353 protein-coding genes, 2 other RNA genes, 2 pseudogenes, 3 riboswitches and 2 other annotated features (1 of these 362 only partly in view) are annotated in these 335,196 nt (G+C 31.7%); of the genes and pseudogenes, 79 read left to right on the forward strand and 278 right to left on the reverse strand.

What is annotated here, in order from left to right; all coding sequences use genetic code 11:
• On the forward strand, positions 1–109 hold the 3' portion of the coding sequence (locus AN960_RS02015) for a hypothetical protein (protein WP_056466041.1). 356 nt of this gene lie to the left of the window's left edge; only the last 109 of its 465 coding nucleotides appear in the window; the start codon falls outside the window, past its left edge; it ends in the stop codon at positions 107–109.
• 58 nt (positions 110–167) lie between these two features.
• Here AN960_RS02015 and AN960_RS02020 read toward each other — a convergent pair whose 3' ends face one another.
• The 4 genes from AN960_RS02020 to AN960_RS02030 all read right to left on the reverse strand — a co-directional run bounded on the left by AN960_RS02020 (position 168) and on the right by AN960_RS02030 (position 2,473).
• Positions 168–791: a histidine phosphatase family protein gene (locus tag AN960_RS02020; RefSeq protein ID WP_056466046.1), complete on the reverse strand. Its 624-nt coding sequence runs from the start codon at positions 789–791 to the stop codon at positions 168–170.
• 24 nt (positions 792–815) lie between these two features.
• Positions 816–968, reverse strand: coding sequence for a hypothetical protein (locus AN960_RS24290; protein WP_156339590.1), 153 nt, complete (start codon positions 966–968; stop codon positions 816–818).
• 70 nt (positions 969–1,038) lie between these two features.
• Complete coding sequence (locus AN960_RS02025; protein WP_056466047.1) at positions 1,039–1,890, reverse strand: alpha/beta fold hydrolase; 852 nt, start codon at positions 1,888–1,890, stop codon at positions 1,039–1,041.
• A gap of 118 nt (positions 1,891–2,008) precedes the next feature.
• Entirely contained in the window at positions 2,009–2,473 is a 465-nt protein-coding gene (locus AN960_RS02030; RefSeq protein WP_056466048.1) for a GNAT family N-acetyltransferase, read from the reverse strand.
• A gap of 217 nt (positions 2,474–2,690) precedes the next feature.
• On the opposite strand from AN960_RS02030, the gene AN960_RS02035 reads away from it, so the two are divergent.
• On the forward strand, positions 2,691–3,518 hold the full coding sequence (locus tag AN960_RS02035) for a 5'-nucleotidase, lipoprotein e(P4) family (RefSeq protein ID WP_056466051.1): 828 nt from the start codon (positions 2,691–2,693) through the stop codon (positions 3,516–3,518).
• Between the two features lie 126 nt (positions 3,519–3,644).
• On the opposite strand, the gene AN960_RS02040 is transcribed toward AN960_RS02035, so the two are convergent.
• Complete coding sequence (locus AN960_RS02040; protein WP_056466053.1) at positions 3,645–4,133, reverse strand: hypothetical protein; 489 nt, start codon at positions 4,131–4,133, stop codon at positions 3,645–3,647.
• A 104-nt stretch (positions 4,134–4,237) separates the two neighbouring features.
• Entirely contained in the window at positions 4,238–4,855 is a 618-nt protein-coding gene (locus AN960_RS02045) for a hypothetical protein (RefSeq protein ID WP_056466056.1), read from the reverse strand.
• A gap of 361 nt (positions 4,856–5,216) precedes the next feature.
• Here AN960_RS02045 and AN960_RS02050 point away from each other — a divergent pair, with 361 nt between their 5' ends.
• Positions 5,217–5,924, forward strand: a complete 708-nt coding sequence (locus tag AN960_RS02050) for a 2OG-Fe(II) oxygenase (RefSeq protein WP_390313147.1) — start codon at positions 5,217–5,219, stop codon at positions 5,922–5,924.
• Positions 5,925–6,697: 773 nt separating this feature from the next.
• Here the strand turns inward: AN960_RS02050 and AN960_RS02055 are convergent.
• Together AN960_RS02055 and AN960_RS02060 are read right to left on the reverse strand one after the other, a co-directional pair.
• Positions 6,698–7,567, reverse strand: coding sequence for a proline iminopeptidase-family hydrolase (locus AN960_RS02055; protein WP_056466060.1), 870 nt, complete (start codon positions 7,565–7,567; stop codon positions 6,698–6,700).
• 55 nt (positions 7,568–7,622) lie between these two features.
• Positions 7,623–7,862, reverse strand: coding sequence for a hypothetical protein (locus tag AN960_RS02060; protein ID WP_056466066.1), 240 nt, complete (start codon positions 7,860–7,862; stop codon positions 7,623–7,625).
• A gap of 329 nt (positions 7,863–8,191) precedes the next feature.
• On the opposite strand from AN960_RS02060, the gene AN960_RS02065 reads away from it, so the two are divergent.
• Complete coding sequence (locus AN960_RS02065; RefSeq protein ID WP_056466069.1) at positions 8,192–9,052, forward strand: alpha/beta fold hydrolase; 861 nt, start codon at positions 8,192–8,194, stop codon at positions 9,050–9,052.
• Between the two features lie 106 nt (positions 9,053–9,158).
• Here the strand turns inward: AN960_RS02065 and AN960_RS02070 are convergent, their stop codons facing one another.
• From AN960_RS02070 to AN960_RS02085, 4 genes are all read right to left on the reverse strand, one after another.
• Positions 9,159–9,758 (reverse strand): response regulator transcription factor, encoded by a 600-nt coding sequence (locus tag AN960_RS02070; RefSeq protein ID WP_056466079.1) that lies wholly within the window; start codon positions 9,756–9,758, stop codon positions 9,159–9,161.
• On the reverse strand, positions 9,755–10,891 hold the full coding sequence (locus AN960_RS02075; RefSeq protein WP_056466081.1) for a sensor histidine kinase: 1,137 nt from the start codon (positions 10,889–10,891) through the stop codon (positions 9,755–9,757). Before AN960_RS02075 ends, AN960_RS02070 begins: the two co-directional genes overlap by 4 nt.
• 92 nt (positions 10,892–10,983) lie before the next feature.
• Complete coding sequence (gene desA / locus AN960_RS02080) at positions 10,984–12,009, reverse strand: Delta(5) desaturase DesA (protein WP_056466082.1); 1,026 nt, start codon at positions 12,007–12,009, stop codon at positions 10,984–10,986.
• A 271-nt stretch (positions 12,010–12,280) separates the two neighbouring features.
• Entirely contained in the window at positions 12,281–12,808 is a 528-nt protein-coding gene (locus tag AN960_RS02085; RefSeq protein WP_056466083.1) for a hypothetical protein, read from the reverse strand.
• A 238-nt stretch (positions 12,809–13,046) separates the two neighbouring features.
• Here AN960_RS02085 and ybiA point away from each other — a divergent pair, with 238 nt between their 5' ends.
• A complete protein-coding gene (ybiA, locus tag AN960_RS02090) occupies positions 13,047–13,532 on the forward strand; it encodes a riboflavin biosynthesis intermediates N-glycosidase (protein WP_056466086.1) in 486 nt (161 codons plus the stop codon).
• Positions 13,533–13,700: 168 nt separating this feature from the next.
• Here ybiA and AN960_RS02095 read toward each other — a convergent pair whose 3' ends face one another.
• The 3 genes from AN960_RS02095 to AN960_RS02105 all read right to left on the reverse strand — a co-directional run bounded on the left by AN960_RS02095 (position 13,701) and on the right by AN960_RS02105 (position 16,762).
• Positions 13,701–14,390 (reverse strand): response regulator transcription factor, encoded by a 690-nt coding sequence (locus AN960_RS02095; protein ID WP_056466089.1) that lies wholly within the window; start codon positions 14,388–14,390, stop codon positions 13,701–13,703.
• Positions 14,387–15,493, reverse strand: a complete 1,107-nt coding sequence (locus AN960_RS02100; RefSeq protein WP_056466091.1) for a sensor histidine kinase — start codon at positions 15,491–15,493, stop codon at positions 14,387–14,389. Before AN960_RS02100 ends, AN960_RS02095 begins: the two co-directional genes overlap by 4 nt.
• A 228-nt stretch (positions 15,494–15,721) precedes the next feature.
• Positions 15,722–16,762: an ATP synthase beta subunit C-terminal domain-containing protein gene (locus tag AN960_RS02105; protein WP_056466092.1), complete on the reverse strand. Its 1,041-nt coding sequence runs from the start codon at positions 16,760–16,762 to the stop codon at positions 15,722–15,724.
• Positions 16,763–17,135: 373 nt separating this feature from the next.
• On the opposite strand from AN960_RS02105, the gene AN960_RS02110 reads away from it, so the two are divergent.
• The gene (locus AN960_RS02110) at positions 17,136–17,516 is read left to right on the forward strand and encodes a hypothetical protein (protein ID WP_056466093.1); all 381 of its coding nucleotides are present in this window, start codon (positions 17,136–17,138) and stop codon (positions 17,514–17,516) included.
• A 199-nt stretch (positions 17,517–17,715) separates the two neighbouring features.
• On the opposite strand, the gene AN960_RS02115 is transcribed toward AN960_RS02110, so the two are convergent.
• Both AN960_RS02115 and AN960_RS02120 read right to left on the reverse strand, forming a co-directional pair.
• Positions 17,716–18,252 (reverse strand): GNAT family N-acetyltransferase, encoded by a 537-nt coding sequence (locus AN960_RS02115; RefSeq protein WP_056466096.1) that lies wholly within the window; start codon positions 18,250–18,252, stop codon positions 17,716–17,718.
• A 285-nt stretch (positions 18,253–18,537) separates the two neighbouring features.
• Positions 18,538–19,428 (reverse strand): DMT family transporter, encoded by an 891-nt coding sequence (locus AN960_RS02120; protein WP_082459324.1) that lies wholly within the window; start codon positions 19,426–19,428, stop codon positions 18,538–18,540.
• A 161-nt stretch (positions 19,429–19,589) separates the two neighbouring features.
• Here AN960_RS02120 and AN960_RS02125 point away from each other — a divergent pair, with 161 nt between their 5' ends.
• From AN960_RS02125 to AN960_RS02135, 3 genes are all read left to right on the forward strand, one after another.
• Positions 19,590–20,564, forward strand: coding sequence for a ring-cleaving dioxygenase (locus tag AN960_RS02125; RefSeq protein ID WP_056466104.1), 975 nt, complete (start codon positions 19,590–19,592; stop codon positions 20,562–20,564).
• 559 nt (positions 20,565–21,123) lie between these two features.
• On the forward strand, positions 21,124–22,146 hold the full coding sequence (locus tag AN960_RS02130; RefSeq protein WP_056466105.1) for a hypothetical protein: 1,023 nt from the start codon (positions 21,124–21,126) through the stop codon (positions 22,144–22,146).
• Positions 22,147–22,166: 20 nt separating this feature from the next.
• On the forward strand, positions 22,167–22,421 hold the full coding sequence (locus AN960_RS02135; RefSeq protein WP_056466110.1) for a hypothetical protein: 255 nt from the start codon (positions 22,167–22,169) through the stop codon (positions 22,419–22,421).
• A gap of 78 nt (positions 22,422–22,499) precedes the next feature.
• Here the strand turns inward: AN960_RS02135 and AN960_RS24970 are convergent, their stop codons facing one another.
• The 18 genes from AN960_RS24970 to AN960_RS24975 all read right to left on the reverse strand — a co-directional run bounded on the left by AN960_RS24970 (position 22,500) and on the right by AN960_RS24975 (position 39,758).
• Entirely contained in the window at positions 22,500–22,625 is a 126-nt protein-coding gene (locus AN960_RS24970; RefSeq protein WP_286131552.1) for a hypothetical protein, read from the reverse strand.
• A gap of 454 nt (positions 22,626–23,079) precedes the next feature.
• Positions 23,080–24,405, reverse strand: coding sequence for a GntT/GntP/DsdX family permease (locus AN960_RS02140; protein WP_056466113.1), 1,326 nt, complete (start codon positions 24,403–24,405; stop codon positions 23,080–23,082).
• A 52-nt stretch (positions 24,406–24,457) separates the two neighbouring features.
• The gene (locus tag AN960_RS02145) at positions 24,458–25,180 is read right to left on the reverse strand and encodes a GntR family transcriptional regulator (protein ID WP_056466114.1); all 723 of its coding nucleotides are present in this window, start codon (positions 25,178–25,180) and stop codon (positions 24,458–24,460) included.
• Between the two features lie 18 nt (positions 25,181–25,198).
• The gene (locus AN960_RS02150) at positions 25,199–26,212 is read right to left on the reverse strand and encodes a sugar kinase (protein WP_056466118.1); all 1,014 of its coding nucleotides are present in this window, start codon (positions 26,210–26,212) and stop codon (positions 25,199–25,201) included.
• Positions 26,205–26,957 carry a 2-dehydro-3-deoxy-phosphogluconate aldolase gene (gene dagF, locus AN960_RS02155; protein WP_056466122.1) on the reverse strand — a complete coding sequence of 251 codons (753 nt, stop codon included), beginning with the start codon at positions 26,955–26,957 and terminating at the stop codon, positions 26,205–26,207. Before dagF ends, AN960_RS02150 begins: the two co-directional genes overlap by 8 nt.
• Positions 26,954–28,063 (reverse strand): DgaE family pyridoxal phosphate-dependent ammonia lyase, encoded by a 1,110-nt coding sequence (locus tag AN960_RS02160; protein WP_056466125.1) that lies wholly within the window; start codon positions 28,061–28,063, stop codon positions 26,954–26,956. The genes dagF and AN960_RS02160 overlap by 4 nt, the downstream gene beginning before the upstream one ends.
• The gene (locus AN960_RS02165) at positions 28,041–29,144 is read right to left on the reverse strand and encodes an amidohydrolase/deacetylase family metallohydrolase (protein ID WP_056466128.1); all 1,104 of its coding nucleotides are present in this window, start codon (positions 29,142–29,144) and stop codon (positions 28,041–28,043) included. The genes AN960_RS02160 and AN960_RS02165 overlap by 23 nt, the downstream gene beginning before the upstream one ends.
• 335 nt (positions 29,145–29,479) lie before the next feature.
• Positions 29,480–29,920 carry a GNAT family N-acetyltransferase gene (locus AN960_RS02170; RefSeq protein ID WP_056466131.1) on the reverse strand — a complete coding sequence of 147 codons (441 nt, stop codon included), beginning with the start codon at positions 29,918–29,920 and terminating at the stop codon, positions 29,480–29,482.
• Positions 29,921–30,097: 177 nt separating this feature from the next.
• Positions 30,098–30,238 (reverse strand): hypothetical protein, encoded by a 141-nt coding sequence (locus AN960_RS24295; RefSeq protein WP_156339592.1) that lies wholly within the window; start codon positions 30,236–30,238, stop codon positions 30,098–30,100.
• Positions 30,239–30,428: 190 nt separating this feature from the next.
• The gene (locus tag AN960_RS02175) at positions 30,429–30,638 is read right to left on the reverse strand and encodes a hypothetical protein (RefSeq protein ID WP_056466133.1); all 210 of its coding nucleotides are present in this window, start codon (positions 30,636–30,638) and stop codon (positions 30,429–30,431) included.
• A gap of 49 nt (positions 30,639–30,687) precedes the next feature.
• Positions 30,688–31,353, reverse strand: coding sequence for an HAD family hydrolase (locus tag AN960_RS02180; RefSeq protein WP_056466136.1), 666 nt, complete (start codon positions 31,351–31,353; stop codon positions 30,688–30,690).
• A 143-nt stretch (positions 31,354–31,496) separates the two neighbouring features.
• Complete coding sequence (locus AN960_RS02185; protein ID WP_056466139.1) at positions 31,497–35,597, reverse strand: S8 family serine peptidase; 4,101 nt, start codon at positions 35,595–35,597, stop codon at positions 31,497–31,499.
• A 493-nt stretch (positions 35,598–36,090) separates the two neighbouring features.
• A complete protein-coding gene (gene tsaA / locus AN960_RS02190) occupies positions 36,091–36,549 on the reverse strand; it encodes a tRNA (N6-threonylcarbamoyladenosine(37)-N6)-methyltransferase TrmO (protein WP_056466141.1) in 459 nt (152 codons plus the stop codon).
• 107 nt (positions 36,550–36,656) lie between these two features.
• Positions 36,657–37,358, reverse strand: a complete 702-nt coding sequence (locus AN960_RS02195; protein ID WP_056466145.1) for a hypothetical protein — start codon at positions 37,356–37,358, stop codon at positions 36,657–36,659.
• Positions 37,355–38,227, reverse strand: a complete 873-nt coding sequence (locus tag AN960_RS02200) for an ATP-binding cassette domain-containing protein (protein ID WP_056466147.1) — start codon at positions 38,225–38,227, stop codon at positions 37,355–37,357. Before AN960_RS02200 ends, AN960_RS02195 begins: the two co-directional genes overlap by 4 nt.
• 12 nt (positions 38,228–38,239) lie before the next feature.
• The gene (locus AN960_RS02205) at positions 38,240–38,611 is read right to left on the reverse strand and encodes a GntR family transcriptional regulator (protein ID WP_056466149.1); all 372 of its coding nucleotides are present in this window, start codon (positions 38,609–38,611) and stop codon (positions 38,240–38,242) included.
• A 170-nt stretch (positions 38,612–38,781) separates the two neighbouring features.
• Positions 38,782–39,231 carry an S-Ena type endospore appendage gene (locus tag AN960_RS02210; protein ID WP_056466152.1) on the reverse strand — a complete coding sequence of 150 codons (450 nt, stop codon included), beginning with the start codon at positions 39,229–39,231 and terminating at the stop codon, positions 38,782–38,784.
• Positions 39,232–39,386: 155 nt separating this feature from the next.
• On the reverse strand, positions 39,387–39,758 hold the full coding sequence (locus AN960_RS24975; protein WP_286131565.1) for a BclA C-terminal domain-containing protein: 372 nt from the start codon (positions 39,756–39,758) through the stop codon (positions 39,387–39,389).
• Between AN960_RS24975 and AN960_RS24980 the strand changes: the two genes are divergently transcribed.
• Entirely contained in the window at positions 39,679–40,767 is a 1,089-nt protein-coding gene (locus AN960_RS24980) for a hypothetical protein (protein WP_286131566.1), read from the forward strand. The two genes, AN960_RS24975 and AN960_RS24980, sit on opposite strands and share 80 nt — an antisense overlap.
• Positions 40,768–40,889: 122 nt before the next feature.
• Here AN960_RS24980 and AN960_RS02220 read toward each other — a convergent pair whose 3' ends face one another.
• Entirely contained in the window at positions 40,890–41,225 is a 336-nt protein-coding gene (locus AN960_RS02220) for a DUF3992 domain-containing protein (RefSeq protein ID WP_056466157.1), read from the reverse strand.
• A 25-nt stretch (positions 41,226–41,250) separates the two neighbouring features.
• Positions 41,251–41,625 (reverse strand): DUF3992 domain-containing protein, encoded by a 375-nt coding sequence (locus AN960_RS02225; protein WP_056466160.1) that lies wholly within the window; start codon positions 41,623–41,625, stop codon positions 41,251–41,253.
• 365 nt (positions 41,626–41,990) lie between these two features.
• Here AN960_RS02225 and AN960_RS02230 point away from each other — a divergent pair, with 365 nt between their 5' ends.
• On the forward strand, positions 41,991–43,586 hold the full coding sequence (locus AN960_RS02230) for a peptide chain release factor 3 (protein WP_056466163.1): 1,596 nt from the start codon (positions 41,991–41,993) through the stop codon (positions 43,584–43,586).
• Positions 43,587–43,715: 129 nt separating this feature from the next.
• Here AN960_RS02230 and AN960_RS02235 read toward each other — a convergent pair whose 3' ends face one another.
• The 6 genes from AN960_RS02235 to AN960_RS02255 form a co-directional block, all read right to left on the reverse strand.
• Entirely contained in the window at positions 43,716–44,228 is a 513-nt protein-coding gene (locus tag AN960_RS02235; protein ID WP_056466165.1) for a hypothetical protein, read from the reverse strand.
• Complete coding sequence (locus tag AN960_RS24300) at positions 44,228–44,401, reverse strand: hypothetical protein (RefSeq protein ID WP_156339593.1); 174 nt, start codon at positions 44,399–44,401, stop codon at positions 44,228–44,230. Before AN960_RS24300 ends, AN960_RS02235 begins: the two co-directional genes overlap by 1 nt.
• A 146-nt stretch (positions 44,402–44,547) precedes the next feature.
• Positions 44,548–47,631, reverse strand: coding sequence for an MMPL family transporter (locus tag AN960_RS02240; RefSeq protein ID WP_056466168.1), 3,084 nt, complete (start codon positions 47,629–47,631; stop codon positions 44,548–44,550).
• A gap of 20 nt (positions 47,632–47,651) precedes the next feature.
• Complete coding sequence (locus tag AN960_RS02245) at positions 47,652–48,161, reverse strand: MarR family winged helix-turn-helix transcriptional regulator (RefSeq protein ID WP_056466170.1); 510 nt, start codon at positions 48,159–48,161, stop codon at positions 47,652–47,654.
• Positions 48,162–48,375: 214 nt separating this feature from the next.
• Positions 48,376–49,287: a DMT family transporter gene (locus AN960_RS02250; protein WP_056466172.1), complete on the reverse strand. Its 912-nt coding sequence runs from the start codon at positions 49,285–49,287 to the stop codon at positions 48,376–48,378.
• A gap of 14 nt (positions 49,288–49,301) precedes the next feature.
• Entirely contained in the window at positions 49,302–49,856 is a 555-nt protein-coding gene (locus tag AN960_RS02255) for a GNAT family N-acetyltransferase (RefSeq protein WP_056466175.1), read from the reverse strand.
• Positions 49,857–50,203: 347 nt separating this feature from the next.
• On the opposite strand from AN960_RS02255, the gene spxA reads away from it, so the two are divergent.
• From spxA to AN960_RS02270, 3 genes are all read left to right on the forward strand, one after another.
• Entirely contained in the window at positions 50,204–50,599 is a 396-nt protein-coding gene (gene spxA, locus AN960_RS02260; RefSeq protein WP_056466178.1) for a transcriptional regulator SpxA, read from the forward strand.
• Positions 50,600–50,693: 94 nt separating this feature from the next.
• On the forward strand, positions 50,694–51,098 hold the full coding sequence (locus AN960_RS02265; RefSeq protein ID WP_056466181.1) for an RrF2 family transcriptional regulator: 405 nt from the start codon (positions 50,694–50,696) through the stop codon (positions 51,096–51,098).
• Between the two features lie 136 nt (positions 51,099–51,234).
• The gene (locus AN960_RS02270; protein ID WP_056466183.1) at positions 51,235–51,570 is read left to right on the forward strand and encodes an IDEAL domain-containing protein; all 336 of its coding nucleotides are present in this window, start codon (positions 51,235–51,237) and stop codon (positions 51,568–51,570) included.
• Between the two features lie 229 nt (positions 51,571–51,799).
• Here the strand turns inward: AN960_RS02270 and AN960_RS02275 are convergent, their stop codons facing one another.
• The 5 genes from AN960_RS02275 to AN960_RS02295 form a co-directional block, all read right to left on the reverse strand.
• Complete coding sequence (locus AN960_RS02275) at positions 51,800–52,708, reverse strand: SH3 domain-containing protein (protein WP_082459325.1); 909 nt, start codon at positions 52,706–52,708, stop codon at positions 51,800–51,802.
• Between the two features lie 215 nt (positions 52,709–52,923).
• Positions 52,924–54,399 (reverse strand): MDR family MFS transporter, encoded by a 1,476-nt coding sequence (locus tag AN960_RS02280; protein ID WP_056466186.1) that lies wholly within the window; start codon positions 54,397–54,399, stop codon positions 52,924–52,926.
• 373 nt (positions 54,400–54,772) lie between these two features.
• A complete protein-coding gene (locus AN960_RS02285; protein WP_056466188.1) occupies positions 54,773–55,021 on the reverse strand; it encodes a DUF3243 domain-containing protein in 249 nt (82 codons plus the stop codon).
• A 155-nt stretch (positions 55,022–55,176) separates the two neighbouring features.
• On the reverse strand, positions 55,177–56,040 hold the full coding sequence (locus AN960_RS02290; protein WP_056466192.1) for a DegV family protein: 864 nt from the start codon (positions 56,038–56,040) through the stop codon (positions 55,177–55,179).
• A 177-nt stretch (positions 56,041–56,217) separates the two neighbouring features.
• Entirely contained in the window at positions 56,218–56,886 is a 669-nt protein-coding gene (locus AN960_RS02295; protein ID WP_056466195.1) for a DUF6944 family repetitive protein, read from the reverse strand.
• A 107-nt stretch (positions 56,887–56,993) separates the two neighbouring features.
• Positions 56,994–57,257 (forward strand) — a binding site (T-box leader).
• Positions 57,258–57,334: 77 nt separating this feature from the next.
• On the opposite strand from AN960_RS02295, the gene lysS reads away from it, so the two are divergent.
• On the forward strand, positions 57,335–58,903 hold the full coding sequence (gene lysS, locus AN960_RS02300; RefSeq protein WP_056466198.1) for a lysine--tRNA ligase: 1,569 nt from the start codon (positions 57,335–57,337) through the stop codon (positions 58,901–58,903).
• Positions 58,904–58,970: 67 nt separating this feature from the next.
• On the opposite strand, the gene AN960_RS24745 is transcribed toward lysS, so the two are convergent.
• Positions 58,971–59,123, reverse strand: coding sequence for a hypothetical protein (locus AN960_RS24745; protein WP_165347078.1), 153 nt, complete (start codon positions 59,121–59,123; stop codon positions 58,971–58,973).
• Positions 59,124–59,271: 148 nt separating this feature from the next.
• Here AN960_RS24745 and AN960_RS02305 point away from each other — a divergent pair, with 148 nt between their 5' ends.
• On the forward strand, positions 59,272–59,781 hold the full coding sequence (locus AN960_RS02305; RefSeq protein WP_056466201.1) for a hypothetical protein: 510 nt from the start codon (positions 59,272–59,274) through the stop codon (positions 59,779–59,781).
• A gap of 645 nt (positions 59,782–60,426) precedes the next feature.
• On the opposite strand, the gene AN960_RS02310 is transcribed toward AN960_RS02305, so the two are convergent.
• The 5 genes from AN960_RS02310 to AN960_RS24305 all read right to left on the reverse strand — a co-directional run bounded on the left by AN960_RS02310 (position 60,427) and on the right by AN960_RS24305 (position 64,462).
• A complete protein-coding gene (locus tag AN960_RS02310; protein ID WP_056466203.1) occupies positions 60,427–61,044 on the reverse strand; it encodes a rhomboid family intramembrane serine protease in 618 nt (205 codons plus the stop codon).
• 156 nt (positions 61,045–61,200) lie between these two features.
• Entirely contained in the window at positions 61,201–62,136 is a 936-nt protein-coding gene (locus tag AN960_RS02315; RefSeq protein ID WP_056466206.1) for a serine hydrolase domain-containing protein, read from the reverse strand.
• Positions 62,137–62,323: 187 nt separating this feature from the next.
• Positions 62,324–62,941 carry an NUDIX hydrolase gene (locus tag AN960_RS02320; protein ID WP_056466209.1) on the reverse strand — a complete coding sequence of 206 codons (618 nt, stop codon included), beginning with the start codon at positions 62,939–62,941 and terminating at the stop codon, positions 62,324–62,326.
• Positions 62,942–63,240: 299 nt separating this feature from the next.
• The gene (locus AN960_RS02325) at positions 63,241–64,005 is read right to left on the reverse strand and encodes an exodeoxyribonuclease III (RefSeq protein WP_056466212.1); all 765 of its coding nucleotides are present in this window, start codon (positions 64,003–64,005) and stop codon (positions 63,241–63,243) included.
• Positions 64,006–64,267: 262 nt separating this feature from the next.
• Entirely contained in the window at positions 64,268–64,462 is a 195-nt protein-coding gene (locus tag AN960_RS24305; protein ID WP_156339594.1) for a hypothetical protein, read from the reverse strand.
• Positions 64,463–64,749: 287 nt separating this feature from the next.
• On the opposite strand from AN960_RS24305, the gene AN960_RS02335 reads away from it, so the two are divergent.
• Entirely contained in the window at positions 64,750–64,968 is a 219-nt protein-coding gene (locus AN960_RS02335; RefSeq protein WP_056466219.1) for a hypothetical protein, read from the forward strand.
• A 288-nt stretch (positions 64,969–65,256) separates the two neighbouring features.
• Positions 65,257–65,577, forward strand: a complete 321-nt coding sequence (locus AN960_RS02340; RefSeq protein ID WP_156339595.1) for a hypothetical protein — start codon at positions 65,257–65,259, stop codon at positions 65,575–65,577.
• A gap of 122 nt (positions 65,578–65,699) precedes the next feature.
• Here the strand turns inward: AN960_RS02340 and AN960_RS02345 are convergent, their stop codons facing one another.
• Positions 65,700–66,326, reverse strand: a complete 627-nt coding sequence (locus tag AN960_RS02345; RefSeq protein ID WP_082459326.1) for a 3'-5' exonuclease — start codon at positions 66,324–66,326, stop codon at positions 65,700–65,702.
• Positions 66,327–66,488: 162 nt separating this feature from the next.
• Between AN960_RS02345 and AN960_RS02350 the strand changes: the two genes are divergently transcribed.
• Both AN960_RS02350 and AN960_RS02355 read left to right on the forward strand, forming a co-directional pair.
• A complete protein-coding gene (locus AN960_RS02350; RefSeq protein WP_056466225.1) occupies positions 66,489–66,896 on the forward strand; it encodes a CidA/LrgA family protein in 408 nt (135 codons plus the stop codon).
• The gene (locus AN960_RS02355; RefSeq protein WP_056466230.1) at positions 66,883–67,572 is read left to right on the forward strand and encodes an LrgB family protein; all 690 of its coding nucleotides are present in this window, start codon (positions 66,883–66,885) and stop codon (positions 67,570–67,572) included. Before AN960_RS02350 ends, AN960_RS02355 begins: the two co-directional genes overlap by 14 nt.
• Positions 67,573–67,701: 129 nt before the next feature.
• Here the strand turns inward: AN960_RS02355 and AN960_RS02360 are convergent, their stop codons facing one another.
• The 6 genes from AN960_RS02360 to AN960_RS02385 all read right to left on the reverse strand — a co-directional run bounded on the left by AN960_RS02360 (position 67,702) and on the right by AN960_RS02385 (position 73,556).
• The gene (locus AN960_RS02360; protein ID WP_056466233.1) at positions 67,702–67,941 is read right to left on the reverse strand and encodes a hypothetical protein; all 240 of its coding nucleotides are present in this window, start codon (positions 67,939–67,941) and stop codon (positions 67,702–67,704) included.
• Between the two features lie 121 nt (positions 67,942–68,062).
• Positions 68,063–68,950, reverse strand: coding sequence for a GNAT family N-acetyltransferase (locus AN960_RS02365; protein WP_056466235.1), 888 nt, complete (start codon positions 68,948–68,950; stop codon positions 68,063–68,065).
• A 16-nt stretch (positions 68,951–68,966) separates the two neighbouring features.
• The gene (locus AN960_RS02370) at positions 68,967–70,196 is read right to left on the reverse strand and encodes an MFS transporter (RefSeq protein ID WP_056466237.1); all 1,230 of its coding nucleotides are present in this window, start codon (positions 70,194–70,196) and stop codon (positions 68,967–68,969) included.
• Positions 70,197–70,429: 233 nt separating this feature from the next.
• A complete protein-coding gene (locus AN960_RS02375; protein WP_056466241.1) occupies positions 70,430–71,047 on the reverse strand; it encodes a TetR/AcrR family transcriptional regulator in 618 nt (205 codons plus the stop codon).
• A 957-nt stretch (positions 71,048–72,004) separates the two neighbouring features.
• Positions 72,005–72,409: a VOC family protein gene (locus AN960_RS02380; protein WP_056466243.1), complete on the reverse strand. Its 405-nt coding sequence runs from the start codon at positions 72,407–72,409 to the stop codon at positions 72,005–72,007.
• Positions 72,410–72,608: 199 nt separating this feature from the next.
• Positions 72,609–73,556, reverse strand: coding sequence for a helix-turn-helix transcriptional regulator (locus tag AN960_RS02385; protein ID WP_056466246.1), 948 nt, complete (start codon positions 73,554–73,556; stop codon positions 72,609–72,611).
• Between the two features lie 1,205 nt (positions 73,557–74,761).
• Here AN960_RS02385 and AN960_RS02390 point away from each other — a divergent pair.
• The gene (locus tag AN960_RS02390) at positions 74,762–75,148 is read left to right on the forward strand and encodes a hypothetical protein (protein ID WP_056466249.1); all 387 of its coding nucleotides are present in this window, start codon (positions 74,762–74,764) and stop codon (positions 75,146–75,148) included.
• A gap of 107 nt (positions 75,149–75,255) precedes the next feature.
• Positions 75,256–75,417, forward strand: coding sequence for a hypothetical protein (locus AN960_RS24750; RefSeq protein WP_172795384.1), 162 nt, complete (start codon positions 75,256–75,258; stop codon positions 75,415–75,417).
• 134 nt (positions 75,418–75,551) lie between these two features.
• Here AN960_RS24750 and AN960_RS02395 read toward each other — a convergent pair whose 3' ends face one another.
• From AN960_RS02395 to AN960_RS02425, 7 genes are all read right to left on the reverse strand, one after another.
• On the reverse strand, positions 75,552–75,863 hold the full coding sequence (locus tag AN960_RS02395; protein ID WP_056466252.1) for an MTH1187 family thiamine-binding protein: 312 nt from the start codon (positions 75,861–75,863) through the stop codon (positions 75,552–75,554).
• A gap of 262 nt (positions 75,864–76,125) precedes the next feature.
• Positions 76,126–77,055 (reverse strand): D-2-hydroxyacid dehydrogenase, encoded by a 930-nt coding sequence (locus tag AN960_RS02400; RefSeq protein ID WP_056466255.1) that lies wholly within the window; start codon positions 77,053–77,055, stop codon positions 76,126–76,128.
• Positions 77,056–77,593: 538 nt separating this feature from the next.
• Positions 77,594–78,316, reverse strand: a complete 723-nt coding sequence (locus AN960_RS02405; protein ID WP_056466257.1) for an amino acid ABC transporter ATP-binding protein — start codon at positions 78,314–78,316, stop codon at positions 77,594–77,596.
• Positions 78,313–78,969: an amino acid ABC transporter permease gene (locus AN960_RS02410; protein ID WP_056466260.1), complete on the reverse strand. Its 657-nt coding sequence runs from the start codon at positions 78,967–78,969 to the stop codon at positions 78,313–78,315. Before AN960_RS02410 ends, AN960_RS02405 begins: the two co-directional genes overlap by 4 nt.
• A 64-nt stretch (positions 78,970–79,033) precedes the next feature.
• Positions 79,034–79,843 (reverse strand): basic amino acid ABC transporter substrate-binding protein, encoded by an 810-nt coding sequence (locus AN960_RS02415; RefSeq protein ID WP_056466262.1) that lies wholly within the window; start codon positions 79,841–79,843, stop codon positions 79,034–79,036.
• 306 nt (positions 79,844–80,149) lie between these two features.
• Entirely contained in the window at positions 80,150–83,230 is a 3,081-nt protein-coding gene (locus tag AN960_RS02420) for an AAA family ATPase (RefSeq protein WP_056466264.1), read from the reverse strand.
• Positions 83,231–83,232: 2 nt separating this feature from the next.
• Positions 83,233–84,390: an exonuclease SbcCD subunit D gene (locus tag AN960_RS02425; protein WP_056466266.1), complete on the reverse strand. Its 1,158-nt coding sequence runs from the start codon at positions 84,388–84,390 to the stop codon at positions 83,233–83,235.
• A gap of 201 nt (positions 84,391–84,591) precedes the next feature.
• Here AN960_RS02425 and AN960_RS02430 point away from each other — a divergent pair, with 201 nt between their 5' ends.
• Positions 84,592–84,909: a thioredoxin family protein gene (locus AN960_RS02430; protein ID WP_056466269.1), complete on the forward strand. Its 318-nt coding sequence runs from the start codon at positions 84,592–84,594 to the stop codon at positions 84,907–84,909.
• A gap of 215 nt (positions 84,910–85,124) precedes the next feature.
• On the forward strand, positions 85,125–85,424 hold the full coding sequence (locus AN960_RS02435) for a hypothetical protein (protein ID WP_156339596.1): 300 nt from the start codon (positions 85,125–85,127) through the stop codon (positions 85,422–85,424).
• A gap of 76 nt (positions 85,425–85,500) precedes the next feature.
• Here the strand turns inward: AN960_RS02435 and AN960_RS02440 are convergent, their stop codons facing one another.
• Together AN960_RS02440 and AN960_RS23830 are read right to left on the reverse strand one after the other, a co-directional pair.
• Positions 85,501–86,124, reverse strand: a complete 624-nt coding sequence (locus tag AN960_RS02440; RefSeq protein ID WP_056466274.1) for a phosphatase PAP2 family protein — start codon at positions 86,122–86,124, stop codon at positions 85,501–85,503.
• 98 nt (positions 86,125–86,222) lie between these two features.
• Positions 86,223–86,399: a YozD family protein gene (locus tag AN960_RS23830; RefSeq protein ID WP_069032035.1), complete on the reverse strand. Its 177-nt coding sequence runs from the start codon at positions 86,397–86,399 to the stop codon at positions 86,223–86,225.
• Positions 86,400–86,552: 153 nt separating this feature from the next.
• Between AN960_RS23830 and AN960_RS24310 the strand changes: the two genes are divergently transcribed.
• On the forward strand, positions 86,553–86,708 hold the full coding sequence (locus tag AN960_RS24310; protein WP_156339597.1) for a hypothetical protein: 156 nt from the start codon (positions 86,553–86,555) through the stop codon (positions 86,706–86,708).
• A 13-nt stretch (positions 86,709–86,721) separates the two neighbouring features.
• Here the strand turns inward: AN960_RS24310 and yodN are convergent, their stop codons facing one another.
• The 6 genes from yodN to AN960_RS02465 form a co-directional block, all read right to left on the reverse strand.
• The gene (yodN, locus tag AN960_RS02445; RefSeq protein ID WP_056466277.1) at positions 86,722–87,390 is read right to left on the reverse strand and encodes a germination protein YodN; all 669 of its coding nucleotides are present in this window, start codon (positions 87,388–87,390) and stop codon (positions 86,722–86,724) included.
• A 230-nt stretch (positions 87,391–87,620) separates the two neighbouring features.
• Positions 87,621–87,839, reverse strand: a complete 219-nt coding sequence (locus AN960_RS02450; RefSeq protein WP_025671848.1) for a YozE family protein — start codon at positions 87,837–87,839, stop codon at positions 87,621–87,623.
• Positions 87,840–87,951: 112 nt separating this feature from the next.
• On the reverse strand, positions 87,952–88,242 hold the full coding sequence (locus AN960_RS02455; protein ID WP_056466279.1) for a YokU family protein: 291 nt from the start codon (positions 88,240–88,242) through the stop codon (positions 87,952–87,954).
• Positions 88,235–89,644, reverse strand: a complete 1,410-nt coding sequence (kamA, locus tag AN960_RS02460) for a lysine 2,3-aminomutase (protein WP_056466282.1) — start codon at positions 89,642–89,644, stop codon at positions 88,235–88,237. Before kamA ends, AN960_RS02455 begins: the two co-directional genes overlap by 8 nt.
• A gap of 207 nt (positions 89,645–89,851) precedes the next feature.
• Positions 89,852–89,977 carry a YjcZ family sporulation protein gene (locus AN960_RS23835; RefSeq protein WP_069032026.1) on the reverse strand — a complete coding sequence of 42 codons (126 nt, stop codon included), beginning with the start codon at positions 89,975–89,977 and terminating at the stop codon, positions 89,852–89,854.
• A 235-nt stretch (positions 89,978–90,212) separates the two neighbouring features.
• A complete protein-coding gene (locus AN960_RS02465; RefSeq protein ID WP_056466284.1) occupies positions 90,213–91,784 on the reverse strand; it encodes an L-lactate permease in 1,572 nt (523 codons plus the stop codon).
• A gap of 404 nt (positions 91,785–92,188) precedes the next feature.
• Between AN960_RS02465 and AN960_RS02470 the strand changes: the two genes are divergently transcribed.
• Complete coding sequence (locus AN960_RS02470; protein WP_056466287.1) at positions 92,189–93,142, forward strand: LCP family protein; 954 nt, start codon at positions 92,189–92,191, stop codon at positions 93,140–93,142.
• A gap of 92 nt (positions 93,143–93,234) precedes the next feature.
• On the opposite strand, the gene AN960_RS02475 is transcribed toward AN960_RS02470, so the two are convergent.
• The 3 genes from AN960_RS02475 to AN960_RS25265 form a co-directional block, all read right to left on the reverse strand.
• On the reverse strand, positions 93,235–93,885 hold the full coding sequence (locus AN960_RS02475) for a histidine phosphatase family protein (RefSeq protein WP_056466290.1): 651 nt from the start codon (positions 93,883–93,885) through the stop codon (positions 93,235–93,237).
• A gap of 22 nt (positions 93,886–93,907) precedes the next feature.
• On the reverse strand, positions 93,908–95,266 hold the full coding sequence (locus tag AN960_RS02480) for an NAD(P)/FAD-dependent oxidoreductase (protein ID WP_056466293.1): 1,359 nt from the start codon (positions 95,264–95,266) through the stop codon (positions 93,908–93,910).
• Between the two features lie 128 nt (positions 95,267–95,394).
• On the reverse strand, positions 95,395–95,547 hold the full coding sequence (locus AN960_RS25265) for a putative holin-like toxin (RefSeq protein WP_353611566.1): 153 nt from the start codon (positions 95,545–95,547) through the stop codon (positions 95,395–95,397).
• Between the two features lie 160 nt (positions 95,548–95,707).
• On the opposite strand from AN960_RS25265, the gene AN960_RS02485 reads away from it, so the two are divergent.
• Together AN960_RS02485 and AN960_RS02490 are read left to right on the forward strand one after the other, a co-directional pair.
• Positions 95,708–95,938 carry a hypothetical protein gene (locus tag AN960_RS02485; protein WP_056466296.1) on the forward strand — a complete coding sequence of 77 codons (231 nt, stop codon included), beginning with the start codon at positions 95,708–95,710 and terminating at the stop codon, positions 95,936–95,938.
• Between the two features lie 194 nt (positions 95,939–96,132).
• Positions 96,133–96,357, forward strand: coding sequence for a hypothetical protein (locus AN960_RS02490; protein ID WP_056466299.1), 225 nt, complete (start codon positions 96,133–96,135; stop codon positions 96,355–96,357).
• Between the two features lie 260 nt (positions 96,358–96,617).
• Here the strand turns inward: AN960_RS02490 and AN960_RS02495 are convergent, their stop codons facing one another.
• Positions 96,618–96,845, reverse strand: coding sequence for a hypothetical protein (locus AN960_RS02495; protein ID WP_056466304.1), 228 nt, complete (start codon positions 96,843–96,845; stop codon positions 96,618–96,620).
• A gap of 430 nt (positions 96,846–97,275) precedes the next feature.
• On the opposite strand from AN960_RS02495, the gene ric reads away from it, so the two are divergent.
• Positions 97,276–97,983, forward strand: coding sequence for an iron-sulfur cluster repair di-iron protein (ric, locus tag AN960_RS02500; RefSeq protein ID WP_056466307.1), 708 nt, complete (start codon positions 97,276–97,278; stop codon positions 97,981–97,983).
• Positions 97,984–98,027: 44 nt separating this feature from the next.
• Here ric and AN960_RS02505 read toward each other — a convergent pair whose 3' ends face one another.
• Together AN960_RS02505 and ade are read right to left on the reverse strand one after the other, a co-directional pair.
• Positions 98,028–98,717 carry a Crp/Fnr family transcriptional regulator gene (locus AN960_RS02505; RefSeq protein ID WP_056466310.1) on the reverse strand — a complete coding sequence of 230 codons (690 nt, stop codon included), beginning with the start codon at positions 98,715–98,717 and terminating at the stop codon, positions 98,028–98,030.
• 132 nt (positions 98,718–98,849) lie between these two features.
• Complete coding sequence (gene ade, locus AN960_RS02510) at positions 98,850–100,571, reverse strand: adenine deaminase (protein ID WP_056466313.1); 1,722 nt, start codon at positions 100,569–100,571, stop codon at positions 98,850–98,852.
• 32 nt (positions 100,572–100,603) lie between these two features.
• Positions 100,604–100,706: riboswitch (purine riboswitch) on the reverse strand.
• A gap of 259 nt (positions 100,707–100,965) precedes the next feature.
• Between ade and AN960_RS02515 the strand changes: the two genes are divergently transcribed.
• Positions 100,966–101,715: a DUF4397 domain-containing protein gene (locus AN960_RS02515; RefSeq protein WP_286131567.1), complete on the forward strand. Its 750-nt coding sequence runs from the start codon at positions 100,966–100,968 to the stop codon at positions 101,713–101,715.
• Positions 101,716–101,950: 235 nt separating this feature from the next.
• Here AN960_RS02515 and AN960_RS02520 read toward each other — a convergent pair whose 3' ends face one another.
• From AN960_RS02520 to AN960_RS02535, 4 genes are all read right to left on the reverse strand, one after another.
• Positions 101,951–103,216: a hypothetical protein gene (locus AN960_RS02520; protein ID WP_056466320.1), complete on the reverse strand. Its 1,266-nt coding sequence runs from the start codon at positions 103,214–103,216 to the stop codon at positions 101,951–101,953.
• Positions 103,191–105,737 (reverse strand): DUF2339 domain-containing protein, encoded by a 2,547-nt coding sequence (locus tag AN960_RS02525; RefSeq protein WP_056466323.1) that lies wholly within the window; start codon positions 105,735–105,737, stop codon positions 103,191–103,193. The genes AN960_RS02520 and AN960_RS02525 overlap by 26 nt, the downstream gene beginning before the upstream one ends.
• Before the next feature lie 189 nt (positions 105,738–105,926).
• The gene (locus AN960_RS02530; RefSeq protein WP_056466326.1) at positions 105,927–106,382 is read right to left on the reverse strand and encodes a helix-turn-helix domain-containing protein; all 456 of its coding nucleotides are present in this window, start codon (positions 106,380–106,382) and stop codon (positions 105,927–105,929) included.
• Positions 106,383–106,832: 450 nt separating this feature from the next.
• A complete protein-coding gene (locus AN960_RS02535; RefSeq protein ID WP_056466330.1) occupies positions 106,833–107,936 on the reverse strand; it encodes a sensor histidine kinase in 1,104 nt (367 codons plus the stop codon).
• A gap of 312 nt (positions 107,937–108,248) precedes the next feature.
• Here AN960_RS02535 and AN960_RS02540 point away from each other — a divergent pair, with 312 nt between their 5' ends.
• Positions 108,249–108,638 carry a YueI family protein gene (locus AN960_RS02540; RefSeq protein WP_056466333.1) on the forward strand — a complete coding sequence of 130 codons (390 nt, stop codon included), beginning with the start codon at positions 108,249–108,251 and terminating at the stop codon, positions 108,636–108,638.
• 62 nt (positions 108,639–108,700) lie between these two features.
• Here the strand turns inward: AN960_RS02540 and AN960_RS02545 are convergent, their stop codons facing one another.
• A complete protein-coding gene (locus AN960_RS02545; protein ID WP_056466336.1) occupies positions 108,701–110,050 on the reverse strand; it encodes a hemolysin family protein in 1,350 nt (449 codons plus the stop codon).
• Between the two features lie 502 nt (positions 110,051–110,552).
• Here AN960_RS02545 and AN960_RS02550 point away from each other — a divergent pair.
• Both AN960_RS02550 and AN960_RS02555 read left to right on the forward strand, forming a co-directional pair.
• Positions 110,553–111,020 (forward strand): MerR family transcriptional regulator, encoded by a 468-nt coding sequence (locus AN960_RS02550; RefSeq protein WP_056466339.1) that lies wholly within the window; start codon positions 110,553–110,555, stop codon positions 111,018–111,020.
• 160 nt (positions 111,021–111,180) lie between these two features.
• Positions 111,181–111,372 (forward strand): hypothetical protein, encoded by a 192-nt coding sequence (locus tag AN960_RS02555; RefSeq protein ID WP_056466342.1) that lies wholly within the window; start codon positions 111,181–111,183, stop codon positions 111,370–111,372.
• Between the two features lie 44 nt (positions 111,373–111,416).
• Here the strand turns inward: AN960_RS02555 and AN960_RS02560 are convergent, their stop codons facing one another.
• From AN960_RS02560 to AN960_RS02575, 4 genes are all read right to left on the reverse strand, one after another.
• On the reverse strand, positions 111,417–111,974 hold the full coding sequence (locus tag AN960_RS02560; RefSeq protein WP_056466345.1) for a hypothetical protein: 558 nt from the start codon (positions 111,972–111,974) through the stop codon (positions 111,417–111,419).
• A gap of 421 nt (positions 111,975–112,395) precedes the next feature.
• Positions 112,396–114,267 carry a hypothetical protein gene (locus tag AN960_RS02565; protein WP_056466348.1) on the reverse strand — a complete coding sequence of 624 codons (1,872 nt, stop codon included), beginning with the start codon at positions 114,265–114,267 and terminating at the stop codon, positions 112,396–112,398.
• Complete coding sequence (locus tag AN960_RS02570; protein ID WP_156339598.1) at positions 114,257–116,170, reverse strand: DUF8727 domain-containing protein; 1,914 nt, start codon at positions 116,168–116,170, stop codon at positions 114,257–114,259. Before AN960_RS02570 ends, AN960_RS02565 begins: the two co-directional genes overlap by 11 nt.
• Before the next feature lie 179 nt (positions 116,171–116,349).
• Positions 116,350–116,835 (reverse strand): GNAT family N-acetyltransferase, encoded by a 486-nt coding sequence (locus tag AN960_RS02575; protein ID WP_056466356.1) that lies wholly within the window; start codon positions 116,833–116,835, stop codon positions 116,350–116,352.
• Between the two features lie 158 nt (positions 116,836–116,993).
• Between AN960_RS02575 and AN960_RS02580 the strand changes: the two genes are divergently transcribed.
• Positions 116,994–117,479 carry an Hsp20/alpha crystallin family protein gene (locus tag AN960_RS02580; protein WP_056466359.1) on the forward strand — a complete coding sequence of 162 codons (486 nt, stop codon included), beginning with the start codon at positions 116,994–116,996 and terminating at the stop codon, positions 117,477–117,479.
• Positions 117,480–117,615: 136 nt separating this feature from the next.
• Here the strand turns inward: AN960_RS02580 and AN960_RS02585 are convergent, their stop codons facing one another.
• A complete protein-coding gene (locus AN960_RS02585; protein WP_056466362.1) occupies positions 117,616–118,200 on the reverse strand; it encodes an SCO family protein in 585 nt (194 codons plus the stop codon).
• A gap of 171 nt (positions 118,201–118,371) precedes the next feature.
• Between AN960_RS02585 and AN960_RS02590 the strand changes: the two genes are divergently transcribed.
• The gene (locus AN960_RS02590; RefSeq protein WP_056466365.1) at positions 118,372–119,322 is read left to right on the forward strand and encodes an MBL fold metallo-hydrolase; all 951 of its coding nucleotides are present in this window, start codon (positions 118,372–118,374) and stop codon (positions 119,320–119,322) included.
• Between the two features lie 32 nt (positions 119,323–119,354).
• Here the strand turns inward: AN960_RS02590 and AN960_RS02595 are convergent, their stop codons facing one another.
• The 4 genes from AN960_RS02595 to iadA form a co-directional block, all read right to left on the reverse strand.
• A complete protein-coding gene (locus tag AN960_RS02595; protein WP_056466368.1) occupies positions 119,355–120,197 on the reverse strand; it encodes a DegV family protein in 843 nt (280 codons plus the stop codon).
• 251 nt (positions 120,198–120,448) lie between these two features.
• A complete protein-coding gene (locus tag AN960_RS02600) occupies positions 120,449–120,634 on the reverse strand; it encodes a twin-arginine translocase TatA/TatE family subunit (RefSeq protein WP_056467043.1) in 186 nt (61 codons plus the stop codon).
• A gap of 176 nt (positions 120,635–120,810) precedes the next feature.
• Entirely contained in the window at positions 120,811–121,860 is a 1,050-nt protein-coding gene (locus AN960_RS02605; protein ID WP_056466372.1) for a BMP family lipoprotein, read from the reverse strand.
• A 387-nt stretch (positions 121,861–122,247) separates the two neighbouring features.
• A complete protein-coding gene (gene iadA, locus AN960_RS02610) occupies positions 122,248–123,420 on the reverse strand; it encodes a beta-aspartyl-peptidase (RefSeq protein WP_056466375.1) in 1,173 nt (390 codons plus the stop codon).
• Between the two features lie 201 nt (positions 123,421–123,621).
• On the opposite strand from iadA, the gene trhA reads away from it, so the two are divergent.
• Entirely contained in the window at positions 123,622–124,248 is a 627-nt protein-coding gene (gene trhA, locus AN960_RS02615) for a PAQR family membrane homeostasis protein TrhA (RefSeq protein ID WP_056466379.1), read from the forward strand.
• 38 nt (positions 124,249–124,286) lie between these two features.
• On the opposite strand, the gene AN960_RS02620 is transcribed toward trhA, so the two are convergent.
• The 17 genes and pseudogenes from AN960_RS02620 to AN960_RS02700 all read right to left on the reverse strand — a co-directional run bounded on the left by AN960_RS02620 (position 124,287) and on the right by AN960_RS02700 (position 138,121).
• Entirely contained in the window at positions 124,287–124,991 is a 705-nt protein-coding gene (locus AN960_RS02620; RefSeq protein WP_056466382.1) for a lysophospholipid acyltransferase family protein, read from the reverse strand.
• Positions 124,992–125,139: 148 nt separating this feature from the next.
• Positions 125,140–125,796, reverse strand: a complete 657-nt coding sequence (locus AN960_RS02625) for an FMN-dependent NADH-azoreductase (protein ID WP_056466385.1) — start codon at positions 125,794–125,796, stop codon at positions 125,140–125,142.
• A 110-nt stretch (positions 125,797–125,906) separates the two neighbouring features.
• Positions 125,907–126,389: a dihydrofolate reductase gene (locus tag AN960_RS02630; protein ID WP_056466389.1), complete on the reverse strand. Its 483-nt coding sequence runs from the start codon at positions 126,387–126,389 to the stop codon at positions 125,907–125,909.
• Positions 126,386–126,682: pseudogene (gene thyA / locus AN960_RS02635) on the reverse strand (thymidylate synthase); the annotation flags it as partial. The gene AN960_RS02630 and the pseudogene thyA (AN960_RS02635), both read right to left, overlap by 4 nt.
• Before the next feature lie 164 nt (positions 126,683–126,846).
• A complete protein-coding gene (locus AN960_RS02640) occupies positions 126,847–127,266 on the reverse strand; it encodes an NUMOD3 domain-containing DNA-binding protein (protein ID WP_056466392.1) in 420 nt (139 codons plus the stop codon).
• 29 nt (positions 127,267–127,295) lie between these two features.
• The gene (locus AN960_RS02645) at positions 127,296–127,634 is read right to left on the reverse strand and encodes a GIY-YIG nuclease family protein (RefSeq protein ID WP_056466394.1); all 339 of its coding nucleotides are present in this window, start codon (positions 127,632–127,634) and stop codon (positions 127,296–127,298) included.
• Positions 127,635–127,742: 108 nt separating this feature from the next.
• A pseudogene (gene thyA, locus AN960_RS02650) lies at positions 127,743–128,240 on the reverse strand (thymidylate synthase); the annotation flags it as partial.
• 30 nt (positions 128,241–128,270) lie between these two features.
• The gene (locus AN960_RS02655; RefSeq protein WP_056466398.1) at positions 128,271–129,059 is read right to left on the reverse strand and encodes a class I SAM-dependent methyltransferase; all 789 of its coding nucleotides are present in this window, start codon (positions 129,057–129,059) and stop codon (positions 128,271–128,273) included.
• Positions 129,060–129,100: 41 nt separating this feature from the next.
• The gene (locus AN960_RS02660) at positions 129,101–129,529 is read right to left on the reverse strand and encodes a BrxA/BrxB family bacilliredoxin (RefSeq protein WP_056466401.1); all 429 of its coding nucleotides are present in this window, start codon (positions 129,527–129,529) and stop codon (positions 129,101–129,103) included.
• The gene (locus tag AN960_RS02665; protein WP_056466406.1) at positions 129,529–130,683 is read right to left on the reverse strand and encodes a conserved virulence factor C family protein; all 1,155 of its coding nucleotides are present in this window, start codon (positions 130,681–130,683) and stop codon (positions 129,529–129,531) included. The genes AN960_RS02660 and AN960_RS02665 overlap by 1 nt, the downstream gene beginning before the upstream one ends.
• Before the next feature lie 55 nt (positions 130,684–130,738).
• Positions 130,739–131,128 carry a single-stranded DNA-binding protein gene (locus AN960_RS02670; protein ID WP_056466408.1) on the reverse strand — a complete coding sequence of 130 codons (390 nt, stop codon included), beginning with the start codon at positions 131,126–131,128 and terminating at the stop codon, positions 130,739–130,741.
• A gap of 164 nt (positions 131,129–131,292) precedes the next feature.
• Entirely contained in the window at positions 131,293–133,182 is a 1,890-nt protein-coding gene (locus AN960_RS02675) for an ABC-F family ATP-binding cassette domain-containing protein (RefSeq protein WP_056466411.1), read from the reverse strand.
• The gene (locus AN960_RS02680; protein ID WP_056466414.1) at positions 133,179–133,826 is read right to left on the reverse strand and encodes an HD domain-containing protein; all 648 of its coding nucleotides are present in this window, start codon (positions 133,824–133,826) and stop codon (positions 133,179–133,181) included. The genes AN960_RS02675 and AN960_RS02680 overlap by 4 nt, the downstream gene beginning before the upstream one ends.
• A gap of 150 nt (positions 133,827–133,976) precedes the next feature.
• Positions 133,977–134,987 (reverse strand): UDP-glucose 4-epimerase GalE, encoded by a 1,011-nt coding sequence (gene galE, locus AN960_RS02685; RefSeq protein WP_056466416.1) that lies wholly within the window; start codon positions 134,985–134,987, stop codon positions 133,977–133,979.
• 5 nt (positions 134,988–134,992) lie between these two features.
• Complete coding sequence (locus AN960_RS02690) at positions 134,993–135,430, reverse strand: GtrA family protein (protein ID WP_056466419.1); 438 nt, start codon at positions 135,428–135,430, stop codon at positions 134,993–134,995.
• Positions 135,427–136,410 (reverse strand): glycosyltransferase family 2 protein, encoded by a 984-nt coding sequence (locus tag AN960_RS02695; protein WP_056466422.1) that lies wholly within the window; start codon positions 136,408–136,410, stop codon positions 135,427–135,429. The genes AN960_RS02690 and AN960_RS02695 overlap by 4 nt, the downstream gene beginning before the upstream one ends.
• A 25-nt stretch (positions 136,411–136,435) precedes the next feature.
• Complete coding sequence (locus AN960_RS02700; protein WP_056466426.1) at positions 136,436–138,121, reverse strand: DUF6044 family protein; 1,686 nt, start codon at positions 138,119–138,121, stop codon at positions 136,436–136,438.
• A gap of 292 nt (positions 138,122–138,413) precedes the next feature.
• Between AN960_RS02700 and AN960_RS02705 the strand changes: the two genes are divergently transcribed.
• Positions 138,414–140,642: an alpha-galactosidase gene (locus AN960_RS02705; protein WP_056466429.1), complete on the forward strand. Its 2,229-nt coding sequence runs from the start codon at positions 138,414–138,416 to the stop codon at positions 140,640–140,642.
• 146 nt (positions 140,643–140,788) lie between these two features.
• Here the strand turns inward: AN960_RS02705 and AN960_RS02710 are convergent, their stop codons facing one another.
• Positions 140,789–141,271 carry a glutathione peroxidase gene (locus AN960_RS02710; protein ID WP_056466432.1) on the reverse strand — a complete coding sequence of 161 codons (483 nt, stop codon included), beginning with the start codon at positions 141,269–141,271 and terminating at the stop codon, positions 140,789–140,791.
• Between the two features lie 167 nt (positions 141,272–141,438).
• Here AN960_RS02710 and AN960_RS02715 point away from each other — a divergent pair, with 167 nt between their 5' ends.
• Positions 141,439–142,383: an MBL fold metallo-hydrolase gene (locus AN960_RS02715; RefSeq protein ID WP_056466435.1), complete on the forward strand. Its 945-nt coding sequence runs from the start codon at positions 141,439–141,441 to the stop codon at positions 142,381–142,383.
• Between the two features lie 39 nt (positions 142,384–142,422).
• On the opposite strand, the gene AN960_RS02720 is transcribed toward AN960_RS02715, so the two are convergent.
• The 5 genes from AN960_RS02720 to AN960_RS02740 form a co-directional block, all read right to left on the reverse strand.
• Positions 142,423–143,655 carry a DEAD/DEAH box helicase gene (locus AN960_RS02720; protein WP_056466438.1) on the reverse strand — a complete coding sequence of 411 codons (1,233 nt, stop codon included), beginning with the start codon at positions 143,653–143,655 and terminating at the stop codon, positions 142,423–142,425.
• The gene (locus AN960_RS02725; protein ID WP_056466441.1) at positions 143,656–144,183 is read right to left on the reverse strand and encodes a hypothetical protein; all 528 of its coding nucleotides are present in this window, start codon (positions 144,181–144,183) and stop codon (positions 143,656–143,658) included.
• A 127-nt stretch (positions 144,184–144,310) separates the two neighbouring features.
• The gene (locus AN960_RS02730) at positions 144,311–146,185 is read right to left on the reverse strand and encodes an ABC transporter ATP-binding protein (RefSeq protein WP_056466444.1); all 1,875 of its coding nucleotides are present in this window, start codon (positions 146,183–146,185) and stop codon (positions 144,311–144,313) included.
• The gene (locus tag AN960_RS02735; RefSeq protein ID WP_056466448.1) at positions 146,182–148,416 is read right to left on the reverse strand and encodes an ABC transporter ATP-binding protein; all 2,235 of its coding nucleotides are present in this window, start codon (positions 148,414–148,416) and stop codon (positions 146,182–146,184) included. Before AN960_RS02735 ends, AN960_RS02730 begins: the two co-directional genes overlap by 4 nt.
• Positions 148,417–148,524: 108 nt before the next feature.
• Positions 148,525–150,204, reverse strand: coding sequence for a formate--tetrahydrofolate ligase (locus tag AN960_RS02740; RefSeq protein WP_056466453.1), 1,680 nt, complete (start codon positions 150,202–150,204; stop codon positions 148,525–148,527).
• A 183-nt stretch (positions 150,205–150,387) separates the two neighbouring features.
• Here AN960_RS02740 and AN960_RS02745 point away from each other — a divergent pair, with 183 nt between their 5' ends.
• Positions 150,388–150,741, forward strand: coding sequence for a hypothetical protein (locus AN960_RS02745; RefSeq protein WP_056466456.1), 354 nt, complete (start codon positions 150,388–150,390; stop codon positions 150,739–150,741).
• A gap of 153 nt (positions 150,742–150,894) precedes the next feature.
• Here AN960_RS02745 and AN960_RS02750 read toward each other — a convergent pair whose 3' ends face one another.
• The 11 genes from AN960_RS02750 to AN960_RS02800 form a co-directional block, all read right to left on the reverse strand.
• Positions 150,895–151,665 (reverse strand): hypothetical protein, encoded by a 771-nt coding sequence (locus AN960_RS02750; protein ID WP_056466459.1) that lies wholly within the window; start codon positions 151,663–151,665, stop codon positions 150,895–150,897.
• A gap of 145 nt (positions 151,666–151,810) precedes the next feature.
• A complete protein-coding gene (locus AN960_RS02755; protein ID WP_056466462.1) occupies positions 151,811–152,194 on the reverse strand; it encodes a DUF3888 domain-containing protein in 384 nt (127 codons plus the stop codon).
• Between the two features lie 178 nt (positions 152,195–152,372).
• A complete protein-coding gene (spoIIP, locus tag AN960_RS02760; RefSeq protein ID WP_286131557.1) occupies positions 152,373–153,500 on the reverse strand; it encodes a stage II sporulation protein P in 1,128 nt (375 codons plus the stop codon).
• Positions 153,501–153,757: 257 nt separating this feature from the next.
• Entirely contained in the window at positions 153,758–154,189 is a 432-nt protein-coding gene (locus tag AN960_RS24315) for a hypothetical protein (protein ID WP_056466468.1), read from the reverse strand.
• Positions 154,190–154,408: 219 nt separating this feature from the next.
• Positions 154,409–155,293 (reverse strand): TIGR03943 family putative permease subunit, encoded by an 885-nt coding sequence (locus AN960_RS02770; RefSeq protein ID WP_056466471.1) that lies wholly within the window; start codon positions 155,291–155,293, stop codon positions 154,409–154,411.
• Between the two features lie 12 nt (positions 155,294–155,305).
• On the reverse strand, positions 155,306–156,187 hold the full coding sequence (locus tag AN960_RS02775; RefSeq protein ID WP_056466474.1) for a permease: 882 nt from the start codon (positions 156,185–156,187) through the stop codon (positions 155,306–155,308).
• A 70-nt stretch (positions 156,188–156,257) separates the two neighbouring features.
• Positions 156,258–157,199: a magnesium transporter CorA family protein gene (locus AN960_RS02780; RefSeq protein WP_056466477.1), complete on the reverse strand. Its 942-nt coding sequence runs from the start codon at positions 157,197–157,199 to the stop codon at positions 156,258–156,260.
• 187 nt (positions 157,200–157,386) lie between these two features.
• Positions 157,387–157,572, reverse strand: a complete 186-nt coding sequence (locus AN960_RS02785) for a hypothetical protein (protein WP_056466479.1) — start codon at positions 157,570–157,572, stop codon at positions 157,387–157,389.
• Positions 157,573–157,641: 69 nt separating this feature from the next.
• Positions 157,642–158,244, reverse strand: a complete 603-nt coding sequence (gene uptA, locus AN960_RS02790) for an undecaprenyl phosphate transporter UptA (RefSeq protein ID WP_056467047.1) — start codon at positions 158,242–158,244, stop codon at positions 157,642–157,644.
• A 159-nt stretch (positions 158,245–158,403) separates the two neighbouring features.
• Positions 158,404–160,038, reverse strand: coding sequence for a peptide ABC transporter substrate-binding protein (locus tag AN960_RS02795; RefSeq protein WP_056466482.1), 1,635 nt, complete (start codon positions 160,036–160,038; stop codon positions 158,404–158,406).
• 506 nt (positions 160,039–160,544) lie between these two features.
• A complete protein-coding gene (locus AN960_RS02800) occupies positions 160,545–162,182 on the reverse strand; it encodes a peptide ABC transporter substrate-binding protein (RefSeq protein WP_056466485.1) in 1,638 nt (545 codons plus the stop codon).
• A 388-nt stretch (positions 162,183–162,570) separates the two neighbouring features.
• On the opposite strand from AN960_RS02800, the gene pssA reads away from it, so the two are divergent.
• Entirely contained in the window at positions 162,571–163,305 is a 735-nt protein-coding gene (pssA, locus tag AN960_RS02805) for a CDP-diacylglycerol--serine O-phosphatidyltransferase (protein ID WP_056466488.1), read from the forward strand.
• 317 nt (positions 163,306–163,622) lie between these two features.
• Positions 163,623–164,567, forward strand: coding sequence for a metal ABC transporter substrate-binding protein (locus AN960_RS02810; protein WP_056466492.1), 945 nt, complete (start codon positions 163,623–163,625; stop codon positions 164,565–164,567).
• A gap of 39 nt (positions 164,568–164,606) precedes the next feature.
• Here the strand turns inward: AN960_RS02810 and AN960_RS02815 are convergent, their stop codons facing one another.
• Entirely contained in the window at positions 164,607–165,890 is a 1,284-nt protein-coding gene (locus AN960_RS02815) for an MDR family MFS transporter (protein WP_056466493.1), read from the reverse strand.
• Positions 165,891–166,091: 201 nt separating this feature from the next.
• Between AN960_RS02815 and AN960_RS02820 the strand changes: the two genes are divergently transcribed.
• Positions 166,092–167,141, forward strand: coding sequence for a YkvI family membrane protein (locus AN960_RS02820; RefSeq protein WP_056466496.1), 1,050 nt, complete (start codon positions 166,092–166,094; stop codon positions 167,139–167,141).
• On the opposite strand, the gene AN960_RS02825 is transcribed toward AN960_RS02820, so the two are convergent.
• The 4 genes from AN960_RS02825 to AN960_RS02840 form a co-directional block, all read right to left on the reverse strand.
• Positions 167,138–167,506 (reverse strand): DUF3979 family protein, encoded by a 369-nt coding sequence (locus tag AN960_RS02825; protein WP_056466500.1) that lies wholly within the window; start codon positions 167,504–167,506, stop codon positions 167,138–167,140. The two genes, AN960_RS02820 and AN960_RS02825, sit on opposite strands and share 4 nt — an antisense overlap.
• Positions 167,507–167,666: 160 nt before the next feature.
• Complete coding sequence (locus tag AN960_RS02830; protein ID WP_056466503.1) at positions 167,667–168,044, reverse strand: hypothetical protein; 378 nt, start codon at positions 168,042–168,044, stop codon at positions 167,667–167,669.
• A gap of 81 nt (positions 168,045–168,125) precedes the next feature.
• Positions 168,126–170,291 carry a DNA topoisomerase III gene (locus AN960_RS02835; RefSeq protein WP_056466506.1) on the reverse strand — a complete coding sequence of 722 codons (2,166 nt, stop codon included), beginning with the start codon at positions 170,289–170,291 and terminating at the stop codon, positions 168,126–168,128.
• Positions 170,292–170,458: 167 nt separating this feature from the next.
• Complete coding sequence (locus AN960_RS02840; RefSeq protein ID WP_056466509.1) at positions 170,459–170,683, reverse strand: hypothetical protein; 225 nt, start codon at positions 170,681–170,683, stop codon at positions 170,459–170,461.
• 301 nt (positions 170,684–170,984) lie between these two features.
• On the opposite strand from AN960_RS02840, the gene cspD reads away from it, so the two are divergent.
• Positions 170,985–171,182, forward strand: a complete 198-nt coding sequence (gene cspD, locus AN960_RS02845; RefSeq protein WP_056466512.1) for a cold-shock protein CspD — start codon at positions 170,985–170,987, stop codon at positions 171,180–171,182.
• A gap of 162 nt (positions 171,183–171,344) precedes the next feature.
• Positions 171,345–171,590, forward strand: coding sequence for a DUF2564 family protein (locus AN960_RS02850; RefSeq protein WP_056466514.1), 246 nt, complete (start codon positions 171,345–171,347; stop codon positions 171,588–171,590).
• A 62-nt stretch (positions 171,591–171,652) separates the two neighbouring features.
• Here AN960_RS02850 and AN960_RS02855 read toward each other — a convergent pair whose 3' ends face one another.
• On the reverse strand, positions 171,653–171,838 hold the full coding sequence (locus AN960_RS02855) for a zinc-finger domain-containing protein (protein WP_056466517.1): 186 nt from the start codon (positions 171,836–171,838) through the stop codon (positions 171,653–171,655).
• 16 nt (positions 171,839–171,854) lie between these two features.
• On the reverse strand, positions 171,855–172,511 hold the full coding sequence (locus AN960_RS02860; RefSeq protein ID WP_056466521.1) for a reverse transcriptase-like protein: 657 nt from the start codon (positions 172,509–172,511) through the stop codon (positions 171,855–171,857).
• 133 nt (positions 172,512–172,644) lie between these two features.
• Between AN960_RS02860 and AN960_RS02865 the strand changes: the two genes are divergently transcribed.
• A complete protein-coding gene (locus tag AN960_RS02865; RefSeq protein WP_056466524.1) occupies positions 172,645–173,025 on the forward strand; it encodes a reverse transcriptase-like protein in 381 nt (126 codons plus the stop codon).
• 16 nt (positions 173,026–173,041) lie between these two features.
• On the forward strand, positions 173,042–173,977 hold the full coding sequence (locus AN960_RS02870) for a DMT family transporter (RefSeq protein ID WP_056466527.1): 936 nt from the start codon (positions 173,042–173,044) through the stop codon (positions 173,975–173,977).
• 7 nt (positions 173,978–173,984) lie between these two features.
• Here the strand turns inward: AN960_RS02870 and ssrS are convergent.
• From ssrS to AN960_RS02895, 6 genes are all read right to left on the reverse strand, one after another.
• Positions 173,985–174,167: non-coding RNA, 6S RNA (gene ssrS, locus AN960_RS23845), on the reverse strand.
• A 49-nt stretch (positions 174,168–174,216) separates the two neighbouring features.
• Complete coding sequence (locus tag AN960_RS02875) at positions 174,217–175,050, reverse strand: sulfurtransferase (RefSeq protein WP_286131558.1); 834 nt, start codon at positions 175,048–175,050, stop codon at positions 174,217–174,219.
• A 21-nt stretch (positions 175,051–175,071) separates the two neighbouring features.
• The gene (locus AN960_RS02880; protein WP_056466530.1) at positions 175,072–178,668 is read right to left on the reverse strand and encodes a dynamin family protein; all 3,597 of its coding nucleotides are present in this window, start codon (positions 178,666–178,668) and stop codon (positions 175,072–175,074) included.
• 288 nt (positions 178,669–178,956) lie between these two features.
• Positions 178,957–179,460, reverse strand: a complete 504-nt coding sequence (locus tag AN960_RS02885) for an isoprenylcysteine carboxyl methyltransferase family protein (protein WP_082459335.1) — start codon at positions 179,458–179,460, stop codon at positions 178,957–178,959.
• The gene (locus AN960_RS02890) at positions 179,460–180,551 is read right to left on the reverse strand and encodes a type III polyketide synthase (RefSeq protein WP_056466538.1); all 1,092 of its coding nucleotides are present in this window, start codon (positions 180,549–180,551) and stop codon (positions 179,460–179,462) included. Before AN960_RS02890 ends, AN960_RS02885 begins: the two co-directional genes overlap by 1 nt.
• 250 nt (positions 180,552–180,801) lie before the next feature.
• Positions 180,802–182,331 (reverse strand): carboxypeptidase M32, encoded by a 1,530-nt coding sequence (locus AN960_RS02895; protein ID WP_056466540.1) that lies wholly within the window; start codon positions 182,329–182,331, stop codon positions 180,802–180,804.
• A 234-nt stretch (positions 182,332–182,565) separates the two neighbouring features.
• On the opposite strand from AN960_RS02895, the gene AN960_RS02900 reads away from it, so the two are divergent.
• Together AN960_RS02900 and AN960_RS02905 are read left to right on the forward strand one after the other, a co-directional pair.
• Complete coding sequence (locus AN960_RS02900) at positions 182,566–182,877, forward strand: ArsR/SmtB family transcription factor (RefSeq protein ID WP_025671541.1); 312 nt, start codon at positions 182,566–182,568, stop codon at positions 182,875–182,877.
• Positions 182,878–183,092: 215 nt separating this feature from the next.
• On the forward strand, positions 183,093–183,611 hold the full coding sequence (locus AN960_RS02905) for an SRPBCC family protein (protein WP_056466545.1): 519 nt from the start codon (positions 183,093–183,095) through the stop codon (positions 183,609–183,611).
• Positions 183,612–183,675: 64 nt separating this feature from the next.
• Here AN960_RS02905 and AN960_RS02910 read toward each other — a convergent pair whose 3' ends face one another.
• A complete protein-coding gene (locus AN960_RS02910) occupies positions 183,676–184,137 on the reverse strand; it encodes an RDD family protein (protein WP_056466548.1) in 462 nt (153 codons plus the stop codon).
• Positions 184,138–184,454: 317 nt separating this feature from the next.
• On the opposite strand from AN960_RS02910, the gene AN960_RS02915 reads away from it, so the two are divergent.
• On the forward strand, positions 184,455–184,646 hold the full coding sequence (locus tag AN960_RS02915; protein ID WP_056466551.1) for a hypothetical protein: 192 nt from the start codon (positions 184,455–184,457) through the stop codon (positions 184,644–184,646).
• A 296-nt stretch (positions 184,647–184,942) separates the two neighbouring features.
• On the opposite strand, the gene AN960_RS02920 is transcribed toward AN960_RS02915, so the two are convergent.
• On the reverse strand, positions 184,943–185,146 hold the full coding sequence (locus tag AN960_RS02920) for an aspartyl-phosphate phosphatase Spo0E family protein (RefSeq protein ID WP_056466554.1): 204 nt from the start codon (positions 185,144–185,146) through the stop codon (positions 184,943–184,945).
• A gap of 360 nt (positions 185,147–185,506) precedes the next feature.
• Positions 185,507–187,027, reverse strand: coding sequence for a carboxypeptidase M32 (locus AN960_RS02925; protein WP_056467049.1), 1,521 nt, complete (start codon positions 187,025–187,027; stop codon positions 185,507–185,509).
• A 157-nt stretch (positions 187,028–187,184) separates the two neighbouring features.
• Here AN960_RS02925 and AN960_RS02930 point away from each other — a divergent pair, with 157 nt between their 5' ends.
• The gene (locus tag AN960_RS02930; RefSeq protein ID WP_056466557.1) at positions 187,185–187,805 is read left to right on the forward strand and encodes an NAD(P)-dependent oxidoreductase; all 621 of its coding nucleotides are present in this window, start codon (positions 187,185–187,187) and stop codon (positions 187,803–187,805) included.
• A 33-nt stretch (positions 187,806–187,838) separates the two neighbouring features.
• On the opposite strand, the gene AN960_RS02935 is transcribed toward AN960_RS02930, so the two are convergent.
• Both AN960_RS02935 and AN960_RS02940 read right to left on the reverse strand, forming a co-directional pair.
• The gene (locus AN960_RS02935) at positions 187,839–189,770 is read right to left on the reverse strand and encodes an ATP-dependent DNA helicase (protein WP_056466560.1); all 1,932 of its coding nucleotides are present in this window, start codon (positions 189,768–189,770) and stop codon (positions 187,839–187,841) included.
• Between the two features lie 247 nt (positions 189,771–190,017).
• Complete coding sequence (locus AN960_RS02940; protein ID WP_056466563.1) at positions 190,018–190,944, reverse strand: Gfo/Idh/MocA family protein; 927 nt, start codon at positions 190,942–190,944, stop codon at positions 190,018–190,020.
• 168 nt (positions 190,945–191,112) lie between these two features.
• On the opposite strand from AN960_RS02940, the gene AN960_RS02945 reads away from it, so the two are divergent.
• Positions 191,113–191,331, forward strand: a complete 219-nt coding sequence (locus AN960_RS02945) for a hypothetical protein (protein WP_056466565.1) — start codon at positions 191,113–191,115, stop codon at positions 191,329–191,331.
• Between the two features lie 124 nt (positions 191,332–191,455).
• On the opposite strand, the gene AN960_RS02950 is transcribed toward AN960_RS02945, so the two are convergent.
• From AN960_RS02950 to AN960_RS02960, 4 genes are all read right to left on the reverse strand, one after another.
• Positions 191,456–192,607, reverse strand: coding sequence for a THUMP domain-containing class I SAM-dependent RNA methyltransferase (locus AN960_RS02950; protein WP_056466569.1), 1,152 nt, complete (start codon positions 192,605–192,607; stop codon positions 191,456–191,458).
• Positions 192,608–192,758: 151 nt separating this feature from the next.
• Positions 192,759–193,143, reverse strand: an RNA gene (gene rnpB, locus AN960_RS23850) — RNase P RNA component class B.
• A gap of 78 nt (positions 193,144–193,221) precedes the next feature.
• Complete coding sequence (gpsB, locus tag AN960_RS02955) at positions 193,222–193,527, reverse strand: cell division regulator GpsB (RefSeq protein ID WP_056466572.1); 306 nt, start codon at positions 193,525–193,527, stop codon at positions 193,222–193,224.
• Positions 193,528–193,603: 76 nt separating this feature from the next.
• On the reverse strand, positions 193,604–194,170 hold the full coding sequence (locus AN960_RS02960; RefSeq protein WP_056466574.1) for an SLOG family protein: 567 nt from the start codon (positions 194,168–194,170) through the stop codon (positions 193,604–193,606).
• A 681-nt stretch (positions 194,171–194,851) separates the two neighbouring features.
• On the opposite strand from AN960_RS02960, the gene AN960_RS02965 reads away from it, so the two are divergent.
• A complete protein-coding gene (locus tag AN960_RS02965; RefSeq protein ID WP_056466577.1) occupies positions 194,852–195,580 on the forward strand; it encodes a GntR family transcriptional regulator in 729 nt (242 codons plus the stop codon).
• A 56-nt stretch (positions 195,581–195,636) separates the two neighbouring features.
• On the opposite strand, the gene AN960_RS02970 is transcribed toward AN960_RS02965, so the two are convergent.
• Positions 195,637–196,428 (reverse strand): YppG family protein, encoded by a 792-nt coding sequence (locus AN960_RS02970; protein ID WP_056466580.1) that lies wholly within the window; start codon positions 196,426–196,428, stop codon positions 195,637–195,639.
• Between the two features lie 200 nt (positions 196,429–196,628).
• Here AN960_RS02970 and yppF point away from each other — a divergent pair, with 200 nt between their 5' ends.
• Positions 196,629–196,805: a YppF family protein gene (yppF, locus tag AN960_RS23855; RefSeq protein ID WP_082459337.1), complete on the forward strand. Its 177-nt coding sequence runs from the start codon at positions 196,629–196,631 to the stop codon at positions 196,803–196,805.
• Positions 196,806–196,941: 136 nt separating this feature from the next.
• On the opposite strand, the gene AN960_RS02975 is transcribed toward yppF, so the two are convergent.
• Both AN960_RS02975 and AN960_RS02980 read right to left on the reverse strand, forming a co-directional pair.
• On the reverse strand, positions 196,942–197,193 hold the full coding sequence (locus tag AN960_RS02975) for a hypothetical protein (protein ID WP_056466583.1): 252 nt from the start codon (positions 197,191–197,193) through the stop codon (positions 196,942–196,944).
• 615 nt (positions 197,194–197,808) lie between these two features.
• A complete protein-coding gene (locus AN960_RS02980) occupies positions 197,809–198,816 on the reverse strand; it encodes a DUF2515 family protein (RefSeq protein ID WP_056466587.1) in 1,008 nt (335 codons plus the stop codon).
• 94 nt (positions 198,817–198,910) lie between these two features.
• Here AN960_RS02980 and recU point away from each other — a divergent pair, with 94 nt between their 5' ends.
• Entirely contained in the window at positions 198,911–199,522 is a 612-nt protein-coding gene (recU, locus tag AN960_RS02985) for a Holliday junction resolvase RecU (RefSeq protein ID WP_056466590.1), read from the forward strand.
• A 95-nt stretch (positions 199,523–199,617) separates the two neighbouring features.
• On the forward strand, positions 199,618–202,064 hold a 2,447-nt coding region (locus AN960_RS25270; protein WP_353611570.1), incomplete at its 3' end, for a transglycosylase domain-containing protein.
• Between the two features lie 728 nt (positions 202,065–202,792).
• On the opposite strand, the gene AN960_RS02995 is transcribed toward AN960_RS25270, so the two are convergent.
• From AN960_RS02995 to AN960_RS03070, 17 genes are all read right to left on the reverse strand, one after another.
• Positions 202,793–203,293 carry a YpoC family protein gene (locus tag AN960_RS02995; protein WP_056466596.1) on the reverse strand — a complete coding sequence of 167 codons (501 nt, stop codon included), beginning with the start codon at positions 203,291–203,293 and terminating at the stop codon, positions 202,793–202,795.
• A complete protein-coding gene (nth, locus tag AN960_RS03000; protein ID WP_056466600.1) occupies positions 203,283–203,945 on the reverse strand; it encodes an endonuclease III in 663 nt (220 codons plus the stop codon). The genes AN960_RS02995 and nth overlap by 11 nt, the downstream gene beginning before the upstream one ends.
• Positions 203,946–203,991: 46 nt before the next feature.
• Positions 203,992–204,702, reverse strand: a complete 711-nt coding sequence (locus AN960_RS03005; RefSeq protein ID WP_353611567.1) for a DnaD domain-containing protein — start codon at positions 204,700–204,702, stop codon at positions 203,992–203,994.
• A 288-nt stretch (positions 204,703–204,990) separates the two neighbouring features.
• On the reverse strand, positions 204,991–206,178 hold the full coding sequence (locus tag AN960_RS03010; protein WP_056466606.1) for a pyridoxal phosphate-dependent aminotransferase: 1,188 nt from the start codon (positions 206,176–206,178) through the stop codon (positions 204,991–204,993).
• 15 nt (positions 206,179–206,193) lie between these two features.
• Positions 206,194–206,658: a cell wall elongation regulator TseB-like domain-containing protein gene (locus tag AN960_RS03015; protein ID WP_056466609.1), complete on the reverse strand. Its 465-nt coding sequence runs from the start codon at positions 206,656–206,658 to the stop codon at positions 206,194–206,196.
• 11 nt (positions 206,659–206,669) lie between these two features.
• Complete coding sequence (locus tag AN960_RS23860) at positions 206,670–206,840, reverse strand: YpmA family protein (protein WP_082459338.1); 171 nt, start codon at positions 206,838–206,840, stop codon at positions 206,670–206,672.
• A gap of 107 nt (positions 206,841–206,947) precedes the next feature.
• The gene (gene dinG / locus AN960_RS03020; protein WP_056466612.1) at positions 206,948–209,737 is read right to left on the reverse strand and encodes an ATP-dependent DNA helicase DinG; all 2,790 of its coding nucleotides are present in this window, start codon (positions 209,735–209,737) and stop codon (positions 206,948–206,950) included.
• 220 nt (positions 209,738–209,957) lie between these two features.
• Positions 209,958–210,341: an aspartate 1-decarboxylase gene (gene panD / locus AN960_RS03025; protein ID WP_056466615.1), complete on the reverse strand. Its 384-nt coding sequence runs from the start codon at positions 210,339–210,341 to the stop codon at positions 209,958–209,960.
• Positions 210,342–210,367: 26 nt separating this feature from the next.
• Complete coding sequence (panC, locus tag AN960_RS03030) at positions 210,368–211,213, reverse strand: pantoate--beta-alanine ligase (protein ID WP_056466618.1); 846 nt, start codon at positions 211,211–211,213, stop codon at positions 210,368–210,370.
• On the reverse strand, positions 211,210–212,052 hold the full coding sequence (gene panB, locus AN960_RS03035) for a 3-methyl-2-oxobutanoate hydroxymethyltransferase (protein WP_056466621.1): 843 nt from the start codon (positions 212,050–212,052) through the stop codon (positions 211,210–211,212). The genes panC and panB overlap by 4 nt, the downstream gene beginning before the upstream one ends.
• Before the next feature lie 377 nt (positions 212,053–212,429).
• Positions 212,430–213,413 carry a biotin--[acetyl-CoA-carboxylase] ligase gene (locus AN960_RS03040; RefSeq protein WP_056466622.1) on the reverse strand — a complete coding sequence of 328 codons (984 nt, stop codon included), beginning with the start codon at positions 213,411–213,413 and terminating at the stop codon, positions 212,430–212,432.
• Complete coding sequence (locus tag AN960_RS03045) at positions 213,398–214,591, reverse strand: CCA tRNA nucleotidyltransferase (RefSeq protein ID WP_056466623.1); 1,194 nt, start codon at positions 214,589–214,591, stop codon at positions 213,398–213,400. The genes AN960_RS03040 and AN960_RS03045 overlap by 16 nt, the downstream gene beginning before the upstream one ends.
• 1 nt (position 214,592) lies before the next feature.
• Positions 214,593–215,723: an N-acetyl-alpha-D-glucosaminyl L-malate synthase BshA gene (gene bshA, locus AN960_RS03050; protein WP_056466626.1), complete on the reverse strand. Its 1,131-nt coding sequence runs from the start codon at positions 215,721–215,723 to the stop codon at positions 214,593–214,595.
• A gap of 30 nt (positions 215,724–215,753) precedes the next feature.
• Positions 215,754–216,455, reverse strand: a complete 702-nt coding sequence (bshB1, locus tag AN960_RS03055) for a bacillithiol biosynthesis deacetylase BshB1 (protein WP_156339599.1) — start codon at positions 216,453–216,455, stop codon at positions 215,754–215,756.
• A gap of 20 nt (positions 216,456–216,475) precedes the next feature.
• Positions 216,476–216,838 carry a methylglyoxal synthase gene (mgsA, locus tag AN960_RS03060; protein WP_056466629.1) on the reverse strand — a complete coding sequence of 121 codons (363 nt, stop codon included), beginning with the start codon at positions 216,836–216,838 and terminating at the stop codon, positions 216,476–216,478.
• A gap of 15 nt (positions 216,839–216,853) precedes the next feature.
• Positions 216,854–217,657, reverse strand: coding sequence for a 4-hydroxy-tetrahydrodipicolinate reductase (gene dapB / locus AN960_RS03065; protein WP_056466632.1), 804 nt, complete (start codon positions 217,655–217,657; stop codon positions 216,854–216,856).
• 1 nt (position 217,658) lies between these two features.
• A complete protein-coding gene (locus AN960_RS03070; protein ID WP_056466635.1) occupies positions 217,659–217,988 on the reverse strand; it encodes a nucleotide pyrophosphohydrolase in 330 nt (109 codons plus the stop codon).
• A 136-nt stretch (positions 217,989–218,124) separates the two neighbouring features.
• Here AN960_RS03070 and AN960_RS03075 point away from each other — a divergent pair, with 136 nt between their 5' ends.
• Positions 218,125–218,997 carry a YitT family protein gene (locus AN960_RS03075; protein ID WP_056466638.1) on the forward strand — a complete coding sequence of 291 codons (873 nt, stop codon included), beginning with the start codon at positions 218,125–218,127 and terminating at the stop codon, positions 218,995–218,997.
• A gap of 68 nt (positions 218,998–219,065) precedes the next feature.
• Here AN960_RS03075 and AN960_RS03080 read toward each other — a convergent pair whose 3' ends face one another.
• The 26 genes from AN960_RS03080 to AN960_RS03205 all read right to left on the reverse strand — a co-directional run bounded on the left by AN960_RS03080 (position 219,066) and on the right by AN960_RS03205 (position 243,835).
• Positions 219,066–219,746, reverse strand: a complete 681-nt coding sequence (locus AN960_RS03080) for a zinc metallopeptidase (protein WP_056466641.1) — start codon at positions 219,744–219,746, stop codon at positions 219,066–219,068.
• 58 nt (positions 219,747–219,804) lie between these two features.
• Complete coding sequence (locus AN960_RS03085; protein WP_056466644.1) at positions 219,805–220,587, reverse strand: sporulation protein YpjB; 783 nt, start codon at positions 220,585–220,587, stop codon at positions 219,805–219,807.
• A 59-nt stretch (positions 220,588–220,646) separates the two neighbouring features.
• Positions 220,647–221,231 carry a DUF1405 domain-containing protein gene (locus tag AN960_RS03090; protein WP_286131560.1) on the reverse strand — a complete coding sequence of 195 codons (585 nt, stop codon included), beginning with the start codon at positions 221,229–221,231 and terminating at the stop codon, positions 220,647–220,649.
• 151 nt (positions 221,232–221,382) lie between these two features.
• Positions 221,383–222,159 carry a menaquinol-cytochrome c reductase cytochrome b/c subunit gene (locus AN960_RS03095; RefSeq protein ID WP_056466650.1) on the reverse strand — a complete coding sequence of 259 codons (777 nt, stop codon included), beginning with the start codon at positions 222,157–222,159 and terminating at the stop codon, positions 221,383–221,385.
• A 63-nt stretch (positions 222,160–222,222) separates the two neighbouring features.
• Complete coding sequence (qcrB, locus tag AN960_RS03100) at positions 222,223–222,897, reverse strand: menaquinol-cytochrome c reductase cytochrome b subunit (RefSeq protein ID WP_056466653.1); 675 nt, start codon at positions 222,895–222,897, stop codon at positions 222,223–222,225.
• 2 nt (positions 222,898–222,899) lie between these two features.
• Positions 222,900–223,403, reverse strand: a complete 504-nt coding sequence (locus tag AN960_RS03105; RefSeq protein WP_056466656.1) for a QcrA and Rieske domain-containing protein — start codon at positions 223,401–223,403, stop codon at positions 222,900–222,902.
• Positions 223,404–223,546: 143 nt separating this feature from the next.
• A complete protein-coding gene (locus tag AN960_RS03110; RefSeq protein WP_056466661.1) occupies positions 223,547–223,996 on the reverse strand; it encodes a DUF2487 family protein in 450 nt (149 codons plus the stop codon).
• A 592-nt stretch (positions 223,997–224,588) separates the two neighbouring features.
• Positions 224,589–225,128: a ReoY family proteolytic degradation factor gene (locus tag AN960_RS03115; protein WP_056466666.1), complete on the reverse strand. Its 540-nt coding sequence runs from the start codon at positions 225,126–225,128 to the stop codon at positions 224,589–224,591.
• A gap of 53 nt (positions 225,129–225,181) precedes the next feature.
• Positions 225,182–226,441 carry a tetratricopeptide repeat protein gene (locus AN960_RS03120; RefSeq protein ID WP_056466669.1) on the reverse strand — a complete coding sequence of 420 codons (1,260 nt, stop codon included), beginning with the start codon at positions 226,439–226,441 and terminating at the stop codon, positions 225,182–225,184.
• A gap of 17 nt (positions 226,442–226,458) precedes the next feature.
• Positions 226,459–227,742, reverse strand: a complete 1,284-nt coding sequence (gene aroA, locus AN960_RS03125; RefSeq protein ID WP_056466672.1) for a 3-phosphoshikimate 1-carboxyvinyltransferase — start codon at positions 227,740–227,742, stop codon at positions 226,459–226,461.
• A 195-nt stretch (positions 227,743–227,937) separates the two neighbouring features.
• Complete coding sequence (gene aroB / locus AN960_RS03130) at positions 227,938–229,023, reverse strand: 3-dehydroquinate synthase (RefSeq protein WP_056466675.1); 1,086 nt, start codon at positions 229,021–229,023, stop codon at positions 227,938–227,940.
• Positions 229,023–230,192 (reverse strand): chorismate synthase, encoded by a 1,170-nt coding sequence (gene aroC / locus AN960_RS03135; protein WP_056466676.1) that lies wholly within the window; start codon positions 230,190–230,192, stop codon positions 229,023–229,025. Before aroC ends, aroB begins: the two co-directional genes overlap by 1 nt.
• A 396-nt stretch (positions 230,193–230,588) precedes the next feature.
• Positions 230,589–231,674: a bifunctional 3-deoxy-7-phosphoheptulonate synthase/chorismate mutase gene (locus tag AN960_RS03140; RefSeq protein ID WP_056466679.1), complete on the reverse strand. Its 1,086-nt coding sequence runs from the start codon at positions 231,672–231,674 to the stop codon at positions 230,589–230,591.
• A gap of 106 nt (positions 231,675–231,780) precedes the next feature.
• Positions 231,781–232,007 (reverse strand) — a binding site (T-box leader).
• A 234-nt stretch (positions 232,008–232,241) separates the two neighbouring features.
• Positions 232,242–232,688, reverse strand: a complete 447-nt coding sequence (gene ndk / locus AN960_RS03145; protein ID WP_025671395.1) for a nucleoside-diphosphate kinase — start codon at positions 232,686–232,688, stop codon at positions 232,242–232,244.
• Positions 232,689–232,914: 226 nt separating this feature from the next.
• Positions 232,915–233,877, reverse strand: coding sequence for a heptaprenyl diphosphate synthase component II (hepT, locus tag AN960_RS03150; protein ID WP_056466682.1), 963 nt, complete (start codon positions 233,875–233,877; stop codon positions 232,915–232,917).
• Between the two features lie 44 nt (positions 233,878–233,921).
• On the reverse strand, positions 233,922–234,632 hold the full coding sequence (locus tag AN960_RS03155) for a demethylmenaquinone methyltransferase (protein ID WP_056466685.1): 711 nt from the start codon (positions 234,630–234,632) through the stop codon (positions 233,922–233,924).
• Between the two features lie 41 nt (positions 234,633–234,673).
• Positions 234,674–235,345, reverse strand: coding sequence for a heptaprenyl diphosphate synthase component 1 (locus AN960_RS03160; RefSeq protein WP_056466687.1), 672 nt, complete (start codon positions 235,343–235,345; stop codon positions 234,674–234,676).
• Between the two features lie 175 nt (positions 235,346–235,520).
• Positions 235,521–236,093: a GTP cyclohydrolase I FolE gene (gene folE, locus AN960_RS03165; RefSeq protein ID WP_056466689.1), complete on the reverse strand. Its 573-nt coding sequence runs from the start codon at positions 236,091–236,093 to the stop codon at positions 235,521–235,523.
• Between the two features lie 242 nt (positions 236,094–236,335).
• A complete protein-coding gene (hbs, locus tag AN960_RS03170; RefSeq protein ID WP_056466694.1) occupies positions 236,336–236,608 on the reverse strand; it encodes a non-specific DNA-binding protein Hbs in 273 nt (90 codons plus the stop codon).
• 472 nt (positions 236,609–237,080) lie between these two features.
• Positions 237,081–238,559, reverse strand: coding sequence for a stage IV sporulation protein A (spoIVA, locus tag AN960_RS03175; protein WP_056466697.1), 1,479 nt, complete (start codon positions 238,557–238,559; stop codon positions 237,081–237,083).
• A gap of 196 nt (positions 238,560–238,755) precedes the next feature.
• Positions 238,756–239,472: a YphF family lipoprotein gene (locus AN960_RS03180; RefSeq protein ID WP_056466703.1), complete on the reverse strand. Its 717-nt coding sequence runs from the start codon at positions 239,470–239,472 to the stop codon at positions 238,756–238,758.
• Between the two features lie 20 nt (positions 239,473–239,492).
• Positions 239,493–239,690, reverse strand: a complete 198-nt coding sequence (locus AN960_RS03185; RefSeq protein WP_056466707.1) for a DUF2768 domain-containing protein — start codon at positions 239,688–239,690, stop codon at positions 239,493–239,495.
• Positions 239,691–240,133: 443 nt separating this feature from the next.
• Positions 240,134–240,403 carry a stage VI sporulation protein F gene (locus AN960_RS03190; protein ID WP_056466710.1) on the reverse strand — a complete coding sequence of 90 codons (270 nt, stop codon included), beginning with the start codon at positions 240,401–240,403 and terminating at the stop codon, positions 240,134–240,136.
• Positions 240,404–240,725: 322 nt separating this feature from the next.
• Entirely contained in the window at positions 240,726–241,781 is a 1,056-nt protein-coding gene (locus AN960_RS03195) for an NAD(P)H-dependent glycerol-3-phosphate dehydrogenase (RefSeq protein WP_056466714.1), read from the reverse strand.
• A gap of 20 nt (positions 241,782–241,801) precedes the next feature.
• Positions 241,802–243,112: a ribosome biogenesis GTPase Der gene (gene der / locus AN960_RS03200; RefSeq protein WP_056466717.1), complete on the reverse strand. Its 1,311-nt coding sequence runs from the start codon at positions 243,110–243,112 to the stop codon at positions 241,802–241,804.
• 132 nt (positions 243,113–243,244) lie between these two features.
• Positions 243,245–243,835 (reverse strand): YphA family membrane protein, encoded by a 591-nt coding sequence (locus tag AN960_RS03205; RefSeq protein WP_056466720.1) that lies wholly within the window; start codon positions 243,833–243,835, stop codon positions 243,245–243,247.
• A gap of 127 nt (positions 243,836–243,962) precedes the next feature.
• Between AN960_RS03205 and AN960_RS23865 the strand changes: the two genes are divergently transcribed.
• Positions 243,963–244,100 carry a YpzI family protein gene (locus AN960_RS23865; RefSeq protein WP_082459340.1) on the forward strand — a complete coding sequence of 46 codons (138 nt, stop codon included), beginning with the start codon at positions 243,963–243,965 and terminating at the stop codon, positions 244,098–244,100.
• A 47-nt stretch (positions 244,101–244,147) separates the two neighbouring features.
• On the opposite strand, the gene rpsA is transcribed toward AN960_RS23865, so the two are convergent.
• From rpsA to AN960_RS03270, 14 genes are all read right to left on the reverse strand, one after another.
• The gene (gene rpsA, locus AN960_RS03210) at positions 244,148–245,266 is read right to left on the reverse strand and encodes a 30S ribosomal protein S1 (protein WP_056466722.1); all 1,119 of its coding nucleotides are present in this window, start codon (positions 245,264–245,266) and stop codon (positions 244,148–244,150) included.
• 108 nt (positions 245,267–245,374) lie between these two features.
• Positions 245,375–246,055, reverse strand: coding sequence for a (d)CMP kinase (cmk, locus tag AN960_RS03215; RefSeq protein WP_056466725.1), 681 nt, complete (start codon positions 246,053–246,055; stop codon positions 245,375–245,377).
• A 137-nt stretch (positions 246,056–246,192) separates the two neighbouring features.
• Positions 246,193–246,378: a DUF5359 family protein gene (locus AN960_RS23870; protein ID WP_069031855.1), complete on the reverse strand. Its 186-nt coding sequence runs from the start codon at positions 246,376–246,378 to the stop codon at positions 246,193–246,195.
• Positions 246,379–246,526: 148 nt separating this feature from the next.
• Positions 246,527–247,495 carry an asparaginase gene (locus AN960_RS03220; RefSeq protein WP_056466728.1) on the reverse strand — a complete coding sequence of 323 codons (969 nt, stop codon included), beginning with the start codon at positions 247,493–247,495 and terminating at the stop codon, positions 246,527–246,529.
• 123 nt (positions 247,496–247,618) lie between these two features.
• The gene (locus AN960_RS03225; RefSeq protein WP_056466732.1) at positions 247,619–248,590 is read right to left on the reverse strand and encodes a YpdA family putative bacillithiol disulfide reductase; all 972 of its coding nucleotides are present in this window, start codon (positions 248,588–248,590) and stop codon (positions 247,619–247,621) included.
• Between the two features lie 141 nt (positions 248,591–248,731).
• Complete coding sequence (locus AN960_RS03230; protein WP_056466735.1) at positions 248,732–250,012, reverse strand: Glu/Leu/Phe/Val family dehydrogenase; 1,281 nt, start codon at positions 250,010–250,012, stop codon at positions 248,732–248,734.
• Positions 250,013–250,248: 236 nt separating this feature from the next.
• Positions 250,249–250,857 (reverse strand): genetic competence negative regulator, encoded by a 609-nt coding sequence (locus AN960_RS03235; protein ID WP_056466738.1) that lies wholly within the window; start codon positions 250,855–250,857, stop codon positions 250,249–250,251.
• A 76-nt stretch (positions 250,858–250,933) separates the two neighbouring features.
• The gene (locus AN960_RS03240; protein WP_156339601.1) at positions 250,934–251,842 is read right to left on the reverse strand and encodes a MerR family transcriptional regulator; all 909 of its coding nucleotides are present in this window, start codon (positions 251,840–251,842) and stop codon (positions 250,934–250,936) included.
• 33 nt (positions 251,843–251,875) lie between these two features.
• A complete protein-coding gene (locus AN960_RS03245; protein ID WP_056466744.1) occupies positions 251,876–252,526 on the reverse strand; it encodes a hypothetical protein in 651 nt (216 codons plus the stop codon).
• A gap of 388 nt (positions 252,527–252,914) precedes the next feature.
• On the reverse strand, positions 252,915–253,547 hold the full coding sequence (locus tag AN960_RS03250) for a CBS domain-containing protein (RefSeq protein WP_056466747.1): 633 nt from the start codon (positions 253,545–253,547) through the stop codon (positions 252,915–252,917).
• A 113-nt stretch (positions 253,548–253,660) separates the two neighbouring features.
• A complete protein-coding gene (locus AN960_RS03255) occupies positions 253,661–254,278 on the reverse strand; it encodes a LysM peptidoglycan-binding domain-containing protein (protein ID WP_056466751.1) in 618 nt (205 codons plus the stop codon).
• Complete coding sequence (locus tag AN960_RS03260; protein WP_056466755.1) at positions 254,275–254,859, reverse strand: CPBP family intramembrane glutamic endopeptidase; 585 nt, start codon at positions 254,857–254,859, stop codon at positions 254,275–254,277. The genes AN960_RS03255 and AN960_RS03260 overlap by 4 nt, the downstream gene beginning before the upstream one ends.
• 9 nt (positions 254,860–254,868) lie before the next feature.
• A complete protein-coding gene (locus tag AN960_RS03265) occupies positions 254,869–256,386 on the reverse strand; it encodes a RecQ family ATP-dependent DNA helicase (RefSeq protein ID WP_056466758.1) in 1,518 nt (505 codons plus the stop codon).
• Entirely contained in the window at positions 256,373–257,446 is a 1,074-nt protein-coding gene (locus tag AN960_RS03270) for a YpbB family protein (RefSeq protein WP_056466761.1), read from the reverse strand. The genes AN960_RS03265 and AN960_RS03270 overlap by 14 nt, the downstream gene beginning before the upstream one ends.
• 320 nt (positions 257,447–257,766) lie before the next feature.
• Between AN960_RS03270 and AN960_RS03275 the strand changes: the two genes are divergently transcribed.
• On the forward strand, positions 257,767–258,015 hold the full coding sequence (locus AN960_RS03275) for a ferredoxin (RefSeq protein ID WP_056466764.1): 249 nt from the start codon (positions 257,767–257,769) through the stop codon (positions 258,013–258,015).
• 237 nt (positions 258,016–258,252) lie between these two features.
• Entirely contained in the window at positions 258,253–258,795 is a 543-nt protein-coding gene (locus AN960_RS03280) for a YpiB family protein (RefSeq protein WP_056466767.1), read from the forward strand.
• 113 nt (positions 258,796–258,908) lie between these two features.
• Here the strand turns inward: AN960_RS03280 and AN960_RS03285 are convergent, their stop codons facing one another.
• From AN960_RS03285 to rluB, 13 genes are all read right to left on the reverse strand, one after another.
• A complete protein-coding gene (locus tag AN960_RS03285; RefSeq protein WP_056466771.1) occupies positions 258,909–259,478 on the reverse strand; it encodes an ECF transporter S component in 570 nt (189 codons plus the stop codon).
• A gap of 217 nt (positions 259,479–259,695) precedes the next feature.
• Positions 259,696–259,832, reverse strand: a riboswitch (FMN riboswitch).
• A 73-nt stretch (positions 259,833–259,905) separates the two neighbouring features.
• Complete coding sequence (locus AN960_RS03290; RefSeq protein ID WP_056466776.1) at positions 259,906–260,814, reverse strand: phosphotransferase; 909 nt, start codon at positions 260,812–260,814, stop codon at positions 259,906–259,908.
• 145 nt (positions 260,815–260,959) lie between these two features.
• On the reverse strand, positions 260,960–261,106 hold the full coding sequence (locus tag AN960_RS24320) for a hypothetical protein (protein ID WP_156339602.1): 147 nt from the start codon (positions 261,104–261,106) through the stop codon (positions 260,960–260,962).
• A gap of 295 nt (positions 261,107–261,401) precedes the next feature.
• Positions 261,402–261,971, reverse strand: coding sequence for a cob(I)yrinic acid a,c-diamide adenosyltransferase (locus AN960_RS03295; protein ID WP_056466779.1), 570 nt, complete (start codon positions 261,969–261,971; stop codon positions 261,402–261,404).
• A 29-nt stretch (positions 261,972–262,000) separates the two neighbouring features.
• Entirely contained in the window at positions 262,001–262,786 is a 786-nt protein-coding gene (locus AN960_RS03300; RefSeq protein ID WP_056466783.1) for an ABC transporter ATP-binding protein, read from the reverse strand.
• Positions 262,783–263,835 (reverse strand): FecCD family ABC transporter permease, encoded by a 1,053-nt coding sequence (locus tag AN960_RS03305; RefSeq protein WP_056466786.1) that lies wholly within the window; start codon positions 263,833–263,835, stop codon positions 262,783–262,785. Before AN960_RS03305 ends, AN960_RS03300 begins: the two co-directional genes overlap by 4 nt.
• Complete coding sequence (locus AN960_RS03310; RefSeq protein ID WP_056466790.1) at positions 263,801–264,760, reverse strand: ABC transporter substrate-binding protein; 960 nt, start codon at positions 264,758–264,760, stop codon at positions 263,801–263,803. Before AN960_RS03310 ends, AN960_RS03305 begins: the two co-directional genes overlap by 35 nt.
• A gap of 124 nt (positions 264,761–264,884) precedes the next feature.
• Positions 264,885–265,056, reverse strand: a riboswitch (cobalamin riboswitch).
• A gap of 147 nt (positions 265,057–265,203) precedes the next feature.
• Positions 265,204–266,988: an ATP-binding protein gene (locus tag AN960_RS03315; protein ID WP_056466793.1), complete on the reverse strand. Its 1,785-nt coding sequence runs from the start codon at positions 266,986–266,988 to the stop codon at positions 265,204–265,206.
• Positions 266,988–267,707, reverse strand: coding sequence for a response regulator transcription factor (locus AN960_RS03320; RefSeq protein WP_025672290.1), 720 nt, complete (start codon positions 267,705–267,707; stop codon positions 266,988–266,990). Before AN960_RS03320 ends, AN960_RS03315 begins: the two co-directional genes overlap by 1 nt.
• A 237-nt stretch (positions 267,708–267,944) precedes the next feature.
• A complete protein-coding gene (gene ccsB / locus AN960_RS03325; protein WP_056466796.1) occupies positions 267,945–269,111 on the reverse strand; it encodes a c-type cytochrome biogenesis protein CcsB in 1,167 nt (388 codons plus the stop codon).
• Positions 269,112–269,131: 20 nt separating this feature from the next.
• The gene (resB, locus tag AN960_RS03330) at positions 269,132–270,748 is read right to left on the reverse strand and encodes a cytochrome c biogenesis protein ResB (RefSeq protein WP_056466799.1); all 1,617 of its coding nucleotides are present in this window, start codon (positions 270,746–270,748) and stop codon (positions 269,132–269,134) included.
• Positions 270,749–270,776: 28 nt separating this feature from the next.
• The gene (resA, locus tag AN960_RS03335; RefSeq protein ID WP_056466802.1) at positions 270,777–271,304 is read right to left on the reverse strand and encodes a thiol-disulfide oxidoreductase ResA; all 528 of its coding nucleotides are present in this window, start codon (positions 271,302–271,304) and stop codon (positions 270,777–270,779) included.
• Positions 271,305–271,584: 280 nt separating this feature from the next.
• Complete coding sequence (rluB, locus tag AN960_RS03340; protein WP_056466805.1) at positions 271,585–272,313, reverse strand: 23S rRNA pseudouridine(2605) synthase RluB; 729 nt, start codon at positions 272,311–272,313, stop codon at positions 271,585–271,587.
• A gap of 241 nt (positions 272,314–272,554) precedes the next feature.
• Here rluB and AN960_RS03345 point away from each other — a divergent pair, with 241 nt between their 5' ends.
• Positions 272,555–272,833 (forward strand): hypothetical protein, encoded by a 279-nt coding sequence (locus AN960_RS03345; RefSeq protein ID WP_056466809.1) that lies wholly within the window; start codon positions 272,555–272,557, stop codon positions 272,831–272,833.
• Positions 272,834–272,900: 67 nt separating this feature from the next.
• Entirely contained in the window at positions 272,901–273,173 is a 273-nt protein-coding gene (locus AN960_RS03350) for a hypothetical protein (protein WP_056466812.1), read from the forward strand.
• Between the two features lie 352 nt (positions 273,174–273,525).
• Here AN960_RS03350 and AN960_RS03355 read toward each other — a convergent pair whose 3' ends face one another.
• The 13 genes from AN960_RS03355 to AN960_RS03415 all read right to left on the reverse strand — a co-directional run bounded on the left by AN960_RS03355 (position 273,526) and on the right by AN960_RS03415 (position 283,916).
• On the reverse strand, positions 273,526–273,999 hold the full coding sequence (locus tag AN960_RS03355; RefSeq protein ID WP_056466815.1) for an S-ribosylhomocysteine lyase: 474 nt from the start codon (positions 273,997–273,999) through the stop codon (positions 273,526–273,528).
• 28 nt (positions 274,000–274,027) lie between these two features.
• Complete coding sequence (locus tag AN960_RS03360; protein ID WP_056466817.1) at positions 274,028–274,669, reverse strand: class I SAM-dependent DNA methyltransferase; 642 nt, start codon at positions 274,667–274,669, stop codon at positions 274,028–274,030.
• Positions 274,670–275,824, reverse strand: a complete 1,155-nt coding sequence (locus AN960_RS03365) for a bifunctional cystathionine gamma-lyase/homocysteine desulfhydrase (RefSeq protein WP_056466820.1) — start codon at positions 275,822–275,824, stop codon at positions 274,670–274,672.
• A gap of 3 nt (positions 275,825–275,827) precedes the next feature.
• Positions 275,828–276,748, reverse strand: coding sequence for a PLP-dependent cysteine synthase family protein (locus AN960_RS03370; protein WP_056466825.1), 921 nt, complete (start codon positions 276,746–276,748; stop codon positions 275,828–275,830).
• Between the two features lie 198 nt (positions 276,749–276,946).
• On the reverse strand, positions 276,947–277,477 hold the full coding sequence (locus AN960_RS03375) for a spore maturation protein (protein WP_056466828.1): 531 nt from the start codon (positions 277,475–277,477) through the stop codon (positions 276,947–276,949).
• On the reverse strand, positions 277,478–278,071 hold the full coding sequence (locus tag AN960_RS03380; RefSeq protein WP_056466830.1) for a nucleoside recognition domain-containing protein: 594 nt from the start codon (positions 278,069–278,071) through the stop codon (positions 277,478–277,480). It abuts the gene before it with no gap.
• Positions 278,064–279,209: a serine hydrolase gene (locus AN960_RS03385; protein ID WP_390311474.1), complete on the reverse strand. Its 1,146-nt coding sequence runs from the start codon at positions 279,207–279,209 to the stop codon at positions 278,064–278,066. The genes AN960_RS03380 and AN960_RS03385 overlap by 8 nt, the downstream gene beginning before the upstream one ends.
• 146 nt (positions 279,210–279,355) lie before the next feature.
• Positions 279,356–280,279 (reverse strand): superoxide dismutase, encoded by a 924-nt coding sequence (locus AN960_RS03390; protein WP_056466835.1) that lies wholly within the window; start codon positions 280,277–280,279, stop codon positions 279,356–279,358.
• Positions 280,280–280,430: 151 nt separating this feature from the next.
• Positions 280,431–281,417, reverse strand: a complete 987-nt coding sequence (locus AN960_RS03395) for an aromatic acid exporter family protein (RefSeq protein WP_056466838.1) — start codon at positions 281,415–281,417, stop codon at positions 280,431–280,433.
• Between the two features lie 166 nt (positions 281,418–281,583).
• Positions 281,584–282,078, reverse strand: coding sequence for a DUF3907 family protein (locus tag AN960_RS03400; protein WP_056466841.1), 495 nt, complete (start codon positions 282,076–282,078; stop codon positions 281,584–281,586).
• Positions 282,079–282,096: 18 nt separating this feature from the next.
• Entirely contained in the window at positions 282,097–282,492 is a 396-nt protein-coding gene (locus AN960_RS03405; protein ID WP_056466844.1) for a hypothetical protein, read from the reverse strand.
• Positions 282,493–282,564: 72 nt separating this feature from the next.
• Positions 282,565–283,146 carry an SMC-Scp complex subunit ScpB gene (scpB, locus tag AN960_RS03410; RefSeq protein WP_056466845.1) on the reverse strand — a complete coding sequence of 194 codons (582 nt, stop codon included), beginning with the start codon at positions 283,144–283,146 and terminating at the stop codon, positions 282,565–282,567.
• Entirely contained in the window at positions 283,146–283,916 is a 771-nt protein-coding gene (locus AN960_RS03415) for a segregation/condensation protein A (protein WP_056466848.1), read from the reverse strand. Before AN960_RS03415 ends, scpB begins: the two co-directional genes overlap by 1 nt.
• Before the next feature lie 208 nt (positions 283,917–284,124).
• Between AN960_RS03415 and AN960_RS23875 the strand changes: the two genes are divergently transcribed.
• On the forward strand, positions 284,125–284,238 hold the full coding sequence (locus tag AN960_RS23875; RefSeq protein ID WP_082459343.1) for a YjcZ family sporulation protein: 114 nt from the start codon (positions 284,125–284,127) through the stop codon (positions 284,236–284,238).
• A gap of 110 nt (positions 284,239–284,348) precedes the next feature.
• Complete coding sequence (locus AN960_RS03420; protein WP_056466854.1) at positions 284,349–284,852, forward strand: DUF309 domain-containing protein; 504 nt, start codon at positions 284,349–284,351, stop codon at positions 284,850–284,852.
• Positions 284,853–285,092: 240 nt separating this feature from the next.
• Here AN960_RS03420 and AN960_RS03425 read toward each other — a convergent pair whose 3' ends face one another.
• Positions 285,093–285,452: a GNAT family N-acetyltransferase gene (locus tag AN960_RS03425; protein ID WP_025672354.1), complete on the reverse strand. Its 360-nt coding sequence runs from the start codon at positions 285,450–285,452 to the stop codon at positions 285,093–285,095.
• A gap of 330 nt (positions 285,453–285,782) precedes the next feature.
• On the opposite strand from AN960_RS03425, the gene AN960_RS03430 reads away from it, so the two are divergent.
• Positions 285,783–286,412, forward strand: coding sequence for a cupin domain-containing protein (locus AN960_RS03430; protein ID WP_056466857.1), 630 nt, complete (start codon positions 285,783–285,785; stop codon positions 286,410–286,412).
• A gap of 387 nt (positions 286,413–286,799) precedes the next feature.
• Here AN960_RS03430 and AN960_RS03435 read toward each other — a convergent pair whose 3' ends face one another.
• Positions 286,800–287,237, reverse strand: coding sequence for a peptidylprolyl isomerase (locus AN960_RS03435; protein ID WP_056466860.1), 438 nt, complete (start codon positions 287,235–287,237; stop codon positions 286,800–286,802).
• 224 nt (positions 287,238–287,461) lie between these two features.
• Between AN960_RS03435 and AN960_RS03440 the strand changes: the two genes are divergently transcribed.
• Complete coding sequence (locus AN960_RS03440; protein ID WP_056467055.1) at positions 287,462–288,295, forward strand: DUF1002 domain-containing protein; 834 nt, start codon at positions 287,462–287,464, stop codon at positions 288,293–288,295.
• 248 nt (positions 288,296–288,543) lie between these two features.
• On the opposite strand, the gene AN960_RS03445 is transcribed toward AN960_RS03440, so the two are convergent.
• The 11 genes from AN960_RS03445 to AN960_RS03495 form a co-directional block, all read right to left on the reverse strand.
• On the reverse strand, positions 288,544–289,944 hold the full coding sequence (locus AN960_RS03445; RefSeq protein ID WP_082459356.1) for a spore germination protein: 1,401 nt from the start codon (positions 289,942–289,944) through the stop codon (positions 288,544–288,546).
• Positions 289,945–290,000: 56 nt separating this feature from the next.
• The gene (gene spoVAEA, locus AN960_RS03450; RefSeq protein WP_049819788.1) at positions 290,001–290,564 is read right to left on the reverse strand and encodes a stage V sporulation protein SpoVABEA; all 564 of its coding nucleotides are present in this window, start codon (positions 290,562–290,564) and stop codon (positions 290,001–290,003) included.
• 3 nt (positions 290,565–290,567) lie between these two features.
• Positions 290,568–290,918: a stage V sporulation protein AE gene (spoVAE, locus tag AN960_RS03455; protein ID WP_056466865.1), complete on the reverse strand. Its 351-nt coding sequence runs from the start codon at positions 290,916–290,918 to the stop codon at positions 290,568–290,570.
• 11 nt (positions 290,919–290,929) lie between these two features.
• Positions 290,930–291,937, reverse strand: a complete 1,008-nt coding sequence (spoVAD, locus tag AN960_RS03460) for a stage V sporulation protein AD (RefSeq protein WP_056466869.1) — start codon at positions 291,935–291,937, stop codon at positions 290,930–290,932.
• A gap of 13 nt (positions 291,938–291,950) precedes the next feature.
• Positions 291,951–292,403, reverse strand: a complete 453-nt coding sequence (gene spoVAC / locus AN960_RS03465; protein ID WP_056466871.1) for a stage V sporulation protein AC — start codon at positions 292,401–292,403, stop codon at positions 291,951–291,953.
• Positions 292,404–292,415: 12 nt separating this feature from the next.
• Positions 292,416–292,832 (reverse strand): stage V sporulation protein AB, encoded by a 417-nt coding sequence (locus AN960_RS03470; protein WP_056466874.1) that lies wholly within the window; start codon positions 292,830–292,832, stop codon positions 292,416–292,418.
• The gene (locus AN960_RS03475; RefSeq protein WP_056466878.1) at positions 292,825–293,448 is read right to left on the reverse strand and encodes a stage V sporulation protein AA; all 624 of its coding nucleotides are present in this window, start codon (positions 293,446–293,448) and stop codon (positions 292,825–292,827) included. The genes AN960_RS03470 and AN960_RS03475 overlap by 8 nt, the downstream gene beginning before the upstream one ends.
• A 275-nt stretch (positions 293,449–293,723) precedes the next feature.
• Positions 293,724–294,479, reverse strand: a complete 756-nt coding sequence (sigF, locus tag AN960_RS03480) for an RNA polymerase sporulation sigma factor SigF (RefSeq protein WP_056466881.1) — start codon at positions 294,477–294,479, stop codon at positions 293,724–293,726.
• Between the two features lie 13 nt (positions 294,480–294,492).
• Positions 294,493–294,933, reverse strand: a complete 441-nt coding sequence (gene spoIIAB / locus AN960_RS03485; RefSeq protein WP_056466884.1) for an anti-sigma F factor — start codon at positions 294,931–294,933, stop codon at positions 294,493–294,495.
• Complete coding sequence (spoIIAA, locus tag AN960_RS03490) at positions 294,933–295,283, reverse strand: anti-sigma F factor antagonist (protein ID WP_025672020.1); 351 nt, start codon at positions 295,281–295,283, stop codon at positions 294,933–294,935. The genes spoIIAB and spoIIAA overlap by 1 nt, the downstream gene beginning before the upstream one ends.
• A 128-nt stretch (positions 295,284–295,411) precedes the next feature.
• Positions 295,412–296,575: a D-alanyl-D-alanine carboxypeptidase family protein gene (locus AN960_RS03495; RefSeq protein ID WP_056466886.1), complete on the reverse strand. Its 1,164-nt coding sequence runs from the start codon at positions 296,573–296,575 to the stop codon at positions 295,412–295,414.
• Positions 296,576–296,770: 195 nt separating this feature from the next.
• Here AN960_RS03495 and AN960_RS03500 point away from each other — a divergent pair, with 195 nt between their 5' ends.
• From AN960_RS03500 to AN960_RS03510, 3 genes are read left to right on the forward strand one after another with little or no spacing between them, the layout of a single operon-like run.
• Positions 296,771–297,151 (forward strand): GntR family transcriptional regulator, encoded by a 381-nt coding sequence (locus AN960_RS03500; protein ID WP_056467058.1) that lies wholly within the window; start codon positions 296,771–296,773, stop codon positions 297,149–297,151.
• Between the two features lies 1 nt (position 297,152).
• Positions 297,153–298,031 carry an ABC transporter ATP-binding protein gene (locus AN960_RS03505; protein WP_056466889.1) on the forward strand — a complete coding sequence of 293 codons (879 nt, stop codon included), beginning with the start codon at positions 297,153–297,155 and terminating at the stop codon, positions 298,029–298,031.
• Entirely contained in the window at positions 298,024–299,025 is a 1,002-nt protein-coding gene (locus AN960_RS03510) for an ABC transporter permease subunit (protein ID WP_056466892.1), read from the forward strand. The genes AN960_RS03505 and AN960_RS03510 overlap by 8 nt, the downstream gene beginning before the upstream one ends.
• A gap of 73 nt (positions 299,026–299,098) precedes the next feature.
• Here AN960_RS03510 and AN960_RS03515 read toward each other — a convergent pair whose 3' ends face one another.
• Positions 299,099–300,397 carry an NCS2 family permease gene (locus AN960_RS03515; protein ID WP_056466895.1) on the reverse strand — a complete coding sequence of 433 codons (1,299 nt, stop codon included), beginning with the start codon at positions 300,395–300,397 and terminating at the stop codon, positions 299,099–299,101.
• A gap of 252 nt (positions 300,398–300,649) precedes the next feature.
• On the opposite strand from AN960_RS03515, the gene AN960_RS03520 reads away from it, so the two are divergent.
• Positions 300,650–301,117 carry a hypothetical protein gene (locus AN960_RS03520; protein ID WP_056466897.1) on the forward strand — a complete coding sequence of 156 codons (468 nt, stop codon included), beginning with the start codon at positions 300,650–300,652 and terminating at the stop codon, positions 301,115–301,117.
• A 107-nt stretch (positions 301,118–301,224) separates the two neighbouring features.
• Here the strand turns inward: AN960_RS03520 and AN960_RS03525 are convergent, their stop codons facing one another.
• The 5 genes from AN960_RS03525 to AN960_RS03545 form a co-directional block, all read right to left on the reverse strand.
• Positions 301,225–301,614, reverse strand: a complete 390-nt coding sequence (locus tag AN960_RS03525; RefSeq protein ID WP_082459347.1) for a hypothetical protein — start codon at positions 301,612–301,614, stop codon at positions 301,225–301,227.
• A 264-nt stretch (positions 301,615–301,878) separates the two neighbouring features.
• The gene (locus AN960_RS03530; RefSeq protein ID WP_056466901.1) at positions 301,879–302,823 is read right to left on the reverse strand and encodes a nucleoside hydrolase; all 945 of its coding nucleotides are present in this window, start codon (positions 302,821–302,823) and stop codon (positions 301,879–301,881) included.
• A 230-nt stretch (positions 302,824–303,053) separates the two neighbouring features.
• A complete protein-coding gene (locus tag AN960_RS03535; RefSeq protein WP_056466903.1) occupies positions 303,054–303,410 on the reverse strand; it encodes a DUF2500 domain-containing protein in 357 nt (118 codons plus the stop codon).
• Positions 303,411–303,713: 303 nt separating this feature from the next.
• Positions 303,714–303,914: a hypothetical protein gene (locus AN960_RS03540; RefSeq protein ID WP_056466906.1), complete on the reverse strand. Its 201-nt coding sequence runs from the start codon at positions 303,912–303,914 to the stop codon at positions 303,714–303,716.
• Positions 303,915–304,023: 109 nt separating this feature from the next.
• Positions 304,024–304,542, reverse strand: a complete 519-nt coding sequence (locus AN960_RS03545; protein ID WP_056466908.1) for a hypothetical protein — start codon at positions 304,540–304,542, stop codon at positions 304,024–304,026.
• Positions 304,543–305,443: 901 nt separating this feature from the next.
• Here AN960_RS03545 and AN960_RS03550 point away from each other — a divergent pair.
• On the forward strand, positions 305,444–307,075 hold the full coding sequence (locus AN960_RS03550; protein ID WP_056466911.1) for a P-loop domain-containing protein: 1,632 nt from the start codon (positions 305,444–305,446) through the stop codon (positions 307,073–307,075).
• 134 nt (positions 307,076–307,209) lie between these two features.
• Here the strand turns inward: AN960_RS03550 and AN960_RS03555 are convergent, their stop codons facing one another.
• From AN960_RS03555 to AN960_RS03610, 12 genes are all read right to left on the reverse strand, one after another.
• On the reverse strand, positions 307,210–308,517 hold the full coding sequence (locus AN960_RS03555) for a pyrimidine-nucleoside phosphorylase (protein WP_056466914.1): 1,308 nt from the start codon (positions 308,515–308,517) through the stop codon (positions 307,210–307,212).
• A 96-nt stretch (positions 308,518–308,613) separates the two neighbouring features.
• Complete coding sequence (locus tag AN960_RS03560) at positions 308,614–309,432, reverse strand: purine-nucleoside phosphorylase (protein ID WP_056466918.1); 819 nt, start codon at positions 309,430–309,432, stop codon at positions 308,614–308,616.
• Between the two features lie 13 nt (positions 309,433–309,445).
• The gene (gene deoB / locus AN960_RS03565; RefSeq protein WP_056466921.1) at positions 309,446–310,627 is read right to left on the reverse strand and encodes a phosphopentomutase; all 1,182 of its coding nucleotides are present in this window, start codon (positions 310,625–310,627) and stop codon (positions 309,446–309,448) included.
• A 281-nt stretch (positions 310,628–310,908) separates the two neighbouring features.
• Positions 310,909–311,610 carry a TerC family protein gene (locus AN960_RS03570; protein WP_056466924.1) on the reverse strand — a complete coding sequence of 234 codons (702 nt, stop codon included), beginning with the start codon at positions 311,608–311,610 and terminating at the stop codon, positions 310,909–310,911.
• A 324-nt stretch (positions 311,611–311,934) separates the two neighbouring features.
• On the reverse strand, positions 311,935–312,681 hold the full coding sequence (gene map, locus AN960_RS03575) for a type I methionyl aminopeptidase (RefSeq protein ID WP_056466927.1): 747 nt from the start codon (positions 312,679–312,681) through the stop codon (positions 311,935–311,937).
• A gap of 175 nt (positions 312,682–312,856) precedes the next feature.
• Positions 312,857–313,783, reverse strand: coding sequence for a site-specific tyrosine recombinase XerD (gene xerD, locus AN960_RS03580; RefSeq protein WP_056466928.1), 927 nt, complete (start codon positions 313,781–313,783; stop codon positions 312,857–312,859).
• 6 nt (positions 313,784–313,789) lie between these two features.
• Positions 313,790–314,008, reverse strand: a complete 219-nt coding sequence (locus AN960_RS03585; protein WP_056466929.1) for a YqzK family protein — start codon at positions 314,006–314,008, stop codon at positions 313,790–313,792.
• Between the two features lie 203 nt (positions 314,009–314,211).
• A complete protein-coding gene (fur, locus tag AN960_RS03590; RefSeq protein ID WP_056466931.1) occupies positions 314,212–314,661 on the reverse strand; it encodes a ferric iron uptake transcriptional regulator in 450 nt (149 codons plus the stop codon).
• Positions 314,662–314,728: 67 nt separating this feature from the next.
• Positions 314,729–315,379, reverse strand: coding sequence for a stage II sporulation protein M (gene spoIIM, locus AN960_RS03595; protein WP_056466934.1), 651 nt, complete (start codon positions 315,377–315,379; stop codon positions 314,729–314,731).
• A gap of 213 nt (positions 315,380–315,592) precedes the next feature.
• Positions 315,593–316,459 (reverse strand): alpha/beta fold hydrolase, encoded by an 867-nt coding sequence (locus AN960_RS03600; protein WP_056466936.1) that lies wholly within the window; start codon positions 316,457–316,459, stop codon positions 315,593–315,595.
• Between the two features lie 181 nt (positions 316,460–316,640).
• The gene (locus AN960_RS03605; RefSeq protein WP_056466939.1) at positions 316,641–317,327 is read right to left on the reverse strand and encodes a DUF975 family protein; all 687 of its coding nucleotides are present in this window, start codon (positions 317,325–317,327) and stop codon (positions 316,641–316,643) included.
• A 78-nt stretch (positions 317,328–317,405) separates the two neighbouring features.
• Positions 317,406–317,951 carry an NUDIX domain-containing protein gene (locus tag AN960_RS03610; RefSeq protein ID WP_056466947.1) on the reverse strand — a complete coding sequence of 182 codons (546 nt, stop codon included), beginning with the start codon at positions 317,949–317,951 and terminating at the stop codon, positions 317,406–317,408.
• A 90-nt stretch (positions 317,952–318,041) separates the two neighbouring features.
• Between AN960_RS03610 and mciZ the strand changes: the two genes are divergently transcribed.
• Positions 318,042–318,191, forward strand: a complete 150-nt coding sequence (mciZ, locus tag AN960_RS24325) for a Z-ring formation inhibitor MciZ (protein ID WP_156339604.1) — start codon at positions 318,042–318,044, stop codon at positions 318,189–318,191.
• Positions 318,192–318,228: 37 nt separating this feature from the next.
• On the forward strand, positions 318,229–319,140 hold the full coding sequence (locus AN960_RS03615; RefSeq protein ID WP_056466950.1) for an aldo/keto reductase: 912 nt from the start codon (positions 318,229–318,231) through the stop codon (positions 319,138–319,140).
• Between the two features lie 28 nt (positions 319,141–319,168).
• Here AN960_RS03615 and AN960_RS03620 read toward each other — a convergent pair whose 3' ends face one another.
• Entirely contained in the window at positions 319,169–319,669 is a 501-nt protein-coding gene (locus AN960_RS03620; protein WP_056466953.1) for a GrpB family protein, read from the reverse strand.
• Between the two features lie 364 nt (positions 319,670–320,033).
• On the opposite strand from AN960_RS03620, the gene AN960_RS03625 reads away from it, so the two are divergent.
• The gene (locus AN960_RS03625; protein WP_056466957.1) at positions 320,034–320,510 is read left to right on the forward strand and encodes a MarR family winged helix-turn-helix transcriptional regulator; all 477 of its coding nucleotides are present in this window, start codon (positions 320,034–320,036) and stop codon (positions 320,508–320,510) included.
• Entirely contained in the window at positions 320,510–322,027 is a 1,518-nt protein-coding gene (locus AN960_RS03630) for an MDR family MFS transporter (RefSeq protein ID WP_056466958.1), read from the forward strand. Before AN960_RS03625 ends, AN960_RS03630 begins: the two co-directional genes overlap by 1 nt.
• Positions 322,028–322,046: 19 nt before the next feature.
• On the opposite strand, the gene AN960_RS03635 is transcribed toward AN960_RS03630, so the two are convergent.
• On the reverse strand, positions 322,047–322,595 hold the full coding sequence (locus AN960_RS03635; protein WP_056466960.1) for a hypothetical protein: 549 nt from the start codon (positions 322,593–322,595) through the stop codon (positions 322,047–322,049).
• 222 nt (positions 322,596–322,817) lie between these two features.
• Here AN960_RS03635 and hcp point away from each other — a divergent pair, with 222 nt between their 5' ends.
• Positions 322,818–324,107 (forward strand): hydroxylamine reductase, encoded by a 1,290-nt coding sequence (gene hcp / locus AN960_RS03640; RefSeq protein WP_056466962.1) that lies wholly within the window; start codon positions 322,818–322,820, stop codon positions 324,105–324,107.
• A gap of 365 nt (positions 324,108–324,472) precedes the next feature.
• On the opposite strand, the gene moaA is transcribed toward hcp, so the two are convergent.
• The gene (gene moaA / locus AN960_RS03645; protein WP_056466966.1) at positions 324,473–325,480 is read right to left on the reverse strand and encodes a GTP 3',8-cyclase MoaA; all 1,008 of its coding nucleotides are present in this window, start codon (positions 325,478–325,480) and stop codon (positions 324,473–324,475) included.
• 326 nt (positions 325,481–325,806) lie between these two features.
• Between moaA and AN960_RS03650 the strand changes: the two genes are divergently transcribed.
• The 4 genes from AN960_RS03650 (at position 325,807) to AN960_RS03665 (ending at position 329,670) form a co-directional block, all read left to right on the forward strand.
• Entirely contained in the window at positions 325,807–326,523 is a 717-nt protein-coding gene (locus tag AN960_RS03650; protein WP_056466967.1) for a Crp/Fnr family transcriptional regulator, read from the forward strand.
• Between the two features lie 311 nt (positions 326,524–326,834).
• The gene (locus AN960_RS03655) at positions 326,835–327,278 is read left to right on the forward strand and encodes a hypothetical protein (RefSeq protein ID WP_056466970.1); all 444 of its coding nucleotides are present in this window, start codon (positions 326,835–326,837) and stop codon (positions 327,276–327,278) included.
• 130 nt (positions 327,279–327,408) lie between these two features.
• Positions 327,409–328,917 carry a nitrate/nitrite transporter gene (locus AN960_RS03660; RefSeq protein WP_056466971.1) on the forward strand — a complete coding sequence of 503 codons (1,509 nt, stop codon included), beginning with the start codon at positions 327,409–327,411 and terminating at the stop codon, positions 328,915–328,917.
• A 216-nt stretch (positions 328,918–329,133) separates the two neighbouring features.
• Positions 329,134–329,670: a hypothetical protein gene (locus AN960_RS03665; RefSeq protein WP_056466976.1), complete on the forward strand. Its 537-nt coding sequence runs from the start codon at positions 329,134–329,136 to the stop codon at positions 329,668–329,670.
• Between the two features lie 405 nt (positions 329,671–330,075).
• Here the strand turns inward: AN960_RS03665 and AN960_RS03670 are convergent, their stop codons facing one another.
• From AN960_RS03670 to AN960_RS03700, 6 genes are all read right to left on the reverse strand, one after another.
• On the reverse strand, positions 330,076–330,510 hold the full coding sequence (locus AN960_RS03670; RefSeq protein ID WP_056466977.1) for a hypothetical protein: 435 nt from the start codon (positions 330,508–330,510) through the stop codon (positions 330,076–330,078).
• A 271-nt stretch (positions 330,511–330,781) separates the two neighbouring features.
• Entirely contained in the window at positions 330,782–331,165 is a 384-nt protein-coding gene (locus tag AN960_RS03680; protein ID WP_056466983.1) for a hypothetical protein, read from the reverse strand.
• Positions 331,166–331,193: 28 nt separating this feature from the next.
• Positions 331,194–331,538: a hypothetical protein gene (locus AN960_RS03685; RefSeq protein ID WP_056466986.1), complete on the reverse strand. Its 345-nt coding sequence runs from the start codon at positions 331,536–331,538 to the stop codon at positions 331,194–331,196.
• 158 nt (positions 331,539–331,696) lie between these two features.
• Positions 331,697–332,365, reverse strand: coding sequence for a DUF3888 domain-containing protein (locus AN960_RS03690; RefSeq protein WP_056466987.1), 669 nt, complete (start codon positions 332,363–332,365; stop codon positions 331,697–331,699).
• Between the two features lie 164 nt (positions 332,366–332,529).
• Positions 332,530–333,774 (reverse strand): TolB family protein, encoded by a 1,245-nt coding sequence (locus AN960_RS03695; protein ID WP_056466989.1) that lies wholly within the window; start codon positions 333,772–333,774, stop codon positions 332,530–332,532.
• Between the two features lie 189 nt (positions 333,775–333,963).
• Complete coding sequence (locus AN960_RS03700) at positions 333,964–334,575, reverse strand: hypothetical protein (protein WP_056466991.1); 612 nt, start codon at positions 334,573–334,575, stop codon at positions 333,964–333,966.
• Between the last annotated feature and the right edge of the window lie 621 nt (positions 334,576–335,196).

Raw genomic sequence — 335,196 nt, forward strand, 5'->3', positions numbered from 1 at the left:
CTATTATATTGACCTTGTTTTTGTATTAGTTACAATCCTATTAATTAAGGTGATTGATCAAGAAGTTAACAAATTCAATAAAAATGAAAAATCTTTACAATCAATTTGATCAGTAAAATGGCCTACCTATTTTAAATTAGGTAGGCTATCATATTTTAGTAAAAACATTAAATACGATCTAAATGAGTTGTATCGCAAAGTACTTTGAATTCCAACTCTTTATCTTCTTCAAAATTAATAATTGTTAAACTTGTTCCATGGACATATGGTAAATCCCATAATTTTTCATTTGGAGATTGCTTTAAATGAGCTACAATTGTTGCCAATACAACTGCATGTGTAACAATTAATATATTTCCTTCTTCATTTGAATTTAAAATATTTTGGATTACATTACCTACTCTTTCTCTTAAGTCTAGTAAACTCTCACCTTGATGTGGACTATGATCGTATAAATGTGGTGTTTTCCAAAGCGATTCGAATTCATTTTCAAAGCCCTCATCAATTTCTTGTTTCGTTTTCCCTTCCCAATCACCAAAATTAATCTCTTTTAAATCATCTTCTTCAATAATTGGAATGGCGGGATTGTTTTTTAAAATATTTGCAGTTGTTACTGCACGTTTACTCGAACTAGTATATATTTTACTAAAACTCACTTTTGCTAATTTTTCACTTAATAATTTAGCATCGCTAATCCCACTAGCAGTAAGTTCGGAATCTTTTGAGCCTTGTAATCGATTTTCGATATTCCACACCGTTTCACCATGTCTTGTTAAATAAATTGTTAACAACTTTAGTCCTCCAGCTTTTGTAAATTATTCATTAACTTGTTTTTCTTCTCTTCGTTCATATAATATACCTGCGATTAAGGCTAATAAAACATTTGTTATTAACAATGGGCTAAACCCAGCACCACAGACAAATGATAGAAATAACGCAATAATAGCGAAAAGGATTGGTAAATTCATTTTGTATTCTCCTTAAATATGAAGTTAATGATTTTTAAATACAAATATTAATAATTTATATTAAAAATCATTAAACAAGGGTTTTATTAGTAAATTGTTTTACTTCCTTATAAAACAATTCCTTCTCTTCTAAAAATGGATAATGGTTACTTTCATTTAAAATGACTAATTTTGAATTTTCAATTCCTTCAGCCATTTCTTCTGAATATTCGATTGGGCATTGTACATCATGTTTGCCACAAATGATTAAAGTTGGACAGCTTATTAATGCTAACTTTTTTGTTACATCGTAAATTTGATATTCCCTATTAAAATAATTTAGTCGAATTGCTGACATTTTTTTAGAGATAGGTAAATTAAAATATTCATGATAACGTTCAGGCTTATGTAAAGATAACTTTGTCCGCTCAATTGATAGAGCTTCTCTTTCTTCATTAGACAATGCAGTACCTTTTAGTTTTTCAATTAATTCTTGCATGTTATTAAATTGTGGATGAGCTCTGTTATAAATACAGTCTTTTGAAAATGTTGAATAGTCTCTCGCTGCAGCCCCAACAATAATATTATGATTTAAAGAATTTGAAAAATAGATCCCATAAATAATTCCAAGCATTCCACCGGTAGAATGACCAGCAAAATTCCAGGATGAATAACCAAATGTTTTCCTAATTTCTTCTAAATCAAAAATTGTTTCTAACATACTCAATTCATATGGAAAATGTGCTTTTTCAGAATTACCCGTTTCTCTTAAGTTTATTAAATATACTTTAAATAATTTAGTAAATGAATTTGCAAAATAATCTCCATTATCATTAAACTCAGAGTAATTATGTGTGACACATAAAGGATCTCCTTCACCTTTACAAAATACTTCAAACGTACCTCGTTTTGTATTAATTAGTTTTCGTTCCCATTTCTCCATAGCGTTTAAACCCCTACTTTTTGACATACCCTACTATTTCTTGAATATAGGTACTAATTCCTACCATCTTAAAAATTGTTCACATATTATTCATACTTTAATAATACATAAAATTCAGTTATCTCTTAACGATATAATACCAAACTTCTTCTTCTCCAAAGTAGTTACCAGTCGGATTAAATTCGGATTGCTTGTATAAATTCATAGCTAATTTATTATCTTTATGAACTGTTAATCGAATCTTATTGCATTGCTGAAATTTATTTGTAATCCATTTTATCATTTCAGCAAATGCTAATTTACCATAACCTTGACCTTGAAACCGTTTATCAATTAAAAACCCATTGATCCAATAACTATTTGTCGTATGTTCTTCAAAAGCATGCATTATAAATCCGACCATTGTCTGATCATCATAAATTGCAAATGGGATATATTCCACATTTTCGCCATCTGGTTTTATATATACTTTTGCAATGGATACTGCAACAGAAGGAACAAAATGCAATTGTTCTTTATCTACTTCAAGTTTAATAGCTTCTTCCCAATTTTCTCTCGTAACGATTTTTAAATGAATAGTCATCGATAGCCTCCCTTTGCCCCTAAATTTTAATCTCTTATATCATATCACTTTCTTTACTAATTTCAGAAATTTCCGATATTTCGGTAAATGAAATTTTTAATCGAATGCGAATATTTTTTAGTCTTTAGGTAATAACAACCTTGAAAAGCAATTTTTCATATTTACTAACTAATTTTTATTTAGCTAGTACATTTAATAAATATGAAAGGAAAATATTATGAAAAAAATTGTTATTTTTCTCTCTATCTTATTTGCATTTGCTTTTGGTTCCTTAGCTGGCATTGGTTTTAGTAAAGCTGAATTTGCAAGAAGCACACAAGAACATAATGTTATGTCTACTAATTGGTTTCAATCCTCTGCGGAAAACAAGGCTTTGCAAATTCAAATTTATAATCAGGCAAAAGAAGAACTTGCCGAAACAATGGTAAAAAAGAAAGCAAGTGATAAATTAAATAATAAAGCAAAACCAGCCGCAGTTGTTTTAGACATTGATGAAACTATTCTAGATAATTCCCCAGATACAGCTTGGTCAATTAAAAATAATACTTCCTACCCACAAGGCTGGGATGAATGGATCCATATGGCAAAAGCTGATTTAATCCCTGGTGCAAAAGATTTCTTGTTAGCAGCGAAAAAAATGAATGTTGATGTTTTTTATCTTACAAATCGTCCCGAAAAAACACGAGATGATACAATTAAAAATTTGAATTTACATGGATTACCGAATGTTGACTCAAAACATTTATATTTAAAAACAGATACATCTCAAAAAGGACAAAGACAAGCAGAGATCGCAAAAACTCATGAAATTGTTATGTTAATAGGTGATAATTCAAACGATTTATCAGATATTTTTTATAAAGCTGATCTGAAAACTCGAAAAGATAATGTCGATAAAATTGCAAAAGATCTAGGTATAAAGTATATCCAATTACCTAATCCAATGTATGGAGATTGGGAAGATGCAATCTATCATTACAAAATGTCAAAAACTGCTGATGAAAAAGCAGTCGATCGATATAAGGCTTTACATCCAATGAAATAGATACTAAGGTTAGATGAGTTAATTTTGACTTATCTGACCTTTTTATTTTATAAGTTGATTTGAAAAAATTGGCCATCTAATTAGCATCCCTTGAACATATTCTATAAATTATTAGTAATATTTAAGTTAAATTTCTTCATTATAAAGGTTTAAATCCTTCCACCCTTCAAATGCATTTCTAAATATTCTCGAAATATTTTCATCTTTACTAATTAATAAATTATAGGATGAGTCCCAAAATACTATTTCAAATAAAGCCTTTGGATGTTGCGTTTTCGGATTTGGTACCCAAAAACTTGGGTTACCATCTGCAAATGGAATGATTTCTAAATTACTTAGTTCAATCTTTTCATTTTTAGGGAAAGCTGAAAATACACCCCAAGATAAACTAAAATATTTATGTTCAGTAATCTTTGAAATGTTTTTATGTGGTATCCAATATATTTCTAAAATGTCATTGTCACTATTTTTTATTCGATAGTTCTCAATAGTTTCACTAAATTCTTCAAAATAAAAATCTGTATCAGATATTAGCCAGTTATATTCATTGTGAAGTCCACTGAGTGCTTGAAAAACTTCGAATGGAGAATAAAACACTTCTGTTATTGTATTCATTTATTTCCCCCGTATAGTATGTTTAATTAGCTTTATCCTGTTAGTATTTATGCAAGTTTAAGTCATTAAAACTGAATATCCGATTTTAGTTAACTTTACTAAATCTACAACATTTGATTTGCGATATTAATGATATATTGTTTATTCTTTTCAGTGTTTTCAATAGTTGAAACATAATTAAGTTCATAATAAATACCTTTTTTATTGAAAACAAGCGTATTTTCTTCTGTATTAAAATCTTCTTTATTGTTATCAAGTTTATATGATACACCTACAGTAGAATTTCCTGTATAAGTTCCACGTACCCCACCCTTCAATTCAACTATTTCATTCGATTCATTTTCTTCTATTTCAAGTTCAGGTTTATAATTATGAACTGTAACAAGTACTATAAATAGGGTCGACTTATCAATATGAGAAAGACTATATTGTACATCTAATTTCTTTCCTTTATGATCGATATCATTTATAGATAATGTTTTAATAGGATCGACTTCAAATGGTAAATTATTAGGAATCTTCAATTTAAAAGGAAGTGCATCTAAACCTTCTTCGATCGAAGAGGATTCATAAGTAATTGGTAATATTTTTCTTTGTTCTTTTGTAAGTTCTGGTTGTTCAAACTTTTTTAATTTTGAAGTATCTAGCGATGGATTTTTTTCATTTTCACAACCAAATGGTATTAATAATGACGTTAGACCAATTAATAATATTTTTTTCATTTTCATGCTCCATTAGATAAGTTTAATAGGATAATATTTTCATATTATTAAATTATATCATTTCTAGTTTTATTTAACTTAAACATCTCCTCCTTATTATCCATCCGATGGGTTTTCAACACATGAAAATCGTCAAAACTCCCGAATTACCACTATTTAAATGCTCTAAAATTTATTTTCGAAATTTTCTTTAAACATTGGTCTGATAGGCATTGATTTATGCAGGAAAATGACTTCACAATGAGGAATTTATTCTAAAAACAAATTTTTTGTCTTCGGGTATTGTAGCCTTGACTTAAAAAATATAATTTTCAGGTGTTTCTTTTCTACAAAAATGATTTTACGAAATTTATTCAAATCAATGATCTCACCAATTTTTCCTAGGGTTTGTATTAATGAATATACAAGGAGATGTGACAAAATGTTAGAAGTAGGAAATTTAAAGGAAACTGAACAAACCATTTTTAATCACACTGGTCCGTTTATCCAAACTATTGATCGCGATATTGAGATTCTAACTCGACAAGAGGAACCATTAGTTGTCTTACTGGATAATGTTTTAAGTGATGATGAATGTGACGAGCTAATAACCCATGCGAAATTGCGCATGAAACGATCAAAAATTGGGTTATCTCGTGAAGAAAATGAGATGCGAACAAGTAGTGGTATGTTTTTTGAGGAAAGTGAAACGGAGCTTATCAAACGTATTGAAAAACGAATCGAAACGATCATGAATATTCCAATCGAACATGCAGAACCATTACAAGTTCTTCATTACGAGCCAGGACAGCAGTATAAACCGCATTTTGATTACTTTTCCAATCACCGGACAAATAATAATAGGATTAGTACACTCATTCTCTATTTAAATGATGTAGAAGAAGGCGGCGAAACGATTTTCCCTACACTTAATTACTCTTTTGCCGCCAAAAAAGGTACTGGTTTATACTTTGAATATTTTTATCAGGATGAAGCAATCAATGAATTAACGATTCATGCAGGTAGCCCTGTAATTAGCGGAGAAAAATGGGTTGCGACGCAGTGGATGAGACGACAACGTATTCGGTAGTATTCAACGAAATAAAAATATATTTAATATAATATTTTGCATAATTAGGACTAAATATTTCAGATAATTCCAATAATATTTGGTCCTTTTTTATTTAAGATGGTTTCATTATTGCTTTTTAAGTTACTCATGAACCCTTTATGTATGTCTAAATCTCTCTTTTTTCCTTTATTTCTTACTCATGAACCCTCTATGAGTTACCAAATCTCTATTTTTTCCTTTTTAACTTACTCATGAACACCATATGAGTTACTACAATTCTATTTTTTCCTTTTTAACTTACTCATGAACCCTCTATGAGTTACCAAATCTCTATTTTTTCCTTTTTAACTTACTCATGAACCCTCTATGAGTTACTACAAATCTATTTTTTCCTTTTTAACTTACTCATGAACCCTCTATGAGTTACCAAATCTCTCTTTTTTCTTTTTACCTTACTTATGAATCCTCTATGAGTTACTATAATCAATTTTTTTCCTTTATTACATACTCATGAACTCTCTATAAGTTACTAAATCTCTATTTTTCCCTTTATTCCTTACTCATGAACCCTCTATGAGTTACTACAATTCTATTTTTTTTCTTTATTCCTTACTAATGAACACCCCATGAGTTACTAAATCTCTATTTTTTTCTTTATTCCTTACTCATGAACACCCTATAAGTTACTAAAACTCATTCCCCCCCTAATTCCCTTCCTCATAAACCCTCAACGAAATCCATCATCAAAAAAAGACGCAAGGTAACAACCTTGCGCTTCACAATTTAATAGTTTATTCAACTTCCTTCAAAAAGCTTTCCACCACTCGTATATACTCTTCTGGCTCTTCTATGTACGGCATATGTGCGCTTTGCTCAAATACGTGGAATTTTCCATTAGGTGTTAGCTCGCTGAAATATTCTGTTGATTTAGGTGTTGCTTCATCATATCGACCGCAAGTATACATTGTAGGGACTTGGATGTCTTTTAATTTTGAAGTGCAGTCAAAATCCTTTAAGTTTCCTGTTACATGAAACTCGGAAGGTCCCCACATAATATTGTAAACTTCTGGATTTCTATAATGTTTTCCTTTTTTTAGGAATTCTGGATATGGGTCTAATCTGCAAACAAAATGGTTGTTAAATACAGCGTTTGCATTTTTGTATTCCTCTGAATCTGTTGTTCCATTTTCCTCGCATTTTATTAATGTTTCTTGGACATCAAGCGGGAGTAGTTTTCGATTTCGATCTTGATCCTCAGCCCATAATGGAGCGCTTAAACAAGGACTTGAAAAGATTATACTCTTCACTCCAACTGGTCTCGATAAATAATAAGCTGCAGCAAGTGTTGTTCCCCATGAGTGACCTAGTATGTGAAACTTATCAAGCGAAAGCGCCTCTCGGATTTGTGCTAATTCTTCAACAAATCGATCAATATTCCATAAAGTGGTATCTGTTGGACGGTCTGATTTTCCACAGCCTAACTGATCATAAAAAATAACTGGACGATCTTCTGCTAATACGCGAAGACCTTGCATGGAATAATGCGATGATCCAGGTCCTCCATGTAAAACAACAACAGGGATTTTAGATGAATTCTTATTATGAACTTGATACCACACCTTACCGCCTGTTACTTCAATAAATCCCTCAATCACATTCATTTATTTCTCTCCTTTTCATTCAAAAACACTATATTTTCAAGAAAATTACCAACAATCATACATTGGTTTTTTTGATGAAATACGCTAGTACAAAAGGAATAATTGGTAGAAAAACAACCAATTTAATCCAGCTCTCTGCACCACCAAAATATAGTGTTGGTATTATTAATGCAACTCCGCTCACTATTAATGTTTTCCATGATTTTTTCCATAGACCCCAAACTAATAGAATGAATCCAGAACAAATTAACAACCAAAAAATTAACCCTACCCAATAGAATCCAGCATCTTCCATTAATTCACACCTTAGTCAGAATTATGTATTACAGTAAATCTCTTCAGTTAACAATCCTTCAATAAACGATAGGTCTTCTTTATTTCTTTTGTATGCTTGGATAATTTCTATATTTATCTGAATTTTACCACATTTTTATTTTAAATAGAAAAACATTATGAATTTACAAGATAATCCTCACCTCTACAGTTTCATTCTATGATTGTAAGTTAAGTCAGGTATTTTTCTTAAACAGCTTTATTCAAAGAAGTTGTGAATAGTCATGAATTATTATGAGATGAAATATTATAGGAAAGAAAGACATTTAAAAGCCAATGGGGGCGATTAAATTGGCATATGTAGAACTTGATTCTCATACAAAGCTCTATTATGAAGATCACGGAGAAGGTCAAACAGTTATTTTTGTTCATGGAGTTATGATGAGTAGTAGGTTTTTTCATAAACAAGTTCCGTATTTTAGTAAAAATTATCGTGTTATTACTTTAGACTTACGAGCACATGGGAAGTCCTCAAAAGTTCAATCTGGGCATACTGTAGCACAGTACGCTCGTGATTTAAAATGCTTTATAGAAAAATTAGATTTAAAGGATGTAATTTTACTAGGCTGGTCAATGGGAGCTTTTGTATTGTGGGATTATGTAAATCAATTTGGCAGTAAAAATATTAAGGCGCTAACAGTTGTTGATCAATCTGCATCCGATTATATATGGCCAGATTGGGAGTTTGGAGCATTTGATTTTACGATTTTAAAAAATGTAATGCAGTCTATCCAAGAAGATCAAAACAAATTTAATAGCGATTTTATATATGGTATGTATATGGATCAACCAGATCCAAAAGAACATAAATGGATTTTAAAAGAAATGAATAAGTTACCTGCAGCGATTGCAAGTACAATAGTATTTAATCAAACTGCTGTAGATTATCGGGATACTCTTTGTAATGTCGATATTCCAACATTAATTTGTTTTGGTAGCCATGGATTTTTTCCATTAGCTGCTGGTGAGTTTATTCAAAAAAATATAAAAGGTTCAAAATTTGTTCCATTTTATAATAGTAGTCATCTTTTGTTTTTGGAAGAAACAGATAAGTTCAATCAGGAGTTAGACGAATTTTTTAAAGAAGTACAAAAATCCGGAAAAGGAAAAACAAAATCTAGAAAAAAAGAAAAAAGAAAAGCGGAAAACTAAATGGTGAACAAGGATTGCAGGATTTAGGTGTTAAAGGATTGAAAAACTTTGTTTTCAACTCTTGCACTACCTGCTTTTCTTGTTTTCATGCTTCCTGCCATTAACCTCACTTAAACCAACCTTTTTCTTTTGATTGTTTTATAGCTTCGATTCTATTTTTAACTTCTAATTTGTCCAAAATCATAGATATATAATTTCTCACTGTTCCTGTTTTTAGACTCAATTCATCCGCAATTTCTTGTGTGTTCTTACCATCGGCTACTAGCTCTAAAACTTCTTTTTCTCGGTCAGTTAATGGATTTTCCTCGGCGTATACATCATCCATTAGTTCCGGAGCATAGATTCTCTTCCCGGCAATAATACTTCTTATTGAGCTTGCTAACTCATCACTTGGGCTATCCTTTAATAAATATCCTTTTACACCTGCTTTTAATGCTCTTTGAAAATATCCAGATCTAGCGAAAGTTGTTAAAATAATCACTTTACAATCGAAAGCCTTTAGTTCTTCTGCAGCCTCAAGTCCAGTTTTACCAGGCATTTCAATATCCATTATACAAATGTCAGGTTGTAATTGCTTGACTAGTTTAACTGCTTCTTCTCCGTTTGATGCTTGACCAACAACTTCCATATCATCTTCTAGATTAAGCAAAGAACCAAGCGCACCTAATAGCATTCGTTGGTCTTCAGCAATTACGATCCTAATCATACTAGTTCCTCCACTTCAATTTGTTTTACATCGATTGGAACTTTCATAATTAAAGTCATTCCATGTTCACAGTTTACCTCTAACGTTCCATTCACAAATTCGAGTCGTTCCTTCATGCCAATTAACCCATAACCGGTTGTGAATTTTTCCAAATTACAACCAACTCCATTATCGATAACCGAAAAAATTATTTCATTTTTCATTTGTTTAATTGATATTCTACATAAAGTGGCATTACTATGTTTTACAACATTTGTTACGGCTTCCTTTAAACACATACTCACAATATTTTCTGTCAGTAAGGATACATTTGTAAGTTGAAAGTTATCGTTACAATCGACTGTAATTTCAGCCGCATGCAAAATTTGCTTGATTCTTATTAGTTCATCTTTAATTCGAATCCCTCTCATTTGAGAAACTATTTTTCGAACCTCATTTAAAGCTGTTCTGGCCGTTTGTTGTACATCTTTTAATTCATTTTGAGCAAGATCTGGATCCTTTGTGATTAACTTTCTAGCTAAATCACTTTTTAAGCCAATCAGTGAAAGTTTTTGACCGAGCGTATCATGTAAATCACGAGCAATTCGTTGACGCTCTTCTAGTTTTACAAGATCCGAAATACGTTTATTAGCATCTACTAGCTTTTCTTCTAATTGCCCTCTTTCATTTCGACTGTAAAGACTAAATGGTAACAAAATAACGCTAATCCAAGTAATGATAATAAATGGAAGCTGCCTAATGATTAATTCTTCTTGAAGGATAATCGTGATGTTGATTGAAATTGTAGTAATAACTAAATGAAGGATATATAAAGTTAAAAATGTAACTCGATTTTTTCTCTTTCCAATCATATAGGCTATAAAAAAAGCAAAATATACATAACTAAAAAGTATATTCATTGAAGTAGAAATGATGATTAATATGGATGACCATAGAAAAATTGACCATCCTTTTGATATGTACGCCAATCGATAGATTATAAAAAATGATATTGTTAGTAAAATTCCTATTATGATTCTTAAAGTGGAGTGTGCAGAAAGAAAAATAAAATAAAATGGCGAAATTCCTAAAACTGTCCAAATATATGGAGAGATTCCTGTACTTTTTAGGAAACCTAAATATCTTTTAAACATAAATTTACCTCATTATTCAAACATTTTGTGACCTTCTTTAACAATCTTATCATATTTTAGCAAAGTTATTCTTTATAAAATACATCGAAAGTTCAGACAGTGTCTGAACTTTCGCGATTTACTTTATAGATTGATTTTATATCTTTAAATCCTACAAATTGCTTTGTTTCTTCATCCCATAATTTGAATTTTAAAGATGTTAAACTTGTTTTTAGTGTAATCGTTGGTACATTTTGTAATGGAAGCGTATTATTATGAACAGACTCTAAATTATAATTCGGTACCCTTGGACTTAAATGATGAACATGGTGGTATCCAATATTACCTGTTATCCATTGCAATAATTTTGGAAGTTTATAAAAAGAGCTTCCTTCAACCGCTGCTTTTACATATTCCCAATTCGTATCTTCTTCAAAATAAGTGTCTTCAAATTGATGCTGTACATAGAACAGCCAAATTCCTAATACTGCCGAAATGAAAAAGATCGGACCTTCTACTAATAAATATTTTTCCCAACCTATTGTGTAGCAAAATAAAGCTGAAACCCCAACAATTAAAAGATTAGTTAAATAAGTGTTTAATCTTTCTTTTAATTTTGCATTTTTCGTATTGAATCGATTTGAAATTAACACGATATAAATTGGTCCTAAACCAAACATGATTAATGGATTACGGTATAGACGATATTGTACTTTTGTCCAGAACGGTGCTGCAACGTACTCTTCAACAGTTAAAACCCACATATCTCCAATTCCGCGCTTATCTAAGTTACCACTTGTCGCATGGTGGATTGAATGACTGTGCTTCCACTGGCTGAATGGGAATAAAGTAACAACGCCTGTAATTGTCCCAAGAACTTTATTTGCTGTTTTATTCTTAAAAAATGATTGATGACAACAATCATGGAAGATGATAAATATCCTTATTAAGAATAGTGCTGCAACAATATCAATAAAGATCGTTAATACTACTGAAATAGAACTACTTTTATAGGCTAAATACCACAAAAAGATAAATGGGATAAACGTATTGATCATTTGCCAAATACTAGCTTTTAAATTTGATTTTTCATAAGGAATAATTTGCTTTCGTAAACTCTTTTGATTTTCTTTTGACATTTAGAAGTTCCTTCCTAATGTTGTAACATTTCATTGTTATATTATCCTAATTATATAAGTTAATTTTCACTGTGGTAGTAGCAAGCGTCATATGAAAAAGATGACAAATGTCATATTAAATAAAACGTTTACTTTAATCATTGAATCTATAAAAACACATTTATTAGAATGTTTAATTTTTTGGTAAATATGATAGTTTTTTCATAAAAAAAAAGTAATACTCAAATAGTATTACTTCTTATCAGTTAGAACTCCATAATTTTAATGATTTTTATCGTGTTGCTACCTTTTTATTCTTTTTTATTTTACCAAAAGGTTTAAAATACGTAATGAATGTCATGAATGCTAAGCAACTTAAGTTAAATATTCCAGTTATAATAATTGAAAGCCAAGTTGATTCAAATTTATTTTCATTAAGTGCACTTACCCCTAATCCTTCAGCGGTTTTTACTAAATACGCGAACCAATCATTAATCAAAATGATTCCAATCAAAATAATTAAAACTGTTAGTACGAGTTTAATAACAACCCAATAATACTTTACTAATCCCCACTGAGTCCAAATTGAAAGTAAAATTCCTGTAATTAAAGTTGCAAGTGCGGGATATTTTAGTAAATTTTCATCAATGATATGCATACTCGATAATGTATAAATAAGCTGCTCTGAGTTTTGCGCATTTTTCAAATATAATCCTAATATTATTAAACTTAATGTACCTCCGAACCAAGCACATACTGCTAAAACATGTACACTAACTAATATATTTTTTTTCGTTAAATTTATTTTCTTTTTAGCCACAATTCTATTCCCTCCGTTTTTATGAATTTCATACTTTTCATCATAGTGGCTAGATATAAATCTACTATTATCAATTTCTTAAATAATTCTTAAATTATCTCTGCGATTAATTGCTTGTTGATTTACGACCAGGTTCTTTTCTTTACTTCTTTGTTCAATCAAACTTACCTGTTCCTTATAAAGATGATACAATTTATACATTAATTAACAGAAACAACAAGATAAGGAAAGGATTTGTATGAATATGAGGATAACTGACAAATTTCTTTTTTTTTGGGGTAACGATGATATTTACTCAAACTTTTATTACTTCCCTTTCAAACATCAAGGAATAGAATTCAAATGGTCAGAACAAGCAATTATGTATCGAAAAGCAAATTTATTTGGTGCTAATAATATAGCTGATCGAATACTAAAAGCCCAGACACCTAAGCAATGTAAAGATTTAGGGAGAAGCAACGAAATACCGTTCGATGAAAAAGTTTGGATAGCAAATCGTGAAATAATTTATGGGGACGTTTTATTTGATAAATTTTCTAACACCTTACTAAAATCTGAATTACTAGCGACGAGTGATAAAATTTTAGTTGAAGCTAGTCCTTTTGATAAGATTTGGGGTATTGGTATAGGCGAAAATGATAAACGTGCAGAAAATCCTAAACAGTGGAAAGGGCTAAATCTACTTGGGAAAGTTTTAATGGAAGTACAAAGCAAATTAAAATAATGTAACAAAATTCAATTATAAACCGTGATAAACCATCTAATTTGATGGTTTATTATTTTTTGTCTAATGGCTTTAAAATGCAATAACTCAATTAAATAAAAAAGAGCCATCCATTAAGTCAGCACAACTAACTTACTAGATCACCCTTAAATTAATTAATGATTGAGTTTAATCTTTAAACCGATATCCCACTCCCCATATTGTCTCAATATAATTTGGGTTGGATGGGTCAACTTCTATTTTTTCACGGATTTTACGGATATGAACTGTTACAGTAGAAATATCTCCGACAGTTTCAAATCCCCAAATACGATCAAATAATAATTCTTTACTAAATACTTTATTTGGATTTGAAGCAAGAAAGGAAAGTAAGTTAAACTCCTTCGCTGTGAATAATTTTTCTTCACCATTAACAAGTACTTTTCTAGAGTCCTTTTGAATCGTAAGTCCCCTTACTTGAAGTTCTTCTTCATTTATTTGATTTTTACTTGCTAAACGTTGATACCTTGAAAGATGAGCTTTGACTCTAGCGATTAATTCACTTGGGCTAAATGGTTTCATGATAAAATCATCTGCCCCTAGACCAAATCCTCTAATTTTATCAATATCTTCTGTTTTAGCTGAAACAATTAAGATTGGAATGTCTTTACTCTCTCGAATTTTTTTACATATTTCAAAACCATTTAATTCTGGCAACATTAAGTCGAGCATGATTAAGTCATATTCCTTTGATAAAGCTTTTTGAAGTCCGCTTTTTCCATTAGATTCTATTTCAACTTCAAAATCATTTATTTCTAAATAATCTCTTTGTAATAATGCGATACTTTGATCATCTTCAATAATTAAAACCTTTTTCATTTCGTCACCTTTGTTATAGATATCTTATTTAATGAAAGAAAAATGTTTGTATATTCACCAATTTGACTTTCTGCCCACACTTCTCCATCGTGCTCTTCTATGATTCTTTTTGCAATTGCCAGTCCTAAACCTGACCCACCTGTTGATACATTTCTTGATGGATCAGCCCGGTAAAAACGATCAAAAATAAACGGAAGCGCCTCTTTGGAAATTCCCTTACCGTTATCATGAAATTTTATCGTTATGTTTTCTTTGTCATCTATTAATTTTATGCTAATTCGTTTTTCAGCTTTATCCATGTATTTCAAACTATTTTGGATGATATTTGTCATTACACGTTTGAATTGTTCCCGGTCTAACAGAACAATACTATTTTCGCGATTCACATTCTCACTATAAGTAATACTTACATTTATCGGTTCTAAATCAAATTTTAACTCCTCGATACGATCGACTAAATAATCATGAATATTTACTTCTTCAAAATGAAAAGGTACACGTTTTAAATCTAACTTCGAATAAAGGAATAGTTCATTAATCAATTGATCCATATCCAAGGTTTTCAGATAAATTGTTTCAATATACCGATCCATTTTTTCAGGTGTATTCGCTACGCCATCTTTAATTCCTTCAATATAGCCCTTTATTGATGTAATTGGTGTCTTCAAATCATGTGAAATATTCGCAATTAATTCCTTACGATTTTCTTCGTATTTTTTCTGTATTTCAGCTGACTCTTTTAAATTTCTCCTCATTAATTCAAAGCTAATCGCTAATTGACCAAGTTCATCTTTGTTTATTGGTTTAACTTCAAAATGTAAATTTCCTTCACTGATATGTTTAGCAGCATTTGATAGATTTTTTACCGGTCTTAGTATGCTTCTTGAAACAAAATATGATAGCACCCCATTTGTAATTGCAAAAATAGGTACAATGATTCCGAAACGGAAAAAATAAAATGAATGTGGTGGATGACCATTAAATTTAGGTTCAAAAACTTTATAGTAAAACACACCGAGCATAATCTCAATGAGGATAAAAGAAATGATTGGAATAACAATCATAGCAATATTAGATAAGATTAATCGTTTTCGAATCGACAAAATATATTCCAACTTTCAGGCGAATGATGAACAATTACTTTATTACATTTTAGTTATTTGTTTGTGGGAAAGTATAATTCAGAAATATTAATTACCTATTATTAAATTCTTAAATAATCCTTAAATTTTATACTAACATCTTCGAAGAAAACAATATTTAAGTAAAATATAAAAAAAGTGTGACACATCCAAGCGTCACACTCTTCATTATACTGATGTTTTACTTTTCTACAGGCTACCAATAAAATTCATTTTATCTACTTCCATCGTATCGAAAGCACCATCGATTAGTTTTCGAACATCTTGTAGGGTATTTTGTAATTTAACAGATGCCCCTGGACCTGTGAATTCTTCTGCTACGAAAAATGGTTGAGTTAAATATGCTTCTAATAATTCACCACGTTTATATGTCAATTTTTCAGTTTCAGGTAATGAATCAATACCATGTACTGCTACTAGTGACCTTAACTCTCGATATCTACGTAGTAATTTCTGAGCTGCTTTTTGTACTTGGTTGTGGGTTTGGTCTGGTTGATTATCTTCTAAAACTGTAGATGTTGAATGAATAGGATTAATTGCAGGATATTTATGTCTGAAAGCTAAGTCTGCATCAAATTGCCATAATGTTTCTAATGGTCCGTAAGGGAAATCTTCGTCAACCGCTTCTCCTTTTAAATCAACTAAAAAAGTTGTTACATCTTCAATACCGATATCTGCTAATTTTTGTTGGAGACGGTTAATATCACCGGTAATGACGTTTGAACGATCCGCTGCAAAAGCAAACTCTACGTTTTTTCCTGCTTTTGCGATTGCTTCATATACTTCATCAATCGAATGACATACTAAATTTACATCAGCTAAAATATCATCGATTTCTGGATGCTCACCTTCTGGTTTTAATAAAATCGTAAAATATGAATCATTCTTTAATTTATAGAACATTTCTGCTAATACTACTAGTTGACCCATGCCTGGTCTTGCAACCAAGCCAACTGTACCACCTTTTACTAATGGAGCAAATAAATCAAGCGTTTTTATTCCTGTTTCAATCATCTCAATCTTCTCCCCTCTAATGATCAGTTCATCCAATGTACATTCTGCTAATGCAGCTAATGCGACTAGTGTTCTTACTTCTGAGCGACCAATTGGAATTTTTCCAGTACATAAGTTTGAAACAGTTGCTGGTCGAAGTCCAACAGTTTTCGCAGAAGTAGTCAAATTCGGTACTCTACGACGTAATAATGCGACATTCAAGCGTAAATTTTCCATCTTTCTCCTCCTTTAAGTTTAATTTATTCGAATTTACAGAATTAAGCAAGTATTTTTTACTTTTAAAAGTAATTTTTTTACCCTATAAAGTAAAAATAGGCATTTTTCACTAAAAATGTTTTCGTTCCAGAAAAATCACCAGACATTTTTAACGATTATGATAAGTAGAATTCCCTAACGATAAACATAAAAAAAAGAGAAGTGGCTCAGTCTTCTCTTTTTTTTTATGTTCATACTCAAAACCTACATAATAATAATCTTATTTCCATACTGCAAACACCCCTAGTCTGTATGGATATTTAACTAACAGCCCAAACAAAAAACATACATTTTCATACTTTAATAAGGATTAAACTAAAAAGGAGTTGATAAAATGAACTTTTTCCCTCAATATCGGACATTTCCAGGATTTCCAGGACAACCAGGCGGATTCCCAGGGCAACCAGGTGGATTTCCAGGATTTCCGGGACAACCGGGTGGCGGAGGTCAAGGTCAATCTCAAGGTCAACCGACTGCACCACCACCTTCATTCACACCACAAATGTCGCAAGCTACTGCATTTGCAGTAGATCCAGGTGCAATCGCTGGTTGTCGATTTAGAAATACTTATGTATGGTTGAATAATGGCGAACAATTTTGGTACTTTCCTACCTTCGTCGGCAGAACCTCAGTTGCAGGTTGGAGATGGATTGGCTGGAGATGGATATTTTTTGGAATCGATACCCATCGAATTAGATCGTTTACGTGCTTCTAAAAACTATAGTAAAAAAGCCTTGTGATTAGATATCACAAGGCTTTTTTAACGTAAGACATTTCCAAATTACTAGAATATACGTTTACTTGATTTCTACCATTCATTTTAGCCAAGTACAGAGCTTTGTCTGCAAAATTTAAGCCATCTACTAGGTTAGATGATTCAATTGGCACGAAATTTAAACTTGTTATTTTCAGTTCTATTTAATAAATAAGCCCATCATTAAAGTATTACAGTATTTTCCATCTATATAAGTATCTTCTTTCATTACCCCTTCAATTTCAAATCCTAAATTTTTATACAATTGAATGGCTTTAAGATTATCTCCATTCGTAACTAATTGAATTTTTCTAGTTAGATCATTTTGTTTAACCCAATCAATTAATGATTGCATCAATAACTTTCCTAAACTTAATCCCCAATATTCTTTTTTAATTACAATGCCAAGCGTACCAACATGCTTTGTACGTTCCTTTTGACTGGAATTGATCGAACCGATACTTATTATTTGATCATTAATCATACCTAATAATATAACTGAATTTTTTTCATTGAAGGTATCTTCTAAAAAAGTCTGGTATTCTGCTTCATTTCTTTTGAACTCGTTTCCTCCAAATGATAAAAAGTTCGTTTCTCCACCTACGATGTTATAAAAATCTATAATTGATTTAGCATCAGTTCCTATTGCTTGACGAACTTTTACTATTTCTCCATTTTTTAATTTTAATTCAAACATTCTATTACTCCTTTACAAATTAAAAATAGCTGCATAAGCAGCCATTTCAGACTGTTGCCAAACGCTCGCTTTCTTCGTTGCTTCGCCTGTCTGCGGTGCTCATTACCGTCTAAGGTAACTCCGCTCCTCACCAGACTTCGCGCCTCGAAAGACAAGCGCTTGCAATCAGTCTGAAACCCAAGTTTTTTGTACTTTGTCTACACACTGAAATAGCTGCATAAGCAGCTATTTTTACATTTAAATATTATTAAACTAATATGCTAGATACATTTTATCATATAACATTTAAAAATCCATTTTATTCTCAACAATCTTTCTTTTCACACTAGTAAGAACAACTAAAAGCGCTCCACCTAGAACAATAGTCCCACCTACCACTTGAAGTAAGCTCATATTTTCATGAAATAGAATGGTTGAAAATGTGATTGTCACTACTGGCTCAACCATACTTAATACTGCCCCTTTTGTCGGTCCTATTCGTTTTACGCCAGCAAAAAATGCACCCATTGATATAACACTTGATATAATTGAAATACCTAAAATTGAAATCCAACCAATCAATTTAAAATGAATGTGAATCGTGCTTGTCGATACGCCAACTAGTAAAAATGAAATGCTTGCAAATAAAGAAATATATGCACTTGTTACTAATGGAGGTACATGCATCGAAACTCTCCCACCAACAATTATGTATATTGAGTAAACGATTGCTGCTGCTAAAGCTAATATGATTCCGAATGGATTTATATTTGCTGCAGGAGCCCCCAACACGAGTACTATTCCGATCAACGATAATAATATTGATATCGTTATATTTTTTGTTAATTGCTCTTTGTTTACTAAAAATGATAGAATTGCTACAAAAATGGGATATAAATATAGAATTAATGCTGCTAATGAAGCAGGAATGTATTTTACTGAGCTGAAATAAAAACTTGATTGAAGCATATACAATACTCCACCTAGTAAAACAAACAATACTAATTGTTTTTTCGTAATTTTAACTAATTTTTTACTAACCACTAAGTAACTAAAAAACATAATTGTCGCAAATGTAAACCTTAAAAATAATAATGTATTAACACTTACATTTTGATCATAAGCATAAAGCGCAAAAATAGGCATTAATCCAAAGGCCATTGCAGATATTAAAATTAATATGTAACCGAAATACAAACTATTTTCCCCCTTTCTATTTTACTTGTCAGAATATTATAATTTATTATTAGATAACAGTTTAACATAAAACTCTACCTCAATCTCTAACCATTTTCAATGTGTACATATTAATTATGAAGTTTAATTGCTTCATTAATAATTTTAAAGGAGTGATGAAAGTGGAATTATTGGGAATTCATCATGTTTCACTACTAACTACAAAAGCTGAAAAAAATTACGAGTTTTACACGAAGGTTTTAGGAATGAGACTTGTTAAGAAAACTGTTAATCAAGATAACACTTCCAGTTATCACTTATTTTATGGTGATGCAAAAGCAAATCCTGGTACAGAAATTACATTTTTCGATATCCCTAATCTTGGAAATACATACCCGGGTCACTCGATCATATCTTCGACTTCCTTAAGAGTGGCCTCAACTGAGTCACTACATTATTGGAAGAATCGCTTTAAAGAACTTAATATTTCACATGATGACATACTTAAAAGAGCAAATCGAGATACTCTCGCTTTTCAAGATTATGAAGGTACAAGATTAATTTTAGTAGCTGATAATGGAGAAATAGGTGTTTCACCGGGTACGCCTTGGAATAAATCAGATATCCCAACCGAACATGGAATTCTTGGCTTAGGTCCAGTGACTCTAACTGTAAAAGATTCGATTCCTACTAGTAAAACTTTAACGGATGTTTTAGGTTTTAGACTTGTTGGCACTTACCCTTCTACAGCAGGAGATTTTGCAAGTATAGAAGTTTATGAAACCGGATTAGGTGGTGCTGGAGCAGAAGTTCACTTAGAAGTAAGACCAGACTTACCGAGAGCTAGACCTGGACGAGGAAGTGTACACCATGTTGCTTTTAGAGTACCAAACGAAGAAGAATATAATAAATGGGCCGACAAAATAAATTCACTTGGGATTACGAATTCAGGAAAAGTAGAACGGTACTATTTTAAAGCGCTCTATTTTAGAGAACCAAATCATATTTTATTCGAATTATCAACTGATACCCCTGGATTTGATGTTGATGAAAATATTGATAAACTAGGTGAACGTTTAGCACTACCTCCATTTTTAGAGCCTAAACGTGCTGAAATCGAAGCAAGTTTACGTCCATTAGACTTTAATGAAAATTAATTTGATACATTGGCTTAATTATTTTATATAAGTACTTAAATTAGGTGGGTTTCCCCGCAATGATATTATCCCCTTATAGTAGACAGTTAAAAGAAAGGTGTTTGTACTGTCTACTATAGGGGGAATTTTTTATGGGGAAAATTAGAAAGACATATGATAATCTGGATAATGCATGCATTGTAAGCTTCTTCAGTCATTTTTAAACCGAGTGTTTTTACCGCTATCAGTTTAATGATCAGAACCAAGTTGAACATGCGGTAAAGCGATATATATATGGTATTACAAAAATAAAAGATTTCAAGAGAAATTAAAAACCTTACCCCTATTGAATACAGGGCTAGGGCTGCTTAAAATACCTTTTTTTTAGTGTCTACTTGACAAGGATAAGTCTATTACTGGAAAGGTCCTTTTTACTTGGAGTTTTCATGAATCATATTCAAAAAGCACTGCAACAACACTTAATTCTATCATGTATTAAACAAAAAAGACTTTCCTTATTTGAAATATCGTATTTCAAATAAGGACTAACACTTAACTCTACTAATATAGTAAAATTTCATTGGATTATATATCCAATAAATATTACAAGGCGGAGGTATTACATGAAAAATTATTTAAACAAACTACTGTTACTGCAAAAGTAAACACTCAATCTAGTTTCCCTGCACCTCCCATTATTCAAGGTAGAGCAGTAAATGATAAGTATCCCCAAATGCCAGCACCAACAGTTGAGGCATTTTCTAATGATGATGGCACTGATACAGGTTACATAGACGTTTCTTGGGAGCCGGTTGAGGATGTAATTAAATATCAAGTAATTTTATTTAACGGTTCTATCCATAGCTACTGGGATTTCCCAGCAGAAGAAACCTCTTGGACAACTAAAGACAAGGGTATGTTCCCTACAATTGAACAAATAGAAAATGGTCAAGTTAATTTTAGAAGAGATGGGAAAGCAACTGATTTTTCCATTGATCCAACAACACTTTATAAAAAAGCAAATGAGGTTAATAGTAGTAGTCTAAATTATTCTGAGAGTCTTGATTATTATGTTCGTGTAACAGCTGTTTTTGATGATGGTTCCAGTCCGATTTCATATTCAGCTATTACCCAGATTCCATTAGAGTCATTACCGCAGTTTTCAAAAGATGAGATAGAGCTTATTGAATCAGAGTTAATAGAAAGCAATATCTCTGAAGATATTATTTTTAATAATATTTATCAAGAATTGTTAACTTTACCTGAATTTCAAAATTACTTAAATGCCCCTTCAACAGACGGGGCAAAGTCAAAAGCTGCAAAAATAGCAGCACAACAAATGTTAAAGACTTTAAAAAGAATAGGGCAAGTTTCTTGGGATAGGAGTATCTCTACTGCTATCAACAAACTACCTATTACATCAAACGCAAAAACTTTAATTAAGAAATATTTAAAATATCAAGCAGTAATGTCAACATTGAATATAGTAATAGATTTTAGTGGTACAATCGAAGATGGATTAACTTCTGCGTTCAAGAAGATGGGTTTATCAGCAGCATTAAGTGGAATAGCTGCTAGAGCTGTTATATTTGTTCTTATATAAATTTTAAGGTTGGATGTATAATGAGTACTTTAATTCCTTGGTATCTTCGTGATAAATTTATATGGGCTGTTTGTATAATATTACCGCCCCTTGCTTATATAATTTTACTACTTAATAAAAAAAAGTTAAATCATAAAAAGTATGTAGAAAACTTAACAATAGCGACAATAATTGTTGGTATTTGGGTTTTAAAATTTTTACCTGGTAAACTTTATCCATCGTTTATCTTTACAGTATTAATCGGATATTATTTACGAAAATATTTTTATAAGTAAAAGAAATAGAGAATCTATGTACGTAAATAAATAATAAGCTACTAGTTTAGTAGCTTATTATTTTTAACTTAATACATCTTACTCCAATTCTTCTCTTCGACCACCTTTTTTATTTTCTACATCTCTATAAATACTCTCACCAATTCCTGTGATTTTAAAATTCTTAGGATTTCGAATACTATGTGTACCATCTTTTCTCCACAATAAGTGATCCTCTTTTTATAACGGTAAATAAGAGTGGAAGGTGAAATACTGGAAAAGAAGAGTGGACTGCAAATAAAATTAGCAAATCTGCATTTAAATATCGAGAATCGCAAATAAAACTTCCAAAACTGCAATTAAATTCAAGTGTATCGTAAATAAAATTGATAATTACCTATACCAGTAAGGGTATTTAAAGCTAAAAATTGTACAATTGTAGAAAATGAAATTGAAAATATACATACAAAATCGTATAAAAATATTCTAATAATCATAAATAAAGACCAATTATATTAACTACAGATGAAGATACTATTGAGATACCTCCACTATTTAGATCAAAATAGCCCCTCAGGTATAAATCTTTGATGTTCCCTAATCGGTCGTATAACAAATAAAAAAAGAGGCGCCTTTCATGTCAGTTGCCTGAGTTTTGAAACAGCCTCTTCCTTTATTCTTAAATAAAAATATCTAATACTAATGTAAGTCCAAACGCTACAAACGACAGAAGCGTTTCCATTACTGTCCATGTTTTGAATGTTTCCTTAACTGTTAATCCTAGGTATTCTTTTACTAACCAGAAACCTGCATCATTTACATGTGAAAACATTAGTGAACCTGCGCCAGTCGCAATAACAAGTAATTCTAGGTTTACACCTGTCATATGTGCCACTACTGGAGAAACAATTCCAGCTGCTGTTGTTAAAGCAACTGTAGCTGAACCAGTAGCTATTCTTATTAAACCTGCTACTAAGAATGCAAGCACAATCGGTGATAGTGACATTTGCTCAGCCATTGTTGCAATGGCAGTACCTACACCGCTTTCAATTAGGATTTGCTTAAATGCTCCACCTGCACCAATGATTAATATAATTGAAGCTAAAGGTGTTAAACATTCATCAGTTAATTTTTTAATTAAAGTTTTGTCCATTCCTTGGCGATACCCTAATAAATAATAAGCTGCAAAACAAGAGATTAATAGAGCAATTACAGGGCTACCGATTAAAATTAAGAATTTAGCAATTGCACTTGGTAGAGATAAGTATGGTGTAATTACCGTTAACACCATTAGTAAAACTGGAAGTAAAATGATGAAAAATGATACACCCGTACTTGGTAAAGCATTTGACTTCGTTTCAACTCGAATTAACTCTGGTTCACCAATTGGTGTTACACGTTTGTGAATCCATTTTGAAAAGATCGGACCTGCAATGATTGCAGTTGGAAAAGCAATGATTAATGAATAAAGTAGGACTCGTCCTAAGTTTGCATTATAAATACCAATCGCTGTCATTGCCCCAGGATGTGGTGGCACTAAACCATGTACAATCGATAAACCGGCAAGTACTGGGATACCAATTAATAGAATATTTGAATTGGTAGATTTACGAATTGATATAACAAGAGGTAACAAGATTACTAGACCGACCTCGAAAAAAACTGGAATTCCAATAATAAAACCTGAAAGCAACATTGCCCATGGTAGGTTTTTTACGCCGAATTTTTTAATAAAGAAATCGGCTACTTGCATCCCTGCACCAGAATCTGTCATCATTTTTCCTAAAATCGTACCTAAAGCTAAAATCCCAACAAGATGACCGAGAACGGCGCCGACTCCTGTTTCATAAGCAGTTACAATTTTATCCATTGATACGCCAGAAAAAACGGCTAGGAAAAGGCCAGCTACAGATAAACTGATAAATGCATGCCATTTCCACCACGATACTCCTAAAATAACGATAACGATTGCTACTAATGTAATTCCTATCAAATATAAATCCATTATTGCACACTCTCCCTTAGTAATCGCTTACATTTTATACAATGAAGATACATTACTGCGTTGAATCATTGTAGGTTACAACGTAATTTTGTTTGGCCGTATTATAGTAACCTTCACTGATTTCTAGAATATTTCCATCTTCATCACTAGAACGACGTATTCTTTTTAATGTGGTTGTGCCTTTTTCTAAATTTAAAATCTCACAAACATGATCCGGAGCAACAGCTACTGCAAATTCATCTCGGAAAGATTCTAATCGAATATTATTTTCTTCTAAGAAACGATATAGGGAACTGATCTGTATGTCTTCTATCTCTTCTTCTGTTACTTCAATTGAAATATAGTGTGTAAAGTGAATATACGGTTCATTTTCCAGTAAATAAATTCGCTCAATTTGGACATATTTATCACCAAATACAGAATAAGGGATAGAATCCGCTGTTACTTCTGGCTTTTTTATGCTCAGCACTTTTTTAGTAATATGACGTCCTTCTTCAACTAATATTTCTGTAAAACGCTTCCCTTTTGAAAGTTTTGCGCTCGTAACATTCGCAATAACCTTTGTTCCTTTACCACTTTTCTTTTCTAAGTATCCTTCTTGAACAAGTTCTTTTATGGCATTTCTAATCGTAATTTTACTCACACTAAACTCTTCTTCTAATTGAGGTTCGGAGGGAATATTTGTGTGAATTGGATAAACTCCATGTAAAATTCGATCCTTTATCATCTCTTTAATTTGTAAATACAACGGTCCTTTTTTACGATTCACACTCATTCCCTTACCTCTCCTTTTTTAGCGCTTAATATCATCAATTGTTCCAGCCATAGCTGATAAAATTTCTGCCTCTGTTGACATCGGAGTATCTCCAACGATCGTACATGCTAACATTCCCGCTGTTTGAGCAAAGAGAACAGTTTTTTCTGGTGAAAAATCAGTTATCACCCCATGTAGGATACCGCTAGTATAAGCATCTCCAGCGCCAATTCGATCGTATACGGAAAAAGAAGTATTTTCCGAAAAGTGAAACTCTCCATTTGTGAATAGATATCCACGTAATGAATGTGAATTGTCACTATTAATTGCTCGGTGCGTTCCAGCAACAGTTTGTATGTTATATTGCTTTGCAACTTTAGGAATCAAGTCTTTCAGTTGTGCTTCCCTAGAAGTCCCTTCTGTCTCCATTCCTAAAACATACATCGCATCTTTCTCGTTCATCATGACGATATCAGCTAATGCTAGCATATCTTCATAATGAGGTTTTGCTTTACTATATCCTCCCTCCCATAAAGAAGGTCGGTAATTACAATCAAAACAAACTAATCCACCATTTTGTTTTACTTTTTTCGCAAGAATTTTCATTGTTTCTCTAACATCATCTGTCATCGCTAGTGTAATACCGCAAAAATGGATAACATCTGCTTGTTTTGCAATTTGATCAAGATCATAATCGCTATAAGATGCCGTATTAAAGCTACTTTCTAAACGATTAGTATATGTCACACGACTAGAGCGCTGTCCAAAACCATTTTCTAAAAAATACAGTCCAAGATATTTTCCGCCTCTAGTTATATAATTTCGATTAATTCCTAGTCGTTGCAAGAAAGCAATCGCAGCATCTCCTAATGGATTGTTCGGCAATTTTGATACTAGAAAGCCATCATGACCAAGCTTAGTCATCGCGGACGCAACGTTTACACCAGTTCCTGAGAAAGAATATTGTAATGCGTTTGCTTGTGCCAGTAGTTCATACCCTGGCACTTGCAATCGCATCATTACTTCTCCGAAAGCAACAATTTGTTTACGCATATTTTTCAACCAAACTTTTTGTGATTGCTAATAATTTTCTTACATCTTCAGGATTAGTTTTTCCAGTTTCTTCATTAATAATTGAAGAATATACGTGTGGGATAATTTTAGGTACTTTTTCTTCCAATGCAATTTCTAAAATCTCTTCAAAATTCTCTAAATCAATACCACCAGTAGGTTCTAAAGCAAAACCTTCTTCACCACATGCTTTTGCTACAGCACGAAACTCTTCAACGTGTTTTAGCCCTTTCATTGGGAAGTATTTTAATGCATTTCCACCCATATCACGAACTAACGCAATTGCAGATTTGATTGGTACAATCGCTGTTTCACTAGCTGCACTTACAGGTCCAGTAGAGATATTTACATAGCCAACTTTTCCAGTTGGAGATACTAGAGAATTGATCCAGCTATCTTTTTCACCTAAGTTAGCGCGTGTTGCACCTACTGCAGGAAATACTTGATTGATATGACTTCCAGGATAATGTTTGGCGATTTCTGCTACAACTGCTGCTTGTCTATTATCACCAGCACCAAGACCAATCGATACCGCTTCATCAATTGCTGCACCGTATTCTTTCATAGCTGATACAGCAGCCTCTACAGTTGGGTAGTCTTTTGAAAGAACACCTACTAATACATGACCTTCTGCAGCTTCAAAAACTTCAACTGCATTTTCAATACTATTTGCTAAAACATTTAATGCTACTCGGTTGTTATAAAAACGTTTTTCAATATTTGTCATTGTTCAGTTCCTCCTAATATTGCTCGCACTTGAGCTTCAATTACGTAAATATCATCTGATTGTAGTGGTCGTGGATCAATATCGAAAAAGCCTTGACGAACACCGTAATCACGGGTGTAAATTGCAATATCACCATTCTTTAATTGATCATTTACATCCTTCGCTGTCGTTTTCGTTACAACAGGATCAATTTGGATTCGGGCTCTAAAAATAGCTCGTCCCGCTTCATCTTGTACGATTGTTACTTTTATACCATTGATTGAATCTAGTGATTTTAAAACTTCTAAACTAGCTTTTTCATTTTCACTATTGTCTTTCTTGACAAAATATTCATCCAAAGCTTGCAACAGGCCAAAAGTGGTTTCTTTACCAACTTTCATACTTCTACCGATACAATGTAATTGTACTTTTAACCAATCGATATATTTTTGCTTGCCGGCAACAATACCTGAAGTAGGTCCTTCAATCGCTTTCGAACCACTATATATTGCTAAATCTGAGACTTTGACATATTTTTGTAAATCTTCTTCAGCGGCAGCATCGATAATTAAAGGTACATTATTAGCTTGAGCTACTTCCCAAGCTTCTTCAACTGAAATCATATTTTTTTGAACAGCATGATGAGATTTTACATATAAAATTGCTGCTGTTTTTTCACTAATCGCATCTGCAATATGTTCTACTTTCCCTTCATTTGCATAACCGACTTCGACTAATTTACCTCCACCAAGGAAAATCATCGTTTCTACTGGAGCACCATACTGTACGTTGTGTCCCTTTAACATAATGATTTCATTTTTTTGGATTGATTCTTGGTGTAATCTTTCGCTTTTACGTCTGTTTCCTTCAGTCACAATTGCAGCTACTGAAAGGGCAATTCCACTTGAAGCTGAGTTAACAACTACAGCCGCCTCTGATTGAAGAAGACCCGCAATATGATTTCCAGCCTTATCAACTAAGTCCGAAATTTCAACATAATTTTGACCACCAATTTTCATTGCTTCCATGACAGTGTCCGTTGGAGCGGAAACACCTAATATACTCATTCTACCGCTTGCGTTAATTACTCTTTTCAAACCATATTTAGCATTCAATGTGTTCTCCATTAATAACCACTCCTTTTACTACGATTTTTTGTTCAGCTTTACGCTCGTCCCCTTCAGAGTCTAGTAAGGTTGTCGCTTCATCTTCAACAGTAAATAAAGTGAGGTTTGCAAAATCTCCTACCTGAATTCTTCCAAGTTCTGGTTTATTAAGCCACTTAGCCGCATTAACTGTAACAGCATCAATAATTACTTCTAGTGAATAACCTAAGTATAAAAATTTTGATAAAACATGAGACATACTATATACTGGGCCATTCAATCGATTTTTCCGATAAATATCAGTGCTAATCGTATCGAATTTAATTCCATGTTCTTTAGCTTGCAAAGCTGTTTTGAACGAAAAACTTGCATTTCCGTGCCCAACATCTAAATGAACACCTCGATTAATTGCCTCTAGAAATTTTGGAAGAGGTCTTCCCATCTCATCAAATAAATTATTTGCTTTACCATTTAAGTAGTGCGTAATTATATCTTTATTTTCAAGTAAGTCTAGAACGTCATTAATATCTGGCGGTCCTGAACCAATATGAACCATAAGTGGTAAGTCGGTTTCGTTTGAGAACTTACGAGCTATTTTTAAAGGTTCTACCCCATTTTCACCTACTACACTTTTGCTAATCCTTGCCTTCAGTCCGATAATAAAATCTTTATGTTCTGCAATTGTATTTTTGAGTTGCTCCTCGTCTAACCAAGACAAATCAGATAACTCGTCAATTCGTTTTAAACCAATTCGCGAAATATTTAAAAATGCGAAAACATTTGTTTTTGATTTTTTACAGCTACTTACCAATTTGGACATGTTATCGGCGCCAGTGCTACCCGCATCAACAATTGTAGTAACACCTGTTTTATAACCAATCTCGTCGACATCATCACCATATGGCTCAAATTCTGCATATGCATGGACATGCAGATCAATCCAGCCACTAGAAACAAATACATTGTGCTTGTAATCTACCTTTTGCTCACCATTACCGGTTCCAGCAGCTACAATGTCTTTAATCTTTTTATTTTCTACTATGATATCAACAGAACTTCCGTCTATCATTTTTACATTCTGTAGTACGAAATGATCCTTCATTTCCCCTCATCCTTTTCAGTAATCATCTAAATTGATTAATGTATTCGTTTACATCTTCTTGTTTATTATTCCAATGTAGAATAACATCTAATTTCTCATTAGTCAATATAACGTTATAATGTTTAAATATTTTTTTATTATATTCCCATAAACCTTTTACGAATTAAAGGCGTCAGATGATTCTAATCTTGACTTACACCCTACTTTATATTTGCCTTTTAAATTTTTTTATTATACAAAAAAAGCTTGTAAACATGGAGGAAACTCCAATTGTCTACAAGCTAAATGGAAAGTGAACTTACCGCATAAGTGGCATAAGCATTAAATATTATCTTTTAGTTTACAATTAATTCTTTCTTAAATACTTTTTGTGCTTTTGTGTTTTCGAAACCAATCTTTTTATAAAAAATAAGTGTTTCTACTCTAGTTTCATTTGTCCGTACCCTTATTTCTTTAAATCCCAATAATTGTGACCATTCTTCGCATCTTTCCACTAGAAACTTACCAATTTTTTGCCCCCTATATGTACTGTCAACAATCAAACCACCAATTTCAACATATGGCGGAGACTCAATCAAATATCGTCCGTGAGCATGAATCCAACCAATAAGTTTACCTTCAATTTCTGCTACAAATACAACATGATCTTTCTGATCTACTATTTTATTTAATCGTTCAATAACTTGATTTTTTTCGACATTGTAACCCAATTGACCCGATAATCTAGCAATTTCTGAACTATCAGTTGTTGAGGCAATTCTGTATCTAATATCCATCCTACACCTCACATTTAAACTTGTATTTACAAATTGTTACTTGTACTTCATTTACTAGGAATGTGTTGATTGAATAATCATACTATTAATTACCAACTATAAAAAAGAGTAGAATGATACAAATTTACCTACTCTTTACTTTTTTAAGTAAAAATTATAATTCTACCCTTTTAACGTCTAATATTTAGCAATTACATTTCCATTTTCATCATACGCTGTTCCAGACATATCCCAATCTTGATATACTGTCGTTTCCTTCTCAAAGAATGACTTATCCGAATATCCAATAAACATATTATTTTTTACTGGTATATCCACTTTAATCTGTTCATTTGGGGATTTAATATTTTTGTATATAACAGTTACTTTCGTTATTTTTTTATCTGTTTTTAATGCTCCCCAGATTACATTTCCTACATTTTCAACATTAATTGTCCGAATTAAGAATGGAATTCCTGCCTCCGAATCAAAAGTAACTCCATCTTCGTATTTTGTTGAATAGTTGAACTTACCATTCTTTTTCTAAAAAAGTACTAAATACATACTGTTTATCCTTTTTACCTTCTGTAAAAATCAAAGTTTGTTTCTTGTTTTCTACATATCCGATTTTAACTGTGTCGTTATTTTTATGTTTTGAGTGGACCGCCTCAGTCAAAGTATTATACGAACAACCTGTAAGTAGTATAACTATACTTATAAACAACAGTAGATATCTCACTTTATCCTTCTCCCTTATACACCGTAGAATATAAGTACTATTTTACTAATTATTTCTCCTGCAAAACTAGGTTTAGCAATTCTCCCAAATCATCAATTGACTGTTCAATTGTATATGGCTCACTCCAAAATGGATCTTTTTTCCATACAGCATTCATTCCAACATTTTGAGCACCAATTACATCATTTTCTGGATGATCTCCTACATATAAACTTTCTTCTGGATTAACGCCTAATTTCTCTAATGCCCTTAAAAATATTTCGGCATGAGGCTTTTTAATCCCTTCTTGCTCTGATATTAATATGGTATCTATGTAGTTATGAATTCCTAATGCTTTTAGATTTAGAGATTGTAATTTAGTAAATCCGTTGGTAATCATACCTAATCGTATTCCTCTGTTTTTAAGTTCTTTTAGTACATACTCCATATTTTGAAAAGGGATACAGCTATACTGGAATGAATTTATGTAATCTTCTAGTAGCTGTTCCCAAGTTAAACTAGAAATAGAGAATTCTTGAAGTAATTGTTGATATACCTTATCTTTCCAAACATATCCCTTATTATCTAATTCAATGAAACGTTCGATATAATGCTTCTCAGGTATATGTTTTAATTCGCGAAAATACTTTTTATACTGAGTTTTAATAAATAGCTTCAAGGATCTATCCCGATCTAATAAAGTTCCATCTAAATCAAAAATGACAGCTTTAATCATATCACATTCTCCTTTTTCCAGTTTTACTGTAAAAAAGTTTATACTCTCTAATAAATTCGACAAAATATACATAACTCCTATTTAAGAATAGGCCATAAGAATATCAACACAAAAAACCTATCCAATTGGATAGGTTCAAAAATTTAATTGATGCCTAAAGACTTCTTAATGGAATCAATTGTTTTTCCATTATACTCTTTAACAGCAGTAGGAGTATCTAATAAATAATCATTCTCTTTTAAATAATTAGCTTCTAGTAACTTGAAATCCAATGAGTCTACTTTACCATCAAAATTAATATCAGCATTACGGTTATTCGTTCCCCAATTTTGTTCGAGAAGTATGACATCATAAATATCAATTACATTATCTTTATTCAGATCTCCAGCATTTTCTCTTACAGTAGGATAAGTAATATTTTCACCTATAAAAACATCCCGATTATTTCGGCCAATTTCCATTGGTGTGTATGTGGTAAAATGACCTGGAATATCTATGATGACTGTATATAATTGTTCTGTAATAGGAAGTTTATTGAATACGATATTTCCATTTTTTTGAATTTCACCATTATAAATTTGACCTTTGGAGTCTTTCGCTTTTGCTTGTGCACCTATTGTTGTGTAGTCGATTCCAAAATTAAAACTGCCATTTGCATTTAACAATCCAGCAGCGTTGATTTTTGCTGTTGCAGTTGAGTAGGCTGGATAGCTAGGTAAATAACCGACCTGAGTATATGGGTTTACAGTTTTACCATTAAGATCTTTATAACTGGATGAATTGATATAGAAAAATGTAGTATTAGGATTAACAAATTCATTTGCGTTCGTTTCTACTTGTATATCAAATAAAGGTAGATCCCCTGTTAAACCATCTCCTGGTACTTTTATATTAATTGTATTTGATTTGCTAGAAGTTCCCGTTGAAGTAACTGTAAATTGAGTATCATCAGATAAAGCCTTATTTTTATTAAATTCTACTGAATTAAAAAATCTTGATGTGTAATCAAATTTAAGTGTTAGATCTTTTGCATTTTGCAAACCATGAGCATAGAACGTATAAGTTAATTGATCACCCATTGTAAATGATTCTTTATTTGGTTTGGCATAAATATATTGCGCCCCTGGTTTCATATAGTACACGACTTTTGCCATTGTTGAATTACCAGCTCTGTCCGACGCTACAAATTGGAGCATATTCACTGGATTTGAAGAATCAACAGATATTTCTTTCGTAAACTTGCCATTCGCATCAGCAGCAATACCAATGGCTGGAGAGTTAGGACCATACCAGGCATTATTATTTGCTTGTGTTACATTCATCCCGCTATTTTCCATTACCTTTGCTTCATCATCTATAATGCTACCAGATAAAGTAACTGTTTTTTGCCCAGGTGCTAATTCAACAAATGGCAGATCACCTTTAGGTATTGCGTTTGTGTCATCTAGTATGAATGTTGGACGGTTATTATCAATATATACTTGGTCTGTCTTTGTATACTGTTTGCCGCCTAAATTTGTACCAATAACTTTCATTTTGTATAATCCTGGTGTTGCTAGGATCGATGTGTAGCCAACCGGTTTCTTCGCATTACCCGTAAATGGAAAATATCTACCTGTAAATGCTTTTTGAATGTAGAGATCCTTATCAACTCCTGCACTTGAAACATCAATCGTACCGATTAATCCTAAATCTTTATTTGTTTTTGAATCTACTAAAATAAAATCTAATGTTCTCATTGGCGAATTTAATTTAAAATCTAAATCAGACGCCTTAACACTATATGGTGCAGTTTCACGAGTTGTAGAGATACTTGGAGAATGAACCTTGAAATATTCAAAGCCTTCTTCTACTAAACGGAAGCCAAATGGAATTTGATAATGATCATCTGGATCTTTATCATTCACAACATGAATATAACCTTCATATGTTCCTTTACTAGCAGTTGTTGGTATTGTAAGTGTTGCAGGAATCATCTCCTGGCTATTCTTTTTCATTTTCAAGTCATTAGGTACTGTTATTTTAACACCGTTTGCTTTTGCATCTAAAGATCCACGAGTGCCGATATTATACTCAACAGAAATATTATATTTTTGCATTTTATCAGTATGATTAGTGATTAATATATTTGTATTTTTCGAAATAGCATTTTTGTCTACTGAAATAAAACCATAGCTTAGTCCACCAGTTTGCTCATCAATATTTACTTTTTCATTATTTTTAATAAACGGCGTAGTATCCTGAACTCCTAGTTCGATGCGTGAATAAATCGCTTCATAAGGATCTACTCTTCCTGCTCCAACTTCAAACACACTGTATTTGCTTCTTAAAGGATCAGCTGTATTCATTAATACAGTTTTTATATCCGCAGGAGTATAATTAGGATGCGCTTGTAAAAGTAAAGCAGTAATCCCAGTGACATGTGGTGTCGCCATTGAAGTTCCAGACATTCGCATATATGCAGATGAATAATCTGTTGCGTCATTTTTATTATTGATATATGCAGGAACAGTTGATAAAACATCTACACCCGGAGCTGTAACCTCAGGTTTAATATCATATAGCGTTCCTGATGGACCTCTAGAACTAAAGCTAGCTAGATCATCACCAGGAATGTCAGACACACCAGTTTTCCCTAGTGTTACTGAAGGAATTCCCTTGCTAAATAGATCATTTACCGCTAAACCATCTTTATTCGTCATTGAAAATACCGGTATATTATTATTGCTTTCTCCCAAATAATACGGAATTTGTCCTTCCGTTGCATTATTGTTATAAATAATTACTCCAATAGCTCCATTTTGTTTTGCATAGTTCATTTTATCAACAAGTGCAAATGTACCACGTGCAACAAATGCAATTTTACCTTGAACATTTTTTCCTGAATAATCTGCTGCTCCACCTTCTCCAACATTTACAATCTCAAAAGTTTTTCCTGACAAATTAGTAAAATCATCTGTCCACTTTTTAGTCATCAATTGTAAAGTACTATCCGTACCTTGACCGTTTACTAAAAATTTACTTCCGAAAGTAGTAACTTTAGTAGGAACAGAACTCGCACCAACTGTTAATGCAAGTGCCGCTGCACCTGGAGAGCCTAATGTGTACATACTATCTCCAGAATTTCCTGCTGCAACGACAGCGGTAACTCCATTTAAAACAGCATTATCAATTGCTAAGCTAGTTGCTTCTAGTGGATCGTTTATCGAGGATCCTAGCGATAGATTAATTACATTCATTCCATCGGCAACCGAACGGTCAATACCTGCAATTACTGCAGAATTCGAACCCGAACCATAAGGCCCCAATACGCGGTATACATATAAATCTGAATCAGGCGCTACTCCAGTTACTTTATAATCAGAGTTATTTTTCCCTCGACCAGCAATCGTACCAGAAACATGCGTACCGTGATCAGTATAATATGAGCTCCCATTTAGAAATTCTGTTTTTTTAGAAGCTTTCCATTGATCATATGTAGTTTCCATCGGGTCATTATCATTATCTACGAAATCATAACCACCTTTATATGCATCTTTCAAATCAGGATGGTTATAGTCAATTCCAGTATCAATTACACCTATTTTAATATTTTTACCTGTAAAACCTTCCTCATGTAATTTATCAATCTTTAAAAATGGTAAACTATCAACCTTAGTTTGATCCTTCTCTTGGACTGGTTCAACAGGTGGCTTAATTTGAATTGTTGAATCACTATACACTGCTTTAACTGTATCCAAATCTAATAAATCTTTAATTTGATTTGCTGGAAGTGACAATGAAACCCCGTTAAACGCATTCTGATATGTATATTTAATTTGAACTTCTTCATTACTAGATTTCTCTTTCTTAGCTATTTTTTCTTGTAATTCTTGTTTAAAGTGTGCATGAGACTTTGTTACATTTTCTTTCGCCTTTTCTAATGAAATAGACTCACCTTCTGCAGCTTTCTCTAACTGTGCTACTTTAGCTGGAACTTCTTTAAACTCAACAATTACCGATACTTCTTTATCACTCGATAAGTCGATATCATCAGATAATTGCAAACCAGTTTTTGAACCTGCAACTTCTAATTGACTCAAAGCCTCCCTTTGTTCCGGTGTAAGTGATTGAAGAATGCTTTCTACGTTATTTGAGTTCGCATAAGCCGGCTTTTTAATCATCATAGTCGATCCCAAAATTGTACTGCTAGCTAAAACAAGTACAGATGTGGTTTGAAAAAATTTACTACTTAACCCCTTCATTCTAATTACCTCCAACTTTTTCTAAAAATAAAGATTGTACAACAAGCAATAACATTTGATTTTTCAGAAAAATCACTTAACTTAAATTATAGCTAGAGTTTTTCTTTAAAAGTATTGGGGGAATTTTCATTAAACGAGAACTTTATAAATCAAATTAAATGTCGGTTTAAGTAAAAGTGAGTAAAAAGATAAGGTATTTTATTTACTTGAATGTAGATTTTTGTAATTTGATGTAAAATTTTATAAAATAATTTGGGGGAATTTCACTTTATTTACCTTTTATAATTGTTCTAACTAAGTTTAAAATTAAAAATTTTTAATTATTTGTAGAATTTAAGCTGGATCATGGCATGGGCGAATTGAGTGGCATCTCAACAATTGCTTTAATAATGAAATAACCAAAATTCAATTCAGCTGTTAATAATATAAAAGAAAAAAAGAGTTTCCCAAATAAAACATTTGAGACAACTCTTTTTTTATTTTTAAACCTTTATCACCAATATTTTTCCATCAAAGCCTTTGACCATTCTGCTTGTTTGATCTCCCCTTTGGGAAGAAATTCTTTCATAATTGGTTTAATATCGATGACTGGTGTACCATCGATCGCATCTAACCCTTTAACTGTAAGACTACGGCCACTGTGATTTACAAGTTCTACAGTTGTTAACCCTAATTTATTTGGCCGGTTTTTACCTCTTTGAGCAAAAATTCCAACCTTTGGATAATCAATATTATTTCTAGGATGTCTAGCACTATATTGGATCATATCATCAGTCACTTTATCAAAATAAAAAATAATCTCTAGATGTGAAAAATCACTTATGCCACTTAATGCTTCTTCATTGAACTCCTCTACTAACTCGATTTCAGAGATAATTGAACCCCAGTGATCGTCTTTCATTTCTTTTCTTGAATTTTTAACAAAAGCAATCGGATTAATTGTAAATGGCATCATTTAATCTCCTAACTTTGTATTTTATCTATATTATACAGAATTTTTTATTTTAAAATAAAAGAAAAAGTATGCAATATATCCACATACTTTTTCTCGAATCGTTTTTAATTTCTACCTTTCATTTTTAAAGGTGCATTTAGCATCATCGGAAATGTTAATATTTGAAGTACGATTCCGATCAATCCAATTAAAGTAAACAAATTGAGCGGTTTACTATTTAAAATAAAAGAAAATAAGTCTGAACTTATACCATTTATAGATAAAAAAGTCATTAAAATACTAACTAAAACTAGTGTCATTAGAAAATAAAGTATCCCCAATCTTCTAACTAATATAGCAATAAAAGAAGAAAGTCCTAGGATCATAAATCCAACCATTAGGTCGACCCAATAATACGTAAAGAAATGATATTCTGATGAGACTAATTGAGCAGGGTGGTAAAAGTGAAAACTATTTATTCCTTTGTCTAATAATATATTCATAATGTAATAAAGAATATTTAAGTAAGTTATACTTGTAATTACCATTAATAATGACATCACAATATACGATTTTAAAAACTGTCTTCTTGTACTACCTAATCCAATTGCAACTTGAAAAGGAATCACCAATCCTGCAACCGCAAATGTACTAATCCCACCATAAGTCGGCCCAAACAGAGCTGCACCACTTTGTAAAGGAATTTTAAATATTATACTAACCAGTACATACACAACAGATAATAACAAAGTAATTAAAGAAAATATTTTGAAATACCATTTTAATTCATCAAAAACTAGTTGATAAGTGCCTCTTATAGAGTTCATCTTTTCACCTCTTTATTTTTTGTTTTATTTATTAAATAGTCTTGTAGAGTTGCTTTTTCAATTGTAAGATGATGTTCTTCTGCGATTTTTTTCCAATCATTTGAATATAATTCATCGAGCATTACTTTTTGTGTCGAACTGATTTTGGAGGATTCAAGTATAGAAATATTTTTAGTTACTTCTTCGATTGAATCTATATTTCCAGAAAGAATAACTCCTTTCTCTCGCATTACTTCCATTTGTTCATGAAATAGTACTTTTCCATCATTTACTACAACAATCGTTTCACATAATGGTTGAATTTCTTCGATATGATGTGTTGAAAGTAAAATGAGTCTTGGATTTTCTTCGTAACTTTCCATTAAGGCATCGTAAAACTGTTTTCTTTTAACTGCATCTAACCCATTAGTAGGCTCATCGAGAACTGTTATTTTTGCGTTGCTAGCTAATCCTAATATGATTTGCACTGCCGTTTTCATACCTTTTGAAAACTTAGTGATTTTTTTATTCTTTGGCAATTCAAAAACTTGAACTAAATGTTCTGCAAATTGTTGATCCCAGTTAGGATGAAAGTACCTTCCGTATTTTAACAAGTCATTTATTCTCCAATTATGACCAAAAGGATGGTTTTCTTGGATATAACAAATATTCTCTAGTACATTTAAATTATTATAAGGTTCTTCTCCTAAGACTTTTATTGAACCTTCGTTTGGTTTATAATGGCCAGCAACTAAACTCATCAAAGTTGTTTTACCTGTACCATTTCTTCCCCATAATGCAATAATACTCGGTTCTGTTTCAATTAAATTGAAATCAGTTAAAACTGGTGTATGCTTATAGCCATATGTCAAATTTTTAATTTCGATCAATTTATACCCCTCCTAATTAAAGTCGTTTTTTCTCTTTATTAATTCAATTACCATTTCTTCATCTAAATGAATTCTCTTTGCTTCTTTAAGTAATGGTGCAACATAATCCACATAAAACTGCTGTTTTCGCTCTAAAAGCAACTTATCTTTCGCACCCGTTGAAACAAACATACCTACACCTCTTTGTTTAAAAATTATTTCCTTATCAACTAAAGCTTGAAGACCTTTCCTTGCAGTTGCTGGATTAATATTAAAAAAGCGAGATAATTCATTTGTCGAAGGCACTTGTTCCCCCTCTTTAATTCTTCCATCTATAATTTCGTCCATAATCATAACCGCAATTTGTTGAAAAATTGGCTGTGATTCATCTAATGTCGGTTTCATTAGCACCTTCCTCTCTTAGTTAGTTATTTAGTTAGTTACTCATGTAACTAACCATACTACTCTTTAAATCATATGTAAAGTGTTTTATTTAAGTACGCCTATTTTTAAGGAAATAAAAAAAAGCTTAATGCGATTATGCAATAAGCTCCTGTTTTTATAGTATGTGTTTATTATTTATCAATAATTTTACCAGCAATACAATATTTACCTTCTAAATAGATTGGAGTTTGACCTGATTGTAGTATGGTCACAGATTTTATATTTTGACTAGTATAACTACTCGTATTGCCTGGCAACACGGTAATTATATGACAATTATTGCTATTTACTTCGATTGATATCGGTCCAGTACTACTCTCGCTATTGTAGACTGAAATCGTTGCATAAGCAGTTACATTTTCACCTAAACTCCATATTTCAACTGGTTTTTCAAGATTATCTTGAATCAAAATATTTCCACATAGATCAATGGGAATACAAGGATTACATTTTGTTGTAGTTTGTATTGGCGTTGGTGGGGTAGGTGGTGTTGGCGGAGGTACTGGTGGTAAAAGAGTTGGAGAAGAAACTGGTAATTTAATACTTGGTAAGTTTGGTATATCCGGTCTTTTTTGTTTCAATTTTTATCCCTCACTTATAATAATTAATTTCCTATGTATTAAAAATACTGAAAAGCTATTATTTTTAGTATTATATAAATCTTAAAAAGAAAAGTGACCACTATTAATCTTACTCATATAACTTGTAGTCACTTGTTGAATTAAAATAATATTAATTAACCTACTCTAACAATCGAAATTGTCGCAGCGGTCGTACCTGCTGCTAACGATACTGTAGCCGCTAATGTAGCAGACACCATCACTTGAATCGTGTCACCTGCATTTATATTAATAATCACTTGATTGCTGACTAAACTTAATCCTATTGCAGCAGTAATATTTGTGCCTGCAACTCCAGCCCCAGTACGAAATAACTGAAAAGTCGTTAATAAAGATAGTGTAGGATACACTTGATAAGTTATTAAATATCTACCACTTGTATTAATTGTAAAAATGGTGGCTGTTGGGTTGTTCACTGTTATATCTGCTGATAAATTTTGTGCGTTCGGAAACGGTATTGGTGAAGGACCTAAAAGTGTAATCGCAATTGTTGCGCCAGAAGTATTTGCTGCCGAGCCTGAAGTATTAAAACTTGCGCCGGTTGAGCCAGTTGCCCCAGTAGCGCCTGTCGGACCGGTCGCTCCAGTTGGGCCTCTATCCCCGATACCGGTTACTCCTGTTGTTCCTGTCGGTCCTGTTGCTCCTGTTGCTCCCGTTGAGCCAGCTGTTCCCGTTACTCCTGTTACTCCCGTCGTGCCAGTTGAACCCCTATCACCTGTTCTACCCGTTGCTCCGGTTACTCCGGTTGCTCCGGTTGCTCCGGTTACTCCAGTCGTTCCAGTTGGACCTGTTGATCCCGTTATTCCGGTTGTTCCAGTTGGACCTGTTGATCCGGTTGATCCCGTTATTCCTGTTGACCCTGTTACTCCAGTCGTTCCCGTTATTCCTGTTGCTCCGGTAGCTCCTGTTATTCCGGTTGGGCCGGTTATTCCTGTCGTTCCCGTTGTTCCTGTTGGACCTGTTGACCCTGTTGTTCCAGTTGTTCCAGTTGTTCCAGTTAGACCTGTTGATCCGATTGACCCTGTTACTCCGGTCGTTCCCGTTATTCCGGTTGACCCTGTTACTCCAGTCGTTCCCGTTATTCCGGTTGACCCTGTTATTCCGATTGCTCCCGTTATTCCGGTTACTCCGGTTACTCCGGTTACTCCGGTCGTTCCCGTTGGACCTGTTGATCCCGTTGCTCCGGTTACTCCGGTCGTTCCAGTTGGACCTGTTGATCCCGTTATTCCTGTTATTCCGGTTACTCCGGTCGTTCCCGTTGGACCTGTTGATCCCGTTGCTCCGGTCGTTCCTGTTATTCCGGTTTGGCCAGTTACTCCTGTTAATCCCGTTTGGCCAGTTACACCGGTCGTTCCCGTAATTCCCGTCGCTCCAGTAGGACCTGTTGCTCCAGTTATCCCAGTTACACCTGTTGGTCCAATTTTTTTAACTCCATTACAAGAAAAACTATTACAACAACTACATTTATTCGGATTGGAATCTATCCCTTTTACGTAAGGAATTGTTTTCCCATTCTCATCTTTATTATTCAAAAAGGAACACATAATCCTTCCTCATTTCATTACATAGGGTTGTTCAAAAAAAGATTAAGAACTACACTATTTAGATAAAATGATCTATTACATTGAATATCGGACAGTTATACAAAACTCACCTTCAACTACCCCAGTTAAACCAGTAGTATCAATTTGAATTCCATCGAATAACTTTTCTGAGAAAGCAACACTACTTTGAGGTGGGACAGTTAGAGTATCAATTACATTTCCTCCCCTTAAAAAATTAACTACGATATTATCAGTTCCAGTATCATTTTTAACATAGCCTGTTGCAGAAATAATCGGAGCGATATTATTTGTAAAGATTGTGATAATACCTGGTGTATTCACTTGCCAGCTTGTACAAACTTTATCTTGAAATATATTTTTGGTTGAACAACAACTTAAACCATTATTCATTTGCTTTTCCCCTCATTTTCTTCAATTAAACAGAATATCGTGTCGTAATACAGAACTCACCTTGAAATAATATACCTGCTCCAATAGGTATAACAGCTTGTATTACATCAAATCTTCTAATTGTAAATGCTAAACTCGAACCTAATGTTACGACCTCAGAATTGATTGTGCCTCCTGCAGAGTTAAAAAATTCAATTTGTATCGGTGCTGTAGAAGAACCTACTTCATACTTAACAAAACCAGTTCCTATAATACTTTGGTTAAAATTATTTTGAAAAAGTGGAATTGTTATAGTAGTTGTATCTCCAACTGCTTGCCATGGTGTACAAACTTGGTCCTGAACAAAAATTTTTTCGGGACAACAAGTTAATGCTGATGTTGAACAATTACATGATGCCATTTATGGTTACTTCCTTTCTATAAAAGAAAATGAATCATTATCTACATATAGTAATCAAAGTGTCATGTATATGCTTGTACATTTGTCATAAATAAAATAATCTATCACGCATAACTGAGTGATAGATTCGCTTTTAAAATATTAATTTTTAATACTTCATAAATATTACATGTTGAAAAATTAGTGAATGATTTATGTAAAATTACAAAATAAACGATAAAAAAGGAAATTCTTATTTCATAACTTGGAAATACTTTGTATATAACTTAATTACTAAATGTTTCATCAAACGCTGAATTCTAGTATAATAGATAAGATGTGAAAATTTGATTATGATCTTTGATTTAGAAAGGACTTTATAATAGATGGCAAATAAAGAATTAATGAATCAAGTTGCTAAACGCCGTATCTTTGGGATTATCTCTCACCCGGATGCTGGTAAAACAACTTTAACTGAAAAATTACTACTTCATGGTGGAGCTATTCGTGAAGCTGGTACTGTAAAAGCTCAAAAAAATTCTAAATATGCAAAATCTGACTGGATGGAAATCGAGAAGCAACGTGGAATTTCTGTTACTTCTTCTGTTATGCAGTTTGAATATGATGAAAAAATGGTATCAATTATGGATACTCCTGGTCATAATGATTTTGGTGAAGATACATATCGTGTACTAACTTCTGTTGACTCTGCAGTCATGGTAATTGATGCTGCAAAAGGTATTGAAGCACAAACTAAGAAACTTTTCCAAGTTTGTCGTTTACGTGGTATCCCTATTTTTACCTTTATGAATAAATTAGATCGCCAAGCTAAAGATCCATTAGAACTAATGGAAGAATTAGAAGAAGTTCTTGGTATGCCTTCTGTTGCAGTTACTTGGCCAATCGGTAGTGGAATGCAATTTGAAGGGGTTTATGATCGATTAGAAAATGAAGTTCATCTTTTCCGTAAAGATGAAGTGATTAAACTTGGTCAAGATGGTGTACACGGTCCTGAATTAGAAGGACATTTAGAAGCTTCAAATTTAGAAAATTTACGTGATGAAGTTGATCTTTTAGAAGGAGCAGGAAATGAATTCAATTTAGACTTAGTTCAAGCCGGTGAACTTACTCCTGTTTTCTTCGGAACAGCATTAGTTGATTTTGGTGTAACACCATTTTTAAATCATTTCTTAGATATGTCGCCTGCACCAGGGCCTCGTAAAACAATTAATGGTGAAGTTAATCCTACTGATGAAGTATTTAGTGGTTTTATATTTAAGATTCAAGCTAATATGAATCCTGCTCACCGTGACCGTATTGCATTCTTGCGAATTTGTTCTGGCGTATTTGAACGAGGAATGAACGTAATGCTTTCTCGTACAGGTAAACAAATTAAATTAAGTCAATCGACTCAATTGATGGCTAATGACCGTGAAACGATTGACCGAGCATATGCTGGTGACGTAATTGGTATTTACGATTCAGGTACTTATCAAATCGGAGATACGATTACATCTAGCAAACAAAAATTATTCTTTGAACCATTACCAACTTTCCCACCTGAGTTATTCTTGCGAGTAAGCCCAGTTAACTCATTGAAATCTAAGCATTTCCATAAAGGTGTTGAGCAATTAGCTCAAGAAGGTGCAATTCAAGTTTATAAAAATGAATTTAATGAGGTCATTTTAGGTGCTGTAGGTCAACTTCAATTTGAAGTATTTGAATACCGCTTAAAAAATGAATATGGATCTGATATCCGTAAAGATCATGTTGATTACAATATTGCTAGATGGGTTAAAACAGATGATGTAAAAGGACTTAAGAAATATCAAGATATGCGTAACATGCTAGTATATGACCGTTTCGAACGACCGTTGTTCTTATTTGCAAATGAATTTACTTTCAACCGTTTTAAAGAACGTCATGAGGAATTAGAATTAGTTGAAGCCCTTGATGTGAATAATGAAATACAAGTTGATTAATAAAAAAGTGGATGTTTTTAGCATCCACTTTTTTTGCGCAATTAATGGTAATTTATTTTTGGAGCAAGTTTCACTGTTTTCATGCAAAGCTCATATGATTGGTTTTATCGCTTCACCTTAAAAATTCTATTAAAAATAATATTCAAGTAAGTAAAGTTTTTTCTCCCTTGGATTTAGGATAAAAATTGCATATTGATCTAGTTTTTCTTTATCGCGTTTTACGTAGTAATAGCAATTATCGTTAAAAACAACAGGATTTTCCAATAGGTTTTGTCTACTTTTCATTGAATGTACTGGATATTTCAAAATTGAATTATTATATTCAGTTACTTTTTGAGTGAGATTTTTAATATTATTGTTTGATATTTTTATCCAATACTCTTTCTTTTTTAGTTTTTTTATTGTTTTTTTATTGTATGTAAATTGGGTATATACTGGTCCATCAACACTCATAGGAGCTGTTTCATCTAAAATTATTTTTGAATGCGTAGGTTGTTCAATATCAACATGCCAATTAAATCGAACAATCCCCCGATCGCTAAAAAAATGTTGAAAGATTTCATACCAGCCTGCAAAGCCAATTATGATCGAAAATATGATTAAAAAAGGGAAGTAAAATTTTCTACTAATTTGATTTCTCATTAATACACAACCATACAACCTAAACCATCTTTAAAACATGATTCACGAATGGCTTCATAAGTAGAATCAAGTGGGCTTGACGAATCAGGATAAATTTTATCTTTTAAAGAGTAAAGTAGTTTTTCTTGTTCTTTTAGAGATAATTTCGTAATGTCTATTAAATTGTCATTCATATAAAAGCTCCTTCGAACAGATTCTATTTATCTATTATACATTTTTTTCCAAAAGGGAAACAATGAATACGAAAAAAGCAAAAAAAGCCGAACCTACTATTATATGGATAGCAGGTCGGCATTTTTCAATTAATTCTATTATTCTATTAAATTACATGTTTTTCTGTATCAACATTTGCTCCCTTGTTTCTTGAAAATAAATTAGCTACTGCTTCTGGCAACGCAATCATTGCTGGTAAAAAGATTGGCAGTAATATAAAGCAAAGTACTACTAGACCAGTAATTACCGCAATTGCTAATTCAAACAATAAAAGGATTCCAGATGGCATGAGTGTAGCAAATGTACCTCCAAGTATGATTACCGCTGAAATAATTACTCCACCAGTATGCTTAGATGCTAATACGATCGCCTCTTTCGGTGACAAATGAGTATATTCCTTAAATCTCATCATTAGGAAAATACTATAATCTACTCCTAAAGCCACTATAATTATGAAAGAGAAGAATGGTACAAAAGATGAAATTCCTTCATATCCAAGCAAATCTATGAAAATATAGTTAATCATAAACATTGCACAGTAGTATGCTCCTAAAAGTGATGCAGTGATAAATACTGGTGTCCAGAATGATCTTATCACTAGGAATAATACAAGTAATACCCCAATTATAACGATTGTTGTTGTTTTATTTAAGTCACTACTCAAAATATTGTTCATATCATTTGTTGTAGCACTTGGACCCGAAACACCTGACTTTGCATTTGAAAGTTCTGTGCCTTTAAGTCCATTTTTAACAGCTGAATTTATTTTATTGATTGTATTTAAAGATTCTTTTGAATATGGATCATTCGCCAAAACAATTGTTAGTTTTGTAATCTTTTTATCTTTTGACATAAACATGTCTATTGATTTTTTAAAGTTCTCATCAGCCAACGCTTCTTTTGGAATAAAGAAAGTTTTATTAGAATTAAACTGAGTTAAGAAATCATTTGTCTTTCCTAATCCGTCAGAAATTTTCTCTAAACCACCGTTTACATCAGAAAGCTTTTCCCCGAAAGTACTAAATCCATTAATGCCAGCTACTAGCTGTTGCTGACCTGTTTTCATTTGACCAAGTCCATCTGATACTTTATTCATATTTGTTACAATTTTACCAATTCCTGATGATGCTTGGTTTAATCCACTTTCAAGTTTTTTCAATCCATCTGCCATTTGATTTAAACCATTACTCATACTAGATAGATTACTGTTTGCGGTAGCAAAACCTGCAGTTACAGCATTATAATTAGCATTTAAAGTCTTGATTCCCTCTGGAGTAATTTGATTTAAAGAAGCAACTGTTTGATCAATTGTTTGCTTTAATGATTGGTAATTCACATCATCTTTTGAATTCGAATAACTACTACCTAGTGCTGTCACCATTGATTGCATTTGAGAAATTGCGCCTTTTAGACCAAGCAGCGCTTGTGCTGATTCTTGGTAATGAGTTCCTAATTCTTTATAACCTGATTGCATTTTCTCGTAATTTTTTGCTAATAATGATACACCACTACTCATTTTTCTTAGATTCGTTTCGATGGTTGCTATACCACTTGAGATCGTTTGAGAATTACTAGAACCACTACCAATTCCTGCTTGAATTTGTTTTAAACCACCACTTAACGCTGTTACACCATTTTGTAGATTTGTTGTTCCATCTACCATTTGGCTAACTTTTGAAAAATCCGCTGATCCTAGTTTATCTTGGGCTAAACTTAATCCGTCATGTATTTCGTTAACACCATCCTGTGTTTTTGAAATACCATCAGTTACGTTACCCATTTGGCTATCAACATAAAAACTTTCAATTTGTTTACTTTCAGGTTGTGTTACCGAAGATACTTGCTTAACACCCTTTATCTTCTTAAGTCTTTCAGTAACATTATCAATTACTGCAAGTGATTGATTATTATCAAGCGCTTTGTCATTTTCAATAACGACTGTTGCAGGCATTGCCTGACCTTTACCAAAATGATCTGAAACGATATTAAAACCTTTTGATGAAGGATACTTATTTCCAAGTTCACCAATTGTATCAAAGTTCAGCTTCTCTTGATGGAAATACACCATTGGAGATAAAATCAATAAGATGACAACAATTGTGATGATTGGTTTTTTGATCGCAAAAGCCGACGAACGACCAAAAAACTTGTTTTCTTTGTGTCCACCAACATTTTTAGATGGCCAGAAAAGTTTTTTCCCTAAAACTTTCATAATAAACGGTGTTAACGTTAATATTTCAAGTAATAATATACATACCCCAATAACAACAACTACACCTGATTTATAAATTGGAGATTCAGCAAATACAAGTGCAAGGAACGCAATAAACACAGTTAAAATACTATAGGCAATTGTTTTACCAGCTGTTTTATATGTGTTTACAATTGATTCATCAACTGAATGTCCAAGTGAAAGTTCCTCTTTGAAACGATTAAAAAGGAGTATATTATAATCTGTACCAATCCCAAAAAGAATAAGAATTAATAGCATTTGAGTAAGACTAGTAATTGGAAATCCAGCTTTATCGATTAATTGAGCAGCTATTCCCATTGAACAAAGATAAGAAAATGCAACCGCAAGCAATGATACAAATGGTGTAACGATCGACCTAAACGCAATAATAAGCACTACTAAAATAAAAATAACTGTCAGCGCAGCACTTTTTTCGACTCCCGCTTGCGAAGCCTTTAAATAATCGTTATTGATAAAATCTTCACCACTTAAATAATATTTAACTGGTACTTTACTTAGCTTATTATCAATTTGTTTTTTAATATCATCTATTTCTCTTCCGTTCTTATCTAACTTATAACTCACCATTAGTGTGGTGCCGTCTTTTGATACTAATGAACTTTTTGCATTTGGAATACTAAAAGGATCAATAATTTCCGAAATTCTAAGTTCTTTACTGCTATCACGTATTCCTTTAACAGCATCACCAATTTTGTCCATTTCATCATTTGAAATTTTGTTTTTATCATAAAAAACAATCAGATTATTCGTTCCTTTTGCAGTATCCATTTTTTTGAGGATATGATCTGCCATTACAGAAGGTGAATCACTATTCGCTCCTTCCTGCCCCTTATTCCGAAGTATTGCATTTATGTCAGGCTGAAGAACTGTTAACAATACTGTTGCAACTAGCCAAATTGAAAATATAATCCAACGGCCCTTAATGATTTTGTTCACTTAATCCCCTCCTCGTTAATTTATTTTTCTTTTTTTCCCTTTTCTTCAAGAAAATACAATACATCAAAGAATTCATAATTATCCATTCCATCTGTCTCCATCTTCTTCTTTACAGCTGTAACTAATAATCTCATTCCTTGTTCTACAATCTCCTGTTCATGTGAATCTAAAAAAGTTAACGCACTATTTAATGATTTATTTGCAATTTCAGTAATGCTACCATTTATTTCATCCGAAATATTTTCTGGTAATGAAATTTCCACGAATCGTTTATCTTTAGGGCTAGGTGTTTTCAACAAAAGCCCCTTTGTAGTAAGACGCTCAACGATATCTGATACGGTACTTTGCGTCATTTTTAGATTTTTAGAAAGTTGTTTTATGCTCATTGTTTTATGTGCATACACTTCTCCAATCACTCTTGCTTGTGGAATTGTTACGCCATGTTCTTCTGAATGCTTTTGAAGACTTTTCATTAAAAATCGTTGTAAAAAATCGATTGATTCACTTATAAATTCGGCTCGTTCTACCATTTAATCCCTCCGACACACAATACTTCCTGTACGATACATCTTATACGATGTATCGTACAAGATTTATAATATTTGTCTGAACTGCATTTGTCAATTTAAATAAACATAAAAGTTAATTCCTTAAAAATTAGTTACTCCTATTGTTAAAATTCAACTATTTAGGAAAAATATCCAATAAAAAAAGCAGTTGATACTTCAACCACTTTTTTGTAAATTATGCTTTTTTTGAGTTATATTGGTACATTGTTTTTTGCTTCGGTTCTTTTATCGATAAATACACAGCTACAACAATTAGAATACTTCCTATGAAAAAAGAAGGATTAATTTCTTCATTTAATAAAAAATACCCAAATATCGTACCAATTAATGGCTGTAAAAAGAAAAATAATGACCCTGTGGAAGTATCGATATATTCAAATCCTTTGTTCCAAAGATAAAACGCTCCTGCTGTTGAAATCGTGCCTAAAAATATGACTCCCATCCAAATCCAACTATTTGATGGTAAGTCAGTTATGTGATTACTTTGTTCTATTATAGTAAATGGTAATGTAAAAATTACACCAAATACTGTTGCCCAAGTCGTTACGGTTAATGATGAGTATTTATTAGTCTGAACTTTACTTAGAACTGTATACAATGCCCAAGTTATTGCAGCACCTACTAAAATGAGATTTCCAAAATACGCTCCTAAATTTGATCCACCTTTTGGAAATCCAATTACAACAATTACTCCAATAGTAGCTAAAATTAACGATATAATTTTACGGTTATTAATCTTTTCTTTTAAAATTAAAAATGCAAATAATGAAATTAACGCCGGAGAAGCTGAAGTAATTAAAGAACCCATTGCTGCTCCTGAAAGCTTCGTACCAATAAATTGAAAACCAATTGAGCCAGTATAGCCTACTAAAGCTATTAGCGCGATTGGAAATAAATCTTTCTTACTAATTTTCCAGCTTTTTTGGAAGAAACAAATGATCCCTAAAGTTAGTAATGCTAAAAGAAATCTCATTTCAAGTAATAACCATGGAGAAATACTATCTAATACTACTTTACTAACAACATAGGTCATCCCCCAAATGCTAGCGGCCAACGATAAACACAATGCTCCTTTAAAGAAATTCATTTAAAACTCATCCCCTACTTTTTATTCCAATCATTTTTCGAAAGTTCAAACATAATTTCAGTTACATATTGGTTTTTAAAATAAGAATTTTCTATTATTTTTATCTGTTGAAATCCTAACTTCCTTAATAATTTAATTGAGGATGAATTTTCCTCATCAGCAATTGCGTTTATTTTTTCTTTGTTTAATTCATTGAATAAATACTCAAAAATTCCTTGTAATGCTTCAAAAGCAAATCCTTTATTTTGATACAATGGTTCCAATGTAAAGCCGACTTCAACTTGATTTGCAGGATCTAATAAGGTATGTACACCTATATCCCCTATTAGTTGACCATCCATTTTATGTTCAATCGCTACTTGAACCCATGAATCAGGAATATTCATTTCAGCTGTTTTTTGTTTTTCTATAAAATTAATCGCTTGTTCGTATGTATAATTCTCCCAACCTTGATAAATCGCTACATCTGGATTTGAACGATATTTATAAAAGTTGCTAACATCTTCATCTTTAAACCTTCGAAGTTTTAATCGACTAGTCTCTATTTCAAAAAATTCTAGTTTACTCATATTCCACCTCTAAAATTTCACTTTATATCGTAATTGTACATTCTATTATACTTAGAAATTTCAAAATATACATAACTTTTTGCACTTTGCTGTTTTAATCCGAACTTTCTTAAATCCATAGTAGAATTCTTTTTAGAATTTCGTACAAGAATTAAACGCACCACATAATTTAAACTCTAAAAATATAGTTGACACTTTTAACTGTAAATAATAAAATTACAGTATACTCATTTAAATCGAGTATGGTAGTCAACCTAATTTATTTTCTTAGATACTATATTAGTACTCGATTTTTATCCCAACTGTAATATTTTTTATTACATTTTAAATATAAGGAGTGTAAATGAATGGTGAATCTATATGTAACATCAAGTTGTACATCTTGTCGCAAAGCAAAAGCTTGGCTAGAGGAACATGATATAGACTATAATGTGAAAAATATTATGAATGAATCACTTACACTTGAAGAGATTAAATCTATACTTCGCATGACAGAAACTGGTACTGAAGAGATTATATCGAAAAAATCAAAAACGTTTCAGGAATTAAATATAAATATTGATTCGCTCCCATTAAATGAATTATATAAATTAATTATAAATAATCCCAAAATGTTGCGCCTACCAATAATCCTAGACGAAAAAAGATTACAGGTTGGTTATAACGAAGAAGAAATTCGTAGTTTTCTTCCTCGTAAGCTACGAACATTCTCATACATTAAATCACAAAAAGTAGCTAATTAATAATAAAAAATTTCAATTTTCAACACATTTTATTACAGTACTAAATTAAATCTCGGAATATATAAAGAAATTAACGATTTTTAGGAGGCAGACCATGAATAGTGATTTCACTCTTGCCATTCATAGTTTAACTTATCTTGCGCTGCAGCCGGATCGGATGTCTACAAGTGATGCAATATCAGAGAGTGCCTGTGTCCATCCAGTTCGTATTCGTAAAGTGCTTAGTTTGTTAAAAAAGCATGGATTTATAAAATCGAAGGAAGGAACTGGTGGTGGATTTATTTTTGCTATAGATTTAAATGAAGTTAATCTATGGGATATTTATAGGATCACCTCTGAGGGGGCATTGCAGCCTAAGTGCCCAGAATCAAATGAAAAGTGTGTTGTTGGGGCAAATATGCAAAATGTTCTTTTTAATATTTTCTGTGGTGCCGAAAAACATCTTGGAGGATATTTAAAGCAATATACGATTAAGGACATTGTCGATCATATCAGATGATAAGTAAACAGCTACTAAAGTGAAGGCTATGCCTTCTTTTATCTGAAATGTAATAAAAAAAGTTACAGTTCATACTAAGTACTGTTACGATCACAAATTTTTAAATTGCAACTCTAAATAAGAAGGTGGAAAAAAAATGAACACAAATAATAATTCTATTTTAAAAACAGGTGACTGGGTTAAAGGTATATCAATGGGTGGTGAATTAGTTATAGGTTATGTTGAATCATTTAAAATTCATGATGAAATAGTAACTGTAAATGTAATAACTTCAGATAACAAAACGACTGTTGGGAAAACCATTCACATGCTAAATAAAAACGTTATGAAAATGCCTGATTCAAAAGTGACAAACAAAGAACAGATTCGCTTTCTAATTGACGTAGCCCTCTCAACGGGGGATGAGGATTGGTTTAATGAGCTATCTTCACAGTTAAACTCCATGAAGCAACTTGTTAATGGCGTAAAATAAAGTTTTATTAAACTAAAGTAAGGTTTAAATTAATAAGCATTTCTAAAGGTTGTCTATTTAGACAGCCTTTTTTTAGTTCAAAAATCAACATTTTAATTTAACAAAACCTTTAATTAACTTAAAAAACTTCCGATTAGACAGCCTTTCGTATATTAGAGACAAGCACCTTTTTTATACAAGTTTAAAACATAAAAAAACTGATCAAATCATCGACCAGTTTCAAATCATATTAATATTGAGTTAATTTATTCAATGGTGTTTGAATAATTAATGGTTTTTTTGCAGGATCTAACCATTTTAAAATGGATACTACATTTGTTTTAGATGTAGCCGTGCAGCCTGCAGTATATCCTGAAGTTCCAGCTATGTGAAAAAATATTGCACTACCTTTACCTGGGGTTCTCGCAGTATTATAGTTAATAACAAATCCATAATCATATTGAGAAATATTCATTTTTTCAGCAGTTTTCCATCTACCGTTATTTTCTGATGCCAATTGCCAAGTATTATATAATTTACTATTTGAATCATCTACAAAAACATCATTTGAAGTAATTTTACGATATGACATTTTAGTACCTGGATTTGAATATCTACCGAAAGCTGTTGTAATTGTATATTTCCCTTCAGGTGTTTCATAATCACCTTCATGTTTACTACTAATCATGCCGTTTTTACCGATCACGCCTGAATATGTATGAAGTTTTTTCCAACTAGTACCGCTTTTTTCAAATGTTTCAATTAAAACATTTCTTGTACTTTCATTTTCTGCTGACACAATGATTAATTGCTTTGAAGTACCTAAAGTTTTCATTTTATTTACGGTCGTTGCAGACACTGTAGTTGGGGCTTTTTTAATATATTTAGCAGAAACCCATCCAGTTTTTGTTCCACTTTTTATTTTATACCAAGATCCACTTGTGCTTGTAATCGTAACTTTCGCACCCTTTTTAAGTGTCCCAACTACTTTATAACTAGTACTAGGACCACTTCTTACATTTAAAACGGATGCAGTTACTGTACCACTTATCGTTGCAGCTTCCACAGTCTTAATTGAACTCGGAGTAGTATTTCCATAGAATAAACCTCCAGTTAAAATTGATAGTGCTAAAGTCGTTTTGCAAATACTTTTAATCATTAAATCAGCTCCATTGTAAAGTAAAACTATATTCGAGCCTTAATTATACATAACTAACCTTACATAATAAGGACATTTTTATTACAATTCAATTAGTTTTATAACATTTTTCTTAAAATTATAGAAATTATTAAAATTTTTTCGATACTATTTAAATTATAATCAATAATGACAAAAAAAGAAGCCAATTTTGAATTTGGCTTCTTTTTTATCTATTAATGTCCTACCATCATTGAAGATTTTGACTCGTCAAGATCTGCTTTTGAGGCATCTGTATTTTGCATTTTTGGTTTACGTAAGATAATTGCTAACAACGCTCCTACTAATGCGATTCCTGCTGCTAGTAAGAAAGTATCACCAAATGCTGAAATCATAGCATTTAATGGATTCGTTGTTTTTGTCATATAATCCTTTGTACTTGAAGTTAAAAATCCAGCCATACCTGCTACTGCAAATGATACCATTACTTGCTGTGCAGCTGCAGTTAAAGGAGTTACACGACTTACTAAATGTCTTGGTGCAGATTGTAATACATGTGTATTAATCGGCATCATTGATAATCCCATTCCAGCACCCATCATAGCAAGTGTTAACATAATAAATGTATTTGATGAGTCTACTGAGATTTTAGAGAAAATGAATAGTGCAGATGTGATAATTGTTAAACCAACTAACGCCATCGGTCTAGCACCAACTTTATCATACATTTTACCACCAATTGGCATCATTAATGCCGATGCTAATGCTTGTGGTAACATAATTAAGCCCGTTTCAAATGCACCATATTGTTTAACTGTTTGTAAAAATAATGGAACAATTAGGAAAGAACCAAATAAAGCAATTTGCATAATCCATGTAATTAAAATACTTCTAACAAAATCAGATGATTTAAATACTCGTAACTCAAGTAAAGGTTGCTTTTGGCGAAGTTCAACAAAGATGAAAAGTAATAATGCTACTCCACCAACAATTAAACCTGTTAATGTTCCTTTTGAAGTCCAGCTTGTTGAACTTTGACTAACACCGTATGCTAACATTGAAAAAGCAATTGGAGCAATAATAATTCCTAAGCCATCTAAAGCAGGAACTGATTTTGTTTCGAAATTAGGTAAGTATTTAACGCCAATTATCATTGCAATAATACCGATTGGTAAATTAATTAGGAAGATCCAATGCCAAGTAGAATACTCTACAAACCATCCTGAAATAACTGGACCTAATGCAGGTGCAAGTAACATTGGAATTCCAAGCATCCCCATAATTGACCCGATTTTTTCTGGTGGAGCTAATCTAAAGATAATCGCCATACCGATTGGTGCAACCATTCCTCCACCAACCCCTTGAATTACACGGAATAAAATTAATTGTTCAGGTGTTTGTGCAACCGAACAAAGCACTGAGCCGATTGTGAAAAACAAAATCGTAAATAAGAAAATTCTTTTTGCACCAAATCGATCAGACATCCAACCTGCAAGTGGTATTACAGCTGATAATGCTAATGTATATCCTGTAATCGTCCACTGCATTTTTGTTAAATCAGATTTAAAATATTCGGTAATGCCCGGTAATGCTACGTTTACTACCGTACTATCTAAAATAACCATGATCATACCTACGATTACTGCCATCATTGGACCAATAATCGTTTTTACGCTAAACGGCGTTTCAGCCGAATTTTGCTGATTATTCATATATTATCCCCATTCTTCTATATATTTTTTAAAAGCTGTATTGAAATTCGTTCAAATATTCTATTCTATTTATTAGTGCAAAAATCCATTTTATGATAAAAGTGAAATTTGAACAGAAAGTCTATCATACAAAAAAACAAATAAAATGTAAATAGTAATTGTCCTTATTCCAAAAACAGTACTCACAATAAGTACAGTATATGTGAATTATATGTCCATTTCAAGTTTAATTTTTATTATTTTTATTGAATTTTTTGTAAACCCATTTTGTTTTCTACAACCAGAAAGTTTTTAAATTACTTTAAATTAAACAAATAAAAAATAGCCCTTATGATTCTATTCACAGGGCTATTTTTTAATCACATTATTTTAATTATTTATTTTTAACATACTTCATCATTAGATGTGCAATTGTATGTTGCTCTTGTTCATCTGCAACTTCCCAAAGGTCTTTTAAAATTTGTTCTTCTGCATTTTTTGGTTCAACTTCATTTGCTAAGTAATTTCCTAAGCGATATGCCATTTCAGAAATAGCACCTTCACCAACACCTTTTTCACCTGTTGCATCTAAACGATCACCTAAAAAATCTTTCCATTGATCCCAGTTATCTAAAATTGACATCGTTTTCACCTCATAAAATTAGTTGTTGAAGATTACATAAATACTATTTGCATTTTTTGAAGTAATTATGTATGAATTATTATCCGGGTAATATTATCAGAAAATTAAAATAAAAGAGCTGATTTCATTTTGTGAAATTAGCTCTTTTATTTATTTTATTTTTTATTATCGTTCATAAAAAATATCGCTAAAGTACCAGGTCCTGCATGAGCACCTATAGCAGACCCAATTGAATTAATGACAAATTCCTTACATCCAAATGTCTCTGCCAAAGCATTTTTAATTTCGATTGCTTTATCTAGATCGTCACCGTGAGAAATACCAATTAATTGAGTTGATAAATTTGTCCCACGAGATTCCATAATTTCAAGAATTCTTTTTATCAATTTTTTAGAACCTCTTATTTTTTCAAGTGGAATTAACTTTCCGTCTTCAACGTGTAATATAGGTTTAATATTTAATAAATTGCCTACAAAACCAGCCACTTTACTCAAGCGACCTCCACGCACCAAATATTGAAGGTCATCTACTGTAAAAATATGTTCAATATGTTGAATGCTATGTATTATCTTATTAACAACCTCTTCTTTTGTAACTCCATTCATCGCAAGTTTTGCAGCATTAACAGCTATTAGCCCTTGTCCGATTGATGCACTTTTTGTATCAAATATCTCTAAATCAAAATCAGGAAATTCCTCGTCAAACTCATTTTTTACCATTACTGCTGATTGATATGTACCTGAAAGTTCAGAAGAAAAAGCAATATAAATACATGGTATATTTTCCTTTGCATATTTAACGAAAGTATTATAAATATACTCATACGAAGGAAGAGACGTTTTAAATACTTTTCCATTACGCATTTCATTAAATAACGTCTTTGAATCCAATGTTAAACCATCAAAATATTCTTTTTCATCTTCTGAATAAACTCGTAATGGAATGACATCAATATTATATTGTTCAATAATATCTTTTGGTAAATCTGCCGCACTATCAGTAATTATTTTTAAATTCATCTAATCATACCTCTATTTCAAAAAATTGGTTTATTCTATTTAAATTGATAAACTCTATTTTCTCACAAAATGCTTTACAAAAAAAACAAAATGTTTTAATTTAATTTTAATAATAATATTTGCCATTAACAAATTTATACCTTCTTTTTTTCGTATTCTTCACAAAAAATTAGTAATTTACCATTCGAACTTTTTATTTGGATAATAGCCATATCGATATTCTAACTGTTCTTTTTCATATTCACTTCTTTTATTGCGCAGTGCATAAATAATTAAAATTGCTCCGAATACTTGCACCCAGCTACCAACAAGTAATAAATCTTCACCTAAAATAATTTTATCACGTAGTAATGCCGCATTTGCAATGCCGTCTATTAACGCGCCTAAACCGATTAATTGATTGCCATATGCCTCAATTTTATCTAGTTGCGTCCCCTCGCTATATGCTGCAGTTGTTTCAATTTGAGCACCAATTGATTGAATGACACCTCCGAGAGCGTTTAATCTAAAACCTTCTCTTTCCATTCCTTCAATTTCTAAATGTGTTGCAAATGTATTTGTACCATTTCCAATTGCTTGAATCCAAGCACCAATCATCATCATTAATTCAAATTCTATTTCTTTTTCATTTTCATTTTCTTCTTTTGCTCTCTTATATAATTTTTCTCTTCCAATAGCTTGAATGGAGTTCCCAAATGCTTCGATTGCATTACCTTTAGCGAATAAACTTCTACCAAAGTTTTCACTTACGATTTTTGTACTTGAAATACCAACAGCCGCCGTTGATGTACCAAATAATAAAAAATAAGCACCGATTAGGGGTAAATCATCAACTATATCCCTCAATTTGGCACCTCCATTCAAACAGTATTTAAATTAGTTTATTCAACTTTTGATTTAATTGACAATTAATATTGTTTTGATTAATATAATAACAATTAATATTTCGAAATTTAAAAGCTATGAAGAGAAAAGTAGTAAAGCTAAAATTATTTACAGAGAGCTCCTGAATGCTGAAAAAGGAGTAATAATCAACTTTATGAAAAAAGACTTGGAGCTTCGTATGGAACTAAAGTTCACTTTAGAGATGGTACGACGGGTTCTCCCGTTATAGAGATAGGGTATATGCATTCGTGCCGTACCTAAATAAGGTTGGTATGGTAACATATCAATAAACTGGGGTGGTACCACGAAGTTAACAAACTCTCGTCCTCAAGATGATTAAATCTTGGGGGTGGGAGTTTTTTTATTTGCAATTAAAAGGTTAAAAAACAAATAATTTCGAGGTGATAACATGCATTGGGCATATAAAATCGCAAATCAATTAATTGAAAAATATCCAAATAAAGAAACTTATGTATGTGCATCTGGTATAAGCCCATCTGGGTCTGTTCATATTGGAAATTTTCGTGAGATCATTACAACTTATTTTGTTGTAAAAGCTTTAAATAATTTAGGTAAAAAAACAAGATTTATCTTTTCTTGGGATGATTTTGATCGTTTTAGGAAGGTCCCGAATAATATCGATCCAACTTTTCATCATTTTATTGGTAAAGCCTATTCAAATATCCCTGACCCATTTGGCTGTCACTCAACATTCGCTGAACACTTTGAAAAGGAATTTGAACATTCCTTATCTGAACTAGGAATTGAAGTTGAGTTTATTTATCAAAGTCAAGAATACAAATCAGGTAGATACAATGTTGACATTATACACGCTCTTGAAAAAAGAAAAGAAATTTATGATATTTTAATTAAGTTCAAAACAAGTGTTCCAAATGAACGAGAACGTAATGATTTTTACCCGATTACTCTATATTGTGAAAGCTGCAAAAAAGATGATACTACAATTACCCGCTACAATGAGGAACTAAAAATTTTAGATTATCAATGTAAATGTGGATTTTCAAATCAATTATCTGTAGAAGTTGCAAACAATATTAAACTAAACTGGAAGATTGATTGGGCTATGAGATGGATGAAAGAAGACGTTGTATTTGAACCTGGTGGAAGAGATCATTCATCTGAAACAGGAAGTTACAATGTTTCAAAAGAAATTGCTAAGGCCATATTTGACTATGACGCACCTCATTATACACCTTATGAGTTTATAGGAATAAAAGGTCAAAATCAAAAAATGTCTAGCTCCTCTGGAAATTTAATAACCCCAGCTGAGTTATTAGAAATCTATTTACCAGAAGTTATTCTCTTTATGTTTGCTAAATATAAACCAACTGCAGCATTTAATATTGGTCTAGATGAAGATGTGATTAAAAACTATTCAGAATTTGAACGGTATCAATCAAATTATATTGACAAATCTTTACAAGATCTAGATATTTGTCAATCGGTCGAATTTGCACATTTTGGCATAATTAATAAAAAACATCCAAAGTTTAATCATGTTGCTAGCATACTACCACTCGTTAATTACAATGTAGATCTATTACAAGACATATTTGTTCATAATGGAGAAAACTACTCAGCAAAAGAAATAGAGAAAATTAGTCAGATGGCTGAATACTGGATTAAAAATTACTATCCACAAAAAAATATCATTGTAAACGACAAACAAGCTATTGAGTTTTATCATTCTTTAACTGAAGAACAGCAATATTGGTTGAAAAATTTATGTGACTATCTATTAAATAACAAGCACCAAGATCAAACTGAATTAATGACAGAATTATATTCGATTTGTTATCATGACGACAAAAAAGTGATGAAAGCAAACCAAAAAACTTTTTTCACAATGATCTATCAGCTCGTTTTAAATAGAACAAGTGGACCACCTATTCCATTGTTGTTTCAAGCAGTGAATAAAATTCAACTAATCAACTTATTAAACTTCAACGAAGGTTAATCTATAAGGTAGTAAAAATAAAAATGGACTCAGGTATATACAATCTGAGTCCCATTTTAATAAATTATTATTGAATGCGATTTTTAAATGCTTCTTCTGTCACAATATAATCTTCTTCTCGATCTTCATGTTTACGGTCTTCAGGGGCGACTAGTGATCCTTTTGGATGAGTTGGTTCATGACCTTTTTTCTTATGATTAAAGCTTTTACCTCTTGCCATTATAAAAACCTCCTTAGTTAAATCATCATTAATAATATGAGTATTTCAACTTTAACTTATAGATGGTAGATTATTACAAGGAAGAATTTTATTAAGTTGTTTTTTGATGATATGATAATAAAAAGGACTTAATAAGTTGAGGTAAATGATGAAAAAAGAAATTGCAATCAGTATTTCAAATCAGATTAAAAATTGGATGGTTTCAAATAATTCTTTATTTAATATTGAGGAAATACCAACAACTTTAAATACGTTACAAAATTTTCAACAATGGACAAACGGTAAACCTATTGTTTTTGCCTTTCACTTAAGTAAAGTAGAAGAAGAAAGCTATTATTTACTATTAATCGACTGGCATCGCAATGAAAATTTTTATTTAGTCATATATGTTGAAAATAAATCTACAACCGCTGCAGAAATAAGAGAAATTCGTGAGCAAGATGGTCAATTATTTTTAGTTTGGAAATACAATCCATTAAAACGGGATGGTAAAAACGCTGAACGAAAAGCTTATTTTAAACAAGTATTTGGTTCACTTCAAGTAGAAATACCAATTCCGAGTACTTCTGTTGAAGTTGAACGATTTTTTAATGATCTCTACAAATTATGTAGAAACCGTCAAACAGCTGACCGAATTATCGATCTATATGATTTTTAAATTAAAATTTTGATTTTTGAACTAAAAAATGAGGTTGTCTAATTAGACAACCTTTAAGAAACTTATTCAACTCGGATTTCAGTACTATATAAAGAAAAAGCCCCTGATTTCCAAAATTGATAGATAGAGTCCCTAACTTCCTGTTCCTCTACAACTTGAGAATCCTTTTAAAATTTTCCGTCCAGATACATATAATCTAAATATTGTTCAGTTGTCCCTTCTTTCATATGTAAGATTATATCGTCCACTAGTCATTTAAAACTCTTGTTTCACTAACTCTAATTTTTTCTTTCTTTCATTAATGATGCGAAAAGTATAGATCAAGCTAAATACAATTAATAAGATTACTACTACTGCTATAAAAAAATATAAATTCTTCATCTCTATTCCCTTTGTATTGGCTGATGATTTTGAAGTATTTTTATTAATTATACATATGTGGTTAATCTTTGTAACTTGGTGGAATTTGCACTTTTTATTTTGGAACCCAGACAATCTCAACGTCAAAAAAATGGAAATTAAGTATAACTAACGTTCATTCTCAACCGAAAGATAACCAAAACAACCCTAGTCCAATTTGAACTAGGTTTGTTTTGAAAATATTATATCGTTATAACAAAATTATTTTTTTCTCTTATATGTACTCTAAACATTAACGGAGTTTTGAAACCTAGCACCTTTTTTTAATAAAAGAGGAGTTATCATAAAACCGATAATCATACCTGCCAGGTGACCAGTCAAACTTGTCGACGGGATAATTAACGAAGATAGTAATCCAATTCCTAAAAATGTTATGACAAACTTACGATCATCTGAAAAGAGCATCTTTTTTCTAAATAATGTAATAAACAAATACATTCCTAAAAAAGCATAGCCAACACCTGATGCACCTGTCTCAACTGTATTAGGTGTATAGTTAAAATTAATAATAAGGCCTGTAAGAATAACCGATAATAAATAAAATAGTAAAAATTTAACTGAACCTAACGCTCTTTCTAATGGTCTTCCTAAAATAATCATAAAGGTCATATTCATAAAAAAATGAGCGTAGCTTCCGTGCATAAATGCATAAGTAAAAAGTCTCCATATTTCACCTTGTTTTACTAGTTCGTGCTCATACCCACCTAAATTGATGATATTTTCGATTGTATATCCACCTAAAAATGTCGTAATGATCGCTAATATAGTACATAAACCAACCATAATAGTTGTGATTGGATATTTCCTAATAAACGTTTTGAAGTCTTCTGTCACCAAAAACATCAATCTTCATCCCTTCTTGGAGCTATTATCAAGTTGTTATTTATATTTTCTATTACTTAATTCGACATTTTTCTGTAAATTCCTATTCTCAAATTAAAAAAACATACAAAATTTAGAGAATAGAAATTACAGGATAAAGGTTTGATCTTTTCGGCCCTATTCATTTGTTAATATTAAAGGAAGGTATTTTTGAATGATTTTTAATGGGGTAGAAGTATTAATATATTTTGCACTTGTAAAAACTGCTACTAATTGATTTTTTGGCGAAATAATGATAAATTGCCCTCCATAACCAATGGCAAAATAAATCGTTGAATCAAGTTCCATTAACTCTTTATTTTCAAGCACCCACCAATGGTATGCATATGAACCAACATGCGGATATGTATGGTACTTCGCTTTTGTTGATTTTTCAATCCACTCACTTGAAATAATCTGTCTATTATTCCATTTTCCTTTTTGCATCATTAAAATCCCAAGCTTTAGTAGATCATCTGTCGTTAAACTTAAACCAAATCCACCAATATTTATTCCTTTTGAATCTTCATGCCAAATAAACTCTTTTATTCCTAACGGATCAAATAACATACTTTTTGCGAAAGAAGATAGTTTTTCATTTGTTACCAACTGAATAATTGCACTTAATACTTGTGATGCTCCAGAATCATAAATCATTTTTTCACCTGGATTATTAACCATTTCTTTTTCAAGTACATATTGTATCCAGTCTTTACTATTAATCATTGGAAATGGACGCCCACCCCATTCGCCCCACTCTTGCCAATCATATCCAGGTGTCATTGTTAGCAAATGTTCGATCGTAATTTCTCGTTTTTTCTCTTCGATATTTGGAAAGTATTTAGAAATTGGTACATCTACACTTTCTATAAATCCTTTATCTATTGCAATTCCTATTAACATCGATAAAACACTTTTCGTAACGGAATTAATTTTGAATAATTTTGTTTCGCTTTTTAAATTTTTATAAAAATGATATTTAATTTCTCCATTTTGATAAATAAGGCAAGTAGAAATGCGTTCTTTTGTTAATTCATTTTCGAATTTTACATAATTCATAGAATTTGTTTTCAAATCATTTCTCCTTTAAAATTGATTTATTAATTTCCTTCTATTTTAATCATTAATTCTAAATATGTATATTTTTCATAACTTCAATTCAATTTTATAAACTTAGTACCCTTTAAAACAAAATCGAGCTGCGATCGCAACTCTGAAATGATTTATTTAATATCTTTTATATTTTCTTTTTAATTGATCTTTAATCAAAACATGTTTCTTTTTTAGGATTTTGATAATATTCAAACATTAATTCTAATTGAGCAGCAGTATTTCGATTGAGGGAAAGGTCTGGTAAGTACTCTTGATCAAAGAAACCAATATCACTTGTTTCTGTTCCAGTAGAGGCATTACCCCCAACAATTTCACATTGTATAAATAATTTGTAGTAGTGATATGAATGTGGTGGATGGTCATGCTTTGTCATGTCTAAAACTGCTAGTAGTTTCTTCACTTTAACCTCATAGCCTGATTCTTCATAAATTTCTTTAACTACATTTTCCGAAGCTGATAATCCAACGTCACAAAAACCACCTGGTAAAGACCATTTATTTTCTAGCTTTTCTTTTACTAATAATATTTTGCCATTTTTAAATACGACACCTCTAACATCAAGCTTTGGTGTTGGATACCCCCGTTCATTACGAAACAATCCCTCGATTTCTTCAATTTGTAATTCTGAATAATGATTTAAAATATCAGCACTTATATGTCTTAGTTCTTCATACCTTTCTTTATCAAAAACATCTTTCGTAAAGGTCAATCCTGCTTGAGAAATTGCTTGGATTCTCTGTGCCCATTCTAGCCATTTTATACTAATAGGAATCCACTTCCTTTTCTACTAATAGGTAGTCTTATTAACAATCTATACTTTGTCCTAACTTTAGTTTACGCATAATTGCTTCTCTTTGACTTACTAAATGCCTATATAAAAAAAGAAAGCTCTAAAACCTTAGAGCTTTCAGACTGCCCGCCAAACGTTCGCTTTCTTCGTTGCTTCTACTGTTAAGCGGTGCTCAATACCGCAAAGTGTAACTCCGCTCCTCACCAGGCTTCGCGCCTCGAAAGACAAGCGCTTGCAATCAGTCTGAAAATCAAATTTTTGTACTTTGTCTATATTTAAATGATTGAATCTTCCATCGTTAAAACAACGGGACAATGGTCACTACCCATAATGTGGGAGTGAATTTCTGAATTTATTAGCTCATTTTGAAGTCTATTTGAAATAATAAAATAATCAATACGCCATCCAATATTTCGTTCACGGACTTTTGCCATATAAGACCACCAACTATATGAACCTTCTTTAGTTGGATTTAAAAATCGAAAGCTGTCAGTAAAGCCACTTTCTAATATTGCTGTCATTTTACCACGTTCTTCTTCCGTAAAGCCAGAATTCGTACGATTTGATTTTGGATTTGCCAAATCGATTTCATTATGTGCGACATTTAAGTCCCCGCATAAAATGACAGGTTTTTGTTCATCGAGCTTATTTAAGTAGTTTTTAAAATCATCTTCCCATTTTAATCTTATTGGTAATCTGGCTAAATCTCGCTGAGAATTAGGCGTATAAACATTTACCATATAAAATTTCTCGAATTCTAAGGTTAATACCCTTCCTTCTTGATCTTCTTCTTTACCGTTAAATCCAAAACTTACATTTAAAGGTTTATGTTTCGTAAAAATTGCAGTACCTGAATAACCCTTTCGTACTGCAGAATGCCAAAATTGATAATAACCCGCTAATTCCAACGTTATTTGATCTTCTTGGCACTTCGTTTCTTGTATACAAAATAGATCCGCTTTTTGTTCATTAAAATAATCTAAAAATCCCTTTTGCACACATGCTCTTATTCCGTTTACATTCCAAGATATTAATTTCATACTTTTTTCTCCAATTTAGGTTTAAGTTTCGGTTTTACTAATGACGGCAACTAAAAAAGCAATAACAAATCACAACTTGTCTATCATATTTTTATATTCATCCGATACTGATTTAAAATTATCCATTATATCAAGCAATGCATCTTTAACGGATGTTTTGCTTAGGTAGTAATTTATCGAAGTTGAATTCAATATCTAAATCCTCATTGTCAATCTTGATAAATTCAACAAACGATAATACATCTTCAATACTAAATACTTCCTAATTAGACGATTTATTAATATGATTAATTGTTTCAATTAGTTTACTAATCTCTGTTTTAATCTTCACAACGTCATATGAAAGTAAATCTGTTTCAAGCTTACTGCGTTCGTCTTCTAGTTGTTCAATCTTCCTTGAGATAGCCTTCTTGACCTGTTCTGACGATTCAATAAGTTGTTGGATAAGTGTATCCACATTCGCCTCTATCTCATTTATTCGAGTTCGCAAATCCTGTTTATTTTTATCTAATCGATTTAACCTGTCCCCTAGTAGACTAATAGAATAACCAATCCATTTGATTAAATCGGTTTTCCTACTATTAAGTATTTTATGCAGTTCTCCTTCACAATACAATACCTTTTATGTAGATCATTCCAATATTGAAACGCGAATTTTTTTTTTAGAAACCCTACCACTTTTTTATTTGTTATACACTCTAATTATAGTAAATAATACCATAATAATTTTTTGGAGGCATACACATGAAAAAGTTATTTGTTACTTTGCTCTCGTTATCACTTGTGATAACAATTTTCATTCCATTTTTACACAATACAAATAAGCAGGTTTCTGCTGAAGAAAATAACACTTCAATTAAAACGGAAACTCTCCCAGCACAAGAGTTATTTACTGATGAAGAGGCTTTGAAGTCAGTTAATGAAGGATTGGTAAATAAGGTTACTTTTGAAATTGGCAGCTAAGTCATAGTTTCAAAAGAAGAGCCTGGAGTTGAAATTGGGGTTACAGAGATTGGTGACTTACAAATTAATGTTTCAAACGAAGAAGTTTTAAATGATTTAATCGAAAATGGTGCTATCGAACCAGTAGAAGGTGAAAATGTCCTTGTTTATACAGTTGTTATTAAAGAAGACCAAATTGACGCCTATCTCGATCAGGAAGTGGCTCCTATTGTAATTAAACCTATGTGGGGAAATGGGCTTTACGTTAAAAGCAAAGGAACTTCTTACGGTAATGGAGAAATCATACGAATGAGTACTTACAAAGGTAAGAGTAAAGCTACAATGACTATCTCTGAGTCTCGGGATATTGAAGTTTCTGGAACTGCGGGTTTACCTATCAAAACTATTGCTACTGAATTAGGAATTACATATAAAAAAAGCTATACTATTTCTGACTCTTACGAAATAAACGTACCATCAGGTAAAACTTATCGTATCACTGCTAAAGACTATTTGAAAATATATTCATTCGAAGTCTGGAATGATCCTTGGATTGGGTCTGACACAAAAGAATCCAGTGGTAAATATAAGCGACCAGTTGGGATTTCTTTTACCTATTCTAGTATTTAAAAAATAATAAAACTAATTCTGTTCCCAATTAAGGATGGATATAGGGTTAGTTTTATATTATTAAAAATTGTATATTATTTCGTAGAGTGCAGTAATAAAAAAGACAGAAAAGGAATTCAATCCTAATCTGTCTTTATTTTTGTTTTTTTATTGCTTTTCTTCGGTTTCACTAATGATGAACGATAATCAAACTGGTGTATTTGCCCATGATAAATTGAAGTTTTCTCATATAACTCTTCAAATGATGAGATCTCATATTCATTCGTTAAATGAAGAAATATTTTCGCACACGCTTCAGCATCCGCTAATGCATGGTGATGATGATCTAATAAAACACCGAATTGAGTTGATAAAGTATCTAATGAATATCGGGATTGTTTTGGTAATACCTTCTTAGCAAGCTGCAGTGAACATAGTAAATTATTTAAAGCTGAAGGTATACCATATCTTGATAAATTATCTTTTAATGCATATCCATCAAATGGTAGATTATGTGCTACTAATGTTTTCCCTTCAATTTTATCTTTAATCGTTTCATAAAATTCTGGGAAAAGAGGTGCATCTTGTACATCTCTTGGTCTAATTCCGTGAACAGAAATATTCATCGAATAAAATTCTTCTTCGGGATTAATTAAAGAGTAAACTTGGTCAACAATTACTCCCTCTTCAACAAATACAAAACCGGCAGCACAAATGCTATGTCGATTATAATTTGCCGTTTCAAAATCAAACGCTACAAATGATTTCATATTATATAACTTCCTCTATTTAAATGATAAATCTATTATAAGCTTTTTTATAAAAAGATGCATTTTTATAATAACGTAAAAAGTTCACATTTTCGCCATAATTTATTGTACAATAATAAGATTAATAGTCTATTAGTTAGTAAGAATCAAAGGATGTTGAAAATGAATTTTGTAAAATTGATAGTTCAAATAAGCTTTCTTTACTTATTATTTTTTATTGGAAATATAATTCAGCAACAATTTCATCTGATTATTCCGGGAAGTATTATTGGTATGTTGTTATTATTTTGCTTACTATTTATACCAGTCTTTAACGAAAAATGGATTGGAAGTGGTAGTAATTTTTTAAGTAAACACTTAACGCTTTTGTTTATTCCAGCTACTGTAGGAATAATGAATTATTCTTCCATATTAAATTTTCACGGTTTAATTTCTATTATAATTGTATTAATTAGTACAGCAGTTGTATTTACTATTACTGCAAGCATTAGTTCGTATCTTACTTCGAGAGCCCATAAAAAACAAACAAATGATTTATTAATTGGGAGGGATACGAATGAAGGACATTAAAAGTTTGCTATTTATCCTCTTAACCATTTTATGTTATATTCTTGCAAAAAAAATGTACGCTAAATTCACTTACTCGTTAATGATTCCAATCGTTACCTCTACTACAGTTATTATCATAATTCTTGTAAATCTTCATATTACTTATGAATCGTATATGCTTGGAGGAAAATGGATTAATTTACTTTTAGGTCCTGCTGTTGTTTCTTTTGCCTATCCACTTTACGAGCATCGTTCAACATTAAAGAAACATTGTCTTTCAATAATAGTTAGTGTATTTGCAGGAACAGTTGTCGGTTTACTTTCAGGTGTATACTTATCACTATGGCTCGGATTAAAAAAAATCATCCTGCTTTCTTTGGCAGCAAAATCAGTTACTACCCCTTTAGCAATGGGGATTACTTCAATTATTGGTGGGATTCCTTCTTTAACTGTAGTCTATGTAATGGTTGCTGGTATTTCAGGATCGATGTTTGGCCCTTTTATTCTATCAAAGCTTAAAATAGATCACCCTGTTGCAATTGGAGCTTCATATGGAATCGCATCGCACGGAGTAGGTACAGCCAAAGCATCAGAATATGGAAAAATTGAACAAGCAATAAGTTCAATTGCAATGACGCTTAGTGCGATATTCGCCTCTATTCTTATTCCATTTTTCATAAAATTAATACTAAAATAAGACTTCCCACAAGGTATTATTTTCCTTGTGGGATATTTTTTGATTTTTACAGAAAAGTATTTTTCAAAACAAAAAAGTGTCTCAAAAGTACGATAACTTATGAGACACCTAATTCAATAGTTTTTTAATTTACCAAGGTCTTCCCCAACCCCATGGACGGCCCCAGCCCCACGGACGATGAAACCCCCATGGTCTTCCCCAGCCCCACGGACGGCCCCAACCCCATGGTCTTCCCCATCCCCATGGGCCAAATGCTGCTGCACCAAATAAAAACGGAAAAAAGAATGGGAAAAACCTTTCATCCTCTTGTTGCGGTACTCCGGAATATGGATAATATGGTTGCTCAATTTGCTGACGATAATCATACATTCTATATCACCTCCATACTATCTAATGTACGGAGATTAGCTCATTTAGGAGCAAGGTCATGTATATAGGCAAAAGTACAAAATTCTCAAGTGATGAGTACTGTCACTCTTTCCTTCTTATCCTAGATCATTTTGTACATTTCATATTGAGCAATTTTTTCTTTCTTAAAATCTAGTTTTTGCAAGAAACCTTCAAGGCTATTGTTATTTGGTATGGATGTTGAGAAAGATTTTAAATTTAGTTCATTAGCCGCAGATTTTAATAAGGTAGTTGCTATTTTTCGATTACGGTAAACTTTATCAGTGATCAGGATGCTTATTCTACCATTTTCATTCACTGCTAAACCACCTACATTTTCATCGTTAACTCTTGCTAGATAATAACTAAAATTAGTTAGTTTTTCTAAATAATCAATGTCATTTTGCCAGTTTATATGAAAATCCCAATTTGTAATTGTTTCTTTGAAAGTATTAAATTCAACTTTATTTACTTCTGTACTAGATTCTAATTGTATTTGTTGTAAACTTGTTAAATCTGATTTAGAAAAATAAGAAAGGTCATAAATCTTTTCATATCCTAGTTTCTTATAAAAATTAATTGCTCGATCATTTCCAACAATTACTTCAAGGAATAGTTGTTTACATCCGTTTTTCTCTGCTTCTTCTTTATGCAGTTCAAATAATTTTTGGCTAACACCTAATCCCCTATAATCTGGACTAATAGCCAAAGTTCCACATCGCATTGTTTTAATTGTTTCATACATTTTAATACCGCCTAAAATCACACCTACCGCTTCATTTTCATAAATTGCCACGAAAGAATGCTCAGGTTTGTTACCTTCTGGACAAAAAAACAAATTGACAAACTGCTCCTTAGAATAATTAAATTTAACGATATAATCTGAAAAACCGATTGAAAATGCTTGATAAGCTAATTCAACGTCTACTTCGCTACATCTGAAATAATTTATTTTTTCAACTTCTATACTTTTTTTCAATTTTGATTCCATAAATTCACGTCCTTTTTTATTTAGAAATGATGAGTTCATTTTCATTTTGTTGATTTTGATCATAGTTAAAAGTAATTTTTTTGTTAAATAGTAAGTAGCTTGTTACACATAAAATCATAATGATTAGACTTCCATGAAACAACCAAACAAGATGTGGCATTGATAAGAATGATAATAATGGTGATGCAGCTACAAAACCAATCGTAAAACCAACCCTATTTAACAAATTTGCGACTCCGAAGATTCTACCTCTTATGGAATTATCGGTTTTTTGAATCATTGTTGAAAAATAAGTACCTGCAGCATTATCAAAAAAGCCTGTAAAAAATGCAAAGAAGAATACTACCCATAAAATGTGATTCGATAAAAATAAAATGAAGCCGATTGATGTTAAAACTGAAGTTCCGTAATACATAAATAGATAATGTTGTTTTAACCAAGAGACCTTCGGAATTAACCAAGTTGAAAGGATTCCGCCAATACCCCAAGTTCCCCAAATGAGCCCTTGATAAAATGTTGCATGTTCCGAGCTAATTTTTTCTGCTAATATTGGTACTCCGACATTATGAGAGCTTGCTGAGAATGTTTGAAATAGAAATATAATGAATACGAATACTAATAGAGGTTTGATAAGCACATACGTTTTTACTTCTTTTAAATCATAAAATAATTGTTTCCATTGATTGTTAACACCTTTTTTAACCGTATTTTCCCATTTATAAAAGATTAGGACATATGCAGATAAGAAATAGGAAAGAGCATCTATTCCAATGATTACTCGAAAATCTACAATGGTTGATAAAAATGCTGAACCTAAAAATCCAATAACCATACTAATTGCAGCAAGTCGCGAAATAAAAGCATTTATTTTTAAAATATTTTCTTCTCCAAATATTTGGGGTAAATCCGCACTAAAACTAACTGAAAAAAAGCTTCCTAATGCGCCAATGATAAATGCTACAATCGCAAACATTAAAGGTGAAGGGAAAATACATAAAAGTAGTATACTCAATCCTCTAGTAATATCGCTGAATATCATTAGCTTTCTTCGATTATATCGATCTGCAATTACACCAGAAAATAAACTTGTTAAAATCCCTCCACAAACGCGAAGGGCTAAAACCGCTGCCAGCCATGATGTACTTTTCGTCATCGAGTAGATGACCGCATTCATAACAACCAATTCCATCATACTACCTATATCCGAGAACGCCTTTGTATATAAAAAATAGACTTTCTTTCCCATTAAAATCCCTTCATTCTACCAAAATTAAAAACTACACCCCTATTAATACATAGACAAACAAATAATTCTAATTTGGACTGAATTCATCGTAATTCCTCCTTTCCAATTAAAACTGACTATTAAGTTTATTTTATTCTATGATTAGTGTATGTTGTTTGCATTATTTTTAACATAAAAAATTTTCTGAATTTAAATTTTAGGTAGAAAAGTATTTACACTCTCTACCCAAAATTTTAATTTTCAATGACTATATAAGACATAATCATTTCTTCGGCGGCTTTAAATTGTGCTTTGTAAATTTCATCTTCTTCTACAACTGAATAATGTAAGCAAATTCCATCGATATTAGCCCAAAACAAACTAGAAATAATATCAGGATCGATTGTTTTCTTAAATTCACCAGATTCGATTCCTTGTTTAATAATTTCACTTAAAAATAAACGATATTGATTTTTATACCTTTCGATCATTATGGCTTGTAGATTTTCATGCCTTGCTGAATTAATCCAAAACTCCATATGCACTCTAATCATATTTCGCCATAATTCTGTTAAAGAAATTTCACTATACATTTGAAATAACTCTTTTAACTTATCTTTTGATGAACTAAAGTTTTGAAAACGTTGATTAATTTTTTCAAATGTTTGAACTGTTCTTTCTTGCATTAAAGTTAAATAAAGTTCTTCCTTACTTTTAAAATAATTATAAATTAGGCCTTTACTCGTTTTGGAATATGCAACAATATCATCCATTGTTGTCGTATGATATCCTTTTTCTCCAAAACATTTTAAAGCACTTTCAAGAAGACTCTCCCTTTTGCGTTCTTTGTAATCATCTGAGACTTTTGGCATTGAACACATTCCTTTACTCATTAAATATATTTAAACTGACTGTTTAGTTTAGTTTATCAACTAAATTATGGAATTTCAATAAAACATTCAAAATAATCACACGATTTTTTTAAAATTTATAGGCTCTATTAAAGTAGAGTGTTGATTTTCTTATTCAACAAAATGGCAGTTTAATTGAATAAGGATGAACCGAAATTCTTTGAACAAAAAGGTTAAATTCCCCCAAATTATCTAAGTCGAATGAAGTGTATAATTAACTAAGGAATTATAAAAATGGAGGAATTGTAGTGCGTTGGGTAATAAATATTTTATTTGTTTTATTACTGTGTGGTTATTTTATATTAGATAAGAAAGGTGTCCGACAAAATAAAAAGTTAACCAGAGTCATTTGGATATTAATAGCACATATTTCAATCGCCCTATTGGTGATTAATAATCTAGATTACTAAAACAAATTATATTGAACTTTCAGGTACACCAAATGCAAATCCTTCATCTACTTCCGAAGGCTCCAAATATTTAACCCAACCTTCATATAGGTATGAAATAAAGTTTGACAAAAATCCCTTTCAAATCCTCATATTAGTCAAAATAAGAGAATCCATTTCGAAAAATGATTGATCAAAATGGATTCTTCTCTAACAAATTTCAATTTCGTTTTTATAAAAAAGTTTGATCATTTTTTTCCAATGTTGTTCAACAATCAGTTTTGGTTGAAGACTCGATTTCAATATAATTTTATTATTATTCGAGCGATACGGCAACGATTTCTGTTTTATGGGGCCATTTTAAACCAGCCGATAATACTTCAAAAGCTTCTTAATGAATCAATGCCATACCAGGAAAAACGATGTTATCACCGGAGAAATGTTATCGGCACATTCGGCTACAATAGTCATTTACTTTACGAATCGTTGCCACTCCCCAAATTGAGGCCACACTCACTTCAACAGTCCGTCAACCCCTACCGCTAAACCGTTTGATCGCTTCCTCGGTCACCGGCTCGAAGAGGTTAACTAGGTTGCCATCGGGATCACGGAACAGCATAGCACGGTTCCCCCACGGCATCGTGGTCGGTTCTTTTACCCACTCGTCGACAAACGGCTTCAAGCGCTCGTATTTTGCATCGACATCGTGGACGCGGAACTCGATGATGACAGTGTGATTATCGGCTGCCACTGCGGAACCAGTGCCGAACAGTGGCACCGTCTGGGTGTGGCCGATCGCCAGGGTACACGAAGGCACAACGAGTTCGGCAAAAACAGGTGCGAGGCGTTCCGTGGAAACCTCCAAGACTTTCTCATAGAACTCGACGAGGCGATCCACGTCGTCAGTAATGATGCGTACAGAAGCAAAATTCATAAGATATCATCCTTCCTAAAATAAATCTGATTTAATCAGTAACTGAACCATTTGGTCCAACGGTCATCCTCCACGCCTGATTGCTGCTCGATTGATCCATAGTGTCCTCCAACCGATGCAAGACAACCTTCGCATTAATCTCTCACTCCTTTACGTTTACTTACTCTGATTATAAGAAAACGCTACTGACAACAGTATGTCAGTAGCGTTTTAACATTTTTTCGGCTTCCTCACGAATCCGATTTCGGAATGATTCAGGCTCCAATACAATCACACCCGCTCCCCAGCCAAGCACCCATTGAAGCAATTCTTCCAGTTGACGAACACGTAACACCACGTACAATCCATCTTGATGTTCTTCCATATCCTCTATGTAATGATAGTTCGATTCCTTCACCCTATCTGAGATGTCAGGGTTAAATTGAAGGCGAACTTGTAAGTGTCGATCATCCGGAGGGGTATAATCCCTTAAATTAAAATATGCCGGCAGTTCAAATCGTTCTTCCAGATCAATAAGTTTCGTCATTCGGGACAAGCGAAAATGGCGAATGTCTTGACGCAGATCACAGCGGGCCACGAGCATCCACGATCCTTGAATGAGCACCAATCCATAGGGAGCAACGGTGCGAACACTATGGCGATTCCCTTCAAAATCTGCCAGTCTTTTTGCATAATGAAAGCCGATTTTTCGCTCGTTTAATATCGCTCGACGGATCTTTTCTAGATATTTCTTTTCTTTTGACGGCTTGACCTGTTTATCAGAAATGAGCAAACGCATAGACTTGCGTGTACGAGATGCTTCGTTGCGAACGCTCTCCGATAGAATGGCCTCGATTTTACCGCGAGCGGCTTGAGCCCTGACACGATAATCATCATCAAATTGTTGTTCGATAAAGTCTGTTCCAATCAACAAGCTCACGGCTTCTTGTACATTGAAACTGATCGGCGGCAGGAAATAGCCTTCCATCAAGGAATATCCTGTCCCAGGGGCTCCTATGATCGGCACGCCCGCTTCACTCAGCGCCTGTATGTCGCGATAGATGGTCCGTACGCTAGTTTCAAATAGGGTCGCCAAATCTTCGGCCCGTACTATTTCTTTACGTTCTAGCTCCAGCACGATGGCTAACAAACGGTCTGTTTTGTTCATTGGTTGCCCCCTTGAAAGTTTATTACAAAAGTAATAGTATCACATCTTAATGGAGAAGATGATTTAACGAATCTGGATAAAAGAGGTATTTAAATGTCTGTCTCAAATTTATCTTAACCAAGGTACTCATCCTTTTTTTGTTGTTAATTACAACAACGATTGTATCATTATTTATAAAACTCGAATACCAACAATAGTAGGATTTACTAATGCAACTATCCTCCAAATACATAAATAAGAAAGTAGGGAAATCTCTCACGAGACTTCCCCCTTATCAAACCGTACGTGCCCTATTAAGGCATACGGCTTACCCATATGTTATATTGATTACCAAGAAGTTGCGTTTCAGGCATTATACATCCACTCTTGGCTCATTACTATTCCATACATTTTCTTAATGTTCATCCAATCGGTTTTACCGCAGTAACTCGATTGTTAACATAACATCTTGTCCATGACATGGACCCATAGGTCGTTCCCCTTCCATTCATTCGGTGTTATGGTCACCGAACTACTCCTGTACTATGAGAACGTCTGACTTCTCCACCCGTTCTTCATCACTTCGGATTACCCTTATAGATTAGAACCCTGCCTGTTTGGTAAGGTGGAGACCTCACGGGGTCATCGCATTTTCCTTCAAGACATACCCTGCACCATCACGTTATAAGTCACATTTCCTCGTTCTGACTTCTAAAGAAAATGCCATTTTAGTGGGCTTCCTCACTTTTCGAAAAGTCGCCAACTTACTCCGCCGCCGTGCTTCACACTTCTTGCATTAGGGTCTATCTTTTCGTCTACGGGTCTCTCAATTTACCGCATCTCCTTCAGACAATACCTCGCGATAATGCCCTAGATTAGACTTCTCGAGCTAGGTCAGTCTCCTCGAGTATGGATTTTCACCATCTGGAATTCATAATTTTATCCTTCATCCAGTCGTTACACCGAAGTGTCGTCTCTGTCTAAATAAAATAATTGAAGGGCGCTGACTAGGTCAGCACCCTATGCGACTGCCCGTCGCACAAAAAGCAGCCAATGGCTGCTTTTAATCTTCAACTATTGCATGCGTTCAATAACGATCGGCTGCTTCGGCGGTCGTTTTTTTTATTCAACAAAATGGAAGTATAGTTCAATAAGAAAAGGAATATATGAGTGGAAAATTGAATTAATATAGTAGTGTTTGAGAGGTAAATTAGGAGGAACATTTTGTGAGAAGATTATTCTTGTCCATTTGTTTATTAGTTATTGTAGTAGTTTTAACATCCTGTCAAAAAAAAGAAGACGGAATGACTTTTGAGTCTATTTATACAGATAAAGAAATAACTAAAATCGTATACGGAAAAAATGGGAACTTTAAAGAATTAACTGACCTTGAGAATATTAATATGTGGGTGAATAATGTCAGGAAGATTAAGTTTATTCGTGACGAAAATCAAGAAGACCGCGCTGTCCTTTTACTATTTGACGACGGATACTCAGTAAAGGCTTATCATAAAGATAAAGAAATTGGAGACTTTAAACTACTAAAATTAAAGGGCGAATACTACAAGAGTAATACTCAATTTAATGAACAAGTAAAAACTTTATGCAAATAGAATTTTGAACTTCCTTATGTAACTAAACGCTAGCGTTAGTTCTATAACAGAATTAGAAGAATAAAGAGTAATTAGAGTATTTACAAGTTGGATTTTTGGAGGTTGCTATGAAAATTAAAAAGAATCCAGTTGAAAACCTCAATGATGCAGTTAACAATTCAATGTCTGGTGACTTAAATGGAATATCAAAAATAGGATGCTTTCCTATGATTATATTAGTGGTTATTCTATTCTTTATATACCTTTTGATAAGATTAACAGGTAATTAATAACCATTTATTCTTTATTTAACTAACGCAGCGTTAGTTAAATAAGAAACTCTAAAGGCTGCCTAAACAGACAGCCTATTCATAAAAAAAGTGACTAAAAAGTCGTTAAACTCTAGTCACTTTATAAAGCATAATTAGTTTTGTTCAAGTTTTGCTTGAACAGAAGCTAACTTACCTTCCATTGTGCTTTTCTTGTCTCGACGATCATCAATTCGAATAGTCGTTGCAACTCTTGAAATGCCATTTTCAAATGGTACCTCATGCATTTCTTGTACAACTTTTAATAATAACGGTAATTCGCCTTCAATAATTGTATTCATAGGTGTAAGCTGGAATTTTACTTCGCCATTATACTTTTCTAAAACTTTATGTATATTTGCTACATACGCACTCACACTAGGTGTATCTGTGCCAATTGGTACGATTGAAACGTCAATAATTGCCATTTTTTGTATTCTCCTTTTATATCAATTTGTTACATGTATATCCTAACATGTTTATGATAATAAAGAAAACTCGACGATTGGCGAACTTTAAGGCGAAGACAGAGGCGTAGTTGCACTTATACTTAATTCCTAAAATTTGCAGGCAACGTCGAGTCCCCTTCATAGCTGCAAATTGATAATTTCTTAATGTGAAATGAAAAATTTAACGATCATTTATCTGCTGGCAAACATTAAACAAAAAATAGCTTTATACATCAAAAAATTAATATCCCTTTTCAATCTTCACTATATTTCTTAGTTTTTCGTTATTTTCTAATGTTGAAAGTGTATTGACAAAACACTTAACACCATCATTTGGTAAAGTAACTGCCGAAATATGTGGTGTTATTTTTACATTAGGCATTTGCCATAATTCAGAATCGGCTGGAAGTGGTTCAACAGCAAAAACATCTAAAATAGCTTTTCTAATATACCCATTTTTCAAAGCTTCCTTTAAAGAGTCCTCACATACAGTTGATCCTCTCCCAACATTTATAAAACCTACATTATTTAAATGTTTAAATGTATTCATATCTATTATATTTATCGTTTCATTCGTAGATGGAAGAACACTAATAATCCAATCTGCATGATCTAAAATTGTAGATGCTTCTTCGAACGGAACTACTTTTTCAAAATTTGGTTTTTGACTACCACTCATAGAAACTCCATATACTTTCATTCCTAAGCTTGATAAAACCTTTCCGATATAGCCTCCAATTTCACCTGTACCATAAATGACTACTTTTTGGTCTTCTAAAGATTTTGGGATATGAAACTCCCACTTATTTTCATTCTGTAAATTTGAAAATTGTTCATGTAATTGTGAATCCTGGAGAATGTAACTTAAACAATATTGACTCATTTTCGAACCAAAAACATCGATTGTTCGCGTTAAAAGTACGTCATTCTTCCATTTAATTTTCATAAAACTATCTACGCCCGCTGCTAATGAATGAACCCACTTTATGTTTCCAAATTCAAAATTTGGTGTTGGACGAAAACCAACATATGTATCAGCCCACTCATAATCCTCTTTTGTTACTTCATCTTCAGGTAAAAAACGAAACTCTTTTGATAGATTATATGATTCAATAATATCCTTAAGCTTATGTTGAATTCGGCTAGTTACTAATACTCTTTGAATTTCCATGTCCTACACTCCTTTTTTTGTCTTAAATAAATTTTAGCATAATATTTCGAAAAGAATGAAAAGAAAACACTTCGCTTATAAAATAGGAGTCACGACCCTTTCGTTCCATTCGATCGGGGGTATCTCTACAGTGCATAGCTTTTTTAGATGACCTATTGAATCTTTTCAATTGGTCATTAGCTGATTTAAATCAACTTTTTAAGGGATATTGAAAGAATAAGAGCATATTTGCTAGTTTTCCATTTAAAATGTCTACTATTGTATAGTTTTCTATGGCATAATCCCCTAACTGGTATGGGGAATTTTTTATCTTATTTGCGATCCTTAAGGATTTAATTGCCGTTTTGCTGATGTTAATTGCTGTTTAGTCATTTTTATTTTCAATTCTCAAAATTTATTTGCAGTTCGCTCTGGATTATTTGCAGCTCAGTCTTAATTTCACTAGATTCATTTTTGTTTAATTTTCAAATCTTATTTGTCACAAAAAAAAGAGGTTCCCTAAAAAAATTTGGGCACCCTCATCTGTTTAATATCTTCCTTATAATACTTTACTTAAGAAGCTTTTCGTGCGCTCGTGTTTTGGGAAATCAAATATTTGCACTGGACTGTTTTCTTCTACTATGAAGCCTTGATCCATAAAAATTACGCGATCACCAACTTCACGAGCAAAGCCCATTTCATGTGTAACAATGACCATTGTCATTCCTTCTTTAGCTAGTTGCTTCATAACTTCTAAAACTTCTCCAACCATTTCAGGATCTAGAGCGGAAGTAGGTTCGTCGAATAACATAATTTTTGGTTCCATTGCAAGTGCTCTTGCGATCGCAACACGTTGTTTTTGTCCACCAGATAGCGAGTCAGGATATACATTAGCTTTATCTGAAAGCCCGACTTTTTTTAATAGTTCAAGTGCTTTCGTTTTAGCAAAGTCATTCGGTCGATTTCTTACTTTTTTAGGTGCTAGAGTAATATTTTCTAAAACTGTTAAATGTGGAAATAGATTAAAATGTTGGAATACCATACCTACTTCAGTACGAATTTTATTTATATTTGTTTTTTTATCTGTAAGATCGACGTTTTCGATATAAACTTTTCCAGCTGTAATTGTTTCTAACATATTTAAACATCTAAGTAAGGTTGATTTACCTGAACCAGAAGGACCGATCACAACGCATACTTCACGTGGTTGAATTGTAATGTTGATATCTTTTAATACTTCTAGTGAACCAAATGATTTTTTTAGTTTTTCTACTTTAATCATCCCGTAGTCAACCTTCTTTCAATGCGATTTAAAACAAAGCTTAATGTTAAAGTTAGGACTAGATAGATTACCGCTGCAGAAATATACGGCTCCCACACTTTATAATATTGCCCTTGCATTGCTCTACTCCAATACATAAGTTCAGGTGCAGCAATAATAGCTGCAATTGAAGATTCCTTTATTAAGACAATAAATTCATTTCCAAGTGGAGGGATCATACGTTTAATAGCTTGAGGTAAAATAACATGTTTCATAGCTTGTACATGCGTCATTCCTAAGGAGCGAGAAGCCTCCATTTGCCCCTTATCAATTGATTGAATTCCAGCACGAAAGATTTCAGCAATATATGCTGCTGCATTTAATGATAGTGCAATGATTGCTGCTGCTATTGCATTTGTTTCTCCTATAAAATACGGAACTACCCCAAAGTGAATTAATAAAATTTGTACAAATAACGGTGTTCCTCTAAAGAAATTGATGTACCAAACAAAAGGTAGAGCTAACCATTTATTTGATTGCATTTTACCTAATCCAATAAATAATCCGATTATTGTCCCTAAGAAAATTCCTGCTAAAGATAAGCCAATTGTTAATCCAGTTCCTTTAAGGAAAAACGGTATGTATTCTTTTATAATTCCAAAATCAAATCCCATTTCTTTTCCCCCATTTAGATAAAATTGCGTAACACAAGTGCCCTGTTACGCAATTTTTAATTTCCTATTTATTTTCTTCTGCTTTTAATGTTTCAAGATCTGGCTCTGATCCAAAATGCTCTTTATAAATTTTTTCATAAGTACCATTGTTTACTACTTCTTTAATTGCTTTATCAAGTTTACCTTTTAATTTACTTCCATCTTGAAGTAATAGACCGTAATATTCAGGTTCAAAGCTATCTTTATCATCAATAACAACTAGCTTTTTATCTGGATTATTTTTTGCATACGCTTCAAGAACACCATTGTCCGCAACTACTGCATCCGCTCCTCCACTAAGAAGCTCTAAAATTGCTAAATTGTTATTTTCGAATTTTTTAAGATTTTTATTGTTTTTACCAAACATTTTTTCAACAGCTTCTTGACCTGTTGTACCATTTTGCACGGCTACAACTTTACCCTTCAAATCTGCGGCCGATTTAATACTACTACCTTCTGGAACTAGAATTTTATTAATCGATAGAAAATAAGGTGTGGTAAAATCATATGTTTTCTCACGATCTGCATTGATTGAAATTGAAGACATACCAATATCAGCAGTTTTACCACCAATTTCAGCAAATAATGGGTCCCATCCAGTATTCACAATTTTGATTTTTACCCCAGCTTCTTTCGCAACTGCATTAGTAAAATCAACATCGAATCCTACTATTTTACCGTTATCAAGATATTCAAATGGTGCATAGGCAGCATCAGTAACAACTCTTAACGGTTTATCTGCTGATCCGCTTGTTTTCGCATCCTTACCACACCCCGATAAAATTAGAGCTGTCGTTACAGCAAATGCAAACGATAGTTTTTTAACCTTTTTCATTTCAATACCCCCAATTATTTTTGATTTATGTAAGTAAATTTTTAATTAGAATAAATTTATTGAAAATTTGGTATATTTAGATTTTTAATTATTATATCTATTCTTGTTTAAATATGCAATACTATGTCAATTATTGCCAAATCCCTCCATTAAGCAGGTTGATTGAAAGGATTTATAAAAGTAAATTTTTATATTACTAATGTATCTATAGATAAATATATTTCATTCAAAAAATTCTAGTCAAAATCTTTTTAGTAAAAATAAAAAACCGGAAACTTTCGCTTAGTTTCCGGCACACTTTCATCTTTATTTAATTAAAATTGATAACTCAGAATATCCCTTGTTTGTTTTATGAACTTCAATTACTGCAGGCATTGCATCCTTTACATCTTGCACATGTGAAATAACGCCAATTAAACGGCCAGATTTTTGAAGCTGAATAAGGGTATCAATTGCTTTTGATAACAACTCATCATCTAACGATCCAAATCCCTCATCTATAAACAACGTATCAATTGATACACCACCTTTATGTGCTTGAATAATATCTGCCATACCTAGCGCTAAGCAAAGTGATGCATTAAACTGCTCTCCACCAGATAATGTTTTTACATCCCTAGCAAGACCTGTATAGGAGTCATAAACTTCCAATCCTAAACCACTTTGTTTCCTTCCTTTTTCAACTGCATCTTTCCGTTGCAATTGAAATTGACCATTTGATAAATGATCAAGTCGAATATTTGCCGATTCAATAATTTGTTCAAAATAATCCAATAAGACATATCGCTCAAACGAAATCATTTTATCATTATCGCCTTTTGTAACTTTATATAAATCCGTTAATCCTGCTAATTTTTGTTCAGCTTTTACAAATTCCTCTTGATAATTTTGCAGGTCAATTTTCAATTGACTTAATCGTTTATTTAATTCTTGGATCCGAATCATCTCGTTAACAATAGCGTCTAACTGCTGAGTAATTTCTTGTACCTTCATTTTAAGTTCACTTACATCAATTTTTTTCATCGATTGAACTTGTTTTCCAAGCAACTCTTTTTCAGTACTTAATCTTTGAAGATTCTCTTCGAACAATGATAAATCATTTCGATATTGGTCAGCCATTCGTATATGATCAATTGCACTAATAAACTCAGATTCTCCATTAAACTCGTACTCGGATAATTTATCATGATAAAGAATCGTTGTTTTTCGAATCTCTTCATTTAATTTTATAACTTCATTCTCAAGATGAGTGCGAGTAGTTTCTTTAATCGTCTTCTGTTCAGTTAGACTTCTAAATTCTTCTTCAATTTTTGAAATTTTAGCTTTTAATATTGAAATACTTTTTTCAATTTCATTTTTTTCCATTTGCCATTTTTCAAGAGTTCTTAAAGGTTCTGGTAATTTTGATTCAATTTGTACGATCTGAATTTTTAATTCATTTAGTTCATTCGTAAACTTATTCATTGCCTCAGTCTTCTCAGTAACTTTTAAACTTATGTCCCTAATTAATTCTTCTTTTGTTTTTATTAAATGATTAATTTTTTCGAAAGCAGCTTTCTTCTCGGTCAGATTAGTTAAGTTTGATTTATTCTCATTAAACTCATCAGCTAGAGCTTTAAGCCCTTCATTTGTAAAATCAAATTGTCCATGCTCATCAAAAAATGATTCTTCATCAATTTTTAATGAGTTTTCTTTACTTTTAATTTCACCCTGAATTGTTGCTAGTTCAGTCTGAAATTGATTTACTTGCATTTTTAATTTTTCTGCTACTTCTTCATTGACAGTCCCATTAAATTTAGCAAGCGATGGGTGATGGGTACTTCCACAAACTGGACATTGCTCTTGATCTTTTAAATCTTTCGCTAAAAAAGCAGCTTTTTGCTGATGCATTTCAATTTCAATTCTATCCAATTCATTTTTTAATTTTAGATGATCTAAATTTTTTAGTTGATATTCATTTAGTTTTTGCTCTAATTCTTTTTTTGCAAAAAAGATTCGTTTAGCAAACCCACCTTTTAATGAGATTTCCTTGTTTAATAAGGACAATTTCGCCCATTGATCATGAATACCTTCTAAGTCATGTAGTTGCTGCTTTAATTGAATTAATTCTTCGTTCTCTTTCTTTAAACCATCTTGTAATGTCTTTTCTTCATTTTCGTATAATAGAATCTGTTTCGATTTATTATGAAACGCTACCTTATGATTTTGAAAATGTTCTACATCTTCTTTTAAAGCTAATAAATTACTCAATTGGCTTTCTAGGCTACCTAATTTTTTTTGCTCCTCAGGTAAAGTAGCAACTTCCGCAGAAATTTTTTCAATTTTAATAAGTGTTTCTTTTAAACTCTCTATTTCGAATAATAATTTATCGTTTGTAACTTGTAGTGAATTTTTTAGTTTCTCAAGTTCAGTTTTTATAGGCAATACTTTTTCAGCATTTGTGGCTAATTTTATTTTTATTTTTTTATCTTCTATTTCTAACTCTTGACCTTTTAACATCGTTAATAATTCAATTACTTCATTTAATCGATCAATATTTTTATTATGAGCTTCTGCTGAAAATAACTTTTGCTGGCTAGTTTCTAATTGTGATTTTTGTATTTTCTCATTTTCTTCAAGTCTTTTTAAATCTTCTATTATACTTGATATATGTTCAGTCAATATCTCATTAACAAGATGAAGATTAATTTGAGAATCGTCGGAAATTTGAATTCCTTTTTCGCTTAACAATTTTTCAATTACTTCTAATTTAATAACGATTTTCTGCTTTAAATTAGTAAATTTACTTTCCATGGTTCTTCTAGCTAAATTCAGAGTTTCAGTTACTTTTTCAAATAGTTCAGTTCTGAAAATTTTTCGCAAAATTTCTTCCTTTTCCTTTGTATCCGAAACTAATAATTTTCTAAATTCACCTTGAGGAAGTAATACGATTTGTTTAAATTGATCTGCATTGATCCCTAATAATTCTTCTACTTTTTTATTGACGATTGAAGTTTTATTAAATTCCTGACAATAAGGTACTTTTTCCTCATTCTCAATTTTATAAAACTCTATTTTATCGCCTGTAATACTTTTATTTTGTTTCTTTTGATGTCCTTTTTGTCTAAAAATATTATAATGGTTTCCTTTTAATTCAAATGTCAATTCAACACTGGTATATAGATCATCATCTGCAAAATGACTTCGAAGTAATGTTTGGTCATTCCTATTTTCACCGCTCGCTTCTCCAAAAAGAGCAAAACAAATTCCATCAAATATTGTTGTTTTACCTGCACCAGTTGGACCAGTTATTGCAAATAATCCTTTTTCATTTAGTCGACTAAAGTCAACATGTACCTTATCCTTATAAGGTCCAAATGCATGAAGTACTACTTTTAACGGCTTCAAATCTATTCCTCCCTTACAAAGATTTCGTGAATAATCTCTTTCATATATTGTTCATCTTCAATTTTCAAATCTTCATTCTTCATTTCTTTATAAAAAGATTGGAACAACTCAAGTTGATTTTTTGATTGTTTTTCCACTAAACTCAGTTGATTTGTTTGTTCTGTTTGTAATGTCGTTCGCTTTCGACTAACATGCATTGCATTTGGATAAACTGTTCTGATTTGTTCCATCGGATGTACTACCATATGCTCATCAGTTAATTTAACAAATACATAATCATCATTCACAGAATGCTGTCTGATTTCCTCAATAGTTCCTTCGATCGATCTTAAATCTCGATTTGGATGAAAATCTTTTTTAACTATTGATAGCTCACCGTCAGCTTTTAATTCAACAATTAAGCAACCTTTTTTATGGTTTTCTTCAGAAAGTGAGTATTTTAATGGTGATCCAGAATATCGAATTGATTGATTTCCTACAAAATGTGCCCGATGTAAATGTCCTAGGGCTGTATAGTTAAAATGTTTAAAATTATGATGTGATACGTATTCAGCTCCACCAATAGAGAGGGTTCGTTCTCCCTCTGTCTCTTCATCTGAAGGCTCACCATTATTTGTAACGAATGCATGTCCAACAAATACATTTCGGACTGTTGGGTCTAATTCTTCATCTCTTATTTTATTGATGATTGCTTTCATAGCGTCATCATGTGAATGAATATCATCGTTTTGTAAGATATAACGTACAATACTTGGTTCGGCATACGGAATTAAATAAAAATGAACTTCACCCTCATCATCATTTAAAATTACTTTCTTAAATGGAGTTTGAAATTTCCCTACTAAATATAAGCCTTCTTTTTCCATAAAACGGCTACCAAATTCAATGCGTTCAGCGCTATCATGATTTCCAGCAATCGCAAGAATAGGCGTATTGCATTCAATTACAATTTTATGGAATACTTCATTTAATAGTTCAATCGCCTCAGTTGGAGAGATACTTTTATCATATAAATCGCCTGCTATAACAACTGCATCTGGCTTTTCTTGTTTAATTATTGAAATGAATTCATCTAATAATAAATATCGTTGGTCTTCTGTCATATGTACACCATGTACAATTTTACCAAGGTGCCAATCTGCTGTATGAATAAACTTCATTAAATACACCTCATCATTTTATTTACTATCATTGTTACTAATTTTTAGTACAACTTTTCTATCTTATATTTTACATCAACATACGAACATTTGTATCCTTTTTAATCACATTAATTCTAAAAATGCATTATTAAGTTAAAATAATTGAAATACTAATAAATATGATTCAAAATAAACTTATCAAAGCTTTAGGAGGCAATTATGGAAAGAATAGAAGAAGTAAAAAAATATGAGGAAATAATTAAAAGTGAAAAGCCAATCGTGGTGAAATTTTATGCAACTTGGTGTCCTGATTGTACACGTTTAGATGCTTTTATCGGAGACGTTATTGAAGAGCACCCATCATTTACTTGGTACACAATGGATCACGATGAATTCCCAGAAATCGCTAGTGAACAACAAGTAATGGGAATTCCGAGTTTACTTGTATTTAAAGATGGCGAAAAAATTGGCCACTTACATAGCGCAAATGCAAAAACGCCAGAATCAGTTGAAGAATTTTTATCAACTTTTGAATAATATAAACTTAGTTAAATCTTGATGTGAATGGGAATATCCCTAAACTCTAAATAAAATAAATTAAACCACAAGGTAATCCTTGTGGTTTTTCGTATGGTTTAACTTTTTTGTACATACCTTTTTTCCTGGCCTACATGACTTTAACAATTATAGGCAATTTGGACTTGATTTAAATCATATACATCTCATGAGGTAATTTATTGTGCTTAATTTAATTGAAGATGTTGTTCGCTTTCCTTAAAGCACTAACAGGTGGAAGAACGGTTTCACGATTATTTAGAACATATCCTTTTAAAGTGTTACATGCAAGTAGTGTTTTAAATGGAATCGATTATGGTTTTTCTGATCAAGAAGGTATGTTTTTTAGAACAACGATTGATACAAGTACTAAAATCATTTCCCCTTATGAAGTAGTTGTCAATATAACATATGGCTTTCGCTCTAGAGAATTCGATAAACGTACTGATGCTACAATAAAATATACATTATTTTTATATCAAGTGTATTGGCCTTAATTTCTCTCGTAACAAATAGTACTCAAAAAGAACACCTATATCATCTCGATTATAGGTGTTCTTTTTTCTTATTAAATTAAAGCTGTTTTCTTTCATGTAAATTAATAAATACATTTTTACAAATACTGTACCATGCATATCCTACTAACCATCCTGCAATAATATCTGAGAAATGATGTACATGCAGGTAAATTCTGCTCATTGATATTAAAAATATCATGAAAAGAACGATAAATTGAATCAATTTTTTGTGTTTCATCATTGCAGGTTGAATGACTATTAAAATAAAGCCTAATGTTAGAAAGAAGGATGATGCCATAACTGCATGTCCACTCGGGAAACTAAATCCACTTTCCACATAGTACATTGAACTTGGTCGTGGTCTTTCATATAGATCTTTTAAAAATGAAACAACCACTCTAGCTGTCAATAAAGTAATAATTAATGATATACCAGTCCAAATACGCTTACGTATAATTGCATAAACTAAAACAATGACTGCAAATGTTAAATACATTTTTGAAGATCCAAAATCTCTTAAAAAATAACAAAATGAATCTAGTGCATCTGTTCGAATGAATTCAAAGAATTTAAACGCTGAATTGTCCAAACGCCGAATTATGTTCGAATCATAAATAAGTCCTAAAATAACAAATAGAAAAATAGAAGTAAAAATTAGTATCCAATTATTTTTTTTCATATAATCCTCCAATATAAATTCCAGATCATGCAGTTAAATGCTTGTACTTTCGATACACAAAAGAAAAACGACGAGAGCTCCCGTCGCCACTTTCATGACTATTCTTCTTCCTCATCAATTTCATCAATCATACATTTTTCCAGTAAGTACTCAAAAGTAATATCCGCTAGTTCTTCAATTTCCTCTTCCTCAGGAACATATCCTCGCTGAATGAGCTGTTGATAGAAAAATTCTGCTATTTCTTCCGTATCAATAACTACCTCAATTTCTTTCACTAGCATCACCCCTTACTAGTTAATATGTGAAAAATGAGAAAATATGAAAAAAACCTTACTAAGCACAAAAAAATATTAATATGTAACCTTTAGCATAATACAACATTGACAAGCATATATTCAATTAAAACATGTTAAAGGAGCGAGATTCCAATGATAAAAATGGACAAGCTAGCTAATTTAAAAGAAATTATGGTTAATGATGAAAAGTTTGAAGAAGCCGTTGAAAAACTGACGACAATTGCATTTTTTATTTTAATAGGGATAGGCATACCTTTTATGATTCATATAATTCTACAATTATTGTAGAATATCCTCTCTCTCAATTTGTTTTCTTCTCTGAGAATTTATTTAAATTTTTAAGCACTAGATCCATCACAATTTTATATTCTTCGTCTTGGAAGATTGAATATAAAACAGCGTAATCATTATATATATCTAATAAACCGTCAATTATTTCTTGTTTTGTTGTTTTATTTCTGTTTTTATTAAAATCATTCATTGAGCGAAGTTTTTCTAAATCTAATTTTGTAATGCCATTTTTATCATTTCTTAGTTTTTTTAGAATTGCATTTGCAGTTTGCGCTGATGCAATAAGAGTTAAATCTGTTTCATCGGCTTCTAACCATTCTCCATCAGTAATACGCGCTAGTTCGTAAATTGTATCTTCCCACGCGTCATTTTTATATCGCCAAACCTCAGTTCGGTACCCAACAATTCTAAAAATTTCTTTTTCATAACCATTTACTTGAACAAGATCCCCGAAAGAAAATGAATAATTTACTTCTATCCATTCTTTTTCAAGTTTTTTCCCATCATATTCGTTGAGAAGCTGAAGAGTATTCTCAACATAAAGTCCGTCATGATTATTGACTTCATAAACAAAAACGCCATCCATCAGTTTAATATTTGTTATCTTACCGACAGTACCATATAACGTAATCACGACAATATCATCTACGTTATATTTGGGTTGTTTTTTCTTCGTCATACTTCTTACCTCCTTCTCCATACGTCGTGACTAATTCGTTTTTACTGTATACTATGCAACCAATAGATAATTGTCTGTCATTTTCATAGTAAATAAAAAAAGGGAATAGCCTATTTTGTAGGTAAGAAATTAATAGCTAGTTTCAAAAATGGTAGAATCAATAAATAAAGGGGAGATTATTAAAGGAGGTTTCAAAAAAAAGATGCAACTTAGTTAACCTAAGTCACATCTTATTGATCTTCTAAATATAAGTTCCATGCTTCATCAAAAACGCTCATCGATTGATGGAAAGTTCCATCAAACTCTAAATACGAGCTAATTTCGTCATAGCTTGAAGAATGTTTTGGAAATGAGTGATCATTAAAAAGATGATCTGCCAATATTCCAATTTCATTAGGAATTTTATAGTTTCTATGCTTCATCATATAATGGTAAAATGACTTTCTCATGATTCTCCCTCAGTTTTATTATTTATTTTGTCTCTTTTTCTAAAAATATTGTTACTTTTTAAATATACTTTAAACAATAACAGAGTTATTTTATATTTTAAAAATACTCGTTCTATGACGAGAAGTCAAAATAATTTCTTTTTAATAATCTCGGCTGCTTCATTAATTCATCAAATGTAACTGAAACTGGAAGTAATTTTGTTGAAATAAGAAACAACTGATCTTCTATTGATTTGACCATATCTTCCTTCTGATAGGTAAATTTGCACTGATCACAATGAAATGATGGTACACCAGTAATTGTGATTGCTCTGGAACCATCCGGTAATTCCCAATGTACAACTGATTTTGTTTCCTGTACAATCTCCTCACCGCACCAATCACATTTTAAAGTATTATTCATCTTTCTTTACACTTCCATCCATTTTTTGAATTTGTGATTGAAACTTTTTCTCCTTTAATTCATCTCGTTTTTCGCGTTTATTTTTTAATGAACTATGTGCTGGATCCGTTTGATATTGTTCTCTCTTTTTCATTCTTTCTAAATCTGAAGGAATAAGACTTTGCACTTGATCATTCATGATACTAGCAATACCAACCTTAGCTGCCTTATTTAAATAATCAGGGTAAACTAATGAAAAATAATCTTCTGCAGTATCCTCTTTATAGTTTTCAGGCTCTGGATAAGATGTGATGACACCCTCAAAATTTCTTAGTACTGTTTTTTTACTACTTTGAGAGACGATATAGTTTGGTTGAAGTGAGATTTTACCTCCTCCGCCTGGTGCATCTACTACGAATGTAGGTACTGCATAACCAGATGTATGCCCACGTAATCCCTCAATAATCTCCAACCCTTTTGCAACTGGTGCTCTAAAATGACCAATTCCTTCTGATAAATCACATTGATAAATATAATATGGTCTGACTCTTATTTTTACTAAGTCATGCATTAACTTTTTCATAATTGGTACGCTGTCATTAATCCCTGTTAAAATAACTGACTGATTCCCAACTGGAACGCCAGCATTTGCAAGCATTTCACATGCTTTTTTTGCTTCTTCTGTTACTTCAATACTCGTATTAAAATGTGTATTTAACCATACTGGATGATATTTTTTTAATATTTCACATAAGTTGTCGGTAATTCTTTGAGGGAAAACTACAGGCGCTCTAGTTCCAATTCTAATAATTTCCACATGATCGATTGCTCTTAAATTTTTTAAAATATATTCCAATATATTGTCATTAATTAATAATCCGTCTCCACCTGAAATCAGTACGTCTCTTACTTCTTCATTTTCACGTATATATGCTATTGCTTCATCTAATTGTTTTTTCGGTACTCCCATACCAATTTGCCCTGAAAATCGACGTCTTGTACAGTAGCGACAATACATAGAGCATTGATTTGTCACTAAAAAAAGCACACGATCTGGATATCGATGAGTTAATCCAGGAACTGGACTATCATCATCTTCGCCTAGTGGATCTTCCGAATCATATTTTGTTTTATTTAATTCTTTACTAATTGGTACAGACTGCATTCTAATGGGACAACGTGGGTCAGTCGGATTCATTAAAGAAGCATAGTAAGGAGTAATATTTAATGGAATGGTTTTAGTAGATATTCTTACCCCTTCTTCTTCATCCTCCGTTAAATCGATCACTTGTTTCAAATCATCCAATGTTCTGACTGTATTTGTTAATTGCCATAACCAATCGTTCCATTGTTCATCCGTAACATCTTTCCATAAAGGAATATCTTTCCAATGTCTTTGAGGTTTATAAAGCTGATTTTTCATTTATGGTCCTCCTTGTTTAATAGGACAATTTAAATTTACTAAATTAAGTAAAAATTTCTAGTTATATACCTACTTCTTTATATGCACTAAATAAAAAGTTGGTGAAAAAAGTAAAACTCAAAAAAACAGTATAAATACTGTGTAAAAAATGAAATAAACCGACTAACTAAATGTTAGTCGGTTTCTGTGGCTGACGCTCAATAGTTTTTAGCAAGTTACAAAAGACGCACCGATGATAATTAATAAAATAAATAACACAACGATTAACGCAAATCCTCCGCCGCATCCAAAGCCACCGCCGCAGCCGCCGTAGTAAGGTGAATATCCCTTCATAATAGATTGCCTCCTTCACTTAACTTTTAGAAATCACAATAAAGTATATGTAGGGGTCACAATCCTTGTTACATAGGCATTTGTCTATATTTAAGGCGAGATTAAATAGATTTTTGGATAACAACTTTATCTCATAGTGCTAAACATAAGGGCGTATGAATGATTAAACAATTTTCGAAAATCAACTTTAAGTAATAAAAAAAGTCTTGAGAAAACTCTCTCAAGACTCTTTAACTTAATAAATTAGTGATAATATAAATGTCCAAATACAAACAAATGCTAGCAATCCAAAACTATATTTTAAAGTCATTTTTGTTAATGTCGATTCATTACCAGTTTCACCTACTGCAGCAGTTGCGATTGCAATTGACTGAGGTGAAACTAGTTTTGCAATTACCCCACCTGCAGTATTTGCTGATACTAATAATGAAGGATTTGTACCTAAAATATTACCAGCCGAAACTTGAATTGGAGCAAATAAAGTATTGTTATTCACGACAGAACCAGTCATAAATACCCCAATCCATCCTAAAATTGGAGATAAAAACGGAAATGCGTCTCCAGTGTGTGCAACTGCTTGACTTAAAGCACTTGTTAATCCTCCATAAGTCATCAATTTTGCGATACTAATAATTGCACAAATCATAATAATCGGTATCCAAAATTCTGAGATTGTTTTTAAAAGTAGAGATAAACCTCTACTAACATTAATTGATTTAGAAGTGAAAATTGTAACTAATCCTGCTAATAATATTGCAGTACCTGTTGCTCCGATTAGATCAATGCTGACATTTATTGTTGAACCTGGAACAACGAATTTTAAAACAGTAGAAGATAGAGCTCCTCCAACAGCGAATAAACCTTTAAATGATTTTAAGCTCCAAATTAATACGAAAATTGTTAGTAAATAGAATGGTGACCATGCTTTAATAACATCAGCCATTGAATAAGATTCAATTTTAAATTCTTTCCCATTTAGTAAGAAAATATTTTTAGGTTGCCATTTTTTAAGAAATAATGCTAAAACGCCCATTGTTAATAATGAAGGAATAATATCTGCTAACTCTGGACCTAAAAAGATTGTCATGATTGCTTGAGAAACTGTATAAGTAATAGACGTTACTAAAATTGCCGGTAAAATTTCTTTAATTCCTTTAAATCCATCGATTAACCAGATTAACAGAAATGGAATCGTAAAATTAATAATCGGTAAAGTTAGTGCTGTCATGGTTGAAACTTTCATTGAAGTTACGCCATGTAAACCAAATGTATCAATAATTCCAACTGGTATTCCAATTGCTCCAAACGCTCCAGATGCTCCATTTGCAATTAAACAAAGCATAGCTGCTTGCAGTGGTTTAAAACCGACTGAAACTAATAATACCGCACAAATAGCAATCGGTACTCCAAAACCTGCTGCCCCTTCAAGAAATGCGTTAAAACAAAATCCAATCAATAAGAACTGGATCCGCTGATCACTCGAAATACCAACTATACTACTACGTAAAATATCAAACTTCCCAGATTCTACTGTTATTTTGTATAACCACACAGCCATTACAATGATATAACCAATTGGCCATAACCCTTGAATAGTTCCTTGGGTTACACTTCCGATTGATTCACCGATTGGTAATTTAAAGATTGTAAGTACGATTATAAACGTAATTCCTAGGTTTAATAAAGCAGCATAAATACCTTTCATTTTTAACACTGTTAAGCATAAAAGAAATAAAAGAATCGGTACAGCCGCAACAAGTGCTGAAATTGCGAGATTATCAAATGGATTAAAATTATCTACTAACATTTGGTTTACTCCCTTTGTTTAGATTCTTAGATTTTACCTATAAAATCTAGCATCCAACCTAATTATTTTGTTAAATAACTTCACAAACTTTATTTATTAATATTGCCTTATTAAATCATTAATATTTATTTCAACCGTTATATATTTTGTGAAAGTATTCACATATGGTGATAAAAAAATAATTATTTTCACCTAATTTATTCGTTTTTATTTGTGAAGAAATTAACAAAGTAAATTTTATACTATGTAGTATTTCTTAACAATGAACAATTATTTCTATTTATGGAAAAAAACGGTATATATCAATTTTCCTTTTTTGTTATGTATTTTCAAAATATTAGAGGGGAAATATAAACTAAATTACATAAATAGACCAACAATCATATAGAAGGAGTAATTTAGTCATGTCGAAGTTCTTGCGAATATGCCTTCTTTCTTTTCTTGTTTTCTTTCTAACCAGTTGTCAAATTAGACCATCGAATCACGACCAAAGCCAATCAAATTCACTAAGTGAACAAAAAATCAGCTTTAAAAATAAACTTTTAAAAAACTCATTATTTTTCCTAGTTATTGGTGTTGATTCTCGTGGCGAAAAAAACTCACGTTCAGATAGTATTGCAGTAGTTCAATATAATGTTGAGGATCGAACTCTAAAAGTTGCCTCAATACTGAGGGATTCATATGTTAAAATTAAAGGTTATAAGTATGATTATGGAAAAATTAATCAGGCTTATTATTTAGGTGGAGAAAAACTACTAAAAGAAACAATTTATAATAATCTCGGTATTCCGATTGACCATACGGTTATAATTGATTTTAAAGGTTTTGTTGGGATTGTAGATACACTTGTTCCAGAGGGTATAACAGTTAATGTTAGTCAAGCAATCATTAATGATATGAACTTAAAAATGAAACCTGGAAATAATAAACTACACGGTCAACAGCTTTTAAAATACGTACGATTTAGACATGATCAAGATAATGATTTTGGAAGAGTTCAACGCCAGCAAGAAGTATTGTTAAAAGTCGTAAGGGCCGTTAAAGAAAAGTTAAATACTTTTGGAGGAATTGCTAGGGTACCTCTATTACTAGACGAAACAACAAAATATGTTTCAACTGACTTAAAATTAGATGAAATACTTTCGCTTGCTTCTTTTGCATTTTCTCAACCAATTGAAAAAATTGATCGCCTAAGTATTCCTGTAGATGCTGGTTTTACAAACGAAACGGTCGAACATTCAGGAGCAGTACTAAAATTAAACTTTTCTAAGAACAGACAAACAATAAAACAATTTTTTAAAGCTCCTACACCAGTCATAAATAGTAAAAATAGTAATAAAAAGTTGAAAAATAAATGATATTTTGAATTTCACAAAAAAGAGAAGGTTATTATCCTTCTCTTTTTGTTTATTTTTATTTGTACTTTTTTATCCTGTAGTGACTTAGTAAATTATTGATTAAATGAAATCACTTTATACGTATCCGATGAGTATTCCAAAATTGTAATACTAGCGTTTTTTATTTCTAATTCAATATTAAATTCTTCTGAAAACTTTTTTACAATATTTCGAATCGTATTTCCATGAGTGACAATTAATACATTCTCATCGTTTTTGTTATTTTCGATAATTAGTTCATTTAATCCTTTTTCAATTCGATCCCATAGCTCGGAGTAATTCTCGGCATGATGGTATGGATCAGACTCTTTGATAAAATTTGTAATATCTTCTAGGGAACGATTTCTTAATAGTTCTCTAAAGGAAGAATAACCGTGATCATTTGCAACTTTACCTAAGGCTACTGCTGAGAATTCTCCTTCAAAACTACCAAAAAAGGACTCTCGGAAGGCTTTTGTTTTTCTTATTACGGGAATTTCGTAATTGTTCTGCTGTAAAATTAGTTCTGCCGTTTCAACAGTTCTACCAGAATCGCTAGTATATACACGGTCAAATTGGATATCTGATAATCTATTTCCACATTCAATCGCTACTAGCTTTCCTTCTTCTGTTAATGGACTATCGGCCCATCCTTGCATCCTTTTATAACGATTTAAATAAGTTTCACCATGTCTAATTAAATATAAATGAATTCTATTTTCCATCTAATCACCCACAATGTGAATTTTAAAATCTAGTTAAAGATTGATCCTTATTTGCCAAAACCTTACCTAAATAAATCCCACTAGCCGCTGCTTGAGATAATGAGTGGGTAACTCCAGAGCAATCTCCAATTACAAATAATCCATCTAAACTCGTTTGAAAGTTTGAATTTATTTCAATAATTGGTGAGTAAAACTTTCCATCCATTCCGTAAAGGAGTGTATCCTCATCAATTGTCTCTCCAATAAATTCTTCCAACTGATTCAAAAATCCTTGTAAAATATTCAAATATAAATTAGGAACTTCATTTTTAAGGTCACCGCAATCAGCATCTAATGTTGGTTTTATACTGTTTTTTTCCATTTTCGCAATTGTTGTAGGCTTGCCGCTAAGTAAATCACCTAATCGTTGAACGACGATGCGATCTGACCCATTATTTATTTTTCCAATAATTTCATTAGCGTAAAGATTTGCTTCATTTAGTGATGGAAAATATTTAGGAGTGAATAAAGTAAAATTTAAATTAGTTGTCCCTGATTCTTTTTCCTTAAAATTTTGTCCATCTGGCATCACTAATCCTTCTTGAAACTTTCGAACGATTCTACCTTTTGGATTCATACAATATGTAGTTGAAATCAATTCGTCATATTCAAAAGCAAGTTTCGTTTCAAATGTATCTTGTAAAATTGAACGAAGCTGTTGTTCTTTCATCTCGACTCTAATCCCTAAATCTAAACGAGTTCTACCTTGTTTAACTCCAAGTGAAGCACACTGATCATTTAACCATTCTGTTCCGGATCTACCTGTTGCAAATACGATGTTTTTAGATTCGAATTTTCCTAAGTTAGTATCCAAATAGAATAGATTATTCTCCTTTATAATATCTAGAATATCAACTTCAAAGCGAATATCAATCTTACTAGATAATTCCTTATATAGTCGTTCGAATATTTCTGTTGAAAGACGTGTACCGAGATGTCTAACTTCAGTAGTTAACATATGTAACTTGCAACCCTCGGCTTTTTTAGCCAAATTTTCATTTACAGTCGAATACTTTTCTACAGCCCCTCCACCATAAAGGCATAATAGATCGTCAACCTCTTTCATTAATTGCTCAAGATGAACTCTTCCTACTTTTTGAGCTAATTCTCCCCCAAAATCACATGAATAGTTGAATTTCCCTTCTGATTTACCAAGTCCTGCAAAGCCATAATATTTACCACAAACGTCGCAATTGCATATTCCGCCTTTATCTATAGCACAGGCCCTTTCTTCTAAAGACTTTCCTTTTTCCAGTATTAATACTTTCTGATTTGATTGTAATAATGTATATGCTAAAAAAATGCTACTTACACCTGAACCGATAATTGTAATATCATACATCTTTTTTCACCTTCTTGATTTTTTCACTTATTTTAATTGTACAATAGTTACTATCTTTAAGTGAAATTCTCTAGTTTTATTTGATAGAAATTATTTATATAAAAAAAAACACGCCTTAATTAGCGTGTTCAAGAATTTTTATTCTTATCCTTATCTCTAAACTCTAAAATGGCGATCACAAACATACCAAAGCTAATCATCAGTGATAAAACTTCGAAAGTAATAATAGAAACCGCCTCCTTACTTTTAAGCCTTCCCGGAACCAAGTTTGTCCTATACATTCAACCATATTTTTTTATATTAAATTTATAACCTCTCTTAAAAAAGGGATTAACATGCAGGATTAATCATTGTTGCATTTAATCCAATTTCTTCCACAAACTTTTTAAGGTCTATTTTTTGTTAATAATTGGAATAATAGTTTCGACAGGAGGAATACAAATGGAACATTTCGAAGCATTTTTGAATAGTAAGAATTGGATTGATAATGATTTAGATGCAAGATATATAAATATAAACCACCCTTATGCGATCTTAATTTCTGGAGAAGAAGGACAAATTACTTTAAGAGGAAACACCGGTTTTGATAACGGTCAAAACGGAGAAGAAATCTTCTCTTTTACATCATTAAAAGAGCTTCAGACGTGGTTTGAAGAAAATATTGGTGAATGAATTCGTTTTATTTAATAAATATCCTACTCATGCCAAAATCTAAAATTATTGGCTGAGTTTTTTTATTTTATTGCAATGTAAAACGCTGAGAAAATAATTTACCCTAAAATTTAATTTTTGAAACTAAAAAATCAGATATACATAAAGGATATTGAAGCATTTGCAACGAATAATTTTCTTTGGAGGTGTTTGATATGAGCAGTATAAATAAAGAATTAAATTCTACTAAAGATGATTTGTATTTAGAGGTAATCAACGAAATGAAAGGAATCCAAATCCATTTGTTAGAAGAGATTACTAGGTTAAACAGCGAAGTTAATTTTCTAATATCAGTTGTTCTACCAAATATAGATCGAGATCATTTAAATAATGATCAATTGGCCATGTTCGGAGAAATCGTATTAAATAAAAGAAGTTAAACACAATATTAGGTTTGTGAAATTCTATCAAATGAAAAAATGATAAATCCTTGAAGCAATCAATTCAAATTATGTTTTCTAATTACTTCTCTTTTACCTCTTATAACTCTTACCACTTATGATTGATTGTTGGATTGTAGAACACGAATCCAAAGAATTTGTATTACCTTTAGATAAAGCGAAAAGCAAAATACTTTTTATTTGAATGATGTAAGTCTATTTCTGTATTTAATTAATCAATATTCCAAAGTATTTACCGTTTACTCTTCAATCTTTTTAGAAAAAACTTTACCATTGTTTAATTGACACCAATCCAAATCTGTTGTGTCTCTGTATTTTTCATTAAACTCATCTATCGTAAGGAAAACTTCAATATTACCTTTTTCAAGTTCTAAAAGAAGCGTATAAGGAGTTAAGCCGTAAACATTAGAAACAGCAATTAATTCACCAATATGTATTTTTTCAGAAAAATCAATTTTGTCTTCCATTTCAATCTCTCCTTACCCTATAGAATTTAAAGTCCAAAGTACTTTTATATTCTGCCCTTAATACAAATTTATCTTCAAAAATACTTCAATAAGATTTTGATTAAATTAACTATAAGTACGAGACCGACTTCATTACAAATTGAAAAAAGTGAATTTAAAAGAGTAAAAATGACTCAAGTGTGTTTCTTGAGTCATTTTATTTTTGGCTTTGCTTACAGAAATAATTGTATTAATAGTATTATTTTTTATTTGTTTATGTTTTATTAATTTTATGATGCAATTATTAATACCTCGCTTCTATTTAAGAAAATAAATTATTTCTATACCTAAAAAACCTCAATTTGTGATTTATATCACAAATTCATATCAATATTTTTGTTAATCTTCTTTTAGAAAGACAAAACAACAAAAATCTTACGGGGGTACTAAAATGAATCAACCATTTAATGAGCTATCTAAGATTAGTGAGATTGTTACTGAATTCCCAAAGGCAAGTGATCTATTTAAAACATATCGAATTGATTTTTGCTGCGGTGGAAATAGACCTCTAATTGAAGCGATTGAAGAAAAAAATTTATCAAAAGATGAAATTTTAACAAAACTAAATACACTTTATCAAGAAACAAAATTATCAAACGAAGTAGTAATTGATTTTAAAGAAGCATCTAGTAGTGATTTAATCGATCATATTATAAGTAAGCATCATCGTTTTTTAAATGAGGAATTACCTCAATTAAGCCCATATGTAACGAAAGTAATGCGAGTTCACGGAGAAACTCAACCTCATTTAGTAAGATTACACAAACTGTTTTTTGATTTAAAAACAGAATTAGAGCAACATACTTGGAAAGAAGAATCAGTGGATTTTAAATTAATTTTAGAATATGAAAAAAACCCAACGGAAGAAAATTACAAGAAATTAAGTAAAGTCGTTAACGAGTTAGAAAATGAGCACAGTTCTGCAGGGGATATTTTAAAAGAATTACGTGAAATCACGAATGACTATACTCCACCAATGGAAGCATGTGGTACTTACCGCCTGGTTTATCAAAGACTTGAAGCTCTTGAGGCTGATACATTCCAACATATCCATTTAGAAAATAATATATTGTTTAAACGAGCAATTGTTAGGACTTAAATAAATCTAGTTTATATAGGAGCATGACAACTCATGCTCCTTTTTTAGTTAACTTCCGCTTGCAATTCTTCTATATTTATTACAAAAAAACCCTCTGAATCAATCGTAACTAATTCCTTTTTTCTTAATTGGTTTATCGTACGGTTTACTGACTCTCTGGATGAACCAATCATATTAGCAAGTTCGCGATTCGTAAAATGAGTTGTTACTTTAGATTGATTTTTATCTAAAGATACCCCATTCGATTTACATAGACGTAGTAGTAACATGATAACTTGGTCATATGTATTATGTAGGGTTTGTTCAACTAATCTCGCTTGTAAGTCAATAATTTTTTCTCCTAAAAACTTAAATAACTTAATACATAATTCAGGATATTTAATCAGAATTTCCTCAAAGTCAGCGATTGGAGTGACAATTAACTCCGCTGTTTTGAGAACTTCAACATGAGCAGGGAAAGTTCCTTTTCGAAATAAGCCAACATGTGGAAACATCTCGCCAGTTCGGGGTATCGAAACAATTTGTTCTCTACCCGACGGATCAGTTATATGTATTTTTACTTTTCCAGAGTGTATAAAAAACACTCGATCAAGTTTGTCACCTTGCATACAGACAAATGATTTTACTTTATATATTCTCATATGTGAAATATCTACTATAGATTGAAGCTCCTCATCCGATAGATCTTTAAAAAGTGGCACTTTTTTAAAATGATTAAAAATCACATCTGACATTCAAAATACTCCTCTATAAAAAATTCCTAATACTCATTTAACATCTATTTTGCATATCAACTACAAGTATTTACCTATACCACTTATATAATTAATAAAAAAAGACTCCTTTGATAAGAGTCTTCATTTAGTTCAGTTATTTAGAAAAACTGGAATAAATTTAAATTCATTTACATTAAATAAACCTTTTGTCGTAATTTTTATACTTGGAATTACAGGCAGTGCTAGAAATGATAATGTTAAAAAAGCGTTAAATGTATTGTTTGGTCTAATTTGAAGTAATGATTTTTCAATTTGGAGTAAACCTGCTTCTACTTCTTCTGCAGATTTATTACTCATTAAACCGCCAATTGGTAATGATAATTTGGCAATTACTTTTCCAGAGGATACGACTACAATTCCACCGTTCATTTCTTCAATTGTTTTAATTGCAAGATACATATCAGCATCATTCATACCGGCAACGATTAATTGGTGTGAATCATGAGCTATTGTTGTAGCGATTGCTCCCTCAATTAAATTTAAACCTTTAACAATTCCAAGACCAATCTCTTTTTCAGAATGGTAGCGATCTATTACTGCTATTTTACATAAGTTTTCAGCGACATTTGGAACAAAATAAGTATATTCATTTGATAATTTTTTAATTAAATGATTTGTTACGATACTATTTGGATTAATTTCAATTATATTAGCAAGCTTTTTGGAGTCGGTTTTTAATTCGAGATCTTCAATCTTTAGATCTCCTAAGCTTACTTTTGAATCAATTACATTTGACTCTTCACTATTAATTCGTTTACTAATTTGTTTGTTTTTAACGATAAACTCATTTTTACACCATACGTCCGTAACTTCTACTGATTCTAAGTCGTTTAAAAATACTAAGCTTGCTTCATATCCAGGAGCAATTGCTCCTTTTTGTTTTAAACCATAACATGTTGCTGGATTTAATGTTGCCATTGAATAAGCAGTCACTGGGTGAATTCCAAATTTGATTGCTGTACGAATACAAAAATCAATCGAACCCTCTTTCATGATATCGTCTAAATGTTTATCATCAGTGCAATACATAATTCGCTGGGCATTTCGATCATTTACTGCAGGTAATAAATCCTTTAGATTTCTTGCAGCGGACCCTTCTCTAAATGCAACATATAACCCTGCTCTTAGTCTTTCCATTACTTCCTGTACATTTGTACATTCATGATCAGTTGAAATACCTGCATAGGAATATGTGTTTATTTCATTTTTAGATAGTCCAGCTAAATGACCATCGATTGGCTTTTGATAAGCGTGAGCTAATTTTAATTTATCGATCATTTGTTTTTCCATCGACATAACAGCAGGATAATCCATTACTTCAGCTAAGCCAAGTACTCTTGGATGTGTCATAAAAGGCTCTAAATGTTCTGCATAAAGTATGGCTCCCCCGCGCTCTAATGAGGTTGCTGGTACACATGACGGTAACATAATTCTAACGTCTAACGGAATATTTTCTGATGCGTCTAACATCATTTTTATTCCATCAACCCCAGCAACATTTGCGATTTCATGAGGATCGGTAATAACTGTAGTTACACCATGTGGTAGCACAGTTCTCGCATATTCACTAGGTAAAACCATCGATGATTCGATATGAACATGGGAATCAATAAAGCCTGGTGATATATATTTACCTTCTGCATCTATTACTACATTAGCTTCATAATCACCTATTCCAACTATTATTCCATTTGTAATTGCAATCGAATCTTCTATTATTTCTTTCGTAAAAACATTTATTACTTTCCCATTTATGATTAAAAAATCAGCCTTTTCAGCTTTTGTTGACGTTTTCATCTCATGTAGATTCATGTTTGTTTCCTCCTAAATATTTAGGAGAGAATATGCTATGTCATATCTCTCGTAGTCAAACTATATCGGCAGCTTGGTAGAAACTTTTGGACCGGTTATTTCCAAAATTATACGAGCGTATTAAGAATCACTTTATTTTTTAGTGAGACAGACGAAAAAACAAGTTTTAGGACGATGTCTTCATACTGAATCATTTAAAGTGAATAAACTTAATTAGCTAATATTTAATTGTAAAAAACTATATTGATAGTATTCTATAAAATTTTGAGTCTAAAAAGCAATAACTATTTTAAGAGTTTTAAATATAAAATAATTCATAATTTTCTCGTTAATGAATACTATTTTAAATGGGATCGTAGGATGGTAATCATAGGAGGTATGTAGTTTGAAGAAAGTGGTAGAAAAAAAACGAATAAACCCGAATATTTTTAATCATTTTTCATCCTATTCAAAAAAAGAGGACAATTTGTTCCCCGTTAATTATAATCGATTTGATTCGTTCCAAAGGCTAATAAAAAATAATTCACCAATAAGTTATAAACAAGACAATATAATAAAGCAAAATTTAGCTTTTATAAGACTCGTTAATGTTTTACCAAAAAAAATAAGCTTAGACATATATGTTAATCGTACTAAATTTATTTCGAATTTAACTTATAAAGAATCAACTCACTATTTAACTTTACCTTCAGGGGTACAATTTGTTGAAATTTTTAAAACGAATGATCAATCAAAACCAATTCATTCTGAACAACTAAATTTACTTGCTGAGCAAAAATATACGATTGCTATTGGTCATAACTTTGACCAAATCTCACTGTTTTCATATATGGATAATAATTCCTTGCCACAAGGAGAAGCTAAAATTCGCTTTATTAATTTATCCCCTAATTCACCTAATCTAGATTTTGCAGTAAAAGCTGGTGAAGGCGATGTTGTTTTCCCAAATGTCCCATACCGAAATGCCTCAGAATATTTGCTTATATCACCTATGACAGTTAATTTGGAAATACGACTAACAGGTACGAAAATGATCTTATTTCCTCTCTATAAATCAAAGTTTAAAGAAAATATAGTATATGATTTAATTTCAGTTGGGTGTGTTGAAGAGGATCCAAGATTTGAAGTCATTAAATTATTTTAGAATTATTTTGACCGATAAGGAATTAACGGCAGGAGATTGGTAGCTCTGGTTGAAAAAAAACAGGATTGTCAAAATTAGACAATCCTGTTTTGTTATTTACTCACTAATCTAACAACACTCATACTATTCACGTACTTTGTAAGCTTACATTCACACGAAAAATCTTTAGTTATTACCTAATAAAAAAGAACGACCTTTAATAGTCGTTCTAAAGTTATTTATTTAATAAATCATTTTATTTTTTTGGTCTGCTCATTTTTATAATAAGAAAAACAATAAGCACTAGTGACACCGCAATAATAATACCATTAAACCAAATTTTCGTTTGAAACCAACGAGGTTTTTGAGCGTCTACGATAGGCGAGACAATCATTTGTTCTTTTAATTTCCCTAACACCAAATTTTCTTTTTGAATATACTGTTTGAAGTTCTCAATATCATACTTTGGTGCTTCTACATGATCGTTCCCATAAAGCAACTTGTATGGCCCAGTACCCGTGTCCTCAAATATAATCTTATCCAAAAAATATTCGACCTTTATTCCCTTTATATCCAATGGTGGATTGTCTTCGTTATTAATTTTTATTGTAAAATATGGCTGCGTAATTGGAGTTACTGCTGTGATCGTAGTATCGTTAATTTGAACGTTTTTAAAATTAATATGATATATCTCATTTTTACCATCAACTTGAATTTCATTATCCTTTGGGTCAAATACAGAATAAGCTCGAGTAAAATTATTATCAATGTCCAGCATTATTGTCTTGATTTTAAGCCTATTTTTATTCTGGATTGCAATATCCGTCAACTTAGAACCCTCTTTAATTTTAAAAGTGGGATTACTAGTTTTCTTATAATCATTCCATTTAAAATCGTAAGTTTTATGAACTAAATGTAGCTGTTTAAAAATCAGATTTTCAACATTATCTAGCACTTTTACTCGATAAAAACTATATTTATGGACAGTGCCAAGATTAATCATTTTATTTTCTAATCGATCAGTCCGGTATAGGTCATTTTTCTTTATATACTCCCACAGATTACCATCATAACTACCATAGACTTCTACATGCTTTAAAAAATCTAAATTCGGCAAATCGATCAGTAGTGTATCTCCTTGAATATCCTCATTTTCTTTTATTGGTGTGATACGAAAATCCAAGATCGTATTTTGATCTTTCTTTGCAGTATTCACTAAGGTTGAAGAATAGACTATGTTTTGCTCCTGCGATTCTTTATAGCCATTTTCTATATAAAATGGAACAAACTGCCCCTTACTGTTTACGATTCGAAGGTCATTTAAATTCTCATCTGCTCCTGCATATACTTCTTCATCCAAAAAAAATGATTGGTATTTATTATGATCTGGTATATCAATTGACTTGGAAAAATGCCAATCCTTACTATTATCCTTTGCTTCGATAACTGTAAAGATCGGTAACATAAAAACCAAGGAAGAAATACTAGCAATTAAACTAATTTTTTGAATCAACTTGACCATGTTGCTCCCCCAGTCTTGATGAAACTCTTTGATAAATAAATGACACGCCAATAAGCACAAACCCGAAACTGAAATATGCGATTATCTTACTTCCCGAAGATAGAAAAGATAAATCAAAAAAGATTAACTTTCCTGTTGATACAAGAGTTAGTCCAAGACCTAATCTTCTAATATACATATATCGCTTACGGAAGCCATATAAAATATAAGAAATTGCTAACAATAAATATAATAAACTGATTGCTAATCCTACCTTATTTAATTGAAGCTGTATATTTATGAATACTGTAAGGATTCCTATTAAGTAGATTCCTAAAATTAAAGGATACAATTCACTACTTTTAAATTGTCTACGAATATATGCAATTAAGAAGTCCCGACTGCTGAAAAACACGAAAATATTAACACCAATCAATATACCTAAGGCAAGATATTCGACAAATGTATTTTTTGAAAAATCTTCCTTCAATGCCGGGAATTGAATCGTTACATAAATACAAATTAAATACCCGATCATGTATAGGAATAAGCAATAATACTTCACAATACCGTCATAAAGGACTTTCATTTTAGTAAGAATATATGCAAATACAATCGTAATAAATGCTTGTAGTAACCCTTGATAAAAGGAATAATGTGTAAATTGATCAGATACATTATTGCTATATACATTGTCAATCTCATACATTAAATAAAACCATATATTAACTAGAGTAAAATATTTAAACCAAGTAATTACTTTTAACTCGATCGGTCGAGAGAAAAGTGGTACATCACTTCGATTTTGTTGTATCGCATAAAATAAAGTAAGAATCGACATACCAATAATAATCGCACCATATTTAAAATCAAAATAATCATTGTTAATATCTAGTAACATATTCATTCCGATATCAATAACAAAAAATGATCCAATACATAGAAGGAATATGCCCCAACCAGCTCTAGTTAGTTGCTTGAATTTATAAATGCTTCCATAAAGGCTTAACAGAATCCCCTCAATAAGCCATCCTATAGATAACCACTGGATTCCAAACTGGAACGGAATTATTAAGATCGCAAATGTTAGTGATGTCGCATAAAATAACAACATCGTTTGTTTTTCTTTCTTCATGACTTTCTCGATGAATTTTCCCAAACCAATATACACAAGGCTAAAAATAAGTGCTAATAAGCCTCTTAAGTCCTTTAATCCCGCTTCGTCAAATAAGAAGTATAATAAACCGCAACTAATCACTGTGTTTAAAGACAATAATACAACGTCAAGTCTAGTAAGCTTTGATTTGTATTTAAATGGATACAATAAAGTGATACCAAGGTACATTAAGAATGTAATGATCGAGTACAATATGCTAATTGATTCATTATCAGCTAACCATATTAATGCAGCTAAAGATGGTGTGTTAAATAAAAAGCTAATGTAATTTACAATCGTCCAACGTTTTCTAAATGAAACTAACAATATGCAAAGATTTAATAGGAAAAGATAACCCATCGCTGTGTAAACAGCATTTCCGTGGAGGCCGAAAGCCCACATATATGAAAATAATGGAAGATAACCTCCTACTAGTCCGAGTGAACAAATAGTCCTTGAATGATATCTTAATGATAACAGTACTGCGGTTAAAGAAACTAAAATAGATAAAGTCAATCCTACATAAATGTCTATTATATGTAATAAAAAATAACTATAAAAAATCGATCCATACAAGACCGAAATTCCCCCTCCTAAAAGTCCAAGAGCAAACGTCTGTTTTTGCTTTCGGAAAAACACTTCACCACCTGCCAGCATTACTGCTCCAAGCAAGAAAAATATACTCCCTTTCATATAGCCATTAAACCAAGTGGAATATGAATATTTAAATGCAGCCCCAACACCTAATATAATTAGGAGAATTCCAAGTTTATTGATCCAATTCAAACCGATTTTCATTTCGATTTGATTTTGTTTTATTCGTTTCTGAATAATTTCTTCATTTACTTCTTCTGAAGAAAATTGGTCTAAACCATTTTTGACATTTCCGATTAACGTTTTCTCTTCTTCTGCTATTTGTTCACGATGCAAAATAATTTTCCGATCTAATTCTGAGGAAATTTGCTTAAGCTTCGCTCTAAACTCATCTTTTTCTACTTCTAACTCAATGGAAGCCCTTTCAAATAGACGCCTAATTTTTTGTTTTGCATCAAATTCAAAGGCATCTAAGCGGTTATGATGTTCTTTTGTTCTTCCTTCAAAATAAGTTTCTAATTTCTTCCGAGATACTTTAATAATATTGAGTTTCTCATCAAGGATTTGTTCCATCAATGAATTTCGTAATTTAACATTCTCTTCTGATATTTGATCATACTTTTCCTGTAATTGAGACAATTGAAGCTTATACTCTTCGTAATAATTACGTAAAGTTTGATTTTCATGAATCAAATCACTTGATTCATACTGCTCAATTAAGGTCTGATATTCCTTTATCAACTCGTTCTGACTATCTTTCAAGAATATTAGCCTATCTTTAAAATCATCCATCATTTCCTCCTCCTTGTTTTCGAAGATTATATAAATTATAAAAAGAATACAAAATATTACTTTTTATATAACACTTCCGGTATATACTATTTCACTTTTAGTAGTGTGATAACACTTAAATACTGTAAAACAAAAATAATTGAGATAACAACTTTAGATGATTGTTTCATTGTTCAAATACAATGGCCTTTATTGACTGTTTGCTAATTCGGAAAGGCGATTCATTACATCTTCTTGATCAAACGAACTATACCATCGATAGTCTGAATCATCTAAAATACGATAATGTTGACTAATTACATTTTGTTGAACACGATAGACGCCTTTTTTCTCAACTTCATGCCAAAACAGTTTCCCTCCAAGTGTTTTAAATTTTGGAGTATACATTTCATCGTGTGCCAGTGTTTCAATAACTTCAAACGGTTCATCACCAAAAAAATTCTTTAAAATCATACTATCCTTGAACAAAGCACAGACAGCAACTGTATTTGTCCATCCTAATGATGTTCGTTCTTTTTCAATTTGAACGAGAGTTTTTTTGGAAATTCCAAGAACAGTTGCCATTTTTTCTTGCGAATACCCTTTTTCTAGACGAATCAATCTTACATTTTTTGAGATGAGTTCGATTAGTTTATCTTTATTCATATTAATCACTTCCAATGAAAAGTTTTAAAGCGATGATGTGTTTTAGTTCAAAAATTTACTCCCACTCACCTTTAGTGTAATATTACACTTTGTGGAACTTTTTGTAAATAAATGAGTTGATTTATTTTTTTAAAATTTTTCAGAATACAATCTTAAACATCATGAGTAGTGGTTTAAGAAAAGGATCTTCTTTTTTTTCTAAGATCCTTTAAAGATAATGATCTAGCGTTTCTTTATTATTTAATGTTCGAATTACACTTTCCTTTTTCAACATAACCCTAATCAGATTCTACAATAGGTTAAGTTAATTATACATTTCAAATCGACTTCTGTAATTTGGGGGAATTTTACCTTTTTCCATAGGATTTCAAATTATCCTCGTAAACAACCTAGCAATATACAACTCCATTATACAAAATAAAAAAACTCGGACTTATTATCCGAGTTTTTTTATGCCTCTTTTGGCAACGTTATGTAAAATGCTGTCCATTCGTCATCAGAAAAACAATTAATTTTCCCATCATGTTTTTCAATGATTTGTTTACATACAAATAAGCCAATTCCAGTACCATGATTTTTTGTCGTAACAAATGGTTCAAAAATTGTCCGTATGCTTTCTTCACTAATTTTAGGTCCATTATTTCTTATTTGAATTTCAATCTTATCCTCTAAATCTGAAACTTGATAATGAATCGTTTTTTGCCCATCGTTTTCAGCCAATGCATCGATTGAATTCATTAATATATTAAGTAAAACTTGACGAAGTTCATTTCTGAAACCTGGTATGTATATTTTTTGAGATATTCCTTCTTGTAAAATGACATTCGAATTTACAATACTCGGATATAAGAATTCTGTGATTTCTTTAAATAAATCATTAATTAAAAAGGATTCCACGATCTGATCATGATCTTTTTTCGAGACATGAAGAAATTGATCAATTCTAAAATTTAATTGATGCAATTCATGATCTATGATGTCTAAATATTTTAATTGTGGATGATCTCCTTTAAGTAATTTTACAAATCCTATAATTGAAGTAAGTGGATTTCTAAATTCATGAACGAAACTAGCAGACATTTGTCCTAGGATTGTAAGTCTCTCTTTGTGAGTCTCGTCAATGAACTGTTTTTTCTCTTCTATATCTTGTGTAATGAGATATGAATAATGTTTTACTGTAAAATAAATAAACTGGTCAAAAACGTAGTTAATTTTATTAATGAGTGGCTGAAGTAGACTAATACTTTCTTCAAATTCAGACAAATGTTTAAATAGTTCACTTCTAGCTATATTTGAGTTATACACAAAATCTCCGATGTTAGCACTTGCTCTAGCTCGTTCAAGGGCGATTTTATGCGCCAAATCTTTGACTTGATCCTCACTTATTTTACCCTTAATAAATAATAACGTAATGTCAATCAATTTAGTTCCATTAATGATAATCTCGGATTTAAATGGATCATTATCGCTAATTACCGCTTTAGCGACCCAATTCTTTACTAATGTAGGCATACTTTCCTGTATGAAAGCGCTATACCTACTCTCTATTGACATATCAATAAGGAACACCTCCAATAAAAATCTATTAATTAAATAGTAACAAATTTTTAAATATTCGTTAAGTAAAAAAATAAAAATTTGTCGAATTTATTACGACAAAGTAATATTTTTTACAATATTCTGATTAAAATGTAAATTAAATTGATGAATATTTCATTCATTTCTTTCAGCAACTGAACCTTTACAATTGTCACTTAGTCCTAGTTATTATAAAACTAAAAGTACGCAAAAATGTCAATAATATGGTGTGTAGAATAGAATAAAGTTAGATACAATTAAATTAATAAACTGAAAGTAGGTATTTCAATGGCTGGAAATAAAGTTGAAGATTATTTAATCAAAGGTATCTATGGTGAAAAGCAAATAAAAATTGAAGAACGAAAAATTTTTTTAGGCACAATTCGTGAAAGAATTGAAATTGCGTTAACGACAAGTCAAGTGATGGCAAATTCAATCTATCCAATCGTTGAAAAATCAATCAGTATGAAAAATGTTACTTTGTTATTAAATGGTACTCTAGCCTATAATACAATTTCGAAATATATTTTACTGGCAAAGAAAAAAAATATTCCCTTTTCATTAGTCAATAATTTACCCGTCCCAACTCCGATCGGACTTGTCGTGACGCATAATGACGCAGTTGATAAGAATGAAATTTTTGTTAAAGATGAACTTTATAAATCAACTAATTTTTAATTAATTCGGTATGTGAAATTTCAAAAAATATGGATAAAAGCGCAGCTCAATTGTTTTACAATTTAAGTTGCGCTTTCTTCTTCTAGTTCAGGTTTTTTGATTGGTTCCCGTGTTAATTCAATCGATTTTATATAATGTCCGTCTAACTTAAGAACTTTAAATGTGCAGTTATGATATTTAATTGAATCTCCTTCTTGCACATCAAAATTTTCAGTTAAAATCCATCCACCAATTGTATCAACATCAGTATCATCAATATCTAAGCTAAAAACATCATTAATTTCACTAATTAAAACTTTTCCTGCAATGACGAATTTATTTTCGTTTACTTTACTTATATCCTCTTTCTCATCAACATCAAACTCATCACGAATTTCCCCAACAATTTCTTCTAAAATATCTTCAACTGTTACTAAGCCAGATGTACCTCCGTATTCATCAACTAATATTGACATATGTATATGTTCTCTTTGCATTTTGACAAGCAAATCATGAACTGATATTGATTCAATAACTTGAATGATTGGTCTAATATATTGTTCAAGTGTTTTTACCTCTGCATCCCCTTTATGAAGAACAAAATCAGTAAAAACATCTTTAAAATTTATTAACCCAACAACATGGTCCTTATCTCCATCTACAACAGGAAAACGAGTATATTTTTCTGTGCTCATAAAGTGAATATTCTCATGAAAAGGTTCACGCAAATCAATTGCAACCATTTCCGTTCTAGGAACCATTATTTCTTTTGCTACTCGCATATTGAAATCAAATATATTGTTCACATACTTAAATTCAGATTGATTAATTTCACCACTTTTATAGCTCTCAGAAAGGAGGATTCTTAACTCCTCTTCTGAATGTGCAACTTCATGTTCTGAAGCAGGAGGAAGTCCAAATATTTTTAAGACCATCCTTGCTGAATTATTAAACAACCAAATGAACGGATAGGTAATTTTGTAAAAAAGAATCAATACTGGTGAAAACTTTAAGGTAATTTGTTCAGCCTTTTGAATAGCGATTGTTTTAGGTGCTAATTCACCAACTACGACATGAATAAATGTAATTATTCCAAAAGAAAGTAAAAAAGAGATTGTGCCACTTACTGCAGTAGGTAAATTCAAATCGTCAAGCAACGGATGCAATAATTCATCTACAGCTGGTTCACCTAACCAACCTAAACCTAAACTCGTAACTGTAATACCAAGTTGACAAGCTGAAAGATATTCATCGAGATGTGTTATTACTCGTTTTACAGCTCTTGCTTTTTTATTTCCCTCGCCAATTAATTGATCAATTCTAGAACTTCTAATTTTTACGATTGCAAATTCTGAAGCAACAAAAAAGGCAGTAAATGCAATTAATACAACAACTAATAATAACTTAGTACCAATTCCAAACAATTGAGTCATCCCTCCAATTGGAAGTGAAGGCCATCTTCATAATTAATATTTTTAAATTAGGCTTATCTTAGTATATTCAGTTAAATAATTTGTTATCAAATTTTTTTTATTTAGGCATTCTTAAAACAAGATAAAAAGGATGTTAGAAAAGGTTTCCTCATTTCCTCTTTGAACACTCCTCAATATTCCTTCTCTCTTAATTACCATTCTTTACCTTATTTCTATTTTCCTTCTCCGGTAGTGTCTTGCATTATATGCTATATATCAACTTTATATTCTAAAATTTGTAGAATATTCCACTAATAGCAACGTAATAAACCGAATTTCGATAAAAATCAATTCAAAAGTAATTAAGTTTACATATTCAGCTATTTTGATTGTTTAGAACCTATTTATTCGATGGATTTTAAGAACTTTTGCCGAGTCAACACTAGTTTTGTCAACCTCAAAGGAATGTGCAGTTTAATAAAGAATTTTTAATTATATAAATTATTTGGAGGAGGAATAGCGTATGTATACAACTTCTCAAGTGGCAGAACAACTGCAATTAACAAATAAAAAAGTATTATTATTTTTAAAAAAAGGTAATTTAAAAGTAGAGAAAACTCATAATGGATATTTGTTTACAGAAGAACAAATCGAACAGATTAAAGAAATTTATGAAGCTTCTGCACAAACGATCGAAACAAAACAAAATGACACTGATCACAACATTGACATTATAAAAGAATTAACTCAAAAATTAATAAAACTTGAAGAAAAAGTTGAAACGAAAGCAAATGAAGTCGTTTCAGTTCAAATTTTGGAACATCGATGTGAAATTGAAGATTTAAAGAAAGTAGTTGTTAAACTTGAAAATCAAGTAGAACAATTAAATGAACAAGTGACATTATTAAAAGCGGATTTAGAGGATCAGAAAAAGATCATTACATTTAAACCAAAAAAACGATTTGCCATTTTATCAATATTTGGAGTTTAAAAAATCTAAATTCAAGTTTAAAGGTTATGAACCCTGAGTAAAGTCAAGCAGTGAAATAAGCGTTTAGAGTTAAAAACGTAGAAGAATTTTCTTCTACGTTTTTTTACATACTAAAATGAATGTTGGTCAAAAATAAAATTGTATGAAGGGGGGAATTTCCATGCAAAAAAATGCGCGTCAATATACTCAGGATGCAACTACTGAACTTAAACACGCAATTGAATGTCTTCAATCTGCATTAGAAACCGTTGAAAAACCACAAAACCACGAAAGAATCGAGCAAGCGCTTCAAGCTTGTCAAACAGCTTATAATCAAACGAACCAGGCAGCAGGTATTCTTGAACAAGAATAGTATGCAAATTAAAAAACTCAGGTTTATCCCTGAGTTTTTCTCATTTATTTATCATAATACATTAAAATTTCTTTAAATTCATTTGAATATTTCAATAGTTTAATAGCATGCTTTATATCCAATAAAAATGGTACAGCAATTATATCATCACTTATTTCAAAATATTCATCAATCGGTAAAATTTTAAAACCTGCACTTCTAGCAAACATATATAGTCTTTTATTTATTGTACCAATATACCAATCAGCGTTAGTTTGATTGGCATGATCATAGCATGCTAGTAAAATTTGTTTAAAAAATCCTTTACCTCTATTTTCTCTTGTAATTAATAATTTACCAATTTCATAGATTTCTTCATTTTGAATATATTTAATGTATTTGTTTTCGGAAAAATCATAGTAATATTTATTTTTATCCTCATTTTCAATATTATATTTACTAAACTCGAGGGTACCAATTAACTTTTTATCCGAATTACAAATTCCATAACGAGTAACTTCATTACTTCTTACTAAGAAAGGTATTTCGTTTTCTTCACAAAAATCTCCCCAAAGCTCGTTAAATAAATTATTCTCTTCTTTTGTATGAATAACACGAAACACTCTCACTCACCCCTAAAATTCCTATATAAATATTCTTATCTTACGTCTATTAAACAACGTTTATACCAAATTTTAATATTGTCTCTTTAATTCTATTTAGTTATTTTGTTAAAAAAATATTTAATTGGCCTGTTTATATATGGCTCTATTGTATGGTAAAATTTAGCTTTTGGCAACGCTTACATAACTAATTATGTATAATTTGTGAAATCAAAATTATCTCATAATTAGTTTTGTAGTATAGATTAATAATAAAATGTAAATTTTTAACAAAAATATTATTTCGTATTTTATAATATAAACAATGTATGAAAATGTCAAAGAACATCTTCGAATTAAAGAAATATGCCCTATGCCGTCGAATGGTAAAGGGCACATAAAGATTGGTTGGTTGACTTTCTAAATACAGTATAAATTTGGGTTATTTAAGTTCTTCAAGTGTTCTGTTTATTATATCTACTAGCTCTCTTTCACCAATTAGTTCATAAAAATCCTCACCCTTTTTCCTAGGATAAAACTGAATATAAGTACCACAGCCCGCTTCAAGAACTTTACGATGAACATTACTACCTGGATATAAACAAATTACTTCATTGATCGGTTTTCGCACATATGTCATTTTTCCATTAACACGTTCAACATACTTTAGTCCCCAGTATTTATACATTTGTTCCATTGCCTTTGTATTCCCTACTGGTTGATAAATATTAAACATTGGACTATATTTAATTTCAAAAATGATCGAAGCAACGTATTCTTTATTTTTTTTTCGATAAAAATCTAATCTTATATCCGGTTTTTTAGATTCTTCACCACTAAAAAAATTTGTTCCTTTTAACAGTGATACTTGCGGACTTCCTTCAATAATTTCGTTATAAACTAAATTAATGATCCAACTTTTATTTTCCAGCGACACAAATGCCCCATCCATTAACTCATCGTCTTTTATATGCATTAAAATCTGTTCAGCTAATGGTTCAGAATCATTTTTAAATTTTAGCTTTAAGAAAATATCGCATAATGAGAAAAAGACAAAGTATTCATATAGTAAAAAAGTTGGCTTATAGACAGGTAAAAGCATTTGTTTTTTTCCGTATTCCTTTACCTTTTTATCAAACAAGCTTAAAGAATGAATAAAATTTAAAAATACTTTCGATGGACTAGTTGGATATTTTGAAGTATCAGTATCCGTCGCTATTCGAAAGATTCCGATTGTATATTCTCTAAAATAGACTTCATAAAGTTTTTCCAAAGAATTCGTAATGCGCTCTTTTTCTGAAACACTTTTAGATAATTTTTCTAATTCTAGCTCTTTTAACATTTTTGACTGTCTATATTTAGCTTTTTCTCGATCAGTAATTGAGCCATTCCCAACTACATTCTGCATCATTTTTTCTATATCCTTCACTTGAAAATCGATTTGATCCATTTTATTTTTGTCTTTAACTAATTCATATTTTACAAAAGTTAATAAAGTTTCAATTGTAAGTATAAATTTACGAACTTTATTTTTAGCATATTTTATTTCATCTATATAATTTTCTTCTTGAACGACCGGTTGCATTGTTAAATTTGTTGCATTTGAAATGGCTGGATGCAATAAGGTCCATCTAATTGTATTAAAATCTAATTTTTTCACCTGCCTTTTTAATTCATATTCCTTTTTTTGTTTCCGCTTTAATTTACTAATAAATTGCTGAATTGCAACTAGCAGTCTCTCTTCATTTGACTCGATAAATCGAATAATTGGCCAAAAATACATTGTTCCATTTTGAGTAAATGAAGCGGAAGATTTTTTAAAGTATTGTGAGTCATTCATTATTCCATTTATTTGTTGATGTAATGTTGAATGCATCCACTCTAATTGATCATAATCTAAATTTTTTGGTACTATTTTTATCATTCCATAAAAGTGTTGGTCTTGATAAATAATACAAAATTCATAATATCCGCATCTCCAAGGATATGCATTCTCGGTTTTACCATGTTCATATATTAATATTTTTCTTTTTTCAGATGTAAAAATAAACTGCTGATCATCCAGGTTTTCTTGTTGAAAATGATAAAGATTATTCCAAACGAACGTAATTTTACCGTCAAACTCACCATCGACTTGAAATAAAAATCTTTTTAATTCTTGTATTTCATAAGCAAATAAGTAAGCCTCTTTTGGGTTCATTGTCAGTGCATCAAGAGATATTTTTTCCTCTTTCCCCCTAGTTCCAACAAGAATTGCAATCGTAAATGGTAGATAAAGAGGCTCAAAAATTTCTGGACTATTATTAGTTGACATATCCATCAATCTCCAGTTGCTTTCTTTTCTTTTTCAATTCTTTAATCGAATACTCAAAATCAGAAATTGATCTACCTAAATTAGATTTCATGACCATATTTAGTAGCCCTTCCTGCTCGTTCCCTTCCCCAGTACCAATTAGTTCTTCTAAATTAGCAAATAATCCCCTAACTTTAGTTAATACGCGTTGCTTAACAAAAAGATCAATCGCTTCTTTGCGTTCGAATTGAATATGTGAAGGAAGAGTAGGTATGTTAGCTAAATAATTTGATAAATCTTTAATCATACGCGGAGAGATTATTCGCTCACTTAGTGAATGTTCAACTATTTTATTAAACTCATCAAAAAACTTTAATTCATCACTTGTAAGTTCAGATGCACTTAAAGTTTTCTTCGTCCAATTACTGAAGTTTTCTGCATTAATATAAATTTGTGGCACAGTTTCATAAATATTTTCGTTATTCATCTTTTCTGCATAATTTACGAATGACGTTGATCTAAGTGAGATGATATTTACACGATCTAATAATCTTAAAGAAAACTCACTTGATGTTTCATCAAAGTTAACTGTTCCAACAAAAATAATATTATTACCGATTCTTACTTTAGGCTTATAATATTGATTAATGACTACGTTATGATCATGGAATAAGGTTATGACCCTCTTATCCTGAGGCATTTCTAAAATTGATAAAAATTTACTAAACCAATGTTCAATTTGAGAAAGATTCATTTCATCAAATATCACCATATACATCCTGTGTGGAAATTGTTCAGCCTCTATCAGTAATTTTGTTAATCCAGTCTCAGAATCTATATAAATCCCAGTAGTCGGATTTAAATAACCTAATAAATCATAATGTTCTCGATAAGACGGGGAAATTGGAACAAATAATAACTCCTTTCCAAATTCAAGTCCTAAGGTTTCACCATATATACGTGCTAATTGTGATTTCCCAGTACCACTTACACCACCTAAAATTGTTAGAGCCTGAAATTTACAACATATATGAAAATTAATAATATCTTTTTTTTCGTATAACAAGCCTTGCTGCAAACAATTTTGGTAAAATCGTTCAATAAAAGCATTTTCAGTATCATTACTCCATTCAATTGGAAATGCTTGTTTCTCGGTAAATTCTTGCGTATAAATAAGTTCTTTACATTCTTTTTTAAAGTTTTTACTCAACTCTTCCCATTGTTTTTCGGGAATAAAATAAATTAAATGATTTAAATGAATAAATGACTTTTTAAGTTCATCTTCATCATAATCTTGAAATGTAACTTCATTTTGTTTTTCTAAGTAACTAATATCATTCATCATCGATTTTAAAAACAAATTGCCATATAGTCTATTTTCATAAAAGACAAATTCTGGTTGATCAAAATCATTAAAGTATTTTGGCAAATGAATTGGCAAAGAACCTTTTATTAGTCGGTTTTCGACCTCTTCACGCTTTCCCTCTCCCCTAAGTTCAATGACAGGCAGTAGATGATAGGAGGTGTCCCGTTTCCCATCAAAAAACTCTACTAGATCTGCTGTAACTACTTCATTTGCATATTCAAGACGAAACATGACTAATTTAGAATCAAAAATCTTTTTTAATCCTTCAATTATCTCATCTTTTTTCTTACTTTTAATTAGTGGTTTTATTTTACTTTCATTATTTTTATTTGCAGTTGTCCCTACAAACAAAACATCTTGAGTTGAAAAACTCGTTTTTAACTTTGATGGAATTGGAGATAAGCACTCTATATAAAAACGAATATGATCTTCGTCTTCATAATAAAGTAAGCTCTGCTTCTCTTGGTCCACTACTCTTTCTGTAACAATTTTTCCAAGGAATAAAAAGTTGTGAATTTTTTTTGCTAATTTCTGGGTCAATGCGCGTTTTAATTTCAAAGTCATTTCCCCCACTTTCCGACATTTCTCCTACATTTTACGTTCATAGTATAGAAATTATGAATAATACGGCCTTTTTACAAATAAAAACACCCAGTTAAACCTGAGTGTTTCAGTGTGTGGACAAAATCTAAAATTTTACGATTAAAATGTATCCCATTCAGATTACAGGATTTGTACTATAGCATTAATTGATAATATGCGATATCTAGCCATTTATTAAATTTCTGGCCTACTTTATAAAAATGACCTACCTTTTTATATCCTAATTTCTCATGTAATCTTTCACTCACTTCATTCCCACTAGTAATACAAGAAATAATAGTAAAGTGGCCTAATTTTTTAGCAGTTTCAATCATTTCAACCATTAATGCCTTCGCTAGCCCTTTACGACGATGATTAGGATGAATATATACAGATAGTTCAACTGTATGTTTATATGCATCTTTTTCCTTAAATTGAGTAAGTGAACAATACCCAGTTACTTGTCCATTATCTTTAGAAACAATTACCGGGTAAAGATCTGTATGGTTGGAAAACCATTTTTGCATTTCTTCTTCCGTTTTTATTTTCATATCAAATGTTGCTGTAGTATTTAGAATTGCATCATTATAAATTGTTACAATTTCTTGTACATCTTCTTTTGTTGCAAAAAGTATTTCCATTCTACTTCCTCTTCTCGCGTTTTATCTTTCCATTCATTGTACATTACAAAAATTGAATTTCAACATGCCTATTCATAAAAAATCCTTACATCAAAACATGCACAGTGTTTAGGCTCCTTACATATACTGCGTTAGTCGGAATGATAGGAGGTATGAAAATGAGTGAAAAAGAAAATAACAACACTCAAGATGAAAAGCAAAGTCATTCATCTATTGATCTTCAACATTATTTAAAAAAGGTGGATGATCTAATCGATCAGTCGCCAATTCGAGGTCTTTTTGATGAAATTGATAAATTCTTTCATAAACATGGAGTTTTTTCCTCAATCGGTGTAGAAATCATTGAAAACGGTGAGGAATTAATCATTCAGGCAAGTATGCCAGGTGTAAGTAAAGAACAAATTTATATGGACCTTGAAGGAACAATCTTAACAATTGGCTTAAAATCTGATACAACTACTGAAGTACAAAATGATCAATCAAATTACTCCTATAAAAAATATTCTTATAGCCAATCCCAAAGAGTTGTAAAATTACCTTACCCAATTAATGCAACAACTGCAACAGCAACATACGAAAACGGTATGCTTGTCATAAAAGGTACAAAATTACCTGAATACCAAAAACAAATCTTTTTAGACTAAAACACGATTTTGCATATTACCGACTACTTAAACGAATCCAATTAACTAAATTCAAATTAAACAAAAAAACTGAGTATCTTTTAGAAACTCAGTTTTTTATTAAATAGATAGATAATTTTTTTACTGAAACGCAGTTTTATTTCCCTGTTAATGTTTCCATATCAGATAAAATCTCATCAAATGGCACATTACTTACACCACTATAATCTTTAACGATTTTTCCGTTTTGATCAATTAAATAAAATTTAGTACCATGGATAACTTGTGAATTGTTTTCAGGTTTTTTAACAATCGTTTTAAAATTTTCAGATGCAAATTTTTCAATGTGTTTTTGAGAATATCCCGTTAAGAAATTCCAATTACTAAAATCAGCATTAAATTTATTTGCGAATGTAGTTAATAATTGTGGCGTATCAACTTCAGGATCAATACTAAATGAGATGAAGTCTACATTTAACTTCTTCTCTGCAGCCTTTTGTTGAAGTTTTGCCATATTTGCTGTCATTGGCGGACAAACTGTTTCACAACTTGTAAATATAAAATCTGTTAGCCAGACTTTTCCTTTTAAGTCTTTTGTCCCAAAAGTCTTACCGTCCTGGTTAGTGTATGTAAATTTTTCTAAATCCCAATTTAAAGGATTTTCAATTTTATTTCCACAGCCACTTAATAAAGCCAGGCATAAAATCATTATAAATGTCACAAATACCGTATTTCTCTTCATACTTATCCCCCTACGCTAGCATTGTACTTGTCCATTGTATCAAAAACAGATCGTTTCTTTCTAATAATTTAAACTAATTGACATATATATTTAAAATTTTTCAAATGATATTTTTACAAAGTAAAGTTAAACTAAACATATTGATAAAGAATCTTGAAAGGATGACTGATAATGGCAAATAAAAAATATGAAAATTTAGACACGAGTTATCGTAAAACTTTTAAAGATATTATCAAATGCGGAATAGAAAGAAGTAAGGCAAAAAAGGATTATAGTAGTGTAATTCAACAATGTAGTCATAAAAAAATCTCCTATTTAAAGGAAAATCGTAATGAGACAACAATTACTTGGATTGGACACTCTACTTTTTTAATACAAATAAATGGAGTCAATATTTTAACTGATCCTGTTTATGCTAATCAAATGGCTTTAAAAAAACGATTATCAAAACCAGGCATACTTATATCAGAATTACCTCCAATTGACATAATTTGTATTTCTCATGGTCACTATGATCATCTAGATTTTAATACATTGCGACACTTCCCTAAAAAAACACGATTTATTTTACCGATCGGCTTAAAACAAAAATTTGTTAGTAAAGGCTATAAAAATGTCCATGAAATGAATTGGTGGGAGTCAAAAGACCTTTTAGGGATCAATATTTCATTCGTACCTTCTCAACATTGGACGAAGAGAACATTATTTGACAGAAATAAATCACATTGGGGTGGATTTGTTTTCAAAACGTCCAAAGAATGTATCTATCACGTTGGTGATAGTGCTTATTTTTCAGGCTTCAAAGAAATCGGTAAAAGATTTCAAATTGATACAGCAATTATTCCAATCGGAGCATATGAACCTGAATGGTTTATGAAACACAACCATATGTCACCAGAAGAAGCTGTTCAAGCGTTTTTAGATCTAAACGCGAAGTTATTTATCCCAATGCATTACGGAACATTTAAACTTGCAGACGATACTCCTTTTGAGGCTCTAGAGCGATTATGTTCTGAATGGAAAAGGAAAAAAATAAAACCTGAAAAGCTTCAAATTTCTTTACTAGGTGAAACATTTCATCACTCTACCGTTAGAAATAAAAAAGAAGAAGCCATTTATTAAGCTTCTTCTTTTTCCAATGTTGAATATAAAATCTACTCAGCATAAAAAACGAACCCTATAGCACCTTTACCTGTATGTGTGCTAATTACTGGAGTTGTATAATCTGTTTTATCTAATTCAAGGTTCGTTAGTTGTTGAATTGAATTTCTAAGTGTCTCTGCAAGCTCAGTAGCATCTGCATGAGCAATCCCTACACCTTTTATGGCTTTTCCAAGTGTGTCTTGTTCAAAATATTTAGTTAAAGTTTTTACTACTTGTTGATGGCTACGCACTTTACCAACTGGAGAATAAACTCCCCCTTCAAGTGATGCGATCGGTTTAATATTTAGTAATGACCCAATGAAGGCTTTACCTTTTCCAATTCTTCCACCTTTAACTAAATTTTCAAGTGTATCTACCATTATATATAAATACGTACTATTTTTAATTTCTGTAAGACGGTTAACAATGTCTTCAACAGTGGATCCTTCATCAGCCATTTGTGCTGCCTCGATAACTTGAAAAGCCATTGCTCTTGTAATAAAAGCTGAATCGATTACTGTTACATCACCTTCAACCATCCCAGCAGCTGCACATGCAGTTGAATAAGTACCACTTAAACCACTAGATAAGTGAATTGAAATGACTTTACTGCCATCGGCTGTCAATTTTTCAAATGTTTCTACAAATTTTCCTACAGCTGGTTGAGATGTCTTTGGCAATTCAACTGATTGTTGCATTTCTTCAATAAATTGCTTTGGAGATATATTAACTCCATCTAAATATGTTCCACCATTTATTTGAATTGTTAAAGGAATGACTGTTATATTTAAATTTTCAATTTCTTCTTTTAATAAGTCGGCCGTTGAGTCAGTTACAATCTTAATGTTTGCCAATCAATTCACATCTTTCTTCTCTAAAATTCTACAAATTTTGCAAAGTAAATTCATTATATCATTTTTACTATGAGTTAACAGTAAATATTAAAGTTCCATTAAAATTTCAATATTTCTTTGAAAATCATATTGACAAGTAGGAGAGTTTTAGTTTAAAGGAAGGATAAGATGAAATTATTGAATACATATTGAGTAGTTGTAGAATTTTCCAAAATAAAAAACTCGGTACTTTTACCGAGTCTTTTACCGATTTATTTGCCGTTCTTTTCGTCTTTTTCTTCTAAAAGATCATTTGTTAAACCTTGTGTAGAACGCTTAAATTCTCTAAGTGTATCTCCAAATGCTCTTCCGATTTCAGGTAATTTTTTTGGTCCAAATATAATTAATGCTAAAATTAAAATTAAAATTAAACCTGGAAAGCCTATGTTAGCCATTATTTTCCCCCAACTTCCATCCACTATTAATAAGTAAGTACCAAACTTTCCTTATATAGTAATATTGTCAAAAATTTGTTCATTCGTCAAATAATTTCAAGGAATTTTAATAAAATTTAATAACTTATTCGTTAATAGTTTACATAATAACATTATTGTTTCCTAATTTTGTTTTTTATTTAAATTAATTTATCTATAAACTGTAAATACTCTTCTTTATTACTAGGTACCACTAAAGAACCACTTTGAATCTTATCCTTATATTCATTGACCTTTACTAAAATTGAATCCTCAACATTCTTATCCGCCAGTATTAATTTTATACCATCTTCATTTAAACCATAAATTAATGTTTTACCACCATGAAATTCATTTGATTTTGTTTGTTTAGCTAAATCATATACTGCCTGATCAATTTTTTTCACAAGTGAGATGAGCGTTACGTTTTCAGGTAAACCGTGTCTATACTCATTGCGGTCAGCTCCTATTACCCATACTTCTCTTTGATTTGATCTTCTAACCTTTTTTGCAGTTGTAAATACGCCTTTACTTGTTAAACCCGTTACTGGAAAAATAATATCTACATCTTTCATAAAAAAGTCGTTTGCTATTCTTGAACCTATTTTAGGGTCATTAAACGTATTTGAATACGCAGTTAGAACTTCAATTTCTTTATTTACTGATTTTACTCCAGAAATAAACCCATACTTATATCTGTTAATAATTTCATTGTCGTCCCCACCGATAAATCCAACTTTTTTGGTTTTTGTTTTCATTGCTGCTATTACACCTGCTAAAAAACTTCCGTCTTGTTCAGTAAAATTAATACTAATTACATTTGGTTGGTCAACCCTTGAATCAATCACACCAAATTTCGTACTCTTATTGTTTTCTGCAACCTTATTTAATACAGAAGATAAATTATTACCTATTCCAATTATTAAATCATAATTTGAATCAGCCATTTTAGTAATTTTCTTTTCAAAACTTTTTGTACTACTTGTTGTAATGTATTTATAATTCTGATCTTTTTTTAAATTTTCCTCTTTTGCAAATTTAGTAATACCTTTCATTGCACTTGAGTTTAAATAACTGTTATTTTTTCCATTTGAATTTGAGACGATTCCTATTTTGAACGTATTACTAGAATCTTGATTATTGCTGCTGCAAGCCGAAATAACGACTGCAATTATCGAAACTAAGATTAATGCAGTCTTTTTTATATACAAATCATTCACCTCATTCGAATACAATTATTTCTAGTATGAATTTTCGATTATTGTTTTATTCGTTGAAAAGAAGATGGATTAGGAAAATGAGGGTTTTGGGGATTTAAAATTTAAAAAGCAGGTAGTACTTTGTACTTCCTGCTTTCACGTTGCTGATAAACATTCTTATTATTTAATTCTCGAATTTTCGTAAAAGGAGTAGAGTGATGTTGATTTCCACTACAGCATGCTCGCTTTCAATGGGGCGAGACCTGAGCCTCCTCGTCACATTCGTTCCTGCGGGGTCTCAGCCTTCCCGCATTTTCCAAAGGAGTCTTGACCGTTTAAAATTTCTACAATCAGAAAAGCAGGGAATAAATAATAATTCCTGTTATTCTTAATCCTATCTCATTCAAATGTTCCTTTTACTAAAACCTCTTTATCTTGCATCATAATTTTTCCTTTTGAAATAACTGCTTCAATTTCTAGTGTGGATTTATTTAGGAAGACTAAATCTGCATCGAATCCATTTTTGATTTGGCCTTTTTGTAATTTTAATATATTGGCTGGGTTTTTAGTGATTACGCTAATTGCATCTTCAATCTTGATGCCTTCAATTAAAATTGCGTCTTTTACTTCGTTAAATAAACTGCTTACTCTTCCAACCTTCATGCCTCGGAGTATTCCGTTTTCATCAAAATCGGGTAGACTACCTTGTCCATCAGATGTAAACGTGATTTGATCAATGCTAACACCTGAATTGAGCATTCTTTTCAACCCTACACTACATTTCACTTCACCATTATTCAAAAAGTGTGGGATTGAGCTAGTTGTAAAGTCAACAAACCCTCCTTTTTTAGCAAAGTTAATTCCTGCTTCAAATAAATAGCTATTGCGGTTAATATGTGTTGGGTAAAATTGTGTAATTGGTAATTCGGTTTCTTCGACAATCTCCTCGATCATTGACAGCATTTTTTTACTATCTCCTATATGTACATTCACAACGCCGGACTTTCCTGAAAGTAAGCCCCCATTTCGAGCTTGTGCAGCTATTCTTGCAAATTCTTCCTTTGTCGGTTGAGATGATCGATGGTCCGAAATGGCTATTTCACCTACACCGATAATCTTATCAATTAGAATGATGTCTTCTTCAATTTTAGAAAATAACGTTTTGACAGGTGTTTGGTATGAGCCCGTATAGACAAATGAAGTTATTCCCTCTTCTTCCAATGCTCTACATTTTGCTAGTAGGCTAGTCATAGTTCTTGTTGTTCCATCTGTTCCTATGACTCCTACTACGGTGGTAATTCCTCCTTTAATACAATCAGACAACAATAATTCTGGAGTTCTTGTTTTAAAGCCACCTTCCCCTCCACCACCAATAAGATGAACATGTGCATCAATGAAGCCAGGCACAATATAGTAGGCAGATGCATCAAATATTTGTATAGGTACCGAAGTTGAAGTTGAGGTAATGTCTATTTCTTCATGAATATGCTCAATTTTTTCATTCGATATTAAAATATCGTTTTTACCTATCGACTTTGGTGTAAATATTTCACCATTTTTTATGAGTAACATATATACCTCCGATTAGATAATTTTGTTTAATTTCAGCTTACCATATCTTTCTCTGTTATGAATCGTTCCTTTTTAGTAACTGTTAAAATGATCTATCAAAATATACATACAGCTATAAAATATTGAAAACATTAAATCTCTAGATTTGTTCATAATACTCTCATAGTTAAAAATGATTCAATTAAAATAGGAGGCATTTTTATGAGTAGAGCAATGAAAGAAGAATTAGCAAATGCTATTACTCATGGGATTGGTGCAATACTGAGTATCCCAGCACTATATTATTTAATTAATAAGGCTATTAATAAAGGGACACCTTGGCATTTAATTTCCTTTACAGTCTTTGGTTTGTCTATGTTGCTACTTTATATTTGCTCAACATTACTTCATAGCGTCAGAGACCCAAAATTAATTAGACTATTTACAATTTTAGATCACTCTGCAATTTATTTATTAATCGCTGGAACTTATACTCCATTTTTACTCGTAACATTAAGAGGAAAGATTGGCTGGTCATTATTTACCATTATTTGGGGTTTGGCAGTTTCGGGAGTAGTCTTTAAATTTATCTATGTTAATCGATTTGAATTATTTTCAACCATTGTTTATTTAATTATGGGTTGGTTAATGATGTTCGCAATTAAACCTATTTATGTAGGCCTATCTGGAATAGGATTTTTCTACTTATTATTAGGCGGGCTATTTTATTCGATTGGTACAATTTTTTTTCTAGTCAAACGCTGGCCATATAGTCATGCAATATGGCATTTATTTGTATTATTAGGTAGTGCATCTATGTATTTTTGTATATTTAAATTTGTAGTTTAAAAAAAGCGCTTCATTTCAAATGAGCGCTTTTAGTTTTATTATTCAATAATCTCTTTAATATAGTTAGTTAATTCTTTGGCATCTGTCATTCCAATTTGTTCAGGATAAATTGGTGGAAATACTTTAAGTGTAACATTTGCTGGTTTAATTCGATTACCATTAGCTTCTAAAATATTATAGGTCCCTTCAATTCTTACAGGGATAACTGGAACCCCTGACTTCGTTGCTAAATGAAGGCTTCCTGATTTAAATTCCCCCATTTGACTACCCTTACTTCTAGTTCCTTCTGGAAAAACTACTAATGAATGGCCGTTTTTCAGTTTATCAACGCCTTCTTTTATAGCTTTAAGTGACTGTCTTCGATCACTTCTGTCCATAAATACACTATGCATTTGATCCATCCAGTCAGGTACAATCGGCAGTTTTTTTAGTTCGATTTTTGCAATGAATCCAATAGGTTTTTCTAAATATCCTAATAATAGTGGAATATCAAAATTACTTTGATGATTACTTACAAATAGGACACCTTGATCTCTAGGAATATTTTCGATTCCTTCAACCTTAACTTTACTACCAGTACAACCAATCATCATTTTCCCGAAATAATCTGGAAATTGGTGCATTAAACGGTCTTGCTCATGTACAGGTAATTCTTTTGGTATTTTTTTTACTGATGATAATTTTAGCTTTGCTTCAATTACACCAATGACAATGCGTGTTGCAGCAAATATTGTGCGAAACATATTAATCCTCCGATAATTGAGTATGTTAATTATTATACAAAATGCCCAACCACTTGAAAAGTATTATCCATCCTGATTATGTTATAAAACGAGAATCACAAAAAAAAGAATCGGCTTGTATTAGCCGATTCCTTAATATAGTGAATCTTTAGTTCGAAACTTTTGCACCACTGAATTCTGCAGCAAGAACTTTAGCTTTTTCAATTGCATTAGCTTTAATTTCTTGTGCTTTATCTGGCATTGCAGCCATACCTTCTACGAATAATGTAGTTACATCAGTAACACCTACAAAGTTTAAAATACTTGTTAAGTATGGGCTAGAGAAGTTAATTCCAGTTGCAGGACCTTCTGAATAAACGCCACCACTTGCTTGAATGTGTAAAGCTTTTTTATTCTCAAGTAAACCAACTGGACCATTTTCAGTATATTTAAATGTTTTGCCAGCAATTGAGATATTATCAATAAAGTTTTTTACTACTGATGGGAAACTAAAGTTCCAGAATGGTGTAACAAATACATACTCATCAGCTTGAGTGAAAATTTCTAAGTTACGATTCATAGCAGCTAAAGTAGCTTGTTGATCAGCACTTAATTCTTCAAAAGCAGTACCGTTTCCTAATTTGCCCCACGCATCAAATACATTTCCATCTAACATAGGAACATTTTCTTTAAATAAATCAAAATGAACAACTTCATTTTCAGGATTTGCTTTTTTGTATTCATTAATAAATGCTTCCCCTACAGATAGACCAAATGAATTTTCAATTGCATTTGGATTTGCAGTAATATAAAGTAATTTTTTCATCTTAAACATCTTCCTCTCAGTTTCGTTTATCTTTAATTCGAGATTTATTATTAAAAATTAAGGGATAAATAAATCCCTTAACCTCATAATAATATCTCTAATTCAAGATGTCAACACTTTTTTTCATAAACAAAATATCTAAATTTAATTTTTGATTTTTCATCGACTTGTACATCAGATACAGATTTAACATTCCATTCTTCCTTTGAAAAATTTGGAAAGAAAGTGTCACCTTCAAAGTTATGTTCAATTTCAGTAATATAAAGTGTGTCTAAATATGGGAAAGTTAAATTAAAAATTTCCGCTCCACCAATAATAAATAAATCTTTATTTTTATTTTCTTCAACATAACTTATAACATCATTAATGACTGTAACACCTTCTGCATGAAACTCCTTTTGTCTTGTCACAACGATATTTTCTCGGTTTGGAAGTGGTCTACCAATTGAATCAAAGGTTTTTCTTCCCATAATAATTGTATATCCAGTAGTTACTTTCTTAAAATAAGCAAGCTCCTGTGGAAGATGCCAAGGCATTTTATTATTTAAACCGATCACATTGTTTTCTGACATCGCAACTAATGCAGCAATCATACACTTACTACCCCTTTGATCGCAGGATGGCATTCATAATCTTCTAATGTAAAATCTTCATATTTAAATTCAAAAATGTTTTTAATTTCATTATTTAACTTCATTTTTGGTAATTTATGAGGCTCTCTTGAAAGTTGTAAATTAATTTGATCAAGATGATTTGTATAAATATGCGCATCTCCAAGCGTATGCACAAAATCACCTAATTCTAAATCACATACTTGAGCAATCATCATTGTTAATAGTGCATAAGATGCGATATTAAATGGAACTCCTAGGAAAATGTCAGCTGACAAAATCTTCAACCAAGTTCGTTACGCTTGGCCCGTTCTTTAAAAGAACTGCTGCATGTCACCATGCAGATGAGACTATATCACGACCTCATATAAGGTCCCTTGCATTTCGGGTGCCAATCACTTGCACCCTACTCCATATTTGGATAGTCGTTAGGCATTTATTATTCTTTGTAGTTGTAGTTATCAAATTTATTATTTTTGGACTTAATTCTATAAATTATTGTAGCTGGAACTACATTTAATTGCCTGGAAGCTTCAGTTATACTTTCATACTCAACGCCATCAATAATGACTATTCTAGAGTTAAGAGGTTTTTTTCCTTTCTTTTGTTCAGAAAGCTTTCTTTTTACTTCATCGGAATGCTTTCGGCCAAAAAACGGATTTTTTTCACCAGTTCTTAAAGTAGCAATCTCTGAAAGCCTTTTTCTTTGTTCAATTGACCTTTTAATTCCTATGTTTCGAGATTGACCTTTGTTAAGTTGTGATATTCTCTCTTTAACTTCTTTTGTATGAGTACGGCCATACATACCATTTTCTATTCCTTTTCTGCCATATTTCTCTTTTCTTTCCTTCTCGGTCATTTTAGCATAACGTTTCTTATTTGTAGTTGTTAATTTTTTATTATATTTTCCCGATTAGGATGACTGGAAATTAAATCACCGCCAGATACTTGATCACTTGTATTATATAGATTTACCTTTTCATTATCTAAGAAATTTTGTTCAATGGTAGCCGCTTCATCTTTTTCACACTCTTTATATATCTTAAATATAAAAGCTTCTTCTCCATATTTGTTCCAAGATCTTTGAAGATGTAAACAATGATGAATATTTCGCAATAATTCATATTTATGTCTCCAAAAACGTTTCTCAATTTCTATAGATTGTCCAATATAATATTTTCCGGTGATTTTATTAATAATTTTATAAACTCCAGATTTATATTTCATAAAACCACCTACAAAGAATAAATTTAGCACGGGATTGTCTTTATTTAAGAGTTTCCCCGTTTAGCAAGGTTTTCGATACAGATTACTCTGTAAAGGCGCTCAGAATTAACGCTGATAAAGCTGACAAGAAAGTTTTCCATCATTCACATAAAATTGGAAAAAACAATGACATGGTGCTAATGCCATCTTATCAAGTTCTCCAACATTCCACGCAGAAACAATCATTCTTCGAGAATCTGGATTTGTTTTTATTTGATTAATTACATCAGTAATTTGATCAATTGTTGAGCCGTCAGCGGCTTTCCATGATCTCCATTGTTCACCATATACAGGGCCCAAATTCCCATTTTCATCTGCCCACTCATTCCAAATACGAACACCATTTTCTTTTAAATATTGAATATTAGTGTCGCCTTTTAAAAACCATAATAATTCATGAATAATTGATTTTAAATGAACTTTCTTTGTTGTCACTAAAGGAAAGCCATCTTGAAGATTAAATCGCATTTGATAACCGAATGTACTAATTGTTCCTGTTCCAGTACGGTCTGTTTTTGTCATGCCATTGTCTAATACGTGTTTACATAAATCTAAGTATTGCTTCATATTAGCCTCCTAATTATGTATTGTTAATTCTTAATGATCTTCTGCATTAATTTCAATATAACCAAAATGAAATTCTGATGATTTGCGAATTAATTGATTAAATCCATATTTTTTAAATCTTTCACTTCTAAAATGATCTTTCAACACTACCCTTTTTTTGGCAACTCGCTTTGCTTCATTGATTACTTCATATGTTAGGTCATCATATGAAGCTAAATTTTTTAATGCTGCAATACCCGAAGAGGCTTCAATATTTTTTTCAAACATCGGATCAAAATAAACGATATCAAAAGATTGATCTGGAAGTGTCTTCAAATAAGTTTTATAATCTATATTTTTCACTTCAATTTTGTTGATGATATTCGACCAATCTATAACGTTCTGTTTATTTGTTTTTAGGCCATTCTTAGTAAGGTAAGCGATAATTTGGTTTTTCTCTAAGCCTAAAACTTTACCTTGGTCACCTACAACATAGCTTGCAACAATACTATCTGAAGCCATTCCAAGTGTACAATCTAGTATTGAATCACCTTTTGTTAGTAAACAAGCGTCACAAAAAGGATCATGTTCACCCTTCATCAATCGCCTAATTCTAAAAACTGAGGAATTCGGGTGAAAAAAATACGGAATTGATTCGTCATCCTCATACCATTCTAATCTATTTTTACCTAATATAAGTATAGGTTTTTTAAATTGACCATAGATTTCTTCAATGCTAAATTCCTTTCGGAGAATTAGCTGTCCATTTAAGTCTGAAGCAATTTTCTCAGCTTCCTTTTCTAAATAAACATCTGGTCTTAAACAAGTTGTAATAATCATATGTCTCCTTAATTAAGAAAAAAAGAGGAAAAATCCTCTTTTTACATTTGTGCAAATATCGATTGAATTCTTGCTTTAATGTCTTCAGGAGTTGAACCTTCGATTTGTTCACGAGGAATAAAGCCAACTACCTCTTTACCTTTAAATACTGCCATTGATGGTGAAGATGGTGGGAAGTCAGCTAAATATTCTCTTAACGTTGCAGTAGCTTCCTTATCTTGTCCAGCGAACACTGTCATAACATTAGCAGGTTTCTTTTCTGAATCAATAACAGCTTGGACTGCAGAAGGTCTAGCAAGTCCAGCAGCACAACCACAAACTGAATTGATTACAAAAAAAGCAGTATCATTTAATTCATTCATAAATGACTCGACTTCTTCCCCAGTAGTTAATTCTGTAAAACCATTTGAAGTTAATTCCTCTCTCATTGGTTTTACGATCCCTTTCATGTACTCATCATATGCATTCATTAGTTTGTTTCTCCTTTGTCATTTTCTATTTTATTACGCTCAGTCATTTGTTTCCAAACTGAACCTAGTGCTTCCTCACCATTCTCAATTCGATGTAAAGCAAGCTGAACTTGTAATTTCACTTCGAATTCTGGGTCTTCTAATGCGGCTTTTAACGCAGGTATTGCACTTTCATCACCTAGCTCAAAAAGAAACATTGCTGCACGCCATCTAACTAATTTACTAGGATCTTTTAATGCTTCAATCATAGCTGGCATTGCTTCTTCAAATCCTAAGTCTGATAGACAATCTCCAGCAATTCGTCTTACACCCACTGCCTTATCCTTTAAAGCCTCATATAAATAAGGTAACACTAATTCTGATTTTAACATACCTAAATAAGCTGTAGCTAATCTTCTTATTGAAACATGTTCATCTTTTAATGCAATCTCTAATAATGGTAAATTTTCAAGTGTAGGATCGATTTTTACAAATCTCGCATACCTTTTTTTCCAATCTTTTTCTTCAAAAATATCTGCAGTAAATGGTTCAAATTTAGGAACTTCTTTTTTCTCAACATTAGTAGAATCATTCGTCATCACTTCGTTCACGATATTCTTTATATCGTTTTCAGTGTGAGTAGCCGTTAATTCATCAATAATTTCTTTCTCAATTGTTGATAATTCACCATAACGAATTCCATAATCAATCCATTGTCTTTCAAATACAACATTTGAGGCAGATGTTGTTAGTTTCATAATTGCTTCTTTATAGAATGGAGGTAAGGCTGCTCTTTGTTCTTCACCATTTACAATTAATTTCAACTGCATTGGTATATTATGATACATTTGAACAAATACTTGTACCTCTCCAAAATGATTATCAATTATCGTTTCATTAGTAGCTTCATCATTTACTTCTTCACCGAATACATTTCTGACTTGAAGCAAAATGGTTTGCCAATTTGCATTTGACTTACGATCAATGGCGATAAAATCAGCCACATGATAGACACTTTTGATTCCTTCAATTCCTAATATTTCTTGAATTATTAATGGTGCCTTGTCAATATTATCAATAGAATAATGATTTCTACTTCCTGATGGCAATTCCTCATCTAATAACACTTTCATTGTATTAGGACTCGGTGTTGGTTCGATTGACTTAATTTTCATCTTAATCTCCTCTTCTTGTTATTTAGTCCATTCTATCAAAAAGAGGAAAAACTCACTATTGTAACGCCTTAACAAATTCTTCAAATTCATTTGTACTTGATTCGACAGCGTTGTGAGTTAACTCTTCAGATCGACGAGTAAAAAGGTGAAATTTCTCAACTATTATTTCCGTCACATAAATAGGTTTTTCAGATTCCTTTACATAACTTGAAGTTTTTATAACTCCCTCAATAGAAACTTCCATCCCTTTTTTTGCTTTTTTAGTAGCATATTCAGCAATGGGACCCCATAATTTTACTGATACATAATTCGTTCTCGTTTTTTTCAGATAATCTGAATAAACATTCGTAGCAATATTAATAAAAGTTGTTTTCCTACCATTCGGTGTAGTTTGTAAAATGGGCTCTTTCGTTAATCTTCCTACTAGTACAACATTGTTTATCATTATTACCATCTCCTTTATTTTTTTCTACAATACAAAATTATTGTAAGTTCGTAAAAAAAGGAAAATAGTATTTTCAATAAACATTTATTTTTAAAAATTCATTATGAGATAAAAAAACTTGAGTAGTAAAATGACATCATAATCCAAAACTCAAAATTAATAATCTACTTTAAACTTTCAACTAAATCACTTAAAACTGACCAACGCTCCATTTTCTGTTCTAACTCAGCTTCTTTTTCTTCAATATCTTTAGAAAGTTTATAAGCTTCATCAAAATTAGAGCCTACACCTTGTAATTTTTCATTTAGTTGCTCAATCTCATTCTCCAGCTTTTCGATGTCTGATTCAATGTTGTCCCATTCTTTTTGTTCTTGATAAGTTAATCGCTTTTTCTTTTGCTCTTTTTGATAAACTGGTTTTTCAATTGTCTCTTTTATAACTTCGACTTCACGTTTTTCGTTAGATTGTCGATCTAAATAATCCGTATAGCTTTCTAATGTAGATGAAATTTTCCCTTCACCTTCGAAAATTAATAATTTATTTGTAACTTTATCTAAGAAATAACGATCATGTGATACGGTAACTACTACTCCACTAAAATTCTCAATATAGTCTTCTAAAACCGTTAAAGTATCAATATCTAGATCATTTGTAGGCTCATCGAGTAATAATAAATTTGGAGCAGTCATTAAAAGTCTTAATAAATATAGTCTTCTTTTTTCCCCACCTGAAAGTTTTCCTAATTGTACACCGTGCGATGAAGTAGGAAATAAGAACGTTTCAAGCATTTGTGAAGCTGAAATTGTTTTTCCATCTGGAGTATGAATGACTTCTGCTTCTTCCTTAATATAATCAATCATTCTCATAGTTGGATTCACATTTTCTTGTATTTGAGTATAGTATGCTACCTTAACCGTTTGTCCAATTTCAATTTCACCAGAATCAACTTGTTCTTCTCCAACTAGCATTTTCAATAAAGTTGTCTTCCCCGCACCATTTTCACCAATTATTCCAATTCGATCAGTTTGAAGTAAAAGTAAGTTAAAATTATCTAATATCTTTTTCTCGTTAAAAGACTTATTAACATTTATAAACTCAACAACTTTTTTACCTAAACGAGTTTGTTGGAAGTTCATCTCTAATTCCACTTTTTCTTGATTGTTTAGTTTACCCGAAAGGTCATCAAATCGTTGAATACGAGCTTTTTGCTTAGTCGTTCTAGCTTTTGCTCCTCTACGCATCCAAGCTAATTCTCTTCTAAATAAATTGTTTCTTTTTTCATTAGTAGCTGCCTCTTGCTCTTCTCGAGCAGCTCTTTGTTCAATATAATACTGATAATTACCTTCATATCGATAAATATTACTATTTGATAGCTCTAATAATGCTGTTGTAACTTCATCTAAAAAATAACGATCATGGGTTACAAATAATACTGCGTTTTGCAGTCTTTTTATGTATTCTTGTAAAAATACGATACATTCATAGTCCAAATGGTTCGTAGGCTCATCTAAAATTAATAAATCACTTGGATGTATTAATGCTTTTGCTAAGGCTACTCTTTTCTTCTGACCACCTGAAAGTAATGAAACGTCTAAATTTAAATTTGATAAACCTAATTTCGATAAAATTGTCTTAGCATTTGCTTCTAAATCCCAACCATTTAATGAATCCATTTCAGCTTGTAATTTTAGTAATTCATTTTGTAATCCTTGATTAGATGGATCTTCTCCAAGTGCTTGTAAAGTTTTTTCATATGATTTTACTAAAACCATTACTTTATCTTCACTCTCAAATACTGCTTCAAGAATTGTTTGGTTTTTATCAAAGTCTTCATGTTGAGGCAAATAACTTATTACATAATCCTTTGGAGTAGTAATTTTTCCATCATCAGCTGACTCGACACCAGCAATAATTTTTAATAAACTCGATTTACCAGTTCCATTTATACCTAATAATCCAATTTTCTGTCCTTCGCTTACGGTAAATGAAATTTTATCGAATAAAGTTTTTTCCCCATAAGTTTTAATTAAATTCTCTACACTTAAAATCTTCATATTTTAAAATTCCACTCTTTCATAAATTCATCGATGAATTTTTCTACAAATTGATGTCTTTCCTCTGCCAATTCTAATGCTGAATTTGTGTTCATTAAGTCTTTTAGTTTTAATATTTTTTCATAGAAGTGATGTAACGAAGAACTTTTGTCACTTCTATATTCTTCGATCGTCATGTTTTCTCTTATTTTAAACTCTGGGTTAAACATACTACGACCTTTTTTACCTCCGTATGCAAACGTTCTAGCAACACCGATCGCTCCAATTGCATCTAAGCGATCAGCATCTTGTACAATTTTACCTTCTAAAGAGGTTGGAATAACCCCATTTCCTCCTTTATAGGAGATATTTTCAATTATGTACATGATTGCGTTTACTTCTTCAATACTATTTAATAATTCATTTAGAACTGATTCTAATTGAGTTTTCTGAGCTTCAAGATCATCATGTAATTTATCATCTATTACATCGTGTACTAAAGCAGCACATTCTACGATGAATTGATTTGCATTTTCTTTTTGAGCAATATGTACAGCTAAATTTCTAACCCGGTCAATATGATGCCAGTCATGTCCAGAGCTATCACCTTGATGAAGATTTCGAACATAATTTTCTATTTGTAAAATGATTTCCTGTTGATTCATACTCGTACCTCCATAAATCGACTAGTGATATTATATCATTTTTCTATCAACGTAAAACATTTATAGGTTAAGTGAGAATTAAATTTACGAAAAAACCTTCACTTTTGGTGAAGGTTTTTACAAATTATGATTTTATATATAGAGAGAATTCTAATGATATTGAGTAGTATATTTATTCTTAAATCCATAAGGATTCGATTTATGCCATTTCCAAGCATCACTAATGATTAAATCGATGTCTTCATACTTTACCGTCCAGCCTAAAACTTTTTTAGCTTTCTCTGAAGAAGCAACTAGAATACTTGGGTCACCTACTCGTCTAGAACTGATTTTATATGGTATTGGATGCTTAGTTATTCGACGAACCGCTTCAACAATTTGTAATACTGAATACCCCTTATTATTTCCAAGGTTAAAAATATCACTTTTCCCACCATTAAAAAGGTATTTAAGTGCTAGTAAATGAGCATCCACCAAGTCTTCAACATGAATATAGTCTCTAATACACGTCCCGTCTGGGGTATTATAATCATCTCCAAAAATAGAAATCTCTTTCCTTTGATTTAAAGCAACTTGTAAAATCAATGGAATTAAATGAGTCTCTGGAGAATGGTCTTCTCCAATTTCGGCTGAAGGCTTTGCTCCTGCAACATTAAAGTATCTTAGTGAAACATAATTTATACCATATGCTAAACTACTCCATTTCATCATCTTTTCCATCATTAATTTTGTTTCACCATAAGTGTTCGTTGGATCTGGAATGCAGTCTTCTGAGATAGGTACTATTTTAGGTTCACCATATACAGCAGCGGAAGATGAAAACACGATATTTTTAACATCAAATTCATTCATCACTTCTAATAGAATATGTGTGCCAAATACATTATTGCTAAAATACTCCAACGGTTTTTCCATTGATTCACCAACTAGACTATTTGCTGCAAAATGTAACACACCATCAATCTTTTCATTTTGAAATACTGATCTTAAAAATTCCTTATCTCGAATATCCCCATTATAAAAAATGGCTTCTGAATGAATCGCTCCTTTATTTCCTGTCTGCAAATTATCAACAGTTATTACATTTACGCCATTTTCAATCAGCATGTATACTGCATGTGATCCTATATATCCAGCTCCGCCAAGTACTAAAATATTCATTTTAATCACATTCTTTCGTTTTTAAGTTGTTTTTTGGTCATATTTTTATTCTTAAAAACAAGCAATTTTTGACCAAAGTAATTTAAAACCGTATATAACCCAGAACTAAATAAAACAGCTAAGTCATTTTTATAATTTAGAGAGATAAAATCCTGTAAATTTAAAATGTAATCAATTATTTTAGCTCCGAGATTAAATGCTATAAAATAACAGGTTAAAATGACTATAATAAACAATGGAATACTTTTTTTTACAGAGCCTTGACTTTTAAATGTAAAATTTCGATTTAAAATATAACTTACACAAGCTCCTATGGAATTTCCAATAAATGTTGAAATCCAATAAGACAAACCAAATAAATGAAGAAATAAATAAATGAATGATAATCCTACAACTGTATTTGCAATTCCTACCGCAATAAAACGGATAAATGTCTTATTCATCTTTGCCCCTTATTTACTAATTCAGAATCGCTCATTGTATATAAATTTGTTTCAATAGCGTATCTAGGTCGATTTTTTACTTCTTGATAAATCTTTCCAATATACTCACCGATCATTCCGATTCCCAATAATTGAACTCCACCTACAAACCAAATTGAGACCATTAATGATGGCCATCCACTAACCGTATTTCCTAATATATGTTGAACTATTGCATAGCCACCTGCTATCAAACTAAATATGATGGATAAAAATCCAAGCAGTGATACAAATCTAATCGGGGCTATACTAAATGATGTGATCCCGTCGAACGCAAAAGAGAGCATCTTTTTTAATGGGTATTTTGATTCTCCTGCAAACCTTTCTTTTCGATCGTAATAGACATTAGTCGATGGAAACCCTACAAGAGGAACTAGTCCCCTTAGGAATAAATTAGTTTCTTTATATTTGAATAATTCATCTAATGCCCTTTTACTCATTAATCGGAAATCTGCATGATTAGGAACTAGATTAATCCCTATTTTCCCCATGAATCGATAGAATCCAAGCGCTGTTGAACGCTTAAAAAAGGTATCTGTTTCTCTACTGTCTCTTACGCCATAAACAATATCAAAACCCTCTTTATACTTTTCTACAAAATTACGTATTACATTAATATCATCTTGTAAATCCGCATCGATTGAAACTACACAATCGGATTGCTTATAAGCAATTTCAAGCCCAGCAATTAGTGCGTTTTGATGCCCTACATTTTTAGCAAGCTTTAATCCTTTAACAAATAAATTATCGATACTTTCTTTTTCTATTAGTTCCCATGTTCGATCCTTACTTCCATCATCTACAAATAGAATTTTGCTATCATCTGAAATAAGAGAATCATAAATTAATTCTTCAATTAAGTAAGTGAGTTGATAGGCTGTTTCTTCAAAAACTTCCTGCTCATTGTAACAAGGTACAACAATTGTTAATAAAGGTATCATATATAATCACGTCCTTATAAAGTGGTTATTTTACTTCGTATAGATAGATGCGCCATGCTGAATGAACATCATCAAAAGTCTTCATCAATCTAAGTCCATTACTATTAGCATTTTCTATTGGGACAGCCGCAAAAATATATTCCCCACCCAACTTTTTAAATTCGTTAATATTTAGTTGTAAATGATGGATTTTTACGTTCGAGTTCTTTTTAAATTCATAATTTTTACCTAGTTCAGCTACAAATAAATAGCATCTTCCACCCCAATGATCGAAGTAATTTTCAAGTAAGGGGCTTTTTTCAAGTTCAGGTGCAATTATTTTTCTAAATTCGTGTTTATATTTTAACGAATAAAAATTATTATATGTATCGAGTGTGTAAAAACCATTGTACTGAGCAATCGCAGGGTGAATGCCTATACTTGCAACTCGATAACTATTTTTAGGTTTACCAATATATTTGGAGATTTCACTAAATTGATTTACAGCATAAAATTGTTTAAAAGATGGTTTCCCCGAAACTCGATAGACAATCTCGTCATTCGCACAAAACATTACGATTACTTGGACTACTAAACAAATTTTCACAAACTTTTGCCAACCTTTTCCCTTTAACCAAAGAAGATAGGCTCCAACAGCAAACATTAAATAGATTATTAAAGGTCTTAAAAAATGAAATCTAGCAAAATTAAACGTATTTAAAAGCTGAAATTGTTCTTTTACTGGCTTCCATCCTTTATAAAACCAAAAGGCGTACCAAACGGATAATAAAAAATTAAGAATAAATAAGGATAGAAACCTTTTTTCTATAATTCCTCTTTTTTTATTTCTTAAAGTCCAGAATACAATAAAAGATAAAGGAACAATGACTAGAGTGTGAAGTGTTAGTACATGTGTATGTCCTAAAAAATAATTCTTAAACACTAATCGAATCGTATGCCAAAAACCCAATGTAGAGCTTACAAACTCGTTTCTACTTGTTGGTTCAGATGGAATGACTAATGAGAATACAAGGCGATATTCTATTGCTAAATACATTAAAGTCATTAATAAAATACTTAAAAAGAACACTAGATTGATTTTCTTTTTTACAAATACATCTCTTAACCATAGCAATCCCATAAATACTAAAAAGAAAAAGAATCCTAATACAAAACTAGAATAGAAAGGTAATAAAATAAGGGTAATCCAGTCTTTCCAAGAATATTTCCCAATTCTTATATTTAGAAACGCCCAAAGTGCTAGTGGCATTCCCAATGTACTTAGCATTCCGGACGGCCAAAATGGCGTTAGTGCAAATGCAAGTGAGACCCATACTCTAATAAGGTAATTTTCCTTTGATGTTATAAAATGCTTTCTTAACAGGATATACATCCCAAAAAACGCGAAAAATCTAGTAATTGTCTGTCCGATGGAATAAGCTAGCATCGGCGAAAAGAGATTATTTAGCCACTGAATACCACTAAATTCCGTTCCATAAGCATTTCTAGGCAATCCATTAATGATCTGTGGGATTGTAGAATTTAATTTACCAAATAATTGCCCTGAATTTTTAAGTGTTTTATACCATGCAATGTTTGAATCTAAATTATCATGTACTCTAATGTGAGCATTTTCTCCTAATATGAAAAGTGGAGAAACATAAATGATCATTAAGATTGTTGCAATCACTAAATGTTTATTTTCCTGGCTTAGTTTCTTAAATAGTTTCATATTTATTACACCACTTTGTTTATATATTGTTTTTTGATTACTGATTAATATTTCCCTCGCTTTATCTTTTTAGTTATATCATTACTAGCTCTTTCTCATATCTATTAATATTAAAATTCTTTTCTGAAAATCAGATGAAAATTTGACTAAAATTTCATTTAAATTTGCCTTATTATTTTCATAAGTAAAAAATATTCATTTTATTATGTGCATAAAAATTTGATTAGATTAATTTCTTTAATAATATATAAAGTTTTTAGAATTCATTAAATCATGTACTAGAGGTGTAATCATGCTGATTTTTGTGGATGACGAACAAAAAAAGTTTCATCTAACAAACGGAAGAATTAGTTATGTATTTTATGTCATGAAAAATGGTCAACTTGGGTCTTTGTATTTTGGAAAAGCAATTGACATTCATTCAAATTTTACTCATATCCAAAATGACAATTCTTCTACAACATATACTTCTTATTATTATGCTGATCGATCAATTAGTCTTGAAACGATTAGACAGGAATATCCCGTATATGGCACTTCTGACTATCGTGAACCGGCATTAAGTATTCGTCAGTTAAACGGTAGCCATATTACTAACTTTATCTATAAAGATTTTACAATTACAAAAGGGAAACCAATTTTACAAGGTTTACCTGCCACTTATACAGAAAATGAAGAAGATGCTGAAACAATTCAGATTGTTCTTGAAGACTCAATTCTTAAAGCTGTGCTTGTCATTTCCTATACAATATTTAAAGATTTATCAGTTATTACTCGAAGTGCATATATTTGTAACCAAGGAATTGAACCATTTTATTTAGAGAGATTCATGAGTGCAACGATTGATTTTCCTGACCATGATTTCATGATGATTCAGCTAAGTGGTGCATGGTCTAGAGAGAGACATATAAAGGAACGTCAGTTAGTGATGGGTACACAAGGAATCTCGAGTTTGCGAGGCTCAAGTTCACATCAACATAACCCATTTCTTGCCTTTAGAAGAAAGGAGACTACAGAAAATCATGGTGAAGTATTTGGTTTTAATTTAGTTTATAGCTCAAATTTTATTGCTCAAGCTGAAGTTGATCATTATGATATGACTCGAATCACGATGGGAATACATCCGTTTCGATTTACCTGGAAATTATCTGAAAACGAACACTTTCAATCCCCTGAAGTAGTGATGGTGTTTTCTGATCAAGGAATGAACGGAATGAGTCAAACTTATCATGATTTATATCGAAACAACTTAATTCGTGGAAAATGGAAAAATAATGAACGACCTATATTAATAAACAATTGGGAAGCCACTTATTTCAATTTTAATGAAGAATCCTTACTTCAAATCGCAAGAGAAGCAAAACAACTTGGGATTGAATTATTTGTATTAGATGACGGTTGGTTTGGTAAAAGAAATAATGCAACTAGCTCTCTAGGCGATTGGTATTCAAATACAGAAAAATTCCCTAAAGGAATAAATAGTTTTGCAAATCAAATTAAAGAGTTAGGTTTAAAATTTGGTCTTTGGTTTGAGCCTGAAATGGTTAGTCAAAATAGTAATTTATTTAAAAATCATCCTGATTGGATTATTTGTACACCTAATCGACAAGTTTCTTTAGGAAGGCATCAACTAGTCTTAGATTTCACGAGAAAGGAAGTTGTCGATCATATTTATAAAAAAATGGCAGATGTTATAAAAAATACAAATTTGGACTATATAAAATGGGATATGAATCGAAATATTACTGAGGCTTATTCTAAGAAGTTAGCTAATGATCAACAAGATGAATTTTTTCATCGGTATATTTTAGGTGTGTATGAATTATATGAACGACTAGTAAGTGATTTTCCAAATGTGTTATTTGAATCATGTGCTGGCGGTGGTGGTCGATTTGATCCTGGTTTATTGTTTTATGCACCCCAAGCATGGGCTAGTGATAATACAGATCCAATTGAACGATTAAAAATTCAATACGGTACCTCACTACCATACCCAATTTCTAGCATCGGATCACATGTATCAGCATCACCTAATCATCAAACATTACGTTATACCCCATTATCAATTAGAGCCAATGTCGCATTCTTTGGAACATTTGGTTATGAATTAAATCCTTCGATACTTACAAAACAAGAAAAAACAGAAATTAAATCGCAAATACAATTTTACAAACAGCACCGATCATTAATGATGAACGGAGATTTTTATCGGTTACTTGATCCTTTTAAGGATAACGAAGTAGCTTGGATGGTAGTAAGTAAAAACAAAAATGAAGCCATTATAGGCTGGTACAAGATATTAGCAAGTCCAAATCCACCGAAGTACCAGACTTTAAAACTGACAGGTTTAAATCCAAATACGAAATATTTACTAAACAATACAAATCGCACTTTTTATGGAAACGAATTAATGGAAAATGGAGTCCCCTTACCACCCGAATTTAATGGTGCCAATAAAAAAATTGCAAAACGAGCAGGTGATTTCCAATCTTGCATCTTTCATCTTGTTTGTTGTGATTAATTGAACGAAACTAGTACTTAATGTCTTATAAAAATGATATATTGACCAATCAAACGCTTGTCTTTTCGTGCAATAAATCTTGCAGATGTGCGATAAACACAAGCGTTTTGATATGGTCGAAAACCATTCAATATTAAAAAAGGTTCTTAAGCTTTCAATAATTCCTCAATTGTCGCTCTCATCTCTTGAGGATTTGTTTGAGGAGCAAATCGTTCAATGACTTCACCATTTTTATTAATAATAAATTTAGTAAAATTCCATTTTATTGATTTTAACCCCATAATACCAGGAGCTTTTGAGCTTAAATATTTAAATAGTGGATCTGCTTTGTCACCATTTACATCAATTTTTGCAAAAACAGGGAAGGTTACACCAAAATTCAATTCACAAAAACTTTGAATTTCTTCATTTGAACCTGGCTCCTGATTCATAAATTGATTACATGGAAAACCAAGAATTTCTAATCCGTCTTCTTTATATTCTTCATATAATGCTTGTAAATCTTTATATTGAGGAGTATATCCACATGCACTTGCAGTATTTACAACAATCACAACTTTATCTTTATAATTTGAAAGAGATACTTCTTCGCCCTTGCTATCTTTTACTTCAAAATCATAAATACTCATTTCACATTCCTCCTTCTTCCTTATAATGTTAATAGTAATTATTTTCCATCAAAAAGTCTATTCTAATTACTATATTTTGAAAAAAACCTTCAAACCTATTAGTATTTAAATTATAGTTTAATTAAACTAATTTCTTCACCTTTTAACTAAAGAATGGAGGTAAGTGTATGCAAGATTTAGGGTTTAATACATATTTAATTGATTTATATGATTTATCGTTTCAGGAACGAACGGGTAGCTATATTATATTAGATGAAGATATTACAATCATTGAAACAAGTGCAAGCCCTTCCCATGAGTATTTATTAAAAGGTTTAAAAGAGTTACAAATTTCATTTGAAAAAATTAAAAATGTTATCGTAACACATATTCATTTAGATCATTCAGGTGGCGCTGGCTTGCTAATGGAAAAATGTCCAAATGCAACTCTTTTTGTACATCCAAAGGGAGCTAGGCATTTAGAAGATCCGACAAAATTAATTGCGAGTGCAAAACAAGTTTATGGTGATGATTTTGATCGTTTATTTAACCCAATCCTTCCAATTGACTCTACTAAAATTTATCAGGTAGCCGATAGTGAAGAGCTTGTTATTGGTAAAAATCGTAAACTAACATTTTTACATACTCCAGGTCACGCTAATCATCATATTTCAATTTTCGATTCTTCTAGTAAATTTATGTATACAGGAGATACTTTAGGTATTTATTATCCACAGCTTCAAAAGGAAATCGGTACGTTTATTTTACCATCGACATCACCTAATCAATTTTCATACGAAGCAACTCTAAGTTCATCAAAAAAAATTCAAGAGTATAATCCGGATGCTATTTGCTTCGGTCATTATGGATTAACTAGAGATACAAATTTCGTATATGCGTCTTTAAAACTATATTTAGATCGTTTTATAAAACTAACTGCTACCACGATTGAAGAAAATAAGGAAAAAGCTTTTTATGAGAAAAGTAGGATTCTGTCAGAAGTATTATACAACGAAGTAAAACAAGATCTTCAAATTAAGAATATAGATGAAAGTAATCCGGTTTTCCAGATTATTAAATTAGATTTGGAAGTTTCAGCTATGGGATTAGTACTGGCTATGGATCAAAATTAACCAAATAAAAAACTTCAGCCATTTGGCTGAAGTTTTTTATTATTTTTTACCCTTTTTTACCGGTTTATTTTTGCTCGAAACAGGTTTTTTGTTTTGATTCGAAACTGGTTTTGTTCTTTTTTCATTTGATTGATTTTCATTCAATTGTTTTTCGTTCATTTCGATTTTTTGTATTTCGCCATGTGAAACGGTTAAATGTTCAAAAAACATTTTTTGCGTTCCTCTTAAGCTAAATAAATTCTTTTTCTCTCGAGGTGTTACCAAGTTTATAACAGTACCTTGTTTACCCATTCTTCCTACACGGCCACTTCGATGAGTATATTGTTCAACTTTTTCTGGTACATCAAGTGTTATAACGTACGGTAACTCTTGCAAATCAATTCCTCTTGCTGCTACATCAGTAGAAAATAGTAAAGTAGTTTTACCAATTTGAAGATCTTTTAAAACTCGGCTTCTTTCCATTTTCCCTAGTTTTGAATGCAGTACCGCTGTTTTAATTCCTCTAAAGTTTAATTTAGAAGCGTATCCTTCAAGTTTAAATGGATCATTACTAAATACGATTGCTTTCATATTTTGAACAGAACCAATTCTTCTAAGTAATTCTAGCTTCTCTCTTTCTTCACAAGGAATAAACCCATGGACTATATTTCCTTCCAAGCTTTGTTCAATCGAAATTTCTTTTAGATTTGAACTTGTTTCTTTTGCAAACTGCATTGCTGCCGGTGTGATTGTTGCCGATAAGAATAATAGTTGGCGATCTTTCATTGTTGCTTTGACAATTTGCGGTAAATCTTTTTGATCATCCGTTTTTAATAATTCGTCTACTTCATCAAAAACAATTGTCTTAACACAATGCATTTTTAATTTTTTTTGTTTAATTAATTGTGAGATACGCCCCGGTGAACCAACGATAATTTTAGGCTTCTGTTTTAATTTTTCAATCTGACGTTTTATATCAGCTCCACCAACAATTGAAGCAACCTTTATATTTGTATTTTGTGTATAGTCTTGGACAACCTGAAAAATTTGCATGACAAGTTCACGAGTTGGAGCCATGATAATAATTTGAGGATTTTCTTCCTTTTCATCAACCTTATTAATCAATGGTAAAACATATGCAAGAGTCTTACCAGTACCTGTCGGAGATTGCGCTATAACATCGTTCCCTTCTAAAATTGCGGGGATTGCTTCCTCTTGAACTGGTGTCCATTTCGTAATATTATTTGCTTTTATTTTTAAGATTGTTTGTTCTGCTAATTGAAAATGTTCCATTTAAATCTCCTTTAATATTTGCTCATCGTACCATTGTAACATTATTTCTGTATTATGTACCAATTCTTCTATTAGATCGAAGTCATCTTCGGTCATTTTATTTTGAAATTTTATGTTTACTGACGATTCAATGATATTTTTATCTAAAATAGACTGTTTAATGTTATAAAATGGAGTGAATTGTTCAGTTGTCTTATTTTGAAATAAAAGTAGACTTCTTTGAATGATTTCGATTTCTAATTGTTTAGGAAAGGAAAATTCAAGTTCAATATAACAACCTACTTCAGTATTTCCATTAATTAATTCATTATATAAATCACTAGCCGTTGTATTCATTGAAAATGTGCAACTAGTTGTCTTAGTCGACTTGTTTAGCTTCCTAAATTTAATTGAGAATAATCGATCCATCTTGGAAAGATTAACAAAGTCATTTCGATCGATGATTTCATATTCTCCGTCTAGATCTTTATCATATATAAGCCCTTCTATTACAACCTTCATATTATCAAAAGCGGTCGGATCAAACATTATTTATACTCCTTTAAACTATAGATTCCTTTAGTTCGCTTATTTTCTATTATGTATCATATTAAACGAACCACACAAAAAATAATCCGATAAAATCGTCTTGATTCAAATTTTATCGGATCAATTTTTATTTAACTATTTCAAATTGGCTATTATAAAGATTTGCGTAGAAACCTTCTTTTTCCATTAATTCATCATGCGTACCTTGTTCAATTATATCGCCATCCTTCATACAAAGAATCAAATCTGCATTTCGAATAGTCGAAAGGCGATGCGCAATCACAAAACTTGTTCTTCCTACCATTAAATTGTCCATTGCTTTTTGAATGAGTGCTTCAGTTCTCGTATCAACACTACTCGTTGCTTCATCTAAAATTAATATTTCAGGATCTGCCAAAATTGCTCGAGCAATCGTGATCAGCTGCTTTTGACCTTGGGATATATTATTCACTTCTTCGTTAAGTATCATATTGTATCCATCAGGCAGGGCTCTAATAAAGTGATCAGATTGAGCAGAAATAGAGGCATTTTTAATTTCCTCATCTGTTGCATTTAGTCTTCCAAAACGAATATTATCCGCAATGGTACCATTAAATAGCCAAGTATCTTGCAGAACCATTCCAAATAATGATCTAAGTTCATCCCTTTTATAATTCTTTATGTTATGTCCACCGATTGTGATTTCCCCACTATTTACATCATAAAACCGCATTATTAAATTTACAATTGTTGATTTACCAGCTCCTGTAGGCCCAACAATTGCAATTTTTTGGCCAGGTTTAACGACTAAATTAAAATCATGAATTATCATTTTTTCAGGTGTATAACCAAAAGCAACATGATTAAAGCGAACATCACTAGTAACTTCATTATGCTTAATTGATAGGGCATTTGTTACTTCAGGTACTTCTTCTTTTTCTTCTAAAAATTCAAATACTCTTTCTGCTGCAGCTGCAGTTTGTTGAAGTATATTTGAAATATTAGCAATTTGTGAAATTGGCTGCGTAAATGAACGAACATACTGAATAAAAGCTTGAATTCCTCCGACTGTCATTGATCCATTTGCAGTAAAATATCCACCTAATATACAAATAGCAACGTAGCCAATGTTTCCAATAAAAGCTGTAATTGGAATCATAAGTCCTGATAGAAAATTTGCTCTCCATGCCGATTTATATAACTCATCATTATACTCACTAAAGGCTCTTGTAGATTCTTCTTCACCACTAAATGCTTTTACTAAAACATGATTTCCTAACATTTCTTCTACATGTCCATTTACTTTTCCTAAATATCTTTGCTGGTTAATAAAATGTTTTTGAGATTTTTTAACGATCATCATGACAAATACCATTGAAAGAGGCAATATGCATAGTGCAACTAAAGTGAGTTGCCAGCTGATCGAAATCATCATAATTGTTATACCAATAATTGAAGTAATCGATGTAATTATTTGCGTTAAACTTTGGTTTAATGTTTGATTAATCGTATCAACATCATTTGTTATTCTAGAAAGAACTTCACCGTGACTAGTTTGATCAAAATAACTTAAAGGTAATTTATGAATTTTATCATTTATATCACTTCGAAGCTTATAAGTTACCTTCATCGTAACACCACTCATTACATAGCCTTGAAAATATGCAAAAAGTGAGCTTAATAAATATAAACCGATCAACCATAAACCAATTACACTTATTTTCCCAAAGTTAATTTTTCCACTACCACTAATTTGTTTCATGACACCAGAAAAAATTTCATCTGTCGCTTTCCCAAGAATTTTTGGCCCTAGTATTGTAAACACAGTTGAAATAATTGCTAGTATAAAAACAAAAATGATCGTCTTTTTGTGCGCTCCTAAATACCCCATCAATTTTGTCATCGAACCTTTAAAATCTTTCGCTTTTTGACCTGGCGCCATTGGAATATTTCTTCCAAACATTTGACCAGGACCACGACGAACACCCTGATTTTGAAAAGTATTTTTATTAGAATTGCTCATGCTAATTCCTCCTTGGATAACTGCGATGAAGCAATTTCTAAGTATTCTGGGCAATTTTTCAGAAGTTCTTTATGAGTACCTTGGCCTACAATCCTACCGTTATCTAAAACAACAATATGCTCTGCATTCATGATCGTATTTACGCGTTGGGCAATGATGATCATCGTCGCCGATTCTATCTCTTCATTTAACGCTTTTCTTAGAGCAAAATCCGTTTTAAAATCAAGCGCAGAGAAACTATCGTCAAAAATAAGAATTTCAGGTTTCCTTGCTAAAGCCCGAGCGATCGAAATTCTTTGTTTTTGGCCACCTGAAACATTATCTCCACCTTGAGAAATTTCAGCATTAATTTCCCCTTCTTTTTGAGAGATAAATTCACTAGCCTGAGCGATTTGGGCTACTCTTTCCATTTCTTCATCAGAAATATTTTTATTTCCGTATTTTAAATTAGAAGCAATTGTCCCTGTTAATAAAAGACCTTTTTGAGGTACATACCCTATTTTAGTACGTAAATCCTTTTGCTTTACTTCCCTTAGATCTACACCATCAACTAAGACTTCTCCTTTGGAAACATCATAAAAACGTAATATTAAATTTGCAATTGTTGTTTTCCCCGAACCAGTTGGACCAATAATAGCAGTTGTTTGTCCTGGCTTTGCAACAAATGAAATATCATTTAGTACATCATTTTCAGCACCTTCATAACGGAAACAAACATTTTTAAATTCAACAAATCCTTTTTTATTCGCTTCGAAGTTTTTATGAGACTTTGGATCGATAATTGTTACTTCAGTCGACAACACTTCTGAAATACGTGCACCAGAAACAGCAGCTCTAGGAACAAGGATAAACATGATTGAAATCATTAAAAATGCTGTGATGATTTGCATTGCATATTGCATAAATGCGATCATATCGCCAACTTGCATATTAGATTTAGCAATTTGATGGGCACCAACCCAGATAATTAAAAGTGATGACCCATTCATAATCAACATCATTGAAGGCATCATCAGTGTCATGATTCGATTAACAAATAAATTCGTTTTCGTTAATTCGCTGTTTACCTCTTGGAATCGCATTTTTTCATGTGAAGCATTTCCAAAAGCTCTAATCACCATCAATCCCATTAAATTTTCTCTTGAAACTAAATTTAATTTATCTATTAACTTTTGAATTAATTTAAACTTTGGAATAGCAACTGTCATGATTATCATAATTAAAGAAAGTAGAACGATCACAGCTAATGCAATAATCCAACTCATCGAAGCAGATTTATTGATTGCCATTATGATTCCGCCAATCCCCATTATTGGTGCATAACAGAGCATTCGTATCCCCATCATTAAAAGAGTTTGAATTTGCATAACATCATTTGTACATCTTGTAATCAGAGATGCCGTTGAAAATTTATCAAATTCATTGTTAGAAAAGCTTTCAATTTTTTTGAAAACATCTTTACGTAAATTCCTAGCAACGCCAGAAGCAATTCTTGAGGACAAGAAGCTGACTAAGACTGTAGCTATTCCTCCAAGTAAAGCAATCGCAATCATAATCAATCCAATTTTAACGATATATAGACTTCCTAATTTGTGTAAATTAACGCCTAAATCTGTATAAAATGCTTTCGTCATCATAATACCACTTTGAGTTAGTAAGGTTTTATCCGATGAAATAGCTTTATTATGCGCATTTATTATCACATTTTTGGAAAGTTTATCAAACATTGGTTGTAACTCATATAGTTTAGTTACATTAATCTTATTTGAACGCGGCGTACTGCTAGTTTGTGCATGACTGACTTTTCCAGCAGATTCTTCTTGGATTATATTAAATAACGTCCATGTAGATACACCAAATGATTGATCAATTTGTTTTTCTGCATTCTTATTTAATTTTTTCTTTACGTATATGTTCTGATTTGCTTTTTTGTAAATACTTATGTATGTTTTCCCTTTTGAATTTTTATCAGTTGTAGATTTTAAATCATAATTATTCATTACAATTTCTTTTTCTTTATCCGTCATAAAGGTGGTCATTAGTTTCATACCTTTTTGACTAATTGCATCTGGAGCAACGTGCAATATACCATTTTGCTGTATACCATTGTTTACTATTTCAGACATATAGTTAGGTAAGTTCAAATCACACATGGCCTGACCAAATAAAAATAATATAGCTAAAATAATACTTGTACTAAATGATTTTAAATACTTAGCTAACTTGATCAAATGAGCATCTCTCCTATTTTGTTGTATTTTGGCTCCTAAACACTAACTCATACTGAAAAAACTCGCATCAAATGCGAGTAAATTTTTCAGTTTGAATTATTAAGTTAATTAAAACAATCCTTTTGGACGTCCTAGTTCATCTACGTCCATATTTAATGCAGCTGGTTTTTTCGGTAAACCTGGCATTGTCATTACGTTACCTGTTAGTGCAACAATAAAACCTGCACCAATTGATGCTTTAAGTTCTCTTATTTCTACTTTAAAACCAGAAGGTCTTCCAACTAAACTTGGTTGGTCTGATAAAGAATACTGAGATTTTGCCATACAAATTGGTAGGTTGCCCCAACCATTCTCATTAAATTCCAAAATTTGTTTTTTCGCTTTAGGAGAAATATTCACTCCGTCTGCACCATATACTTCTTTTGCAATTTTTTCTATTTTATTTTCAATTGAATCAGATAATTCATATAAATAATTAAAATTTTCTTTAGGATTTTTTAATATATTAACAAGTGATTCAGCTAGCTCTACGCCACCTTTACCGCCATGTTCCCATACTTCTGTTAAGACAATCTTAATGCCATTGTCTTGTCCCCATTGTTTTAATACGCTAATTTCTTCTTCTGTGTCAGAAATAAATTTATTAATTGCTACAACAACAGGTACATTGAATTTTTGAACTGTCTCTACGTGCTTTTCAAGGTTTTGGATTCCATCTTTAACCGCTAAAGCGTTTTCATTAGTCAATTCGTTTTTATTTACTCCACCATGCATTTTTAATGCTCTAATTGTTGCAACAATCACAACTGCGTCAGGTGTAACACCTAAAGCTCTAGTTTTAATATTTAAGAATTTTTCTGCTCCTAAATCTGCACCAAAACCAGCTTCCGTAACAACATATTCCCCTAATTTCATAGCCATTTTAGTTGCAATAACACTGTTACAACCATGAGCAATATTAGCAAATGGACCACCATGAATAATTGCTGGAGTGTGTTCAATCGTTTGAACAAGATTTGGTTTAATTGCGTCTTTAAGTAATAATGCAAGAGCTCCTTCTACTTTTAAATCTCCAACAGTTACTGGAGTTTTATGTATAGTATAGGCAACAACAATTCGTTTAAGCCTTTCTTTTAAGTCTTGAATTGATGTCGCTAAACAAAGAACTGCCATAATTTCAGAAGCAACAGTTATATCAAACCCATCTTCTCTTGGAACTCCACCAGATGGACCACCTAAACCTACAACGACATTTCTTAAAGCGCGATCATTTAAATCGACTACTCTCTTCCAAGTAATTCTACGCACATCAATTTCAAGTTCATTTCCTTGATGGATATGATTATCAATAAAAGCTGCTAAAGCATTATTGGTCGTAGTAATGGCATGGATATCACCGTTAAAATGCAAATTAATATCATCCATTGGTAAAACTTGAGAATAACCTCCTCCAGTTGCACCGCCTTTTACTCCCATTGTTGGCCCTAAAGAAGGTTCACGTAATGCAACGATTGCATTTTTGCCAATTTTGTGGAAAGCTTGTGCAAGTCCAACAGTGACCGTAGATTTACCTTCACCTGCAGGAGTTGGATTTATTGAAGTAACTAAGATTAATTTACCATCTTCATTTTCTTTTAATCGGTCTAAAATTGATAATGACAATTTAGCTTTATAATGACCATAGTTTTCAACTTCTTCATCAAAAAGATTTAAATTATCTGCAATTTCGGTTATTTTTTTCATTTCTGATTCAAAAGCAATTTCTAAATCTGACTTAACTTGACTCATTCAATCATCTCCAATTGCACTTCATTATAATCAAAATTATAGCACAATTTTACAAAAAATTCATTTTTAAAAATTCGAAATTCTTTCATCAAATCATTCAAAATTACTAATACTTTCTACTTATCAATGGAATCCAAAGTTACATACTATAGATAAGGCATTAAAAGAAAGGAGTGTAATTTTATGTATCGTCATACAAAGCATAATGAACATAAACGTAATCACAATTTACCAAAGGATCAAAATGAAGAATATAGTGCAGAGTTTTATCCCACAAGGAATGTGTTTTATTCGGAAACAACTTCAGATAAATCTCATGCCTCTGGAATTGTAATTGGATACGTAGCTCTATTTTTTTCACTATTTTCGTTATTTTTAATGCCTGTTATATTTGGGATTGTTGGAATTGCACTTGGAATATACTCTGTAACTAAAGGTCATTCCACTTTAGGATATACAGCAATTGGGTTTGGATTATTTTCGGTAATTGTAACTATTTTCTATAATTTATTAATTGTCTTAAGTGCAATACTTTAAGAGTAGATTAAAAAATAAGCAAAAAAAACCTTTAAGGTCCTTTCAGAATAGATGTACTTCATCTACACACTGAAAGGACCTTAAAGGTCCATGATATTCTTTCGCAAACGATCACTTACTCCATTTTACAAATCGAAAGACAATTAATTTTCATTAAACTTGAACTACAGACCATTCGTCATCTTTCTTTGAATAAGTTAAATTTGCAATATGATTTGTGAGGTCGCGATACTCTTCAACATTTTCTAAAATTTCATCTACACCAGAATAAAAATCAACTCGGAAAATAGGGATTTCGATTACCTTTCTATTTTCAACTCTTTCACTTAAATCGATTATTAATCCATCCTCCATTAAAGGATATAATGTCAACATTAATTTAATATTGATTGGATTAATTTGTTTTGAACGATTAAATATATTTAAACTTCTTCTCTGAAGTTGTGTAATTTTATAAGATATAACATTACAAAGCATAAAAATAAAATCATTAGTTCGTTTATAATAAACTTTTTGATACATTCCATCACTTATATTCATGTATGCAAAAGAATTGTTTAATCTTGGTATAAAAGGTTTTTGTAATGGTTCTTTTTTGTGAGCAAGATACAGTAATTCTGCGATTTCTTTAGGCTCTAGCTCATCTAAATCTGCTAATTCTTCAAAATCGATCCAACAAAGGTCGTCATGTTCACTATGTTCTAATATAAATTGATTAATATCTTCTCTTTCAACATAATAAAAAGAGGAATTTAAATTAAATTCGGACCATTGAATATCGTGTTTTAGCAAAAGAATGTTTTGAAGAGGAAAAGGAAGTCCTTGAACAAACTCTTTATAATTTATGCCTGAGGTTATAAAGCAATGATTATGGTTATCACCATAAATATAGATAATATCCTTTATTGAATCAATTCCCGCCAACGATATTGCCACCTTTAATTTTTTTCTTTATCATATCATACTTTATACTAAATTTATCATCAAAAATGATTAATTTAATTCTTTTTATCTAATATTTTTATACATTTTTTACCATAATTCCGTATGCTCTACCTCAAAAATAATGTTATACAGGAGGCCTACATAAAGCAGTAGTTTTTGTTTGAATTGGTTCTTTCGTAACAGAGCGAATACTCCATTCACCGTCATCATTTGAAAAATTAAATTTAACAAGAGTGTAAGGTGGTTGTTGATCTTGTTTATATGCAATTAATTGAATTGTTGCCCCGAATACGTATGTACCATTATATTTCTTTTTTAGATTTGTGATTGTTGCACAATTATATTGTTCTCCTGGACCGAACATTTTATATAAACGGTTATTTATACTAGGAAAAAGAATTGATAACACTGCATCTTCTAATACTTCATTTTGTACCGCAAATGCATTTACCGGTTTTGATGTCCCAATTAAGCATATTAATAGTATGATAATAAATCCTCTTTTCATATCTAATCCTCCATCTTAAGGTTTTAACAAATTACTTAGTATCTATTCTTTACAATTTACTGATGGTTATGAAAGAGAGTTTTAAATGAACATGAAATAGCAATTATAAGAAAAAGGAAAAAAGAAGACCATGAAAAGTTTTTTCTTTTCTCGGTCTTCTTTTTAGCTGTTAACTACACTATTGATGATCCCAATAGTATTTGCTTAAGATATCTGAGAGCAAGTCAATTGTTCTATAAAGTTCAGGTAATGTATTATCGACTCCTCCTACTTCGATTAATATTGAATGTGGCGATAAATCTTGGTTATAAACGCCATTTCCTTGTTTATAGTTTTTACTAAATATCCCTCTAGTTAAACCTTTGTTAAATTTCATAATTTCACTATTTAAATCTTTCGCTAACGCTAAGTTCTTTCTATAATTTTTGTTTTCTACTCCGACAATAAAGTATAGCTTTGCGTATTTTTGACCATCAATCTCAGTTGTTGTCACATTTTTTCTTTGATCATCACGATGTATGTCAATAAGATAATTTAAATCATTATCTTGAGCAAGCGCATTTTGTACAACCAATCTAGACATTTTATATGAACTTCCCCAATTCCAATTTCTTTTCGTTAATTCAGATCCAATATTTGTTTTATCGTCAATCGCGCCTATTCCATTTGCTTCTAAATTATTTTTTAATCGTTCACCTAATAAGCTTACATTTACTTTTGGAGAAGAAGCTTGATTTGGCGACTTTGCACCTGGGATTAAAGGTAAAAATGATTCCCAGCTATGTGTGTGGTAAATAAAAAAGACATCTTTTCCATTTGTAGTTTTTGATGGTGGATTTGCTGGATTTTTAATTGGTTCATTCACTGGATCTTTAACAGTTGGATTTTGGTTAATTTCGTCAAGTGTTAAGCTTGATTCGATTGGAAGATTCGTAAAATCAATTCCTTCTCCAGCGACTAATATATTATTTTCGAATTTTGTCATACTTGATATTTCATGTACTAATAAACTTTTTGGATCGTACAGTCTAATATTGGTAATAAATGAAAAAAGAATATTACCGAGAGGTTGTCCATTTTTATTGGAATCATCACCTGACTTAAAATGACCGTTTTCATATTCAAACGCTTTAATAAATCCTTCATAACTCATTTTTTCGAACCATTGATGTACATAATATGATTTGGTATTTTTCATTGATGTCACAAATAAACTAGCTAACAAAAATAATAAGACAATGCCTACAAAGACACTTGCCGTTACACGTTTAAGATTAATAGATTTTATATATATTGATTGTCTCATTAAATCACCTCTAATAAAACGTATGTACAAGCCCTATAGAATAGAATGAAAAAATTATTAAATCCTTATTAATTAATCCCTATCTATATAAAAAAGCGTGATTGGATTGTTAAATTGTCGGCACTTCAACATTTTAAACCACTCTCATTTATGAATTTTAAATAGAATTTAGATTAGTAAAAAAAGAGATGCCTCAAAAAGACACCTCATAAAAAAGTTCGTAATTTAATTAGTGTAAAAGCACTTTTTTAAATAGATTACATATTATTATTGTTGCAACGACTGAAGTTAGTTAATGGATTCACAACGCAACTATTTCTTGCAGCTTCTAATTGAGTTTCACAAAATGAGTTTGTTGCTGGTGATACCATACTGTTATTCATGTTTCTGTTTCTATTTTTTCTACATCCACATCTTCTATTATTATTCATATTTCTGTTTTCGTTTCTGTTTTCATTTCTGTTTTCATTTCTGTTTTCATTTCTGTTTTCATTTCTGTTTTCATTTCTGTTTTCATTTCTGTTTCTGTTATGGCTATTATTCATATTTTCACTCATTACTCTATCATTGTCATGATTTCTATGACAATCACAGTCATTACATGGTCTACGAACTTCAACAAACTCTCTCATATCTCTTACTGGAGATACTTCTTCTCTTCTACGATTGCAACCACAAAATCCCCACATTTAAGAACACCTCTATAATTATTTATTGTACATTTATAACATACGTAGAAATTTAGATATTGAATGTGTACATGTCTAGATATGAACAAGTTTTTTATATTATTTTTCGATTTAAATTGATAATTCGGTAAATGAAATTTTAAAAAAGCTCACTTTTATAAGAATTTGTTAGTTGTTTATCCTGAAAGTAAAAAAAAAAATGAGCCAATTAGGCTCATTTTACTTGTTGCGGTATACATACGCATCTTTTGGTGGTTGAATTTCCTTAATATTAGTGACATCTAAATAAGGAATGTTTACTTTAAATGGTTGATAGTACATTTGTTGTATATTACCAGTAGCTTCAATCCATTGATCATTTTTAAACGTTTGTCCATCAGGTAAATCAATTAGCACTCCATATACACCGGAATCGGCAACACAGTGAATAATGCCAAATCTAAATAAGAAAACCTGATTTTTCTTTAATCCTTTTTCATGATAAATAAAGCCTTTATAGGTCAATTGCTTACCTAAATATTTTCCAGGCTCATCGTATAAAACTTCCATTCCTTTAAGAAAGTCATAATCATTTAGGACAATACTTTTTTTATTTATATATTCTTTTGATTCTTGTTTAATTAATTTTTGATATCCTTCTTGCCCATAGTAAATACTTAAATCAGGCTTTAAATATTGCCTTTCCATGAAAGGATCATTATTCCCCGGTTCTGAAACGGGGAAATGAAACCCTTTTGCTTGTACAATCGTAGAGTCCAAAGTTGCAACTGGTAAAAATATACCGGTAAACAATGGAAAGATGAATACTAAGCCATTTAAAAACTTTTTAAAACCTTTAGCTTCTTTATGAACATGTCCATGTACACAAGTATGATCACAATTATGATCATGATGGTGGTCATGATCGTGGCTATGCTCTTCATCTTCATCATGACTCGTTCTTAAAGTATGAATTACTTGAATTAAAGTTAGAAATGCAAATAATATCGCAGCTGTCAAAGATAAATAAGAGTATTTCATATTAATATATTTTGAGATCGTACCTTTAATATGCAATTGCATTAAAAAGAAGGTAAATCCTAATAGTACATATGCTCTTGCCATATTGATTCTCCCTTAAATGAGTAATGTTGTGAAAAACGTTAATACAATAACTAACCCAATAATAATGAATACATATCGACTTTTGAAATGTTGGAATAACATTAATGTATTTTTTATGTCGATCATTGGACCAATAACCATAAACGCAACGATTGAGTTTAAAGAAAACGTACTTTGAAATGAAGATGCTACGAATGCATCAGCCTCAGAACAAAGAGATAAAATAAAGGCTAATGCCATCATTACTAGAATACTAGCAACTTGTCCATTACCTATATGCATTAACGTTGAAGTTGGAATAAATGTTTGTACGAATGCTGCAATAAATGCACCTAAAATTAAAAATTTACCCATTGAGAAAAATTCCTCTATAGCATGTACACAAACACTCCATAATTTTTTCCTAGCAGGAATTGAATGATCAACTGGAATTGTAACTAGATCGTGTTTTAATGGATTCTCAATTTTTAAATATGATAATACGATACCAATTATATAAGCAATGATCATAGCAGCTCCAGCACGATAAATAACCATTTCAATATTATTACCAAATGCAATAAATGTTGCAAACAGTACAATTGGGTTAATGATCGGCCCTGTTAACATGAACGCGACCGCTACATAGTGTGGCACACCTTTTTTGATTAGCCTACTTACAATTGGGACAATTCCGCACTCACAACCTGGGAAAATAAATCCCAATAAAATAGCTACTAATACTGCTAGATATCTATTTTTTGGTATTAACTTAGATAACATTTCCTCAGTAATAAATATTTGAATGATCCCCGATATAAAAACACCAATTAAAATAAATGGCAGTGCTTCAACTACTATCGAAATAAAGATCGTATTCATTTGTAAAAACGAATGATAAAAATTCGTACTCATAATCTCTCTCCCATGTACTTTTTAAAAATGAAAACTCACAAAACCTCCGAATGACCGGCGGCTTTGTGAGTTAAAAGTACCTTTTTTTCCAAAATATTAATGCAATTGTTGTTGATAATATTGCAGATATACCTATTACGATTGGAAACGCATGTGGAATATTTGCTAATGGGATATGATCAACGTTCATCCCATAAAAACTTGAAACCATTGTTGGAATTGATAAAATAATTGTAATAGAAGTTAAAAATTTCATTACAATATTTAAATTATTTGAGATAACCGAAGCAAATGTATTCATCATTCCACTTAAGATATTACTATATACTTCTGCCATCTCTATTGCCTGTTTATTTTCAATAATAACATCTTCTAATAAATCTTCATCATCTTCATACATTTTTAAAATATTCCCTTTAAGAATTTTTTGCATGACAATTTTATTCGATTTTAGTGAAGTCGTAAAATAAACAAGACTTTTTTCAAGGTTCAGCATTGTAAATAACTCTTGGTTTCTCGTAGATTGATGTAATTCGGCTTCAATTTCATTTGTTTTGCGATTAATTTGTTTAAGATAACGTAAATAATATGATGATGTCGTATGCAATAGTTGAAGTGCAAATCTAGTCTTTTTAAATGTAAAAAATCCTTTTACTTTTTGGTAAATAAATCTTTCAAAGATCGGATTTTCACTTAAGCAAATTGTCACAAACGTGTGAGATGAAATAATCATCCCGATTGGTATTGTATCAAAAATTGTGTGCCCATTATCATCATGAGCTACAATTGGAATATCAACAATAATTAGAGTGTGTTCCCCTTCAACCTCTATCCTTGAACGTTCTTCATCATCAAGTGGGTCTTTGATAAAATCTAAATCTAAGTCTAATTTTTGAACTAGATATTGAATTTCTTGTTCTGTTGGATTGATCGCATTGATCCAGCAACCTTTTTCAATGACATCAACTTGATTTAGTTTCCCTTGTGCATCTGAAAGATAAAAATTTAGCATCTTAATTCACCTCTAATTCTGAAACAAAAACTACACAATAATAGCATACGAAACATTTATATATGTTTCAACCTTTATTAAAAAGAAAGTCCATTTTCTAATAATCAAGCGCTATCGGCTGGCTATTTTAGTGAGCATTTATACTATTCACAAATAAAGAAAAAGGCCACTTATAGTGACCTATTTTTTAGTATCCGCTTTTATAGAAATAATGCATATCACTTAATTCATCAATGTATTGATAAACTTCTAACTGACTTTGTAATTGTTCTTTTGTATGTAATGAATAATCTTCCGTATTCAATTGATTTTGAACATTTGAAAGAGTATTTGATAAATCAGATTTTAATGCATCATACGACATAGAATACATAAAATTCATCCTTCCAATTGAAATTTATCATATTATATGTAATATAATGTAAAACAAATCATATTTATTTTATTTTCTACCTTTTGCCACTAATTTTTTTATTAAAAAATATACAACAAATAGGGCAATCGCTATAATGATTAGCATCGGAGTATAAGGAGCTAAAACCTCTTTAGCAGTTTCCCAGTTCTTTCCTAATTTCTCACCTATTTTGATAAATAGTATAGACCAAGGAATGATTGCAAGAACTGTATAAAGTGTAAATTTACTTACTGGCATCTTTGCTAATCCAGCTGGGATCGAAATGGCATGTCTAACAACAGGAATAAAGCGAGCCGTAAACACTACTCCTACGCCATATTTTGAAAACCATTTTTCTGCTAAATCAAGGTGATGCTTATTAATTAGAATATATTTACCATATTTTTCAATAATTGGACGCCCACCAAAATAGCCTAACCAATATAAAAATAATTGAGCAATAGTTCCTCCTATTACCCCTGCTACTAAAGCACCTGCAAAATTTATATGCCCTCCGGCTACAAGATAACCAGCATATGCTAAAACAATCTCGCTAGGAATAACCTCGATCATTAATCCTAATGCGACCCCTAAATATCCTAATGACGCAAAAAATTCTAATATTTGATGTATGATATTTGTCAATAGGATCCCCCCTCTCAAAAACAACTTGTACTACAATGATAATACATAGGAAGATAAAATATGTCAAAATAAAGTAATACTCCGGTGAAAGTAACTTATTTCATATAAAAAAAGGCTGTCCAAGTCAGTGACCTGACAATAGAACAGCCTTTTATCATTTCTTAATTATTTAATTACAACGTTTTTGTAAGTGTAATCTGGTCCGAACGCATGCTCAATTAATCCAGTTACTTTTGGCTTCATAACGTATGCAATCGCACGTTGGTAAATTGGAAGAATTGCTGCATTGTCTTGAACTAAGATTTTCTCTGCTTGTAAGAATGCATCAGAACGCTTAGTTGGATCTAATAAGAAATCTGAACCTGCTTGAGAGATTAACTTGTCATAATCTGCGTTAGCAAATCCCATTTGGTTGAATGGGCTCTTACTAGTCCACATATCGAAGTATGTCATTGGGTCTTTATAGTCTGGACCCCATCCGCCGAATGAGATGTCATAATCTTTCTTAGAGTTTAAATCTAATTGTTGTGCAAATGGAACTGATTTAATGTTAATTTTTAAACCTGGTAAGTTTTTAGTGAATTCACCTTGTAGGTACTCACTGATTTTTTTGTTAGTTTCAGTATCTGAACCTAATAATTCGATTGAAACATCTTTCTTACCGATTTCTTTTAAGCCTTGTTCCCATAATGTTTTAGCATCAGCTTTATCGTATTTTACAAGTTGTCCAGAAGCATCACGGAAGTCTTTACCGTTAGCATCTAAGAAGTTACTTGGAGCTAAACCGTATAAAGGTACTGAACCGTTATTTAAGATTACGCTAGTGATTGCTTCACGATCAAATGCTTCATTTAAAGCTTTACGGATGTTAACGTTTTTAAGAGCTGGATTTTTCGATTCGTTTACACGTAAGAAGAATACAGTTGGCTCTTTAGTTGTTCCATAGTCAGGGCTAGATTTATATTTGTCAACAAACTCTGCAGTTAAACCAGCACGGTCAACTTCACCAGACTCATATAAGTTTACAGCAGTTTGTGGATCTTTTACGATTTTAAAGTTGATTTCTTTTAAAGTTACGTCTTTAGCATCATAGTAATCAGGGTTTTTAACTAACTTGTAGCTTTGATCATGTTTCCACTCTGATAATTCAAATGGACCATTGAAGATTAAGTTAGCTGCTTCTAAACCATAGTTTTTACCTTGAGATTCAACGTATTTTTGATTTAATGGTAAGAATGTTGGGAAAGTTACTAATGAATCAAAATATGGAATAGCTTTTGCTAATTTAACTTCTAAAGTTTTATCATCAACAGCTTTAACTCCTAATTGATCAACTGGTTTTTTACCAGTAGTAACATCTTCACCGTTTTGTAATACATTCAACATGAATGCATACTCAGATGCATTTTTAGGATCTGCAGCACGTTTCCAACCGTAAACGAAATCTCCTGCAGTTACAGGCTCACCATTAGACCATTTAGCATCACGTAAGTGGAATGTATAAGTTAAACCGTCAGCTGATTTATCAAAAGATTCTGCGATACCAGGTTGTACAGCATCATCTTTACCTAACACGTTTAGACCTTCCATAATGTTACCTAAAACGTTGAAAGATTCAGCGTCTGTACTAGTACTTGAATCTAAACTTGGTAGCTCAGCTCCGCCTAGTAAGTTCAATACTTGTGGTTTTGCTTTTGCTGTTTCTTTTTTACCTTCATTTGATTTGTCTGAGTTACATGCAGTTAAAAGCATGCTCACAGCAACAGATAAAGATAGAAAATACGATACCTTCTTTTTCATTAGATTGCCTCCCCAAAATTAAACAATTAGACTTAAAAACTATTAAAATATTCAAACAATTTTTATTGTCCGAATAGTTAATAACCTTTAACTTACTTTTTATTTTACATACTTTTTAGAAAATATCAACAAAAAATCGACATTTTTTTCAAAAAAATTAATAAATTTAAACAAATCTTTACTTTTTTGTAATTAAAAGTTACATTTTCAAGTGCTTTTTTGCATATTTAAATCAAAACTATTAATAATTGCCCCAATTTCAATAAATGTTTAAAGTGGGACAAATATGTATATTTTTTTCAAGTTTCAAGAAAAAATCTTATAATTTTCTCTCTGCAAGCACAAAATAAAACAAGAGCCAGCGAAAAAAAGTAACCATCTGGACACCTTTTAACATTTACTTTTAAGATTTTTCTTATGCACAAAAATAGAAAATAACCCCTTTAGTTTATTACCTAAAACTTCCTAAAAAAGAGAAGGGTGATCCCTTCTCTTTTTGTTTGCTACTATTTATTTTTTTTGTTAGAAGCCCATTTGTAAGAGAAATCTCCGCCAAATTTATGCGCAATAATACCTTTAACTGAATCTTTTTGTAAATATGCACGGCCGCGTTGGTAAATTGGTGAAATACCAGCTTCATCCATAATTACTTTTTCAGCTTCTACCATATCATCCCAGCGTTTTTGTGGGTCTGCTTCTTTCTTTGCAGCATTTACAAGCCCATCATATTGTGGATTGTTGTATGCCATTTCATTGAATGGACTGTTAGATAAGAACATATCAATAAATGTCATTGGATCTGGATAGTCTGGACCCCAACCTGAGAATGAGAAGTCGTAATCTAATTTTTTCTCGTTATCAAGTTTAATTTCAAACGGTTGTGGAGCTACAGTAATTTTTAAACCAGGTAAGTTCTTCTCAAGCTCACCAGCGATATACTCAGCAGCTTTTTTGCGAGTTGTATCATCATAAGAAAGCATTTTCAGTTCAAATTTATCTTTACCAAGTTCTTTTTTAGCTTCTGTCCATAATTTTTTAGCTTCTTCGACATTATACTTGTTAAAGTCACCATTATGATCACGGAAATCTTTTGAATCTGGTCCTTTTACCCACTCAGAAGGAACTAACCAGTATGCAGGTTTAGAACCATCATTTAAGATTGTAGATGTTATAGCAGATTTATCGTATGCTAAGTCAAATGCTTTACGAGCTTTAGCATTTTTAAAGATTGGTAGTTTTTCATTGAAACGGAAGAATACTAAACGAGCATCTAATTGAGTTTTGTATTCTGGGTTGTTTTTATATTTATCAACGTACTCAGAATCTAACATTACTTTATCAATATCACCGTTTTCATATAAGTTAACTGCAGCAGAAGTATCTTTAACTACATTGTATTTAATTTCATCTAACTTAACTGTATCCTTGTCCCAATATTTAGGATTCTTCTTCAATGTAAAGCTTTGCTCATGCTTCCAGTCACTTAAAGTAAACGGACCATTATATAATTGAGTATTTGCTTCTAAACCATATTGATCACCTTTAGACTCAACCCACTTTTGGTTTTCTGGTAAATATGTTCCAAAAGTTGTTAATTGTAAGAAATAAGGTGTTGGTTGCTCTAATGTAACTTGTAAAGTTTTATCGTCAACTGCTTTAACACCTAATTGATCTAATGGCATTTTACCATTGAAAATTGCCTCAGCATTTTTCACATAGTAAAGAATGAATGAATATTCAGATGCAGTTTTTGGATCTACAGCACGTTGCCATCCGTAAACGAAATCTTTAGCAGTTACAGGATCACCATTTGACCATTGTGTATCTCGTAAATGGAAAGTATAAGTAAGTCCATCTTTACTAACTTCAATCGAATCTTTTTTAGCAACACCATCTACTACTTCGTCACCTTCACCTAAACGTAGTAAACCTTCATTTACGTTGTTTAAAACTTCGAATGACATTGAATCAGTAGTTTTTGCTGAATCCATAGAAGGAATCTCAGTAGTTGTAGTTAATCTTAACGTTTGCTTCGTATCTTTCTGAGAATTGGTTGCTGTTTTTTCTGTGTCTTTGCCACAAGCCGCTAGTACTGTACTTAGTACTAATAAACTTGAAACAGTTGTTGCTAATCTACGCTTCATTAGAGCACCTCCATATATTAGTGATTTTTCCATTTTATAATTTACTTATTTTTCTGAAAAATCACTTATTACTTTTTCAATATACTACAAACTTTTCAGAAAAAAAAGTATTTTTTTAATATTTAATTTATTTTTTATTAAAATTTCTTCAAATCTTAGTTCAATTTTCACACTTTTTATAAATTTTAGTGTAGTTCAATATGATTGTATTACTATTCACATATTTTTTTGTTGCAAAAAAAACGCATTTTTTTTAAATTGTATGTCGATTCTACAAACATTTTATGAACTTAATTATTAGTTTCCATTCTTACTAAATTATGGGTTATAATATATCTTATTGAATTTGAATATATCTATTTTTATATCAATTTTAGGAAGTGAATGTATGATAAGAAAAAGTATCCCAAACCTATTTACTCTAGGGAATTTATATTGTGGGTTTCTATCGATCGGCTTTGCAGCTAAAGGAGAGTTTAGAAATGCCGCAATTCTTATTTTAATAGGAATGATGCTCGATAGTATGGACGGTCGAGTTGCTAGGGTTTTAGGAGTCCAATCACAATTAGGAAAAGAACTAGACTCTTTAGCTGATATAGTTACTTTTGGAGTTGCACCTTCCTATTTGGTATTTTGTACACAATTTTCAACTGAAGGTATCTTTGGTCTAGGAATTGCTGGTTTATTCCCGCTGTTTGGCGCATATAGATTAGCACGATTTAATGTAACACCGATTTCAACATCATTAAAATATTTTACTGGTGTCCCAATTACAGCAGCTGGTGGTTTTGTTGCTTTTTTAACATTATTTGGAAGTCGAATACCGCAAATAGTCATTATTACAGTTTTTGTTGCATTAGCATTCTTAATGGTTAGTAGAATTAAAATTCCAAGCTTTAAAGATATTCCGATCCCTAAATATGCTACAATTATTACGATTTTTTTAGGATACGCATTATATCTAGTATGGCATGCTAAAAAAGTGCAGTGGCCATTCTTCATTTATATAGCAATTCCGCTTTACATTTTCTTTATTTTCTTTCAATTTTTCAAAAGTAAAAAGAAGCAATCAAGTAATGAAAATAAGAAACCACGTAAATTCCGTTTAAAAAGAAAGTCTTAATAAAAAGTATGTTTTGATGCATTGTTTTTCATCAAAGCATACTTTTTATTATATATTAATCCTTTTAAACCGCATTTTTCTTGCACATTAATAATTACTGTTCTATAATGACTAAGGATTAAATCGTATTTATTACGATTTTGAATAATTTAATAAAATTTATGTACCTAATTGTTTGATAAGAATTATCTTACATTTTTTTTAAAACTTAAAAAGGAATGATTACGAATTACATTAAAATATTTTAACCTTTTTCGTTTATTAATAAGCTTATTATAAAATACTAAAATGATAAATTTTTTTAGGGAGAGAAAAAAATGAAATTTAAAAAATTAGCAATTACGACTTTGCTAGTAACAAGTGCAGTTCTGTCAGCTTGCAATAAAGACACGCAACAGCAAAGTACGAAAAATAAAAACAAAAATAAACTGACGATTTATACAACCATCTATCCTTTACAAGATTTTGCTGAAAAAATTGGTGGTAAATACGTAGATGTTCATTCTATATACCCTACTGGTGTTGATACTCATGATTTTGAACCAACTTCTAAGCAAATTGTGAAAATCGCAAACTCAGATTTATTTGTATACAATGGTGCAGGTATGGAACCTTTTGCAGATAAAATAAAAGATACACTTAAAAATAATAATGTTGCGATCTTAGAGGCTACCAAAAATATTGAATTAATAAAGTCAAACGAAGAAGAAATTCAGGCGGATGAAGATCATCATGACGTTGATCCACATGTTTGGTTAGATCCATCTCGAGCAAAAATTGAAGCACAAAATATTAAAGATGAATTAGTTAAATTAATGCCAAAAAACAAACAGTACTTCGAAGCAAATTATAATAAAATTGAAAATCAATTTGATGAACTTGATAGTGAATTAAGAAATTTAGTTTTACATTCTGCACGTAAGGATATTGTCGTTTCACATGCAGCTTATGGATATTTGGAGCAACATTACGGAATTGAACAAATCCCAATCACTGGACTTTCCCCTTCTCAAGAGCCTTCACAGAAGGATTTAAAGAAAGTTGTTGATTTTGTTAAAGAACATAATGTTAAATATATTTTATTCGAAACATTTGCTACACCAAAAGTAGCATCCGTTGTAAAAAATGAAACTCATGCTGAAATCTTAAGACTTAACCACTTAGCAACTATTTCAGAAGACGATGTAAAGAATCATAAAGATTATTTCGACTTAATGCAAGAAAATATTGATACGTTAGATAAGGCATTAAATAACCGTTAAAAAGAGGACCCAATTTGTTGGGTCCTTTTTTGCTACTATTTATCCTACCTTCATATTTTCAGAAATCGGTTCTGATTTTCTCTTAATCTCTTTAAACATCACTTCAAATAAATATGCTCCGATCAAAGCTAATATTGAAATGATGCTAAATGTCCATTTATATCCAATCAGCCCAGCAAGTGGAATTGTTAATGGTGCAATCGTTCTTCCAAGTGACCATCTTAATCCAGCTGCTGCAAAATACTGTCCACGTTGATTTTCAGGTGCAATTTTTGCAATAAATGAGTTCTGATTTCCTACAACTAATATCTCACCTAAAGTAAAGAGTGCCATTGCAATAAAAATTACATAGGCTGATAGTGTAAATCCAAATAACAGCATAGATAAAGCATAACTAACAGATGATGCAAAAAATAAAAGTCTTTCATTAAACTTATTTGCAAGTTTCGTTATTAAAACTGTCAATAACGCTACGATTAAACCGTTTTCTGCTATGACCCAGCTAAATAACGTTTCACTATTTGTCTTTAAAGTAAAATTGCTAAAATTAAATAATGTTTGAACGGGAATACTTTCTTTAATATAAACCGCTAGTAATAAATCTAATTGAGTAAAAGTTTGAGAGATTAATATACCAGCTGCAACAAATAAGAAAAATACCTTATCAGTAAAAATAATACGATAATTCTTTACTTGTTTTACTAAAACTTTTGAAATAGAATCTTCTTTTTCTTGTCTTACAGAGTCTGGTAATGATTCCTTTATTAATAGAAGAATCATAAATGCGACGATTAAAAAGATAAATGAAGATGTAGCAAATAATAAAAATCTTGCTTTAAAAAATAAAATCCCACCAATGATTGGTCCGATAACAACATTAATATTGATCATCGTATAAAAAACAGCGAATACTAAGTTTCTTTCATCTTTATCTTCTACAGTATCTGCTACCATAGCCGAACTTGCTGGATTATATAGCATTCCTGTGACACTAATAATTGCAAAACCAAAAAAAGTTAACCATGGAGAATTTAAAATTGGTGAATTTGCAATTGTTAGCAAAATCATTCCTCCAGCTTGAATAAAAGCTGAAATAACCATCATTCTTTTTCGGCCATACGTATCAGCCAAATATCCTCCGATTAAATTTGCAAATACCCCAACAGCTTGAGAGCACATAAGTAAGACTCCCGCTGTTACTTTTCCCAATTCTTCTGCAAAATAAATTGCTAAAAATGGTAAATACATCCAAAAGAATAATCCAAAGAAAAACTCGGCAACAAGCCTGATTTTCATATTAAAATTCCATTTAAGTATATTCATGATGTCCGTCCCCCTAACCTTCTCACTTTAACATAATTAAAAAAATGCGTAAATTGAATTTTAATTTCTACTTCCTTCTTCTAAGAAATCTATACCAATAAATGCATTTAATTAAACTGTTTAGAAACTTTTACTAAGGGAGCATGTCTATTTTCTTAAAATGTATCATACAATTTAGTACTACATTTAGGAGGACTTCCTATGAAATTGAACTTTAGTAAAGAAGCTCGAAATATAGCCTTTACATATGTCGGAACTGTTATTGGAGCAGGTTTTGCTACGGGTAAGGAAATTGTAGAGTTCTTTTCAATTAACGGGGTATATGGTGCAATGGGGATCCTGTTTGCCACTGTATTATTTTGTTGGTTCGGAACTAAAATTATGACAATTGCTCATACATATAAATTAAATTCTGCTCAGCAATTTAATGTACTATTATTTGGAGAACTCGGAGGAAATATTATTAATGGGCTATTATTCTTTGTTTTAATTGGCGTTACAAGTGTCATGTTGTCAGGTGCTGGAGCCGTATTTAAGAATTACCTACATTTTGATTCTTTTATCGGTTCATTATTTTTTATCATTTTGACTTTTATCGTTTTAAGAAAAGGGACAAGTGGTTTATTCAGTCTAAATAATACAGTAGTCCCAATTATGTGTGCTTTTATCGTCGCAGTTTTCATTAACTCACATTTACCATTTACAATGCATGAAATCACACTAGATCATATTTTACCTTCTATTAGTTCGCTTAACCTTACAGTGTTTTCAAAACCTATTACTTATGTTTGTTTAAATATGGCTTTAGCCCAGGCTGTTTTAGTACCTATTGGTTTTGAGTGTAAAGAAAAATCTTCAATTGTACAAGGCGGGGTATTAGGCGGTCTAATATTAGGGACTATTTTATTACTAATTCACCTGAATGTATCAGGTGTAACCAATTTTCAACAATATGAAATTCCAATGGTAGAAGTAATCAAAAAAATCCATCCAATTTTCTATTACTTTTTCCTAATGGTTATTTTAGCTGAAATTTTCACTACATTAGTTGGAAATATCTATGGGATGTCTAGGCAAATAAATTCATATATCCGATTAAATACAAATATAGTCGTTATTTTATTATTAATATGCTGCCTATTTATTAGCATTATTGGCTATGGACCATTATTAACATTCCTTTATCCACTTATCGGTTGGATTAGTTTCCTTGTAATCCTTACCTTACTAAAACCTAAAAAATCATCTTAATCGCAATCATCGCAAACTTCATAATATAAACCAAATTCAATGTGTAACTTTGGCATCCATTGAATCTTAAACATCCTACTTTGCCAACGTTCTAATACAAATTGAATTGAATTTTCATCAGGATCGTTTATTAATATCATTTGATGAATTTGTAGGCTTTTTACTGAGAAGCGATTTTCATTTTCGATATACCAATCAATCGTTAACTCATCGTATTCATTTATAATAAACTTAACATACGTGCTCGGTTTATCTTTCAAACTCATCTCGCTAAAGATTCCTTCGTCAGTCACAATAATTGGATAATCACCTTTATCATTTTTTTCTAATTTTATTTGAAAGGTATTTTCTAAAAAACAAATCATTTTGTCACCTTCTAATTTATGATATGTTGATAGTTTATCAAATTAAGACAGGAAAAGACAGGAATATGCCGGTTCAAAAGAACTTGTTAGGATGGTAATGTTGGAATTTTGTTCTCAAATTGAAAAGGGATTACTCTTATTTATAGAGTAATCCTTTTTTTTATTTTCGATTATATAAAGCTTTATATTTAGACCATGTATTTCTTCGTTCTTTCATTAAAGTAATGAATTCCGGTTTACATTCGTCTAAATTAGTTAACGCTATCAGTTCGTTATTTTTCCATTTTGTTACAATACCTTCTGTAGTATAGATTAAGTATTGGTACTCTAAGTAACTTCCTAACGTTGATAAGCTTATTTGTTCAAAAATATTTTCTGCAAAGCTGTTAGAAAATGATACACATACCGGCCTAGTGCCCACTCGATCCAAGTCAAGAACATGTACAATTTTCCTATTACAATCTATACATAATGAATAAACGGAAGGAACAATTCCACCAGTTAAAAAAACTTGTTCATTGCTATAGAATTCCTTCACTCTAATCCTCCTATTATCATTGTATATAAGTATATGCAATAAAAAATAGAATTGACTAGTTAAATTACATTATGCGTCACTTTATTTAATGGAATTTTGGATAAACATGATCTTCCCTGCTTCATTAAATTTTAAAGAAGCTTCAAATTCTTTGCCATCTTTTGAAAATCCTTTTATAACTTCTGTTGTCTCACCGTTTAATAACTGCTTCATTAAAGCTTTTGTAATTGTTTTACCTAATATTTTTTTTGAAATTGTAACTTCACATTTTGTTTTTTGGAATTGATCACACCCATAAAATGAGCCTTTATCGACCATTTTACCATCGCATTTAATACATTTTCCAACACTAGTTGATTTTTTCTTCGGACCAAACTTCGAATTTTGCATTTCCTCAATTTTAAAATCTGAAAAATTCCATATCTTCTCATTTTCATATGCATCAAGAATTATTTTTTCAGTTAATTTTTTGGTTTGTTCCATAAACTCAAGACTACTTGCTTTTCCTTCTCCAATTTCACTTAATCTCTGCTCCCATTTTGCAGTCATTTCAGGTGAAGTTAAAATATTTTCCCCTAGAGCATAAATGATCAGCTTCCCTTTATCCGTCGCGAAAACTTGATTTTTCTTAACATCAATATATTTTCTATTTTTTAAAGTACCTATAATACCAGCCCTAGTTGCCTCAGTACCTAGTCCTTCAGTTTTATTTAGTATTTTCGTTAATTCCGGATTATCAATATGTTTTCCGGCAGACTTCATTAATGTAATTAATTGTCCTTCTGTATATCTTTTAGGTGCTTGAGTTTTCTTTTCTTTTACCTCTACTTTTTTAACAATTCCTTCTTGCCCAGTTTCAACAACGGGTAAATTTTGTTCTTCAGTATTTTTTTCTTTTGATTTTTCGAATATGACTTTACGCCAACCTTCTTGAACCATTATTTTTCCTTTTGAAATAAAGGTCGCTCGCCCGTCTACTAACGTATGAATTGTAGTATAGTCAAAAATTGAATTAGGATAATGTGCACTTATTAAACGATTTACAATTAGTTCATATATTTTCAATTCCTCATCATTCATTTTATGAATATTTGGCACTTGCTCAGTAGGTATAATTGCATAGTGATCAGTGACCTTTTTCTCATTAACGTAGCGACTATTATTTAAGATCGATTGATTTGGCAGAGGGAAGAATTGTGAAAATTGCTCAATTTTTTCAAGTTTCTTCAATATATCTGGGAGCATCATTGCTTCTTCTTTCGTAATAAAACTTGAGTCTGAACGTGGGTATGAAATATTCCCTTTGACATAAAGTTTTTGTGCAATCTCTAGTGTTTTTTGTGGTGAAAATTTATATTTACTGTTTGCATCAGCTTGAAGTGCCGATAAATTATAAAGAAAAGGTGGTTGAAACTCTTTTCTTTCTTGCTCAATATCAGTAATTTTTACGTTTTTATTTTCACAAAAGCCAGCAATTTTTTCTGCTAATTCCTTTGACAAAATTTTAGATTCGGAATTGTTATGCCATTTTCCAAAAAACTTTTGCTTTTCAAACTGAAATGTAGCAAAAACTTCCCAATAAGGTTCGGAATTAAACCTTTCAATCTCAAGTTCTCTTTTCACAATGAGAGCTAGTGTTGGTGTTTGAACTCTTCCTAACGAAAAGACATCCTGGATTCCTTTTTTCTGCAGATGTAAGGAATATACTCTTGATGCATTCATCCCAACTAACCAATCAGCACATGCTCGGCTATACGCCTCAAAGAATAAACTTTTTGTTTCACTTTCATCCAATAATTGACTAAATCCTTTTTTAACGGCATTTTCTGTTAAAGACGAAATCCAAAGCCTTCTCATTGGCTTTTTATTTCCAGCTAAATTTAAAATAAGGCGAACAATATGTTCTCCTTCACGTTCACAGTCACCTGCAAGAATTATTTCAGTAACTTCTTCTAAGTGGACTAAGTTCTTAATAATTGAAAATTGATCCCATTTTCCTTTTGATACTTTATGCCCAAAGCGATTAGGTATAATAGGTAAAGTATTTAATGACCACTTTTTCCATTTTTCATCATATTCTTCAGGTGATAATAACTCACATAAATGCCCAATAGCCCAAGTTAAATAAGCACCTTTTGGAAAAAACTCGTTAGGTTGAATGACTAAGAACCCTTTTTTCTTTTGGAACTTAAAAGGGGCTGCAAGCTTTAAACCTTGATCAGGCTTTTCGGCAATAATTAATTTCATTTTCTTCCTCACATTTTAAACTAATTTTTGTATCACTGTATTTGTTTGATATAGTTATTATATAACTTATGTAATGGTAGGGAAAGCCGTAAGAAACGAAAAAAAGGCAGTGCCAAAAGAATACATTCTCTTGAACTGCCTTTTCTTCTCTTAATAGTTGGACGCTTTTAACTACACGCTGGATTACGTGGTATTTGAATAAATTCTACTTCTTCTAATATTTTAATTCTTTTTGTTACAATGACAACAAAGTTAGCTGTCCATATATATTTAGGAAAGTTATTTTCGTCAACCATCATTGCTTGAAATGTATCATTCATCATTTCTTCAAATTTTTCCTCTGTAATAAAATCATTTTCAATTTTAAATTCAATCCATTCACAATGAATCATTTTCATCTCTCCATCTCTTTATAAAGTGAAATCAAGATCGATTCTTAATAGTAATCTAAATCACTTACTATGGTTGTAGTATATCATGTACTTTTTCATTTGTGAATAATTTCACAAACGGATATTAACTTTTTATTTTATTTGTGAAATATTTAAGTCAATTGAGTGTATATTTTGATATTAAGCGCTTACTTGACTTATATTCTTAATAGTTGTATATTAATTTCAACATTTATTAAAAATATTAATAAATGGAAATTCTTTCGCGCTTCATGTGCAATGTTTTAGGAGGAAAAGAAAAATGCAAGGAAAAGTAAAATGGTTCAACAATGAAAAAGGTTTCGGATTCATCGAAGTTGAAGGTGGAGACGATGTATTCGTACATTTCTCAGCAATCCAAACTGACGGATTCAAATCTTTAGAAGAAGGTGCTGAAGTTTCTTTTGACATTGTTGAAGGTAACCGTGGACCTCAAGCTGCTAACGTAGTAAAGCTATAATATAAACTTGACTACATAAAGGACTGATTATCAGTCCTTTTTTATTTTTATTAAGAGATTATCATAAAAATTATTCAGTATACTTAAACAAAAAAATCCTCTTGCTTTTCATGATTCCCATTTTATTTGGGAATACTACGAAGTGAAATAAGGAGGGTGTTTATGTCAAATTTTAATAATTTTGAAGATGTAGAAATGAAAGTGAAAGCTGCTCAAAAGCTTGTAGGCTATGCAACAATGAGCATGGACGCACAGCAGTTAACAGATGCAACAACAGCAGTTAGTCAAGCAAGAGAACAGCTCGAAAAAATGAAGGGCCTTGCTACTGATTTAGATGATGAATTTTTAAAGAAACAAGAAGAAGATTTAATGCAAGTTGAGCAACAAATAAGAGAAGCTCAGATATAATGAAAAAGAAGGTACTTTTAATGGTACCTTCTTTTTTGTGTTTAAATTAAGTTAGTGGCTAATTAACAGTCAGAAGTTAATTGCTTACCGATCATTTTTATTTTTTCTCCAACCGTGCATTTATTAATACAAAAGGATTGAGCAAATTTTTGGCTATGGTCTTTTCTAAAATGTTTATAAACAAAACAACCATCGCAATAAGTCTTTATTAAAGTATCTATTTCGTCCAAGATTTCTTTACGTTCCATACTTCATTTCACCTCTTCATGTAACTTCAATCGTACTTATTATCTTATTCCCTTTAAGTGCTTGCGTTGCTAGATTATGAGCTTCTTTATTATCATTACGTTTAATAAGTTCTAATTGTAAGGTTAATTTTAAGTTTTTACAATTTCTTTCAATTCGATTTATGAATCGTTCATGTTGTTCCTCATAACATGGCCAATCTCCATTTAATTGATTAATGACAACTTGTGAATCTCCTTTAATAAGAATCGTTTGCCCTTTTATATTCATTTCCTCTAATAGTAGGATTGCATTTTCAATAGCAGCAAACTCTGCTTCATTATTTGTCAATAACCCATCTAATTTTTCATTAAACCTTTTTCGATAGTTTTTACCATTTTGACTAAAGTATAAGCATACACCTATACCTGAAATAGATGTTGATTGATCAAATCCACCGTCAAAAAAAATTGAAATATTATGTGGTTCTTCTTCAAGTTCTTTTAAGTACTTTATTACTTGTTTTTTGGTCCACTCTGTGTCGAATTGATCTAAAAAGATGATTTCTTTTGTTCTACCTGTACTTTCAAAATCCTCCGCTAAAAGTAGAGCTTCTTTTATTTCTAACCATTCAGTTTCAAGTGTAATTTGATATTTCTTTTTAGTTTGATACTTCCAACTGATCTTTAGCTTCATCCGTCACACCTCTTCTATTGTTTATTTTAGACTAGACTATGGTTAAATATAAAAATACTTCTTTCATATTTTAAGTTTTCATTTTTTTGAATATATACTAAAATGATACATATATAAGTGTTGGAGGTTTACTATGATTGAAGTTTATATTGACGGAGCTTCCAAAGGAAATCCCGGGCCCTCAGGTGCAGGTATTTTCATAAAAGGAATAAAAGAACCTGTTTTTTTAAGTATTCCATTAGATTCGATGTCTAATCATGAAGCAGAGTTTCATGCCTTGTTACTTGCACTAGATTATTGTGTCAAACATAATTTAACAACTGTTTCATTCCGTACAGATTCAAAAGTCGTTGAAGAAAGTATTGATAAGAATTATTCGAAAAACGATTTGTTTATTCCTTTATTAGAGAAATCACTTAAGTTGATTAATCAACTTGATCTTTTCTTTATTAAATGGATTCCATCAAGCGCAAATAAGGTTGCTGATGAACTTGCTCGAAAAGCCATAAAATAAAAAAGGAATGGACGATATGAAAAATAAATTAATCGCTTTTTCTTCTTTAGTCTTTGTGTCCTTCATTTGGGGTTCTTCGCTTTTCATTGTTAAAGAAACACTTAAGATTGTCCAACCATTTACATTTAATGCATTACGATTTATTGTAGCCGCAATTGTCTTATTTACAGTTCAAACTTTATTAAATCGAAAAAATAATAAAAGATATCGCGGAAAAGCTGGATTTATTTCCCCTGGAATCGTTATAGGATTATTCTTATTTCTAGGTTTTGTTTTTCAAACATTTGGATTACATTACACTTCCATATCCAAATCTGGTTTTATAATAGGTATTAGTGTAGCGATTGTTCCTTTTCTTTTATTTTTTAAATATAAGAAAAAGCCTACTTTACGGGAAAATTTATGTGCAATTATTGCATTCATCGGATTATTTTTATTGACTCTTTCAACAAATTCCAAGTTTAATTCCGGTGATATTATTTCCTTTTTCAGTGCGATTGCGTTTGCTCTTCATATTATTTATTCAACGATCTACTCACCTAGTTATAATTCACTACAACTAGCAACTGTACAAATAACTTTTGTAGGTTTAGCCTCTTGGACATTTGCTTTAATTTTTGAAGATTGGCAAGTCATTTTCAATCATGCATTATGGACAAATAAATTTTTCATTTTTTCAATTCTATTTACAGCAATTTTTTGTACCGCTGCAGCTTTTTTTATCCAAATGTTTGCCCAACGTACAATAAGTGCCACAGAAGTAGGAATTATTCTCGCTACAGAGCCAGTTTTTGCAGCGATTACTGGTTATTATTATGGTGGAGAAAGATTACAAGAAATTGGTTTATTCGGTTGCAGTTTAATTTTAATTTCTACGATCGTAACTCAAATTAGAAAGAACAAAAGTAAAAAGCAATTATATAAAGAAGAAAAAACCATTCACAAGATGTGAATGGTTTTTTTTTCCCGCAAATGCCGTTGTTCCTTTTATGTCTAAGTAAACCGAACTCCAAGGTGGATGTCCTCACAAGTAACGTTCATCCTCCTATATGTAGGCACGATGTTGTTACTTAAATATCGGTCTTCCGGTATACAAATCATTGGTTTAAGACATAAACTGACAACGCACACAGCAGGTTTTGTTTAATTTGTATTCTCATTCTATACCAACTAAAACTATTTTGCAACTAATTATTTCTTCTTATTCACAACATTTTCTTCATAAGAAATCCAGTCACTAAAACTACCCGGATAGAGTTTTACATTCGTATATCCAGCTTCAACTAATCCCAAATAATTAACACAACCAGTGACACCTGAACCACAATAAACAACAGTTTCATTGTCATTTTTAAATGGTTTAAAGAGAGTTTTTAATTCTTCTTTTGTTTTAAATTCTCCCGATTCATTTAATACATCTTTCCAAAATGAATTTTTTGCTCCAGGTATATGGCCAGCAATTCGGTCAATTGGTTCAAATTCACCAATATATCGAATAGATTCTCTAGAATCAATTAAATTGTAATCATCATTTTTACTATTCTTCTTAACTTCATTCATCGAGCTAATCATATACTCTTGTACGTTAATCTCGAATTTTTTAGGTATTACTTCTTCGATTTTTGTAGTGACTTCAAAATCGTTTTCCAACCATTTTTTATAACCACCATTTAAAACAAAAGTAAACTGATGCCCTACTAAATTACATAAAAACCAACATCTTGCGGCATTATCATTCGTACCATCATCATAACAAATAACAATCGTATCATGATCGATCCCTAGTTCCCCTAAAAGATTTCCAAAATCATTTAAATTAGGAAACGGATGTCTGCCTCCATGCTTTTGTACTGGGCTAGATAAGTCATTATTTAAATCAACATAACGAGAAAGCGGAATATGATTTTTCTGATACTCACTTAAACCATATTCAGGATTTGACAATTGAAATCGACAATCTAAAAATACAACATTTTTATTTAAGTGCAATTTATTTGCAATGTTTACATCAATAATATTTTTCAATTTTAATTGTCCACCTTCATATTAAATTAATTTTTTGAATAAGCTTAATACTTTTTCATCTACAACGACTTCATTTAAATTTTCAGTTGCTTTAATTGTTTGTTGAACATCATTTTCGATTTGATTGCTGCAGTTTTGCAATACAGAGTTTAATGAATCCACATATTGAATGTGATAATGCTCCGCAAATAAGCTATTCATATTTGCTAAATACTCTTTTAATGGTGTTCTCAATTCATTAATGCATTCATCGATCATAGTTTCTTTCATATTTTCAACAAAAAAGCTTTTTGGATTTTTAAAGTAATTCTTTAAACTTTCAAATCGATCTACATTAATAAATTGATCAGGATTTTTTATCGAAACAGGTAAAATCTCATTAATTTCGCTTTTTTGAACAATAAATTCAGATTGAATCAAATGAATTTCATCAATTACTCGATCTTGTGACATTGAAATTTCATTTGTTAAAAACTTCTCTAATCTAAATCCAGTTACTCTTAATTCCTTTAAAATCTCTTCCAATACTTCATATATAAATTCACGAATTTTAGTTACAAATAATTGTTTAATATTTTTTGTTGTATTATTAAAAATACTTGGATTAAAGAAGTAAGGGAATAAATCTCGCATCCTTAATTCGATACGCTTTTCGATAAAGAAAATCAATTGCTCGTTTTCTTTCATAAAGGCTCTTGGTAAATTAGTAGGTTCTGCATTTTTAATCGCTTCTTTAACATTTTTCTGAATTTGCTCAAGTTCGTTGAAGAATTGATCTTTTTCACGCTTTATTCTTTCGAAACGATTAATCGTATCACGTAAGATTTTTTCAATTGTTAATAGGTCATTAATAAATGTTTTAAAGACTTCATTTGCAATTTCAAATTGGAAGAAATTTTGGATTTTCGTATTTAATTTCTTATAATTATTCTGGATTTCTAAATTTAACTCTGATTCACCATATCCCTTCATCTGAAGCATACTTGAAATAGGAAAAACAGCTGGGAAACGAACCCCTAGTTTCGTTAATTGGTTTACAAAGAAATTTTGTACGATTTCGATTTCGTTTTGATCCTTTGCTAAATCCGAAGCATTTAATACAAAGTAAACTTTATCACTATCAAAACTTTCTCTCATTCGTCCGATTTGCATTAAGAAAGACTCATCTTGACGTGTAAAAGCATGCTGATAATGTGCAACATATAAAATTAAATCAGCTTTTTTCAAATAGTCGAATGCTAGTTCAGTATGTCTTGAATGGATACTATTTCCTCCTGGCGTATCCACTAATACAATTCCACTTAACGTGATCTCACAATCAAAATAAACTGTACTTTCTTTTACAAAACATGCTCGATTTTCTTCACTGATTACACTTACATACTCACTTAAGTCATATCGCTTAGTAGTACCTAGTAAACTTCTCATTTCTTCATAATTTTGACAGACGCTTTCTGCATAAACGAAAGCATCAGTAGGGATTTTATCCTTTTGTTTCTTGATTAAATTTTGAAGAGTATTAAACCACTCTTTTTCACTTGCTTCCACTCCCCATTTTTTGAAGAAATCAAGAAACTCTTCTTTTAAAGATTCCTCTGATTTATAACTCACATCAGCTTTTTTATTGCCAGATTCAACTGTTGATCGTTTAATCTTACAAATTGCCGCTGTTGTTGGGTGTGGAGAAACAGGTAGTACACGATCGCCAAGTAGAGTATTTATATACGATGTTTTTCCAGAACTAAACGCTCCGAATAATGCAATTGTGTATTCGTTTGATTTTATTTGCACTCTTTTTTCTTTTAAAATACCGATTTTACTCTGAATAAATTTATTTGAAGTTAATTCGTCTAATATAAAATCAGCGACTTCATATTTAGCTTGAATTTCTTCGTTTGAATATTTTTTTGAATTAGTTTGTTCGATGTCAGTAATAAGTTCTTCTTTTACTTCCGGTACTTGAACAGTTAAAATTTTATGATTAATTAACTCGCTTACTGATATTAAAGTAGGCTTAATTTCCGGCAGGTCTTGATTAAATTCTTGATGATTATTTAAAATCGTCTTAATTTCTGTAACCATATGAGAAATTTTTTGATTATTAAACTCTAATTCATCAAATCCTTCTATTTTTGATTGTAAATCAATCTTTTGATTTTTTAACTTTAGTATAGTTGATTCATTTTGTACTTTAAGTTCTTTTGAAAGTGTGTAAATAAATTCGGAAATACTTTTACGATATACCGCCTTAATCCCTTCACTAACTTCCTTCGTATACTGTAATAAATAATTTCCACCTGTATCAATCAAGTGAGACGGCTTTGGACAAATTACCTCTTCACTCAAATTAGGCTCTAAGATTTTATCAAAGTCACTGCTATCAATTTTATTATTTTCAATTTGTTTTACAGTTCGAATTGCTGCTTCTTTTACAAAATACTCTATTTGTTTATTTGTTAATTCTTTTACTTTGTGAATAAATTGACTTTTAGATTCATGTAAAGCATTTTCAAGTTTTTTTCTTGATTGAAATAATCCTTTATTTTGCAATGCTTTTTCTGATTCTAAATATTTTGACGCTAATTCTCTCATTTCAAATGGTGTAATGTTTGAATTAGTAAGAACTTGTTGTGTAGACTGCAAACAATTTTCCTCAAATGATGAAACTGACTTTTCAATCACTTCAATTTCATTATTTAAATCATTATAAACTGATCTAATTTCATCTGCATTTTGATCGAGATCAATGTAATCGTTCTCAAGTTGTTGTATTTGTTCGTTCATAATTGTTAAAAAGCTTGCATTGTCATTTTCAATTTGAACTACGTCTTGATGACTGTATAAATTATTTAAATAATTTATAAACTGGTTATATTCATTATTATTGACAGATTTATCTCTTGTAGAAATATAAAAAACTTGTAAGTTGCCTAATCCTTGTTTTTTCAAGTTTCCAATTACACCATGTTGAAACTGTTCGAACGTCAATTCGGTTTCATCGTGTTTATCAATACATGTGATGACTAAACAAACTTTATTATTTTTTTCAACTAAATTATGAATAAAATCGATATTTGTTTTCGAATGAACATGTTGATAATCCATTAAATAAAAAATACTATCCGCTAGATGAATGACAGAATTTGTTGCCTCTAAATGATCCATATCTGTTGAATCTATTCCTGGAGTATCAATTAAAACAGATCCAGTTGGAATTTTAAATATCTCTTGTGCCCACTCGAGCTCAATTATTGAGCCACTATCAGAAGCTAACTTTTTTAGTTCGTCTACTTGAATGTCCTCTTGAATCTGATACATTTCACCATCTTTAAGAGTAATTAACATTTTACTTTCGCCATTTTTTAATTTTACAACGTTTGCACTTGTAGGAATTGGGCTTGTAGGTAGTTTTTCAACTTGTAAAAGATCATTTAGTAAGGATGACTTACCAGCAGAAAAATGCCCACAAAATACGTAATAACTTTCCTTATTTTGTATTTTGTATGCTAATTTTTTTAATTGAAATAATTCCTTCGAATTTCCTTGTTCAGAAAGTAAATTGATACCTGAAGAAACCTTATTCAGTAATTCCCCTCTGTTAATCTTAGTGTTTTGCAACGTGATTTCCCCATTTCATTTCATACTCAAATATTTTCCCTAGCATTATTTTATCCCCATATATATTAATTTGGAAGAAGAATGTATAGGCATATGCATATAAAATAAAAAAAACTAGGTAACATCACCTAGTTTTGAACTTGTTTAAGTACATATTTAGTTAATAAAAAGTATAAAAGAATTGTAGCTGACACAAATCCAAGAACCATTTGACGCACAACCTTTCGAAGTTGATAATGATTTTCATTCTACATTAATCATAATCAGTTATTTTCCATTTGTCAATAACTATTCGATTGATTGTAAAAGCGCTTTATTTTCTTCTCGGATTCTTACTTTTAATAAAATTAAATTACAAACAGAAAAGATTACAGTTGTAATATACGCATGAAACATAATTGGTATTACTAATAATTCAATTGTAACGATTATGTAATTTGGATGCTTGATATATTTATAAAGCCCACGTTTTACTAATTTTTCATTAGGTAAAATGATGATTTTTGTATTCCATCTTTCCCCCAACGTTGAAATAACCCATACCCTTGCTAATTGTAAAATGACAAAAACGATTAGGAGAAATGTTAAAAATCCAATTTCTATATATTGAATGAAATAATTCTCAATTAAAATTGATATAAAAAACATGCTATGTAAGATGATAAAAAATTTATAATGCTCTTGGCCAAATTCAAGTGCACCCCGCATTTTTAATTTTTTTTCATTTTTCTTTGCTATACCTAGCTCAATCACTCTTTGTATGATGATGAATAAAAAAATAATCTTTAACATTAGCATTCTACCCACTTTAACAAAGATAACTCTGAACTAAATCCTGGTCCTAAAGCACAAAGAAGTCCGTACTCATTCGTTTTTCCTAACTTCATAAACTCAGATAACACAAATAAAACAGTACAAGATGACATATTTCCATATGATTTTAAAATATTTAAGGATATTCCGATATTCGCTTCGGAAAGATCTAAAGATTCAATATAAGCATCCAATACTTTTTTCCCTCCAGGATGAGCAATGAAGTGAGTTATATCCCTTATCGTTAGTTCATTTTCCGTTAGAAAGGTTGTAACAACTGGTTGTAACCAACTTTTAACAATCGATGGAATATCCCTAGAAAAAATGACAAATAAACCATCATTCCGAACATCCCATCCCATTACGTCTAATGAATTTGGCATTAGAGTTGAGTTAGTTTGTTCAATTGACGGCAAAGATTTATGTATCGTTCGATTTTTCAAATCACTTTCATCGCCAATAACTAGTACCGCTGCTGCTCCATCAGCAAATAGTGAAGTTCCTATTATATTACTCTTGGACAGATCTTCTTTTTGAAATGTTAAACTACATAATTCAACTGCAACTAGTAAAATATTTGACTTTGGATGGGCTTTACAATAATCAAATGCTCTTGAAATACCACTAGCACCACCTGCACATCCTAGCCCCCATATTGGTATTCTTTTAATTGAAGAATTAAATGGCAGGATATTAGCTATATGAGCATCAATTGTGGGTGTAGAAATACCAGTTGAAGATACAAAAATAATTCCATCAATTTCTTCATATTGAACTTCTGAAGATAAAAATTCATTACTCGTCACACAATTTTTAATCGCTTCTATCGACAATTCAATCGAGATTTCAGTGTATGCCTGATTTTTTTGCTCAAAGCTATGCTCTTCGCTATACCAAGGAAGCTCCTTAGCAATATATCGACTTTGAATCTCACCATTTTGAAATACAGATAATAAACGATCAATTGAAGGATATCTTTTCAAAAAAAGATCTCGAATAAAAGGTACTACATTTTCCTGATCGATTTTATATTTAGGTACAGCTTTTCCAACAGATAAAATTAAAGGCATAATTTTCCACTCCTTGTAGTCATTACCTTTTGTTTAAAATTGGAAAATTATTCTTTTATAAATGCAAAAAAAGACAATTCGCTATTCATTCATGGACCATGAACAAATAATAAGAATTGTCTAAGCGTTTCAAAGGAGTTTTCTTTCTGTTGTGCAGTTTTAGTATATCTCATTTTACACAAATCTACATTCGCAATTATTTCCATTAAAACGATTCTGAAATAGCCCTCATAACGCTTCTAATACACGATTATGATTTATTTACTTCTTCCAACTCATATAATTTTGTGTATTTTGATTCTAAATAATCTACAAAATATTTAACATTCAATTCTTCACCAGTAACATCCTTCAAAATTTGTTGCGGTTCTTTCATTGCACCATATTGGTGAATATTCACTTTTAACCAATCAAGAATTGTTTGAAAATCATTCGTTTCAACTAATTCATTAAAATTTGGTAATTCTCTTTCCATTGTTGCTTTAATTTGAGCAGCATACATTGCACCTAATGCATAAGTTGGAAAGTATCCAAAATGCCCCATCGACCAATGTACGTCCTGTAAAACACCTTCTCGATCAGTTTTAGGAATTATTCCTAAATACTCCTCCATTTTTTGATTCCAAATTGAAGGAAGATCAGTAACCTGAATTTTGCCATCTAATAAATCCTTTTCAATTTCATAACGAATCATTACGTGTAAAGGATAAGTTAATTCATCAGCTTCAATACGAATAAAAGATGGCTTACTATGATTTATGACTTTATAAAATTCATCTAAAGTAACATTATCTAGCACTCCATTAAGTTGCTCTTTTAACTTTGGATAATTTGATTTCCAGAATTCATAGCTTTGTCCAATTATCTTTTCATATAAAAGGGACTGAGATTCATGAATACCTAAAGATGCTCCTTGAGCGATCGGTAAACCTTCCAAATCTTTGGAAATGTTTTGCTCATATAGAGCATGACCACATTCATGAATTGTACTAAACATGGCTTTTTCAAAATTATTTTCATGATATTTCGTTGTTACTCGAACATCACCTAAATTAAGAGAAGTAGCAAAAGGATGTGGAGTAGGGTCTAATCTTCCGGCATCAAAATTATAACCAAGAGAAGCTAATAGTTGCTCACATATTTCTTTTTGTTTTTGCATTGAAACGAATGCTTTCATCTCTTCTTTTTCAAAGTTTTTCCCACTTGTCGCTACAGCTTTAACAATCGGTACTAATTTATTTCTTACTTCTGAAAATACTTCGTCCAGTTTATTTACAGTCATTCCAGGTTCATATTGATCTAAATATGTATCATATTTACAGTCCTTATATCCTAAATATTCAACGAATTTACGTTTATACTCAATTATTTCAGTTAAATAAGGTTCAAATTTAGCAAAATTATTTTCTTCCTTCGCTTCTGCCCAAACACTCTCAGAAATTGCTTGGCATTTTACAAAGGCTTCAAACTCATCAACTGGTATTTTCGTATTTTGATCGTATTGCTTTCTTAAATATTTTACAGTTTTTTCAACTTCTAACGAACATTTACCTGCACTAATGGCTTCTTCCATTGTAATTAAATAGTGAGCCATATCTTTTGAAGTACTCATTTTAAAAACATCGGCTGATAATTGACTAATTACATTTGAACGCTGACTAACAGCATTTTTAGGTGCACCTGTCCGAAGATCCCAATATAAAACACCAATTGCTTCTTCAATGTTTAACATTTTTCTTACATACTCTAAAAACGAAGCCTCATAATCTTTTAAGCTCATCAAAACACCCACCTTTTAATATCAAATTTTTGAGTCAGCTAAATAGTAGCATAAAAAATAGACGGATTAAGAAGAATTATCTCACTTTTTAAATAATATTTCTCGACAAAACGGATATTGTCAAATCACTTCGTACATACTACTCAAGTCTTTGAATCTTTTTTTAGATCAACACAAAATTTGCATTCTGAATATTCCTTGACAGGAATATTCCACGTGAGGTATATTCGATTTATGAATTCGACTTTAATTGCTCTTGCAGAGCCGAACCGGTTACAGATTGTCGAACTCTTACGTGACGGTCCTTTATCAGTCGGGGAAATTGCTGAAAGCTTAGGACTTAAACAACCACAGGTTTCAAAGCATCTTCGCGTTCTAAGCGAAGCTGGGCTTGTCGAAGTTCAACCAATCGCCAATAAAAGAATTTATAAACTAAGACCCCAGCCGCTAAAAGAAATGGATTCGTGGATTAAGTCATTCCGACACGTCTGGGAACAGAGATTCGATCAATTGGACGATTATTTAAAAAAATTACAAGGCAAATAATCATGACTTATTCAACGCACACAATTTGATTTGTATTAACTATTTTTGAAAGGAGAAGTACAGGGAAAACATTACTTACTATGACATCACTTTTTGCATCTGTAGAAATTCGCAATAAAGTTGTTGAAGAATACGGCGCAATAGAAGGCGGAAAACAGACTTTAAGCAGCCTAGCAGATTTTTTAATCAATATAAAATAAATGGAGGAATTAATAATGAGTAAAAATACGTTTAATGTAGATGAGCAAGGATTAGTCTTAACAAGGGTTGTAGATGCGCCACGTGAATTAGTATTCAAGGTTTGGTCAGAAGCAGACCATCTTAAAAATTGGTGGGGTCCAACAGGCTTTGAAATGGATGTAGCAACGTTAGAATTTAGACAAGGAGGTAAATTCCACTATAAAATGGAATCTCCAGAAGGATTCGTAATGTGGGGATTATTTGTTTTTGGTGAAATTATTGAACCTGAGAAAATTGTATTTGTTAATTCATTCTCTAATCAAGAAGGTAATATGGTCCGTGCTCCATTCTTTGAAGTTTGGCCATTGGAAATTCAAAATACTTTAACTTTAGAAGAAAATGATGGGAAAACAACTATTACATTAAAAGGTTTTCCAATCAATGCTACTGATGAAGAAGTTGCAGCATTTATTGCAAATAAAGATTCTATGCAACAAGGCTTTACTGGTACTTTTGATCAACTAGATTCATATTTAGCTAAAACTTCATTATAAGATAAATGCAAAAATACCCTTTAAAGCTTGTAAATAGCTTTAAAGGGTATTTTTTTAGTGCTTTTTAATAATAAACAACTTTCGTTTTAGCGATTAAATCATGCAATGTTTTCCGATCTTTTCGGAAGATAAAAAATATATCAACGAGATACAAAATTCCAATTACCACTATAAATATTGGCAAATTTAGCTGGCAACCAAAAGCAAGTATCGAGCGTAATGTCATTGTTTTGAAATCAACTAAGTCTTCTGTATCCTTCACAACCATAATACTTAATAATCTTTTTCCTATTGTTTGTCCGTTCCAAAAATAAGTAGGTACTATGACATAAAATAGGAAAATAAATAATAGCGACCAAATTGAATATAGAAACAGTTGCTTACTACTAAACATAAAAAAATCTAAAATGTCTTTACTTTCTAACCCAAGTATTATTAACCCTAATTTAGAAAATAAAAGATTTAATGAGCCATCGATCCAAGCTGCAAACAATCTTCTAAAACGACTTGCCTGTTCGAAATCCATCTAGAACCTCATTCCACATTTTATAAAAAAATGGATATTAATCGATATACTCTATTATACTTAGGAAGTTTTGTTTTTGATTAGTGATTTTTAACTATTTGATTTAATTTTTTTATACAAGCTGCATAAGTTGTTTTTTCACTACATGATAATTTTTAATGTTCGGTTGATAAACAAACTAAAAAAGAGATGAAAATTTTGACTATTGATCTATGACAAGTCTCCCTCTTCTTATTAAGGTATTTCATTTAAAAAGGACTAATTACTATTAAGTAGAATTATTAAAATTAAATAGAAATTTACAAAGGAGATATTTAATGAAGAAAATTTTGACAGGAAAAATGAGTATTACTCAAGCATTATTTGCATGTGCCTTTTCTTCAATTGCAATTACTGTGTTAGAAAGTTATATACATTATAGTAATCGCTATATTGCTGGTATAGTTGCTGGCTTAATCACTTTTTTCAGTTTTCTCTTAGCATTTATCATTTTCAAAAATGAGAAATAATAAGTTTGAATTTTACGTAGCATGAGGTTTTATTAGGAATATTTCGATAAATCAAGATGGACAGTACGGTCATACATTAGGATTTTTTATAGGATATATTTTTGGGTTTACTTTTTTATTTAGACAAAATAAAAAATATGAAAGTAACTAATTAGTAGATCGACTAAATTGCGCATTTAACGGAGAAAAACCTTGTTTATCCAAGGTTTATTTTTTGTTTAAGAAAGCAATAAATTATGCGAAAGGAGCAAAAAAATAAGACCACAAAAATATTTTGTGATCTACGTAATAATTTATCATATTGGTTTAATATTAATTTTCGATTGTTTACCTGCAACCGTTTTCAACAATTTCTGTAGTTCTCTTAAATCAGTGTCCAACTGATGACGAATCTTTACTACTTCATGATGATTGTCATTGTTTTGATTTTGAGCTTCTTGCAACTTGATTCGTTTTTCTTCAATATTTCGTTCTAAAGATCTGGCTGTTCTAAAAAACATTCAAATTACCTCCTTTTCAAAAAAGTATGAACACGCTTTCATTTTTATCTATAATACTATAAAAAAATATCTTAAGACTCTCTAAATGTGACTATTTTTTGAACTTAATTAGGGTTCCTTTAAATCTTCAATATTTCCCCTTATTAAATTCAACTCTCCTTAATAAGTAACCGTGAACACGCTTTCATTTTTATCTACTATACTATAAAAAAGCAATTTATTAAATATCTAAATATGTCTATTCTTTGAACTTATTAAAAAAACATAAAAAATTAATAAGTTTGAATTAATCATTTATTTATGTTTGCTTTAATGTTTTGTATAGGGAGATTTATTAAGAACCTCCCCATACGAATAAGATTATGCTAAATTATACAATTTAGAGTACTTATCTTCTAAGTATTCAATAAAGTATTTAACATTTAATTCTTCCCCTGTAACATCTACTAAAATTTCTTTCGGTTCTTTTAGTTTTCCATATTGGTGAATATTAAGTGTTAGCCAATTTACAATTTGATGAATCTCACCGCTTTTTAAAATCGATTCATAATCGATTAAATCCTGTTTCATTTTATTCTTAAACTGCGCTGCATACATTGCACCTAAAGCATACGAAGGAAAATAACCAAAATCTCCACCTGCCCAGTGAACATCTTGTAGAACGCCTTCTCGATCGTTTGATGGAACGACTCCTAAGTATTCTTCCATTTTTTCATTCCATACTTTTGGTAAATCCTTTACTTGTAAATCACCATCAAACAGTTCTTTTTCAATTTCATATCGAACCATTATATGCAATGGGTATGTACACTCGTCCGCTTCAATTCGAATTAATGAAGGCTCACTATGGTTTATTGCTTTATAAAATTCTTCAACCGATAAATTTTTAAAATAATCGCCAGTTTTCGCGATTAAATTTTCATACTGTGTTTCCCAAAACTCTTTACTTCTTCCAATCATATTTTCAAAGAATAGTGATTGAGACTCGTGAATTCCCATCGATGCACCTTCACATAATGGTGTCCCAATTAAATTCGATGATAAATTTTGCTCATAAAGTGCATGGCCACATTCGTGAATGGTTCCAAAAAGCGCACTCATAAAGTTATCTTCTATATATTTCGTTGTTACACGAACATCACCAGGATTTAACGTAATCTGAAATGGGTGAACTGTTTCATCTAAACGACCAGAATCGAAATTATAACCTAATTTTTCAAGAATATCTTCACTTACTTCTTTTTGAATTTCAATTGAGATTGGTTGTGACAATTCTTCGCGAATTAGTCTAGTTTGTGATTTTGAAATTTTTGCAACTAGTGGTACAAGACTTTCTCTTACTTTCCCAAATACTTCATCAAGCTTCCCAGTTGTCATACCAGGCTCATAAAAGCTTAATAAGGTATCATATTTCTTTTCTTTATAGCCCCAATATTCAATGAATTGTTTTTTCATCGCTACAATTTTTTCTAAATATGGTTGAAACTTACTAAAGTCACCTTCATTTTTAGCATCTTCCCAAGCATTTTCACTTAATGAACAAAGCTTTACATATTCTGCATATTCATTTTTAGGGATTTTACAATTTAAGTCATAATTTTTTCTACATTCCTTAACAGATTTTTCAATGACTTCATTTAAGTTGCCAGTACCTATTTCTTTTTCTAATAAATTTAAATAGTTTTCCATTGTACTTGATGTCGTCATTTCAAATACTTCAGCAGAAAGTTGACTGATGACATTTGATCTTTGTTCAGCACCATTTTTAGGAGCTCCAGTTCTTAGGTCCCAATACATAACATTAATTGCTTCATTATAATTCTCGATTTTCTTTAAATAATCAATGAATTCTTCTTGTATCTTATTATTTGCCATATTTATCACTCATTTCTAAATATTGTTAATTTCATTCTATCATAACTTTTATATTGAATTAATATTAAGCTTCAAAAGCACTTTCGTTAACAGAATTCAATGATTAAGTTTCTTTAAAAGACATATTTAATAAAAGTATTGTACAATACAACAAGGTGATGTTATGAAAATATTATTATTAGGAGCAACTGGAAGAGTTGGTTCTTTTTTAGTGGATTTATTATTAGAAGCTAAATGTGAAGTAATTGCTTTAGTAAGGGATGAACAAAAAATAACGCTTAATCATGAAGCTCTTACAGTCTTAAAAGGAAATACGCTAAATGAAAATGATTTATATTTAGCTTTAGAAAACGTAGATGGAGTAATTTCTGCATTAAATACTGGCGGTGAAAATATTTTATCTAGAACTATGGGACTACTAATCCCTCTTCTTGAAATGAAAAAAATAGGTAGGATCGTTACAATTGGAACTGCAGGTATTTTACAATCTAGAGTTGATCCAACAATTCTTCGTTATTTAAGCTCTGAATCAAAACGAAAATCAACAACCGCAGCAACTGATCATGAAAAAGCATTTAACTTATTAAACCATAGTCAGTTAAATTGGACGATTGTTTGCCCTACTTACTTACCAGATGGTCCAATAACGAAATATATTCGTGCTGAAAAGAATTATTTACCGATTGATGGCCAACGTATTACGACTGGAGATACAGCTTTTTTCGCATTTAAGGAATTTTTCGAATGCAATTTTAGTAACTCTAGAGTTGGAATTTGTAATTAAAAAAAGCTAGCGAATGCTAGCTTTTTAAGATTTTTAAGATGGATTAACAGGCAAACTATTTAAGATTTTTTCTTTCGTTTCCTTGTTTAGATCATTCTCGATAAATAAAACGATTCTTCCTTTATCTTCATGACTACGAATTAGTCGTCCAATTCCTTGGCGTAATCTTAATAACATATACGGCTCATCGATCTCGAAGTAAGGGTTCTGTGCATTTTGACGTTTTGATTGGAATACTGGATCATTTGGCGGGAATGGTAGCGCGTGAATGATCACTTGACTTAGTGACATTCCTTGAATATCTAATCCTTCCCATAAATGAACTGCACATAAAGATGCGCTAATATCTTCTTGGAATTTTTGTACAATTGAACTAATTTCTTCTTCACCTTCAAAGTATAAATTGAAGTCTAATTTTTCTTTTTCAACTTGCAGTTTAAACTTTTTCATTTCTTGAGTTGAATTGAAGAGAATTAATGTACTTCCGTTCTTATCCTTTAACTTCTCAATAATCTTTTCATTTTTTTCCTCAATTTTGGTTGGGTCAACTTGATTTAACTCTATTTTCATTTGTTCATCATAGTCAAACGGAGAATTAACCGAAAATGATAAGTAATCTTTTATCCCTAAACTACCTGCGATATAATCAAAAGAACTATTTTGAGAAAGAGTTGCAGATGAAAATACAATCGGCATTTTCTGATTAAATACTTTTTCTTGTAGAAGCTCATTTACAGCCTTTGGCATGATGACAAGTGTTAATTCATTTTGATTATATTCAATCCATTGAATCGCTGTAATTTCATTAATAAATAAATTTAAGCAACGCTCAACATCATCTAAATGCTCATCAACAATGTTTAACTGATATTCATCAATCGTATACATTTCACTTTCAAAGACTAATTCATCACCAATACTACTAATTTGAGATTTTAATCTCCTTGCTAACTTAATTAATCTTTCATTCATATTCAGTTTAAAACGTCTAGATCCTTCAACTTCTTCAGTATTGTTATCTAATTCAAAAAAGAATTGATCATACGTTTCTAATGTATCTTCTAGTAACTGTTGGAAACTTTCACGCGTGCCTGATTGCATTAAAAATGATAAAAATGTATTTAATGTTTCTTGTTGAAGTCGATATGTTAACGATTTTTGACTTGCAAATTCAAGTAAATGTCCTTCATCAAATACTACACAACTTGGATTAGGTAGTAATGGCAATTGACCTTCACGTTTTCTAGATTCTACCGTCCAAATATGCTCCATATAAAATTCTTGTGAGCAGACAATTAAGTCAGTTGCTTTACGATAATGTTCTCTTGATAGAGTTTGTCCACATCTATGTCTTTGTTCACAAGTAGAACAATCCTGGAAATAATCATATGAAATTGTATCCCACTCTTCATCTGTTAGATCCTTATATTCAGTACGGTCCCCATATGGAGTAAATTTTTGCAGTGTTCCATAATCATTTACAAAGCTTGGTAAATTTTCATAAACCCCTAAAACGGCATCCGATACGTCAATTTCTGAACGCTGTAAATCTAATTTTTTTAAACATAAATAATTTGTAGTTGATTTAGCTAATCTAACATCAATTGATAAATTTAAAGCATTCGATAATTTTTCAATGTCCCCATTTTTCTTTACTAGCTGCTCGATTAAAGATTCATCAGCACATGCGATAATAGCTGGCTTACCAGTATATCTTGCATAGCATAAACAATATAGCAAATAGACAAACGTTTTACCTGTACCAACACCTGCTTCAGCAAAAATAACTTTCTTTTCTTTAAAAGCTCTTTCAACTTGATAAGCCATAAAGATTTGCTCATCTCTTAATTCATAGCCTGCATCTGGTAATAAATCGTAAAAAACGTCCCCAATCCACTCCCCTAGCTTTTCAATGAATTGGTCTTGCTTTCCTACCTCAAAAGGTAATTTAGTTGAATGACTCATTGCTACCCCCAAAATGTAAATTAAAAAGAAAAAGTCCTCTTGTGAGAACTTTAATTTTGAAAATTTATTCGATCCATTATATTATTTAAAAATTGTCTCTACCCGCTATCATACAAAAAATGTGAGGGAAAGGCAAGGGAAATAAGGCATGATCACTTAAAGACTAAGGAATCTGTGAATTAGGAACGAATTAAAAGTGTACATTGCTTTAAATTCATAATACTCCTTTATCTCCCCTTAGTTATTTTTACCAACCTTTTGCTTGTTTTATCATTTCTTCAACAATCATTTGAGATTTTAATGCTTCTTCACCATTAATCGATGGATTTTCATCAGAGTAAATGCAATTGATAAAATGATTAATACAATCCTCAAAACCTCTTTGTTTTAATGTTGTGTCCCATGATGATGAAAACGAATTACTAATTGTGTTATTTTTTTCGATTTCAAAGTTGTTCATATTTTTTACCCTTATAATCGAACCTTCATTAATTAATTCTAAGCGCTCAAGATTTGTTCCTGACTTTCGGTGCATTACTGTATTAATTGTAGTTCCTTCTATCGATTCATATTGGTGTGTAGCATACTCTAGTTGATTAGTATGAGTAAGTTGAACCCTTCCATTAATCAAGTTAACTTCTCCGTCTGAAAACCATCTAATTGTATCAACCAAATGTAAATAATCATCCAGCATCGTAAACTCGAATGAATTAGACCCGATTTTATTCTCTCGATGCTTTTCAAATCTAATTAACGCTATATTCTTTGCCTCTTCTTTTGCCTGCACATACATTGGACAGAATCGGCGGTTGAATCCAACCATAAGTTTTCTATTTAGTTTAATACTTAATTCAGTTAATTTTTCTGACTCTGGCAATGTAGCTGCTAGAGGTTTATCAACATATACATCTTTACCTTTATTTAATAAATACGATACTACCTCAAAATGTGAACTAGTTGAACTATGTACAAATACTGCGTCACTTTGTTCTGCAAGTAAATCCAAACTTTCAAAATCATGAATTCGATATTGTGAACATATTTTCTTACGCTTTTCTTTATTTGGTGAAAATGCACCGATAAAATCCCAGTTTTCTTCTTTTGTAAGAATTGGTAAATATGCTTTTTGTGCAATATTGCCTAATCCTACCATCCCGATACGTAGTTTTTTCATTTTGATCAGTCCTTTAAATTGGGTTATTTTTCTAGATTTATTGTAACAAATTATCATTCTTCTTAATAAAAAAATGATTATATTTCTAGATAATCTAATGGCAATAACATTCAAATTATCGGGAAATCTATAAAATAGTGATAAAAATGGTAGTTTGGAGGTGTTTATTTGTACTTATATTCTTTAATTCAGACTAATTTTGATACGAATGATGATATAAGTGTTGTAAGGGACCTTTATTTGCTTCAGCATGAAAAGAGTTTCACTAGTCATGAATTCCATGATCTAGTCACTCAATATAAAAGTACTGCGGAAACGAATTGGCATGTTGCACACTTACTTGAAAAAAATCATGGATTTAGAATTGTCCCTTCAATAAATTTATGATGTTGATAAAACTAATACAATTTTTGTTCAAATCTTGTTCGTAAAAACTTTACCGAAATAAGATATTATAAATAAAAGGTGCCCCAATCGTCTAATGGACAATTGGGAACACCCTTTTAAATTTTTACTCTTCGATTTTTCTTGGAGGTCTTTTTCCAAAGTATTGATAGTAGTCAGTTTTAATGAAGCCATTAAATAATTTGCGTTTTTTTGTTGCAGGTTTACCGTAAAATTGTTCAAATCCCTCATGACTAGTTAGTACATACGCTGACCATGTATCTAATTTTGTAAAAACATTCCCCATATCTGAATATAACTTTTCAACGTAAGGACGATCGTTTAATCGCTCACCATATGGTGGGTTTGTAACAACATATCCATACTCAGATTTAGTAGTAAAGTCTTTTACTTGCATTTGTTTAAAAGCGATTGAATCTGATAATCCAACTTCATCAGCATTCGCTTTTGAAACATTAATCATTCGATGATCAATATCTGATCCGATTATTTCAAGTTTTTGATCATAGTTTGCTAAGTCTTCTGCTTCTTGTCTTGCTTCATTCCATCTTTTTTTGCCGATCCAGTGCCAATCTTCAGACGCAAAGCTTCTAAACGATCCTGGAGCAATATTATGTCCAATTAATGCAGCTTCAATTGGAATCGTACCAGATCCACAAAATGGATCAACAAAAGGTAAATCAGCATTCCAATTCGTTAGTAATACTAATGATGCAGCAAGTGTTTCTTTTAATGGTGCTTCACCTTGATCTACGCGATATCCTCTTTTATGTAAGCCTTCACGACCAGTAGTATCAATCGTTAATGTTACGATATCTTTTAAAATAGAGACTTCCACTCGGAATAATGGACCATCTTCAATTAACATACCTTGAATATTTTGGATTGTTTTTAATTTATCAACAATTGCTTTTTTGACGATTGCTTGGCAATCTGATACTGAAAATAATTTTGATTTATGAGATTTTCCTGATACAGGAAATTGACCGTTTCTTGGTATAAACATATGCCAAGGTAAGGCTTTTGTTTTTTCAAATAATTCATCAAATGAGGTTGCCTTAAATTCACCAACACGAAGTTTCACTCGGTCAGCTGTTCTTAGCCACAAATTCGCTTTCACAATTCCAGCTTCATCCGCTTTAAATAATACTCGACCATTTTCAACTACTACATCTTCAAAACCTAGGCTTTTTATTTCTCTAGCGACTAGGGCTTCGATACCCATTGCAGCAGTAGCAATTAATGTATATTTCGCCAATTTTACCACCTATCTCATTCAAATTAAGAATGAACTTTTCTTTTCATATTTTCATTTTAATTCCTATTTTCATTATGAACAATTTACGTCGAAATTACAAAAAACTCTCCATATAATGAAGAGTTTTTATACAGTTTCATCATTTCATATGTTCTGTAAGCCATGTTCTGTACCATTCGTACTGCAAGCGGCTCTCGCCTCGTACTACAAGGTGGTAATCATCTATCTACAGAATAATCTGTCCCTTTCTCAGTTCAATTCCTTTGAAAGGATTCCCCTACCATAATTTGGGTTTCTCACTCGTGGGGTTTACCGCGTTCCACTCCTCTCATTTCTTCGAGGACTACGTCACTGTGGCACTTTAAAGGTAGTAGAACCATATCCGTAAAGGACTTAGGTCCGTTCCCTGCCGTTAGCTGATACACAGCTACCCTATCTTATGACTTCGATAGGCACGAACACTACAGCCATCGCAGGACTGTGCGAGCATGGACTTTCCTCAACAACGTCTAGCGTTGCAGCGATTACCCGAACATATTGAAACGAACATTTATTAGTATAGTAAATTATACTTAAGTTTGCAATGCTTTCTTAAAATATAAATTTAGTTAAAATTATTCGAATAATTTACTTCCAAAAACATGCTTCTCTAAATTTGATAATCTTTTTAGAACATCAGTATTCGTATTATTAAAAGGTGATGGTGGAGGTGTAGCTGTGTTCTTTTGATCCTCCAACAATTTTTTATATTTTGCATTTTCTTGTTGTAGGGCTACGATTTGATTTTGAAACGATTCATAATCTTTAATGATCGTGTCTAAGTATTGATCCACTTCCTCTTGATTATATCCTCGCATCGAAACTTTAAACTCTTTATTTAGGATATCTTTTATACTTAGTTTTATTTTTGTTGCTTCCATGTGTGTCACCCCAAAACATTTAGAAATATTTACCTTCTATTTTTTCAAAGTCTTCATAAATTGTCAATTATCTATTCTATATTTCCCTATATTTATTATCATCATTCTCAAATGACTCTTCTGCAATCACTTGTAAATCGTCAAATGTGATGATTTCTACAGGATAATTAAATAGTTCATTTTTCTTGTGTGCTAAATCATATAAATACCTAGGACTTCCTTCTTTTTCATTATCGTAAAATAAAATACATCCATCACTTTTACTAACTAAAAATTCATTTTTTGCTTTTAACTGTATTGGAGATTCGTATGGTTTTCTTGAAATTGAGTCGACGTGATCTGCCCCAATTAAGATTTCATTATAATATTCTTTATTTGCTTCATTCCAATTTTTCTCTTGATCTTCGTAGGGTGTAAAAATACCCAGCTTTAACTCAGGATACTCAAGCTGAAGTTCGAATACTACTTCTGCGGCCCATAATTCGGTACCCATTTGCCCTGAAATAATAATCCATTCTAATTCATCTATAAATAAAATTATTTTATTTTTTATTGCTTTTTTTATGTATTTAACTGCATCATGTTTATTCGAAAAAATTCCTAATTCAAATGATTTATAACCAGATATAAGTAGTATCTTCATATTACCTCACAATAATAAATTAGGAAGAACTAAAAGTTCTTCCACAAATTAAATTTTATTTTATTAAATACTCTGCTGTATTTCAAATATTTAGTAACAAATAAAAATTGTAAGTATAATTTTATCTCGCAAAAATCATTAATTTAAATAATATTCAAATGTAGAAATTTATATTGAGGGAATCTAATATTTAACTTTACTTTAGTAGTCATTAGCTTAGTGGAAATCAACTATTAAGACAATTTAAGATCAATATTTCAATATTTGATTGCTGCTCATAGAGGATATTTTGTTCCCTTTTAGATTAGTTATTATGTTAGGAATATTATTGTTAAAATTTTTTCGTAGAAATTTTACTTAAGATAAAATTACATATAAGGCTTGTTTAAAACTAGTAAAAATAATTAATGTTAATGTAATTGTGAAAAAAAATAAAAAAAGTATTTTGTTCAAGTTTATCCTCTCCAATATCCTAAATATACTTTAATGTCAACTTTTTTATTTTATTAGGTTTGAACATATTTCACAACAATAAAATTAATAATGATTAAAAGTTTAAATATTCTGATTTTTGCGAGTATATACAATGATTGCCGAAAACATTTTATTCCTTTAAAATGAGTTATGAAATCGTTTTAAATATAGATAAAATTTAGATTAATGCAATACAAGGAGTAAAAAATGATTAACAAAAATTCCCCAATACCAATTTATCATCAATTATTAGAATACATAAAATGTAAAATCGCATCAGGTGAATACCCCGCTGATGAATTAATTCCATCAGAAAGAGAGTTTTCAGAGAAATTCCAAATATCTCGCATGACCGTTCGACAAGCATTAAATAATTTAGTTCAAGAAGGAATTGTCTATAGGCAAAAAGGTAAAGGTACATTTGTTAGTCGTCAACAAGTTGAAAAAAAAATTAGCAGATTAAATAGTTACACAGAAGAAATGATTGAAAGAGGTTTAAAACCAAGTAGTAGATTAATTCAATTTGATATCTTAAATTCTGATAAAGCATTATCTACTATACTTAAGATAAAAGAAAACGATCCCATTTATTTTATTAAACGAGTCCGATTAGCAGACTCAATTCCTATGTCGATTGAAAGTATTCATGTGTCATGTGATATAGCTCCAAACCTAAATCAAAGTGTTTTAGAAAAATCATTCTTTGATTATGTAAATGCCAATATTCCGGACCCTATTCAATATGCTGATCAATCGATTCAAGCTAGAATGCCTTCTGAAGAAGAAGCTCAATTATTAGAAATTCCGCCGAATTGTCCCGTATTAGCAATTTATCGTACAACCTATTTAAGAAGTGGCAAAGTTTTAGAATACGAATTGACTGTATACAGAGCGGACCGCTACAAGCTTGTACATTCTTTATCTAGAAATGATTAATAGTATAGAGATAAAAGTGTTATACAACGAAAAAAAGCCAGGGATTCCTGGCTTTTTTATTTGAAGAAAACACCAATTTGTTTAAATAGTCCGCCTACTTGATTCATGGTATTCATCATTTGACCCGCAGTAGACATCATTTTAGGGACATCGTACGAACCGGAACCATTTTTAAATTGATTTAATATTGATGAAAACTGAAAAGATTGACCATTATTATTTTGTTGGTTTAATTTTTTTGGTTGAGTTGGATAAGGTGTACTTGGCGCAAACATTGGTGGAGTTGTAAATGGACCTTGTTGTAACATTTGTGCATGTTGAGGTTGCATGGAATACTGGTGATTTTGTGGGCTAGTTAAATAGTTCGTTTGATTACCAAATTGTGAAGGATTCATTGGCATATGTGGATATTGATTTTGCATCATCCCGAAATAATTAGGATCGTATTGATACCCTTGGTTATACGAAACAGCAGGATGTTGCATTGAAAACTGTTGTGGTGCTGCATACTGGACTTGACTTAATTGACCATAACTACCAGTTTGTATTGATGGTCCCCCATAAGGAGATGGCTCAATCATCTGTGATTGTTGGATTGGTTGTGGTGGTTGTGTTAGTTGAGTTGACGGTGTATGTTGTGTCTGTTGCGATTGAACTGGTGGTTGTTGAGTATTAATAGTAGGATTTTGGGAAAAAGGTTGAATTGTATTTCCATAGTAACGCTGATTTTCATTCGTTAATTGGTTCATTTCTGGATAATTAAAATTCTCATCAATCATTTGATTTTGTTTTCTAAACCACTCAAAGCTGTTATCTGAATGATTTGGAGGAAACATTTGAGATCCCATATTCTCACATCCATTATAAGTTTTCTCATTTATAAATATGTTACAAATGCCTATTCTGTTACTTCTATTATCTTATGCGCTATTTGTCATAATATGTCGGAAGTTTAAATTTTTAAAAAAATTTAAATCTTAAATATTTATGATACATTTTATATAGTTATACAAGTTGTTAATTAAATTTTAATGTTGGAGGGGTAATAATGACTTTACAAGAATTAAAGAGCAAGTTTATTTCATCAAAAAGTTTCGAACCAACTGACTTTAATCAATTAATGGACTTTTTACAACAAAATTACCTAAATGGTGAGGTTACTATTCAACATTACAGAGAATTAGTTAAAGAACTTGAACGTTTTGGCGCTTGTAAGCCAATTTAGTAAACGGGAATATTAATATTATAAGAAATAAAGCGATACACATTTACTAAATTGTAAAAGTGTATCGCTTTATTTAATTCCTTTTATTTACTTATACCTTCATTCAAATCAAACATCTTCTACTTATATATGATTATTAAATGTTAAATGCTAATTGTCTTCCTAAAAATGGTGTTGAAATCCAACTACCACCCTCTTTTGCTTGACTTACTTTCTTTTCAAAATGATGAAGATGCACTGTTGTTGACTGGATCTTATTTAAAAGTGAATTCTTTTCTTCATCACACTTTTGATCAATTCTTAAAGCTAAGGAGTGCTCAATAAATTCAACCTCATTTAAAAATTCATCAATAGCACGAAAAAAATCTTCTCTTTGAATTAACTCCATACAGTTCAACTCCTCTTCCTAATTTTCTAAATTTTCTTTACAAAATAAATTCAACAACAGTTCATCTACCTCCTTCTTCACTGACAAAACTAGAACTATTTCGCTAAACAAAGTGAATAAAGGTATTTTCATCTATAATTTCGACAAAAAAACTTGTAACGTGGAACAGAATTGGGAAAGGTATATTACATGGAGGTGTTTCAAATGGCAAAAAACAAAAATGAAAAAAAGAAAAAGCAAGAAAAAAGTAAAAGTCAACAAACTGGTAATCCAAAATTAGATGGTCCTAATTTCCCTGCTACATAAATGTTGGGACACAATCGATTTGATTGACATTATTTCTATAAAATTTAAATGAAAAAAGCTAGCATTTATGTGCTAGCTTTTTTCAGAGTGTTGAAATATAAATCGGTCATTAATGAAAATGTACAATAAGTGAACAATGTATTAATGAATATAATATTCATTTTTGGAAGATCTCGAGGCTCAAGAATCTCGCCCCATGAAAAACGAGCAACCTGTAGTGGAAATCAATATCACACTACTCCTTTTACGAAAATTTGGTACTTAGTTGATAAGATCGTTTTTCAACAGCGTGAAAAACAGCTAGCATTATTATTGAAAAATCGATTTCAATTTTAACAACGAACTAAGCAGCTCTTGCTTAATTAAAAAAGTTTCCTTAAAACTATCCCCACTCGTAACTACTTCAATTTCATACCATTCATTTAAAATTTTACTATTTGTGTACCAATCATCCTCAACAGTTCGTGTGTGAGGGATGATTGGATAGACATCTCTTAATTTCGGATTATTTGAGCTTGTAATTCCAACTAACCCTTCGTAATCACTTCTACTGCCTGTGTGAATAGTTTGCGTAGCAAAATCGATAAACTCATTGTGTAAATCTTCATGAAACAAAATAGAATATAGTTGTTTCCCAATTTGAATCCTTTTCGATAAATCTTCAAATTGGAAAACAACAAGTCCATATAGTTCCCCATTACTTGATGGAAATATAACATAACTAAGTTTTAATTGTTCCTGGAGTTTAAATGCTAAAGAATTAAAAACTTCACTTTTAAAAAATTTATTTTGAATGACAGGTCTTTCAATCATATTTTGTTCGTTAATGATCAATGAATAGACCAGTCTTTTCTTATCTCGATCCGTCCAATATTTCTCCCATTCAATTTCCATAAAACTAGATACTGAAAAATATTTCAATAGGTAAAATAATGGCTTATTTTTTACTTTTGAATATTCAAAAAGAAGTAACTGTGGAAATGCATCTAAAAAAATAATCCAATTTGCACGTTCATACGTCATAAAAAGCTGTTTTCTTTGTTTTACACTTAGTCCATTAATGAATATTTCATTTTCCAAATCAGTCATGTTATAGCCTGCATTACGTGATACCATACTTGCAAGAAAAGACCACTCTATTTCACTGTTTCTTAAAAAATATTCTTGGTATGCAATCGTTCTGGAAATATTATCAGCATTATATTTAACTGTTTCTTTCTTTATTAAATCAATAAGTTTTGCTTCTTCATGTGATAAATTGTGATCTTCTCTTCTTTTTTTTATGAAACCTTTCCAGCTTTCATGGTTTGCATTCATTGACTCACCCCAAGCAATCTGGTATTTTTTTACACGAACATCTGTTTTAGTGCTATAATACGAGTTGTATGTAAATTAAGGTGGAGTTGGTTTTATGACAATAAGTTATCCAAATCGAAGAAATAATGTAGTTCAAAAAAGTCAAAAAAATAACGAAATACAAGTAAAATCAAATAATACTTATAGTAATCGCGGAATGTCACTTGAAGATGATTTAAATGCTACTAATACGTATTATTTATCAAATAACATCGCAAACATACATAAAAAACCAACACCTGTACAAATCGTAAAAGTAGACTATCCAAAAAGAAGCGCTGCAGTTATTAGAGAGGCCTATTTTAAACAGCCTTCAACAACCGACTATAATGGCATCTATAAAGGGAAGTATATTGATTTTGAAGCCAAGGAAACGAATAATAAGACTAGTTTTCCTTTACAAAATTTCCATTTACACCAAATAGAGCATATGGAAAATGTACTGAATCACGGTGGAATTTCGTTTGTCATATTAAAATTTTCATTATATAATGAAATTTATTTTATGAAAGCAACTGATATTCTTACCTTTTGGAAAAGGCAAACAGATGGTGGAAGAAAATCAATATCTAGAGAAGAATGCAAAGAGTATGGAACGTTACTTAAACCAAGTTATCCAATCATTGTTCCTTACTTAAAATGTATCGATGAACTTTTTGTAATTTAATATTTTAATAAATTCATTAAGTTCATTTGAAAGGCAGGAGAAACAAAAAAATGGCAAAAGAGTATAGTTCTCGACAAGAACGAAAACAATTGGAAATGGAAAAGCCTTCAAATGTAAAACCAAAAAAACGTGAAGGTTTATGGAAAAAGATTACATTAACAATATTAACTTTAGCGGTACTTTGTATTCTTGGGGGAGTTGGGACTTTCTATTATTTAGTAAGTGATGCTCCTAAACTTGATGAATCAAAGCTAAAAGTACCTTTATCGTCTACGATTCTAGATAAAAATGGGAATGTTATTGCGGAACTAGGAACAGAACAAAGAACGAAAGTTTCATATAACGAGATTCCTAAAGTAGTAGAAGATGCTTTTATTGCTACTGAGGACGTACGTTTTTATAAGCATAAAGGTGTTGATATCCGCCGTGTGCTTGGCGCAGTTTTAGCTAATATTACTGGTGGATTTGGATCACAAGGTGGTAGTACGATTACTCAACAAGTTGTCAAAAACTCATTCTTGTCTCCACAAAAAACAATTAAACGTAAAGTACAAGAATGGTATTTATCATTCCAGCTTGAACAAAAATATTCTAAACAACAAATTTTAGAAATGTATTTAAATAAAGTTTACTTCTCAAATGGTTTAAAAGGCCGCGGAGTTTATGGTGTAGCAAAAGCAAGTGAAACATATTTTAGTAAAGATTTATCGAAAATTACATTACCTGAAGCAGCTACACTTGCTGGTATGGTACAAAGTCCAAATAACTACAATCCAGCAAAACATCCAGCTCAATCAGAAGCTAGAAGAAATGTTGTATTAAGTCAAATGAAAAAATATGGTTATATCACTAAGGAACAATATGCTAGTGCAAAAGCAATTCCTGAGAAATCATTAGTTAAAGTTCATGAAAGTGGCCAAACAAAGTACCAAGCATTCATTGATGTAGTTATGGATGAGGTTAAAAAATACGGTGATGCAGATATAAATACAGATGGATTAACAATTGAAACAACTTTAGATCCTAAAGCACAAGATAAAGCAGATGAAATTATTAATCGAGGATCTGAATTTTATCCAAGCGATGATTTCCAAACTGGTTTTGTACTAACTGACACTAAAACAGGTGAAATTAAAGCTGTAGGTGCTGGAAGAAACACAACTAGTGGCGGTCTAAACTTTGCAACAGATATTAAAAGACAACCTGGTTCAACTATTAAACCAATCCTTGACTACGGTCCTGCGATTCAATATTTAAAATGGTCTACTAATCATCAACTTGTTGATGAACCATATCAATATTCTGATGGAACACCTATTCGAAACGCTGATAAATCTTATAAAGGTAAATTATCGATTCGTAAGGCGTTAATCGGTTCAAGAAATATTCCTGCATTAAAAACAATGCAGCAAGTTGGATTAGATAAATCACGTGAATTTGGTAACGGACTTGGATTTAACTTCCAAAAGAACAGTTTTTACGAGTCTCATGCAATCGGTGGATTTACAGGTGTATCTGCAATGGAAATGGCAGGTGCATATGCAGCCTTCGGTAATGGCGGTGTTTATATAAAACCACATGCTGTTACGAAAATAATCTATCAAGATAAAACTGAAAAAGTATTATCTCCTGAACCAAAACAAGCAATGAGCGATTACACTGCATATATGATTACAGATATGCTACGTGATGTTGTTAAGGCTCCAGGTGGTACGGGTGGTAGAGCTAATGTACCTGGTCTTGATATGGCAGGTAAAACTGGTACTACAAACTACCCACAAGAAGTAAAAGACAAGTATGGCTTCCCTTCAAACGCAACTCGAGATAGTTGGTTTGTTGGTTATACTCCAGATGTTACTGTTTCGGTATGGACTGGATATGAGAAAAATAAAGAAGGTCATTATTTAAGTAAAACATCAACAAATCTAGCTAAATATATTGCTAGAGATATGTTGGCAGCAACAGCTGATCGTTCATCTGCGTTCCATAAACCAAGTTCAGTTGTAAATGTTCAAAACGAATTATATATTAAAGGTGAAAAAATGGATGATCTTCCTACACCAGATACATTAGATTCAGCTAAAAATGTTACAGCGAAATATGATGAAAAAACGAGCAGTGTTTCGTTAAATTGGCAGTATCCTGCTGAGTTACTTGCTTCTACTACTTTTGAAGTAAACTATGATATAAACGGTGTTAAAGGCCAAACTCAAAAAGTAAATGGTACATCAGCAAAAATTAATGGTATTGTAGCTGGAAACAAAGTAAAAATTACGATCGTAGCAACTAATGGCGATACAAAGAGTGCTGCGGTTACTGTTACAGTCGATTTAACTACTACAGAAGAGCCAACTACCCCACCAGCTGATAATAACGGTAATGGCAACGATAACGGCAATGGTAACGGTAATGGTAATGGCAACGATAACGGCAATGGTAACGGTAATGGTAATGGTAATGGTAATGGTAACGGTAACGGTAACGGTAACGGTAACGGTAACGGTAACGGTAACGGTAACGGTAACGGTAACGGTAACGGTAANATGGTAATGGTAATGGTAATGGTAATGGTAATGGTACTGGTGACGGTACTGGTACTGGTGACGGTACTGGTACTGGAACTGGTGATGGAACCGGTACTGGAACTGGTGATGGCAAAGGTGACGGCACTGGTGATGGTAATACAAATCCAACTACACCACCTACTACACCAGATCCAAATAAACCATCAAAACCAACAAATACGAATCCAACTTCGTATAACTCAGATTCATACTCTAATAATCGATTTAATAAGTTGGAACGTAATATTATTGCATAAATTAAAAACCTCCTCATTTTTTGAGGAGGTTTTGCTATGTAACTATTCTAAAATAAATCCCCTTGCCTTTCTTTTTATTAAGTCCGAGAATTTCCAATTTACTCTAAACTAAAATAAACCTCCTCATTTTTTGAGGAGGTTTTGCTATGTAACTATTCTAAAATAAATCCCCTTGCCTTTCTTTTTATTAAGTCCGAGAATTTTCAATTTACTCTAAACTAAAATAAACCTCCTCATCTTGAGGAGGTTTTGCTATGTAACTATTCTAAAATAAATCCCCTTGCCTTTCTTTTTATTAAGTCCGAGAATTTCCAATTTACTCTAAACTAAAATAAACCTCCTCATCTTGAGGAGGTTTTGCTATGTAATTAATCTAATTAAATCTTCTTGCCTTTCCATATATTAAGCTTGAGAATTGGCAATTTACTCTAAATCTAAAATATTGCTCCTCATCTTGAGGAGGTTATTTTTTGCTTATAATAAAGCTTTTCTAACTCCGTATATAAGCCAGAAAGTTGAATAAATGAGTGATAGTGATCAGGTTGATTTAATACAAAACTAATTCGCTCGTCTAAATTGATTGGCTTAATCTTTAATTTATCTAACTCAAGTAATAAATTATTTAAATTAAGCAGCATTTGGCCGTTTATCCATGTAAGAATTGATATAAAATTAGCTAACCCTCTTATCATTGGCTCACACGCAAGTTTTCGATTCCGTTGTTTAAAGTAGTTAGAAATGTGTTCAGATTCATCTTTCCACTCAATAAACATTTGTTTAATAATCGCTTCACTTTCATTCGGTATATTTGAGCTCTTATTAACTAGAATCTGATTGCTTTCATAAAAAAACGGTTTATTTTTAATTTTAATTTCTTCATTTATTTGTTCATTAGAATTGTTTTTATAAAATGGCGTAACGATAAAATCCTTATAAATACTATTTGTCATTTACTTTCTTCACTTTCATTCGTTTTTTTCCTTCTCTACACATTTCAAGTAAAGGACATACCTCACAACTCGGTCTTTGAGCTTTACAATGGTATCTACCAAAAAATATTAGACGATGATGAGTTACTCCCCAGTCTTCGATTGGAACTTTTTTCATTAATGTCTCTTCTACTTCTAAAACAGAATCTTTCCAACGACATATAGCTAATCTTTTTGAAACCCTCTCTACATGAGTATCTACTGCGATTGCTGGAATATTAAATGCGACAGACATTACAACATTAGCTGTCTTTCTACCAACTCCAGGCAATTTTACCAGCTCTTCTCTAGTACGTGGAACTTCTCCATTAAAATCATTAATAATCATTTCACTTAATTTCTGGATATTTTTTGCTTTGTTCCTAAAAAGTCCAATAGAGCGAATATCATTTTGTAATTCCTCTAAAGAAACATTTAAATAATCCTTAGGTTCTTTATATTTTTCAAATAGGTTTTTTGTCACTTTATTTACTAAAACATCAGTACATTGCGCAGATAAAGCTACCGCTACTACTAATTCAAACGGATTCTTATGGTTTAACTCACAATGTGCATCCGGGAACATATCACCCATTATTTTTAGTACTTCGTTTATTTGTTGCTTATTTAACATTTCAAAACACTCCTTACTAAACAAAAGCGAGGAGCATGTCCTCGCTTTATTTTTCAAGCCAATTATAAAAAGGAATTGATCCTGTATACTTTGTTTCGTTTTGTGGTTCTCTTGTTTCTTTTTTTCTAAAATGCTTACTATAATTCATTGCTTGATCTACTTGCTTAATTCCGTTTTTCTTCCACTCAAAAAGAATACGATCTATATAACGAAAATTTAATTTCCCACTTATAACTGCTTCTTTCAGTGCAGTTTTGATTAGTTTTTCATTATGATCATCTTGGTCCATCCACATTGTTAAAGTTTCAATCTCAAAAGGGGACAATAATCTACCAAATTCTTTTTCAAATACTAAGTAAATTGATTCCTCTTCTTGTTCAATAATTGAAGGAATAGTATGTGTTTCTTTTGATTGTTGACCATTTTGGGTAATATTAACTAATTTTAACCATAATGGAGAAAGTGAATATGCCTCACATCGTAAGTTATGTTGGTCAATTTCTTCCGTAATTTCTAATAAACCTTTTTTAAGAAGTTCTCGAATAACTTCCATACATTTTTGTTCATTTATTGACATAATTTTTGCTAATTGAGTAGGTGTTGGAAACGTATGACCTTGTTGTTGAAAAGAGTAAAGCTGTAGAATCATGACTAGTTCTTCTTCATTTATGTTTAAAGAAGAATAATGACTGAGAAGTATATTTGGAATGCTAATATTCCCAAATTGAATCCAGTTTAGAATGCTATTATTATTCACTTCGAACACCTCTAGCATAGTATAGCATGATTACATAAAATATACAGTAAAAGAAACTCGTGAAATAAAAATAAATAGAGGCCTGGAAATCACACCTCTATTATAGTATATCTATTTAATATTTAAAAAACCAACTAATAAATTATTTAATTAAGGATATAGTCTGTTAAATATATTGTGAATGGTTTTGCTTTATTGTGCTATTAAATCACACAAAAATGTCTACTGAAAAAAGCTAAGCATATGCTTAGCTTCATTGTTAAAAATAGAGATTCCCATGGATAGGAATTAACTTAAGATACTTGCTTTCATAAATTGTTCAATGCGTTCTAAAGCTTTATCTAACTGTACTTGAGATGTTGCATATGATAAGCGAATATTATCAGGTGAACCAAAGCCTGAACCAGGTATTACCGCAACATTAGCTTTTTCAAGTAATTCAGTAGAGAATTCATCTACATTTTGATATCCAGCCATTTTAGCTGCCTCAGTCACATTTGGGAATAGATAAAATGCACCATTCGGTTTAACACAGCTAAATCCTGGAATTGAAATTAAGCGCTCATAAGTTTTATTTAAACGATCTTCAAACGCTACTCTCATTTCTTCAATAGGACCATCGCCTAACTCATATGCTTTAATCGTAGCGATTTGGGCCATTGTAGTAGGATTCGAAGTAGAGTGGCTAGCAAGATTTGTCATCGCATTGATTATTTCCTTATTACCAACAGCATAACCAATTCTCCATCCTGTCATTGAATGAGATTTTGATACTCCATTGATAATAATCGTTTGCTCTTTAAGCTCTGGGCTTAATGAAGCAATTGAAACATGCTTTGCACCATCATATACTAATTTCTCATATATTTCGTCAGATACGATTAATATATCATGTTTTAAACAAATCTCTCCGATTGCTTTTAATTCTTGCTCATCATAAATCATACCAGTTGGATTACTTGGTGAGTTTATAATGATCGCTTTTGTATTCTCTGTAATTGCTGCTTCGATTTGTTCAGGTGTTACTTTAAATTGTTGATGTTCATATCCTTCAATAAATACTGGCACACCTTCAGCTAATATAACTTGCTCAGGATAGCTTACCCAGTAAGGTGTCGGAATAATAACTTCGTGACCAGGGTCTAAAATTGCTTGGAAAAGTGTGTAAAGTGCATGTTTTGCACCATTTGTTACAACAACCTCTCCCGGAGAATAAGTTAATCCTTGATCTTTTAATAACTTATCACAAATAGTTTTTCTTAAGGCTGGTAAACCGTTTGAAGGAGTATATTTTGTTTGGCCGTTAAGCATTGCTGAATAAGCTGCTTCAATAATTTCAATTGGTGTATTAAAATCAGGTTCACCTGCTCCTAATCCTATTACATCAATTCCTTGATCTTTCATCTCTTTTGCTTTTGCTGTAATAGCTAGTGTTGTAGATGGTGTTAGTGCACTTACTCTTTTTGCTAGTTTCATCTTGTTAATTTCCCCCTAAATACTATAACGTTTTAAAAGCTCTCCATTTTCGAAAGCAGCGTAGTAAAAATTATATCGGCCGTTTTGGTCTATATATACTACTTCCCAAAGTGGTATTTTGTTCTCTATTCCTAACTTTACTTTATGTATTTTTTTTGGGTTTCTCTCACTGACTACTTTGTCAATGATTTGTTTTTGGGTCAATCCTTCACTTTTCTTTCGTGTAATAACTTCTCCATCCTGTACCCACGCAATCATTTCATTATTTGCATCATCTTTACCACTTACAACGATTGCTTGTTCTTTTCCATGGAAATAATCTGAAGTTTCCACAGATTTTAAATACCCTTGATTTAATACAAGCTCTTCGGCATGTTTTTTATCATCATTTAGCTTTGAAATTGATGATTGATATGTGGCGATTAAAAATAATGAAAGAAAAATGATGCTTAATCCAAGGATGACTAACCATTTTTTCATATATACCTCATTTATGTTCGATAAATTGTAAATACCGCATATTCTTGATCTTCTTTATCAAGTGCAAGTCCAAACATTAAATCTTTTTCTTTTAAAGTACGATTTAAACTATCAACAATTTTGTATAAATCTCTAGTATATTCAATTTTTGTTGTTGATAATACTTCAATATTTGAATTCATGTTGCTCCTCCTAAAAATGTATTATAAATACATTACAATTTATGTCATTATACCACACGTCTAGCCTGAAATCCCCTACTATTCTCATGCTAAATTTTGAAAAACTACTAAAAATCTTTTAATAATTCATCAATTGTATTTATTTTTATTTTATTTTTTGGGATTAACTTTAAAAATTCTCCACCATAGCTAGTATTTATTATGCGATTATCTAAAACAAATAATGAACCTTGATCTTTTTCATTTCGAATTAGACGACCATAACCTTGTCTAAACTTAAATACGGCTAATGGTAAAGCCAAACTTGAGAAAGAATTTTCTCCAGCTTTTTTTAATAAATTTGATTTAGCAATAAACATAGGCTTTTCAGGGTTTGTAAACGGTAAGCGTACAATGATTAAACAATCTAATTCTTCATTAGGTAGGTCAATTCCTTCCCAAAAAGTGTTCGTACCTAATAAAATTGTTTGTTTAGATTGTAAAAACTGTTTTATTAACTTTTGTTTTCCTCCAGGAGAAACACCTTGAGCTAATACAGATGAATTCAGTGAATCAAAATTTTGTATTAATTGATCATAAGTCTGTTTTAATAAATCAAAAGCTGTAAATAAAACTAATGTTCTACCTTTTATTTCGGTAACAATTTTACGAATTGTATTCGAAGTTTGTAATGCGTACTCTTCTTGTGTGATTTCTTTTATTCCCATTAAATCTGATGGAATATACACTTTCATCCCTTGGGCAAAATCATTTGGGACGGGGTAGATTTTTTCAACGACATTAATATTTTCACTAATTCCTAATGATGACTTTATAAATGAGAAGGATGAATCAATCGACATCGTTGCAGACGTTAGTACGATTGAATTTCTGCCACTAATTAAATAATTTTGTATTAAATCTGCATTTTCAACTTTCTCACAATAAAGCATCGTTGTATGAAATGAGCCTTTTGCTTCAGTTTCCATCCAGCAAATATAATGTTCATTTTTATCGAATAATATTTCATAAAGACCATTTTTCATGTTTTTTAATTGTTCAATAATCATTTTAAATTCTGAAACGATTGAACGATGAAACGCTGATCCCTTTTTCTCTTCAATTAAATTCAAATATTGCTCGCAACCCGTGAATAAAGTATTATTCACATGAATTAATCTATTTGCACATTCTTGAATAACCTTCCAATTTTGGCTAGCAGTATTTTTATCACTTAGTGTAATTGATTGTCTAATGTTTTCTTTATCAAACTCATTTTGTTTACTTAAAATAAAATCACGTAATAATCTAAATAACTCTTCAGATTCATACTTTATTTCTTTTACTAAGTGATCAACTTTTTTCCACCATTTTTCACGATTAGGTATTCCCTCATCAAATTTATATAATCGGTGAACAAGTTCATTACTATCAGTAGTACTTAATCTACTTAAATATTGATAATATTTTAAGCATGAAAAAGTGATTCCAAAAGTTTTTGATGCAGTCTCTTCAAGAGCATGTGCCTCATCAATTACAATCGTTTTGACAGAATTAATAAAGTGATCTTTATTTTTTAAAGTCGATAATAAATAAGCATGGTTTGTAATAATTATATCGGCTAACATTAATTGATTTTTAGCCCTTTGATAAAAACATTTATGAAACCAAGGATTTGTTCTTTTATTTTCACTTTCTTCGTTACAACAAACACGGTCCCATAAATGTAAGCCACCTGAAGGAAGTGATAATTCATCTAATTCTCCATTTTCAGTTTCAGTTAACCAAACTGTTATCATAGCTTTAGATAAAATACTATCGTAATTATCATCAAATTGTTCTCCAACAATATATTCGAATTTTTGGAGACATAGATAATTTCTTTTACTTTGTATAGAAGCTATTTTTAACTGAAAAGGTACAATTTTTTCAATCGTCTTTATATGTTTTTTAAGTAATTGTTTTTGTAATGAGATCGTACTTGTACTAATGACAACTTGTTTGCCGAATTGTTTTGAGAAAAATGCTGATGGAATTAAATACCCAAAAGTTTTGCCTACACCTGTTCCAGCCTCAGCTAAGAGAATATTATTCTGACTAAATGCATCGAACACATCATGCATATATGCAAATTGTTCTTCTCTTTTTATAAAGTTTGGAATTTCCACAGCCATCTGATCTACAAGTTCACGCTTAAGATGCTCGTCGAATTCAACGAAATCTTCTTCTTCTTGTGGTAAACTAAAGCTTCTTTTTTTAATGGCGATTCGTCTAAATTCTTCATAATCAACAGTTTCATTTGAAAATGATTCAGATTGCTTTTGAAGTATTTCCGAAATATAGTATGTAATGTCGCTTTTAAAACTTGTGCTAAGTTTTTCTAATATTTTTAATGATGCATATGGTAAGCTTTCAAGTTTTTTTAATAAAATTGTTAATAATTCGGCAGTTACTTCAGCATCACTATCAGCTTGATGAGGATTTTCATGTTCAATATTAAATACTTTTGCTAAATCAGATAATTTATAACTAGTTAAAGTTGGATATAAAATTCTTGTTAACTCCACTGTATCAATAGCTAACGGTGAAATTTTTGGTAAACCAATCCGCTCAAATTCTTTTTGCAAAAATGTTAAGTCAAAATGAACATTGTGTGCAACGAAATAGGCGTCATTAAACATCGGATATAATTCTTCAACTATTTGTTCAAATTGAGGAGCGTATTGAACCATTTCATCTGATATCCCTGTTAGTTCGGAAATAAATGTTGGAATATTCATGTTTGGATTTATAAAACTTGAAAATTGTTCAATAACTTCTCCATTTTCCAATAAAAAGGCTGCAATTTGAATAATTCGATCTTGACCTCTATTATTATTTCCGGTTGTTTCTAAGTCAACGACCACAAATTTATTCATATTTTGCCACCTCCAAATTCTCTATATAGATATTATTTTGCATAAACAGATTAAACAATACAACCAACAAAAAAATCCCCTAAAGAAGGGGATTTCAAATTGCCCTCAAACACTCGTTTTCTTCGTTGTTTCTCTTGTCTGTTAAAAAATTGATCTCAACAAGTAATTTCATGTTTCGAAATTCAAAAGTTGACAGACAAAGCCTAATGCTCAGGTTCTATTACTTTACTGTACCTGCAATTTCTTTGCCAATCATTTCGACAATTTCATTTGCATCGTTTAATATAGCAATCTTTGGTTCATGTTGAGCCAGTTTCTCTTCCTCTACTTGACCATAAGCAATAATAATTACTTTGTCACCTTCTTGAACCAATCTAGCTGCTGCACCATTAAGACAAATTACACCACTTCCACGTTTTCCTGGAATAACATATGTCTCAAGTCGTGCACCGTTATTATTATTTACAATTTGAACTTTTTCGTTTTCAAGTACGTCAACTGCATCCATTAAATCTTGGTCAATTGTAATACTTCCTACATAATTTAAATTAGCTTCTGTAACTGTAGCTCTATGAAGCTTTGCTCTCATCATTGTGCGAATCATGTTATTTCCCCCTAGTTGTTCAATCCTTAAATAGAAATAATAATATTATCGATTAGGCGAGCATTAGTAAACTTAACTGCTAATGCAATAATTACTTTTCCATTTATTTTATTTAAAGGCTCTAAATCTGGATAAGAATAAATACTTACGTAATCTACTGTTCCAGATGTTTCGCTTTGTATTGTAGATATAATATTTTGCTTAAGTTGATCTGGATTTAGATTCCCATTTTTTATATCTTCAACTGCTGCTTGTAAACTTTTATAAAGAACAGGTGCTTCTTGTCTTTCTTTGTCTGATAAATAGACATTTCTAGAACTTTTAGCTAATCCATCTTCTTCTCTAATAGTTGGAACTGGATTAATTTTTACAGGAATGTTGAAGTCTTCAACTAAACCTTCAATTACAGCTACTTGTTGAGCATCCTTTAAACCAAAATAAACCTGATCTGGTTGAACAATATTAAATAATTTTGTTACGACTAATGCAACGCCATCAAAATGTCCAGGTCTTTTTTCACCACAAAGGACATCAACTCGTTTTGTTACTTTCATTGTTGATTTTAATTCATTTGGATACATTTCTTCAACTGTTGGATAAAAGAGGCAATCTACCCCAGCATTTAGTGCAACTTTTTCATCTCTGTCAAAGTCCCTAGGATATCGATCAAAATCTTCATTAGGGCCAAATTGAGTCGGATTTACAAAAATACTTAATACGACGATATCATTATTTTTTCTAGCTTCTTCTAATAATGATGCATGACCTTCATGTAAAAAACCCATCGTTGGAACAAATCCAATCGATTTTTCATTTTTTCTGTGAATTTTTAATTCATTTCTTAAATCTTTTATAGTGTGAAACACTTTCATTGCGAACTTCCCCCGTATAATGCCTTTAACTGTTCTTCTTTCATTGTAAACGAATGTTTAGTATCTGGAAATTGTCTAGCTTTAACTTCTTGCACATATGAAGCAATTGCATTTTCAATTGTTGTAGATACATTTGCATACTGTTTAACAAACTTAGCTACTCGACCAACACCATATGTTATTAAATCATGGTAAACAAGTACTTGACCATCTGTATCAACACCTGCACCTATTCCTATTGTCGGAATTGAAAGATCCTTCGTAATGTCCTTTGCAATTTGCTTTGGTACACATTCAAGTACGATTGCAAAAGCGCCAGCTTCTTCACATTTTTTTGCATCGTTAAACAATTTCATCGCACTTTCAGAATCACGTGCTTGAACTTTATACCCACCTAATACACCTACTGATTGAGGAGTCAATCCTAAATGAGCTACAACTGGTACTCCAGCGATTGTTAATGCTTTAATCACATCTAAAACATTTTCATCTGCGCCTTCAACCTTAACAGCGTGCGCATCACCCTCTTGCATAATGCGACATGCACTACGTAAAGCCTCTTCTTTTGAAAAATGGTAAGACATGAATGGCATATCTGTTACGATAAACGTATTTTTTGCCCCGCGCTTTACGGCTTTTGAGTGATGAATCATGTCATCTACTGTAACCTTAATTGTAGAATCATAACCTAGGACAACATTCCCAAGTGAGTCACCGACTAAAATCATATCTACTTCACTTGCTTCTGCTAATAGTGCTGAAGGGTAATCGTAAGCAGTAATCATGACGATTGGGTCATTGTTTTGTTTCATGTTTAAAAAATCTTTTGTTGTTTTCATCTTTTTTCCTCCTTATAAATGAGAGGAAATGGGGGCTACAATAAAAAAACTTTGCTCCGGTAGAGAACAAAGGAAAATTGTAAACCGTCTCATTCCTCTGTCCCAGTCCATATAGGATCAAGGCAGACACATTTTTAGAATTGATTTTTTAAAACCTGGTGTAGTTCTTCTTAGGATACTAAAATTTGATTGACCCTATTCAGATACCACCCTTGAAGCATCAGCTAAAAGTCGCGACCCTTCCAATACAGTTTATAGTAAGAATAGCAATTAAGTAAAGAAAAAACTTGGTATTATTTACAAATATACATGACAAATATACAGCAAATAAAATAACTCTCTTTCAAATATAAAAAGAGAGTTGTTTTATTTCGTTTTTACTTATTTATCGAAATATCCGCTGAATAGATTGTATGAACATTACCTAAGTGATCTTCAATTAATAATTGACCTTCATCAGTAATTCCAATGGCATTTCCGACAATTTCTTCAGTTAAAGTCGTGGCTTTTATTTGTTTCCCTAACGAAATTGCGTAGCTTTCCCATAAAATTTTAATAGGTTTAAATCCTTTTTCTAAAAATATTTCATAGTACTTTTCAAATTCAGCTAATATAGCTTGAATTAAATTGGCTCTCATAAAGGATTGTCCTTTTTCAATACGTAAGGATGTAGCGATATCTGACAGTTCTAATGGGTAATCTTCTTCAACTTGATTTACATTGAGTCCAATACCTATGACAACACTTTTAATACAATCGGCGTCTCCTTGCATTTCAGTTAAGATTCCACAAACTTTTTTATTATTGATTAAAATATCATTTGGCCATTTTATATTTGGTTGTAAACCGGTCACTTTTTCGATTGCTGAAGCAATGACTACAGCTGTTAATAATGTTAGTTGAGGTGCTACTCTTGGTGAAATAGCTGGTCTAAGGATCACACTCATAGCTATTGCTTTTCCATCTGAAGTTAACCAGTTTCTTTGTAATCTGCCTCGACCTAATAATTGACGCTCAGCCAAAACGATTGTACCTTCAGGTGCATCATTTAGCACTAATTCATTCGCAATCGTTTGGGTTGAATTCGTTTCTTCTTGGTATACGACATTTCTTCCAAATTTTTTCGTTTCTAAACCAAGTTGAATATCCGTTGGAGTTAACCGATCTGATTTGCCCGTTATTTTATATCCAACCTTCCTAACTGCTTCAACTTCAATCCCCTCTTCTTGCAATTCTTTCATGTATTTCCAAATTGCAGTACGTGAAATTCCTAATTCATCACTCAAAAATTGACCTGATAAATATTCATTACTATTTTCCGTAAATAATTGTATGATTCTTTCTTTTACTTTTGAAGCCAATTTATAAACCACTCCTTAACAGCAAGTTGGTTATTCTCAAGCTGGTTCTCTACTATTTGAAACTCAATTTCACTTAATACTTCTTTTAACCATGGACCACCTTTTAATTGTGACCATTCTAATAAATCATTACCTGTAATACATATATCTGATTTTGAATAAATCGGTAATTGATGATATAAAGCCTTTAATATATCCTCATTAAATTCACTTGCATCGACCTTTTCAATGACACATTGTAAACGCTCATATTTTATTGCATCCGGTAATCCAACTTGATATAACTTTGTATTGCTCCATTTAATTTTCGTTTCACTTAACAAATTATAAACCTTCAATATTTGTTTCATGCGATTATTCGACATTTTCCAATTTCTTAAAACCTGTTCTGGGTTGTCAAAATTACATGTATATAAAATTAGCGCCCAAATCTCTTCAATTGTTTTTAATGATTGAAGAGGGAGTTCTAATAGTTCATTAAACTGATTAGTATATTTTTTTAAGCTTGGAAGATGATTTACTAAATTTGTTTGTATTAATAGTTCAATGCCTTTTTTAGGAGAATTTCCTAATAACATTTTTTCTATTTCAACCGAAATGCGTTCAATTGCTATATTTTCAATTAAATGTTTATTTGATTTAATTGCGTTAAACGTTTCATCATGTAAACGAAAATCTAATTGGCTTACAAACCGTATACCTCTTAGCATTCTAAGAGCATCTTCTTGAAATCTTTCCTTAGCTTCACCGACACATCTAATTAACCCATCATAAAGATCAATTGTACCATTAAAGGGATCTATTATTTCATTTTCTATCGTCATAGCAATGGCATTCATTGTAAAATCTCTTCGTTTTAAATCTTCTTCGATTGATTTTACAAATGTAACCTCCGATGGTCTACGATAATCATGATATGTTGACTCTGTTCGGAATGTTGTGATCTCATATGGCTCACTATTTTGTATAACTAAAACCGTTCCATGCTGTAGCCCGGTAGGAACGGTTTTTGGAAATATTGACATAACTTCCTCAGGTAAAGCTGAAGTTGCAATATCAATATCGCCAATTGTTCTATTTAATAATTTATCTCTAACACAACCACCGACAAAATAGGCCTCATAACCATTTTTTATTAATTTATCTAAAATCGGCTTTGCTTTATCAAAAATTTCCATATTATTTCATTCCTAATAACTCATTATAAATGGATAAATATTGTGAAACGATTTTATTTGATTGAAATCTTTCTTTAACTATTTCAATCGCTCGACCTGAAATTCGTTTATATAATTCTTCATCTTGTAATAGGTTAAGCGTATAGTAAGCGATTTGTTCAATATCTCCTAGTTCACAAATATATCCGTTTTCCCCATGCTCGATTACTTCTGGAATCCCACCAACTCTTGTACCGATACATGGAACCCCACAAGCCATCGCCTCAAGTAATACTAAACCAAAGCTTTCTTTTGACGAAAGAAGTAATTTTATATCGCTCATTGAAAGTAACTCTTCAACATTCTCTTGCTTTCCTAAAAATAAAACATCATTCTCAATGCCAAGCTCTCTAACTAATTTACATAAACTTGAGATTTCCGGACCATCACCAACTAATAGGAGCTTGGATGGAATTTCTTTTCTTACTAAGTTAAATACATCTACTACATCTTTTGTTCGCTTAACTTGACGGAAATTAGAAATATGTATAATGACTTTTTCGTGCTCTTTAATCCCGTACCCTGCTTTTAATGCCCGACAATTTCTTTTGTAATACACTCTTTCATCAATAAAATTATACACAGTTTGTATTTCTTTATCAGGGTTAACTAATTCCTCTGTTTGACGTATTAAATCATTTGAGACCGCCGTTACAACATCTGATTTTTCAATCCCGAACTTAATTAACTCTGTTAAAGATGAATCATAGCCAAGAACAGTTATATCTGTTCCATGTAATGTCGTTACAATTTTAATATCATGATGAATCATTTGTTTTGCTAGAACAGCACATATTGCATGCGGAATCGCATAATGTACATGTAAAATATCTAATTTTTCACGGTTTGCAATTTCAGCCATCTTACTCGCCAATGCTAAATCATATGGTGGGTATTGGAAAACTGAATATTGATTTACTTCAACTGCATGATAATAAATATTAGGATATACTTTATTTAAACGAAACGGCATACTTGATGAAATAAAATGAATTTCATGTCCTAGTTCTGCTAATAACTTACCTAGCTCAGTCGCAATCACACCAGAACCGCCTACTGAAGGATAACATGTAATCCCAATTTTTAATTTCATTTTATCTCTCCTAAACTTCTTCATTTCTACTTAAACTAACCAATCTGCATTTAATAGGAGCGGCCTTTTTGTCATAAACCCTTCCCCATAAGGGACTCCAGCTTCTTTACCAAAAATTTTCTCTCTTGCAATTACGCTATTTACATAATCGTTTGTTAAAGGCGTAACTACACCATCTGGCCCCGGAGTAAATTGACTTTCATATGCTTCTAATGCTGCCCTTTTAACTTCAATCGTTTCTGTAACATCAACAATAAAATTTGGTCGATGAAACCCATTAATCATATATTGAAAAACATGTTTAACCTTGTGGGCATCATGATTTGTATTTACATTAAATTTTCTAATCCCTGATGAAAATACTGCTTCTTCTACTATTTTTGTACAATTACCATGATCAGGATGACGATCCACTTCATATGGTGAGAAAATAATACTAGGCTTTGTCATTCGAATTAAAGCAGCTACTTGTTTAATTGCTTCCTCAGATAAGTATAGCCCCCTATCTGGTAATGATAAATTAAAACGCTTTGAAACCCCTAAAATCTTATCTGCTTCTTCAGCTTCTTTTCTTCTAATAAAAGTATCCCCATTTGATGAGAGCTCCGCTTCAGTTAAATCACAAATAGCAACCTTATAGCCTAACTTAGTAAATTTAGCAATCGTGCCTGCCATACCAATCTCAACATCATCTGGATGCGCTCCAAATGCAAGTACATCAAAATATTCCACTTATCTCACTCTCTTTCAAACTAACTAAAAAATTTCACTACTGCCTTAGCGGTTTGAATATTCGTTGCCACCGGGACATGAAAAACATCGCATAGCCTTAATAAAGCATTTACATCTGGTTCATGCGGTTGAGCAGTTAAAGGATCCCTAAAAAAGAAAATCGCGTCCATTTTCCCTTTAGCTATTAATGCACCTATTTCTTGATCTCCTCCGAGTGGACCAGATTGAAAGCGATAAACGTTTAAAGCTGTATTTTCCATTACACGTAGTCCTGTAGTACCTGTTGAAAATAGTTCATGTTGCTGAAAAAAAGATTCATTTTCTTGAACAAAAGTTACTAATGCGTCTTTTCTCTTATCGTGAGCAATTAGAGCTATTTTCACTACCTACACCACCTTTTAGTCCATTATATTTTCTAATCCGTAGACTAGCTCCGAAAGTTTCATTACTTCCTCAACGGCTACTTTAACTCCAGACATAAAAGAAGCTCGATTCATTGAATCATGTCGAATTGTTAATAGTTGACCATCTCCACCGAATAAAACTTGTTGATGCGCAACTAAACCAGGTAATCTCACGCTATGAACTCTCATTCCATTTAGATCGGCACCTCTAGCACCAGCTTCAGTTTCAACTTCATTTGGATGTCCTTGTAATTTTGATTCACGTACTTCCTCTATCATTTGAACTGTTTTAAGAGCTGTACCTGAAGGCGCATCTAATTTTTGGTCATGGTGTAGCTCAATAATTTCGATATCTTTAAAATATTTCGCTGCCATTGCAGAGAACTTCATCATTAATATAGCACCAATTGCAAAATTTGGCGCAATAATACAACCTAGTTCATTATTTGAAGCTAACTCTTTTAAATCATCAAGCTCCTCTTTTGTAAAACCAGTTGTACCAATAACAGGTCGAATACCATTTTTTAAAGCTAAAAATGCATGTTTTTTTCCAATTTCAGGTGTTGTTAAATCAACAAGTACATCAAAGCTTTCATTTTCGATACATTGCTCTAATGTTTCATATATTTTTGCTTCACCTTTAAACACAGGGTTAACCTTTTGGATTTGTTCTCCACCTAATTTATAATCTACTGCAGCTACAAGTTGAAAATGCTCAGTTCGATCAATTAATTGTAAAGCTTCAATTCCCATTTTACCTCTTGGTCCAGCTAATACTACTCTAATTACTTTTTCCATTTTAAACTTCCTTCCTTGTCCAACGATCTTTATCTCGAGTATTAAACTTGTTCATCACCATATCATGTGCTTCTTGTAAGTCTATATTTAGGCTATTTGCTAAACAAATCATAACAAATAATACATCGCCTAGCTCTTCTTCAATTAGCTTTTCTTTTTCAGTGCTTTTTTTAGGCTTTTCACCATAGGTATGATTGATTTCTCTAGCTAACTCACCCATTTCTTCAGTTAACCTAGCCATCATAGCTAAAGGACTAAAATAGCCCTCTTTAAATTGACCTATATATGTATCGACTTCTTTTTGCATTTCTTTCATCGTTTTTTCGTGCATACTAATATCAACTCCTCAATTAAATCTTATCGAATTGACTACTTTTTGACAAATTATATATTATTTTACTTGAAAAAAATACAAGATAAGATAAAAATAAGAGTTTAGGGTAATTTTTATAGTATGGAGGAAGTATATGATTTTTAATTTGAAGTTACGCAATATCTTATTTATTATTTTAGGTTCTGCAATTTTTTCTTTTGGAATTATGAATATAAATATTCCAAACAATCTAGCTGAAGGTGGTTTTACGGGAATTAACTTAATTCTTTTAGCTGAATTAAATATTCCAGTTTGGATCTCAAACTTAGTCTTAAACGTCCCGTTATTTTTTATTGGCTGGAGATTACTTGGTACAGTAACAATGCTTTATACTATCATTGGAACTGTTGCAGTCTCATTTTTCTTAAAATTATTTGAGAAATTTACGTTCAATATAGATGTCCATGGCGATTTAATGTTAGCTTCATTATTTGCGGGTGTATTTATTGGTGTAGGATTAGGAATTATTTTTAGATTTGGTGGAACTACTGGTGGTGTCGATATCATCGCCCGTTTAGCCTATAAATACAAAGGTATTAATATGGGGAAAACGATGTTTATTTTTGACTTTGTTGTCATTACGCTTTCACTTTTAACTTATTTAAAAGCATATGAAGCAATGTATACGCTAGTCGCAGTTTTTGTCGGAGCAAGAATAATTGATTTTATGCAAGAAGGTGCATATGCTGCACGTGGAGCAAATATTATTTCTGAGAAAAATGATTTAATTGCAGCTCGAATTATGAAAGAAATGGAACGTGGTGCAACTTATTTAAAAGCAACTGGAACATTTACTGGAGAAAGTAAAGACGTTCTATTTTGTGTCGTACCAAAAAATGAATTAGTTCATTTAAAAAACATCATTCAGGATATCGATCCACACGCATTTGTAGCCGTTACAGAAGTGCATGATGTACTTGGAGAAGGCTTTACTTTAGATGAAAATAAAGTCCCTCTTCACCCTTAATTTTTAACAGAAACAAAAAGAGGTTCTTGGCATTGATTGCCAGAACCTCTTTTAATTTTATATTGATATTAATCATCACTACGTGTCATACCAGTATAAATTAAAACTAATCTTAATAATTCTGCGACGGCTACCGCTGCCGCAGCAACATATGTCAATGCAGCTGCATTTAAAACACGTTTTGCATAAACATGCTCATTCGAATTGATGATACCCAAAGTTGTAATTTGTTTTAAAGCTCTACTTGAGGCATTAAATTCAACAGGAAGTGTAACAACTTGGAACAGTACTCCTAGTGCTAATAAAACTATTCCTATTAATAATGCACCTGATAGTCGAGATAACATACCAATTATTATGAATATATAAGAAAAATTGGAACTGAAATTTGCAACAGGTACTAATGAATGACGGAATCTTAAAAAGCTATAGTCATTTGCATCTTGAATTGCATGTCCTACTTCATGAGCAGCAACTGCAGTACCCGCGACTGAATATCCATGATAATTTTCAGTTGATAATCTTACAACTTTTGCACGTGGATCATAATGGTCAGATAAATATCCTCGAGTTTCCTCTACTGCCACATTGAATAATCCATTTTCATTTAAAATTTTTCTCGCTACTTCTGCACCCGTTAAATTTGATGTAGAACCAACTTGAGAATACTTTCTAAAAGTTGATTTAACCCTCATTTGTGCATATAAAGGTACAATCAACAAAATTAAAAAGTAAATTAAATAACTCATTGTAATTCCTCCAAGGAGTGTGATTTTACGATATTGTAATAACTTTTAGAGAAATTTGTCAATCATTATGTTCTCTTCTTTTTTTATTCTTATTTCGATCACCTATATATTTTCTCCAACCGACATAACTTAATGTACCGATTATAATGATCCCTGTTGTAAAAATTGTCCAAATGGAAACAGGTGGAATAATTGAGTTTCCTTGATCAAAAATGAATAATAATTCACTTTTTGTCTCATCCAACTTTTGTTGAAAAGCTGGAATTGATTCTTGGTTAATTCGATAATCATCTAAAAACGAAACAAGTGAATTTATTTTTTTCACTTCATCATAGGGAAGATCCATGATAAGACTTGGATAAATAATTTCAAATTGATGTAAGAATTGATTTAATTGCGTTTCATATGCTTCAGAATTACCACGTTTATATGCTGAATCCATATTCTGTAGTGGAGTCATAACCGACTTTTTCATTTCCTTCCACATCGGCTGCATTGTCGTTTCTCCAGCATCAATCAATAATCTTAAACCAAGAACATCAGCAACTTTTTCTTGTGGATCTATTGCATCATTCTTTAAAGATACGAGCGCATTTTGAAAAGTAACGGAAATCGTTTCTAGATCTTTTGGTGTGAAATTTTTATTCTTTTTCACAGACGCCATATACTTTGACTCAAACTGTTCAATCAAATTAGCACCATGTACATAATCACCATCTTGTACTAAAGAGAGTGATTGTTCGATTAGTGAAGTTTCTTGATCTATTTTAGCGTACCCTTTTACGGTATTAAATGAAAAGAAAATAAAAAAAACGCTTATCCCCGCAATTAATTTTTTCATCAAACCCCTCCCTCATAACTACTAATAATTATGAGAGAAAGGACAAGATTAGAACTTGTTCAATCACGAGCTCTATTTTTAAAAATTAACTGGTAATAAGCAATTAAAATTACAAATATAGTTAACCAAAATGTAAGTAAAGCTATCCAAATTCGATAATCAGAGAGCATATAGTATTCTGGCATTGTTCCAAAAACATAGTCTAAAATAAGATCTTGTAAGATCCAAATACTTGCAACAGTCAAATGCCATTTTTTAACCTTAAATGACGGTGCAAACAAAAGAGCCTGGATTGCCATAGCTCCATGCGAAAAAATTAATAAGTATGCAATCTTATTAAGTCCACCTGCTAAATAAAGAACCATTCCATTCATTAAAACTGCCCATATTCCATATTTCAACAAGCTTACATATGCAAGTGCTTCTATTAATCCATTCCGTTTATTTAAAATGAAAAGTAGCAATACAATACAGAAAAATAAGGATGCAGTAGGACTATCAGGTACAAATATTTTTAACCAACCAGGAGTAAAATCAAGTTGAGATTTATACCAATAGTATCCATAGATTGTTCCTAGTAGATTTATTATAAATAAAGCAATTAAATTAGGTTTAAGCCGTAGCATACTGTAGAGTATGTTCACTATTTCACTTCATCTCACTTTCACTTAGGAGATTTAATAAATTTATAACACAAAGTTCACAATTTATATGTATCATCACATTTTTTACATGTTATTATTTCAGTATACAATAAAACATAAAAAAAGAGTCGAAAATTCGACTCTCTTTTAATTACTCTGTTTTACCTGCTTTTGAAACGAATTCAGCTAGAACTTTAAGTTCTGCGTCAGTACCTTTAAATACACCAGATGGCATCGCTTTACGACCGTTTCTTGCGATATGAGCGATTTCTTCAGGTTTTAAACCATTATTTTGAAGACTTGGAGCTGCTGCGCCACCTTCAAGATTATCGCCATGGCAAGATACACAAGTATTTTTTTGCAATAGTTTATATGCTGGATCTTCTTTATTTAATTCAACAAAAGTACGGATTTTACCTTGTTCTTTTTGTTTTTTCCAGTCATGGTGAGCCGCAGCTTCCCATGTTAAATAAATTACACCAGATAAAGCTAATAACATAAATCCTGTAGCTAATGGACGTTTAATTGGTTTTCTATGTGGACTACGATCTAAGAATGGCGCTAATAATAAGCCACCAAAAGCTAATCCAGGAATTACGAAAGCACCAATTACGTTATAGTCACCAGAAGCATAGCTATATTTTAAGAATTGATATAAGAATAAGAAATACCAGTCCGGTAATGGCGTATAGCCAGTATCAGTTGGGTCTGCAACCCTCTCAAGTGGAGATGGATGTGCAATTGTTAATGTTAAGTATCCAATTAAGAAAACTGCTCCTACCATCCATTCTTTTAATAAGAAGTTTGGCCAGAATGCTTCAGTTTTACCAGGATATTCTGAATAATCCTTTGGTACATTAGGTTTACGTCCTGCCATTGCTGGTACACGTGAGTCACCTACAAATTTCATTCCTTTACCGCGATGCATGTTCTCCCTCCTTTATTCCGACACACTTTAGTCAATTTTTACTAAAGCCCCATGCACTAAATCTTATAGTGGACCTGAAATACCTTGCTTACGAATAATTAAGAAATGGGCACCCATAAGAGCAAGTAAAGCACCAGGTAAGAAGAATACATGGATTGCGAAGAAACGAGTTAATGTTTGTGCACCGATGATTTCCGGATTACCTGCAATTAACGTTTTCACTTGCTTACCAATAAATGGTGTTTGTTCAGCAATTTGCAGACCTACTTTAGTCGCAAATAACGCTTTCATATCCCAAGGTAATAAATATCCTGTAAAGCCTAATCCAAGCATTACGAAGAAGATTAAAACCCCTACAACCCAGTTAAGCTCACGAGGCTTTTTATATGCGCCTTGGAAGAATACACGTAAAGTATGTAAAAACATCATAACAATTACTAAACTTGCACCCCAGTGATGCATACCACGAACGATTTGTCCGTATGCAACGTTGTTTTGTAAGTAATAAACTGATTCCCATGCATTTTTGATATCTGGAACATAGTACATTGTTAAGAACATTCCAGATAAAATTTGAATTACTGTAACGAAAAATGTTAATCCACCGAAGCAATATACGAATGCTGAAAAATGGTGTGCTGGATTAACGTGTTCTGGTACTTCATGATCAGCGATATCTCTCCAAAGAGGCGTAATTTCTAATCGCTCATCTACCCAGTCGTAAATTTTGTTAAGCACGATTATTTACCTCCTGTATTTGGTTCTAGTTTACCAAGATAGAAAGAATCACCTTTCACTTTTACCGCATAGTTGTCTAGTGGACCAAGCGGTGGTGTACCTTTAATGTTTTTACCATCCTTATGGTAACGACCGCCATGACATGGACAGAAGAATTGATTTGGAAAATCTTTATTGTCGTTCCAACCAACTGTACAGCCTAAATGCTTACAAGTAGGTGATAACGCAACGATGTCTCCATTTGAATTCTTGTACACCCATGCAATGTGTGACGCATCAGATTTAACCCAACCATCAACCTGCTTAACTTTAAAGTCAAAGCGTTTTGGATCAGTCGTTAAATCTTTGATTAGTCCAACTTGCACCATTGCTCCAGCTTCTTCTTTTTGTAAAACTGGGTCAATGGCAAAACGAGCCAATGGCATTAGCATTCCTGCCGCCATAAAGCCGCCTACACCTGTTAAAGTGTAGTTTAAAAACTGGCGTCTTGAAACCTTTTCACTCATGAAAATTCCCCCCTCTATCACAAGTACTCCTGTACGGACAACAGCTATAATAATAAAACTAGGACACTTTCATAATATAATAACAAATTTAGAAGGTCAATAATATCCTAATAATAATCATAGTAATAATGTTGTTTTTATTTTTATCCCCATATTTTAGAAAATAATGCATTTATGTGAGATAATTGTTTATCAATTATTACTCGTTGTGATGATTCATCTAAGCTATTGATATTTAAATTAGGTAACCAAATTAATGATTCATCCAATTCAGATTCTGACTGTCTCCAATCAAAATCACATGTTAAATAAAACACATGCTTAATCCCACTAGTTTTAAACTCTTCATACCAAGCCTTTAATCGGTTTATTTTATCAGATTCTTCAGGTAAATAAGTAAATTCAGGAGCAATTACAACTCTGCCTTTATATGTACGTTCAAGTTCCGAAGTAAGTATTATTAAGTCCTCTCTTTGCTCGGCAAGACCAATATTTTCTTTCTTCAAAGAAACAGGACAAAGCGGAATAATGATCGTATCGATGTACTCCAGATTCTCAATAACTTGATTTAATTCATTTGTTGTCCATTTCATCAAAATTACCTCTTTCTATTAAAATAATTTATTTATAATTGTGAAATTTTTGTGAACAAATTTCTATTTTCCATTTAACCATACATTACTATTTTAAGAAAGAAAAAAAGTCCACTAATAAAGGATTTTACAGTGAGGTGAATGGCATCTTTGTAGTTAATTCAGAACCTCCATTAACAGTTCACTGATATATTTTAAAAAAATGTAAATTTAGTTGAACTACTATCCGTTTCGAGTCAAATATTTCTATGAGATCAATAAAGTGACTTTTTTACTAATATTATTTTTTATAAGTGTATTTTTTTATGAGTAATTAGCTAATCTTAATCTTACATACTGTTTTTTTTTTAACTTATATAAGTTGATAAATCGTTCGACCTCAATGAGATTTACCAGAAAGCTTTGGACCAAAAATGAAACGTATACTACGATTAGGACCATGAATCTTGCCACAATTAAAAGCTAAGGCCCTAAAAATGGAAATTAACCCCACATATCTTATTTAACAATAAAAATTAACTCTATTCAATTAGCAAATAACTTTTCAACAGTAAAAAAGCCCCCACAAATGAGGACTTTTTTCAGGTTTTCATTAAGTTAATGAATTGAGTTGCTTAGTTAATTCTTGGAAAAGCTTTTTGTCTTGATTATCTAAAGCTTCATCAATCATTTTCATCAATCTGTCTTTTTGGAAATTCATAATTGAATCTGACAATAGCTTTTCAGCAATTACGCGGTCTTTTTCGTTACTATTTAAGTTTTTTGGTAGATGTGGGTTCTCTTCTAAAACTGAAACAAACATCGGATATTGAAAAGAAGATTTAAAGTTGAGCTGGATATAAATATCCTCATCCCTATTTAGTCGAATATCGTGAAATGATTTCTCTGCATCCGTCGTCATAACATTTTGTTTATAAAAATGAAATGGGACTTCTTTAACACAGTTGGTCGACATCACTAATCCACGTGGACAATATTTAGACTGTTCTACAAAATGAACCTTTTTCATTAAATAATCATGGCTCATTAGGTAATTTAAAATCCAAACACATTCTCTTTGCTTTAACTGAAAATTACTTAGAAACCATTTAACAAAATCTTTCTTCTCATTCACAGATACAGGGGTTGCCATTTTAAATCCCTCCTCTGTCCATAAAATTTGTCCCCTTTTCTGAATAAAGAAAACTACAGAATTTCATTTATTCTTTCAAGACGCTCTCTTACTTCTTCCTGTAGATACTCATCGTCTACAAGTTTACTGTAAACCTCTTTTGCTTCTTGTACTAAGCCTTCTTCAAACAATAGGTCTCCGTATTCCTTTAAGAAGGAAATTTCCTGGTTAAAGTCATTATATGCTAGACGATATTGTTTTAATGCCAATTCATAATTTTCATTTCCATAATATGCTTTGCCTAAGTCCCAATTAAAATGAGGATCTGAAGCCCCATGCTCGATTGCTAGTTCAATTATACTAATAATATCATCGAAATCTTCTTCTTCGAAAAGAATTCCGACTAATAACTGAACTGCCTCAATTAGCGAAGGATCATAAATTAATGCTTCCTGTAAATGTTTCTTACTTGCTTCTAAATTTTTCATTTTACGAGCTAATTTAGCTGCTGATAAAAGGCATTCTACATTCGTTTCATCAACTAGTAAAGCTTTTTGTAATATATCATAACCTTCTTGAAATTGGCCTTCAAGGTCATGCGCCTTACTTAACCATAAATGTGCTACCAAATATTCAGGATCAAAGAAGATTGCTTCTTCGAATACTGGAATAGAGGCTGCATAGCGTTCAGCTTGAAATAGCGTTATGCCATATCCTAATAGCGTATGGAAGTCTTTTGATTTCTGAATTCCTTTTTCATAATAGGAAATTGCATCTTCCCATTCACCTTCAGCACTTAAACATTCAGCAAGTCTTAAATCTTTATTTACTCCACTTACTTCAATTTCTTGATAGTTGAGTTTTTCGTAAAATGGTATTGCTTTTTTATAATCATATTTACTAAAATAATACTCCCCTAATGCAAAATCTACTACAGGTTCATTAGGTAAAATTCTTTTGGCTTCAAATAATTTTTGTTCAGCTACTTCATCAAGACCCTGAACTTGATATAAATCAGCCATTAATAATAGTGCTTGAACTCGACTCTCACTATCTTCTTTTATTGCAAGTAAAATTTCTAAAGCGTCGTCTTCTAAATCTAGATCCAACAATATTTCTGCATACATTATTTTAAGATCATCGTCGTCATCGTATAAGTAAACTAAATCTTCAATGAGATTTTTCGCATCTTCTACAAATCCTAATGATTGAAAAAGAAGTGCTGCTTCGTATTTTTCTTCATCGTTTGCAGTTTTTAAATTCTTTCTTAATAAATCCAATCCCTTTTCGGTATGACCGTTCTCTATTAACTGAACAGCTTCGTATAAACTCATTCTTACACCTCATATGACTACTTAATTAATTCATTTAATTGCTCTTTAAAGTTCGGAAAAGATACAGCTATGCATTCCGTATTTTCAATAATTGTATCACCTTTAGCAAGTAATGCAGCAATTGAAAGCATCATTCCCATTCGATGATCACCATGTGAATTTACATTCGCACCTATTAAAGAACTATTTCCTTGTATAATCATACCATCTTTTGTTGCTTCAATGCTTACACCAAGATTTGTAAGTTCTGTTACAACAGTCTGGATACGATCCGTTTCCTTTACTCTTAACTCTTCAGCATCTTTAATAATGGTCTCTCCATCTGCTAAAGCTGCTGCTAAGGCTAAGATCGGTAACTCATCGATACAAGTAGGAATTTCAGCCCCACCGATTACAGTTGATTTTAAATTCGATGATTTCACTCGAATATTCGCAATTGGTTCTCCGTTTACAACTTTTTCATCCTCTAATGTTATATTAGCGCCCATTCTTTCTAAAACAGTTAATATCCCTTTTCTTGTAGGGTTCACCCCTACATTTTTTAACAAGATTTCGCTATTTGGAACAATCGACCCTGCTACTAAGAAAAATGCTGCTGATGAAATGTCCCCAGGAACAATAACATCTGTTGCAGTTAATTCTTGGTTTCCATTAATTGAGACTTTGTTCCCATCAACTTCTAACTCACAACCAAATGCCTTTAGCATTCTTTCAGTATGGTCACGAGACTTTTCCGGTTCAGTCACAGTCGTTGTACCTTTTGCAAATAAACCAGCTAATAAAATTGAAGATTTAACTTGTGCACTTGAAACAGGAGAAGCATAAGAAATACTATTCAGTGAACCTCCTCTAATAGAAATAGGTGTATATGTAGCGTCTTCACGTCCATCTATAGAAGTTCCCATCATTTTTAAAGGTTTTGTAACACGTTTCATTGGTCTTTTACCAATTGATTCATCACCAATAATAACTGAATGGAATGGTAAACCACTTAATATTCCCATCATTAATCTTGCTGTTGTTCCCGAATTTCCTACATCAAGTACTTCGTGTGCCTCTTTAAGTCCTTCAATTCCTTTACCATAAACGACTACTTCATCTTCTGATACTTCGATTTGTACACCTAATTTTCTAAAACAAGCAATCGTACTTAAACAATCTTCACCTAATAGAAAGTTAGTAATTTTTGTAGTCCCTTTCGCTAGTGATCCAAACATAATTGCTCTATGAGATATTGATTTATCTCCTGGAATTGTCACATCACCAACTAAACGGATTTTTTCTAACTGGGTATTTCTCATCATAGTCACCTTGTCTAACCTTTCTATATGTATTTACATTCCATTTTTTATTAAATCAAACCTTTTTTTTCTCTGAAATTCTATTCGACGAATTGTCCTATGTTTTTCATTTTCAATGTTCAATTAGTCTAATTTAGAAAAAGAAAATGATATTTTGATTTAACATTTGATCAAAACACCATTTTCAGATAAGTATTATGAAATTATTTGTTTAAAAAAACTATCTAAACTTTCTTTTATAAAGTTTTCGTCTAATTCACAAATCACTGGATTCCCAAAACTTTTTAATAATATATATTTTATTTTCAAATCTATATTTTTCTTATCTTGTTTCATTAGATTTACAATAGGTTCTAATTCTAATTTTGAATAAACAGGATAATTCAATCGATTATACCAATTTACAATTTCTTTAAATTTTAAGTCAACCTCAAAGAACTGTTCACTCAAATAGATTGAAAATAAGGTTCCAAATGCAATAGCCTCACCATGAGTTGTTTTCGCATAACCTAAATAAGCTTCAATCGCATGCCCAAGAGTATGGCCTAAGTTTAAAAATGCTCTTTCACCAGTTTCTCTTTCGTCCTTGGAGACAATTTCATTTTTTACACTTATCCCCATTGTCACACATTTTTCAATTAACGCATCATCTAAATTTTCAAGTGAAAGAATATTATCCATTAACCAATTCAAATTGTCGGTAGAAGAAATCATAGCTTCCTTACTAATTTCAGCAAAACCTGATCTCCATTCCTCAATTGGCAAAGAAGATAAAAAGTTTAATTCATACAAAACTAGTTCCGGCTGATAAAATGCGCCAACTATATTCTTAGCTTTTGGAAGATTTATAGCGACTTTACCACCTATAGCACTATCGTGGGCTAGTAAAGTAGTCGGTAATTGGATAAAACGAATACCACGCATATAAGAAGCTGCAACAAATCCTGCTAGATCACCAACTACTCCTCCACCTAAAGCAATTATTAAACTATTACGATCTAATTGGACATCAAAACAATAGGTTAAACAATTTTCGTACATAGCAAAACTCTTACTTTTTTCACCATGTGGAATGATAAAGTGTTCAACTTTATTTGCTTTACTACAATTTAGTAATACTTGCTCTAGATAAAGTGGAGCAACTTGATCATCTGTAATGATTAATATCTTTGAAACTTTAGGTACTAAGCTATCCAACTTTGATTGTAGTTGACTCAATACTCCAAACCCTATACAAACATCATATTGTTTAGAGCTTGTTTTGACAGTTATCGCATTCATTAAAACTTCCTCGCATACTCACGGAAATCTTCAATATTACGCTTTAAACGCTCAAGTTGATCTGATTCAAATTGTTCAATAACTGCTTTTGCAACTTCCCAAGCAACAATATGCTCTGCTACTACACTTGCTGCTGGAACAGCACAGCTATCTGAACGTTCGATACTTGCTTCATAAACTTTTTTTGTTTCAATATCAACGCTTTGTAACGGCTTGTATAGCGTCGGGATTGGCTTCATTACTGCTCGAACGACAATAGGCATACCTGTTGTCATACCGCCCTCAAAACCGCCTGCACGGTTCGTTAATCGGTAGTAGCCTTGTTCTTCTGAATATGCAATCTCATCATGAACTTCACTACCAGGTAAGGATCCAGCTTGAAACCCGATTCCAAATTCTACACCTTTAAAGGCATTAATGCTTACAATTGCCCCTGCAATTTTTGAATCAAGTTTTCTGTCATAATGAACGTAGCTACCAACACCAGCTGGCATACCTTCAACAACAACTTCTACAATCCCACCAACTGAATCGCCATTTTGCTTTGCATCATCAATTAATGTTTTCATATTTTCTGTAGCTTCTGCGTCTATACATCTTACTTCTGAGTTTTCAGCTTTATTATGTAAGTCTTCTACATTTTTATAGTCTAAATTCTTCGCTTTAACTCCACCAATTTCAATAACATGGCTTGCAATTGTGATACCTAGCTCACTCAACAATTTTTTTGCCACCGCACCAGCTGCAACACGTACAGTTGTTTCACGAGCAGAAGATCGCTCTAAAACATTTCGTACATCTCTAAAACCATATTTTATAGCTCCATTTAAATCGGCATGCCCTGGTCTTGGTTTTGTAATGCTTCTTTTTCCTTCGTATTCTAGATCTTCTAAAGGTTCAGCACCCATAATATTAGTCCAATGTTTAAAGTCGTTATTTTCAACAACCAGTGCGATTGGAGAGCCTAAAGTATAACCATGTCGAACACCACTAGTAATTTGAGCAGTGTCCTTTTCTATCTGCATTCTTCTCCCTCTTCCATATCCACCTTGACGTCTACGAAGTTCAACATTTATTTCTTCTGCTAAAATTGGTAAGCCTGCTGGAACGCCTTCAATAATTGTAGTTAATTGTGGACCATGTGATTCACCTGCTGTTAAATAACGCATTTCAACACCTTCTCTTTATGTAAGTTTAAAATTAATTAGTTACTACTATAGCACAACCTATTCTGAATTTAATATAAAAAGAGAGCCATATTCCGGCACTTTTTTGATTTTTTAACAAAAAAATGAATTATTCAGTAGAAAAACCTAATGCTCAGCATTTGATTGTGCAATCTTTTTTATTAATATTTTAAATCAAGAAAAAATCGGATGAAATCTCTTTACAGCTTAAAGACTGTACCGAGAAAGCTCATCTAATGTTGTAATTAGTTTTTATCATATTCAATTATTTTTCGTCATTCTCATTGCTAAAGCATTTGAGTCTCTGATTATTCCTGTACCATTTATAAGGTCGTTTTTTCAAAGCATTCACCGTCAGCTTTTTTTAGATAATTTTACTTATGATTGAAGCTTTGCACGGAAGTCTTTTAACTCAAACATAAATTCTTCAAATTGTGGAATATTCATTTGTTGAGCCGAATCTGATAAAGCAACTGCTGGATCAGGGTGTACTTCTGCCATTACTGCATCTGCTCCAATTGCTAGGGCTGCTTTTGCTGTCGGTAATAATAAGTCTTTGCGACCTGTAGAATGTGTTACATCTACAACAACTGGTAAATGTGTTTCTTTCTTTAGAATCGGTACAGCTGAGATATCTAATGTATTTCGAGTAGCTTTCTCATACGTACGAATACCTCTTTCACATAAAATAATTTGGTCATTTCCTTGCGAAATAATGTATTCTGCTGCATTAATAAATTCTTCAATTGTTGCTGACAGTCCGCGTTTTAATAACACTGGTTTATTTACTTGACCAACTGTTCTCAGTAAATCAAAGTTTTGCATATTACGTGCTCCAATTTGAATGACATCAACGTATTCTAACGATCTTTCAACATCATTTGGATTTAGTATTTCACTTATTACTGCTAAATCAAATTCATTTGCCACTTTTCTTAAAATTTGTAGTCCTTCGTATCCAAGACCTTGGAAATCGTATGGAGAAGTTCTTGGTTTAAATGCCCCGCCTCGCATCATTGTTAAACCTTGTTGTTTCATAGCTTGTGCTACTGCACGTACTTGTTCGTAGCTCTCAACTGCACATGGACCCATAATAAATGATTGAGAACCATCACCAAGGACAATATCATTTTTCACTGTAACAATTGTATTGTCAGGCTTTTTCTTTCTTGAAACTAAAAGAGCTTTTCTGTGATCATCCTCTTGTAGTTCTAAGCTTGCTTGGAAGATCGTCTTGAAAATATGTTGTAAAGTTGACGTTTCAAAAGGGCCCTCATTTACATTTGCAATCATATCTAACACTTCACGCTCACGAACTGGATCGAAACGCTTGATACCATGTTTAATCTTTTGTTGACCAATTTCTTGAACAACTTTTCCACGCTCGTTTAATAATTCAACGATTTTTAAATTAATCTCATCAACCTTATCACGTAAATTTATTAATTCATTATTTGTACTCATTTCCTTTTCCCCCTTAAATTTAAAAATTCTAATGTCCAACACCTCTACTTTTCATCAAGTAGTAGGCATGTAAAAAATAAAAACAAAAAGCCCCTACTGAATAAACAGTAGGGACGAATTAATTAATCGCGGTACCACCCTAGTTGTGAACAAAAACTCTGTTCACCACCTTCATTTTGTTAACGATCAAAACGACCGTTTCTATTTTCAATAAATGAAAAAGAAATTGCTCCAAGAATGTAATTCAGCATACCATATGTACTGACTCGCAGCTTACGTCAGCTCTCTTAAACAGGGAAGTTATGCCTACTGTGCCCTTATCATCGCAATATATTTAATTGTCAAAAGATTCATTAAAAAAGTTATTAATGATGATTATAAGCAGATTTAAAGAGGCTGTCAATGTATTATTTTTTTACAATTTATAACTTATTCACTATTTTGCTTACTCATAACGATTCTACTAAAGTTAATACGAAAATTGATCCACAGATCTAGATTTTAATCATTTCCAAAATAAAAAAGCCAGCAATTATGCTGACTTCTTTGTCTAAAACTTTTTATTTATTAGTATACCCACTCTTTAATAAGCTTAGAGTATTCAACTAATTCATTTTGATTGAAGAAAATACCGATTTCACGTTCTGCACTAGCAGGTGAATCTGAACCATGGATAATGTTTTTGCCTACAGTTGCAGCATACTCTCCACGGATTGTTCCTGGTGCTGAATCTTTAGGGTTTGTTGCTCCCATCATTTGACGAGCGGTAGCGATTACATTTTCGCCTTCCCAAACCATAGCGAATACTGGGCTTGAAGTGATGAAGTCTACTAATTCACCAAAGAAAGGACGTTCTTTGTGCTCAGCATAGTGAGTTTCAGCTTGTTCTTTACTCACTTGCATTAATTTAGCTCCAACTAATTGGAAACCCTTTTTTTCGAAACGTGAAACGATTTCACCAATTAAGTTACGTTGTACACCATCAGGTTTTACCATTAAATAAGTTCTTTCCATTATGCTCTACCTCACTTGATTTCAATTATGTATAAACAACACAGTTAGAATAGTAACATCAATTTATAAAATTATCAATAGTTTAAAATCTTGTTATATTATAAAAATTGAAATCGCTTCCAGATTATTCATTAACTTTAATCAATATAACTGATTAACGGGAGTTCTATACGTATCTAAAAAGCCAAAAGAGGCAGTTGTAAATGCACTAGCATTTTCCCCGCCTCTAGTTTTTTCGATTTCCAATATTTTTAGCAATTAATATTAACATTTCCTTTGCTTCACTATTAGGAAGGCTATTGATACTGTTTAAAGATTTTTGTAAATATGCTTCACTGACTTTTCTTGCTGCTTTAATATATGTACTTTTACGAATTTGATTGATAAGAGGTTTTACAGATTCCGGATCGATTCCTTCATAAACGGATTCAATTTTCTCTTTAAGAGCTAAATCATTCATCGCAAACAAGACAGGTAATGTAATATTCCCTTGGATTAAATCGCTACCTGATGGTTTTCCTAATTCTTTCTCAGAAGCCGTAAAATCAAGAATATCGTCCATAATTTGAAAGGACATACCTAAATAGTATCCGTAATCTTTTAAACACTTTTGAAAAGCCGGAGAGGCTCCTGATGCAATTGCACCAATTTCACAACTTGCTGAAATTAAAAGTGCAGTTTTTCGTTTAATTCTTCTTAAATAACATTTTAAATTTTGGTCAAAATTATATTTATCTTTTATTTGTTCAATCTCACCTAAACAAATCTCTAAAATAGTCTCAGATAATTTTTGATGGGCCAATGGGATTTCGATTTCTGACATACATTCCAATGCTTTTGCAAATAAAAAATCCCCTGCATACATAGCAACACGATCATTGTAAGTGGAATTGATTGTCGGTTTACCTCTTCGTAAACTAGCTTCATCAATTACATCATCATGAACTAATGATGCCATATGTATGATTTCCAAAGTAGCTGCTACATTTTTAATCGATTGAAGGTTATATTGTCCAAATTTAGCACTAAGCAATACAAAAACTGGTCTAATTCTTTTACCACCAGATTCAAGCAACTGTACAGATGCGTTTTTCAAAATTGGCTGTGAAGAATTAACTACTTTATGAAGCGTGCTTTCAATCTCATTAATGTCCTTTTTTAAATAAGAATATTTCCATTTAACCTTCATTCCGTTCACCTTACTATTCATCCCATTTTCTCGCTTTTTTGTAACTAGCTTTTTGGTTTAACACCTAAATGCATTGCTGCTACACCAAAAGTATAAGGTTTAATTTTTATTTTTTCTAATCCTGCTTTTTTGAAAAGATTTGCAAGTTCATTCATTCCTGGGAACGTGCTTGCACTTTCTTGTAGCCAAGAATATTCTTTAAAGCTTTTAGCAAATATTTTCCCAAAAATCGGCATGATGTATTTAAAATACGCTTTATACACATGTCTAATACCAAATGCAGTCGGTTGTGATGTTTCTAAACACACAACAATACCCCCAGGTTTCACGACTCTTGTCATTTCCTTCAACACTTGATAATAATCTGGAACATTTCTTAAACCAAATCCAATTGTAACGACATCAAAATAGTTGTCCTCAAATGGTAACTCCATAGCATTGCCATGAATTAATTTTACTTGGTCCAAATGCATATTTTTAACTTTTTCTTCACCAATTGATAGCATATTTTTGCTAAAGTCTAATCCTACTACTTCTCCGTCTTTTCCAACTGTATTTGCAAGTGCAATTGTCCATTCACCAGTACCACAGCATACATCAAGCGCTTTCATACCTTTTTGAACATTCATAATTTTCATAGTTTGTTTGCGCCAAGCAATATGTCGTCTAAAACTAATAATACCATTCATTGTATCATATTTATTGTAAATCTTTTCAAACACGTCATGTACGCGTTCTTCTTTTGATTGAGTCATATAAACCCCCACTAAACTAATTACGATTACTTCTATGTAGATTAATTTTGTAATTGTATTATTTTTGATAATTCTTCTTTTGTTTTAGCTAAATCAACAATCCCCATTATTCTTTGAAATTGAGAAATAAAATCAGAGTAATTTTCAACTGAAGATTGTTCGAATTCTTTTTTCAGTCTTGACATTAAACATTCTTGCTCAATATGCTTTATAGATTCTTCTGCTGAAATAAATTTTGCAAAATGTACAAGTATAGTTGATTCGATTACAGTTATACAGTTGAAAAGATCTTCTAAAGAACTAAATTGTTCGTGAACTAGATTGATCTTCTCTTCATTCATTTCTTTAACAGCATATGACAGTTCTCGAATTAAACCAATTTCCCCAGTTTTAGACAGAGCATCGTAGTATAGTCCACTATATAAGTCTCCTTCTAAAACGGTTAATTGTTTCTTCTCACGATCCATTGGAGTACCTTCATATGTGGATACCTTTTCATGAGTATCTAAAGCAATTTGATGAATCATCAAGGCTTTACAGTAATGTACAATTTTATCACTCGTAAAATTGTGATCATTTAATAAATTTATTAATAAAGTAACCTTTACATCATCAATTGTCGGTGCTTGCAGATGTTGATTTAAATATGGGTGTTTAATCGTATGTAAGATTTGAGTGATTACTTCATTTTTTAACTCGTGAATACTATTCATTATTTCCATCCATTCCATTTATAACTGATTTTTTCATTATACCATAAGTATTTTAGATGGTATAAGTTGATTGCTCAATCAACTTGAATTATTTTATAATGAATATTTTAAAAAAAGCAGGACTTCCGGCTTTTTAGACTGCCTGTCAAACGCCCTGCTTTTTGATTATTAGATTCTATTTAGTTGAATGAATCATTGCAAGTATTTCATTTCTTCCTTGCACATCTTCTTTAAGTGAGCCACGAACTGCAGTCGTAACAGTTTTTGAGCCTGGTTTTCTTACTCCACGCATAGACATACACATATGTTCAGCTTCTACAACTACCATTGCACCGTGTGGTTGTAGCACTTCCATAATAGCATCTACTACTGAGGCAGTAATACGCTCTTGTAACTGAGGTCTTTTAGCTACTGTTTCTACAGTACGTGCTAATTTACTTAAACCAGTTACTCTACCATTTCTAGGAATGTACGCTACATGAGCAACTCCGTAAAAAGGTAATAGATGATGTTCGCACATTGAATGGAATGGAATATCTTTTACAAGAACTAATTCTTCATGATCTTCACCAAATACTTTATGTAAATGAGCTTTTTCATCTTGGCGCATACCAGAGAATACTTCAGCATACATTTTCGCAACTCGCTTTGGCGTTTCGTAAATTCCTTCTCTATTTGGATCATCACCGATAGCTTCGAGAATTAGACGAACCGCTTGTTCAATTTTTTCTAAATTAACTTCATTCATTAATTGATCCCCCATGCTAAAAAAAATTCTAATATTCACTATCAGATTCGTTTTATTTTAACATAATTCTTTTTTTATAGGCAAAAAAAGAAGGATACTTTCTTTAAGATCACCTAAAAACAACGCTTTCTATGTCCAAAATTAATGATTGATCCCAAAATCATGGGACTTTTTGGACTTTTTTTAGCAAAAAAAGAAGGATGCTTTTATTAGCATCCTTCTTTTTCGCTTAAATTATGTAATTATTTTACTGCATCCTTAAGCGCTTTACCAGGTTTGAAAGCTGGAACTTTACTAGCTGCGATTTCGATTTCCTCGCCAGTTTGTGGATTACGTCCTTTACGAGCTGCACGCTCACGAACTTCAAAGTTACCAAATCCGATTAATTGTACTTTATCCCCGTTTTGTAACGCACCAAGAATTGATTCGAATACAGCGTCTACTGCTAAAGTAGCTTGTTTTTTAGTTAATTCACCAGCTTCAGCAACTGCATTGATTAAATCTGTTTTGTTCATGTCTTTCACCTCCTCCCAAAATTTTAGAAATGTTTCTTAATTTCATTTGTGACCAAAATTTTAAATTTTATACAACAAATTCCAATTAATTTCTTTGTCATGCCTTATATTATACGATTCTACGGCTTTTTTCAATATGTTTTATAAGAAAATGTTGGAATTACTCGAAAACAGGTGGTGATTTTTCTGAAAAATTCATGTTTCGTCTTCAATTTTGTTACAAGGTCTCGTGAAAGTACGATGATTACTGTATTAATTGGCATTTTTTTAATTTTTTTGATGATTTTTAATAAATTAACTTTTGTTGAAATTTGTCGAATATTATTTATTTTATCTTACTAATTTTCTATGTTTTTTCTTCAAATTTCATTTCCTTAAATAAAAATAACGATTAGATTTTTTAAAGATTAACCTTTATTTATAGCAAACACAAAAAAAATCAGATGGTTTTTACCACCTGATCAATTAATAATTAAAGGATAATTGCAATTAAACCGCCACTTCCTTCGTTAATAATTCTTTCTAAAGTTTCCTTCAATTTATATCTTGCATTTTCAGGCATTAGAGAAAGTTTCGCTTGGATGCCTTCACGCACGATTGAACTTAATGAACGTCCAAATATATCTGAGTTCCAAATTGATAATGGATTATCTTCAAAATCTTGCATTAAGTATTTAACAAGTTCTTCACTTTGTTTTTCAGTTCCGATGATTGGTTCAAACGTTGACTCGACATCAACTTTAATCATATGAATAGAAGGTGCTACTGCTTTTAATTTCACCCCAAACCTTGAACCATGGCGTATAATTTCTGGCTCATCCAAGCTCATATCTAAAAGTGAGGGTGCAGCAATTCCATAGCCGGTCTGTTTAACCATTCTTAAAGCATCTGCTACTTGATCATATTCTTGTTTTGCATGAGCGAAATCTTGCATTAATTCTAATAAATGATCTTTTCCGCGAATTTCTACTCCTACAACCTCTTTTAAGACTTGATCATATAACTCATCTGGTGCAGATAAATCAATCTCTGCAACCCCTTGACCCATATCTATTCCAGCTAGTTGTGCATGTTCAATAAATTCATAATCACTAAATTGGCCAACTACATAGTCTACATCTCTTAATCGCTTAATATCTTTAACTGTTTCTTGTATTGCTTCTTGGTAGCTTTGGCGTAGCCAGTGATTTTCTTTTAAAACTAATACCCAGCTAGGTAAGTTTACGTTCACCTCAAGGACTGGGAATTCATATAAAGCTTCGCGAAGTACGTTCATTACATCTCCTTCGCGCATTGCTTCAACACTTAATGCAATGACAGGAATATCGTACTTTTCAGATAGTTCTTGTCTAAGTGCCTCTGTATTAGGATGATATGGCTGAGAAGAGTTGATCACCATAATGAAAGGCTTTCCAACTTCTTTTAATTCAGCAACTACTCTTTCCTCTGCTTCGATATAATCATATCTAGCTATTTCTCCAATTGTGCCATCAGTTGTTACAACAACTCCAATTGTTGAATGCTCTTGAATAACTTTTCTTGTACCGATTTCCGCCGCTTCATTAAATGGAATCGGTTCTTCATACCAAGGAGTGCTAATCATTCTAGGACCATTTTCATCCTCATACCCTTTAGCTCCTGGCACACTATAACCAACGCAATCTACTAATCGAATATTTACATCTAACCCATCCGCTACATGAATTTTAACTCCTTGATTCGGAACGAATTTTGGTTCAGTAGTCATTATTGTTTTACCTGCAGCGCTTTGAGGTAATTCATCATGTGCTCTAGCACGATCCGCTTCATTTTGAATATTAGGGATTACAACTGCTTCCATAAAGCGTTTAATAAATGTTGATTTACCAGTACGCACGGCACCTACAACACCTAAGTAGATATCTCCTCCTGTGCGCTCGGCAATGTCTTTAAAAATATCTATCTTTTCCATGTGTTCCCCTCCCGATTTATCAATACATGGGAATAATTGACTTGAAGTAGTATACCTATGACAATATCATTCTATGATGTTGTCCTAGTGAGTTATGACAAGATTTTTTATTTTTTCTTTTTACTCACTTCGGATCAAATAAAAAAATCCTTCGATAAAATGTATTCTTTTATCAAAGGATTATGATTTATATTATTTATTTTTGTTCTAAAAACACCGGTTGTCCATCTTTAATCGTATATGGAAGTGAGTATGCAGGCACGATTGGAGAGTCTTTTACTAAAATAGAACGAATATCTTCACCGAATATATAATTTTTCGCTTCTTTAATTTTTGCATATAAATCAGTTGAATAGTCAACATAGAACTCCCCATCATTCCCCATTATGATTGGTAAGTTCTTATTGCTATAAGGACTGACTACGAACGGTTCTTCTTTGAAACCCATCTTTTTATAGTTTAATAGAAAAACACCATTAGCCAATGTTTTCTTGATTGGTGGGTATGTATGTTTATCTTTATAAACTTCTACTCTTAAGGATACATCTCTTAGTTTTTCTGCAATTCTAAGATCGACTAATTTAACCGTCGGATTCTTTTCTGCATCTATTAATACGTACTGAAAGATCCCACCATTTTCATAAGAATTACCAGGTGCATCACTTAAATAGCCAGGTGTTAGTTTTGTAAAATCAATTGGATATTTAATATAAATTGGTGTACTCATATCCTTGTTTTTTATAGGTAACATTCCTGAATTGTTTTCCTTAAATTTATTAACTGCAGTTTGAACAGATTGCAATTGATCATCATATGGTACTTGATTTTGTGCAAGTTTATCTTGTGGATATAAACAGCCACTTAATAAACTAATTACAAAGCACATTAGAATGGAAAGAAATAGCTTTTTCATGTTAGTCCCCTTTATTCTCATTAACTAGGCCAGCTTAACACGATATATGTAATTAAAATCCCTGAAATAATTAAAGACATATATGCAATGAAGGCTGTAATCATTTTTAAAAATTTTATTTTTATTTTGTTTCTACTCAAGAAAATTAAAAATAATGATAAAAGCATTAAGCCGATTCCTACAAAAGAAATAATTTCATTAATATGTGCCGCGTTCATTATGTTCCCCCTATGTATTTTCTACCATTATTATAGTATCAAAATAATCACATGATTTGAATTAAAATCTTTTTTAATCCTATTAAGACATTATCGACTTATTTAATGCTTAAGTATACTTGGAAGTTATTAATTTATTTCTTTGCTTCATAAAAAATCCATTAGAACAAATTCACTAGTTACACCTTAACAAACACCATCAAAATACCTCCTTGTTAAAACGAACCAAGGAGGCACTCAGGACCATTCACATATTTAAAAGTGCAAAATAAAAAGAAAGAAAAAGTAAAAATATACTCCTTCTTTCTTCGAAGCAAACTGGGGCAATTGCTTCGTAATCTTCTTCGACTAACACCCACCAGAATACATCCGGTATAAGTCATTCTATATTATGCGAAAATGTATGATTATGCACTAAATACATCGCTGAAGAATAAGCCCAATTATTTTTGTTTAAACATATTTGTTAATGATTGAAAATCTAATGGCATATTATTTGTAACAATTGCTTGAACGATTTTGTCTTCTTTTTCCTTAGAAACTTGACGACCTGTCATCAATGCAATTTGACGAACTAGTTTTCTAACAGTTGCTTCATCTTTAAAGTTTGCATCTTTTACTGAATCAGCGACTTTAAAAATATCTGATTTGCTTACATTTGCTTTCTTTTCAATTTTATCGAAGAAACCATTTGGATTATTATTAGTCACCATTCAAACCTCCTTCTTTTCTATACAAATATGCTATGCAAAAAAAGAGAAATGGTGAAACGCCTATTTTAGTCCATAAAAGAAAAAGCACTAAAACAAAGTTTTAATGCTTTCAGACTGCCCGTTAAACGCTCGCTTTCCTCGTTACTTCGCCAGTTGAGCGGTGCTCAATACCGTCTAGGGTAATTCCGCTCCTCACCAGGCTTCGCGCCTCGAAAGACAAGCGCTTGCAATCAGTCTGAAAATCAGGTATTTTGTACTTTGTTTACAAAGAAAAAGCATTAAAACAAAGTTTTAATGCTTTTAATCTGACTATATAAATTAATTACTCGGTAAGATCGCTTATATAGTTTGAAGTACTTTCGCCTTCATGTTTTTTTACACGAGACATCAGTGCATCAACTGCTAATTTAGGATTTTTATTTTCAAATAAAACTGCGTGTAATTCATTAACAATTGGCATTTCTACATTTACTTGTTTTGCTAATTGATATGCAGCCTTAGTCGTGCGAACTCCTTCAACGACCATACCCATATTATCTAGTACTTCGTCTAAAGATTTGCCTTTCCCTAATAAATTACCAGCTCTCCAGTTACGGCTATGGACACTCGTACAAGTTACGATTAAGTCGCCCATTCCAGTTAAACCAGCAAAAGTTTGAGTATTCGCTCCCATAGCCTTACCTAAACGAATTATTTCTGCAAGTCCTCGTGTCATTAATGCAGCTTTCGCATTGTCGCCATACCCAAGTCCGTCAGTAATACCAGCAGCAAGTGCGATAATATTCTTTAATGCTCCACCAATTTCTACACCGATTACATCTTCGTTTGTGTATACACGGAAATAACCATTTGAGAATAATTCTTGAACAATTTCCGCATCTTCCATATTTTTTGATGCCGATGTTACAGTCGTTGGATGTCTTAAAGCAACTTCTTCAGCATGACTTGGTCCTGATAATACTACTACCGATTTTAAGAATTTCGAATCAATTTCTTCAGAGATCATTTCAGAAACACGCTTAGATGTGTCTGGCTCAATCCCTTTACTTGCATGGATGATCGTAACTTCGTTCATTAATTCATTATTTAATTGCTGACAAACTTCTCTTATTGCTTTAGTCGGTACAACAAGCAAAATATAGTTAGCCCCATTGATTGCTTCCTTTAAATTAACCGATCCCTTTAAATTTTGAGGTAAATTAATTTCCGGTAAGTATCTTTTATTCGTATGTTGTTCATTTATTTCATTTATTTGTTCGGATTTATTTCCCCATAAAGTAACCGTATGCCCATTATCTGATAAAACCATGGCTAAAGCAGTTCCCCAACTACCTGCACCTAAAACAGCGATTTTTTCCAAATCAACACTCCCCTTCATAAAGAATCCATATTTCGAATTTAAGCTCGTGCACGACCGATAATCTTAATTGGAGATCCCTCGAAATCAAAAGCATCTCTAATACGATTTTCTAAGAAACGCTCGTAACTAAAATGAAGTAATTCAGGATCATTTACAAAAACAACAAATGTTGGTGGTTTAATTGCTACTTGAGTTGCATAATACACTCTTAATCTTTGTCCATTATGTGTAGGTGTTGGATTCATCGCAATTGCATCCATAATAACATCATTTAGTACATTTGTTGGAACACGTAAACTATGGCTTTCACATGCTTTATTTATCATCGGTAATAAAGTTTGAGTTCGTTTCTTCGTTTTAGCTGATAGGAATACAATTGGAGCGTAGTCTAAGAATTGGAAATGTGCTCGAATGTTTTCAATGAAATCATTCATCGTTTTTTCATCTTTTTCTACTGCATCCCATTTATTTACAACAATAACAATTGATCTACCTGCTTGATGAGCATAACCAGCGATTTTCTTATCTTGTTCGATAATACCTTCTTCACCATCTAATACAACTAAGACGACATCTGATCTCTCAATTGCACGTAAAGCACGTAATACGCTGTATTTTTCCGTACTTTCATAAACTTTACCTTTTTTTCTCATACCAGCTGTATCGATAATGACATAGTCTTGGCCATCTTTTGAATAAGGCGTATCGACTGCATCACGTGTAGTTCCTGCAACATTACTTACAATTACACGTTCTTGACCTAATAATGCATTTACTAAAGATGACTTCCCTACATTTGGTCGTCCAATTAAACTAAATTTAATTGTCTCTTCATCGTAATTATCATCTTCTTGCTCAGGGAAATGTTTTACAACTTCATCAAGTAAATCACCTATTCCTAAACCATGTGAACCTGAGATTGGAAATACTTCTCCAAAACCTAATGCATAAAAGTCGTAAATATCGCTTCTCATTTCAGGATTATCGACTTTATTAACGGCTAATACTACCGGTTTTTTTGTTTTATAAAGGATTTTAGCAACTTCCTCATCTGCCGCTGTAACACCTTCACGTCCATTTGTTAGAAAAATAATAACATCCGCTTCATCAATTGCGATTTCAGCTTGTTGACGAATTTGCTCTAAAAATGGCTCATCACCGATGTCAATTCCACCTGTATCGATTAAACTAAATTCTTGATTTAACCACTCTCCTGAACTGTAAATACGATCACGAGTAACTCCTGGAATATCTTCTACAATTGAAATTCTTTCTCCCACTACCCTATTAAAAATAGTTGATTTCCCTACATTTGGTCGTCCAACTATTGCAACTGTCGGTTTAGACATTTAATTCATCCTTCCTAGCATAACTATGTACCATTTAAATCATCTAAATGAGTTTTAGTTTAGTATTAAAAATTGATTTATTTAAATAACTTATCTATTTTAACAAAAAACACGAGAAAAAACCAATACACTTCAACTTTTTAGTAATTTTCTATTTTTGAGACTTACTTTTGATACGTAAATTACTATGAATTGAATTGCTGACAATAATAAAATAGACATTAATAATGTATCAAACCAACTTAAATCTCCAATTATATATTTAAAATCAATCGACTTAAACGTAATATAATTAAAAATTTCTCCCTGAACTAGACCGATTGTTATATAACGAATTTTGTCATAATAGGATTTACTTAAAAAGAAAGTAAGTAGTAATACTAAAAATGAACTAATTATTCTCTCATCAATAAAAAAGCTTGCAGGATCATAAATCGATAGCAGTGTAACTACACTATATGTCATTCCTATAATCAAGCCTTTAAAGAAATGAACTATTTGCTCAATTAAATTTAATAAACTAATAAAGTAGCTTATGATAAAAATTATAATGATATATGAAAGATTTATTTCAATTGAAAATAGATCAATTGTATAAGCTGAACAACTAATTAATATAAGCACTCCAGATAAATACAAGAAATTCTTCTTAGTTCGATCCCTATAAAACAAAAGAAATAAAACAATAATCCAAGAAGTAAATATAAATAAACTACCCTGCACACAAAAACCTCCTAATAGTACTAGTATGAACAATTCATATTCAAAAATAATCAAATCGAAAAGAAAGTGTATAAGAAGTTGCATTTAAAACGAATCTATAAATGAGATTTTTTTGGAGGTGAATCGAGTGGGAAAAGATCGTCAAGAAAAGAAACTTAAACAATCTAGAAGAGTTGAATCTGATCGAGATCAAAGCATACATTATAAAGGTGCTACACGTTTAGACACACCTGAAGAGGCAAGAGCAGAAAATCAGCATAACTAAAGTGTTCTAAATAAAAATCCTTCAGCAAATGGCTGAAGGATTTTTTATTATTTTTTAAATTTATTTAACTTATCACCAAGTAGTTCGCTTAATTGGAAACCACTTTCACTTGGTTGTACGTATTTAGCAATATCCTCTTGAAGTTCAGCTTCACCAGCTTCTTTAATGCTTAATGATAAGCGTTTTTCAGTAGGATTAATTTCTAAAACTTTTACTTTTACTTCTTGACCAACAGTTAAGACTTCGTTTGGATTTTTAATATGCTTATCAGCAATTTGGGAAACATGAACTAATCCTTCAATTCCATTTTGTACTTCTACAAATGCACCAAAGTTTGTAAGACGTTTTACAGTACCCTCGATAACCGCCTCGGCTTTAATGCTTGGATTTAATTGATCCCATGGTCCTGGCTGAATTGCTTTCATTGATAAAGCAATACGGTTTGTATCTGTGTCAATTGAAAGAACTTGAACTTTTACAGTATCTCCTACAGATACAATCTCTTCAGGTTTTGTAACTCGTTTATGAGACATTTGAGATACATGGACTAGCCCATCTATTCCACCAATATTTACAAAAGCACCGAAATTTGTTAATCTTTCTACTTTACCTTCAACGATTTGCCCAACTTTAATAGAAGAGTATGCTTGACGGCGATTTTCAATTTCATTTAATTGCTCAACAGCTTTATGAGATAAGATTACTCGATTTTTTTCGCGATCTAGTTCTTCAATTACTACTTCAAGCGATTGACCAACAAAGCTTCCTAGATCTTCAACGAATTTTTTTGAAACAAGTGAAGCTGGAATAAATCCACGAACGCCTACGTCTGCAATTAGTCCACCATTTACTTGCTCTGTAACGATTACTTCAAAAACTTCTTTACTAGCTAATTTTCCTTCTAATTGTTCCCAAGCCTTAACTGAATCTACGGCACGTTTAGAAAATACAACTGTATCTTCTTCAACTTTAATAACCTTTAATTCAATTTCTTGTCCAACAGTTAGCGCGTCACTTACGTTTTCGATATGTACGTTTGAAATTTCTTTTATTGGAAGAATACCATCTGTTTTTCCACCGAAACCTACGATTGCTTGCTTATCTTCAATTTGTTCTACTACACAAGAGATAATTTCCCCAACTTCTGGCATTACTTTTTCAACCATGTCATATTCCTCCTTATGTTTTAAAAATGGATAGGCCAATTATGTATTATCCTCTTTTACCTTCTAATAAATAAGCAGAAAAGTCAAGAAATCTGATGACTAATTCTTCTAAATATTTTTTATTTTCCCTTCGACTATCGTTAATATGTCATTTACGACATCATCAATGTTTTTTGAAGTAGTATCTAATGAGATTGCATCATCAGCTTTTTTCAATGGTGAAACTTCTCTTTCTGAGTCAATTCTGTCTCTTGTCGCTATTTCTATTTTCAATTGCTCTAAATCACTTTCAAAACCATTTTTGACATTTTCGATATGTCTTCTTTGAGCACGTTCATCTACAGAAGCAATCATAAAGATCTTAACTTCTGCACCGACTAATACATGAGTCCCAATATCTCTTCCATCCATTACAACCCCACCATTTACGGCATATTGGCGTTGTAAATCGACCATTTTTTCACGAACTAAACTATGTTTTGCAACAAATGATACGTTTCTAGTTACTTCTGGTGTTCTTATTGGCTCTGAAACATCTACATCATCGATGAAAACCTTTTGAGTCCCTTCTTCCGGGATTAACTTGATCGTAATATTTGAAAGTAAATTACTTAAATCCATCTCGTTATTGACATCAATATTGTTTTGGATTGCTTTAAAGGTTAGAGCACGGTACATGGCACCTGTATCTATGTATACATATCCTAATTTTTTTGCAACAATCTTTGCAACTGTACTTTTACCGGCAGCTGCTGGTCCATCTATCGCTATACTAATTTTTTTACTCATAAGTCCTCCTACATAAAAAAAGTGCTACTTCAATAGCAACCTTTAATCTTATCATGTCCTAAAAAATTAAAACAAATAAAAATAAAGCAGGCTAGCCTGCTTTATTTTATATTACCATATGATTCCGACGAATTCACCTATTTACCAATATGATTATATACTTCTCTCGTGACGTCCTTAGCTTTTTGCGTAACACCTTCATACAATTCTATTTTGGTTAAATAGACAGAAAGACTAGGGAATGATAAGACGTATTGACTGATGACTAAACAAAATAACTGAATAATAATTAATTTAAATAATATTCGCTCGATTCTTTTCATTTAAGATCATACCTTTTTTATTACCAGTATGATTAGATTCAAATAATTTTATACACAATTTTGAATTTAATTTTTAATTCATCAATCTCTTAACAAATTAAAAAAACGTGCTAAGCACGTTTTTGTGAAATGTATAGACAAGTAAAAATTATTTAGAGAATCCTTCAAGAATGTCATTCACTTCGGATGCTAACATAACAGTTAATTTAATTCTTGCCTTTTTACTATCATAATCTTTACCTAAAATAACACCTTTATTAACTAAATCATAGGCACTTCCGTAATAATCATAAGTCGGATATACTTCGCCTTCTTCAGAACTAGTTGTGATGATTACTTTAACACCATCTTTAACAGCTTTTTCAATTTCTTCAGTCATATGTGGAGAAACTTGTCCTCTTCCAACGCCTTCAAGGACAATTCCTTTAGCTCCATTTTCAACAGCTGCTTTAATTAAATATCCTTTTGCCTCAATATAACATTTAATGATATCAACTTGAGGTAATTCACATGTAATTTTGTATTTATCCTTTAATACCGGTTTTTGATAGATATGTACTTTATCGTTATCGATAATACCTAAGTATCCGAATCCAAATACGTTAAACCCTTGAATATTAGATGCATGTTCTTTTTTAACATATTTTGCAGTAAAAATACGTTCATTAAAGACAACAACTGTACCGACGTTTCGAGCAGATTCGTCAGATGCAGTATAAATAGCATGTCTTAAATTGATAAAAGCATCGGTACCTAATTCACCTGGTGATCTTTGAGAGCCAGTAATAACAACTGGACGATCATCGTCAATTGTTAAATCTAAAAAATAAGCCGTTTCTTCTAACGTATCAGTTCCATGGGTAACAACAACCCCATCGATTGTTTCATCTTGATAGTATTCTTCAATCTTATTCTTTAACAACATCCAATGTTCGAAGCCTATGTGCATACTTGGAACTTGGAAAAAAGAATCAACAATAACATTTATGTCTTTTGGTAAATTGAGCATATCTGCAATTTCTTGTCCTGACAATGCTCCAGAATCTAACTTACCTGATTCTGCATTTGGTTTGCTAGCAATCGTTCCACCCGTTGTTATTAATACTACTTTTTTCATTTTAGCACCTCATTTCACATGAAATTATAACATTTTAAAATTCTTTAAGTAAACAGAAAACGGCTTGAAAATCGTTAATAAAAAAAACGTAGCATCGCTACGTTTTTAGTTTAATTAAAATTTTTATTTACTAGCTAAGTGGGAAACTATTAAGTCACCGTGAAAACGACCATTTTCTATAAAAATTTCGTTTGCATTGTTTCCTGCAGCAATTACCCCTGCAATATAAATACCTTCAATATTTGTTTCCATCGTTTCTGGATTAAATAAAGGTCTTCCTGTTGTATCATCAACTTTTACGCCCATACTTTTAATTAATGTATGATCTGGGTGGTATCCTGTCATGGCATAGACAAAGTCATTCTCAATCTCAATTATTTGCCCTTCTTTTTCGTATACTACTGATGATTCTTTGATTTCAATTAGATTTGCGTTAAATTCCATTTTAATTGTTTCAGAACGGGCAAGTGCCTCGAATTCTGGTAGAACCCATGGTTTAATACTTGGTGAATAAGAGCTACCTCTATAAAGTACAGTTACATCTGCTCCACATTTTTCTAATTCTAGTGCTGCGTCAACACTTGAGTTTTTACCACCAATAATGACAACCTTCTGATTAAAATGTTTATGACCTTCAAAAAAGTAGTGTGAAACTTTACTAAGCTGCTCACCAGGCGTCGATAAATAGTTTGGTTGGTCATAATATCCAGTTGCTACAATTACCGCTTTTGCTTCATAACGTTTTTCTTCACCGTTTATTGTAACGGATTCGATGATAAAATCATTTTTCTTACTAACTGTTTTTACCTCTTCATATGCATTAATTTTAATGTTATTTCGTTTAACAACATCACGGTAATATGCTAGAGCTTGGTGTTTTTTTGGTTTTCTACCTTCAATAATAAATGGAATATTTCCCACTTCTAATTTTTCACTTGTACTAAAAAATGTTTGATGCGTTGGAAAACGACTGAGGGTATGGACAATATTTCCTTTTTCAATTATTAATGCAGATATCCCCTTATTTTTTAATGCTAAGTAAGCTGCAATACCACAGGGTCCTCCGCCAATGATCAGAACTTCAACTTTTTCCATTTGAAACATCTCCAATAAACTAGAGTCTTAGATTTATTTACTATTTCTATTTTACGTAAAATATTCAATTTGTCTAATAATAGCTAATCAAAAAAAACAAGGTGGATATTTTCCACCTTGTTTTTAACTTCAAATATAATCTTATACCCAACCTCTAAATCGGCTAGCTTCAGCCATTTTACGCGCACCAACCATGTAAGCAGCTAATCGCATATTTACTTTTCTATTTACACTTGTTTCATAAATATTATTAAATGAACGTACCATAACTTTTTCTAATCGATCTTCTACTTCTTCTTCAGTCCAGTAGTAACCTTGGTTATTCTGTACCCATTCAAAGTAAGAAACAGTTACGCCACCAGCACTAGCTAATACGTCTGGAACTAATAAAATTCCGCGCTCTGTTAAAATCTTAGTAGCTTCAAGAGTTGTTGGTCCGTTTGCAGCTTCAACTACAATATTTGCTTTAATATTATGAGCATTATCTTTTGTAATTTGATTTTCAATCGCTGCTGGAACTAAGATATCACAATCTAATTCTAATAATTCTTTATTTGAAATTGTATTATTAAATAGTTTAGTAATTGTACCAAAGCTATCTCTACGATCTAATAAATAATCAATGTCTAAGCCGTTTGGATCATGAAGTGCACCATAAGCATCAGAAATACCAATAACTTTTGCGCCAGCATCATGCATGAATTTCGCTAAGAAGCTACCTGCATTACCAAATCCTTGGATAACAACTCGTGCACCTTCTAATTCAATACCTCTACGTTTTGCTGCTTCACGAATTACAATCGTTACACCTTTAGCAGTAGCTGTTTCACGGCCGTGAGATCCACCTAGTACTAATGGTTTACCAGTAATAAAACCAGGTGAGTTAAATTCATCTATTCTAGAATATTCATCCATCATCCAAGCCATAATTTGTGAGTTTGTAAATACGTCTGGAGCTGGAATATCTTTAGTTGGTCCTACGATTTGGCTAATTGCACGAACATAACCGCGGCTAAGTCTTTCTAACTCACGGAATGACATATCACGTGGATCACAAACGATTCCACCTTTACCTCCACCATATGGTAAATCTACAATTCCACATTTTAAGCTCATCCAGATTGAAAGGGCTTTTACTTCATTTTCTGTTACATTTGGATGGAAACGGATACCACCTTTAGTTGGTCCTACTGCATCATTATGTTGAGCTCTGTAACCAGTGAAAATTTTCACTTGTCCATCATCCATGCGAACCGGAATTTTTACAGTCATCATACGAACTGGTTCTTTTAAAAGTTCATACATTTCATTTGAATATCCTAATTTTTCTAACGCTTCTTTAATAACTACTTGTGTAGGCGCTAGTACATCTAATTGTTCTTCAGTGTTGCTATTTTTCTCTGTAGATTTCTCGGCAACCATTGTAAACCCCCTAGAAATTTGAACTATGAAAAGATTCATTCATTCTGAAATTAGTATACAACTTTCCATCCCATTTTGAAAGTTATAAACACATAGAAAACAAAATATAATATTCGTTTAATGTAAGCGTTTTCTAAGGTCATTATACTCCTATTTCCAAAATTTGAAAAGAAAAGAATGTGAAGAAATACAATATATTAATAAAAATTTACAAAAGTAAAACCTCTCGTAATAAATTACTGAGAGGCTTTATTTTTAACGAAATAAAAATGCAGTTGTTCAATAGCATTTTCCGAGATAAGTTCTTTACCATATTCAATAATACGGTAAATTGTTCTTGTGGAAGGATTACCATATTCAGCTAATATCGCATAAAATGTTTCACGATCTAGTCTTCCTATTTCATTCTCTTCGAACTTTAAGTAAAACGTATTTTCAAAAGAGAATAATCTCCCACCTAAAGCTTCACATGAAAATAATTTTTCAGAAAGTAGGATTAGATCATCTAAAGTAGAAAACTCGTACAATATATGTTCACTTTCATCTAGGATTACTTCCATCGAGATAAAATCGTCTTGAAATTCATCTTCCTCTTCTTCAATATCATCGGATTTTGTTACAATAACAACCATCCCTTGAGCTTGAAGAGAGAAAACTTCAACGGATACTTTTCCATCTACTTCGAAACCTAGTTCTACGCTAGCTTCATGCATCATATCTTGAAAAAGCTGTTGAACTTTTGGTGCATTGTACCATAAGTCTTCTTTTGTCAGACCACGTTCAGATAAATCATCAGATGTAAGAAAAACTTTTATTTTATTGTAGTTCAACCGTTCCAACCTCATGAACTAGCCTCCTTGCTGCATTTACCATAGTACAGTTTATGTTTTTATATAATTTTGGTGATTCTAAAGTCAAAATTCATTTATAATTAAAATTCTGCTTTAACCATTCATCCCAGTTCGATTGTTGATTACCTATATAAAATTCCTGTATGGAATCCATAATTGGGCTCTCACAAGTTGAAACTGCATGTCCACCAATTCCAATAATGATATCAGGTTTAATTTTTTTGATTATGATGGCTAGATCAATTGTTTTCTTTAAATTTTCCCTTAAAGTACAAGTCATGATAAATCCAGCTGGGTTCACTTCATTAATTACTTGTTCAACATCATTTGAATCGATTGATGCGCCTAAATAAATAACTTGAAAACCGATTCTTCTTAAGTAGATCGTAAATATTAATAAACCTAGTTCGTGCTTTTCTTCAGGTCCACAAACCGCGATTAACTTTGGCAAATGTTTATTGTTAGGTAAATTTTGATAAATCATCCCTAATCTCGTTCTCAGAAAAGATGTTGCAAAATGTTCATGGGCACTTGTAATTTCACCATTACGACATTTATCACCTATTAATATGAAAACCTTAGAAATAATTTTAAATAATACTTTATCTACAGAAAAAAGACTAAATGCGTCATTCACATAATTGTGGGCTTCACTTTCTTCAAAAGATAATAATGAAGAAACAATTCGATTTACTAGAGCATCTGATTGTAAATTTTCAGTAAGAGAACTGTCATTAGACGATTTATGCCCTTTTGCTTCGTATAAATTAATTGCTTGTCCAATTGTAAATCCTTCATTAACTTTTTGAACGAGCCATTTTAAAATATAAACATGTTCTTCTGTATATAGTCGATGGCCAGCATCATTTCGTACAGGACTTATGATATTATATCTTCTTTCCCAAGCTCTTAATGTGCCTGGTAATATCCCAACAATGTTAGAAATTGCTTTAATATTGTACTTTCCTATTTGGGCCAATTTTCTTTCCTCCTGCATGTAAACAAGAAACACTTATTTCATAACTTCAAAATTTAAAACAGTTATTGTGTTTTGTTTTCGAATTCCTTTATTGTTATGTAGCTCCAAATATACCGTTTTCTGATTTCGATTTACATTTATTTGACTTCTTTCAAACAGATAAACTTGAATACTTTCAAAATTACTACTTTTACTATCCTTGACTTCAGTATAGCTTGTTAAAATACTAAGATCGTCTTCATATCGCTCTTCAAGTGCAAAGTTTAAATCATCTCTTTTTGTTTTCACATCATCTAAACCAACAATCGAAAACTTTGTCCCATTTTCAGTCTCAAATGAAGCACTTTTATTTTCTAAAATTGTAACTTTACAATCTAGTAATAATGCATTTAGATCTCTATAGTTGCCACTATAATCAAAATCATTCCACAAAAAATATACTGGAGCCAAAGATGATAAATAGTGGATGTTTTCATCATTATATTTCTTTGATTTCTTTTTTGAGTAACCGCTTAAAAGGATTAATGTATTATGATTGCAAATTTTTTCAATCTCACTCAATTTAAAAGGAATATCACCTATATTTGGAACCCATATAAGCTGAATTGACTGTAATGAATCATCTAAATGCTTTATTTTAATTTTTTTATTAATAATTTCTAGTTTACTTTTTCGATTTAGCAATAGAATAATTGCTACTATTAATACGAATCCGATCGATAATAATAATTTTATTTTAATTTCCCCCTTGTAACTTAACCCATCAACAAAGTAAATATCGGCTTATTTCCTGATTTTACTTCTTTTTAAAAAAATCAACTTTATCTATTTCTTTTTGTTATAGTTCAAAGTGCTTTTATTTATTATACAAAAACTAGTAGAAATTGAAAAATTTTAAACAACAAAAAACTTATATCCATTATTACAAAATGGGCATAAGTTTTTAATTTGAGTAAAAAATGGTTTAATTGTCTATTGTCGTCTATGCAAAAAACTATAATTAATCAATTTTTTGTTCCAAGAAAACTGCGAAACTAAAATAATATTATTTGTGTTTAACTGTAGAATTTTCTTATTCATTTGTAACAGATACTATTCTTAGACCAATCTCTTCAAATTTACGTAAAATTTTATCGATATTTTTATTATCATCTATTTTTAAGACAATTCTTCTTAATAACTGATCTTTTGAATCAAAAGTTACTAGCGAAATAATATTAATCTTGAAATTGTGAAGATAATCAAGTAATCTTGCTAATTGCCCTTCCTTCTCCATACTTGTCATTGAAATTCTTATTCCCCGACAATCCTTTCCAAGTACTTCTTGAAAAATCTCAATTACGTCATATCTTATAACTAGTCCAACAAAATTTCTCTCATCATCAACTACTGCAATTGATGGGTATTTTTTTAACGAGTTCATTGTATCTTCAAATGGCTCTTCTGATTTAACACAGATTGTTTGATGTGTTGCGATTTCACCTATTTTTAGATTCTTTGTATATTCTTCTTTTCGTAATTCACTAAAAAAGCATCTTCTAAAAATCTCTGCTTGTGAAATCATTCCAACATATTTATTTCCCGTTAATACAGGTACGCTATCTATTTGCTTTTCCAATAAGAGATTAATTGCAAACTCTACAGTTTTATTAGATTGGATCGTAATTACTTGATGGTTTTGAAGCATTCTATGCTTTGCTAACATACTATAACACTTCCCTTCCCTCTATTTATAACATAGATTGGAAGCATCAAATCAAAGCGAATTTGTCTAGATTTTGAATTTCAATTTCATTGCCTTTTATGTATCTCTTAACATTATTTATCCACATCGACATTTAATGGGATTTTTAAGATCTGGCCAGGCGTCACTTCAATCCCATTTAAATGATTTGCATCTTGAATAATTTCTTCGCCATCACGATTACCGTAATATTTCATTGAAATAGTAAATAATGTTTCTCCTTTTTTGACTTCGTGATTAATTTCTTCCACTCCAACAGTTTCACTTGAATCTGTTGGAGGTTTTACTACATTTTTTATTTCTTTTTTGATTGGAGCTTTTTTCTGTGTTTCATTCTTTTTTTGTTTTTTAACATGATCGGTAGTAGCTAATTCAACTTTTTCAAATTTATTTGAAGGTATGATTAAACTTCCTTTTTCAGTAAAAATTTTATCGTATTTACTATGTACAAACTTAACCACTCCAAATGGTAGCATGATAAAAAGTATGACTAAAGCAGTGATTAAAGGATATTTTATTTTCCACCAGGGTCTTTGTAGATCCTCTTTTATTTTCATTGTTTCACTTCTTGGTGGTAAATTTAACAGATCAACTGCTTTATTCTGATCATTTATTTTCTTATTTTTTGATTTCTTATTTTTTTTCTTTCGACTTAAGTCAGCAATACTATTATTCTGAAGCTCATTTTTCATTCTTTGTCTTCACTTTCCAAACTTAATTTCATATACATTCCTAAAACATAATCTAAGATAAAATGTGCGATAAATACAATTACTATATTATTTGTTTTCAAATACAAGTAACCTAAGAAAAAACTTTCAATTAATACAATCGTAAGTAAAATCGGTTTTTTCACATAGCGAAAATGAACTAAAGCGAAAACAACTGATGCAATAATTAGTCCAAATTTAGCTTGAATAAATCCTCTAAAAAGTAATTCTTCTGATAATGCGATCAAAATACAAAGTAATGTCATTTCAGGAACTGAAAGTGACGTAAAGAATCTTTTATTAAAACCGCCATCATCCAACAAACGCTCTGGAATCGTATAATTTAATAAAATATTAAATAAGACGAGTGAAAATCCAGCACCGAATCCATATAAATATGTTTTATAACTTTTAAATAAATGTAAATCATCTATAAATTTTTCTGTACCAACGAAAAAAGCAATACATAAAATTGCGATTACTAAAATGATTAACTGCGTACCGTATACGCTTTTCTTCAAATAGTTAGCAGAAATTTCTTGTCGGTTTAATTCGCTTTCCATATAGATTCCTCACAGCCCCAATTTATTTCTTAATTCTTGTTCCCATGAAATTACGTTTGTATTTATATATTTCTCATGATCATTTGAACAATACTCTTCAAACGATATACCACAAATGTTACAGCAATTTATTGGTTTCTGTACTAATATTTCATCAAAAAGTAAAAGATATTTTTCGCGATAACAAGTTGTTGAAGATAGAAAATCAATCATCGCTTTGAGTTTTAAATATTTTACTTTTTTTCTCTCGGAAATTAATTCTTTAATCGATTCTAATAAGCCATAATTTATTTTTTCTAAATACAAGTGTTCATTTTCAATTATATTAAATTTGACCATTTCAGAATGAAGCGTCGTCCATTGTATTTCACTAAATTGAAAAACTGATTTCCAATTAGACACAAGGGTTTCAGTCAATTTTATCGGATTTTCTTCTAATCTTTTTAAATAAGCTAGAAAAGACTCAACTTGATTTACAGAAAGGATTTCGTCATCAATTAACCTTAATGGTAACTCATGATCTTCTTCACACATGATTAGTATTGCTATACTGGGCTCACCATCTCGGCCGGCACGTCCAATTTCTTGAAGATAATTCTCAATGTTTGACGGATACTGATAATGAATCACGAACCTTACATTCGGTTTATTAATTCCCATACCAAAAGCACTTGTACAAACGATGATATCTATTTGATTTTGAATAAATTGTTGTTGAATTAAAATTCTTTGCTCATGCTCCATTCCACCATGATAATAAGCAACTTTGCAATTTAACTTTTCTCTTATGGTATGTGAAATTTTCTCACAAGTAGCTCTTGTACCACAATAGACAATGCCTGGACCTGTTAATTTTGAAAGATGGTCAGTTAATGACTTGAGCTTTTCTACTTCTGAATCTACTTTTTCAACTTGAATTGATATATTCTCTCTATTAACTGAATTGATATATTTTTGAACATGTTTTAACTGTAAAGTTTCAATTATTTCTTCCCGCACATTTTTGCTAGCTGTAGCGGTTAAAGCTAAAACCGTCGGATTATTTAATTTCTGCTTAATTTCTCCTAAAGTTTTATATTCTGGCCTAAAATCATGCCCCCACTGTGATATACAATGTGCTTCATCAACAACAAATAACGAGACCTTAGAAGCAAAAAGTTTTTGAATTAAAAATTGATTTTGTAACATTTCAGGCGAAACAAATATAAACTTATAGCTGCTAATATTTTTAAACAAATATTTTTTTTGCTCAAAACTTCTAAAGCTATTTAGTGCAATGACTCGTTTATCTCCAAATGCTTTAATTTGTTCTACCTGGTCCTCCATAAGTGAAAGTAATGGTGAAACGATTACTACAACGCCAGGCAATAGTAGCCCTGTTAATTGATATAATAATGACTTCCCCCCACCAGTAGGAAGCATCGCTAAAACATCTTTCGAGTTTAACAAGTCATTAATAATTTCTTTTTGGTTATTTCGAAAACTTGAATAACCGAACTTTTCGTATAGAACTTTATTTAGGTCCATGTAAATCACCCATTCTTGCAAGAGTAATACGAATTTGAAAATATGTTACCTCATTTAATAAAGCTTCTTTAATAATTTTTAATTTCCTTGTATTTAGCTCAATAATTTTATTTTTTATTAATGTAAATTGTTTTGTCGTAATAAATTGATTAATTGGAAATAATTTATCACCTAATACACACTCAACAATATGATCCTCTATTGTACTAATCTTTAAATTACGAATCGCAGCTATTTCTTGAATTGTTCTACCCTCAGCAAATAATTTCTTCGTTTCAATCGAAGTATTCGTAATATTAGTACTTTTATCTCCATTAACAAATTTACTTAAAAAAGGATAATTATTTTTAGGCTCAACTAAAATGGTGATCATATGATGCAAAGTATTAATCGATTTGAGATAAATTTTCTCAACACTCACTTTGTGTTCAGATGCAATCTGTTCTAAAGTCATGCCATAAGCATTTGCTCCAGACAATCGTTTCACAAATAGTAATGCGTCTTCATCACTTAGATTTTCTAAAATTGTATGTAATTCATTATAAAATTGATTAACTAATTCGTTTTTATTCCCTGTAAAATTAAGAATTTCATTTTTTACCCATTCTTGTATATCTTGGTCTTGAATTACTGCCCTAAAATATTTTAAATTCATATTCAGATTTGAAACTGTTTGAAAGAACAATGAAAATCTTTTCCAAAATATCTTTTGAATACTAGAAAACCTTAGACCATTTATATATTTAAACTCCATAAACTGTAATTTTTGATTTTCTAGATAAGCTTGACCATTTTTATTTAACAAATAGATATTTTTATTTTCCGTTTGACTTATATACCCTTTAACCTCTAACCCATTTATAATTTCTTGCATATTCTGATGAGTGAGGAAATGAAAAAGCCCAAAAAATGATGTGACATGATAAAAATGAGAATCTTGAATAATTTGAGCACTTTGTTTACCTTTTAATAAATACATTATACCTTGGATCGTTCGTTCAGCATTATATCGATGAAGTAAAAAAAGGAAGATTTCTTCCAATATTGATAGATTAGACATCATAAACCTCTCAAATAAAATTATTCCATTAATATATTTGAATATTTTTTCGAATAATAATTAGTAGTACAAAAATATTTGTGCATTTTTTCTAAATAGTTTTTATTTCTTCTAGCTTATCATATGTATCAATAACCAAACCATTTTAAGCATATAAAAATCATTATTTATTTTATTTGAGATTTCATCATTTCTCGTTTTTTTCAAAACCTTGTACAATTATATTGAAAAGTTTTGGAAACCGTTTTAAAATGTTTACAGGTACATTACAAAAATAGTATCTGTAACATAAACAGGGAATAATTTGGGAGGTCAATACAATGGCAAAATATACAATCGTTGATAAAGACACTTGTATCGCATGTGGCGCTTGTGGCGCAGCTGCACCTGATATCTATGACTATGATGATGAAGGGATCGCATACGTTACTCTAGATGATAACCAAGGAATCGTTGAAATTCCAGACGTTTTAGTTGATGACATGATGGATGCATTCGAAGGATGCCCAACAGACTCAATCAAAGTTGCTGACGAATCATTTGATGGCGACGCTTTAAAATTCGAATAGTAAAAACTGCGACGAAGTTATTTCGTCGCTTTTTTTATTTTTTTTAATAAAAAAACACGAGCTAGCCGAATTGCTAATTCTACTGTTCCGTCCTTCCTGTAATTTCTAAATCACTCATTGCCGGACCTATACAATTAATAATCAAAACCCCGTTCTTAATTATTTCCTTATTTTACATATTTAGAATAATCTAATAATTCGTTATAATAAACAAAACATCAAGAGAGGATGAACAGCATGGAACAGATGACAATTACTGAGAAAAAAACATTTTTAAACAAGTTCTTAGAGAAAAATCAGGTAAAAAAAGACATCGAATTGATTCTACAATATCTCCTTGCTGTTGATGAAGTACTAACAAACATCTCGTTTGTAGATGATGCAAAGAGTACACCAAATGGCATTGTAATTAATTTTCGAAATGATAACTACTCTAACTACTCGTACCTTCAGGTTTCGTATTACGAATTTAATAAGAAGGTCGAAATGTCACTAGAATCGATTTACCATAAACTTCGATTACACGGAAAGAAAACAGCGTTTTATCTTGAGTTGTTATTTGATGCGATGCCGATCGAGTACGCTTTGATTTTAGATTCAAATCCGTTTTCGACGACTTCTATTGAACCAAACGAAGAAGTGCAAGCAGAAATTGATGCGTTTCTTTCATCGCTTATCGCTCAAACTTCACACGCACTTCTTCTTCGTCAAATTGACAAAGCACTAGATGAGAAGAATGAACAACAATTTCTTTTGTTATCTTCTCAGCTGATAAACTAACAAATAAACCATCTATCATTCGATAGATGGTTCTCTTTTTTACGGTGCAGTTTTTTCACCTTTCAAAAAAACAAAAAAGTGTCTACCAAAATTTAGTAGACACTTTCATTTATTTATACGTTATGGACATTCATTCTTTGAGTTAACCAAACCTTTAATTTAGGGTAGATTACTAAGAATAGGATCATGATTAATAGACCTTTAATTGCATTAAATGGCATAATTGATGCAACAATTACTTCATTTGGCAGGTTAAAATTCATGAAATGTGCATATGCAGGTAATAACACAAAATAATTTAAAAGACTTAATATTCCAGTCATCACTACTGTACCAACGATTAATCCAAGAGTTAAACCTTTTACTGAACGATATTTTCTAAAGAAATACGACGCAGGTAAAATATATAATACTCCTGCACTGAAATTAGCAAATTCTCCAATTGGTACGCCAGTCATGCTACCATTAATAACATAATGAAGGATGTTTTTTATTAACTCTATTCCTACTCCTGCTACAGGACCAAAAACAATTGCTCCTATTAACGCAGGAACGTCACTAAAATCAACTGTAAGCCATACTGGAAATGCAGGTAGTGGAAAGTACAGCATCATCAGTACATAAGAAATACTGCTAAGCATAGCTACTACTACCATTTTATTTACTTTGTTGCGTTGTTGCATAATACCTCTCTCCTTTTTCCCGATCATATCAAGAAAAATGAAAGGTTCGCTTAAGTAGCGTTATTATTTGCACATATTATCATAAGTCCGAATTAATAAATGAAAAATAGTATAAAATTATGCAAATAAAATAAAATCCCCTATTTTTTGAAATAGGGGAGAATTTTCAGCACGCCAAATAAGCGTTCAAAAAGTTAAATTTTTTGAACTTGCGAACCTCCATCTTCTCCCATCCAGACTATACTGTCGGCTCTAGAATCGCACTAGATCCTGCCCAAAAAATCAGGCTCGCGGGCTTATAAGCAATGCTTAATTACCGCCGGTGGGGAATTTCGCCCCGCCCCGAAGATAGATCGTTTATTAAATTATATTAAATTACAGTTTAATGTTACTAAATTAAATACAGTTTGTAAATAAAAATCTCCCACTAATCATTTAGAGCATTATTTAGGTTTTCTTGACAAAAACTTACTAACGAATCATCCTTTTGATCGTTCGCATATAACAACAGCACCACTGTTGTAAAAACGGCTTTAAATTGTGCTAATTTCTTTGACGCTTCCGATACATTACCATAAATCTCAAAAAATGCATCTCTCATATCGTTCGGAATTAGACTATAAATTATAGACAAATCTAATTCACGATTGCCGATATGAGCATCACCCCAATCAATAATTCCTTCAAGTTGGTTTTGTTCATTCACAATCATATTCTTAAAATGTAAATCACCATGAACAAGAACTAATGGTGTCTCACTTTTAATTTCAACTAAGCTTTCAATATAATGATTAATTTTCTGTTCATCTTCAATGAGTTTCTTCTGTATTGCCTGTTGTATATATTTTTTAGCCTGAGGTTTACGGAAGTTTATATCTAATCTTTTTAACTCATCAAATGGTAATTTAATCCCCTTTAATTCATCGAATTTTATTGAATGCAAATTTTTCAAGAAATTAGCGATTGGTTCAATCATTAAAATTCTCTCAGTTCTATTTAAATAAATTGGAGGCTTTCCCGCAATAAAATTATATCCTAAAAATGGCCAAGGAAATAATTCAGATGGCTTTCCATCAAGTATTGGTACCGTTGTCTTTAATTCAAAATGACTGTAAATAATTGGGAGTAAATTTCTTTCAACGTTTAAAATGGCTACAGCTATTTCTCTTCGCGGAAATCTTAGTAAAATGTCATCATTTAAACAAAAGACAGTATTGTCAAATCCTTCACCAATTTTTTTAATTACGTTTATATTTATTTCGGGGAATTGTATATTCATTATTTCTTTTACTAATCCCTCTTCCATTACAATCGCTGGATCCCATATATTAGACATTTCTTTCTCCTTAAAATCAAAAAATAGAACTTCACATATAAATGTACTTTACCAAATTTAGAAGTAAATTACATTTAATATGGAAGTTCTTAAAACAGTCGGTCTTTTCGACACAAATTATTAAACTAATAGTCCAAATATACGGCTAAGGATTTGAAACAATTTTTAATTCATGAAAATTTTTATCTAATATTATATCCTTTAATTTCTCTCGATTCCCTCCGATAAATAAAAGACCAATCGTTAAAACAAAAACAACAATCAACAAACATCTCCTAAGAAAATCAAGCATTATTTTCCTCCTACCTAAAGAATTGTGGAAAGTGTTTAATCAGCCAAAAAACTCGTAGACTGACAACTGGTAATTCATTAAAAAAAATAGACGAGACGCATAAATCATTGCAAATCCTTGACTCTTTTTTATGTATATTACTTAAGAAGTATTGAGCAAATGGATCGTGTAAACGCCAAGAAGTAGTTTTACTAAAACATACGCTCAATCATTCTATGATAGAAAAAAATTATTTATACAAAAAAAATAGCGATTGATTAGAAAAATTTAACTATTCAACCGCTACTTTTCTTATTTATTTTTTATCAGTTCGAAATACGATTGATCCTCGTTCGTATTCAACATCCTTAATATTTAAACGTGTGTTGATTACCCTTGCAAGTGCAAAGAAATAATCAGATAATCGATTCAAATATAAAAATACTGGAAGATGAATGTTTTCTTGCTTCATTAATGTTACAACCGTTCTTTCTGCACGTCTCGTTACCGCTCTTGCTTGATGAATGATTGCAGCAGGTTTTGACCCACCAGGTAGAATAAAACGCTGTAATGGGGGAGTTGCTTCCATATATTCATCGATTAATGTTTCAAGCTCTTCAACCATTTTCTCTGTCGTTTTAAAAGGGATGCTATCCTTTACTACTGCCAAATCTCCACCACAGTCAAATAGTTCATGTTGGATCTTTTGAAGTGCATTGTAAATATCTCTCGTATCCTCTTGATCTAAATATGTCATTGCGTACCCAACGATTGTATTTACTTCGTCAATTGTTCCGTAAGATTCTACCCTTAAATCATCTTTATCTACTCGTTTACCTACTAAGCTAGTTTGACCTTTATCCCCGGTTTTTGTATAAATTTTCATGAAAAACCTCTCCTTTTTTCAATTTTAATTTACAATACATTACTTTTATAAATAATGACTTTCTTATTTGTTTCGGGATTATCTAAAATTTGAAAAGATGTGTCATATAAACCTTTTAATAAATTTTCATTTAATACTGAGTCTGTTTTTCCTTCGATATAAATTTTTCCGTCCTTTAATCCTACTAATCGATCACAGTAAAGACTTGCTAAATTTAGGTCATGAAAAACAGTTACAATTGTTTTATTCTCTTGTTTTTGTAATTCCTTTAAAACGTCTAAAATTTTAATTGTGTGCATTAAATCTAAATGGTTACTTGGTTCGTCTAAAAAAATATATGGTGTTTCTTGAGCGAAGCATTGAGCAAGAAAGACTCTTTGACGCTCACCACCACTAATTTCATTGATGAAACTTTTTTCCATCTTCTTAGTACCAGTCATCATCATTGCATTATTGACCGCAGTTTCATCGATTGTGGACCAGCTAGGAAAAAAGGAAGACGAATGAGCAAGTCGTCCAAGTTTAACTGTTTCTTTTACCTCATAAGAATATGTATAGGAATTTTGTTGTGATAAAACAGCAATCTTTTTTGCTATTTGTTTATTTGACATACTAGAAACTAATTCTCCATCCAACATTACATTTCCTTTAGACGGCTTAAAAAGTCCACAAAGAATATTTAAAAACGTTGACTTGCCACTTCCATTTGGACCAATAATTCCTAGCCATTCTCCTTGATTAATAGAATAAGACAGTTCATCCAAATCAGTATGAATTCCATCATAAGAATATGAGATATCTTGACATTTGATCATACTTTTCCCCTATTTCTTTTCAAAGATAGTAATATAAAAGCAAATATTGGAGCACCAATTAGTGAAGTAATTACCCCTATTGGTAACTCTCTTGGGGCTAAAACAACTCTCGATAATATGTCAGACCCGATTAAAAAAATTGCTCCATTGATCATCGATAAAGGAAGTAATTTTTTATGTAATGGCCCTACAAGTATTCTAGTATAATGCGGAACAACTAATCCTACAAATCCAATTGTTCCAGAAACGGCTACTGCTGCACCAGATAAAATACTTCCTGTTAACAAAATTAAATAAGTAGATTTTTTTACATCAATTCCGATATGTTTTGCATTTGTGCTCCCAAATGTCATCGCATCTAACTGCCTATTTTGACTAAATAATATTAAGAAAGAAATGATTAAAAACGGTAATAAACTTAGAGAGTACTGAATGCCTCTCCCACCAATATTACCCATTAACCATCCAATTACTGCACGTAATTCATTATTTGAAAAAGTTATAAATAATGACAACAATGCAGAACAAAATGAACTTATGATAATTCCACCTAAAATAATTGTCTCTACATTAAGTGATCGATCCAGTTTTCTAACAAAGAGTAATAATAAAATAAGTGTACCAAATCCAAATAAGATACTAACTACTGGTAATGTAAAATAAGTAACAAAAGGTAAGCTTATTTGAAAAAACAATACAAACACTGCACCTACAGAGGCGCCTGAAGAAACACCTAATGTAAAAGGATCAGCTAAAGGATTTTTAAGTATTCCTTGAAACGCAACACCTGCCAATGAAAGGCACGCACCGACTAATCCAGCTAACATAACCCTTGGCACTCGTATATTCATGACAATTGTTTGAATATCAGCTGGAACATAATCAGTTTTAAATATAGCATCTGAAAAGCTAGAAATAATAGAAGAAAAGGGAATCGATGTAGACCCAATCGAAACCCCTAAAATAAATAGAAAAATTAATAAGATAATTGGAATTAAAAAGATTAAATATGTATTATTTATAAAGCTCTGGGTAAACCGCCTTTGCAATTGCTTCGACTCCCTCTGCAAGTCTTGGACCAGGTCTAGATGTCGTATCTGAATTAACATCATATACACGGTGATTTTTAATTGCGTTTACTGTTTGCCAGTTTTTCCTAGCCATTACAGTTTTTTCTAAATTTGGAACATAATATCCATAAGTTGTTAAAATCACATCAGGATTCGCTTTAATTGCTGATTCCTCACTATACTTTACCCAACCTTTTTCACTTTCAGCTACGTTTTTAGCATGAACAATCGAAAGCATTTCATCTAAGAAAGTACCTTTACCTGCTGTATAGATTTCTGGCGGACCAGAAATTTCAAGCCATACCTTTGGATTTGTAGTTGCTTTAGCTGTTTTTTTGCTAATTTCATCTAATTTTGTTTTCATACCAGTTACAACTTTTTTCGATTGCTCGGTTTTTCCAGTTATTTCTCCAACTTGTTGAATTGTATCATACACATCATTAATAGTTGCAGCATTTTTTACGACAAAAACATTAATCCCAGCTTGTTTTATCTGTTCTAAACCGTCAGCAGAAATTCCTAAACTTGATTCATGAGCTAAAACTAAATCAGGTTTCAATGAAATAATTTTTTCAACATTATATGTCATATCGGCATTATTTCCGCCAACTTTATCAATTGATTTTACTTCTTTTGGATAATTGTCAAAATCTGTTACCCCTACTACATCCTTGCCATCACCAATAGAAAATAAGATTTCAGTATTACTTGGAATAAGTGATACGATTCTTTTAGGTGCCTCTTTAAAGCTAATTTCTTTGTTCGTTGCATCTTTAACAGTCATTGGAAAAGTTGCTTGTTCTGTTTTACTTACATTCGATTTTTTTTGTGTCGTATCATTATTACAACCAAATAATCCTAAACACAATAACATAATGATAAAACTTGATAAAAACTTTTTCATTTAAATCCTCCTAAATAATTGAAATACATAAAAAAAACCCCATTCATTTTGAACGGGGCTGAAACAACATAAAAATACAAGAAGTCTTGCAACTGCTGCTTCAAATCCTTACTCCCCGAAGAATTGAACAAGGATGAATTTAGCAGGTCTACTGACTTTGTTTCAACCTACTCCGACCTTCCCATTCTTTCGAACAGTGGCTATTCGTTTCGTCCACATTACAGTTGCGGGGACAGTTCTGGATTATACCAGATTCCCTTTTAAGCAATACTTGCACTAAACTCATCAATATTTCATTAATTCAATCGTAAGATAAATTGGGTAAGAATTCAATTATTTTATTTATATGTTTATGATTTTACTAACATTTTATCTGTTTTTTGTGTGTTTTGTAGAAATTTCTTCTCTAAACATATGGGAAATATGTTTTATATGAAACAAGATTACTCTACATCTTTTTCGTTCATTCGTAAATTATGCGGTATTTTAACTTTAAATGTCGTTCCCTGTCCTACTTCACTATAAACCTGGATGGATCCACCATGTGCTGTAACAATATTTTTAACGATTGATAAACCTAAACCTGTTCCACTTCTACCTCTTGTACGAGCTTTATCTGCCTTATAAAAACGTTCAAATACAAATGGTAAGTCTTCTTTTGAAATCCCTGCACCTGAATCAATAAAATTAAATGTAGTTGATCTTTCATTTTGATTTACTGAAACAATTATTCTTCCATTTTCATTCGTATGTCTTATTGCATTATCAATTAAATTTGTAAAAACCTGTTCCATTCGATCCTCATCTATGTAGATATTCAAATGCGAAACATTGTCGATTTCACCAAATAGCTTAATATTTTTATCCTTTGCTAGACCTTTAAACTTACGTAAAATTCGATCCACAAATTGTACTAGAGGAACGAACTCTCTATTTAATTCGGTAAAACCGTTCTCCATTCTTGCTAAATCTAACAGATCATTTACTAAACGCCCCATTCTAAGAGACTCATCATAAATGATTTGTGACAATTCCTGCATTTCTTCTTTGGATTCTGCTACCCCATCAACAATCGCTTCGCTATAACCTTGTAATAAAGAAATAGGCGTACGTAGTTCATGAGAAACATGCGCTATAAAATCTTTTCGCATCTTTTCTAAACGTCTTTGTTCTGTAACATCTCGAATCACCGCTACAACGCCTCTTATATTTGTTTGATTATAAAGGGGCGACATTAAAACTTGCCAATTGCCTTGATCAAAATGTAATTCGATAAATTGCTTTTTCTCACTTTCGACTACTAATACAAATAAATCTAATAACTCATTTGTTAAAACAAGAGAAGAGGGATCTTCTAACTGATCATCATTAAGCATTTTCAAAAAGCGTTCAGCTGGTGGATTTGATGTCACGATTTGACCTTCTTTATCAATCGAAATTACCCCATCTACCATACTTGTAATAATATTAGAAACCTTCTCTTTCTCTTGTTTTAATGCATTCATATTAAAATTTAATTGTTTACTCATCTTGTTAAATGAATACGCAAGCTCTCCAATTTCATCACTTGAATGGATCGGTACTTTCACATTAAAATTTCCTGAAGTCATACTACTTACAACTTCTTTCATTTTTCTAAGAGGAGCTGTAATTTTAGAAGAAAGAAAGAATGAGAAAAATGTTGTTAATACGATTCCGATTGATGCCGCAAGCAAGACAAAATTAGTCGTTTGATGAATCATCACTTTTACAGGTTGTAATGTTTGGTATATAAATACAGCTCCATTGTTTGAGTTTGTATGTAATGGAACACCCACTACTAATTTTTCTCTCTCACTATTTTCACCATAAACAAGTCTTTTACTGACCTCTTTATTATCAGTTAACGTTTTATTTAAGATTTCATCATTTTTTATTTCTTTAAAAGGTAGATCCTGTATTCCATAAGTATTATTTGAATACCATGGCTCCCTACCGTCAATAGAAATAATTACTCTTGAATATCGACTAACAATATTATTTGATAAATACTCAATATTTGAGAGTGGTTGACCATTATCTATTAATTGTGCAATTTTCGTTGCATCATCTTTCATATTTTGTACTTGAAGGTCAATGTAAAATTTTTCAAAAAATCCTATTAAGACAAAGGTCAAAAATGATAATACAAGAGAGACTAGTAAGATAATTGTCAGCCAAAGCTTTCCAACTAAACTTCTTACGATCATTACTCCTGACCTACTTCAAATTTATAACCTACACCCCAAACGGTTACAATCATTTTCGCAGCATCCTCAGAGCTTTTACTTAGTTTTTCACGCAGTCGTTTTACATGTGTGTCTACGGTACGTAAATCTCCGAAAAAATCATATTGCCAAACTGATTTTAATAATGTTTCACGATCAAATACTTTGTCAGGTGCCTTAGCTAAAAACAACAGTAATTCGTATTCTTTTGGTGTTAAACTGATCTCTTCCCCTTCAACAATTACCTTATGAGCATCATTATCAATCGTTAGATGCGGAAACACAACGATATCCTTCGCTGAAGAATTATCTGAAGTAAATACTGGTACAGGTGAAGAACGTCTTAATAGAGCTTTAACACGTAGTACTACTTCACGCGGACTAAATGGCTTAACGATATAATCATCCGTACCTACTTCAAAACCTTGAACTCGGTTTGTTTCTTCACCTTTTGCCGTTAACATGATCACAGGCGTTGTTTTTGTTTTTCGTAATTCCCTACAAACTTCAATTCCATCAATTTTAGGCATCATCAAATCTAGTACGATTAATGAATATTCATTCTTCAATGCTAAATTTAAAGCATCCTCACCATTTTCAGCTTCGTCAATACTATATCCATCACGTTCCAAATACATTTTTAATAATCGTCTAATACGATCTTCATCATCTGCTATTAATATTTTTATATTTTGATCCATAATTTCGACCCCCTCTTCATAATTTTACATAATAAAAATTGGATATTCTAGTATAATTTGTGAACATTTTTACATAATTCTTAGAATTTATTATTTCCATAAAATAGTGAAAAAAAACTAGGCAGCAAGAGTGCGATTTCTAGGAAACCAAATTTAAGTAAATGTGGACCGAAATAAAAATTAGAAAAAAAAAGCCTTGTAAAGGAAGGTTTATTCCTTTACAAGGCTGATTATTAATTACGCATATGAGTGTAAACCAGCAATGATTAAGTTTACTGCAATTAAGTTAAACATAATAATTGCAAATCCCAGTACGGCTAACCAAGCAGATTTTTCACCTTGCCAATTTCGTTTGAAACGAAGATGTAAAAACACTGCATAGAATAACCATGTTATTAATGCCCAATCTTCCTTTGGATCCCAGCTCCAGAACTTTGTCCAAGCAATTTGAGCCCAAATCATAGCAAAGATTAATCCACCAAGTGTAAATACTGGAAAACCAATTGCTACAGCACGGTATCCGATTTCGTCTAATAATTCACTATCGACTTTTTGTACAAATGGTTGTAAAAATGCACCAATTCGTTTTCTGATAATTAAACGAATGATTGCATATAATGCTGCGCCAGCAAAAACTGACCAAATTACAGTGTTCAATTTTTTAGCATTAACCATCGCTGGCACTTCTGCAAGGGCTTCAAATTTATCTTTTGTTGTCAATTCACCTTTATGTGGACCAACAATTGATGGAAGATTATAGACCATTTCTTCTTGTAATTTATCTTTATTAATCCAATTATATTTTGCTTCGTATCCAGATGCATTAAATGCTGTAGAAATAATAACGAAACCAACAACAGTTACTAAGAAATATAAAACTGCTTCTAGCCAAAATGTTTTCTTTGTTGATACTTTTTGATCGATATTTTTAATTAAATAAATTAGTCCTGTAATAAAGCTAATCGCTAAAATAGCTTCCCCTAAAGCTGCTGTTGTTACATGGATATGTAACCAATAGCTTTTTAAAGATGGAACTAATGGTTTGATTTCATGTGGAAATACTGATGCATAAGCAATGATGATTATTGATAAAGGTAATGCGAATAATCCGATTATATTTAAGCGATACATAAAATAAATCATGATAAACGCAAAAATTAACATCATTCCAAAGAATGTAATAAATTCAAATAAATTACTTACAGGTGCATGTCCAGCAGCAATCCATCTTAAAATAAAATAAGTAATTTGCGATAAGAATCCAATTAATGTAATCGAAATACCAATAGTACCCCATCTATTAGGACCATTATCATTTGTTTTCATCGAGCCGCCAAAAAAGAAAGTAGCTACTATATAACAAATAAACGCGATAAATAAAAAATTACTACTTAGCTCGTACATATTTTCCCCCTAGTTAAACACTATTCTTTAGCTTGTTGATCTATCGGCAATTCAATTTTTGTGTCTACAAACACTTTCTTTAATTCCATCTTTAAACCATAATAGTTTTTATTTGTAAATGCCGCAACCCAAACTTCCCCATCTTGATTCTGTATCCAAACGCGTCGGTGATACCAATACATACCTTGAATTACACCGATCATAAAGATTGCTCCTCCAAGTGCTAGTAACCAAAGAGTTAAATCTTTACGTACTGTTAAACCTGTTGAATCTTTTGTTTCAATCCCTGCAAATGACATTTTATATTTGTTTTCACCATTTGGTTCAATATTTTGTTTAATTGCAACAAATGCTACTTCGCCTTTTGGTGTTTTTGGTGTAGTCATTTTAAATACAAACGCTGGATTGTTTGGTTTTCTTGTTTTTGTATCAGGCTGACCATCAGAGTTAAAATAGAAATCTGGAAAATAATTTTTAAGTTCTACTTTATATCCATTTTTTAAGTCATATACTTCTTTAGGATTTTGTAAATCTACTGTGATTGGCCCTAATTTTTCACCTGTTTGTTTATTTTGTAATGTAAATAAGAATGCACTAAATTCACCAATTCGATAATCTACTTGATATAGAGCGAAGTTTTGGAACTTTAAAGGTTCATTAACTTTAATACTATAATCTTTTACTTTTTTAAGTTTTGGATCTTCTCCTGGAATTAAATTTCCTTCGCGTTTATACAACGTCACATCGGCTTGATAGTTTTTAGGTATTTTATCATTTCCAAAGCGCTCAATCGCTTTTTTATAAACTTTACCCTCTTTATCTTTATCATATGTTTCCATATGGAAATCATTTAATTTAATATAATAGTTTTGGTTTGTACCAACGACAGGTTTTAATTCGCCTTCTTGAACCCAAAGAGCTTTATCCATATACATTCCAGGTACATATCTCATCATTACCCCAATAAGGAAGATAATTAACCCTATATGGTTTACATATGGACCCCAACGAGAGAAACGACCTTTTTCTGCTAAGATATTGCCGTTTTCTTCACGAATCTTATAACCTCTTTTACGCAAATTAACTTTAGCTTTTTCTATTTCGTCTGGAATATGATCAACTCTACTAATTCCGAACATTTTTTGTCTTTTTAAAAAGTTTGGATGTCTAGTAACAGTTTGTTTGTTTAGAGCTTTATAGAGTGGTAAAATTCGATCTAAACTACAAATTACTAGTGAGATCCCAATCGATGCAACAAGTAACATGAACCACCAAGAGTTAAACGTATTATCCAAACCAATTGCATCGTATATTTTACCAAAGATTCCATATTCATCTTGATAATACGTTGCAGGATTCGCAGTAGGTGGTAATAAATCTCTTTGCGGAAAAATAGTACCTAATGCTGCTGCTACTAGCGTAATTAGAATGATTACAACTGCTACCTTTACAGATGAAAAAAACGTCCATATTTTATCTATATAAGTTTGATTATTAACGATTGATCTTCTAGCAGTCCCTTCATATCGCATATCAAGTATTTCTGTTGCTTTTTCATCTTGAGGTTTACCGCATGACTCACATATTTCAGTACCTACATGATTAAGATGACCACATTCACATTTAAAAGTCTCCATTTTATTTCCCCTTACTAATGTACACTCATCATTTTGGTAATATTTCTTTAATATAACTTTCAAAAGAATCTGGTGTCATTTGACCAGTTACGATTCTCTTTATTGTTCCATCCGGACTTACAAAAAACGTAGTTGGTAAAGGGTTAACACCATACGTATTTAAAACCTCTTGATCTTTATCTATTCCGACTGGAAATTTAAGTTTATAATCGCTTACAAATCTTTGTACTGAAAATTTCGATTCATCTGCATTCATTGCAAGTAACTCAATTCCTTTTCCTTTATATTTCGAATAGATTTCATTCATAAATGGCATTTCTCGCTTACATGGTTCACACCAAGTACCCCAAAAGTTAACAATCACGCCTTTTCCTTTTTCACCTGAAAGAGTATACTTTTTACCAGTATTTAGCTCCGTCATAGCAAAGTTTGGCGCTTTACTTCCTTTAGTAATAACTTCATCTTTCTTAAAGAAATTTATGTAAAAAGTATAACCAATTGCACAAACCAAAACTAATAGGATAATTGTTCGAATTAACGTTCTATTTTTCTTCATATATGCAGTTCCTCCCATATGATAGAATATCATTATTTCCTATTCTTGAATAGAAATTTGATACGTTTCAAAAAAGACTAAATTTTCAATCTTTTATCCCGAAATATTAAATGTTTAAAGCAAAGAAAAAACTCGGTATTTACCGAGTCGTAGTGAAAAAATAAGATATCAGACTGAATTAAAACATATTTTCTAAAAATGTTAACCGGATTATAAATAAGTACTGAATTTAGGTTAAGTAACTAAGTAAAAAAGCAGTGATCATCAGTCTGATTTATCATTAGCGTGGCTTTGCTGTAGCCATTGCTCTTAGTTTTTTCACTTCATGAGGTGATAGTTCTCTTGCATCACCAGGAGTTAATCCACTCAAATCTAAAAACGCATATCGTTCACGTTTTAACTTCACAACTGGAGTACCAATCGCCTCAAGCATCCTCTTGACTTGACGGTTTCTACCTTCATGAATGATCAGTCTTACAATTGCAGTATTTTTGCTTTTATCAAGTGAAATCATTTTAACTTGAGCTGGAGCCGTTTTTCCATCCTCAAGCACAATTCCTCTTTCTAATTTACGTAACTGCTCTTTAGTTGGAATCCCTTTTACTTTTGCGATATATTCTTTATCTATTTCATATTTTGGATGTTGAAGTATATTTGAAAATTCGCCATCATTAGTTAATAGAATGATACCCGATGTATCAAAATCCAATCTACCAATTGGATAAATGCGTTGTTTAATCATTGGGAAAAAGTCTGTTACAACCTTTCTACCTTTATCATCTGAAACACTTGAAATTACACCTGATGGTTTATATAAAAGGAAGTATACTGGTTCTTCTTTATCAATCGGAATCTCTTCCACTTCAACACGATCGTTACCACTTACTTTAACACCTAACTCAGTAACAACCTGACCATTTACTTTCACTTTTCCTTCTTTAATTAACTCTTCTGCTTTACGACGAGAAGCAATTCCCGCTCTAGCAATAACTTTCTGTAATCTTTCCATTCGATCATTTCACCTCTTCAACCATCATACAGATTTATACAATTGAAAACAAGTAGCAGCTACAAGGTTTTTTATGAATAAAGTGAGTTAAACACCCAATCTAAACCTTAATTCCATTTTTAAGTCGTGCACGATCGTCATTCTTCCTCTTAATCCATTGTCCCTTTATCCTTCTCTCAATATCATATTTTTAAAAATCTATCATATAATTTACTAGATTTGCAGAAATGAGGTAATAGATATGAATTTAACTTTAAAACACTCCTCAGCATTTGACCGTTCTAAAATTATTACGCCAGGTAGTGTACTTATTACTAAAAAGAATGAAACAATCTATATGCTTGTTTATGAGGAAAATGAAGACGATTTCCCATATGTACTTGTCTCATTAACCGATGCAAGACTAGTCCAAAATTATGATATTATGCCAACCCTTGGAGATATTGAAGATTGGATTGGTGAAGTGACCATGGTAACTCAGAAAAACAAAATATCTATTACAATTCAAGCTAATTACTAGTTTGCTGTTTAATCTATTAGGAACCCGTCAATAATATAATAAGTAAAATGAAAAAGGAGCTTACTATATGAATTATTCTTTTAATCCAGCAGTAAAATATAATTCAGTTGGTTCGTTTAAATTAGGCGATGTATTTTTCACTTCCGATAAACCTTCAAAAGCATACAAATTAATCTATGACTCTACAGAAACTAATTACCCATATATTTTATTATGCTTAGATGATGCCATTTCAATTCAAAGCTTTGATGATATTCCAACAATTGAAGATATTGAAGAAAATATTGGAGAAATTAAATTCACCGTTCCAAAAGAGAAATTACTTCTTGTGATCAATTAAGCTATTTTTTATTTTTGTTGCTTTAAAACGCCATCAAAATTAGGATGACGTTTTTTTCATTCTGTTGAAAACGATTTTGCCAATTAAGGTGGCTGCATGAGCCTTATTTCCAAAACGGGATGTCCACTTTCCTTATGGCCGAGATTTATTTGTTCATTTCTCAATCCATTTTACGTTTAGTCCTCGAGATTCTTTTGGGTTTCGCTCAAATTTATGAATGATTCGTGGTCTTATTTGCAGTTTACTTAATTTTAATTGTAGTTTTGCCTTATTTATTTGCACCTCCCCATTTTCTTTTTTCCAACAGTCTAATATAAAAAAACGTCATCTATTAAGATGACGTTTTTTTATATTAAGCAAATACGCTTTCTAACGTTTCGTCAGTTTGCTCGCTCCAATATTTTAACCATTTTTTTGCGCCTTCAAGGTCATGAAGTTTTGCTTGGCCGCATTGAAGCTCATTTGCAGCAGGTACTTCTTCAACTTGCTGTCCAAGTTCAGCTGTTTTACGTAATAATGTGATTACTTCTGAAATTGAAGGTGTACCAGCGATTATTAAATAAAATCCAGTTTGGCAACCCATTGGTGATAAATCAATAATTTTAAAAGGGTCACCAGCAGGTACTGCTTCACGTACGTTCAAAGCTAGTAAATGTTCTAAAGTGTGAATTGTATCTGGTTTCATTGCTTGCTTATTTGGTTGGCAAAAACGAATATCATATTTTGTAACAACTCCGTCTGTACCAACTGCATGAGTCCCACAATGTCTAACGTAAGGAGCAACAACTTTTGTGTGATCTAATTCAAAACTTTCAACTGATGGCATATTTAATTTCCTCCTAAATTACTTCTCTCTATTTTTTTGTAGCTTCAACGATCCATACAAAATCATTATATTGTTCGAATTTCACATCAAAACCATTTTTTTCAAAATGTGAACGAACAACTGGGATTAATGGATAATATTCTCTAATTAAATCATCTCTTAGATTGATATAATTTGCATTTTCAGCTTTTGTAATTTCATTTTTATATTCGTTTTCTGTTAAAAACATTGTATCTGCAAATACGATTTTCCCATTTGTGTTCAATAATGAGCTATATATTTTAATAGCTTCATATTTTTCTTGATCAGTTAAATGATGAAAAACGTATGAACTTACAATTGTATCGATCCCGGCCTGTGGTTTTGGAAAATCAATTAAATCTCCGTCGTGAATCGTAATATTCTCGCCCAATTTCTTTGAGGCAATAATTCTCATCTCAGGAGATGGCTCGATTGGAAATACAGTTTTTCCTTTATCAAGAAGTAACTTTGTTAAATTCCCTGTACCAATTCCAAATTCGAGAACGCTATTTCCACTTCTATTAACAATTTCATTCAGTATTTCATCATAACGTCGAAATGCTTCTTTATATTCTGGGTCATGGCCTTGAACAAAAGAATCGTAACTATCTGCCCAACCAGTAAAAACGTCTAAAAACTCTCTACCCATTTATCTCACCTTTGATGTTTGAAATATTAATGCTTGTTCTAGGTCTTCGATTAAATCTTCTAAATCTTCTAGACCAACCGATAATCGAATTAATTCATCAGAAATTCCGGATGCAATTCGTTTTTCTCTTGGGATTGAAGCATGCGTCATTTTTGAAGGAATCCCTACAAGACTTTCAACCGCTCCTAAACTTTCAGCTAATGTAAACCACTTTAATTTACCTACGAATTCTTCTGGATCTAAACCTTCTTTTAATTCAAAAGATAACATGCCACCAAATCCACTGCTTTGTTGTTTTGCTAATTCATGGTTTGGATGTGTCGATAATCCAGGATAGAAAACTTTATTTACATTTGGATGATTCGATAAGAACGTCACAATTTCATGCGTATTTCTTTCATGTTCTTCCATTCTAATTCCAAGTGTTTTAATACCACGTTGTAATAACCAGCTATCGTTTGGCCCTAAAACTCCACCAATCGAGTTTTGATAAAATGCTAAATCTTCAGCTAATTCTTCTTTATTCGTTACAACAACTCCAGCTACTACGTCACTATGTCCTCCAAGGTATTTAGTTCCACTATGAACGACGATATCAGCACCTAGTGTAAGTGGTTGTTGCCAGTATGGAGTAGCAAAAGTATTATCAACAATCGTTAATAAGTCATATTCATTTGCAAGTTTTGCAATTGCTTTAATATCAGTAATTTTTAATAATGGATTACTAGGTGACTCAATAAAAATTGCTTTTGTATTTGGTGAAATAACATTTTCAACTAAAGTAATATTACTTGTATCAACAAATGTAGCTGTTATGCCTAAATTTGATAACACTCTTGTAAGTAATCGGTAAGTACCACCATAAACATCATCACCGACTACGATATGGTCACCAGTCTTGAATAAACTAAACACAGTATGAATAGCTGCCATTCCTGATGCAAATGCAAATCCTGCAACACCGTGTTCAATATCTTTCATCAACTCTTCAAGAGCATGTCGTGTCGGATTGCCTGTTCTGGAATATTCAAATCCTCTATGTTTACCAACAGCATCTTGTTTATACGTACTAGTTTGATAAATCGGAACACTAACCGCACCAGTTGTTTCATCTCTACTAATTCCCCCGTGTATTAACGCCGTCTTTTTCTTCATATTTTATCCCTCACTATATATGTTTTTACTTAAGTATCTTTCACTACTATCTGGGAAAATCGTTACGATTGTACTCCCTGGTTTTGCTTTATTTGCTTCTAATAAACTTGCATATAACACAGCTCCTGAGGAACTTCCTACTAAAAGTCCTTCTTTCGTTGCTAGTTCTTTGACTAAACGAAATGCGTCTGTATCAAGTACTGTATGAATAGCATCAAATAATTTTGTATCTACAAAGGCAGGAATAAATTCCATTCCAATTCCTTCTGTATCATGTGAACCTGGCTTTCCACCATTTAAGATTGATCCTTCTGGTTCAACAATCACTGTTTTTACATTTTGTAATTTATCTTTTAAATACTGGGCTGTACCAGTAAATGTTCCTCCACTACCAGCTCCAGCAACAAATACATCTATTTTTCCATCTAGTTGGTCAACTAATTCAGGACCTAATGTTTTGTAATAGGTTCTTGGATTTGCTTCATTACTAAATTGTGATGGTACAAATGAATTCGGTATTTCTTTTGAGAGCTCATTCGCTTTTTTAATTGCACCTGTCATTCCATCTTCTGTAGGTGTGTTCACAATTTTTGCTCCAAGTGCTTTCATCAATGTTTGTTTTTCAATACTGAATTTTTCAGGAACAACAAATAGAACATTTACACCATATTTTATAGCTGCTAGTGCTAAACCAATTCCTGTATTTCCGGCGGTTGGTTCAATGACTGTACCACCTTTTTCTAATTTACCTTCGTTAAGTGCACTTTCTAATAATTCCATTCCAAGTCGATCTTTTACACTTCCACCTGGGTTACAGAATTCTAATTTTGCAAATAGTCTTGTTCCTTTTGGTAAAGGGAATGTTGTAATTTCAAGCAATGGTGTTGATCCGATCAGCTCGTGTACTGATTTTACAACTTTCATAATTTCAAGCTCCTTTATGTCACAAAAAGGTTAGTTTCTTCCAATCCATTATATGCAACATGGGTAAAATTGAATGTTGTCTTAATACCAACTATTCTTATTGGTATTATAAGATATTAATTTTAAATGCGCAATAAAAAAGTACTTTTATCCTAAAATAAAAGTACTTTTTCACTGTTTCAAATCGTATGCGTTGGGTTAAGAAAAGAACATCGTTACAAAAATGATTGAGAAAATAATACTGATTGCATCTGCAATTAAACCTACTTTTAATGCATCACCCATTTTACGAATTCCTACCGCTCCAAAATACACCGTTAAAACATATAGCGTTGTATCTGTACTGCCTTGCATAGTCGAAGCTAACCTTCCGATAAATGAATCCGGTCCATATGTTTTAATTAAATCCGAAGTAATCCCTAAAGCGGCCGAACCAGAAATAGGTCGAATAATTGCTAGCGGAAAAACTTCTGCCGGAATACCTAATGAACTTAATAATGGACGCATAAGTTCTACACAAAACTCTAGAGCACCTGACGCTCTAAAGATCGAGATCGATACTAGCATCCCTACTAAAAATGGAATTAATTGCACTGCAATTGTTACACCCTCTTTTCCACCTTCAACAAAAGATTCATACGTAGGCACCTTTTTCCAAGTTCCATGTATTAAAATGACAGCGATAATAAATGGAATAATATAAAGTGAAATAGTATTCATATATCCCATTTATTTTCTCCCCTTTCGATTTCGCCTACTTGCAAAAAAACTATTTACCGCGAGTCCCCCAATAAATGAAACGATCTGTGCAAGGATTGTAACACCTACTATTTCGGTCGGATTTGCAGAATGATAAGACATTCTAACTCCGATCACTGTTGTAGGAATTAAAGTGATTGCACTTGTATTTAAAGTTAAAAATGTAATCATGTCATCACTTGCTTCAATACTATTTCTATTTAACACTTTTAGTTGTTCCATCGCCTTTATACCTAATGGTGTTGCGGCATTTCCTAAACCGAATAAATTGGCGACCATATTTGACATAATATAACCTAGTGCCGGATGGTCTTTAGGGATTCTCGGAAATAGGAAAGATAGGAATGGTTGAAATAATTTCGAAAGAATTTTTAATAATCCAGATTCTTCTGCTATTCGCATTAAACCTAACCAAAAAACAAGCACACTAACTAGTCCAATAATAATGGTAATTGCTTGCTTTCCTCCGTCAAATACTGCTTTATTTACTTCATCCATGGTGCCATTAATCATTGCAAAAACAAAACCAATTATTGTAAGAGCAACCCAAATGATATTAACCATCAGAGTGCTCTCCCATTAAGTTTAATAGAACTTGTTTCCCATTTTGGATTATTTCTTTTGTAAATATTTTGACCTTACTATCGCTATAAAATATATTTCTAAATCCAATTTGTTCACCTTCTAGTTCGATAATCGCTTTACCAACAATTGCATCATTAGCAATTTTTTTCTTGGTCGGCTTTTGCATTTCAATCGTGATTCTTACTTGATCACGCTCTTTTTTATCTAAAGGATAAGAGAAGTCATTTTTCATATAAACATGTCCTTTATATTTTTTATCTGTGACTTCTTTAATTCCTCCTTTACTTAAAACTTTCGTTAAAGGATAGTTACTGAAACCATATTCGAATAGTGACATATGATCTTGCCAATCTTGCCCATCATTTAGTGTTACGACAATTAAATCCATTCCGTTTTTTGAAGCAGTTGATACGAGTGTTCTTTTTGCTTTTTTAGTAAATCCAGTTTTACCTCCAGTACTATACTTGTACATGAAAGTAAGCAATTTGTTTTTATTCTTCCAAACATAATCCCAAGATTCTGCCGTATTTGGGGCACGGTGTACTTTTGTACCTGCAATTTTTGCATATTTAGGATTTTCCATAGCGTATCTCGTTAATAACGCCATATCATAAGCAGATGAGTAATGCTCTTTTCCTTGCTGATCAAGTCCTGATGGATTGCTAAAATATGTATTACTCATTCCGATTTCTTTTGCTTTTTCGTTCATCATATAAACAAATCCTTCGATGCTACCACCTACAGCCTCGGCAATTGCATTAGCCGCATCATTCCCAGACCTAAGCATTAAACCATAAACTAAATCTTCAAGTTTAATTTTTTGTCCTGGTTTTAAATAAATGGATGATCCTTCTGTTTGCACTGCCCTTGAACTAATTGTTATCGTGTTTTGCATTTTACCGGACTCTACAGCGAGTATTGCAGTCATTATTTTTGTTATGCTGGCGATTCTTTCAGAGTCATGCATTGCTTTACCATACAAGATTCGTCCAGTTTTTTGATCCATCAAAACTGCATTTCTAGCACTAACTCCTCCAAATGCTTTAACATTATTCGTCGGAATAATAATTCCGATTAAAAATAAGCCAATGATTCCGATTACTAGCCATTTTTTCATCTTTCGCATCAACTCCACAGTTAGTCCTAATTAGTACAAGTTTACGAATTACATTATAAAAAAATGACTTTTTTTTTAAGAAAAAAGTGCTGAACTTGTTCAGATATACAACCTGAGCAATTCCAGCACCTACTATTTTACGCTTATTAATAAAATGGTTGCCATTTTAATTGACTAGCATAATCATATCGATAATTTACATCTGGCCAATTAACAATGTTCCAAAAATTTGTAATGTATGCGTCTTTATCAAATTTATACTGCAAATAATAAGCATGCTCCCAAACGTCCAAAACTAGCAATGGAATTGTATCCCATTGAGTAAAGAATTGATGTTTTTCAGTTTGAAGAATCTCCAACCGATTCGCTCTTGGAACCCAAACTAAAATCGCCCAACCGACACCTTCCACTTTTTTAGCAGCCTGTGTAAAATGCTCTTTAAAGGCTTCATAACTTCCGAAGTCATCTTCAATTTGTTTTAAAAAAGCCCCATGAGGTTGCCCTCCACCTGATTTACTTAAATTATTCCAAAATATCGTATGCAAATAATGACCAGACCCATGAAATGCAAGCTCTCTTTCCCAATGCTTTAATAAATCGTATGCCTTATTCTTTCTTGCCTTTTCTAATTCAATCTCAGCTTTATTTAAACCATCTACATAACTTTTATGGTGCTTATCATGATGTAGCATCATAATTTCTTTTGATATATATGGCTCGAGTGCATTATATGGGTATGGTAAAGGCGGGAGCTCGTGCTTACCAATCCCCACTCTCTCTTCGACTTCTATTACCCGATACGCATAGCTATCATCATATTCCTCTTCATTTAAAATTGAAATTAATCGTTCTTGGATATCATCCACATCCATACTAATTTCATCTAAAAAGGAATTTTGATCTACATAATGACCTTTTGTCCCCATTCTGTTTAACAATAGTTTAACTTTATATTCTAATAGTTCTTTTTCTTGAATATGGTCAAATCTTTCAGACAGCAACTGTAATACATTCGCACACCAGATTTCTACCTCCTGAAAGTAAGTGACGAGTTCAGATTGATTTAACATCATACACCTCCATCAGAGAAAATAAATTTCTCTTCTACTTTCCATTGTATGATATTAAATTTATAGCTATTACCGGTATTCATGCGATTCACGCGATTAATGGAATTAACGTATTTAAGATGTTAATTCCGCATCCTCTTATATAAAATGATTAGTTAAGTTTTTCTAAAACGGTCTGATTTTCTGAGTAAAACTCCATTTTTAATGAGATCACTTTTTCCAATTCATAAACAATCATCATTAAACTAGCTCTAGTCTCAAACTCATCTCTTGATTCAGGTAATGGCATCTTTCTAAAATCATTCATCATATGACTAAATTCCCCTAATAATTCAATCCCTGTAGATTTTTCTTTTAAATAAACACCTGTGTCCTCAAAAAATTCTGCGATAATTTTTGAATGCGGATAATTTAACGCAACCTTTTTTAATAATGGGATGATTTGATTCGATATGATTTCGAATTGACGTTCTCTCATTTCAAAATAATTAATATAATATAAGTTTGATTTTACAAAACTATTTTCAACTTGCCTGTAAGCTAATGATTTCGCCGTTTGTAAAAGGTTTTTTGTTTCATAAATTAATTCATTTTGTGAATCTTCATCCTTACCCTTCATTTTTAAAGCAATTCCTAGAAGTAACATTTTAAAATTTTGCTCGATTTTCTTTTGAGATTCAATCATCTTCTTCTCAATACTTGGCATATATGTATTCATTATTAAAGCAATTAAGATCCCAACTGCTAAAATTTCAACTTGATTAATTAAGAAAGATATTGATTTATTGTTACTCACATAAATTTGCAAAACGATCACTGAGCTTGGTATGATTCCTTCTTGTAACTTCAATGTGACTAATAAGGGTATAGTTAAAAGAAAATAAATGACAACTGTTAATGGGGTATAGCTTAAAAATTCAAACATCATCCATCCAATTAACATTGCAATAACTGATGCAACAAATCTTTGAATTGCAACAATAAATGATCTGCGTTTTGTATTTTGAATACTTAATAGCGTGACGACAGCAGCAGTACTGTAATTTTGTAAATGTAGAGCTTCTGCGATTAATAGAGATATACCACTTCCGATTGCTGTTTTGATTGTCCTTTGTCCAATTGAATACATTTGTTTCATTTTAAGTCCTCTTCTCTTACAAAGAAATTTCTATAGTATTGTAACGTATCTTAGATAAAAATTACTAGATATATCCATTTTTTTGAGTTTTATACAAAATGAAAAGACTAGAAAATTTCTAGTCTTTTTCTCTTAACGATATTATTTACATTTAACTATTTTCTAATTACTGTTTGTATTGTTGCATCAGTTTTGTTGAATAATCTGTTTCATAATACTCAAGTTCTTCTCGCATTTGTTGAAAAACTTTTTCTAAAGACGAAAATAGGTCTTGAAGAGTACCAGGTACAGCTTTATAAAATGTAATTGCTTGATTACCTGTGTATGCTGCACGACTATTTTCATACCATGCATCGTTTTTAGGAGAGAAGAATTCAGCGATACATCTGTGATAAATTTTATGTAAAGTATCTTCAGCTGTTGCTTTATGGAACTGTCCACTTAAAATTTTCTCACAAACTTCTTTAGCATCCTCACAATATACTGTAATTCTACGTAATGAAGAGAGTATTTTTTCTAAGTAGTTAGTATCCACTGATTGATTTTCATGTTGAAATGACGGTAAAGAATTCCTATTTAAAAACAAATTACACTCTAGACCAACAATCCCTAATTGATTACCTACAATTTTTAATTGATGCTCTACCATCTTATTCGACATTTTTTTCCCTCCGTTAAATTAGATCGATATTTCTATTTTATTTGAATTTTGCTTAATACTTCTCGCATATCCAACCAATTTATCAAAATCAACACCTTGTAGCTCTTTTACAAATTGATCTATTTCATTAATATATATTCGCTTTCTTCCACGATAATCAGGATTTTTAATAATTAGCGCAAGTGCCACTAAATCACGAAAATCGACTGATTGATCACCATTTTCATATAATCTAGTTGTTTTTAAATCACTTAGTTCGGAAAGTTGTTCTTCAAAAAAGCGAACATATAAGACAGAAGTTACAATTTTTTGACCATTATATTCATATTCAACTTCGGAACGATTAAAAAAGTCTTCTGAAGTATTTGATTGAGCCTTTACTAATTCATACCCATGACAATTATAAATTAACAATTCTTTCACCCTCCAAGATTTCCATAGTATTAGTTTAACATAGGATACATAAAGATTTGCAGAATTTTTTAACTAATCTTGTTTTTCAAATTTGCTAAAAAATAAATCTGCTTCTTCTTCAACCTCTTCCATTTTTAAATCTTGTGGGAGTGGAGGTAATTCTTTAATGTTTTTTAGGCCAAAATAATCTAAAAACTCAGAAGTAGTACCGTATAAAATTGCACGTCCAGTACCTTCAGCCCGTCCAACTTCTTTAATTAAATATTTCGAGACAAGCGTTTGAATTGGTTTTTCAGTCTTAACTCCACGAATATCTTCAATTTCTGTCCTCGTAATTGGTTGTTGATATGCAACAATCGCTAAAGTTTCTAATGCTGCTTGTGACAGCGAAGAGTTCGATGGGCTTTCAACTAATTTTTTGAAAAACTCACCATGTTCCCTCTTTGAAGTAAGTTTATATCTGTTAGCTAGAATTCTAATTTGTAAGCCTCTGTTAGGATTTTCATATTCTTTTTTAAGATTCTCCATTAATTCTAGAACTTCGGTTTGACCTAATTCTAAAGTCTCAGATAGCTCGACAATCGAAATTCCTTCATCGCCAGCTACAAATAAAAGTCCTTCTAGAACTCCTACTAAATTTTTTTCCTGTTCCATTACAAGTACACCTCAGCTTGCTTATCTTCAAAAACCTCACGTGATGTAAGAAAAATTTCTGAAAAGTTTTGTTCCTGTTCTACTACAATGTCTTTTGTTTTCATTAACTCCAATATTGCTAAAAAAGTAACTACAATACTTTCTTTATCATTATGTGGAAATAAACTGATGAAATTAGTTCTCTTTTTAATACTTTTTAAGTAGGTAATAATTTCATCCATCCTTTTTTCGATCGATATTTCTTCACGAACAATTTTAGTTTGAAGTGGTTCTTGTAGCTTTTTACGTTTAAATAGCTTTTGAAGTGCACCAAACATATCGTAAATTGTTACATCAGTTGGCATGACAATATCTTCTGGTCTCGGTCCATATTCGGACAAATCAACTGGATTTCGAGTAAAAATCATCGCCCGTTCTGATTCTTTTTCCTGAAATACGATCGCCGCTTCCTTAAATTGCTTATATATAATTAATCGATTCATTAATTCTTCTCTAGGGTCTTCTTCAAGTATTGCATCCCAATCAGCTTGTTCTTCATGATTAGGTAAAATACTTTTACTTTTCATCGCAAGTAATTCAGCTGCCATCACTAAATATTCACTTGCAATATCCAATTCTAATTCTTTCATTGTATGAATATATGAAACATATTGATCTGTTATTTCAGATACAGGTATATCATAAATATCAATTTCAAATCGTTGAATTAAATGAAGTAATAAATCTAATGGCCCTTCAAATGCATCAATTTTAACTTCATATTGCTTCACAAACTACTCACCAACTTACTTTAAAATAAAAATATACTCTATAACAGTATAAAGTATTATTTCATAAAACTATATAACAGAAAAGGATTTTTCAACGATGAAGTTACTTTGTTCCTAAATTTTTAGTTTTACGCCTATACCATTTTCTAAAATTTTTCATAAGATATCAGTGCAAGAAGAATTATATTTTTGGTAAGGAGGTTATTTCATGAGTAAAGGTGTTTCTCCAGAGTTCGGCGGTTTCGGCCACGGCAGAGGCTTTGCTTTAATCGTAGTATTATTTATTTTATTAATCATCGTTGGATGTGCTTTCGTCTGTTAATTTAACCCCGTGAATAAACAAAACGTGAAAGTCTAGACATTGCTCTAGGCTTTCTTCTTTTTAAATTTTTCCATTTCTGATAAAATTTTAGTAATAAAGAGGTGAAAAACTTGGTCCATTACAATAAAAACGAGCGGTACATAAAATATTTATGTCATTTCCATTTTGATCAAGATTTTTTTGAATGTCATGAAATTCTTGAGGAACAATGGAAACTTGAATTAAATCATCATTATAAAAAGGTCTGGTTAGGTTTAATCAGATTATCGGTAGTGTTATATCATTATAGAAGAAGAAACTTTACTGGTGCTAAAAAATTATTTCGACACGTAATTACCTTTTCAAATGATTCTAATTTATTGGAAATGGCTGGAATTGATCAATTGCGCTTTCAACAAATCATATCAAATTTACAGTTAAATCTTCAAAATGAAACGGAATATCACCATTTTGACCTCCCATTAAATGACCAAGAATTGATTGAAAGATATCAAAATCAAAAAGAATATTACTCGTCTTTTACGGAAGATTTAATTAATAAACATTCTACAAGAGATCGAACAGATGTCATTTCAGAAAGATTAAAGCAATTAGAATTACGAAGAAAAGTTTAGAGGAAAGGTGCTCAAAAAATTGGGCACCTTTTTTCTGTGTTTCGAAATAGAAGTTGAATCGTACTTACCCATGACTGGTTTATGAGTAAGCAAAGTGCAAATTGTTGTTTCATTCATACTCATAACCGGCCTATGAGTATGTAAAATCGCATGAAGTTTAAAAAACCTTACTCTTGAATGGTTCATGGAACCATTTTTTCTACAGTGTAAAAAAAGTGCTCAAAAAATTGAGCACTTTTTCTATAATACTTTCAAACTAACATGACAATGTTCAATGAATGAAGCTACTTCTTGCGTTGTTACGATTGTATAGTCTGTATACTGAGATCGAATCGCATCGTAAAGTGAAGTTGCAATACCTTGATTTCGGAATGAAGGGTTTACACTTAAATGTTTAATCATAATAACCTTATCTGGTAGAAGTTGTATTCCAATAATCCCAACAATATCGTCTAATTTCCAAAGGAACAAATGATTATCATCTTTAGTTTCATAATCTTTAATCGTATTTACTAAGCTCTTCACATTCTTTTCATTCGGCATAAACGAAAGCAGGCCCATTGCAATTTTCTCATATGTTTTCTTATACCTAATTAACATGTTAACCCCTCTTAAAAATTATTAAAACTCTAATTATCTTCTAAACCAATACATAATATATGATTGATTATCCCTCTATAGTACGATAAATATAAAAATACGTTCCAAATATATCAATATTTCAAATATATAATTCTCACATTTTTCTGTCAAGTCAGAAAACCGGAGAGATGGAAAAACGGGATATATGGTATAGGTGAGAATTTAAACTGATTTAGAGTACTAGTCATGTATTTTTCCTGCCCATCCAACCTTATAGGCTTTTGTCACCAATTAGATAAATTTGAATACAGTAAATTTTAGTTAGAGTTATATAAAAGGGTGATCATTATGAGGTTGGATTTAGATTATTCATCACCAAATATTCAATATACTTATGATATAAATAAAAATCATGCATTTGTAAAGGACAGTCAAAACTTTATCAATCAATTAAGTGTTAATGATTTGAATACTTTGGATAATTTGTCTTTATTGGATATATCTTTAAGTGCAAATAATGTTGTAGAGCCACATTATCATCAAAATTCATCAGAATTAGTCTATTGTATTTCTGGTGCAGCAGTTGTATCAATCTTAAATCCTTATACAAAGCAACTATTAAATTTCCCAATTACTCCTGGTCAAGTTGCAAACGTACCACAAGGCTGGTGGCATTATGAAATTGCAACTGTTGACAATACTCACTTATTAGCAATATTTAATGCACCTTCCCCAGACGTAATTTTATTCTCTGATTTAATGAAATTTACACCTTCAAATATTGTCTCACATACTTACTGTCTTGATGAAAACCAATGGAAAACAGCAACTGCAAATTTACAACCTTCTATATTTATAGGACCACCAAGAAATTGTAATCGACAAGTTCAAAACGAGCATGAATTTTCAAATCAGCACAATCAAAATTATTATCCAAACTCCTATTACAACCAGAATTATTATCAACAGCGTTTTTAATTGCAAGATCAAGTGAGACCAGTTAGTGCAATTAAAAAATCCAATACTGCAATTAAATTTGGCAAATCTACAATTAAAAAGTTATATCTGCAATTAAAACTTAAAAAACTGCAAATAAGACTATGAAACATGTGGAAATAGATTATGAGAACCAAGAAAATAGAAGAAATAACATGAAATCGCATGTGAAACAATAAAAACTAAACATATTTCAAAAAAAACCAAAATAAATCTTCAACTTAACCTTCTCTAAATAGTCCGAGATGTTATTAAATAATTTCACCGTTAAAACAACAAAGAACATGTTAAAAAACCACAAGGAAAAATTTTTCCCTTGTGGCTTTTTTCATTTGAAATCTATTTAGAGTGACCTCTTAAATGGTTTGACTATTCTTCGTCCCAAACCTTAACTTCTTGCATAACATCGCCATTACGCATTCTTAAAACTGTATCCATACCTTCGATTACTTGACCGAATACTGTATGTACTCCATCTAAATGTGGTTGTGGCTCGTGAACGATAAAGAATTGGCTACCACCAGTATCTTTTCCAGCATGTGCCATTGATAAAGATCCAGCTTTATGTTTTAATGGGTTACCTACAGTTTCACATTTGATTTTGTATCCTGGGCCACCTGTTCCATTACCGTTTGGATCTCCACCTTGAGATACAAATCCAGGAATTACACGGTGGAAAGTTAATCCATTGTAGAAACCTTCACGGATTAATTTTTCAAAGTTTTCAACTGTACCTGGTGCATGCTCTGGGAATAATTCGATTAAGATTTGTTCGCCATTTTCAAACGTAATACTTGCTTTTTTCATAATAAAAAATCCTCCTTATGTATGTACAACTTTATAAGACTTAATTGTCCTATATTTTTTCATTACTGAATAAATTAGTAACGCTGATATTATCATACAAAAAACAAAAAGTAATGACAAGTTTTCGAAAATGACTATAATAGTGTTGTAAGATGTAAAATTTGGATTATTGTAAAGGGAGTGTCTCTTTGTTAAAACGAAAGTTATTAGCGTTCACCATATCAATGGGATTAGTAGCTATGCCTTTATCGGTATTTGCTGATGCTGTTCCGGGTGAAACGATTGTTACTCTTGGGCAAAATTTATCTGAAACGCAAAAGAAATCATTATTAGCTGAAATGGGTGCGCCATCTGATGCTAGAATTGTGACTGTTTCAAATCAAGAGGAGCATAAATATTTAGATGGTACTGTGCCTAGTGCTCAAATCGGTACTCGAGCTCTTTCATCTGCTATGATTACAATTGGTGAAAAAAATACAGGCATCGTCGTTCAATCAAATAATATTTCATGGGTTACTAACTCAATGTATACAAATGCTTTAATCACTGCTGGATTAAAGGATGCAAATATTGTAATTACTGCACCATTTCAAGTCTCTGGTACAGCTGCTTTAACTGGGATTATGAAGGCTTATGAGCTAAGTTCTGGTCAAGTTATACCTGATGATGTTAAAAAAGTAGCAAATGAAGAAATGGTTAAAACTGCCGAACTTGGTGATTCAGTAGGTAATGAAAAAGCTGTACAACTTGTCACTAAAGTGAAAGAAGAGCTAGCTAAAAATCCAAACATGTCAACCGATGAATTAAAATCATTAATTGATCGATTAGCAAAGGATCTTGGAATTACATTAACTGCTGATCAAAAAGCTAGTTTGATGAATTTATTTGAAAAAATGAAAGATTTAAATATTAACTGGGATCAAGTAGGAAACCAATTAACAAAAGCTAAAAATAAAATCTCAGATTATCTAAATTCTAAAGAAGGCCATTCTTTTATTCAAAAACTTAAAGATTTCTTCTCTGCATTATTTGATGCGATTGTTTCATTATTTAAATAATTATGAAAGAAACCCGGTTACTTAAAAAAGTAACTGGGTTTTTTTGATGTTAAAATTCAAGCTACAAATAAAAGATGAAATATTGCAAATAAATCGTTGGCTGCAAATAATTATCAAAACAAATAAAAAGTGCTGTTGAGATACCTCACTAGCACTAGTACATTTTTTAAAATTAAAATGAGGGCGCTTATTTGTCAGTTGATCTGACTCCTGAGACAGCCCCCTTCCTTTATTCTTAAGTCAACAAATCAAATGGTAGCATCACCGATTGTTTTTCCACCTTTTTTATGTTGACTTTCACTAGCTTTTGTACGGACAACTAAGTGCCAAAATGCTCTGCCATCGAATGGAATAAATGGCCAAAAATAAGGTGTATTTAAAGTATTCAGGCTTGCTAAAAACAGAATGAATAATGTCGAACCAATCATAAAGCCTTTAACACCTAATATTGCTGTTAAAATTAAGATTCCAAACTTGGCTAATTTATTTGCAAGTGCTAGCTCATAACTAGGCGTAGCATATGATCCAATCATTGACACAGCCGTATATAAGACTACTTCTGGTTGGAAAAGACCCACATCAATTGCGACTTGTCCAATTAATACTGCTGCAATAATACCCATCGAGGTGGAAACTGCATTTGGTGTATGTATACTTGCCATTCTGAGGAATTCAATCCCCAAATCAGCAATAATTAATTGTAAATAAATTGGAATATTACTTGTTTCTTTTGGTCCTATATAACTTAATGATTTTGGTAATACCTCTGGATAATTACATAATAGTAACCAAAATGGTAATAAAAAGACTGACATAAAAATCCCCATATAACGACACCATCGAAGGAATGTTCCGACAGAAGGAGTTTGTCTGAACTCTTCTGCATGTTGCATATGGTGGTAATATGTTGCCGGCGTAATGATTACGCTCGGAGATGTATCCACGATAATACATACATGTCCTTCAAGTATGTGGTTTGCAACGACGTCAGGTCTTTCTGAATATCTAACTAAAGGAAACGGATTATACCCTTGCTTTAATATAAATTCCTCTAATTTCTTATCTGACATTGTAAGACCATCAACGTGAATACCTGTAATTCGATCTCGAATTTCTGTAACAAGTTCCGCGTGTGCTAAACCTTCTATATACGATAAACAAACATCAGTCTTTGAACTTTCACCTACTTGAAGAATTTCATTTCTTAAATTTTCATCGCGAATACGTCTTCTTATTAGCCCAGTATTATTAATAATGTTTTCAGTAAAACCATCTCGCGAACCACGTACTACTCGTTCGGTATCTGGTTCAGTTGGTCCACGCCCAGGATAGCTCCTAACATCGACTGCAAGTCCTTTATCTTCTCCGTCAACTAGTACTACAATCAAACCAGATAATACTTTCTTTATAACATCTTCAAATGTTAAAACAATCTCTACAGATTGATGGACAATCGTATCCTCAATATTTTTAAACATCGATTTATTTTTCTCGACTTTTTCTAGCCCGATTAAGTCGTCTAAAAATCTTTGAATAAAGCTTGTATCCGTTAATCCGTTTACATAATATAGATTAACTTCAACTTTATTTACAAAAATCACACGTTTTCCGATATCAAAACTTACTCCATAACCTATTCGATCACTTATTGTATAAGCATTTGTAACTAGTTTATTTGTTAGTTTAGTTGGCTCTTTTTTCGTGGTCACTGGAGTTCACTCCTCTCGAGGATATATTCAATTGCTTTTCGTGTAATAGGTGAGCCGATTTCAATATCATCTCTCCCACCCATTTTTCCAATATCACCGATCCCTAAAATGAAGGGGATATTTAGTTGATCTAAATTATAAACGGTGTCTCCATTTATTCTTCCGATTTCAATATCAGGAACTCCATACTTATCGACACCGTATTCAGTTAAATTCCCTTCATTATCAATGCTTACATCCACTTTTGTCCATTCTTGATGATGTGTATTTGATGCTACTGCTAATGCAGCAATAACTTCAATATGTTTATCACTCGCTACATATTTTAAAGCCTTTTCTCCAGGACCTTCTCCCATAAAGCCACTGTCATCAAACAATACAAATACTGGTTCTTTTTGTGCTTGCATAATGATTTCAACCATTCTCTTTCCAGAGAATTTAGTGGGATTACCTTTCGATTGTGATATTGTGCATCCGCCAAATTGTTTTGCCAAATACTCAATACTCCGATGTGCATATACATCTCCGTCGGTTACGATAATGATCCTTTTCTTTTTCATAAGTTAACCTTTTGGCTTAAAAATTAGAGCAATTATAAATGAGAATAAAATTGCTGCCGAAATGCCAGATGAAGTTAGTGAAAAGATCCCCATTCCAATACCTATAAAGCCGTGGTCATTTGCTTCTGCCATCGCTCCGTGTAATAAAGAATGACCAAAACTAGTAATTGGAACGGTTGCACCCGCACCAGCAAATTTTATAAGCTTATCGTAAATGCCAAACCCATCTAAAATTGAACCAATTACAACAAAAATACACATTACATGCCCTGGTGTTAACTTTGTGAAATCAAAAAGTAACTGGCCTACTACACAAATTAAACCTCCTACTATAAAAGCATTAACAAAATCCATCTGAACACCTCCTAACAGCTTTCGAAAACGACAGCATGTGAAATAGTTGGAATTGATTCTTTCTGTTGAATCATTGTTGGGCTTAAAAGAGCGCCGGTTGCTGCTACCAAAATCCGTTTATAAGTACCTTTATTTAACTCTTGAAATAAATGACCATATGTTACGACCGCTGAACAAGCACAGCCACTTCCACCAGCAAAAACTTCCTGATTTTCTCGATCATAGATTAGCAATCCACAATCATTGTATTTCCCTGCCATATCATATCCTTCTTCTCTAACAAGTTGTTCGCAAATTGGTGCACCAACAGCTGAAAGATCTCCAGTTACGATAAAATCATAATCATTAGGTGTTGTATTTGTATCTTTAAAGTGTTGCACGATTGTATAAGCTGCTGCTGGTGCCATCGCAGAACCCATGTCGAATGGATCTGTCAAACCTAAATCCTGAACTGTACCTATTGTGGCGCATTTTACTTTTATTTTGCTTTTTTTATTGGAAAGGAGAACACTTCCCGCACCAGTTACTGTAAAAGTTGCCGAATCAGGTTTTTGTCCACCATATTCTGTAGGATATCTATATTGTCTTTCAGCAGTAGCATTATGGCTACTTGTTGCTGCCAATGCCATTTTTGCATAACCACTATCGATTAACTGTGCACCGAGTGCAGCCGTTTCCATTGAAGTTGAGCATGCTCCAAACATACATAAAAAAGGTAGTTGCAATTCTCTTGCCATAAAGTTCGCAGTAACATTTTGATTTAATAAATCACCTGCTAAAAATACATCGATATCTTCGACGTTTTTGTTTGCTTTTTTTAATGCAACTGAAACTGCATTTCTCATTAATGCTCTTTCTGCTAATTCCCAATTATCTTCACCACAGTGAAGATCTTCATAAGCATAATCAAATTTGCCAGCTAACAGTCCCAAGTTTTCTCTTGGTCCTACAGCGGTTCCAGATGCTTGGACATAAACACCATTTTGAAACTCCCAAGTTTGTTTACCGACTAAAGCCATATGTACTCACCTCCTATAAGAATACTTTAAATGCGTATCGTATCATTCCGACGACGTATGCCGAAACAACTCCATAAACAATTACACAACCAGCTAGTTTAAACATATTTGTTGCAACCCCTAGAACTAGACCTTCACTTCTATGTTCCATAGCAGCACTCGTCATAGAGTTGGCAAAGCCTGTTACAGGAACAGCGGATCCTGCACCTGCAAATTGGCCAATTTTGTCATATATACCTAACCCTGTAAGTAAGCTAGAAATTAAAACAAGTGTAGCTACTGTTGGATCACCGACATTTTTATCAGTAAAGTTAAAATAGTTTATATAGATTTTTGTAATACACTCACCTAAAAAACAGATAAATCCCCCAACTAAAAATGCTTTAATACAATTTTTTAATACCGGCTTTTTTGGTTGGTATGGTTTGATATTCTCTTTATAATTAGCTTTTAATTTCCCACTCATTTCATCCATCCTTTACTCTATAAAATAAATCCAATGAAATAACGAACCAAAGACTTTACCTAGTGCGATCGCCATTAATAAGTACACAATTTTCTTTTGAATGCCAATTCGTTTCGCTAAAATTGGAAAAACGTTTAAAACCTCAGTTAATGCGGCAGCTAACATTCCAATAAAAATACCTGCTAACAGCCCAATAAAAACTGAAAATATATTCGGCAAATTAAATACGGTATTTCGTAAACTAATCCAGCAACCAAAAATTGCTCCTAAAATGACTGAAAACTCATATGCACGAATTTTTTTAATCGTTTTTGTTAACTGTGTTAGTCTCGGAATAATTCCAATAACCGATAAAAATGCTACAAAGCCCGTACCAACAGCTATACCTCCCGAAAACCCTACAAACACTATAAACAAATCTCTAATCATCGGTATTTACACTTTTGTTTGGCTTTTTATTTTCGTTTACTAACACATATTCATCCATTGAGCGTTGATACTGAAACATTTCTACTTCAAGAGGGCTCGGCTCTTCGTTTAATCTAGTCTTAAACCATTGATTAAAAAATAAAATCATCCCAATTCCTAGTCCAAAAGAATATGGTACTTGAAGTAATAAAGGTTTATGATTATGTTCTCCTGTAATCATATAGTAAATTCGTTGTTGAACCTGCTGCATGCTTACATCTTCATGGAAATAAATGATTGCTAATGAAGAACCCGTAAATAACAGGATCCAAACGAAACAAAACAGAAAGAAACGATCCTTTGAAACTTCATTTTTAAGTTCTATTATGCACATCGTCACTCCAACGAGCTCAAACGAAATATCAGGTTCAATTTCTTGAATTAATGGCAAAAGATCGAGAATATCAATAACTGTATGTGTACCATCCTCCTTTTTTGATTCATGTACAATGATTTTTTTAATTTGGGCTAAATCAACATTAATCCCTTGTAATCGTGCAATCTCTTCTAGATGTACACGTTTACCTACTTGTACAACGATCCGATTAAGTAACTTAATATATAACACCTTATTCATACTTTCCCCTCAGTTTCAAAGCTTTATGAATTCAATTACAACTAGTATGTGAAAACTTCCCAAAAATATAAGTCCAGGAAGATTGAACTAAGTAGTTTGGTAAGTAAAAACAGGAAATGTTAGGCGTCATCCCGATCAAAAAAAGCATTAGGTAGTCGAATTTGGAGATGTTTCATCTATATTTGAAACAGGAGTTTATAGTAAAAAGACAAAATAAAAAAGCTGAAAAATCGTTTTGTATTCAATACGATTCTTCAGCTTTTTTAGCTATGATTTTATTTAATTTTGTCTTTCATTTGTTGGAGAATTTTTTTCTCTAGTCTTGATACTTGCACTTGAGAAATTCCTAATCGTTCAGCAACTTCTGATTGAGTTTGATCTTTATAGTATCTTAAATAGACAATTAATCGCTCTCGATCATCTAATTGTTTTATCGCTTCTTTTAATGCAAATTTTTCAAACCAATTTGTTTCATGGTTATCAGCAATTTGATCTAACAATGTAATTGGATCCCCATCATTTTCATACACCGTTTCATGAATTGATGAAGGAGCTCTACTAGCTTCTTGCGCAAGTACAACATCCTCTGGTGTAATTTCCATATGAGTAGCAATCTCGTTAATTGTAGGCATTCTTCCAAGCGTTTTACTTAATTCTTCTTTTGCTTTTCGAATCTTATTATTCGTTTCCTTTAATGAACGACTCACTTTAACTGTTCCATCGTCTCGAATAAATCGTTGGATTTCTCCGATAATCATTGGAACAGCGTATGTAGAAAATCGTACATCATAAGATAGATCAAATTTATCTACCGATTTCAATAAACCGATACAACCAATCTGAAATAAATCATCTGGTTCATATCCACGGTTAATAAAGCGCTGAACAACTGACCATACCAGTCTCATGTTGTGCCCGACGATGCTGTCTCTAGCCAATTGATCTCCAGCCTGACTACGCTTAATTAACTCTTTTAATTCATGATCCTTTAACTGCGCACGGGGTTGATCTTGCTTGACTTCTACGTCCATAGGCGGATTCTCCTTAATTACTTAAAACATTGCTATTTGATAAGTACTTTTTAACCGTAATCGTTGTACCAACATTAATAGTGGACACAACTTCACATTGATCCATGAAATTCTCCATAATCGTAAATCCCATGCCGGATCTTTCTAAATCTGGTTTTGAAGTATATAAAGGTTGCATTGCTTCATCTAAATCAGAAATACCAATTCCTTCATCTCGAATTGTTAAAGTTACTGTCTGATCTTCAAGTAAAACTGAAATGAATACGATCCCTTCAGGATTATTTTCATACCCATGAATAATCGCATTTGTAACAGCCTCAGATACTACAGTTTTAATTTCAGTTAATTCATCTAAAGTAGGATCTAGCTGAGTAATAAATGCAGCTACAGTTACACGAGCAAATGATTCATTTTGACTTAATGCAGAAAATTGAAGGTTCATCTCATTTCGCATTATGCCACCCCCAATACATTAAGTCCATTTGACTCATCATCAGCTAAATGAACGATCTTAAATAAACCAGACATATCAAATAACCGCTTAATTGATGGAGAAATTGAGCATACAACCATTTCTCCACCTTTATTTCGAATAACTTTATATCTACCTAAAATGACACCTAAACCAGAACTATCCATAAATGTTAAATGCTCAAGATTTAATAAAATATGTTTGATAGTCCGTGACTCTAATACCTCATTTACTTGTAAACGTAAATCCTCAGCAGTGTGATGATCTAATTCCCCTGCTAGTCTTACACAAAGGATTGCATTTTTCACTTCAAGTTCAATATTAAGACTCACTACAATAACCTCCTTATTTGACGGTTATTGAAAGTTTCGTTAAAACTAAACCGAATTCCTTCATGCATGACAAAACTAGTGGGAAAACGCCAAATCTTTTAGGAATACTCGAAATTAGTCGGAAAAAATCAGTTGAATCCACCAACAGTACGCTTAAATAAATCATACCAATTCGCTTTACTTACCGATTTATTCGCCACTAAGTCTGTTTTAGATAAAACTTTACTACCTTGTTTTAAGACTAAAACTCCGACAACTTCCCCTTTTTTAATTGGTGCTTGAATATTTTTGTTAAGCTTAATATCTTTCGTAATTTTATTCAGTGCCTCACCCTTCTTCAATACAACTGAAACTGGGCTTTTTGTAATAACATTTACACCTTTAGACTTACCTTTGCTAATACTAAGTCTTTCGATATTCTCACCTTGTTTAATTAATTGCTTTACTTGATATTGATTAAATGCATAATCAAGCATATTTGTCATTTGTGCATTTCTTTCTTTAGAAGTAGGCGCACCCATAATTACGCTAACTACTCGCATGTTGTTCTTCTTAGCAGTTGCTGTTAAACAATATTTTGCTTCTGCAGTAAATCCAGTTTTCAATCCATCTGCACCTGGATAAAAACGAACTAGTTTATTCGTATTAACTAACCAAAATTGTTTTTCAGTATCTTTTCTCAAGTAATCCTCATAAGTACCAGTAAATTTTGTGATTAATGGATATTTTAAAAGCTCTCTTCCCATGATTGCCATATCATACGCTGATGAATAATGACCAGGTGCAGGTAACCCAGTTGGATTTTCAAAATGTGTATTTTTTAATCCTAACTGTTTTACTTTTTTATTCATTAAAGCGACAAATGCCTCTTCTGTACCTGCAATTTTCTCTGCCATTGCAACTGATGCATCATTTCCCGATGCGATTGCAATCCCTTTTAACATTTCTTTTACAGTCATCTCTTCGCCAGGTTCTAAAAAGATTTGTGATCCGCCCATTGACGCAGCATGTTCACTTGTCATTACTTTATCATCCAGCCTGAGTTTTCCTTTATTGATTTCTTCCATAATAATAAGCATTGTCATGATCTTAGTCATACTTGCTGGTGGAAGCTCTTTTCTAGCATCTTTTTCATATAAGATTTTGCCAGTATCTTGTTCAATAATTACAGAAGATAATGCATTTTTTGCCAAACTTACATCATTATTTTGTGTCTCTCTTGCATCTACTTTAGGTAGTGATAAAGAAAAGATCATAACACTACTTAAAAGAGTTAGTAATACCCTTTTCATCTATAACCCTCCATTCTTTTCATACATATTTTTTCCAAATATAAGTAGTTTAATCAAGTACAGAAGAAAATATTAGAAAGAATGGAACTATTTACATACATGAGAACATATGATATAAGTAAAGTGTATTAATTATACTCATACACTTAATACACTCCATACACTTAAGAAAACATTTGAGGTGGTGATCTCTTGATTATTATTTTAGACCCAAGAAGCCATTTACCGCTTTGGGAGCAAATTGTTCTACAAACAAAAGAGCAGATGCTAAGAAAGATTTTGGTAAATGGAGATAAACTTCCTTCCGTACGTGAATTAGCAACCACATTGGTAATTAATCCAAATACTGTTAGTAGAGCCTATCAAGAACTAGAGCGCACTGGCGTCATCGAAACGATAAGGGGTAAAGGAACATTCGTAATTGGTTTAACGAAAGAGACTGTTTCAACAGACACCCTTTTAAAATATAAAAATAAACTGTCCAATTTATTAATTGATTGTTTAACAGATGGCGTTGAAGTGGAAGAAATAATGAATTGGGTAAAAGAGTTTTATTCTAATAAAGGAGCTGAATAGTTTGCTGAAAATCCATCATTTAAATAAAAAACTCGATGAACAGGAAGTATTAAAAAATCTAAACTTTCAAATCGAAAAAGGTAAAATCACAGGCTTAATCGGTAGAAATGGAGCTGGTAAAACGACTCTTTTAAGGACGATCGTTGGCATTTTATCTCCAGACGAAGGCTCAATACTAATTGATGATGAAGAGATTAACGAATCACCAATTACTAGAAGACAAATTGCATATATGAGTGATTCTACAAATTTCATTAATCAATATAGTGTGAAAGAACTTATTACGATCTATGAAAATTCATATCCAAACTTCAATAAACACAAATTTTTAGAAGCATTAAATAAATATAAGTTACCTAATACATCTCTACGTAAATACTCTAAAGGGATGAAAACACTGATCTATTTATTATTAACCTTTTCGACTAATGCAAAATATGTCATTTTAGACGAACCGACTAACGGTTTAGACCCAGTCGTTAAACGGACTGTTTTGCAATTAATAATTGAATATGCAAGCACAGAATCAGTTGGAGTTATTATTTCATCACATCATCTTGCTGAGCTTGAGAAAATAATTGATCAATATTTATTTATTAAGGACGGAAGAATTAATTCAATCTCTACAATGGAAGAAAGTACGAATCAATTTTATAAATTACAAGTAGCATTTGAAAATGGCTTACCTAAAATATTGGAAGAAGACCCATCTATTTCTGTATTCTCAAAAACCGGCAAAGTAGCAATTATCATTATTAATGGAAATAAAGACGAATATATAAAACGAATGGAAAATGAAAATCCGCTTCTTTTAGAAGAACTTCCATTGACTTTAGAGGATTTATTTTTCATAAACGATGGAGGGGACTTATATGTTTAGTAAAGCATTGTGGCTAATAAATTCTAAACAATCTAGGCTTGCACTTATTTTATTATATCTTGTCTACCTGATTATTCTTCCATTTAGCTATTACAATAATACGAATGAATTAAATCGAGCATTACTAACAAATCCGAGTAATCCGTACCTTTATATAACTGACTTTAGTATGCTAGCAGTTATTTCACCGATTATTGTATTAATCCTAAGTATCTTATTGATCGGAATTGGCCGTAATACAGGAGGAATTGATTTTCAATTTTCACTTCCATACTCACCGAGACAACTTTATTTATCAAAATGGATGTTTGGAATTGCTCATATTTTTATGGCGACTGTTGGATTAATTATTTTAACTCTATTAATCCATTACAATACTAATCTTCACAAATATATTGATGCTTCATCATTTGTAACTATTTTTACTGTCATTTTCCTATTTACGATTGCTTTTTTTACTATTGGTCTATCGATTGGAACAATTACTGGTCATTATTTTTCACAAACACTTTTCACTATTTTTACGATTTTCTCACCTAGTATTATCTATTTTAGTATCTATTCAAATTTAAATGGCCTCTTTAACTATAAATTAACTGGTAATAGCTTTGAAAAACTGATTACTAGTTGGTCTATTCCATATCTAGCTGGCCAACTATCAATTTCAAAGGATTTTAATGAACAAATCGTTGATTATCCAACTATAGACTATGGAAATTTAACGATCATTATCCTTTATATCGTTGCATTTTTAATAATCGGGTTATTATGTTATAACAGACATGCGAATGTCAATAATGGCAAATTATTCGTATATAAAAAATTCGGGTTTTTCGTAAACGGATTATTTGTATATCTTACAGCAACATTAATCGCTTTACTAACATCTACAATTGCAAATGGAAATAACACGATTATTTACGTGATTGGATTAATAATAGGTACCGTTGTTGGCTATTTCTTCTATAAACGATTAAATAAATTTTTTGATTAATGTTTTTCAAAAAAATTCATAAAACACCAAAATAAAAAGCGCTGTTTCTCAGTAGAGAAATCAGCGCTTTTTTTTATGTGATAAAATTCAATGCGAAACGTACAAAGAATAATGCTGAAATTGCCACCATATATGGTGTGATTTCAGTTTTCTTACCTGCTGCCATTTTAACTAATGGATAAGCAATAAAACCGAATGCAATTCCGTCAATAATACTATATGTTAAAGGGATGAATGCTAAAATTAAGAAGGCAGGTATTGCCTCAGTAGGATCATCCAATTGAATATCTGTAATGTGTTTAACCATTAATGAACCGATTATGATTAAGATTGGTGCAATCGCAGATGTTGGAATATATGCTATTAATGGCATAAAGAGTAAACAACCTAAAAATAAAAATCCAGTTACAACAGAAGTAAGACCTGTTCTACCACCAGAACTGATACCTGCACTACCTTCAACAGCAATAACTGTTGGACTAGTTCCAAGTAAACCGGATAAAATAATACCAAACGCAGTTCCTTGAACAACCTTTTGTTGCTTATGCTCTTGGTTTATCATGCTTAATTGACCATGAATAATACCGATTGATTCAAATAATACAACCATCGTTAACGAAAATACTGCAATCCAAAATGGAAAACTCAATATATGAGCAAAGGTCAGTTGTCCGACAACCTCACTAGCAGATTTCATTGTTATTCTCGATGTATCATGTGCTTTTTCAATTCCACCATGTAAAATGAATGAAATGATTGTACCTAAAATAACCGTAATTAAAAAGTTTGCAGGTACATTTTTAATAAAAAGATAAATCGCAATACCTAGTGTAATAACTGTTGCTAAAACATCCATGTTTGTAAAATTCGCGATGGATACAAACGTACTTTCATTTTTTACAACAATCCCACCAGCTTGAAGACCGATAAATGTTAAGAAAAATCCAATTCCAACTGTAATTGCACTTTTTAGTGATAATGGAATAGCAGTTGTTAATTTCTTAATTAATTTTGTGAATGATAAAATTGATAATAAGATTCCACTTACGAATACAACAGCAAGTGCTTCTTTCCAATTCATTCCCATTTCTCCAACCATAGTATAAGTAAACAATGCGTTGATGCCCATTCCTGGAACTAATACTAAAGGTGAATTACTCCATAATCCCATCATAACGCTTCCAAAAAAAGCTGACAGAATTGTGGCAATCATTGCACCTTGGAACGGTATACCTGCATCATGCAAAATTGTACTATTAACGGACAAAATATAGACAAGTGTTAAAAAAGAAACTGCACCTGCAATCAACTCCGTTTTAATGGTCGTACCGCTACCTTCAAGATTAAACTGTTTGTTCAATAAATTTTTCAAAGAAATTCCTCTCTTTTAGTGTCTCCCTCTCCCACCCATGCAACAAGGCACGATTACAATTATACTAAATTTAATCAAATAATTAAACAAGAAAATAATTTTCTTTAGTGTTTCATTTATAAAAACTTTTTGACAAATCAGGATTGCAACGAAAACAGTGCCTAGTATCCCAATTAGTTGAGCAACTCCTATATATTTTTTTAGTTTCATTTCGTAAGATAAAACTAGAGAATTATATTAGGAGTGTTTATTTTGAAAGAACTATTTAAGAAAGTGTCTGCAGCAATTGGTTTTACATTGCTAGTTACAAGTCCCATTATCTTTCCAATGTTGTTTTTTTTATTTGGAATGTCTACTGACGCCGATGGTACTGGGGCTGGTAGGGAATTTTCAGGATCCTTTTATTTTACAATGTATTTGTTAGTATATTTTATTGCCATCATACTGATTACATCTATTATTACTAAATTGATAATCAATAAAGGTACAGTATTTAAGCTTATTAGCTGTATCGGCTTATTGTTTTTACCCTTTATTTTACAGAGATTTTCATTCACTGACATGTATGGCTTTCTATTAATCCCAATAGGGGTTATCTTATTAATCACTATAGCGATCTATGAAAAACTCGATACGTGGAAAAAGCCGTTTATATGGTTTTTAATCTTCTTTCCATATATCATTTTCGTACTTATGTTATTTGGAAGTTTAAGTATTTAAAAGAGATATAAATTTTACAATAAACAAAATCAAACAACCCCTTCCATAAAATGGTGGGGTTTATTTTTTTACTCTTCATTCCTTGATATCCTACTAAGGAATTGAAATTATGTAGCTGTTACGTTCAACTTCCCAAAGATAGTAAAAAGAGATCGTCCCAAGAGTAGACCTCCAATAGCAAATATTATAGATAACCATATTCCACTTTCACTCAATGCTAAATACGATGGAATTAAAATATTTAAAGAAACTTTCAGTGAAATTAATAGAATGATTGATCCAATCACCCAGAGCTTCCTTTTTCCAGAACCGATTTCCCCTCGTTTTTCACGAGTGATTGCCCACCCTTGAATGATCCCTGTTAAGATACCCATAATGATTCCCGAGAGTAACAACAACCATTCAATTGCTCCAATTTTATTCATCTGATAAGCCCAAATCCCCCCTAAAATCAGCATTAAGACCCCAATGAAAAAAAGCGTATTTAACTTTTTCAACTCTCTTCCCACCTTTGCGAGATATATTACATTAAATAAATTATACTGACATGTAAAATTTATTTAATACGTCCTCAGGCTGAATTATAGAGAGAAATAAGTTTTTATAACGAAAATTACTTTTGTGTATTTAAAAATCCGAATGAAAAACTACCATTTAATAAAACAAAAAAACTGCAATTAAGCAGTTTTATGAACTTCAACAATCCTATATCGAACCTCTAAAGTTTGAATCAAATAAATTTTCTCTATTAAATTTTTAAGCTAGAATTTCTCCCCAGTCATAATCGACATAAAATCCTTATAAAACCCTTCATAATCTAACCCTATTGCGATATGTTGTTGCTCTCTTCCATCAAATTTCTCAGGAGTATTTGTTACTCGAAAATCTGCAATACTTTGACCTCTAGCTACACCTGTTGAATCAATGACAACAGCAGATTGATAGAATTTAAATAGATCGCTTCGAATGACTGCCATGAGAGTTACTGCATCATGAACTGGACTCCCCTTTATGCCCGGTACCTGCTTTTGATAAAAGTTAAAATAATAATAATCTAATAGTGGTTTTACAAGATCAGTTTTCCCTTTAGAATGAATATAATTGGCCATTGCAGGAGTAACTATGGCATTTTGTGTTACATTTAATGGAAAAATATATGCACCTTTTACATATTTCATAACGATATTAGCTGCGATCGGATCTCCATGAAAATTCGCTTCTGCAATTGGTGTAACATTTCCAGGATATAGAAATGCGCCACCCATGATATAGTAAGAATTCACAGTTTTCATCAGATCTTCGTATAAGATAAATAAGGTGGCTAGCGAGGTTAACCTCCCAGTATTCACAATAATTAGTTCGTCCTTATACTGCTCAATCAACTTGATAACTTCATAAAAGTTTTCTAAGTTCTCTAACTTTAAACCTGGATCGATTGGGCCTAAACCAAACGGACCATGTATATCAAGGTAATAGGTTGGGATTTCTCCCGTCATTGGTTTCTCAGCACCACCATAGACTTTAATATATTCTTTTCCTGACCTTTTAAGTAAAAAACGAACATTCCTAGTCGTTTCTTTTTTAGAAACATTGCCGTAATCCGCCACAATCCCAATTATATTAATATCTTCTGTTAATCTTGCATAAACCAAAGCAATCGCATCATCAATTCCTACATCTCCGAAGAATAACACTTTCTTTCCCATCAGCTTAGCTCCCTTTATATCAAAACTTTGGAACATTTTTTTTTATTATTTATTCCTTTGATATAATGGTATGTAGTTATCTATTTGAAAAGTATAAAAAACATCCTATATTTTCACTATAGGATGTTTTTTATATCCCCATATATTTCATTCATCGGGATTTATATAATTTCATTTTTTAACAATTCAATTTTTCATGATATTCATAACACTTTTTTATTTAATTGAATTTATCTACTTCTAATAAAACTTTGATATCTTGTGCCTTGAAATGTAAGTTCTCCATCATCACCTTCAACAATCATTCCGTATTCAGTATCCTTTACCTGGAATTCTAACCGATCTCCACTTTCTACTTCGAACGTTACAAAATAATTACTATATGACGAATGTTCCCTGCCACCATGTACTGCTGTTCTTTTAGTTATAGCTTTCGCTTTTACATTTAATTTTGGTGAGTTGTTATTTTTATTCCATTGTGTAACTCCTTTTATTATTGAAAATAAAACAATGGATATAACAATTACAAAACTAATACCAATGAAAATTGGACCAAACGTAAACATAAAATCTTCACCTTCAAACATTTTACCCCTCCTAGCAAGTTGAATAGAATAAATTTAGGTATATAAATTTTATAAGTAGTTTAATATAGGAAAAATAATAAAAAATAATGTTATAAAAATAATAATCCCTTTTGCAACATACCAGTGTAATAAATGGAGACCATCTATACAAACAGGGAATTACTTCCTCATTCTCTTTTTTGTACCGTTCTCTTGTATACACAAAAGACATCAATAAGATTCCTACTCCAAAATTATCCTTATTCTACTAATCTACCATGTAGTACAATAAAAAGACTACTTGAATAGTAGATTCCTGTTAAACTAAAGCAATGCATTAGTTAAAAAGAATGAATTTAAATCTAATGCATATTCCGTATCCTTAACTCTCCATTTTCCTTTTTTACTATCCCTAACCAGCGTCGAACTAAAATTATCCATCGTTTTATTTGCATCCCAGCCACCTACAACTGTAGGAGCGGTTTTAATGGTAGAAAAGACAACAATGGCATTTTTATTTTCCATATACGCTTCAATTGTATCTGCATCGATCGCTTGAAACTCTGAATAGTGTAGTTCCGTAATTGTGCATCCTTCATTATTTTCATCTTTCTTGAATTCTTTCTTGACTGTATCAAACGCAGTGATAATATCGTCTAGTGAACTTTTTAGATTGTCCTATTCTTACTTTTATATTATCAGCATCTGTATAATTATCTTCCGCTTGTTCAACTCTCCATTTTCCCTTTTCATTATTTCTAATTAAAGTCCAAGCATTTCTAGTCTGAGTCGAATTTGGCTTCCAACTTCCATCACCACCAGAAGAATCTACTTCAAAGTTAGAAAGCAAAACAATTACATTTTTATCGCCTACAACCGTTTCATAACCGCCACCATTATTCATATAATCTTTGGTGATCGCAAGAGAATCTTTTTCTGAATACCATAGATCCGTCAGTGTACATCCTTTATAACCTTTGAATTTTTCTTTTACTGCACTTACTGCTGCATTTATTTCGTCCTTAGTGAACTTATTTGAATGTCCTACTTTTACCTTTACAGTTTCAGCATCAGTTTGGTGCTTATATAATAGAATTGAAGACACAACAACTATTAAGATAAAAAGAGAAATTAATCGTTTCTTATTTTTCATACTATGTATTCCTATTTTTATTTTCGTTTAACCAAATTTCCAGTTACTCCCATAAAAATAAGTATACAGTATAGAACTACGAGTGTAATTTGGGGTAATTTCGTCATTTTGACACGAAAATTGAACTTATTTATATTCACCTGCTATATAGTTGAATATAGAAAAGCTACCGAAGCAACTTAAAAGTTGTTCAACTCAACGTCAGATTATAAAGAATTTAGTCTAGCATTTTTTTTCAACAAAACAATATGCGATGCACCTCTTGTCAAATGGTTCAATAAATGTTAGGATTGTGTTGCTGTAAAAATAAATCGTAATGAGGTGAGGATAACAATGAAAACAAAAAAATATATGTCTTATCCTCATATTGCTATTTAGTTTGTTATTTTTATATAAATACCATTAATTAAGCTCTGAGGGTAGGATTCACTCTCAGGGCTTTTATATTTTTAGGCAGAAGGACCGTTCAAGCTTTCTTGCCGATCTATTCTATGACAGCCACTTACTGAGTGGCTGTTATTTTTTTGGGCCAAAAGGTTGGTCAAGGCAACAAAATTGGTTTTATTTTGAAATTGATAAGGATTTAATCGATTATCATACAAATTGATCTGAACTCTATTAGGGGGATATTTATTGAATTACTTAGGATGGAATGCATTTTCCACGGAAAATTTCAAAAAGTGCAGGTTTATGTTTGAACAGGCTACTTGGAGATTCGAGACCGAACCGAATAGTTATTACCTTGTTCCAAAGGATAAGGGACCACCTAATCTAGCTATCGTTTCAACTTAGGAAATTAAATTCCTTTATTCACAGCTTTCCAAATATGAAAGGATGATGCTTTATTAAAAGACTAGCTCAATATTTTCGTTCATTACAATCCGGACAGTCATCATATAGTATGATTTACGAAGACCCAACCTATTGGAATAATGAAGTTGCCTACTACATTGAAAGGACGCATAAACTCACACAAGATAAACCTTGTATCACCATACAAATACCTTTTGACCGTCTCGGCTTAGATGAAAATATGAATCAAATTGTTCTCTCGGATTTTGCATTAAGAGAATGGGTTGATCATATTGAGGCATTAAATGAAGTGATTTATAACCGGTCACGTTCTGATAAAGAAAACGGTGCTTTTTATTGTTTTCGTCCAACCAATGTGTTGATGCAACGTAATGCATCTTTTGTCGAAGTTACCTCAGGAAAATGGTATTTATGTATAATGATTACAGTTCAACTTCCATTCAAGGATAATAATAAAGCAATGCGCATGCTCTGCAAAATGCTTCCAAAAGAAGTGGAGAAATTTATTGCTATGTTTGATCTCATCAAATTAAATACTGCTTTTGAATTGGCAAAAAAACAAAATATGATTCGCGAATGGCTAAAATCTAGTGGTTATTGTGCGTTTATTGGGAATGGCAGCATTTTGCCAAGAAATAAAGACAATAGCGCCCCACTAGAGGATGCCTTGCCTTTTACATCCCCAGAAGATGTTGAAGTAGAAATTTGTGGTATGCGGGGAATGGGTATAAAACATGGCGTGACGGTCATTACCGGCGGTGGTTATTCGGGTAAAAGCACTTTGCTAGATGCACTAAATTCTGGGATTTACAATCACATCAAAGGCGACGGACGAGAATTTGTGATAACAGATCAAAGTGCAATGGAAATCTCTGCAGAGGAAGGCCGCTCCATAAAAAATATCAATATTACGCCTTTCATAAAATGGATACCCCATAATTCGGCTGAACTGTTTTCGACTGACTACGCCTCGGGTTCCACATCTCAAGCTGCAAATATTATGGAGGCAATTAACTACGGGTGTAAGCTTCTTCTTATTGATGAAGACAGAAGTGCGACCAATTTTATGATTCAAGACAACAAAATGCGTTCATTAATCAAGCGCGAACCCATTACACCATTTACAGAACGTGTAAAGGAGCTACATGAGGCTGTTGGCGTATCTTCTATTCTTGTTATTGGAGGGAGCAGTGAATTTTTAGCTGTAGCCGATCAAATCATCCTAATGGACAATTTTGTGCCAAAAATCGTAACAGAGGAAGCAAAAAATTTATGTGAACTCGAAATACCCCGAGAGCGAATCCCCCATACAAAATGGGAGATAGAAAGAAATATAACTACCGATCACTTTTCGAGCTATCCACAGGGCAGTGGTACAGAGAAGTTGATCGTTTCAACGATGGGATATATGATGATCGGTGATGAACAAATTGATATTAGAGGGCTTTACAATATCACATCACACGCACAGCTTGCAGCGATTGCCTTTTTAATTCGAAAAATAGCTATAAGGAATCAGGATCGCACCATCTTTCTTCATGAAAAGATCAAAAAAGAACTTGAAGAAATGGAGAAAGAAGGAGTGGATATTGTATTTTCTTCCTTTTTTCCTGGTTTCGAAAGATGGCTTGAATTACCTAGAATTAATGAAGTATTATCTGTCATAAACCGGATGAAACATTTGAATTTTATTCAACCTGAGCCATCTGAACATCTCTAATTACGACATAAATATTAATTATCTTGATAATCAAATAGTAAAGTTAAAAAATTGCATTGAAAAGTCTCAGAAACCAACAAGTGAACAATATAAAAAAGCTATTCTCATCTTGTGAGAATAGCTTTTAAAAATACTTAAGCTTCCATAATTAAATCATAAACTAATGTAGGTTCTTCTACTTTTTCAGCAGAAATTTTAATGTTTTCTAGTAAGTCTTTTTCAACTTCACTAATATCTTCTGTGCTTGAATAAACAGTAACTAATGAATCGCCTTTTTTAACTGCTTCGCCTACTTTTTTGTTTAGCATTAATCCAACAGCTAAGTCAATAACTGATTCTTTTGTTGCACGTCCAGCACCTAATTTCATAGCAGCTGTTCCAACAGCATCAGCTACGATTTGTGAAACATAACCGTCTTGCTTCGCTACTACTTCTTTTACATATTTAGCTTGAGGTAATTTTGATGGATCATCTACTACTGAACCGTCTCCACCTTGAGCTACTAAGAATGCTTTAAATACTTCTAAAGCTTTTCCGTTTTTCATGTTTTCTAGAAGTTTAGCTCTTGCTTCTTCAATTGTTGCAGCTTTTTTAGCTAATACAACCATTTGACTACCTAATACTAAACATAATTCTTCTAAATCTTTTGGACCTTCACCTTTAAGTGTGTCAATTGCTTCTTTCACTTCTAATGCATTACCAATCGCAAAACCTAATGGTTGGCTCATATCAGAAATTACTGCAACTGTATGTCTTCCAACGTTGTTTCCAATCTTAACCATCGCTTTAGCTAAATCGCGTGCATCATCAATATCTTTCATAAATGCGCCTGCACCTGTTTTAACATCTAAAACAATTGCGTCTGCACCAGCAGCAATTTTTTTACTCATAATTGAACTTGAAATTAATGGGATTGAGTTAACAGTTGCTGTTACATCACGTAGTGCATATAACTTTTTGTCAGCAGGTGTTAAATCTCCAGTTTGTCCGATAACAGCTAATTTAATATCATTTACTTGTTTTGTAAATTCTTCTTCTGTTAATTCAACATGGAAACCTTCTACAGCTTCTAATTTATCAATTGTACCACCAGTGTGACCTAAACCACGTCCGCTCATTTTTGCTACTGGAATATCTAAAGAAGCTACTAATGGACCTAATACAAGTGTAGTTGTATCACCTACTCCACCAGTTGAATGCTTATCTACTTTGATTCCTTCAATATTTGAAAGATCAATTGTATCACCAGAGTGTACCATAGCCATTGTTAAATCACTGTATTCTTTCTCAGTCATTCCCTTTAAGAAAACTGCCATTGCAAAAGCACTCATTTGATAATCAGGTACACTTCCATCTGTGAAACCTTTGATTACAAAATTAACTTCTTCAGTTGTTAATGTTTTTCCGTCACGTTTTTTTTCAATTAAATCTACCATTCTCATTTTGAAACGCCTCTTTCTGATTTGTGTATATTACTTCTAATGAAAAGTGACTTCCACATAATGTAGAAGTCCTTTATATTTTCGTTAACTTTTGAATTAACCGATTTTACGAATAATCTCTTTTACTAAAGATAAAAATGAAGCTCTTACTCTTTGTGTTGTTTCAATTACTTCTTCATGGTTTAGAGGTTGATCTAAAATTCCCGCTGCCATGTTTGAAATACAAGAAATACCAAGTACTCTTAATTCAGCATGACGTGCCACAATTACTTCAGATACAGTTGACATCCCTACTGCATCAGCACCTAATGTTCTAAACATGCGAATTTCAGCTGGTGTTTCATAAGATGGTCCTGTCAGTGCAGCGTAAACTCCTTCTTGAAGTTTTACATCTACTTCACTAGCAGCACTTTTTGCAAGTTCTCTTAATTCACGGTCATACGGATAAGACATATCGACAAAACGAACACCTAGCTCTGGGTTATTTGGTCCAATTAGTGGACTAGTACCAGTAAAATTAATATGGTCTGTAATTAACATTAAATCACCAGGTTCGTATGAAGTATTAACTCCACCTGCAGCATTCGTTACGATTAATTTTTCAACACCTAGTTCTTTCATGATGCGAACAGGGAATGTAACTTTTTCCATGCTATAACCTTCGTAGTAGTGTACTCTTCCTTGCATTGCTACTACTTCAATACCATGTATCGTACCAAAGACTAGTTGTCCTTCATGTCCTTCAACTGTTGATGTTGGATATTCAGGAATTGTATGATACGGAATTTTTTCTTGGTTTTCAATTTCATCAACAAGAATTCCTAAGCCAGATCCTAAAATCAATCCAATTTTAGGCTGTCTGTCAACTTTACTTTTAATAAATTCAGCGGCTTTATCAATATTTTCTTTATTCATATGTAACTCCACCTTATTTCAATTTTTCAAAAAAACTTGATCCATGTGATGGCATTGTAACTTTAAAGTTTTCTGCAATAGTTGCTCCAATATCGGCAAACGTTTTTGGAATTTCTAATTCTTTACCTTCTGAAAACTGTTTACTATAAACTAATAACGGAACATATTCTCTTGTATGGTCTGTACCAGTATAAGTCGGATCGTTTCCATGATCGGCAGTAATCATCAATAAATCATCTTCTTTTAATAAATCAAATACTTCTGGTAATCGTGCATCATATTCTTCTAATGCTTTACCGTAACCTAGCGGATCTCTTCTATGACCGTATACAGCATCAAAATCAACTAAATTTAGGAAGCTAATACCTGTGAAGTCCATTTTTAGTGTTTCAACTAATTTATCCATACCATCCATATTAGAAACAGTACGTAATGCTTTCGTAATTCCTTCACCATCGAAGATATCAGCAATTTTACCGATTGAAATCACATCTAAATTCGCATCTTTTAACTCATTCATAACAGTACGTCCAAATGGTTTTAATGCATAGTCATGACGATTTGGTGTACGTTTAAAGTTTCCAGGTTCACCAACAAATGGTCTCGCAATCACACGCCCAATCATGTATGGATCATCTAATGTTAATTTACGTGCAATTTCACAATAACGATATAAATCTTTTAAAGGAACAACTTCTTCATGAGCTGCAATTTGTAAAACAGAATCAGCAGACGTATAAACGATTAAATCGCCTGTTTTCATATGCTGTTCACCAAGTTCAACTAAGATCTCAGTTCCTGAAGCAGGTTTATTCCCAATTATTTTACGATCAAAATGGGTTTCTAATTCGCTTATTAATTCTTTAGGGAATCCATCAGCAAAAACTTTAAATGGTTTATCAATGTGAAGTCCCATGATTTCCCAATGTCCAGTCATTGTATCTTTTCCGACTGATGACTCTTCCATTTTTGTATAATAAGCAAGTGGCTTATCGACCTTTGGAACCCCTTTCAATTCTCTTATATTACTTAAACCTAGTTTTGCCATGTTCGGCATATGTAATCCATTCATTTCTTCAGCAATATGGCCTAGTGTATCTGAACCAACATCATTAAATTTTTCTGCATCTGGAGCTTCTCCAATTCCTACAGAATCCATAACAACGAGGAACACTCTATTAAATTTTCTATTCATTTGTTTTCCTCCTAACTCATCGAAACAAACTTAAATGCTAGCGTCAGATGTCTGACAACTAAAGTATACTTATTGTCCTAATTCTTTTCAAGAAATATATTTTCCAATTTGTGTCTATTGATACTATATTTCCCCAGAATCATAATAAATTGACATAAATAATTCATAAATACATTCTTTTTTATTAAGTTGCTAATAATGATGATATGTAAAATTACACTCTTCCATACATAATGCAAAAAGAAAAAGCCCAAGCTTTTTTAGCTGGGCCTTTTAAAGTATTATGCGGTTTGATTTTCTGTATTTGCAACTTGATGTTTTTGTGCTTTTCTTCTAGAAACAATTGTACCAGCTCCAATTACGATTGCAGTCATGACAATTTTGAAAGCTAAAGCAATTGCAGAATTATCAAAAGCATCGTGAATCATTTTTTCATGAGTAATCATTCCAGCTGCCGTCCAAGCTAAGATACCTGAACCAATTGTTGTAATTATTGGGTATTTGTTCATAATTTTCATTAATAATGAGCTTCCGCCAACAATAATTGGAATTGAAATTAAAATCCCAATTACGATTGCAACTAAGCTACCATGTGATACACCAGCTAAAGCTAAAACATTATCAAGACTCATTAACGCATCAGCAATGATGATTGTTCTAACTGCTCCCCATAATGTTGCACCACTTTTAACTTCGCCGTGTCCAGAGTCATCGACTAATAATTTAAAAGCAATCCATAATAACATTAAACCACCGATTGCATAAATAAAAGGAATTTTTAATAAATACACGATTACTGCTGCAAATACGATACGTAGTCCAATTGCACCTAATGTACCAAATAAAACTGCTTTTTTCTTTTGGTCTGCTGGTAAGTTTTTCGCTGCTAATGCGATTAGAATAGCATTGTCACCACTTAATAACAGGTCGATAAAAATTACATTCAATAGTACGCCAATACTTAATCCGTCAAATAAATCCATGACTATTCCCCCTTATGAAACTACTATTTTTAATTAAACAACCTGTACCCGTGACTACAAAATAAAAAGACCTTTGCCAATAGTTGTAGTTCTACGGCAAAGGTCTTGCTGAGCACACATATGTATGCCAACAAAGCCGATGAGAATTTCTTCTCATGTAATGACGACTTTGTTTCAGGATCTCTCCTGACGCTACTCCCCTTTGGAGTATTCGATTGTTTATTAATAATATAATAGTATTCTAGCTAGTCCATTATGTCAATAGATTTTTAACCGGTTTTTAATTATAAGTTTTATCTTTTATTTTCAATGTAAATAATTAACTTATTGCTTTGTCAATATTTTTGGTCCATTACTTGTTATCGCTAAAGTATGTTCATATTGTGCTGAATTTTTTCCATCTCTTGTTCTTGCTGTCCAGCCATTTGAATCCATTGTTGATTGCCATGATCCTAAATTAATCATCGGTTCAATCGTAATGACCATCCCTTCACGCAGTCTTAAACCTTTACCTGCCATACCAAAATGTGGAACATATGGCTCTTCATGAAGCGTTGGTCCGATGCCATGTCCTGTAAAATCACGCACAACTGAATAACCTAATGATTCAGCATAAGTTTGAATTGCAAAGCCAATATCACCAATACGGTTACCTACTACAGCTTGTTCTATACCTTTATATAAGCATTCTTGGGTAACTTTTAATAAGTCCTTGTTTTCTTTAGTAATATTCCCTACACCGTATGTCCAAGCGGAATCAGCAAGCGCGCCATTTAAATTTACGACCATATCAATCGTTACAATATCTCCATCTTTTAAAGCTTTTTTACGAGGAAATCCGTGGCAAATCTCATCATTAATTGAAGCACAAGTTGCATAGTTATATCCTCGATAACCTTTTTGCTCCGGTTTCGCACCATTTTCAGCTAAAAACTTTTCTACAAATTGATCAATTTCCCAAGTCGTAATCCCTGGCTTAATCATTTTTGCAATTTCCTTATGCGTAGCAGCCAATAAAGTACCTGCTTCATCCATTAAGTTAATTTCACGTTCAGTCTTAATCGTAATCATTTAGTTCATCCTCTCAAGTCACCTAGTTTCGGTTCTTACATGATTAATTTAATATATTATTCTTTTCACATTATAACAATCTTTTCCCAAGAAAAAAGAGCTTTATTTAAGCTCTTTAGTGTGTAGACAAAGTTTTAAAAATCTGTTTTTCAGACTGAACAGTCTAAATCTGAGATTAAGCTCTTGGATGAAACTCTTTATAAACATCCTTAAGTCTATTTTTCGTTACATGTGTATAAATTTGTGTTGTAGATATATCTGCATGTCCTAACATTTCTTGAACCGATCTTAAATCAGCGCCATTTTCTAATAAATGTGTTGCAAATGAATGACGTAAAGTATGCGGTGTTAATTCATGCTGAATATTTGCTTTTTCAGCTTGCTTTTTTAAGTTTTTCCAAAATCCTTGTCTAGACATTCTATTTCCATGATGATTTAAGAAAAATGCATCATTATTTTTTTTACCTTTTAAATCATTTCTTGCTAATTTTAAATAATTTTCAATTGATTCAATAGCAAGTTTACCTAAAGGAATAATTCTTTCTTTACTACCTTTACCTAAACATCGCACAAATCCCATTGTTAAATTAATGTCAGATAGATTTAATGATAATAACTCTGACACCCGCATGCCAGTAGCATATAGCAATTCTAACATGGCCTTATCTCTTAAACCAAATGTAGAGTGATCAGGTACTTCTAATAAAGCCTCTACTTCCTGTAGTGATAAAACCTTTGGAAGTACTTTTGGCGCTTTTGGAATTTCTATTAATAGTGAAGGATCGTCTTTCATCCCATCAACCTCACGAATTAAAAATTGATGAAATGAGCGAATTGTTGCTAATTGACGAGCCATTGTTCGTGCCGTTAAATCTCTTTCTTTTAAATATTTTAAATAACTAATAATATGTAACCTAGTTATATTTGCGAGACCATTTATATTTTCAACAACGTCCAAATATTTTCCGTAGCTTTCTAAATCCTTGCCATATGATAGAATTGTATTTTTAGATAAACCTTTTTCTACTTGGATAAAATGGATAAAATCCTCAGTTGCAAAATCAAATTCTTTTTTAAAAGGTGTTTTATCAGTCGTTGTCACATTTCATTACTCCCCGTTTTGATAAAACCGTACCAATTGGTTAAAAGCACCATCCTTTTTATGAATGTCCACCTTTAACATTGAGCCTTCTGGTCGGTCATATCGATGCATATTTTCATATTCAGAATGAATCCATTGAATAGCAAAATAAAATAAAATTGTACATGTAATGAATAAAATTGTAACTTTTATTACATTAAAAACAATACTTGCTCTTTTTTTCATATGACCACCACCTTTTGCTAGAAGTAAAGACATCATTACTACATACTATGCAAAAATAGGACAAATCATACTTCAAAAAAGCAACATTAATCATTACCAGTGTAATTTTTAGAACATGAAAAAGAGCAGACTCTTTTTATTGAACTGCTCCGTCTTTTAAGAATCAAAAATAAAATGATTTTAATTAAATTAAAATCATTTTACTACTCTTCGTTTTGATCATGGCAACGATGACATACACCATGAAATGATAATCGATGATCTTTAATTTTAAAATTCCAACGTTCTTCAACTGTCTTTTCAACTTCACTTAATAGATTTTCATGAATTTCATCTACTGCTCCGCAAACCGTGCAAATTAAATGATGGTGAAAATGTTGTGCACCTTCATGTCTTAAGTCGTATCTTGAAACGCCATCACCAAAATTTATTTTATCAACAATTGTTAACTCAGTTAGTAATTCTAACGTACGATAAACAGTAGCAAGTCCAATTTCTGGCGATTTTTCTTTCACTAGGAGGTAAACATCTTCTGCACTTAGGTGATCTTCTTCGTTTTCTAATAAAACACGAACAGTAGATTCCCGTTGTGGTGTTAATTTGTATCCTGCTAAATGTAGTTGTTTCTTTATTCGTTCAACTCGTTCTTCCATTCTTTTCACTCCCTCGCCACTTGATAATAATTATAACAAAGAAAGAGAAAGTGTCAAAAATTATTTGTTAATTTTTTGAAACAATTATTTCTGAGATGGCTTTTAAAAAATATGTTGAACCATATGCCTCAATAATACTTGCCATACTTAAGCAAACAGCAACAATTCCAAAAACAATAGAATACGAGACTAACTGTTTCATAATTGGTTCATTATCATTTTTAATAAATTGCTTTCGAATCATTCGAATAGATAGCTGAACTGCTAAAACAGTTAAAAGTATATATAATGGTAAAACGATCACATTTTGTGGAAAAACAGAAGAAAATGCTAATAAAATACCATGCCAACCTAATTGATTGACTAAAAATCCAACTGTAAATCCAACTACCAATCCTTTCATAAATAATAAAATAAGAATGATTGGTAATCCGATGATTGAGATCCCTAAAACCCAAATCAATGCTAAAAACTTTAAATGAGAAGAATAGCTAGAAAGGAACACTTCATTTCCGCTTATATAATCCCCATTATTAACTTGTCCAAAAAAATGTGTAATAAAGGATAGAATATCCTGCTTTTGACTCACATTCATACTATTTACGATGACTGCTCCAAATACTACACCAAAAAGTAAAATCACACTAACAAAAATATAGAGTGACAAATAATCTTTAACATGTTTTTTCATCGTTGATTTGACTGAGCTTCTTGTCATGATATCATCTCCTGCACTATATTCTCTCTTCATTTTATGAATGGACAAGTAATTTATTCTATTAATTTATAAAAGTTGAAAAATTAATCATAAAGAAAAAGTAGGTCTAGTTGCTATTTTATGGAAAGGGATGATGATTTTCGTTGTCATCAAAAATTTTTAAAAAATATAAAAAAGCTGTTAAAGTCAGTCAACGACTAAAACAGCTTTGTTTTAATTTAATAATTCAATTTGTTTTTTTATGATTTGACCGATTGATTTAGCATTTTCTTCATTATTTCCATAAATAGAAGAATGTGTGTAGCCTTCTAATGTTTGACGGTTACCTTGATTTGTTGTTTCACAATATTCATTATGATATTTTTCAACTTTATGTAGTAATTCCTTTTTTTTCTTCAGGTTAAGTTGTAAGCCACTTTGATTAGAAGCTGTTAATACTAGTAAAGGAATATTCATTTTTATTTTCAATGCGTCCTTAATTCGTAAGTTACTATAATTTAGGTTTTTCCACTCACTGACAACAGTCTTCCAATGCTTATAACTTTTAATTGCGCTAATCATTTCGAACTGGTTCTCCGGTGAAGTTTTCATCATTTTATTAATTAATTTATTTGGAATTACCTTAGTAAGATTAAATCGGTTCGCGTTCTTCATTATTAACGCAAATTGATATAGTAACTTATCATATAATTTCTGCTCTTGTTCTTCTAGGGTCGGATGTGTTGGATCGAGTAAAACCATAGATTGGATAGAATTTGGAAAAAGCCGAGACAATTGGAATACAATATATGCCCCCAGAGAATGTCCGACAGCAATTAAAGGACTTTTAATATTTAATGCTAATAAAATATCATAACATTCAAAAGCTTGTTGCTCTGTTGATCGTTCTGTCGTCCATATTCCACTTTTTCCATAACCTAAGCGATCGTACGTTATAACTTTGGCATATTTACTCAACTCTTCTTGTAAATACTTCCATTGATGAAGAGTATGCATCATTCCACATTCTAAAAGAACTGTAACTTTGCCATCCCCTTTTACTCGAACGTGATATGTGCCAAGCTCACCATTAACAAACAATATTCTCACCTTCATCGTATTTGATTAGTTGTCTTATTGTATTCATTTTTCCTATTTTCTATTTTATCTTTCATTCTTTAATTTTTGCTTAATAAAAGTGAAATGCTGTTTTTCAATATAGGCATTCAATAAGTCATAAAAAAAAGACGTTAAAAAAATAACGTCTTTTTTCTCAAGATTTTTATATCGTTTCATTTTTTGCTTCGTATGCTTCTTTTACTTCTGCATAAAATTGTGCCTGAGAAGTATAAAAGTATGGTGCTACATAAAATAAAGCAAGCCCAAAAGTGATGATCACTAATAGACCCCAACCGATGAATGAAAGCCCTAGTAAAAAGAATTTCCATTTATACCCATCCATCATTCTTCTACTTAATGTAATTGCATCTAGTGCATTCATTTCTGGAAAATCTTTTAAAATATATCCAACTTGTGAATACGCGATTGATTTGATAATCCCAGGAATGATTAATAAAACAGTCCATAATACTGTAAATAAAGTTACTAAAAATCCAACTATTATTCCTCTTATAAATTGATGCCCACTTTTAAAATAGAAAAATATATCCGATATGTTTTTTTCCTCAGCACGAATCAACTTTAAAAAGTATACAAGTAATCCATAACCTAGTAGCGTATTTAAGATTGCAGTAATAATTTCGATTACGGTTTGGATTCCACCAGGTATTAAATCTTGTTGATCAAAATCTAAAGTTATACTCCCTGTATAATGATAGTTGACTGGCCCATTAAGTAACATATAAATAAGTCCTTGTAATACACCAAAAACCACAAGTGTTAAAATCGCTTTACCCCAATTACCAGATAGACGACTTTTAGCTGTTTTTTTAATTGACGAAATTCTCATCTACTCATCCTCTCAAAAAATGTCACTTTATTTTACCATGTTTATTACCACTTTTTGAGAGATATTTTTAATTTTAATTTAATTTTTTTGTAATAATTGTAAATATTGGACTGCAAAGCATGTTTTCGCATCATGGATTGAACCTTTTTTTAGCTCTTCTAGACACTCGTCTAATGTTAGCTCAAAAATTTCGACAAATTCATCTTCGTCTAAAACTGCACTATTTTCTAATTTCTTTAAACCTTTTGCTACATATATATGTATATACTCGTCTGCAAACCCCGGTGATGTATAAAAAGATTGAATATGCTCCCACTCGGCTGCTTCATATCCAGTCTCTTCTTCTAGTTCTCGTTTAGCCGTTACAAGTGGCTCTTCGCCTTTTTCTAATTTTCCCGCTGGAATTTCTAAAAGACTTCTTTCTAGCGCTTTTCGATACTGCTCTACAAATACTATTTTTCCTTCACTTGTAATTGGAATTACAGCTACCGCACCTGGATGCTTTACGATTTCACGTGTACTTGTATTTCCATTCGGTAATTCTACTTTTTGATGATAAAGAGAGATTACTCGTCCTGTGAATATTTTTTCTTCTGCTAGTGTTTTTTCTTCAAATTTTTTCATTTTTTTCATCACCTTGTTCTAATTTATATGGTTGTCACATACATTTTATCATTTATTTCATTAAAATACTTTCTGAAATGAGGTAGTCTGATGAAAATGTGTATGACGGAAAATTCTGTTGTCCTTGTAGGCTCTAAAACAGAAATTTTAAAAAGCCTCGAAGTTATTGCTATGCAATATAAAACGGTTCAAGAATGGATTCAAAACTCCAATGGCAAGCTTCTCTATGTTGTAAAATAATTCTCTTTTCCCTACAATTAAACTTGGAGGGATTTATATGAAAAAACGTAAACTTGGTTCTACTTTATTAGAAATATCCGAAATTGGTTTAGGTTGTATGTCTCTTGGGACAGAAGAAAATGAGGCAATTTCAACAATTCATGCAGCAATCGATGTTGGTATTAATTACTTTGATACTGCTGATTTATATGATTTCGGTAAAAATGAAGACATCGTTGGTAAAGCTTTAAAAGGTCGCAGAGATCAAGTGGTTATTGCAACGAAGGTCGGAAACCGTTGGAATAATTCACATGATAATAAATGGTATTGGGATCCATCGAGAGCATATATTAAAGAAGCTGTAAAAGACAGTTTACGTAGACTAAATACAGATTATATCGATTATTATCAACTTCATGGTGGAACAATTGAGGATCAATATGAAGAAACTATATTTACTTTTGATGAACTAGTAAAAGAAGGCTTAATTCGCCATTATGGAATCTCTTCAATTCGTCCGAATGTTATTAATCGATTTATAAATCATTCATCTATACAAGGTGTTATGATGCAATATAATGTACTTGAGCGTAGACCTGAAGAATTCTTTCCGCTATTCGAAAAAAATAATATTTCTGTCATTGCACGTGGTTCTGTAGCAAAAGGATTATTAACAAGTAAATGGGAAAAGAAACTATCTAACAAGGGCTATATGTCATATTCAGAACAAGAATGTACTGAAACAATCCGAAAACTTCTCCAACTTCTCGATGAAGAACAATCCTTACATAGCTTAGCTTTACAATATGCTCTTTCTCATAAAGCAGTTTCATCTTTAGCTGTTGGAGCTAGAAATAAAGAACAATTACTAGATAATATTAACGCTTACTTTGCAAAACCATTAAATTCACAACAAATCGCCCAAATAAAAGAAATTTCACTTCTTACGAATTATGAGGAACATCGTTAAGCCACTCCTTCCTTCCATGGAAGGAGTGTTATTTCTTCCATTTACTTGCTTTTCTATCGATTTCATCTAAAAATTCTTCTTTACGTCCTCTTTTATTTTCTAATTTATTTTTAGCAAGTTCTTTTTTTAATTTTATATATTCCATTGCTTGATCAGTATGAGCGATCATATATTCCCTAAATGCAATATTTCGTTCAATAGCAGCATTTCCTTTTTCATATACTTGAATATGGAAACTACTATTATCATCACATTTTATAAAAAGTCTTCTGTCTTGCTTAGATAGATCCCCCAATTGTTCGTAACCTAAAGTTTTTAGAACATCACTATACTCATCAAACTTTTTTAAGTATTTTACAACGATCATTAAGTCAATGATTGGCATCGCAAACATATTCGGAATTGAAGTACTCCCTATATGATAAATCGCTGCTTTCTCTGGTAATAATAGATCAATTGCCTTTTTTTCAGACTGAAAATCTTCTTCCCAGGAAGTACGATAAGGTACAATTTCAATATTCTTTTTCATTTTAGAACACCTACACTTTTTTCATTAACTTCCTTTTATAGCATTCGTTAAAGGACAATTAATTATTGAAAAAATTAATTGCAGTAGAAAAAGCATAAAAATAGACCTTTTACAATCGTGACCTTCCACCTATTCCATAAACCCTATGTTTAAACTGTTTTCATTAAAATTCCCTAATCCCTTTTACCCTTACTTTCACTTAAAAAATGTTCAAAAATCGTAATTTAATACTAAATTAAATTTTGGTTAAAATACTCACAATTTCTTCTTTAAATGGTTTCTTTGAATTATAATTATTTTAGTTACTAAGATATTTAGTTACGTTAACTTTTTAGTACTTCCTATATTCTAAGGAGAGAATGAAATGTCAGAAAAACCAATCATTCGAAGTGAATTTATTCCATCTCTTATAATGGAATTTAGAAAATTCAGCACTTCAATCGTTCTTTTTAATGAAGGGCTTGCCTCAAACCTTCATTTAAATGCGACTGATTTACGATGTCGAGAATTACTTTGCCACACTGGTCCGATTACAGCTGGAAAGTTATCTCAATTAACACATCTAACTACTGGTGCTATAACAGGTGTTATTGACCGACTTGAAAAAGTCAACTTTGTTGAACGTATTCAAGATCCTAATGACCGTAGACGAGTAATTATTCAACCTGTGTATGAACGTGATGATGAATTAGCAGAACTTTTTAAACCATTATCTGACTCTCTTTCTAATATTTTTAATCAGTATGATGACAAAGAGTTAACATTATTATTTAAATTTTGGAATGATATTAATGAATTGATTCCAAAAGAGACTAAAGAATTAAATAAGGGGGAAACTTAATGGTTTCAAAAGAGAGTAAGGTTGGCTTTGTCGTAGCAGGTCTATTATTAGGAATGCTGATGGCGGCTATGGATAACACAATTGTTTCAGCTTCAATGCCGACAATTGTTGGAGAACTAGGTGGTTTAGACCAATTTATTTGGGTAACCTCTGCCTATTTGGTTGCTACTATGGCAAGTATGCCGATTTTTGGTAAGTTATCAGATATGTATGGACGTAAACGATTTTATTTATTAGGACTTATCATTTTCTTAATTGGTTCCGCATTATGTGGAACAGCAAATAGCATTATTCAATTAAGTATTTATCGTGCGATTCAAGGAATTGGTGGAGGTTCACTAATGCCAATCGCCTTTACAATTATTTTTGATATTTTCCCACCAGAAAAACGAGGAAAAATGACTGGTTTATTTGGTGCAGTTTTTGGTCTTTCTAGTGTATTTGGACCACTTTTAGGTGCTTATATTACTGATCAAATTGATTGGCGCTGGATTTTCTACATCAACCTACCTTTAGGTATTATTTCTTTATATTTAATTTCACAGTTTTATAAAGAAAACCTTCAGCTTAGAAAACTTAAAATCGACTGGTTTGGTGCGATTACACTTGTTGGTTCAGTTGTCAGTTTAATGTTTGCTCTTGAATTAGGTGGAAATGAGTACGATTGGAATTCTGCTCCAATTATTTCCTTATTTGCAATCTTTGCAGTATTATTTATCGCATTTATTCTAATTGAAAGAAAAGTTGAAGAGCCAATTATTTCATTTAGCTTATTTAAAAAGCAACTGTTTGCAGCAACACAGGGTGTTGCATTTTTCTACGGTTCTGCTTTCATTATTACGACTGTATTAATTCCACTTTTTGTTCAATCAGTTTATGGTGGTACAGCTACAAATTCTGGTATCATTCTTATTCCGATGATGCTTGGTTCGGTTGTAGGTAGCCAAGTAGCAGGTCAATCAGTACGTAAATTTAGTTACAGAAGCATCATGTTAGTTTCAGTTGTTTTATTCTTCATTGGAATGTATTTATTAAGCACTTTAGATACTGATACAGCTAGATCAACAGTAACATTCTACATGATTATCGCTGGTCTTGGGATGGGCTGTTCATTCTCATTATTAAGTATGGCAACTCAACACAAAATCGAACCTCAAAAACGAGGCATCGCTACATCAACAAATACTTTCTTTAGAACATTAGGTATGACAATTGGTGTAACAATTTTTGGTACAATTCAAAACCACGTATTTAAAAATAAATTAAGTGATTTACTTGGAAATATTAGCGCATTTGGCGGAAAAGTTGATTCACGAGCATTATTATCCGCTGATGCAAGAGCTAAAATTCCACCAGAAGTACTTCATAAAATCTCAGAAGCAATGGCACATTCAGTTGCAACTACTTTCAAATGGACATTAATTCCGATTACTTTAGGTTTTATCGCGATTATCTTAATGGGTAAAGAAAAATTAACATTTGAAGTAAAAGAAAATAGAGCGAAAAAAGCTCAATAAAAATAAAGCCAAATCCATTCTAATATGGATTTGGCTTATTTTTTTCTTCTATTAAATACTTTGAATAATACATTTGGAATACTTTGTAAATCTCTATTATTTCTTCAATTTCATCACTTAACATTCTTTCTATTTCATTCATTTGTTCTCTTTTTAATTCAAATGATTGCAAGCTATCTTCATATTTATTTAGCATTTCATAAAAAAACGTACAGTCAATTTTACATATAGAACCATCCGAGTAGTGGCCTGATTCTCTTAATAATGTATTCCAAGAAAGTTCACCATTTTTAGAACTTAAAAAAAGACACGCTAAATGTAGGTTATTAAATTTTATATAAAAGTCCGGGCTTAATGTTTCTAGGTCAGAGTAAGCATATTCAGAAACAATCCCACTTGCATCATTTGAGCTTTTAGTAATAGCTAATTCTAAAATCCAGTAAGGTGGATTTTCTAAAGACTCAATAATTGAATCACACCACAAATAGTAGTGTTTGTAAAAAATTAATCCTGAATCGATCATTTCTACAATTATTTTAGCATTGTTTTTGGTTAGGTCTATACTCATCCTCCAACTATCACCCCCTATCTTATTGCTCATAGTCATCTTAAACCGTTATTCAAATAATGTATACGTTCGTTCAATAACCTATCTAAGAATTCACTTATACCCTTACAATCTTTGAAATAATTTATTTATTAGTTTAAGGATTTCATGTGATTTAAGTCACAAACAATGATTATATCCCGCCATATAATAAGTTTATTCAAATTGTTAGGGGGATGAATGATGTTTTGTAACCAATGTGAACAAACTCCGGTTGGTGGTTGTAAGATTGTAGGTGTATGTGGAAAAGATGAAACAATTGCAAGTTTACAAGATACGATGGTTTATGGGTTAAAAGGAATTGCAGCTTATCGTACACATGCTGCTCAATTAGGGTATACCGATCCATTTGTTGACCAAGTAACACATGAAGCTCTGTATATGACTTTAACAAATTCTAATTTTAACTTACAAGAACACATTGATATGGCTATGAAAGTAGGTAAAGCCGCAATTCGTGTAATGGAGCTATTAGATGAAGCCCATACAAAACATTTTGGAATTCCTGAACCTGTTCAAGTTTCTTCTAATAAAATCGAAGGAAAATGCATTGTTGTGACTGGCCACAATTTATTTGCATTAGAAGAATTGTTAAAACAAACAGACGGGAAAGGTTTAAATATTTACACACACTCTGAAATGCTACCTGCTCACGGTTATCCAGCATTAAAAAAATATACACATTTAAAAGGTAACATCGGAAAAGCTTGGTTTGATCAACGTCGTTTATTTGAAAAATTCCCTGGAGCGATTTTAGCAACCACAAACTGTGTGATTCCAATAAAGGGAAGTTATGCAGATCGCTTCTTCTCATATGAAGTGGCGGGATTAGAAGGAGTAACAAAGATTATAGAGGAAGATTTTTCGCCATTAATTCAACGTGCATTAGAACTACGAGAAGCAAATATAGAATCAGAAGAAGTAATGACTACTGGTTACCATCACGAAACAGTTTTGTCTATTGCTCCTGAAATTGTAGAAGCTGTAAAAAACGGGAAGATTCAACGCTTCTTTGTTGTAGCAGGTTGTGACGCCCCAGGAAAAGGTGGAGAATATTATCGTGAGCTTGTCACTTCTTTACCAAATGATACAGTAGTTTTAACAACCTCTTGCGGTAAATTTCGCTTTAATGATGTAGATTACGGTACTGTAACTGGTACAAACATTCCTAGATTTATAGATTTAGGGCAATGCAATAATTCAGTTTCAACAATAAAAATTGCGGCTGCATTAGCGGATGCATTTAATTGTAGTGTCAATGATTTGCCTGTAAGTATTATACTTTCTTGGTTTGAGCAAAAAGCCGTGGCTATATTATTAGGGTTATTTAGCCTTGGAATCCAAGATATTCGAATCGGACCTAAAGCACCAGACTTTATTAATGAAGGCGTATTAAATGTATTAGTTGATACATTTGGCTTAAAATTAATTACGAATGCACAAGACGATTTGAAAACAATTTTACAAGGATAATAGCCTGAATGAACAATGAACTTCTCTTAAAAGAGAAGTTCTTTTATTTATTTTTCAGTTCCAACATCAATGAATGCTTAGAGTTTGTTCAATCATTTCGAACGTATTTTTCTGTGTTGCTATATACCATATTTCAAAATAAAAATAAATAAACAACTATAGATAAATAGTTGTTTCAGTGTGTAGACAAAGTACTAAATACTTGATTTTCAGACTGATTGCAAGCGCTTGTCTTTCGAGGCACGAAGCATGGTGAGGAGCGGAGTTAACTTTAGGCGGTAATGAGCACCGCAGACAGGCGAAGTAACGAAGAAAGCGAGCGTTTGGCGGGCAGTCTGAAACAACTATAGATAAATAGTTGTTTCTTATCCACCAATATAAGACATTTCAATTTTACGATTTTTATGACTTTCTTCTGTGCGGATCTCAGAGTATCTGTCATCTCTTTTTTCCCATAATGATTGAATTATTGCTGAAATGTATTGATCTGTAACGCCAGTGCGCAACATTTTTCTTAAGTCATACCCTTCTGAAGCGAATAGACAAGTGTATAGCTTTCCATCTGTAGATAGGCGGGCTCTCGTACATGAACCGCAGAAAGTTTCTGTAACTGATGAGATAAATCCGACCTCAGTATTCGTTCCTTTATATCGATATCGTTTTGCTACCTCGCCAATGAAATTCTGCTCTACTGGCTCCAACTGATATTGTTCTTGGATCAGATCGTAAACTTGCTTCTTCGAGATAACATCTTTAAAATTCCATCCATTTGTACACCCTACATCCATATACTCTATAAATCGTAATGTAATATTTTTCTCTTTAAAAAAATGAACCATTGGTAATACTTCAGTATCATTTAACCCTTTCTTTACTACCATATTTACTTTGACTTCTAACCCTGCTTCTCTAGCTGCAATAATTCCGTTTAAGACTGTGGAAACGCTCGGATTCATATTATTTATCTTCATGAAAACTTTATCATCCAAGGAATCTAAGCTCACATTTACGCGGCAAATTCCGGCTTCTTTAAGTGCTTTGGCGTTTTTTGCCAAAAATACACCATTTGTTGTTAACGTCACATATTTAATTCCTTCAATTTTTGAAAGACGATTAATCAGTATTGGTAGATCTTTTCTTAAAAGAGGTTCCCCTCCTGTTAAACGAATCTTTTCTACACCTATTTTTGCAAATAATTTAGCTAATCGAACAATTTCCTCAAAGGATAGGATTTCATCTTTACTCATAAAGGGATAGTCAACCCCAAATATCTCTTTAGGCATACAATAACTGCATCTAAAGTTACAACGGTCTGTTACAGATATTCTTAAATCTCGAAGTGGTCGATTGCGGGTATCGAGGATATTGGTCATTTTTTCCTCCCCCTTCTTCTTATGTATGATTTTTAGCTAATATTAGCATACAAAATTATTTCACCTTATGATGTATGTCACAATCTCGTTGTTTAAGCTATTCAGTATTTATGTTCCAGAATGCCTCTTTGAAAGAGTTACTTTCCATTTGCAAAATGCAAGTTTAACCAGCTACTACGTCAATCTTTCATATTCTATATCCTTAGAGTTCTATGCTATTTAATAGAATGGTATTATAATAATAAATGTAATACATAAAATACTTGTTTTCTTGATAAATACATAAAATCAATGATGTTCAACTATAACGAAGCGGAGATACTTTGATGGAAAAAAATAATAATAGAAAAAGTGACCTTTCAATCGTTTCTAAAGATTTGGCTTCCTTATTACAGTCGATCGGATCAACTCGTTCAGTAAAAAAAGGCACCTTCTTATTTCAAGAAGGAGAAGATGCTACAGAATTGTATTTAATTAAATCAGGAATGATCCAAATAAGTAAGCTGACTTTAAATGGTGATGAATTAAATCTTCGTATTTGTAAAAAAGATGACTTAATCGGAGAATTGACTCTCTTTTCAGAGAATGCAAATTATATGCTTAGCGCATACGCATTAGAAGAATCAGAAGTGCAGGTCATTCCGAAAGATATTTTGGAGAAAAAACTAATTAACCATGCTCCATTGACATTTGAATTTATGAAATGGATTTCTACTCATCTTAGAAAAAATCAATCAAAGATTCGAGACTTAGTATTGAGTGGTAAAAAAGGCGCACTTTACTCTACACTCATCCGTATATCGAACTCATACGGAGAAATAATAGAAAACGGAATTCTTCTTAATATTCATCTTACCAATCAAGAATTAGCTAAGTTTTGTGCTGCTACTAGAGAAAGTGTTAATCGGATGTTAAGTGATTTAAGGAAAAAAGATGTTATTAGTTATTCTCCCGATGGAAAAATTATCATCAAAGACTTACAATTTCTTAAAAATGAAATCGGCTGTGATAATTGCCCAAAAGATATATGTAACATAGATTAGTTCTTTAGAAGACTATTTAAGTATAAAGCTGATTAAATTTGTCTTTACATAATATTATTAAATAATTGATATTAAGTAACCTTAACTTTACCTCTAACTAGTTAAGGTTATTTATTTTTTAATTACTTGTATTTCTCTTTAAAATAGATTGGTCCTCCAAATTCCCCCTCCTTTCCCACCATCTAACTGATTTCACAACATCTGATCGCTATTATTTGAGCTATATGTGTGAAAAGAGTCACAGTTTGGTTCAAATCGTTTTTATATAATGATGAAAATATACGGTCTTGTAATTTAGGGAGAGAAAAAAATTGTATAAACCTGATTATTTACTTTATTTGAAAAGCCTCTGTTTGTTTCAAGATATCAATCATAACCTCTTAAAAAAAATAGTTGATGCATCCAATCTATACTTTAGAGAAACAAATGAAAATATACCTATTCATAATGAACAGAATATGATTATCATTTTAACCGGAAAGGTAAATGTTCATATGAAAGAATCGAGTGGCCTTCAATATAAAATTGGCAACTTAAACTCAAGTGATGTTTGTTTGCCTAGTATCTTTCTGTATACTCATGTTAACAATTCCATTATTCTTGAAGTGACTCAGTCTTCGGTATATATTGAAGTCCCATATTTATTTATAAAAAGCTTGTCTGTTAAAGAGCCTATTTTAAAACGTAATATTTTGCGCTCTTTACATAAAAACCTTCAAAGTACTTACGAAGAAATTTTCAATATAATGAGTTAACGAATAATTTAAAATATGTTATCCATTCTTGCCCCATTTGTGTGATATACTTCACAACGCTTCTTTCCATTGATTGGTAAAATTTAGTTAGTAAATTTTATTATTGATCCATTGAAAGGGGCATCATTATATGAAAAGTTCTAAAATCCAATTACCTCTTCAAACATCAAGTCTCATCGTAGGGTTCATGGTTTGGGTACTCATTTCTTCACTCATGCCAAATATTCGCCAAGATATTGAATTAACAAATGGTCAAGTCTCTTTAGTCACTGCCATCCCTGTAATTTTAGGAAGCATCTTACGTATTCCAATCGGGTATTACACAAATCGATTTGGAGCTAGACCCATTTTCACCATCTGTTTTCTTGCACTTTTATTTCCTGTATTTTTCATTAGTCATGCTGATTCACTTTTAGATTTAGTTATTGGAGGATTGTTTGTTGGTATAGGTGGTGCAATCTTTTCAATCGGAGTCACTTCACTACCAAAGTATTATTCTTCAAATAAACATGGTTTTGTGAATGGAATCTATGGTTCTGGTAATATCGGTACAGCCATTACTGCATTTTCGGCACCTGTTTTAGCTAAATCATTTGGTTGGGAAACAACAGTCAGATTTTATTTAGTTTTACTAATTGCGTTTGCCCTATTAAATTTTCTATTCGGTGATAAAAATGAGAAGAAAGTAAATGTTCCAATTGTAAAGCAGGTAAAAGAGGTTTATCGTAATTCAACTTTATGGTCACTTAATTTATTCTATTTCATAACTTTCGGATCGTTTGTTGCCTTTACAATCTATTTACCAAATTTCTTAGTTAATCATTTTAATTTAAGTCCTGTTGACGCTGGTATACGTACCGCTGGATTCATTGCTCTAGCAACAGTTTTCCGACCAATCGGTGGATTCCTTTCAGATAAATTCAATCCTTTCAATATTTTATTGTTTGTCTTTGGTGGACTAACATTCTCAGGAGTTCTATTATCTTTTTCTCCTACTATTAAACTATACACAGTAGGGGTTTTATTAGTAGCAGTTTGTGCAGGAATCGGAAACGGTACAATCTTTAAATTAGTACCACTTTACTTTTCAAAACAGGCTGGTATTGTAAATGGGTTAGTTGCTGCTATGGGAGGTTTAGGAGGCTTCTTCCCTCCATTAATATTAACAGCTGTATTTAGCTTGACAGGACATTATGCGATTGGATTTATGGCATTATCTGAGTTTGCACTTCTCAGTTTTGTTATTGTAGTATGGATGACTTTCCGTGAAAAATTGAAAACGGAATATAAAATATTAGAAAATACAGCCCAAGCAATGATGGTTACAAATGAGCATGGGGTAATTCAAAAAGTAAATCCTTTCTTCACGAAAGTAACAGGCTACAAGAAAGAAGAAGTCATTGGTAAAAAGCCAAATATCCTTCAATCTGGACATCACAACAAAGCATTCTATATACAACTTTGGAAACAACTCAAAGATCAAGGTAATTGGCAAGGTGAAATTTGGAACAAACGAAAAAATGGTGAAGTTTATTTAGAATGGCTGACGATCACTCAAGTGTGTGACGATCATGGTAAAGTGATTTATTATATTGGACAATTTAGTGATCTATCTACTAGTAAAAGTAAAATAAACTAAAAATGTAGTTTATTCTATAACTTGTGAAAAACATAATACTTTACATATGGTGCTCCTATAAAGGGGCACCACTTTCTTTTTATGTATTGAACTATGTATATAATACTTTTTCTACCACTTACATGTAATAATTGTCACAGGAGCTTTCTTCGTTATCTTTTATAATAAGGAATGAATTGATCGTTAGTGATAAAGCCACGGGAGGAGATATGCATCATGTTAACTGTTGAATTACACTCTATTAGCCCTGATCTATCTATAGAACATACTCTTCATATGAAAGGATTTAGAATTCAAGAAGGAACGTATTTTTACACAAAAGATAACATTAAATTAGAAGGTATCATAGATTCTAATAAAAGATGTCTAAAAATCCATTTCCCTCCACAATTAAATCTAAAACAATATACAATAGTACACCATATTATTAAGAATCTTATTCTAGTTCTTAATGCTGAATATAATGATTCTCAAAGTTTATTAGGCTACTTAGCTACTGGTGAAGGAGCATACATCATTTCAAATTGGGACTATTGGGTTGCCTTTCTTCAAAAAGCGAGACTACATAGTTTAGAAGGAAAAAAAGTACGAGTATTCGATGAAACAAATAAAGAAATTGCCTCTGGTATGTTTATAAGCTACAAAACGGATGAACTATCATCAAATATTACAGAATGTATATTGATTACACATTTTGGTGAGAGATCCTTTAAAGGAAGCAGTTTATTAATTGAAGCAACAAACGAATGGTAACTGAAAATACTTAACTTATTTGAAACGCAATTTCAATCATTGTTCTGTTTTTTGTAAAGTTATATAAATAACGTGCTAATTGGTATTAGAAATAAAATGAGAAAAAGGCATTGCTCTTGAGTGGTGCCTTTCGTAATCTCCTATTGCTTCGACCAAATAATTCTCTTGGAGTGCTTCTTCACATAACTCCTTCAACTTCATTGAAAAGTATCTTACTTTTTGGTCATCTATGTTATCAGAATTGTATTTTTCCGATAAACCATTACAAATGTTTATTAACTCCATTATCTCTTGTATGGATAAATCTTTGTCACCATATTGATCTATAAGTAAATCAACCTTCTCTCTAAGCTGCTAAAACAACTCTTATGTACTACCAAAGCATTGCGTTAGTTGCATAAGCTATCAATTTTTCAATTCATTAATTACCTTTAACGCCGTGGTGTTTGTAGGATCCTTCACCAGAATTAAATTTGCTACTTCAATGGCTTCTTCGTTTTTTAATAACTTTTCTGGGAGTGCATTAAAATAAAGGAGATACTCTTTGTAACTAATATCATATGGCGATAGTTCAATCGCTTTTTTCGCATGATGAAATGATATTTGATATGCTCCCCCCAAGTAGTTTAAAGCCATACTCAGAATAAATGAAATCACATAATGATTTTCGGATGTTTCTTCCTCTAGGAGTTGAAAGTTTGCAAAACCATACGGTGCAATACTTTCTTCTTCATATGCTATTAAAAAAAGCGCTTCTAATAAAGATTCTCCATCCATATTTGAAGATAATTCTCTCGCTCTGTTAAAATCACCACTAAGTATTGCATCCTTAAAATACATTTTATTTACGCTCCTTGAGTAAAAACATATTTGAAACTTGCACAACTAAAGCATGCGTTTGTTCAATAAGAATTGTATTCAAAAATAGCCCAAGGAAGCAAAAAAACTGGTTCTGTTCCTAGGTTTTCGTCATTTGCAATGTTACAACATCTCTCTGCTTCAGCAAGTGATTTAATAAAACCATTTTCATTCAATGAAAAATCAAACTGATTTTTAAACTCTTTCTCTAATCCGTTACACAAATAAGAATGGAATGTATTAAATTCATAGCCTAAGACCTCTCATAGCCTTTTATCAAATTAGTTTCATCAACAATAAATTCTTTCCTGATTAGGACATTCTCTATTCCGGTTCTTTCATCTATGGACTTGTTTATTGTGTCTTCCTCATCAAAAAAACTTTCTAAATAATTATTAGGTAGTCCAATACCTATTATTCTTAAGTCTTTTACGTCATTTAAAAATGTGCTAAAAAACTCTTTTGCTAAATTTAATGATGGGAAGATTTGAGGATATTGGAATTCTCCGAAATCAAACTTATCTTGAATCCATTTTTCCATCTCTTTGTATTTATCTACTGAACTATTAAGTTCTTTAATGTATTTTAGTTTATTTTCCTTCGAACCACCCCAAAATATATTGATCTCAGGATGCATATCATTAAATAAACAATGGTTTCTATACTTAATCACCAAGTGCGATGATGAATAAATTTTGTTCGATTGCTTCTAAACAAAGCTCTTTTAACTCACTTGCAAATTTCCTTATTTCTTTTTCCAATCTGTCATATTCTGCTTGGTAATTACTTAACAAATAATCAGAAATACTGAGTAATTCTTTTATTTCTTTTTCTGAAAATAACTTATCACTGTATTGATCTAAATCAAGTAATAAACGTAAGCTTGCATTATTCCTTTCCTTACCACGAAGATGAAAGTGAATATTTTCAGAAAACTTCACATTTCTATCTATATCTAACCAATCTCTTCTTCTTTTGCCTTTAGCTAAGGTAAAATCAATACCTACCATTTTGTACACCATCCCAAAAATTAAAAACTATTTAAAATAACATAGAAATTCATATTAATAAGTATTTCATTTCCTTATTCAACTAACCTGCCATTTAGCTGCATAAAAACGATCCTTCGTTATTGAAGAATAGCATGCGTTAGTTGCATAAGAAAAAATTATCGTAACTCTATTTTGATCCATTCTTCTTCTGGAATATATCTACGCTTAATATCAATTGCTTTTATGTCACTTCCTTTAATTCTAAATGTAATTGTTTCTTCTACATAAGGTGGATTATGTGCACCACTAAAAGTCTGTACTTGAACAGTTACATAAAATATATTATTTGTTTTATCTTTTTCTATTTTAATTATTTTTTCATATCCTCTATACCAAAGCCTATCAACCACTTGACTTATCGGCTCTGTTAATCGTTCAATTAACACGTCTTTAAGGAGCTCTTTTGATACAGGAATTCTATTTAATTTTTTTCTTATTACATCGACAATTTCCCAATCATTATCAACCTTTTTGATCTTATAAAGAACATTGGTACCATCATTTTTCCAAATGTGAATATAGCCTTCGTTCGCTTTAATATATATTCGTGGTTCATCAATCCACTCTTTTTCTTTATTAGTAGCCACCGTATACACTTTAGCAAGAGAAGTAAAATCATTAGGTTTATCTTGAGAATATGAACTTAAAGTATAATGTTCAAAACCAGTTAAATTAATATCAAAATAATTATCTGAAACTGAATTTGTTCGTTTAGTTGCTTCGACAGAATGTGTAGAAAAGATCAAAACAAAATTAATAAGTATTATAATTAATTGCCTATTCATATTTACACCTCGTGATTAACTTTTCCACAATAGAGGGCAATTATTTAACATTCCTTATTGAACTATTCTCAAATACCTCAAAAAAATAGTTGCATTTAAGCAACTAGTGATCTTTAACTAACGCATTGCGTTAGTTGAACAAGAATTGTTTGAAATCAAAAAAATTAAGATTGGTATAAATTAAAAACTTCGTTCCAATTCCAATGCTCATAATACCAGGTCCCCAAATTAATATTCTTAATCCAGATTCTCTGATTTTTGCCATTTTTTCCTGCAATCAAAACGCTAGCTTGCTTTCGGTTCGTTCTTATCCATACTAATTTTTCACCATCATTTATACTTAAAGGATAAAAATCTCCTTCATTTGCTAATGGAAAGGTGCTTTTCTTTTGTTTCTTAGTTTGGAGATTAATATGATAAATGCTAGGCAACGGTCTCTGTCCAACTTCGATTAGATCATTTTCAACTGATCGTGATACATAAATTTGATTATTAGTTTTCCACGTCAAATCTCGATCTACATAACCTTTTGGAGTGAAGCCAAACTTAGTATCATTAGACATTTTTATAATTTCTAGCTTCTTATTTAATGTCGAAACACGATTAGATCCTTTAATATAAGCTAAATAATTAACACTTTTTGCCCAGGCAAACCATTCCTCATAATGTAACATCTCATTAATTTTATGAAAAATAGCTCCATCATTTGAAAGAACACAAATTGTATTACTATCAGCAGATAAAGATGCAGTAGGAACTAACTGAAAAGCAATCCAGCTACGATCATAGGACCATTTAAACTGACTTGTTCCATAATAATGTTCATTTTCTGCAACTCGTATTGTATAAAAATGTTGGCGCTCATATTGATTGTTATGTTTAAGAATAAATTTAGATAAAACTATGTCCGAATAAACACTTTCACCTGCTTTATTAGAAGTTAAAAATCCCCTCCCGTCAGGTAACCATGAAAACTCGATAACTCCAGAAGAAATCTTATGCTGTTCTTTCATAAATTTAACATCAATCATCTTTAATTCATTATTGGATTGAAAACCAAAGGAATTTTGATTCGGTGCCCATTGAAAATTATTATTTACATTTGAAGAAATCTTAAAATGTTGCTTTCTCTTTATGTTATAAATCCAGAGGTCTCCTTTAAATAATGGGCTATATTCTTCTTTGACTCCGCTAATATAAGCTATCCAGTTGCCATCATAGGACCATTTTGGAAACCTCACGTATTTACCGTTTGTAATTCTCACTTCACTTTCTTTAATTTTAATCCACAAATCGTCATTTTTTATAAATGCTGCTTTTAATACTTTATTTGTTTCGGCGGCAGCTAAAGGAAACTGTTGTATCCATAATATAAGTATTGAAAGAAATATAATGATCTTTCTCTTCATGTAAACTTTATCCCACCTCTTTAATACAATTGCTATTATTCTTCCCCGTATTCACATTCTTACAATAAAATCCACCTTTTAGGCAGTCATTAATTGAATCATAATGCTTTGAACAATAAAAAAAGATCGACGTAAATGTCGATCTTTTAATCTAACTAACGCATTAGTTAGTTGTATAAAAAAATTGTATTAATTAGATTTTTTTAGATCTACTAACTTACTAATTAACATTTCACGTATATTTTCTTTTTCATTCGAATGAGAAAAGTATTTTTCTAACAGTTCTTGCCCCTTATCAAGATTACCAATTTTTGCTTCTATAAATGCTAGAACAAAGAATGGACTAGGGTAAATGAAATACTGATCACCACTTTCCATATTTTTTATTGCGATCTTCCGCACATCTTCAATTGAAGGAACTGACTTAAAGTGTTTTTCAATTTGTTTAATATCTGTTTTAATAGCATTTACGATAGATTGTTTGACATCGTCTTTAACCCACTGTGAAATTTCCGAAATATCCCCACGAATTGAAATTAACTCTCTTGCACCTTTTTCTGTTCGAAAGTATCGGAGTTTGTTCCCAGATAAAAGAGGGATGAAATCAAGACAATACCCGTATGAAAAACAACCCATTCCCCCCTTAGAAGGGACGTAATGAAAAACTTTCCTAATACCATTTTCGTTTTCACCAACCCAGTAATAATCACCTCGCCATTTTAATCCCAAAGGTAAAAGATACGGGCTAACTATAATATTCAACAACTCTTTTAACTTATCACCTTGTATTAATACTTCCATATTTTCTTCACCAGCTTATCTTCTTGAAATTTAATAATTGTTTATTATTAATAATGATAAATTATTTCTTTACTATCCTACAACACTCTGTTTTATTAACTAAAGTTCCAAATACTTAAATAGGAGTCGATCGTTATCAACTCCTTAATTGTTCAACTAATGCATGTGTTAGTTGAATAGCAAAATCAGTCATTGGCTGCTTTTTTATTTATGTATTTGGCAGGTTAGTGGAATAATCGAATGATATAATAAAAGTAGAATCTATTTAAAGAAATTAAATTTGTTATTCCGATGAAAAGTTAAAAAATGATTGATTATTGGGAGTTAGAAGATGAAATATAAAAAAAGTAATAGAGACGGCTTTTTTAAAGATTCCCTAATTGAGTTTATATTTGAAGTGATTTTTGAAGTGATTTGGAACATCTTAATGTTTATACCAAGAATCATAATTCGATTAATAGGGAACATTTGGTGAAGCGATTAGTCAAAATGGAGCTAACGAGGGTAGGAAAGGAAAGCAAAACAAGTTATTTAAATCTTATGTAACTAAACCAGCTAATAGTTGTCAATATTTTTCAATAAAAATTTTATAAAACACATGTTATACTAAAAATAGACATG

It is taken from the genome of Bacillus sp. FJAT-25509, from assembly GCF_001420605.1.
GTDB lineage: Bacteria > Bacillota > Bacilli > Bacillales > Bacillaceae_G > Gottfriedia.

Excerpts from the sequence above, each read along its gene's own strand:
- AN960_RS24290 (WP_156339590.1), bottom strand. The coding sequence starts at position 968 with ATGAATTTACCAATCCTTTTCGCTATTATTGCGTTATTTCTATCATTT.
- AN960_RS02025 (WP_056466047.1), bottom strand. The coding sequence starts at position 1,890 with ATGGAGAAATGGGAACGAAAACTAATTAATACAAAACGAGGTACGTTT.
- AN960_RS02030 (WP_056466048.1), bottom strand. The coding sequence starts at position 2,473 with ATGACTATTCATTTAAAAATCGTTACGAGAGAAAATTGGGAAGAAGCT.
- AN960_RS02035 (WP_056466051.1), top strand. The coding sequence starts at position 2,691 with ATGAAAAAAATTGTTATTTTTCTCTCTATCTTATTTGCATTTGCTTTT.
- AN960_RS02040 (WP_056466053.1), bottom strand. The coding sequence starts at position 4,133 with ATGAATACAATAACAGAAGTGTTTTATTCTCCATTCGAAGTTTTTCAA.
- AN960_RS02045 (WP_056466056.1), bottom strand. The coding sequence starts at position 4,855 with ATGAAAAAAATATTATTAATTGGTCTAACGTCATTATTAATACCATTT.
- AN960_RS02050 (WP_390313147.1), top strand. The coding sequence starts at position 5,217 with ATGATCTCACCAATTTTTCCTAGGGTTTGTATTAATGAATATACAAGG.
- AN960_RS02055 (WP_056466060.1), bottom strand. The coding sequence starts at position 7,567 with ATGAATGTGATTGAGGGATTTATTGAAGTAACAGGCGGTAAGGTGTGG.
- AN960_RS02060 (WP_056466066.1), bottom strand. The coding sequence starts at position 7,862 with ATGGAAGATGCTGGATTCTATTGGGTAGGGTTAATTTTTTGGTTGTTA.
- AN960_RS02070 (WP_056466079.1), bottom strand. The coding sequence starts at position 9,758 with ATGATTAGGATCGTAATTGCTGAAGACCAACGAATGCTATTAGGTGCG.
- AN960_RS02075 (WP_056466081.1), bottom strand. The coding sequence starts at position 10,891 with ATGTTTAAAAGATATTTAGGTTTCCTAAAAAGTACAGGAATCTCTCCA.
- desA (WP_056466082.1), bottom strand. The coding sequence starts at position 12,009 with ATGTCAAAAGAAAATCAAAAGAGTTTACGAAAGCAAATTATTCCTTAT.
- ybiA (WP_056466086.1), top strand. The coding sequence starts at position 13,047 with ATGAATATGAGGATAACTGACAAATTTCTTTTTTTTTGGGGTAACGAT.
- AN960_RS02095 (WP_056466089.1), bottom strand. The coding sequence starts at position 14,390 with ATGAAAAAGGTTTTAATTATTGAAGATGATCAAAGTATCGCATTATTA.
- AN960_RS02105 (WP_056466092.1), bottom strand. The coding sequence starts at position 16,762 with ATGGAAAATTTACGCTTGAATGTCGCATTATTACGTCGTAGAGTACCG.
- AN960_RS02110 (WP_056466093.1), top strand. The coding sequence starts at position 17,136 with ATGAACTTTTTCCCTCAATATCGGACATTTCCAGGATTTCCAGGACAA.
- AN960_RS02115 (WP_056466096.1), bottom strand. The coding sequence starts at position 18,252 with ATGTTTGAATTAAAATTAAAAAATGGAGAAATAGTAAAAGTTCGTCAA.
- AN960_RS02135 (WP_056466110.1), top strand. The coding sequence starts at position 22,167 with ATGAGTACTTTAATTCCTTGGTATCTTCGTGATAAATTTATATGGGCT.
- AN960_RS02140 (WP_056466113.1), bottom strand. The coding sequence starts at position 24,405 with ATGGATTTATATTTGATAGGAATTACATTAGTAGCAATCGTTATCGTT.
- AN960_RS02145 (WP_056466114.1), bottom strand. The coding sequence starts at position 25,180 with ATGAGTGTGAATCGTAAAAAAGGACCGTTGTATTTACAAATTAAAGAG.
- AN960_RS02150 (WP_056466118.1), bottom strand. The coding sequence starts at position 26,212 with ATGCGTAAACAAATTGTTGCTTTCGGAGAAGTAATGATGCGATTGCAA.
- dagF (WP_056466122.1), bottom strand. The coding sequence starts at position 26,957 with ATGACAAATATTGAAAAACGTTTTTATAACAACCGAGTAGCATTAAAT.
- AN960_RS02160 (WP_056466125.1), bottom strand. The coding sequence starts at position 28,063 with ATGGAGAACACATTGAATGCTAAATATGGTTTGAAAAGAGTAATTAAC.
- AN960_RS02165 (WP_056466128.1), bottom strand. The coding sequence starts at position 29,144 with ATGAAGGATCATTTCGTACTACAGAATGTAAAAATGATAGACGGAAGT.
- AN960_RS02170 (WP_056466131.1), bottom strand. The coding sequence starts at position 29,920 with ATGGATATTAGATACAGAATTGCCTCAACAACTGATAGTTCAGAAATT.
- AN960_RS02180 (WP_056466136.1), bottom strand. The coding sequence starts at position 31,353 with ATGATTAAAGCTGTCATTTTTGATTTAGATGGAACTTTATTAGATCGG.
- AN960_RS02185 (WP_056466139.1), bottom strand. The coding sequence starts at position 35,597 with ATGAAGGGGTTAAGTAGTAAATTTTTTCAAACCACATCTGTACTTGTT.
- tsaA (WP_056466141.1), bottom strand. The coding sequence starts at position 36,549 with ATGCCATTTACAATTAATCCGATTGCTTTTGTTAAAAATTCAAGAAAA.
- AN960_RS02195 (WP_056466145.1), bottom strand. The coding sequence starts at position 37,358 with ATGAACTCTATAAGAGGCACTTATCAACTAGTTTTTGATGAATTAAAA.
- AN960_RS02205 (WP_056466149.1), bottom strand. The coding sequence starts at position 38,611 with ATGAAACCGACATTAGATGAATCACAGCCAATTTTTCAACAAATTGCG.
- AN960_RS02220 (WP_056466157.1), bottom strand. The coding sequence starts at position 41,225 with ATGAATAATGGTTTAAGTTGTTGTTCAACCAAAAATATATTTCAAGAT.
- AN960_RS02225 (WP_056466160.1), bottom strand. The coding sequence starts at position 41,625 with ATGGCATCATGTAATTGTTCAACATCAGCATTAACTTGTTGTCCCGAA.
- AN960_RS02230 (WP_056466163.1), top strand. The coding sequence starts at position 41,991 with ATGGCAAATAAAGAATTAATGAATCAAGTTGCTAAACGCCGTATCTTT.
- AN960_RS02235 (WP_056466165.1), bottom strand. The coding sequence starts at position 44,228 with ATGAGAAATCAAATTAGTAGAAAATTTTACTTCCCTTTTTTAATCATA.
- AN960_RS24300 (WP_156339593.1), bottom strand. The coding sequence starts at position 44,401 with ATGAATGACAATTTAATAGACATTACGAAATTATCTCTAAAAGAACAA.
- AN960_RS02245 (WP_056466170.1), bottom strand. The coding sequence starts at position 48,161 with ATGGTAGAACGAGCCGAATTTATAAGTGAATCAATCGATTTTTTACAA.
- AN960_RS02250 (WP_056466172.1), bottom strand. The coding sequence starts at position 49,287 with ATGAATTTCTTTAAAGGAGCATTGTGTTTATCGTTGGCCGCTAGCATT.
- AN960_RS02255 (WP_056466175.1), bottom strand. The coding sequence starts at position 49,856 with ATGAGTAAACTAGAATTTTTTGAAATAGAGACTAGTCGATTAAAACTT.
- spxA (WP_056466178.1), top strand. The coding sequence starts at position 50,204 with ATGGTGAATCTATATGTAACATCAAGTTGTACATCTTGTCGCAAAGCA.
- AN960_RS02265 (WP_056466181.1), top strand. The coding sequence starts at position 50,694 with ATGAATAGTGATTTCACTCTTGCCATTCATAGTTTAACTTATCTTGCG.
- AN960_RS02270 (WP_056466183.1), top strand. The coding sequence starts at position 51,235 with ATGAACACAAATAATAATTCTATTTTAAAAACAGGTGACTGGGTTAAA.
- AN960_RS02275 (WP_082459325.1), bottom strand. The coding sequence starts at position 52,708 with ATGATTAAAAGTATTTGCAAAACGACTTTAGCACTATCAATTTTAACT.
- AN960_RS02280 (WP_056466186.1), bottom strand. The coding sequence starts at position 54,399 with ATGAATAATCAGCAAAATTCGGCTGAAACGCCGTTTAGCGTAAAAACG.
- AN960_RS02285 (WP_056466188.1), bottom strand. The coding sequence starts at position 55,021 with ATGTCAATTTTAGATAACTGGGATCAATGGAAAGATTTTTTAGGTGAT.
- AN960_RS02290 (WP_056466192.1), bottom strand. The coding sequence starts at position 56,040 with ATGAATTTAAAAATAATTACTGATAGTGCGGCAGATTTACCAAAAGAT.
- lysS (WP_056466198.1), top strand. The coding sequence starts at position 57,335 with ATGCATTGGGCATATAAAATCGCAAATCAATTAATTGAAAAATATCCA.
- AN960_RS24745 (WP_165347078.1), bottom strand. The coding sequence starts at position 59,123 with ATGGCAAGAGGTAAAAGCTTTAATCATAAGAAAAAAGGTCATGAACCA.
- AN960_RS02305 (WP_056466201.1), top strand. The coding sequence starts at position 59,272 with ATGAAAAAAGAAATTGCAATCAGTATTTCAAATCAGATTAAAAATTGG.
- AN960_RS02310 (WP_056466203.1), bottom strand. The coding sequence starts at position 61,044 with ATGTTTTTGGTGACAGAAGACTTCAAAACGTTTATTAGGAAATATCCA.
- AN960_RS02325 (WP_056466212.1), bottom strand. The coding sequence starts at position 64,005 with ATGAAATTAATATCTTGGAATGTAAACGGAATAAGAGCATGTGTGCAA.
- AN960_RS02335 (WP_056466219.1), top strand. The coding sequence starts at position 64,750 with ATGAAAAAGTTATTTGTTACTTTGCTCTCGTTATCACTTGTGATAACA.
- AN960_RS02340 (WP_156339595.1), top strand. The coding sequence starts at position 65,257 with ATGAGTACTTACAAAGGTAAGAGTAAAGCTACAATGACTATCTCTGAG.
- AN960_RS02345 (WP_082459326.1), bottom strand. The coding sequence starts at position 66,326 with ATGAAATCATTTGTAGCGTTTGATTTTGAAACGGCAAATTATAATCGA.
- AN960_RS02350 (WP_056466225.1), top strand. The coding sequence starts at position 66,489 with ATGAATTTTGTAAAATTGATAGTTCAAATAAGCTTTCTTTACTTATTA.
- AN960_RS02355 (WP_056466230.1), top strand. The coding sequence starts at position 66,883 with ATGAAGGACATTAAAAGTTTGCTATTTATCCTCTTAACCATTTTATGT.
- AN960_RS02360 (WP_056466233.1), bottom strand. The coding sequence starts at position 67,941 with ATGTATGATTATCGTCAGCAAATTGAGCAACCATATTATCCATATTCC.
- AN960_RS02365 (WP_056466235.1), bottom strand. The coding sequence starts at position 68,950 with ATGGAATCAAAATTGAAAAAAAGTATAGAAGTTGAAAAAATAAATTAT.
- AN960_RS02370 (WP_056466237.1), bottom strand. The coding sequence starts at position 70,196 with ATGGGAAAGAAAGTCTATTTTTTATATACAAAGGCGTTCTCGGATATA.
- AN960_RS02375 (WP_056466241.1), bottom strand. The coding sequence starts at position 71,047 with ATGCCAAAAGTCTCAGATGATTACAAAGAACGCAAAAGGGAGAGTCTT.
- AN960_RS02380 (WP_056466243.1), bottom strand. The coding sequence starts at position 72,409 with ATGAATTTTGCTTCTGTACGCATCATTACTGACGACGTGGATCGCCTC.
- AN960_RS02385 (WP_056466246.1), bottom strand. The coding sequence starts at position 73,556 with ATGAACAAAACAGACCGTTTGTTAGCCATCGTGCTGGAGCTAGAACGT.
- AN960_RS24750 (WP_172795384.1), top strand. The coding sequence starts at position 75,256 with ATGAAAATTAAAAAGAATCCAGTTGAAAACCTCAATGATGCAGTTAAC.
- AN960_RS02395 (WP_056466252.1), bottom strand. The coding sequence starts at position 75,863 with ATGGCAATTATTGACGTTTCAATCGTACCAATTGGCACAGATACACCT.
- AN960_RS02400 (WP_056466255.1), bottom strand. The coding sequence starts at position 77,055 with ATGGAAATTCAAAGAGTATTAGTAACTAGCCGAATTCAACATAAGCTT.
- AN960_RS02405 (WP_056466257.1), bottom strand. The coding sequence starts at position 78,316 with ATGATTAAAGTAGAAAAACTAAAAAAATCATTTGGTTCACTAGAAGTA.
- AN960_RS02410 (WP_056466260.1), bottom strand. The coding sequence starts at position 78,969 with ATGGGATTTGATTTTGGAATTATAAAAGAATACATACCGTTTTTCCTT.
- AN960_RS02415 (WP_056466262.1), bottom strand. The coding sequence starts at position 79,843 with ATGAAAAAGGTTAAAAAACTATCGTTTGCATTTGCTGTAACGACAGCT.
- AN960_RS02425 (WP_056466266.1), bottom strand. The coding sequence starts at position 84,390 with ATGAAGTTTATTCATACAGCAGATTGGCACCTTGGTAAAATTGTACAT.
- AN960_RS02430 (WP_056466269.1), top strand. The coding sequence starts at position 84,592 with ATGGAAAGAATAGAAGAAGTAAAAAAATATGAGGAAATAATTAAAAGT.
- AN960_RS02440 (WP_056466274.1), bottom strand. The coding sequence starts at position 86,124 with ATGAAAAAAAATAATTGGATACTAATTTTTACTTCTATTTTTCTATTT.
- AN960_RS24310 (WP_156339597.1), top strand. The coding sequence starts at position 86,553 with ATGATAAAAATGGACAAGCTAGCTAATTTAAAAGAAATTATGGTTAAT.
- yodN (WP_056466277.1), bottom strand. The coding sequence starts at position 87,390 with ATGACGAAGAAAAAACAACCCAAATATAACGTAGATGATATTGTCGTG.
- AN960_RS02450 (WP_025671848.1), bottom strand. The coding sequence starts at position 87,839 with ATGAGAAAGTCATTTTACCATTATATGATGAAGCATAGAAACTATAAA.
- AN960_RS02455 (WP_056466279.1), bottom strand. The coding sequence starts at position 88,242 with ATGAATAATACTTTAAAATGTGATTGGTGCGGTGAGGAGATTGTACAG.
- kamA (WP_056466282.1), bottom strand. The coding sequence starts at position 89,644 with ATGAAAAATCAGCTTTATAAACCTCAAAGACATTGGAAAGATATTCCT.
- AN960_RS23835 (WP_069032026.1), bottom strand. The coding sequence starts at position 89,977 with ATGAAGGGATATTCACCTTACTACGGCGGCTGCGGCGGTGGCTTTGGA.
- AN960_RS02465 (WP_056466284.1), bottom strand. The coding sequence starts at position 91,784 with ATGTTAGTAGATAATTTTAATCCATTTGATAATCTCGCAATTTCAGCA.
- AN960_RS02470 (WP_056466287.1), top strand. The coding sequence starts at position 92,189 with ATGTCGAAGTTCTTGCGAATATGCCTTCTTTCTTTTCTTGTTTTCTTT.
- AN960_RS02475 (WP_056466290.1), bottom strand. The coding sequence starts at position 93,885 with ATGGAAAATAGAATTCATTTATATTTAATTAGACATGGTGAAACTTAT.
- AN960_RS02480 (WP_056466293.1), bottom strand. The coding sequence starts at position 95,266 with ATGTATGATATTACAATTATCGGTTCAGGTGTAAGTAGCATTTTTTTA.
- AN960_RS25265 (WP_353611566.1), bottom strand. The coding sequence starts at position 95,547 with ATGTATAGGACAAACTTGGTTCCGGGAAGGCTTAAAAGTAAGGAGGCG.
- AN960_RS02485 (WP_056466296.1), top strand. The coding sequence starts at position 95,708 with ATGGAACATTTCGAAGCATTTTTGAATAGTAAGAATTGGATTGATAAT.
- AN960_RS02490 (WP_056466299.1), top strand. The coding sequence starts at position 96,133 with ATGAGCAGTATAAATAAAGAATTAAATTCTACTAAAGATGATTTGTAT.
- AN960_RS02495 (WP_056466304.1), bottom strand. The coding sequence starts at position 96,845 with ATGGAAGACAAAATTGATTTTTCTGAAAAAATACATATTGGTGAATTA.
- ric (WP_056466307.1), top strand. The coding sequence starts at position 97,276 with ATGAATCAACCATTTAATGAGCTATCTAAGATTAGTGAGATTGTTACT.
- AN960_RS02505 (WP_056466310.1), bottom strand. The coding sequence starts at position 98,717 with ATGTCAGATGTGATTTTTAATCATTTTAAAAAAGTGCCACTTTTTAAA.
- ade (WP_056466313.1), bottom strand. The coding sequence starts at position 100,571 with ATGAATCTACATGAGATGAAAACGTCAACAAAAGCTGAAAAGGCTGAT.
- AN960_RS02520 (WP_056466320.1), bottom strand. The coding sequence starts at position 103,216 with ATGGTCAAGTTGATTCAAAAAATTAGTTTAATTGCTAGTATTTCTTCC.
- AN960_RS02525 (WP_056466323.1), bottom strand. The coding sequence starts at position 105,737 with ATGGATGATTTTAAAGATAGGCTAATATTCTTGAAAGATAGTCAGAAC.
- AN960_RS02530 (WP_056466326.1), bottom strand. The coding sequence starts at position 106,382 with ATGAATAAAGATAAACTAATCGAACTCATCTCAAAAAATGTAAGATTG.
- AN960_RS02535 (WP_056466330.1), bottom strand. The coding sequence starts at position 107,936 with ATGTCAATAGAGAGTAGGTATAGCGCTTTCATACAGGAAAGTATGCCT.
- AN960_RS02540 (WP_056466333.1), top strand. The coding sequence starts at position 108,249 with ATGGCTGGAAATAAAGTTGAAGATTATTTAATCAAAGGTATCTATGGT.
- AN960_RS02545 (WP_056466336.1), bottom strand. The coding sequence starts at position 110,050 with ATGACTCAATTGTTTGGAATTGGTACTAAGTTATTATTAGTTGTTGTA.
- AN960_RS02550 (WP_056466339.1), top strand. The coding sequence starts at position 110,553 with ATGTATACAACTTCTCAAGTGGCAGAACAACTGCAATTAACAAATAAA.
- AN960_RS02555 (WP_056466342.1), top strand. The coding sequence starts at position 111,181 with ATGCAAAAAAATGCGCGTCAATATACTCAGGATGCAACTACTGAACTT.
- AN960_RS02565 (WP_056466348.1), bottom strand. The coding sequence starts at position 114,267 with ATGTCAACTAATAATAGTCCAGAAATTTTTGAGCCTCTTTATCTACCA.
- AN960_RS02575 (WP_056466356.1), bottom strand. The coding sequence starts at position 116,835 with ATGGAAATACTTTTTGCAACAAAAGAAGATGTACAAGAAATTGTAACA.
- AN960_RS02580 (WP_056466359.1), top strand. The coding sequence starts at position 116,994 with ATGAGTGAAAAAGAAAATAACAACACTCAAGATGAAAAGCAAAGTCAT.
- AN960_RS02585 (WP_056466362.1), bottom strand. The coding sequence starts at position 118,200 with ATGAAGAGAAATACGGTATTTGTGACATTTATAATGATTTTATGCCTG.
- AN960_RS02590 (WP_056466365.1), top strand. The coding sequence starts at position 118,372 with ATGGCAAATAAAAAATATGAAAATTTAGACACGAGTTATCGTAAAACT.
- iadA (WP_056466375.1), bottom strand. The coding sequence starts at position 123,420 with ATGTTACTCATAAAAAATGGTGAAATATTTACACCAAAGTCGATAGGT.
- trhA (WP_056466379.1), top strand. The coding sequence starts at position 123,622 with ATGAGTAGAGCAATGAAAGAAGAATTAGCAAATGCTATTACTCATGGG.
- AN960_RS02620 (WP_056466382.1), bottom strand. The coding sequence starts at position 124,991 with ATGTTTCGCACAATATTTGCTGCAACACGCATTGTCATTGGTGTAATT.
- AN960_RS02625 (WP_056466385.1), bottom strand. The coding sequence starts at position 125,796 with ATGAAAAAATTACTTTATATTACTGCAAATCCAAATGCAATTGAAAAT.
- AN960_RS02630 (WP_056466389.1), bottom strand. The coding sequence starts at position 126,389 with ATGATTGCTGCATTAGTTGCGATGTCAGAAAACAATGTGATCGGTTTA.
- AN960_RS02640 (WP_056466392.1), bottom strand. The coding sequence starts at position 127,266 with ATGACCGAGAAGGAAAGAAAAGAGAAATATGGCAGAAAAGGAATAGAA.
- AN960_RS02645 (WP_056466394.1), bottom strand. The coding sequence starts at position 127,634 with ATGAAATATAAATCTGGAGTTTATAAAATTATTAATAAAATCACCGGA.
- AN960_RS02655 (WP_056466398.1), bottom strand. The coding sequence starts at position 129,059 with ATGATTATTACAACTTGTTTAAGACCAGATGTTTATTTAGAAAAGGAA.
- AN960_RS02660 (WP_056466401.1), bottom strand. The coding sequence starts at position 129,529 with ATGAATGCATATGATGAGTACATGAAAGGGATCGTAAAACCAATGAGA.
- AN960_RS02665 (WP_056466406.1), bottom strand. The coding sequence starts at position 130,683 with ATGAAAATTAAGTCAATCGAACCAACACCGAGTCCTAATACAATGAAA.
- AN960_RS02670 (WP_056466408.1), bottom strand. The coding sequence starts at position 131,128 with ATGATAAACAATGTTGTACTAGTAGGAAGATTAACGAAAGAGCCCATT.
- AN960_RS02675 (WP_056466411.1), bottom strand. The coding sequence starts at position 133,182 with ATGAAGATTTTAAGTGTAGAGAATTTAATTAAAACTTATGGGGAAAAA.
- AN960_RS02680 (WP_056466414.1), bottom strand. The coding sequence starts at position 133,826 with ATGAATCAACAGGAAATCATTTTACAAATAGAAAATTATGTTCGAAAT.
- galE (WP_056466416.1), bottom strand. The coding sequence starts at position 134,987 with ATGAATATTTTAGTACTTGGCGGAGCTGGATATATAGGATCACATGCA.
- AN960_RS02690 (WP_056466419.1), bottom strand. The coding sequence starts at position 135,430 with ATGAATAAGACATTTATCCGTTTTATTGCGGTAGGAATTGCAAATACA.
- AN960_RS02695 (WP_056466422.1), bottom strand. The coding sequence starts at position 136,410 with ATGATACCTTTATTAACAATTGTTGTACCTTGTTACAATGAGCAGGAA.
- AN960_RS02700 (WP_056466426.1), bottom strand. The coding sequence starts at position 138,121 with ATGAAACTATTTAAGAAACTAAGCCAGGAAAATAAACATTTAGTGATT.
- AN960_RS02705 (WP_056466429.1), top strand. The coding sequence starts at position 138,414 with ATGCTGATTTTTGTGGATGACGAACAAAAAAAGTTTCATCTAACAAAC.
- AN960_RS02710 (WP_056466432.1), bottom strand. The coding sequence starts at position 141,271 with ATGAGTATTTATGATTTTGAAGTAAAAGATAGCAAGGGCGAAGAAGTA.
- AN960_RS02715 (WP_056466435.1), top strand. The coding sequence starts at position 141,439 with ATGCAAGATTTAGGGTTTAATACATATTTAATTGATTTATATGATTTA.
- AN960_RS02720 (WP_056466438.1), bottom strand. The coding sequence starts at position 143,655 with ATGGAACATTTTCAATTAGCAGAACAAACAATCTTAAAAATAAAAGCA.
- AN960_RS02725 (WP_056466441.1), bottom strand. The coding sequence starts at position 144,183 with ATGTTTGATCCGACCGCTTTTGATAATATGAAGGTTGTAATAGAAGGG.
- AN960_RS02730 (WP_056466444.1), bottom strand. The coding sequence starts at position 146,185 with ATGAGCAATTCTAATAAAAATACTTTTCAAAATCAGGGTGTTCGTCGT.
- AN960_RS02740 (WP_056466453.1), bottom strand. The coding sequence starts at position 150,204 with ATGAGTCAAGTTAAGTCAGATTTAGAAATTGCTTTTGAATCAGAAATG.
- AN960_RS02745 (WP_056466456.1), top strand. The coding sequence starts at position 150,388 with ATGTATCGTCATACAAAGCATAATGAACATAAACGTAATCACAATTTA.
- AN960_RS02755 (WP_056466462.1), bottom strand. The coding sequence starts at position 152,194 with ATGAAAAGAGGATTTATTATCATACTATTAATATGCTTAATTGGGACA.
- spoIIP (WP_286131557.1), bottom strand. The coding sequence starts at position 153,500 with ATGAGACAATCAATATATATAAAATCTATTAATCTTAAACGTGTAACG.
- AN960_RS24315 (WP_056466468.1), bottom strand. The coding sequence starts at position 154,189 with ATGTGGGGATTTTGTGGTTGCAATCGTAGAAGAGAAGAAGTATCTCCA.
- AN960_RS02770 (WP_056466471.1), bottom strand. The coding sequence starts at position 155,293 with ATGGCAAGAGCATATGTACTATTAGGATTTACCTTCTTTTTAATGCAA.
- AN960_RS02775 (WP_056466474.1), bottom strand. The coding sequence starts at position 156,187 with ATGAGTACGAATTTTTATCATTCGTTTTTACAAATGAATACGATCTTT.
- AN960_RS02780 (WP_056466477.1), bottom strand. The coding sequence starts at position 157,199 with ATGCTAAATTTTTATCTTTCAGATGCACAAGGGAAACTAAATCAAGTT.
- AN960_RS02785 (WP_056466479.1), bottom strand. The coding sequence starts at position 157,572 with ATGTATTCTATGTCGTATGATGCATTAAAATCTGATTTATCAAATACT.
- AN960_RS02795 (WP_056466482.1), bottom strand. The coding sequence starts at position 160,038 with ATGAAAAAGAAGGTATCGTATTTTCTATCTTTATCTGTTGCTGTGAGC.
- AN960_RS02800 (WP_056466485.1), bottom strand. The coding sequence starts at position 162,182 with ATGAAGCGTAGATTAGCAACAACTGTTTCAAGTTTATTAGTACTAAGT.
- pssA (WP_056466488.1), top strand. The coding sequence starts at position 162,571 with ATGATAAGAAAAAGTATCCCAAACCTATTTACTCTAGGGAATTTATAT.
- AN960_RS02810 (WP_056466492.1), top strand. The coding sequence starts at position 163,623 with ATGAAATTTAAAAAATTAGCAATTACGACTTTGCTAGTAACAAGTGCA.
- AN960_RS02815 (WP_056466493.1), bottom strand. The coding sequence starts at position 165,890 with ATGAATATACTTAAATGGAATTTTAATATGAAAATCAGGCTTGTTGCC.
- AN960_RS02820 (WP_056466496.1), top strand. The coding sequence starts at position 166,092 with ATGAAATTGAACTTTAGTAAAGAAGCTCGAAATATAGCCTTTACATAT.
- AN960_RS02825 (WP_056466500.1), bottom strand. The coding sequence starts at position 167,506 with ATGATTTGTTTTTTAGAAAATACCTTTCAAATAAAATTAGAAAAAAAT.
- AN960_RS02835 (WP_056466506.1), bottom strand. The coding sequence starts at position 170,291 with ATGAAATTAATTATTGCCGAAAAGCCTGATCAAGGTTTAAAGCTTGCA.
- AN960_RS02840 (WP_056466509.1), bottom strand. The coding sequence starts at position 170,683 with ATGATTCATTGTGAATGGATTGAATTTAAAATTGAAAATGATTTTATT.
- cspD (WP_056466512.1), top strand. The coding sequence starts at position 170,985 with ATGCAAGGAAAAGTAAAATGGTTCAACAATGAAAAAGGTTTCGGATTC.
- AN960_RS02850 (WP_056466514.1), top strand. The coding sequence starts at position 171,345 with ATGTCAAATTTTAATAATTTTGAAGATGTAGAAATGAAAGTGAAAGCT.
- AN960_RS02855 (WP_056466517.1), bottom strand. The coding sequence starts at position 171,838 with ATGGAACGTAAAGAAATCTTGGACGAAATAGATACTTTAATAAAGACT.
- AN960_RS02860 (WP_056466521.1), bottom strand. The coding sequence starts at position 172,511 with ATGAAGCTAAAGATCAGTTGGAAGTATCAAACTAAAAAGAAATATCAA.
- AN960_RS02865 (WP_056466524.1), top strand. The coding sequence starts at position 172,645 with ATGATTGAAGTTTATATTGACGGAGCTTCCAAAGGAAATCCCGGGCCC.
- AN960_RS02870 (WP_056466527.1), top strand. The coding sequence starts at position 173,042 with ATGAAAAATAAATTAATCGCTTTTTCTTCTTTAGTCTTTGTGTCCTTC.
- AN960_RS02885 (WP_082459335.1), bottom strand. The coding sequence starts at position 179,460 with ATGTTAAAGATTATTTTTTTATTCATCATCATACAAAGAGTGATTGAG.
- AN960_RS02890 (WP_056466538.1), bottom strand. The coding sequence starts at position 180,551 with ATGCCTTTAATTTTATCTGTTGGAAAAGCTGTACCTAAATATAAAATC.
- AN960_RS02895 (WP_056466540.1), bottom strand. The coding sequence starts at position 182,331 with ATGAGCTTAAAAGATTATGAGGCTTCGTTTTTAGAGTATGTAAGAAAA.
- AN960_RS02900 (WP_025671541.1), top strand. The coding sequence starts at position 182,566 with ATGAATTCGACTTTAATTGCTCTTGCAGAGCCGAACCGGTTACAGATT.
- AN960_RS02905 (WP_056466545.1), top strand. The coding sequence starts at position 183,093 with ATGAGTAAAAATACGTTTAATGTAGATGAGCAAGGATTAGTCTTAACA.
- AN960_RS02910 (WP_056466548.1), bottom strand. The coding sequence starts at position 184,137 with ATGGATTTCGAACAGGCAAGTCGTTTTAGAAGATTGTTTGCAGCTTGG.
- AN960_RS02915 (WP_056466551.1), top strand. The coding sequence starts at position 184,455 with ATGAAGAAAATTTTGACAGGAAAAATGAGTATTACTCAAGCATTATTT.
- AN960_RS02920 (WP_056466554.1), bottom strand. The coding sequence starts at position 185,146 with ATGTTTTTTAGAACAGCCAGATCTTTAGAACGAAATATTGAAGAAAAA.
- AN960_RS02930 (WP_056466557.1), top strand. The coding sequence starts at position 187,185 with ATGAAAATATTATTATTAGGAGCAACTGGAAGAGTTGGTTCTTTTTTA.
- AN960_RS02935 (WP_056466560.1), bottom strand. The coding sequence starts at position 189,770 with ATGAGTCATTCAACTAAATTACCTTTTGAGGTAGGAAAGCAAGACCAA.
- AN960_RS02940 (WP_056466563.1), bottom strand. The coding sequence starts at position 190,944 with ATGAAAAAACTACGTATCGGGATGGTAGGATTAGGCAATATTGCACAA.
- gpsB (WP_056466572.1), bottom strand. The coding sequence starts at position 193,527 with ATGGAAGCAACAAAAATAAAACTAAGTATAAAAGATATCCTAAATAAA.
- AN960_RS02960 (WP_056466574.1), bottom strand. The coding sequence starts at position 194,170 with ATGAAGATACTACTTATATCTGGTTATAAATCATTTGAATTAGGAATT.
- AN960_RS02965 (WP_056466577.1), top strand. The coding sequence starts at position 194,852 with ATGATTAACAAAAATTCCCCAATACCAATTTATCATCAATTATTAGAA.
- AN960_RS02970 (WP_056466580.1), bottom strand. The coding sequence starts at position 196,428 with ATGGGATCTCAAATGTTTCCTCCAAATCATTCAGATAACAGCTTTGAG.
- yppF (WP_082459337.1), top strand. The coding sequence starts at position 196,629 with ATGACTTTACAAGAATTAAAGAGCAAGTTTATTTCATCAAAAAGTTTC.
- AN960_RS02975 (WP_056466583.1), bottom strand. The coding sequence starts at position 197,193 with ATGGAGTTAATTCAAAGAGAAGATTTTTTTCGTGCTATTGATGAATTT.
- AN960_RS02980 (WP_056466587.1), bottom strand. The coding sequence starts at position 198,816 with ATGAATGCAAACCATGAAAGCTGGAAAGGTTTCATAAAAAAAAGAAGA.
- recU (WP_056466590.1), top strand. The coding sequence starts at position 198,911 with ATGACAATAAGTTATCCAAATCGAAGAAATAATGTAGTTCAAAAAAGT.
- AN960_RS02995 (WP_056466596.1), bottom strand. The coding sequence starts at position 203,293 with ATGACAAATAGTATTTATAAGGATTTTATCGTTACGCCATTTTATAAA.
- nth (WP_056466600.1), bottom strand. The coding sequence starts at position 203,945 with ATGTTAAATAAGCAACAAATAAACGAAGTACTAAAAATAATGGGTGAT.
- AN960_RS03010 (WP_056466606.1), bottom strand. The coding sequence starts at position 206,178 with ATGAAACTAGCAAAAAGAGTAAGTGCACTAACACCATCTACAACACTA.
- AN960_RS03015 (WP_056466609.1), bottom strand. The coding sequence starts at position 206,658 with ATGAAAAAATGGTTAGTCATCCTTGGATTAAGCATCATTTTTCTTTCA.
- AN960_RS23860 (WP_082459338.1), bottom strand. The coding sequence starts at position 206,840 with ATGAATTCAAATATTGAAGTATTATCAACAACAAAAATTGAATATACT.
- dinG (WP_056466612.1), bottom strand. The coding sequence starts at position 209,737 with ATGAATAAATTTGTGGTCGTTGACTTAGAAACAACCGGAAATAATAAT.
- panD (WP_056466615.1), bottom strand. The coding sequence starts at position 210,341 with ATGATTCGCACAATGATGAGAGCAAAGCTTCATAGAGCTACAGTTACA.
- panC (WP_056466618.1), bottom strand. The coding sequence starts at position 211,213 with ATGAAAGTGTTTCACACTATAAAAGATTTAAGAAATGAATTAAAAATT.
- panB (WP_056466621.1), bottom strand. The coding sequence starts at position 212,052 with ATGAAAACAACAAAAGATTTTTTAAACATGAAACAAAACAATGACCCA.
- AN960_RS03045 (WP_056466623.1), bottom strand. The coding sequence starts at position 214,591 with ATGGAAATTTTTGATAAAGCAAAGCCGATTTTAGATAAATTAATAAAA.
- bshA (WP_056466626.1), bottom strand. The coding sequence starts at position 215,723 with ATGAAATTAAAAATTGGGATTACATGTTATCCTTCAGTAGGCGGTTCT.
- dapB (WP_056466632.1), bottom strand. The coding sequence starts at position 217,657 with ATGGAAAAAGTAATTAGAGTAGTATTAGCTGGACCAAGAGGTAAAATG.
- AN960_RS03070 (WP_056466635.1), bottom strand. The coding sequence starts at position 217,988 with ATGCACGAAAAAACGATGAAAGAAATGCAAAAAGAAGTCGATACATAT.
- AN960_RS03075 (WP_056466638.1), top strand. The coding sequence starts at position 218,125 with ATGATTTTTAATTTGAAGTTACGCAATATCTTATTTATTATTTTAGGT.
- AN960_RS03080 (WP_056466641.1), bottom strand. The coding sequence starts at position 219,746 with ATGAGTTATTTAATTTACTTTTTAATTTTGTTGATTGTACCTTTATAT.
- AN960_RS03085 (WP_056466644.1), bottom strand. The coding sequence starts at position 220,587 with ATGAAAAAATTAATTGCGGGGATAAGCGTTTTTTTTATTTTCTTTTCA.
- AN960_RS03095 (WP_056466650.1), bottom strand. The coding sequence starts at position 222,159 with ATGCATCGCGGTAAAGGAATGAAATTTGTAGGTGACTCACGTGTACCA.
- AN960_RS03105 (WP_056466656.1), bottom strand. The coding sequence starts at position 223,403 with ATGAGTGAAAAGGTTTCAAGACGCCAGTTTTTAAACTACACTTTAACA.
- AN960_RS03110 (WP_056466661.1), bottom strand. The coding sequence starts at position 223,996 with ATGAAATGGACAACAAATGAATTAAATCAAGTTATTGAGAATCTGGAG.
- AN960_RS03115 (WP_056466666.1), bottom strand. The coding sequence starts at position 225,128 with ATGGCAACCCCTGTATCTGTGAATGAGAAGAAAGATTTTGTTAAATGG.
- AN960_RS03120 (WP_056466669.1), bottom strand. The coding sequence starts at position 226,441 with ATGAGTTTATACGAAGCTGTTCAGTTAATAGAGAACGGTCATACCGAA.
- aroA (WP_056466672.1), bottom strand. The coding sequence starts at position 227,742 with ATGAGAAATACCCAGTTAGAAAAAATCCGTTTAGTTGGTGATGTGACA.
- aroB (WP_056466675.1), bottom strand. The coding sequence starts at position 229,023 with ATGAATGCGATAACTGTCAAAACAAGCTCTAAACAATATGATGTTTGT.
- aroC (WP_056466676.1), bottom strand. The coding sequence starts at position 230,192 with ATGCGTTATTTAACAGCAGGTGAATCACATGGTCCACAATTAACTACA.
- AN960_RS03140 (WP_056466679.1), bottom strand. The coding sequence starts at position 231,674 with ATGAGTACAAATAATGAATTAATAAATTTACGTGATAAGGTTGATGAG.
- ndk (WP_025671395.1), bottom strand. The coding sequence starts at position 232,688 with ATGGAAAGAACTTATTTAATGGTAAAACCTGATGGTGTACAACGTAAC.
- hepT (WP_056466682.1), bottom strand. The coding sequence starts at position 233,877 with ATGAAGGTTAAATGGAAATATTCTTATTTAAAAAAGGACATTAATGAG.
- AN960_RS03155 (WP_056466685.1), bottom strand. The coding sequence starts at position 234,632 with ATGACTCAATCAAAAGAAGAACGCGTACATGACGTGTTTGAAAAGATT.
- AN960_RS03160 (WP_056466687.1), bottom strand. The coding sequence starts at position 235,345 with ATGAATAGTATTCACGAGTTAAAAAATGAAGTAATCACTCAAATCTTA.
- folE (WP_056466689.1), bottom strand. The coding sequence starts at position 236,093 with ATGAATGAAGTTAATTTAGAAAAAATTGAACAAGCGGTTCGTCTAATT.
- hbs (WP_056466694.1), bottom strand. The coding sequence starts at position 236,608 with ATGAACAAAACAGATTTAATCAATGCAGTTGCTGAAGCTGGTGAATTA.
- spoIVA (WP_056466697.1), bottom strand. The coding sequence starts at position 238,559 with ATGGAAAAGATAGATATTTTTAAAGACATTGCCGAGCGCACAGGAGGA.
- AN960_RS03180 (WP_056466703.1), bottom strand. The coding sequence starts at position 239,472 with ATGAAAAAGCTATTTCTTTCCATTCTAATGTGCTTTGTAATTAGTTTA.
- AN960_RS03185 (WP_056466707.1), bottom strand. The coding sequence starts at position 239,690 with ATGAACGCGGCACATATTAATGAAATTATTTCTTTTGTAGGAATCGGC.
- AN960_RS03190 (WP_056466710.1), bottom strand. The coding sequence starts at position 240,403 with ATGGTGACTAATAATAATCCAAATGGTTTCTTCGATAAAATTGAAAAG.
- AN960_RS03195 (WP_056466714.1), bottom strand. The coding sequence starts at position 241,781 with ATGAAGGGGAGTGTTGATTTGGAAAAAATCGCTGTTTTAGGTGCAGGT.
- der (WP_056466717.1), bottom strand. The coding sequence starts at position 243,112 with ATGTCTAAACCGACAGTTGCAATAGTTGGACGACCAAATGTAGGGAAA.
- rpsA (WP_056466722.1), bottom strand. The coding sequence starts at position 245,266 with ATGGTTGAAAAAGTAATGCCAGAAGTTGGGGAAATTATCTCTTGTGTA.
- cmk (WP_056466725.1), bottom strand. The coding sequence starts at position 246,055 with ATGAGTAAAAAAATTAGTATAGCGATAGATGGACCAGCAGCTGCCGGT.
- AN960_RS23870 (WP_069031855.1), bottom strand. The coding sequence starts at position 246,378 with ATGAAAAGAATCGAGCGAATATTATTTAAATTAATTATTATTCAGTTA.
- AN960_RS03220 (WP_056466728.1), bottom strand. The coding sequence starts at position 247,495 with ATGAAAAAAGTAGTATTAATAACAACGGGTGGAACGATTGCTAGCAAA.
- AN960_RS03225 (WP_056466732.1), bottom strand. The coding sequence starts at position 248,590 with ATGGAAAAAGTTGAAGTTCTGATCATTGGCGGAGGACCCTGTGGTATT.
- AN960_RS03230 (WP_056466735.1), bottom strand. The coding sequence starts at position 250,012 with ATGGTTGCCGAGAAATCTACAGAGAAAAATAGCAACACTGAAGAACAA.
- AN960_RS03235 (WP_056466738.1), bottom strand. The coding sequence starts at position 250,857 with ATGAGGTTGGAACGGTTGAACTACAATAAAATAAAAGTTTTTCTTACA.
- AN960_RS03250 (WP_056466747.1), bottom strand. The coding sequence starts at position 253,547 with ATGTTAGCAAAGCATAGAATGCTTCAAAACCATCAAGTAATTACGATC.
- AN960_RS03255 (WP_056466751.1), bottom strand. The coding sequence starts at position 254,278 with ATGAAAAATGAGCTTCAGAATAATAGTATTGCTGACTTAAGTCGAAAG.
- AN960_RS03260 (WP_056466755.1), bottom strand. The coding sequence starts at position 254,859 with ATGGAAAGCGAATTAAACCGACAAGAAATTTCTGCTAACTATTTGAAG.
- AN960_RS03265 (WP_056466758.1), bottom strand. The coding sequence starts at position 256,386 with ATGGACCTAAATAAAGTTCTATACGAAAAGTTCGGTTATTCAAGTTTT.
- AN960_RS03270 (WP_056466761.1), bottom strand. The coding sequence starts at position 257,446 with ATGTCTAATCTATCAATATTGGAAGAAATCTTCCTTTTTTTACTTCAT.
- AN960_RS03275 (WP_056466764.1), top strand. The coding sequence starts at position 257,767 with ATGGCAAAATATACAATCGTTGATAAAGACACTTGTATCGCATGTGGC.
- AN960_RS03280 (WP_056466767.1), top strand. The coding sequence starts at position 258,253 with ATGGAACAGATGACAATTACTGAGAAAAAAACATTTTTAAACAAGTTC.
- AN960_RS03285 (WP_056466771.1), bottom strand. The coding sequence starts at position 259,478 with ATGCAACAACGCAACAAAGTAAATAAAATGGTAGTAGTAGCTATGCTT.
- AN960_RS03290 (WP_056466776.1), bottom strand. The coding sequence starts at position 260,814 with ATGTCTAATATATGGGATCCAGCGATTGTAATGGAAGAGGGATTAGTA.
- AN960_RS24320 (WP_156339602.1), bottom strand. The coding sequence starts at position 261,106 with ATGCTTGATTTTCTTAGGAGATGTTTGTTGATTGTTGTTTTTGTTTTA.
- AN960_RS03295 (WP_056466779.1), bottom strand. The coding sequence starts at position 261,971 with ATGAAAATTTATACAAAAACCGGGGATAAAGGTCAAACTAGCTTAGTA.
- AN960_RS03300 (WP_056466783.1), bottom strand. The coding sequence starts at position 262,786 with ATGATCAAATGTCAAGATATCTCATATTCTTATGATGGAATTCATACT.
- AN960_RS03310 (WP_056466790.1), bottom strand. The coding sequence starts at position 264,760 with ATGAAAAAGTTTTTATCAAGTTTTATCATTATGTTATTGTGTTTAGGA.
- AN960_RS03315 (WP_056466793.1), bottom strand. The coding sequence starts at position 266,988 with ATGATCGTAAGAAGTTTAGTTGGAAAGCTTTGGCTGACAATTATCTTA.
- AN960_RS03320 (WP_025672290.1), bottom strand. The coding sequence starts at position 267,707 with ATGGATCAAAATATAAAAATATTAATAGCAGATGATGAAGATCGTATT.
- ccsB (WP_056466796.1), bottom strand. The coding sequence starts at position 269,111 with ATGTACGAGCTAAGTAGTAATTTTTTATTTATCGCGTTTATTTGTTAT.
- resB (WP_056466799.1), bottom strand. The coding sequence starts at position 270,748 with ATGGAGACTTTTAAATGTGAATGTGGTCATCTTAATCATGTAGGTACT.
- resA (WP_056466802.1), bottom strand. The coding sequence starts at position 271,304 with ATGAAGAAAAATAGAACGTTAATTCGAACAATTATCCTATTAGTTTTG.
- rluB (WP_056466805.1), bottom strand. The coding sequence starts at position 272,313 with ATGGAAAGATTACAGAAAGTTATTGCTAGAGCGGGAATTGCTTCTCGT.
- AN960_RS03345 (WP_056466809.1), top strand. The coding sequence starts at position 272,555 with ATGAATTTAACTTTAAAACACTCCTCAGCATTTGACCGTTCTAAAATT.
- AN960_RS03350 (WP_056466812.1), top strand. The coding sequence starts at position 272,901 with ATGAATTATTCTTTTAATCCAGCAGTAAAATATAATTCAGTTGGTTCG.
- AN960_RS03355 (WP_056466815.1), bottom strand. The coding sequence starts at position 273,999 with ATGCCATCAGTTGAAAGTTTTGAATTAGATCACACAAAAGTTGTTGCT.
- AN960_RS03360 (WP_056466817.1), bottom strand. The coding sequence starts at position 274,669 with ATGGGTAGAGAGTTTTTAGACGTTTTTACTGGTTGGGCAGATAGTTAC.
- AN960_RS03365 (WP_056466820.1), bottom strand. The coding sequence starts at position 275,824 with ATGAAGAAAAAGACGGCGTTAATACACGGGGGAATTAGTAGAGATGAA.
- AN960_RS03370 (WP_056466825.1), bottom strand. The coding sequence starts at position 276,748 with ATGAAAGTTGTAAAATCAGTACACGAGCTGATCGGATCAACACCATTG.
- AN960_RS03375 (WP_056466828.1), bottom strand. The coding sequence starts at position 277,477 with ATGGGATATATGAATACTATTTCACTTTATATTATTCCATTTATTATC.
- AN960_RS03380 (WP_056466830.1), bottom strand. The coding sequence starts at position 278,071 with ATGGTTAATATCATTTGGGTTGCTCTTACAATAATTGGTTTTGTTTTT.
- AN960_RS03385 (WP_390311474.1), bottom strand. The coding sequence starts at position 279,209 with ATGAAAAAATGGCTAGTAATCGGAATCATTGGCTTATTTTTAATCGGA.
- AN960_RS03390 (WP_056466835.1), bottom strand. The coding sequence starts at position 280,279 with ATGTTAAATCAATCTGAACTCGTCACTTACTTTCAGGAGGTAGAAATC.
- AN960_RS03395 (WP_056466838.1), bottom strand. The coding sequence starts at position 281,417 with ATGAAACAAATGTATTCAATTGGACAAAGGACAATCAAAACAGCAATC.
- AN960_RS03400 (WP_056466841.1), bottom strand. The coding sequence starts at position 282,078 with ATGTCGAATAAGATGGTAGAGCATCAATTAAAAATTGTAGGTAATCAA.
- scpB (WP_056466845.1), bottom strand. The coding sequence starts at position 283,146 with ATGGAACAGGAAAAAAATTTAGTAGGAGTTCTAGAAGGACTTTTATTT.
- AN960_RS23875 (WP_082459343.1), top strand. The coding sequence starts at position 284,125 with ATGAGTAAAGGTGTTTCTCCAGAGTTCGGCGGTTTCGGCCACGGCAGA.
- AN960_RS03425 (WP_025672354.1), bottom strand. The coding sequence starts at position 285,452 with ATGTTAATTAGGTATAAGAAAACATATGAGAAAATTGCAATGGGCCTG.
- AN960_RS03430 (WP_056466857.1), top strand. The coding sequence starts at position 285,783 with ATGAGGTTGGATTTAGATTATTCATCACCAAATATTCAATATACTTAT.
- AN960_RS03435 (WP_056466860.1), bottom strand. The coding sequence starts at position 287,237 with ATGAAAAAAGCAAGTATTACGTTTGAAAATGGCGAACAAATCTTAATC.
- AN960_RS03440 (WP_056467055.1), top strand. The coding sequence starts at position 287,462 with ATGGGATTAGTAGCTATGCCTTTATCGGTATTTGCTGATGCTGTTCCG.
- spoVAEA (WP_049819788.1), bottom strand. The coding sequence starts at position 290,564 with ATGAAAAAGAAAAGGATCATTATCGTAACCGACGGAGATGTATATGCA.
- spoVAE (WP_056466865.1), bottom strand. The coding sequence starts at position 290,918 with ATGGATTTTGTTAATGCTTTTATAGTAGGAGGTTTAATTTGTGTAGTA.
- spoVAD (WP_056466869.1), bottom strand. The coding sequence starts at position 291,937 with ATGGCTTTAGTCGGTAAACAAACTTGGGAGTTTCAAAATGGTGTTTAT.
- spoVAC (WP_056466871.1), bottom strand. The coding sequence starts at position 292,403 with ATGAGTGGGAAATTAAAAGCTAATTATAAAGAGAATATCAAACCATAC.
- AN960_RS03470 (WP_056466874.1), bottom strand. The coding sequence starts at position 292,832 with ATGATTAGAGATTTGTTTATAGTGTTTGTAGGGTTTTCGGGAGGTATA.
- AN960_RS03475 (WP_056466878.1), bottom strand. The coding sequence starts at position 293,448 with ATGAATAAGGTGTTATATATTAAGTTACTTAATCGGATCGTTGTACAA.
- sigF (WP_056466881.1), bottom strand. The coding sequence starts at position 294,479 with ATGGACGTAGAAGTCAAGCAAGATCAACCCCGTGCGCAGTTAAAGGAT.
- spoIIAB (WP_056466884.1), bottom strand. The coding sequence starts at position 294,933 with ATGCGAAATGAGATGAACCTTCAATTTTCTGCATTAAGTCAAAATGAA.
- AN960_RS03495 (WP_056466886.1), bottom strand. The coding sequence starts at position 296,575 with ATGAAAAGGGTATTACTAACTCTTTTAAGTAGTGTTATGATCTTTTCT.
- AN960_RS03510 (WP_056466892.1), top strand. The coding sequence starts at position 298,024 with ATGTTTAGTAAAGCATTGTGGCTAATAAATTCTAAACAATCTAGGCTT.
- AN960_RS03530 (WP_056466901.1), bottom strand. The coding sequence starts at position 302,823 with ATGGGAAAGAAAGTGTTATTCTTCGGAGATGTAGGAATTGATGATGCG.
- AN960_RS03535 (WP_056466903.1), bottom strand. The coding sequence starts at position 303,410 with ATGTTTGAAGGTGAAGATTTTATGTTTACGTTTGGTCCAATTTTCATT.
- AN960_RS03540 (WP_056466906.1), bottom strand. The coding sequence starts at position 303,914 with ATGGAAAATAAAAATGCCATTGTTGTCTTTTCTACCATTAAAACCGCT.
- AN960_RS03545 (WP_056466908.1), bottom strand. The coding sequence starts at position 304,542 with ATGAAAAATAAGAAACGATTAATTTCTCTTTTTATCTTAATAGTTGTT.
- AN960_RS03550 (WP_056466911.1), top strand. The coding sequence starts at position 305,444 with ATGATTTACGAAGACCCAACCTATTGGAATAATGAAGTTGCCTACTAC.
- AN960_RS03555 (WP_056466914.1), bottom strand. The coding sequence starts at position 308,517 with ATGAGAATGGTAGATTTAATTGAAAAAAAACGTGACGGAAAAACATTA.
- AN960_RS03560 (WP_056466918.1), bottom strand. The coding sequence starts at position 309,432 with ATGAATAAAGAAAATATTGATAAAGCCGCTGAATTTATTAAAAGTAAA.
- deoB (WP_056466921.1), bottom strand. The coding sequence starts at position 310,627 with ATGAATAGAAAATTTAATAGAGTGTTCCTCGTTGTTATGGATTCTGTA.
- AN960_RS03570 (WP_056466924.1), bottom strand. The coding sequence starts at position 311,610 with ATGGATTTATTTGACGGATTAAGTATTGGCGTACTATTGAATGTAATT.
- map (WP_056466927.1), bottom strand. The coding sequence starts at position 312,681 with ATGATTACGATTAAGACTGAACGTGAAATTAACTTAATGGATGAAGCA.
- AN960_RS03585 (WP_056466929.1), bottom strand. The coding sequence starts at position 314,008 with ATGAAAAAAAGAGCAAGTATTGTTTTTAATGTAATAAAAGTTACAATT.
- fur (WP_056466931.1), bottom strand. The coding sequence starts at position 314,661 with ATGGAAGAACGAGTTGAACGAATAAAGAAACAACTACATTTAGCAGGA.
- spoIIM (WP_056466934.1), bottom strand. The coding sequence starts at position 315,379 with ATGACAAGAAGCTCAGTCAAATCAACGATGAAAAAACATGTTAAAGAT.
- AN960_RS03605 (WP_056466939.1), bottom strand. The coding sequence starts at position 317,327 with ATGAGAATTTCGTCAATTAAAAAAACAGCTAAAAGTCGTCTATCTGGT.
- AN960_RS03610 (WP_056466947.1), bottom strand. The coding sequence starts at position 317,951 with ATGAAAAAATTTGAAGAAAAAACACTAGCAGAAGAAAAAATATTCACA.
- mciZ (WP_156339604.1), top strand. The coding sequence starts at position 318,042 with ATGAAAATGTGTATGACGGAAAATTCTGTTGTCCTTGTAGGCTCTAAA.
- AN960_RS03615 (WP_056466950.1), top strand. The coding sequence starts at position 318,229 with ATGAAAAAACGTAAACTTGGTTCTACTTTATTAGAAATATCCGAAATT.
- AN960_RS03620 (WP_056466953.1), bottom strand. The coding sequence starts at position 319,669 with ATGAAAAAGAATATTGAAATTGTACCTTATCGTACTTCCTGGGAAGAA.
- AN960_RS03625 (WP_056466957.1), top strand. The coding sequence starts at position 320,034 with ATGTCAGAAAAACCAATCATTCGAAGTGAATTTATTCCATCTCTTATA.
- AN960_RS03630 (WP_056466958.1), top strand. The coding sequence starts at position 320,510 with ATGGTTTCAAAAGAGAGTAAGGTTGGCTTTGTCGTAGCAGGTCTATTA.
- AN960_RS03635 (WP_056466960.1), bottom strand. The coding sequence starts at position 322,595 with ATGAGTATAGACCTAACCAAAAACAATGCTAAAATAATTGTAGAAATG.
- hcp (WP_056466962.1), top strand. The coding sequence starts at position 322,818 with ATGTTTTGTAACCAATGTGAACAAACTCCGGTTGGTGGTTGTAAGATT.
- moaA (WP_056466966.1), bottom strand. The coding sequence starts at position 325,480 with ATGACCAATATCCTCGATACCCGCAATCGACCACTTCGAGATTTAAGA.
- AN960_RS03650 (WP_056466967.1), top strand. The coding sequence starts at position 325,807 with ATGGAAAAAAATAATAATAGAAAAAGTGACCTTTCAATCGTTTCTAAA.
- AN960_RS03660 (WP_056466971.1), top strand. The coding sequence starts at position 327,409 with ATGAAAAGTTCTAAAATCCAATTACCTCTTCAAACATCAAGTCTCATC.
- AN960_RS03665 (WP_056466976.1), top strand. The coding sequence starts at position 329,134 with ATGTTAACTGTTGAATTACACTCTATTAGCCCTGATCTATCTATAGAA.
- AN960_RS03670 (WP_056466977.1), bottom strand. The coding sequence starts at position 330,510 with ATGTATTTTAAGGATGCAATACTTAGTGGTGATTTTAACAGAGCGAGA.
- AN960_RS03680 (WP_056466983.1), bottom strand. The coding sequence starts at position 331,165 with ATGCATCCTGAGATCAATATATTTTGGGGTGGTTCGAAGGAAAATAAA.
- AN960_RS03685 (WP_056466986.1), bottom strand. The coding sequence starts at position 331,538 with ATGGTAGGTATTGATTTTACCTTAGCTAAAGGCAAAAGAAGAAGAGAT.
- AN960_RS03690 (WP_056466987.1), bottom strand. The coding sequence starts at position 332,365 with ATGAATAGGCAATTAATTATAATACTTATTAATTTTGTTTTGATCTTT.
- AN960_RS03695 (WP_056466989.1), bottom strand. The coding sequence starts at position 333,774 with ATGAAGAGAAAGATCATTATATTTCTTTCAATACTTATATTATGGATA.
- AN960_RS03700 (WP_056466991.1), bottom strand. The coding sequence starts at position 334,575 with ATGGAAGTATTAATACAAGGTGATAAGTTAAAAGAGTTGTTGAATATT.